Origin of the sequence: Rickettsia endosymbiont of Rhinocyllus conicus (genome assembly GCF_964026465.1) — a bacterium.
Classification (GTDB): Bacteria; Pseudomonadota; Alphaproteobacteria; order Rickettsiales; family Rickettsiaceae; genus Rickettsia.
The window spans coordinates 346,029-807,401 of the sequence record NZ_OZ032155.1 but is presented as its reverse complement, the minus strand read 5'-3'; the positions used below and the strand labels follow the sequence as shown (position 1 = coordinate 807,401).

Genomic DNA, 461,373 nt, shown 5'->3' with positions numbered 1-461,373 from the left:
CCCAAAAATTCCAGTACTTGGCAACCCTAAACATGAAGTAAAAATCTTATCTATCATCACAAAATCAAGCTTTTCAGCTATTGCTTTTCTAGCTACTAACTCAAGTAAAAAGCACCCTACTCTATTGGCAATAAAACCAGGCGTGTCGTTACATTTTACTATAGTCTTACCGAGCGTTTTCGTTAAAAAGCCTAAAACTCTGTCTATTATTTCAGGTTTTACTATTGGATCGATGATTAGCTCAAGAAGCTCCATATATCTTGGCGGGTTGAAGAAATGCGTAATGACAAACCGAGATTTAATATCATCTGGTAAGTTTTCTTTTAGCCTCTTAAGCGGCAGAGTAGAAGTGTTAGAGGCTATAATTGCATCTTTTTTAAGATAAGGAATAATTTTGTTATATAATTGGTGTTTGATTTCTAATTTCTCAACAATAACTTCAATTACTAAATCACATTCCTTAATCAGATCTAAATTATGCTCTAAATTACCGATAGTAATTAATTCCGCTTTATCAGGAAAAGTTAAAGGAGGCGGTTTTTGTTTATGCAAATTTTCTATAGCATTCTTTACTATTTTATTTGGGTCATCTGAATTTTTATCAGCAATATCAAGCAATACAACTTGATGAGATGAATTAGCAATCAAAGCAGCGATCCCTGACCCCATCACCCCCGAACCTATAACACAAACCTTTTTTATTTCATTTTGCATAAACTACTCCTATTGGTTTTATTAAATGTGTCATCCCGTGGCTTGTCCACGGGATCCAGTAATTTTGTCACCCCGCGACTTGATCGCGGGGTCTCGTGTCACAGATTGCGTCCTAAGATACCGCGATCAAGTCGCGGTATGACATTATTGTGTCTAAGTCATTGCCACACTCACCACTTTAACCTCTTTTGCTTCTGCTGCTCGCAATATTTTACTACATTCATTTATAGTAACACCCGTAGTAATTACGTCATCCACTAATAAAATTTTTTTTTCTATAATATTATGTTTTGTGTTAAATTTGATACTACCACTTATGTTGTTTTTACGTTGCCTTTTTGATAAAAAAGTTTGGGCTTTTGTCCATTTTGACTTAATCAATATATCGGCTTTTACTGTAAGGTTCATAATTTTTGCTATTTCTTCTGCAAGAATATGAGGCGGGTTATACATCCGCAGTAACCTTTTAAACCTATTCATCGGCACAGCTATGATTAAATCAACATCTTTTATATCTTCTAAATATCTATTACATAAAAGCTTTGCGAAAGTTTTAGCAAATATCGTTTTATCTTGATATTTAAATTGATGAACTACTTTTTTGCTATATTCATTAAATTTAAATAGACTGCGAGCGAGATTATAATTAGGCTTTTTGCTATAACAACGTCCACAAACTGCATTATCTAAGATTTTTACGCTAAATCTCTGACCACATATATTGCAATAAGGTTTTGCTATAAATTCTAATTTCTGCCAACAATCTCCACAAAACTCACCACTACTACTTAATATTTCTAAGCAGCTTAGGCATCTTTGCGGTAAAATATAATTTATTAAATAATTATAAGCCTTTACTAACAATTAACGCCCCACAAAAGATTCATGATGTTTAGAAGCATTTTGTGTTTGTTGTGGCGGTGTTACACTATTACTATAGCCGCTAATTTTACCATGTGTAAGGTTCTCTTGCATATTATGAACTTGTTGTTGTGCTTGCTCTTGTGCTTTACTTATTTCGGGCTTTTGTACTTTATTAGTGGCATTTGGAATTACTGAAACTTGAGTTTGTTTATTTTCTTTGCTAAACGCTTCTTTTACTTCCCCAAATTGTGCTTCAACAAAATAACTAGCTCCAGCTTTTACTGCCGATTTAACTTTTTGAAAACCAGTTTTCTCAGGAGGTTCTTTAAACTCATCTCTTGCTCCTACTTCTTTTTGCTTTGTAGCAAATGCCGCTTCAAGCTGTATCTGGTTTAGCTTATCTATATTAGGTGTATCTAAAAATTCTTTTAATGTTTGATTATTTATTCTCTCTTGCCTTTCTAATTCTTTTAACTCTTTATTCATTTTCATAATTTCCGGCAGATAGTTTTAAAGTATTTATTTTATTTTTTTTATCATTTCCCCTTTCCATATGTACTATATTCGAATCCACTTCACCCGTAATATTAACAAAAGCTGCTGTTGCTGCAAATGCAATACCACCTATACTTCCGGTAGCTATTCCATCAGCAAATAAAGATGCCGCTTCTAAAGTAGTATCACGCACTGATTTTACAAATTGTTTAGCCCACCCGCCTTCAAAAGTTTTATCAGGCGAAGGCTCAGGCGGATTTTTATAAATATCTGGTATTTTAGTATCTAAAAACTTTTGTAAATTCGGAGCATCTTTAGCTATATTTTCTTTAGCTTCCAACACCTTATTAAGTTGCTGTGCTTTAGCTCCTTTAATACTTTCTAAAGCCGTTTTCTCTCTATCTAATTTTTTGTCCTCTCGCACTTCAAGTGTTTCTTTCGTAACGTTATATGCCACAGCAGTTAGAGAAAGTGCCGCAATACCGACACCTATAGGTGTTGGATTTAATGCTACTGAACTAATAGCACCGCCTACTTTAAGAATTCTTTTAGTACCTTTGCTTGATATTACCTTATACGTTTTATCTAAACCATCTGCTATTGTATTACCACCAGGCACACTAGTTCTAATTTTATTAAGAGCTTTATCATATAAGCCAGGGCTATGCTGTCCTTCTTCCTTAATTTTTCCACCTTTTCGAGCTTTATCGAGTGGATCAGCTGCTTTTGAAACAGCTGTTGCTACTTTAGACCCGCCTTTAGCTACTCCTTCTACTATATGCTCAACACCGCCGACAATATCATGTGCAGCAATTTTACCTACTCCTTTAACCACCCCCGGCAGTTACATGATATCCTGCCTCAGCAGTAGCTGCAGCTCCAGCTCGTGCCATTCTTGTGCCTTTAAGTTTAGGATCATCCTTTAATATTTTTCTTGTTTTTTTCTCTTCTTGGGGATTTGAGGGTGCTGGTTGTTCCTGCTCTTGTACAGGTTCAGGATTTTGTACATTAACCCCTTCAGGCGTATTTATAGAAGGTTTAAGTTTATTACTTTCTTCTGCACTTTTTACTCCCTCTTCAAGCGTATTAATCGACGATTTTAAACTCTCCTTACTCATAAATTTACATCCTTAACATTAAGAATTGAAACAATAAAAAATATACATATAATAAATGAAAAGTTGGGTATACGAAGATCAACTTGGAAAAGAGCAAGGAGTCTAAAGCCCTCGGAGCGGAGCGTATACTTAATACGTGAGCACCACAGATCTTATAAGACGACGTAGCCAATTTTTCAAGTTCATCGAGTATATTTTACCTTTTACCGATTGCGTAGCTAGTAATCAGATTTTTAATAGGCTTAAAGTTATTTATCACTTTAAACCCTATTTGTCTTAAATGCCTTAAACTTTTTGAATGATTTGAGAAAATATTATTAAGCTCATCAGTTAGCTTATACATGATAAAATTATCTGCTTGTCTTGATTTTTGGTATTCTGATAGCGGTAAATTATTACTTACTATAATAATTAAGGATTCAATATCCTTTATACCTTGATTAAGTCCTTGACCGGCTAATGGATGCACAATATGAGCACTATCGGCAATAAGTATTATTTTATTATGAAAATACCTATTTGCTATACGAGCTTTGAGAGAAAAACCTCTTACTTCACTATCAATAGTGATTTTCCCAAGTGAATTACCAGCATTTCTTTGCGTTAAGAATCTAACCTCTTCAATAGGCAGCTGCATAATTAAAGCAGCTTGGTCAGAAGAAGTTGACCATATTACAGAAGAACTATGTTGATCTTTCATCGGCAATAATGCAAAAGGTCCTAAGGGCAGAAAATGCTCCATAGCACAATTCTCATGTGGTTTTTCATGCTTAATATTAAATACTAAAGCTGTTTGATATGGCTTTTCTATTTCATTCGCAAAATAATGTGATCTAATCTTTGAATTTGCTCCATCACATACAATTAATAAATTACATTTAACGTAGGTTTCGTTATTAAACTTAATAATAGAGTATTCGTTATGACTCATAACTTTTTGATATTCTTTATTATCAACTAATGTTATCAGTGGATTACCAATTACTTTTGATAATAATATTTTCTTAAAATCGTTATTCTGAACTACATACCCTAAAGAACTATCATTTTTTAGTTCCAATATCTCAGGAGCTTTATTATCAACTACATAAACATCTTTCATGTGGCTTACAAACTCTTCCAGCTCTTGCCACATATCAATGGAAGATAAAAAATCCTTAGAAGCCGGCGTCAAAGCTGTTGTTCTAATATCGTTAAAAAAACTAGGACTTTTAACAGCCTTACTTTCAAATATAGTAGTTTCTATACCTTTTTTGGCAAAAGCAAGAGCGGTTAGCATACCACTCAAACCACATCCCAAAATAACTTTATCAATCTGCTTTGTTTTTATCTGATTCATATACAAAATATTTTAAATAACCATTTGTTGCTATAAAGCTCAATAAAAAATAAATAATTGCTATATCTAAATATGAGCTATTGCCTAGATAAAAACCCAAGCAGCAAATAAATAAACTCACCACACTAGTTAAACTGTTTAGGATTAATAGCTTAGTGAAAATATCCGTTTTTCTGATAAATAGATAGGTTATTAAAGAAATAAATAAAGAAATGATAATTAGAAAGATATTAATCATAATTAATTTGCTATGTATTTAAAGGGCTTGTTGAAAAACGTCATTGCGAGAAGCATAGCTTTGATGCAATCTCAGGATGTTTAATAAGATTGCCTCCGCCCTCGGCTTTGCCACTCCTCGCAATGACTAATCAAAACCTGTATTATAATAATCCACTATAATATTACAAACTGCAAATAAATTTGATTAAAATTACTTAAATAATTTTAATATATGTAACTGTTTAACTTAATATTAAGCTGTTTTAGATAAAGAAGTTAGAAAAAACTTAAAGTCTTATAGGATGTTGGCGAGAGTGACGGGACTCGAACCCGCGACCTTCTGCGTGACAGGCAGACGCTCTAACCAACTGAGCTACACCCCCCTTTAAGGGATAACAAATTATATATAACAATTCTTTCGATCGTGCAAGGATAAAATAGTTTATTTTCATTTTTTTGGAGCATATATACAGCATATGAAATATTTAAATAACTTACAAAATACTAAAAACCCTTAAAATAAGGCAAGAATGACGGGACTCGAACCCGCGACTTTCTGCATGACAGGCAGAAAATCTAAACTAATTGAGCTATTAACCCACCAATTAAATACCTGACTTAAGAGGCATATTTAACATCATCGGCTTGGAACAATTTTTGTATATGTTTAGGATTGTTCTGTAAGCAACGTAAATAAGATTTAAGATTGTATTTTAACTCATCTTTTGTAAGAGGTATATGTTTTCTATTTACATTTCTTTTTAAGTCATTATTTAAGTATTCATCTGGATTATGTTGTGGAGTATAAGGAGGCAAAAAAAACAAAGAAATTTTATCTTTATGCTTATTTGTCCAGCTGTATACTTTTTTACTATGATGTACTTTTAAATTGTCTAATATTAAAAAGATCTTCCTTCTTGCAGATTTCACTAATCTTCTTAGAAATTCTATAAATATATCTGTTTTTAGTGTATCTTCATATAACATGAACCTTAGTTTACCATTGTTCGTAACAGTTGATATCATATTTATAGTAAATCGTTTTGATTTATGAATAACTACGGGTGTTTTGCCTTTTAAAGAATAGCTCTGTAACACCTGACATTCTGATTTTATACCCACTTCATCACACCAGTGTATTTCAGCTTGTTCCATTTGTGCTTGTTTTACTATTGCGGGATATTCTTCATCTAGCCATACTTGAACTTGTTTTGGCTGTTGCTCATAAGCTAATTTCTTTGGTTTTTGTGCAGTATATCCCCATCTTCTTAAATATTCTCCAATCGTACTTAATGGCAAAAAGAAACCACAGCATTTTTTAATCAGGGCATTAATAGCTTTTCTTGACCATAGTGCAGATTTGATATTGTGATCTTCTGGTCTAGAGTGATTTATATAATCTTGTATTTTTTTACCCAGCATTTCATTTATTATTCTTTTCTCTCCTGTCTTTCTTCCTCTAGACTTGCCAGTTATTGCATATTTATCACCTCTTCTTCTTTTGTTAACCCAGTTACTAATAGTCTGACGTGTTACTCCTATAAGATTTGATACATCTGATTGTTTTTCTCCTTTATCAATTGCTCTTAATGCAACTTTTCTTAAAGCTGCTTGTGCACTCGTTGATAATGTCCTAAAATCTTCTTTTTTTAGCATTATTTCATTCTAACATTATATTTTAGTATTTGCAACTATTATGTCAGGTATTTAATTGGTGGGTTAATATATGAGTCAGTATTATAATAAAATCTAAAACAATCATCAGTAATCTCTTTTTCCATCCTTAGTTGAACTCTTAAAAATTATTATACTTTTTTAAGATTTTCTTAATAAGGGCAGCATATAAGCCGGTTCGCTTATATTAAGGAATCTTATTTTTATTAATCAATAATTAAGAGTATAATATGACAAAACCATCCGTTATTAAATTAGCTACCCCTTTTGAACGCTTAAAATTTCATAATCCTTTACCTGATATTGCACTTAGGCTTGCTATTATTATGCAAGCAATAATTGATTCAACTAATACTTCCCCAAAAAAAGAAGCTAAAAAAGCAGAAGATGCAGCTAAAAAATGGATTTTTATAGATAATGAAGATTTTATTACCATATGTTTTGAAGCAGGGATAGAACCCTCTTTAGTAAGAAAAATCACTAAAGGCTTAATTAGACTACAACAAAATAAATCAGTTACCTATGAAGGAGATTTATTTTGTAATAAAAGCTTGAAATTACGCTAAATATAAATTAATTGTATAGATGTTACTAGTTAACATCTATACACACTAATAACTAATATTTACGTTATAGTTATAGTTCTAATTTTAAGCTATAAGGTTATTTATGATTATTTCAGTTTCAGGACAACATATTTCTATTGGTAATAATTTACAAGAATATTCAAAAGAAAGAGTTAACCAAGTTCTAACAAAATATTTTTCTGATATAATAAGTGCAGATATACATTATTCAAAAGAAGGAATAAATTTTAAATGCGATATTATAGCAAAATATGGTTCAGGTAAGCATAATATCGTTAAGAGTAACGAGAGCTGCAATGACATATATGTAGCATTTGACAAAGCTATGGCAAAACTCGAAAAGCAGCTTAGAAAATATAAATCAAAACTAAAAAATCATCACACAGGTAAAGTAAAAATATCTGAAATCGATTCTGAAGGTACTAAATATATTATTAGTCCTCAAGATCAAGAAAATACTAATGATACAAATGATGCTAATTATCCAATAATTATTGCTGAAAAACCTGTAGAAATATTAAAGCTATCAGTAAAAGAAGCAGTAATGAAAATGGATTTAGAAAATTTACCAGCAGTAGTATTCAAGAACGTTAATAATAATCGTATAAATATAGTGTATTATCGTAAAGATGGTAATATTTCTTGGGTAGATTATAATTAATGATTATTATCCCCTATAAAGGAATTAAACCTAACATTGATAAAACAGCCTATATTGCTCCAAGTAGTTCTATAATAGGGGATGTTAAAATTGGAAGTAAATCAAGCATTTGGTTTAATACTGTTTTAAGAGGAGATGTTGAATCAATAAAGATAGGGGATAATACTAACGTACAAGACGGCAGCGTAATTCATACTTCAAGGTTTAATGGTCCTGTAGAAATAGGCAATAACATAACTATTGGTCATTTATCGCTTATTCATGCTTGTATTATCTGCAATAATGCCTTTATTGGTATGAGTAGCACAATAATGGACTATGCAGTAATAGAAGAATATGCTTTTGTTGCTGCAGGAAGCCTTGTACCTCCTAAAAAAATAATTAAATCTAAAGAATTATGGATGGGTCGCCCTGCAAAATTCGTTAGATATTTAACAGATCAAGAGCTAGAAGAGATGCAAGATAATGTAAGAAATTACGTAGAACTTACTAATATTTATAGCTCTAGTTAACCACCCTGCATTGCAAATGCAGGGCTTAAGATTATGGCATCAATGCCTTAGCTATAGCTAGTTTTCAACTTGAAAGTTTCCAAACTTATCATCTCTCGATTCATGTTTATCAATATAATCCTTGATCATTTGGTCAGTCACATTGCCTGTGGTTCTGACAAAATATCCAACAGCCCATAAGTGTTTACCCCAATACTGTTTCCGTAATTCTGGAAATTCCTGCTGAATCTTCCTTGAACTCTTTCCTTTTAGATACTGTACCACCTTACTAATACTTTGATAAGGTGGCACAGATACATAGATATGTACGTGATTTGAAGCTATCTTCCCTCTTAATATCTCTACTCCATTATCCTTACATATCTCTTGGGTTAGGTCCTTGACTCTCCTACCAATATCACCAACCAATATATTATATCGATATTTAGTCACCCATACTATATGATAAGTGCAATCGTAAACTGTGTGGCTTATCTTCTTGTAATACTGCATCTCTACATTCTATATGTTAAAACGACGCACTGCAAGTGCGGGGTTTTTCTCCCAAATTTGGGACAATAAATAAGTATATAAAAAGTTATAGCTTCTAATTTAGGTTTCGTGAAGATTGATAATTATATACATCTTTGGTAAAAAATTTTATCTAAAAAACTCTGGCTTAAATAGCTTAAAACTTTCCTGAGCTGACGTTGGTAATGGTGTTAAATTATATTGCGGATCAAAAGCATTTCCGTAAATCTTTTCTGTTTTTTTAATTGAATTTGGAAATTTTAAAGATAATAATATAGACTTTAAAATAGTAAAAATTGCTATATAAGGATCAGTTTCAGGAGAAGATAAGCGATGTTCTAAACGTTTAGGAACAACATTTGGAGTTCGAATAGCTACACTTCTGTTATTTCCTCCATAAGATACATGAGTTGGTGCCATAAAATCTTTGTCAAGGCGTAAATAATCAATACTACCAGGCATAAAAGCAAGTAGAGTATCTAGCATATAATGGCATAAACCTTGTGCTGCTAAAATTATATAATCGCCAGATTCTATATCAAAACTTATATGGAAATGCATACTATTTCCATAATCATTTAAAAAAGGTTTAGGAGAAAAATCCGTATGACCATTTAAATATTCAGCTATTTTTGTTAAAGTATTTTTAACTTTAAGTATCATTTTTGCATAATTTACTAAATCATGGGATGGAGGAAGATCTATTTCGAATTGATTATTACCCTTTTCTTTTTTTATTTTAGAAATTTTAAACTTCGTTAAATATTTTCTTGCAAGTATTTCAAATTTAGATATATCAATATTAGGGCTTAAGTAAAACTCTATCTCTACCCCAATAATAGGTATTAAATTATAATCTTTATGAAATTGGAAAATGATTTTTTCTAGCTGTTTCTTTTTTTGTAGGTTATTAGATAAGGTATTAATAAAATTATTATAGGATATTTGCATGGAAGCACTAATAAACGGACTAGTATATTATAAAATTTTTGACGGAACATTCAAGGATTCTAGTCATAGATATGTAAAAAAAATAATTCTATAGATGAAATAGAAATAATAAGAAACAAAAAAGCCATAACTGATTATTTTAAAGCAGAAGATATTCTAATTTTAAATCAAGTTCACGGTATAGATATTATTGATGCAGATAATAATTCTATTATCATACCTGAAGCTGATGGCAGTATTACTACTAGAAAAAATTTAGTTCTAGCAGTGCAAACTGCAGATTGTGTACCAGTGTTACTTGCAAGCGGTGATGGTAAAATAATTGGAGCAGCACATGCAGGATGGAAAGGTGCTATAAACGGTATTATCCATAACATAGTTAATAAGATGATAGAAAAAGGTGCAAAAAATTTGGCTGCACTAATAGGTCCTGCTATAGCTCAAGGATCATATGAAGTTGATGTAGAATATTATAAAGCTTTTTTAGATAAAGATATTAATAACAAACAATTCTTCATAAATTCAAAAAAAGAAAATCATTATATGTTTGATTTACCAGGATTTGTAGAATTACAGCTTAAGCAAACAGGAGTTAAAAATATTAAAAGGATTACAGAGGATACTTATGCAAACCCAGCAAAATACCCTAGCAAAAGACGCTCTTATCACTTGCAAGAACCTTATAATCAAAATATATTATCAACAATTATAATTAAAAATTAGTATTATGAACCAAGAAAAATCTTACTATCAAATAGTTTACGCTCCAAACGATATCTTTAAGAAGCAAGCAGAACATATAGAAGTCGTTGATGATAATATTCGCATTATTGTAGATAAAATGCTTAATACTATGCAGATAGAAAGGGCGGTAGGGCTTGGTGCTAATATGGTCGGTATATTAAAGCGTATAGCGGTAGTTGATTTACATGAGAATAACAAATCATCACCTATTATTTTTATCAATCCGGAAATAACTTATTTCTCAAGTGACAAACAAACATTTATGGAAAGATCTTTATCATTTCCAGGAATAGAAGCACCTATTACCAGATCAAAAGCAATAAAAATAAATTACTTTGATTATCAAGGGAATAAACAAGAGCTAGAAGCACAAGATTTTTTAGCAACAGTAATTCAGCATGAAGTAGATTATTTAAATGGCAAAGTTTTTTTAGATCACTTATCTAAACTAAAACGCGACACTTTGTTTAAAAAAATGCTGAAATATATAAAAATGCACCCTCCTCATGTTCATGGAAGTAGCTGTAAGCATTAAGATTATTTAAACATTGACAATATACTATAGCTTTATTACAATATGGTTAATAAATCTTAATAGTTTAATATGTTAGTTAATAGTCAACCAGTAGTAAGGATACACGAAAATATTATAGCGTTAGATATTTATTCTAATTAGGGTTTTAGATTTAGAATTTTAATAGAAGAATATGTATGAAAAAGAAGCTGAAGAATATATTTAAAATTAACAAAAAGGAAAAAGTTAAAGATAATATTCCTACTGAAACAATAATAAATCTTCCGGAAGATAAAACGACTAAAGGTAAAAATAAGAAAGACAAAACTTATGATTATGAAAAGTTAAAACAAAAGCTCTTTAAAATATCAGAGAAAGCTTTACAAAAAAATAATGACCTAGATAAAATATTCAAAGCTTTAGCAGAAGATAAAAAACTAAAAGCTGGGTATAAAGGTGTTAAATTTATATTTAAAAATCCGAAATTAGCTATTTCAACGTTGAAAACAATACCTAGTTTAGTAAATGATATAAAAAAAATAGAAGAAATATTTTTAAATAAAGATGAGAAAAGTAAGTTAGAGAATCAAAGCTTTTTACTAAAATTAATAGAAGATCCTGATAGTGTAGCATTTTTAGAAAAGAATAAAGAAGTAATTAAAACAACAATTTCTAAAATTTTGCCCAATGCCTTGAAGTTTGCTCTTAAAAATGACAAAAAAGTTACTCGAGCATTAACTCCTCTTATTCATCAAATATTAGATAAATGCTTTGATGATCCTAAAAATTTTATGACTATTGCTAATTTAGCTGTAAAATTCACTTTAAAGACCAACTCAAAAGATCATATTCAACAATTATTTAATAAAATAAATGTTACTCCAATATTAAAAGATTTAGGAGTATTTTTAAGTCAAGATGATAAGATAGGCAATCTTTTAGCCGAAATTATAACAACAAATATAAAATCGAATAATACGATAAAGCAAACTTTTTTAAAAAACGTTAGTAATTTAGATATATTACAAGATGCTACCCCTATTATTTCAAAACTTATAGGTAAAATCTTAGAAAATGAAACTGATACAAATAAATTACATGAAGCATTAAAACCTATTATATTTAGTGATTTTAAAGAAAAATTAATTGCAGCATCTGATATAGAACAAATAAAACAATTAGATAAAGAAGAAACAAATAAATATTTAAATGTAGCTAAAATTTTATCTAGCCCTTTAATAAAATCAGAAATATTTCCTACAATTCAAGAATTAATTACTGTACTTCACAAGCATAAATCTACAACTCAAACTATTATCTCTAATTCTATAGCTATATTTAGTAAAGACAATGAAGAATCAGCAAGAAAATTATCAGAAACAAACAAGACTTTAGATCACAATCAATCACTTTCATCTGAGAGATGAAAGTTTGTCTATAGCGACTAGAAGTCGAGAATCAAGCTAAAGCTTATTCCAGTCTTATATTAGTAGTCATTGCTGGTTCATGAGCATCAGTATGTCTATTAATATATTCATTAATCATGTCATCAGTCACATTGCCACTAGTCGAACTAAAGTATCCTCTTGCCCATAAATGTCTACCCCAATACTTTTTTCTTAATATTGGAAATTCTTCTTGTATCTTTTTTGACGATCTTCCTTTAGCTTTTTGCACAAATTCACTTACTTTAATATGAGGTGGTATATTGGCAAATATATGTATATGATCGCTTGATATTACTCCATTTTCTATTTTAATATTGAGCTCTTCTGCAACTAATGTAATAATTTCTCTCACTCGCTTTTTGATATCATAGGTTAACACCTTGTATCGATATTTTGTAATCCACACTATATGATAGCGATGATAGTAAACTGTGTGTGATTTGTTGCTGTATTGAGTCATGGTGCTTATGATGCTAACGCATCATGGCGCACATGGCAAGCTAAAGCTTCTCCATCTGGAAGATGGAGGTTTTAACCACCAAAGGGACTATAAAGTTTTTGAAGTACTAAAATTAGTTATTAATACCGTAATAGATCTAATAAAGTATAAAATAGCATTTAATTCTGCAAAAAAAATAGGACAGAATATAAAAAATGAACAATCTAATATAAAACAGTCACAACCAGCATTATTACGATCAAATACGCCTAAAAGCTTAGCACGATAATAATATTTATCTAACTATTGTTTGACTTTTTTTATTAGAAAAATTAGGCGTAGCTATAGGTGATTCAATTTTGATATTGTGAGGTTTAGACTTTAAAGCAAGCCGTTTTGAGTCTTCAAACACTGTTTGATCAAATCTGTGCGGGTTAATTTTTCTAAGCTCTACTAAAGCAGCTTTATTATTATGTATTTCATTGAGATTTACATTTCGAAGTTTAGAGTTGTCTGATATTTTTTTTGTATTTTCATCTATAAAATGCTTTAAACCTGTAACAAATTCATTATTTTTTAAACCTTTTGAAAGAGTAGTAATTTTATTATCTATATGCTTGTTATTTGCCTTAATATGAGTATCTAAGACATTCTCTAATTTTTCTCTCAAATAATCTTTTCCTGTAAAAACTGCTTGTATTTTTTCTAAAAAAGAAGTGCCTTTATTACTAACTGCCTGTAACTCATTGATTATTGTGTTATTATATTTAGTTATATAATCTGTATCTAATTTAGATAATAATGTTTCTGTGACCTGCTTATTTTTTGCAACATCTAAGTTATTAATCCCTTTTTGTACTGATTCAAACGACTTAATAGCATGATTAGTTTCATAAGTAAATTTAAGGATATTTTCATCAGTCAACTTTTTCTTATCTAAAACGCATACATTTTTAACGTCTTTACCAAAAAAATCGCTAGCATTTTTAGCAATTTGCCGCACTAATGGGTCTAATAATTTTTCATTTTTTAGCAAAGCCGAAACTGTATCTTGCGATATTTCTACATATTTATTTATTTTACCTATAAGAGCGTCTTTTTCATCTTTAAATATTGGTTGGTTTTCTTTAGCAAAATTAGCGTACATAAATATACGGTTTTTTACACGCTCATTTACAAGATTATCTACATTTTTTTGGCTTGATAATTCTGCTTCTAACTGCTTAGGAAGCTTTTCCATTTCTTCCTTAATTTCTTTAAAAGCTTGAGGATTGTACCCTTCTTTTTCCCATTTTGCTATTTGTTTGTTGTTATTTTTTATAGTTGCAATAATACTTTTAACATCATTTTTTTTACTAGGATCAGAAGATATATTTTTAGGGTCATCAGGATCAGAATATATTAGATTTTGAATTGTTTTTTTACATCAGGATCATTTACATTAATTTCTTTTTTTTTAAAAATCCCTCGTTAATTAACCCTTGTACTAAATAGTTTTTTGTTTCTTTTAAGTCTTTTCTTAATAATTGTATTAAATCATTTTCTTTATCTTTACTCCTAACCTCATGCTGTGCTTCTTGTAACTTTATAGCCATATGTTACCTATTATTAAAACATTTGATATATTAGATATCAAAATTCCATAATTTGCAACTTTTTTATCTTTTGATAGAAATATTTAAAAAATTAACGATGTAAAATAACTAAGATAGGTTCTATGAAGATTTCTAATACATATCCCATTTTAAGGTATTTTTAGAAATCTTCACAGCTTGGAAAGAAGGCTAATTAAAGACCAGGTCCTCTTGTTCTTACTTTCTGATTCTCTTGATGAATAGCAGGTTTGTCTTTTGAAGATGTTTGAGATTGGTTGGCAAATAATAATTTATCAAATATTTCAGGATTTGCTTTCAACTAAATTAAGATTAGGATTATTAACTTCTTTCGGCTCAACAGTTTTATTCATTAATTTTGTTAAGCCGGCAGCAATTTGTTCGTTTGTTAAAGCATTTGAAAAGATTTTATTATCAATTTCTTTTTTTACATATTCATCACTTAACGCTGCATATTTATTTACTGATTGTTCTAATCTTTCCTCTAAATAATCTTTACCTGTAAAAATTGATTTAAACTTTTCCCAGAGAGAAGTACCTTTGTCATTAATTTCTTTTAGCTCCGAGACTATTCTAGGACTATTGTCAGTTAGATAAGCAGAATCTAAATTCTTTAAAATTGTTCCTGTTTTTTCAATAAGTTTTTCATTGGTACTCTCTCATATAAAGGAGCAAAAAGCCTAACCATAGGCTCTAACATTTTACTTTCTTGAGTATTTTTATCTAATCTTTCTGTCAGTTTCTTCTGCTGCTTTAGAAATTTCTTTTCTATCCATTTCCGATTCTGTATATGTTTTTTTATTTTTTTTCCCACTATGAATAAATTCCTTACATTGTTACAATTTTTGTTGTGATAAAGAATTAGGTAATTTTTCTATAACTGCTTCTAGTAGTTTTTCAGTATATATCTCTGCGGGAATCTTATTATTACTCACTTCAACTAATGATTCATTAATTGCATTTGTTAAAGTATTTATATCTTGATCATTAAATTCATTTAGTACAGGTTTCATTGATTCTAAATCTAAACTTACCCTAAATCCTTTTAAATTACCTTCAATTTTTGCAGCATAAAGTTTAATTTTATCTCTATTTTGCTTTGTAGTTATTGCAGCATTTTGTTTTGCATTTTCATTTATACTATCAACAAGATTTTGAATTCTCTCTTCTTTAAGATAGGACCTTATAAGGTCATAACCTAAATCTAACGCTCCACCAAAATTTTGTACATATTGAAGCGGTTGATCAAAAAAAGAAAGATCTTTAGGTACTAATTTTAAATTTTTTGCTTCTTCAATCTCATTAATTTTTTCATCAGCTATATCTTTCTTTGGTAATTGCTGAGCTTGATCATCAATATTTAAATCCTTTTCTTGAATATCAATTATATCTTCCATTTCCTGAACTCTATCATCAGCTTTTAAATTCTCTATCATATTATTCCTTTTTTAATTTATTTTAAATAATAATAAACATAATAGAAAAAATGCCAAATTAATTTTAAATTCTAGAAAAAAAAATAGTTAAAATTTGTAAAAAGAATCATATTTTTTTATAGAAGATGTGCGGATAATAATTTCCTCTGGGATTTCAGCTAAGAACCTTGATGGGTATGATCTGACTATTTCGTAGAATATTTTACGGCTTTCAGCATGGGTAATATAAAGCTCTTTTTTAGCTCTAGTAATACCAACATAAGCAATGCGGCGTTCTTCTTCCAAACCTTTTTCACCCTCTTCATCTAAAGATCTTTGAGATGGAAACACCCCCTCTTCCCAACCTGGCAAAAATACTACATCAAATTCAAGACCCTTAGCACCGTGTAGTGTCATTATTGTTACAGAACCACCATAATTGGTTTCTAAAACTTCATTTTCCATAACTAAGCTAGAATGCTCAATAAAATCATGAATATCGTTAAACTCAGCAATAGCTCTTAGCATTTCGTTGATATTCTCGATCCTGCCTAAAGCTTCTTCAGTTTTCTCTTCCTGAAGCATTTCTAAATATCCGGAATCATCGAGTATTGCTTTAGTTACATTTATTGGAGCATCAAAGCTAAATCTTTCATGCCAATTGCTAATTTTGGTAACTAAATCTTTTAAAGTTTCATAGGATTTTGTTTTTATCTCACCATTTTCTAGCATTTCTTTAATAGCAGCGAAATTAGAGATATTTTTTTCTATAGCATACGTTTTAATTTTATTTAAAGTAGCTGCTCCTATTGCTCTTTTCGGTACGTTAATAATACGCTCTAATGCTAAATTATCATTCTGGTTTAAGGCAATACGGATATAAGCAAGCACGTCTCTTATTTCCATACGTTCATAGAACCGCAAACCGCCGATAATTTTATAAGGCATAGCACTATTTATAAAGGCTTCTTCAAAGCTTCTAGTTTGAAACCCTGCTCGCACTAATATAGCAATATTTCCTGCACTATACCTTCCCTCTCGCACTAACCTAGCTATTTCGGAGGCAATATATCTTGCTTCTTCTTTATCATTCCAGCAAGATATAATTTTGATCTTTTCGCCGCTTTCCTTATCAGTCCATAAGGTTTTGCCATGACGATTTTTATTGTTATTAATAACATTTGAAGCAGCCGCAAGAATTGGCAGAGTTGATCTATAATTCTGCTCCAATTTAATAATTGTGGCGTTTAAAAAATCCTTTTCAAAACGTAATATATTACCAACTTCTGCACCACGCCAACCATAAATAGACTGATCATCATCACCAACACAACAGATATTTTTACTTAAGCTCGCAAGCATTCTTGCCCACAAATATTGCACGACATTAGTATCTTGATACTCATCAATTAAAATATAACGATATTTTTCTTGATAATATTTTAATATCTCAGGGTTTTTAATGAAAAGCTCATTATTATAAAGCAGTAAATCCCCAAAATCCACTACGTTAGAGATCAGTAAATTTTGCTGATATTCTTCATAAACAAGTTTTGCTACACGTTGCAGCGGTAAATTAGTATCAGAGCTTGAAAGCTTATTTGGCAATAAACCTTGATCTTTCCAACGTGAGATTACGATATGTATTAATTTAGGAGCATATTTTTTAGTATCAATATTTTTGAGCTTTACTATATCCTTAATCAATCTTAGTTGATCATCTTGATTAATAATAGTGAATCTGCTATTTAAACCAAGATTTAAATGCTCTATTTGATCACGCAATATCCTTGCTGCCATTGAGTGGAAAGTACCAATGTTAAGACCGTAAGAGCTAACCAAATTATGGACTCTTTCCTGCATCTCTTTTGCTGCTTTATTCGTAAAAGTAACAGCTAAAATATTTTGAGGGGATGCTAAATTTTGATGAATAATATTTGCAATTCTTGAGGTTAGTACTTTCGTCTTACCAGTTCCTGCCCCTGCAAGCAAAAGAAGCGGTCCTTCGGTATGAAGAACTGCTTTTTGTTGCTGCTCATTTAATGAATGTAAGAAGTCTTGATTTGGCATATAATATACTTATTTAGTCCAGTTTGTTGGAGGGCTTGAAAAGCCTGCTCGATGTCATGCCGTGGCTTGACCACGGCATCCAGAAAATAAATAAAAATACTAATATTATTAGTATTTTAAACTAGATCCCGCGATCAAGTCGCGGGATGACAATGGTGGAACTGATCCATGCAACAAAGCCGGACAAGCCACGGGATGACAGTGAATAACATAATACCCAATAATACCCTTTTATCAATAAAAATTTATCTAATTCTTTTAAGGTTTTTTAGAATATAAGAAAGGGTAATGATAGGATTACAAATTATTATTTTTAATAATTTGAGATAAGAATTTAAATTTTTATCCTCAATAAACCAGCTATATAAATCATCTATAGGCTTAATCTTATTGGGAATAATATATTTATCCTTAAATAATTCCTTTAAAGCTTTTTTAGCTTTTTGGGCTTCTGCTTTACGTTCAGTTGTTAGGCTCTGATTATGCACCATATAAAAATATAACGACTCTGGTATATGAGCAAATTTCGTAACAAGCCCAAACCGAAGCCAATATTCATAATCATCAACTAAATGCATGTTTTCGTTATATCCACCTACTCTCTTTGCTATATCTGCTCTGTATAAAAAGCATGCTCCAACACAATCACGAATAGGCAAAAATTCCGGAGATTCTTGATAGAGCCTTGCCCCTATTTTGCCCTGCTCATCAATTAAAGTATAATCGGTATAAACAAGCCCTATATCCGGTGAATTATCTAAAACATTATTCATTCTTGCTAAAGCATCTTCGTGCAGAAAATTATCATCGGAAGTCCAAGTAAAATACTGCCCTTTAGCCTCTTTAAAAGCAATATTAAGACTAGCTGGCAATTTTTTATTAGGCTCATTTCTTATTACTTTAATACGCTGATCCTGCTTTGCATATTCCTTTGCTATTTCAAAGCTTTTATCTTTAGAGCAATCATCGATTATAATAAGCTCAAAATCTTTAAATGTTTGATTAAGACAGCTCTCAATAGCTTTCGGCAATAACTTCTCTCTGTTATAAACTGGCAAAACTATTGATATTTTTGGAGAATTATTATTCATATATTTTGATTTTTATTATTATGTCATTGCGAGCGAATGAAATGAGCGTGGCAATCTTATGAAGCAGGACTCCTGAAATTGCTTCGCCGATGCGTTGCCTCTCCTCGCAATGACGTTTTTAATCTTAACCATACCAAGGAGCAAGAGACAAGCCTATCTTAATCCCCCTCACAGTAATATCTTCTTCCTTACTAGCAAGATATTTCTCTTCTTTAACTAAAGCTATAGCTTTATTTTGATAGCTGGAACATATTATCCCAATTTTGTCCTTAGTCATAATTATTTCCTCATTTTTAACTAAAAATGATAAATCTTCCTCAGCTATAATTTTGTATATTTTTCTTCTTATAACACCTTGATATTTAGCTCTTGATATAACTTCTTGACCTACATAACAACCTTTATCATAGCTAATAGCGTTTAATTCTTCAGCACCATAAATAACTGGAATTGACTCACCTGAAGCCAAATCATCTACTCCGTCTACTATGGCAAAATTATATTTATCATTTAAATATAATTTTTTACTTAGATTCCCGCTTTTGTTGGAATGACTTATAGCTCTGTTTATTATAGAACGAAATCCTAATAAATTATATCGAGGATCACGAGCTGTGACTAACGAATCCATATTTAATTCTTGATGAAAATAAGCAATTTTATACTCATCTTTACAATCTACTATTTCTATTTTAGAGCGGAACTTATAAAAATTTAAGTGATCTATTAAGGCAGTTTTACTTTTCTCATCAATATCAATATAAATTTCTTCAAGGTTATGTATATATACAAAGAAATCAAATAAATATCTACCTTGATTATTAAGTAAATAAGTATAACAATAATTACTCTTATTGATATCATTAGTTATAAGGTTTTGCAGGAACTTTAACGAATCCGAACCCGCTATTTTAATAACCTCTCTATTGTTTAATATTTCGTACATAATTATAATATTATTGACTTTCTATGCTCCACACTACTATACTTTAAATTTATGTAAATTAAACTTAAATAATTATGAGATGTTCATCTTACTGCGTTTCTTCTGAATATAAGATGAGTGATCTAGTTACTAATTTAAAAAAGATAGGGCTTGAACCTCAGCATTTTGATGATGTTTTATATATTCGGAAAGAAATAAATAAAGATTCTGATTATATAGATATATTTTTCTTTCCATTTGGTTGTGTAACTATTTGGGGTGGTGACGAAATTCAGGAAAAAGTAATTTTAAATGATACTGATTTAGTAACGATAAATAGACTTGCTGAACCTGTATCCGATTATATTTATTTTGAATATAATGAAGAACACGAAAAAACTTTTATTGACGAAGAAAAAAACAAAATAATTTTAGCTGATAAATCGGTTTTTGTTAAGCTATCTATTTCTCATGCACTTGCTCAATCTGTTAAGCTTAGCGTTCTTGAGCAATCTGTAAGTAATTTGATATCTCAAACCACTCCTATACAACAGGAATTAGCTAGAACCGGTAGTGTCTCTCTATCTAAAAAAGAGATATTACAACAAATAGGAATATTATTTAGTGAACGCTATTCAATCAGCTTACATAGTGATATATTCGATACTCCTGAATTTTTTTGGCGTCGTCCTAGCTATGAACCCCTATATCTTATGACGGCAGAATTTCAAGACATAGAAATAAGGCAAAATATAATGAATCATCGCCTCAATATGATTCATGAGTTGCTCGATATCCTTTCAAATGACCTTAATTATAAACATTCTACTAAACTTGAGTGGATTATTATTATATTAATTGGTCTTGAAGTAGTATTATCTTTATCTCATACCAATCTTTTTCTAAAAATTATTGGAGCTTTGTAAATAGCTTCATTTATGCAAATTATTAATAGTCAAAAAGTATTAGAAGAGTTTTGTAGGGAATTATCCACCAAAAAATGGTTGAGTATAGATACAGAATTTGAACGTCGTTATACCTATTATGCTAAACTTAGTATAATCCAAGTAAAAGCAGAGGGTTGCAGCATAATAATTGATGCAATAAATAACCTAGATTTAAATGTCTTTAACAAGCTACTTATAGATAATAATATTATTAAAATATTTCATGCACCTCGTGAAGATTTTGAAATTTTCTATAATTTGTTTAAAACTCTACCTTCTAATATTTTTGATGTACAAATTGCGGCAAATATTTGCGGTTTTGGTAGTCAACTAAGCTATGATGATCTTTGTTATAAACTTTTCAAAATCAATATTGATAAAACACATCAAAAATCTAACTGGTTAAAACGCCCTATTACTGAAGATATGCTGAATTACGCATTTTTAGATGTTGAATATTTGGACAAAATATATAAACAGCTAAATAAGATAATTTTGGATAATAATTTAACAAATCAATATCAATCCATGCTTCAGTTTTTATTTAATATTAAAAACTATGAGGTAAAACCCGAAGATGCTTGGAAAAAAGTAAAATTTAGAATTGAGATTAAAGATTTTAATACTAAAATACAAATGCTTGCAGCCTATCGTGAAGAAAAAGCCCAAACTATAAATATTCCACGAAAACATTTCATTTCAGATGAAGACTTAATGAAGTTGTGTAAATATCTACCTTTAACTGAACAAGATTTTAAAAATCTAAACCTAAAAAGTAGACATTTACTAAAACCAAGATACAAAGAAGAGCTAATACAACTATGCAATAGCTATATGCATAAAATAGAATAGCACGAAAAGTTATTATTCTATGTCATTCTCGCTTAAGGCTTGCTTGCGTAGATCGAGAGTCGTCATTGCGAGGAGCAAAGCGACGTGGCAATCTCAGGAAATAATGATGAGATTGCTTTGTCAAAACTTACAGTTTTTCCTCGCAATGAGGAGAAACTGATCCACGTGGGCAATGCCTACTCGCAATGACGGGCTATTAAAATTTTCTTTTACTGTTGAGGATACGGGTTATTACTTGCCACTTGAGCAGTAACAGTTTTTACACTATTATCATCAAAGAAAAAAGTTATATCAACTGTGTCACCAACTTTTAGATCTTTCCTTATATCATAAAGCATTATATGCATACCTCCAGGTACAAAGCCAACGTTAAGATTACCAGAAATTAAAAATGGATAATCTACTTTCACCATTTGACTAACACCATTACTGTCGGTAACTGTTTGGTGCATCTCTATTCTACCTATTTGATCTGAAGATATATTAACTATATTATAGCTAGCCGGTCTAGTATTTACTAATGTAAAATACATAGCAGAATTGCTTAGTACATTATTAACATTTGTTGTAGGTCTTACCCAAGGTTGTGCAAATTGTACAGCTCCTGCTGCATTTAACGTAGATAAAGTAACAGATGAATCTGTAGGGTTAGTATTTTGGGCTGGCTGAGTATTAGGGCTAGCATAGCTTGTTATACTAGCAAAAGCTATAAAACCAGCCAATAAAGTTTTTATCATAATTAACACCTTTTAATAGTTTTATAAAATACTAGCATAAATTTTATATAAATCTAGTTTTTTAGAATATAATGCCTGCGTGTTTCTTTAGGAAATCTCTCAATCGCATAACGCAATGTAGTTCTAGGCATTTGCGATATATGTTGATTTAGAAAATCTATCAGCTGCTTTTCGTCCTTTTTTCCTGCTTCACGTAGCATCCACCCTACCGCTTTATGAATTAAATCGTGCTTATCGTTCAGTAATAATTGTGCTATTTTAAAAGTTAAATTGAGTTCATTTTTGTGAATAAAATACCAAGTTGCAACCATTGCTATTCTTCTTTCCCAAAGATTTTCAGATTTTGCTAATTTAAAAAGATATTCCTTATCTTTATCCCATAAATAAGCTCCGATAATATAATGAGCTGAAGCATCAACCAAGTTCCAATTATTAACATATTTTATATTATCTATATAGAATTCATAAAAAAATTTCTTATCATTATCAGAAGCTTTTTGATATTGATTGATAAGGATAACTAATGCTAAAAGTCTTTCTTCATTAAATCTTGATTTAATAAGCCCACCTAAATCATCCTTACTTAAATTATAATAAGTTTTAGCTATTTTATGTAAAGTCGGTACAGTCACGCCTATAAATCTATCATGCTCACCATACTGCCCTTCTTTAGTCTTAAAAAAGATTGTTAAACGTTCTACCGGAATAGTCGCCGAATTAAGTAAAATATTTCTAATTTCTTGTAAATTTTCTTTCATGTTCAATAAGCCATTTTTTGCGATGTAATCCTGAACCATATCCGCCAAGCTCGCCATTATTATTAATAATGCGGTGGCATGGAATAATTATAGCAAATCTATTTGCTCCGTTAGCATTTGCAACAGCTCTATAAGCAGTTTCTTTACCCACTGCCTTAGCTTGTGTAAAGTAGCTCCTTGTTTCGCCATATGGCACATTCATTAGCTTTTCCCATACTAATTTCTGAAACTCGCTTCCTACAAGGCGTAAAGATGTATTAAATTTTTGTAAATTGCCGTCAAAATATGACTTAAGTTCTTTTTCAACTGATGAAATAGGTTTGGTATTGCCATCAATAACAGACAATTTAGTCTTAACTTTAAGCATTTTAATTTTACGCTCTAAGCCTTTACTTTCAGCAAAATCAAGCAAATAAAGTTTCTCTTCATCACTAATAGCAAGCATCGAACCAAGAGGCGTATCAAGAAAAGTGGATTTTAAACTCATTTTTTTACCTAAAATTTTTTTAGTATTATATATTGATTTCTTTATTTAACAATTTTATTTTTTTTAAACTAATAATTCTAAGCGATTAAAATAGATAGAACAGAATTTAGCAAGATGAGTATTTAAGTTGAATGACGTCATTGCGAGAAAAAACCGGTTTTGTCGCATGGATAACAAGTTGTCATTGCGAGGAGATACGAAGTATCGACGTGGCAATCTCAGAATTTAATATTAGATTGTAGCAAAGCTTCGCTCCTCGCAAGGCATTGTTGCGTAGATCGGAAAACGCCTCGGTGTCATGCCGTGGCTTGACCACGGCATCCAGAAAATAATAAAAAATACTAATTTCATTAGTATTTTTTAGCTGGATCCCGTGAATAAATCACGAGATGACAGGGGAAAATGATCCACGCAACAATTTCTCCTTGCAATGACGGGAAAACAGTCAACCATCTACAATATCTGCAAGTCTAGTGAATAGAGCCTCAATCATGTCCCAGCCTTTTTTCTGAATATTAAGCAGTAAAAGATCATTAACATTTAACTGTTTTAGTTAACCACCCTGCATTGCAAATGCAGGGCTTAAGATTATGGCATCAATGCCTTAGCTATAGCTAGTTTTCAACTTGAAAGTTTCCAAACTTATCATCTCTCGATTCATGTTTATCAATATAATCCTTGATCATTTGGTCAGTCACATTGCCTGTGGTTCTGACAAAATATCCAACAGCCCATAAGTGTTTACCCCAATACTGTTTCCGTAATTCTGGAAATTCCTGCTGAATCTTCCTTGAACTCTTTCCTTTTAGATACTGTACCACCTTACTAATACTTTGATAAGGTGGCACAGATACATAGATATGTACGTGATTTGAAGCTATCTTCCCTCTTAATATCTCTACTCCATTATCCTTACATATCTCTTGGGTTAGGTCCTTGACTCTCCTACCAATATCACCAACCAATATATTATATCGATATTTAGTCACCCATACTATATGATAAGTGCAATCGTAAACTGTGTGGCTTATCTTCTTGTAATACTGCATCTCTACATTCTATATGTTAAAACGACGCACTGCAAGTGCGGGGTTTTTCTCCCAAATTTGGGACAATAAATCTACTCCCATTTGTTCATGCTCGGGGTCAAGGTGCAGGTGGGTTTTAAAGTGCTTTTCTGCTTTTTTACAACTTAAAAATATTGAGCCTAATTTCTCATAAAATATAGTAGCACACGATTCTATTATCATATGCACAAGCACCGCTCGCTCACTATCACCAAGTGTCATCATTTTTAAAGTAAACCAAGTGCCTCAAAGATAGGATCTTCCACTTCTGTATTATTTTTTCTATCTTTTGAGAGTTCTATATTGTGACCGAATTCATCAAGTAAATGTTCCCAAGCAAGTTTTGTAAATTTTTTATGTTCTGAAAATACTACCCTTGCAAGTACCATTTTTTGAAATTCATTTGACCAGATTTGGAAGTAATCAAGAAATTTATTTTTTTGTGTGTCACTTTCTAATTTAATTTTAAATAACTTATTTTGTTTAAATCTTTCTTTATATTTTTCATTATCTAAAATTAAACGATCTATTACATTCATCGTTGTTAATATTAATTAGTTGCTCAAATATACTAATATCAATAGAAAATAAATGCCACCAAAATTGTTAATTTTTATTTACCAATTTTTAAAACCATATGTGTAGCTATAGACAAATATAAACTGCAAAATAATAATTTGCACACAATATATATATATAACATTTCTGCTGATCCATTTTAAATTTATAAATATTCTTTTTGAATAATTACTTATGATCATTAATATATATGTAGCTGTTAATAATATAATATCTAAAACTAAATCAAAATTTGAGAAATTAAGATCACTAAAAGAAATAGTAAGCACGAACAGAGCTGAATGTACTAAAGTAATAAGAATTGTTACAAAACAACAAAGTTTTAGGCTTTTGGGTTCATGTTTTGCAATAAATCCAAGTATCATAATTGCAATTACAATCGTACCATAATCAATGATAGCCCAACTTATATACCATAATATTATCATTATAATAACATGGCAGTAGCCGCTATAGAAGAAACGAGTTAGCGACTTACGAAAACAATAAATATAGCACTGCCCTAAATAAATAGAGATTAAAATATTTGTGGTGATAAACTGCTTGAATAATATTGTAGTGTAAATTTGTAGTAAAATACCCCATATTATTATTCGCAATTTTGGCTTATCATGAAAATTATAGCCAGCAAAAAAGCAAAAAACTGGCATAGCAATACGACCAATTATTCGCAAAATAATAAGGTCAGGATATAGATACAAACCTATATGATCAATGATCATGGCTATGATTACTAGAGTTTTTAGCAAATCTTGATAATTTGATTTATTTTTACTACTTTCTAACATGCTTAACTACTTTTAATAAATAAGCTACACTAAAAAAGACTATAATGCCAATTGTAATAGTACCTCCTAATGCAAAAACTTTAATCAGCAAATATTCCGAATAAAAATATTCTAAGAAATAATGTTTTATTGAGCCAATCATAATAGACATAATTGTGCAGCATAATAAAACTTTAATACAAAAAGATTTTATATCCTGTTCTATATGTAGCATATTCTGCTTTTTAGTATAGCTATATAATAAACCTAAATTATACCAAGCTGCAATAGAAGTACCAACTGCAATACCGATATGCTTTAAAGAATCCATCAATAATAAATTCATGCTGGTATTAATTATTATTGAAAATAGAGTTATTTTCAGAGGTGTTTTAGTGTCACTATTAGCATAAAAAATGGGGGTTAGAATTTTTGCCAAAATAAAAGCAGGCAGCCCTAAAGCAAACGCAGAAATAGCCTCAGCCGTATTTGTAGTATCAAGAGAAGTAAAAACGCCTCTTTCGTAAATCACGTTAATAATAGGATGCGATAAAATTATAATTCCAAAAGTCGCAGGCAGTGATAAAAATAACCCCATTCTAATTGCATTATTCTGCACTTTCGTGGCAGCTACTATATCATTTGATTTATATATTTTTGATAATTCAGGCAATAAAATAGTTGAAAAGCTAGTACCTATTATTGATAGAGGAAATTGATAAATTCGGTCCGCATAAGATAGTATGGAGATAGCTCCCTCAATAAAGCTAGCAATAGATTGAGAGATAAAAAGGTTTAATTGCTGTACGCCTGAGCTAATGGTCACCGGTCCCATATTAATTAAAAGCTTTTTTACATCTGGATCATTTGGCTTAAAAATAAATGGAAAGCTTAAATCCGCTCTTTTAACGCAAACAAACATAAAAGAGACTTGTAATATTCCGGCAATTATTAAAGATAAGCTGATTGAAATGGTAGACTCTGTATAATTATCTAACATTAATGTACAGACTATTACGCATACGCTTAAGATAACAGGTGAAAAAGCAAAAGCAGCAAAGCGTTTTACCGAGTTTAAAATCCCCCCTAATAAAGCTGTAAGTGATACAAATATTAAGTAAGGTATAGTAATTCGGCATAAGAATACTGTAAGCTCAAATTTCTCTTTTTTACCGTGAAAACCAGGAGCTATAAACAGCATTAATTGCGGCATAAATATTTGCATCAATACTATTATAACTATTAATGAGAGTAGTAAAAGCGTAAAGACCTCACCAGAAAATCTACCTGCTGCTTTCTTAGAAATCAGCATTTTTTCATTATAAATAGGGATAAAGACGTTTGATAATGCTCCCTCGGCAAAAATTCTTCTAAATAGATTTGGTAATTTAAAGGCAACATTAATGCTATCACCCATTTGAGTAGAGCCAAATAATGATGCAATAAATTGCTCACGCACAAGCCCAAATATGCGAGAAATTAACGTGAAGAATGCTACTACAATCCCTGATCTGAATAATGTCACTAGTTTATAATTTTATTGTTTTCATAAGCACGTCATTGCGAAAAGATGTTGCCTGGGTGAATCAATTTTTCCTCTGTCATCCAGTTGCTTGACCACGGAATCCAGTATAAAGCGAGAAACGTGATCGGTGTCATACCGTGGCTTGGGAACTAGATCCAGAAAATAATTAAAAATACTAATTTTATTAGTATTTTTAACTGGATCCCGTGAATAAATCACGGGATGACAGGGGAAAATGATCCACGCGGGCAATGCTGCCGCGGGATGACACCCATGCACCTTGGCAGGAATGACATAAAACTAATTCTTAGCTCTCTCTACTCCCTCATTAATCAGGCTATCAGCTTTGGATTTACTTTCCCAGCCGGTAACTTTAACCCATTTGCCTTTTTCTAAATCTTTATAATGCTCGAAGAAATGAACTATACGTTTCTTAAGCATCTCACATACATCATCTAATTCCTTGATATGATCAAAGGTAATATCAAGCTTAGAGGTTGGAACTGCAATAATTTTCTCATCAAAACCCGATTCATCTTCCATCATCAATACCCCAACAGCTCGACACTTAATTACTGAGCCAGGCACTACTGGATGATGCGATACAACAAGTACATCTACTGGATCACCATCATTAGAAAGAGTATGCGGAATAAAACCGTAATTACATGGGTAACTCATTGTGGTTTGCATGAAACGATCAACAAAAACCGCTCCTGATTCTTTATCGAATTCATACTTAATCGGACCGCTATTCATCGGTATTTCAATGATTACATTTATTTCGTCGTTATTTGCTTTTGCTTTAATTTTATCTATGAACATGTTTTATTTTTTTGGTTATAATTGTTTTATGTTATTGAATAGCTCATTTATCATTCCCGCAAAAGCGGGAATTCAGTCAATTATATTGTCATCCCGTGACTTGATCACGGGATCTTGTGCCATAGAATGTGTCCTGAGATACCGCGGTCAAGCCGCGGTATGACAGATTTTTTCTAGATTCCCGCTTCTGCGGGAATGACAGTATTCGGAGGTCGGTAATTCTCATCATGCTTTGCTAGCAGCTCCCTTGCTATAAACTTGCCATTCGATAATCTACCGATAGCGATAATACCCTGATTCTCACGAAATAAGGCAGGCAGCACTCCTTGATATAATATTTCTAAGTCTTTAATATTGTCTGTGATAACAAAACTTATTTTATCAGCTGCAATTTTATTTATTGAATCTACTTTAACTAGCCCGCCGACTCTTAGCTCTTTCCCCTGCTCTACTTCATTAATTTTTGATGGTGGCACGAAAAATACTATACTTTTTTCTAAATTATAAAGTATTATACTAACTCCGATTACTGCTGAACAAAAGCAAATAATGATAGTTATTAACCTATTTTTTGCTCCTTTTTGCATCAGTATTTTTCTTCTCTTTCTTATAACTTATAAAGCTACTAACTAACAATACTCCCAGACTTAAAAAGGTAAATATATATGCTACTAACAAATAATTATTCATCAGTTACTTTTTAAAAATTCCATAATTTCGCTAGGAGCAGAATCTAAATAAAAATGCTTTAGATATTTTCCATTTTTATCCATTAGATAAGTAAAAGAAGAATGATCTAACATGTAATCTTGGTCATTATCATTTTCACTAGCAGCCTTAGCATAATAAACCTTAAACTTATCTGCTACTTCTCTTATTTGCTTCTCATTACCTGTAAGTCCAATAAATTTAGGATGAAAATGTTTTAAATATTCCTTTAATACTGCTGGAGTATCGCGGCTTGGATCAATAGTAATAAAAACCGGTACTATATCTATCTTATTTTCGCTTAAAATTTCCACCGCTTTTGTTATTTTATTTAAAGAAGTTGGGCATATATCAGGGCAGCTAGTAAATCCGAAATATATAAGGCTTAATTTACCTTTTAATTCATCACTACTAAATATTTCACCATTTTGATCTATTAATTCAAAGTCACCACCGATTTCTGCGTTATCTTCATAAATATTTACCTGACCAGCAAGAGGCTTATCTGGAGTCTTTAAAGATAATAATAAATATAATGCTCCAACGCCTATTAATAGACTAACTCCAATAATAATTTTTATAACATTTGATTGCATTTTTTATATCCCCAAATCTTATACAAGACCTAGTTTTTTAGGTTTAAAATATTTTACCCAAATATCTATTAGTAATTTAGTAATAATAATTGCTGAAAACATCGATGATATAATCCCGATTGTTAATGCTACAGCAAATCCTTTTATTGCTCCAACTCCAAATATATAAAGTAGAAAAGCAACAATCAGAGTAGTAAGGTTAGAATCCAAAATAGTAGCAAAGGCTGACTCAAAACCGGTTTTAATAGCATAAAGGTTGGAAGTTCCTTTATTTAGCTCTTCCTTTATTCGCTCGTAAATCAATACATTAGCGTCAACAGCCATACCCATAGTAAGTATTATCCCAGCAATCCCTGGCAGAGTTAAGGTAGCTTGGAAAAGCGACAATAATGCTAAAACATATAGCATAGCAAGACTTAAAGCTATATTTGCAAATAAACCAAGCAAGCCATAAGACCAGACCATAAATATACAAACTGCTGCAAAACCAATTATCCCTGCCTTTTTTCCCGATTCTATAGAATCAGCTCCAAGATTCGGTCCTATACTTCTTTCTTCAATAATCTTAAGCGGTGCAGGCAGTGAGCCGGCACGTAATAATAACGCAAGTTCATTTGCCGATTCAACAGTAAAATCACCTGAGATTATACCGCTACCACCCATAATTGGTTGATTTATTGTTGGAGCACTAAGTAGCTTATTATCTAAAACTATAGCAAGATGCTTTCCAACATTATTTTTAGTAACTTCACCAAATAATTTACTACCCAAACTATTAAAAGAAAATGATACAACTGCTTGTGAATTCTGATCAAAAGAGGCTGCGGCAGTTGTTAATGAATCACCACCTAAAATAGCTTTTTTCTTTACAACTAAATAACCCATTCTATCCCCTTGAACAAGCATTGAACCCATAGGCACATGACCTTTTACTGCTTCTTCAACATTGGCATTTTCATCAACCAAGTGAAAAGTTAGCTTAGCAGTTTTACCTAAGATATTTTTTAAATAGGTTGGATCTTCTTCACCAGGAACTTGTAATAATATATGTCTATCACCTTGTTTTTGTAGTATAGGCTCTTTAGTGCCGGTACTATCAACTCGCATTCTGACAATCTCAATAGATTGATCGACTACTTTATTAAGTAGCTCACTTAATCTAGATTCGCTATAGGAAAGCTTTATTCTATTATCATTTGCTTCAACATTAATCTCAGGATCAATTTTGCTAATTATTTTCTTTAATGGCTTTAATTCTTCCTGTGATCTCAGCTCTAACTGAATATTATTCTGCTTAACCAATAGATTTTTATAACCAATTTTATCTTCACGGAAGCTTTTACGTAAAGTATCGGCTAAATTTTCCATAGTGTCATTGAGATAAGTATCGAAATCAACATCAAGCAATAAATGGGCCCCACCCCTAAGGTCAAGCCCTAAATTTACTGAATCATGAGGCAGATATTTGGACTTTACCTGTGTAAAATTCGGTAAAGCACAAATAACTGCAAAAATCGTACATATAATTGAAAGGAAAATTTTCCACTTAGGAAGATTTTGCACCGCTTACCTTCTTATCTTTTTTATTATTTTTACTGTCTTCCTTTTTAACTGCTACATCTTTAGAACGGCTAGTTATATCAACAATAGCACTTTTTAAAACTTTAATACGTACATCTTTTGCTATCTCAACTTCAATATTAGGTTCACTTTCGCTAACTTTAGTAACGATCCCGTAAATACCGCTATTTGTTAGAACTTCTTCACCCTTTTTAACTTCGCTTACTAACTTCTCTCTTTCTTTACGACGTTTTTCTTGCGGACGTAATAGTAAGAAATAAAAAACAGCAAAAATTAAAACCATCGGTATTAAGCTTGTTAACCCCGATTGTAAAGAATTCGTAGTCTCTACAGGTACAACTTTAGTTTCTTGTATCTCTATTGTATCATTATTATTTGCGTTACTGTCTTGCCCATTTGTCGACATAAATTATTTCCTTTAAGTTTAAAAAATCAGTTAACCACCCTGCATTGCAAATGCAGGGCTTAAGATTATGGCATCAATGCCTTAGCTATAGCTAGTTTTCAACTTGAAAGTTTCCAAACTTATCATCTCTCGATTCATGTTTATCAATATAATCCTTGATCATTTGGTCAGTCACATTGCCTGTGGTTCTGACAAAATATCCAACAGCCCATAAGTGTTTACCCCAATACTGTTTCCGTAATTCTGGAAATTCCTGCTGAATCTTCCTTGAACTCTTTCCTTTTAGATACTGTACCACCTTACTAATACTTTGATAAGGTGGCACAGATACATAGATATGTACGTGATTTGAAGCTATCTTCCCTCTTAATATCTCTACTCCATTATCCTTACATATCTCTTGGGTTAGGTCCTTGACTCTCCTACCAATATCACCAACCAATATATTATATCGATATTTAGTCACCCATACTATATGATAAGTGCAATCGTAAACTGTGTGGCTTATCTTCTTGTAATACTGCATCTCTACATTCTATATGTTAAAACGACGCACTGCAAGTGCGGGGTTTTTCTCCCAAATTTGGGACAATAAAATAAAAATAGCTGCCTAATCGCTTTAATGCAAGGGTAAAATAAAAATATAGAAGAAAAAGAGAGATTATTAATTGCTTTATCAATTATAGAGAACGAGGAATAAGTGATTTTATTAGAAAATCTTAAATTTATGGCATCGTTTTTGAATTATGGGAGTTTTTTAAAACTTCTTTATAAACTTCAAGATTTTTTCGGAGCATTAAATCAAGAGAGAAGTCATTAATTACAGTATGTCTTGCGGCAGTTTGAATTTTCTTAGCTTCTTCAGTATTTAGAATAGATAAGCAATGATCAATTTTTTGAGCTAAATCTTCAGCATCATTCGGCTTTACGTGAAAACCTGTTACATTATCATTTATTGTTTCAGTAGCTCCACCAATATTAGTGGCAATAACAAGCTTTTCCATCGCCTGCCCTTCAATGATAGTACGCCCAAAGGCTTCAGGCTCAATCGAAGCAGAAACAATAATGTCAGAAATACCATATAGATTTATGATATCAGAATCATTACCAAAAATTTGAATTTTATTTTGAAGTTTTAAATTTGCGATAAGTTCTTTTACTCTATTAGTAAAACTAGGATGTCTTGATAAATCACCGACCATTAAACAATAAAAGTTTCTGTGCTTTAATTTGCTTAATGCCTCTACTAAAACAAGATGCCCTTTCCAGTTAGTCATTCTTGAGGGCATTGATATTATTGGTACATTATCTGGAGCATCATATTTATCACGACATTTTTTAAGCCTTTCTGGTGTTAAATTTGCTGGATCGAAATAATCACAATTTACACCACGCTCAATTACCACTATTTTACTTTCATCAACATTATAATTTTTAAGTAAATGCTGCTTCACAAAATTGGATACGGCAATAACTTTCTCTCCCTTTAACATTATACTATTATAATATTTCTTTAAATCATTAGGAGCGTTATAAATACCATGAAAGGTTGTTAAAAACTTAGTATTCGTCCATTTTGCTGCTAGATATGAACTCCATGCCGGAGCTCTTGACCTTGTATGAACTATATCAACCTTATATTTTTTAATTATTTCAGCTATTAACCTAGCATTACTTAGAATTACAAAAGGGTTTTTACTACTACTATTCATTTGAATATGTAGTATATCCTCATTATCTAACTCTTTAACTAAAGCACCGCCAGCTGAAATTATAATCGGAGTATGACCAAGAACTTTAAGATATTTTGCAACTTCTATAGTCCCTCTCTCAACTCCTCCTGAAACTAAAGCAGGAACTACTTGCAAAATAGTATATTTATTGTATCGTTTACTTGAATTTAATGAAAGCATTATAATTTCATCTGTTTAAATAATTATTTAAAATGCACAAGCTTTATACTAGAACACAAGACAAATTTGTTGTCTATAATAATTATAGAATTGTTAATACAAATATTCCACCTGTAATTTTTTTACACGGCTTAATGTCAGGTATGCATTCATCTAAAGCTCTATATTTAATAGATTATTGTAAAAAAAACAATTATAATTTTACTATTTTTGATAATTTTGGTCACGGTTATGCTACAGGACAATTTACAGATCAAACTATTAGTAGTTGGTTAGAAGGAGTAGCTCTAGTTTTAGATGAATTAATTGATGATCAAGCCATAATAGTCGGCTCAAGCATGGGAGGATGGCTTGCACTTCTTGCAGCTTTAAAGTTTCCAAATAAAGTTAAAGGACTTATCTGTTTAGCCCCTGCGGCTGATTTTACGGAAGATATTTGGCACAATCTATCGCCAACAGATCAATCTAGAATACAAAAAGAAAGTGTGCTAGAAATATCAGGTAGAAGTTGTGAACATAGATATCCTATTAGCTATAAATTAATAGAAGATGCAAGAAAGCATTTACTATTGACAAAGAACAAAATTGATATAAATATTCCGGTACATTTAATCCATGGCATGTTAGATGAAGATGTACCTTATGATATTTCTCTTAAGCTGTTAGAAAAAATAACAAGTAAACAGATAATACTGAAATTAGTTAAAGATGCAAAACATAACCTATCTAGAGAAGAGGACTTAAAGGTTATGACAAATTCTTTAGAGGAATTGATCCATGTCATTGCGAGCGACTATAAGGAGCGTGACAATCTTGTAAAGCAGGACTCCTGAGATTGCGAACGTACAAAACTTATAGTTTTTACTCGCAATGACGGAAAAGCTAATACATACAATAATGCTAATTACAAAAAATTAAATAAAGAAAATAATAAATATGTTTAGTAAAATAAATAAAATTCACGATTTTAAAGAAGTTATAAAAGCAATAGAAAAAGCAGATGGAACTTATCTAGTGCTTTTTGATGTTGATGAAGTAATAGTGATGGATTCAGATGAATCTAGATTAATGCATGATTACCGCAAAATATTAGTAAATGACATTGAAAAAAGGCTCTCTCGTAAAGAATGCGAATTATTAATGAGCGTAGTTCTAAAGGACCGCAAAGCTAGGTTTGTGAATGACGATATTTTAACCATATTTGCTTTACTTAAAGAAAAAAATATTCCAGCAATGGGTCTTACAAAGCTTCCTACCGGTAAATTTGGCGTAATTGAAGATATGATAGAGTGGAGAGTACGAGAACTAACTTCATTAAAATTGAATCTTCAAGAATTATCACCTTTAAATGACGAAGTAGTAATAAAAGATTTTAATGCCGGTTATGGTGATCCTATTTTAAAAGATGGGATAATTTACACCGCAGAATATGATAAGGGAGCTGTGCTTGAATATGTGTTGCAAAAAACAAATTATTCTCCGAAATCAATAATATTTATAGATGATATAGAAGAAAATTTATTATCATTACAAAAGACATGTAGTAAACTAAAAATTAATTACCAAGGATTTGAGTTTATGGGTTCTGCAATAGTTCCTGAACCTGATCTTAACGAACAACTAGAAAAAATTAGATTTGAGATTCTAGAAAAAGAATATAAATGGTTAACGGATCACGAACTTAAAAAATTAAATAAATAATATTAATTATGCCTACAAAACTTATCATCCTTTTTGTCCTATTTTTTTCGCTTTCTACTATTGCAAGTAAAAAAATAGAAGAAAAAATTACAGGAGTAAAAGTTACTAAAGCAGAAACAGCTGAGCTTTATGAAGTCTTCAATATTGTAGGACGATGCCAAAATAATAATAGCCGTGATTATTATGCTAATGCTGCTGGTACTGTTGAAAAAATTTCAGCTATGCAAGGACAAATAGTTAAAAAAGGTGATATATTACTAGTTATAGATAGAGATGTAGCGGAAACTACTAAATCAAAAGCCGAGGCTTTATTAAATACAAAGCAGGAAGAGTATAATAGAAAAGATGCTTTATTTGCAAAGAAATATGTAAGTAGCCAAGAACATAAAAAATCGAAAAGCGAGCTTGAAGAGGCTAAATTTAATTATACAATGGCTCTTAAAACCTACAATGACATGATAATTACCGCTCCTTTTAATGGTAAAATAGGTGTGATAAAACCTATGGTTGGTGATGAAGTAAAAATAGGTGATTATCTTTTTAGTATTACAGGAGCTGATAAATCACAAAGTAGTTTTATTGAATTACCAGAATCTTTAAGCGGCAAGGTCTTTGCCGGCACAAAAGCAATAGTTAATGGCAAAATCCATAGTGAGGTTTTTGCTATCTCACACTATTTATCAAATAATGGTACTATAACCGCTAAAATTGCCTTACCAAATAATACAAATATTTTACATAATAGCTATGTAGATGTTAAGTTGATAATCAACCCGCATGAAAATTTAGCTGTACCAGAAAAATCTATACAACGTAATAATCAAGGTAATTTTGTCTATAAAATAGATGGTGATATAGCAAAACAACTATATGTAAAAACTGGTTTACGAACCAATGGCTTAATCGAGATTATTTCCGATAACATCAAAGACAGCGATATAATCGTTACAGAGGGCATGCCTCAAATAAGCGATGGTGCAAAAGTAAAAATACTTAATGAGTAAATTACTTAGATCTGCTTCTTTTAAGCCATATACTTATTCTAGATATAGTTGCATGCATTCCATTATATTTTATAGAATAAATGGCTAACCTAATTAAACTTGGTATATTAGAAAAACCTAATAGTATTTTTTTTATACCACTAGAGTCGCTCTTTGTAACATCATCTTCTTTTAATGATTTTAATTTGGTTATAGCTTTTGATAATAAACCAACAGTTAGGGAGCTATATTTATTTAAATAAGGATGACTAATAATATAAGATGCTGTGTTTATTAAACTTTCTGCATGTTTTCTAGGATTTGACAAAGTATTAGTACTAGTTATTCTTACTTGTGATAATTCTTTATTAATACCACCTATCAGATCCTTACTTGCAATAGAAATCCATACACAAAAATCTTCACCATTTCTAATATTTTCAGGAAATAAATTTTGTCTAAATACAGAAGTTTTAGCCATAACTGTCGGCACTGCTATTGGACAGTAATTAATAATCTGGGGAAAACATTGTCCAGAAAAAGTACCTGAATCCTCAGAAGAAAGATATTTTAGTTGCTCATCTACTTTTTGATAAGAAGTATGAGAAAATGATTTATCATTTTCTGCCATATACCTTAATTGAGTTTCTATTTTATCCGGCATAAATAAATCATCCGAATCAAGAAAAGCAATATATTCTCCGGTAGCTTTTTCAATTCCAAAATTACGAGCTGAACTAACGCCTTTATTTTCTCTACGAAAATATTGTATTCTTTCATCTTTTTTACAGGTTTCAATCAATTTTGATACATCATCAGTTGATCCATCATCTATTACTAGCACTTCAAAATTTCTATGAGTTTGAATAAGCACACTTTCTATAGCCTCTATAGTCCAATTTATTCTATTATATAGAGGAATAATCACGGTAACTTTTGTATTATTTAAATATTTATTTACCATCTCTAAAGCTAATTGTTCTGATTTTTTATAGGGAGTACTGTATTTTAAAAAATTTATAGTATCGAATAGAAACGCTGCTATTGAGCCACCACCCATGGTCAGCATTTCTTGCTCTGTTAATTCTTTTAAAAAACCCGTCCATAACACTTCACATTCTTCTAATTGGTTAGGAACGATACGACTACTTTGATTTGGATGTTGACGACATTTTACAAGAATTTGAGAATCGAAATGAATTGTTGCTATTCGAAAAATCTTAAAAAATAAATCATAATCCTGAGTATGTTTTAGTGACTCATCAAATAACCCAATTTTTTGAAAATATATAGTCGGTATTAATAAAGTACAACCATATGCTAATCCACGTAAAAGAGCAAATAATGATATATTTAATTTTTCTTTTGGATATTTCTCATCAGGTTTTATAAAACGTAAAGAACGGGATTTTTCATCAATTAGCTCATAACCACCATAAATTATGGTATCTTTGTTATCTAATTTATTTAATATATTAATTTGATGTTCAATTTTACTAGGATAATATAGATCATCATGACTAAGCCAAGAAAAATACTCACCTTTCATATTTTTTATGCCGACATTTAAAGCCGAAGCACATCCACCATTTTCTTTAGAAAAATAACGTATTTGATCACCATATGATAATGCTATTTCTTCCGTTTTCCCATTATCTTTTGAGCCATCATTAACGACTATAATTTCAATATTTTTATATGTTTGAGCTAAAGCACTATCTATTGCTTCACGCATATAATTTGCCCCATTATATACCGGAATAATAATGGAAACTAACGGGAAATATGTATTTTTCATCCAACTAATTTTTGAGAATGAGGAATTTTTCTAATTACTATACTAATTAGCAAACTAGCTATAAAAGTAATAACTGCTAAAACTATACTACCAAATATTGGATAGTTTGTTGGATTAAAGCTCGAGAAACTTATCATTTTACTTTCTAATTTAACTAATATCCATACATGCACAAAGAAAATAACAAAACAATTCTCAGAAATACATTTTAGTAATATATTATACTTTACTGGTATATTAATATTTTGCAATGCTAAAAACATCCCTATAGCTGCTATAACAACGTTCGGAGATAAATACCAATAAGCTTTCTCATCAGGATTAACAGAATTTACATTTAAAATCCAAGTTATAATAAACGTAACACTACTTACTAGCAAATATAAAATTAACCAATAATAGCGAGAAAACTTTAACCCAATATTTTTCCTTATTAAATACGCCCCTAAAACTGCATAACCAGAATAACTAAAAAAATTATTAATTGCCATCCACTTTATTATCGAAAATAAATAATAGTAATTAACAGAATTAATTGCAAACCATAATACTAGAAAATAACAAGCAAATTTTTTACTTTTAAGCATTTCGTTAACAATTAAAGCAAGAATTGGAAATAGTAAATAAACTCCAAGCATATAATAAACAAAGCCTAAATGATACATTGCAGGCTTACGAAAGATACTATTTAACGCAGAAAAAATATTAAATGTCTCGCTAGTATTATAAGAAATCCAATATTTATATAAGGTGCTCCAAAATATTAATGGAATTAATAATCTTTTGATTTTATACCATAATTTTTCTATAGATATATTACCTTTAAGTGCTAAAAAACCTGAAGTTAATATAAATAAAGGAACAGCTACTCTACAAAAAGAATCAATAAAATTAGATAAAATAAAACTTTTAAAAAAAGGGATAGATGAATATTTATAGAATGATGGAGCTATAGAATGAAGTAATACCACCATAACAATAGCTAGAGTTTTTACTAAATCTACCCAAACAATACGGTTATTATCTATTTTCATCGTCATTTACTACCTTTCATATTTAAAAATTTAAAAAAATTTTCTTTCATACGCTCTAATGTAAAATCTTGTAAGAAGCAATTATATCCATTTTTAGTAAAAATATTATAAGAACTAGTATCAGTTACAGCTTTTTCTAAAATATTTAATATTTTTGCCGTATCTAATGAATTACATAAATACCCTGCATTATTGTTTGCTATATATTTACTTGGGGAGGAATAGTCAGGAGCATGACAAAAAACTGGTCTACCGGCTGCAAAATATGTAACTAATTTTCCTGGAAAACTAGTAGATGATTCTTTATAAAATTCTTCTGAAAACCAATATGGAAGATATAAAAGATCTGAATCTGATAATAAAGTGATAGCTTCCTCTTGCGGACGCCATCCTAAATATTCAAAATTTTCCGATTTTTGTGTAGAAACTTCAGAACGTCCAATAATACGGACTAAAATACGCTTTTCCCCTATTATCCAATTAGCCTCATTTAACGCATTAATAAAACTCATCCATGCATCTTGAGCATATAACTGCCCTGCTATTGCAATTATAAAAACATCTCTATCTTCATGTGAAGCAGTAGCAGGAGGTTTAACTAATTCTTTAGGTAAACTAGCAATTATCGGTATAGTTGGTATATTATATTTAGCTTCATACTCCTTAGACATCCCCCAAGAGGCGGTAGCACAACAAGTACTATATTTGAGTACTTCATCAAATTCTTCTAAGAGTCTTTTGCTGGTATATTTATCAATATAATGACTGCGTAACCACCATTCAAAATGATCCCATACCTGCGTATATAAAGGAACTGAGAGTTTTTTAGCTAAAGGACGTGCTAGCCTAACTATAGTTTGACCTTGCAATATAATCCATATAGTATCAACTTTATGTTTTTTGGCAAAATTAATAATCTTAGGAAGTAAAAAATATTTTACTTTTAAGGCACTAAGTAGCTCAATACCATAAGAAATTAAAGTTTTTATTTTCTTTCCTTTAAATCTTGTAACTGATTCGCTAGGTTTGAATAATTTTAAATGAGGAATCTTATCTAATTCTTCTGGTATTTTAAATTCTAAAGACGAATGTGAAACTGTACATATAACAATTTGATCTAAAGGTAGAAATTTTACTAAAGGTTTTAATACCAACCCTGCAGTATAATTATCACAAGGAGGTATATCAGTTAAAAGTAAAATCTTCATTTATTCAGAGCTTCCTTATAAATATCTACTAAATTTTTTATATGCATATCTTGATTATAGTGTAACTCAGCTGCCTTTCTTCCTTTACTACCTCGTTCTAAACGCTCTTCTCGACTGTCAACTAAATGTTTTATTGCATTTGATAAAGCGTTACTATCACGCATTGGAACAGAAATACCAATGTCAGGGGCAAAAGTTACCTCAGGTAATGATGTTTCATCAAAAACTATTATTGGCTTACCGCATGCCATTGCTTCTATTGCCATAACGCCGAATGCTTCTGCAACGGAGGGCATCAAGAAAATATCAGAAGCAGCTACAACATCTCGGAGTAAAACATCATCATTAGTCCAGCCATGTTCTATTATTTCAAATCTTCCTCTAAATCGTTCTAACAAATTATGTCTACCAACTGTTAATAGACATATAGATTTTGTAGTTTCCAACTTTTCTAACGCATCCATAATATAGCGGTAACCCTTAAAAGGAGTATCTTCCGAGCGGAAACAAATCACTATCTTATCATCGCTAATATTAAAACGCTCTCTTGCTTTTTTAGTATGATCAGGAGAGAAAAATTTTAAATCCAAACCGAAAGGTAAATGATGAACCTTAACTTCTTTATCAAATAAAGGTGAAGTATCAACCATATTCTTCATCCATTTTGATGCTACAATTAAATTAAAATTGGATTTTTCATAGATTTTTCGTTTGTTATCAAATAAAGATCTACTATTATCTACTCTCATTGGAAATGGGGTTTTAAGGTCAGGGCAAACACCACAATTTTTTTCCCATCCAGTGCAACCCATTGGATAAACGCAACGTCCTGTCATTGCCCAAGGATCGTGCAAAGTCCAAACTGTTGGTTTTAACCTAGTTATTTCAGGTAGGTGATTTATGCTAAAAAACCGAGAATGAATAATATGAAGATGTATAAGATCAGCTTCTTGAAACTCAGGCATCTTTATCATTTGTAAAGCATTACGATATAAAATTGATTGCAACGATAAAATATTTTCTGCTACATACAAAAAGTTATTTATTATATGATCTTTTTTGCTAAAAGATAACACTTCAGGGTTATTGGTATCTCTTTTCCAAATCAGATGTTTGGAATCTATGCCATATTCTTTTAAAAGAGGTGTAATAGCTAAACCATGAAAACGACTTCCTGGTGATTCATAACCATTTACTTGTAATATCTTCATTTTAAACTTGCTGTAAAGTTAATAATATTTTCTAGTAAGATTTCTATCTTTATCAGTAAAATCATGCTTTTTCCATAAAGCTCTATGTGGCTCTTTTATAATATCATTAGCTTCATCACGTGGAGCTTTAGTATAATAGATTTACGATATTCACCTTCAGGAAAATTTAATGGATCAGGAAGACCATGATAACTTTTATCATGAGTATCAAAGGCAACTAAACGATTAAAAAGCGGCTCTACTCTTTTTACACATTTATCACCATTTTCATCATATATACCAAATTCTCCACCCCACCCTTTTTGCCAGTTAGGATTTAAATATAAAATAACATTCATACGACGATTAAGACCTGTTGCATCATGATAATTTCCATCAACATGCACATCTAACAAACCACCAGGCATTGTTATATTAAGCCCACCACCAGTAAAATAAGGATCTGGAATAAGTTTCGGAATTTCAAAAAGCTCTGCAAGTGCATAAAGCATATCCGATGAATTAAATAAACGTATTGTATCAACAATGCCATCTGGTATATCAAATTCAGATTTCCAAGTTGATCTTTGTTTAATTTCTATATCTTTATCATTCGCTATATCCCATTGCTTTTCTTTAGGATTCGGAAAATCGTCTAAACAGCTTTTAGCGAGTTCTAAGGATAAGAAATTATCAATTACTAAATGTTTAAAAGGCGATAAAAAATACTCTTTTTCTTTTGCTGCATTTATTATTTTTTTATGCTTTCTTCTGCAAAATTTTTCATTTGTTGCTGTGAAAATCTTTTAGTATTCATTACTACACCTATTATTTTACTTGAATGTTATGTTATTCTTGCATGGATCACTTGCACTATTGTCACCCCGTGACTTGTTCACGGGGTCCAGTTAAAAATACTAATGATATTAGTATTTTTATTTATTTTCTGGATACCTAAGGTACAAGCAACTAGATGACACCACTCTCACAATACAATTTACTTATGCCATACTGTGCGGTTAATATAATCTACATAACTTAAAACTATACGTAATATCTTCTTAGATACAAGCCCTGCTTCATTATAATCAGGCACTATAGCTGGCGAACGTTTATTGTTATCATGTTCTTCAGTAATAGTCTTTACCGCTTGTAATACCCGCTCAGCCTTAAAACCGGACATAATTAACGTGCCGACATCCATTCCTTCAGGACGTTCGTGAGCCTCTCTAATATTTAAAGCCGGCAGATTAAGTATTGATGCCTCTTCAGTGATAGTACCACTATCGGATAAAATACAAAAAGCATTCATTTGTAATTTTACATAATCAGTAAAACTAAAAGCCGGTAAAAATCTTATTTTATCTCCAAGCTCTTTAAACCCTTCTAAATCTTCAAGTCTTTTTTTAGTTCTCGGATGCGTAGAAAAAATTATCGGGAAATTATACTCTTTAATAAGCATTTGTAGACTATGTAGTAATTCTTTTAAATTATTTTTGACATCTACATTTTCTTCACGATGCGAACTAATTAAGAAATATTGTTTTGGTGTGAGTGATAATTTATCTAGAATATCTGACTTTAATATTTTAGGCATGAAGCAGTCAAGTACTTCTGGCATATGTGAACCTGATTTAAAGGTAAGCTCAGCCGGTAGCCCTTCAGCAATTAAATAACGTCTTGCATGCTCGGTTAATGTAATATTAACATCGCTAATGTGATCAATGATTTTGCGGTTTATTTCTTCTGGTACTCTTTGGTCAAAGCAGCGATTTCCTGCTTCCATATGAAAAATTGGAATCTTACGACGTTTAGCAGCAATTGCAGAAAGACAAGAATTAGTATCACCGTAAAATAGCACAGCATCAGGTTTTTCTTTTTCAAGAACTTCATCTACTTTTTCAATAACAAGTCCTATAGATTTTGCTGTATTATCTGCTGCAACCTCTAAAAAATAATCTGGTTTTCTGATTCCCATATCATCAAAAAAAACCTGATTTAATTCGTATGCATAATTTTGACCGGTATGAACTAGAATATGTTTGGTATGTTTATCAAACTCAGAGATCACACAACACAGCTTAATAAGCTCAGGACGAGTACCGACAATAGTCATTACCTTAAGCATTTTTTAGCTCCTCTTGAATATAATCAAGATTTAGTAACAACTCTTTGACTTCTTCTAGATTTAAACGTTTTGTATTATGTGAGGTATAATCCTCTAAAAGTGCTACTTTCTTTTCACCCTCAACAAAGTACTTTGCATAATTAAGATCACGTCCATCCATAGGAATGCTGTAGTAATTACCTAAATCCTCGGCTTTCGCCATTTCTTCCGATGATACTAAAGATTCATAATGTTTTTCACCATGACGTGTGCCGATAAAACGTATTTTATTTTTACTGTTAAATATTGCTTGTAACCCTTTTGCGAGTATTTCAATAGTACTAGCCGGAGATTTTTGTACAAAAATATCACCTTGGCGACCATGCTCAAACGCATATAAAACTAAATCTACAGAATCAACTAACGACATTAAAAAACGCGTCATTGAAGGCTCTGTAATAGTTAAATCCTTATTTTGCTTAATTTGATTAATAAATAAAGGAATTACCGACCCTCTTGATGCCATAACATTACCATATCTAGTAACACAAAACACTGTTTTATCTTTCACATTCATACGTGCTTTTGCTACTGTTAGCTTTTCCATTAACGCTTTAGATAAACCCATTGCATTAATTGGATATACGGCTTTATCAGTGCTAAGTACTATAACTTTTGCAACTTTATTGTTAGTAGCGGCTCTTAAAACATTTTCAGCACCTAAAATATTCGTATTTATTGCTTCCATCGGATAAAATTCACAAGTTGGAACTTGCTTTAAAGCAGCAGCATGAAATACGTAATCTACACCTCTCATTGCGTCATCAATGCTATTGTAATTACGCACATCCCCGATATAGAATTTGAGTTTTGGGTTATTTAAAGCAATACGCATATCTTCTTGCTTTTTTTCATCCCTACTAAAAATTCTAATTTCTTTAATATCGTTAATAATATCGCTTTTTAGAAAACGAGAAAGCACCGCATTACCAAATGAACCGGTACCTCCGGTAATCAACAAAGTTTTATCCACAAACATTATCTATAAATACCTATTTTATTAATTTATTTTGGTGTCATTAGACGTCATTACGAGGAGATGCGTAGATACCGAATCGTCATTGCGAGCAGTCAAAGGCTGCGTGGCAATCTCATGAAGTAGTGCAAAATTCCTGAGATTGCTTCGTCGCTTCACTCCTCGCAATGACGGCTTACTTAAATTCACACATACGCTTCACAAGTTCCCTCCACTCAGGAGGATTATAACCTGTTATCTCATTAAAACGCATAGCGTCTAGCGAGCGATCTATTACTAACTCATCTGATGGAATAACATCGATTTTTTTATTATATATTTCTGCTATTAGCTTTAATAATTCTAACTTATTAATTGGCTTTGATGCGACATGATAAAGACCATGCAGTTCTTTATTAGGTAGCACAAAATCCTTTATTATTCTTGCAAGCTCTACAGTGGGAAAACCTGAATATATAGCTTTTTTAAACCCTTTTACTGACCTTTCTGAACTTAAAAACCAGTTAGTCAAGCTTCTATTTCCTGAAAGTTCGTGACCTATAATTGAAGTACGAAGCGTAATAGCATGTGAATAATCCACCTCACCAAGAAACTTAGAATGACCATATAAATCATAACAATCCGGAAAATCACTTTCTTTGTAATTACCTTTTTTTCCTGAAAATACACAATCAGTGCTAATATGAATAAAACGTGCATTAATAAGTTCACATAACCTTGCAAGCCTATGCGGCAGTAAACTATTAATGGGTAGTGCTTTTAAAGGATCATTTGCATCAGCAAGCTGTTTTACCAGCCCTATACAATTTATTACTACATTAGGCTTTACTTTATTTAATACTTCAACTAACGAATCGTTATTCTCAACATCTACATTTGGAATTATTTTATCTGCTAACTCTTTAGAAAAATAAGAACGAGCTGAGTTGCTCCGACTTGTCGCATAAACATCAAGATTTTTGTCAGTACTCAAAAACCTAAACATGCTATTACCAAGCATGCCGGTTGCACCTAAAATCAATATTTTCATAATTAAATTTACTTTAATTTCCGCATCGTTTCTAACATAAATAGTATATCGTTGCAATAGGTTTTGTGAATTGTCATCCCGTGGCTTGTCCATGGTATCCATTAATAAACTTTAAATGTCATCCCGCGACTTGATCGCGGGATCTTAGGACACAGTCCGTGACAAAAGACCCCGTGGTCAAGCCACGGGGTGACATTAATGAGTGATGGGATGACAATTAGTCAACCTTCTAACTATCTCTTCCCTTTTTATCAAAGGTAGCACCTTCGATATTTCCGGTCCTGATTCCTTACCAGTTAAAGCAAGACGCAATGGTAAAAACAACTCTTTTCCTTTTCGATTTGTTATTGCTGCGAGTTTTTTACTCCATATCCCCCACGTCTCGATGGTAATTTCTTCTTCAGGTAATAACTCTGCTGCTTGTTTTAGATATTCTTTATCTAAATTCAAATCTTTTATGTTTGGAGTTTTATGACAAATCTCCCACCAATCTTTTGCATCAAATAATTTTTTTAAGTTAGGTCTTACTGATAGCCAAAAATTTTCATCAATATATTCAGCATCTATTTCTTTAAGACGATCTTTTACCTCGTTAAATTCTAGACTTATTAATAATTTATGATTTAATCTTTCTAGATCTTCCGGCTGGTAAATAGTTGGGCTTTTAGAAAAACTACTTATCTCAAAATGTTTTACTAACTCATCCATCTTTTTATGAGGGATAATTTGCGCTGATGATCCAAGTAAACTAAAGAAGCTAGCAATTGCCATCGCTTCTAATCCCACTTCTTCTCTTAGGGTTGCAATCTCAAACCCCCCTACTCTTTTTGAAATTTTTTCATCCTTATTAATAATTAAGCTTAGATGTCCAAAAGTTGGTGGAGACTTATCTAAAGCTTCAAACATCTGAATTTGAATCGCAGTATTACTAACATGATCTTCACCTCTAATAATATGAGTGATTTCATAATCAACATCGTCAATAACTGAGCATAACATATAAGTCATGCTTCCATCTGCCCTTATTACTATCGGGTCACTCAAAGCTTTGCCCTCATACTTAACTTCGCCTTTGATCATATCATGCCAAGTAATCGGCTCATGATTTACTAAAAATCTATAATGCGGCTTTCGTCCTTGTTCTATATATTTTTGTATCTGATCTTCTGTTAGATTTAGGGCTGCTCGATCATAAATAGGAGGCAACCCTTTAGAAAGCTGAAATTTACGCTTTAGTTCAAGCTCTTCCGGCGTTTCATAACAGGCATATAATCTTTTTTTATCCAATAATAGTTTTTTGATCTCATCATATCTACTTAAACGACTTAATTGATTAAATGTTTGATCCCAATTAAGGTTTAAAAACTTCAAGTCTGCTCTAATAGCGTCTTTATATTCTTGTTTGCTACGCTCTAGATCCGTATCGTCAAATCTTAAAATAAACTGTCCATCATGCTTCTTCGCATATAGCCAATTAAGTAGTGCTGCTCTTATATTACCGACATGTAACATACCTGTCGGTGATGGAGCAAATCGTGTTATAACTTTTGTCATTTTTACTTATTTTTTCGTCTTTTTAACTTTTATCTTTTTATCGACAAGATTAGTTACCTCATCCATATTTAGAGGATTTGGTTGTTTAGCAGCAATTGCACTTAGTTTTTCTTCAATTAACTTCATTGCATCATCTAAACTTAAATTTAAGAAATCATATTTTTTAGGTATCGAAATAAATTTACCTATATATTTTATATATGGACCAAACTTACCATACCCGACTAAAACTTCTTCACCACTCTCTTTATGATTACCGATTTTAAGCGGTAAACTCAAAAGCTTTAATGCCATATCAAGAGTGATATCATTTTGATTTAAACCAGCAGGCAAAGGTGAACGTTTTGGCTTTATTTTGCTATCAACTTGCTCACCATATTGGACATAAGGTCCATAAGGTCCTTTTTTCAAATATATTTCTACTCCCTCTTTATCCTTGCCTAAAACTTTGTTTTCATTAACAATATCTTTAGCCTCCCCATCAGCTTCATTATTATCATTACCACTAACAATAGATTTTCTAAAATTACATTCAGGGTAATTACTGCACGCTAAAAATGCCCCAAATTTACCAAGCTTTAAGCTTAGCTCACCAGTTTTGCATGAGGGACAAACTTTAGAGTCTTTATTTTCTCCAAATATATGATAATCAAGAGCTTGCTGTACATAGCTAATAATTTCTGTAATGTTTTGCTTACTTACAGATTCTATATTGTGGTTAAAGCCATTCCAAAAATTACCTAAAGCAGATTTCCATTCAAGTCTGCCAGCAGCTATTTCATCTAGCTCATTTTCAAGCCCTGCTGTAAAATCATATTCAACATATTTTTTGAAGAAACCAACTAAAAACACTGTTACCAAACGCCCTAGCTCTTCAGGCATAAAACGCTTTTTCTCTAACGTCACATATTTACGATCTTGTAAAACTGATAAAATAGTAGCATAAGTTGATGGACGACCAATTCCAAGCTCTTCAAGCTTTTTCACTAAGCTAGCTTCTGAATATCGTGGCGGTGGTTCGGTGAAATGCTGATTTGGAACAATCTCTTTAGTTTTCAAATGCTCTTGTTCTTTTAAAGGCGGCAGCATCTTATTTTCTTCTTCAGCCTCATCGTCTATACTTTCGCGATAGACTTTATAAAACCCATCAAAAGCTATAGTTGATCCGTTCGCTCTTGCCAAATATTCCTTATTTTCTGAAGCTAAAGTTGCATTTACTAAATCCATTATGACATTTTCCATTTGGCAGGCTATAGTCCTTTTCCAAATTAATTCATAAAGCTTATAATAATCTTTCTCTAGCTTTTCCTTTAAATCATTAGGGATATAGTTAATATTTGTCGGTCTTATAGCTTCATGAGCTTCTTGAGCGTTTTTTACTTTCGATTTATAAATACGAGGACTGCTTGGTAAATATTTATCGCCATAATCCTTATTTATTAATTTACGTATTTCATCTACCGCATCGTTTGATAAGGTAACGCCATCAGTTCTCATATAAGTAATAAGCCCGATAGTTTCCTTACCGATATCTACACCCTCATACAATTTTTGAGCTATTTGCATGGTCTTTTTAGCACTAAAACCTAATTTTCGTGCAGCTTCTTGTTGCAGGGATGAAGTAATGAAAGGCGGTTGTGGTTGACGTTTTTGCTGTTTCTTTTCTATCTTATCGACATGAAAATTTTGAGATTTAAGCTTTTCGGTTAAATCTTTTGCTTCTTTATTATTAGTAATCGAAAACTTTTCTAGCTTTTGGTCGTTTATATGGGTTAATTTAGCGGTAAATAGCTCATTATTACTATTTAGCATTTTAAGGCTAATATCCCAATATTCTTCCGACTTAAACCGCTCTATCTCATCTTCACGTTCACATATTAAACGAAGTGCTACAGACTGTACACGCCCCGCTGATTTACACCCAGGAAGCTTACGCCATAAGAGAGGTGAAAGTGTAAAGCCAACTAAATAGTCTAAAGCTCTTCGTGCTTGCTGAGCATTTACTAAATTATTGTCAAGTTTTCTTGGATTTTCTATAGCATGAGTAATTGCTTTTTTGGTAATTTCGTTAAACGCTACTCGCTTAAAAAAATCATCGGATTTGACTTTATTTTTTTCTTTAATTACTTCTGCAATATGCCATGAGATGGATTCACCCTCACGATCTGGATCGGTTGCAAGATATACTGACTCAGCTTTTTTTGCATCTTTAATTATTGCATCCACATATTTACCTGCTTTCTCTGAAATATCATATTTCATTGAAAAATTTTCATCAGGTATTACAGAACCTTTTTTAGATGGAAGATCTCTAATATGACCAAATGAGGCAATAACTTTAAATTCATCACCTAAATATTTATTTATTGTTTTTGCCTTTGCTGGCGATTCTACTATTACTAATTTCATCAATTATTATTATTTATTATATACTTATCTAATTTGTATAATTTTATTATAAAAACAACTATTTTTACTTATCAGCAGTATAAATTAATGATATTTTATTGCTGGGGTGTCGCATTGCTTTACCAGCAAGCTCTAATTCTAATATTATTGTATATATAATAGGCAGCGGTAATTCCGTCATTTTTTGCAAATAATCAAAATCTATAGGTACCGCAGATAATAATTCTATAACAGCAGCACGCTCTTTTTCTGATGGTTCTTTTATCTGCATTGTATTTAGTGGTTTAAAATTAGCATCTAACTCAGCAAAATCTTTAAATAAGCTTTCATCTTTCTTGATAAATTCTTCATATTGCGGCAAATTAGCTACAATATCATTAACCGATTCTACTAAATATGCACCTTGTCTAATAAGTTTATTTGTACCTTGACATCTTGGATCTAAAGGAAAACCTGGCACGGCAAAAATTTCTCTGTTTTGTTCAAGAGCAAATCTTGCAGTAATTAAAGAGCCAGATTTTAGGCTCGCTTCTATTACTACTGTAGCAAGAGCAAGACTAGATATTATTCTATTACGTTGCGGGAAATGCTTACCAAGTGGCGTAGATCCTACAGGTAATTCAGCTATTATTAATCCCTCTTCTGCTAAATTTTCAAATAATTTTTTGTTTTCTGGTGGATATATATGATCAATACCACCAGCAATAACTCCAATAGTTTTAGAAGTTGCTGCTTGATGCACACTGCTATCTATTCCTCTTGCTAAGCCTGAAACAGTTACATACCCCTCTTCTGTTAACTCGGCAGCAATTTTATGAGCAAAGCTTCTCCCATTTGCTGAGGCGTTTCTAGCTCCAACTATCGCAATACATTTATGATGATTTAGTAAATCTATATTACCTTTATAGCTTAATACCGGCGGGGGATCATAAATTTCAAATAATAATCGTGAATATTCTAGAGATTTATATGTGATAAGTTTAGCATTATTTTTTTTAAGCAGTTCTAATTCTTTCTCAGCATCACTTTTACTAAAAATCTTAATCGGCTTTGATTTTCCACCCCTTAGTGAAAAATCCCCAATATTTTCTATGCTAGTTGCTGCATCACCAAATAACTTTATTAAGCTATAGAAAGTTTTAGGTCCTACATTTTCACTCCTAATAAGCCGTAAAATATTAATTGTTTCAAGATCATAAGATATTTTAGAAGTAGGAGCAGAAAATAGTTCTTTTAGCATTAGGTAAAGTACTTGATGAACGTCATTGCGAGCGACTAAAAGGAGCGTGGCAATCTCAGGATGTTTTATGAGATTGCAACAAAGCTTCGCTCCTCGCAATGACGGGGATAATTAATATAGTATACTATAATTTCTCTGCATGTGAGCTTAAGTAATGTGCGATACCCTCATGCGATGGAGTAATAGCTTCCTCACCTTTATGCCAACCTGCTGGGCAAACTTCACCATGTTTTTGATTATGAGCTAATGCATCTATTACTTTCAAGGTATAATTAATATCACGACCGATTGGCAAATCATTAACTAACATATGACGTACTACAAAATCTTCATCTATTAGAAAAGTACCACGTAGTGAAATACCACCATCATTAAGCACGTTATACATTGAAGAAATTTCTTTTTTAAGATCAGAAACCATTGGGAATTGAACTTGTCCAAGCCCACCTTTGCTATGAGGAGTATTTTTCCAAGCTAAATGGCTAAAATGTGAATCAACACTAACTGACACTACTTTAGTATTTCTTTCAGTAAACTCACCAAGTTTATTATGAAATGCTATAATTTCCGATGGACATACAAAAGTAAAATCTAACGGGTAAAAGAACAATATAATTTTATGTCCTTTAGCATAACGGCTAAGAGTAAATTCACCTTCTACATTATTATTAGGCATAATTGCTGTAGCTGTAAAATCTGGAGCAGGTTTGCCAACAAATACTTTCATATCTTCACAAACATTCTCATTTTTTAGCATATTCTTACCTTTTTAGTTAACAACCTGATTATGATATATAAAACTAATTATTATTACAACAATAAATCTTCACAAATTTTATTTACTTTCTTTCTTTTCTGAAGAAGTTTTTAATTGGTTAAATATACCTAGAGTTTGAGTAATAAAACTACTTGGCTCTGAAAGATTTGCAGGTAAAATTACTGTATTAGTGTCTTTAGCTAAATTACCGAATGCATTAATATACTGCTCGGCTATTTTAAGAGATACCGCCTCACTACCACCAGTTTTCTGCATTGCTGATGCTATAGTCTCAATACTTTTAGCTGTAGCTGTTGCAACTAAACCAATCGCCTCCGATTCACCTTTTGCTCTATTAACTTGATCAGTATAGGAAGCTTCTGAATTTAAAACGATCTGTGCTTTTTCCCCTTCCGCATGGTTAATCTTTGCTTGTCTGTTACCCTCAGACTCTAGAATTTGTGCACGTTTTTGACGTTCCGCTGCTACTTGCAACTCCATAGCTTTCAGAATAGATTGCGGTGGCTGGATATCCTTGATCTCATAACGCATACATTGTATGCCCCAATTTATCGCTGCTTGGTTAATGGCTGCAACAATAGCAACGTTTAAAGTTTCACGTTCTTCAAAAGTTCTATCTAACGGTAATTTACCAATTTCCGAACGCATAGTAGTTTGTGCAAGCTGAGTTATAGCGTAGTAAGGATTATTAACACCGTAAGAAGCTGCCATCGGATCAATGATTTTTACATATAAAACACCATCAATAGATAATGTTACGTTATCGTTTGAAATAGCAGTTTGTGCAGTAACATCTATCGCTTCTTCTTTCAACGTATGTTTATATGCTACTCTTTGAATTACTGGAATTAATAGATTCAATCCAGGTTGCAGCACCTTATCAAACTTCCCTAATTTCTCTACTACCCAAGCTTGTTGCTGAGGCACAACTTTAACCATTTGGATTATAACCAAAATAGCTATGATACTAAAAATTAATAATGCATATTCCATATTAACACCTTTTTTATTTTCTTTTTTATCTTATATTGAAATTTTAAAAATTACTAGAGATATTATTGTGGGTTGGGGGTTAGGTGTCATTGCGAGGAGGCGAAGCCGACGTGGCAATCTCAGGAGTCTAAATTTCATGAGATTGCCACGCTCACTTTGTTCGCTCGCAATGACACAGTCTAATACGATCTGTCCAAAATAAACCTAATAATAGAAAATAAATATTCTTTATAAATATTTTGAACGGGGATTTTGTTAAGCAAGCTAATAGCTTCATTTTCCAAGCTATTCAGATGATTTATAATATCCTTACTAATTTTATGCTTTACCATCAAATCACATATTTGCACAAATTCTTCCTTAGTACGATTATCTGACTTTATCATATTTTTAAGATGGGCTTTGTCATCTTTCTCTAATTTGTCATATAAGAAAATTAGCGGTAGTGTAACTTTCCCCTCTAAAAAATCATCACCGATATTTTTTCCTACCTGCTTATCATTACCGAGATAATCAAGCAGATCATCTATAACCTGAAATATAGTGCCAAGTAATCTTCCAAACTCTTCCATATCTTTAGAAATATCATCACTCTGATTTGCTATGATAGCTCCAACAGAGCAAGAAGCACCAAATAATTCGGCTGTTTTGGATTTAACAATTTGCTGATATTCTTCTATATTTATAAGACGACGCTCGTTTAGCTTAACTAGCTGCACTACCTCACCTTCTGAAATTATCGCTGAAGCTTTTGCTAAAACATTCATGGCTTTAATAGAACCGGAAGCTACCATTAACTTAAATGATTGGCTAAAAAGAAAATCACCGACTAAAATACTTGTTTTACTTCCCCAAATAACGTTAGCAGTTGGCTTAAATCTTCGGAGTGTACTGTCATCTACTACATCGTCATGAAGTAATGTTGCTGTATGAATAAATTCCACGGCACTAGCAAGCTTTATATGGCTATCACCATTATAATCAAACATTTTAGCAGTTATGATAGTTAATAGAGGACGAATTCGTTTGCCACCTGCTTCCAGTAAATATTTACCGACTTTCTCTATTAACTCTTCATCACTTTTTAAACAGCTAATAATCAAGTTATTTAACTGTGTTACTTCATCTTTTAAATCTTGCTGTATTTTTACTATAATATCCATTATTTTGTAATCTCTTGCCACATAGTTTCATTAATATCTTGAAACCCTGGTAGCATACATTTTTCTAGTATTTTTTTATGTTCTTTAAAATCCGGTATTAGCTCCATGATTTTTTCTTTTAAATTATCACCTGCTTTAACTTCCTTTACTGCTGCTTGGTATAAAGACAAATAATATAAAGGTAGAATTTTATTTATATCATCTATAGTACCTATTTTAGTTTTATTTAAATCTGATAAATCAAAATTATATTCAAAACTAACATCAATTAAGTTAGAAGAATTTGGATGATCGGAAATAGTTTTAAAAAAAGATATAAAAGCATTTTTATAGATTTCTTTACTTTCTTCCGAAAGATTTTTGTATATATAAGAGCTTAGCACTTCCATTATTTTAGGATAATTATTAGCTATGATATCACCCTTACTATAAGAATCTTTAAATATATTTACTAATGTTTCGTTTGTTATATTAAATCCTGTTCTATTTGAATACAAACTTAGAGCATTTATTTTAGCTCTAGTTAACTTATTTAACTCAGTAAATAAACTAGCATTTAATTTAAAATCATATTCTCGGTTTTCCAAGATACTAAAATCAAACTGCTGACTATTATCTAAAATATAGCTTAGTTTAGAGTTTAAATTTTTATATGACTCATTATCTGAAATTGTCAGCAGATAGTTTTGCCTGTCATAATATTTTCTTATAAAACTTAAGAAATTTGTTATAGAGTCTTGCTTTAGCTTAAATTTTGAATCTATCAAAAGATTAACATTATTATTACCTAAACCATCCAACTTACCTTTATATAGTAAATTAATGTTATTTTCAAAACTATTACTATTTATTTGTGCATTAGTAATTTTAATTGTTAAATCTTTGGCAAAGTCCTTAAAATTTGGGTTACCCGCAGTAACTAAAAAATTAGCTGAAAATTTAAAGTTATTATGCCAAGCTAATCTATATAATAACAACCCTGCCGGAATTATTCTATCTTCAAGATCACTTTGTATTATTTCAGTGTCATAATTAATTTCTAATTTTTGTGGTATATTATCAAGAAAATCCTGTTTACTTGTATAATACTTACTCTTATCAAATATTAAAGTAAATAGAGTATGACCCTCTTCATATAGCTTTTTATTATCTACTAAATCAAAAATTTCTGCTTTATTTAAAGTAAATTTAACATCTTCTATAAAATTTACTATTTCAAAAAAATCCTTCTTCTCTTTTATAATTTTAAATAATCTAAAACTTAAAGGCATTTTTGCGGATAATATACAATTATCATTATAAAATTTTACTCCAAAGCCTCTCTCAATTGGTTTAAATCTGCCAACTGCCTCTCCTGAAAAATCTATAAATATTTGCTGCTTTAATAAATCATAACCAATATTTATAGGTGAGTTAAATTCGATTTTTCTATTAACACTTTCTTCTTGCCAATTAATAATTGAAATACCAAATTTAAAAGGAAAACCATAAGGCTTAGCTTTAGAAAATTTAACAAAATATTGCTGAGAATCATCGATATTAAGATAGGTATCAGAATATTTTTGATTTATAGAATTTGATAAGGAAAATAGGATTGCAAACCACAATATGCTATAAGTTAATACAGCAAGAATAGATACAAAAAATATTATTTTTAAAGTTTTTTTCATATGATTATTATTGTGTGTCTCGTCATTGCGAGGAGAGGCGAAGCCTCGACGTGGCAATCTCATTAAGCAGCAGTATAAGTCTCCTAAGATTGCTTCGTCACTACGCTCCTCGCAATGATGTGATGCATCACTTACACAACTCAGTATATTCCTTATTCAATTTTACAACATCCCAAATCCATAAGCTAATCATAACTATAAAAATTATTAATAGATATATTATTATAGAGTCAAAAGTAGCAGTAGGAATAATTATAAATATTAAGGACTGAATAAATGCACCGAGTGATTTACCAAATTTTGTACCTATTACTTCTACAGCAGCTTTACCCTTAGTTCTAAGTTCAAGCGATAACGGGATATATGCCATTTCTTTTGTTGAATCAAAGAGTGAGTATTTAGAGGATTTACTCAGGATATTTTGAATTGCTCCAACAATTATTGCGGCATATAAAAGGTTAAAATTACCAAAACATGAACCTATTTCTTCGATAAAAATTATGAAAATAAAAAACATTAAACCGGTTATAGATAGCATAATAGGTGTCAATAATGCAGAGACAAACCAACCTAGTCTTCTAAGGATGTTGCTGCCTATTATCATGAAAGTAACGCATGATATGCCCATCAAGATATTAAACCTACCCATAAAATGAACATAATCTATAGTATTTGGATATAGTTCTTTTACTTTTGCTTTCCAAGGTCCTTCTACGATATTAATTAATAACCCATAACAGATTATTAATAAGGCAATACGACCTATATATTTTGAGTTAATTACTAGCTTAATACTTTCCAAAACTGAAAGTTTGGTTTTTGTTTTAGCCTTAACTTTCTTTGAATCTAAAACATTTATAGAATCAGTCAAAATAAATTTATTTATTACTCTAAATAGCAGCATAGAGATAACACCCGCTGCAACAATTATTGACATAATAGGTTGTAGCATCTCTGTTGTTTGAGAGGTTAAATTAACTGATGCATCGAAAGAATTTGGTAATAATTCCGGATCTATTATTTTATTACCTGAGAAAAACACGAGTACACTACCTGCAAGTATTAGTCCCATATTACCAACCATCCCAAGGACTGGATAAAATCTCTTTGCTTTATTAGTATCAAAAATATGGTTAGCAAACTGCCAAAACATTAAGTTTATAACTACAGCACTCCATAACTCTGCAAAGATATACATAAGCCCATAGCTCCATTTACTGGCTATTTTAATAAACCATTTGAAGTTAGGGTAAGATGTTATCAAGCTACTTATTATTTCATCATTAGGATGATAAGCTTCCTGATTCGGATAAATAATATAAGCAAAAAATAAGAAAAATAATAGAAAGCTACCAACTATAATGTAAAAAACATATTCGAAATTGAATTTATTACTGAGCTTAACGTAAAGTATTGTAAAGATCACGCATGAGGGTAATACTAGCCATAATTTTAAAAAGCTAATAATCTCTGCTCCCATAGAGGGTACTACTAAGCTATCCTTTATAGAACGCAATGCTCCGAAATTGAAAAGAATACATAGCATCATTAATGCCATAGGTATGAAAAGCTTTAATTCCTTTCTTTCTATTGGCCAAATTATTTCCTTAACTTTCTCAAAAAAGGTTTTGGGCGGCAACATTTATATTGTAACCTTGCATAAAAATTAAATTAAATTCTATGAATCTTTTTAAATATTCATAGAATTTAAACTTTTAAATCTCTTACTCATTAAAGTCAATTAAAATCTTTACTGCCCCAAGGAGTAAACTCTCTATATCGCCAATAATATTTTTCAATTTCTTGATACTTTTCTAAAATATCTTTTGTCCATTTTATTTCCTCATTATTCCATGGTTTCTTTTTACCAGCATAATGCATAATGAAATATGAAAAATAAGTATCTCTATCTATAAAATAGGTATAAAAATTCCATCTCATAGATAATGGATATATGTAATTATGAAAAGCAATATTTAATAAATCTTGATCAGGATAAGCAAAACTACATTTTGAATTATGCATTGCATCTAAAACCATATTCTTTGCTTGCTTTTCACGCATATTTTGTAGATTTAAAAATACTATACCGCTATTTTTATAAAAATTATTTATTTTCCTATTACATTCTTCTTCTACTTTTAAAGTACAATAAGTAAGAGCCGTATCCATACTACCAGCAACTATATAGTTTGACATATCTAGCTTTTTGAAAGAATTTAAATCACGCAACACAATAATGTCTGCATCCAGATATAATATAGACTCTAAATTTGGAAAGACTTGATCAAAATATAACCTATACATTACTAAAGGAGGCCACATCTCCGAAAATTCTATTTTTTTATTAGCTAAATTTAAGTCTAATACATTTTCAGGAAAAGGAACAAAATCTATAGAATAGTCCCTTATATGTTTCATGGAAGCTAATTTTTCCATTGATTCTTCTGTAAGCGAATCGTTTGGATTCATCACAATATGAAACTTATAAAAACTATCTAGATCACTATTTATTAAACTTGAAGCAATAACTGTTGCAGCGTGCCGAACAAACTTATCATTAATAATTAATGCTATATCTAGTGTATTATCTTGTTTAATACCGGTTAACTTAATTACATTTTGTATTTCCTCTATGGCAAGCTTATAATCAAGCTTTATATCCTGCTCATTAAGTGATGGTCTACCAAGTAGGTGAATCATGCTAAGCCTATACAAACATCTTGCTGTAAGCTCAGCTATATTAAGAGAAATTAGACTTTTTAGAGCAGGAATTTCATCTTTTGTATAACCGCTAAAATATTTTATTAAGTCAGAATCATTTTTTATATTCAAATGTTCTTTTACTTCTTTTTCATAACCTGAAATTATTAATTTTGCTAAATTAATCGCAGCATTTTTAGTATATAAAGTATCAAGACCATAACTACCATTCTTAATTGCTTTATATTGCTCTACTAAAGTAGCATCCTCACCCGAATATAGCTGTAGCAAACAATCATAACCTTTTGCGACTTCTAAACGTACCTTTCCATCTTCTATTTTAAAAGTACAAATTTTTTCTAATTTTACCTTATCTTTAACGCTTAGCGGCTTATCTTTTAACTGCTCAAGTGCTGAGTCAAAGTTGAATAGATCTTCACGCACAATACTATAAAGCTTTTGATAGCTATAGGTAGAGATATCCCTAATACAATAATTTTCTGAATGCATTTTATGATTACTCGTGAAAAATCCTATAACAACTATAAACATTATTAAAATTAGAAGAAGCAATAGAGGAATTTTAATGGTAGCAAAAATATTTTTTTTAGACCTTTTTTTAAACATTTAAATTTATAACTAATTAGTTTAAAAGAATTTATCAATTAATAAGAAAACTCGCAATAAATATTAGATTATTTAGCTATTTTCATTTATTATTTATAATTCTAAGCGTTATTTATAACAATTAAAACAATATGTCACGCAGTTTATCTATTATTTGGTTATTTGGACTTATTAGCGGCTTTAATATAATGATTACCGGTAATACATTAAATTATTGGCTTGCTAAAGAGAATATAGCTTTGCAAACGATAGGTTTACTATCACTTATAACTTTGCCCTATTCTATCAATTTTTTATTTGCCCCAATTTTCGATAGTTTAAAGATTAAATATTTAGACAAAATTTTTGGTCATAGATTATCTTGGATTTGCTTAACTTCCATAGCCCTAGTATTTTTTGTATATATTTTAAGCTTTTTAAATCCTTTTGATAATTTATTATTATTTGCCTCTATCTCATTGATTATTTCATTTTTTAGCTCTATGCAAGATACTATATTAAGTGCTTTTAGGACAGAAATAGTTAATAAGGAATCTCTTGGTTTTGCCTCAGGAATATATATATTTGGTTACCGATTCGGTATGCTCCTCGCAAACTCAGGAGCTATATATTTATCTATATATTTAACGTTCAACGAAATATATAAAATTTTTGCAATTTTAATATTTATTTATCTTATTTTACTTATAGTTGGTGTAAAATATTGCAGATTTAATCAAAATAAATATATAGAGCAAACCACGAATAATAATAATGAAAGTACTTTTGCTTTTATAAGGAATATTCTGAAACCGATAGGCTCTATCTCTTTTATTATCCTCATATTAGTCTTCCTAATATTATATAGACTACCCGACAATTTTATTAATGTCATGATCAACCCGTTTTTACTTCATTTAAATTATGATGCTTTTGAAATAGCAAGTGTCGGGAAGTTTTGGGGAGTTATGGGTGCTATCGTTGGTGGATTACTCGGCGGTTTTATTATGAAGAAAAAGAATATATTAGATAGCATACTACTATTTGGTATTATTCATGCTTTAGCTCATATATTATTTATTATTCTTAAAATATACGGAAAAAATCCCACACTATTATTTATTACAATAGGAGCAGAAAGTATTACGGGCGGCATGACGATGACAGCTTACATTGCTTTTATCTCATCATTATGTCAAGGCAAGTTTCGTGCTACACAATATTCATTCTTTTCATCAATGATGGGTATTTCTAGATCAATTTTTCCAATAATTTCAGGTTATATAGTAGTAAATTTTGGCTGGCAAAATTTCTTTTTATTTACTACTATTATAACTATTCCATCTTTACTAGTATTATTAAAAATAAAAAATAAATTACAACAATGAATGATATTTTAACTATTTTCTCACATGTAATAATTTTACTTTCATCTTCGATTATACAAAGTATTTTTATATTAAATCAAAGTGCAAAATATTGTAGCTTTAAAAAAGCTTTACCTAGTATGATCGCTGGTTGTATAACTTATAGCATTATCATATACATAATTATCTTTAATACTGAGTTCTTGTTTATTTATATGCTATGGTTTATAGCAATACCTATTTTTGTAGTTGGATTTATTTTTTTCATGTATATGGGCTATAATACGTGGCATCAATCATACTTTAATTCAACAAACATCCCTGAATCGGTTTCTATTCAAAAACTATTTTTAGAACCTATATATATTAGTATTATCAATATTCAATCCTTTTATTTTAGATATGCTAAATACAGTTCTTTATAAATATCGAGATTATAATACTAAAGTAATATACATACTTATACCTATCTATCTATGGTTTTTGTTATTATCAATAATTGGTTATAATATTAGAAAACTAAGTAAAGGGGCTATAATTTTAAAAATACTTAATAAGGTAGGAGCTATAACAATTTGGAGAATAGCACTTCTATATTTACCACAAACAGTAATTACTATAAAATCTTGGATAAATTGGTTAATTTAAAATGAGCGAAATATTAAATGCATTTTTTCATGCAATATTATTAGCACTTGGCTTAATTGTACCTTTAGGAGTGCAGAATATTTTTATATTCAATCAAGGAGCTACACATCAAAAATTTCAAAAAGTTTTACCTAGTATAATATCAGCTTCTATATGCGATACTATTCTTATCTGCTCTGCCGTTTTTGGTTTGTCTTTAATAATTTTTGAAATCCCTACCCTAAAACTTGCTATATTTGTCTTGGGATTTATTTTTTTATTATATATGGGATATAATACTTGGAATCAGCCACCTCTTGATCTTACTAATAACTCGAACGCACTTTCAGCTAAAAAACAGATTCTATTTGCTATATCAGTATCAATATTAAATCCACATGCAATTATGGATACAATAGTAGTAATAGGTACAAGTGCCTTAAAATATCAGGGACTTATAAAAACTATATTTACTTTAACTTGCGTGCTTGTATCTTGGTTATGGTTTTTCTCTTTAGGTTTTGCTGGTTATAATATTAGAAAGCTGAATAAAAGTAGCACAATTTTAGCTATAGTTAATAAAATAGCAGCTATTATAATTTGGGCAGTAGCTCTTTATATAGGAATACAAATATTATATGAAGTCGGTTTTATTAACTAGAAGCTTAGAAGCTAATTTAGAAACTACCCAGGAAATAGGTAAATATTTTCATTATATTAATTGCCCTATAATTAAGTATAAAACTTTAGATTTTGATGCTAATATTTTAAAAAACTACTCAAATATAATAATAACTAGCAAATATGCCGCCACAATTATTGTTGAATATGAATTAAATCATAACATTTGGGTGGTGGGTGATAAATCAAGAGAGATATTAATAAATAAAGGCTTTAAAATAGCCTATGCCGGTAAAAACGTCGATGATTTGATGCAGCATTTTCCGGATGATTTGTATGAACAAGCTATATATCTATCTTCAAATGAAATCACTAAAGATTTGCCTGATAAAATAAAACGTTATATTATTTATAATGTAGAATATTTAAATGAGCTTCCGTTATCTGTTGTAAAAGAACTTAAAAATTCTGTTGATTTTATTTTAGTTTATTCTCAAAATAGTGCTAAGACTCTGTTAAAATTATTGAATGAAAATAATTTATTAGAATATTTACAAAATAGTTTAGTTATAGCTATAAGTTCAAAAGTTGCAAATATAGTTAGACCTTTTTTTAAAAATGTGGTTTATTATGATGACCAAAATCCTAATGATTTAATCAAATTATTATTTGAAAATGCAAAAATTCAATAGTTTATTTAAAAGCCGGAACATCTTTCTCATAGCGATAGTAATATTTACTTTATCTTCCTTTACGCTTTATAACAATAGGAGCGATATTTTAAAATTATTTAAAAGCGAAAATAAAAACTTAAGTCAAACTCTTGATACCCCAGAGGAGATTGAAACAAATATTACAGAAGTAAAAGAAGAAGCACCTTTGCTATCTACTAAAACATTTTTTAATTATATAGATTCCTTAAAATTTCCCGAAGCTCCTACTGCTGCATTAGAACAAAAACCTAAGCCTCAGCAAAAAATATATTCACCTGATTATATTAATTATCTGCTAAATGCAAATCTACTAACATATAATTTTTTGCAAGATCAGGAATATAGTAAAGAATTAACAGTATTAAAATCTCTGCTGCTACCTCAGGAAATAAAAAATATTTTAGCAAACTTAGAAGAATATAATAATAATTACCTTATTTCTAAATCTGAAAGAGTAGAAGTAATTTTCCCATTAAATCATAAATGGCTTGAAAAATTTGTTAAAATCGAGAAAAAGCCTTCTAATATAACTATAAAAGAACAAGATAAATCCTTGACCCTAGAAAAATTAAAATATCTAATTAATTTTCTTTATTCAGAAAAATTTATGCAGGAGTTTATAAATAAAGATGTTTAGATTATTATTAATATGTGCTGCTCTTTTTCTTCTTTATTTTGGCTTTACCTTAATGCAAAGCTTTGATTCAAAGGTTTTCATTAGTTTATATAATTATAATATTGAAACTACTTTTTTCTTTAGTCTAATTAGCTTAATTCTATTAATAGTACTTGGTTTTATCATAATAAGATTTTTGATATTAATTATAGATTTACCAATTAAGATACATAATGTTTTTAGTAATCGTAAAATCAATAATGATAGATATTCATTAGTTCTAGCTTTTGCAAAATATATTACTGGTAATAAAGCTAAAGCAGGCTCTATTGCCCGCAAGAATTCATCTTGTGAAAATTTAAAAGAATTTCATAACTTAATTTTAGCCGAAACAGAAGAGGATGTAGATAAGAAAATCGCTTATTTGCAAAATATTTCTAAATCAAAAGAATTTGCTTTTTATAGCAATAAAAATTTAGCCAGACTTTATTACGATAAAGGACTTTATCAAGAAGCTGAGAATTATGCTATTAAAGCTTATAATTTAAATGAATATGATGCAGATAATTTAGTTACTTTAGCTTATTGTTACGGGCAACTTGCTTTATGGTCTAAATTTACTTTTATCACAAATAAAATTGCCAAACTTCATAAAGCCATACCTATTTCAGACAATTTAAAAATTGCTGATTACTATTTGCTGGCAAATTATGCAGAATATTTAGAGTCAGCTATAAACACCAATTTTGTAAATATCCCTTTGCTAGAACTTTATTTGAATTCAAATAATAATCTGAATGATAAGAAAAAGATTAAAATATTGAAAGATGCTTTTCAAATTATGCCGTCTCTAGAAATAGTAAAGCTCTTTAAAAAATTCACTACCCTATCAGACGAACAAGTTTATGAAGAATTAACAAAAGACTTAGATACCAAAAAAGATGAGATATTAATTTTGGCACTAAAATCTTATTTAGAGTTGTAGAAATATCATTGCGGGAAAGATGCAGTCTTTGTTGCATGACTCCTATGTCATTCCCGAAAAAGCTTTGTTGCGTAGATCGAAAAATGCCTCGGTGTCATCTAGTTGCTTGACCCATAGTACCGGACAATCATTAAAAAAATGTTATATTTTATTCAGATGTAGGTGACATTGTATGTCATTCCCGCGAAAGTGCAGTAGTGTCCGGAGAAATTTGGAGTATTATTAAAACCATCATTGCGAGCGGTCGTAGACCGCGTGGCAATCCAGAAAAATAGTAAAAAATAACTAATTTTAGCATTTTTTTACTTCCTTGCTTCGCCCTTATTACTTTGTAATTCTTCTCGCAATGACGAAAAAACCTAATAATATATAATGGTACCCAAAAACTGGACTACTAAAATGCTAGAATGAGATATAATTTTCAGATACAAAAGAGAAATTATATGTCCAAAAAAGCAAAACAATATAGTGCAGCAGAAAAAACAAAGATAGTTTTAGAAACAATAAAAGCTGAAATGACAATAGCTCAAATTAGTAGCAAATATGGAGTTCATCCGACACAAATACAAGCATGGAAGAAAAGAGGTATAGAAAATTTAATTAGTAGTTTTCAAATTAAGCCACAATCTAAGGATCCAGATCATCAGGATTTAATAAAACAATTGTATGAACAAATAGGCCAGTTAACTGTTGAACGTGACTGGTTGAAAAAAAAATCTACATTGTTTGGACTTGGCAATTAGAAAAAATATGGTAGATAAAGAGTGTAGTAATCTAAGTATCGCTAGGCAATGTACTCTACTGTTTATTAACAAATCTAGCTATTATTACAAGCCACAAGGCTTAACCCAAAAAGACTTAAAAATAATGCAAGTAATTGATGAAATATACACACAGCATCCTTACTTTGGAGCAAGAAGAATGTCTGAGCACCTTGTACCATTTGGAATCACAATCGGTCGCAAGGCAGTAAGTCGTTATTATAGAATAATGGCTATTGAAGCTATCTATCCTAAAATGAACTTAAGTAAGTGCAATCAAGCTCATAAAATATATCCATATCTTTTAAAAGGAGTTGAAATTATTAAAGTAAATCAGGTATGGAGTACAGATATCACTTATATTAGAATGGCACAAGGATTTGTATATTTGGTAGCAATTATTGATTGGTTTAGTCGTTATATTGTGAGCTGGAAGGTGTCTATTAGTTTAGAAAGTGACTTTTGTATTGATGCACTTGAAGAAGCAATAATAAAATATGGTCAGCCTGAAATCTTTAATACAGATCAAGGTTCTCAATTTACATCAAAAGATTTTACAGATAAACTAATTAAACGTGAAATCAAAATCAGTATGGATGGTAAAGGCAGAGCCCTAGATAATGTATTTATAGAAAGATTTTGGCGTTCATTAAAACAAGAAAAAATATATTTGATGGTTTTAAATACTGTCAAGGAGGCAAAAAATGCTATAACTGATTACATAAATTTTTATAATAGAAAAAGAATGCACCAGTCATTAGAATATCTCACTCCAGAACAGGTGTATTCTACAAAAATTATTGAGTAAAATTATAATACAATTTATATCTCATAAATCTTAATTTTTAGTCTAGACAAATTGGGCCACCTCAATAACAACGTTTATTTTTTCTCCGGACACTACTGTGCTTTTGCGGGAATGACATATAATAAAAACTGTCCGGTACTATCGGCTTGACTACGGCATCCAGAAAAACAATAAAAAATACTAATAATTTTAGTATTTTAAGCTGGATCCCGCGATCAAGTCGCGGGATGACAGGGAAAAAATGATCCATACGGGACAAGCCTCACACAAGAATGACATAGTTGGTGACAATTACAATAATTCAACCTTTTTCAACTCTTCCAAATTATGCGATCCTGTACACATCATAGTAATTTTGAGCTGTTCTATTATTAGCTGTATCTCTTCAGATACTAGATTTTCTGAAACATCAGCTGCTTTTAAAAATGGACCAGCAAGACTAAAAATATCCGCTCCCATGCGAATAGCTTTAGCCCCGTCAATACCTGACTTTAAGCCGCCACTTGCAATAACCGAAATATCCTTTGAAGCTTCTCGCACCATTTTAAGGGAATCTAGCGTTGGAATTCCCCAATTGATAAAACTATTAGCTATACGATTTTGTAATGAATTTGTAGCACGGTAAGCTTCTACCTGACTCCACGATGTTCCACCACTTCCTGCAACATCAAGAATCTTAACTCCTATATCTATAAATTGCTTGGCTGTTTTTTTAGATAAGCCAAACCCTACTTCCTTGATAATTACAGGAACAGAAAGATAATTTACGACTTCTTTTATTTTCGGTAAAAGATTTTCCCAATTTTTATCACCTTCCGGCTGAGTTAATTCCTGTAACACGTTCAGATGTAAAATTAAGGCATCAGCTTTAACGCTATCTACTAAATATTGGCATTGCTTTGGTGTTACACCATAATTGAGTTGCACCGCACCAATATTAGCAAGTAATACTATATCAGGAGCATTATTTCGCACTGTAAATGTATATAAAGTACTTGGTTCTGTAAGTAATGTACGCATAGAGCCAAGCCCCATAGCGATACCTGCTTTTTGAGCAGCAGCAGCTAATCTACAATTAATATCTCTTGCCCTAGGTGTTCCGCCTGTCATGCTAGAAATTAGAATAGGTGCTTGTAAGATTTTATTTAAGAAAGTAGTAGTTGTATCTATACTACTATAATTGATTTCCGGTAAGGCATTATGCACAAATTGAACTGACTCAAATCCGCTACTTAAGCCAGATTCAACATTCTTTGTAAGATTAATTTCGATATGGTCTTGTTTTCTTTTTATGTCTAGCATAATATGTTATTCCCGCGAAGGCGGGAATCCAGTAATTAAAAGTTTTAAAATAGCAAGATTTTAAAATTAAAAGCTTTTCCTGAGCCATGCAATGCAACAACGCTGGACAAGCCACGAGATGACCGTGGTGGAACTGATCCACGCAAGCCTTAAGCAGGGATGCCACCGATTCGTACAAATTAGCCCTTTCTTATTCTATTTCTGTACTTTTTCTTTGTAGAAAATATAATAATACCAACCCTATAGGTATCATGAAAGGAGACAAAAGAAAACAAAGTACCATACCTATAACTTTAAAAAACAGCCATATTATATCGCCCAGCATTTTAGTGTTATAATCATTTACGATGATCTTATTAACTACTATTATCACCTTATCATTTTCAATAATCTTGTCACCTGTTATTACATTATTACCCCTTATAAAATCTATTATTGTCTCATATGCAAATCGTGAATATGGATAGAGAAATGGATAAATAATAGCCGGTATGATTATTTCAAAAGATGATTTACCGATAACCAGTACAAAAAAATAGGATATAGCAGCACCAAAAATAAACTGTCTAAAATAGTAATATGGATTTATACTACAAAATAAAGTTATAATAAATTTAATTAATTTTTGCACAGTAAATTTTTAGTAGAATTTTTATCCCTAAAAACTAAAATAAAAACAACTATTTTTTTAAAATTAATAATGACTATGCCTAATTATATAGCTGACTTCCTATCCATATCAGCGAATACTTCTTCCCATGAGCCGGTAGTTGCTGCTTTTGAATATTCGGTTGCTCTATTTTCAAAGAAGTTTGTATGCTCAACCCCGTTTAGCATTTCATCAAGCCATGGCAGAGGGTTATTTTTTACCATATAAATATCTTTTAGCCCTAGCTGAAATAAACGTCTGTCAGCGATATATCTAATATATAATCTTACCTCATCAGCCGTTAGCCCTTCAATTCCCCCTACTTCAAAAGCAAGAGCAATAAACGCATCTTCAAAATGTACAATAGTTGTACAAGCTTTATAGATACGACTACGTAAATTTTCTGTCCAGACTTCAGGATTTTCTCTAACGAAAGTTTTAAAGAGTGTAATAATAGAATTAGTATGCAGCGTTTCATCACGCACTGACCAAGCAATAATCTGCCCCATACCTTTCATTTTATTAAAACGTGGAAAATTAAGCATAATAGCAAAAGATGCAAATAGCTGTAATCCTTCTGTAAAAGCTCCAAATACTGCAAGCGTAGTTGCTATATCCTCGTTAGTAGCAACCCCAAATTGTTGCATATAATCATATTTATCTTTCATTTCCTTATATTTAAGAAACGCAGAATATTCTACTTCAGGCATTCCTACAGTATCAAGCAAATGTGAGTATGCTGCAATATGCACTGTTTCCATATTAGAAAAAGCAGACAGCATCATTAACACTTCAGTCGGCTTAAATACTCTTAAATAATGCTTCATATAGCAATTATTTACTTCAATATCAGCTTGTGTAAAAAAGCGAAATATTTGCGTTAATAAATGCTTCTCACCTGGGGTTAAATTATATTTCCAATCTTTAACATCATCAGCAAGCGGTACTTCTTCCGGCAACCAATGAATTTTTTGTTGAGTGTGCCAAGCTTCATATGCCCACGGATATGAAAATGGCTTATAAATCGGACTTGCATCAAGTAATGACATATGCTTTCTTTTTAATTTATTTTTTTATATTAACAGTAACTATACGAAGTTCTCCTAGTATATTATTGAATAGTATAGAACAGTTTCTACTTTATGTCATTCCCGCTTAAGGCTTGCCCCGCGTGGATCATTTTTCCCTGTCATCCCGTGATTTATTCACGGGATCCAGCTAAAAAATACTAATAACATTAGTATTTTTTATTATTTTCTGGATGCCGTGGTCAAGCCACGGCATGACACCGAGGGCGTTTTTCGATCTACGCGGGAATGACATATAAGGTCACCTATACCTAAATAAAATGAGGTATTTTTTAAAACTGTCCGGTACTATTATATTACTGGCAAGCTAGGCATTCTTCGTATTTATTAGCTTCAGCTAGCTCGTCATTTTGTTTTTCTAAATCTTTAAAATCTGCCTTTAAAACATCGTGCGAAACTTTATCTGCCCGCTGAATTGATGTTGATCTACAATAATATAAACTTTTCACTCCTTTTTTCCAAGCTTTAAAATGAATATCATTTAGATATTTTTTGCTAACATTACCGGGTAGAAAGACATTTAAAGATTGTGCTTGAGTAATATAAGGAGTACGATCTGCTGCTAGCTCTATCAACCAATTTTGATCAATTTCATAAGCTGTTTTAAAGACTTGCTTTTCTTCTTCAGTTAAGAATGTTAGATGCTGCACTGATCCTTCGTGAGTACTAATTGAAGACCAAACTTGATCATTATTAAATCCTTTTTCCTCTAATAACCTTTCTAAATGCTTATTACGTACATTAAAAGAACCAGTTAGGGTTTTCTGTACGAAACTATTAGCAGCAAATGGCTCTATCCCTGGTGATGCATTTCCTGCTATTACTGAAATTGAAGCAGTAGGAGCTATTGCTGTTTTGTTACTAAAACGCTCATTGCTTTCTGCATCCAATGCATCAGGACAAGCCCCTTTCTCTTTACCAATTTTAACAGATGCTTCTTCTACTTCCTTAGATACATATTCAAATATTTTTTTATTCCAAACCTTTGCCATAACCGATTCTATCGGTACTTTTTTCATTTGTAAGAATGAGTGGAATCCCATAACGCCAAGTCCAACGCTTCGCTCACGAAAAGCTGAGTATTTAGCTCTTGCCATAGTATCAGGTGCTTTATTGATGAAATCTTCTAAAACATTATCAAGAAATAACATAATGGTTGGTATAAATTCTTTATCGTCTTTCCATTCTTCATAATATTCTAAATTTAAAGAAGAAAGACAACAAACGGCAGTTCTTGATTTGCCTAAATGATCGATACCGGTTGGCAATGTAATTTCACTACAAAGGTTAGACATCTTAACATGCAAGCCTAACTTTTTATGATGCTTAGGTATTGACTTATTAACACTATCAATAAATAACAGATAAGGCTCACCAGTTTCTATTCTGGTAGTGAGCAGCTTAACCCATAAATCTCTTGCTCTAACTTTAGTTACAACTTTTTTGGTAGCAGGACTAATAAGCTCGAAGTCTGTATTATTTTCAACAGCTTGCATAAATTTATCAGTTATGGCAATACCGTGATGAATATTAAGAGATTTTCGGTTAACGTCCCCGCCTGTCGGGCGTCTTATGTCAATAAATTCTTCGATTTCAGGATGATCAATAGGTAGATATACAGCTGATGAGCCTCGTCTAATCGATCCTTGAGAAATAGCAAGGGTCATAGAATCCATTACCTTAATAAAAGGTATAATGCCTGATGAATGTCCCTTATTGTGAATTGCTTCGTTAATAGATCTAACATTACCCCAATAACTTCCTATTCCGCCACCGCGTGAGGCAAGCCAAACATTTTCCGTCCATAAATTTACTATATCATCTAAACTATCATCGGTCTCGTTTAAGAAACAAGAGATAGGTAATCCCCTATCAGTGCCACCATTACTTAAAATCGGTGTTGCAGGCATAAACCACATTTTGCTCATATACTCATATAGCTTCTGAGCATGCTCTTTATTTTCAGCATAGTAACTAGAAACACGAGCAAATAAATCTTGAAAATCTTCGCCTTTCATAAGGTATCGATCTCGCAAAATTGCCTTACCAAAAGGTGTAAGTAAATCGTTATAATTATTATTGATATTTATTTGAAATTTAGTTTTTTTTGCTGTGCTCATTATAAGTACTAATGGGGTTGGTAGAAGCTAATTAAGTATAAAACTTTTTCTTAAGTAGACACTAGAATAAGAGTTTATTCAACATAAATATTTATAATTATTTTAGATTTACCCCTTGACAGTTGATAGTTCAAAGCAAACTCAAGCGAGTATTAAATTTTCTTAAATTTTATAAATTATGTAGGATAGTTGCATTATTGTAATGATAGTATTTTGAAAAATAAGTTTTAACTTGTCCAATCCAACTCTGCATAGTTTAGTTCAGAAGACTCTCCAATTTTATCAGTATGGTTTATATTATTTTTATCTAGATTTTTAGAAGCATTCTCATAATACTCTAACGTGTCTTCATCGTTATAACGAGGTTGTAATTGTTCCTTTTTAGTGAATTTTAAAGGATCAAACATTTCTATATATTTTAATACGTAGTCTAAAGATTCTTTTTTTTGTTTATCTAAAGTAACATTATTTTCGTCTAAGTAATTATATAGTTTTTGTAAAAAAGTATAATATTTATCGCCTTTACATAATCCGTAACGAGCAAGGAACAGCATATTAATATCTTTAACCTTTTCTGTTATCAGTATTTTTTCAAAAAGCTCTAAATCATAAGTATGAAGAGCTACGCATATAATATTATTATGCGTTATTTTACTTTTTATTATTTTAAGTTTTTCTAAGAAAGTATATTTAGACCACTTCACAATTTGTATATATCTTAATTTTAATTAGCCATAAACTAACGTTAAATTAAAATTTGTAAAGTAATAACTTTAGTCTTTAAGGAAATTTTTAGGCATTCTGTAATAAATTGTATTATAAAATTTATCACTTTCTGGGAATTTTCGTGTGCGGATAGAAAAGTTACCGAAATTTCTGATTTCGATACGGTTTTGTTCTTTAAGAGAATTACTTAAATAATTAAGGATTAAATTCACAGAATCACTAACATCTTCTTTAGAAAGATAATCCAGCTGCTTATGTATTTTATTTATCAAATCAATTTTAGTAGCCATGATTAGAAATCGCCTTAATTCCATTAAAACTATTTTTGAAAAAACTAGGTACTAAACTGTCGAAATCTTCAAGCATCATTTCCACTAATTTAGGTTTTGGTTTTAATTGATAGTCCTTAACCGTTAATTTAGCATCGATTTTTTTCTCATCTTGCAACCATTTTAAAGCTGTATCCTCATTACCTATATTATCTACAAGCTTTAGTTTTACAGCCTGACGTCCTGAATATATTCTGCCATCAGCAAGTTTTTTGACTTCATCTATAGGAATTTTACGTCTTTCAGCAACAAGTTCAATAAAAAAATTGTAAGTGTCTTCGATATTTTCCATAATCGCTACCCTTACATTTTCAGTAAGTTTTTCAGTAGGGTTTGGAGCAGCCTTAAGCTCACCTGATTTAAAATTAAGAAAAGTAATGCCAAGTTTTTGTGCAAGGTCAGTTACCTCAGCAGTCTGCAATATTACCCCAATTGAACCAGTTATAGTTCCATTATGGCTAATGATGTAATCACCAGCAAGAGAGATTAAATAACCACCACTTGCTGCCATCGTTCCCATAACTATAACTACCGGCTTTTTTTCTGATATTTTAAGTAGAATATTATAAATTTTTTCTGATCCTACTACTGTACCGCCTGGAGAATTTACATTAACTATTAAGGCTTTAATATGAGAATCATCAACAATTTTCTTAAGCTTTTTATCACGCTTCTCATCTTCAAGTATTATGTCGTCAATTAATACCGAAGCTATATAATCATCATTATTATTGGCTAAAACTTCCGTTGGAACAAAATCTTTACAAATTAAGAAGAATGAAACACCAATTAAAATAATTGCTATTAACTTCCAAACTAATAAACGAGATTTTATTTGTTTTCTTTCAATTAAATAATCAGGTGTTATATTCATTTTGCAATATATTTTTTAGTTTTTCGTCATTGTGAGGAGAGGCAAAACTTGCTGTGTCACCCCGTGATTTATTCACGGGGTCCAGTTAAAAATATCAATATTATTGATATTTTTAGTTATTTTTCTGGATCACGTGGTCAAGCCACGGGATGACACTTAGGACGTTTTTTGATCCATGCGGGCAATGCCACCACGGGATGACCCCACAACTTACTTACGTTCTGCTGGGCTTTTCATCATCTCAAAAAACTCACTATTAGTTTTAGTATGTTCTAGCTTTTTAAGCAAGAATTCTATTGCTTCACTGCTACCCATTGGGTCGATGATGCGGCGAAGAACCCACATTTTATTTAGCACTATTTTATCAACTAATAAATCTTCTTTTCTAGTTCCTGATCTAGTTATATCAATCGCCGGATAAATACGTTTATCGGCAATCTTACGATCTAATACTATTTCAGAGTTACCTGTACCTTTGAACTCTTCAAAAATCACCTCATCCATACGTGAGCCTGTTTCAATTAGAGCTGTACCAATTATAGTAAGTGAACCACCATTCTCAATATTTCTTGCAGCACCAAAAAATCTTTTCGGACGCTGAAGTGCGTTAGCATCAACACCGCCAGTTAATACCTTACCTGATGATGGCACTACAGTATTATAAGCACGAGCAAGACGAGTTATAGCATCAACTAAAATTACTACGTCTTTTTTATGTTCTACTAAACGCTTTGCTTTTTCAATGACCATTTCCGCAAGCTGTACGTGTCTACTGGCCGGTTCATCAAAAGTAGAACTAACAACCTCCCCTCGCACGGAACGTTGCATATCTGTTACCTCTTCAGGTCTCTCATCTATTAACAACACAATTAAAAATACTTCCGGGTTATTGGTAGTAATAGCATGAGCGATATTTTGTAGTAACACGGTTTTACCAGTACGGGGTGGTGCAACTATTAAAGCACGCTGTCCTTTACCCATAGGAGCGACTAGCTCGATAACACGTGTACTAAAATCTTTGCTGTTATCTTCAAGCTCTAAGCCTAATTTTTCATCAGGATATAAAGGAGTGAGATTATCAAAATTGACGCGGTGATAAGCCTTAGAGGGATCTTCAAAATTCACTTTATTTACCTTAAGTAGAGCAAAATAACGCTCACCCTCTTTCGGAGCTCTGATTCGTCCTTCCACAGTATCACCAGTACGAAGCCCAAAGCGACGAATTTGGCTTGGAGAAATATAAATATCATCAGGTCCTGCTAAATAATTTACTTCCGGAGAACGCAAAAAGCCAAACCCGTCAGGCAAAACTTCAAGTACACCCTCACCTACTATTGAACCCCCCTGCTCTACAGATTTCTTTAAAATTGCAAAAACTAATTCTTGTTTACGCAAAGAACTAACATTTTCAATTTTTAGCTCTTCTGCTTGAGCTTGCAATTCTTCAGGCAATTTACGTTTTAATTCTTTTAAATTAATTATATTGCCGTTTTCTGCATAATGATTATTAAATTCAGGGTTATTTAGTTGTTCTGGGGATTCTTTATTAGTTATACTCATTATTTTTATTATAATAGATTATAGTTGACATGAATGAAAAATTTAATTCCTTAAATGTAGAGGAAATATTACGTTTGTTTTAAATTGGAATCAAACTAGATTTTTAGATTTATTCTTGTGGCTTGAAGAATTAATTTTATTTGTTAGCTTTATAAAGCTTTAATATATGTAAAAGGATATTAACAATCTAAAAGCATATTGTCAAGTATATACTGCTAATAAATGAAAAGTTGGTAGACGAAGTTTAATTTGAAAATTGACTATAATATTAATAAAAGTGGATCAGCTTTTCCGTCATGGCGAGAAAATTATATTTGCATCTCCTCGCAATGACGACTTTGACCCACAAGGCTTAATTAGGAATCCTTATTATCTCTAATTTCTTTGACTATGCTTAATAATTGAGGAAAATCTACTGATCCTGGAATTAATCTAGCATTAATTACATATGCAGGCACACCCTGAATTTTAAGATTTCTAGCTATTTGCATATTTTGAGCGATTAGATCTCTTACCTCAGAGCTGTCAGCTATTTCTTCAACTTCCGTAATATTTAAGTCATTTTTAGCTAATAATTCTTCGACAGTTTCTTTAGAAACATTTCTTATCTTCATTAATTCACTATGAACAGCTTTAAATTTACTAGGGTTAATTTTATAAACCGCTAAAGCTATTTTTGCTAAATAATCAGAAGCATCACCAAGGATAGGTAATGGTCTTAACAAAATTTTCACTTCTGGATCATTTTGTAATAACTCATTTAAAGAAACATCACCTTTTTTACAGTAGGAACAAGAATAATCATAAAAAGCAACTATAGTTATATCACCGTCTTTATTACCTATGATAGGAAAATTTTGGCTATTCTCGATATCTAATTTGTTATCCTTAATATAGCTATTAACTTTGGTTTCACTTTCTTGTACTTTACGCTTTTGTAGATTTTCTATTGATTGTATTATTATTTCAGGAGTATTAAGCAAATATTCTTCAATAATCTTCTTAACTCTTTCTTCTTCACATTGCTTTGGCTCTTCATTTTGTTTAACTTCTATGGAAACAGGTTTTGTAGAAGAAGTTTTTATAGTTTTAAAAATAAATAAAACTCCTATAATTACTACAAATATAACTAATATCTTTCCAATAATATGCTGCATAAATAACCTTTAAAATTAATTTTATTTTGTTTCGGGCTTGTGTATGTCATTGCGAGGAAATGCAACTCCTACTGTGTCATCCCGTGACCCCGCCACGGGATCCAGAAAAACAATAAAAAATATTACATATTTTTTTCTGGACCCCGTGAATAAATCACGGGGTGACAACCATACCTTAACCTTTACTTCTGTCTGATCAATCTACTCTGATCTCTCTTCCAATCTTTTTCTTTAATCGATTCTCTTTTATCGTGTAATTTTTTACCTTTAGCAATGCCAAGCTCAATTTTTATTTTGTTCTTTTTGTTAAAATACATAGACAAGGCAACTAGAGTATAACCTTTTATTTTAGTTTTACCGATAATTTTATTTATTTCTTTCTTATGCAATAATAATTTACGTGGTCTTCTAGTAGAATGATTGAACCTATTTGCTTTTTCATATTCTGCAATATGACAATTATACAAAAATACCTCATTTCCCGTATCAGCTGCATGACTCTCTTCTATAGATGCTTTACCTTGACGCAATGATTGAACTTCACTACCCTTTAATACAATACCTGCTTCTAGTCTTTCCTCAATAAAGTAATTAAAGAGAGCTTTTTTATTTTGTGCAATAATTTTCTTATATTCCGTCATACTTTTATAGATAAGGATGTTATAATTTCCTCAATTTGTGTTTTGGTCGTATTTGTTGCTTCAGTTAAAGGCAAACGAATTTTGTTTGTGCAGAATCCTAAATAATGCATAGCATACTTAACTGGGATTGGGTTTGATTCTACAAATAATGCTTTATATAAAGGTAATAATTTTTGATGAATCTCTAAAGCTCCTTTAACATCATTGTTATACCATTTCTCTTGAAGCTCTTTGCATAATTTAGGTGCAACGTTAGAAGCTACGGATACGCACCCTACTCCGCCTTGAGCATTAAAAGCAAGACTTAAATCATCATTACCGCATAATAGATTAAATTCTTTTTTAACTATAGCTTTAATTCTAAGCGGTCTTTCTAAATCTATCCCCGCATCTTTTAAAGCTAAAATACGAGGTAATTTAGCGAGTTTAAATATCACTTCATCGGTAAAGTCAACCCCAGTTCTACCCGGAACTGAATATAGCATAATCGGTAAATTACTAGCTTCATGTATTGCTTCAAAATGTTTATAGATCCCGCTTTGAGTAGGCTTCAAATATGACGGCGGGCTAATCATAAAGCCGTCAACTCCAATTTTTGTAGATTCAGCCGCAAGCTCTATTGCATAAGCGGTATCATTTGAAGAACATCCGCTAATTATAGGAATACGCTTATTTATAATATCCTTAGCTGTCTGCAATAATAATTTATACTCTTCAAAACTTAAACTACTCCCCTCACCTGTTGAACCTGCTATTACTACGGCATTCACTTCAGCATTTATTTGATATTCTAAAATCTTTTCTAAGGCATCTAAATCTAGTTTATTATTTTTAAACGGCGTTATTATTGCCGTAATCAAACCTTTAAATATATTATTCATTATGTTAGTATTTTTTTATTGTTTTTCTGGATCTAGTTCCCAAGCCACGGGATGACACCGAGGACTATCTCATAAGATTGCCACACAAGCGATGCTCCTTGCAATGACGTTTTTTATCCCCTCACAATTTTACCATACTCTTCTTTTAAAATATTCGCAATTTTATGATCATTAAAAGTAACTTTCTTATTACCAAGATCTATAGAATTAATATTTTGCACCTCAATTGCCGTACCTGTAGCAAAACAGCTGGTAAAATCTTCTATCTGTTCTAATCTTAGACGCTCTTCTTTTACTTCTAGCCCTAAATTTTTTGCAATTTCAATAATAGTTTGTCTTGTTATACCATCTAAAAATCTATCAGCAACTGGAGTATATAGCACATTATCTTTAACAAAGAAAATATTTGTTGTAGTACATTCCGCAATATACCCCTCATAATCAAGTAATAATGCATCATCATAGCCAAGGTCTTTAGCCTCTTTCTTGCTTGTTATTGCCATGTTATAATGAGCAGCGGATTTAGATTGCACTGGCATCATATTAGGTGCAGCTTTACGCCATCTGCTTACATGCAAATTAACTCCAGCGGTAAATGCTCGTGGCATAGAGGGAACAGCCGCAATCAAAACGTTAGTCGACAATTTAGGGTTAATAATATTTAAAGACTCACTCCCACACCAAACAAGTGGTCTTATATATGCATCCTGAATCTTGTTTTTCTCTATTAATAATTCATGAGCTTTTATAATTTCTTCTACACTATAAAGTACTTTCAATCCTAAAACTTCTGCTGATTTAACCAATCTTTCAGTATGTTCTTTAAGTTTAAAAACTTTCCCATTATAAGCCCGCTCACCCTCAAATACTGATCCTGAGTAATGCAAACTATGAGTTAAAACATGCACTGTAGCAAGTTCATAAGGAACTAACTCACCATTAATCCAAATATACCAAAGATTATTTTCTAAATTTTTTGTCATTGTTATTAATTGTTATTTGTACTAGAGTAAAAATGCATTGCGAGCGACTGCAAGGAGCGTGGCAATCTCATAAAGCAAACTCCTAAGATTGCTTCGTCGCTATGCTCCTCGCAATGACGGAAAAATTTTTAAAAATTACATCATATTTATATGCAAGAATATAAGGCACATATCCTAATTGTTGATGATGATACCAGAATATTAGCACTTTTAAAGCAATTTTTAAATAAAAATGAGTTTTTAGTATCAACGGCTGTATCAGCTATAGAGGCAAAGGATTTGTTAAAAACTTCTAATTACGATTTGATTATTTTAGACGTCATGTTACCAAGCATTACAGGGCTTGATTTTGCTACTACCATTAGGGACGCTGGCAATAATATACCAATAGTAATGTTAACTGCTTTATCGGAAGCTGATGACCGTGTTAAAGGTCTTGAAGCCGGTGCATCAGATTATGTTATTAAACCCTTTGAACCACGAGAATTATTATTGCGTATAAATAACTTGATCAATAATTATAACAATCCCAAAAAAGAAAAAAATATAACCAAATTTGGCAATAATTTTTATAATTATAATACTAAAGAATTTACTAAAAATGATCAGATAATTCCGCTTAGCTCTACTGAGCAAAAATTACTTGAAATATTTATAGAACGTCTTGGCACTTCTATTAGCCGCCTTGAGCTTTCAAAAATTATGGGAGGTCTTAGTGAACGTTCTATTGACGTACAAATTACCAGAATAAGAAATAAGCTAGAAGATAATCCTAAAGAACCGAAATATTTAAAAACCGTGCGTAATGAGGGATATGCACTTTATATCTAAATTATTACCTAGGACTTTATTCCTAAGATTTATGCTTATCATAATTATGCCGATTCTGATAGGACAGCTAGTTGCTATATTTTTGTTTTATGATCGTCATTGGTATAATGTTTCATATTATACTAGCACCATTATTATCAATGAAATAGAATCTTTAATTAAAGAGCATAAAGATAATCCAAAAGAAATAACACAATTATCAGAAAATTATCTCAATTTATCTTATCAATTTGAGCCTAATAAGAAACTATTAGCAAAACAGCCTAAGTTAAACGAACCCTTAACTATATTTAAAAATATTTTAAATACAAAAATTCATGAAAAAAATATAATTAACTTAACTAAGGAAAATAGAATTCAAGTATTATTAGAGCTAAATAACGAGGTATTAAATATTTCTTTTCCAGCCAAACTTTTACTTAACCCAACAGTATATATTTTTGTTCTATGGATTATATTTTTAACTATTATATTACTTTCCATCTCTATTATTTTCTCTAAGAATCAAATTAAATCAATAGTTGCTCTTGCAGATAGCATGGATGAATTCGGTCGAGGTATCTTAAAAAGTAAGAATTTTAAGCCTACAGGTGCTTTAGAAATAAGAAAAGCAGGGCTTGCTTTTTTAAAAATGAAATCTCGTATAGAAAAGCAAATTACCAAAAGAACTACCATGCTTGCTATGATTTCTCATGATTTAAGAACTCCTCTAACACGCATGAAATTACAACTTGAATTAATGGACGAAAATGAAGAAACTGACGGTCTAAAGCAAGATATATTAACTATGCAGCAAATGATAAACTCCTATCTAGATTTTGCAAGAGGCGAAAGTGCAGAACAATTTAAAGAAATTTTTATTTTATCCTGGATTAAATCTTTTTTAAATAAATGGTCACATATAGATATAAAGTTTATAAACCCTACTAAATTAGATGGAGTGAAACTTCGAATTAAACCACATTCTTTTGAAAGAGCCTTGTCTAATTTAATTAGTAACGCTATAAAATATGGTACTAAAGTTAGAATTTCGTTAAATGCTAACTCATCTAACTTATCAATAATCATTGAAGATAATGGCAGCGGCATAGATAATGCAGAAAAACCTTTAGTATTAAAGCCATTTTATAGATCGGATAAAGCAAGGCAGTTAGATAATTCAAGTAATGTAGGTCTCGGACTTGCTATTACTCGTGAGATAGTAAAGGATCATAACGGATTTCTTTATCTAGAAGATAGTAAGGATTTAGGTGGGTTGTCGGTTAGAGTAGAAATTCCTGTATATACTAAGATAGAACTCTAAAAATTGGTATAGTCGTTATTGCGAGGAGGGATTGCCTGCGTGGATCGAAAGTCGTCTGAGCTACGCGAATGAAATGAGCGTGGCAATCCAGAAAAAATAATAAAAAATACTATAAATTAGCATTTTTTAGCTGGATTGCTTCGTCAATTACTTCGTAATTTCCTTAGCTCAGACGGAAAAACCGATCTACGCAATAATGCCTTGTGAAAGCAGAGCTTTGATGCAATCTCAGGACATTCTGATAAGATTGCCACGCTACTTTCAGTGGCTCACAATGACGTTAAAAAGAACCAAAAATATATATTTAATAATGACTAACATAAAACATTTAGCAATAATAATGGATGGTAATGCACGCTGGGCAGCTACGCATGACTTACCTAAATCTGAAGGACATAGAGCCGGAGCTGATAAAGTACATGAATTATTACCGGAATTTATTAACCTTAAAATACCATATGTTACGCTATATACTTTCTCTTCCGAAAACTGGCAACGCTCAACTACAGAAATATCTTTTTTAATGAAGTTATTAAACATTTATTTAAAAAAAGAGCTAGATAATTTACATAGAAATGGCATTAAAATAAAAGTAATAGGTAGGCTTAATTTATTAAGCGACTCATTGCAAAAACAAATAAATAATGCTATAGAATTAACGAAAGATAATAATAAATTAACTCTTTGTATAGCTTTTAGCTATGGTAGTCGTCAAGAAATAACAGACGCTTGCACTAAGATTATCGCAAGCGGTAAAACAGAAATTCTTGAGAGCGATATACAAAATGCGTTATATGATCCGGAAATGCCTGATGTAGATTTATTAATAAGACCTGGCGGTGTTTTTCGGATTAGTAATTTCTTACTTTGGCAAGCAGCTTATGCTGAACTATATTTTTCTCAAAAATATTGGCCTGATTTTAATAAAGAAGACATAATAAACGCTATAGATGATTATTCAAAAAGGAAAAGAACATTTGGCAAAAGATAAACAAAAATCAAATTTATATTTAAGAATACTGTCTGGTATAATATTAGTACCATCATTTGTGGTAGCCATATTATGGCTTAAACCTTTATTCTATGTTTTAATGATATTAGTAGCTATAGGAATGCTTAGCGAATGGTATGATATGACCCACTCCTCTATTATGTATCTAATAATAGGGTTAATTATTATCCCAATTCCCATAAGCTTGTTAATATCCTTAAGTAGCAATCCCATAAATAACTGGCTTATTATGCTTTATTTTTGCATAATTTGGTCGGTAGATACATTTGCGATGATTGGGGGCAAAACCTTGGGCGGTGCAAAACTTGCTCCAAAAATCAGCCCTAAAAAAACTTGGAGCGGCTTAATTACAGGAATATTATCGGCAGGTTTAGTTGCAACCTTAATTAGTTTTATACCAAGTTTTTACATTGAAAATTACTATTTCTCAAATAGGATTTATCTGTTTATAATTAGTTGTATGCTAGCTTTAATAGCTCAGCTAAGTGATTTATTTATTTCATATTTTAAACGAAAGTTTAATATTAAGGATAGCGGCGATATTATACCTGGTCATGGGGGAGTGTTAGATAGATTTGACAGTATAATTTTAACTGCCCCAATATTATTTTTTATAAATGGATTATATTTATGAGTATTTTTAATTCAATACTTTCAAATAATCATACAAAAAAAATAATTTTAAATATTTTTCTAGCATTGCTGCTAGGATATTTTGTTTTTCACTGCATTTACGGCAATAAAGGAGTTATTGCATATTTAAAAGTAAATAGACAACTTGAAAAAGCCTATGATGAATTGAAATTATTGCGAGCTGAACGAGTAGAGCTTGAACATAATGTTAAATTACTTAGAACCGAATCGTTAGATAAGGATATGCTAGATGAACAAGCACGCAAAGTTTTAGGTATAGCAGCTCCAAGCGAACAAGTTTTTAACACCAATAGCAAACCATAGGCTCATCACAGAAATTAAAATTTAACTGAAGAATATATTATGACTATTACGCTTTACCAAAACGATTTACCAGATGATTTTGAACTTGAAGGTGATTTAGCAATAGATACCGAAACGATGGGATTAAATTTATATAGAGATAAACTTTGTCTATTGCAGTTTAGTAACGGAAATGGTGATGCTCACCTTGTGCATTTTCTAGATCAAAACTATAATGCTCCTAACCTAAAAAATTTACTAAGTGATAAAGAACGTTGCAAGATATTTCATTTCGCAAGGTTTGATTTAGCAGCGATAAAAAAATATTTGGGAGTTGATTTAGAGAATATCTTTTGTACTAAAATATCTTCAAAGCTAGTTAGAACTTATACTGAAAGCCATGGGCTTAAGGATATATGTAGAGAATTGTTAGGAGTAAATATTTCCAAACAACAACAATCTTCTTATTGGGGTGCTGATAATCTATCTTCTGACCAACAAGAATATGCTGCTAAAGATGTGCTTTATTTGCATAAGTTAAGAGAGCATTTAATAGCAATGTTAGTTAAAGAAAATAGATTTGAACTTGCTCAAGACATCTTTAAATTTCTACCAACCAGAGCCAATTTAGATTTAGTCGGCTGGGATGAAGTTGATATCTTTACGCATTGAATTTTTTGATGCTATAAAACGTTATTGCGAGGAGAAACTGGTCTTGTTGCATGGCTCCGATGTCATCCCCGCTTAAGGCTTGCTTGCGGGGATCATTTCCCCCTGTCACCCCCGTGGCTTGGGAACTATAGGTCCAGCTAAAAAATATTAATATCTATTAATTAGTTAATAATTGTTAATGAGTTTTTTATTCTTATGTTGTGATAAATAAGATATATTAATAATTCATTTTAATTCAGAAATCTTATAATGCTTAAAATACCTATCGATAATATTATCATATTCTTATATCTGATATCAATTTTAGCCGTAGGTGTTTATTACCGAGCTAAAAACAGTAGCTTTAAAAATTATGCCAATGTAGAGAGTAAGGTTCAGAATAGCAAACTGCTATTAATAGCTACTATATTTGCAAGTTCTGTAGGAGGAGCTACTACTTTTGGTATTACAGAAAAAACTTTTTTAGGACATGCATATTATGCTTACGCTTTAATACTTACTATCCCGATAGATATCATAATCGCTATTTATGTAGTGCCACTAATTGCAAAACATCATGGGGCAGAAAGCATAGGCGATATAATGAGTATATATTATGGCAATCTAGGTCGCTTTATTGGCGGGGTTAGCTCTGTAATTGTATCGGTTGGATTTTTAGCAGCTCAAATAAGCGTCAGCGGTTATATTTTTCAATATATCTTAGAAATAAATTATATTGAGGGAGTAATTTTAAGCTATAGTATAGTACTTATATACACTACAATAGGTGGGCTGCAATCTATTGTTTTTACTAATTTACTGCAATTTTTTGCTATGATAATTGCGATACCTGTTGTCACTTTTATAGGACTAAACAAAATTGGTTCTATAAATCCTATAGGCGATTTGATTGTTGAAACTAATCCATCTAACTTATTTTCTTATATAATCGCTGCTGCTTTAAGCTTTAGCGTAATGAATCTATACCCTACCTTTATTCAAAGAGCTTTGATTAATAAAAACCCTACTCAAACGACTAAAGCAATATATACAAAATCGGTTATATATTTATTCTTTTTAATTTGTGTTACTTTAAACGGATTAATTGCTTATAAACTTTATCCAGAGCAACCATCAAGCTTAGTATTACCTTATCTGATCAATCAAATAATCCCGCCTTTAATTCAAGGCTTAGTCATAAGCGGGCTGCTTGCTGCTGTTATGTCTACTGCCGACTCTGACTTAAACGTTACTTCCATAGCTATTGTTAAAGACATAATTAACCCAATTCTAAAGGTAAAAAATGAGCAAAAACTATTATTAATTGCCCGAATTATTAACGTAGCAACAGGAAGCCTTGCTATAATTGCTGCCTTAAAATTCAGTAACGTAATAGATTTAGTAGTATTTTTTACTGGCTTTTGGGGACCTGTAATATTAGTACCGCTAGTAACAACGCTTTTTAGCATTAGAGTACCAACACAAATAATGGTTTTATCATCAATAAGCGGAGCAGCAACTTTTCTATTTTGGGAACATTATTCCTTATCTCTACAATATTTTAACCTCAGGGGAGTATTTATAGGAACGATGGTAAGCTGTTTTATATTTATGTTAGGTATAGTGTCATTGCTAAAGTAAAGGGGACCACTAAATTGCACGAAAAAGGGACCAGAGAATTTGGTGTAACCTAATAAGGTTATAATGTGCAATATTCACTAGATAATTAATTAAAATAAATATCTAGTGATACAATGATAAGAATAAATATGTACACAACAATTATCACCCTTTATAAGCAAGGCAACAGTCAAAGAAATATTGCCAAACTAACAAGGATAGACCGTAAAACAGTAAGAAAAATAATAAATCGTTACGTAGAGTCTGGTACAGAATATCCTGCACCCTATGAACGATCTTCAGCACTGGATTCTTGGCACGAACAAATAATTGAGTTATTAGAAAAGAATCTAAGTTACATAAGAATTTTTGAAGAGTTAAAAATTCAAGGTTATACAAAAAGTTATGGTTCGCTAACCCGTTATATCAAAAAATATAAGATTCAGAATAACAGTTGCATTCGTTTTCATACTTTAGCAGGAGAGGAAGCACAAGTAGATTTTGGTGACATAGGCTTACAGTATAATGCCCAAGGGCGTAGAGTTAAAGCATATGTGTTTAATATGCGTTTAAGCTATAGTCGCCTTGATTATTATGAAGTAGTGTTTGATCAAAGTTGTAAAACATGGATACAATGTCATATCAATGCATTTAATTATTTTGCTGGTAGTCCAAAAGTAATAAAACTTGATAATCTTAAAGCTGGGGTGGTAGATAGCAATTTCTATGAGCCTGTATATCAGAAGGAATACAAACGTTTAGCTGATCATTATGGGATTTTACTTTCTCCTTGTCGTATATATCAACCTCAAGAAAAAGGCAAAGTAGAATCAGGCATAAAGTATGTCAAAAATAATTTTTTTGCTGGACGTAAATTTCATAGATATGAAGAATTAATACACGATCTTGCAAACTGGTTAAATAAAGCAAATAACCGAATACATGGTACTACTAAAAAAATTCCTCAGGAACTATTTGAGCAAGAAGAAAGTAATAATTTAATGCCCTTACCATTAGAAACGTTTGATTTGTCATCGTGGCATAATCGAAAAGTAGCAAAAGATTGTCATATCACCATAGATAATAATTATTATTCCGTACCAGCAAAATATATATACAGTGAAGTATTGGTACAATTATCACCAAACCTTGTTCAAATATTTTCTATACAAAATGATTTAATAGCAAGGCACGTTAGAGTAGATGGCAAAGGAATATTTACCACTAATCCGTCTCATTATGCCAAATATAAACGTCTATGCCCAGGTTTTATAGAATATAGCGAACATTATCAACAACAAATGCAGCAGATAGGCAATAATTGCAGTTTATTATTAGAGTTATTACAACAAACACGAGTAAATGATTGGCAACGTTGTGCCAGAGGTATTATTTCTTTACGTAAGGTTTACAATGATGAGTTAATAGATAAAGCCTGTCATAGAGCATTACATTACGGTATAAGTTCTTACTCTAAAATTAAGAATATCTTAAATAGTAATGCAGTAAACTTACCATTGCCAGAGTTTGGAGGTCAGAATGCAGAACTTGCTTAATGACCTACGTAGTTTTAGATTATCAGGTATAGTCAATAGCTTAAATGAAAGGATTATTTATGCTCAAAATAATAAACTAGGATTTAAAGAATTTCTCTCACTATTATGTGAAGATGAAAAATCTCACCGTAAGGATAATAATTACCGTCGTCGTAAAAATGCTGCTAAATTACCGGTAACTAAAAATTTAGAAGACTTTGATTTTCAGTTCCAACCAAGTATTGATACCAAAGTAATAAGTGATTTATCTACTTGTGATTATATTAATACTAAGGGCAATGTCATATTCATAGGTAATTCTGGAACTGGCAAAACTCATCTTGCTATTGGATTAGCATTAAAAGCTTTAACACGAGAATACTCTGTATATTTTACTACGGTATCGGATATGCTTTATAATTTACATATTGCAAGAGCAGATAATAGCTATCACAAAAAAGTTAAATTACTCTTATCATTTGACTTATTAATTCTTGATGAGTTAGGTTTTAAGCAATTACCAAAACATTCAGTAGATGATTTTTTTAATATTATTGCTAAACGATATGAAAATAAATCTACCATTATCACCACAAACAAGGATTTTGAAAGATGGAATGAAATATTTGCTGATGAGTTATTAACTCATGCAATTATTGATCGAGTAGTACATCATGCACATATACTAAACATCACAGGTAAAAGTTATCGTATTAATAACTATAAATCTGGAGGTAATATGACATAAAAAATTTTAAATAAAGTGGTCCCTTTTTTACGTAATTTAGTGCTCCCTTTTTATTTGACAATGACATTTAGAAAATTCTGAATTAAAAAATATATTTGAACCAAAATTTTTTCCTACTTCTTTAGACATATTACAAGAAGCATTAAAATATTATTCTGAAAATATAAAATTACCTCTTACTCAATCAAAAGATTGTACATTAAAAATAACACAAGATAATAAATATATTATATCCAAAATATATGTAAAATTAAAAGAAGCTTTAGTTTGTGGTCAAGAAAATGCCGCTTGGTACTTAGCTCAATTTTATTATAATGGCTGGTTGGTTGAAAAAAATATTATTTATGGAGACTTTATACTTGCGATAGAAAAGCATTTTGAATCTAAAAAATGCTCTAATAGCGATTATAAAGGAGAAGATATTTTAACAGATTACTTACAAAAATTAGTTACAGTTTGTGCTAATTCTATTTCCAATAACAAGTATGTATACCGAGCAGGTATTAATGATACAACGAAGCACAATGCAGAATGTGACATTAATATACATTTAAACAATACTGATTTAAAAGACATATTTAATAGTTCAGAATCAACTATTATTCCCACAATTTCAGCTCCTTTACCTAGTACCACACACCAACCATCTAATACAGTAAGGCGAACTACTCAAAGCGATATAAAAGATTTCAAAAATAAAAAAACTACTAATATAAAAAAACAAAAAGTACAATAGATTATAATATTAAAGTTGAAAAAGATGAAGAAACAAATTCAGTATTAACAAGCAACAAACCTACTAATATACCAAAAACACAAAGCAAAGTAAATTATAACTCTGCTACTACTAAAAAGGTTGAAGAAAAAACTTTAGTATTAAGAGGCAATAATTATTATCATGAACAACTTGTTAATACACAAGAACCACGAAACACAATAAATATCGAAAATGATGATGATGGAACTCCAGTATTAGGAAAACAAGGATGTACTTGTTTAATAATGTAATAAATAGGATATATTTTGAAAATCGTAGAAATAAATAATAAAGAAATTTTTTATTTAATGCCTAAAAATCAGTTACTTGAAAAAGGTCTGCGACAAGTTGAGATATTATCTATTTTTGAGACAATTTGGGATTCTTATGCTGAAAAAACGATAAATTTATTATTTGAGTCGGCAGTTGAAAATCTAACCTGTGCTATGCTGCTTGGCGAAGAAAAAGCTATTTTGCCGCTTGCACAACTTTATTCTAAAGGTACTATTTATGGTATTTTGCCGGATTTAGTCTTTAGTGATTACATTATCTTGCTGGGTCGAAAACTTGAATATGAAATATGTAATGATATCCCTTTGCAACTTATCACTAATACTAAATATTTTGATAAACAGTTAGAAGATCTAGCTATTATTATTACTTCTAATACCTTATTTTACTATTCTAATTTTAGATGTATAGGGGAAGATATTAAAAAAAAATCGTTAGGGATTGTAATAAGCAGTTCAAAGAAGAATGGCATTTTTGTAAATTTGAATATCCTGATTTAACGTTATCATCTTTTGAGATATTGGAGGAAGAGCAGGATTCAGTAACTGTAACAAACTTTGGATGATAATAAATGTTTAATGTCTTGATTGGGTTCTCTTGCTGTCGCATGGCTTGGTTTTTCTGTCATTGCGAGAAAGTTATGTAATAACCAACGAAGCAATCTTAGGAGTTTTACTTCATGAGATTGCCACGCCACTTTCAGTGGCTCGCAATGACATCCATTTAATACAAAAACAACTTCTTCTGGCTCTTCGATTCTTCGTTTACATTATTGCTACTTTGCGGATAACCATGATCTAATGTTTTTAAATAATCCCCTATTGCTTTAGAGAATTCTTCCATTTTATAACGGAAGAAATGGTCAGCACCGCTAATAATTTTACATCCAAACTTAATATGAGCTTGTTGTTTAGATAACTTACTTGCTAAATCTTTTACTGCTTCAGCTGAAACTATACTATCACTATCACCTTGTAGTACAAATCCTGGAATAGGGCAAGGCGAAAGGAATGAAAAATCATATTTATTTACCGGAGGCGAAATAGCAATAAAGTTATTTATTTCAGGGCGTCTCATCACAAGTTGCATAGCTATCCATGCACCGAATGAAAACCCTAATACTAAATTAGACTGAGCGTTTGGATTATTCTGCTGTAACCAATCAAGTGCTGTTCCGGCATCTATAACCTCACCCACCCCATTATTAAAGTTACCCTCTGAATGCCCTACTCCTCTGAAGTTAATACGTAGAACTGTATAGCCATGCTCAGATAAAACTTTATAGGCGTTATACACTACTGTATTATTCATATCACCGCCATGCAAAGGATGGGGATGAAGAACCAATGCAACAGGAGCATTATATGCTTCTGCTTTTACATATATTCCTTCGATTCGCCCCTCAGGACCGTTAAAATAAATTCGCGACATAATTATTTGTAATATTTAATTTGTTTTTGTTAATAAACTTTGCGTCATTGCGAGCGGAAACTTTATCACTCTGTCATCCCGTGGCTTGACCACGGGATAACAACATTCTTTTATTCACATAGGCAATGCTTCCTCGCAATAACAACTCATCAAGAGAATACTGCCCTTTCGACTGCCTCAGCATTATGCTGCACTAAATCTTTCGCTATTTCCTTAGTAATCATCTTTTTCAGACCATTTTTAAGCTCATGACGAACACAACCAAGCATTTGCGGTTCAGCAACTATAATTAGTTCTTTATATTTAGCCTGATCTTGACCTACTGCTTTTTCTAAATGTTTTATAACGCTTTTTGCTGCTTCTTTGTGTTCTATATCTTTTAAAGAAGTATGAGGCTCAAACAATGAAGCAGGCGTAGATTTATTTTGGTATAAACTCTGTCTTTTTTCTCTATGGTGGTGATGCTCTTCCAAATCTAAAGGTAACTTTAAAGGCTTATTATTAGTAATTTTAACTCCTTGAGTATCGTAAAGCATCATTTGCTTACTATCGATCACTGCAATTAATTTTAATGCTGTTGTATTATTCATAATACCTCCATAAGAATAGTTGGTAATTGTATGATAATACTAATTATTTCTTAATCCAAGACTAATTTAATACAAATAACAAATTACATTAGTAATTTGCTATTCGAGTAAGTATTAATTTAATAATTTTTGCTTTTCACTATTAATTATCTCTTCAATCTTATCATTAAGAATCCGCACCTCGGTCTGTTCTACCTCTTCCCTTTCTATTACTCCAATAATTTTTACCTTTATAGTTCCAGGCTGTTTAAACCAAAAGCCTCTAGGCCAAAATAAGCCGGCATTATGTGCCATCATTACTATCGGCACTTTAGTAATAGAAGCAAGCTTTACAGCACTTGGCTTAAATTTTACTGTTCGATCAGGCGGAACTTTTGTTGATTCAGGAAATATTATTAACCATAAACCTTCCTTGATTTTTTCCTCACCCTCTCTTAAAATTTGGGCAACTGAACTATTAGTGCCACGATTTACTGCAATCGGCTTAACCATACGAAGTCCCCAACCAAGTAGCGGTATATTAAATAGCTCACGTTTTAATACCCACGAATGTTTAGGGATAATAAGCTGCATAAACATCTGATCCCAAAAGGATTGATGGTTAGATACAACTATTGAAATGGTTTTAGGTAATTTCTCAAGCCCCTCTACCTCATATTTCAAACCACAACAAATTTTTGCAAGCCACACAAAAGCATAAGAAAAGATAACAGCGATCCTATATCTTATTTGATAGTTGACATTGAAAAACGTTACGGGTATGTAACATATAAGAAAAAAGATAAAAGTAAATAACGATAATAATCCGTAAAATGATAAAATTCTTAAACGCCAAAGCATATAGTAAAAATTAAATATTAATTTGGTATATATACATATATTTGTTAATGAATACAATAATAAAGGTATAAAATGAAAAAAACTGTTCTTTCAGGTGTGCAAGCTACTGGTTCTTTGCATCTTGGTAACTATTTAGGCTCGATTCGAAACTGGGTTAAAATGCAGGAAGAATATAATTGTTTTTTCTTTTTGGCTGATCTGCATTCTATTACTGTTGATATAGCACCTAGTGAACTTAAAAGATCGGTTATAGAGACACTTGCGATTTATTTAGCAGCAGGCCTTGACCCTAATAAAGTCACAATTTTTGCTCAGAGTATGGTAAAAGAACATGCTGAACTTGCTTGGTTGCTGAATTGCGTAACACCGCTCGGCTGGTTAAAACGCATGACGCAGTTTAAGGATAAGGCTGGAAAGGACCAAGAAAAAGCATGCCTTGGGCTTTTTTCCTATCCGGTACTTATGGCTGCTGATATACTGATATATAAGGCCGATATAGTGCCTGTTGGTGAGGACCAAAAGCAGCATTTGGAACTAACTAGAGATATCGCCGGCGTAATTAATAGGAAGTTTAATAAGGAAATTTTAAAAGTACCTGATGTTTTAATTGGTGGCTCAGGAACAAGAATTATGAGTCTTAGAGATGGCAGTAAAAAAATGAGCAAATCCGATTCTTCAGATTTTTCTCGTATTAATTTAAAAGATGATAATGATCTTATTCATCAAAAAATTAAAAAAGCCAAAACAGATCATTTAAGTTTTGTTAGTTATGATAAAGAAGCAAGACCAGAGATTAGTAATTTATTAGACATCTATACAAGCTTATCAGAAGAAAAACTTGAGAATATAATTCAGAATTATGAGAATCAAGGCTTTGCAAAATTTAAAGAAGATTTAGCAGAAATTATTATTACAAATCTGCAACCGATGCGTGATAAATATTTAGAGTTAATTAATGATCAGGAATATTTACTCAAAATACTTCACCAAGGTGCAGAGAAAGCAAGAATTAGAGCGTCTGAAACTGTAAATGAGTTAAAAGAACAATTTGGCTTCGTGATATGAAGTAGATTTTGAGAGATACCAAATCGTCATTGCGAGGAAATTACGGAGTAATTGACGAAGCAATCTCAGGAATTTTATACTGTTTTATGAGATTGCCGCGTCGATGCTAGCATCTCCTCGCAATGACGAAAAAACCGCTCCACACAACAATGCTGATTTAATAAGACCTTGCCATCAATTTTTTTAAATTAAACGAGCATAGTAAAGATTTTTTACGATTTTTCTTGAATTATGCTATATTTTTTGCTATGAATCTTCTTGGATAGGTGGCCGAGCGGTTTAAGGCACTAGTCTTGAAAACTGGCGTACGGGCAACCGTACCGTGGGTTCGAATCCCACCCTATCCGCCAACCTAAAAAACCCTTTATTCCTCATAGTTTAGCTGTTGAAAAAGCAAAAATATCATCAAATATTTTTTCAAAAGATTCCCTGCTTATAAAATAATATTTATATTTTTTGGTAAATATTTAGAATATCTTTCTAAAGAATTTTTTATTGCTTCAAAGGATATTGTAAAAAAATAATCTTTGTCTGTTTCATCTACTTTAATAGCTCCAAATCTTTCATGAAATCTCCAAACAGATTCATTTTCTTTTCTTACATCAAAGTGAGCCTTAGTAAAACCTAGGCTAAGTGCATAACTATATATGATTAAAGCTGACTCAATAGAGTAGCCACTTGATGTATTAGCCTTTAAAATCCATGATCCCCAACAAAATGAATCTTCTTGAGCATCATAAAGTCGTACTGTTCCAACTTGCTCTAAATTTTGATCTTGGATTAAAAAATATAATTGGGAATTATCTTGCTTATATTTTTTAATCCATTCAATTTGTTGTAATAAATCGTTAGAGGTTGAAGAGAGATATTTAGATTTAGTAGTATCAGTTCTTAGGTTTAAAATAAACGAACTATCTTCTACCTCTACATCACGTAATATTAGGTGATTGCCAATAATTTGTTTGGGTTTTATAAAGCTTATTTGGGGCATAGGGATTTGAAAAAATAATTATTTTAATTTCAAATAAAAATATTTTGATATTTACAATTATGCAAGAAAATAATATAATAAACGCTTTATTAGGAACTAATTAGTTGATATATATTTTGAACATGTAATTTTGTTGCTAAGCTAATTAGTTATAGGTATTACTCCTCTTGCCTAATCTCAAATTCATTTTGACTGTATACTCATTATTAATTTAAAGAATTAGTTCTACAAAACTTCAAGGAATTCATATTTTAGTTCCTTGCTTTACTTTTAACTCTCTAAGTTATTTGATATATACAAATTATTACTTTAAATCTTGTAATTTATGATTATCTTAAAAAAGATTCTAGCCAATTTAGACACAACAAAATATAAGCTAGCTAATATTTTAAATGGGTTAGGCATAAAAAGTGCTTCCTTAACTGTTAAAATTGAACCTAGAATATTATCTGCTGTTAATAAAATTTTATATTTGTTACGCTACGCTATATTTTGTGCTTCAAAATGTTTAATTTCAATTGCAATTTGGTTAAACCCTAAAAAACAAATATTTAGAGAAAATTTAGCTTCTTTGAGAACCATCCTTAAAATTAAAAAAATTAAATATGCAGGTCTAAGTATTCAAAAATCTCATGATTTAAATACAAACACTCAAGAAACTCAGGATGTAATTTTTAAAAGCCCTTTAAAAGACATTTTTAATTATTATTCTGTCTCTGAAGGATGTAAATTATTATCTCACAAAATAAAATTTTTTGATACTAACAAAACATTAAAATTAACTAAACCTAAAGTAATAAATAATGATTTTCATGTATCAGAAAAATATAATTGCACAATAAAATTACCAGATACTTATCTTGCAGAAATAAATAATGCAATTGTAATCGGGGGTACAGATCTAATATTAAGTAATAATACAGCTTTATATGATGGTCTTGATAATAATGATCAGTATATTATTTATGGCGAAGAAAGCAACTTCTATCTTAAAAAATATGTTTACCATATTAAATCTATAGGTATTGTAAATAAGATTAATGAAAAAAACTTGTCATTTGAAATAATAAAAAATCCCCAAGTTATTGATAGCGGTATTCATCTTGTTAAAGATCATTCCAAAAACTACTATCATTGGATTGTAGAATGTTTACCAAGGCTTAGTTTAATTCAAGGATTAGACAAAAAAATACCATTATTAATTGACGAAGATCATTATCCTCAATCATTAGAACTCCTAAAAATGTTCAATTTGGATAATAGAGATTTAATAAAGCTTGAAAAAAAAAACGGATATTTAGTAAAAAAGTTATATTATCCCTCCCCATTATCCTTAATTAAAGATAATGTTAATGCACCTGATTATTCAAATGCAGTAGTGGTTGCTCCCAAAGCAATACAGTTTGTAAAAAAGGTAATATCTAAACAATTTAATAACCCTAAAAAGGCATTTCGTAAACTTTATATATCAAGAAAAAGAGCTACATATAGAAAATTACTCAATAGTGAAGAAATTGAAAATTTCTTGATTACTCAAGGATTTGAAATTGTTTACCCAGATTTTTTATCAGCCCAGGCACAAATTGAATTATTCTCAATGGCACAAGTTATTATCGGTCCTACGGGTGCGGGTATGGTTAATTTAATTTTCGCTCCTAAAGATTGTAAAATATTAATTTTAAGTAGTAACGTACAAGAAGCGAATTTCCGAGTATTTCATTCTTTAGCTATGAGCCTAGAAATGGATTTAAAATTTTTGATAGGAGCTCATACCAATACTCAAATCATATCACCTATGCATTCAGATTATAGTATTGATATAGATTTATTAAGCAAATATGTAAATTCTCTACAAAACTAAGGCTTGTAGTTAGTACATATTTAATGTATAAGATACTAATAATTTTATCCACAACAACTTATTAAATAGTTTATGAAAGGTATAATTTTAGCAGGCGGTTCTGCTACTAGGCTTTACCCTGCTACAAAATCTTTATCAAAGCAGCTCTTAACGGTTTATGATAAACCGATGATTTATTATCCTATTTCAGTATTAATGCTTTCTGGAATCAAGGAAATCCTAATTATTACTAACAGTGTATTTCTTTCTTTATATCAAGATCTATTAAATGATGGTAGTCATTTAGGCATTAATATTCAGTATGCTATACAAGATACTCCTACAGGTCTTGCGGATGCTTTTATAATAGGTGAAGATTTTATAGGAGATTCTAATGTTTGCTTAATTCTTGGGGATAACATTTTTTATGGTCAAGGACTAGTATCAATATTACAAAATGCTAGATCTTTACAAGAAGGAGCGAAAATTTTTGGTTATTATGTTAAAGATCCAGAAAGATATGGGATTGCTGAGATTTCTTTTCCTAGCTGTAAAGTATCAAGTATTGAAGAAAAACCTCAAAACCCTAAATCAAATTATGCTATAACCGGTTTATACTTTTTTGATAATTCAGTAATTAAAAAAGCAAAAGCAGTTAAACCTTCAAAGCGTGGGGAATTAGAAATTACATCAGTTCTTCAAGCTTATTTAGAGGAAAATAACTTAAATATAGAAGTATTTGGACGTGGCGTAGCTTGGTTAGATACAGGTACATATGATAGTTTACTCGAGGCATCGAATTTTATTGCTACTATCGAAAAAAGACAAGGATTAAAAATTGCCTGTTTAGAAGAGGTAGCATATAATTGTAAATATATAGATGCAGAAATGTTGCTAAAACTAGCTGAACTTAGCCCTAATTCCGATTATTGTAAATATTTAAAAAATATTTATTCTCACCCTAGCTTTTCTATTTTAAATACACAAAAATAAAATCTTTAAAAATGCAGAGAAAATAAAAATGGATAAAGTTATTTTAATTACAGGAGGTGCCGGATTTATTGGTAGCCATTTAGTAGAATATTTTTTAAATAAATATAATAATTACTATATTATTAACTTAGACGCCTTAACTTATGCTGCTGATATCAAACGCCTTGATCATATTAGCAATAAACAAAATTATAAATTTATTCATGGCAATATTTGCCAAATCGACTTAATAGAAAATTTATTTAAAGAATATAATATATCCGATGTAATTCATTTAGCAGCAGAATCGCATGTAGATAATTCATTAGCTAATCCAAGAATTTTTATAGAAACTAATATACAAGGTACTTTCAACTTACTAGAATCTGCAAGAAATCACTGGTCATCACAAGATAATATAAACTCCAGATTTTTACATATTTCTACTGATGAAGTATATGGTAGCTTAGGTGATACAGGTTATTTCTCTGAAAATTCTCCTTATGCTCCAAATTCCCCTTATAGTGCTTCTAAAGCTTCTAGTGACTTTTTAGTTAGAAGTTACTTTCACTCATATAATTTACCGACAATAATTAGCAATTGTTCAAACAATTATGGACCAAGGCAACATAATGAAAAATTAATTCCTACTATTATTAGAAAAGCCTTAAATAGTGAGCCAATCCCAATTTATGGTAATGGAAAAAATATTAGAGATTGGTTGTATGTAGAGGATCATTGCTCTGCTTTAGACCTTATTTTCCATAAAGGCGTGGTAGGTGAAAACTACAATATAGGTACACGTAACGAACAAACTAATTTAGAACTTGCTAATAAAATTTGTAATATTTTGGATGAATTAAGACCTAACCCTAATTCTACACCTTATGCAAAACAAATAACATACGTAACAGATAGAGCGAGTCACGATTTCAGGTATGCTATCAATAATACAAAACTATGCTCAGAATTAAATTGGTCTTCTAAATTTTCTTTTATGGATTCATTAAGATTAACTGTAGAATGGTATATTAATTATTATGAATCACAGTTATAAATTAATTGAAATTCCACGTTTTGATGACGATAGAGGGAGCTTATCCTTTGTTGAGCTAGGACAAATTTTAGATTTTCCTATACATCGTGTTTACTGGCTTTATAATTTAAAAAAAGATCGCGGCGGGCATGCACATAAAAATTTAAAACAATTTATTTTTTGTACTCATGGCTCGGTAGATTTCGTTTTAGATGATGGAGAGTATAAAACAACCATTACTCTTGATGCACCGAATAAAGGTTTATACATTCTAAAACCTTTATGGCGGGAAATAACAAATATAAAAAATAATCCTCAAGTAATTATCTGTGCTTCAGAAAACTACCAAGAAAGCGATTATATTAGATCATACGAAGAATTTAAATTATGGAAATCAAATTTTTAGACTTAAAAAGTGCTTACACTGAAATTAAACAAGAAGCAGATAAATTATGGCAAGATGTAAATAACGATGCTTCATATCTTTTGGGAAATCGTTTAGAAAAATTCGAACAAGAATTTGCAAGTTACTTAGGAGTAAAGCATGTAATTGGCGTAGCAAACGGTCTTGATGCATTAGTTTTAAGCCTTAAGGCACTAGGCATAGGTGCTGGCGATGAGGTAATAGTGCCTGCCCATACTTTTATAGCTTCATGGCTTGCTGTTTCCGAAATTGGAGCAGTACCTGTTCCAGTTGAAGTTTACAAAGATACTTATTTATTAGACCCTTCAAAAATTGAGCATGCTATAACAAGTAAAACACGTGCAATTATGCCGGTTCATTTATATGGGCGTGTATGTGATATGCAGCTAATTTTAGCTATAGCAAAAAAATATAATCTGAAAATTATAGAAGATGCTGCTCAAGCACATGGAGCTATAGATTTAGTTAGCGGAAAAAAAGCTGGATCATTCGGAGATTGCAATGGTTTTAGTTTTTATCCAGGTAAAAATCTAGGTTGTTTTGGTGATGGTGGATGTATATCAACAAATGATGATAAAATTGCTGATACACTAAAACTACTACGTAATTACGGAAGTAAAGTACGCTATAGTCATGAAATAATTGGCAAAAACAGTAGATTAGATGATTTGCAAGCAGGAATACTTTCTATTAAATTAAGATATCTTAATGAATGGAATAAAAAAAGACAAAGAATTGCTAAAATTTATTTACAAGAATTAAATATTAATGATATAGTTTTACCTCAATATGATGACGGTAATGTATGGCATATATTTCCTATAATGACTAAAAAACGAGATCAATTAAAAGATTATCTTGTTAGTCAGGGGGTACAAGTTATAATTCACTACCCTACCCCAATATACTTACAACCTGCTTATCAAAATATGAATTTAAAAGTTGGTTCTTTTGAATTAACTGAAAAAATTAGCTCAGAAATTCTTAGTTTACCAATAGGACCTCATTTGACTGAAGAAGAGGCTATATTATGTACAAAAAAAATTAAAGAGTTTTTTAATAGGATTGGTTAAAGTTTATTAATTAAATATAAATGGATATAAAATGAAGAAGTTAGCAATAATATTATTACTGACCATAGGATTTGGTATGGAGTCTTTCGGAGCAAAAAACGCTACTGTTAATAAACCCATATTAAAAGTAAAATTACTTAATAGCTTACCCAGGATCAGGAATTATATCCCCTATTTATGATATATTAAATGAAAAATATGAAGTAATAGTCGTTAATGCTGAAAAAAGTAGTGAAAAATATGACCTAATAATTGATGGTGTATATGGCAATGCTCCGATGAAGCCTAATGAAAAAGCTATAAAAATGTATTATACGGCAGAAGCAATTTTACCAGATTTAAAAGATTATGATTTAACTCTCGGATTTGATTATATAGATGATCCAAGGTATTTTAGATTACCATATTATTATTTAAGTGGACTTTGGGCTGATAAATTAGTAGCAAACAGCAACACGAGACTAACTAATGGAACTTGTAATCCTAATAAAAAGAACTTTGCTTGTTTTCTCGTTAGTAATGGATATACAAATGATACACGTACTAATAACCCTTTAGATGGAGTTAAGGCAAGGGATCATTTATTTCATAAATTATCTTCTTCTTATAATAAAAAAGTTCTTAGTGGTGGAAGACATTTAAATAATATTGGTAGAAATCTAGAAATTAGCGAAACTATGGAGTGGTTATCTAATTGTAAATTTGTTATTGCTTATGAAAATCAAACACATAATGGGTATATGACTGAAAAGCTATTTCAAGCATATTTCGCCGGTGCTATACCAATATATTATGGTGATAAAACTGCGGTATTACAAGATATAAATAAGGATGCTATAATTTATGCAGGCGATTTTAATACGGAAGATGATTTAGTTGATTATATTAAAAAAGTAGATAATGATGATTCATTATATTGTGACATTTGGAATAAAAACCTGTTGATAGATCCAAGTAAGGATTGGTCGGTAGTAAAAGATAAATTACGTACTAAAATATTACAATTGTTAGATGAAAAACTTAAAAAGTAAATGTATGAAAAACAAAAAAAATTTATATGTGCTATATTTTTTATAGCATTAGTCATTTTTCTAGCTTTTTATACAAAAAAATATTATAAGCACTATAATTTTAATAATATTGTACAAGAAAAATATAAATACCAATATGATTTTGCGGTACTAAATAAATCTTTTACTAGAGATTTAAATAGAAGCTTACATCTATATGAATCATTTGAAAAATATTTTGTCGATGCTGAAAATACACAATTTTATGTTGTAGTCGGTAAGGATGAACTTGACTTATTCAAAAACGCTTTTGTTGATCTTAAAAATAAAGGTACTATACAACGAATGCCTAATTTTATGACAGAAAATGAAGTGTTAGAAAAATGTGGCGAGCCTGATGTGACAATTCAAGGCAATTGGACACAACAAGTTTGTAAATTATGTTTTGGTACTTTAGGGATAGCAAAAAATTATATAACTATAGATTCTCAGATACTTACTTTACTAAAAAATTTAATAAATCTGTTTTATTTCATGGTGATACAATTAAAACTTGGGCTTTAAAAAAACTTCGGAAAAAATAGAATCAGATAAGAAGTATAAAATGTATTTTCCTACCATGAGCTGTAAGCGTAATCAAGGTATAGCAATAGATACTAAATTAACTTGGCACGATTCATTAACTTTTATGAAACAGTTCTTTGGGGGCAATAAAATTGATGAGAATTATATTTTTGTTACTACACATCAGTTTTTTAGTTCCGATGCTATTAATAGAATGAAAAATTTTATTAAAAATAAAGGATATAATTTTGCAACCCTTATTTTTTAATACCTTTTGAATTTCAATGGTACGGTGAATATGTACTTCAGCACGAACCTTTCTTCATAGGAGAGGGAGTATTTTCTTTAATAGATAATGAAAGTGATTGTATCCCAGAAGAAGGATATGACAGACATTATGGCGTTACTTATCAAGCAATTATATATCTAGACCCAAGCCGCTGTGAACCTGGCCAAACTCAATGTGATAGAAAGGAAATTATCTATAAACGACCTGACCATTGCCCTGCTTTAAAATAGCAAATTATTGGCTTGTGAACATTCACGTTTTTTTAAATTTATGATGCTTAAAATTATAACACCGTAAACGCTCACACATTAAACCTTACAAATATAGTAACTTATTATTTTTTAGATTTATCTATATAAGCTTTGTTACTAATTAAACCCATACCATAAGTTTTACAGTATTCAAGCATTTCAATTGAATCAGGATGCTCCGCTCCAAAATCTATGATTTGTGGTTTAGCAAAAAATTTATAGTTAAGCGTGTCTTTTCTTTTAACGCCAGTTTAGGATAAGAGTGTAAGGAATAAAGATAATAAAGCAGGGTATTTACAAGAGAGGAGTGTTGAGTTACATAGATTTTGAATCAAAAAAATATGCACTCAACAATGAAAAGATGTATCATAACTCTATTTTGTATAATAGATAATTATTGTAAAGTTTACGAAGAATGGGAAGAAAGCAAATTAATACCCAGCGTTAGGAAGCGTAGGAGATCAGGGAGTTTAAGGCTTTCAGAACTATATAACTATAGTATTATATTTTTATATATCTCCATGCAAAGATTTTAAGAATTATTATTTATATCATCTATCATGTAAATATAGAGGATATTTTAGTCTTCCTAGTTACAGTCGGATAATCCAGTTGTGGCCAAGATTAGTATTACCTTTAACTATAATGTTACAATTATTTACAGGAGATGAGACTGGTATATATTTTGTTGATTCAACCAAATTATCGATATGTCATGCAAAACGTACAAATAATAATAAAGTGTTTAGTGGCATTGCTAAAATAGGTATGAGTAGTTACGGATGGTTTATGGGATTTAAATTACATATTGTAATTAATAATAAAGGTCAGATTATGGCAATTAAAATAACAAAGGGTAATGCTAGTGATTTATCTGCTGTAGACTCAATTACCAAAGGATTATGGGGTAAATTATTTGGAGACAAGGCTTATATTTCTAAGGAAATGTCCGCTAAATTATTTAGTCGTGGGCTACGGTTATTTACTGGGATTCGCAAGGATATGAAAAATCATTTATTAGATATAGAAGATAAAATACTCTTAAAAAGCAGATCAATAATTGAATCAGTATTTAATGTACTAAAAAACAGCATGAACCTTGAACATTCAAGACATCGCTCCCCTATTAATTTCTTAGTTCATATACTTTCTTGCGTAAATGCTTTTAATTTCAATAAATCTAAAAAATTTCTAACACTACTTGCTTATCCTCAGACCTCCTTATCCTAAACTGGCGTTTTTACACGCAACCTTTGCTCCTTTAAGATTTACTTCGCTTACTTGTGCTACATTCTTATAATTTCTTCTATAAACATTAAAATATATACCTCGTGCATCCATATAGCTATCTAAAGCTTCCTCAAGCTTACCGCTCGCAAATAATATATCCCCTCTTATTGTGCATGTAATGGCTATTGCAGGGTTGAATACATCAGGCATTCTTCTACTCATAAAATTTTTATCATTATTCTTAAAGATCTCTAATGCCTTATTTGCATATTCTAAAGCTTTATCTTTTTCACCTAAACCAAATAATGCTATTGCTTTTTGAGAATATATTTTGCCAAATATTTCATTAGTTTCTTTTTGAACATTTTTTTGCATACTATATATTTGCTCTACTTGATTAAGAGCTTCTTGATATTTACCAAGGCTATTTAATGTTTCAGCTTTTATCATATATCTACCAGTAAGCAATAAAGCATTAGGTGACAATCCATTAGATATACTATTTTCTATAGAATTATTAATCTGCTTTAATACTGTCATTGTCAAATAAAAAGGGAGCACTAAATTACGTGAAAAAGGGACCACTTTATTTAAAATTTTTTATGTCATATTACCTCCAGATTTATAGTTATTAATACGATAACTTTTACCTGTGATGTTTAGTATATGTGCATGATGTACTACTCGATCAATAATTGCATGAGTTAATAACTCATCAGCAAATATTTCATTCCATCTTTCAAAATCCTTGTTTGTGGTGATAATGGTAGATTTATTTTCATATCGTTTAGCAATAATATTAAAAAAATCATCTACTGAATGTTTTGGTAATTGCTTAAAACCTAACTCATCAAGAATTAATAAGTCAAATGATAAGAGTAATTTAACTTTTTTGTGATAGCTATTATCTGCTCTTGCAATATGTAAATTATAAAGCATATCCGATACCGTAGTAAAATATACAGAGTATTCTCGTGTTAAAGCTTTTAATGCTAATCCAATAGCAAGATGAGTTTTGCCAGTTCCAGAATTACCTATGAATATGACATTGCCCTTAGTATTAATATAATCACAAGTAGATAAATCACTTATTACTTTGGTATCAATACTTGGTTGGAACTGAAAATCAAAGTCTTCTAAATTTTTAGTTACCGGTAATTTAGCAGCATTTTTACGACGACGGTAATTATTATCCTTACGGTGAGATTTTTCATCTTCACATAATAGTGAGAGAAATTCTTTAAATCCTAGTTTATTATTTTGAGCATAAATAATCCTTTCATTTAAGCTATTGACTATACCTGATAATCTAAAACTACGTAGGTCATTAAGCAAGTTCTGCATTCTGACCTCCAAACTCTGGCAATGGTAAGTTTACTGCATTACTATTTAAGATATTCTTAATTTTAGAGTAAGAACTTATACCGTAATGTAATGCTCTATGACAGGCTTTATCTATTAACTCATCATTGTAAACCTTACGTAAAGAAATAATACCTCTGGCACAACGTTGCCAATCATTTACTCGTGTTTGTTGTAATAACTCTAATAATAAACTGCAATTATTGCCTATCTGCTGCATTTGTTGTTGATAATGTTCGCTATATTCTATAAAACCTGGGCATAGACGTTTATATTTGGCATAATGAGACGGATTAGTGGTAAATATTCCTTTGCCATCTACTCTAACGTGCCTTGCTATTAAATCATTTTGTATAGTGTCATTGCTAAAGTAAAGGGGACCACTAAATTGCACGAAAAAGGGACCAGAGAATTTGGTGTAACCTAATAAGGTTATAATGTGCAATATTCACTAGATAATTAATTAAAATAAATATCTAGTGATACAATGATAAGAATAAATATGTACACAACAATTATCACCCTTTATAAGCAAGGCAACAGTCAAAGAAATATTGCCAAACTAACAAGGATAGACCGTAAAACAGTAAGAAAAATAATAAATCGTTACGTAGAGTCTGGTACAGAATATCCTGCACCCTATGAACGATCTTCAGCACTGGATTCTTGGCACGAACAAATAATTGAGTTATTAGAAAAGAATCTAAGTTACATAAGAATTTTTGAAGAGTTAAAAATTCAAGGTTATACAAAAAGTTATGGTTCGCTAACCCGTTATATCAAAAAATATAAGATTCAGAATAACAGTTGCATTCGTTTTCATACTTTAGCAGGAGAGGAAGCACAAGTAGATTTTGGTGACATAGGCTTACAGTATAATGCCCAAGGGCGTAGAGTTAAAGCATATGTGTTTAATATGCGTTTAAGCTATAGTCGCCTTGATTATTATGAAGTAGTGTTTGATCAAAGTTGTAAAACATGGATACAATGTCATATCAATGCATTTAATTATTTTGCTGGTAGTCCAAAAGTAATAAAACTTGATAATCTTAAAGCTGGGGTGGTAGATAGCAATTTCTATGAGCCTGTATATCAGAAGGAATACAAACGTTTAGCTGATCATTATGGGATTTTACTTTCTCCTTGTCGTATATATCAACCTCAAGAAAAAGGCAAAGTAGAATCAGGCATAAAGTATGTCAAAAATAATTTTTTTGCTGGACGTAAATTTCATAGATATGAAGAATTAATACACGATCTTGCAAACTGGTTAAATAAAGCAAATAACCGAATACATGGTACTACTAAAAAAATTCCTCAGGAACTATTTGAGCAAGAAGAAAGTAATAATTTAATGCCCTTACCATTAGAAACGTTTGATTTATCATCGTGGCATAATCGAAAAGTAGCAAAAGATTGTCATATCACCATAGATAATAATTATTATTCCGTACCAGCAAAATATATATACAGTGAAGTATTGGTACAATTATCACCAAACCTTGTTCAAATATTTTCTATACAAAATGATTTAATAGCAAGGCACGTTAGAGTAGATGGCAAAGGAATATTTACCACTAATCCGTCTCATTATGCCAAATATAAACGTCTATGCCCAGGTTTTATAGAATATAGCGAACATTATCAACAACAAATGCAGCAGATAGGCAATAATTGCAGTTTATTATTAGAGTTATTACAACAAACACGAGTAAATGATTGGCAACGTTGTGCCAGAGGTATTATTTCTTTACGTAAGGTTTACAATGATGAGTTAATAGATAAAGCCTGTCATAGAGCATTACATTACGGTATAAGTTCTTACTCTAAAATTAAGAATATCTTAAATAGTAATGCAGTAAACTTACCATTGCCAGAGTTTGGAGGTCAGAATGCAGAACTTGCTTAATGACCTACGTAGTTTTAGATTATCAGGTATAGTCAATAGCTTAAATGAAAGGATTATTTATGCTCAAAATAATAAACTAGGATTTAAAGAATTTCTCTCACTATTATGTGAAGATGAAAAATCTCACCGTAAGGATAATAATTACCGTCGTCGTAAAAATGCTGCTAAATTACCGGTAACTAAAAATTTAGAAGACTTTGATTTTCAGTTCCAACCAAGTATTGATACCAAAGTAATAAGTGATTTATCTACTTGTGATTATATTAATACTAAGGGCAATGTCATATTCATAGGTAATTCTGGAACTGGCAAAACTCATCTTGCTATTGGATTAGCATTAAAAGCTTTAACACGAGAATACTCTGTATATTTTACTACGGTATCGGATATGCTTTATAATTTACATATTGCAAGAGCAGATAATAGCTATCACAAAAAAGTTAAATTACTCTTATCATTTGACTTATTAATTCTTGATGAGTTAGGTTTTAAGCAATTACCAAAACATTCAGTAGATGATTTTTTTAATATTATTGCTAAACGATATGAAAATAAATCTACCATTATCACCACAAACAAGGATTTTGAAAGATGGAATGAAATATTTGCTGATGAGTTATTAACTCATGCAATTATTGATCGAGTAGTACATCATGCACATATACTAAACATCACAGGTAAAAGTTATCGTATTAATAACTATAAATCTGGAGGTAATATGACATAAAAAATTTTAAATAAAGTGGTCCCTTTTTTACGTAATTTAGTGGTCCCTTTTTATTTGACAATGACAGTATAGAAAATATTTGAACAAGGTTTGGTGATAATTGTACCAATACTTCACTGTATATATATTTTGCTGGTACGGAATAATAATTATTATCTATGGTGATATGACAATCTTTTGCTACTTTTCGATTATGCCACGATGATAAATCAAACGTTTCTAATGGTAAGGGCATTAAATTATTACTTTCTTCTTGCTCAAATAGTTCCTGAGGAATTTTTTTAGTAGTACCATGTATTCGGTTATTTGCTTTATTTAACCAGTTTGCAAGATCGTGTATTAATTCTTCATATCTATGAAATTTACGTCCAGCAAAAAAATTATTTTTGACATACTTTATGCCTGATTCTACTTTGCCTTTTTCTTGAGGTTGATATATACGACAAGGAGAAAGTAAAATCCCATAATGATCAGCTAAACGTTTGTATTCCTTCTGATATACAGGCTCATAGAAATTGCTATCTACCACCCCAGCTTTAAGATTATCAAGTTTTATTACTTTTGGACTACCAGCAAAATAATTAAATGCATTGATATGACATTGTATCCATGTTTTACAACTTTGATCAAACACTACTTCATAATAATCAAGGCGACTATAGCTTAAACGCATATTAAACACATATGCTTTAACTCTACGCCCTTGGGCATTATACTGTAAGCCTATGTCACCAAAATCTACTTGTGCTTCCTCTCCTGCTAAAGTATGAAAACGAATGCAACTGTTATTCTGAATCTTATATTTTTTGATATAACGGGTTAGCGAACCATAACTTTTTGTATAACCTTGAATTTTTAACTCTTCAAAAATTCTTATGTAACTTAGATTCTTTTCTAATAACTCAATTATTTGTTCGTGCCAAGAATCCAGTGCTGAAGATCGTTCATAGGGTGCAGGATATTCTGTACCAGACTCTACGTAACGATTTATTATTTTTCTTACTGTTTTACGGTCTATCCTTGTTAGTTTGGCAATATTTCTTTGACTGTTGCCTTGCTTATAAAGGGTGATAATTGTTGTGTACATATTTATTCTTATCATTGTATCACTAGATATTTATTTTAATTAATTATCTAGTGAATATTGCACATTATAACCTTATTAGGTTACACCAAATTCTCTGGTCCCTTTTTCGTGCAATTTAGTGGTCCCCTTTACTTTAGCAATGACATTTATTCACGGGATCCAGTTAAAAATACTAATAAAATTAGTATTTTTTATTATTTTCTGGATCTAGTTCCCAAGCAACTAGATGACCCCGAGGACGTTTTTCGATCCACGCAGGCAAAGCATCCCGTGGCTTAGGAACTAGATGATAAGGAAAAGGTAGACGAAGTTTAATTTAGAAAAGAGGAATCGGTCTTGAAGTTGATAACCGCAGCGTATATACTAGTACGTGAGGATTATCAGCAAAAGAAAATGATCAGCGTATTTTAAAAGTTCTAGACAAGATGAATTTTAAGGTGAGCCTGCACAACGTACATCTTAGTACGTGAGCAAAGGCGAATCCTGCAAAATTCGCTTGTATAGGGCTTTATAAAATAGCTGAAGCCAATTTTTCAAATTAAACGACTACACTATACTTTGACGGGCATGACTACAAATATATCCTTAGGGCTTTCAGGGAATTTAATGAGTACAGGAGCTGAAACGCTTGAGAAATATAGCTCTACTAAATCTGATTTTATAGCTTTTAGAACGTCTTCTAAATATTGCGGATTGAAGCCTATATCTAAATTAGTTTCACCACTATACTCATAAAGATTTTCTGTCTCTTTTGAAGAATTAATAACTTCTTTTGCATTTCCTCGTGCTTCCCCTATTGCACTGATCTCTAAAGCTTCGGTAGATAGTGATAGTTTCACAGCTCTGAACTTTTCAACTGTTATTATTGCTATTCGCTCGATAGTATCGGCAAATATTTTGCGGTTAATTACTAGTTTTGAGCTGCTATTTTCTGGAATAAAGCTACTGTAATCAGGGAAAGTACCATCAATTAGTTTTGATAGCATAATAACATTTTCATTGCATATGAACTTAATTTTGTTACTACTTAAAAGTATTTCTATATCTGCATTTGCATTTTTAGAATCTTTTACTATCTTTAAAATCTCTTCAGCACTCTTCTGCGGTAATATAACACCAAAATCCTCTATTTTTTCAGCTAACGCTACAGATGAAACAGAAAGTCTATGCCCATCGGTACTTGCAGCATAAAACTCGCTATATTTTACATGCAAATAAATGCCGTTTAGATTATATCGAGTCTCATCTAAAGAAACCGAAAATTTCGTTGATTCGATTATTTTAGCAAAATCAGCACAAGAAATTTTAAAGCTAGCTTCCGGATTAATATTATCCATCACAGGAAAAGACTCTACCGGCAGAGTAAATAGATTAAAACGACAATTTTTTCCTGTTATTTCAAGCCCTGTAGTACCTAAATCAGTTAAGGTAAGCTCTGAATCAGGAAGCTTTCTAACTATATCATTTAAAGTTTTAGTGGAGACAGTAAGCTCACCCTCACTTACTACCTGCACTCCTATTTTTTGGCTTAAATATAAGTCCATATTGGTAGAGCTAAGCTCTAACAGCCCGTTCTTTGCCGATAGTTTAATATTTGCAAGCTCGGATATTACATTACGTTTTTCAACAACAGAACTTGCAAAACCGAGTGCTTGAACTAATGTTTTTGTCTCAACTATTACCTTTAACATATTATTATACTCCGAATAAATAAAAGAATTGGTAGACGAAGATCAACTTCAAAAAGAGCAAGAAGTATATAAGGAGCGGAGCGTATATATAATACGTGAGCACCGCAGATCTTATAATACGACGTAGCCAATTTTTGAAGTTCTATCTACGTATACACTCTTAATGTTCCTTGAAATTTCTGCTCAATATTGGCAATTAAATCTTTGCTGAATGAATTTAAATCATCTTCATTTAAAGTGCGATCATCAGCTTGAAGCCCTACTCTAATTGCAATAGATTTTTTACCTTTAGGTAATTTATCACCGCTATAAATATCAAATAATATAACTGATTTGACAAGCTTTTTATTAAAATTATTTATGTATGACATTATTTCACCAACTGGTTGATTTTCGTCAACAACAAATGCATAATCTCTAAAATTAGCTTGATAATCGGATATTATAAATTCATCCCTCTTGCCGAATTTAGCTTTAGATATAGGTAAATTCGTTATATTTAATTCAAACGCAAATACTTCCTCTTTAATATCATAATGCTTTAATATTTTAGGATGTATCTGCCCAAAGTGACCTAATAAATTTTTCCCCAAGGCTAAATTTACCGATCTAGTCGGATGATAATATAAAGGTGTAGCCTGATTTGATACAATACACTTCTCTATAGATAAACCGGCATAATCAAAAACAGTTTCTAGATCACTTTTAAGGTCAAAAATATCATAGCTACGCCCCATCGAATGAGGGTTTTTATTATTATATGAACCGGTTAAAATTGCTGTTAAATAAGTCGCTTCGTTATTCAAATCTAAGAAATTTGGACCGACTTCAAAAAAAGCCATATCTTTTATAGAACGTGCAAGATTTTTTCGAACTATATCAAGTAAATTCGGCACGATAGTAGGACGCATATAATCATCCTCAACGCTTATAGGATTTAGCAAAAATAGCTCATCTTTTAGCTCAGTAAATAATTTAGCGTCCTTGCTATTCATAAACGAGTTGGTAACTACCTCATCATAACCTTTGCTTGCAAGTATCCTTTTAAAACTAGATATCCTTTTATGATCTCTTAAGCGGCTATTATCCTGCTCTAATTCCGGTAGTTTTATGCTCTCTATCTTATCATAACCATAAACACGGGTTATTTCTTCTACTAAATCTTCTAAAATATTTATATCATGACGCCAAGACGGAGGAGTTACTTTTATCACTTCATTTTTGACATCAGTTACAAATCCAAGTTTATTTAAAATTACCTCTATCTCATTGATATTTAATTTAATTCCGGTGATTTTTTCTAGATAATCTACTGGAAAATCCAACGTTTTCTTTGCTGGTTCTTTTTCCCCAGATATTACTATTTCTGATACTTCACCACCATCACATATTGATAAAATAAGATCAGTTGCTATATTTAAAGCTTTTTCGGTAAAGTTTCTATCAATATTACGCTCAAAGCGATATCTGGAATCAGTATCAATTTGTAGTCGCCTACCGCTCGCTGCAACCATCTTAGCATTAAAACAAGCAGCTTCTAGTAAGATATTAGTTGTATTACTATCACAGCTACTACTAAGTCCGCCAATGATACCAGCTAAAGCTTGCACGCCATTTTCATCTTTTACAACTAGATCATTTTCATTAAGTAGATATTTTTTATCGTTCAGGGCGTGGAATGCGTCATTGCGAGGCTGCAAAGCAGCCGCGGCAATCTCGTTTTGTTGTCCTGAGATTGCATCAAAGCTATGCTCCTCGCAATGACGACTTACACTAACATCCCCCCTTAACTTATCCGCATCATAAGCATGCATTGGCTGACCGAAGCTATAGGACATATAATTTGTCACATCAACTATGCTTGATATAGGCTTTACACCAATATTTTTAAGCAATTTCTGAAGCCAGTCAGGACTTGGTTTATTTTTTAAATTTCGTATTTCTCTGAACGTAAATAACGGGCAAGCTTCTTTATCTTTTATATTAAGCTTTATTTTAGAGCTAAATGTACTTTTCACTTTGGGAATTTCTAACTCTTTAAGTGTTCCTATTCCCTTAGCTGCCAAATCTCTTGCGATGCCGTAAACCCCCAAAGCATCCCCACGATTAGGAGTGACATTAATAACAAATACCGGATCATCTAAGCCGTAACATTTAGTAAAAGACTTACCGATTACGGCATCTTTAGGTAACTCCATAATGCCCTCGGATTCAGAAGCAAGCAATAATTCCTCTTCAGAACAAAGCATACCGCAACTTTTTTCCCCTCTAATGTTAGATTCCTTAATCTTGAATTTGCCATTGGGAATTTCAACACCGATATTAGCTAGCACTACTTTAATACCGGCTCTAGCGTTGCTAGCACCGCAAACTATTTGCAAATTGCCGTTCTTGGTTTCAACTTCACAAATCTTTAATTTATCGGCTGATGGATGAGGTTTAGTGCTTACTATATATGCTACTTCAAACTTTTGTAGATCTGCCGCTTTGTCAATTATTTCTTCTACTTCAAGCCCAATAGCAGTTAGGCTTTGGGCAATTTCAGTAACCGAAGCTGATGTATCTAAAAACTGTTTTAACCATGATAAGGTAAATTTCATTTCGTAAGCCCTCCTGCTAAATTTGGTATATCAAAGCTTGAGAAGCTATAATGTTTCAGCCAACGCACATCACCTTCAAAAAATTGTCTTAAATCTTTAATATTATATTTCAACATCGCAAAACGCTCTACCCCAAGACCAAAAGCAAAGCCTTGATACTGGATACTATCAATGCCGACATTTTTAAGTACGTTTGGGTGAACCATTCCGCATCCTAAAACTTCAAGCCATTTATCGGTTTTACTCATCCGGATATCAACTTCGGCTGAAGGTTCAGTAAATGGGAAAAAGCTTGGTCTAAAACGTAGTTCAATATTCGAGTTTTCAAAAAAGCATCTTATAAATTCCGTGATGACATATTTTAAATGTCCCATATTAATATCTTTATCAATAACAAGCCCCTCTATTTGGTGAAACATCGGCGTATGAGTCATGTCAGAATCCGATCTATAAGTCCTACCTGGTGCTATAAATCTAAAAGGCGGTTTGCCGTTTTTCATAGCCCTAATCTGCACTGTGGAGGTATGAGTACGAAGTAACATAGGTTTATCATTTTCCTGACCTTTTAAATAAAAAGTATCATGCATTTGCCTTGCAGGATGGTCATCCTCAAAATTAAGAGCAGTAAAATTATGAAAATCATTATCAATATTCGGACCGCTTTCTATCGAAAAACCAAACTTAGCAAATACTTGGATTAATTCCTCCATACACTGAGTTATTGGATGAATTGAACCTTGCTTATATCTTCTTGCTGGTAAGCTTAAATCAATTTTATCGCTAGAGAGCTTAAGGTTTAATTCCTCTTCTTCCAGAATTTCTTCTTTGGCTTTTATTATATTCTGTATTTCTTCTTTTAACTTATTGATTTTTAAGCCAAATTCTTTACGATCCTGCTCACTTAAAGAACCTAATTTTTTAAGCTCATTAGTAACTATGCCGTTTTTACCTAAAAACTCTACTTTATATTCTTGTAAAATTTTTAGACTTTGAACTAACAAAATCTTCTCTTTAGCCAGCCTTAATATTGTTTCTATATTATCCATGATTTTCTTACTTGCTTTTTAATTTTTTGCACGAGTATACATTTCATACACCCATCTTCCACACCCACCAGCTTTGCTTTAAATATCTGCCCTATTTCTAGTGGTTCGTCTAGCTTTACCGGTATAAAATTCTCAGTGTGGGCGATGTTATTATTCTCTACCAACAATTCTACTTTCTGCCCTATATGCTTCTTGAAAAACTCAGCTAATTGTATCTGCCCTTCTTGTCTTAGAATTTCAGCTCTTTCTTTTCTAATAGCTTTCGGTACTTGGGGCATACGAGCCGCCGCTGTTCCCTCACGCTCAGAATATGGGAAAACATGTAAATATTGCAGCTCAGCTTCCGCAATTAACTTCCTAGTATTTTCAAACATTTCAGGCGTTTCTGTCGGGAAACCTGCTATAATATCAGCTCCAAAAGATACTTCAGGTCTAATTGCTCGCAGCCTGTTACAAAACTCGATTATTTCAGCTCTATTATGCCGTCTTTTCATCCGCTTTAATATCATATCGTCACCTGCTTGTAAACTAATATGAAAATGGGGCATTATCCTTTCATTATAGGCTAAAAGCTCAAAAAGCTCGTCATTTATTTCGGCTACATCTATCGAAGATAGCCGCAGCCTTTTTAACTCAGGCACTAGATTCAAAACACGCTTAATCATCTGGGCAAAAGTTGGGCTTCCTGGTAAATCACTACCATAAGCTGTAGCATCAACACCAGTAAAAACAACTTCCTTAAAGCCATTTAATACTAAATGTTTCACCTGCTCAGCTATAGCTCCGATCGCTGTTGACCTGCTTCTACCTCTACCATAGGGAATTATACAAAAAGTACAATTATGATCGCAACCATTTTGCACTTGAATAAAAGCCCGAGATTTGCCATCAAAACTACTAATTAGATGGTTTGCGGTCTCTTTTACTGACATTATATCGTTAACGACTATTTTTTCATCATTAATTTGGTAGTGACTTGGCAGCAGCTTTTCTTCGTTACCTATAACCTTGTCAACTTCCGGCATATCGCCATACATTTTAGGGTTAGTTTGAGCACTACAACCAGTGACGATAATTTTAAAATCAGGATTATTTTTTTTAGCTGCACGAATAGCTCCTCGTGCTTGTTTCTCAGCAGATTTAGTTACTGCACAAGTATTAAATACTGCAACATTATCAAGCCCTGAAGCTGCAAGATTTTTTCTTATTATCTCACTTTCATAAATATTAAGGCGGCAACCAAATGTTACTATTTCTTGCTTTAGATTACTCACAAAATATACCCCTTGAGCTACCATCGTAGCCGGTCCTTGCATTATTATATTACTATTTTCTTCTTTCATAATAAGGCTACCATGTTTAAATACCACCTCACATGGTGAGTGAATAAAACCGAGCTTTAAACCAGCAGCAAAGCTACCGCAAGCTCCACTACCACAAGCAAGCGTTAGCCCTGCTCCACGCTCCCAAACCGACAAGTAAATTTTATTATCTTTAACCTCAGCAAAATTAACGTTAACGCCGTCTATAAACAAATCTTTATCCTGTAATTTCTCACCGACAATTTTTTGATCTTGCAGCTCTAGCTTACTAAAAATAACCAAATGCGGATTACCGACATCAACACAAATAGTTTCCTTTAAATCAATCATATAACGCTCAGCAAACTCCCAAATCTTATCACGACTTGGCATCCAAGATTCATTAAAACTAACCCCGCCTACATTAACACTAATATTATTTTCATCGATAATATTACACAGTAATTTCTTATTACCCACTACTACAGTAATATCTTTTTTACCTGTATCAAGATAGATCAATTTTGCTAAACATCTTGTAGCATTACCGCATAATTTAGCACTAGAACCATCAATATTATAGATAATCATTTCATAAGAATCATTTTGCTCTTCGTAGATAATAAATTGATCGCATCCAATACCTAAATGACGTTCTGCCATACTCTTTGCCAGTTGTGATAAATCGTATGTACCAGTTAAATCTTTCTTGTTAATAATAACGAAATCATTACCAAGACCATGCATTTTTACAAAGTTAATCTTACTACTCATAATGTAATTCTAATATTTAAGATTGTATTATAGCAAATTTCTTGGAATTTGCTATAATGAAGTTATTATATATAAAAATAGATTTCAAATGCTACTTTCACGTTTCTTAGATCCTAAAAATAATTATGCCTTTTTAAAAATTTTCGGCACTGAAAAGAATAAGGACATACTTATCCATTTCTTAAATGACATTTTAGGTTATACAGGGGAAGAAAAAATTAAAGAAGTTACTTTTTTAAAAACCAATCAAGACCCTGATATTGCAGTTTATAGACAATCTATTGTTGACGTATTGTGCAAAGATGAAAACGGCACGCAATTTATTGTAGAGATGCAGATAAGTAAACATCCAGGTTTTGAAAAAAGAGCCCAACTTTATGCTGCAAAAGCCTATTCAAGGCAAATAATCAAAGAGGATGAACATCACAAAAAAATGGCAGTATATGCCAAGCTAAAAGGCGTCATATTCCTAGCCATTGCCGATTTTATCCTATTCCCAAATAAAGAGGACTGGAGATCAAACCATAGGCTACTTGATACTAAAACTTATGAGAATGATTTACAAGACTTTTACTTTATTTTTATAGAGCTAGAAAAGTTTAATAAAGAACTAGACCAATTAGAGAATCTTCAAGAAAAATGGGTATATTTCTTTAAACATGCACATCAAAGTACATTAGAAGAAATGGAGCATTTAATAGGTCATGATCTTATCATGAAAAAAGCTTTTTACGCTTTAGATCAAGCTAGTTGGTCGGAAGAAGATCTCAACACCTATGAGAAAATGCTAAAAACTGAAATGGATAACTTAGCTGTAGAAGAGCAGAAAATTATGGATGCTGAAGCTAGAGGGGGATATGGTAAAGCTATAAATATTGCTAAAGAAATGCTAGCTAATAATGAGCCTTTAGAAAGAATTATAAAATATACTAAACTTAGCAAAGAAGAAATTGAGAAATTAAAGTAAAAATGAAGATACTTAATATTATGCTAAGTCGTGACCTTGGCGGTATACAACAAGCTTTTTTAGACTATAACACAGCTCTTAAAATGCAGAATATTGAGGTAATAAATATTACCTCCTATAAAGCAAAAATAAATTCGTTTATATCTAAAAGCTTTAAGCTCCCTAATTTATTACCTTTTGATTTAATTTCAGTTCTTATTCTTAAATATATAATCTATAAAACTAAGCCTGATATTATTATAGCTCATGGCAATAGAGCAATAAATTTTAGTAAACTTGCTAAAACATCTAATATTAGATTAATTGGAATTGCTCATAACTATAGCCTAAAGGGACTACTTAAATGCGATTTTGTTATTGCCCTAACGCATCATATGAAAGAGCATTTATTAAAAAATAAATTTTCTGAATCTAAAATATTTATCCTGCCAAATATGATAAATATCACCAAAAAATTTACTCCTAATAAATCATATAAAAAACCGGTGGTAATTGGCGTATTAGCAAGGTTCGTAGCTAAAAAAGGTGTTGATGTTTTTATCAATAGTATCAAAATTTTACAGGATAAAAATTATGAAATTCAAGCAGTTATAGGTGGTAATGGAGAGGAACAAGATAACATAACTGCTTTAGTAAATAAACTTAATTTACAAAATAAAATATTATTTATAGGATGGGTTAATGATAAAGATAAATTTTTTGAACAAATTAATATTTTTTGCCTCCCATCGCTACATGAACCGTTTGGCATCATAGTACTTGAGGCAATGGAAAATAGTCTGCCTATAGTTAGTACAGGTACCGAAGGTCCTAGCGAAATCTTAAAACATATGCAAGACGGGCTAATTTGCAAAGCCGGATCAGCAGAAGATTTAGCCGAAAAAATTGCGTATCTAATAGACCACCCACAAAAAGCAAAAGAACTTTCCCAAAAAGCTTATCTAAAACTAACTCAAACCTATAATATTAAAGTTATTTCAGAGAAGTTAGTAACATTATTACATGCTTTAAAAATAGTTAGTTGAAAAAAGATTGCAGTATATTGACATAATAGTTTAAAGAATCATAATTAAAATTAAAGTAATATTAATTTATTTTAATGTATATACTCGTTAAACTTCAAAAATTGGCTACGTCATTTTACAAGAATATTATAATTCTATCACTTCTACTACTATGCAGCTGTAAAGCAACACATGATAACCCCCCTAACCTACCATTACCTAATAGTTGGAATAATTATTCATTAACACCTCAAAATAACCAGATTTCTAAATGGTGGTTACAATTTAACGATTTGGTACTTAATAACTTAATTGAGGAATCTTTAGCTAATAACTCTGATATTGAACTTGCAATGAGTAATATAGCGATAGCAACAGCTCAATATAACCTTGTTAATTCTTATAGATTTCCACAGATTAATTTACAAGGTAGCGTAAACCGCACAAAAACCAGTAAACAATTAAAACAACCAAATCAGCCAAAAATTTCTAATAATTTTGGGCTTGGTAGCGTACTTAATTACGAAATAGATTTATGGGGGCTAGCTGCTAATGCTAGTGAGTCAGCCCGTAGAACTTTACTAGCAAGCGAATATAGCAAGGAAGCAGTACGGCTAACCGTTATAAGTAATGTTGCTATCAGCTATTTTAATATTCTGGCATTAGATAAACAAATATATCTAACCAAGCGACTAATAGAAACTCAAACCGAAATCTATAAGCTTACTCAAAAGCTATACGATCTTGGTGTAGGCGATTTAATATCAGTTAGTGAAGCTGCTTCCGAGCTTGCTCTTACCAACTCTTCGCTTCCGCCCTTAGTGCAAGAGAGACAAGGGCAAGAAACAGCTTTAAAGATTTTACTAGGTTGTTCCCCTGAAAATATAGTAAACGGCTTAGTTTATCGTGATAAACCTATAGACTATTTCCCTACCCCGCCCGTATTACCATCAATATTGCCGTCAGAACTTTTAGAGCAAAGACCGGATATTAAGGCAGCAGAGCAGAATTTATTTGCGGCTGATAGCAATTTAAGAGCAGTAAAAGCCTCTTATTTCCCACAAATTTCTTTAACAGGTTTATTAGGTTTTGGCAGTAATAAGTTAAATACTCTATTTGGTAGCTCAGCTGAGACTTGGCAAATAGGTGGTACTATAGCTGGTCCTATCTTTGATTTCGGTAAAACTAAAGCTAATGTAGAGATTGCGGAAAGTACTAAACAACAATACATAGCTATGTATAAAGCAACTGTGCGTACAGCCTTTGGAGAGGTTATAGATGCTTTATCAGCTCAGCAAACAGCGAGTGATAATTTTCGTATCTGGCGACAAAATGAAATAGCTTTAACATCCGTGTTTAAATTGGCAAATCAGCGTTATAAACATGGTAATATAGATTATTTAACAGTACTTACCGCTAAACAGAATATGTTACAGAACGAAATAGATGGAGTTTCTATCAAGCTTTCACAGTTAAGTAGTATGGTTAATGTATTCCATGCGTTGGGTGGAGAGTGGTAGACGAATTTTTATTTGAAAAATTGGCGGCGTTACTTTTCGCTTATAATCCTCACGTATTATATATACGCTGCGGTTATAAGCTTCAAAGTGCCTTGCTCTTTTCCAAATAAAAATTCGTCTACAAGTACATAAAGTAGATATTGAGGCAAATAAAACAATGCTTAAAATAATAATGCGGAATTTGGTATTAACGATATTAGTAGTACTACTTGTAATATTATTAATTTGGTTAGTGATACATCGGAACAAAAAAAATAACTTAAGCAATATCGCAGCACCGGTTGAAGTAACAAAAGTTATTAGAAAAGATGCACCATATATTATAGAGCTTGCGGGTAATGCCGAAACTTATCAAACTGCAGATATTAAGTCACAAGTTACTGGACAAATAATTAAGTGTAAATTTTGATGATGGGCAGGAAGTAAAAGCAGATGATTTATTATATGAAATTGATCCTCGTCCATTTCAAAATCAATTACAACAAGCAGAAGCAAGTTTATTAAGTGATACATATAACCTTGAAAATGCTATTAAAGAAGAAGCACGATATAGAAATTTATATAAAGAAAATGCTGTTTCTGAAGAGCAATATTTACAGATGCTTACTAATATGAACGTGCTTAAAGCTGCTGTTGAACGTGATAAGGCTGTTATTGCTGATGCAAATTTACAAATTGAATATTCAAAAATAGTAGCACCTTTTGACGGCAAACTTAGCGAAAGTAATGTAGATATAGGAAATCTAGCACAAGCAGGCTTAACTACTTTAGTAACTATTAACACTATCTCGCCTATTTATGTTAGTTTTCCTGTACCGGAAGAACATTTAAATAAAATCAATAAATCTCAAAAAAATTCTGATGGAGAGATTGTATTCATTGACAATACAATTGACTCTAATAGCGGTACTATCAAACTTAAAGCAACCCTACCCAATAAAGATGAAATATTATGCCCTGGTCAATTTTATAATGGTACCCAAAAACTAGACAAGAAAATAGAGAAAAGTAGGTATAATATCTCCTAGGAAAAGGAGCAAAAAATGAAAAAACAAGTTAAAAAATATAGTGCAGAAGAAAAAGCAAAAATAGCAATTGAAGCAATATCTGGAGAAATGACTATAGCTCAAATTACCAGCAAATATGGTGTTCACGCTAATCAGATTTATAAATGGAAGAAAGAAGCTTTAGATTTTATGGTTTCTGGATTTAAATCGAAATCTAAACAACAAGATACCGGCCAAGAAGATTTAATTAAATCATTATTTGAGCAAATAGGCCAGTTAACAGTTGAAAGAGACTGGCTTAAAAAAAAATCTAGTATCTTTGGATTTAGAGGTTAGGAAAAAAATGATAAGTTATGCTTCAAATTTAACCATAGCAAGACAATGCAAACTTTTAGATTTAAACCGCTCAAGTTACTACTACCGAGCTAGGAATACCTTAGATGATAAGGAGTATAGAGTACTGAACAGAATTGATGAGATTTTTACAGAGCATCCCTATTATGGTACTAGAAGAATGTCTCATGTCCTAAAATCCGAAGGGTTAAATGTTAGTCGTAAGATGATAAGAAAATATTATAAAATACTTGGTATTGAAGCAGTATACCCAAAGATTAATTTAAGCCGTAGGAATCAGGCTCATAAAGTATACCCATATCTATTAAATAATATAGAGGTGGTTTGCTCCAATCAAGTTTACTGTGCAGATATTACTTACATAAGATTAAAGCAAGGTTTTGTATATTTGGTTGCTATAATGGATTGGTATAGTCGTTATATTTTGAGTTGGCGGGTGTCGATTAGTTTAGAAAATGATTTTTGTATTGAAGCTCTAAATGAAGCAATATCTATACATGGCAAGCCTGACATTTTTAATACGGATCAAGGAGTACAATTTACATCAAAAGATTTTACTCAAATACTTGAGCAACAAGGCATAGCTATTAGTATGGACGGCAAAGATAGAGCCTTAGATAATGTATTTATTGAACGTTTTTGGCGATCTTTGAAACAAGAGAAGATTTATCGTTTTGATCTTGAAACGGTACGTGAAGCAAAGATAGCTATCAGAGATTATATAGAATTTTATAATCAGCAAAGACCTCATCAATCGCTTGAATATAAGACACCTGAAATGATACATTTTGCAGAAAAACTAGAAAATTATCAAGAGGCTATATGACATAGAAAATGCAAACTTTACTTTGAAAAACCAATACATTAATACAGGAGAATTACACCTCTAAAATTTAAAAAATTTGTCTAGACAAAGGGTACCACCTCAGTCTATACGGAAAAAGATGCTTTGGTAGTTCCATCTAAAGCGATACAAACCAATGATCAAGGACCGTATGTATTTATTGTTGATAAAAATAATAAAGCAGTAATTAAAAATGTAGAAATAGCTTTTTCTAATGATGATTTTGTTGTTATTAAAAGTGGTGTAGAAGAGATTTATCATTAATAGTTAAAACTTCAAATGGTCAAGAAGTCACAGGGAGAGATAGTAGTCACCAATGGACAGTTAAGATTAAATAACAATACGGAAGTCGTAATTAAAGAAAGCGATTAGGTGTTCCATTATCGTCATTGCGAGGAGAAACTGCAAGTTTCGACGAAGCAATCTCAGGATGCTTCATGAGATTGCCACGTCGCTTCGCTCCTCGCAATGACGCTCTAGTATAATTTTATAAAAAAGAGGAATAATTGGGTATTTCAGAAATATTTATAAAACGTCCGGTGCTTGCTACTTTATTCATGGCAACTATTTTGCTATTTGGAATATTTGGCTATAGATTACTGCCAGTAAGCGTACTACCTGATATTGATTTCCCGACAATTCAAGTATCGGTAAGCTTGCCCGGTGCTGACCCAACTACCATGGCTTCATCCGTAGCCTTGCCGCTTGAAAAGCAGTTCTCGACAATATCCAATATTGATTCAATGAGTTCGGTTAATAGTGCCGGTAGTACTCAAATTACTTTGCAGTTTGATTTAAGTAGGGATATAGATGCCGCAGCACAGGACGTACAAGCTGCTATATCATCTGCTGCTAAACAATTACCGAATGACTTACCAACTCCCCCATCATATCGCAAAGTAAATCCGGCTGATGCCCCAATATTCTACATATCTCTAACGTCAGATACTCTACCCTTATATACTGTCGATTATTACGCTGAAACTATTATGGCTGAACGTTTATCGATGTTACCGGGCGTTGCACAAGTACAAGTATATGGCTCACAGCAATATGCGGTACGTGTGCAGGTTGATCCTGTTAAAATGGCAGCAAATAATATAGGGCTTGATCAGGTATCTAATATAATCAGTAGCAGTAACGTTAATTTACCAACTGGAGCTTTATACGGCAAGGATATTTACTCAAGCATTCAAGCTCCCGGGCAGCTACAAAATGCTAAAGAATATAATGATTTAATACTAACTTATCGTAATGGCAGCCCGCTTTTTCTTAAAAATATTGGGAAAGCTATCGATAGCGTTGCTAATAACAAAATAGCAGCATGGTATAGAGATAAGCCGGGGATAATTCTTGCTATTCAAAAACAACCCGATACTAATACTATTGAGATAGTAGATGGCATAAAAGAAGTATTGCCTTTACTTCGTAGACAAATCCCTGAAGGAGTTAATATAAATATCATGTTTGATAGATCAATTTCTATCAGAGAATCGGTAAATGATGCTAATTTTACGATGATCTTAGCTTTAATATTAGTGGTACTTGCAATATTTCTTTTCTTACATAATTTTAGATCGGTGATTATCCCAACTATCGCCCTACCCTTATCTATAGTTGGCACTTTTGCTTTTATGTATCTCTTCGGATTTAGTATAGATAATATGTCTTTGATGGCTCTAACACTTGCGATGGGGTTTGTGGTAGACGATGCAATAGTAGTGCTTGAGAATATCACAAGGCATATAGAGGCAGGTGAAAATAAGATTCAAGCTTGTATTAATGGAACTAAGGAAATTGGATTTACTATTGTTTCAATGACTTTGTCATTAACTGCGGTATTCATTCCAATATTATTTATGAGCGGTATTTTAGGGAAATTACTGCACGAACTCGCTGTTGTAATTACCACTGCTATCCTGCTTTCAGGGGTTATTTCAATCACTGTTACCCCAATGTTATGTAATGTGTTTTTGAAAGATGAGGAAAAAAAACGTCATTGCGAGGAGCAAAGCGACAAAGCAATCTCAGGACAAAAAAACAAGATTGCCACGCAGCCTATGGCTGCTCGCAATGACAAAATTCCCCTTACTGAAAAAGCTTTTGAATATATCAAACAAAAATATAGTAATAGCCTTGAGATAGTAGCCGAGTATTCTAAAACTACTATGTTTGTATTTTTGCTAGTGATTATTGCAACAGCCTATCTTTTTGGATTAGTGCGTAAAGGCTTTATGCCTGATTCCAATACTGGACAAATCTTAATATTTACTGAAGCTGCTCAAACTATTTCCTTTGATGCAATGGTGAAAGAACAACAACAAGTAAGTGACGTATTACTTAAAAACCCTAATATAGAGTCGTTTTTTTCGGCAGTTGGTGTATCAGGCAGAAATTCATCAGTTAATCAAGGTACAATTTTTATCAGCCTAAAACCACGTAACCAACGAGTAGGTGCAGACGAGGTAATTGACCAGTTACGCTCAAAACTAAATCATTTAGTTGGCTTAAAGGTATATATCCAAAATGTGCCAACTATTACTATTGGCGGGCAGGCAACAAAAAGTCAGTATCAATATACTCTGCAAGGACTCGATCAGGATGAGTTATTTGGTTTTTCCCCAAAATTACAGGCAAAACTTGCAGCTACGCCTGGATTTTTAGACGTAACTTCGGATTTACAAATGTCACAGCCGCAAACTTTAGTACAGATTGATAGGTATAAAGCAGCAAAGCTAGGTATATCGGTTGAGCAAATACAAAATGTTTTATATGCTGCTTATGGGGCTGAGCAGATTTCAACTTTATATACCCCTACTGCCCAATATGATATTATTTTAGAGTTAGATCCTAAATATCAAACTGATTCATCAATGTTATCCTTAGTTAATATTAATTCTGTAAATAACACTTTAGTCCCTCTAACTACTCTTGCTAAAATTGTTAATAGTGTTGGTCCTTTAAGTATTTCACATTTTGGTCAATTACCTTCAGTGACAGTATCGTTTAATCTGCAAGATGGTTATTCTATCAGTGATGCCGTTCCGAAAGTTAATGAGGCGATAAGAGAGCTGCAAATGCCAGCAACGATTACGGGAAGTTTTCAAGGAACAGCACAAGCGTTTCAGTCCTCTTTCTCTGACCTTGGACTATTACTAGGTCTTGCTGTTATAGTTATCTATATCATTCTCGGCATGCTTTATGAAAGTTTCGTGCATCATCCGGTAACGATTCTTTCAGGGCTGCCAACTGCCGTGTTTGGTGTATTACTTACCTTGCTAATATTTAATTGATATGTACGGCTTTGTCGGGCTTATTATGTTAATCGGTATCGTTAAGAAAAATGCTATTATGATTATCGACTTTGCCTTAGAGCTTGAACGTACTAGCAATAAAAGTTCCAAAGATGCGATTTTAGAGGCTTGCACTATAAGATTTAGACCTATAATGATGACAACCTTAGCGGCATTAATGGGTGCTATGCCGATAGCTCTTGGGATTGGTAGCACATGAGCAGAAAGAAGATCACTAGGACTTGCAGTAGTTGGCGGGCTTCTTACTTCACAATTACTAACTCTCTACATCACTCCTATTATCTTCCTATATCTAGAAGCAGCTAAAAGAAAACTCCAATCCATGTCATCCCGTGATTTATTCACGGGTTCCAGTTAAAAATACTAATAAAATTAGTATTTTTTATTATTTTCTAGATCTAATTCCCAAGCTACAGTATGACTACCTTAGGATGCTTTTCGATCCACACAACAATGCTTACGCAGGAATGACATTATGTAAAAATGTATTTCTTTTAAAAAACCTTTTTTCTTGAACATATTTATAATATATTAGATACGTATATTCAAACGTATGAGGACATAATGAAAAAAAATCCAAAAATCTCATTAATAGGAAGCGGTAATATAGGTGGAACGCTTGCTCATTTAATCAGTCTTAAAAACTTAGGTGATATAGTATTATTTGATGTGGCTGAAGGGATTCCACAAGGCAAAGCTCTAGATATAATGCAAGCAAATACTCTAGCAGGCTCTGATATCAAGATCAAAGGTACAAATGATTATGCAGATATAAAAGATTCTGATGCTATAATTATCACTGCTGGTTTGCCTAGAAAACCTGGCATGAGTAGAGACGATTTAATTAGCGTCAATACCGGTATTATGAAAAGCGTTGCAGAAAATGTTAAAAAATACGCTCCTAATGCTTTTGTAATAGTAATTACCAACCCGCTAGATGTTATGGTTTACGTGATGCTGAAAGAAAGCGGCTTGCCACATAATAAAGTCATTGGTATGGCTGGCGTACTTGATTCCTCAAGATTTAACCTTTTTCTTGCTGAGGAGTTTAAAGTGTCAACTAATAGCGTTAGCAGTATAGTTCTTGGCGGTCATGGTGATGCTATGGTACCGCTTGCTAGATATTCTACTGTGAAAGGCGTGCCTATACCTGACTTAGTAAAGATGGGGTTATCAACCAACGAGCGTATCGAAAAAATAATTGATCGCACTAGAAATGGCGGTGGCGAAATCGTGGCACTACTTAAAACAGGATCAGCTTATTATGCCCCTGCTGCTTCTGCTGTAGAAATGCTTGAATCTTATTTACAAGATAAACGACAAATTCTAACCTGTGCTGCTTACTTGCAAGGTGAATATGGCGTAAAAGATTTATATGCCGGTGTGCCAATTATTATAGGCAAAAATGGCGTAGAAAAAGTAATCGAGCTGCAACTAACTACCGATGAGCAAGCTTTATTTGATAAGTCAGTAGACGGAGTTAAAAAGTTGATTGAAGCGTTGAAGTAATCTAATTCTTAATTTAAACAATTAGTTAAATATTTTTAATATTTGTTATGGAAAAAATATAAAAAAATTAAATTTTAGCTGCTTTTCGCCTATATTTCTGAATATTTCATTACTTTTAAGAAAAATGTTTTTTTATTGAATAATATAAATACAACATATATAATAAATATTAAAATTAGTATAATATTAATTATTGATAGTTTTATATAAATGATATTACTTTCTTATATGAATTAAATATTTAACTAATAGGTGAAGAGGCTAAAATGTCTACAGAAAATTTAAATAAAGTATTAAAGGATATACAAAACGAAATTTTGAACTCCGGCACTACACAAGATAAATTGACGACAATAGAAACATTACAAAAATCTATTCATCAGAAAGAATTAAAAAATGAGAAATTAACACAAGAAGAAATAGATAATATTTATAAAACTTTAAATATATTTGAAGAAGTCAAAGAACATAATAGAAAAGAAAATATACGCAACCCTCGTATATTAAATAAAAATTATTATAAATTAACCGATCCACGTGATGAGGAAAGAACATATCCCTCAAACCATAAAAATTTGAGTTCAGATATAGTATTTGATAACGAGTTAGAATGGGACGATAGTGGAATGCCTGCTGCTTTTCAAAAATCTTACGGTTCAGGAAATGTTTTAGACCGATTAAAAACGGCTGTAGATGATTACATATTTGAATTAAAGCAGACAGGTGCGGTACAAGATAAGGTAAAATTATTTGAAGAAAAGGCTAATGCTATACAATCTTCTAAAGATAAGCGTAATATACCTACAGCTTCTACTAGCGTAAAAGATAGAATACAAAATTTTGAAGGAAATAATCCTAGCAAAATAAAAAAATATTGGACGGAAGGACGCAGAGAGTTTGTAGAAAAACATGCTCAGCATACACAATCTAAAGACCCTCAAACCGAACGTAATCAGCGTAAAAATGCAGTATCGGCACCATCCAATGAACATGATAATTATGCTGCAAGCAGGCAAGAAACTCATAAGCAATTAATAAATAAATTTGAAAATTTAGCTAAAACTAAAGAGATTGATTCTAAAGAACAAAGTAAGCGTATCTCATCTAACAATTCTCAAAAACTTCAACAAGGTAACACCAAAAATTTAAAAGAGAAATTTGAAAAACTAGCTAACGAAGCAAAACTAATTGGAACGCAAGCACAACAGAAATCTAAACTAACAAATAAATCTAATGAAAAACCTAAGGTAAAACCTGCAAACCATACTAGAGGTATTTAAAAGAATGAAAAACCTGTAGATGGTATAATTTAATATAGAAATAAAATCATGAGAAAAATAATCATTTTATATTTAATATTTTTTAATTATTTAACTTATGCATCTGATTCTAAAATTGATTGTGATAATGCATATACACAATTTGATATGAATTATTGTGCTAACGAAGATTTTAAAAAAGCTGATAAAGAATTAAATCAACTTTATCAAGAAATATTAAAATACACTTCAGAAGAAGAAACTAATTTATTAAAAAAATCCCAAAATTTATGGATTAAATTGCGTGATGCCGATTGTGAATTCGGAAGCTTTCAGGTCCGCGAGGGTACTGTATTTCCAATGATATTAAGTATGTGTTTAGCAGGTAAAACCAAAGTCCGCATTGAAGAACTTAAAAATATACTAGAATGCTCGGAAGGTGATCTTAGTTGTCGGGTACTGCGAAATAGATAAAGTTATGCCGTGACTTAATCACGGCATTTAGTACACCTAATTATTTACTACCCCAGAAATAACTACATACATAATCACAAACAGATCCTATAATGTTATAAGCTGTTGTGAAAATATCATTGCTATGTGTGCTAGGATAAAAATCTTCAACAATAACTTCTTGATCTGAGAATATATCATTAAAGTTATCTATTGATTTTAATAATGTAAACATTGCTTTAGTACCACCAGACATATCTGATACTGTATTACCTATGAAAGCTAATATATCTTCGTTACTATCATTTAAATTTATTACTACTCTTTAGTATCACTCATAAAAAACTATTTATTTTATTAAAAATTTAATTATTTAATAAGCGTCATATAGATTTTTGACATTAAAGTCAAAGCTAGAATATTAATAAATTAGCATTTAGTTAATTATTTAGCAAAAACATTGTTGACATCATTAGTTAATATGCTTATAATGCAGATTATTTAATTTGAGACAAAATATGAGCGATAATTTAAAATCTTCAAACTTAATTAAGGATTCAGAATCTCTTACAGGTAGTTTTCATATAGTAGATTTGTCTGCGGATGCTCTTGCACATAAAGGTGTAAGTTTAGCTCGTACACTTGGAACAGAGGAGTATAAAGATACAGAAAAAACCTCACAAATTCAGGTTGGGAGGTATTAGCTACTTCTGTTGATGATAAAAATACTAACCAATATGGATACAAAGCAGTAGCTTTTATTAATCGTAATACCAAAGAAAAATTCATATTTCTAGTTCCGGTACTATAATTACAGAAAAATACGATTTAATCGACGATGCACTTATTACTTTTGGTCGTCTTCCTAATAAAATGTTACCAGTTAAGGCATTTGTTACTAAAATTTTAGAGCAAGCTGGTGGACAAGAAGATGTAATAGACTACAAATTTAGTACTAGTGGTCACTCTCTTGGAGCAATAGTTTCAGATTTAACTGGAATAGAAATTCACTCTAGAGGATTAAAATTTGAAAAATCTGTTACTTTTGATAATCCTGGTTCAAAAAAAGTAGTAGAAAACGCCATAAAAAATAAAGATTTTTCAGGGGAAGTAGTAACTTCGATAGAAGAGCTAGCAAAACATTGCGAAGTTTATAATGTCAAGCATAATTTTATTAACACTGCTAATCCTCAGTTAGCAACTAAAATAAATATTGTAGCCCTTCCTAAACTTGCTACTACAATAGAGCAGTCAGCTAAATCAGCTGGCATATGGGGATGGACAGATTATCTTACAACTAAAGTTGGTGAAGTAGCTAATACATGTGCAGATTACTTAGGAATCAACAAAGTAGTACATGCTATTAGTAATCATAGGTTAGTAAATTTTGCTGATGCAACTAGCAATCAAAATACTTTTGAAGTAATAGATTGGAAAAAGGTAAATGGTCAAGTAATGCTAAAACCAGATCCTAAACTAGATAAAATTAAAAGCACAGGTAATGATTATGTAGTTATTAAGCATGAAAAAGTTATCTTAGATCCGCTTACTGAGTCTTTTACATTACTAACTGAACAAGGATATAGCTATAAGGATTTAGCCAACTATCATATTCAGCAAGAAGAAGCTAACTTAATAGGTCAGGTTATTGCAGTTTGCTAATTAAACTTTTGACTTTTGTCTCACGTCATTGCGAGAAGGTTATGCAATAACCGACGAAGCAATCTCAGGAGTTATAGACTTACTTCATGAGATTGCAGCAAAGCTTTGCTCGCAGTAGATCGAAAAACACCATCGGTGTCATCCCGTGGCGGCATTGTTGCGTGAATCAGTTTTCCAGTTGTCATCCCGCGACTTGATCGCGGGATCCAGTTAAAAATACTAATAAAATTAGTATTTTTTATTATTTTTTAGATGCCGTGGTCAAGCCACGGCATGACATCGATTTTATAAAATTTAGCCTGCCCCTAATATGTAAAGAGCGTTCAGGTAATTCGGTTTTCATTTAAATATTTGTATTTTTATTGTTTTTCTGGCTCTAGTTCATAAATCACGGGATGACAGGGGAAAATGATCCACGCAGGCATGACATAAAGATATGCTTTTTCTAAGCCTTACCAGGAACAACATTCTCCAGCCAATATTTGCTGCATGCAAGAAAATTAGGATTAGCAAAGTTTTCTTTACCATAGGTAATTTCTTTGCCATCTAGATCTAGAATATTACCACCACCAGCTTTAATTAAAGCATGACCTGCTGCTATATCCCATTCCATAGTTTGACCGAATTTAGGACAAATATCCACACTACCCTCAGCAATTAAACATAATTTAATTGAGCTACCTATTGCGTCTATTTTATTAAAGGAATATTTACTTAAGAATTCTTTAGTTGCTTTATTTGAATGATAAAAACCTATGACAGCGTTTAGTTCTTTTTGTTTATGAATGATAGGAATTTCTTTGGAATGTTGTTCGATTTTTAACTGATTTTTTTCATCAGTATAATATAATTTATCTGTCTCAGGTTGATATATCAAGCCAATAGTCGGTACACCATTTTTAATTAGACCTATATTTATAGTATAGGTGCTTTTGCCGTTTACATAACTTCGTGTTCCATCAATTGGATCAATTAACCAAAAAGTGTTACTGTTAAGTATTGGCAGTGGCTGTTCTTCACACACTATATTTATTTCTGGAGTTAAGTCTTGCAGATTTTGATAGATTATTTTACTGATTTCTTTATCTGCATTGGTAACTACCGAGCCATCTGACTTAGTATCAATTAATATTCCTGATTTTTTTATATCTAAAGCAATTTTACCGGTATCGATAATCAAATCTTTTAAAGTATTTATTAAATTATTATTCATACTATTTATTTAACATTTTTGCAGCTACATCATCCTCCAACCACTGTCCTGTATTTAGAAGAGTTGATTGCTGCAATTTGGCGACTTCTAGATCAGGTGATCCTTGTAATTGTTGCCATCCCAAATATTCAATTCCATAATATTCTATATCAACATTTCTTAAATAAGAATCCATATCTTTTAAATCTTGTTTATTATTTGCAAATACTATGATTTTGCTAGGCTCTTTTGGTATAATTTTTAAAAATTCAATAAGTGATTTTACTTTATTAGTATTTCCGGTAAATATTATTCCTAAATAAAAAATAGGTGCGTTTGCATCAGTTGGATCAAATCTAAATACATCTTTATCATTAACTTTACTAGTAAAATTAATACCTAATCCATAAAGTAAGGTATACAACCATCCTTCATAATTTTCAATCAAATTACATGGGGTAGTTATTTCTTGAAGCCCTAAAACTGTTGCACCTTGCTTTTTCATTTGATTAATAAAATCCACCCAACCTTTTTCTACAAGCATCATTTGGCGTTGTTGCATTAATTGTGCTATAGAATTATTTACTGATGAATCATTTACTGCAAGACTATATAAGTTTTTGGTAAAATTTACATAAGGATTATCGTTATAGCGAAAAAATTTTGATTTGGGCGTTATAATAGTATTATCTATATTTATTAAAACAAGGCTATCTTGGTCTATTTTGGGTAACAAATCTTTCATTGTTACAGAATTTACAGAATAAGTAGGAATTATTTGACCATAGCTTGAAGTTGGTACAATTAAATAAAGTAATAAATGGAGTAAAATTTTATTTACTTTGATCATAAGGGTTTTTACTTTTTGCATTATTAGTTTTTAAAGGTGGGTTATTTCTTTTTATATTATTCAATTGATTAGTCAAGTCATTAATAATTACATTATAATTTGTATTATTATCCTTAGTATCTTGATTATTATAATAATATCCAATAAATAAAATAGAAGAACTATAATTAGCCAGCTGTGCTTCCATTGAACTTAATAGCTCTGTACTACCGCTAACCATTATAAGTACCTTAGGCATAAAATTCATTTGAACAAAAAAATTAATCATTAGTTCAGCACCCGATATATTATTGCTGGTCAATATGCCTTTATAAAATACCGGATAAGTATTGGAAAAACTTTTTAAATTATTAAAAATAATATAATTATTTTTAGGGAAGCTATTTGAAAAATCGATGTTAAAATTCTTTTTTAAATAATCAGCAATCCATATTTCAAATTTAGGTATATTATTAAAATTACCTGTAAAACCTCCATTTACGGCTATTATAGGAATATTTTTATTGCTGATATCACTTACAAAATTCGGAAAATTAGAATCTAGTAATTCCTTTTTATATTTATCACTTGTTAAAATTAACTGATCGATATAAATATTTTTAGGGTTTTTATTCATCTTTTGCAAAGTAGGTGCTAGTTTAGCATAAACATCTTTATCGATTTGCTCACCTAAAGATAATAATGGCTTAAATAATACCTTATCCAAGTCTACTACCACTAGTAAATCTTGCGGCAAATAATTTTTATTATAATTTTCTTCAAAATCTTGTTTTATTTTATCTAAATTATTTACTTCTATATTTTCTGCTTTAACTATAGATGTGACAAGTAGTAATAAGATAAATATATATTTTTTAAACATTAATATACTCCAATATAATACATTGTCGCCCCGTGGCGGCTTTGCCTGTGTGGATACCAAATCGTCATTGCGAGCGACTGCAAGGAGCGTGGCAATCCAGAAAAAATAGTAAAAAATGCTATAAATTAGCATTTTTTACTGGATTGCTTCGTCAATTACTTCGTAATTTCCTCGCAATGACGGTAAAACTGATCCACGCAGGCAATGCCGCCACGGGATGACACTAAACCAAAAAGCATATCTTAGTGTTAGCACATTATAATGCTAATATCAATCCATATTAAACTATAATATGGTAAATATGTTTGGAAGTTTTTTTAGCTCATTCGGTGGTGCTATCGGAAATGCATTTGGAGATGGTATATTTTCAAGCATAGGAAGATTTGCTGGTAAAATGCTTGGTGAGTATTTAGATCAACTAAATCATGAACCAGAAGAATATGATTATATTAAAAACTTCAAAGAAAGTTTTAAGTATGTTACAGCAAATTATGGTGAACCTATCCCTTTGGTTTTTGGCACTACAAAAGTTAGCGGAAAAATAATTTGGGCGGATAAAGTTAAAGAAATAGCAAATAGCACCCGTCATAAAGAATATTTTCCTTATTTTCATAACGTAAAATCTACTATGACTTCTACGGAATATAGCTATTTCTTTTCTTTTGCCGTTGGTATTTGTGAGGGTGAGATCATTGAAATTAAAAGGGTATGGGCAAATGATGAAATTATAAAATTAAATAAATATAAGTTTAGATTATATAAAGGATCAGAAGAACAATTACCAGATCCTTTAATTGAAAAATGCTTAGGTAAAAATAAAACTCCTGCTTTTAGATCTCTTAGCTATGCAGTATTTGAAGAACTACCTTTAGAAGATTTTGACAATATTATTCCGAATTTCTCATTTGAAGTAACTAGAAAGCCTAATATTCATCTACCAAATAATTATACAAAAGTCAAAAATTTAATTAGTAGTATAAGCATGATTCCAGGGTCTGGGGAATTTGTCTATGATACAGAGATTCAGTATAAAACCCAAGAAAGCTTTTTTGGTGGTGTTGTGAATCATGAGGCTATTAATACACATAATCATTATAACATTGCTGATAGCGTATATAGCCTTAATCAACTACAAACCACCTGCCCTAATATAAAATGGGTAGCACCAGTAGTTTCTTGGTTTGGCGATAATCTTGATATAAACTATTGTAGTATAAAACCTGCTATAGAATTTAACGACCCCTTAACCTCATACTCATCTACTTGGCAAGTTGGTCGGTATAATAGAGAAAATGCTAAAATTATATCTAAGGATGAATATGAAAGCCCTAACTATGGTGGTAGTGTTAATGACGCTAGCTTAGTGCGTTACCTCAAAGAGCTAAAAAAACGTAATTTAAAAATTATGTTTTATCCGATGTTTTTTATGGATTTACCCGGTAAACCTTGGCGTGGGCATGTTAGCGGTTCTGCGGAGGCAGTAAGTAATTTTTTTCATAAAATTGATGGTTATAACAATTTTATTCTTCATTATGCACGTTTAGTTAAAGATTATGCAGATGCCTTTATAATCGGCTCGGAACTAATTGGCATCACTTCTATAAGAGACTCAGCAAATAACTTTCCAGCAGTTAATGAACTATGCAACCTTGCTCGTTTAGTAAAAGAAATAGTAGGCAATAAGGTACAGGTTACTTACGCAGCCGATTGGTCGGAATATCATCATACTAGTGGTGGATGGTATAATCTAGACCCGCTATTTGCCTCTTCTTACATTGACTTCGTCGGGATAGATGCTTATTTCCCTTTAACTAGTTCTTTAAGCTCTAGAATTACAAAAGAAGATATTATCAAAGGTTGCCATAGCGGTGAGGGGTATGATTATTACTTAGATGGCAGCGGTAATAAACAAGCTTTATCGGCTGCTTATGCTTGGAAGAATGTAGCATATTGGTGGGAAAATCATCACTATAATCCTTGTATCTTGATATTGTCTTTAGTGAATAACTGGAGGATACTTGGGGGTACCCAAGTAGAAGGTTGGTATACTGTTGTAGCCCTTAGGACTATGATCCTGCCCATCAGATAAGTAACCAGCCTTCACATACTCACAAAAGATCGGACGGTATCTTAGGCCTTGAAGATTATCAGTGAGCCTGTATGTACAAGGTTGATCTGTGAGTATTCTACTAATTATTAACACAAAAGGTCACTTATGAATAGCGTAATTTTAGGCGTAGATATTTCTAAAAGAACATTTGATGTAGCACTGCTTATTAATAGTAAAGTAAAAACTAAAAAATTTGATAATAATTCAAAAGGATTTTCTAGTTTAAAGGAATGGTTAAAAGGCAAAGAAGCCCTTACTGCTCATGTTTGTATGGAGGCCACTGGTTGCTATGGAACAAAATTAGCTCAATATCTTTATGATAATAATTTCAAAGTTAGTGTAGTAAATCCAGCAAGGATAAAAGGCTTTTCCATGAGTCAACTCTCTCGTGTTAAAACTGATAAGGCTGACTGTCAGTTAATCGCTCAATTTTGCCAGGCAATGCAACCTGATCTTTGGCAACAAAAACCAATACATATACAAAAATTGCAGCAATGGGTAAATCGTTTAGATACTCTAATTACCAACAAACTACAAGAGAGCAACAGGCTTGGAGACATAGATCCAGAAATAGCTGCAGACATACAATTTCACATTGATTTTATAAACGAACGTATCAAAGAGGTAGAAAAACTGATTGCTGACCATATTACGCAACATGAGGACTTAAATGATAAAAGACAGCTACTTGCTTCAATTCCTGGAATAGGAGAAAAAACAATAGCTGTAGTACTTGCTTTTCTAAGTGTAGAAAATTTTGATTCTGCAAAACAAGTAGCTGCTTTTGTTGGTCTTAATCCAAAGCCAAAACAATCTGGCTCTTCTGTACGTGGAGTTGGTAGAATATCAAAAACAGGAGATGCAGATTTACGTAAAGCTTTTTATATGCCAGCTGTAGTTTCTATCAGATTTAATCCGATTATTAAAGATTTCAGCCAACGTTTGGCTGATACAGGAAAACCCAAAATGGTGATAGTGATAGCTGTGATGCGTAAGCTGCTACACATTATTTACGGAGTACTTAAAACTAAAACTCTTTTTAATGCAAATATTTAATTAACGCGAGTTTCGTATTCAAAAAGTCGCTGTATAGCTGATAAACAGTGGGTTACGGGGATATTGATAATACTGTTTTTGTTATAAAGTGAGTACAAAATACAAATTGCTAATTAAAATATGGTATTTAATAGTATTAGAAAAAAGTTTATAGGTTATTGAAAAAACTTTAAGAGCAATAACCTATGATAATGGATTTTACAGAAATATTTTGTTACGTCGATGATTTTTTTCAAGAATTAGAAAAGCATACAAATTCAATTACTAACCATAACAACAAATCTGGTCCTAAAAGTCGACTTAACAGAAGTGAGGTAATAACAATTATAATAGGCTACTGGCAGTCATCTTATGATTGTTTTAAGAATTATTATCTGAAGCAAATATGGATTCATCATCAAAGAGATTTTCAATTAGTAAGCTATAGTCAATTTATGAAAATAATAGGTCCACATTTACCACTATTAGTACTAATATTCAATTCTATTTTGGATCAGTGTGACGGCTTTTCTTTTGTAGATTCAAGTAGTATAGAGGTATGTAAGAGATATCGTATTTCAATGAATAAAGTGTTCGCCGGCATAGCAGCACGCAGTAAGACAACAAAAGGTTGGTTCTATGAACTTAAACTACATCTAATAATTAATAGGGTCGGTGGTATAGTTAAAGCATCTTTTAGCCCTAGCAATAAGGATGATAGAAAACAGCTGGAACTGATGATCAAAAATCTTTTTGGTAAAGTATTCGGAGATCGTGGTTATATTTCACAACAATTATTTCAACAACTTTTAGAGCAAGGAATTTTTATGGTCACTAGGGTAAAGAAAAATATGAAAAATAAACTTATGTCTATGTTGGATAAAATATTATTGGAGGGTGTCAGAAAGTTTGTGTAAGTTGTAAAAACAGTTAAGAATAAAATTAATTAAAACAACTTACATGAGGCTAATATGAAAAATAAGAGCAAAGTATCAAATCCGACTATAGAAAAAGTAGTATCAGAAATACTATCACAAAGTGATCCAACTGAGATATTTGGGAAGGAAGGGATATTTCAGGAATTTAAAAAGCAGATAGTAAATAAGATTCTAGAGAAAGAAATGGAAGCTCATATAGGTTATGAGAAGCATTCTAAGAATACCAAGGATTCAGATAATAGACGTAATGGCAATTATGAAAAGACTTTAATAGATCCAGAAGGTCGTAAATTGACAGTAGAAGTGCCAAGGGATCGGGAAGGAGAATTTGAACCTCAACTAATTCCAAAAGGAGTACGAAAATTTGAAGGATTTGATGATAAAGTAATATCGTTATATGCTAGGGGAATGACTATTCGAGAAATACAATGGCACTTAGAAGAACTATATGCCACCAAGGTATCATCTGAGTTAATATCAAAGATAACTGATGGCATTTTAGAGGAAGTTACTGTTTGGCAGAATAGAGCACTTGATAGTATATATCCTATAGTGTACTTAGATTGTATTCATGTTAAATCCAGGGATAATCATGTAATAATAAATAAAGCAGTATATCTGGCTATAGGAGTTAATATGGAAGGCAAGAAAGAGCTATTAGGTATTTGGATAGGCAAGAATGAAGGTTCTAAGTTTTGGATGCAGGTAGTAACAGAACTGAAGAATCGTGGTGTAGAACAAATATATGTTGCATGTGTTGATGGTCTTAAGGGTTTTCCGGAGGCGATAAATAGCATTTTTCCAAAAACCATAGTGCAGTTGTGTATTGTTCATATGGTAAGAAATTCTGTAAAATACGTATCATACAAAGATTTAAAATCGGTAACAGCTGATTTAAAGGCAGTTTATTCTGCAATAAATGAAGCCGAGGGATTAAGAGAATTACAAAACTTTGCCAAAAAATGGGATGACAAATATCCAGTTATTTTTGATATATGGCAACGAAATTGGTCTGGCATAGCTCCATTTTTTAGCTTTCCAGAAGACATTAGAAAGGCGATTTACACTACTAATGCTATTGAATCCACTAACCGTCAAATTCGTAAAATTATTAAAAATAAGGGAGTATTTCCAGATGATAAATCGATTCAGAAAATAATCTTTTTGGCATTGACAAATGCCTCTAAAAAATGGACAATGCCTATTAAGAATTGGGCGATGGCTTTAAATCAATTTGCAATTCTTTGTGATACTAATTTACAAAATTGGGCAAATGGAGAAATTGTACTTACACAAAGAATCTGACAGAACCTATTATTGCTTAAAAGAGCATTAATAGAATCTGTGTTTAGTAAAATTAAACTATTGGGGAAGTTTGAACATTCAAGGCATAGATCAGTTACAAATGCCTTTGTGCATATGCTTGCAGCACTGATAAATTATCAAATGTCTGATAATAAACCTTCTATTACATCTCTCTTGATATGCTAAATCCTATGCTATATTAATTCGAAACTCGCGTTAATTAGAAAATTAGATAAGATTTATATGAAAAATTTGAAAAAAGTTATTGACACCCAAGACGGTATCTGGTAGCTGGTAAATATTTTACTCTTCCTAAATTAATCATTGGAATATTATCAAGATTAGTATTCATTACAAATGAATAAGCAGAATAGAATAAAAATGGATCAATTAAATCTAAATAAGCATAAGAACGCATTTTGCTTTTGGTAATATAATTATTACCATATATACTATTCATCAGTTTTGTATAAGCATTAATATCGTTGCCCTTTTTATCAGTTTCATTAAAATTAGTGTCAAAAATATAAGTTGCTTGATCTAACCTTGCTATAAAATAACCTATACCATAAGTAGGGTTAATTTTATTACTGCTCATATATCTATCTTTAATATTTTCAGATAATAGATAACTTGCTTGCATTCCTCCAACATCTATAGCTGCTTTTTTATGAACCTGTAAAGAATCAAAATCTTTTGCTTATATTGAGTGAATCCATCGAAAGGATTAACTTTATACTTTGTTACTTTTAAGTCAAACTCTCTCATTCTAGCACCATGCCCACCTATTTCATGATTAGCAACCATAAGTTACTACATAACTATATCCTTTTTTGGATGAGGTATTATCTATGCTTGATGCATTTGCTGCTACTGACAAAATGCATGTAGCAAAGGCTAAACTTAATTTACTTATTTTCATAATTATTAATATTTGTTAATTTATCAGAAAGGCATTATATATAATATTTATAAAATTAACAAGTAAATTTTTTAATAAGTTAAAGTTGTTAATATTCTTGACTTATTGTGAAAATCCCCATAATTTCTTAATAGTAAGTATTAAATAATAAAAAATTTATGAACAAAATCTATCCTTCAGCTGAAGCAGCCCTTGAAGGATTACTTTATGACGGCATGACTATCATGTCAGGCGGATTCGGTCTATGCGGTATCCCTGAAAATCTAATCAATGCCCTACTTAAGAGCAACGTCCAAAATTTAACGATTATCAGCAATAATTGCGGTGTTGATAATTTCGGTCTTGGTTTACTTCTTCAAACTAAACAAATCAAAAAAATGATCTCTTCTTATGTAGGGGAAAATAAAATTTTTGAGCAGCAATATCTTGATAAAGTATTAGAGCTTGAATTAAACCCACAAGGAACTCTTGCCGAGCGAATTAGAGCTGCTTGTGCTGGGATTCCCGCTTTCTATACTAAAACCGGTATAGGTACGATCGTAGAAGAGAATAAAGAAACTAAAGAATTTAACGGCGAAAAATATATAATGGAGACAGCATTACAGGCTGATCTTGCTATTATTAAAGGCTATAAAGCTGATAAAAGCGGTAATGTTATTTATAATAAAACCGCTAGAAATTTCAACGCTGTAATGGCAGGTGCGGCAAAAGTCACTGTTTGTGAAGTAGAAGAAATAGTTGAAGTTGGTGAACTTAATCCTGATGATATTCACACTCCTAATATTTTTGTGCAGAGGCTAATAGTCGGTGAAAAATACGAAAAACGCATTGAGCAACTAACAACAAGAGCAAAATAAATGGCTTGGAGCAAAGAACAAATTTATCAAATAACAGCAGAGCTTGAACTTACGGACGGCTTATATGTTAATCTTGGCATAGGTATGCCAACTAACGTGGCAAACTATATCCCTAAAGGCATAACTATAACGCTTCATAGCGAAAACGGTATGCTTGGGATGGGACCTTTTCCTTATGTAGGTGATGAAGATCCTGACTTAATTAATGCCGGCAAGCAGACTATAACGGCTTTGCCAGAAAGTAGTTATTTTGACAGTAGTTTTTCTTTCGGGATGATTAGAGGTGGGCATATTGATCTGACTATTTTAGGAGCTATGCAAGTTTCAGAAAAAGGCGACCTTGCTAATTGGACTATTCCAGGTAAGATGGTTAAAGGTATGGGCGGAGCTATGGATTTGGTCGCCAACACCAAACGAGTAGTTGTTATAATGGAACATAATGCCAAAGATGGCGGTGCTAAATTATTAAAAGAATGTAACTTTCCTTTAACAGGTGCTAAAGTAGTTAATAGAGTAATTACCGACCTTGGAATTTTTGATATTGATAAAGATAAGATGATACTCTCTAAAAAAGCCGAAGACGTTACTGTTGAAGAAATAAAATCCAAAACAGAAGCTGAATTTATAGTGAATTTGTAAGGAGTTCTCGTCATTGCGAGCGACTGCAAGGAGCGTGGCAATCTCATTTTATTATCCTGAGATTGCATCAAAGCTACGCTCCTCGCAGGGCATTGTTGTGTGGATCAAGAGTCGTCATTGCGAGCGAATGAAATGAGCGTGGCAATCCAGAAAAAATAATAAAAAATGCTATAAATTAGCATTTTTTAACTAGATTGCTTCGTCAATTACTTCGTAATTTCCTCGCAATGACGGAAAAACTGATCTACGCAACAAAGCCTCCTCGCAATGACGATTTAGTTGTAACACTTAAAGGAGAATAGAATGGTTAAAGTAGCTATCGTATATTATAGCGGATATGGTCATACTGTTAAAGTAGCCGAAGAAATAAATAAAAGCGTAAAAGAAGCAGGAGCAGAAACCTCCTTAATTCAAATAAGCAAAGACAAACCTGATAATGTAGATTGGAGTTTGTTAGATAATGCAGATGCTATTATTTTTGGAGCTCCAACTTATATGGGTAGTTTAGCTGGTCCTTTTAAAACATTTATGGACTCTACTTCAATAAAATGGAATGATAAAAAATGGAAAGACAAAATAGCAGCAGGCTTTACTAATTCTGCTTCTTATTCAGGCGATAAGCTTTGTAGTATTCAACAGTTATTTCATTTTGCAATGCAGCATTGTATGATTTGGGTTGGACAAGCTGAATCTGCCCCACAATTTGCCGATCATGAGATGCCTGACCATGGTAAAACTAACCGATTAGGTAGCTGGTCCGGTCTTATGACACAATCAAATCATAAATCCGCCCCTAATATTGCCCCTACAAAAGGTGATTTACTAACTGCTAATTTATTTGGAAAAAGAATAGTCGAAGTGACCAAGAGATTGAAAGGTAGTTAAAAATCTTTGTTGTGATCGAAAAGCACCTAGGGCGTTGTCATCCCGTGGCGGCTTTGTTGCGTGGATCGATTTTTCCTCTGTCATCCCGTGCGCTTGTAGCGGGATCCAGCTTAAAGTACTAAAATTATTAGTATCAAAAGTTGTTTTTCTGGATACCGTGGACAAGCTACGGTATGACACCTTAGGTGCTTTTCGATCCACGCAACAATGCCTCCCGTGGTCCCGCCACGGGATCCAGTTAAAAATATGCAATATTCTTAACTATTTTTACTGGATTACTTCATCGAAACTTTTAGTTTCTTCTCGCAATGACGATAAGGAAATAATACGTTTCTCATAATCGCTGAGCTTAAAGAGCAATTATAAGATTACTATATTGTTATTATACGTTATACTCAAGTGCAAGCATACCATTACCAACTAATTCTAGTGCATTATTTTCTATTACAGATGCTATATTAGATACTTCGCTGTGGCTTGGTAAATTTTCGTAAACAAGATTACATATTCCTGCTACTCCGTTTGCTATACCTGCAGTATTTTCGTATACGAAATGTGCTGCTTCTAAACCTGTAAATGCTGCATTCTTTACAGTTTCGTATGCATTTTCTGGTGAAGTTAAAATTGCTGCTGTAACAAAAGTTGCCATAACAGCTGTTGGGTGATGGTAAATTGCCCCAGCAACACCTGCTACTAATCCACTTAAAACTTTAGGCATAGCAAAACCAAAAGCATGACCGGTCATTACTTCACCAGCAAATTCTTTATAAGCACAAAGCCCAAGTACACCTTGAAACATTGCTTTACCACCATAAGTAGCTGCTAAACCAGCGTACATACCACAATTTACTGCAGCTTGACCAGCATTTGCAAAATGTTCTGAAGCACTAGAGAAGTAGTTGTATGTTGTTTCAGAGATTTTAACACCGGTATATTTAGATGTTATATTTGGCATAATTTTTCCTCTTTTAAAGATAAATATGTTTGTTAATTAGGTCTAACTTTTAGTTAATAAGTTAATTATTAGTTAATTTATTTCGGCTAAAAATTATAAACTCGCTTCAACGAGTTATTCTTCTTCTTGAATACATTATACACAAAATATCGTACTATGTCAAGCAGGAATATTAATTTTTTAATAAATAGTTAATATTACTTATATTTATAGGGATTATTAGACAAAACTTGAATAGTTATTGCGAAGAAATTATAAAATAATTAACGAAGCAACCTCAGGCATTTTATATTGTTTTATAAGATTGCCAACTTTCTTACAGAAGTTTGTAGTCATTTAAGTTATCTAGATCTTTCATCTTGTTTACTTTTATTAGATATAGATTTATTAGGAGTAGTAGGTACTGAAATAGAGCTTGATGTGTTTATCATACTTCCTCTATTCATAGCTTTTTGCATTTCTTTTGTTTTAACAAAACTCCTTGTTGGATTGCTTAAAACTTGTTTAATATCAGCACTTTGAGAACTTTTTTCTCTATTCATGGATTTTTGCATTTCTTTTGTTTTGGCAAAATTACTTGTTGGGCTGTTTAAAACTTGCTTAATATTAGCACTTTGAGAACTTGGACTTTGAACACTAGGAGTTTGAGAGCTAATAATGCTAGAAAGTCTCTTATTCAATATTTCATCTATTTTATTGTTTAGATATACTTCTTGATCTTTTCCGGTAACCATGGTGTAAATTTTTTCAGCAAATCCAAGTTTGATTTTACTTGTTTCATTTATCGTATTTACCAATGTATCTTTATGCTGGGTTAAATTTTTGGTATCTAATTTAGATAAAGCTTTTTCAAATTGCTCAAGCTGAGTATCGGTAAGATCAGGATTTTGTGCCTTAACGTTATCCATTAATTTTTCTGTCGCTATTAACTTATCATTGGCTTTTTCAAGTTTATCATTTAATGAGTTTTTAAAATTTGCTATATTTTCTGGAGTTAGTTTGGAATTATCTAAAGTGGTTATTTCATAATCATAACCATCTTGAGTAAAATTAAATTTAGGATTACCAAAAGCTTTTTCTACTTCAGGTCTAATTATTTGATATGTTAATTTTGATCTAAGTTGTTCATTACCTTTCATGATTTTTTCATAAAGCTCTTCAGGTATTTTTACTTCATTAGATATTTGATTAGTAAGTATTTTATTGGCTTCTTTATCTAATGGTATATATTGATCATTTTTCAATTCTTTAAAATCCAAAGATTCATTTATAATTTCATATTCAACACGATTTTTTACTGCTGCCTTCACTTTTTCATTAGTTGAAAACTTTTCTCTAAATTCTTTATCATAATTATTTATTCTTTCTTTTATTGCAGGAAATTCTTCAAAATCTTTTCCATCAGAAACCGCTGGAAGAACGCCTTTTTCTACTAAATACTCCCTCAAATCTGTTAAAGTTGCTTTAAGGCTTATTACCGCATTTACCCCTCCAGTTTTACTTTGCTGATTCTTTTCCGTTTCTATTGTTGCGTTTAATTCCTTTTGAAACTCTTCATCCTTTACGTCGATTGGTTTTTTGTTAGCTTTAACTTTATTTGCAAATTGAGCTGCTGCAAAATTTTCTAAATTTTTTATATCTTTTTCAACATATTCTAATCTTTCTAAGATAATTTTTTCTTTTTGTTCCTTAGTAAGTGTATTTCCTTTTCCATCACTATCTTTTGACATATCAAAATTCCTTATTAAGTTTATTTAATTAAATCATTATTTAAAAATGCTAACAAGTTAATTAAAATTAATTTAGGTTAAAGTATATTATAAATATAAAATTATTACCTAAATGACACTCTTGAATATTGACAATTTACTTAATATATACCAAACTGCGTGGTTTAATGGCTTTTGAAATTAATAATATGACTTTTATAGAAGAATTTATAAATAAAGGATATTTCCACCAATGTACCGATTTAGAGCGGTTAACCAGTATAACAAAAGAAAGTAAGATCGCAGCTTATATCGGCTTTGACTGCACTGCAACATCGCTACATATTGGTAGTTTAATGCAGATAATGATATTGCGACTACTTCAAAAGCATGGGCATAAGCCAATAGTGATTATTGGCGGTGGTACGAGTAAAATCGGTGATCCTACTTGGAAAGATGAGGCACGTAAAATTTTAAGCAAGGAAGATATAGCTAAAAATGCGGAAGGCATCAAAAAATCTCTGTCTAAATTCATCAAGTTCGGTGACGGTGAAAGTGATGCTATTATGCTCGATAATGCGGAGTGGTTAGACTCACTTCATTATCTAGATTTCCTAAGAGATTTTGGCAGCCATTTCTCGGTAAACCGTATGCTTACTATGGATTCGGTAAAGCTTAGACTAGAGCGGGAGCAGCATTTGAGCTTTTTAGAATTTAACTATATGTTGCTGCAAGCCTATGATTTTTACTATTTAAGCAAACATTATAATTGTAGTCTGCAACTTGGTGGTAGTGATCAATGGGGTAATATCGTAATGGGGGCGGATTTAACTCGCAAAATAAGTAGCAAAGAAGTGTTTGGTATGACAACGCCGTTACTTACAACTGCTTCAGGTGCTAAAATGGGTAAGACGGCTGCAGGTGCTGTATGGCTTAATGAAGATCTGCTAAGCCCTTATGATTATTACCAATATTGGCGTAACTGTGAAGATGCTGACGTGGTTAGATTTGCTAAATTATATAGTGAGCTAACAAGTGAAGAGCTTACAGCATTTGAAAATTTAGCAAGTACGGATATTAATGCCGCTAAAAAGCAGCTTGCTTATGAATTGACTAAACTTTGTCATGGAGAGCAAGAAGCCAATACCGCTTTAGAGACTTCAGTAAAAATATTTGAACAAGGACAAATTGACGAAAATTTAACCACCATAGTTCTAGAGCCGAAAATGTTACAAGCAGGCATTACTGCGTTTGAACTATTTCATGAAGCTGGGCTTGCTACCTCTAAATCTGAAGCACGTAAGCTTATAAGAGGAAAAGGAGCTAAAGTAAATGATCAGCTTATAGAAGACGAGAATATGATAATTAATACTACTTTCTTAGTTGATAATAAGGTTATTAAACTCTCTGCCGGTAAAAAAAGACATATATTAGTTAAGGTTTAGAAAAAGGTCATTCTCGCATAGATTGAGAGTCATCATTACGAGGAAATTACGAAGTAATTGATGAAGCAATCTCAGGATGTTTAATGAGATTGCCACGCTCCTTACAGTCGCGTAGCTCATGACGATTTGGTATCCACGCAATAAAGCCTATGCAGAAATGATATATGGCTCTAGTTAGCAAGCAACTAGATGGCACTTTACATAACTATACTTTCATGTCCCATTAAATGCATCACATCTTCAGCAGTAACTTCAGATAACCCAGAATATACCATACCCTCAGGCATAGCTAATTTTTTATTTCCAGAAGAAAAGGATATTTTACAAATATCATAACAGCTTATTATTCTATCATTAACAACCATATCTTCTAATGATTCAACTTTAGTATATGATATATACTTATCCGTCATATCCTGTGTTTTTATATTTGGTTTTTAAAACTTCTAACAAATGTGAATAACTAAACTTATCCTTAAAATTAAATATAATCATATCCCCTTTCTCATTATTTAATAAAAAGTTAATTATTTAATATAGTATCAATTTTTTAATTAATAATCAAATATAATTTTGAAAAATATTTCAAAACTTAACAATAATTATATCAATACTTAATAATAATATAAGTTGCAAAAATACACTACTATTCTACTAAAATTAAATTCAACTATTAATTTATTTTGATGATGCATCAAATAATCTTATTATCAATTTTATTTAAAAAACAATTAATAATTATGAAAGATAAACAAAATGAAGCCTGGGAAGTTACAGGAGTTGATACACTTAGCAAGGCAAAAGATTTAAGTAATGAAAAAACAGATACAGAAATTCCTACTATTATTAAAAATTCAGAAAATTCCGCTAGAACAACTGCTGAACATATAATACTAACAGGTACAAATGATTTAACAAGTGTAGCTAGCTTACCGGCAACACGTATAGCTAAATATGCTTCTCTTGCTATTATAAACACTAACCTGCAAATAGAAAAAGAAGCGGATTTAAAACCTACTTTTGAAAAATTACATTCCTACATATTAGAATATATTAACCCACCAATTAAATACCTGACTTAAGAGGCATATTTAACATCATCGGCTTGGAACAATTTTTGTATATGTTTAGGATTGTTCTGTAAGCAACGTAAATAAGATTTAAGATTGTATTTTAACTCATCTTTTGTAAGAGGTATATGTTTTCTATTTACATTTCTTTTTAAGTCATTATTTAAGTATTCATCTGGATTATGTTGTGGAGTATAAGGAGGCAAAAAAAACAAAGAAATTTTATCTTTATGCTTATTTGTCCAGCTGTATACTTTTTTACTATGATGTACTTTTAAATTGTCTAATATTAAAAAGATCTTCCTTCTTGCAGATTTCACTAATCTTCTTAGAAATTCTATAAATATATCTGTTTTTAGTGTATCTTCATATAACATGAACCTTAGTTTACCATTGTTCGTAACAGTTGATATCATATTTATAGTAAATCGTTTTGATTTATGAATAACTACGGGTGTTTTGCCTTTTAAAGAATAGCTCTGTAACACCTGACATTCTGATTTTATACCCACTTCATCACACCAGTGTATTTCAGCTTGTTCCATTTGTGCTTGTTTTACTATTGCGGGATATTCTTCATCTAGCCATACTTGAACTTGTTTTGGCTGTTGCTCATAAGCTAATTTCTTTGGTTTTTGTGCAGTATATCCCCATCTTCTTAAATATTCTCCAATCGTACTTAATGGCAAAAAGAAACCACAGCATTTTTTAATCAGGGCATTAATAGCTTTTCTTGACCATAGTGCAGATTTGATATTGTGATCTTCTGGTCTAGAGTGATTTATATAATCTTGTATTTTTTTACCCAGCATTTCATTTATTATTCTTTTCTCTCCTGTCTTTCTTCCTCTAGACTTGCCAGTTATTGCATATTTATCACCTCTTCTTCTTTTGTTAACCCAGTTACTAATAGTCTGACGTGTTACTCCTATAAGATTTGATACATCTGATTGTTTTTCTCCTTTATCAATTGCTCTTAATGCAACTTTTCTTAAAGCTGCTTGTGCACTCGTTGATAATGTCCTAAAATCTTCTTTTTTTAGCATTATTTCATTCTAACATTATATTTTAGTATTTGCAACTATTATGTCAGGTATTTAATTGGTGGGTTAATAGTAACAGCAAGGAATTTGAAGAAAAGGTAAATAAGTGTCATTGTCAAATAAAAAGGGACCACTAAATTACGTGAAAAAGGGACCACTTTATTTAAAATTTTTTATGTCATATTACCTCCAGATTTATAGTTATTAATACGATAACTTTTACCTGTGATGTTTAGTATATGTGCATGATGTACTACTCGATCAATAATTGCATGAGTTAATAACTCATCAGCAAATATTTCATTCCATCTTTCAAAATCCTTGTTTGTGGTGATAATGGTAGATTTATTTTCATATCGTTTAGCAATAATATTAAAAAAATCATCTACTGAATGTTTTGGTAATTGCTTAAAACCTAACTCATCAAGAATTAATAAGTCAAATGATAAGAGTAATTTAACTTTTTTGTGATAGCTATTATCTGCTCTTGCAATATGTAAATTATAAAGCATATCCGATACCGTAGTAAAATATACAGAGTATTCTCGTGTTAAAGCTTTTAATGCTAATCCAATAGCAAGATGAGTTTTGCCAGTTCCAGAATTACCTATGAATATGACATTGCCCTTAGTATTAATATAATCACAAGTAGATAAATCACTTATTACTTTGGTATCAATACTTGGTTGGAACTGAAAATCAAAGTCTTCTAAATTTTTAGTTACCGGTAATTTAGCAGCATTTTTACGACGACGGTAATTATTATCCTTACGGTGAGATTTTTCATCTTCACATAATAGTGAGAGAAATTCTTTAAATCCTAGTTTATTATTTTGAGCATAAATAATCCTTTCATTTAAGCTATTGACTATACCTGATAATCTAAAACTACGTAGGTCATTAAGCAAGTTCTGCATTCTGACCTCCAAACTCTGGCAATGGTAAGTTTACTGCATTACTATTTAAGATATTCTTAATTTTAGAGTAAGAACTTATACCGTAATGTAATGCTCTATGACAGGCTTTATCTATTAACTCATCATTGTAAACCTTACGTAAAGAAATAATACCTCTGGCACAACGTTGCCAATCATTTACTCGTGTTTGTTGTAATAACTCTAATAATAAACTGCAATTATTGCCTATCTGCTGCATTTGTTGTTGATAATGTTCGCTATATTCTATAAAACCTGGGCATAGACGTTTATATTTGGCATAATGAGACGGATTAGTGGTAAATATTCCTTTGCCATCTACTCTAACGTGCCTTGCTATTAAATCATTTTGTATAGAAAATATTTGAACAAGGTTTGGTGATAATTGTACCAATACTTCACTGTATATATATTTTGCTGGTACGGAATAATAATTATTATCTATGGTGATATGACAATCTTTTGCTACTTTTCGATTATGCCACGATGATAAATCAAACGTTTCTAATGGTAAGGGCATTAAATTATTACTTTCTTCTTGCTCAAATAGTTCCTGAGGAATTTTTTTAGTAGTACCATGTATTCGGTTATTTGCTTTATTTAACCAGTTTGCAAGATCGTGTATTAATTCTTCATATCTATGAAATTTACGTCCAGCAAAAAAATTATTTTTGACATACTTTATGCCTGATTCTACTTTGCCTTTTTCTTGAGGTTGATATATACGACAAGGAGAAAGTAAAATCCCATAATGATCAGCTAAACGTTTGTATTCCTTCTGATATACAGGCTCATAGAAATTGCTATCTACCACCCCAGCTTTAAGATTATCAAGTTTTATTACTTTTGGACTACCAGCAAAATAATTAAATGCATTGATATGACATTGTATCCATGTTTTACAACTTTGATCAAACACTACTTCATAATAATCAAGGCGACTATAGCTTAAACGCATATTAAACACATATGCTTTAACTCTACGCCCTTGGGCATTATACTGTAAGCCTATGTCACCAAAATCTACTTGTGCTTCCTCTCCTGCTAAAGTATGAAAACGAATGCAACTGTTATTCTGAATCTTATATTTTTTGATATAACGGGTTAGCGAACCATAACTTTTTGTATAACCTTGAATTTTTAACTCTTCAAAAATTCTTATGTAACTTAGATTCTTTTCTAATAACTCAATTATTTGTTCGTGCCAAGAATCCAGTGCTGAAGATCGTTCATAGGGTGCAGGATATTCTGTACCAGACTCTACGTAACGATTTATTATTTTTCTTACTGTTTTACGGTCTATCCTTGTTAGTTTGGCAATATTTCTTTGACTGTTGCCTTGCTTATAAAGGGTGATAATTGTTGTGTACATATTTATTCTTATCATTGTATCACTAGATATTTATTTTAATTAATTATCTAGTGAATATTGCACATTATAACCTTATTAGGTTACACCAAATTCTCTGGTCCCTTTTTCGTGCAATTTAGTGGTCCCCTTTACTTTAGCAATGACAATAAGGTAACTATAGACTCAAAATCTCAAGCCGAAGCTTTAGCTTCTAAAGTTATTAATAATACCGATACAACAACATTAAATAAAGAAGAACTAGACGCAAAAAATTTATATGAAACTATAAACACAAATTATTCCAAATTACCTAAAGAATCACACTCAAAATCACCAGAACAATATTTGGAAAAAATATTATTTGATAAAACTAGAATGAAAGCTTTAGAAGATACAATAATATCTGATCTAGAACCAAAATTAGTAAAAGAAGCAGAAAGTCAAGGATTTAAAAAATTAACTGAACATTCAAAAGATAGAACTACTTATTGTTTTTATGGGGCACCAGCATCCGGAAAAGGGACATCTGTAGCAATGCGTAGATCAGAAGCAATCAAGGGGAAGGAAAAAATTGGGCTGATATAGTAAAAATTAACACTGATAGTCATAGAGATTTTATAGATGATAGCTCACCTACTAGTAAAATTGAGAATAGATCAGCTCTTAATCATGCAGAAGCAGGATTTATTTCTAATATGTCATATCGTTTATATGAGAAAAAAGTTAACGACAATAAAGCTCCTGATATGCTAGTTGATACTATAATGCCTAATCAATATATACTTGATATGGCAGTTAAAAATGGAGGAAAAACTTTAATTGATGTTATCTCAATTCCGACAGAAAAATGTGTAGAAAGAGCATATGAACGAGGAAAAGAAGAACAACGATTTGTACCAACTGATTATATTATAAACGCCAGTTTAGGATAAGAGTGTAAGGAATAAAGATAATAAAGCAGGGTATTTACAAGAGAGGAGTGTTGAGTTACATAGATTTTGAATCAAAAAAATATGCACTCAACAATGAAAAGATGTATCATAACTCTATTTTGTATAATAGATAATTATTGTAAAGTTTACGAAGAATGGGAAGAAAGCAAATTAATACCCAGCGTTAGGAAGCGTAGGAGATCAGGGAGTTTAAGGCTTTCAGAACTATATAACTATAGTATTATATTTTTATATATCTCCATGCAAAGATTTTAAGAATTATTATTTATATCATCTATCATGTAAATATAGAGGATATTTTAGTCTTCCTAGTTACAGTCGGATAATCCAGTTGTGGCCAAGATTAGTATTACCTTTAACTATAATGTTACAATTATTTACAGGAGATGAGACTGGTATATATTTTGTTGATTCAACCAAATTATCGATATGTCATGCAAAACGTACAAATAATAATAAAGTGTTTAGTGGCATTGCTAAAATAGGTATGAGTAGTTACGGATGGTTTATGGGATTTAAATTACATATTGTAATTAATAATAAAGGTCAGATTATGGCAATTAAAATAACAAAGGGTAATGCTAGTGATTTATCTGCTGTAGACTCAATTACCAAAGGATTATGGGGTAAATTATTTGGAGACAAGGCTTATATTTCTAAGGAAATGTCCGCTAAATTATTTAGTCGTGGGCTACGGTTATTTACTGGGATTCGCAAGGATATGAAAAATCATTTATTAGATATAGAAGATAAAATACTCTTAAAAAGCAGATCAATAATTGAATCAGTATTTAATGTACTAAAAAACAGCATGAACCTTGAACATTCAAGACATCGCTCCCCTATTAATTTCTTAGTTCATATACTTTCTTGCGTAAATGCTTTTAATTTCAATAAATCTAAAAAATTTCTAACACTACTTGCTTATCCTCAGACCTCCTTATCCTAAACTGGCGTTATCAATGCAAATATTAATGTCCCAAAGAATTTTCATGATATTATGTCTAAGAATATTGGAAAAGATATTGAATATAAAATAGTAGACAATGATGTGGAAAGAGGTAAAAAACCGATATTAATAGAACAAGGTAATCTTAAAGAAAAAACAGTAGAGATACACGATAAAACTAGGTTAGATGAATTTTTACGTAAACAAAACTTAAATCCTAAAGCACAAAACCCACAGGAATTATATAGCGAAGATTATCATAAAAAACTCCGACTTATAAATTTAATGATAGTAATTTAGGTATAAAAGTAAGCTATACAAAAGTTACAGATGAAGCTCAAATGATTGGATCACAGTTAGGGAATCAATTACAATCTAATAACTCTAATCCATTGCCAAATACTAATAAAAATGTTATAATAAAGAAAAATAATCAAATAGGTAGGTAATAATATGTCCAAGAAACCAAACAATAAAGATAACGACTTTTTATCACCTGAAGAACTTGCTTTTGCTGAAGAATATGATAAGCATCATGATAATACTGTTGTACATACTAATGATGATGCACAAGCTTGGGCAAAAAAATTGTTAGGTGAGTCTAATAACACTACTACTAATAACCCTACAGACAAAGCTTAATAGCTTAATTTTTATGCAAGGCATTAAAGATCATTTTCGCAAGTGATTTACTAATGCCTTTTACTTTAGAAAGCTCATCTAGCGTCGCATCTGATACTGCTTTATATGAACCAAAATAATGCAGTAATGCCTTTTTACGTGTATCCCCTATTCCCTCTATTTCATCAAGGCTTGAGACTTTTATAGCACGTGACCTACTAAGTCTATGATTCTTTATTGCAAAATTATGAGCTTCATCCCGTAGGATTTGTAAATATTTCATGAGCGGTAAATTCTTGTTCAAGGTAAATACTTCTCTACCTACCATATGAAACTGCTCAAGACCAGCATTTCTATCAGGACCTTTTGACATACAAACAAACGGAATATCCATTTGAAGCTTGTTCATCACTTCTTTAACAATTCCTAAATGTCCTTTCCCCCCATCAATAATCATCAAGCTTGGCAACCTATGCGGCTCTTGTTTTAATCGTGTAAGCCTTCTGGTAAGGACTTGTTTTAGCATTTCATAGTCATCACCTACAGCGTCATACCGTGGCTTGTCCACGGTATCCAAAAAACAACTAACACCATCATTGTTTGTTGATTTACTGGATCCCGTGATCGAGTCACGGGATGACAACGAAAAAACCCGATATTCTTTTTTATCAAAACCGGATTTACCAGCAACTATCATAACCCCGACGGCAAACTTACCTTGAATATGGCTATTATCGTAAACCTCAATTCTCTCAGGAATTTCAGGAAGATTAAATAACTCTTTAACCTCAAACATAAGTTCTTGATTTTTAGTAAATTTCTTTAAATATTGCTCAAGTGAAAATAAAGCATTTTCCTCAGCATTTTGAACTAATTTAAGCTTACCGCCGCTAGCAGGAATTGTAATGCTAAGCTTAGCAAAATCATTAATACTCCTAATCGCTTCTATGATATTATCTTTATCATCAATTTCATGATTGATAATAATTTCCGGAGGCACTTGTTGCTTTTGATAAAATTGCAGTAAAAAATGCCTTAACACTTCTTCTTTAGTACTATTTTCAGTAGAAGTAGGGAAATACGGAATATTACCGCAAGCTTGCCCTATTCTATATAAAAATACCTCTACGCAATAATGCCCATTCTTTTCTACAATAGCAATTATATCTGCATCTTTAACAATATCCGTAATACCAGCTTTAAGCTGTACATAACTCAATGCCTTAATACGATCTCTGATGTCTGCCGCTTCTTCAAAACGCATCTGCTCGCTTAACTCTTCCATTTTCTTCGATAGATTTTCTTGGAGTTCTTTACTGCGTCCTTGCAAGAAATCTTTAACCTGCCCTACTAGCTCTGCATAATCCTTTTTATTAATCTTACCAACACATGGAGCATAACAACGCTTGATTTCATATTGTAGGCAAGGACGAGTACGTGAATTGAAGTAATTATCTGTGCAGGAACGTAGTTTAAAGATTTTTTGTAGTTCTGATAAAGTAGTGTTAACTTCGGTTGCTGAAGCAAACGGACCAAAAAACTTCCCATCATTTAAGGCTCTGCCTCGGTATTTTAGCAATTGCGGGAAATCATGATCTAAACGTAATTTGATGAAAGGGAAAGATTTATCGTCTTTAAGAAGAATATTGAATTTCGGTTGAAATTTTTTGATTAGCTGAGCTTCTAAAAGCAGTGCTTCGACTTCAGAATTAGTAATGCTATACTCTAACGAGCAAGTATTTGCAACCATCCGAAGCGTTTTAGTATCTAAATCTGTTTTAATGTAATTAGTAAGACGCTTTTTTAGGTTTTTAGCTTTACCGACATAAATGACTTGTTTATTAGCGTCAAACATCCGATAGACCCCTGAACGCTCAGGGATATCTATAAGCTTGGACTTAATTAACTCATTTCCGGTAAGTTCCATAGTCATATATTATATGTCATTCCCGTGTAGGCTTGCCCGCGTGGATCAAAAAACACTCTTGGTGTCATCTAATTGCTTGATCACAGTATCCAAAAAATAATAAAAAATACTAATATTATTAGTATTTTTTTACTAGATTGCTTCGTCGAAACTTACAGTTTCTTCTCGCAATGACGGGAACTAAGTTATAACTGTTTTTTCTCTTGAATCAGCTCAAATACCTCGACTGTATCGCCCTCTCTGATATCTTCGTAATTCTCAAATGCGATACCACACTCATAGCCTTCTCTGACTTCTTTAACTTCTTCTTTAAAGCGTTTTAAAGTTTTCAGCTTACCCTCATGAATTACTATATTATCACGTAATAAGCGTACTCCTGCTCCTTTCTTAATAATACCTCTAGTGACATAAGAACCAGCGATTTTACCAATCTTGGTAATGTTAAATATCTGCCTAATTTCTACTGATCCAATATATTGTTCTCTGATAATCGAATCAAGCATTCCGCTCATAATTGCTTTCACGTCATCTAATAGATCGTATATTATGCTGTAATATCTAATTTCAACTTTTTCTTTCTCTGCAGCAGTTTTTGCGTTTGCACCTGCTCTAACATTAAAACCAACAATGATAGCTGAAGAAGCATGAGCAAGTGATACATCCGATTCTGTTATAGGACCTACACCACTGTGAAGAATGCGGAGCTTAACTTCATCATTTGGTAATTTTAATAAACTACCAGCAATAGCTTCAACTGACCCGTGAACATCACCTTTAATAATTAAAGGTAATTCTTTAATTTTACTACTACCAGAAGCTTTTAAGAATAAATCTTCTAGACTTGAACGTGGTGCTATAGATATTTTCTTTTCTTTAGCAACTCGCTCCCTATATTCTGCTATGTCTTTTGCTTGCTTTTCAGTTTGTACTACGTTAAACATATCACCGGCATGAGGAACATGACTCAAGCCCTGAATTTCTATTGGAACGGATGGGGTAGCTTCTAAAACTTCTATTCCTTTATCGTTGGTCATTTTTTTGACTTTACCATACGCAGTTCCAGCTATTATAATATCGCCACTTTTTAAAGTACCACGCTGAACTAGCATGGTTGTTAACGCACCTCTTCCTTTTTCGATTTTTGATTCGATCACGACACCGCTAGCTGATCCGAATGGACTTGCTTTTAAATTTTGCATTTCTGCAATTAATAAAATAGCTTCTTCAAGCTTGTCTAAATTAATTTTTTTAAGTGCCGAGATCGGAATAACCATAACATCACCACCAGCTTCCTCGCCGATAATTTCATACATATAGAGTTCGTTTTTTACACGCTCAATATCAATATCAGGCTTATCTATCTTATTAATGGCAACTATTATAGGAACATTTGCTGCTTTTGCATGGTTAATCGCTTCAACAGTTTGCGGCTTAATTCCGTCATCTGCTGCAACTACTATGATAACTATATCAGTGACACCTGCCCCTCTTGAACGCATTTCTGAGAAAGCTTCATGACCAGGAGTATCAATAAATGTAATAGCTCTACCATCAGCAAGCGTTACTCTATAAGCACCGATATGCTGGGTAATTCCCCCTGTCTCACCGGATGCTACATCTGTAGATTTCAGAGCATCAAGTAGAGAAGTTTTTCCGTGGTCAACATGCCCCATAACTGTAACAACTGGTGCACGTGATCTTAAATCTTCTTCTTTATCATTGGTAATTAAGATATTTTCAACATCCGATTCTTGGACTCTTTTGACAGCATGACCTAGATGTGTGGCTACTAATTCTGCAGTATCTGCATCAATTGTTTGACTAGCATTAGCAAGGATGCCAAGCTTCATTAACTCTTTAATAACATCAGATACACGCTCAGACATTGCATTTGCAAAATCACCAACACCAATAACTTCAGGTAGCGTTATTTCTCTATATACTTTTTCAGGGGCTTGTACTAATGATTTACGCTTTTCTTTTTCTCTTGCTCTTTTTATAGAAGCAAGACTTCTAGTTCTAGTTCTATTGTCGTTTTCATCGTCACCAACCATATTAAAGAGGTCAGTCTTTTTAAACTTTCTTGATTCTTCAACTTTAGGTTTTGGTGCAATCACCTTATTTTCGGTTACTTTATCTACATCTTTTTCCGATTCTATACCATAACGAGTTCTAGTTCCTACTAACGGAGATTTTACAAAAATATCCTCTTTCTTTTTAGGAGTTTGAAGTGCAGACTCCTCAGTATCTTTTACTTCTTCTATTTTTGTCTCTTCTTTAACTTTGTTAGTATCGCTGCTTTCTTCTTGCTCAACTTCTATAGGATCTTCTTGTGAAGCAATAGATTGATTAATACTTGCAAGTTTACTTAAAGTACTTATTTGTGAATTATCATTTAATTTTGATTGTTCTGCAGCTTTTTTTAGAATAGATAAGCGTCTGTTAAATTCTTCACTACCACTACTTGAACCAGTTTCTAAACTACCTTTCTCTTTATTTAATGAAAGGGTAGTAGTAGAACCACTAGAGCTTTTTCTAACCTCTACTAATGTTTTCGACTTAGCATTAACAAAATTTTGAGTACTCGCAAGAGAGTCAAAAGACTTGTTAAGTGACAATTTCGTATTGCTAAGTGTCAACTTTTTGGGTTTGTTTTCCTGGTTATCCGTCATATTTAAACCTTTGTGTTTAGTAATAGAACCCTTTGCTAGAGTAATATGGTGCCTTAACTGGAGACCGTCATTGCGAGGAGCGTAGCGACAAAGCAATCTCAGGACATTCTCACGAGATTGCCACGCCACTTTCAGTGGCTCGCAATGACAAATATGACACCAAAATTTTTTTATTCTTCTTTTAGCTCGCTATGTTGTTTAGCCGTCTTAATTAATAATTTAATATTTTCATCTGTTATATTAGAATTTGGAGCTAAATTTTTAAATTCATTTACGCTCATTTCACCTAAATCTTCTATGGTCTTAATACCATATTCAGCAAATTTTAGTATTAATTCAGGTTGTATTTCTAATATGTCTATTAATTCTTGTTCGACTCCAAGCTCTTCAAGTTCTTTAACAATCTTTTCATTTTTGAGATTAACATAATTAATAGCTCTATTTCTAATCTCTACAGCAAGCTCCTCTTCAAAACCTTCAATATTCATTAAAGCATTAACATCACTATTTGCAATTTGTTCTACTGTATTAAATCCACTAACTGATAAAAGCTGCCCGATTACTTCTTCAACGTCTAAAGCTTCCATAAATAATTCTGTAGAAGTTACGAACTCTTCATTTCTTCGTTTTGACTCTTGCTCTTCAGTCATTATATCGATATTCCATCCTGTAAGTTTAGCAGCAAGTCTTACATTTTGTCCTCTTCTACCTATTGCAAGGCTTTGATTCTCTTGTGAAACTACTATCTCTAATTTTCTTTTATCTTCATCAATAAGAATTTTTAAAATTTCAGCAGGTGCAAGAGCATTGATTATAAACTGTGCAACATCCCTATTCCATAATATTATATCAATTTTTTCTCCATTTAGCTCATTTGTTATAGCTTTTACCCTATTGCCTCTAATACCAACACATGAACCTATCGGGTCTACACTACTATCTGAAGCAAATACAGCTATTTTGGCTTTTGAACCGGCATCACGTGCTACTGCTTTTATTTCGATCATTCCCTCATAAATTTCTGTAACTTCTAACTCAAATAGTTTAGCAAGCATCCTATCATCTGCTCTAGATAAAAAGATTTGTGGACCTTTTGTTTCGTGTCTTACATCTTGTACATATGCTTTAACACGATCACCAACTTTAAAATTTTCACCTTTAATCTGTTGTTCTCTCTTTATTATTGCCTCAGCACGGTTAAGGTCAACTATTATATCACCATATTCTATTCTTTTGACAACACCATTTATAACTTCACCTTTTCTATCTTTGAAATCATGATATTGTTTTTCACGCTCTGCTTCTATAACACGTTGTGTTATGACTTGTTTTGCGGCTTGAGCTGCTACTCTCGCATGATCAATAGAAGGCAAATATTCATATATTTCACCATCAATTTTAACTTCAGGATCTTTTTGTAAAGCTTCGGTAAGTGAAATTTGTGTTAAATAATCTTCTACATTTTCTACTACTTTAAGCACTCTTAAAAGATTTATTTCACCTGTCTTTCTATTTATTTGTGCTTTGATATTATATTCATTGCCATATTTTTTTCGCCCTGCTACTTGCACTGCTTGTTCTACAGTTGATATCAAAACTTCTTTTGATATTCCTTTCTCACGAGCTACAGAATCTATAATTTGTAAAATTTCTATGTTACCTATATTAGACATATATTACATTACCTTGTATTACTTTTATTCTCAGAACCTAATAATTTTTTAAACATTTCTTCTGTTAAAACTAGGTTAGCACTTTTAATTAAATCGTAATTAATTATTACTTCTTGGTTTTCCCATTTTAAATATACTTTATCGTCTTTAGCCTCAATTATCGTACCTTGATAACGGCTTCTACCATTTAACAACTCTTTAAGCTTAATTTTAACTTCTCGTCCTACAAATCTTTTATAATTTTCAAATTTTACTAATGGACGTTCAACACCACTTGATGAAACCTCTAAATAATATGCCTCTTCTATCAAATCTTCAACATCTAAAATAGCCGAAATAGTATTGCTTGCTTTAGTGCAATCTTCTACCGTTACTTTTTGATCATCAAGCCTATCTATTAATATCTCGACTACTTTAGAGCTTAGACCTTTAACACGTACAAGCACTACTTCAAACCCCATATCTTTTAAGGTTTCTTGTATCAAATCTGTTATTTGTTGTTCAATAGTTTGCATTCTTTGGCTTTTATAACAAAAAAGGCGGGATAACCCACCTTTTTTTAATTCCAATATTGTATCCCTTAAAAAGGCAGAATACACTAGTTCATATATATAAGCAATATTTATTTAACAATAAAAAGAACTATATGTTTAATGAAACGGACAGACACCTATTAATGCTGAATCAAGAATTTCTGGTATCGAACCGAATCCCTCTACATGAATATTAACGTCTTCAACACCCCATCCCTTTAATGTCTGCTGTATAGCAGTACTAAAAGAGCTAGAAGTACAAACTTCATAATGGCTATCATAATTTTCTAAAATATCGCTTAAAGATTCTTTAGTCATTCTACCACTATAATATAGACTTATATAAATGTTTTTTTGTATATTCAAGATAAAAAATAAAATTTTTATGCAGTTAACAAGTTTTACAGATTATGGATTACGTAGTCTTATATATCTTGCATCTAAACAGGAGAAAATTTGTAGTATAAAAGAAATAGCAGAATACTATAATATTTCGCTTAATCATTTAGTAAAGGTAATACACAAATTAGCACAATTAGGATATATAACTAGTAGTAAAGGAAAAGGAGGTGGAATTAGATTAGCATCTAACCCCTCTTCTATAAAACTTGGAGATATAATAGAGAAGTTAGAGCCTAATATGGATATAGTAGAGTGTTTTAATAAGGATACTAATCAATGTAGAATCACTAATTCGTGCCAATTTAAACATTTTATTAAGGAGGCAAGCAATGCATTTATAAAAACACTTAATAATTATACATTAGAGGATGCAATTAATAATAAATTGATTTAAAGTGTCTTTTTTCTCTGCCCTACTATTAAAAATTCTTTATTTCCTTTAGCTCCAAGTATCGGGCTTTCTACAATACTGAATATCTCAAAATTATGTTCTTCTTCAAGCCAAGCTTTAATTTTATTGCACACTTTTTGATGGAGTAACGGATTTTTAATAATTCCCCCCTCCTCTACCTCCTGCTTTTCGACTTCAAATTGCGGCTTAATTAGAGCTATAAGCAAACAATTTTTCTTAGCTAAAGCAAATGAAGCAGGCAGAATAGTGGTTAAGCTAATAAAGCTTGCATCACAAACTATCAAATCAGGCTGAGTAGTTATTTGTTTTTCGGTTAAATATCGTGCATTAGTTTTCTCAAGTACTATAATTTGTGGATTGTCACGCAATCTATGATGCAGCTCGCCATAACCAACATCTACAGCAAAAACTAACTTTGCACCTTGCTCCAATAAAACTTCCGTAAAACCGCCAGTACTGCTTCCAAGATCAATGCAAACCATACCGCTAGGGTTAATCTTGAAATGATCTAAAGCCTTAATTAACTTTAATGCTCCTCTTGAAACATAATTATGCTTCGGCAATTTTACCTTAATATCCTTATCATTTACATTAACTTGAGTTCCGGCTTTGGTTAATTGCTCATGTTTATTATGCACTTTACCCTGCATAATTAGACTTTGTGCTATTTGGATACTTGGGGCAAAACCTTTTTGCAGTAAAAATTCATCAAGTCTTATTTTAGTCATTGTAAATTGAGTAATACTTGATTTTGTAGTTTAAACAATTCTGAAACACCAGCTTTTGCAAGTTTTAACATTTCTAAAAATTGCTCTTCAGAAAAAGGTTCTTTCTCTGCCGTTCCTTGAATTTCAATTAAGTTTCCATTACCTGCAAACACAAAATTACTATCTACTTCAGCGTCACTATCTTCTAAATAATCCAAATCTAATATAGGTTGACCTTTATATATACCGCAAGAAACGGCAGCAACTTGGTTAATTAATGGATTTACTTTCAGAATTCTTTTCTTCATTAATGATCTAATAGCTAAATGCAAAGCTACATAACTCCCTGTTATAGCGGCAGTTCTAGTACCTCCATCGGCATTAATCACATCACAATCTATGGTAATTTGTCGCTCACCAAGTTTTTGTAAGTCAATTATCGAACGCATCGCCCTCCCAATTAAACGCTGTATTTCTTGCGTTCTACCTGACTGCTTACCTTGCACCGCTTCCCTTTTATTACGCTGAGCTGTAGAACCCGGGAGCATGCTATATTCTGCGGTAATCCATCCTCTGTTCTGGTTACGTAAAAATGGCGGTACTGTCGTATCATAACTTGCACTACACATAACATGAGTGTTGCCTATTTTAATAAGACATGAGCCTTCTGCGTTAATAAGAGGAGATAATTCTAATGAAATAGGACGTAATTGATTGCTTTTTCTGCCTGACTGCCTCATAATATAATATTTATACCTCTAATAGATGAAGAATAGATAGACAAAGTTTTATTTGGAAAAGATTTTAAATAAAACAAGTATACCCCATTGAAAATTTTAGATTTTTTATTATATCTTATACTATAAGTAAATCAATAATAGTTATACGATGACGGACAATAATATAGAAAACAAAGAAGAAGCAATAAATAATATTGCTGAAGAGGTAGAAAATACTGAAACTAATTCAGAAATAGCAGACTTAAAAGCCCAAATAGAAGAGCTAAAAGATAAGCTAATTAGAGCAAGTGCTGAAATAGATAATACAAGAAAGCGTTTAGAAAAAGCACGTGATGATGCAAGAGATTATGCGATTACTACATTTGCTAAAGAACTTTTAAACGTTAGCGATAATCTATCTAGAGCATTAGAGCATAAACCACTAGATGCTTCAGTAGAAGTAACGAATATTATTGCTGGTGTTCAGATGACTAAAGATGAACTAGATAAAGTATTTCATAAGCATCATATAGAAGAAATAAAGCCAGAAATAGGATCATCATTTGATTATAATTTGCATAATGCAATTTCTCAAATAGAGCATCCTGATCATGAACCTAATAGTGTTATTAATATAATGCAAGTTGGTTATAAAATTAAAGATAGGTTATTAAGACCTGCGACTGTTCAAGTAACAAAAAAGTAGATATACTAGATGAACTTGAAAAATTGGATACGTCGTCTTATAAGATCTGCGGTGCTCACGTATTAAGTAACTGCTGCCGCTCCTTGCCTTATAGACCGATTACTCTTTTCCAAGTTGATCTTCGTATACACAACTCTTCATTTATTAGGAGTATATATATGAATAAAACCGCTATATTTTGGCTTCTTTTTATAGGAATTTTTATAAGCGGTTTTATGCTAATTTCAGAAGCAATAAGACCATTTTTTATTGCTTTTATAATTTCTTATTTACTACAACCTGCTATAGAATTTGTTGCGTCAAAATTTAAACTATCAAATAAAATTTCATCTATTGTAGTTTACTTGATATTTTTAAGTATATTTTTTACTGCACTTACTCTTTTAGTACCGGTAATTTATGGGCAGGTTTCTACTTTTGTTAATAATATCCCTAAATATAAGGATTATTTTCAAGCAGAAATATTACCGCCTATAATGACAAAAATTTATGCTGTAGAACCTAATATCGCTGATAAGATACGGGATTCTTTAAGTAATTTCATAAATAGTATATTCACTATACTTGGCAGCCTTGCTAATAATTTTTGGCACTATACTCTCATTACAATTAATATATTTGTCTTGTTTTTACTTATACCTATAATATTATTTTATTTCTTACGTGATTGGATGAGAATTATCGAAAATATGAAATCATTATTACCGCTAAAAAGCAGGCATAAAATCCTTGGAATATTATCCTCTATCAATAGCCTGCTTGCTGCTTATATAAGAGGTCAGCTAAATATCTGTTTAATGTTATCGATTTATTATAGCATCTCATTTAGTGTAATAGGCATTGATCTTGCTCTTTTACTTGGAATCTTAACAGGTTTTTTAGTTATTATTCCTTTTATCGGCACTTTTATCTCTTTTCTTCTAACTCTAACTGTCGGATATTTAACCTTTGGTGCAACCACAAAACTGTTTTATATAATAGTGGTCTATTTAATCGGAAATATTTGTGAGTCATATATTCTAACACCTAAAATTATTGGTGATAAAATAGGTTTACATCCTCTTTGGATTATATTCTCAATTTTTGCCTGCGGTAGCTTATTCGGCTTTATTGGAATATTTTTCGCTATACCAATAGCCGGCGTCACGAAGATTTTACTTTTTAATATAATTAAATTCTATAAATCTAGTAGATTTTACCGCTTGGAGGGGTAAGTATTTTAATTGTCATTTTTATTAGATAAATTAAGTAATTTTTGATCAAAAGTAAGTAACGGTATATTTAAAAACTTTGCTTTAGCTAACATATACAATCAACTATATGAATGTTATGCCTACTGTAATATTCTAAAGCAGCTAAATAATATTCCTTTTCACAATGAATGCCTTTATAGGCAAGTAAGCCTGATAAATTAGTAAATATCTCACTACGTGAAACTTTATAAACAGAAGATAAAACAAATACTATTTCAGTAAATGTGGTTTGCTCTAATATTAAAATAATTTGTCCTGTTTTGACTTTTTCAAATATTTCTTTTGCTTTATCAAACATATTTTGATCATTAGCAACTAAATATCTTACAATAAAATTTGTATCACATATATATTTCATATTATTTTCTTACGTTTTCTCTCCAAGCTTTATCTCTCATCTCTTCAAAAGAAGCTTCTGTATTTTTTTTATATTTTGCAAAAACACCTCCTACATCTAAAACAGGAGATAAGATAACCTGATGATTATCATTAACTTCTACAGCAATAACAGTGCTACTTAGAATATCTCTGGCTTTTTTTGGTAAAACGATTTGTCCTTTAGAGGTAATGGTTAAAGTATTGATATACATGTTAATAACTTATAATTATTTGATATGACTTACTATATAATATTATTATACCAAACTTAATAAATAAGAAAAACTAAAAAAGTAATATTAATCAAATATTTTTACACTGACGATTATTACTTATATATTTGTTGCTATTTTTTTGTTGCTATTTTTTCCAAGTACTCATATCAAATTTAATAAAACCCCTTATAGAAAAAAGGCTCAAATAAACTAATGGTGTGCAGCAGATGGTAAAAAATAATTTCCAGCTATAGCTATTAAATATTAATTTCCATATTTGCTCGACAGGAAAGATATTAAACATTGCCATAAAACTAATCACGATAGTAGTATCGATAAATATTAACCCACCAATTAAATACCTGACATAATAGTTGCAAATACTAAAATATAATGTTAGAATGAAATAATGCTAAAAAAAGAAGATTTTAGGACATTATCAACGAGTGCACAAGCAGCTTTAAGAAAAGTTGCATTAAGAGCAATTGATAAAGGAGAAAAACAATCAGATGTATCAAATCTTATAGGAGTAACACGTCAGACTATTAGTAACTGGGTTAACAAAAGAAGAAGAGGTGATAAATATGCAATAACTGGCAAGTCTAGAGGAAGAAAGACAGGAGAGAAAAGAATAATAAATGAAATGCTGGGTAAAAAAATACAAGATTATATAAATCACTCTAGACCAGAAGATCACAATATCAAATCTGCACTATGGTCAAGAAAAGCTATTAATGCCCTGATTAAAAAATGCTGTGGTTTCTTTTTGCCATTAAGTACGATTGGAGAATATTTAAGAAGATGGGGATATACTGCACAAAAACCAAAGAAATTAGCTTATGAGCAACAGCCAAAACAAGTTCAAGTATGGCTAGATGAAGAATATCCCGCAATAGTAAAACAAGCACAAATGGAACAAGCTGAAATACACTGGTGTGATGAAGTGGGTATAAAATCAGAATGTCAGGTGTTACAGAGCTATTCTTTAAAAGGCAAAACACCCGTAGTTATTCATAAATCAAAACGATTTACTATAAATATGATATCAACTGTTACGAACAATGGTAAACTAAGGTTCATGTTATATGAAGATACACTAAAAACAGATATATTTATAGAATTTCTAAGAAGATTAGTGAAATCTGCAAGAAGGAAGATCTTTTTAATATTAGACAATTTAAAAGTACATCATAGTAAAAAAGTATACAGCTGGACAAATAAGCATAAAGATAAAATTTCTTTGTTTTTTTTGCCTCCTTATACTCCACAACATAATCCAGATGAATACTTAAATAATGACTTAAAAAGAAATGTAAATAGAAAACATATACCTCTTACAAAAGATGAGTTAAAATACAATCTTAAATCTTATTTACGTTGCTTACAGAACAATCCTAAACATATACAAAAATTGTTCCAAGCCGATGATGTTAAATATGCCTCTTAAGTCAGGTATTTAATTGGTGGGTTAATAATGAGATACAAGTACTAACATTACTTCTTAACCACAAATATTTTCCTTTAGTTAATTTGCGTATCCATAAATATAAATTAACATCAATTGCTTGAGCAATATAACATGCGATAATAGATGCAAGGAATGCTACACTATAATAACTAAATACTTTATTAAATGTTTCATTATTGATTTTTGACCAATTAGTAGCCGGCAAATAACTTACAAACATTATAATTATAGTAACTAGGACATTCATACATATTGCTAATCTAATACAAAAATTAGCTTTTTCTTTTCCATATAGCTCAGTAATTATATCAGTAATTAAAAATGTTAAAGGGTATAATATTGCTCCTGCTGATAACTCAAACTTATAAAACGGTATTTGTAACATAACAAATTTTTGATATATTTTTGATATATTAAGTTACCAAGTATTATAAGAGTAGAGAATATTATACAAAGCCCTATATAAATTTTTTCGCTATTTGTCATAGTTAGCTATTTATCTCTCTGCTATTATCTATTATTATAAATCGGTGTCATCCCGTGGCTTGACCACGGGAGGCATTGTTGCGTGGATCAGTTTTTCCGTCATTGCGAGGAAATTACGAAGTAATTGACGAAGCAATCCAGTTAAAAAATGCTAATTTATAGCATTTTTTATTATTTTTTCTGGATTGCCACGCTCATTTCATTCGCTCGCAATGACGACTCTCGATCTACGCAACAAAGCCTTAAGCGGGGATGACATTACAATAAACTAAACTGTTGTATTAAAAATAATTATCAGTTATAATAAATAATTTACAAAATAATGACAAACACTAAATATTACCCAGAAGTTAGCTCAAATGCTGATTTTGCTACCATAGAAAAAGAAATATTAAAATTTTGGCAAGATAATAATATATTCCAAAAATCTATTGATATTAGAGAGGGCGATGCTGAGTTTATCTTTTACGATGGTCCGCCTTTTGCTAATGGGTTACCGCATTATGGGCACTTACTAACTGGCTTTATTAAAGACGTATATGCTAGATATCAAACGGTTAGAGGTAAGAAAGTAGAGCGTCGTTTCGGTTGGGATTGTCACGGACTACCTGCTGAAATGCAATCTGAAAAGGAACTCGGTATTTCAGGGCGTCTTGCTATTACTAATTTCGGGATAGAAAAGTTTAACTCTCATTGTAGAGATTCGGTAATGAAATATGCCGGTGAGTGGGAGCAATATGTAACACGTCAAGCAAGATGGGTGGATTTTAAGAATTCTTATAAAACAATGGATAAGAATTTTATGGAATCTGTGCTTTGGGCATTCAAAGAGTTATATAATAAAGGATTATTGTACGAATCTATGAGGGTTATGCCATATTCTTGGGCATGCGAAACTCCGCTTTCTAACTTTGAAACAAGACTTGATAATTCATATAGAGAGCGAGCAGATAAAGCTGTAACAGTTAGTTTTGTACTGAACGACAAAATACCTCATGGTGATTATAAGGAGTATCGTGTTTTAGCTTGGACGACTACCCCTTGGACATTGCCGTCAAATCTAGCCTTAGCAGTTGGCAGTGATATTAATTATGCGTTAGTTCCTAAAGGCGATGTCTGTTATATCATAGCTGCCTCATCTGTTTCTAAATACGCTAAAGAATTAGAGCTAAAAGGCGATGAGCAATTCACGATAATTAAAGGCTCAGAGCTTCAAGGATTAAGCTATAAGCCGCTATTTGACTATTTCAAAAATCATCCGAATAGCTTTAGGATATTTGCCGGCGATTTTGTTGTTGAGGGAGACGGCACAGGAGTAGTACATATGGCTCCTGGGTTTGGTGAAGATGACCAAATACTTTGTGAATCGAAAGGCATAAAGCTCGTTTGCCCCGTGGATAATAGTGGTAAGTTCACCAAAGAAATACCTGATTTAGAGGGCTTACAAGTATTTGATGCAAACGATAAAATAATAATCAAGCTGAAAGAGCAAGGGAATTGGCTAAAAACCGAGCAATATATTCACAATTATCCGCATTGCTGGCGAACCGATACGCCTCTTATATACAAGGCTGTTCCGTCATGGTACGTAAAAGTTACCGAATTTAAAGACAGAATGGTAGAGCTAAATCAGCAAATTAATTGGATACCGACGCATGTTAAAGATAATTTATTCGGTAAATGGCTTGAGAATGCTAGAGATTGGTCAATAAGCCGTAATAGATTCTGGGGAACACCTTTGCCGGTATGGAAGTCTGACGATCCAAAATATCCACGCATAGATGTTTACGGCTCTATAGAAGAGCTAGAAACAGATTTTGGTGTTAAAATTACTGATTTACATCGTCCATTTATTGATGAGTTAACGCAGACCAATCCCGACGATCCAACCGGTAAATCAACAATGCGTAGAATAGAAGACGTATTTGACTGTTGGTTTGAAAGCGGCTCGATGCCTTACGGGCAAGCACACTACCATTTTGAAAATAAGCAGTGGTTTGAGGATCATTTTCCGGCAGATTTCATAGTTGAATATTCCGCACAAACACGTGGCTGGTTCTATACTTTAATGGTGTTATCTACTGCCCTATTCGATCGTCCACCATTTTTAAATTGTATATGCCACGGGGTGATTTTAGATGCTACGGGTCAAAAGCTTTCAAAGCGTCTAAATAACTATGCCGATCCGCTGGAGCTATTCGATAAATATGGCTCAGATGCCTTAAGGGTAACAATGCTTTCTTCCAATGTTGTTAAAGGGCAAGAGCTACTGATTGATAAAGACGGCAAAATGGTATTTGATACGCTTCGTTTGTTTATCAAGCCTATCTGGAATGCTTACCATTTCTTCACGATGTATGCTAATGCCGATCATATTAAAGGCAAGCAGGAGTTTAACTCGGACAATGTGCTTGATATATATATATTATCCAAGCTCAAAATAGCAGTAGAAAAGATTAAAGAAAGTTTAGACAATTTTGATACTCAAATAGCTTATCATGCTGTTTCAGAATTTTTTGAAGTGCTAAATAACTGGTATATTAGACGAAGCAGAGCTAGGTTTTGGAAAAGCGAAAAAGATCTAGACAAGCAAAATGCTTATAACACGCTATATACGTGCTTGGAGACTATGTCCATTGCGATGTCATCACTCGTGCCGCTTATCTCGGAAGCGATATATTTGGGGCTAACGAATAGGGTCATACCGCGACTTGATCGCGGTATCTCAGGAGAAAAAGCTATGGCTCAAGATCCCGTGGTCAAGCCACGGGATGACAAGTCAATAGTGGCTCGCAATGACATAAAAAGTGTCCATCTTTGCAACTATCCTGATCTTTCAAAATTTGAAATAAACAGCGAGCTAGTGGATACTATGGATACTGTACTAGATATTTGCAGTCATAGCCTATTCATCAGAAGTAGCGAAAACGCACGTGTAAGACAACCACTTAGCAGTATAACTATTATTAGCAAAAATAACGATAAACTAAAAGATTTTGAAGATTTAATTAAAGATGAAATTAATGTTAAATCAGTAATTTATCGTGATGATTTAGAAAATTATGCAGTTAAAAAATTATCGATTAATTTCCCGCTACTCGGTAAGCGTCTGCCAGCTAAAATGAAAGATATTATAGCTGCCTCTAAAAAGAACGAGTGGGAAGTAACCTCTGGCGGCTTGAGGATCTGTAATGAGACCTTAAATAGCGATGAATATAAACTAATCTTAGAACCTCATTCGCATATTAAAGGGGCTAGCAGCTTTGCCCATAATAGCAGTCTGCTAATACTTGATTTAGAGCTGACCTCTGAGTTAATAGACGAAGGAATAGCTAGAGATATTGTGCGGTCTATACAACAAGCTCGAAAAAATGCCGATTTTGCTATAACAGATAGGATTTTGATTGATATAAATTTGCCTAGAATAACTGATATTTACGGTGAGTTTATTAAAGAGCAAACCTTAAGTGAATTTGCTAAAGATTTTATTCCTGATCATATTAGTGAAATCGAGCTAGAAAACCACAAACTACAACTAAAGATTAAGAAAGTAAACTAATAGTTAATTCTTTAATATTTAGTTAAAACTAAAAAACAAATTTTAAAAGCCGATATTCAAAAACTTATAAAAACCAATCAAATCAACTATGTTGATCCTAAACATGGAACAGCATTAAATAGAGCGATTAAGCTAAAAGATGAAAAAATAATAACAGAGTTATTAGCAAAAAAAAGTTGATATAAATGAAGCTATTTATTTTGCAATAGGTCATGAATATACCCTAGAAGAAATTAAAACATTAATTTCCTTATCTTCATCAGAACTTCCTGATGAGTATCTTTATAAAGCAGTTCATAAAGGTCGTTTAGATTTAGTTCAATATTTTATTGAAGAAAAAAATTTTGATGTTAATACTACAATTAATAATCCTTTACATGGAGGGGCTATATTAAGTATTGCCACCATGCAAGAACATATTGACGTAATAAATTATCTCCTAAAAAATGGTGCTATCGCATCTCAAGGTGTTATATCCGCAATACTAAAAGGTAATGTAGAAATTTTAGAAAAGCTATTCAAATATGGTGCAACAGCTCACGATGGTTATTCAGAAGATCTTGTTGCTTTATTAGTAAATGCTGCGATTCCAGCCAATGATCCTACTTATTCCGACAGTTCATTTTCTGAAACAAAAAAAGACTTATCTAATTATGTAGAAACACTTAAATTTTTATTAGAGCATGGCGGTAATCCTAATGCTGAAATTCTAGAAAGAGGTAAAGTAGTTTTTATAGCATTATTTGCACATATAGCTGAGCCAAAAAATGATACATATAAAGCTATATGCAAACTATTAATTCAATATGAAGCTGATACTTCAAAATTTAAAAGTTATACAGAAGCTATAAATAAACTGAAAGAAGAGATAATAGAAGATATGAAAGTAATTAATAAAAGTGATTTTAAAGATGAGGGGTATATTTCGGATTCTGCTGAAACTAATCAACCATCTAAAAAAGGTTCTAAATTAGTGGATACTTCTTCTAAATCTGTATTCTTTTCTCTTGAAGAAATTATTGAGAAAAATCCTACTACTTTAGGTGGGGACGTTGAAGATATAGTTTAATGTTATTTTTATGGGATATTGACTATAAATATTGTACTAGAAAATACCAAGATGGAACGGTAGTAATAGAAGATGAAAACCGTAATATAATTAAAACTTATAAGGAATGATAAAAATTTAGCAAGTGTCATAGAAGTTAGAGATATTAATCCTTTTAAATAAACATCATCACATGTAGGGATATAATGCTATAGCGGCTGGGGTGAGTGGATTTGCGTCTGGAGTGGTGATAAGAGCTGCAAATAATGGTGGGAATATTTTAAAGGGAGTAAAGGAATCTACTAGCAAAAAGGCTTTAAGATCGCTAGGCAAGGATATGCTAGCAGCTGGTGTTATAACGGGAGTAATGAACGGCACAGGTTTTGGGGATGTAGCAGAGAAAGCAAAAGATGTAGGCGTAACTGGTCGTAATCAGGCAATCTTTGAGAGAATGATGCTGCGAACCGGTGTTAATACAGCGATTAAGGGCGGCAGTCTTCGTGATAATTTCATGGGTGAGGTGCTGCGTGGGGCTTTAGCAGTCGGTCAAGGCTATATCGGGGACATAGGACAGCGATATGGTCTAAGTGAAGAAAGAGCAGCCAAAGTAATGATGCATTCGGCACTTGGTGGGACGTACGCCTTAGCGAGGAAGGGTAATGTTGCTATAGGTATGCTCGCTGGTGGTATGGGTGAGGCTTTAAGCGGTCTTACCTCTTCCCCAGCTCATAAGTTTTCTGGCACTGGCGAAAGCGGCACTGGCTTATCTAATTGGAACGACACTATAGTCGCAGCTACCGCGATGCTCGCCGGTGCATCCGCCTCCGACATGCAAATGGCAACTAGCATCTCCTCTTCGGTGGTGGAGTATAATGCTGCTCTGCATTTATTCCAGCAACAAGCATTAATGACGCAAGCTTTATTGTCTACCTCCACAGCTGTAATTGGTGACAGAGAAAAAGTTGATGCCGAGCCATTATTGCCGGATATTTCTTTGCCTAGTATTTCCGATGTTCCAATAGTTCTTTCGAATATGTTCAATAGTTTAGCAGAGAAACTAAACTCATTAGGAATTATTGATAACGAAACCGCTTCTTCTGCCAAAATCGGAACTATTATATCTCTACTTGCTACTAATAATTTACAAATTGGAGCAGATAGTGCTATTTTAGAGAAAAGTAAGCATGGTAATAAGGGAAATAATAATAGTAAAGCCAATCCTCAATCTCAAGAAAAGGCTGTTGCTGCTTCTGGCTCAATGAAACCTGACTTCGAACCGGACAAAGATAAGAATCAGAAAGAAAAACAATTAGCTAAGGATGGAAAAAAATATGAAATTAAAGATAATAATGTTACTGGTCGTAAAGTTCTTGAAAGCCTTGATAAAACTGCAAGAGAATTTGTATCAGAACATAGAAAAGGAAATATTAGAGAAGAATTTCCAGGAGAATATTGGGATAAAACATTAAGAGAAATTTTAAATGATGCAAATAATAGAGTAGACGCAGCAAGAACTGCTAAAAAATTATTAATAAAAAAAGATTTTTTAAAATGATAGAAAAAAACCAATTAGTAATAAGATTCATAGATATAATTAATAAGGAGTTTGGTGATGATACTTTTTCTGTAGTAGATGATTGGGACGATTTTAATTCTATTGGGTTTAAAAGAAATAATAAATTAATTTACATTTGTATTTATGATAAGGATGATTACTTTTATGAATGTGAGGTATTATCTAATGTTTCTGATAAACCAGCTCAAGCTGTAGGTCGTGCTAGTGTAAACACAAAAAAGGAACTAGTAGAAATAATGAGTAAATTTTTTGAAATAGAGAGAAAAAATTCTAACAAAAAACTTTAAAATCAAAACCATCTTATTTTTATTTTCTACTAATAGTTTACAAACTGGATCAGATAATGCTATTTTAGAGAATAGTAAATATTTGATTTAGGAAAGTGATGCACCGAATAGTTAATTTAATAAAATTAATACTTAATAAAACGCCAGTTTAGGATAAGAGTGTAAGGAATAAAGATAATAAAGCAGGGTATTTACAAGAGAGGAGTGTTGAGTTACATAGATTTTGAATCAAAAAAATATGCACTCAACAATGAAAAGATGTATCATAACTCTATTTTGTATAATAGATAATTATTGTAAAGTTTACGAAGAATGGGAAGAAAGCAAATTAATACCCAGCGTTAGGAAGCGTAGGAGATCAGGGAGTTTAAGGCTTTCAGAACTATATAACTATAGTATTATATTTTTATATATCTCCATGCAAAGATTTTAAGAATTATTATTTATATCATCTATCATGTAAATATAGAGGATATTTTAGTCTTCCTAGTTACAGTCGGATAATCCAGTTGTGGCCAAGATTAGTATTACCTTTAACTATAATGTTACAATTATTTACAGGAGATGAGACTGGTATATATTTTGTTGATTCAACCAAATTATCGATATGTCATGCAAAACGTACAAATAATAATAAAGTGTTTAGTGGCATTGCTAAAATAGGTATGAGTAGTTACGGATGGTTTATGGGATTTAAATTACATATTGTAATTAATAATAAAGGTCAGATTATGGCAATTAAAATAACAAAGGGTAATGCTAGTGATTTATCTGCTGTAGACTCAATTACCAAAGGATTATGGGGTAAATTATTTGGAGACAAGGCTTATATTTCTAAGGAAATGTCCGCTAAATTATTTAGTCGTGGGCTACGGTTATTTACTGGGATTCGCAAGGATATGAAAAATCATTTATTAGATATAGAAGATAAAATACTCTTAAAAAGCAGATCAATAATTGAATCAGTATTTAATGTACTAAAAAACAGCATGAACCTTGAACATTCAAGACATCGCTCCCCTATTAATTTCTTAGTTCATATACTTTCTTGCGTAAATGCTTTTAATTTCAATAAATCTAAAAAATTTCTAACACTACTTGCTTATCCTCAGACCTCCTTATCCTAAACTGGCGTTATCAATATACTTTCTGCTATTGAGCGTTCTTTATCAGTTTCACCAAAATTTTCTTTACTATCAAATAATTCAGGATAAACTGCTGCTTCATTACCAGGAATTATCAGACCATCAACGTTCTGAAGCATTTCTTTTGCTTTTCCAGCTTCTAAAATCTTTTCTATAGATTGAGTTTTAGTGTTTAATGGCACAATCTTTCTATAATCTATATTATAACATTCCCGTCTTGTTCCATTATACGTTCTTTGGCTTCCTCTGCTGTATCCCCTCCTACTTCTGCATTATAACTTAAAGCAATAATAGGTTTAGTGTTATTAGAAGAATCTGGCTTTTGCTCGTCTTGAAAACTCCATAATATAGTGTCAGAATTTGTATAATTTACTGTTTCTAAATATCCTTTAACTTCCTCTATATTTGAAAAATAAGTTGCTAGTCGTTTAGCTAATACTGCTTCATCTACATTGTACATTTTAGAAAGTAACTTAGTATATGGCAGTATTTCCTCGTATAAGCTTTGATCTATGTCCTTTGAAAGTAGAGGTTCCTTATTAAATAATATTACTTTTTATTTAGATTAATATTTACAAATTTGTATTTTTGATTTAACTTTTAAGTATCTATTCAATTTATTTTTATTAATAAATACTCACCTAGTTTAAACTCCTAGTTAAGTAAATTTCCTCGCTTAAAAATTCAAGCAATTAAAAAATATTACTTATATGTCGAAAGGAAAAACTACAAAAAGTGATCCTAAAAAAATTGAAGCAATAAAATTTGCTGAGGATTTTTTAGATAAAAAAACTTCTGAAGAAATCATAGCTGATTCAGATTCCATTAAAAATATTACATCAAATAAAATAGATAAAAATACTATAACTCACCTTATAGCTCATTATACTGATAAGCATAAAAGCATAAAGGTAATAAGATTGCTTTAGAAGAAAGTTTGGATAAAGTAGCTGCTTTAGCTGCTGTAACAAAAGGATTACATACTCCTAATGAACTTAAATCTCGTGTAGCAATTTATGAAGAGGGGATCAAGCTATTAGAAGTTCAAAAAAAGATAGATGGCAGTGAGAAATTACAAAATTTTACTGAGGCTTTCAAGAACAAAGTTAACGAAACAACTAGAACGGAAAATAAAGCTGATGATACAAACTGGGAAAATCGTCGTTTTGATTCTTTAAGCAGGTTAATCCTAATCAATAGTCAATGTGCCGCAGTATGTTATGACGGTGAACAAATTTTAGTTGCTTTTAATGAACTAAATTATAGTAAAAAGGCAGATAACCAAGCAGTTAAGGTGACTTTAGATCATACAAAAGAAGTCTTTAACTATTTAAAAACCTATGCTGAATATGCAAATTTACCCGCAGAAAAACAAGATGAATTTGCTGAGGCACATGATTTAGCTGGAAAAAGAGAAAAATTATTTCTTAAAGCTGCACAGCATTATTATGAAAATAATAGTGATCAAACACATATATTCAAATATATTTATAATGGAGATGAAGAAGACCTTAAGAAAATAAAGGATAATATAAAGGATAACCCAGCAATTGCAGCAGCTTTTAAAGCTAAACAAGATTTAATGAAATTAGAAGATGCTTTAACTCCTGATACTCCTGAAAAAAGAAAATTTAATTTAGCAATTACTAAAGCATTTGAAAAAGAACCTCCTTATACATTGATATATGATGGTCCATTAGACAATAAAGGACATGCTGAAATGCGAATTGTTGATTATTTAAGAAAAAGAAGCAGGGATCCTAATAACAAATTAAATAAAAAAATATATATAGGATTATCTAAACTTTGTTGTACGAGTTGTGATGTAGCAATAAATAACTCAAATTTAGAATTTAAGATTAAAGGGAGTGACGGTAAAGAACATAGCGTTAATATTGATCCTACTAGAGGAGGACATGGGTAAGGATTTGAATGGTCTGTAGTAAATACCATAAAAAATGATGACATAAAATTAAAAGCTTTTCTTGGTGACAAAGCATATGACATTTATAAAAAACTAACCCCAGAAGAGGCAAATATAGCACTTTACGGTATAGTAAGACATATAGCTGAGAATAAGTTAAAAGTAAATGGTCAAAAAATAGAGTTAATACAAAAAGAAGATCCGGCAGCACCTTTTCATGAGAAACCAAAATTTGCCATGCAATACGCATACAATTCTGCAAGTGAACCGGAAGATAACCCAAAAAGAAATAACTTAATTAAAAAAAATAAAAATCCTACTTCCTCGCTTATTCCTAAAGCACCAACTACAGCAGCGTATGAAGAACTCGAGAAAAAATTAGCAGAACTAAATGCTCAACTTCAAATTAAAGACCAAGAAATTGAGGATTTACAAGGTAAACTTACAATTTCTGAAAATAAGAGAAAGAATATTGATATAGATGTTAATAACAACGACACAACAAATAAAAAACCTAGAACTAGTGATTTACTAGATCAAGGTTCAGATATTGACGTTGGATCACCATTATTAGATAATCAGAGTAAGACACAAACACAAAATTTAAAAATTTCGCCTGAATTAAGTCCATATAATTCACCTCAACAAGATAATGAGGAAATGGTTATTCCAGGTCCTGATGCTAGTACTCAACAAATACTGGATTTTAATCCAATCAAATATTTACAAAGCTTAAATAAAAATGCTAATAAAATTACTACTTCTAAAAATGATGAAGAAGATTTAGGTTATGAAAGTGAAGTACCCCATACAAAAGGTCCAATTTCACCTAGTGCAGCACAAATTGATGAGTTTTCTCCTTTCTCCTCCCCTAGTACTCAATCAGGATTTAATAATTCTGATACTAATCTTACTCAAGCTGAGAAAAAACACCTTGCTAATTTATTACAAGCCGAACTTGATGGTAATAATAAATATAATTTAACCGAGCGTTTGATTACTGAAAATAGTAACCAAGAACTGTTAAACAAATTTGATAGAGAAGCAGTAATTACAGCTAATATAGATTTTAAAGCAATAGATGCTCAAAAGTCAGCAGAAGCCGGTAAAGTAGAAGTAAGAGGTGAGAAAGATCATTTAACAGATCACAAAGATAATACTCAAACATTAATTGATGAAATTCAAAAAGGTGTAATTGATAAAAACACTGTTATAGCGATTGAGCGTAAGCAGTATGGTGATAATCTGAGCATGAAAGATGTAATAAAATTAGCAAACATATTAGAGCATAACGAAAAGAATCCTGATAATTCTATAACATTACCCAAAGAGTTAGAGAATACACCAATACTTCAAGATGCACTTTTATATAAAGCAGCTAAAGAACATGGTGTTAAGGTTATAAGTTTAGAGGGGAAAAACCTAGAGTATGGTAAGACTTCTGAGCTTCAGAATGAAAACCGAGAACAATATATGACGAATGTCATTAATGAGGTTCGTAGTAAAGGATATAATATAATTGCTAATGTTGGTTCTAGCCATGAAGAAAGTCTAAAAAAAGCCTTAGAAAATCATCAAAAAGACAATATAGGATTTAGCAATATACCTAGAAAACTAAACCAAGAAACTATACCTAATGAAGTATTACAAAAAGCTTTAGCTATTGCAAAAGCAATTCCAGTAAAAATTATTAGTATAAACTCAAGAGACGGCAACAATATTTTACCACAACAATCCTTAACAAAAACCCAATTGAAAAGATCTAGCCAAATTAGATAATTAAAAAAAATATGTTGACCATTTCGACATTAATATCGAAATAGTTATGACCAATCCGATATATGGTTATAAAATTTGAAAAATTAACTACGTTATTCCACAAAAGATTTGTTGCATGGCTCTGAGGTCATTTCCGCATAGGCATTGCCTGTGTGGATCATTCTCCCCTCTGTCATCCCGTGATTTATTGTCATTGTCAAATAAAAAGGGACCACTAAATTACGTAAAAAAGGGACCACTTTATTTAAAATTTTTTATGTCATATTACCTCCAGATTTATAGTTATTAATACGATAACTTTTACCTGTGATGTTTAGTATATGTGCATGATGTACTACTCGATCAATAATTGCATGAGTTAATAACTCATCAGCAAATATTTCATTCCATCTTTCAAAATCCTTGTTTGTGGTGATAATGGTAGATTTATTTTCATATCGTTTAGCAATAATATTAAAAAAATCATCTACTGAATGTTTTGGTAATTGCTTAAAACCTAACTCATCAAGAATTAATAAGTCAAATGATAAGAGTAATTTAACTTTTTTGTGATAGCTATTATCTGCTCTTGCAATATGTAAATTATAAAGCATATCCGATACCGTAGTAAAATATACAGAGTATTCTCGTGTTAAAGCTTTTAATGCTAATCCAATAGCAAGATGAGTTTTGCCAGTTCCAGAATTACCTATGAATATGACATTGCCCTTAGTATTAATATAATCACAAGTAGATAAATCACTTATTACTTTGGTATCAATACTTGGTTGGAACTGAAAATCAAAGTCTTCTAAATTTTTAGTTACCGGTAATTTAGCAGCATTTTTACGACGACGGTAATTATTATACTTACGGTGAGATTTTTCATCTTCACATAATAGTGAGAGAAATTCTTTAAATCCTAGTTTATTATTTTGAGCATAAATAATCCTTTCATTTAAGCTATTGACTATACCTGATAATCTAAAACTACGTAGGTCATTAAGCAAGTTCTGCATTCTGACCTCCAAACTCTGGCAATGGTAAGTTTACTGCATTACTATTTAAGATATTCTTAATTTTAGAGTAAGAACTTATACCGTAATGTAATGCTCTATGACAGGCTTTATCTATTAACTCATCATTGTAAACCTTACGTAAAGAAATAATACCTCTGGCACAACGTTGCCAATCATTTACTCGTGTTTGTTGTAATAACTCTAATAATAAACTGCAATTATTGCCTATCTGCTGCATTTGTTGTTGATAATGTTCGCTATATTCTATAAAACCTGGGCATAGACGTTTATATTTGGCATAATGAGACGGATTAGTGGTAAATATTCCTTTGCCATCTACTCTAACGTGCCTTGCTATTAAATCATTTTGTATAGAAAATATTTGAACAAGGTTTGGTGATAATTGTACCAATACTTCACTGTATATATATTTTGCTGGTACGGAATAATAATTATTATCTATGGTGATATGACAATCTTTTGCTACTTTTCGATTATGCCACGATGACAAATCAAACGTTTCTAATGGTAAGGGCATTAAATTATTACTTTCTTCTTGCTCAAATAGTTCCTGAGGAATTTTTTTAGTAGTACCATGTATTCGGTTATTTGCTTTATTTAACCAGTTTGCAAGATCGTGTATTAATTCTTCATATCTATGAAATTTACGTCCAGCAAAAAAATTATTTTTGACATACTTTATGCCTGATTCTACTTTGCCTTTTTCTTGAGGTTGATATATACGACAAGGAGAAAGTAAAATCCCATAATGATCAGCTAAACGTTTGTATTCCTTCTGATATACAGGCTCATAGAAATTGCTATCTACCACCCCAGCTTTAAGATTATCAAGTTTTATTACTTTTGGACTACCAGCAAAATAATTAAATGCATTGATATGACATTGTATCCATGTTTTACAACTTTGATCAAACACTACTTCATAATAATCAAGGCGACTATAGCTTAAACGCATATTAAACACATATGCTTTAACTCTACGCCCTTGGGCATTATACTGTAAGCCTATGTCACCAAAATCTACTTGTGCTTCCTCTCCTGCTAAAGTATGAAAACGAATGCAACTGTTATTCTGAATCTTATATTTTTTGATATAACGGGTTAGCGAACCATAACTTTTTGTATAACCTTGAATTTTTAACTCTTCAAAAATTCTTATGTAACTTAGATTCTTTTCTAATAACTCAATTATTTGTTCGTGCCAAGAATCCAGTGCTGAAGATCGTTCATAGGGTGCAGGATATTCTGTACCAGACTCTACGTAACGATTTATTATTTTTCTTACTGTTTTACGGTCTATCCTTGTTAGTTTGGCAATATTTCTTTGACTGTTGCCTTGCTTATAAAGGGTGATAATTGTTGTGTACATATTTATTCTTATCATTGTATCACTAGATATTTATTTTAATTAATTATCTAGTGAATATTGCACATTATAACCTTATTAGGTTACACCAAATTCTCTGGTCCCTTTTTCGTGCAATTTAGTGGTCCCCTTTACTTTAGCAATGACAATACTTCATTATATTTTCCTTCTATAAAAAATAATTTTGTTTCAGCAATATATAGCATTGATTTATCAGCATTATCAATTACTTTGTTATCCAATTGCTGTTTTAAAATTTGTATATTTTCTTGAGCTTCCTGCACATTTCCTATTGTAAGATATACTTGTGCTAACCCATAAGTTACATTCGCTTTATACGCTTCATATCCCTTAATATCTTTATATATTTCTTTAGACTTAGTAAAATATTCTACAGCTTTTTTATAATTATAAGATTTTAAGTAATACCATCCTGTTATATTTAAATAACCGGCATATACTCGCTTTTCTTCATTATTCATTAACCATAATCTATATTTCCCTTTCTCGTCATTATCTTCAAACCAATTAACTAATTTACTAGAACCAATTAAATTATAAGAATTATCGTATTGAACTAATTGCTGTAATTTTATTGCAGTCAATTTATGTAAATTTATATTATAGCTTTCTGCGTTTTTTAATATTATTTCAATATTTTCTGGTACTGTTTTAGCATTTCTATACATAAATGCTTTTGTTACACTTTTCGGCACAGACTCAACAAACTTAGTAACCACATCTTCTAAATATTTACTATTATTTGCACTATTTTTTTCTAATACTGTCAACAGCGGTCGAAAAATGATACAGATTTTTAATATGCAACGGCTGAAAATTGATACAGTATCATAAAAAAATTATCTGATATTTAAGTCATAAGATTTTCCTCCTGTTTATTAATAATTCCTATTGGCACAAGACCAGCTTTCTTTTTATCCTTAAGCCTGAAACTATCACCTTTAATATTAAGTATAGTGGAGTGGTGAAGCAGACGATCTAAAATAGCAGCTGTAAGAGCACTATCCTGAGCAAGACTATTATGCCATTGTCCAAATGGAAGATTACTTGTAAGAATTATGCTACCCTTTTCGTAACGCTTTGCTATAACTTGAAATAACAGATTAGCTTGTTCTGGTTTTAACGGCAGATATCCAAATTCATCTATTATAAGTAATTTATATGATAGTATGACTCTTTTGAATATGGAGTCCAGGTTTCCCTGATTTAGCCCAGTATTAAGTACAAGCATCAAATCTGCAGCTGTTGTAAATTTAGTCTTGATTCCACATTGTGTAGCTGCATAACCAAGAGCAATAGCTATATGGGTTTTCCCTACTCCAGAAGGACCAAGCAGAATAATATTTTCCTGTCTTTCTACAAAAGACAGAGACCTTAGACCTTCCAGAATCTTGCGTTTTATTCCTGTAGCAAAATCATAATCAAAATTATCCAGCGTTTTAATAGCAGGAAAACCTGCCATTCTGGTGAGTATTGATTTACTTCTATTCTGTCGTGCCAACAGCTCTGTTTTTAATATTGACTCAAGGAAATCCATATAACTTGAGTCTTCTTTACTAGAGGATTGTGCAATATCAAAATAATTTTCAGCTATCTGAATAAGGTTTAAAGAGCGGCACAGCTCTTCTATACGTTGGTGCTGCAGGTTCATAATGCCTCCAGTATACTTTGGTATATGCATAGGGAATGTTGTAAGGAAACTGTAGAAAATTGTTCCCTTTTATCTTCCATAATCTCTAGTGCTGCAGGATGACTACCACTATAATCCAATGGTAGTGGCTGAAGATTGCTCCTTTCAAACTTTAATCTTTCTGCAGGTATTTCGCCTGTTGTTCCATGCACACGCCGATTCGCAGTATCACGCAACCATTTTAGTACCTCTGAATTTGCAGTATCCACATCCAACACTAACTCTGCAGTTTTTAATTTTGTTGCTAATGGATTATAAAAGCTTTCTCTTATATATCTGTTAAATCGCTCAACCTTGCCCTTAGTTTTTGCTCTATAAGGCCTACACACTTTTAATCGGAAACTGTAATGTTTGGCAAAATCCAGCATACCTTTATTAAAGCGGTGTATGCCAGGACCATATGTATCCCTATCCAGTATTACTGTCTTCATGTTGTCATACAGTACTTCTTCTGGCACTCCGCCAAAATATTCAAATGCCCGCTTATGGCATTCTATTAATGTTACAAGCTTCTCATTAGTAACAAATTCTACATAGCTTGCTCGACTAAATCCTAATGTAGCCACAAAAGCTGATAGAGGACTTTTCCCCTTACGAAATTCAATCCAGTCAACTTGCATCTGTTTGCCAGAAGCAGTCTCAAATCTTATCATATCCTCCTGTTTAGCTGCAGGCTTTATACTCCTTAAATAATCCCTAAGTTGGGTCATCCCGCCTGTGTAACCCAACTCCTTTATCTCTTGAAACAGTACAGTACCAGGTAGTGATACAGGATGGGCAGATTTTATTCTGTTACTCAAGTAGTCTTTATATGGGGCAAGCTTTGTTACCAACTTTGGCCTATCTTTATATTTAGGGTTACCATCATATTTTAAATATTTACGTACTGTATTTACTGATGCACCTACTTCTCTTGCTATACTTCTTAAGCTTTTACCATGTTTATTCAATATTTTTATTTCCATTATTTGCTCCAGTAATTATCATTATTCATTACCTCCTTATTCAGAAGATATTACTTTAATACTGTATCAATTTTTATCCGTTGCTCTGTATCATTTTACTTCCGTTGCTAACATAATACTTTTTGAACAATAACATCATGCATCTCAAAAACTGGATTATCTTCTCTAGCATCTATATTTGTTATTAAAGCAAATTTTGATAGCTCGAAAATATCATCATTGAGATTATCTTTATTATCGGTAATAATTCTAAGTAAGTCCTTAGAAAAACTTTGGTTATTGAGTAATGCTATTTATATTTAGAAGTTGTCTTGTAGATGGTTTTAATTGTTCTGTTACGAGCGATAGATTAAAACTTATTTTATCATTAGATTTTTGTATTTTATTTTTATATTCTTCTTTATCTAATCCCGGTACATTATTTAATATTTGAGCACCTTGTACTTATTAATACTGGATAACCTTTAAATTCTTGCACTAGAAATTCTACTAAATTATTATCTTTGTCCAATAAAATAATATTTGCAAGCTTAATAGTTTCGGGCTTTTCAAATGGTACAGCTTTTACTATTAACCCACCAATTAAATACCTGACTTAAGAGGCATATTTAACATCATCGGCTTGGAACAATTTTTGTATATGTTTAGGATTGTTCTGTAAGCAACGTAAATAAGATTTAAGATTGTATTTTAACTCATCTTTTGTAAGAGGTATATGTTTTCTATTTACATTTCTTTTTAAGTCATTATTTAAGTATTCATCTGGATTATGTTGTGGAGTATAAGGAGGCAAAAAAAACAAAGAAATTTTATCTTTATGCTTATTTGTCCAGCTGTATACTTTTTTACTATGATGTACTTTTAAATTGTCTAATATTAAAAAGATCTTCCTTCTTGCAGATTTCACTAATCTTCTTAGAAATTCTATAAATATATCTGTTTTTAGTGTATCTTCATATAACATGAACCTTAGTTTACCATTGTTCGTAACAGTTGATATCATATTTATAGTAAATCGTTTTGATTTATGAATAACTACGGGTGTTTTGCCTTTTAAAGAATAGCTCTGTAACACCTGACATTCTGATTTTATACCCACTTCATCACACCAGTGTATTTCAGCTTGTTCCATTTGTGCTTGTTTTACTATTGCGGGATATTCTTCATCTAGCCATACTTGAACTTGTTTTGGCTGTTGCTCATAAGCTAATTTCTTTGGTTTTTGTGCAGTATATCCCCATCTTCTTAAATATTCTCCAATCGTACTTAATGGCAAAAAGAAACCACAGCATTTTTTAATCAGGGCATTAATAGCTTTTCTTGACCATAGTGCAGATTTGATATTGTGATCTTCTGGTCTAGAGTGATTTATATAATCTTGTATTTTTTTACCCAGCATTTCATTTATTATTCTTTTCTCTCCTGTCTTTCTTCCTCTAGACTTGCCAGTTATTGCATATTTATCACCTCTTCTTCTTTTGTTAACCCAGTTACTAATAGTCTGACGTGTTACTCCTATAAGATTTGATACATCTGATTGTTTTTCTCCTTTATCAATTGCTCTTAATGCAACTTTTCTTAAAGCTGCTTGTGCACTCGTTGATAATGTCCTAAAATCTTCTTTTTTTAGCATTATTTCATTCTAACATTATATTTTAGTATTTGCAACTATTATGTCAGGTATTTAATTGGTGGGTTAATATATAAGGCATTCTATCACTATCTTGTGAACAAAATATGATATTGCCATTATGTTCCCAATTAATAAAATCTTGTATTTTTTTATTCTCACCTACTTTTAAATTATCAAATATTAACAACCATTTATCATTCTGCCCCAGATATTCCATCAACTCTTTTTTTACATTAGCTGCTTCTTCTGCGATTAAAATTTTCCCTTCAGCTTTGTTAATAGCTTTTGCTAACTTTAAAAGTTCATCATTAATATTTAAATTGGAATCAATAAACCAAATTAAATTATAATTACCTTTATTTGCATAAGTATACATTCTAGCTAGCTGAGTTTTGCCCATTCCGCTAATGCCTACGATACTCGTTTGTCTATATTTTCCTAGATTAGTTTTTATCTGATTTAGTTGCTCAAGATGATTTATAAAATAGCTGACCGGTGCAATTATATTATTTACTTTGGCTTGAGCGAATAAATTTGAAGGAATGATGGATATTATGAATAATAGTAATAAATTTTTCATTTCTTTTCCTTGATTTTGGTTGTCAATGTAACTTATATTTAATGTCAAATAATTTTAATCAACTAATCAAGAAAGAGCTTAATTTCTTTACTAATTATATATGACTGTTAACGAAGTAATTTTAAATATTTAGTCTGATTCTTCTTTATCCCAACCAGCTAAATAAATGATATTATCTTCATTTGCTATTTTATTTTTTTTAATTGCTTTTTCATTTATTTCTATAAGATTTGTCTTATCATAACTTACTTTACAATTAAATCCGTTTGACTTTAGTATCTTAAATATTTGTTCTATGCTAAGGATAAATGGATTAGCATGTGATTTCGTAAATTCACTTGATACTGCGAATAAATCCTTTTCCTTTTCTAGCAGTACTCCACTATAACTAAAACTAAATGATACCTTACCTGCAACATTACTTATGAATAAATTTATGTGATGTTTATTATTATAAAATTGCTTTTTAATAATAAAGAAAAGATAATTTATCATACTATATATCACTTGATAAAATGCTGCAGTAGAAGAAAAGTATATTTGTTTTTCAAGACAAGTTATACTAAAAGAAATGTTTTCATCTTCTTTATCAAATCTATTAGTAAAAACTTTAATTAACTTTCTTACATCTATTTCCTCTTTATTAGAGGAGTTATATAAAGCGATAGAACAATATAAATCTTTTTCTAAATATGATCTTTTTAATTTTTTATCTTGTTTATCTAGCGAATCTTTTTCATTTAATAATGTTGTTTTTGCTGCTTCTTGATTAAATAAATAATTAATTTCAACATCTGTAGTTTTTTTAAACTCTGTATCCCATAATTTTGTCATCCATAGCTTTTCACACTCTTTAACAGCGGTCTCATATTTATTCTTATATTCTTTCTCAATTTTTTTTGATAAAGCTTGATATATATAATATACAGCGATAAAGGTAAGCGATAAAAAAGTGATCATAAACCATAAAGGTTTTTTAATATCTTTTATTATCTTATTCCAATAATCATTATTAATACTGGTTCTTATTATCAATTTATTATCTTGATTTAAATAATATATTTTATCCATTTCATAATTTTCAAAAATAGCATTTGAATAAATTAAATTATTATTTTGTTCTATCTTCACATTATTAAAATTAGGTATAGACCTCTCTAATAGTGATTGCAGCTTATATAAACTATAATTTACACAATTTTCATTTTTACAAATTCTAATATAATTATTATTTGATGAGATATTAGTAGACTGTAAATTAGTATTTAATCTAAAAGCTAATGTTTGAAACTTATTTAAACCAGTTTCTAATATTAAATTATAATTGTTATTTAAAAATAATAATTTTGCATCTTTTATTTTTTGGTCATAATAATTAAAAAGTACTAATATAATAACTATATAACCAACTCCAGCGGAAATAATTGTAGACAAATTAATTCTTTCCGTTTTATATATGGATTTTAAAATATTGAAATACATAAACCAAAAATGATACTCATAATCACTACGAAATCTATTAAAACCTTAATTTAGGTTTTAAATTTTAAATTAAATTTAGGAAATAGATTTTTGTAACGAAGAGATTTATACTTTTTCTACTAAAAGTCAATAAAAATTTTTTATATTATATAAAATAAAAAAATATAGAAGGAGTATGTTATTGAATATTATAGTATTTTATAGAAGTAACGTAAGCAAAAAATACAATTTAAATTGCTAAGGTTGTATCCTAAAATTGGTAGTACTAAATAAGTATAGACATCGTCATTGCGAAGAGGCATTGTTACGTGGATACCAAATCGTCATGAGCTACGCGACTGCAAGGAGCGTGGCAATCCAGAAAAATAATAAAAAATGCTATAAGTTAGCATTTTTTACTGGATTGCTTCGTCAATTACTTCGTAATTTCCTCGCAATGACGGAAAAACTGATCCACGCGGGCAATGCCTTGCGAGGAGCATAGCGACGAAGCAATCTCCGGACACTTTCATGAGATTGCCACGCTCCTTTTAGTCGATCGCAATGACGGCAATAACGTTTTATTCACTCCCCTCTACTACCACTTCCTCTTCAAACTCGCCGTCTTCTTCATTATCATCAGAGCTTTCAGCAATTAGAGAAGCAGATACAACTTTTTCCCCGTCATCTAACCTAAATAAAGTGACACCACTAGTATTACGTCCTGTAATACGTACTGTTTCGAGTTTACAACGGATTAATTTACCGCTATTGGTGATAAGCATTAGCTCATCATCCATTTTAACAGGCATAACACCAACTACTAAACCGGTTTTGTCGTTAATATCCATATTGATTATACCGCTACCACCGCGGTCAGTAATCCTATAACCATAAGCCGAGCTTCTTTTACCAAAGCCGTTTTCGGTTACTGTTAAAATAAACTCTTCGGAATTTGCCATTTCTAAAATAGATTCAGCAGTCAAATCCACGCCTAATTCTTCAGAATTAAACTCTTCCCCTTTAGCGATCTCAAGTCTCTTCTCCCATGATACGGATAAATAAGCGTCTCGCTCCTCACGTGTAGCTTTGATACCTCTCAAGACAGTCATAGAAATCACTGAATCGTCTTCGGCAAGTCTCATACCACGCACTCCGTCGGAAGTACGGCTCTTAATCACACGCAACGACTCAACAGGGAATCTTAGAGCTTTACCCGATTTGGTTGCTAGTAAAATATGCTCATCCTCTTTACAAGGTTTTACATCTATTAACTTGTCATCTTCATCAAGCCTAATTGCAATCTTACCGTTTGACTGAATCTTTTTGAAATCTAATAAATCACTTCTTCTAATATTACCTTTAGCGGTCGCAAACATAATATTTAGATTATCCCACTCATCTTGATTTTCAGGCAGCGGCATAATATTGGTAATATGCTCATCACCTTTAAGCGGCAAGATATTAACCATAGGTCTACCTTTCCCTTGCGGATTACTTAAAGGAAGCTTATATAGCTTTAAGCTATAAACCTGCCCGATATTCGAGAAGAATAACATTGGCGTATGAGTACTACCAACAAAAACTTGCGTGGTAATATCCTCATCACGCATTGAAAGCCCTGACCTACCCTTACCACCTCGTTTTTGAGCTCTATAACTACTTAGAGGCACACGCTTTATATAACCGCCCAGCGTTACAGTTACTACCATTTCTTCACGCTGGATTAAATCTTCTATATCTTGGTCAAACTCACCAAATTCAATCGAGGTAAGACGAGGAGTTGCAAACTCTTCTTTAACCTTAATTAACTCTTCTTTTAAAATTTCAAGTAACCTCTCACGTGAACCTAAAATATTTAAATATTCAGTAATCTCAGTGGCAAGGTTCTTTAAATCTTCCTCTAACTTATTCTTTTCCATGGCGGTTAAGCGTTGCAATCTCATCTCTAAAATTGCCTTTGCTTGGGCTTCGGTAAAGCTACATTTACCCTCTTCATTCAACATTGCCTTATCATCAACTAACTTCACAAGCGGCAGAATATTTAACGCATCCCAACTGCGTGCCATTAATTCTTGCTTAGCAGCATTCGGATCGCTTGCAGCTTTTATAATACGGATTATTTCGTCGATATTGCTAACAGCGATAGTTAGCCCCAGTAAAATATGAGCTTTATCTCTTGCTTTATTAAGTAAATATATAGTGCGGTTAGTGATAACTACTTCCCTAAAGCTAACGAAAGCCGCTATTACTTCTTTTAAATTCATTACCTTAGGCAAGCCATCTTTTAGAGCAAGCATTATAACGCCAAAGCTAGTTTGAAGCTGCGTACAGGAATATATTTGGTTTAAAACTACTTCAGCTACAATATCTTTCTTCAGCTCAATATAAATTCTTATACCGTTTTTATTCGACTCATCACGTAAATCGCTTATACCCTCAATACGTTTTTCCTTAACCATTTCGGCAATCTTTTCAACAAGCCTTGCTTTATTTACCATGTAAGGTATTTCGGTAATAATAATTGCTTGACGTCCGTTACCTAAATTCTCAATCTCAGCTCGCCCTCTTATAGCGATGCTCCCCCTACCTGTTAAATAGGCTGATTTAATACCATTAACACCTAGAATGATCCCGCTTGTAGGGAAATCAGGACCTTTAACAACTTCTAAAAGGTCTAAAATTTCTATATCATTATTATCTACATATAAACAACAAGCATCGATAACTTCACCAAGATTATGAGGCGGAATATTAGTTGCCATACCAACCGCAATACCACCACTTCCGTTTACTAGTAAGTTCGGGAACATAGAAGGCAGCACTGAAGGCTCTTCTTCAGAACCATCATAGTTTGGGTTAAAGCTAACAGTTTCTTTATCAATATCCTCAATCAGTTTATGGGCTACTTTTGCCATACGTGATTCGGTATACCTCATTGCCGCCGCAGCGTCACCATCCAATGAGCCGAAATTACCCTGCCCATCAACAAGCGGTAGACGCAGCGAAAAATCTTGAGCCATACGCACTAACGAATCGTAAATAGCACTATCCCCGTGCGGATGGTATTTACCCATCACGTCACCGACTATTCTAGCGGATTTTCTGTAAGCTCTGTTTGCATGGTTGCCAGCTTCATGCATTGAGTAGATGATACGGCGATGTACCGGCTTTAAGCCATCTCGAACATCCGGTATTGCCCTACTTACTATGACGCTCATAGCATAGTCAAGATAAGATACTTTCATCTCATCTTCGATATTTACCGGTACTAAATTAGAAGAATTATTATTAGTCACGATTATATAGCCTTGAATTTAATGATTATATTAATTATAGAGGTATAATTTATTTCTTTCAAGGATACTCCGTAATTTTCTTACACTAACGGAAAAATCGATCCATACATGGAAACGCCAGTTTAGGATAAGAGTGTAAGGAATAAAGATAATAAAGCAGGGTATTTACAAGAGAGGAGTGTTGAGTTACATAGATTTTGAATCAAAAAAATATGCACTCAACAATGAAAAGATGTATCATAACTCTATTTTGTATAATAGATAATTATTGTAAAGTTTACGAAGAATGGGAAGAAAGCAAATTAATACCCAGCGTTAGGAAGCGTAGGAGATCAGGGAGTTTAAGGCTTTCAGAACTATATAACTATAGTATTATATTTTTATATATCTCCATGCAAAGATTTTAAGAATTATTATTTATATCATCTATCATGTAAATATAGAGGATATTTTAGTCTTCCTAGTTACAGTCGGATAATCCAGTTGTGGCCAAGATTAGTATTACCTTTAACTATAATGTTACAATTATTTACAGGAGATGAGACTGGTATATATTTTGTTGATTCAACCAAATTATCGATATGTCATGCAAAACGTACAAATAATAATAAAGTGTTTAGTGGCATTGCTAAAATAGGTATGAGTAGTTACGGATGGTTTATGGGATTTAAATTACATATTGTAATTAATAATAAAGGTCAGATTATGGCAATTAAAATAACAAAGGGTAATGCTAGTGATTTATCTGCTGTAGACTCAATTACCAAAGGATTATGGGGTAAATTATTTGGAGACAAGGCTTATATTTCTAAGGAAATGTCCGCTAAATTATTTAGTCGTGGGCTACGGTTATTTACTGGGATTCGCAAGGATATGAAAAATCATTTATTAGATATAGAAGATAAAATACTCTTAAAAAGCAGATCAATAATTGAATCAGTATTTAATGTACTAAAAAACAGCATGAACCTTGAACATTCAAGACATCGCTCCCCTATTAATTTCTTAGTTCATATACTTTCTTGCGTAAATGCTTTTAATTTCAATAAATCTAAAAAATTTCTAACACTACTTGCTTATCCTCAGACCTCCTTATCCTAAACTGGCGTATGGAAGTCTGTTTTCTAAAAGATGATATGGTAAAAGTTTCTCCTTTAGAGAAACTAAAGGAGAAACCATAACTACACTAATTTTATAATAAATTATCGATGGTTTTTATGGGAACTATGAGAACCATGACTACTGCCATGCCCCCCTCCTTTATGACCCATGGTAGAAGCAGCCTTACTTCGCTCTTCCGGAGAAGAATCCTTGCTACGCATTACTGCTGCTGCATGCGATAAATTATTATTGTGTTTTTCTTCATTTTTACTGTGATGATTGTTTTTATGAATGGTCATAATAACCTCCTTATGTTAAAAATATGTTGAACACTATTAGTAAGTTAACGTAAGCTGATAAACAACCTACAGCCACAAGATACTCCTCTAAAAAAATATGTCAAGCGTTTTAATTTATTATTTTTTACAAAAATTATAGACTTTAATTTTTATGATAAATTCTTAACTTAAAGTAACTTTAATTAAATATGATATTTATGCTGATGATAGATATTATTTGTGATAGTCATTCTGTCATCCCGTGGCTTGACCACGAGATCCAAAAAATAATAAAAAATACTAATTTTATTAGTATTTTTAACTGGATCCCGCTACAAGCTCGCGGGATGAGAACTGGAAAACTGATCTACGCAATAAAGCCGCAATGGAATGACAGTTGTTCTAGTGAATCCCACTACAAGTGAGCTAGATGACAGAAATAACGCTGTGATAACTAATATTCTAAGGCTTCTTCGTCAATGCATGTTCTAGTACCTGATCAATATTTGAAACAGGGATAATTTCTAGACTACTTTTTATATTCGGTGGTATGTCTTTCAAATCTTTGACATTTTCTTCCGGAATTAGTACTGTCTTAATCCCTCCCCTACTTGCTACTAGCAGCTTTTCCTTAAGACCGCCAATCGGTAGAACATTGCCTCGTAAAGTAACCTCACCGGTCATAGCAACAGTGCGGCGTACCGGTATTTTAGTCATCAACGAAACAATGGTGGTAAACAAAGCACAACCAGCAGACGGACCATCTTTTGGAATAGCACCAGCAGGAACGTGGATATGAACATCAAAATCTTTATAATCTTCATATTTTAAGCCGAAATCAGCCGCTCTACTTCTAAAACAGCTATATGCAGCCATTGCTGATTCTTTCATTACATCACCGAGTTTTCCGGTAGTTTTGATTTCACCTTTTCCCGGGAATGATAACGCTTCAATAGTTAAAAGCTCCCCACCTACCTCCGTATAAGCAAGCCCAGTAGTACTACCTATTTGATCATTTTTTTCAGCAAGACCAAAATTATATTTTTTAGCACCTAAAAACTCTTCTAGATTATTGCTATCTACAGAAATATGCTTAACTTTTTTATCAGCTAGAATTTGCTTTAATGCTTTTCTGGTTAATGCTCCTATTTCACGCTCTAATGACCTTACACCTGACTCTTTAGTATAATATCTAATTAAATCTAAAATAGCGTCATCGGAGATAGTAATCTCATCCTTTTTAATTTTATGCATCTTAAACTGCTTAGGAACTAAATAATTCTTAGCAATTTGAATTTTTTCTTCTTCTACATAACCGGAAATATCGATAATTTCCATTCTATCGATTAAAGCTCTAGGTAAATTATAAGAGTTAGCAGTCGCAATAAATATTACATTTGATAAATCATATTCCACTTCTAGATAATGATCGACAAAATGGCTATTTTGTTCAGGATCTAACACCTCAAGCAATGCTGATGCAGGATCACCTCTAAAGTCCGAACCCATTTTATCTATTTCATCAAGTAACATAACAGGGTTACTTGTCTTAACTTTCTTAAGCTGAGTAAGGATTTTACCAGGCATTGAGCCAAGATAAGTTTTTCTATGCCCTCTAATTTCAGCCTCATCTCGAACACCGCCTAAGGCAAATTTGGTATATTTTCTACCCATCCCCTCGGCAATAGATTTTATTAAAGATGTTTTACCAACGCCAGGAGGACCGATTAAGCATAATATAGGACCTCTAATTTTACTGGAACGCTGTAATACTGCTAAATATTCTATTATTCGCTCTTTAACTTTCTCTAGACCAAAATGATCACGATTTAGGATTTTTTCAGCTTGGTTAATATCAATTTTACTATTATCATATTTACCCCAAGGCAGGCTAAGTAACGTCTCAAGATAATTACGTGTTACTCCGGATTCTGCTGACATCTGGTTCATAGTGCGGAGTTTTTTAAGTTCTGCTTCAGCTTTTTCTCTAGCTTCTTTTGACAGTTTTGCAGCTTTAATTTTTTTATCAAATTCAGCAAGATCTGATTTATCTTCATCAAGCTCTTCCTGAATTGCTTTCATCTGCTCGTGCAAATAATAATCACGCTGGGTTTTCTCTATTTGCTTTTTCACCCTTTGTTGCAAAGCTTGTTCGGTTTCTGAATTAACTATATTGGATGTAAGGATGTTAATAATTGTACTGATACGCTTAAAAGGACTTATTTCCTCAAGTAAGCGTTGTTTTTCTTCAAGCGAAGTAATCAGATGTGAAGCTAAAATATTTATGATATTTATAAAATTAGTAGTCTCACTTATTTCTTTATTTATAGTTTCAATAATTTCTGCATTGATTTTTTTATCACTACCTGCATATTTAGCAAATAATTGCACAGCATTATCAACTAATGACCGCATATTATTAGCATCGAATATTTCTTCATCAGGGATAATTTCGTAATTTGCTTCGAATGCTTCATCACCTTTAATATTACTTATCTTTACTCTTGCTATCGCCTCCACTAAAATTTTTGCGGTAGTGTTAGGTAATTTTACTATTTGAATAACCTTAGCAAGTATACCAACATCGTAAAGCTCGTTTTTATTTGGGTTTTCTTGATCGAATTTTTTCTGCAATGTTACTAAAATGTACTTACTATTATCTTCTTCAAAAATTGTAGTATTAGAGAGAGCATGCAGGGATTTTTGCCTACCTACAAATACAGAAGCAATTACACCAGGAAATACTACTATATCTCGCAGTGCCATTAATGGCAGTGATTTTTTATTCATCAATTAAAACCTTTGAAATTTGACGGGTATTAATTATATAATATAGTATTAAGACTATTTCAAGCTACCATTATTATTTATGAATTTATTACTTCAAAATCCTAAAAATGTAGCAACTGCACATAACAGGATTAAACAATATCTGCATTTAACTCCTATGGTTCATTCCGAAAGCTTAAACGAGATGCTGGGACATGAGGTTTTTTTTAAGGTTGAATCACTGCAAAAAACTGGTGCATTTAAAGTAAGAGGCGTATTAAATCATTTATTAGAATTAAAAGAGCAAGAAAAACTACCTAAAAAAATAGTTGGTTATAGCACAGGTAATCATGGAATCGGACTTGCTTATGCCGGTAAGATACTTGGTATTAAAGCAAGAATTTATTTGCCGTTAAATACTTCTCGTGTAAAACAGCAAGCAGTAATTCATTATGGCGGGGAAGTTATATATACCGATACTCGGCAAGAAGCGGAAGAAAAAGCAAAACTAGACGAAATGCAAGGCTTTTACTATATGCACCCATCCGATAGCGATTCTACGATAGCGGGAGCTGGTACGTTATGTTATGAGGCTTTGCAACAGCTTGGATTTAGCCCTGATGCTATTTTTGCCTCTTGCGGTGGTGGCGGACTGATCTCAGGCTCCTACCTTGCAAAAGAATTAATATCACCAACTAGTTTATTGATAGGTTCAGAACCACTATCGGCTAATGATGCTTATTTATCAGTTAAGAATAATGATATATTTAGGTTTAAGGATTCACCTAGTACCATTGCAGACGGTCTTAAAACTCTTAGTGTTTCGGCTCGTACTTTTGAGTATTTAAAAAAACTTGATCATTTTTATTTAGCTGAAGAATATGAAATATATTATTGGACGGCTTGGCTTACCCATTTGCTGAAAGTAATATGCGAGCCATCAAGTAGTATAAATATGGCTTCAGTGGTAAACTGGTTAAAAACACAAACAACTCCTAAAAAGCTGCTTGTGCTAATATCCGGCGGTAATATCGACCCTATCCTTTATAATGAGTTGTGGAAAGAAGAATATTTAACCGTTCCGCCTAACATATCTGCTTAAAAATTTATTCATACAGTTTTTCCGGAAAACTAAAACAAGTAAGAAAGCACAAATTTTAGAAATTTCATATAGAAATGCGAAAATCCATCCTAACATCATAGCCTCACTTTTATCTACAGAATCATCTATCTCTAGCAGATATTTTTTGAATTCATCTGGATCTTTGAATTGCCTAAGATCAATTTGAAACATTGGATCAAATTGATCAGGATTTTTTTTAGCATTTTCTAATTGCTTATTCTGTTCTAACAAAACAAATTCTTCATATCGCTTATATGCGTCATTTTCTACACTTCCTCCGCCAATAGACATAACAAAAAATGTTAAAAATGTGACCAAATGACACAAAACTATTAGATATTTATTTTTAATAAAATGTCTTATTGTTAATATGATTAAAAATGTATAGATTGATATTAAAAATAACTCATAATTCGATTGTAAGAAATTGAACATAACTATGCTTTTTTGATTTCATAACTTTAAAATATAATTTTCATCTTTTACAAGCAATAAATTTTAATTAATTATTATTCTATCATGAATTCCAATTATACTAGTTTACAAAGCAATAATTTAACCTTAGCTTGGCTTAAGCTTGGTATAATATCTTTAGGGTTTGCTGGTTTATATTCGGTTGTTCTGGTAGTACTTCGCACGCCGCAACTTGCTAGCTTTTTTCCCAATCCTCATATTTTCAAATCTGCATTAATTATTCACGTTGATTTATCGGTATTAATTTGGCTACTATCTATTACAGCAAGTGTTTGGGGTAGTGAAACGTCATTGCGAGGAGCGAAGCGACGTGGCAATCTTGTCAAACATCCTGAGATTGCCACGCTCCTTTTAGTCGCTCGCAATGACACGTTCCGCCTCTATCCAAAACTCGCTTTTTTTGCTACCATCCTTATAGCCATTTCCCCTATAGCTGGACATAATCCGGTCATGAATAATTATATACCGATGCTTGAGAATATAATATTCGTCTTAGGTCTTAGCTTATTCGGTATTACTTTGCTATTATACGCTATAAATATTCTATATTTATTTGATTGGGCAAACTGGAGTAATTTAGTTAACTTCACTATTCTATCGACTATAATAATGTATATCTTGAGTTGGGTTTGTTTTTGGTGTTCTTATAGTGATTTACAAAATGTTATCCAAATTATTCCTATCGAAATAGAATTTTATTATGAGTTGCTTTTTTGGAGCGGCGGTCATTTATTGCAATTTATTTATACTCAAATAGCAATGTTTATTTGGATTATGTTATTTGAAAAGCTAATAGGCAAAGAATCAAAATTCCAAAAATTCTATCTATTCTTGCTATATTTAAATTTTGTTTTCAGTACTCTTATTATTTGGGGGCATATCTCTTACGATATTATCGATGGTAACTTTAAAGAATTTTATACCAACCATATGAAATATTTAGGCGGAATAGCACCTGTTTTGTGTGTAGGTGGTATAGTAGTTGAATCGTTATGTCACTGTAGCGTCATTGCGAGCGACTATAAGGAGCGTGGCAATCTCAGGGTGTTTGCTGAGATTGCTTCGTCAATTGCTTTGCAATTTCCTCGCAATGACAATATCATCAAATCCACCCTACTCTGCTCCATTACCCTATTCCTACTTGGTGGTTTGATAGCCATGAATATATCAGGCATAAATGTAGTGATCCCTGCACATTATCATGGCTCTATTGTGGGAATAAGTATTGCGTGCATGGGGTATTGTTATTTGGGTGTTAAGCGTCATTGCGAGGAGCGTAGCGACGAAGCAATCTTGTCAAGTATCCTGAGATTGCTTCGTCGATTTTTTAAATCTCCTCGCAATGACAATATTATGAACTTTACACTCTACCTACTCACTTTTGGGCAAATCCTGCATATACTCGGGCTTGCTTTTGCCGGTGGTTATGGCGTTATGCGTAAAGATCCTAATACTGTAATGCCGTTATCTGCTAAGCTACTAATGGGTATGATGGGCGGCGGCGGGCTTATTGCTATAGTAGGTGGCTTGATGTTTGTGTTTATTTGTGGTAAAACAATTTTTTTGAAAAATAAACAAAATTATGACGATTAAAAAACCGACAAAAGAAGAAGCAAAAGAAGCAGTAAGAACATTACTAAGATTTATCGGTGAGGATCCCAATCGTGAAGGATTATTTAAAACTCCCGATAGAGTAATCAAAAGTTATGAAGAAATATTTTCAGGATATGACAAAAATATTGAGGAAATATTAGAAACAAAATTTAGTGATACCGGTAATTTTCAAGATTTTATCTCATTAGAGGGCATAAAATTTACCTCTTTTTGTGAACATCATATGTTACCTTTTAGCGGTACAGTACATATAGCTTATATTCCAGATAATTGTATTGTTGGCATAAGTAAGCTTGCTAGAATAGTAAATGCTTTTGCTAAGAGATTACAAATTCAAGAAAAAATGACAGTACAAATAGCTGAAAGCGTACAGGAAAATTTAAAGCCACTTGGCGTTGCAGTTAAAATATCAGCTTTACATAGCTGTATGTCAATGCGTGGTGTAATGCAAGATAACAGCATCATGAACACTATGCATTATACGGGAATATTCGCCGAACAGCAAAAATATCGTCATGAATTCTTAAACCTTACTTCGAAAAAATAATATGTTACTATCCAAATATTTCTTACCTGTTTTAAAAGAAGACCCAAGTGAAGCCCAAATAACTTCTCATAAGCTAATGCTTAGAAGTGGAATGATTAGGCAGCAAGCCGCAGGTATTTATAGCTGGTTACCACTCGGCTTAAAAGTACTTAAAAATATTGAGAATATTGTACGCTCAAATATGGATAAAGCAGGATGTCTAGAAGTCTTAATGCCTTGCATTCAATCGGCTCATTTATGGGTAGAATCCGGACGCTTTGACAATTACGGCAAAGAGATGCTAAAGTTTCAAGATCGTCATGATAATACTTTGTTATTTGGTCCAACTAACGAAGATATGGTTACGGATATTTTTCGTAATAATATTAAATCATATAAAGATTTGCCAAAAAATCTTTACCATATTCAATGGAAGTTTCGTGATGAAATTAGACCACGCTTTGGTGTTATGAGAGGTCGAGAATTTCTCATGAAAGATGCTTATTCTTTTGATATTGATGAAGAAAGTGCAGTTAAGACTTACAATCAGATGTATAAGGCTTATATTAATACTTTCAGAGATTTAGGCGTATTCGCTATTCCGGTTATTGCCGATAATGGTCCGATAGGCGGAAAATTAAGCCATGAGTTTCATATTATTGCCGAAACCGGTGAAAGTACTATTTATTATGATAAAAGATTTAAGACGCTGAAAGATAATATAGATATTGATATTGAAGAAATAAAAAGCTGGTATGCAGCTGCTGAAGAGAAACACGATGCAAGTAAATTATCTTCTGATAAAGAAATAACTAGTAGCAAAGGTATAGAAGTTGGGCATATTTTCTATATTGGCACAAAATACTCCGTTAACATGAATGCCCTTATTAATGATGAGCATGGCAAATTAACACCGATAGAAATGAGTTCATACGGCATAGGTATTTCAAGGCTAGTTGCAGCTATCATAGAAGCAAATAGTGATGCAAAAGGTATTATATGGCCTACCGCTGTTGCACCTTTTAAAATTTCATTAATCAACTTAAATATTCATGATAGCAAATGCTTAGAGCTTGCAGAAAGAGTTTATAATGAGCTACTTACTCAAAATATTGAGGTGTTATACGATGACACTGACGTAAGAGCCGGAAGTAAATTTGCAACGCACGATCTTATCGGCTCACCTTACCAAATAATAATTGGTCCTAAAAAAGCTGCAAATAATATTGTCGAACTTAAAAACCGCAAAAGTGGTGAAATAGAAGATATTGATTTAAATAAAAGAACTTTAAACTCATACTTAACTTTTTTTAACTACTAAATAAAATTCTTTATTGACTTTTATATAAAACAGTATAGCCTTTTTTACAATTTATTTTGTAGGAAAATTATGCTGGGTTACGCAAAAGAACAAACAACTTTGACCAGAGAGCAAAAAGAAGCTGCTGGTATTTTATCTACTGCCACCTTTTTAGAATATTTTGACTTAATGCTATATGTTCATTTAGCAGTATTATTAAATGAACTATTTTTCCCTAAATATGAGCCTAGTGTTACTTCTCTTCTATCTGCTTTTACTTTTTGCTCTACCTTTATATTTAGACCATTAGGAGCATATATCTTCGGAAGAATTGGTGATAAATTAGGTAGAAAGTCTACTGTTATTATGACAACTACCTTAATGGCTTTATCATGTGTAGTGATGGCTAATGCTCCTACTTACGAGCAAATAGGTTATTTCGCTGCTGTACTAATCACAGTTTGCCATGCAGTCCAAGGTATGGCATCCGTAGGCGAGATAGTAGGTGCAGAGCTGTATTTAACTGAAATTACAAAGCCACCTGTTCAATATCCTTTAGTTTCTTTTATTGCTGTAGCGTCAGTAATTGGAACTACAGCAGCACTTGCTGTAGCTTCTTTAGTTACCACACATGGATTGAATTGGCGTATTGCTTTTTGGATAGGTGCAGCTATCGCAGTCATAGGTGGTTATGCTAGAACCAAGCTTAGAGAAACACCTGACTTTGTAGATGCAAGTGCTAGACTTTTACGAAGATATGAAAAGATCAATTTAGACACAAAAGAACTAAAACATGATGAAATTTTTAATCAAAAACCTAGTAGAAAGACAATAATATATTTCTTTATAATGAGCTGTGCCTGGCCTATATGTTTCTATTATATATTACTTGCGGTGAAGTATTAAAGAACTCATTTGGATATAGTGCTTCTCAGGTGATCCATCATAATTTTATTATCTCAATGTTTCATTTGGCTACTTTATCTTTTATATGTTTCTTAAGTTATAAAATATATCCTTTAAAAATTCTTAGAGTAAAATTAGTATTATTATTTATATTTATTTTATCTTCCCCATATCTTTTAGGAAATGTGACTACACCTATACAACTTCTTTTAATTCAAATATGCATAATATCATGCTCTTTTGATACTGTTCCGGCGGTTTCTATATTCTTTAGACATTTTCCAGTTTTTAAACGCTTTACCTATAGCAGCATGATATATGCTATTTCTAGAGCTTTAATGTATGTAATTACTTCATTCGGGATTATATATCTAACTAAATATTTTGGTCAGTATGGGTTATTTATTGTTATGGTACCATTACTTGTGACTTGTATGTTTGGTCTTAATCATTTTCAGAAATTGGAAAAGAAAGCTGGTTATTTGTAAATTACAATTTATAATTATTTAGAAATTTATCACATATATTACTGAACTTTTCTTCAATTTCATAACATTCTAAATGTATAGCAGAAAGTAAAAATTTCTTTAGCGTTTCTTTAATTATCTTATAGGCTTTTTCAGGGGACTTAGATTCTAAGGTTTGTATGTTATGAATACGATCAAATAGTTTTATAAGTACAGTGTCATATCTTTTTTGTTTGATGAGTAAATTAAGGCTTTCTTCGGCACTTATTTTTCCAGTAGGTTTAACTCTGGTTAGACCTTCTACATGCCTTGCAACTTCTGTACCAAAAATCTTGGTAATCATTTCTTCAGTAAGTTCCGTATCTTCAATAGTATCATGAAGCAATGCTGCTTGTAACATAATAGCATTGTAAAGCTTTGGAGCATCATACGCTACAAACTCTGCAAGCATTATAGTTACTTCAATAGGATGGGAATAGTACGGGTCACCTGATTGATGCATTTGCAAACCATGATATTTACGAGCGTAATAAATACCTTTTTTGACTTCATCAAGATCTATAGGGTTTTTTACTTTGGCGTTTAAATCCTCAATTTTATCAAGAAGTTTTTTAGCATATTCACAAATTTTAAATTTTTCTTTCCAGCAGTTTAAATCTTCCATAAAAATTATTTATACAGTAATATTAATTGTTCCAAAAATAAATTCACATTTTCTAGGTTAGCAAATAGTCCTCTAGGGCAAGCCCTAGAGGACTCGAACCTAAAGTTTGTTAATAGAATTAAGGACTGTTTCTAAGATCATACTAGCTGCTACTGCGTCATCATTATTATTACGCTCTTTTCGTTTAATACCGAATGATTTTAGAAAATTGTTTGCGGCTTTTGTAGTGAGTCGTTCGTCTTGTAGATATATAGGCAAATTTATAGATTTTGTCAATTCTTCGGCAAATTTTATTACTATAGCTGATTGCTCTGTCTGCATTCCGCTCATATCAATCGGCAAGCCTATTACAATACCGCAAGCTTTATATTGTTCAATTTTCTCAAGTAAAGAAGCTATGATCGCTTTTTTACTTGCTTCAGTGATAATATTTAGCGGCATGGCTATATTACGTTCTTGATTAGATATAGCAACACCTATTTTTTTGCTGCCGTAATCAATAGAGATAAGAGGTGCATTCGGTAATAAAAGCCGATAAAATTCTTGAAGATTATTTATGATCATGATAGGTTGTGTGTACAAAATTTACATAATTATTGTATTATATGCTAAAAAATATTCAGAAACATTTAGATATCAAATTAATTAAATTATCGGCAATTTTAGCCTTTATTTACTGCTTATTATTCAATAGTGCAATATTAATTTATAAATTTGATTATTATAAAGCAACAATCTTTAGAGGAATATTAGAACTATCAAAAGATTTCTGCTATGTTTATATATTTTCTTTTATAGCATTTTTTGGTCTTAGCGTACATAGATTAGCATTAAAAATTGGTTCATGCTTTTTATTTATCACTTCTGCAATAGCTAGCTATTATATTTATTTCTTTAAAATAACTCCTACTAAGCAAGTAATTGGTAGTTTTTTCTCAACAGATTTAAATGAAGTTTATGAACTTACAAGTATTAAATTAATAATATGGATGATTTTTAGCTTATTTACTTGTCTTTACACACTCAAATCTTTTGCCACTTCTGATACTAAATCTTTTGTCACAAAATTATTATCCGCAGCGTGTTTACTTATCTTTTTATATAATATCATTACTCCATCTTTTAAAATATTAAAAAATTACTTTCCTGTTCAGTATTTACATAATACTTATCTTAATTTTGCTGGAAGCCTAGTAGGTAAAAATTATGCTCAAATAGATATCAGTAAGCAGTATAATTTCGTAGATAATTCTGATAATGATATTATTGGTGTTTTAGTCATAGGAGAGTCAGCAAGATTTGATCATTTCGGTATTAATGGTTATATGCGTGATACAACACCTCGATTGAAAAATATCGAAAATCTTACTTCCTTTAAAGCTAAATCTGCATCAAACTTAACTTATATTTCTATACCCTCATTACTTTCACGTTATCCTGCAAGTAAAATTGAAGATAATAAACTTGAAAATAGTTTTTTATCAGTTTTGACTAGTATAGGATTTAATACTACTTGGATTGGTACGCAAACTTTAATGAGAAATTTTGCAAATTTTGACTTAGGTACTATCTATAATGATGTTAATTTTACTATAGTACCAGGGGGCTCTGCTTTATTTTCTTTAAATGATCATGACGGGAAAATGCTTCCCTTTGTACAAGAAATAATTTCAAATTCAAGTAAACAATTTATAGTAGTTCATACATCCGGCAGTCACTGGAATTACACCGCAAGATATCCTAGAGAATTTGAGCAATTCACTCCTATTTGCAGTGATAAAATTAAGTCTGACGCCAGTAATTGCGAGCAGCTAGCACTTGTTAATAGTTATGATAATTCTATTTTATACACTGATTTTTTTTGTCTAATTTGATTGATTTACTAAAAGACAAAAATGCATTTCTATTATATGTCTCTGATCATGGCGAATCATTAGGGGAAAATGGCTATTATGGTCATGGCGGACCGCTAATTGCAGAACAAACAACCGTACCCTTTCTAGTCTGGATGTCAGATGAATTCAAGCAAAAGCATCCTGAATCAGTAGCATCAATTAAAAATTATGCCAATAATGAAATTAGCCATGATTATGTTTTTCATTCAATTCTTGACTGTCTAAATATAGATTCTGATGTCATTGACAAGGGTTTAAGTTTATGTAAATCTAGCTATTAACCCACCAATTAAATACCTGACATAATAGTTGCAAATACTAAAATATAATGTTAGAATGAAATAATGCTAAAAAAAGAAGATTTTAGGACATTATCAACGAGTGCACAAGCAGCTTTAAGAAAAGTTGCATTAAGAGCAATTGATAAAGGAGAAAAACAATCAGATGTATCAAATCTTATAGGAGTAACACGTCAGACTATTAGTAACTGGGTTAACAAAAGAAGAAGAGGTGATAAATATGCAATAACTGGCAAGTCTAGAGGAAGAAAGACAGGAGAGAAAAGAATAATAAATGAAATGCTGGGTAAAAAAATACAAGATTATATAAATCACTCTAGACCAGAAGATCACAATATCAAATCTGCACTATGGTCAAGAAAAGCTATTAATGCCCTGATTAAAAAATGCTGTGGTTTCTTTTTGCCATTAAGTACGATTGGAGAATATTTAAGAAGATGGGGATATACTGCACAAAAACCAAAGAAATTAGCTTATGAGCAACAGCCAAAACAAGTTCAAGTATGGCTAGATGAAGAATATCCCGCAATAGTAAAACAAGCACAAATGGAACAAGCTGAAATACACTGGTGTGATGAAGTGGGTATAAAATCAGAATGTCAGGTGTTACAGAGCTATTCTTTAAAAGGCAAAACACCCGTAGTTATTCATAAATCAAAACGATTTACTATAAATATGATATCAACTGTTACGAACAATGGTAAACTAAGGTTCATGTTATATGAAGATACACTAAAAACAGATATATTTATAGAATTTCTAAGAAGATTAGTGAAATCTGCAAGAAGGAAGATCTTTTTAATATTAGACAATTTAAAAGTACATCATAGTAAAAAAGTATACAGCTGGACAAATAAGCATAAAGATAAAATTTCTTTGTTTTTTTTGCCTCCTTATACTCCACAACATAATCCAGATGAATACTTAAATAATGACTTAAAAAGAAATGTAAATAGAAAACATATACCTCTTACAAAAGATGAGTTAAAATACAATCTTAAATCTTATTTACGTTGCTTACAGAACAATCCTAAACATATACAAAAATTGTTCCAAGCCGATGATGTTAAATATGCCTCTTAAGTCAGGTATTTAATTGGTGGGTTAATAATTTGTAAATTTGGGCTTTTTATTATTCGCTGTTGCTTTTTTTAATATGCTAATTAAAGACTCTCTCACAGAATATATCCTTTTTTAAATTAAGTTTAAGTTTTAATACCACAAAATATGGTATTAATTTTTGGAAATGCAATATATGAATATTATTAAGATTTGTCAATAAAACAGATGGTTAAAAAAAATTTAGGAGTTTTTAAGACATAAAGTAAAATGCCATAACTCTCTTTATAAGACAAAAAAAGTTATGACATTAAACTTTTAAAAGATTGATTTAAGTTAAATAAGAAAAATCACCTAAAGAATTAACTTCTTCACTAGTATGTGTATTTTCATATTCTATTATAAAATCTTTTAATATCTGCTCAGATGCTTCAGCTGATTGTCCTCCAAATAACTCCCCCAAATACTCAAAAGGATTTTTAGGAACATTTAACATAATTTTAATTAAGGGATATCTTAAATCATCAGATAAGCCTATATCAATAGCACGAATATCTGTTGCTAATTTGTTATATTTATTACAAACTTCTGAATCTTTAAAAAAACCTTTTTCTAAAATTGAAAGATTCCCATAATATTTAAGCAATTCTTTGGTAAGCTCTTTTGCTTCTGTTAAAAGATAGTTTTTATAGCTTCTGCATCTAATCCCATCTCTGTTAAATTCTTTAACTCTTCATTATAATTTTTTAATAATTCGTTGATACTATTAATCTTCCCTTTAACATCAAGCGGAGGATTTTGAGCGTTATTTCCTAATCCTGATTGTTGTGGCTCTGCTTCAATCTGAACTTCAAGGGTGTTAAATTGTACTCCTAATACTACAAATTCACTATCTTCAACAAGTGCTTTATATTCTGCATATGCTTTCATTACAGTTGGATATTTTTTATGGCTATCAGGAATAGCAAATAAACCTTGTTCTTTTTTGTCTGTTTCTTCTAATAATATATTAAATACTTTAGACTTGAGTGGATCATTTCGAGTTGCTTGTAAATTTTGCGACATAAGATCTAATATCTTTTTACCACCTGCTATGTCTTGCTTACCATCCCAGCCTCTACCTAAACTTAAGTAAGTTACTCCTTTCCCTTGAGCTTTTTCTAATATCACTGACAAGGTTTCCCATACATGGCTAGCATTTCTACCTACTGCTTCCAATTCAAGAGCAACTTCTGTGAATTTAATAGGTAATGTATAAGGTATTGTACTATTTACAGAATTAAATATAGATAAGCTTGTTCCCTCAACTGTCGGATTAAAGTTTTTTACTGCTTTAGCAAATAATGGGCTATTTTTAACTATCTCAGGTAACTTTTGAAGAGCTTCAAAACCCCCAAAGTCATTAAGACTCCATTCTTTATTATCTCTAACAATTTTAACTAAATTTTCTTTAAGGTTATGAATTGAATATTGCTGCATATTTAAATACTCCATATGTTTATAAAGACGTGGCGGCAAAAACCATAAAATACGGTTTTATTAATTTTTGTAAAGATATCATATTCTAATTTATTAATATATGTCAAGAAAAACCATGAAACATGGTAATTTATTTCGTATTTTTACCACATTTTTTAAAAAAATAACTCACTTTAAACTACATTATTAACAAAAATTCATAATCAACTATAAAATTTAATTATTATTAATAAATAGTAATTTATTTATAAAGGCATTTATGGCAGAAAATGAAACTGAGCAACTATCTTCTAAATTCTTTAATATCCTTAAAGATACTGATCTAACTAAAAATGCAAATATTCAAGCTTCAAGCGACAATTTAGCTAATTCTATTATAAATATTAATAAGGAATTAAATTCAGAAACAGCTACAGCTTATTTAAATGAAATAGAAAAGATCAACAAAGAAATTCCTGACTTTAAAGAAAAAAAGCTAGCTCAAATGCTAACGGTTATAAAAGATACTTTACCATCTATTCAAAACCCTGATGTAAAAGAAATTTTAGATATACCATTAATTGAATATTTGGCAGAAAAACAATCTAAAGAATATAATCAAGAAAAAGAAAATTTTGAAAAACGAGGAAAAGTTGTCCCAAAAGCTGTTTCTGATCTTATACGTGATAGGAGGGTTGCAAATGTTCAAGAATTTAAAAAAGAGGCTGATAAAAGTGAGGGAGTATCAGGAGGCTATATAGCAGATGAACAGGCAACACATAACGGTTTTATAAGAAAGGAGCAGATGTAGAAACAACTCAACAATGGATGGATCGAAATGACGCAGTACGTGAATTAATCGGCGGTAATATGTATGAGCAATTATTATATAATCGTGCTCCTAAAGAAGAGTTAGTAACTGGCTATGCAAATTCTAAATTGCCTGATTTTGTTTCTAAAATTTTATACGTACGTTCTAAATTTTTAGAGAATAGCGAACATTTAGGAGATGTATTAGAACAAACTAAGACACCCAAACTATCAGGCTTTGAAAAAGCTATTGCCGCCTCTCATATATTAGGTGAATCGGATTATCATACTCAAAATTTAATGGTTCAAAATAATAATACTGTAGTAAAGATTGATCATGGAAGATCTTTTATGAATTTTAATAAAGATTTTACTTCAATGCTTAAAGATGCAAATGAAAAGTTTGAACGCTTTGGATATAATAAAAACATAGAAAAAGGACAATTAACATTTAATGTTAAGGAATATAGTAAATCACTAAATCAAATGCTTAATCAACTAGACAATAATCAAATCGATAATATAATTGACCAAAAAGTAGATGAGTTAGTAAAAAATGGATTTGATGCTAAAGGAATATGTCCAGGTAAATTAGATATAAAGGGATTAGATACAAGTGTTATTTTTAATAACGAACAAAAGCTACGAAAATATTATAAAGATAATATTAAAGAAAATCTTTCCAATATGAAAGAAATAGCAAAAAAAGTTGATATAGTGGCAAAATATAGTACCCTTCACCAGATTTTGAAAATGGTAAATGGTTAAAAGATATGGCTAATTCGCCTATGCAAGATCCGGTAGCGTATACCGCACATAATGATATTCAAATTGAAGGTAAAAACGCTTTACAATGGGCACATGAAAATAATTATAAAATTGAAATACCAACATCAGAAGTAAAAACTGAAAAAGTAACAGAAAGCCAATGGAGTAAAAATGCAAACGGAAAATGGGAAGAAACTCCAGTAGTAAGTAGAAAAAAAACAGAAAGAATACCGATCCATAGACCCTCTAAAATATATCTTATCTAGAAATCAAGTTGCAATATCAAAATCAGAAAAAGAGTTTCTAAATCAAGCTATAAATTTAGGTATAAAAAACAATTTTGATGAATCTTATAAAGAAAATACACGCTTTAAAGATGATATTAACCCACCAATTAAATACCTGACTTAAGAGGCATATTTAACATCATCGGCTTGGAACAATTTTTGTATATGTTTAGGATTGTTCTGTAAGCAACGTAAATAAGATTTAAGATTGTATTTTAACTCATCTTTTGTAAGAGGTATATGTTTTCTATTTACATTTCTTTTTAAGTCATTATTTAAGTATTCATCTGGATTATGTTGTGGAGTATAAGGAGGCAAAAAAAACAAAGAAATTTTATCTTTATGCTTATTTGTCCAGCTGTATACTTTTTTACTATGATGTACTTTTAAATTGTCTAATATTAAAAAGATCTTCCTTCTTGCAGATTTCACTAATCTTCTTAGAAATTCTATAAATATATCTGTTTTTAGTGTATCTTCATATAACATGAACCTTAGTTTACCATTGTTCGTAACAGTTGATATCATATTTATAGTAAATCGTTTTGATTTATGAATAACTACGGGTGTTTTGCCTTTTAAAGAATAGCTCTGTAACACCTGACATTCTGATTTTATACCCACTTCATCACACCAGTGTATTTCAGCTTGTTCCATTTGTGCTTGTTTTACTATTGCGGGATATTCTTCATCTAGCCATACTTGAACTTGTTTTGGCTGTTGCTCATAAGCTAATTTCTTTGGTTTTTGTGCAGTATATCCCCATCTTCTTAAATATTCTCCAATCGTACTTAATGGCAAAAAGAAACCACAGCATTTTTTAATCAGGGCATTAATAGCTTTTCTTGACCATAGTGCAGATTTGATATTGTGATCTTCTGGTCTAGAGTGATTTATATAATCTTGTATTTTTTTACCCAGCATTTCATTTATTATTCTTTTCTCTCCTGTCTTTCTTCCTCTAGACTTGCCAGTTATTGCATATTTATCACCTCTTCTTCTTTTGTTAACCCAGTTACTAATAGTCTGACGTGTTACTCCTATAAGATTTGATACATCTGATTGTTTTTCTCCTTTATCAATTGCTCTTAATGCAACTTTTCTTAAAGCTGCTTGTGCACTCGTTGATAATGTCCTAAAATCTTCTTTTTTTAGCATTATTTCATTCTAACATTATATTTTAGTATTTGCAACTATTATGTCAGGTATTTAATTGGTGGGTTAATAGTATAGTTAAAAACCTTAATAAAGAAGATAAAGCTATTACTAGTGAAATTGAAAAATTAGCTCAGAAATTTGTAAAAAATAATTCAAAAAATACTATAACAACAGAAGCAATGGAAAAATTATATGATGATACGCTTCAGATAATGAAAGATAAAAAACTGCTGACAGATCAAGATATAGCAACTATTAAAAATGATAAAAGCTTTAAAGAGAGAATTAAAAATACTACAGAATTTATAAATAATGAAAATAAATTTGATATATCAAAAACTGATAAAATCTATTATAAATTAGCAAGATTTTGTAAAAAAAATCGGGTTTAAAGGGATAGCAAATGACCTTAAAGCAAAAATCGATCCTGAAACATTAAACAAGATCAATAAATTTGAAAATGTACAAAATATTACCTCAGATATAAGAGAAGTATTAATGAATAATAGAAGCGGAAAAGAAGGAATTCAAACCGCAAGACTTAATAAAATGAATATAAAATTAGATATCCAACCAAAATTAAATACCAAACCAAAAAATCGTAAACAAGAAAGTACTCAAAGATAAGCTATCATATAAATTGGTAATTGACTGATTGGACAAAAAAGTCTATTATCACCTCAAGTTAAATATAGTTAGGACATATATGAAAGTCGTTAGTTCATTAAAATCATTGAAAAAGCGTGATAAAGATTGTCAAATCGTTAAAAGAAGAGGCAAAATTTTTGTAATAAATAAAAAGAATAAAAGATTTAAAGCAAAACAAGGTTAAATATTTTTAAAGTATAGATAAAATGGCGGGACACTCAAAGTTTAAAAATATTCAGCATCGTAAAGGTGCTCAAGATAAGAAAAGAGCAAAAGTTTTTACAAAATTAATCCGTGAGATAGTTACCGCCATCAAAGCCGGCTCTACAAACCCCGATAATAATCCACGTCTTAGAACTGCTTTAGCCACTGCTCGCAGCCAAAATCTTCCTAAAGAAAGAATTGATAAAGCTATTAATAGTGCTAATGATTCCGCTAATAATGAAAATTATACAGAAATTAGATATGAGGGTTATGCACCCGGCGGTATTGCTATAATAGTTGAAGCTTTAACTGACAATAAAAATCGTACTGCTGCTGAGTTACGCTCCAGCTTTACTAAATATGGCGGCAATTTGGGCGAAACTGGTAGCGTTAATTTTTTATTCAAACATTGTGGAGTCATTCAATATCCTCTAGAAATTAGCTCAGCTGAAAATATTTTAGAAACTGCAATAGAAGCAGGAGCAGATGATATAGTTTCAGATGAAGTACTACATACTATATACACCGATATTGAAAATTTTTCTAAGGTCTTAGAATTTCTAACAGATAAATATGGCACTGCTGAAGAAGCTTATATAGGATGGGTTCCTTTAAATACAATAATTATTGATGATAAAGAAAAAGCTGAAAAACTTTTAAAGCTTGTTGATCTTTTAGAAGAAAGCGACGATGTGCAGAGAGTTTTCGGTAATTACGAATTATCAGATGAATTTTACGAGATTTTACAAGGCAGTGATGAATAATATGCAAATAATTATTTTAGCAGCCGGCAAAGGCAGCAGAATGGAGTCTAATTTACCAAAAGTAATGCATGAGGTTGGCGGCGTTCCAATGCTTGAAACAGTATTAAAGAACTCGCTTAAAATAACTGATGATGTAGTTATAGTTTATTCAGAAGATTTAAAAAAATATTTGACACCTTATGAAAATATGTGTCGTTTTGCCTTACAAAAAGAGCCTAAAGGTACAGCTCATGCTACTCATGCAGCAATAGATTTGATTGATGAGAATAAAACTATTTTAGTATTATATGGTGATCACCCACTTATTACTCCAGAATTAATGAATGAATTAGTAGAATACCTAAATTTTAGTAATGCTTCATTAGTAACATTATGTTTTGAAAGAGACGATCCTGCTTTTTATGGTAGAATCTCCATAGATCAAAATGGTGAATTTTTGGAAATAATTGAATATAAAAATGCTACTGAAGAACAAAAGAAAATAAAGCTTTGTAATTCTGGAATTATGGCATTTAATCCTGGAATTTTAAACAAATATTTACCTTTATTTGCTACTAATTTTAGAGATAATAAAGAAGTTTATTTAACAGAAATAGTAAAATTGTGCAAAGCTAAAGAAGAAAAAGTTTCTTATTTATTATCTAATAATCATGATTTGATTGTCGGTGTTAATACTAAAAATGAACTTTTGGAAGCTAACAATATTTTTTCAAATAATAAATAATAAATTAAATTCGTATTTTAGATGGAAACCGCTTTCCATTTAAAATACTCATTATTCATGGATAGATGGCCGAGCGGTTTAAGGCGCACGCCTGGAAAGCGTGTTCACGGCAACGTGTCGGGGGTTCGAATCCCCCTCTATCCGCCAACTAAAATTAAAACTAACTTGATAAGATTGAATATATAATTAGCATTTTTTCTTTTCTAAAGTCTTTATTTTCTTTTCTCTCTACCGTTATATATTCCTAAAAAAATTGGTAAACAAATATACAGAACTCTTCATTATTTTGAATCTCTATTCAATTATATTATTGATCCAAATAAAAAATTTTAACCTCCGGTAAAAATTCCTATTGACTTTTATATAAAAAGGTATGAGTTCTTTACAATTTAATTTTTTGTAAAGGATTTATGCTAGGTTACGCAAAAGAGCAAAAAAACTTACGTAAAGAACAAAAAGAAGCTATAGGATTATTGTCAGTAGGAACATTTCTAGAATATTTTGACCTTATGCTGTATGTTCATATGGCAGTGCTTCTTAATGAGTTATTTTTTCCAAAACAAAATCAATCTGCAACTTACTTATTATCGGCTTTTGCCTTTTGTTCCACCTTTGCTTTTAGATCTATAGGTGCTTTAGTATTTGGATGGATTGGGGATAAGATAGGGCGTAAAACTACAGTGGTAATGACTTCGTTCTTAATGGCTTTATCCTGTTTTTTAATGTTTATCTTGCCTACTTATGCCGAAATTGGTTTTACTGCTGCTGTAATAGTTACGATTTGTCGTGCACTTCAAGGCATGTCTTCCCTGGGCGAAATAATAGGAGCAGAATTATATTTAACTGAATTAACTAAACCACCCATACAATATCCAGTGGTTGCTTCTTGTGATATATTTGGAAATTTAGGAGCTGCTGCTGCTTTAGGAGTCGCAACCCTTGTAACTATGCAAGGTTTTAATTGGCGATATGCATTTTTATTTGGTACTATCATCGCAGTAATCGGGGCTATTGCTAGAACAAGGCTTAGAGAAACAGTAGAATTCGTTGATGCAACCAAGAGATTAGTAAATAAAATTGAAAACTTTGGACTTAATAAATCAGATATAGAAACTAATATAAATTTAAATGATAAATTAAATATAAAAACTTTATTAGCTTATTTTACAATAGAATCAACTGGACCTATTTGTTTTTATTTTAAATATATCTTATGTGGAGATATACTTAAAACTCACTTTGCTTATACCTCTAGCCAAGTTATTACTCATAATTTTATCGTTTCAATAATCACTCTTATTAATAGTGGTATAGTTACTTATTTAAGTTATAAATTTCATCCTTTAAAAATTTTAAGAATAAGATGGGTAATATTTGCATGTATGGTTTTATTTTATCCATATTTATTGATTAAAATGGATAATGTTTTCCAATTACTTATACTACAAGTACTTATAGGAATGTTTGCTATTAGGGTATTTCCTGCTGCTCCAATTTTTTATAAAAACTTTCCTGTATTTAAAAGATTCAGATGTGTAAGTCTAACTTTTGCTATAGTACGTGCCATAATGTTTGTTTTAACTTCTTTTGGCTTAGTTTATCTAGTTAAAATTTTTAACTACTGGGGGATACTTATATTGTTAATACCATTTACTATTTTTTATAAAATAGGATTAAATTATTTTGAAAAACTAGAATTCAAGAAAGATACTAATTTAGTAATAAATTAGTATACACATATTCTTGCCTTTCCATATGATCAACAGGAAATATAGCATTGTAGCATAATTTATATAAATAATTTTCTATCAAGAAAGGAATAAGTAAAAAACTTCTCAAAGTTTCCTCTATAATTTTTTGTGCCTTTTCAGGTGATTTAGCACCTAAGGTTTGTACGTTATGGATGCGGTCAAATAGCTTAATTAATACTGTGTCATATCTTTTTTGTTTAACTAATATATTCAGACTTTCTTCAGCGGTAATTTTTCCGTATGGTTTAACTCTGGTCAAACCCTCTACGTGCTTTGCCACTTCTTCCCCGAAGATTTTGGCAATCATTTCTTCAGTTAATGCCGTATCTTCGATAGTATCATGAAGTAGTGCCGCTTGTATCATTACAGATGTGTAAAGCTTAGGTACTTCTGCGGCTGTAAACTCTGCCACCATAATTGCCACTTCAATTGGATGAGAATAATATGGATCGCCTGACTTACGCATTTGCAAGCCGTGATATTCACGGGCATAATATATCCCTTTTTTTATTTCTTCTAAATTTATTGGATTTACTACTTTAGTATTTAAATAGCGAAGTTTATCTAGAAGTTTTTTAGCATAAATGCATTCTTCAAACCTTTCTTTCCAAGAGCTTAAATCTTCCATAAAAGTTTATTTTTAGTTAGTTAAAACAATTTTTGTAACAGCTTATATTCAAAGTTAAAAGTAAAAAGTTATAATAATAAATATTTTTTAAACTTTATGTTGCAAAATTCAGTCATAACTTACTTACAGAAAAGAATTTAAAAAATACACTTCACTTAAAACTAATATAACAAAACTTGACAAAAGCCTTACTTAAGTCTAATTTATACTCATGGGAAATTCATATTACGTATCCAAAAAAATAATAAAAAATGCTATGCATTTTACTGGATTGCTTCGTCAAAACTTTCAGTGTATCCTCGCAATGACAGGAAAAAGCAATCTATGTGAGCAACGCATTACGTACCATTCTCCTCATTAATCAAGACCATTAGCTATTTAAATATCTTTTATATATTGTATGAGTACAATAAAACCTCATCAAGTGATAACATTAGACATAAAACAAACTACTTTATTAGAAGAATTAAGCCAAATAGCAATAGAGCTTAATAAACCTAAGAGCTTACTTAAATTCTTTAACAAAAATAACCTTAAAAGCGGAATTTATTTATTTGGTCCGGTTGGCACAGGTAAAACTATGTTGATGAATTCTTTTTTTGAAAAGCTTAACGTGCCAAAAATAATTATTCATTATCAAAATTTTATGCAGGATATTCACAAAACAATGCATAAATTACAACTGGAAAATCAAAAAGATATCGTCCCCAAAATTGCTAAAGATTATGCTAAAAAAACTAGAGTACTTGGGATAGATGAATTTGAAATTAAAGATATAACCGATGCAATGATAATCGGTAGATTATTTGATGAGCTAATAAAACAAAATGTTTTTATTTTCATAACTTCTAACACCCAGCCTAATAATTTATATAAGGATGGGTTGCAAAGAAATTCATTTTTGCCGTTTATCGATAAAATAAATAACGAATTTTACGTTAAATATCTTGATAATCACCATGACTACAGATTTGATAAAGCTTTAAATGTTAAAGGCGATAGGGTTATTTATCCTCTAACACCTAAAAATCAAGATAAGTTCCAAAAAATTATTGCAGATATTAGTGATAATAATTTCACTTCACAAACTATTGAAGTTTTAGGCAGAGAAATATCCTTTCAAAAAGTTCATAAAAGAACATTAATCACTGATTTTAATGAATTATTTACAAGAAATCTTAGCTATATTGATTATGTCAATATTTGCCAGAAATTTAATATTATTATTGTGCAGAATGTGCAAGTTATTCCACCTGATAATACTAATTTAGCAGTCAGATTTATCAACTTTATTGATAATGCCTATTTTTATAAAATTCTACTTTTTATGAGTTTAGAAGATAACCCTAATAAAATATATCAGGGGTCAGCAAGAGCTGAAGAATTCAAACGCACTATCTCAAGGTTAAATGAAATGAATAGCGAGTCTTACTTATTAAACAACGATTTTAGAAACTGATTTAAAGTGTAATAATTTTTTCCTGTCGACTTGCTAATTTTAAGGCTTTATCAAGAGTTGCTAGAGGTAAATCATAACGTAATGCTAACTCCAAATAACTAGCATCATAAATAGTTAAGCAATGTCGCTCTGCTAAATCCATTGTTTCAGACCAAATATGTTCTAAACTTGTTCGATCAACTTTAATACCTATCTCTTTTAATAAATAAATTGCACTTTGACGTTGAGATACATCAATACGCCCTCTTCTTTCTGCGTATAGTAAGGAATTACTTAGAGTCCCCAAATAATCGGTACAATAGCACCTTCAGTTGTCGCTTTATCCAATAATTTATATTGCTTTGTCTTATTAGGCATGAACCACGAAAGAGTTACGGAAGCATCCAAAACAAACGAAGCCATACTACTTTTCTACCTATCTTTCTATAGAAATTCCATTCTTCAAACTCTGAAGGCTGTAAATTAATCTCTTGAGCAAGTTTTTTAATTCTATTAGCAGCTATAATTGCAGCTTCTACGTCATGTGTAGCATTTACCGGAACAATCTTTGCAGTAATTTTTCCTCTTTTAGTAATTAAAACTTCTTCACCTTTAATTACTCGATTTAATAGCTTAGAAAAATGAGTTTTGGCATCAAAAGCCGTAATTGAACTGGTCATATAATTAACTAGTTTATTATAATAGCTTTTTAAGAAAATGTCAAAACTTAAATAAAAACAAGTTTTAAAGTATACTATCTCAAGGTTAAATGAAATGAATAGCGAGTCTTACTTATTAAACAACGATTTTAGAATTGAATTTCAATTTTTCATTTATCTAACTCATTAAAAAATTTCATAAATTTATTGATATCTATTTTTATATCATCTTCTAAATGTTCTTCAGTTGTTTGATCTACGTAATAAGGATAATAATCGCATGACATATAATTTGCCATTCTCTTATAAAAACTTCTTGGAGGATTTGTACCGTGATCAATTTCCACAACTTTACATTTAGGAGTTGCAAAAATAAGATTGGCAAACCCTGAGCCGTGTATCCCGATTATTATTTTTGCCTTATTAAAAATTTGAGCTTGCTCATGAGGAGAAAGTAGCTCTAAATATATTACTTTAAAACCAATTTTCTCTATTTCTTCTATTAATTTTTCTTCGTTGATTATTTTTCTACTAGAAGCATATTTACGTGAGATATATATTTTATCATAAGTTTTTATATCATCCTTATTATTTTTAAGAAAGATATTCCTTAAATCTTTTTTTAACCAAAAAGGTAAAGCTGTACCTTTTACAGGAATAAACGGTACAGATGGTACAATTAAGTTAGAAGCTTGAATTATACAATCACTATTTACTACTAAAAGCTTATCTTCACTTATATTTAAATAATTTAATACTACTTCTAGTGATTTAATTTGCCACTGATATTTTAAATTATTAACATAAATACGATCATACTCAAAGTTTGATTCTTTTAATATAATTAATCTAGGCAAAACTTGCAGTAGCCAGTGATACCAATTTTCAGAGCCAGGAGATGAAATTACTGCCAGCTTTCCTTTAAAGTATAATGGGTTTTCTTCGTTAATATCTCGTTTCTTATTCACTAAACGATGTTGATCACCTGTGCTTGTTTGAGTATCTTGCAGAATATAACCTTCTTCAGTTAAAACTCCACCTTCATTAATTACTACGCCGTTTGGTAACTCTAAAATAAATTGACTGGTATTTTTTTCTTCAAGTAATTTTTTGATTTTTATATTAGGAGATTCTAATGATTCTACCGCAATAAATTGATGATTATTATTTATTGCATAAATATTACTAGTATAGAAAAAGTAAAAAACTATAAATATAAAATATTTTGTAAAATTTAACATTTTTATTATTGTACTTTATTAATGATAGGGGTTTTAACTCCTCTTAAAAATTCTTCAGTATTTAAGACTTTTTTACCCTCTTGTTGAAGTTTTTTTATCATTAATATTCCTTTTCCACAAGCTATTTCTAAATTTTTGTTAATAATTGTCCCCGGGGTAAAATTATGTTTTTCATCTGAATATTCTGCTTCAAGAATTTTGATCGTTTTATCATTATATTTAAAATATACTCCTGGCCATGGATTCATACCTCGAACTTTGCAATTAATAGCATAGGCAGAATCTTGCCAATTAACTCTACCCTCTTCTTTAGTTAATTTACGAGCGTAAGTAACACCCTCATTAGATTGGGGTTTCGGCACTATCTTATCGATATTTGCAAGCGTTTTAATTAACAGTTCTGCACCCAAATTAGCACATTTATCATGAAGCTCTTGTAAAGTTATCCTATCTTCTAACTCAAAATCCTCTTTCATCAATATATCACCTGTATCAAGCCCTGCATCCATCTGCATAATACATACACTGCTTGTTTTATCGCCCTCTATAATAGTACGCTGTAAAGGAGCTGCTCCTCTATGACGAGGTAAATCAGACGGATGAATATTAAGGCAACCATATTTCTTAGCATCTAAAATGTTTTGCGGAATGATAAAACCGTATGCAATAACGACTATTATATCAGCATCGATACTATTAATTAAGTTTGCAGCTTCTTCATTTCGTAAAGTAGAAAGAGTATAGACAGGGATTTGAGCCTCATCAGCTAATTGATGTATAGGGGATTTAGTTTCATTAAGCCCCCTACCCTTAGCTTTAGGTGGTTGCGTAAAAGCTGCAACAACTTTATGATTTGAATTTATTAATTTGGTAAGAGCAGGAACAGCGAACTCAGGCGTCCCCATGAATATTATCTTCACACTATGTCTTTTTTGAGTTTTTTAAGCTTACGAAGAGCTACATCACGTTTCATACTACTTAAATAATCGATCATTAGCTTTCCTTCCAAATGATCATACTCATGTTGAATTACTCTTGCAAGCCAATCATTAGCTTCAAGCTCTTGCGGTTTGTTATGATAATCTAAATATCTGATTTTTATAGACTCCGATCTTGCTATCTCATAACGTTGTTCAGGTATTGAGATACATCCTTCATTAGCTATAACAAGCTCTCCTGATTTTTCTATTATTTCAGGATTTACAATAAATAATGGATAGAAATCTTTTGGTCTTTTAATCGGATCATGATCTTTTATATCAATTACCATGATGCGTTTTAATACCCCAACCTGCACAGCAGCAAGCCCTCCCCCATCTTCATGGTACATAGTCTCGACCATATCATCCATAAATTTTTGGATTTGGTTATTAACCTCTGGAACGGCTTGAGATTTTTGTTTTAACCTTTCATCAGGTGCTGTAACGATAGGCAGTATTGACATATTTTTCCATCTAATATTTAATTAATTATATCACAAAACCCTTAAAATGTAAAGAATACAAACTAACATAAGCTTTGTAATATATTTAAGTATACCCACTCTTTATTTAAATACAGTATACTCAAATGATTTGGAGAATTGGAATGTAAAACAAGGGGCGAGCACGCACAGCCTATACTTAATAGGTAAGCATACGAGTTCCCCGAAGTTTTGCAGAGCCAATTCTTCAAAACAGAAGAATATATAGTTGCATAATAAACTCACTTGCTTACAATATTTTATTGAGTTAATAATATTTATTAAAAAATAATGGCAAATATCAGATAACATGTTAAATAAATAAGCTTACATGACAATTAAAGAGGAATACACTAATGCATTGGGATGATATCGAGGAAATTGCCGAACATCTTGAAGATAATTACAGCGATGACTATAGACCGAATATGGCACAAACCTTACTAAAAGAAATGATTACTTCTCTAGAGGATTTCGAAGATCAAGAAGTAGAAGTTTCAAAAGAAAGATTAGAAGAAATTTTAGCAGAATGGAAAAAAATAAGGGGAGAGATGCAAGAAAACGAGTAATAATTATAGAACTTTTCAGGTAGTTTATGGATTAACTTTATAAAAATATATTATAAATAACAGTAATACCGCAACTGCCTGAAAAAAAACTCTCATAGTCATAAGCTTTGAGCTAAATTTTTTATCAAATTTACCACCAATAGCCATCGATACTACCCCTATAATCAAAACTAAGCCGGTTAAACAAAGTGCTATTAACAACCATATCATAATTTATATCTTATTTACTTACAGGAATTTATACCTTACCATTTTTAAAGCAAGCAGTCTATCTATATCAAGCTGGAAATTACGAATTTTATGTTGTTTCTCTAAAAGGAAACTCTATCCATACTCCATCATCAAAATCATCATCATATTCTTTAACTAATCTTGCATCTAAAGGAATTTCACCTATTAATTTCTGTATTTGATTTATTTGCTCAGAAATAGTTTGTAGATTCATATCTATTTTTCTTCCATAATCTAATATTCTTGTTTCTATGTTATTCATAAAATATTCTCCTGATTTTATTTGGTACCTTGGGTTAAGAACTTAAATTAACCCAAGGCATAAATTATTAAGGATATTGTTCAAATAAAAGCTATAAGATATGTGAGTAAAATCTGAATTGTTTTGAAACTAGATATCTTCTATACCTAAGGTATATCTAGGTATATTCTTGCTTTTTTTAAAGCATTTTAGTATGCTTGTAACAATATTATGATTTATATTAAACCAATAAATATACTTATTTTGGTAGGTAGAATATTTACTGGTTTTTTTATAGTTATTAAATTTATACAGCTGAGATTATATTATTTTGTAGAAATGTAAAGAAATTTGTTTATATTTTATATTTAAAACAAGCGATGAATTTACTTTATTTTTATGTCAAATTTAAAAACCAAAATTAATGAGTTAATGGCTCAAAGAAAAATGAGTGCTAAAGATATTGAAAATTTAACAGGACTAAGTAGAAATACTGTTAATAGTATAATATTTGGTAGCTCTAAAAACCCTGGCATTTATACTATTAAGCAATTAGCAAATGCTTTGAATGTTAAGGTAGAATCCTTAATTTCTGATAATAAAGAAACTCAAATTGATATTTTAAATCCAGAACAAATAAAATTATTTGGCGAAGTTGTAAGCCTTACTACAAATATTATTTCCGACAAAAATATTGATTTTTCTATGCATAAAATTACTTCTATTATACAAGAAGTATATCAATGTGCTTTAAAAGGTAAGTCAGAAGAAGTACAAAAACATTTAGCAGAATATTTAATGGATATGCATATAGACTCTACAAACAAAATTTAAACTATTTTTCGTCAAGCGTTTGTTGCGTGGATTAGGAGTTGTCATTACGAGCGAGCATTGTTACGTAGATCGGTTTTTCGTCATTGCGAGGAAATTACGAAGTAATTGACGAAGCAATCTAGTAAAAGGCATAGCATTTTTATTATTTTTTCTGGTTGCCACCCTCCTTGCAATTGTGTAGCTTATGACGAGAAAACCGACCCATGCAAGCAAAACCCTTATACATTAATAACTAGCGTCAGTTCAAATTGTAAAACATTTTTTCTAATTCTTCTAAGCGTTGTTCTATTCTTTCAATATCTTTATCTGTTACGGGGGTTTCTAATAAATGTGCAACTTCATCTTTTAGAATATTTACTTCTCTTTCAATGAAATCTAAATTAATATTGTGAATGGTTTTTTTATTTTGATTTGACATTTGATGGCTCCCGATTAATTAAAACCACCAATGAATGAAACTTTGGTGGCCGGGGAGGTAAGAAAACCGTTACAACAGTTTACAATAGCCTTTAGGTTTAAGGTATGCACCTTAAACCCTGGACATAGCTATTGACACCCCGACCGTAATAAAGCCGAGGATAGTATCATTTAATGGTAGATACCCACCATGTAACAAGAGATTCTTACATCCCAAAATAGCTTAATAGCTATTTCAGTTACAATTTATACTTAACTCCCTAAAAAAGTCAATTGGCAATTAAGTTTTATTATTTTACTAAAAGCCATTAATGCTTAAAATTTTACAAACCATTAGTTGTTTTTTATTATTACTATTTTTAATATTAGTTGTAAAATTTATTTAGAATATTTATAATTCAAAAAAATTAATATGAAATGCAATGAATAATAACGATGAACTTAATAAATTAGTGATTTTTAAAGATAAAAATATTAGAAGAATTTTATATAATAACGAATGGTGGTTTTCTGTAATTGATGTAGTAGGAGCATTAACTGATAGTGCAAACCCACGAGATTATTGGTCTAAGATAAAAACTCGAGTTAGCAGTGAAGATAGGGTTGAACTGTCGACAATTTGTCTACAGTTAAAATTAAAAGCACCTGATGGTAAGATGAGACTAACAGACTGTGTAAATACCGAATCATTGCTGCGTATTATACAATCCAGAAAAAATAATAAAAAATGCTATAAGTTAGCATTTTTTAACTGGATTGCTTCGTCAATTACTTCGTAATTTTCTCGCAATGACAGAAAAACTGTTCCACGCAACAATGCCATCGCGGGATGACAGGGGAAAATGATCCATACAACAATATAATGGTACCCAAAAACTGGACTACTAAAATGCTAGAATGAGATATAATTTTCAGATACAAAAGAGAAATTATATGTCCAAAAAAGCAAAACAATATAGTGCAGCAGAAAAAACAAAGATAGTTTTAGAAACAATAAAAGCTGAAATGACAATAGCTCAAATTAGTAGCAAATATGGAGTTCATCCGACACAAATACAAGCATGGAAGAAAAGAGGTATAGAAAATTTAATTAGTAGTTTTCAAATTAAGCCACAATCTAAGGATCCAGATCATCAGGATTTAATAAAACAATTGTATGAACAAATAGGCCAGTTAACTGTTGAACGTGACTGGTTGAAAAAAAAATCTACATTGTTTGGACTTGGCAATTAGAAAAAATATGGTAGATAAAGAGTGTAGTAATCTAAGTATCGCTAGGCAATGTACTCTACTGTTTATTAACAAATCTAGCTATTATTACAAGCCACAAGGCTTAACCCAAAAAGACTTAAAAATAATGCAAGTGATTGATGAAATATACACACAGCATCCTTACTTTGGAGCAAGAAGAATGTCTGAGCACCTTGTACCATTGGGCATCACAATTGGTCGCAAGGCAGTAAGTCGTTATTATAGAATAATGGCTATTGAAGCTATCTATCCTAAAATGAACTTAAGTAAGCGCAATCAAGCTCATAAAATATATCCATATCTTTTAAAAGGAGTTGAAATTATTAAAGTAAATCAGGTATGGAGTACAGATATCACTTATATTAGAATGGCACAAGGATTTGTATATTTGGTAGCAATTATTGATTGGTTTAGTCGTTATATTGTGAGCTGGAAGGTGTCTATTAGTTTAGAAAGTGACTTTTGTATTGATGCACTTGAAGAAGCAATAATAAAATATGGTCAGCCTGAAATCTTTAATACAGATCAAGGTTCTCAATTTACATCAAAAGATTTTACAGATAAACTAATTAAACGTGAAATCAAAATCAGTATGGATGGTAAAGGCAGAGCCCTAGATAATGTATTTATAGAAAGATTTTGGCGTTCATTAAAACAAGAAAAAATATATTTGATGGTTTTAAATACTGTCAAGGAGGCAAAAAATGCTATAACTGATTACATAAATTTTTATAATAGAAAAAGAATGCACCAGTCATTAGAATATCTCACTCCAGAACAGGTGTATTCTACAAAAATTATTGAGTAAAATTATAATACAATTTATATCTCATAAATCTTAATTTTTAGTCTAGACAAATTGGGCCACCTCATTCCGTCATCACCTCGATATTGTCAGGTACTGTTTTAGCGTTCCTATATAAAAACGCTTTTATTACACTTTTTGGTGTACCATTAATAAATTTAGTAACCGCCTCTTCTAGATACTTACTATTATTTGCACCATTTTTTTCTAATATTTTCTGTGCAATAACATCATGCATTTCAAAAACAGGATTATCTTCTCTAGCATCTATATTTGTTATTAAAGCAAATTTTGATAACTCGAAAATATCATCATTAAGATTATCTTTATTATCGGTAATAATCCCAAGAAAATCTTTGGAAAAACTTTGATTATTGAGTAATGCTATTTTACTTAGAAGTTGTTTTGCACTAGAACTTAATTGCTTAATCACCAGCGATATATTATAATCTATTTTATAGTTAGATTTTTGTATTTGATGTTTATATTTTTCTTTATCTAATCCTGGAACATTGTTTAATATTTGTGCTCCTTGTACTATCAATACTGGATAACCTTTAAACTCTTGTACCAAAAATTCTACTAAATTATTATCTTTATCCAATAAAATATTATTGGCAAGCTTGATAGTTTCGGGCTTTTCAAATGGTACAGCTTTTACTATATAAGGCATCATATCGCTATCTTGCGAGCAAAATATAATATTGCCGTTATGCTCCCAGTTAATAAAATCTTGTACTTTTTTATTCTCACCTACTTTTAAATTATCAAATACTAATAACCATTTATCACTCTGCCCTAAATATTCCATTAACTCTTTTTTTACATTAGCTGCCTCTTCTGCAATTACAGTTTTCTCTTCAGCTTTGTTAATAGCTTTTGCTAGCTTTAAAAGTTCATCGTTAATATTTAAATTGCTATCAATAAACCAAATTAAATTATAATTATCTTTATTTCCATAAGCATACATTCTAGCTAACTGAGTTTTACCCATCCCGCTAACACCTACAATACTTGTTTGCCTGTATTTTTCTAAATTAGTCTTTATTTGATTTAGTGGCTGAACGTGATTTATAAAATAGCTGACTGGTGCAACTATATTATTTACTTTGGCTTGAGCGAATAAATTTAAAGGGATAATAGATATTATGAATAATAATAAAAATTTTTTCATTGCTTTTCCTTTATTTTAGTTGTCAATATAACTTATATTTGGTGTCAAATAATTTTAATTAACTAATCAAGAAAGAGCTTAATTTCTCTACTAATTATATGACTTTATAATTTTTTACTTTTCACTTTGAGTATAAGCTGGTACAAGAATTGTTTTAACCAACTAAAAATAAACTTTTATGGAAGATTTAAGCTCTTGGAAAGAAAAGTTTGAAGAATGCATTTATGCTAAAAAGCTTCTCAATAAACTTGACTATTTAAACACTAAAGTAGCAAACCCTGTAAATCTTGAAGAAATCAAAAAAGCAATATATTACGCTCGTAAATATCACGGCTCTCAAATGCGTAAGTCAGGCGATCCATATTATTCCCATCCAATTGAAGTAGCGATTATGGTGGCAGAGTTTACGGCAATGGAAGTACCTAAACTTTATACATCTGTAATGATGCAAGCAGCACTACTACATGATACTATCGAAGATACGGCATTAACCGAAGAAATGATTACTGAAATCTTCGGAGAAGAAGTTGCAAAACACGTTGAAGGCTTAACCCGCATTAAACCTTATGGAAAAATTACTGCTGAAGAAAGTCTAAATTTGCTAGCTAAACAAAAAAGATATGACACAGCATTAATAAAACTTTTCGATCGTATTCATAACGTGCAAACACTAGGAGTAAAATCACCTGAAAAGGCACAAAAGATAATAGAAGAAACTATAACGGATTTTTTAGTTGTTGCTGCTCATTTAGAAGTACTGAGCATTGAAAATAAACTATATAATGTATGTTATAACTTTATTCAAAATAATAATATCATTTCTAAGCTTGATAATAATTATTCTTGTCTAAATTTTCGAAGTGACGTAATCCAAAATAATAGCCTATTGTCACCGGTATCATAATCATTAATATTCCCCAATAACCAAAATATTCTGTTAAATAAGCAAGACCAAATGAAGTTATTAAGAGCATTAATGCACGAGACATAGCATATGTAAAGCTAGTATGCGTAAAACGTTTAAATACTGGAAAATGTTTATAAAAAATTGCTTTAGCAGGAGTAGCTGTAGGAGCAAATATAAGAAAATATAATTGAATTAACATTATATAAGAAGGCGTCAGATTTTGCATTATAAAAGGAAAAAAGCATTTTAAATTTGTTCTTTCTTTTACAATATCATTATTTTCAATTTTTTTAGGATCTATTCCGGTTTTTTCTATAGCTAATTGTAACCGTCTTTTTGCATCAACAAAATCAGGCGTTTCTTTAAGTGTTGTTCGTGCCATAGTGCCGGTAATAGCTACAAATGCTCCAAATAAGAAAGCATAACGCCAATTAAGATCTGTTGAAGTTACAAGCTTTGCAACACCAAGAGCTGCCATTGTTCCTAACGCAGTAGAAACTGTAAACGATGTTACTGCTGGATATTGCAAAGGAGGCTTTATTGTTTCTGTCAAATAAAGTTCAGCACCCGTAACTTCCGTATTAGATGAAATACCTTGAATTGCACGAAAAAGCGTAACTAAAACAGTAGCAGTAAAACCTATCTCATCATAAGATGGTAGAATAGCCATACCTATACAAGTACAGGACATTAATATAGTAGTAATAATAATTGTCGGTTTACGTCCTATATTGTCCACTATCCAACCAAAAAGAATGGAGCCAAAAGGACTAAAAACAAAAGTTGAACAATAAGCAAAAGCTGATAATATTTTTACAGAATAAGTATTATCTGGAGAAAAGAATATTTTATTTAGTAGTACTGACATATGCACATATAACATCAAGTCAAAATATTCAAGAAAACTACCTATTGATAATAAACTTATAGCTTGTTTTTGATCTCTACCAAACTTTCTTTGCTCTTTTGCATAACCTAGCATAAATCCTTTATAAAAAATTAAATGTACCTATAGATAGTAAGCCTATGGCTTCTTTTTGATTGCGAGTTAAACTAACTTGCTCTTTTTTGTGACCCAGCATAAGTTCCTTACAAAAAATTGGATTGTAAAGAACTTATACCTTTTTATAGCAAAATGCGAGCTTAATGCACTTTGGGAGCTATGACAAAATATATTATAAAACTACCCTATAATAAAAAAGATTGCAAGCTATTTTTTCAAAAAAAATATCAAATATGTATTTTTAGGTCTTTTTGCAGTGGTTAAAACACGCTTTCGGTGTTATCGAGGAAACTAAAAAATACTAATAAAATTAGCATTTTTTATTATTTTTCCTAGATTGCCACGCTCATTTCATTCGCTCGCAATGACGGGGTAAATGATGCACGTGGGTAATGGTTATGCAAAAATAACACAGCTACAAAATAATATTTTATTTTAGCCTAATAATTCTACTTTATAAGTATATTCGTCAACGTTATTAAATTCTACTTTAGGTGCGATTTGCATTAGGTGACCAAGTTGCCCGCTATCTACTGGTAAAGTACACATAATTTTCTTAAAGATACAAAATGCAGGATAACCAGGCTTATCCTTAAAATAAATTGGAGCGTTTGGTAAGGTTAATTTCTCTAATCTACCATCATTATTATAATCAAGCCTTAGATGGGCTGTCCCCTTTCTATCTGCTGCAAATTCATCACTTAATTTTACACCATTTAAGTAAGAGAAAACAAATTTTAGATTAGGTGCTTTAATATTTTCTAAAGTGTCAGGAATTTTAATGGCTCTATATTGTTTAACTTCAAATATATTTTGACCATTTACCCTAATTGTTAAATTAGTATTTATTGTTGCTTCTTGTAATTTTACTACAACTCCATATGTTGGATCTTTAAGTAAAATATCTTTATACGAAACATTTAAGGATGTAACTTTAGGAGCAACAACCGGAACTAAAGCAGCCTTGGGAGCGGCGGAAGCCTCAGAACCTTTAAACATACCCTTAAAAAAAGATTTCAACCCTGTAGCTTCTTGTTTACTCTCTGCTCTTTTAGGAACGGGTGGCGGGGTATGATCATACTGATTTACTGCCGAAGATGGAGTGGGGGTGTAATTTGTTTCTGACTCTTCATCTACACTTAAAATATTAAAATGTGCATTATAAGCATCTAAGCTTATACCATTGTTTTTAAGATCATTTTTTAAAAATATTGAACTAGCTGATAATTCTGGAGTAGTTATTTCTGTATTTAAATCTCTTTTATAAGTATTTATATGATTAGCCCAAATATTTGCTTCTTGCTCAACATTGTAATTATTATTTGATAATTGTGTTAGAGTTTGCTTACAAAGTTGATTTCCAAGCTTACTACCAATAGTCAGAAATAATTTTTCATTATAACGACTTATAGGACCACCAATACCTCGTTGATTAAAAACAGCAAGACCAATACATGCTTCAATTTTTCCAAAAAGAAGCGATTGCGTTAACTCGATTCGAGCAGCAATATAACCTTTTGTTACTAATGCAGTTACGCCTTGGTTTTGTTCTATATTTCTTATATTATTAAAAAACTCTAATGCACTATTATGTAAATTATTAGCAGTACATATAATAGTTTCGTTTTTATCAAGATAGCAATGGTTATCTGATTTAGACATGGTAGGCTACTCCGTTATTTTATCTCGAATGACCTTTATCATTCTTTTTGTTTTGTTGGTTAGTTCGAGCTAATTTATTAACCTGAGTTTCTTTATTAGTAACTACTGAAGATTTCTGTTTTTCAAGAGACGATTTTATTCTATTAGTAAATTTATTTATCTTATCCGGAGAAACTGGTCTTTCTTCTGATAATTTTAATGCTTCTTCGCCTTGAGATAATTTTTTAGTAGTAGATGCTTCAACACTTGTTGATTTTTGTGAGGGAAGCAATATTTCGTCTTTTCCTGGAAAAATTATATCTGGAGATGGCTTGCCTGGAAATTTTATTTCTGGTTTTTTCTTATTCTCTTTACTTAAAAACTCATTACGTGATTCGTTATCTTTAAGTTCATTTGTTTCAACTGATTTTGTTTGATTTAAAAGTAGTTCTGAAAAATCATTAATTGCTGAGTATTTTTGAAGATCTTTCTTAGCTTCTTTTTGAGTTTCTATTCTAAGATCTTGTATTTCTTTCCTTTCTTTTTCATCTTTTTCAACTTGCTTATCAGCATCAGCTTGTATTTTTGTTGCTTCTGCTATTTTTGGACTGAGGGCAGATAATTTTGCTCCTGTTTGCTCTATTCTAGTATTAATACTATTTAGTTTATACTGACCTTGCTCCAGTTCTTTGGAATTAGCAGCCAGTTTGCTATTAACAATACGTTGCTCTTCAGCGGCTTTAACATTCTGAGCTTGTTGCTGCTTTAATTTATCTTCCTTAGCTTTTAATTGTTGCAAATGCTCAGTTGCTTTCTTTTGATATTCTTTAATAGCATTTCTTTTATTCTGATCATCTTTTAGCTGTGCTTCTGTCTTATTTAATGCTTTTAATCTTTCAGGATCAATTTCTTTACCTGCTTTCATATCGTTTAAAAGAGCTTGCCACTCTTCTTTTTCTTGCCTCTTACTCTCAATAAACTCATCTGCTTCTTTCATGAACTGATCATGACCAGCTTTTAGCCTTTCATGCCTATCATATAATTCTTTCTCACGTGCGGCTTCATAATCATACTGATTCCCCTGCCCCTCCATATTCAAGCCTTTTTCAGAGGCTTCTGAATATATGATCTGTTCGGCGTTTTCTTCTTTTTTAGAAATGGAGGATTGGAGGTTTTTGATTTGGTCTAATAATTCTCGATTATTAGTGCTGGACGCAAGACCCGCAGCGGCACTAGCTAAACGTGCAAGTTCGGCAGGATTGTTAGTGGCTGTAACTTAGGCTCTAATTGCATTGAGTTCATTTTTTACTTGAGCATCGTCTTGTTTATTTTGAGCCTGGTTATCATTTGACTTACTCAAATTGTCATTTTTTACCTGAATATCATCTTTTTTATCTGGTACATCTTTCTTATTATCCCCATCATCTGCCATTGTCTTGCCTTAAAATAATGCTATGTCTAAAATATTTAACTGATATTAGCAATTAAAACTTAACAAGTTAACAATTAAAAAGCTTTTTCAACTATTTTATTAGAGTAATTTTAAATCTCATTGTAAAAATACAACGTTTTTACTCTTTTCCTGAAAGATCAACCCACTCATTATCTATTTCTTGGTAAAAATCTTGTAATTCTACTTGACAAAATGGATTAGGATTCTTATCAATACCAAATATTTTATCTTCAAAAAACTTCTCTTTCAGATGATTAGCTAATTTAGGGAAAAAATTATCATCACTCCACTCTTCTCGTAATTTTTTAGGAAGCTGCTTATAATATTTCTCGATTTCCGTAACATCACCCAGCTCACCTATAGAAAGAGCATTTAATAATTCTTTTTTATACGCCTCTTTAGCTTTCCCTATAGCCAAAACAGAACCAGCCACTAATAATACTACCATTCCAGGTCCAAGAACCGAAAATAATCCTATAGTTCCAGCATTCATTCCAAATGTGCAAACCTCTATTAACGCATCTTTGGTTATAATATAGTTCTTATAAGCTTTTTTAAGTTCTTCAATAACAGGGCTATAATCGGTATTTTGATTTTGCATAAATATGAACCTCTAAAAGAATGTTTATTAGACTCGGCTTCAGTTTTCCCGTCATTGCGAGAGGGCATTGCCCGCGTGGATTGTTTCCCCCTGTCACCCCGTGATTTATGAACTAGAGCCAGTTAAAAATACTAATAAAATTAGTATTTTTATTATTTTTTCTGGATTGCCACGCTCATTTCATTCGCTCGCAATGACGCTTACTTTACTCCACCACCTCCCCTATTTGCTCTATTGGCTCTAAGCCGTACAGCGATATCATGCGTTCAAGCACTCTTCCGGCGGTAGGTGCAGCAGTCCAACCAGCTGTTGCAAAACCAAACGTTTCTTTAGTAGGTTTTGGCTCATCAATCATAATATAGATGACATATTCAGGCTTTGAGGCTGGCAGTAATCCCAAAAATGAAGTAGTACGGCTATTTTTAAGATATTTCTTTTTACCAGCATTGCTTGATAATTTCTCAGCAGTACCGGTTTTTCCGCCAATCAAATATCCTTTTACCTCTGCCCTTTTACCTGTTCCATCTTTTACCACAGTTCTAAATAGCTGCCTCATTTTCTTTGAAGTATTTTCGCTAAATACTCTTGTCCCCTCAACTTTTTCATCATCTCTTTTTAACAAAGTAAGATCGTATAAAATACCGCCATTTACAACAGGTAGCATTGCCCTAACAAAATGTAAAGGACTAATTGAAATACCATAACCATAAGACATAGTAGCACTAGTTAATTCATTCCATCTTTTTTCTGAAGGAAAAAGAGGAGTACCTCGCTCCGGCAATTCTATTTGCACTTGATCTAGCAAACCTAATTTCTTTAAATATTTCCTGAAATTATTTTTACCTACTTCAAGCATAATCTGACTTACGCCGATGTTTGAAGAATGCAGAAAAATATCCGGTACACTATGCCACCCTTGTCTTGGGGTATAATCCTTAATCTGAAAACCACCGACTTTCATATAGCTTATATCATAAGCATCATTCATATTTATTGCACCAGTATCAAAACCAACCGCCATAGTCAAAGATTTAAATACCGAACCTATTTCGTAAATTCCAAGGCTTGCCATATTAAAAAGCTGCTGAGGCTTTGCAGCACTTGGATAATGCGGATCAAAATCCGGTTTACTAACTAAAGCTAGAATCTCACCATTATTAGGATTCGCAATAATACCCACCGCTCCTATAGCACTGAATTGCTTTAAAGTCTTGTCGATTTCTTCGCTCAAGATACTTTGCAACCTAATATCAATTGATAATTTAAGCGGCTCTTTCTGCTTTCCTGGTTTATTCAAATCAAGATCGGAATTAGTTAAATATTTATCATAAGCAAGTTCGAGTCCACTAAGCCCCGCCATATCTCTACCAACATAGCCCACAATATGAGATGATAAGTTAGAAAATGTGTAAATACGCTTTTGTTCTTCTTCAAAATCAAAACCAAGCAACCCAAGACTCATTATTCTTTCTTGCTGACTAGGCAATAAATCTCTTTTAACCCATATAAAACTTTTATTGGATTTAAGATCAGCAAGTAGTTTAGCCTTGTTGATATCGGGCAGAATCTCAGCTATTTTTTTTACGGAATTTTCGGGATCAATTACTATTTGCGGATTGGCAAATAATGACGCAGATGGTAAGTTTACAGCAAGCAAATTATCGTTACGATCAACTATTTCTTTTCTAAACTGGCTACTCTTTTTTAGAGCGTGGAGGTTTTTATCATAAACATTAGTAGCAACTATTATAAGCCTGTAAGATAAAGTACAGAAAAGAACAGAAAAAGCACCAATAACTATCAATAATCGGATTTTTGTATTTTTACTACAAACATTCCAAAATATTAAACTCTTAATATCAGGTTTCCACTTTTCTAAAATCTGTTTCATATTAATTTGTTTTGTTTCAAGCACCTTGTCATCCCGTGGTTTATCCACGGGATCCAGAAAAGTAATTGACGAAGCAATCTTATGAAAAAGTCCTGAGATTGCCACGCTCACTTCGTTCACTCGCAATGACGCTTAAGGCTTCTCCCAACTTGAAACTGTCTGTATATATTTATTATTTGTAATTCTCTTATGTCTCCGATTATTATTGCTTTTAAAAATATTAATATCTTGATCAAATCTAATATTTGAGGCAGTAATCGGTGATAATGGATCTCTTACCATTTGACAAGGTTTCACCGTTTGTAATTCTAAATAAGCAGTCGCAAGATTTTTTAACCTTGCTGGCGAGATGAGATAAGCTTTTTCTGCTTTTAAAATATGAATGTTATTATTTTCACTATTTATTTGTTTTAAAACACTACTTAATTGGTAATCAATAGTTGAAACTCGTTCCTTAATGGTAAACAAGCTGCAAACTGCTATAATTATTACTAGCAACACTAAATAATGAAATTTCTTTATACTCATAATTATATTTTCTTCGCTGCTCTTAATTTTGCTGATCTTGCCCTTACATTTAGAGATATCTCTTTATCTGATGGTATTTCCGCTTTATTAGTAATAATCTTAAGCCATTTATCCGGGTTCAATATAACATCTTCTTTAGCGTATTTTGACCTTGCTACTGGCTTTTCTGAATTTTCTTTGAAAAAATTCTTAACTATTCTGTCTTCTAACGAATGAAACGAAACAACAACTAAACGACCATCTTTTTTTAGTATATTTTTTACATTCGCTAAGAACTGCTCAAGCTCTCCAAGTTCGTTATTTATATAAATCCTGATGGCTTGAAAAGTCTTAGTTGCAGGGTCAATTTTACCTTTTCTAAAACCTATGCAGCTACGCACTATATCAGCTAACTTTCCAGTACTGTCAATCCTTGCGGCTTTTCTTACTTCTACAATTTTCTTAGCAATCCTTCGGGAAAAAGTCTCATCACCATATTTATAAATTACATCCGCAAGCTCTTTTTCTTCTGCGGTATTTATAAACTCTTCGGCACTAAGCCCCTGCCCACTCATACGCATATCTAAAGGTCCGTCATGTAAAAACGAAAATCCACGATCTGGTATATCAAGTTGCATAGAAGAAACACCTAAATCAAGCACTATGCCGTCAAATTTTTTTGATTCGAGCTTTGCAAAACAATTACCAAAATTTGTTTCTACAAAATCAAATCTATCTTTATAATTATGTTTTATCTCTTCTGCTTTCTTAATGACATTTGGATCACGATCCAAAGCTGTGACATAACAATCACAGTTTTCTAATAACGCTTTACTATATCCCCCTGCCCCAAACGTACAATCTAAGTAGGATTCACCGGCTTTTGGTGCTAAAAACTTCAGCATCTCGTTTAACATTACGGGTATATGAGGCTGTTGCATCAATTCGTATTCCTTAAAGTTAAACGTTTCTCGTGGGCAAGCTTTTGAGCAGAAGCTAAATAATCCTTGAAATTTTGCGGTTGCCAAATTTCAAAAATTACTCCTTTACCTACAAAACATACTTGATCCTCAATCCCCGCATGCTGCATTAAAGATGCGGGCAATATCACTCTGCCCTCCCCATCAAATGAAAGCTGTACAGCTTCACCAAATATTATAGTCTCAAAAGCATCACGCTCTTCAGAATACGGATCAAGCGACTCAATCATCTGTCTTAGTTTCTCAATATGGGATATACCGCAAGCTTCTATACAATTATTTCTAATCGATGGATAAGCAATTATCCCATTAAATGCTTCTTTCCCTAATACCGCTCGGTAATTTGCCGGTACTGATACCCTACCCTTTTTATCAATATTATTATTGATAAATTTCGATAAAAATATATTCATTGGTATTATTTGGGTTATCTTGGGATTTAATGGTAAATTATAGGATATTATAGGAATTAAACGTAGTCAAGGGATTTTTAGTGTATAGAATTTAAATTAATTGACTTGAAATATAAAATGAAATAGATTAAATTAGTTTAAAAAATTAAGGGTTTTTAAATTGAAAGTTGATGATATTATTAATGAAAAAACAAGTTCTTTGGAACTATCTAAAACAGATAAAGAGAATGAAAAACGCAAACCTGGATATTGTGAAAGAAAGGTTGTTATAAAAGAAGATTTTATGGATTTTTTGAATAAATGCTGTTGGTAAATAAATTCTGTGATAAAGGTAAAAATTGTCTCTTACCTTTATCACTTATTTTTAATACTAAACTCAAGGGATATTAAAATTATTAACCTGTTTTTCTAATTTTTCAAAATGGCGTAATCCTAGATAATAGAATATTGTTACAGGTACCATAATCATTAATATTCCTATATATCCAAAATTTCTGTTAAATAAGCAAGTCCAAATGACGTAATGATATACATAAGTGCACGTGATATAGCAAATATAAAGCTAGTATGCGTGAAGCGTTTAAATACCGGAAAATGTTTATAAAAAATTGCCGTAGCTGGAAAATAACCAGGAGCAAATATAATTGAATTAGCATTAAATAATTAGGAGCTAAATTCTGCATTATTATAGGTGAAAAACAAAGAAATATTACAAAAATATAAAATGTTGTTCTTAATATTTTTAAAGGGTATATTTTATAGCTAAGATAAGTTAATAATATGCCACCGATAACATCTCCAATTGAAATAAAAAAATTATGTTTAATAACCTCAGCAGGGCTATATCCAAAAACTTCTGTTAAAATATTTCCACAGTAAAAATAAGCAAAATAAAGCCATACGGGTCCAGTACATTGAATTACAAAATAAGAAATAAAAGTTTTTAAATTCGTTTTTTGTTTTAAAATATCATTATTATCGATTTGTTTTGGGTCTAAACCGGTTTTTTCTAGACTAGATTTTATTCTTCGCTTTGCATCAATAAAGTCAGGAGTTTCTTTAAGCGTTGTACGTGCCATAGTACCGGTAATAGCTACCAACGCACCAAATAACGCCAATTTAAATTTCCGGAAGTTACGATAGTAGCTACTCCAAGTGCTGCTAAAGTTCCAAGTGTAGAAAAAATTGTGACTGACGCTACAGCAGGATATTGCATAGGAGGTTTTACCATTTCCGTAATATAAAGTTCAGCACCAACTACCTCAGTAGAGGAGGAAATACCTTGAATAGCTCTAAAAAGTGTAACCATTATTGTAGCAGCAAAACCTATTTCATCATAAGAAGGAAGAATAGCCATACCAATACAGGTGCAAGCCATCATTATAGTCGTAATTATAATTACCGGTTTACGCCCTATATTATCCCCTATCCAGCCAAATAGTAATGCCCCAAAAGGTCTAAATACAAATGTTGAACAATACGCAAAAGCAGAAAGTACTTTTATTGAATGAGGATTATCAGGAGAGAAAAATATTTTATTAAGTAATACAGCCCCATATGAACATATAACATCAAATCAAAATATTCTAAAAAATTTCCTATGGATAATAAACTTATAGCCTGTTTTTGTTTTCTACTTAAACTTGTCTGCTCTTTTTGATATCCTAACATAATTTTCCTTTATAAAAAAATAAACTGCAAATAAAGAGTTATATTTTTTTATATGTAAGTCAACAAAAAAGTAAAGAATTAGTAAGAAATATTTACAAAATTTAAAGCTTCTTTAACTAATGGAATAGTTATTTTTCTCTTAGAAGTTAACGCAAAGTTATTGATATACTCTAATATTTCTAAAATTTTGTTATATTCTCTAGGCAAATTTACTAATAAAAAATCTATTACTATTTGTGATATTGTTACAGAAGATGTAGCAAAATGTTTAAATATTAAAATTTTAATTAATTCATCATCAGGAGGATAAAGCAGAACATTTAATACAGAATTAATACGTGATGATAGATCAGGTAAGGTAAAATTTTTACCTTTATTATTAGATGTAAGCAAAAGATATTTTTGCTTTTCATTAATAAGATTAAATAGATGCAGCAACGCTGTTTCCTGCCAATTTTCTATATCCTCAATAATGAAAGCATTATGATTTGCTAAAATCTTATCATCAAAAAAAATATCTTTAATTACATAAGCATTACTTAAATTTTGCCATATTTTGGTTAGATAGGTTTTGCCTGAAGAGGCAGGACCCTTTATTAGTAAAGTAAACTTATAAGGATTAACGCCAAAGCTATTCTGCCAATTTTGTAAAGCATTATAAGCTAGAGCATTAGACTCAGAAACAATAAATTCCTCAGGGTGATATTTTGAAGAATTATTAAAAGGAAATATATATTGCATTTATAAAATTTTTTAACGTCATTGCGAGGAAAGACTTAAGTCTTAACGAAGCGATCTCGTCAAACTTCCTGAGATTGCTTCGTCGCTACGCTCCTCGCAATGACGATATACCACAACATTTCTAAATATACTTACTATTCTCTTCCTTAATAAGCTCTATCAACTGCTCAATCGATAATACTTCCTGCTCGGTAGTTCCAAGTCTTCGAATAGTTACTTGTTTATTCTCTTTTTCTTGTTTTCCAATTACCGCAATCATTGGTACTTTCTGGTTAGAAAATTCACGAATTTTATAGTTAATTTTATCGGGTGATATATTAATATCGACTCGCACGCCACTCTCAATTAAAGCTTTTTGTACTTCTAAAGCATAATCGTTTAAATCACTTGTAATGGTAGCTATTGCAACCTGTACAGGAGCAAGCCATAAAGGAAAACGTCCTGCATATTCTTCGATTAATATCCCAATAAAACGCTCAAGCGAGCCAAGTATTGCTCTATGTAACATCACAGGTCTTTTTTTCTCACCACTTGCTGCAACATAGCTAGCATCTAAACGCTCAGGCAAAACAAAATCCATTTGCAGAGTTCCACATTGCCATTGACGCCCTATTGCATCGGTTAACACAAATTCAAGCTTAGGACCATAAAAAGCACCCTCGCCCGGGTTTAGTGTATAGCTATAACCGGCTTTCTCTACTGCCTCTTTTAAAGCATTCTCAGCCTTATCCCAAGTCTTATCGCTACCAGCTCTAACCTCCGGTCGATCAGAGAATTTTACTTTTATATCAGTAAAACCGAAATCCTTATAAACCTCTGTCAGTAACTTACAAAAGCTAACTGTTTCCTCAGTAATTTGTTCCTCGCTGCAAAATATATGTGCATCATCCTGCACTAAACTTCGCACTCTCATTAACCCGTGTAAAGCACCTGACGCCTCATTACGATGGCATAAGCCAAACTCTGACATACGAAGCGGCAAATCTCGATAGCTCTTAATACCCTGCTTAAAAATCTGTACGTGACAAGGACAGTTCATCGGCTTTAAAGCAAGCGTCTTGTCGTCTGTTTCTAAAGCAAACATATCATCACGGAACTTTTCCCAATGCCCCGAAAGCTCCCAAAGACTCTTATCAACTAAAACAGGGGTCTTAACCTCAATATAACCATTTTTGCGAATCTTTCTTCTAATATATTGCTCAATAGTATTATATACACTCCAACCCTTATCATGCCAAAATACCATTCCTTGAGCTTCTTCCTGAAAATGGAATAAATCAAGCTCTTTTCCTAATTTTCTATGGTCACGCTTTTCAGCTTCTTCAAGCATGAATAAATAACTATCTAGCTGCTCTTTAGTAGCCCAAGCTGTACCATATATACGCTGTAATACCTCATTTCGGCTATCACCACGCCAATAAGCTCCCGCAACTTTCATCAGTTTGAAATGTTTAACAAAGCCGGTAGATGGAGCGTGTGGACCTCGGCATAAATCAATAAAGTTACCTTGCCTGTATAAACTAATAGGCTCATTTGACGGGATGGAGGCAATAATTTCAGCTTTGTAATGCTCACCTATCGATTTAAAAAATTCTACAGCCTTTTCTCTGTCCCATAATTCTCTTGTTACTTTCTCATTCTTTTTAACAAGCTCATGCATCTTAGCTTCTATAACCGCTAAATCATCAGTAGTAAAAGGTTTATCCCTAGCGAAATCATAGTAATAACCATTTTCGATAGCAGGACCGATTGTTACTTGCGTTTCAGGAAATAATTCTTTTACCGCTTCCGCTGTTAAATGTGCAGCATCATGCCTTATAACTTCAAGACATTCAGGATCTTTAACAGTCAAAATACGCAATTTACAATCACTATCAATTTGAGTACTTAAATCTTTAAGCTCACCATTAATCTCAGCAATCATTGCTGCTTTAGCAAGCGATGTTGAAATAGACTCAGCTATCTCAAATGCGGTAATATTCTTTTCAAACTGTTTTACACTCCCATCAGGGAAAGAAATATTTATCATTTTTTATTCTATTAACCCACCAATTAAATACCTGACTTAAGAGGCATATTTAACATCATCGGCTTGGAACAATTTTTGTATATGTTTAGGATTGTTCTGTAAGCAACGTAAATAAGATTTAAGATTGTATTTTAACTCATCTTTTGTAAGAGGTATATGTTTTCTATTTACATTTCTTTTTAAGTCATTATTTAAGTATTCATCTGGATTATGTTGTGGAGTATAAGGAGGCAAAAAAAACAAAGAAATTTTATCTTTATGCTTATTTGTCCAGCTGTATACTTTTTTACTATGATGTACTTTTAAATTGTCTAATATTAAAAAGATCTTCCTTCTTGCAGATTTCACTAATCTTCTTAGAAATTCTATAAATATATCTGTTTTTAGTGTATCTTCATATAACATGAACCTTAGTTTACCATTGTTCGTAACAGTTGATATCATATTTATAGTAAATCGTTTTGATTTATGAATAACTACGGGTGTTTTGCCTTTTAAAGAATAGCTCTGTAACACCTGACATTCTGATTTTATACCCACTTCATCACACCAGTGTATTTCAGCTTGTTCCATTTGTGCTTGTTTTACTATTGCGGGATATTCTTCATCTAGCCATACTTGAACTTGTTTTGGCTGTTGCTCATAAGCTAATTTCTTTGGTTTTTGTGCAGTATATCCCCATCTTCTTAAATATTCTCCAATCGTACTTAATGGCAAAAAGAAACCACAGCATTTTTTAATCAGGGCATTAATAGCTTTTCTTGACCATAGTGCAGATTTGATATTGTGATCTTCTGGTCTAGAGTGATTTATATAATCTTGTATTTTTTTACCCAGCATTTCATTTATTATTCTTTTCTCTCCTGTCTTTCTTCCTCTAGACTTGCCAGTTATTGCATATTTATCACCTCTTCTTCTTTTGTTAACCCAGTTACTAATAGTCTGACGTGTTACTCCTATAAGATTTGATACATCTGATTGTTTTTCTCCTTTATCAATTGCTCTTAATGCAACTTTTCTTAAAGCTGCTTGTGCACTCGTTGATAATGTCCTAAAATCTTCTTTTTTTAGCATTATTTCATTCTAACATTATATTTTAGTATTTGCAACTATTATGTCAGGTATTTAATTGGTGGGTTAATAACTTATTTTTCTTTTAAACGATCAGCTATTAATTTATATGATTCATAAGCTTTAGCTGGGTCTTTTTCTAGCAATTCAAATCCTAGTCTTTCATTACTATTAATATGCCATAATTTACAAGTATCAGGGCTAATTTCATCAGTTAACATTACCAAAGATTCCTCACCGGTAAATACCCGTCCAAATTCAAGGCTGCATTCAACAAGCCTAATACCGATGCCGATGAACAAACCGCTTAGGAAGTCATATATACGCAAAGCTTGCTTTTTAACTGTATTAATTTCATCTTTAGTTAACCAACCAAAATTTAATATTTGATGTTCATTAACTATCGGATATTTAAACTCACGACTTTTTACTTTAAAGTCAATTATTGGCTTATCAAATACAAAGCCTTCATCCATGCCAAATTCTTTTACAAACCTACCGCACGCAACAGAAGATACGACTACTTGCAGAGGAAACATCTCAACATATTGAATTAACTGCTCTCTCATATTCAGCTTTTCAATAAAATGATTTTCAATGCCAATCATTTCAAGCTTATTCATTACAAAAGAAGAGATATTATTATTAAGCACTCCTTTGCCTGATACATCAATAATTTCACCATTTTCTAAAGTAGCTCTATCAGAAAAAGCCATTACAAGCAAAAACTCTTCTTCAGAAGTATATAGGGTTTTACTTGAACCTTCATATAGTTTTTTTTTCATATATTATTTTTTAAAATTTATTTAGCGTCATTGCGAGGAAAAACTACAAGTTTTGTACGTGTGCAATATAGTTAAAAAATGCTATAAATTAGCATTTTTTATTATTTTTCTGGCTCTAGTTCCGGAAACCACGTTATGACATTTAAAGGCTTCTGAATCCCCGCATATGCTAAGAATGACATTGTGGATATTTTTCGACCATGCAACAAAGCCCCTTTGTACAATAATATATAAAAGAAGTCTAAGGCTTTTTTAGCAACTCAATTGTTTTCGAAAAGTCCAAAATATACTCTTCTTGCTTTTCTAAATCTTTGATTTTGAGTTTGTTATTTACTTGTTCTTCGTCACCGATAAAGACAATGAATTTGGCATTATCATTTAAAGCTCTTTGCATTCTTTTTGCCATTTTACCACTTACTTCTATCAACGCAGATATGTTATGTAAGCGTAATTGATCGGCTATTTTTAAAGAATGCGGAATATTATTCTCACCTATTGGCAATACAAATATTGGAGTTACCGAATCTATATTATATTCCCGCATCAAGGCTATTCGTTCAATTCCTGCTGCAAAACCTATCGCTGGTACTTCATCGTTATTGCCCATAATGCGACTAAGCCCATCATAACGCCCGCCGGCAAGAATAGTGGATTGGCTTCCTAGCTTTGTAGTCGTAAATTCAAAAGCAGTATGGCAGTAATAATCAAGTCCTCTAACTAGGCGTGCATTTATGGTGTATTTTATGCCTAAAATATCAAGATATTTTAATAGCTCTTCGAAATATTCTTTTGACTCATCAGTATAATACTCTGATAAAATAGGGGCATTTGCTATTATTTTTTGATCGATTTCGCTTTTAGAATCAAGAATCCGCATCGGGTTTTTAGTTAGCCTTATTTTACTATCTTCTGATAATTCATCCTTAAAGTCATTTAGATATTCTACTAATTTTTGCTGATAAGTAGCACGTGACTGACTGCAACCAAGAGAGTTTAGCTCTAAAGTAGTATCGGCTAAAACCTCTAAACTTTCAAGTATATCTACTGCTAATTTTAAGGTTTCAGCGTCAGAGATTGCTCCTTTAGCCCCTAAATATTCATAATTTAGCTGGTGGAATTGTCTTTGACGCCCTGCTTGCGGTCTATCATAACGAAAAACAGGACCAGTAGAAAATAATTTGAGAGGTAGTTTATGCTGCAAGCCGTTAGAAATAAAAGCTCTTACAATCCCTGCTGTAAATTCAGGACGTAGTGCTACTGATTCATCGCTTTTATCTAAAAAGCTGTAGATTTCTTTACTAATTACGTCAGAGCTTTCACCCATTGAGCGATTAAAGACTTTGGTATATTCGAGTACTGGCGTACTCATTTGCTTATAGCCATATAATTCCCCAACCTCTTTTGCTTTATTGATTATATAATCATGAACTTTATAATCATCCGGCAAAAGATCTTTCATTCCTCGAAGTGGTTGGAGTTTATCAGTCATTGTACTAGTTTTGTTTTTTTGGTTTTGATGTCATTGCGAGGAAAAATTAAAAATTTTGACGAAGCAATCTCAGGAATTTTCGTATTATTTCATGAGATTGCCACGTCGGTTATTAAAATAACCTCCTCGCAATGACGGACATTAGCTATATTTCTTTTTTCATAAAAAATGATCTCACAATATATAAAACAAATATCGTAACAAACCAAATTAATAAAGCACGTCCTGCAGTATGTAAATTAAATTCACCATCAAATACTTGAATAAATAACAAATATACACATGCACATATAATAAAAGGAGCAATAATATATACCAAAGGACATTTAAAAGGTCTTTGAGCATTCGGTAGTCTTGTTCTAAACAACAACACTATTGTTGCAACAGTTATGTAGTCAATAATTGCTCCCATCGAAGTTAATTGGGTCAATAATTCCGTTGAACAAAATCCTCCAAGAATAGCAGCTAAAGATGCAAATATTATAATTGTAATGTATGGGCTATCGTACTTAGGATGTAATTTTGCAAAGCTTTTTGGTAGTAACCCATCACGTGCGATAGCGTAAAAAATACGTGAAATACCATAAATATTCATCATTAACACCGTCATCATACCGCAAACTGCACCGGTTGCAACGATAGCTGAGCCGATTTTACTGTTGTTGATAGTTAAAGCATAAGCAAGCGGTTGATCGTTATTTAACTGATCAAAAGGTGCAATACCCGTAACAAGACCTGCCATTGCTACATATACTATAGTAGTTAAAACGAGCGAGCCGATAATACCGATCATTATATCACGCTTTGGGTTTTTACACTCTTCGGCAGCAGTTGCAATTGTTCCAAATCCTGTAAAGGCTAAGAATAAAATAGATGCACCAACTAAGACATTACTAAAACCAAACGGCATAAAATTGCTCCAATTAGTTGCATCAAAATGTGGAGCAGCAGCAATTATAAAGACGAATATCGCCGCCATTTTAACAAATACTAAAATAGCATTTAATTTTTTACTGTCTTTAGTACCTAAAAATAGAATGAACCCAATAAATACCGAAATTAAAAATGCAGGTAAATTTACTATACCGCCATTTGTCGGCACTGTAGTTAAAGCTTTCGGCAACTCAATTCCACCAGCTGCGAGTATCCCTTGTACGTAACCAGACCAACCGGCAGCAACTATTCCTGAAGCAACTCCTAACTCTAATATTATAACGCTACCAATCATCCAAGCAAATACTTCACCGAATGCAACATAGGAATAAGTATAAATACTACCGGATGTCGGAAGCATTGCCGCAAGCTCAGTGTAAACAAAAGCTACAAAAATACAGGTAATACCTGCAATTGCGTATGATAACATTACAGCAGGACCTGCATATTTAGAGGCTATTATGCCGGTAACAACGAACACGCCGGTACCAATCATAGCACCAAGTCCAAGTAGTATTAGGTCAAATGCTCCAAGAGTCTTACTAAGACCGCTCGAGCTACCTATTTCCTTTACTGATTCAAAACTTTTCTTTCTTAAAAAACTCATTAGTTCCTCCTGTTTTTAGTGAGCTTATTTTTTTATGAATTATGTGTTTAATGTCACTCCGCAACTTGATTGCGGAGTCTTGTGTCGCAGACTGCGTCCTAAGATCCCGTGGTCTCAAGCCACGGGATGACACATCCCTAGTAATCCAGCCGCCGCCAAGTACTCTTGTGCCGTCATAAATAACGCATGCTTGTCCAGGGGCAACAGCCTTTTCTTCAGACAAAAACTTTACTTTCATTCTGTCACCCTCAAGCTTACTTATTTCAGCTAAACGAGGGGGTCTTGTTGAGCGGACTTTAACGCTTACTTCCAGCTTCTCGCCATCTTTTAGGCTACCGGCTAGCCAATTCACGTCCTTAATTACGAATTCCTGCACGTTTAACGCAGATTCTGGACCTACATATACTATATTACTATTAGGATCAATCTTTATCACATATAAAGGCTCGTGGTAAGATATCCCAAGACCACGTCGTTGTCCTATAGTATAGTTAATTATGCCGCTATGAGTTCCTAACTCAAAACCATTTATATGCAGAATCTTACCGCTTTCGCTTGCGTTAGGACGTATCTTATTTATTACGTTCTTATAATTCCCATCAGGTACAAAGCAAATATCTTGGCTGTCAGGCTTATCTGCCACCTCAAGCCCAAATTTACTAGCAAGTTTTCTTGTTTCGTCTTTAGTAAGACTTCCAAGCGGGAAATCCAAATATTCAAGCTGTTCTTTAGTAGTTGCAAATAAAAAATAACTTTGATCTTTTAAAGGGTCAAGCCCCATATGAAGTTCTGGACCATTATCACCATTTATTTTTCGTACGTAATGACCTGTAACAAGTTTATCAGCTCCAAGTTCTTTAGCAGTTTTGATTAAGTCCCTGAATTTTACTGATTTATTGCATTGTACGCATGGCAGAGGCGTCTCACCTCGCAAATAGCTATCAACAAAATTATCTATTACCGATTCTTTAAATTTACTTTCATAATCAAGCACATAATGAGGCATGCCAAGCTTGTTTGCTACCATTTTAGCATCATAAATATCCTGACCTGCACAACAAGCATTTTTTTTGCCCACAGCCATACCATGATCGTATAATTGCAGGGTAATACCTATTACATTATAGCCTTGTTCGCACAATATCCCAGCAACCACTGAACTATCAACGCCGCCAGACATCGCAACGACTAAAGTAGACTGTCTATCGTTTGAGTTAATCATAAGAACTTCTAAACAAACAGCAAATTATACTAGATTTACGATAAATTACAACCAATTATTTATGAAAAATTTAAATTTTAATGTTACTTTTTTTCTGCTATTATTATACATACTGAATAAATACTAATGTGCAGATGTTTAAAAAACACCTTAAAAGAATTAAAAGAAGTTATTTTGGTTTCTTAAAAGGAACAGTTAGAATAAATGATGATATAGTAAATTGTTCTTTCGAATCTGATTGGGAAATAAGCAATGATTAGCATAAAAACTAGAAAACCATTACACTAAACTTTAATTCAAATTAAAAGCTAATAATATGTCGTTGCAATATAAAAAATCCCTTAAAACTTTATGTAAAACGTTTGCTGCATTAATATTTATTTATTTGGTGCTGGTTATTTTAGAATATGCTCGCCAAGGTTTTATAAATGATTTATCGATGCAGAAAGTGGATTTATCAGTTCAAAACTCAATAAAAGAACCTATTTATTTAGTTTCTTATGCTGATGGTGCAGAACATATTTATCGTAACCAGAATGCGACAAGTCATTATGCGATTAATAAAGGTATAGACTTTATACTTAATTATAAGAAAAAACATATTGATCAAACATTTATTGAAAAACATCAAGAAATTTTTAATGAAAAAGCAGGAGCGGGTCTATGGTTATGGAAACCCTATATTATACTTGAAACAATGAAAAATGCTCCCGAGGAAGCTATTATAGTATATTTAGATTCAGCTTTTATTATCAAACAACATATTAGCAATCTGACTAATCTGTTAGGCAATAATGATGTATTACTGGTACATGATCGTGATCGTAAAAACGGCAGTTTTGTAAAAGGCGAAAGCTTTGCCTTGATGAATTGCCTTAATGAAGAATGTAGAAATGATGATCATATTTGGAGTGCGGTTATTGTAGTACGTAATACTAAGCTTGCTCACTCCTTTATTGAAAAATGGCTAAAAAGTTGTGAGGATATTAGAGTCCTTTCAGGTAAAGATTATAATATTCATCCTAATTATGACGAATATAAATGGCATCACTCAGACCAGTCAGTGCTTAGCCTTGTATATCACCAAAATCCACAATCAGTTAAAGTAATAGAATATGAAGAGACTACGCCGCTTTTAAGTTGGTTTCATCGTAAAAATTCGAATAGTTCGCCGTTAAAAGCTTGGTATAGCATATATGGTATAGATCCAATAATTAACTTTAATACTAATGGTAAAGCATTGCCGTCTACAGCTCTTATAAATACTTCGCCAATAGTTAAATTACGTAAATGGATTATTGAGTATACTCGTTAAACTTTGATGTCATTTCTGCATAAGCATTGCTCGCGTGGATTATTTTCCCCTGTCATCCCGTGATTTATTCACGGGATCCAGCTAAAAAATACTAATAAAATTAGTATTTTTTATTATTTTTCTGGATTCCCGCCTCCGCGGGAATGACATCAGAATCATACTTTCTCATAAGCTTTAATTCTTTATTTAGATCAATATTTTTATACTTATCTAATATATTTCGGGCTTTTTCTATATTTGAATGAAAAGTTGATACTATTAATTCTGAATCATTATATTTTATTGTTACCTCATCACCTGTTTTGAGTTTTAACTTTTTCCTAACTTTTATAGGAATTGCAAGTCTACCATTATTATCAATATAACTTTTCTGTACTATCATAAAAATAATTGTTTTCTTAGATTTTACTGTTTTTAATAGAATTAATCAATTAATTAAAATCTTATGTTTTGATAATTCCTTATTTTTTAACATCTCGTACTTTGAAAAAGCTATAAGACAAGGTAAGTACTTTTACATCTCTCATTTCAGGATCGTTTTCGAAATCCTTATCTATATAAAACGTGACTGGCATTAAAACTTTCTCACCGGCTTTTAATAATTGTTCTTCGAAACAAAAACAATGAATCTTTACAAAATATTTTCCTGCTTTATTAGGAGTAACGTTATAAATTGAAGTTCCTATAATATCGTTACTACTTAAATTTTCTGTTTCATAAAAAACTAAAGTATTTTGTCCCGGAACAATCTGCACTCTCTGCTGTCTTGGAATAAAACGCCAAGGTAGATTTTTATCGACATTAGCATCAAACTCAATAATTATAGGTCTAGTTCCTTTGACTTTAGAGTAGATACTTACTGTTTCTCTATTAGTAGTACCGCCATATCCCGTAACTTTACAAAATAAGTTATAAAGCGGTACGGCAGCAAAGCTAAGTAGTACCATGCTAATTATTAGTCCTAATAAGGAAAACGCTAAATTTTTATTAGATTTTTTAGACATTATTTGATTTTATTTAAAAATACTCTAGAAATAGTTTATTTTAGAACATATATATGATATTATAAAGAAAATTAATTGGTAAGGTTAGTAATGACTAGTAATATTAATGCATTAGCAATCTCTAGTGAATCAGGCTTTTATAGCTACTTACAGAAAATTAACAAAATTCCTTCACTAACGCAAGAAGAAGAGTTTTTGCTGGCTAAATCTTACTTAGAGCAGAATGATCTGCAAGCGGCACATAAGCTAGTAACTAGCCATCTTAAGTTAGTTGCAAAAATTGCAACTGGTTATAGAACTTATGGTCTTCCTGTTACCGAATTAGTATCGGAAGGTAATATAGGTTTAATGCAAGCAGTAAAAAAATTCAATCCTGAGCTTGGTTTTCGTTTATCAACTTATGCTATGTGGTGGATTAAAGCAGCTATTCAAGAATATATATTAAAATCTTGGTCATTAGTAAAGATGGGTACGACTGCTGCACAGAAAAAATTATTTTTCAGCCTTAGTAAAATTAAAAATAAAATCACTAATTTATATTCAAGAGCTATTACAAGCGATGATTTTGTCCAAATCGCTGATGAATTAGGCGTTTCAGTTAGTGAAGTTTCTGATATGAATATCAGGCTTTCCGGTTCTGATTTATCATTAAATAATACTATAAATAATGATGATGCAAGTTCAGGTGAATTGATAGAATTACTACCTGAAACACGCCCAAGCCCTGAAGCTATAGCCATTAGTAAAGAAGATATGACTCATAAGAGAGCTTTATTATCTAGTGCTATGAAAGTTTTAAACGCCAGAGAATTACGTATTTTAACAGAGCGTAAATTGCAAGATACTCCTAAAACTCTCGATGTTTTAAGTAGTGAATATAATATTTCTAAAGAACGTATTAGACAAATAGAAAACACCGCTTTTGAGAAGATAAAGAAATTTATTTTGAGTAGTGATGCTATTAAAGCTAATTAGGTTTTTAATAGGAAAACATAAGTATACTCGATGAACTTGAAAAATTGGCTACGTCGTCTTATAAGATCTGTGGTGCTCACGTACTATTTGTATGCTCCGCTCCTCGACTTATATACTCCTTGCTCTTTTCCAAGTTGATCTTCGTATACTCAACTCTTCATTTATTAGGGGTATACATAAACCTATTTATATTAAAGGTAAGAAAAGCAAGGTAGTATTAATTTCAGAAGAAGATTATCGTAATATGGAAGAAACTTTATATTTACTATCTATTCCAAATATGCATAAGTCTATAACCGAAGGACGAAAAGAACCAATAGAAAAGTGTAGCAATAAACTAGATTGGTAATTTTTTATAAATGTATATAATTCGCTAGGTTCTGTGAACATTTCTAATTGATTTTCAATTTTGAGCTATTTTTTAGCGAAAATTAATAAGATTTTTGCCGGAATAGTTATTCATATTTCAAAAAAATCTTATAATTTGCAGCAAAAAAGAGCCGAAATTAAATCTTTTTAGAAATGTTCACAGAGCCTATACTAAACAAGCACAAAAAGATGCTAAAAAAATAGCACGAGCTGGTTTAAATATGTTCGTCATTGCGAGGAAATTACGTTAGTAATTGACGAAGCAATCCAGTTAAAAAATGCTAATTTTTAGCATTTTTTTTTTATTTTTCTGTTTCTATATTCCTTTTTGCTCACAATGACATTATTATGAAACAACCAGTAGTATACATTATTACTAACAAAAGAAATGGTACTCTGTATGTTGGAGTAACTTCTAATCTTACTAAACGTATATATGAGCATAAAAATGAACTTTTAAAAGGATTCTCTAAAAAGTATGATTGTAAAATGCTGGTGTTTTATGAGTTACATGACACTATGATATCAGCAATCACAAGGGAAAAGCAAATAAAAGGCGGTTCAAGAAAAAGAAAGTTGGAACTTATTGAAGAAATAAATCAAGAATGGAGAGATTTATATGAAGAGATTATTTAACTGGATTGTGTACGTACCATTACTGACGTAATTTCCTCGCAATGACGGTGTAAGTATTATGAACAAAATCTCAGCTTTTATCATTACTAAAAATGAAGCTGCAAGGATAGAACGGGCTATAAATAGCGTAAAAAACATTGCTGATGAGGTGATAGTTGTAGATAGCGAAAGTACTGATGAGACTGTAGCAATCGCTGAAAGCTTAGGAGCTAAGGTAGTAGTAAAGCCATGGCTTGGTTATGTAGGGCAGAAATCTTTTGCTGAAGATCTATGTAAAAACGATTGGATTCTTAATATTGATGCTGATGAAGAACTTTCTAAAGAGTTGCAAGACGAAATAGAATATATCTTTGCCTCTCAAAATCAAGATCGTTATTTGGCTTATCAGATAAAGCTTTTAATAATGCATCGTAATGATACACACCCTAGAATTTTTGCCCCTTATAATAAATGCACTAGATTGTATAATAAAAAATTTGCTAGTTTTGCAAATACTATAAATAGCACCACTCATGATTCGGTAGTGTTTAATAAGGATGTTGATTTTGCAAATAAAATCTATACATTAAATGAAGCTGCTTATCACTATTCAGGTACTTCGATCGAGCAGCTAGTAGCTAAAGCAAATTTTTATTCCGGTGAGCAAGCAAAAGATTTAATTAAGCAGGGTAAAAAACCATCGAATATTCGAATAGCAACCGAAATGATATGGTGGTTTTTCAAAGCATTTTTTATTAGAAGATATTTTGTGTTCGGCTTTGATGGTTTTGTAGATTCAATGATTTTTGCTTTTGCAAGATTTTTGCGGCTTGCGAAGTTGAGAGAGTCATCACTGCAATGTAATCCCGCAACTCGATCGCAGGATCTCAAGACACAGTTTGTTATACAAGATCCCGTGGACAAGCCACGGGATGACAATATTGTATGACGATTTAGAAAATAAAAAAGTAATTATGAAAGAAAATTTTAACGTTAGTAAATTAAAGAATGGTTTAACGATTTTAACATATAATATGCCTTATGTTAATTCGGTAGCAATAAATTTGATAGCCAAAGTTGGTAGCCGTTATGAAAATCCGGAAGAAGAAGGAATATCACATTTCCTTGAACATATGGCTTTTAAAGGTACTAAAACCAGAACAGCAAAGCAAATAGCTGAAGAGTTTGATTCTATAGGCGGACATTTTAATGCTTATACCGGTCATGAAAAGACAGTATATTATTCAAGAATGTTATCTGAAAATTGTAATAAAACACTAGCAATAATTGCTGATATAGTACAAAATTCTGCTTTTGCTGAAAAAGAGATAGCAAAGGAGTATCAGGTAATTTTGCAAGAAATAGCACATGCTCAAGATAATCCTGATGATTTAGTATATGAAAAGTTTTATAATAGTGTGTTTAAAGATCAGCCGCTTGGTAAACCGATACTTGGAACAAGCAAAACCCTTGAGACTTTTAATAAGGATCATTTCTTAAACTTTACAGGTAAACATTATAATGCTGAGAACTTTTATTTATCGATTGCAGGTAATGTTGACCATGAAGAAATAGTAAAAGAAGCAGAACGTTTATTTTCTTCTTTAACACAAGGAAAGAAAAGTAATTTTTCACCTGCAAAATATATAGGCGGTCATAGCTTTATAAATAAAGATTTAGAACAAACTACTTTAATATTAGGATTTGAAGGAACATCTTACATTAATTTAGAAAGGCTTTACCAAACTCAGCTACTTGCTATAATATTTGGCGGTGGGATGTCTTCAAGATTATTCCAACATATTCGTGAAAAATTAGGACTTGCATATGCTGTAGGGAGTTATAATAGTCCCTATTTTGATAGCGGAGTATTTACTATTTATGCAAGTACAGCTCACGATAAATTAGAGCTATTAGCCGCAGAGCTGAAGAATGAAATAAAGAGAATGACAGAGCAAGTAAAACAAGAAGAGATCGAAAGAGCTAGAACACAAATCCGCAGTAATTTACAAATGGCTCAGGAAAAAGTAGCTTATAAATCAGAAGAGATAGGCAAAAATTATGCTGTTTTCGGTAAATATATCTCTCCTGAAGAGATTATGGAAATTATCATGAATATAAAAGCCGAGGATATTATACAAACAGCAGCTAGAATATTTAGTACTAACGCTACATCTGCTGTTATTGGTCCTAATAGCTTAAGCGGGTTTTAGTGATTTTGTTACGTAAATACTAAATACGCCATTGCGAGTGGGCATTGCCTGCGTGGACCATTTTCCCCTGTCATCCCGTGATTTATGAACTAGAGCCAGTTAAAAATACTAATAAAATTAGTATTTTTTATTATTTTCTGGATCTAGTTCCCAAGCAACTAGATGACACCGATCACGTTTTTCGATCTACACAACAATGCCTTGCGAGTGAGCGTGGCAATCTCAGGAGTATCATACTGTTTCATAAGATTGCCATGCTCATTTTATTCGCCGAACTCATGACGATTTTGTACACTTAATATCAAGCGAAAATTCATTACCCATAAATCTAGGTTATTAAGCCTTTCACTTGTGAATTCCATAATTTTTGATAAAGCTTACTATTTTTTAACAGCTCTGAGTGGCTACCGTCTTCAGTGATACTACCTTTATCAAAAACTAAAATTCTATCCATATTAAGCAAAGTCGATAATCTATGAGCAATAACTATCACAGTTTTATTTTGCATTAAATATTCCATTGATTCTTGAATTAAGCTTTCTGTTTCGCTATCTAGACTACTTGTTGCTTCATCAAGAATTAGGATAGGTGCGTTTTTTAAGATAGCCCTTGCTATAATAACTCTCTGACGCTGACCACCTGAGAGGTTATTGCCACGCTCGCCGCACATAGTATCGTACCCTTCTGGTAACTTACTAATCACCTCATGTATATGAGCGGCTTTTGCTGCTTCAACTACCTCCTCAAATGATGCTTCTTTACGACCATATCTAATATTTTCTAAAATAGTACGATGGAAAAGTATCGGTTCTTGTGGGATAAGGCTAATAGCTTTTCTTAAAGAATCTTGCGTTACATTTTTGATATTTTGACCATCAATTAAAATCATACCATCTTCGATGTCGTGTAATCTGGTAATTAAGCTAATGAAAGTTGTTTTACCTGATCCAGAAAACCCAATTAATCCTACTTTCTGCTTACTTGGAATTAATACTGATTTATTACGGAATAAGTTATTATTATGATGATAATTAAAGGTAACGTTTCTAAATTCAACGATGCCGTCTTTTATATCTAAAGGAGAGGCGTTTTCTATATTGGTTATAATATGTGGTCCCATTAACGATAGACCTTGGTTAAAAGCTCCTACTTGTTCAAACATATCACCGATTTCTTGGGTTAAATCCCAAATATTATCTGACACATTTATGCATAATGTTAACACCAGCACACAATCACCTATGGTTATAGCGAGTTCACTACGAAGTGTTGAGAGGTAGTAAATCATGACAAAAATCATTATCGAGCAGGAAGTGCCAAGAGCATAACGCAGCTTGAACATAAAAAACTGCATAGTTTGCTCATCAGCTACGGCATTCTCTACTCTTGTTTCCAAATGTTGACGCTCAAATTTATGTGAGGTGAACATTCTAACCGCATTAATATTGCTGATTGCATCAACAATACTACCAGCGACAAGCGATTGGCTTCGTGCATAATTTAGCGAATATCTATTAATGTTACCTGAAAATAAAACGCTAAGCCCTAAGAAAACTGTAATCCATATAATAAATATGGTGGCAAAAATATAATGTACCGAATATAGAGCAACTAATGCAAAAGCAATAATTGCAAGCTTACGGAGAATTTTCTCACCAAATATCAAAATTATCATTTCAAATGATCTAGCAGTCTCAGTAATTCTATTGCTAATATGCCCTGCTAAATTGTCTTGAAAGAATTTATGGCTGTGATACTGGGTATAATTATAAAGCTCATTTAATATCTTTCCTTTAATAACCGGCATGGTTTTTAAATATAAATAATCGTATGAGCGGTAAGCGATATTAATTCCCTCCCACCAAAGGGCATAAAATACTGCCCAATAAATCATTGAAGATAAAAGATTATATGCATTAGCGTCACTAAATGACTCAATTAAATCGATAATCTTTTGCAATAATATACTATCAACTGCCGGAATCATACCAAATATGATACAACTAGCAGTTAATAAGAGAATTTTAACTTTATCGAATTTTAAAAAATAAATACCTAAACTAAGCGTCGATTTGGATAAAGTAGGATATTTTATCACTATAATGTTACCTCATATTTTAAGAAAGCAGTGTATTTAACTTAATTTTTTGTAAAAATATACCTAAAACTATTAAATATATTGAAAACTCTTGCTTCTTGTATTAAATAGTGTTACAAAAATCAGAAAATAAACTCAAAATCATTAGAAATGCAAGAAAAAGAATTATCTAATAATTTTTTAGAAGAACAAGAAGACATGAAAGATGATAATTCTCCATTCTTCGATGTAAAATATATTTGCCAAGCAAGCCTGTTAATTACTGATTCTATCCGTAAAGGATATGATGTTACGCAATTGCCAAACGGTGATGTTAATGTTATAGAAGTAAGAATAGTAAATGTTCATTATAATTGGAACTCCGAAAAAGGAAAATTTGTTAAAACTAATCAGATAGAATTTGATAATAGCAAAGGCGGATAATTAAATCAAATACAGAAATTTATTAGTTATGGTTTTGTAATATATGGAATTTGATCAAGTATTATTATCAAGAATTCAGTTTGCTTTTACCATAAGCTTTCATATCATATTTCCAGCATTTACTATAGGTCTTGCAAGCTTTCTGGCAGTCATTGAGGGGTTATGGTTAAAAACAGGAAAAACTGTTTATCAGGAAATATATAAATTCTGGGTAAAGATTTTTGCAGTTACTTTCGGTATGGGCGTAGTTTCTGGCGTCGTAATGTCCTATCAATTTGGCACTAATTGGTCGAATTTTTCTGATAAGGTAGGCAACGTACTTGGTCCATTACTCGGCTTTGAAGTTTTTACCGCTTTCTTTTTAGAATCCTCCTTTCTCGGCATCATGTTATTTGGCTTTAATAAAGTCAGCAAAAAAGTACATTTTATTTCTACTTTAATAGTTGCCATTGGCACTGTTATCTCGGCTTTTTGGATACTTTCAGCCATTAGCTGGATGCATACCCCTACCAGCTTTGAAATTAGGGATGATGGGCTTTTTTATCCTTTAAATTGGCTTGAGATTATCTTCAATCCTTCTTTCCCATATCGTTTTCTTCACATGCTTACGGCAGCTTATCTAACCACTTCGTTTGTTATTGGCGGCGTAGGGAGCTTTTATTTGCTAAATAATCGCTATAAAGAACATGCTAAAATTATGCTTTTTATGGCAGTATTAATGGCACTATTTGTTGCTCCTGTACAAGTATTTATTGGTGATCAGCATGGCTTAAATACTCTTAAATATCAGCCTGTTAAAGTTTCGGCTATGGAAGGAATTTGGGACACAGAAAAAGGGGCAGCTTTAAATATTATTGGTTTTCCGGATAAAGAAGAGGAAAAAACAAAATATGCTGTGCAAATACCATATGCTAGTAGCTTAATCTTAACTCATAGCTTAGATGGTGAAATAAAAGGACTAAAAGAATGGTCAAGAGACGAACGTCCACCGGTTGCTACAGTATTTTATAGCTTTCGTATTATGGTCGGGATTGGTTTTTTAATGGTATTTACTGGCATCGCCGGATTATATCTTTATTTAAAGAAAAGATTATATAATGCTAAATGGTTTCAATATTGGTATATTTTAATGTCACCATCAGGCTTTATTGCAGTTTTAGCCGGCTGGTTTGTCACTGAAGTAGGCAGACAACCTTATATTGTCTATAATATTTTAAGAACTGCCGATATGGCATCACCGGTGCTAGGCAAATATGTATTTATTTCTTTGATGGCTTTTATAGTAGTATATACGATTGTTTTCGGGGCAGGAATGTATTACATATTACGCCTAATCAAACAAGGAATAAAAGCCATAGATAATTCAGAAACATACGGAAAACTTGGCTTAAATAATCCTTTCTAAATTTCTGCTTTCAGCTTTTTTCACTTCTGCTTTTTTTAAGGTATTAGCTTCGATCATAAGCCATTTTAAGCGGTCTTCATAAGTGTTTCGCTCTTCCCCTCGTTAAAATTCATAACCTCAAGTACAGTCAAGGCTTTCTTTAAAACTTTATTATCCAATTCTTTTGGCAGCTTATCTTTGTTTAATAAATCATGGCGAGTTAAAAAAGCTAGCCATATATCAAGAGAATCTTTAACCTTTTTTACTATATCTGTTAGCTCTTCTTTAGCATTAGTAAATTTATTTAGTTCTATTGTATGTAACTCTATATCTTCAAAATATACTAAGCCGGTTACTCTATCTCTTAACTCAAAGGCACTATGATAGTTTGCAGTATTCGGAATACTAGTAAAATTTAGTATATGAATACCTATTGTTTTATTTAATTTCGAATAGTCATCACCGGCTTTTAATTGTTCTGCATATAATTTAGACCAATAATATAAGGCTCTTTTATCATAATCAGCTTCATCGGTCACTTGTATTTCGATATTAAACATTTTACCAGTTTCACTTTTAGCTTTGACGTCAAGAATAGATAATTTATCTGCTGCAAAATTTTTCGGATTATATGGATTAAGAAGCGTTACTTCTACAATTTGATCTTTTTCACTAACTATTGAATTAATAAGTGATATCAATAAATCCTTATTCTCCTCTACTCCGAAGATTTTTTTAAACGCTAAATCTACTCTTGGATTAACTTTGTACATATCTCTTTTACTATTCTATTTAATATTTTTATTATATCATTTTCTGAACTAAATATCCATAATAGTTAGCTCCTAATAGTGAGTTGCAAATAAGCAACGATATTTCAGCTTATCATAAGTATATTCCGAATAAATCCAATATTTAAGGATTATACTTCTAGGCTTTATGAAGATTTCTAATATGAATTGTTTAAGATGAGAAAATAGTTAGTTTTATTAATGTATACCTTTAATATTTCAAGATTTGGCAAGCCAAATTGCGGTATATGTGCTTCTTTTTCAAAAAGCTTTAGATAATAATGAACATCTAAGGTGAAAAGCAGATTTCACCTTAGATAAAGTTATTTATGGTTTAATTGACTTATAATTCCAAATAAAAATATAAGAAAGTTATATACTATTTAAAGCATATTTTATAAAATTTCAGACAAGATAAATTTCAAGATAAGTCTACACAGCGTAAATTCACTTGTATCAAACTTTATAAAATATGCCGTACCATACCGGTTAATGGTTCTGTGTACAAAGTTTAAATTACTCAAATTAACCACCAAAGAGCATAACGTTGGTGGCCGGGGAGTTAGAAGAACCGTCACAGAACAGTTATAACAGCCTTTAGGTTTAAAACCTTGTACATAGCTACTATCTCCCCAACCATGACAAAGTTGAGGAGCATTTTTAAATGGATGATGCTAACCATCTGTGATCAAGGGCTTCTATACCCAAGGATAGCATTACTGCTATCCTTGCAAAGGATTTTAGCTAACTTTTCTAAAATGTCAACTATATTTTCTATTAATAATAGAAAATATAAATTATTTTTTAATTAGCTACTTATTTGCAAATAGAAAATATATTTTTTGTAAATGAAGAGTTAATAGACGAGGTTTAATTACTCGTCTCTTACTACTAGGACTGATATACTAGAGTGACGAACGATTTTAGAGGCATTAGGACCAAGCATATAATCTCTTAGCTGCGGTCTAACTGCTGAAATTATTATTAAATCAGCTTTGATATCATTGGAACGCTTAATTATTTCATCATAAACAGCACCGCTACCTATGTAATAATCAGCTTCAATTTCATCTGGTACATATTGTTTTATAAGCTCTTTTACTTGAGTTTGATATTTTGCTTTTTTTTCTGCAATCCAATTTTTAGGTAAATAATCTTCGACCATTTTCATACCAAAATCAGAAATCACATATATAAAATGTAGCTTTGCTTGAGAAGCTGTTGCAAACATTAAAGCTTTAGAAAGAAGAGCTTTCACAGACTTTTTATCTGCTAAGTCTATAGGTATAAGTATATTTTTAAACATAGTATTTCTATATAATACTCTAATAAATAGTTATTCTCTATTTCTTACCGAGTCATGTTTTGGTAAAACAAAGTTTTGAGTATCGGCAAAATAGTTAATGTTAATATTGTTCAATAAATAATTAGAAAGTTTAAAACTTGCAACATTTCTATGAAAAGCACCAATAAATTTATCTAACATATTAGAATCTACATCATTTCTAGTTACTAAAATTGCTGATACTTTTACAGTTGTTTGATCATCTGTAATACCTGGATATAAGCCTTTATGAAGCTCCGCTTTGCGAAAAGCTCTATTTTGTTGTATTAACTCTGCTATTTTATCGTTTTCAATTGAAACAAAATCAATTTCACATCTATTAGCAATTAAATTCACTAAAGGGTTTGGATGCCCAACCATCATGATTATAGCATCTATTTCTTTTTGGCAGAATTTATCGATAGAATCTTCGTAATTAATATCAGTATTTATTGGTTCTTTAGCAAATTTATATAGAGAACACATTGCATCATAAGTAATATTGCTGCTGGAATATTCTGGACCACTAGTTATTCTCTTTCCATCAATATCAGCAAAAAACTTTATCTTATCCTCATCTTTTACAATAACTGTAAAAAATTCATCATGCAAATTCAGTAGCTGACGTAGATTTTGCATTTTTCCTTTATCGCTATAATAACCTATTCCATCATATGCTTCTACTGCAATATTTGCTTGCACTAAAGCTAAATCGATTTTACCTTGTTGCAATAATTTTAAATTTTCAATACTACCATTTGTTGCAACAACTTCGCATACTATATTTTCGTTATTTTTTTCATCTCCTATAATTGTTTTGCATAAATCAAGACCTATAGAATAATAACCTTGCAAAATAGAGCCAGTACCAATCTTAAAAACTTTTTGCTTTTGATCAGCATAAATATCACTACATGTAAGAATTATACTAAAAACAAAGCTATATAATACTAATTTAAGGTTATTCATATAATTAATTCGCATGATTTTCAGGCTGCTGTTCTTCTTTACTATCACCAAGTTTTAACTCAAGTAAATTAATAGAGCCGATATTTATTCCTTTTTCAGAAAATTCAACATCAAACTTAGCTTTTTCTATATTAGAATAATCAGGATTTAAGTTATCTGATTCTTTAACTACAGCTTCATCGGAAGCTTTATTAACTGCTTTAGCTATAACTGTTTTAATAAACTTTTTAGAAAACATAATGTTATTAGGTAATAACTTATCAATAATAGAGTGATAGTTTTCAAGCTCAAATGATAACTTACCTTGTGGTAATTTGTTAGCAAAAAATTGTAAAGCACCATTTAGATTGATTTTAGAGTTATGATCACAACTAAAAACAAATTTTTCTATATTAAAATTTTGTAAAATAGCAGAATTTTCACCATCTGGGGTAAATTTTAATAAAGCAGCAATATCTAAAGTAGCATTTTTAAAATTAGCTATGTTCTTCTCAGAATCATAATTCATATTTAAAATCAATGAAATATCTTCGCTATCTGCTAGATTTTTCTTAGAAATAAAGAAAGCTAAATCATTAATTTTAAAAATCTCTTCATCATCTTTGAATATTAATAATGACTTATTATTAAGCTGAATCGATTTTATTACTTCTTTTAGATCATCATCTTTCGATATTTTATATAAAGGTTTATTAAATTTCCCTATTCCTTTTATATCCTCTTTACTACGCATATCATAGGTGAATGTTTTATCGCCGTAATTATCTACTTCTTTAATAAATGGTCCAAAATTTAAAGTAGCTTTTTTAGTACTAAACTTAATATTTAAAACAATATTTTCACTTGAAAGCTCTTTAGAATTTACATGATCTATTAATTTTACTTTTGGATCTGTTATAGTAATTTTCCAGTGAAACGGATATCCTGAAAATTTAACTGTATTATATGATATTTTAAGATTATCCGATTCAGAATTTTTAATTAAATTTATTACATTGTTTTTCAAAGTATAAGCAGCAGCAAACCATACTATAGTAAAGGCTAAGAAAACAAAAATAAGTATTTTACGTATCACTTTTTTAATCCATCATTTTATGTTACGAGTAGCAGAAGGGAGATGTACTTTTATACCGTCTAATTTTTCAGTTAAAATAATCTGACACCCTAATCTAGAAGTATCCGTAAGACCAAAGGCTAAGTCAAGCATATCTTCTTCTTCTTCCTTAGGTTTTTCTAATTTGTTGTAAAATTCTTCCTCTAAAATAACATGACAAGTAGCACAGGCAAGAGAACCTTCACAAGCCCCCTCAAGATCTATGCTATTACTATGAGCAACTTCTAAAATAGAAAGCCCTAGTGGTGCCTCTATTATTTTCTCTTCCCCATTATTTATAACAAATGTAACTTTTATTGTTTTTGACATTATCCTCTTTCTTCCTTAGATTTTTCATATAACTTATCTTATAAAGAGGAATTTGCAGGAAACACGGAACGCAGCATACATAAACGTACGTAAGGATGCGAGTAACGGATTGACGTACAAATTTTACCTTTAGAAGTAAGTTATTTAATTTGATTGATATTTTTACCTTTCAATAAATCACTAATTACTACATTAATCTTCGTATTTAAAGATTTTTTTGTTTTAGATTTAAAATCTTTAACAGCATTATTAATTAAAGCACGATCTCGTGCATCTATTGCATGCTTTATGTTATTTAATAAACTACTGATTATATGCTTTTCGTTTTCTGATAGCAAATCTACTAATTCTTTAATAGCATGTTCTATATTAAAAATCAAAGATTCAGCTTCAATAACTGTTTCTTGTAATAATCTTGCAGCATGATCTAGTTTAGCATTTTTATAAGCATTTTCTAAAACCTTATCAACTTCACTTGTATCAATCCCGTAATCTGGCTTCACTTCTATGATATGTGAGGTATTACTTATTTTTTCGTAAGCAGAAACAGATAATATACCATCAGCATCAATAGAAAAAGTAACTTCCGCTCTAATACTTCCTGCTTTCATGGGAGGAAGTCCCTTTAGCTCAAACCTAGCCAAAGTACGGCAGTCTGCTACCATTTCACGTTCACCTTGTAGTATATGAAATTGTATGCCGGTTTGATTATCAGCATAAGTTGTGAATTCTTTTACCACAGAAATAGGGATCGGAGTATTTCGCATGATAATTTTTTCAACAATGCCACCATATAGCTCCATACCTAAAGATAATGGTACTACATCAATCAATAATGAGTCTATATTTGGTGTTGTTAAATTCTCTGCTTGCAGTGCAGCCCCGTATACAATAGCTTTATCAGGATTAATATCTGAAAGAATATTTACTTTAAAAGCTTTATATAATTCATCCTTGATTAACGGAATACGAGTTACACCACCTACTAAAATAATGCCATCTATGTTCGGATTTCCTGCTATTTCCAAACATTCTTTGGCTATATTGATTGTACGACCTATTATAGGGGTAATTAACTGTTCAAATGTTTGTTTATCAAGCGATATATTATTGAACTCAAAATTATCTTGGTTCGATAATGCTTCTTTTGCCTTTTTAGCAAACTGTAGAGTATCAGTGTTATCAGGTAAGTTAAATTTATTACAAAAATAATCAGCAATGATTTTATCTATATCATCGCCGCCAAGCATATTATCACCACTTGTTGCTATAACCTGAAAAACACCTGCTGTAATATTTAGAATTGATACATCAAAAGTACCACCACCTAAATCATATACAAGATAACAACCTGTTTGGTTTTTATTTAATCCGTAAGCATAGGCAGCCGCAGTAGGCTCTGCAATTAGCCTTAGAACCTCTAAGCCTGCAAGCCTTGCTGCAAGCATCACCTGCCCTCTTGCCGCATCATTAAAATGAGCTGGAACAGTAACAACAGCTTGGGTTACTTCGGTTGTAAGCTCTTTTTCTGCCTGTTGTTTTAGATATATAAAAACTTCTGCTGCAATTTCAGCAATCCGCATTTGCTTATTGGCAAAATTTAATTTAAGTTCCTGATTATTTACATTTATATAATCTTTAATTAAAGAAAAAAGAGCAGGAGTATTTAGAATTTCATTTAATGTTTTGCCGAATAACCTTTTAATTGAACGTAAACCTTTATTACTACCTACTATAATATTGTTATTCGTAAATTCTATAGTAGTTGGGATTAATTCTTTATTATCTTCAGTTTGTATAATTTTAACTTTTTTACCAGCTGAAATAGCTATTAGCGAGTTAGTAGTGCCAAAATCTATACCCACAGCTATTTTAGCTTCTTGTTTAGATTCTGCTTGCCCTGGTTCTCTAATTTCTATTATTTGCATAATTTCATTTTTTCCTGAAGCTTACTCAGCAATGTATGAATATATTTAAGTTTACTAGTTTTGATAGTCGCATCTGATAAATCTTGCTTTTTGAAAGACTCAGCTAAAAAATTTACTTCTGCTTTCTCCATTAATTCATATTTACTTTTTATTTCTTCTAAACTTTTATATGAGCTAGTATTTTCTATAAGCTCCATTTCATCCCAGAATATACTTAACTCAAGAGCAGAAAGCTTACTGCGTACTTTCTCATCATTTAAGTTTACACCATATAAAAGCAGCATATATTCAGCACGCTTTAAACTATCTTTAAGGGTAGAATAAGCTTTATTTAGGTTTGATGCTATAATAAGATTTTGCTCTTTTTCTTGCAAATTTTTGGCTTTATCAGGATGATATTTTATCTGCATAGAAAAATATTGCTTTTCTAATATCTTCAAATCAATATTATAAATTTGCTCTAACCCTAGCAATTCAAAATAATTTTGCACTTTATTTGTAACTCATAAACTGCTTTATCATATATTAAAAATATAAAAAATACAATTATGGAAATAGATATATTACATTTTGAAAAAAAATACCCAAATTTCATTCTAGCTGGCATAGATGAAGCTGGCAGAGGACCGCTAGCCGGACCAGTAGTAGCTGCCGCTGTAATAGTGGATCAAAACAATATTATAGCTGGCATTAAGGATTCTAAAAAACTTTCTAAAAAGAAGAGAGAGTTATTATATGAACAGATAACTGCTAATTACAATTGGGCAACCGGTATTATCTCACACACTGAGATTGATAAGATTAATATATTAGAAGCAACGAAAAAAGCTTGTCTTCTTGCTGCGGAAAACCTTAGTACTAAGCCGGAAATAGTTTTAGTTGATGGTAACATGCAATTCAGCGATAAAAGATTGATCAGCATCATAGACGGTGATAATTTATCAATATCGATTGCTGCTGCTTCTATTATAGCAAAAGTTACTAGAGACCGATTAATGCTAGAATTAAGTAATGAATTCCCGCAATATTTATGGCACAAAAATTCAGGTTATGGCACAAAAGAGCATGCTCAGGCTATAAAAGAATATGGCTTATCCCCTTATCATCGCCTAAGTTTTACTAAAGCTTTATGTAAATAGAAGTTTATTTTGTATTATTGATGTTAAACCTTAAGTTTAAATAAATATAGACATCATATATAAATTAGGATAAAATACGCCGCAAAAAATTACTAGATTTTGTGGTCAAAAAATTAAAGCATGATTCCTTAGTAAAAATAATAATGACCGATAAAATAGCGGCACAAGAATTTTTAGAATATTATTTACCTAAGGATTTTAAAAAACTGATAGATTTATCAAAAATAACTGTAGAACAAGAAAGCTATATTGAAGAGTCTCTAAGTAAAAAATACAGTGATATAGTTTATGGAATTGAAACGAAAGAATATGGCAAGGGATTTGTGTATATATTAATTGAAGCACAATCAACTGTGGATTATTGGACTGCTCTAAGATTATGGAAATATACTTTGCTCTTATGTGAACGGCATAAAGAAAAAAGGAATAAATTGCCGTTAGTATATAACTTAGTTATTTATAATGGTAAGCAAGTTTATAACGCTCCTCGGAATTTATGGGATTTGTTTACTATTAACCCACCAATTAAATACCTGACATAATAGTTGCAAATACTAAAATATAATGTTAGAATGAAATAATGCTAAAAAAAGAAGATTTTAGGACATTATCAACGAGTGCACAAGCAGCTTTAAGAAAAGTTGCATTAAGAGCAATTGATAAAGGAGAAAAACAATCAGATGTATCAAATCTTATAGGAGTAACACGTCAGACTATTAGTAACTGGGTTAACAAAAGAAGAAGAGGTGATAAATATGCAATAACTGGCAAGTCTAGAGGAAGAAAGACAGGAGAGAAAAGAATAATAAATGAAATGCTGGGTAAAAAAATACAAGATTATATAAATCACTCTAGACCAGAAGATCACAATATCAAATCTGCACTATGGTCAAGAAAAGCTATTAATGCCCTGATTAAAAAATGCTGTGGTTTCTTTTTGCCATTAAGTACGATTGGAGAATATTTAAGAAGATGGGGATATACTGCACAAAAACCAAAGAAATTAGCTTATGAGCAACAGCCAAAACAAGTTCAAGTATGGCTAGATGAAGAATATCCCGCAATAGTAAAACAAGCACAAATGGAACAAGCTGAAATACACTGGTGTGATGAAGTGGGTATAAAATCAGAATGTCAGGTGTTACAGAGCTATTCTTTAAAAGGCAAAACACCCGTAGTTATTCATAAATCAAAACGATTTACTATAAATATGATATCAACTGTTACGAACAATGGTAAACTAAGGTTCATGTTATATGAAGATACACTAAAAACAGATATATTTATAGAATTTCTAAGAAGATTAGTGAAATCTGCAAGAAGGAAGATCTTTTTAATATTAGACAATTTAAAAGTACATCATAGTAAAAAAGTATACAGCTGGACAAATAAGCATAAAGATAAAATTTCTTTGTTTTTTTTGCCTCCTTATACTCCACAACATAATCCAGATGAATACTTAAATAATGACTTAAAAAGAAATGTAAATAGAAAACATATACCTCTTACAAAAGATGAGTTAAAATACAATCTTAAATCTTATTTACGTTGCTTACAGAACAATCCTAAACATATACAAAAATTGTTCCAAGCCGATGATGTTAAATATGCCTCTTAAGTCAGGTATTTAATTGGTGGGTTAATAATAGCGTAATGGCAAAAAAACTAATGATGGAAGATTATCAGCTAGTAGACTTACAAGCCATGTCAGATAATGAAATCGTTAAGAAAAAGCACATCGGAATGTTAGAATATATACTTAAACATATATATGAACGTGATATGATTCAATTATGGGAGCAATTTTTAGCAAATTTTAATCACGTTATAATGCTTGATAAAGAAAAAGGTTATATTTACCTAAAATCGTTTTTATGGTATACTGATGCAAAGATCTCAAAAAAGCAACAACCGAGATTAGTGCAAGTATTTGATAAATATTTATCACCACAACACAAGGATAACATTATGAAAACTATAGCAGATGTGTATATAGATGAGGGAAAACGAAAAGGAAAGCAAGAAGGAAAGCGGGAAGGTGAGTATAATAAAGCGGTGATGATAGCAAAAAAGATGTTCTCTCAAGGTTTCAAAATTCCCGTTATTGCTGAGCTGACTGGTCTAAAAGAAACCCTTATCCGCTCAATTATAGAAAGTAATTAATTGTGCAGTAGTTTGCTGTATAATTTATATCCTATTCAAAAAAAGCAACGCATTATTGTCATAATTAAATATAATCTTTATAATGTTAGTTATTCAAACTAGCAAAAACATTTATGAAAGAATTTCCGAAAAATTATAATTTTATCGAAAGCGAAAAAAAATGGCAAAAAATTTGGCAAGAAAAACAAGTTTATGCATACAATGAGAATATCGCTAAAGATGAAACATTTGTTGTAGATACGCCTCCGCCGACTGTTTCAGGACAGCTCCATATCGGGCATGTTTATAGCTATACACAGACCGATTTTATAGTACGGTTTCAGCGTATGATGGGAAAAAATATTTTCTATCCTATGGGCTTTGACGATAACGGACTGCCGACTGAGCGACTTGTTGAAAAGCAAAGACAAGTCAAGGCGTATAATATGGGCAGAGAAGAATTCATAAATATTTGTAATGAGGTAGTAGCAAGCGAAGAAGAAAAATTTAGAAGCTTGTTTAATCAAGTCGCTTTATCGGTAGATTGGAATTTAGAATATCAAACAATCAGTCCGCTATCTCGTAAAATCTCGCAAATGTCTTTTCTTGATTTAGTAAAAAAAGGCGAAGTTTATCGTAATAATCAGCCAATTTTATGGGATCCGGTAGATGGTACAGCCCTTGCTCAAGCTGATATTGAGGATAAGGAAAAAACCTCATTCATGAACTATATCACTTTTAAAACTGAAGCAAATGATGAATTTACCATCGCAACTACACGACCTGAACTATTACCTGCTTGCGTTGCCGTATTCTATCACCCAGACGATAAGCGTTATCAGCATTTAGCAGGAAAGTTTGCCGTTACTCCACTGTTTAATGTTAAAGTCCCGCTTTTAGCTGACCCGTTAGTGCAGCAAGATAAAGGCACAGGGCTTGTTATGTGCTGCACATTTGGTGATCAAACGGATATTATTTGGTGGAAAACGCATAATCTGCCTTTGAATACTATTATTACCAAAAAAGGTACGATAGATTTCCCTCATGAGATCGGAATAGACGGCTTAAAAATAAAAGAAGCAAGAAGCAAGATAATAGATATTTTAAAAGAGCAAGAATTGCTTGTTAAGCAAGAAGAGATTACCCAAACTGTTAAATGTGCTGAGCGTTCAGGTGCACCTCTTGAAGTACTAACTGTGCCACAATGGTTTGTTAAAACTATATCGCATAAAGATGAGCTATTAAAAAGAGCAAACGAACTAAATTGGCATCCTAAAAATATGAAGATTCGTTTAGACAACTGGATTAATGCCATATCTTGGGACTGGTGTATAAGCAGGCAGCGTTATTTTGGCGTGCCATTTCCTGTTTGGTATTCTAAAAGAATCGGCAAAGAGGGTAAAATTTTATATGCCGATATCTCGCAGTTACCTGTTGATCCTTTAAAGGATTTGCCTATTGGCTATAGCAAAGATGAAGTAGAACCCGACTTAGACGTTATGGATACTTGGGCAACTAGCTCTGTTTCGCCGCAACTTTCAACATGGGGTATTTCTGATGAGTTTGCCGTGAATAAGGATAGGCATAATAACTTATTCCCAATGGATTTAAGACCTCAAGCACATGAGATTATTAGAACTTGGGCATTCTATACTATCTTAAAAGCTCATCTACATCAAAATACTCTACCATGGAAAAATATTATGGTAAGTGGTTGGTGTTTGGCTGAAGATCGTAGTAAAATGTCTAAATCCAAAGGAAATGTATTAGTACCGGAAAAATTGCTAGAGCAATATGGTTCTGATGTTATACGCTATTGGTCGGCTAATTCAAAATTAGGAGCTGACACTGCCTATTCAGAAGACGTAATGAAAAATGGTAAAAGGCTTGTTAATAAGCTGTGGAATGCTGCTAAATTTGTCTCGCAACATTTTGATAAATTATCTGATGAAGACAAAAAAGCAAATCTTATATATGTGAAAGAAAAAATTACTCATGAATTCGATCAGTGGATAATTAATAAATTAGTAGAGCTAGTAAACAATGCAACAAACGAGTTGCAAAATTATGAATATGCTAACGCTATGCATTTAACGGAAAAATTTTTCTGGTCAGTATTTTGTGATAATTATTTAGAAATCAGTAAAACACGTGCTTATGATGAAGAAAATAAAAACCCTAGCGGACAATATAGTAGCATATTAACGCTTTATCACGTCATGCAAACCCTACTTAAACTATTTGCACCATTTATGCCACATATTACCGAGGAGTTGTATCAAATATTATATAGTGAAAATTCTATTCACATTAAAGGTAATTGGATTAATTATGGTAATTTAAACTATAAAATAGATGCAAAACAGCCGGAAGGATTGCTTGAGATTTTAGATCATGTTAGAAAATTTAAAGCTGAAAAGAATCTATCCATAAAAGCAGAAGTACAATTGCTTGAAGTTAGCGGCATTGAATTATCCGAAGAATTGACATCAGATTTAAAAAATGTTACATCAGCAAAAGAAATAAAATTCAAACCAACAAATAATGAAATTAAAGTCAGTATTCTCACCTAAAAATATTTTAGGTTCTATTCTCTTGCTTTTTGCCAGTATATTTTTTTATACTCACGTGCTTGAACATGATTGGCGTTATAAAGTGCCAACCGATGAAGAAGTAAAAAAATATAGAATTAGTGAGAATACGACTCTCTCACTCTATCAAATAATGAAAGATACTCATGAGTTGTTAACTAAGCACAATATTAATTATTGGATAGACGGAGGCACCTTGCTTGGGGCAGTTCGTCATCAAGGGATAATACCTTATGATGATGATCTTGATATTGGCATAATGCAAGAAGATGAGATAAGGCTACAACAAATATTTCCAGAGTTTCAAAAACTAGGTTATTCTATTTCTCATGATCTAGCTTATAAAATATGTCAAAAAGGCTGCATTGATATTTTTACTTTTCAAAAAGACCAAAATAAATTTATTCATTCTAACTTAAAAACACGCACTCAATATCCTAATGATTTCTTTTATGATCATGAATTATTACCTTTAAAAAAATATAAATTTGGTGATATAGAAGTTTATGGTCCCTATAACCCAAAGGAAAATTTAAATAGACAATATCCTGAATGGGATAAATATGCGGTAATACATCATACCCACAATTTTCATTTGTTTTTTCTATCAAATATCGAGAGAAAAACTAAATTCATCTTAACGCTGGAATTATTAAAACCGGCTAAAGCACTTAAGCCCTTAAAAAATAGAGTAAACTAACGTTACTAGATGATACTACAAACTAGAATTATTAGAAATAGTAGAGCAATATCATGCAGATATAGGATTATTATTAGATTATTTTGATCAAAAAGGAAACGTTGATTATAACACAGGTCTAACTTTATGTGTTAAATCATCTCTCAAGAAATACTACCTCTTACCGGCAAAGGCTTTAATTTTGCTTAAAAATTTTACAAAAGAATAATTGCATTAAAAATTGCTATAGCTCATAATAGTTAATTTAAATTAACTATTATGAAAAATTATGAGCAGCAAGCTTGAAATAATATTAAACTATTATAATAATATATCAGCTTTTTCAACATGCTTATGGAAAAGTACTACTGCACTTGCAAGGTTTGATTTTGGTAAATTATTTAAAATATGGGGATATGATAAAAATTTTGATAATTTACCCACAACAACAAAAAATTTTGTTTACACAGAACATTTACAAGCACTATTAAGCAGCATAGCAAAAACTAAAAAATATCAAGGTGAAAATATTACCGATAAAAATTGGCAAAATATTTTTAACGAACTAAATAACTATGATCATTTTTTACATATAAAATTACAAAAATTAATAGGAATAGAAAATAAAAATCTTATTGACGCAATTCTAAAATATATAGGAGATATAAAATCACTAGAATTTATTGAGTTACGTAATAAAGTTCAGTTGTTTTTAGAGAATAATTTTGAGCATTACGCAAAATTATTTGAATCAGCAGAAAAAATTTCTAATACGTCATATCCGCTCACTATTCTAATACGTCATATCCGCTCACTAAAGAATATTTCCTATATCGATATGTTGCTAAGGCAATATTATATAAGCCAAACGTGAATTATGCAGAGGAATTTAACAAAGAAAAAGAGATACATTTAAATTTTGTAAGGTATATTAGTTCATTAAAGCAAAGTTACTTTAAGCTAGAAAAAGCTAAAGATCAATTTAACGAGGAACACAAAATTAACTCTTGGCTAATAGAAAAATCCAATTCTATTAGCAGCCATTCTGGCAAAATAGCATTGACTTATAGTACTCTTATAACAGGAGTAATATTACTTCGTTCATATGTATTTGATGAAGAAGAACCACTATATGAGCTGTGTGCTTTACCAACTACTATTCTTGCTATATTACAACTTTTATTATCTTTTCCGAGTACCGTATTATCAAGTAAACAAACCAAAATCATTAATTATAATCTGTTTAAGGAATTAGAAAGTAAAACAAACGATAAAAGTCATTTTGAAGATATTAAATTTTTATTTGATAATACTCCTACCTTTTCTGATAATTTGATAAATAATGTAGTTATTTGTTTTAGATATGCAGCAAATCTACTATTACAGCCTATTGATTTATTAAATAATGATACTGTAAATTATTTTATAACATGTACCGCTCTACGTTGGTTATCCGCAGCTGGAGTCGTCGAAGAACAAAGTAAAGTTACGGGCTTTATGCACAATAAGCTACTTGGATTTTTGCACAATAAAATTGTTCCTGCTTTAATTGAAAATAAGTTGTTTTCGTCTGAAGAAATTAAACCTTATTTTTATGTATTGTTTAAACATCTAAAAAAAAATGATCTTAATGAGCAGAAATTACAAGCAATATACAAAAGACTTACAGATCAGGATATAGATTTTAATAATCCTGAATTAAATAATATTCATACTTATAGTAATTGGCAGGATGTGGCTAAATATCTTGCTATGGCTACATTATTAATTGATTATATTTGTTTTTATTTCCGAGACCCAGAAACCATATTCTACGAAGATCCTATGTTTTATGCTTCAGTTTCTATTAAATTCGCAAGGCTTGCTTCATTATTAATATCATCTTACTATGGTAATAAAATTACTCAAGATGTTACTGGAGAGGAGTTAAGCAATAACATATTTTTCCAAAATTTTTATTATAATGATGCAGCAAGATTAAATATGGCTATAATCCCTCTAATAATGTTTGAATCGATAAAAGATTTAAAATTTTTAAGTCTTGCAACATTAATAGATGTGCTTACTACTGCTACATCAGATCTAAATGTTGGCAAAGCTATTAGTAATGCCGATCAAATTATTGCAGAACAAACTGCTATTACTATCAATGAAATTAGTAAAACTTTATCTAGCCATGATGCCATATCTTCGAATGATGATATTCAAGTAGACCTATTAGGAGAGTAAATTTTATCACTATCCAATAAAAACTTAAATAACTAATTCTAAAATTAATGTTGCTAAAAGATTTTTAATGTTAGACTCAACATATTAATTATTATTAAATTCAAGGATAAATTATGATTAACTATGATTTAAATACTAATTATACATACTATGTGCTGGAGGGGTTAAGAGCACAAATAGCCCCTATGCATTTAGGCATAAAGATTTTGAAAGAAGCATATGAACGTGAATCATTAGAGGATAATGGTTTTGCTAGAATCATGCATTCTTACTTAACACTTTGCGAGCGTATGACTAGAAAATATGAAAAGCCGGAATTTAATATTCTTGAAACTACTATTGATAACAAAACCTATAAGATCAATGAAAAAGTTATATTGAAAAAGCCTTTTTGTGAGTTACGTCATTTTGAAAAAGTAGGCTTTAAAAGCGTCTTACCTAAATTGTTAATAGTAGCTCCTATGGCAGGTCACCATGCTACCCTACTTCGTTCAACTGTACAGGAATTATTACCATATACGGATGTCTATATTACCGATTGGACGGAAGCAAACTATGTACCGCTTGAAGCAGGTTCTTTTGATATGGATGATTACATTGATTACGTAATGGAGTTTATTAATTTTCTAGGACCAAATGTTCATACTATGGCTGTTTGTCAACCGACTGTACCTCTACTTGCTGCTATTAGTTTGATGTCGAAAGATAATAGCCCAAACGTTCCAAGCTCAATGATTTTAATGGGCGGTCCTATTGATGCTAGAAAAAACCCAACAGCAGTAAATGAATTTGCTCTAAGCAAAAGTTTAGAATGGTTTTGCAAAATGGTTACAATGCAAGTACCACCTAATTATCCTGGTCATGGTAGAAAAGTATATCCAGGATTTTTACAACTTGCAGGTTTTGTAAGCTTAAATCTATTCCGTCATATAGATTCGCATTTGGAATTATGGCAAAATTTATTAAATTGCGATTATCAAAAAGCTGATCATACTATTAAATTCTATGATGAATATTTAGCTGCTATGGGATATGCTGGCAGAATTTTACCTACAAACTATCGATGAAGTATTCCAACAATTTTCACTAGCAAGAGGCAAATTAGTTTCAGAGCAACGTCCTATTGATCTAAAAAATATTACTAAATGTGCATTACTTGGTATAGAGGGAGAACTTGACGATATTGCAGCAGTTGGTCAAACCAAAGCAGCTTTAAAGCTTTGTGCCAATATTCCCGAATCAATGAAGAAATATCATTTACAAAAAGGTGCAGGACATTATGGCGTATTTAGCGGCAGTAAGTTTAAACAGTTTATAGTACCTGTTATTAAAAGCTTCATATACGATTTTGACCAAGCTAATTTTAAACAACCTAAAGCTAAAATGGTTTGATAAAACTCTAATAATAGTATGTCATACTGCGATTCGATTGCGGTATCTTAAGGATACGGTTAGGAAAGATTCATTTTACTATATTTCTAGTTTGGTCTTCCCATATCAATAATAGTTGAATCTTTAAAATCAGTATTTATTAAAAAAGGTACGGTAATATAAGCTTGTATTCTATTATTAGCTACTTCTTGTGCAATTGGCTCGCTAAAGCTTTTACTATATTTAAGAAGCTTCGTAGCAGCTTTTAAATTTACTAAATAACCTGTAGAAGTATAAAAATATCTTTGGGTATTAATTTTTTTAAGATAAGGATTATTATAAATTTTATAAAATTTTTGCCTCGGTAGATGCATCAAAAACAAATAGACTAGATCCCAATCACTAGGTAAAGATTTGATTATGGTTGAGAATTTCTTATAAAAATTTTCTTCTAATATAGCATCGTCTTCTAAAATTAAGGCATATGGAATATTTTCTTCAACCATTTTAAGCCAAATTTCTCTATGGCTACAATAACACCCAAATTCACCCGCGGTTAAGGTGCGATTTAATATCTTACTATTTGCATAATAATTTATATTCTCTGATGGACAAACAATAGTATAATTATTATCTAATGATAAAAGGGAAGAATTATTCTTTACATCTAAACCGGTAAACTTTTCTCCTTTTTGGTTTGTTATAGATAATTCATAACCGTTTACTGCTCTAAATCTTTCATAAGGTAAATTAATATGAATAAATTGTTTATTTATATTATTATATCTATTGGTAATATGATCTAGATTAATTACAAAAATTTTAATATCTTTTTCACTAATCGGATTATTTTTTAACTGATAAGTAATATAAAAAAATATTTTTTTATGCGATAAATTTTATTTTTCATTTAATAAAGGTAAAAGTTTTTCTTTTAATTTCTCTTTTATTATAGGGTAATTATTTAAAGAATTGGGTACAATTGAGTTATTATATATTTCACAATATTTTTCGTCATTTTGATCAACAGAAATAATATAGTTATATAGATCTTCTTCTGAAGCAAAATCTTTAGCAAATATTACTGCCTTAGGATTTACGTCTTTAACATAACTTTTATCTGCATAATAAATAGGGACCGCTCCAGCTAGATAAGCTTGGAAAGGTTTTTCAGTAACATAGCCTTCATACGTCTTATTTTCATAAGCAATTACAAATTTGCATTCAGATAACCACTCTCTAGTGTTTTCTTTAGGTACTACTCTAGCTTCGTTATTTAAGTATTTACCTCCGCTTCTTATTCTTTTATATGATGATAGCTTGTGAAAAAATTTATCTCTTGCAACGCAACCATCAAATTTTTCAGTATCATCTATATGTGCACTAACAAGAAAACAAGCAAAATGCGGCTTATTCGGGTTGCATTTAGGTCTTTTATAATTTGTGCTTATCTCATTAGTAAAATACATATAATATAGAGGTATTCTTATATAATGCGGATGATCTATATAATCAAAACCTATAGCTATATCATAATTATCAGGGTTAGGTCTAATAGATTCACCAGTAAAAAATATTTTTATACTATTCTTGTTACTAATTTTTTTCTGACCGAAAACACTCTCAATTATAAGGTCATAATTTTTATGATCTATAACAATTTTTCTTCCACTTTCTTCTATTACTTCTTTTATCATTGGCAGTTCATCTATTGTAAATCCTGACCACATATTGATGAAACTAACCCTTAGAATATTTTCATTTTTTTTGGACTTTAAATTTTCTATACCATATATGCAGACAAATACTAATAACGCCAGTTTAGGATAAGGAGGTCTGAGGATAAGCAAGTAGTGTTAGAAATTTTTTAGATTTATTGAAATTAAAAGCATTTACGCAAGAAAGTATATGAACTAAGAAATTAATAGGGGAGCGATGTCTTGAATGTTCAAGGTTCATGCTGTTTTTTAGTACATTAAATACTGATTCAATTATTGATCTGCTTTTTAAGAGTATTTTATCTTCTATATCTAATAAATGATTTTTCATATCCTTGCGAATCCCAGTAAATAACCGTAGCCCACGACTAAATAATTTAGCGGACATTTCCTTAGAAATATAAGCCTTGTCTCCAAATAATTTACCCCATAATCCTTTGGTAATTGAGTCTACAGCAGATAAATCACTAGCATTACCCTTTGTTATTTTAATTGCCATAATCTGACCTTTATTATTAATTACAATATGTAATTTAAATCCCATAAACCATCCGTAACTACTCATACCTATTTTAGCAATGCCACTAAACACTTTATTATTATTTGTACGTTTTGCATGACATATCGATAATTTGGTTGAATCAACAAAATATATACCAGTCTCATCTCCTGTAAATAATTGTAACATTATAGTTAAAGGTAATACTAATCTTGGCCACAACTGGATTATCCGACTGTAACTAGGAAGACTAAAATATCCTCTATATTTACATGATAGATGATATAAATAATAATTCTTAAAATCTTTGCATGGAGATATATAAAAATATAATACTATAGTTATATAGTTCTGAAAGCCTGAGGTGGTACCCTTTGTCTAGACAAATTTTTTAAATTTTAGAGGTGTAATTCTCCTGTATTAATGTATTGGTTTTTCAAAGTAAAGTTTGCATTTTCTATGTCATATAGCCTCTTGATAATTTTCTAGTTTTTCTGCAAAATGTATCATTTCAGGTGTCTTATATTCAAGCGATTGATGAGGTCTTTGCTGATTATAAAATTCTATATAATCTCTGATAGCTATCTTTGCTTCACGTACCGTTTCAAGATCAAAACGATAAATCTTCTCTTGTTTCAAAGATCGCCAAAAACGTTCAATAAATACATTATCTAAGGCTCTATCTTTGCCGTCCATACTAATAGCTATGCCTTGTTGCTCAAGTATTTGAGTAAAATCTTTTGATGTAAATTGTACTCCTTGATCCGTATTAAAAATGTCAGGCTTGCCATGTATAGATATTGCTTCATTTAGAGCTTCAATACAAAAATCATTTTCTAAACTAATCGACACCCGCCAACTCAAAATATAACGACTATACCAATCCATTATAGCAACCAAATATACAAAACCTTGCTTTAATCTTATGTAAGTAATATCTGCACAGTAAACTTGATTGGAGCAAACCACCTCTATATTATTTAATAGATATGGGTATACTTTATGAGCCTGATTCCTACGGCTTAAATTAATCTTTGGGTATACTGCTTCAATACCAAGTATTTTATAATATTTTCTTATCATCTTACGACTAACATTTAACCCTTCGGATTTTAGGACATGAGACATTCTTCTAGTACCATAATAGGGATGCTCTGTAAAAATCTCATCAATTCTGTTCAGTACTCTATACTCCTTATCATCTAAGGTATTCCTAGCTCGGTAGTAGTAACTTGAGCGGTTTAAATCTAAAAGTTTGCATTGTCTTGCTATGGTTAAATTTGAAGCATAACTTATCATTTTTTTCCTAACCTCTAAATCCAAAGATACTAGATTTTTTTTTAAGCCAGTCTCTTTCAACTGTTAACTGGCCTATTTGCTCAAATAATGATTTAATTAAATCTTCTTGGCCGGTATCTTGTTGTTTAGATTTCGATTTAAATCCAGAAACCATAAAATCTAAAGCTTCTTTCTTCCATTTATAAATCTGATTAGCGTGAACACCATATTTGCTGGTAATTTGAGCTATAGTCATTTCTCCAGATATTGCTTCAATTGCTATTTTTGCTTTTTCTTCTGCACTATATTTTTTAACTTGTTTTTTCATTTTTTGCTCCTTTTCCTAGGAGATATTATACCTACTTTTCTCTATTTTCTTGTCTAGTTTTTGGGTACCATTATAGCCTTAAACTCCCTGATCTCCTACGCTTCCTAACGCTGGGTATTAATTTGCTTTCTTCCCATTCTTCGTAAACTTTACAATAATTATCTATTATACAAAATAGAGTTATGATACATCTTTTCATTGTTGAGTGCATATTTTTTTGATTCAAAATCTATGTAACTCAACACTCCTCTCTTGTAAATACCCTGCTTTATTATCTTTATTCCTTACACTCTTATCCTAAACTGGCGTTTATAATATTGATATGCAAATTATAAAAATTTTTCTTAACATTTGAATTATCAATTTATTCTTCTATTTGTTGTGGTTGAGAATTTTCTGCTTCTACTTCAATAATTTCGGATTTGGAAGAAACAATTTGGTAACGTTCAAGACTTGCAGGTAGCGTTTTATTTCCTGAATCAATACCAAGTTTTTGTATATTCTTAACTCTTGACATAAAATTACGATTAAAAGAAGCCGCAAACTTATCATAATTAGTAACCATATTATGTAGATTATTGCCAATTTTTTGAGAATAATCTGCTATAGTACCAATAGAGCTTAATAACTTTCTTACTTCTTCAATAATTACTTTATAATTTTCTGAGCGTCTATGGTCAGTAATTTGAAATTTTGCGAATGAAAGCATATTCATAAGCCCACTAGGTCCTACTGGGAAAATACTACAGCCCCATGCTTTTTGTAGAAAATTAGGATCAGCTGCAATAACTTTTTCAACGGCTTGTTCAGTGGGTAAAAACATCAAAGTAATAACATTGTTATAATTCTGCTCTTTTTTATTTAATTCAGCTAAAATATTTTCAGCATAATCTTTATTAGCTAACGATTTTAAATGATAATTCATAGTTTTGCTAAGATTCCCACTATTATCCTGCTCATCAACTAAAAATTTGGAAGCTTTTGAATCAATCACCATCAAATTACCGGAAGGCAGAAAAATAAGTGCATCAGGTCTTAATTTAGTACTATCTGCAGTAGTTAAACCATATTGCATGATGAAATCTGAATTAGAACGTAATCCTGATGATTTTAAGATATTTTCGAGAGTAATCTCAGCAAGAGCCCCTGCCCCAATAGGCGAAAGTAACGACTGTTTTATTAAGTCCACTGTGCTTTTAGACTGCTCAATATCTTTATTAAGTGTCCCTACCATAGTAATTAAACGCTCAAACTCACTATTAAACTTTCCAGAAGCAGTAGCAATATTTTTCTCAGCTAGTTCTCTTGCTGCTGTGTTTTCCATTTTATGGATTTCGATAAGTTGTTTAGATAAATCCTTGCCTAAATCAAATAATGCAGCTTTAGCTGAAGAAAAAGATTCACTACGTATTTTTTCATAATCCTTAATAGATTGCTCTTGATACTCTACTCTGCACTTTAGTTGCTCGATTTTCTGTAAGTAAGCTATTTTTTCTTGATTAAGTAGCTGATTATTATTAGTAATTTCCAAATTTTGATCTGTTAAGAATTGTAGCTCTGTTTTTAAAGTTCTAACTTTTATATAAAACCATATATTTAAGCTCACTAAAACGAGTAAAACTATTGCAGCACTTGGTAGTAAATAATTCATAAAATATGATAAGCAGTTTTGATTTTAATTATACTTGATCTTTTTAAATTTGCACTATTTATTCTTTTTAAGAAATAGTTAAAAATTTAATTAAATGCTTGCAAAAATTAAGTATTAATATATAGTAAGTTTCTTAAAATAAATATATTACAAATATGATAAAAATTAAATGGGGAGAAAAGTTAACTCTAGAAATATTGAGGAACAACATTTAATCAATAATCCTAATTTTCTTGAGGCTATTGCCCGCTATATAACATATAGTCAAGACAAAATAACAAGTGATATTTATAGTCGTTATTGTAATTTAGCTATTAAAATTGATAGTTAACCACCCTGCATTGCAAATGCAGGGCTTAAGATTATGGCATCAATGCCTTAGCTATAGCTAGTTTTCAACTTGAAAGTTTCCAAACTTATCATCTCTCGATTCATGTTTATCAATATAATCCTTGATCATTTGGTCAGTCACATTGCCTGTGGTTCTGACAAAATATCCAACAGCCCATAAGTGTTTACCCCAATACTGTTTCCGTAATTCTGGAAATTCCTGCTGAATCTTCCTTGAACTCTTTCCTTTTAGATACTGTACCACCTTACTAATACTTTGATAAGGTGGCACAGATACATAGATATGTACGTGATTTGAAGCTATCTTCCCTCTTAATATCTCTACTCCATTATCCTTACATATCTCTTGGGTTAGGTCCTTGACTCTCCTACCAATATCACCAACCAATATATTATATCGATATTTAGTCACCCATACTATATGATAAGTGCAATCGTAAACTGTGTGGCTTATCTTCTTGTAATACTGCATCTCTACATTCTATATGTTAAAACGACGCACTGCAAGTGCGGGGTTTTTCTCCCAAATTTGGGACAATAAAAAAGCTCTAGATTTATTAGCCCCGCACTTAGCTTCTTACGGAAAACCTGATTTGATTATTGAAAGTAATAGTGTTAATGCTGCAAAGTTATTAGGTTATAAAAATTTCATAAATACGTTTGCAGTAAGCTATCCAATATTTTTAAATATGATAACCAAAAATGGTAATGAAGATTTTATAAAAGAAGTTTTTAGGCATTTAAAAATACATCCAGAAGATTTTCTTTTAGATATAGAAAGAAATCGTTTAAGTAATGCTAGTATAAATGCTATAGCTAAATACAATGAGAATATTAGGCAAGATAAAGAAATAAAATCTTTATTACATAAAAAAGGTTTTAAATATCTTGAATTAGAAAATTTAACTGAAATGGTTTATGGAGATGTAATAGCTGAACATATCAAAAAATATAATAGTATTAAAGGATTAGCTAACTTTTTAAATGAATTAGGTATAGAAAGAGTTATAAATTTTGGATTAAAAGAGTTAGTTGATATAGCCTTTGGGAAACTAAAAGATGATCACCACAACAACCTATTGAATGAATTAATTCAAAGTCGAGGTGTAGAATCAGTTAAAATTTTTAGGTTTAGAGAGTTAGCTGATAAAGATTTTGAAAAGCTAAAAGAAGTTTACATCGATAATTTATTGACTAAATTAATTGAAAGGCAAGATATAAAATCATTTATAACTTTATTAGAACATTCAAAAAAAATATCTGCTAAAAACATTATTTCAATTGCTGAAAATTGGTCTAAAGATAATATAAAAATAATATTCGAACATCCGGTTGTTCAAGATTTAAATAAAAATTATTTATTGCAGTATTTAAAATCAACATATTTGAATAAAGAAAGTAACTACATAAAAGCGGCTACAAAATATACAAAAGATTTAAATAAATTTGAAGAATTAAAACATTTATTGAAAAAGTTTGGAATTAAAGAAGTTGCAAGTTTTAATTCTTTAGAACTAATTAAGTTAGGATTTAAGGATTTATCATTTGACTTAATAGAACCATATATTAAAGGTTTTGACCAAGTTAAAAAAAAATACTATTTCTGGAATATTAGAAGAATATTTTACAAATCCCAATACAAATACTCTTAAAGATCAAGAAAATTTTAAACTTGAAGAATTATTCTATATAGTTTCTGAAAATGAAAATATACATACTTTAGAGCAATTATTTAATCCTCACGTCAACCTTAAACCTAAAAATTCAGGTTTTGGTAAAAATAAATATAAACATTTGATTCCTAAGAACCTCAAAGATTTTAGTAAAGAGCAAATTAATTATTTTGTACAAAAAGCTATAAATAAAAATGATATTAAAATTATCAAATTATTGTTTGAATATTGTACGAATAATGAAATATTTATTGAAGATAATCAAATGAAAAATTTTATACAGAAAGCTGTTTCTAATAAATTTTTTGAAATTACTAGAACTCTCATTAAGAGCAGGGATATCATTAAGAGCAAAGAGATAGAGATTGATAATAAAGAGTTTATTAAAGAATTTGCAAAAAATATTACTGCCCCAGAAAATCTTGAACTTTTTGAAGTAGCGTTAAAATATGAAGGATAGCCAATAAATTTTGAAACTACTATAAATTCTCAAGGTATTATAGAAAATTGTAATATTTTAGGAGATATTTAAATCTTTTAAAATAAAAAGAATAAGAGGATTAATTTTCCGTCATTACAAGGAGCAGCAAAGCCACGACGTGGTAATCTCATAAAGCAAACTCCTGAGATTGCATCAAAACTATGCTCCTCGCAATGACTTACACCCACCTTAAGCCGGTATATCTTCAACAGCTGCTTGCTTTTTACTTGTTTTTGCTGCTGGGGTAATAATAGAAGTAATTATTGGCTCTATTAGCCCCTTAACTACATCTTCTGTAATAGTAACACGCTGTTTCTTCAGCTCAGCAACTTTATACATACTATCAAGTAAAAGATGCTCAATTATCGAACGAAGACCTCTTGCTCCAGTTTTTTTAGCTAAAGCTTTTTCAGCAATAGCTTCCAATGCAGAATCCTCAACTATTAACTCAGCTTCATCAAGCTCAAATTGTTTTTTAAACTGCTTCACTATAGCATTTTTTGGCTTAGTTAAAATTGTAACTAAAGCTTCTTTATCTAAATCATCTAAGGTTGTAACGATTGGTAATCTTCCGATAAATTCAGGAATTAATCCAAATTTTGTTAGATCCTCAATCTTTAAAGATTTAAGAATTTCTCTGTTAATTTTTTCTTTGTCAATATTTACATTTGCTGCAAAACCTATAGAACTATTATTTGTTCTAGAAGTTATGATACTATCAATTCCCATAAAAGCACCACCGCAAATAAACAAAATATTTGAGGTATCGAGCTGCACAAAATCTTGCTGTGGATGTTTTCGACCACCTTGCGGAGGAACAGAAGCAACAGTTCCTTCCATAATTTTAAGTAGTGCTTGTTGTACGCCCTCCCCTGATACATCTCTAGTAATTGAAGGATTCTCGGACTTTCTAGCAATCTTATCAACCTCATCAATATATATTATACCTTTTTGTGCTTTAGCCACATTAAACTCGGCAGCCTGAAGTAATCTAAGTAAAATATTTTCAACATCCTCACCAACATAACCAGCTTCCGTTAAAGAGGTAGCATCAGCCATAGTAAAAGGTACGTCTAAAATTTTAGCAAGTGTTTGAGCAAGCAACGTTTTACCTGAACCGGTAGGACCAATTAACAAAATATTAGATTTATTAAGCTCAACATCATTATTGCCTGATTGGACATATTCAAGCCTCTTATAATGATTATATACCGCTACTGCTAGAACTTTTTTAGCTTGCTCTTGACCAACTACATAATCATTTAAAACTGAACATATTTTTTGCGGAGTTGGAATAGTGGAAGTAATCTGCTTTAACGCTATTTTACTTTCTTCTTCCATTATATCCATGCATAAATTTATACATTCATCGCAAATAAATACTGCAGGACCTGCTATTAACTTTTTCACTTCATGCTGCTTTTTGCTACAGAATGAACAAATTAATTCTTTTTTATTAGCTTCTACTACCATCAATTTTTCTTTTTTTATGTTTATATACTTATTGTCTATCGTGGTGACGTACTCGCATGGTTTAGCTCTATCATCCCGTGGAGGCTTTGTTGTCTAGATCAATTCTTCCTCTGTCATCCCGCGAGCTTGTAGCGGGTTCCAGCTTAAAATACTAAAATTATTAGTATTAAAAGTTGCTTTTCTGGATACCGTGGTCAAGCAACTAGATGACACCGAGGGCGTTTTTTGATCCACACAACAATGCCTTGCGAGGAACATAGCTTTGATACAATCTTAAGGACATTTTCATAAGATTGCCACGCCACTTTCAGTGGCTCGCAATGACGTTTTTGTTACAAAACCCTACCATACATATAGTAATCTTTATGCTCATTTGCAACTATTTCGTATTTTTTAAGTATTCCCTCACGTGCAAACCCGCATCTTTCAAGTAAATTAATTGAGCGTAAATTATCTGTAATTACTGTTGCTTGAACTCTGACAATTCCAATATGATCAGCAATTTTTAAAATATTTTTTATAGATTTTAACATTATGCCCTGCCCCCAAAAGCTATAATCCAAATCATAACTGATTTCTGCCTTATGATGCTCTAAATTTATTATGTTAAAACCGGCAGTACCAATAAGTTTATTATCACTTTTAAGTGCAATACCCCAATAAAAACTTCTGTGATTCTTATATAAACTAGACCAATAACGAATTTCTTCCTTAGCTTCCTCTAAAGTTTTTGGTCTGTTACTTTCTGTTATATAAATAGCCATTTCAGGCTTATTCATATAATTAAAATAATCTTCAGCATCCACGTCCGTTAACTCTCTTAATATTATATCATCTAAATCGAGCGTAGGAAAGGGGGAGTATAAATATTTTCTATCAATCATAAATATTTTGCAGGGTCTTGTACGTTATTCTTTTTAAAAGCATCAAGCCTTATCGTGCAAGCAAGGCAAGTGCCGCAAGATAGATCATCTTCGCTAGGATCATAACATGATATGGTATTTTTATAATCTACTCCAAGCCTAAGCCCTGTTTTAATTATTTGATCTTTAGTCATATTAATCAAAGGAGTATGAATAGTAACTCCGCCTATGTTGGTTGCTAGATTTGCCATTGCTTCAAAAGATTTGATATATTCAGGGCGGCAATCAGGATAATTTGCTGAATCGCTAGTATGTACGCCTATGAAAATATCCTTAGCACCTATTATTTCGGCAAACCCTAATGCGTAACTTAAAAAGATTGTATTACGAGCAGGTACATAGGTAACAGGTACATCTTCAGGTAGCTCTTTCCCGTCCTGATAATGAGGAACGTTTATATTATCATCGGTAAGAGCAGAACCGCCAAAAGCTCTTAAGTCTATATTGACAATTTTATGTTGCTTGACGTTATACTCTTTTACTAGCTCCGTAACTTTCCGTAGTTCAGCATTGTTACGCTGCCCATAGTTAAAACTTATAGCATGAATCTCATAACCTTGCTCTCTCATTATTGCAAGAACAGTAGCAGAATCCGCCCCACCACTAACTAAAATAACCGCTTTTTTCATTTCTATATTCATTTCTTTATTAAGAGTAATTATAATACAATTATATAAAATATATACAGAAATTTTTATGACTACAAAAATATTTATAGTCCCTTTGGTGGTTAAACCCTCCATCTTCCAGATGGAAAAGCTTTAGCTTGCCATGTGCGCCATGATGCGTTAGCATCATAAGCACCATGACTCAATACAGCAACAAATCACACACAGTTTACTATCATCGCTATCATATAGTGTGGATTACAAAATATCGATACAAGGTGTTAACCTATGATATCAAAAAGCGAGTGAGAGAAATTATTGCAGTAGTTGCAGAAGAGCTCAATATTAAAATAGAAAATGGAGTAATATCAAGCGATCATATACATATATTTGCCAATATACCACCTCATATTAAAGTAAGTGAATTTGTGCAAAAAGCTAAAGGAAGATCGTCAAAAAAGATACAAGAAGAATTTCCAATATTAAGAAAAAAGTATTGGGGTAGACATTTATGGGCAAGAGGATACTTTAGTTCGACTAGTGGCAATGTGACTGATGACATGATTAATGAATATATTAATAGACATACTGATGCTCATGAACCAGCAATGACTACTAATATAAGACTGGAATAAGCTTTAGCTTGATTCTCGACTTCTAGTCGCTATAGACAAACTTTCATCTCTCAGATGAAAGTGATTGATTAAAGAAAAAACTATTAATAGTAAAGATTTGAGTGCTTTAAGCAAAGATATAGACAACACTAAAAAAGGTACAAAATTAATACAACAATTATCAGGTAAAAGTACCTCAAATATGTCTACCGATGAAATAATGAAATTAACACGAGGTAAGGTATAAATATTCTTGACTAAATAGTGATAATAATTTAAAGTCACGCTGTTACTTTGATAACTTATGGCGGGTGTAGCTCAGTTGGTTAGAGCATCAGGTTGTGGTTCTGAGGGTCGCGGGTTCGATTCCCGTCACTCGCCCCATTTTTTATTACATGTCATTCCCGCTTAAGGCTTGCCCCGCGTGGATCGAGAGTCGTCATTGCGAGCGAATGAAATGAGCGTGACAATCCAGAAAAATAATAAAAAATGCTATAAGTTAGCATTTTTTAACTAGATTGCTTCGTCAATTACTTCGTAATTTCCTCGCAATGACGGAAAAACTAATCCACGCGGGGCAAGCCTTAAGCAGGAATGACATAATTCTTTTCATATGAACACCAAACTTTTATATAGACTGGCTAAAAACTTAAGATTCTATAAAAAAGATTTGATCATTGTTATAATCTCTCTTCTTAGCGTATCGCTTGCGTTATTACTAATCGGAAATGTTTTCAGAAATTTAGTTGATCAGGGTTTGGTTTTAGATCGCACTGCGGCAGTTGATAAATCCATATTATATATCTGCCTGCTTATTATTATCTTAAGCATTGCTAGTTTTTTCCGTTCGTATTTTATTAATAATGTTGCTGAGAAAGTCTCGAGTCAAATAAGAAAGGAAGCCTATAGCAAACTAATTAATTATGAAATTACTGAATTTGAAGAGCTAAAAATTGGCGATATAATCTCCCGTCTTACGAGTGATATAGATCAAATATCTAAGCTTATTGTTAATTTCCTATCTTTTTTTATTCGCAATTCAGTGATGTTAGTCGGTAGCATTATTTTGATGTTTTTTGAAAGCTTTAAACTAGCATCGATAGTAATTATCACTATTCCTTTGCTACTGATTCCTATAATCAAATTTGGTAAACATGTTAAAGCTTTATCCAAAAAAACCTTAGAATCTCAATCACTTTTAGCATCTGATATTAACGAAAGTTTTAGTAATATCAAAACCATCCATGCTTTTGGCGGTCAGGCAGCTAAAATTACTGAGTTTAATAATCTGCTGCAAGATTATTTGACCTATTCGGCAACTCGTTTAAAAATTCGTGCTTTGTTTTTCGCATTCTCAATGGCTTTTATATTTCTTGGGGTTACACTCGTTATTTGGATTGGGGCTTTGGATATAGTAAAAGGTAATTTATCCTCCGGTCAAATTATATCATTCATTTATTATGCAATTATTGCCGGCTTTAGTAGTGGTGGTATTTTTGAGCTATTAAGCGAGATGCACTTGCCGCTTGCTGCTTTAGAGCGAATAGTTACCATCATTGATAAATCACCTATAATTAATCATACTAATTATTCGAATTTAAAGCCCGTTAATTCTATATCGTTAGAGTTTAAAAACGTAAATTTTTCATACCCATCAAGACCTAATTTAAAAATCCTCAACAATATATCTTTTAAAATAGATTCTACTCAGTTTATTGGTATCGTTGGCAGATCAGGCTCAGGTAAAAGTACTTTGATGCAGTTACTATTAGGCTTTTATGTCCAAGAAAGCGGTATAATTTTGGTAAATAGCCAAGATATTGCTCTTTTAAATCCTAATGAAATCCGTAAATTAATCGCTTATGTTCCGCAAGAAGCTAGTATTTTTTCTGGTACTATTAAATCAAATATTATGTTTGGTAATGATTCTAGCGAAGAGGAAATAACCGAAATAATAAAAATTACCGGTATAGCTGATTTTGCTGATAAAATTCCTGATGGGATTAATGCCAAAATTGGCGAAAAAGGCGTTAGGCTATCAGGCGGGCAGAAGCAAAGAATAGCCTTAGCAAGGGCTTTACTACGCAAACCGCAAATCCTACTTCTTGATGAAGCAATGAGTGCTTTAGATACCGAAAGCGAGCAGAAACTATTAAACTCTATTAGGGATATAATGCAAGGAAAAATCATTATCTCAATCGCCCACCGCATCAGCAGTATAGAATCAGCAGACAATATTTTGGTAATAGATAAAGGAGTAGTAGAAGCCGAAGGAACGCACGCTCATCTACTAAAAACCTCTGACCTCTACCGCACTATTTATAAGGAAGTGGATTTATGACTAACTACCCACGTGTTGGTATCGGGATTATCCTATTTAATAGTAAAAATGAGATTTTGCTTGGTAAGCGTATTAACTCGCATGGTGAATCTACCTATGGCAATCCTGGTGGGCATTTAGAGTTTGGTGAAACTTTTGAAGAGTGTATCATTAGAGAAGTTTTAGAAGAGACAAATTTGATCATTAAAGATCCTAAATTTTTAGCTGTTACTAATGATGTTTTTGAAAAAGAGCAAAAACATTACATATCGATTTTCCTTAAAGCTCATTGTTTAAACGAGCATGAATTACAGAATTTAGAACCCCATAAAGTAGAAAGCTGGCAATGGTTTGCATTAGATAAACTACCTGACAATCTTTTTTTACCTTTACAAAAGCTAATCAATAAGAAAGGTTATTTGTATAAAGAAATTATAGATTAATTATTAGTTATCTAGACCTAAATACCCAGATGCGTATTTATGCAATACACTTGAAACAAGAGTTTGATAAGGCATTCCTTCTTGAGCTGCAATCCGTTTTATATGATTTAAATCATGTGAGGTTAATCTAATATTGATTCTTTCGGACTTCTTAAAGAAATTAGCTGCCGCAGTTTTAGCTATATTTATTTCTTTTTCTACTTCAACAGTAATAGGTTTTCTAACAACACTATCTTGCTCAAAATAATCTAATATTTCTTGTTCTTCTTCTGTTAATTTATATTTTTTCATAATTTCTAAACCTTAGTTATTTAAGTATTTTTTACTTGCTTTTCTACTTGGTATAATTGTTTTTAAAAAAATTTTATCTTTTTGAATAATATGGGGTACTAAATAACAATAATTATCTATATCAACTATGTACATTTTTTGCTTTGGATATTTACTTTGATTAGGATGATCTATTAAATCTAATACATAGCCTTTTTCTATTAAAGCAATTACCTGTTCAAACGTTATTCCTCTTTCTTTAAATAAAAAAAGTTTTTTTCTTGATTAAATTCAAAATAGTGTTGTTTCTGCATATTTTAATATTATGGTTTTGCATGCCTTTTGTCAATACATATTTAACTGACGTCGACTATGTTTTAAACTAAAAAGAAAATGATCGCTCTTACTGCTCTTATGCGTAAATTAATCATTATCTCTAATGCTAAATTAAAATCTCTTTTTTTAAATTTAAAACATAGTTGACGATTGACAATCTTTTTTTACCTCTAAAAAAGTTAATTGATAGTAATAGTTATGTAATAATTAAAAATATGTTATAGTATAGCTTAATAATTGGATAGGTTATTTCAATGTTAAGTAGAATAAAATTATATATTAAGAAGCACTATAACAGCAAAAAGAAGCTTTCTTTAATTACTCAGGAAGCATTGTTTAAAGCGATACGAGAGAAAAATATTGTAGAAGTTGAGTATTTGCTTGAGCATGGTATTAGCCCTAATACAAATTATCAAGATGATATTGAAGGAGGCGGTGTAATTTTACATTGGGTTATAAAGGAGCAAAATGAAAATGATACGATAATTAAATTATTACTAAAAAGAGGAGCTGATCCTAACAACTTAGATAATTTTGGAGATGCTCCCTTACATTTAGCCGCTCAAAAGGGCTATACTAATAACGCCAGTTTAGGATAAGAGTGTAAGGAATAAAGATAATAAAGCAGGGTATTTACAAGAGAGGAGTGTTGAGTTACATAGATTTTGAATCAAAAAAATATGCACTCAACAATGAAAAGATGTATCATAACTCTATTTTGTATAATAGATAATTATTGTAAAGTTTACGAAGAATGGGAAGAAAGCAAATTAATACCCAGCGTTAGGAAGCGTAGGAGATCAGGGAGTTTAAGGCTTTCAGAACTATATAACTATAGTATTATATTTTTATATATCTCCATGCAAAGATTTTAAGAATTATTATTTATATCATCTATCATGTAAATATAGAGGATATTTTAGTCTTCCTAGTTACAGTCGGATAATCCAGTTGTGGCCAAGATTAGTATTACCTTTAACTATAATGTTACAATTATTTACAGGAGATGAGACTGGTATATATTTTGTTGATTCAACCAAATTATCGATATGTCATGCAAAACGTACAAATAATAATAAAGTGTTTAGTGGCATTGCTAAAATAGGTATGAGTAGTTACGGATGGTTTATGGGATTTAAATTACATATTGTAATTAATAATAAAGGTCAGATTATGGCAATTAAAATAACAAAGGGTAATGCTAGTGATTTATCTGCTGTAGACTCAATTACCAAAGGATTATGGGGTAAATTATTTGGAGACAAGGCTTATATTTCTAAGGAAATGTCCGCTAAATTATTTAGTCGTGGGCTACGGTTATTTACTGGGATTCGCAAGGATATGAAAAATCATTTATTAGATATAGAAGATAAAATACTCTTAAAAAGCAGATCAATAATTGAATCAGTATTTAATGTACTAAAAAACAGCATGAACCTTGAACATTCAAGACATCGCTCCCCTATTAATTTCTTAGTTCATATACTTTCTTGCGTAAATGCTTTTAATTTCAATAAATCTAAAAAATTTCTAACACTACTTGCTTATCCTCAGACCTCCTTATCCTAAACTGGCGTTATTATTTGCCATTCTAGCAAGCTTAGTATTCGGCTTTATACTAATTGAATGCGAGACTATATCTTTAGGATGAGGCTGGGTATGGTTTATGATAATAGGCTGTTTTGTCTCTTCGATATAATCCGGAATATGCTTAATAAGAGTGCCACCTAAAACAACATTTATTAGTTGCATTCCTCGGCATATTCCTAAAACAGGTATATTTTTTTTCTAACGATTTCTTTAAAATCAATATTTCAAAATTATCACGCTCTTCATTAGAAATTACTACATCTTCAGCATATTCAGGTTCATAAAATTTAGGGTGTATATCTTCATCACCGCCAGGTAATATAACACCATCAATAAAATCCATGAGATGATCTATTGTTTCAGCTTGGTATGGCAGTAACATAGGGACGCCGCCGGCTTCGATTATTGCATCGGTATAATTCTTACGTAATGCATACCAAGGAAAGGCGGCATAAGTATATTTTTCACAATTTTGAGCTAAATCAGGAGTAATTCCTATTATTGGTTTTCTATTCATGTTTTTCATATAGAAATAATAAAATTAAGTTTCTGATCATGTAATTCAGCAGGAAAGTTATCTATAACTTGTTCTTTTAAACAAACACCAACAGTTAATATATCTTTATTATTATTTATGTATCGATCAAAATGTCCTTTACCATAACCAAGTCTGTAGCCATCTTTACTAAATGCCAGACCTGGGACAATTATCAATTCTGGTTCATAGAAATCATTATTTATCGGTTCTAAAGTTTTAAAACTCCCTAAAACTAATTCATCATTATAATTATAAGCACAATATTTTATTTCATTATTTATAATTTTAGGCAGAAAAAATTTTATTTCATGATGAATATTTAATAGTTCAAGCAGGTTTATTTCATATTTTAGTGGATAATATATTCCAACATGCTTTACTTTTAACTGTTTTAATAAATTACTGACTTGATTTAGTAAAGAAGTTTTTGTTAAATCAGAATTTATTTTATCTATATTTTTCGTTAAAAGCTCCTTGAAATGCAAACGTGATTCTTGTTTATTCATTATGACTTTACTACTTGTGTATCAAATACTAAATCATGAAGCATTTTTTCGTCTTCCCTAAATATCATCATAATAACGCTTATTATAAAAAGTATACCAGTTAAATTAATCACATAAAAAGCGACAAATCTAATAAATGCTTCACTACCTTTAAGAGTCAGTTCCATCTTGATGAACTACTTTTAAATCTAGTAATTTTTTCCCAATAGAGGCTTGTATTTTTGAAGATTCTAGGTAAGAAAAGTAAAATCCTGAAATAATAAAAAATAAAGCAATTTCTATCATCGTGTCTTTTACAAATGCTATAGTCAATGATAGCAATATTCCAATTATAATTTTATCAATCAAGAAAGCAAATAATCTTCTGAGAATCATAAATTATTCCTCAATATGCGGTGGTGTTTCAAATGTATGAAATGGTGGAGGAGAGGTAAGTGTCCACTCTAGTGTATCAGCTCCATCACCCCAAGGGTTATTTGGGCAGTTTTTGCCGTATTTTAATGTATAGAAAACGATAAACACAAAATAAAGAGCAGCCGCCATAGAAATTCCTGCTCCTATCGATGAAACCATATTCCAGCCGGCAAAAGCTTCAGGGTAGTCTGGTATTCTTCTTGGCATACCTGCAAGTCCTAAGAAATGTTGCGGGAAGAAAGTTAAATTAACACCGACGAAAGTAATCCAGAAATGGATTTTGCCTAAGATCTCGGGATATTGCTTGCCTGATATTTTACCGAACCAGTAATAAAAGCCGGCAAATGCAGTGAATAAAGCACCGAGTGACATCGTATAATGGAAATGTGCCACAACATAATATGTATCGTGCAGAACTCTATCAAGTGCCGAGTTTGATAAGATTATGCCAGTTACGCCGCCGATCGTGAATAATATAATAAATCCTATAGAGAATAGCATAGGTGTTGGGAAAGTAAGTGAGCCACCCCACATAGTTGCGATCCAGCTAAATATTTTGATACCTGTTGGAATTGCGATAATCATTGTTCCGGCAGTAAAATATATAAGGGCGTTGTAAGAAAGCCCAACTGTAAACATATGGTGAGCCCATACAATAAACCCGACAAAGCCGATTATTACCATAGCTCCGACCATGCCTTGATAGCCAAATATTGGTTTACGTGAGAAAGTAGAGATAACTTGGCTTACAATACCAAAACCTGGAAGTATTACGATATATACTTCAGGGTGACCAAAAAACCAAAATAAGTGCTGAAATAATACTGGATCACCACCACCATCAGTTTTAAAGAAAGTAGTACCGAAATTACGATCGGTAAGTAGCATGGTAATAGCTCCACCAAGCACTGGCATAGCTAAAATTATCAAGAATGCAGTAACTAAAATAGACCAGACAAATAACGGCATTTTGAATAGTCCCATCCCGGGTGCTCTCATATTAAAGATAGTAACGATTAAGTTGATTGAGCCAAGTATTGATGAAAGCCCTGTTAAATGCAGACTGAAAATAGCCATATCAACCGCTGCTCCTGGATGTCCGCTTATACTACTTAAAGGAGGGTAGAGCGTCCAGCCTGTTCCTGGTCCGCCGTCAACAAACGCTGATCCCATAAGTAAAATGAAAGCCGGAACTAGCAGCCAGAAACTGATATTGTTGAGGCGTGGGAATGCCATATCGGGAGCACCTATTAGTAAAGGTACAAAGTAATTACCGAAACCACCGAACAAAGCCGGCATGATCATAAAGAACACCATAATCACCGCATGTGCAGTAATCAGTACATTATATAGCTGGAAATCATGATTTAAGAAAGTTCCGCCTGGCATTGCAAGTTCTAGCCTAAACAGCAGCGAAAACAACCCGCCGACAATTCCGGCAAATATGGCAAATATGATATACATAATGCCGATATCCTTGTGATTAGTAGAAAACAGCCACCTCTTCCAGCCGTGCGGAGTGTGGTGATCATCGTGGTTTAGATCGTTAGTAGTTATATCCATAATTGTTATTCTGTTTGTGTTAATATATTTTTTTAGTTACCATGATTCATTACCTAAGGCATCTTCACTTTTTTAAATGTAATTATTTGTAATTCTGGTTTTATTGCATGGCTTTGATGTCATTCCCGCGTAGATCGGTTTTTCCGTCTGAGCTAAGGAAATTACGAAGTAATTGACGAAGCAATCCAACTAAAAAATGCTAATTTATAGTATTTTTTATTATTTTTTCTGGATTGCCACGCTCATTTCATTCGCGTAGCTCAGACGACTTTCGATCCACACAACAATGCCACGCGGGAATGACATATAAAGTGTTTTTCGATCCATACAACAAAACCGGACAAGCCACGGTATGACATCAGGATAAAAACATAATTAATTAGCTGCCAATTTTGAATTCTCACCGTTTGCGGCAACTTTATTCTTACTCGCAACCCAATTATCGAAATCTTCTTTGCTTACTACCTCTATAGCAATCGGCATGAAGCCGTGATTGATTCCGCAAAGCTCGGAACACTGCCCGTAATATACACCTTTTTTGGCGACTCTTGTCCATGTTTCATTTACTCTTCCGGGTACGGCATCTATTTTAAAACCAAGAGACGGAACAGCAAAGCTATGTATTACGTCACCGGCTGTAATTAAAAATCTAACTGTAGCATTCTCGGGTATTACTATTCTATTATCAACATCTAATAATCTTTTTTGGTCAGGTTTTAGATTTTCATCTGAGATCATAACACTATCAAATTCTATATCATTATGATCAGGATATATATAATGCCAATACCATTGGTAGCCTACTACTTTAATAGTTAAATCCGCTTCCGGTATTTTTTCGGCATGACGCAATATTCTAAAAGATGGCACGGCAATAATAACTAAAATTATTATAGGTATTACAGTCCAAATTATTTCTATTAAAATGTTATGCGAAAATTTTGCCGGTACTGGATTATTTCTTGCGTTAAATTTAATACATACAAAAACTAATAATCCTGCAACAAACAAAACTATGGCAGTAGAGATATAAAGTAAGAAATCGTGGAATTTATGTAACTCCTCCATGATCGGGCTTGCAGGTGGCTGAAATCCAATTTGCCAAGGCAAAGGCTCAGAAGCAAAGCAAAAGCTACTAAATAAAACTAAGCCAATTAAAGTAATAACATTCTTCATAAAGTACATAATACAAGTTATTTTTATATTAATATAAATGGATATGTATTTTAATTAAAGCAAAAATCGATAAATAAAATAAATTTTATATGCTATTAATGATGTTTGAGGTGGAAAATGTACCTATATCAGGGTGTTGTATTAAATCTATAACTTCTATTACTTGAGCGTTTATTAATTTAGCTTGAGTTTGTTTATTCGTTAATTGAGGATCATATTTTGTTACAGCAATTACAGAGGGGCAAATATTTTGCACTAATAATGCGTAATCGTTAAAACCTTTTAACTCGGGTAACATAAGTACTTTATCAACAAATGTAAGGGAGCTTAAAATTTTTGCTCATTGTAGTTGATTATGAATAGGTTTACGCTTTTTATATTTAATTATTGTTTCATCAGTTTCTAAAGCAACGATTAAATATTTACCTTGCTTTTTAGCTTCATGCAAAAACTCCAGGTGACCATAATGTAACACATCAAAGCAACCTCCTACCAAAACTATTTTGCTATTTGGTAAACATTTTTTATTTGAAGAAATATTCTCATAATATTCTATTTTTGATGGTTTAACATCTTGATTATTAAATGAACAAGAAGTGAAGTTTGTAAGAATTAATAAAAATAGGAATAATCTAAACATAATTTTAATTATTAAAAATTAAAGAAAATTAACTTTAATAACACAAAAAATATAAAATAAAAACAAAAAGTATTTTGAATAAAACGATTTAAAACTAAATTATTTTATAATTTTTTATTGTAATTTGTATTTATATAGTTCATATTAATAATAACGAAACCAAGATAACTTCTAAGTAATCAATGAAAAACGACACGCTATCTTACGATTTTGATGATGTATTATCAGTTCCTTATCTTAGTGCACGATTCAAAAAAGTTCTTACCTCTGTTTCCCTATTACTATTTATAGCATTAGTGATGTTTGTCTCTTTTGCTGTTAATAACTATGTAAATGATACGTTATCTATAACATTAGTACATCCTGAAGCTGAAGAAATTCAAGAAGCAATTTCATTTAAAGAAGTAACAGTTAAAAAAGGCGATACTATAAATTCTATTCTGAGCGGTCAAAATATCCCAAGAAATGATATAGAAAAAATATTAAGCTTAATAAAAGAAAATAAATTATTGCCATCGCTTAAAATAGGGCAGCAAATTACTTTTGAATATGAAACAAAAATTACCGAAAATGATAATGAGGATTTAACTTCTGAAACAGTATTTCTTAATAAGATTATTTTAGCTATAGATAAACTTAAGACTATTGAAATAATAAGAGAGAATGATAATTTTAAAATTGCAGAAATTATCATGCCTTTAACAAAAACAGTGGCTAAGTCATCTGTAAATATCGAGTCAAACTTTATGTCTGCTCTTAAGAAGCTTGGTTTGTCAAACAATAATATAATAGAGCTGATTAATGCTTATGCTTATCAAATTGATTTTCAGCGTCAAATAAAAAGTGGTGATACTGCGACTGTTATAACAGAAAAATACGTGATGGAAGATGGTAAATTTTCCCATCACGGTAAGATTTTATATGTCTCGTTAAATCTTTCAGGAAAAGAATATAATATTTATCGCTATTCACATGATAATAATGTAAATAATCATGCATTTTTTTCTGAAGATGGTAAAAGTTTAAAAAGAAGTTTGCTTAGAACTCCTTTAAAAGTTATAAAAGTTTCTTCACAATATGGTATTAGGAAGCACCCTATACTTGGTTATACCAAAATGCATAAAGGGGTTGATTTTGCAGCACCGACTGGAACACCTATATATTCGGCGGGTAATGGTGTTATTACTGAAATAGGTTGGAAATCAGGTTATGGGAAATTTATCCAGATAAAACATAGCGGTACGTTATCTACTGCCTATGCTCACGCATCAAATTTTGCTAAAGGTTTAAAAGTAGGAAGCCTAGTAAAACAAGGCGATATTATAGCATATGTTGGAAGCACCGGTAGAGCTACAGGACCGCATTTACATTATGAAGTTAAAATTGATGGTAAACATGTTAATCCTATGTCCGTTAAAATAACACCAGGTGTAGAATTAAGCGGAAAAAAATTAGAAAAATTCAAGCAGTTTAAGAAAGAAGTTAAAACCTTGAATGTTAAGCTTGATAAAGATTTGCAGGCTAATAAAGTAGCTGAAGTTTCGGTGTAATGTGTTAGGCGTGTGTCATTTCATGGTAGTCGTCATTGCGAGGAGCATAGCGACGAAGCAATCTCAGGAGTTATATTCTATTTCATGAGATTGCCACGTCGATGCTATGCATCTCCTCGCAATGACGCCCCTCCTTTATTCCCTTATAAAAATCCCTAAATAATTATGATTCTATCATTTAAAAAACTATATCTAACATTTGCTCGTAGTAGCCGTATTATAATAACATTAGTGATTATTGATCAATTGACTAAATGGTGGTTTATCAATAATCTAAGATGGAAGCCTGGCTTAACCTTAAAGGTCACATCTTTTTTAAATATGGTTTATACTTGGAATTATGGTATTAGCTTCGGTTTAATGCGTGATTATTATCAATATAGTAACATCGTGTTTTTAATAACAAATACGATTATTGTTTGTTATTTATATTATTTAATGATGAGTTCCAAAACCATAGGAGGCTTTGCTGGTTATAGCTTTGTAATTGGTGGTGCTATCGGTAATTTAATTGATAGATCATTTCGAGGAGCAGTTTTTGATTTTATATATTTCCATTATCAAGATTATAGCTTTCCAGTATTTAATCTAGCTGACTGTTTTATTACACTTGGAGTAATTATCTTAGTAGAAGATTATTATAGTGCTAAAAAAAATATTGAAGAAAAAGCTAAAGAGAATTATGATAAAGCCCAAATTGAGGCTATGGCTGAAAAGATTCGTAATGCTCCACAAGGCGATAACGATAAAATATAATCTAAATAATCTATAAGGTATTAAAGTGAGAAAAGTTTTTTTATTATTTACTGTTTTATTAATTACTTCTGCATGTAATAAAAAATTAAAAGAAACTGTAGGAATATCAACAGCTGGTCCTAATGAGTATCAAGTTCAGCGTAGTAAGGCTTTAGAAGTACCGCCTCATTATTATTTACCTGTTCCAACTAACAATCAAGCAGTTTATAATAATGTTAATGATCAGGTCAACCTTAATGAGGGTGAGCAAGCATTAATGCAGGACATTAAATAGGTATACTCAATCGTCATTGCGAGGAGATGCATAAGCATCGACGCGGCAATCTCATAAAGTAGTACATATGATTCCTAAGATTGCCACGCAGTCTACGACTGCTCGCAATGACATTTTCTATACAATCCCTTAAAATTAACTCATGACTATCCATAAAAGACAAAATATAGGTGTTTTTGGGCTTGGTAAAACTGGTATTTCGGTTTACGAAGAGTTGCAAGACAAATGTAATATAATTGCCTATGATGATCTAGAAGCAAATAGGGATAAGTTTGAGGAATTATTCGGTAAAAATTATATTATTCCCATATCTGATATAAAATGGCAAAATTTAGATAAAATTGTATTAAGTCCTGGAATTCCTCTAACACACGAGATAGTCAAAATCGCAAAAAATTTTAATATCCCGATCACTTCCGACATAGATTTATTTTTCGAAAAATCTAAAGGTTTAAACCTCCTAGCTGTGACCGGTACAAACGGCAAAAGTACTACCACTGCTTTAATTAGTCATATCTTAAGTGATAATGGTTTAGATTATCCATTAGCTGGTAATATCGGTGTTCCGGTTTTGCAAGCTAAAGCAAGTAAGGATGGGTATGTGCTTGAGTTATCTTCCTTTCAGCTAGATTTAGTAAAAACTTTTGCTGCTAAAATAGCAGTGCTTCTTAATATTACTCCCGATCATTTAGATAGGCATGAAAATATGGAAGGTTATATTACAGCAAAATCTAAAATTTTTGATCGAATGGATAAAGATAGTTACGGGATAATTAATATTGATAATGATTATTGCCATGAAATTTTTACAAATCTACAACAAAAACATCATATTAAATTAATCCCTTTTTCAGTTACCAAAATTCTTGAAAAAGGTATATCAATAGTTAATGATATAATTACCGATAATTTCTTTGAGCATATTAGTTTTAAACTAATGTCTAATAAGAGTCTGCAAGGAATTCATAACAGCGAGAATATTGCAGCAAGCTATGCAGTTGCTAGAATAATAGGTCTTGAGCCTGTAAAAATTATCGAATCTATAAGTAGTTTTCAAGGACTGCCGCATAGGATGCAATATCTAGGTAGTATAGATGTTATAAATTTCTATAATGATAGTAAAGCAACGAATGCTATAGCTGCCGTGCAATCAATTAAAGCTCTTGATAATATTTATTGGCTTGCAGGTGGTATTGCTAAAGAGGGGGGTATTGAGGAAATAAAACCTTATTTTAGTAAAATCAAAAAAGCTTATTTTTATGGGCAAGCTAAAGAAATGTTTGCAAATACTGCCAAAGATGTAATAGATTTTGTTATATGTGATGATCTTAAACAGGCTTTTGAACTTGCTTATAAAGATGCTTGCAAGGATAACCAGAAAGAAAAGAATATTTTACTTGCACCTTGTTGCAGTTCATACGATCAGTTTAAGAACTTTGAGGAGCGTGGTGAGTTGTTTATTAGATTGTATAATACTCTTATTTGTGCCTATGACAAAAATGCCTTATTAAAAAAATTAATTAGTTAAGTATTAATTTGTTAATATAATTTAATATTAAAATTATGTAATATATTAATAAGCAAGTTAATAATTTTATTAGCTTGTGATCTTAAAAGAACTATTTAAAAATTAAAAAAGAGGTTTTTTATGTTAGGATTTATTACAGCATTTTTTACGATTGAGAGTAGTAATACAAAAAATGATAAATCAATAAAAGGGAAAATAAAAAACGATGAAGCAATAGTAGACACATTCTTAAACATGAGTCTAGAAAGTATAGAAAAGGCTTTCCCAAAGCCTTTCTCTTCTAGTACGCATGTAGAAAAAAAAGTAAATGTTGATGAAAATGATAACGGTATTTTTTCAACATTTTATAATACAGCAGTAAAATATGTATTGGATTTAGTAGCTCCAGTAGTACAATCGGTAGTACAATATGCTCGTGATTATATTGAAGGTGATTATAACAAATATACTCAAGATTGTAGTGTGCAAGGATGTTATAAACAAAATCATGACTCTGAAAACTATCTTGGTGAAAACTATTATGCTGAATTGACAGGAACTACAATAATTCTTATGCACAATAACTAAATTGTTCTACAAAAGCATTGTTTTATGCGGATACCTAATCGTCATTGCGAGGAGAGGTCTCGATTTGGTAATCTTATGAAAATGTCTTATAAGATTGCTGAATCGCTATGTTCTTGGCAATGACGTTTTATTATTTAACTGGATTACTCCGTAATTTTCTAGTAATGATGTTAAAACTGATCAATACAACAGCATAAATAGAAATTACATAACTACAATATGAATAACGAAATATCGAATAATTTTATAAAATTATGGTGGCGTAGTACCGATCGCCAAATAGTTATTTCTTTAGTTATTTTATTTGCTTTTAGCTTAATGCTTGTGACTACTTCAGGTTCAGCAGTAGCAAGTAGAATAGGGCTGGAAGAAAATTATTTTGCATCTAGGCAAGTATTTTATCTAACAGCTGCCTCAGCTTTTATATTGTTATTTTCATGCTTTAATAAGAAATGGTTAAAGCGTTTTGCCATATTGGGTTTTATAGCTAGTATAGTTTTATTAATTGCTGTTAAATTCTTTGGTTACGAAGTGAAAGGAGCAACTAGGTGGATTAATATTGCCGGCTTATCTATTCAGCCTTCAGAGTTTATTAAGCCATTTTTTGCAGTTGTTACGGGCTGGATATTATCGTTAAAATTTAATGATGATTTCCCAAGCTTTACAGTTTGCTCGATACTTTATTTTATTGTTGCTATTCTCTTAATCATTCAACCGGATTTTGGAATGCTTGTGATGATTACGGCAGTTTTTGGTATTCAGCTTTTTATTGCTGGTATGCCAATATTTTGGATTGTTCTAGCTGGTTTTTTAGGAATGATAGGAGTAACTGTTGCGTATTTTTGGTTGCCACACGTTACGCAAAGGATTAACTCATTTCTAGATCCTGATAGTAGTGAGAATTATCAAGTTAGCAAGTCACTGGAAGCTTTTGAACATGGTGGTTTATATGGTAAAGGACCGGGGGAGGGGGCAGTAAAACAGGTTCTACCTGATTCGCACACTGATTTTATTTTTGCCGTTGCTGGGGAAGAATTTGGAGCTATTATTTGCCTTATAGTTATAGGTGTATTTGCGTTTATAGTACTTAGAAGTCTTGCTAAGCTATTAAATGAGCAAGATAAATTCGTCCAATTTGCTGCTAGCGGTATTGTTGCACAATTAGGGCTTCAGGCAATAATTAATATGGGTGTAACTTTGCATTTACTGCCTACTAAGGGCATGACGCTGCCTTTTATTAGCTATGGCGGCTCTTCAACGCTTGCAATTGCTATAGCTACTGGTATGCTTCTTGGCTTTACTAAATACCGAACGCCGCTTGATTCGTACAAGATAAATAAAATAGAAATATGAAAAAGATAGTTTTAGTGGCAGGTGGAACAGGCGGTCATTTTTTTCCAGCAGTTGCTCTTGGGGAGGAGTTAATAAAAAGAAAATATGAAGTTCATTTTATTACGGATTTAAGGTGTGAGAAGTATATAAATCATGATACGGGATTAATTTTTCATGTTATAGATTTAAAACGACCAAAAAATATTTTATTATTCTTGCCGTTATTATCGCTTGCTATTTTTAAAGCTATTAAATTGTTATTTAGCCTTTCTCCCTCTGCTGTAGTAGGATTTGGTGGTTATCCGGTTGTTGCTTCAATGTTTGCAGCAATTTTTCTAAGAGTGCCGATTGTAATTCATGAGCAGAATTCTTATCTTGGAAAGGTTAATAAATTTTTTGCAAATTTTGCTAAGAAAATAGCAATTTCTTATAAAAATACTAAAAACTTGCCTGTAGTTGTAAAGAATAGAACAGTAGTTACTGGGGGGATAGTTAGAAAGAATATTAGAGGCTTGGATTCGGTGGTCAAGCGACGGAATGACAAAGACCGTACCTTTAAAATTTTTATCTTTGGCGGCAGTCAAGGAGCTAAATTATTTTCAGAGTTAATACCTGAAAGCATCAAAGCTTTAATGCAAAAGCAGCCAAATCTTAAACTGCATATAACTCAGCAAGCAGCACTTGAGGATCAAGTAAAAATAAAAAATATATACTCAAATTTAAATATTACTTACGAATTAGCTGAATTTTTTGATAATATGGCAAATCAGTATAAAAATGCTGATTTAGTAATTTCAAGAGCTGGAGCATCTACTATAGAAGAGCTAACTTATATAGGGTTGCCAGCAATTTTTATTCCGCTGCCAAGTGCTGCCGATAATCATCAATATCATAATGCAAAATTATTAGAAGATGAGAAATGTGGTTGGTGCATGAAGCAAGATGATATATCAAGCGAAAAATTAGCCGAAAAAATGTTTGAGTTAATAAGTAATCTGAAGATATTAGAAAATACCTCGAAAAATCTATTAAAAAGAAGAAAAGAGGGTCATAAGTTGCTAAGTAACCTAATAGAAGAGCTAATTTAAACAATATAAGCTCTTTATTCTTGCAAGTTTGATTATTATGTGGCATTAATCATAATAGACTTTTTCATATGGCTTGTTTTTAAAGATAATTTGTCAAGTTATATAAATAAATCTAATTGAAGTTTTGGAATAATATATGTTGAAAAAAATTATAATATTATTTTTAGGTGTTTTTGTGCTGTCAGGTTGTACTGATAGCTTTAGAGGTTACTTCCAAAAATCCGCAAATAATAGGTTAGTTGATAGTAAAGGTTTTAAAGGTGGTAAAAGAAAACCTTTATATAATAATAAATATATTAGTTTAGCTAAAAAGAATATAGTTGAAGATAATCTTGACGATCCAGAGGATGACGATGACGATTATGATAACCCTTTAAGAGGAGAGCAAATTGATCCCGTCAAAAGAAATCGTGAGATATACCTTAAAATGATTAGACGAGATATGGAAAAATATAAAGCTGAATCAGGTGAATCTTCAGACGATGATGATATGATTTTAAGTAAAGCTAATAAGAAAGTTAGAAAGGACAATACCGATAAAGAAAGAAAAATGCAAGAAGAGCTAGACCAGATAAAGGCAATGCTAAGAGAAACTAAGCGTGATATATCAAAATATACTTGCCCAAATGCAACAGCAAATCAAAATTATGTGCCTCCAGTTTCAAACTACGAACCTGTAGCACCAGTTAAAAATAATAAACCTTATAATAATAACTCTAAGGTAAAGCAAAAATTTATCCGTGAGGATGATGATTATAGTAGCAATGCTTGCTCTATTTAACTTTTCATCTCTGTCACCTCGTGGTGGCATTGCCTGCGTGGTTTCAATATCATTCCTGCGAAAGCAGGAATCCAGTATAAAGCGAGAAAAATCGAGCTTTTAATTTTAAAATTTGCTATATTTAGGCTTTTTAAGTACTGGATCCCGTGGACAAGCCACGGGATGACACTGTTGAAAAAGAAGTAAATAAGCTAAAAGACGAAATCACACATTTATTAGAAAATCCCACAACAGAAGAAGATATTGAAAAAATAGAACAGCGTTTAGAGGAATTAGAGAGAATATTTTACGAAACTTGTTGATGGTTGTCGCATTGCGGTGTGGATCAATTTTCTCGTCATTGCGAGAAGAAACTGAAAGTTTCGACGAAGCAATCTCAGGAGTTCTTAGTACTGTTTCATGAGATTGCCACGCTCATTTCATTCGCTCGCAATGACGGAAAAGATCACTATTTCACAAATACCAAATCATTATTTAATGAATCCTTAGAGCTATATTTATAATCTAGATATGAAAATTCTTTAAGTAATTCAGGGGAGTCGATTAGATTATTTGCAATAAATTTCACCATATTTCCACGAGCTTTTTTAGCATTTATCCCAATAGTTGCTAACTTACCATTTCTATTTTCTTTAAAATGAATATTAATTATAGGATATTTTAACTTATCCTGATTTATTACAGATGAATATTCTTGCGATGCAAGATTAAGCAAATATTTATGTTTATGATGCTCAAGCCTCTGATTAATATAATTTGTAATCTCATCTTGCCAAAATTTGCTCAAATCATTTATCTCATTTAACTTTGTTGCCATTTCAAGCCTATAAGGTTTGATAACATCGAGCGGCTTTAAAGCTCCATATAACCCTGATATGATAAGCAAATGCGATTGTAAAAAACTTACTGCATCTTCGCTTAAATTTTCTGATTGTATATTATTAAAAACATCACCCGCATAAGCAAAAATAGCTGCTTTGCTGTCTTGCTTCTCAAAATTCTGAAATCTTTCTTTATTTAAATGTGCCAATTTCTCGCTTATACCCATAGTTTTAGATAGCTGAGCTTCAGAATAATTTTTAACTATAGCAAGTAGTTGATTTGTTATTTTGGGAAAAGTAGGGGAGGTTAGCTCCCCTTTAAAAGCTATCGGCTCAAAATTAAGAGTTTTAGCAGATGAAATAATAGTAAGCATTTAACGAACAGGAGGGTTTGGCACTGTTGAAACAGTACTAGCAATATTTCTATTAGTATCATTAACTGTTCTCATGATAGCATAGCTTGGATCACCATCAGCTTGCATTACTTCTTTTGACTTGGTGTTTTTTTGATTAGAACAGCTAGTTAAAGTCAAAGCAGCAAATAAAATTACTAAATATTTCATAATAAAATCCTTTTTATAAATTTCTCATTTAAGATAATGGCTTATGATAACTATGTCAAGCCACAACCAAGGACCAGCTATTGACAAAATATTAAAATGCTGCTAGTAATTACAATACAAAATAATATGTTAAATTATTTATGATATCTTTGAAAGTTATTAGTTTAATACAAAATTGGCGTTGGCGTAGATAATATTTTTACGTTATGGGTGTATTATGCCCACTGCTCAATTATTAAATTATAACTTATACAGGATATTAAAATGTCATTCCTTAATATTTTCTTAAGAGTCTTCTCTCTTTTATTTTCATTATTTTTCACTTTATCAGTTTATGCGACTCAAAAAAACATCGCTGTTATTGTCCCGCTTGAACATGCAGCAATGACTCAAATCGTAGCAGGAATTGAAGAATCGTTGAAAGCTATAGATGCAAAAATTACAGTAAAAAATGCCCATGCTGATTCTAATATTTTACTTGCTATCATAAAGCAGCTTAAAGATCAAGATATTGACGTAATAATTCCAATCGGTACATCTGCTTGTCAAACTGTAATTTCACATATCCCTAATAAACCGATTGTTTGTGCGGCAGCTAAGATTGATAATAAAAATCTTCCCTTGGTTACTGGTGTTAATGATGAAATAAAAATTACCAGTATCATTAGCAAGTTACCATTTTTACGGAACATTACCTTAATTTATAGCAGCAGCGAAAAAGTTATTTCAGAAGTAGAAGCAACAAAAAGCTATGCGAAGAAAAATAATATTTCGTTAAACTTTAAAATGGTACAAAACTTAAATGACTTATCGGTAGCTGTAAAGAATGCTCCCGAAAATACACAATGCTTTGTGATTTTAAAAGATCATTTAATAGTTAGCGGTATAAATATTTTAAAACAAGAAGCATTTAAACGAAATATTCCTATTATTGCCTCGGATGAAGGGTCGGTAATTAGCGGAGCAACCATCGCGGTAGGGGTGCAAGAAAAAGATATAGGCTTAAAAGCAGGTGAACAAGCAAAGCAGATTCTGCAAGGAACAGCACCTAAGAATATCCCTTTTCAAAATATGGATGAGCTAACTTTATTTGTTAATCTTAAATCCTTTATCAAACAAAAAATTCTTACCAAGGAAAATTTAGCTGCTCTTCCTTTTAACAGAAAAGAGTTGGAAGAGTAATATAATGAATCTTTTAGTTACTGCTCTTGAGCAATCTTTGATAATGTTGCCGCTTATTTTAGGAATGTATATCAGCTACAGGATTTTGAAAATTACCGATTTAACTGTAGATGGAACATATGTATTAGGTGCGGCAGTGTTTACTAAATTTCTTTCATTTGGACTATTTTCGGCATTAATACTTGTCGTAATAGCAGGGAGTGTTATTGACGCCAGTTTAGGATAAGGAGGTCTGAGGATAAGCAAGTAGTGTTAGAAATTTTTTAGATTTATTGAAATTAAAAGCATTTACGCAAGAAAGTATATGAACTAAGAAATTAATAGGGGAGCGATGTCTTGAATGTTCAAGGTTCATGCTGTTTTTTAGTACATTAAATACTGATTCAATTATTGATCTGCTTTTTAAGAGTATTTTATCTTCTATATCTAATAAATGATTTTTCATATCCTTGCGAATCCCAGTAAATAACCGTAGCCCACGACTAAATAATTTAGCGGACATTTCCTTAGAAATATAAGCCTTGTCTCCAAATAATTTACCCCATAATCCTTTGGTAATTGAGTCTACAGCAGATAAATCACTAGCATTACCCTTTGTTATTTTAATTGCCATAATCTGACCTTTATTATTAATTACAATATGTAATTTAAATCCCATAAACCATCCGTAACTACTCATACCTATTTTAGCAATGCCACTAAACACTTTATTATTATTTGTACGTTTTGCATGACATATCGATAATTTGGTTGAATCAACAAAATATATACCAGTCTCATCTCCTGTAAATAATTGTAACATTATAGTTAAAGGTAATACTAATCTTGGCCACAACTGGATTATCCGACTGTAACTAGGAAGACTAAAATATCCTCTATATTTACATGATAGATGATATATTAACCCACCAATTAAATACCTGACTTAAGAGGCATATTTAACATCATCGGCTTGGAACAATTTTTGTATATGTTTAGGATTGTTCTGTAAGCAACGTAAATAAGATTTAAGATTGTATTTTAACTCATCTTTTGTAAGAGGTATATGTTTTCTATTTACATTTCTTTTTAAGTCATTATTTAAGTATTCATCTGGATTATGTTGTGGAGTATAAGGAGGCAAAAAAAACAAAGAAATTTTATCTTTATGCTTATTTGTCCAGCTGTATACTTTTTTACTATGATGTACTTTTAAATTGTCTAATATTAAAAAGATCTTCCTTCTTGCAGATTTCACTAATCTTCTTAGAAATTCTATAAATATATCTGTTTTTAGTGTATCTTCATATAACATGAACCTTAGTTTACCATTGTTCGTAACAGTTGATATCATATTTATAGTAAATCGTTTTGATTTATGAATAACTACGGGTGTTTTGCCTTTTAAAGAATAGCTCTGTAACACCTGACATTCTGATTTTATACCCACTTCATCACACCAGTGTATTTCAGCTTGTTCCATTTGTGCTTGTTTTACTATTGCGGGATATTCTTCATCTAGCCATACTTGAACTTGTTTTGGCTGTTGCTCATAAGCTAATTTCTTTGGTTTTTGTGCAGTATATCCCCATCTTCTTAAATATTCTCCAATCGTACTTAATGGCAAAAAGAAACCACAGCATTTTTTAATCAGGGCATTAATAGCTTTTCTTGACCATAGTGCAGATTTGATATTGTGATCTTCTGGTCTAGAGTGATTTATATAATCTTGTATTTTTTTACCCAGCATTTCATTTATTATTCTTTTCTCTCCTGTCTTTCTTCCTCTAGACTTGCCAGTTATTGCATATTTATCACCTCTTCTTCTTTTGTTAACCCAGTTACTAATAGTCTGACGTGTTACTCCTATAAGATTTGATACATCTGATTGTTTTTCTCCTTTATCAATTGCTCTTAATGCAACTTTTCTTAAAGCTGCTTGTGCACTCGTTGATAATGTCCTAAAATCTTCTTTTTTTAGCATTATTTCATTCTAACATTATATTTTAGTATTTGCAACTATTATGTCAGGTATTTAATTGGTGGGTTAATAAATAATAATTCTTAAAATCTTTGCATGGAGATATATAAAAATATAATACTATAGTTATATAGTTCTGAAAGCCTTAAACTCCCTGATCTCCTACGCTTCCTAACGCTGGGTATTAATTTGCTTTCTTCCCATTCTTCGTAAACTTTACAATAATTATCTATTATACAAAATAGAGTTATGATACATCTTTTCATTGTTGAGTGCATATTTTTTTGATTCAAAATCTATGTAACTCAACACTCCTCTCTTGTAAATACCCTGCTTTATTATCTTTATTCCTTACACTCTTATCCTAAACTGGCGTTTAATAAGCTGGACACAATGGTTAACTCAACTCACCATCAAGCCATTAAACAAATTGGTAATAATCTTATTATATCAGCAAAAGCAGAAGACGGGATTATAGAAGCAATAGAATCAACAAGTCATAAATTTCTTATCGGCGTACAGTGGCATCCTGAATATGTCAATGATAATGGCATAGACCTAGTTTTATTCAAAGAGCTAATAAAAGCTAGTAGTAATATATTGTAAATTGTCTTTTTCTATTATAAAAGTATCTCATATATATACTGAGATGTAGAAGTATTTATGAGTACTTTTGTCTTCATAACAATAACTCTAAGTTATTTAAAATCAATCACTTTCATCTGAGAGATGAAAGTTTGTCTATAGCGACTAGAAGTCGAGAATCAAGCTAAAGCTTATTCCAGTCTTATATTAGTAGTCATTGCTGGTTCATGAGCATCAGTATGTCTATTAATATATTCATTAATCATGTCATCAGTCACATTGCCACTAGTCGAACTAAAGTATCCTCTTGCCCATAAATGTCTACCCCAATACTTTTTTCTTAATATTGGAAATTCTTCTTGTATCTTTTTTGACGATCTTCCTTTAGCTTTTTGCACAAATTCACTTACTTTAATATGAGGTGGTATATTGGCAAATATATGTATATGTTCGCTTGATATTACTCCATTTTCTATTTTAATATTGAGCTCTTCTGCAACTAATGCAATAATTTCTCTCACTCGCTTTTTGATATCATAGGTTAACACCTTGTATCGATATTTTGTAATCCACACTATATGATAGCGATGATAGTAAACTGTGTGTGATTTGTTGCTGTATTGAGTCATGGTGCTTATGATGCTAACGCATCATGGCGCACATGGCAAGCTAAAGCTTTTCCATCTGGAAGATGGAGGTTTTAACCACCAAAGGGACTATAAAAAGTATAATAAACAATAGGAATAAGGTGCTGGGAATTAAGCTCAGCCATTAATATAACGACTTCCGCTATACTTCTTATTTTAAAAATAATTATAATAGCAGATTCCCAGCATAAAGCGTATACTTGGAGTTAGTTTATATTAATAGTAGAGTTCAAATACTATTAGATAAGTAAACTATAGATAAAATTATTAATTAGTCAACCCTCAATTTAAATTTATTTGACATTTTTATAGTTTATTTTTTATTTCATTTATAGTTAAGCGTTGTTTTTTTAATTTTTGAATTTTCTTGCCTTGCTCAAATGCTTCCATAGAATAAAGTTGATAATTTGAAGCAGTAATATCAGCAACTTCAAGCAACCCTACCTTAGTCCAAAAATGAATTGTAGAAACGTTTTCTCCTATAGCACTCGCTAATTCTCCGATCTTCATTAATTTTTCAGATTTTCTAATATCTGTTGGCTCTTTCCCTGTTACCGCTTTTAAATAAATATCAAGTGAACGATTAACTGCGTTATAAATAATTTTCTGATATTTTTCTTTTGAACCACCGAGTTGAGCAGTTTCTAAAGAGGTAATATATGGCAATCGTTCTTGAGGTCTTATAATTGCGGGAGGATATTCTTCCATAATTAAGATTAAATTCATTACCTCCTACAGTTAAACCCTTTTCAATAATTATAGCAGTCTCTTTGCGAGATAAAGTATTCCCCTCAATAGCATTACTTGTATAGGTTAACTCTACCCTAAACCATTCTTCTAAATTTTTAGCTAATTCAGAACTTAATGGACGTAAGGCATCTAATCTCTTCTTTTTTTTATCTAAAAAATCATATTTCATAAGTAAAGTATAAAGTATTACTTAATGCTTTATACTATTTTTATTTCACTATCAATATTTTTTATTTTTTCTCTGTCATCCCGTGATTTATTCAATAGTACCGGATAGTTATTATTCTATATCATCTCCGCTTAAGGCTTGCTTGTGTAGATAGAAAAAAGTAAAAACAACTTTCAATACTAATAATTTTAGTATTAAAAGCTGGATCCCGTGAATAAATCACGGGATGACAGGAGGGAGAATGATTCACACAGGCAAAGCCTGCTTAGATAGAAGTGTTTAATTTCCTACTCGTTTAGTCCGTGGCAATATTTATATTTCTTACCTGAGCCACAAGGACATAGCTCATTTCTAGATACTTTGCCCCAGCTTGTAGGATTTTTAGGGTCTCTATCCTCTGGGTTAATGCGTGATATGACAGGTCTAAGATCAGTTTCTAAGTTACTACCTGCATTATACTTACTAAATACCGGATCTTCACGGCTTTCATGCATATTATTTTGCAGCTTTTTATTTTCAAGCGATATATCTTCTTTCTGAATATGCTTTAAGTCAATATGGAAGTGGTAGACTGTTTGAATAAAGAGTTCTTTTAAATTATTAAGCATATGCTCAAATAAGTTAAATGCCTCTCTTTTATATTCGCTCAAAGGATCTTTTTGGGCATAAGCTCTAAGAGATATACCTTGTCTTAAGTGATCTAAGCTATGCAAGTGATCTTTCCAAACTTGATCAAGAGTAGTTAATAAAATATATTTTACAGCATTATGCATTAAGTCAGGACTATAAGCTTCCTCCTTAGACTTATATATACTATCCGCTGTTTGAATAACAATTTTTGTAACTTCTTCTTCTGTTACATCATTTTTGCTTATTAGATTTTGATCAAGCTTTATAGCAAAGGTGCGGTGTAGTTCTACGCTTAAATTCTCTATATCCCAATCTTCTCTATAAGAGCCTGCTGGCATAAAAGTTAGCACTATTTTTTTAGCTAATTCCTCAGTAGTACTACTTAAGAAGTCATAACTATCTTTAGATTTAATAATTTCAGTTCTTTGTTCGTATATTATTTTACGTTGATCATTCATTACATCATCAAAGCGTAATAAATTTTTACGTATTTCATAGTTATGCCCCTCAACTTTTTGCTGAGCTTTCTCAAGTGATCGGCTAATCATTGGGTGATGTATCGCCTCACCATCTTTTAAGCCAAGCGTCCGAAGCACTCCTGAAATACGTTCTGAGGCAAAAATACGCATTAAATCATCATCAAGTGATAGGAAAAATTTAGTATTACCTGGGTCACCTTGTCTGCCCGATCTACCACGCAGCTGATTATCTATCCTACGACTTTCGTGCCGTTCTGTACCTATTACAAATAACCCACCTGCTGCAATTACTTGCTTTTTCTCTTCAGCTATTTGAGCTTTTATCTCATTTACTTTTTCTTTATAAGCAGCATTAGTTAAAGATTTTCTATCTATCTGCTCTATCAGCATTTCAGGATTACCGCCAAGCATAATATCAGTGCCTCGTCCTGCCATATTAGTTGCAATTGTTACTGCTTTAAATCTACCTGCTTGGGCGATAATAAATGCTTCCTGCTCGTGGAATTTAGCATTTAATACTTTATGAGGTATTTTGTTTTTATTTAGAACATTGGAAATTTCTTCCGACTTTTCAATACTTACAGTACCGACAAGCACCGGCTGACCACGATCATAACAATCTTTAATTAGCTTTAAAATAGCATCATATTTTTCTTTTTTGCTTCCATAAATTTCGTCATCAAGATCACGTCTTGTAACTTTATTATGAGTCGGTACTGCTACTACATCAAGATTATATATGTCTTTTAGCTCTGGTGCTTCGGTCATAGCTGTACCAGTCATGCCTGATAATTTAGGGTAATTACGGAAATAATTTTGGAAAGTAATAGATGCAAGCGTTTGGTTTTCATTTTGGATTTTTACGTTTTCTTTTGCTTCTAACGCTTGATGTAGCCCTTCAGAATATCTACGCCCTTCCATTACACGTCCTGTAAACTCATCTATGATCATTACTTTACCATCACGTACTAAATAATCTACATCGATTGTAAACATGTTGTGAGCTCTAAGGGCTTGATTAACGTAATGCACTAAGCTTAAATTTTCAAAGTCATATAAACCAGACTCAGGCTTTATAATATTTGCTTGACTTAAAAGCGATTCTACATGACTAATACCGCTTTCCGTTAAATTGATAGTTTTTAATTTTTCATCTTTTTCAAAATCACTTACATTAAGCATGCGTACAAGCTTATCGACTTTACCATATAATTCTGAATTATCATTAACTGGACCAGAAATAACCAATGGAGTTCTTGCTTCATCTATTAAAATCGAATCTACTTCATCGATAATAGCAAAGTTAAAAGGACGAAGTACTCGCTCCTGCAAGCTATATTTCATATTATCTCTTAGGTAATCAAAGCCAAGCTCGTTATTTGTGGCATATGTAATATCAGAATTATAAGCTTCTCGCTTAGCTTCATCTGGCATACCAGCAACAATACACCCAACTGATAAACCTAAAAAATTATAAATCTTGCCCATGGAAGCGGAATCACGGCTAACAAGATAATCATTAACTGTTACGACATGTACACCTTTCTCAGCTAAAGCGTTTAAATATGCTGGAAGTGTTGCAACTAAGGTCTTACCCTCCCCTGTACGCATTTCGGTAATCATTCCTCTATGTAATACCAAACCACCTATAAGCTGCACATCAAAATGACGCATTCCATATACTCTTCTAGAAGCCTCTCTAACTACCGCAAATGCTTCATATGCTATATCATCTAAAGTAGCACCATTTTTAAGTTTTTTCTTAAATTCTATAGTTTTATTTTTTAATTCTTCATCTGATAATTTTTGAATTGCGGGTTCAAGTGAATTAATTTTTGCAATGTCAGAAAATAGTTTTTTTATCGTACGATCATTTGCCGTACCAAAAATTTTTTTCAATATAGAAAACATCAAAATCCTTAAATATATTTTTGTACATATAAATATAGGCTATTTTATAAAATTATCAATTAGTTATATATTTATTTCAAGCATCCCTGTTGCAGAATAATCCGTAAATAATTATTAATAAATAAATATTATAAAATAGCTGTTGACGGGTATTTATTATTTTTATAGGATTTAAACTTATATTTAACAAATTATGAGTCATAAATAATGAAAAAACTATCAATTGTACTTTTATCCGTTAGTATGCTTTCTAGTATAGCTTTTGCAGATAACTCAGACAGAGTAGTTGCTACTTACACAGGTGGTGAAGTAAGGGAATCACAGATAATGAAAGAATTCAAACCACAACTTAATCTTCCTTCAGGTGAAACTATCAAAAATTTTGACGATTTTCCACCACAGGATCAAGATAAATTGATACGAATTTATGTTAATAATATTTTATTAAAGAAAGAAGTTGAGAAGTCAAACATCACCTCTTCTAAAGAATTCCAAGAAAAGCTTGAAAATGCAAAAAATCAATTAGCTCAAAAAGAATTATTAGAAAATTATGTAAAATCTAATCTTACTGATAAGATGTTTGATGAGGAATATAATAAATATGTAACTAGCTTAAAAGGTAAAGAACAAATAAAAGTTGCTCATATTTTAGTTAAATCTGAAAAAGAAGCTAATGATTTAAAAAATAAATTAAACAAAGGTGCAGATTTTGCTAAACTTGCAGGAGAATCTTCTCTTGATAAAGCTTCAGCTACAAATGGTGGTGTAATCGGTTACATTTTATTAAATCAACCAGGGCAGTTAGTACCTGAGTTTGAAAACAAAGCCTTTGCTTTAAAAGTAAACGAAGTTTCAACACCAGTGAAAACTGACTATGGTTGGCATATCATTAAGGTTCTTGAGAAAAAACCTGTACCTATCCCAACTAAAGAAGAAGCTAAAATGACTATCGATAATGTATTAGCAGCAGAAATACTAAAAAAATATATTAGCGATTTAGAAGCTAAAGCTGATTTAAAAATTATGTTACCTCCAGCTGCAAATAACGAAGCCAAAAAGTAATTATATGTCATCCCGTGGCTTGTCCACGGGATCCAGAAAATAATAAAAAATTTTTAATTTCCTCGCAATGATGCAGTCTAATTTCAAAATAATATATCTTTTAAGTTAAGCAACTATTGACAATCCGGCAAAAAAAAATTATATTCTACAAAATCTAATTTAAGTTAAAAAATTATTAAGCTATGTCTAAAGCAAAAACTGCTTCTAAAAACAACCCAACCGCTAGGGAATCAGCTAAAGTACATTTTTATAAAGGCGAAGAGATTATACCATCAAAATATATTCCTCAACAAGGTTCTTCTTTTTTAGCTGCCGAAATTAAATCTTCTGGAGATTTGGTATTAGGAAATAATGGGCAAGTGCTACCTTGGAACTTAGTCAAAAATTTAGCTTAGTTTGATTTAATTACTTACAAATATAACAATTCCACTTCAGTAACTTATATAATAAGTCACATATTGGGGGCATAGCTCAGGGGTAGAGCATCTGCTTTGCACGCAGAGGGTCAAGGGTTCGATTCCCTTTGCCTCCACCATTCATCATTTTTTATTATTTCAACAAACACATCGAACGGCGAACACAAGCTATAATCAAGCTTTTCATGTTTTAGCGTTAGGTTAGCAAATACTAAATCTATCAATATTACAATGTGCCGCTGACGACATTGCCCGCGTGGATCATTTTCTCCTGTCATCCCGTGATTTATTCACGGGATCCAGTTAAAAATATTAAAATTATTAGTATTAAAAGTTGTTTTTTTGAATCCCGTGAATAAATCACGGGAGGCATTGCCCGCATGGATCGAATAGCACCCTCGATGTCATCCCGTGGCTTGACCTATAATACCGGACAGTTATTATTATTATAAGTATGTTAAATGGATCCAAGTCGTCATTGCGAGGAGCGTAGCGACGTGGCAATCTCATGAGGAAAAACTCCTGAGATTGCTTCGTCAAAACTTATAGTTTTTCCTCGCAATAACGGGGTCTTTTTAATAACTGTCCGGTACTATTGATTTATGAACTAGAGTCAGTTAAAAATACTAATAAATTAGTATTTTTTATTATTTTCTGGATCTAGTTCCCAAACCACGGTAGGCGTTGTTGCGTGGATCAGTTTTCCTCGCAATGACGAGAAAAACTGATCCACGCAACAACGCCTAACCGAGGCGAATACTCAAACGCCGCCGATGAGCTGCTAAGGTGGGTAAAAGCTAAAGGCGGTGTGAAGCTGCAAGGCTTGGTGAAACGTCGACAAATGGAGCGGTCATTGTTTTTGAGCGAAGCAACTACAGAAACGGTTATTATTAGCTCTGCCTAAAATACTTTCTATATTTACATCTTAATAAAAATTCTTAAATATTCTGTTATAATTGTAAGTGGTAATTGTTACTAGTTATTAAAACTTTCTATTATTTCCCTTTATTCCTTACTAATAGCTATATTTTCCTAGTTACTCTAAGTTATTAATTTGTATCTTTAGTTAAATTTCTATTGCATTCTTAAATCTTCTTATCTAGATTCTTCCCATAGCTCATTTTTAACAAAATATTAAAAATTATAGAATTTGATAAGGATATAAGTATGTTTAAAGGACAGTTTCAAACTCCACAAGAAGTATCAGCAGCAAAAACCTCACATGAAAAGTTAATAGAATTTCTAGAAAAAAGAGGATTAAAGCAAAAAGCAGATAACTTAAGAAATCATGGTACTATGCTTAATCTTCATAAGAACCAAATAGACGATTCTGGAGCAAAAGAATTAGCTGCTGCCCTTAAAGCTAATAACCATTTAACTATGCTGTTCCTTGGAGGAAACAAAATAGGCAACACTGGAGCAAAGTTCATCGCTGAAGCACTTAAAGATAATGACTCTCTAACTCATCTTGACCTTTCAGGAAACAATATAAGTAAGACAATATTAGAAACAATTAATGAATATTTACAAAGAAATAAAACTATAGCAGAGAAAAAAGCACAGAACTTAAATACAGAAAAGGAGGTAGAAAAGAAATATGAGGAACAGCAAAAACAAATACTTTCAAAAAATAACGAACTTGCTGAAACAGTAAATAAATTTTTTCATGATCCTACCTCTGTCAGTCTTTGTTATCAAATAATAATAGATGATTTTGCTAAATTGGTTGCAGATAAATTAAAAGTTATCAAGACAATTACCGCTATCGATTTTATGGGCAGCACTATAAGTGACCAAAGTATAAAAATTATTACTGAAGCTCTAAAAGTGTCATTGTCAAATAAAAAGGGAGCACTAAATTACGTGAAAAAGGGACCACTTTATTTAAAATTTTTTATGTCATATTACCTCCAGATTTATAGTTATTAATACGATAACTTTTACCTGTGATGTTTAGTATATGTGCATGATGTACTACTCGATCAATAATTGCATGAGTTAATAACTCATCAGCAAATATTTCATTCCATCTTTCAAAATCCTTGTTTGTGGTGATAATGGTAGATTTATTTTCATATCGTTTAGCAATAATATTAAAAAAATCATCTACTGAATGTTTTGGTAATTGCTTAAAACCTAACTCATCAAGAATTAATAAGTCAAATGATAAGAGTAATTTAACTTTTTTGTGATAGCTATTATCTGCTCTTGCAATATGTAAATTATAAAGCATATCCGATACCGTAGTAAAATATACAGAGTATTCTCGTGTTAAAGCTTTTAATGCTAATCCAATAGCAAGATGAGTTTTGCCAGTTCCAGAATTACCTATGAATATGACATTGCCCTTAGTATTAATATAATCACAAGTAGATAAATCACTTATTACTTTGGTATCAATACTTGGTTGGAACTGAAAATCAAAGTCTTCTAAATTTTTAGTTACCGGTAATTTAGCAGCATTTTTACGACGACGGTAATTATTATCCTTACGGTGAGATTTTTCATCTTCACATAATAGTGAGAGAAATTCTTTAAATCCTAGTTTATTATTTTGAGCATAAATAATCCTTTCATTTAAGCTATTGACTATACCTGATAATCTAAAACTACGTAGGTCATTAAGCAAGTTCTGCATTCTGACCTCCAAACTCTGGCAATGGTAAGTTTACTGCATTACTATTTAAGATATTCTTAATTTTAGAGTAAGAACTTATACCGTAATGTAATGCTCTATGACAGGCTTTATCTATTAACTCATCATTGTAAACCTTACGTAAAGAAATAATACCTCTGGCACAACGTTGCCAATCATTTACTCGTGTTTGTTGTAATAACTCTAATAATAAACTGCAATTATTGCCTATCTGCTGCATTTGTTGTTGATAATGTTCGCTATATTCTATAAAACCTGGGCATAGACGTTTATATTTGGCATAATGAGACGGATTAGTGGTAAATATTCCTTTGCCATCTACTCTAACGTGCCTTGCTATTAAATCATTTTGTATAGAAAATATTTGAACAAGGTTTGGTGATAATTGTACCAATACTTCACTGTATATATATTTTGCTGGTACGGAATAATAATTATTATCTATGGTGATATGACAATCTTTTGCTACTTTTCGATTATGCCACGATGATAAATCAAACGTTTCTAATGGTAAGGGCATTAAATTATTACTTTCTTCTTGCTCAAATAGTTCCTGAGGAATTTTTTTAGTAGTACCATGTATTCGGTTATTTGCTTTATTTAACCAGTTTGCAAGATCGTGTATTAATTCTTCATATCTATGAAATTTACGTCCAGCAAAAAAATTATTTTTGACATACTTTATGCCTGATTCTACTTTGCCTTTTTCTTGAGGTTGATATATACGACAAGGAGAAAGTAAAATCCCATAATGATCAGCTAAACGTTTGTATTCCTTCTGATATACAGGCTCATAGAAATTGCTATCTACCACCCCAGCTTTAAGATTATCAAGTTTTATTACTTTTGGACTACCAGCAAAATAATTAAATGCATTGATATGACATTGTATCCATGTTTTACAACTTTGATCAAACACTACTTCATAATAATCAAGGCGACTATAGCTTAAACGCATATTAAACACATATGCTTTAACTCTACGCCCTTGGGCATTATACTGTAAGCCTATGTCACCAAAATCTACTTGTGCTTCCTCTCCTGCTAAAGTATGAAAACGAATGCAACTGTTATTCTGAATCTTATATTTTTTGATATAACGGGTTAGCGAACCATAACTTTTTGTATAACCTTGAATTTTTAACTCTTCAAAAATTCTTATGTAACTTAGATTCTTTTCTAATAACTCAATTATTTGTTCGTGCCAAGAATCCAGTGCTGAAGATCGTTCATAGGGTGCAGGATATTCTGTACCAGACTCTACGTAACGATTTATTATTTTTCTTACTGTTTTACGGTCTATCCTTGTTAGTTTGGCAATATTTCTTTGACTGTTGCCTTGCTTATAAAGGGTGATAATTGTTGTGTACATATTTATTCTTATCATTGTATCACTAGATATTTATTTTAATTAATTATCTAGTGAATATTGCACATTATAACCTTATTAGGTTACACCAAATTCTCTGGTCCCTTTTTCGTGCAATTTAGTGGTCCCCTTTACTTTAGCAATGACACTCCACAACATAATCCAGATGAATACTTAAATAATGACTTAAAAAGAAATGTAAATAGAAAACATATACCTCTTACAAAAGATGAGTTAAAATACAATCTTAAATCTTATTTACGTTGCTTACAGAACAATCCTAAGCATATACAAAAATTGTTCCAAGCCGATGATGTTAAATATGCCTCTTAAGTCAGGTATTTAATTGGTGGGTTAATAGTTATTTTTTCTTTTTAGTTTTTGGTTTGTTTTTTTAGATTTTTTAAAATATGGATCAGGATCAAACCAACTAAGTCAGTTATACTTTGTTTTTTGTAAAATGTATTAAATTTATTTAGATAACTCTCAAAATCTTTATTCTCTTCAGCTAGTCTATTAGCTATGTTCCAATCAACCTCGGACTTTTCTTTAGCCGGAATTAATATATTACTATTTTTAGGATCTTTTTTGTCTAATAAAATGAAGCCTATATCATGCCTTGCACATAGCATTTCTAATTCATGTCGAGTATCATTTTGTTTACTTTCAATTAAATCAGCAGCAACCAAATACCCAAAGTGAGCCCAAGAGGAATTTGACAAAGCTTGAAAAAAAGACTCTCGTAAATTACTGCGTGTAATTTCTGTTTTTACTTCGAAAGACCAAAGTTTTGCTTGTTTTCCTACAGAATGTTTAGCACATTCTTTAATTATTAATCACTAGAATTTACGTAATTTATAAATTTAGAAAATAATGTTTTGAAGTTATTAGTAGTAGCATTTGCTACTTCTTTGGAGGGGATATTTTTGAGTTCGGCGACTTTCTCAGCAACATATCTAACGAAAGCCGGTTCGTTTTGTTTGCCACGCATAGGGGTAGGGGCTAGATAAGGTGCATCGGTTTCAATCAGTAACCTATCAAGTGGCACATATTTAACTATTTCCTGCAAATCAGTTGCATTTTTAAAAGTTATAATACCTGACATTGAAATATATAAACCGATATCTAGCATTTTTTCCGCTAGCTTTTTTGAAGAAGTAAAGCAATGTATCAACCCAGGAAATTTATTATTACGCATTTCCGAGGTTAAAATATCTATAGTATCATGGTCTGCTTCTCTTGTGTGAACAATAAGCGGTAACTTTGTCGTAGCCGCAGCTTCTATATGATGTAATAAGAAATTTTTTTGTAGTTTTTTATCATAAGGCTCGTGATAATAATCAAGCCCAGTTTCACCTATTCCAATGATTTTGGGGTGATTAGTAAGTTCTATAATTGTTGTAGCGTCATTGCGAGGAAAGGCGAAGCCTTGACGTGGCAATCTCATTAAAATTTCCTGAGATTGCCAAAGCACTTGCAGTGCTTCGCAATGTCGTTCTTTATTTACCTCGCACGGATGTACACCGACAGATGCAAAAATATTTTTATATTTTTCCGCTATTTCTAAAATAACCGGAAAGTCATCAAGTTTAGTGCAAATAGTTTGCATATATTGCACGTTATTTTCTATAGCTTGTTTGATTATGTTGTCTATTTCTACATCTTTTAGTAAGTTAAGATGGCAATGTGAATCTATTAGCATATGTGTTTCTAATAAGTGAAAGGGGGTAGAGACCGTCATTGCGAGGAAAAACTATAAGTTTTGACGAAGCAATCCAGTAAAAAATGTTAACTTATAGCATTTTTTATTATTTTTTCTAGATTGCCACGCTCCTTGCAGTCGTGTAGCTCAGACGATTTGGTATCCACGCAACAATGCCTTTGCGAGGAGAGGCAAAGCCGAGGGCGGAGGCAATCCAGTGAAGCATCCTGAGATTGCTTCGTCGAAACTTTCAGTTTCTTCTCGCAATGACGTGAAATATTACTCAAACCTTGGAAATACTATAACCGGTTCTAGAATATCGCTAGCTGGTGTTAAAGCAAACTCAAGCGATAAATGCTTAAATAAACGCTCTTCTGCGTTTACCCCTAGCTGATCAAGCATTTTACCAGCAGAACTTGGCATAAAAGCCTGAAGCATTATGGCGATATAACGCAAAGTTTCTAGCAGAGCATATAACACCTCTAGCATTTTCTCAGGGTCTGTTTTTTTCAAATTCCAAGGAGCTTCGCTATCAATATAAATATTTGCTTCTTCGGCTAAATTAATAATATTATCAAGAATCTTGTTAATTTCGGTTTTTTCCATTAGCAGAATATTCTGTTTAGCAGAGTTAATTGCTGTTTTTAAAAGCGGTAACTCATATATTTTATTAATTGCATCTTGCGTGATTGCCGGCACTTTACCATCATTATTTTTATAAACAAAAGAAGTAGTACGTTGCAATAAATTACCGATCTTATTGGATAATTCGCTATTAATACGGGTAATTAGATTGCTGCGGGCAAAGTTACCATCCGCTCCAAATGTTATCTCACGCATTAAAAAATATCTAACCTGATCAACACCAAACTCTTCTATCAGCTTAATCGGATCAATGGTATTCCCAAGTGATTTAGAAATTTTCTGTCCCTCATTAGTCCACCAACCATGTGCCATAATTGTCTTAGGCAGTGGAACTTCAGCAGCCATTAAGAAAGCAGGCCAATAAACGGCATGGAAACTTAGAATATCTTTGCCGACTACCTGTAAATTTGCTGGCCAAAACTTGCCGTAATTGCTATTTTGATCAGGATAACCAAGGGCTGAGATATAATTAGCAAGTGCATCAAGCCATACATAAATCACGTGCTTATTATCGTTTGGGACTTTGATACCCCAGTTAAAAGTGGTGCGTGATACGGACAAATCTTTTAGACCTGACTTAACAAAGCTGATGACCTCGTTACGTCTTGATATAGGTCTAATAAAATCAGGGTTTAGCTTATAAAACTCAAGCAATTTATCTTGCCATTTTGAAAGATTAAAGAAATAGCTAGGTTCTTTAACCCATTCCACAGTTGCACCGGTTGGGGCTAATTTGTCCGCTGTTAGCTCAGATTCATCATAAAAAGCTTCATCACGAACGGCATACCAGCCCTCATAAAAACCCTCATAAATAAAGCCGTTATCTAGTAATTTCTGCCAAAACATAGCTACTGCTTTTTTATGCCTTTCTTCCGTTGTTCTGATAAAATCATCATTTGAAATATGCATGGCAGTCATAAGATGACGAAAACTTTGAGAAGTCTGATCAGTAAATTTTTGCGGATCAATATTTTTATTAATAGCAGCTTTTTCTACTTTCTGCCCATGTTCATCAGTGCCTGTTAAAAACATGACTTCACGACCGCTAAGACGCATAAAGCGGGCAATCACGTCACATGCAACGCTGGTATAAGCATGCCCAATATGCGGGACATCATTAACATAATATATGGGAGTGGTAATATAATAGGTATTATTCATATTAAATTTAAGTGTTTTTTTATTAACTTGTGTACTTGCGTAGGATCAAGATCGGAAGCCTTAATTGTTACTATTCTCTCAGGAAATTTTTTACTTAATCCTTTAAAGCAATCATAAATTTTATTGTAAAAATCTAACCCTCTTACGTCAAATTTATTGCTCATATTTCGTGAATTTACCCGCTCAATGGCAATAGAAGATTCTACATCAATAAAAAAGGTAATGTCCGGCATAAGAGGCGGCATTAAGTCTTTGTGCAGATTATATACGAGTTCTATACCGTTTTCTAGCTCTAATCCTTGATAGCAGGCTGTTGAGTCAATAAACCGGTCGCATATTACTATTTTCCCTGCCTGTAAAGCCGGTATAATTTTTTTTACCATATGGTCATAACGTGCTGCCATAGCTTGCAGTAGTTCAGACATCGGCAGTAGATCGGTATGCACTAGGATCTCACGCATCTTTTCTGCTACGCTAGTGCCGCCAACTTCACGGGTTAAAATTACGGGAATATTTTGGGATTTTAGATATTCGTATAACATTTGACATTGGGTAGATTTGCCAATTCCTTCCCCTCCCTCAAAAGTGATAAATGTTCCTTGTTTCAATTTGCTCATTAATTGCAATTATTTTTAACTATAACTTTCTAATAATATCTTTTAAAAAAATATTTACAAGGATTTTATATCGCTAATAAATGAAAAGTGGATAGAGTAGTTTATACGTCGAGTATATGCTTTTTTCAAGGTAGAAAAATTACACCCCTAAAGTTTTTTTGCCTTTAGTTTGCTCTTGCTCTACAGATTGAGTATGGGATTTGGCACGAGGGATCGCCAGATCAACTATATGTTCATAGCGTGCTCCGTTTTCAAGTAAAACACGACCACATTTATTCACTAAAGTTATATCATCTTTAGTAAATTTATTGAGAATAGTTTCTGTAATGTCATAAAGAAATTTCCAAGATAATTCTATTCGTTCTTGTAAGGTGAGTTTTTTATTATCCTGATTTTTGTTATTAAGAGCAAAAGTTTCCTCAGAATTATTTTCTCCAGAAGTCGTAATATTTTTTTTACGTGATGCTGTTTTATATATTAAATATATTACTAATACTAATAAACATCCTATAGCAATTAAAATATGAGTATTAAGCACTTTTTGACCTGCCTTGTGTTTGATTTAAGTTTTGTGATTTGGAAAGCACTGTAATTATTGCCTTACCTACTTTAACTAACTCTGCTACCTCAGGAGCTAATTTAGCTATTGTTAAAATCGGCTTAGGTATTAGGTTAGTTGTTATTATCCCGCTTATAACGCTTTCTAATTTTTGTCCCCCTGGTATTACTCCTGCTATTTTTTTCACATCACTTGCAATTTTGGTAGCTGCTTCTGCTGCTTTAAATAAAGAAGTTATTTTATCAACAAAAGGAGTTTCAGGGTTTGCTGCTTTTAATAATTCTGTTTTTGTACTATTTAATCTATCACTAATAGTATTTTTGATGGAATGCAATTTTTCATCTTTTATCTCTTCAGGAAGTGCTTTTTCTACATCACTTTTTATTTTTGATATTTTTTCTTCTACCTCTTTAGTAGTTTGCGGTATAGCTTTGTTAGCTTCTATCACGTAATCTAACGATGATTCATTATTAGGATTTTTTGCTATTTTAATTACTTTCTCAATAGATTCTTTTGATATTTCTGAAACTTTTGAAATTTCAATAATTTTCTTAACAGGATCTTTGGATATTTCTGAAATTTCGGCAACTTGTTCAGCTTTTTTATAAACATCCTTAAGGTTTTTATTATCCTTTATTTCTTGTTGCATATTTTTAATATCGTTATGCCATTTTTTTATTTTTGGCAATAGTTTTTCATGGTCGATGAGATTATTGACTTTTTCAAGTATACCGCTTGCTTTTATGAACGTTGAAAGAATAGGTAGTTGAGTTGCAATTACAGTAATTAATATATTTTCTAATGATGTTATAATTTTCTTAGAAGCACCAGGATAAACTTCATCTAATTCTTTTTGAAATTTTAGAACTTGTTCTAAAACACTTAAACATTTTTCTACGATAATTCCGTCAAATAGAAATATATCTTTTGTCTTTAACTGATCTTGATAAGTTTTATCTAAAGCTTTTGATAATTCACTAAGAGATGTTTTTACTGTTTTGTTAAAAAGTTTTTCTATCTTCTCTAAATCTAAATTTTCAGTTTGTGCTAATTCTTTTAAGGAGCTTTTTAAAATAATAAGAATATTAGCTTCTAAATCTTTTATATTAGTTTTTAAAGAACCAGAAAAACTATTTAGTCTTTTTAAAAGGTTTAATAACTCTGTTTCTTGTTCTTTACTTAAACCAACAAACTGAGAAAAATCTATTAGAGTTTTAGGCATATATGTTATTTATTATCAATTGTTAATTAATTGTAACGCTTTGTGTAGAAAAATGAAATATAAAATAGTTATCATTGCCCTTAGAATTAATTTTTGTTATATTACGTGCTAACATTGTTACATAGTATTATATTATCTAACTTAAAAATAGCTATATTCTTGAAAGATTAAACTAATCTTACTACCATATTACCAACTCATTTAAAAAATTTATGCGTAAGTTAACTATATTTATTTTCTCATTATTACTAACTTCTCCCGTTATTGCAATAGATTTGCAAGAAGCTTTAACAGAAGGGTATAAAAATAACAATGATCTGAAGATTGCAAGAGTTAAATTTGTTAATTCTATTGAGCAATTTCCTCAAGCTTTTTCAGGATTTATGCCTAATGCAGCGTTGAGTGTTAACAGAAATAATAGTAAAACCAAATATGCTAGGAGATATGCTCAACAACTTAACAGCCCCCCGGAAGTAGATAATAATCAAGCGACAGTGGTAATTGAACAATCTTTATTTAATGGTGGTTCAGATGTTGCTGCTCTTAGATCTGCACAGGCAGCTTTTAGATCGTCACGTGGTCAATATTATTCTAGTGAGCAAAAAGTATTATTAGATTTAATCACCGCTTATCTTGATTATTTTGAAAGTAAAGAGAAATATGATATTTCAGAAAGTAGAGTTCGTACTAATATCCAACAAGTAAACACTGTAGAAGAAAAATTAAGGCTTGGTGAAGCAACTGAGATAGATATAGCAACTGCAAGAGCAGGGCTTGCAGCAGCAGAAACGAATAAGCTAACCGCTTATGCTGATTTCCAAGCAAAAAAAGCAAACTTTATTAGGGTATTCGGTATAGAACCTACTGATATAGCTATGCCTATTTTACCTCAAGGATTGCCAAATTCATTAGATGAGCTAACAAAAAGAGCTGTTAATTTAAATCCTGATATTGATTCAGCAAGACATAGCGTAACTTCAGCAAAAGCACAAGAGTTAGTAGAAAAGGGAAAATTATTGCCGCAAGTAAGTGTAAAATTGCAATCTGGTAGAACTAATTATAATCCGCAAAATTTAAACACTGAGCAAATAAATACTAGAAATGTTACTACTACGTTATCTGTTAATGTTCCTATTTATCCAAATGGAGGAGCTCAATATTCAAAAATTAGATCAGCTAAAAATCAAACAAGAAATAGTGCGATACAGCTTGATGGTGCAATAAGACAAGTGCAGGCGTATGTTATAAGTATATGGGAGGGTTTTGAAGCAGCAAAATCTCGTATTATTGCAGCAGATCAAGGAGTAGCGGCAGCTCAGATATCTTATGATGGTACAGTACAAGAGGAAATAGTAGGTTCTAAAACAATGTTAGATGTTTTAAGTGCTGAAGAAAAGCTCTATGATGCAAAAATAACACGTGTTGATGCTTATAAAGCCTCTATACTTACTGCATATCAAATGAAATCATTAACTGGTGAGTTAACTGCTCAAAGTTTAAAGCTTAAGGTAAAATACTTCAGTCCTGAAGAGGAATTTAAGACTATTAAAAAGAAAATGTTTATAGGTTTCTAGTGAGTAAGGAAAGCCAAGATATGTCGATAGAAGACATTCTAAAATCTGTTAAAGGAGTAATTAACGAGCGTAAAAATTTAAACAATGAGGACGAAGATATACTTGAGTTAACAGAAATAATAGACCAAGATGAAGAGGAGCTAATATCAACTAAATCTGCTGAAAAAGTAAATGATATTTTAAAAGATTTCACCTCAACTATTAAAGATAAAAATTTAGATAATAATGTTTCATCTAAAAATGCTCTTGAAGAATTAGTAATCGAAATGCTAAAGCCGGAACTTAAAACATGGCTTGATAAAAACCTACCTTCGCTTGTAAAAGAATTAGTAGAGAGTGAAATAAAAAAATTAGTACAAAATAATAGGAAGTAGAGAATGTTAGGTTAAGCGTCATTGCGAGGAGAAACGTAGTTTCGACGTGGCAATCTTGTTAAACATCCTGTAATTGCACACGTACAAAAATTACAGTTTTTCCTCGCAATGACGGAAAAATTGAGCCACGCAGGTAAAGCTGCTACAAGATGATAAACTCAAATAACTATTTAATAGGGAAATATATGTTAAATAAATTATGCAGGATATTATTTTTTATAAGTCTATCCCTAGTTGCGTTGCAAAGCTATGCTGCTGCACCGCCGCCATTACCTATGCCATCACAAAATTCTGATATAAAAAGCAAAGATGAGCAGCCTACTTCTGACTCTAGATCATCTATGTCCATTTTTGATAAGATTAAACAATTTTTCCATAAATCACCAAAAAAAGCTCCATTGCCTAACCCGCAAGCACAACAAGATAAGCCAAGTGATAAATTAGTTTCACAAGAATCTAACAAAAACGAAGTACAATTGCCTAATGCAAGCAATGAAACTCATCAAACTGATACAAACTTAGTTTCACATAATGATACAAATAGCGAGAAAGAGGCATCTGAGCCTTTTATAGATATGGGTAGTGCAACACTGCCTAGTGCAAGCAATCAGACTCATCAAGCTAATGCAAATTTAGCTTCACATAATGATACAAATAGCGAGAAAGAGGCATCTGAGCCTTTTATAGATATGGGTAGTGCAACACTGCCTAGTGCAAGCAATCAGACTCATCAAGCTAATGCAAATTTAGCTTCACATAATGATACAAATAATGATAAAGAAGCATCTGAGCCTTTTATAGATATGGGTAGTGCAACACTGCCTAGTGCAAGTAATCAGACTCATCAAACTAATATGAATTTAGCTTCACATAGTGATACGAATAGTGAAAAAGAAGCATCTGAGCCTTTTATAGATATGGGTAATGCAACATTGCCTAGTGCAAGCAATCAGACTCATCAAGCTAATGCAAATTTAGCTTCACATAATGATACAAATAATGATAAAGAAGCATCTGAGCCTTTTATAGATATGGGTAGTGCAACACTGCCTAGTGCAAGTAATCAGACTCATCAAACTAATATGAATTTAGCTTCACATAGTGATACGAATAGTGAAAAAGAAGCATCTGAGCCTTTTATAGATATGGGTAATGCAACATTGCCTAGTGCAAGCAATCAGACTCATCAAACTAATACGAATTTAGCTTCTCATGATGATACAAAAGATGTGGCATCTTCTAATAACAAAGAAGCAAATAGTACGCCTTTGCCTAATACTGCAAATAATGAAGAAACACAGCCCGAGCTTAAAGTAGCTGGATCTCTTATATCTAATCCACCTCTTCGTCCAGGCAGCTATGTAGTACCACCTGCACCACGTACCCAAGTATATCAACCTATTGCTCTGCCACCTACGCATCAATATATAAAGCTTACTCCTCCACCAGAGGCGAATGAACAGCAAGATAATGTAACTGCACCGCCCCCTCCTCAAGTGGTAGCACCAACAGTAATGCCAGCTACTCCTGTTCCTGTAGTTAATCAGCCTACAGCAAGTGACGTAGTAACACCGCCAGTAACAACTCCTGCACCTGTACCGGCAACACCATCTACGCCTAATACGCCTGTACCTACAGTTAATCAACCGACAGCACCAACTGCACCTAGTAATACGCCTATACCAGCGGTACAGCCTGTAGTTCCGCCTGCAACAATGCCAACTACAACCGATTCTTCAGCCAAAACTGATAATTCGAAAGAAACATTTACTGCCGATGTAAATTCGCCGAAAAAACAAGATTGGAATACTCCATTAAAGCCTGTTGAAGTGTTATCTGCAAATCAGAATCAAGGTTCTAATAATACTAATGCTGCTAACAATTCAGCTCCAGCTAATCAAAAACAGGTACAACCACAAAATACAAGCACTCCAGTAAGTTCTTCAAATGTAGTTGTTAAGAAGCAAGATAATATCGTTAATACAGAACTAACGGAATCAGCAACGAAATTTGCTAAAGACGAAAGCCAAATGTTATTATTACCTGATGATGATATTATACTTGGTAAGTTAACCGAGCAGGCTACTTTAGATCAGATGGATATATATTCATATATTAAGCTATTCCAGAAAAAAGCAGAATGGATAGCAAATGCTGATAGAAGAAAAGCTGTAGAAAGTCTCGTTAAATATGACAACGATCTAAATAAGAAAAAAGATATTACCGCTACCTTATCTTATTGTAGTGCAATAGATAACTCTTTTAGAGCAATCGATAGAAATAACCTTTCTAAATTACGTGTTTTACTTGATGTTTACCCTATATTACAAGAAAAAAATAATAAAGGTGATACATTACTTACCGCTGCTGTTTATAAAGATAATTATTATCTAGCAAAATATTTAGTAATACGCGGCATAAAAATTTCTACTTTAAACTCTGAATGTCAATATCCTCTAGATATCGCCATAGCACGTGGAAACACTAATATAGCGTGTATGCTGACCAAAGCTAAGGGTTACTAATACTCGTCTTACATTATTATTAATTATATATTTTCTTCAAACCATAATTGCTTTTCTATACTAAATAGTTTAATTTAAAGAAGTATAAAAAATTCTTTTTTAATCGTAATTCTAACTTATGAGCGATCTATTTAGCTTCAACAAAGAAAAAAAACCTAAGATAGTTAACAATACATATAGTGCAAAAGATATTGAAGTATTAGAGGGGCTTGAACCTGTTCGTAAAAGACCTGGTATGTATATTGGTGGCACAGACTTAAATGCTATGCATCATTTAGTCTCTGAGGTGCTTGATAACTCTATGGATGAGGCTGTAGCCGGTTTTGCAAGTATTATCACGATAAAAATGCATCAGGATCACAGTATAACCATATCGGATAATGGTCGTGGAATCCCTATCGATAATCATCCTAAATTCCCTAATAAATCAGCATTAGAAGTTATTTTAACTACGCTTCATTCTGGCGGTAAATTTTCAAGCAATGTTTATCAAACTGCTGGTGGGTTGCATGGTGTTGGGGTATCAGTAGTTAATGCCTTAGCAGAACATCTAGAAATTAAAGTATATAAGCAGGGTAAATTATATAAGCAAAGCTATGCAAAAGGTGAAAAATTAACCGAATTAATATGTGAAGAAACACCTAAAAGGTTAAAAGGTACATCGATAAACTTCATCCCTGATCCAGAAATTTTTGGCGAAAAACTACATTTTAATCCTAAAAAAGTTTATGAGCTTGCAAGATCGAAAGCTTATTTATATCGAGGTGTTACTATAGAATGGGAGTGTGAAATTGAAGCATCTAGCGATGTACCTAAGAAAGCATTAATAAACTTCCCAAATGGTTTAAAAGATTATTTAAGCTCAAAAATAACACCAGATGATTTAATTACGCCAGAAATCTTTTCTGGGAATGTTGAATCAGAGCAAGACGGCATAAAGCTTGAATGGGCAATTTGTTGGCAAAATAATGATAGCTCGGCATTTATTCAATCTTACTGTAATACAGTCCCAACACCCTTAGGCGGAACTCACGAACAAGGTCTTAAATCTGCTTTACTACGCGGACTTAAAGCATATGGTGAAATGGTTGGGAATAAAAAAACCGCTAATCTAACTATTGAAGATATTTTAGAAACTGCAAGTGTTGTACTATCTATTTTTATAGCCGAGCCTACTTTTCAAGGGCAAACTAAAGAAAAATTAGTATCTCAAGGTGTAAGCAAACCTGCTGAAAATATTATAAAAGACCATTTTGACCATTTTCTTAGTAGCAACAAAATTATAGCTAATAATTTGCTTGAGCATTTTATAGCCATTGCTGAGTTTAGATTAAATAAGAAAAATGAAAAAACTATTTCTCGTAAAAATGCTACGCAAAAATTACGTCTGCCCGGTAAGCTTGCTGACTGCACAAGAACTTCACCAGAAGGTACAGAATTATTTATTGTAGAAGGTGATTCGGCAGGTGGTTCAGCTAAACAAGCACGTAATAGAGAAACGCAAGCGGTATTGCCGTTATGGGGAAAAGTCTTAAATGTTGCAAGCTCTACGCTTGAAAAGATAGTTAATAACCAAGCTATACAAGATTTAGAAATAGCTCTTGCTTGTGGTAGTATGAAGAATTATAAAAAAGAAAACTTGCGTTATGAGAAAATAATTATTATGACTGATGCCGATGTTGATGGTGCTCACATAGCTTCATTATTAATGACTTTCTTCTTTTTAAGAATGCCAAAATTAGTAGAAGATGGACATTTATATTTAGCAAAACCACCACTTTATCGCTTAACGCAGTCTAATAAAACTTATTATGCAAATGATGAAGAGGAAAAAGCCAAACTAACAGATAAATTATCCAAGAGTAGTAAAGCTAAGATTGAAGTTGGTAGATTTAAAGGACTCGGTGAAATGATGCCTATGCAGTTAAAAGAAACTACCATGCATCCAGAAAAAAGATCATTATTAAAGGTTACTTTAGAAGATTTTCAAAATGTTGATAAAATAGTAGATGATTTGATGGGCAAAAAGCCGGAAAAAAGATTCCAATTTATTTATGAACAGGCTTTAGTTAAAATGGATAAGATTATTAACGAGTTGGATATTTAAGATAAGCGTCATTGCGAGGAGCGAAGCGACGAAGCAATCTCATGAAGTAGTACAAGACTCCTAAGATTGCTTCGTCGAAACTTACAGTTTCTCCTCGCAATGACAGGATGACAATGAAAATGGAGTATTATGTATTTACGTTTAATTATAGCATTATTTTTTACTATAAATTTTGTTTCTGTATTTGCCGCTACTAAAGAAGAAACGAAAGAGCCTCAAAATAAAATAACAAACGAAGAAGCTTATAAGCAGTTTCAGGAAATATTTGAACGTGTTGAAAAAGAATACGTAGAAATACCAGATAAACAAAAAATGATAGATGAAGCGATTAACGGCATGTTAAATTCGCTTGATCCGCATTCAGGTTATTACACAGGTGAGGATTTTGAAGATATTTTTACATTTACTAAAGGTGAGTTTGGCGGAATTGGAGTTACCATAATGTATGATAGCGGGGCTATAAAAATAATATCTCCTATTGATGATTTGCCTGCATTCAAAGCTGGTCTAAAAGGAGGGGATTACATAGTTGGGGTGAATAACGAGTTAGTATCTACAATTGGTCCTAACAAAGCCGTGAAAGAAATGCGAGGTACGCCGGGGACTAAAGTTAAATTACTGGTTATAAAAGCCGATGAGGTAAAACCACAAGATATAGAGCTTACTCGTGAAATAGTGAAAATGAACCCAATAAAAGCACATTTGGAAAAAAATAATATTGCTTATATACGTATTATTACTTTTAACGAATCAACAATCTCCGAATTGAAAGCAGCAGTAAAAAAGCTTAAATCTGAAAGTAAAGACGATATTAAAGGTATTATTCTCGATATACGTAATAATGCAGGAGGTATACTAGAACAGGCAATTGCTGTTAGTGATTACTTTATTGATTCCGGTATAATATTGACGACAAAAGGTAGAGCTAACTTGATCGATACTGAAACCAAAGCAAATGAGTTTTCACTGAAAGCTCCAAAAGTTCCTATGATAGTCCTGATAAACGGCAATTCTGCTTCAGCTGCGGAAATAGTAGCAGGAGCGTTGCAAGATCATAAAAGAGCGATAATACTTGGGACTAAATCTTTTGGTAAAGGTTCAGTTCAGGCTTTGACTCAAATTAATCAAAGAGCAGCTGTAAAACTTACTATCGCTAAATATTACACACCAAGCGGTCGTTCTATTCAAGCAGATGGTATAGAGCCTGATATTATAATTGAACCAGCAAAAGTAGAATATCCAGAGGTTAAAAAAATAGATAAACGTTTTTCTGAAAGTTCTTTAAAAAATTATTTGAAGAATGATGCCGAAAAAGATAATTCATCCAAAAATAAAGATAGTAAAAAAGAAACAAAAGATAAAAATAACAAACAAGAAGATAACGAATTATCTGAATTATACAAAAAAGATTACCAATTTGCTCGTGCTTATGATGTAATTACAGGGTTAATTATTAATAAGAATCTGGAAACAAAAGGGGAAGTTAAATAAGAGTGAACCAGCCCCACCTATGTCACCCCGTGACTTGGGAACTAGGTCCAGTTAAAAATATCAATGATATTGATATTTTTAATTGTTTTTCTGGATCCCGTGGTCAAGCCACGGGATGACAGGGGGGAGAATGATCCACGCGGGCAATGCCTTGCGAGAAGCGAAGCGAAGTGGCAATCTTATGAAATAGTACAGGATTTTTGAGATTGCTGCGTCGATTCTACGAATCTCTTCGCAATGACGTGAGACATTACACTACTACTAAATGAAGAGTTGAGTAGACGAAGTTTAATTTGGAAAAGAGCAAGGCGTTTTAAAGCTTTTAACCGCAGCGTATACTTAATACGTGAGGATTAAAAGCAAAAAACAACGACGCCAATTTTTCAAATTAAACGAGTATACAGAAAAATAAGGTGATAATGAAGCATAATAAATATATAGTCAGATTATCATTTGTTGTATTATTTCTTAATATTGTCATAAATATGATGTTTTATCGTTATTTTATGATAAAAGAGATGATAGTAAAACAGGTAGCTTTACAAAACACTAAAATTGCTTGTCTTTATACCCGCAATATTTGGAATGCTCATGAAAATGTAATTAATAAATTACATAAATTTGGCTATTTAAAATTATTACAAGATCAAGAATTCATTGATTTTGTCATTATTACTGCTGATTGGTTTACTAATCTTGATATTAACATTTCTCTGTATGATCTTAACGGTAATAAATTTATTACCAGTAATATGCTAAATATGTATAGTGTGGATAATTATCCAGATGATAGTTTAGTTGAAATATTCACCGCAAAAATTGATAAATATTTTTTTAGATCTCTTACTGCAAAAGCACCTTTGTTAAGTGCTCTTGAAGGTGTTACAAGTCATATATTACTTCCTAGGGTTATAATTCAGAATGAAAATGATTTAACAGAAAAAAAAGCTTCTTTTATTACTAGCTATATACCTATTATAGGTAGTGATTTAAACAATTTTCCAGTAGATGCAATACTTGAGATTAATACTAATATTACTAATCAGTGGCAAAATATAATATCTCTTGAGCAAAAAGTTTTCATAACTTTTATTATTATTTTTATAATATTTTGTACTATAATTGTTAGTAATACCAATTATGCTAGGCATATTATCGAAGAGCAGCTAGTAACAAATAGAAATTTAAAAGCTGAAATAATAAAGGTAGAAAAGACTAGCTCCTCAAATACAAAATTCTTTGCCAATATTAGTCATGAGTTACGAACCCCTCTTAACGCTATAATAGGCTTTTCTGAAATTTTAATGTCAGAAAAAGATCCAGAAAAAAGTAGAAATTATATTAAAGATATTAATGATGCCGGTAAGCATCTACTTAGTATGATTAACGATATTTTGGATCTTTCTAAGGCTTCTGCGGATAAGCTAAAAGTAGATAGTATTGATCTTGATTTAAATAAACTGGTTAGCTCATCACTTATACTTGTTAAGCCTCGTGCTGATCAAGCTGGAGTAGAATTAGTTAACAAGTCACCGAAAGAGCATATTGTTATAAAGGCAGATCCAAAAAGACTTAAGCAAGTATTTTTAAATCTTCTATCAAATGCTGTAAAATTTACAAATGCCGGTGGAAGTGTTACTATTACAATGGAAAAAGATGAGCTAGCTAAATTAGTATATATAAAAGTTATAGATACCGGTATTGGTATTGAAGAAAAAGATATACCAAAAACTTTGTCAACATTTGGACAGATTGATAGTGAACTTAGCCGCAAATATGAAGGTACAGGGCTTGGACTGCCGCTTACTAAAAAGTTAGTTGAGCTTATGAATGGTAAATTTGATCTGCAAAGTAAAATAAATGAAGGAACTACTATTATACTGACTTTTGCTTATGACGGCAGCATCGAAATATAAAATATACTCGATGAACTTCAAAAATTGGCTACGTCGTTCTATAAGTACTGCGGTGCTCACGTATTAAGTAACTGCTGCCGCTCCTCGTCTTATGAACTCCTTGCTCTTTTTGAAGTTGATCTTCGTATAGGTCAAATTTTAGGATCCGCCTGTGCTCACGTAGTTATCTACTGCTTGTGCAGGCTTAACACTTACTTGACTTTCAAATCTTAAAATATCTGCGGTATATGATAGATTATTGTAAGATTTTTAAAAACATGTGGAATGTTAGAAAATTTTCAGTATTATAAGAAACATTATTGTAAAAATAAAAAATAATATGAAGCTAGTTATTTTAATATTTACTCTTTTATTTTCATTATTAACGTTTGCAGAAAGTGGCACTAGTGGCACTATAAAGGGACAACCTTTAAAATATGCAGCAAGTAATGATTTTGAAAGTAGATTGGATGAACAAGAACAAGAAATTAGAAGATTAATTGGTAAAATTGAAGTTCTACAACATAAAATTGATATATTAAGCAAAAATTCTAATATTCCACAATTAAGTGAAAATGTTGAAGCCTCAGAAACAGAACATCAAAATACTCCTGATGTCTTTGACGTGAGCCTACTTAAAGATATGCCTAATAGCGTAGAGGAGGTAAAAACTGCTCCTGAACCTAACAAGGATGTTGCACCTGATAAACAAGCTTATGATTTAGCTCTTGCTTCTTACAAAGATAATAAGACTGATGATGCTAAAAATAAATTCAAAAACTTTATCCAAAAATACCCTAAGAGTTCAATGATTAGTAATGCTTATTTTTGGTATGGAGAATGCTTTTTTAAACAAAAAGATTATAATACAGCTGCTGTTAATTATCTAAAAGGTTATAAAGAATCGCCAAAAGGAGCAAAATCCTCTGATGGTCTATTAAAGCTAGCACTTTCACTTGGTGAATTAAAGAAGACTACAGAAGCTTGCAATATGCTTGATAAGCTGAATAAGGAATTTCCAAGTAATAGAACAGCTGCATCTAAAAAAATGGCGGAAGATGCTAAGCTTAAATTTGGCTGTACCACTAAATCAAAATAAAAAATATGACAGATATTCTAGACGAAGTATTAAATGATCAAAATGAAGAAAAAAGGCTGATTTTTTTTAAAAGACTTTTACCTATAGTAATAATTATTGCCTTAATAGCTATTACTATAATGGTCATTAACAATAACAATAAAAATAAGCAAATTGAAAATAACCAAAAAAATGGTGACATTTTTGTTAAAGCAGTTAATTTAGAAGTTGTGCAAGGTAATAGGGAACTTGCTATTAGTACCTTAGAAAATTTAGTTGGCATTAGTGATACTAAGATAAAAGAGATTGCTTTACTAGAGCAAGTTGCTATAAAACTTTCAGGGCAACAAAATTCAGAAGCCAAAGATTTACTTGGTAAGATTATTGAAAATAAGGAATATTCAGAAATCGTTACTTCATATGCTCGTATTGCATGGTGTAGTCTCGTTATCGATGATGAAAATCTAGATATTGCTGATAAAGAAAAATTAGTAAAATATTTAAATTATTTTGATGATGAAAATAAGCCTTTTTGGGCTACAGCAAATATTATGAAAGCTATTTGGGATATTAAGAGCAATATGCTTGCAGAAGCAGAAAAGAATTTAAGAATTTTAGTAGCATCAAATAACACTTCAGATTTACTAAAAGATCAGGCAAAAGCTTTGCTTGCAGGCTTAGATAGAGCTAAATAATAGAATTAAAGGAGAAATATGATCAAGAAAATAGTAAGTTTATTATTACCGCTCATTATTTTAAGTGCATGTAACGCACTTGGTCCAAAAAGAGTAAAAAATATAGTTGAATTAACTCCTAAATTATCTCTGCAATCTAACGAACCAATATATTTAGGAAATAGTGCAAATATATATGCATTTAATCCAAATATGTTAAAAAACAAGCGATATGATTTTGTTAAAAATAAAACCATTACAGAGCCTGTTTTTGTTGGTGATATGATTTATGCGTTAGACATTAGGTCAAATGTTTCAGCATTCTCTATAGAAAAGAATAAAGTTATTTGGTCTTATAATTTAAGCCGAAATAAAAAAGATAATTATATTGGTGGTGGCATCCTACATTTTAACGATAAGTTATATGTAACATATGGTTCAAGATTATTAGTAGTACTTGATGCAAAAACAGGTTATGAAATAATTAGAAAACAGCTTCCTGATATCATCCGAACAAAACCGGTTATGCTAAATGATAGCACGGTTTTAGTCCAAACAATCAGCAATCAAACAACAGCTTTAAATGCTGAAACTTTAAAAAACGTTTGGGAGCATGAGAGTTTAGCTGAAGTTCTATCAGCAAGCTATTTCATGACACCGATAGTACATAAAGATAGTGTAATAATAACTTATAATTCCGGACAAATACTTGCATTAAATACAAAAAATGGTGAAGTAAAATGGAATTTTGAATTTGCAAGTTTCGATCATGTAGCTATACCAAATTTTGAAGAAGCTAGCATTTTATGTACTCCTATTTATGATAATAATAATTTATATATAGCAACAGGACTCGGTAAACTTATTAAATTAAATCTCGATACAGGAGCAGCTATTTGGCAAGTAAATGCTGAGGATATTCAATCAACATCCTTAATCGGTAATAGTTTATTTGTCACAAATAATGCAAGGCAGATAGCTGCTTTTAATCCTGAAACAGGCTTAGTAAAATTTGTAGCTGATTTAAATGATGGAAAAGATTCCAAAAAACTCAAAGCTTCTACTTTCTTAGCACCTTTTATAGCAGAGAATAACGGCAGTCGCAGCCTAGATATTATTTCTATGAGTGGTGTTTTATATAGCTTTGATTTAGATAATAATGATCATTTAGGTACAGTGCCAAATATTACTAAAATCATTAATAATATCCATTATTATGGTTTAACTGCTAATAAAAACTTATATTTTTCTACCGATAGAAAAATAATATTCGGAAACAAATAGTACTAAATATAACTTGACAAACTACTGGTATTAATGCTATTAAATATGGCTTTAGATCTTTATTCAAAAATTTTAATTAAAAAGATATTGTTGTGAAAACTTATTCTGCAAAACCATCGGAAATTGAAAAAAAATGGTGGGTTATAGACGCAAAAAATGTTGTACTTGGAAGACTTGCAAGTAGAGTTGCTAATATGCTTCGTGGTAAACATAAACCTAGCTTTACTCCTCATATGGATTGTGGTGATAATATAATCATAATCAATGCAGAGCATGTAACATTAACCGGTAAAAAAGCAAATCCTAAAGATGGGAAGATATATTATAGACATACGGGATTCCCAGGCGGTATTAAGGATACTACTGCAGGTAAAATTTTAAGTGGTAAACACCCTGAGCGAGTCATTAAAATGGCAGTTAAAAGAATGATTACAAGAAATGCTTTAGGTGCTAAGCAAATGAGTAATCTATATATTTATGCAAATAATGAACATCCTCACGCAGGACAGCAGCCTGTAGTTTATGATTTTGCAAGCCAAAATCCAAAAAATAAGAAGTAATCAACTATGACAACGTTAAAGATTAAAACAGACAAAGTAGAAAAGCCGCTAAATAAGGAAGCTTTAATTGCTGACAAACAAACAGTTAAAACTCCTAAAGAGAAAATGGATAATTCAGGTAGATTCTATGCTACTGGTAAAAGAAAAAACGCTATAGCACGAGTTTGGCTTAAACCAGGAAAAGGGCAAGTAATTGTTAATAAAAAAAGCTTAGATCAATATTTTGCTTCTGAAACGCAAGTCAAAACTATATTGCAACCTTTTACTTTAACGAAAACTAATAATCAGTATGATATAGTTTGTACAGTTAGAGGGGGTGGTATTTCAGGGCAGAAAGGTGCTATCTTGCATGGTATATCTAAAGCATTAGCACAATCAGCTCCAGACTTTCATGCTGTTTTACGTAAAGGTGGCTTCTTAACACGTGATTCTAGAGTAGTAGAGCGTAAGAAATACGGGCAACATAAAGCACGTAAGAAAACACAATTCTCTAAACGTTAATTTATTGTTTTATTTCGTTTTCGTGTAGGTGAAGCATTATTGCGTGGGTCGAAAAACGCCCTCTGCGTCATCCCGTGGCGGCATTGTTGCGTAAATCAAGAGTCGTCATTGCGAGCGACTGCAAGGAGCGTGGCAATCCAGAAAAAATAATAAAAAATGCTATAAGTTAGCATTTTTTACTGGATTGCTTCGTCAATTACTTCGTAATTTCCTCGCAATGACGAAAAAACTGATCCACGTGGGGCAAGCCTTAGGCGAGAATGACATTGAAGCCATGCAATAACTAGGTACAAGCTAACTAGGTGTCACCGAACACGCTTTTAGATTGGACGCAATTAAGACTAACTGAAGAACAATAAAATATCGCATTTACAGCAAAATCCACAATAAAAACACATCTTTGGCGGGGTAGCTCAGTTGGTTAGAGCGACGGAATCATAATCCGTGTGTCGGGGGTTCAAATCCCTCCCTCGCTACCATTTCTTCTTTTTTTAATATTCTGTCTACAGTAAAATAGCACTAGATAATTTAAAAAAATCAGTGCCATTGTGAAAAAAAATAATATTATTAGATAGCTTTTATATCATTCCCGCTTAAGGCTTGTCCCACGTAGAGCGGAAAATATTCTTGGTGTCATTCTTAGCTAAAAGTTTGGCTTTATTGAATGGCTCGATTTTTTTTGCTGTCACCCCTTGGCTGGATTATAATACCGGACAGTTATTATTATATGTCATTCCCGCGTGGTATTGTTGCGTGGATCATTTTCCCCTGTCATCCCGTGATTTATGAACTAGAGCCAGCTTAGTATTTTTTATTATTTTCTGGATCTAGTTCCCAAGCAACTAGATGACACCGATCACGTTTTTTGATCTACGCAACAATGCTTTCCCGCCGTTGCTAAGAATGACATATAAGGTCACCTACGCCTGATTAAAATATAACATTTTTTTAAAACTGTCCGGTATTATAGGCTCTGACCATGAGAGCCAGAAAGAACAAGATCAATCAAGCTTTTAAAATAACTAATTACTCATTGTGAATCAGGAATATCTCCTAACTGTAATACTTCAGGATTGAAAAATTTAAACATTGCAAGATGACAAGAATCATAATCCCCTGTTTTGTTATCATTATACTTTTTAATCGTGTTAATACTTTTAGAATCCTCTGCAATATTATACAAATTCCTAATCACTAAATCGTTACTTGGGGATGGATTAATGAATTTATAATTACTTCTATTATGAGTAAATTGTATTTTTGTTGCTGATTCTAGTGTTAACTCACTTATATCTAGGTCATTCTCAGTTTGTTCAAAGTTTTTACCATTTGCAATATTAATAGAATTCACTTTACTATATGCACATAAATTATCAAATATTGTATTGGCATTAACAAAAATATTTTCTAAATATGAGCACTGATTTAATATTAAAGGGTTATTGTTAGTCAAACTATTTTCTTCAATAATAAGGTCGATCGATTTTCCTCATGATTATATATAATAATTTCTGAGTCCAAATTAATCTGAGTAACAGTGCAATAGTTTCCGAATTTAACAGAATCCCCAAAACCATTAATATTAACCATACCACCCTGAATTTCAACAATAATTCCATTATCATAAGAAATCATAGTATAATTTAAATTGTGATTATTGTTATAGGTAATTTTAAAACCATCAGCAGGTATAATAGCTTCTTTAGTTTTGATCTTAAGCTCTCCTGCAAAGTTATTAAAAATAATTCCTTCATTATTAGTTTCAATCTCAACATTCTTACAGCAATCATTATAAAAAATTTTAGTATAACTCAAATCTCTACCCTTACTGTTATCATTAACAACTGTAACATTATTTTCTGGTATAACAGCAGATTTAAATGTAAATGTACATATATGTTCAGAATCACTAATGCTTATAGGACCTAAATCATTATTAGAATTAGTTATTGTTAACCTACTCATATTTTAACCTATTGTTAATTGTTGGTAGCAAAAACATTACACATAATAAAATTAATTATCAATTAAAAATTTAAGTTACCTACTAAAAAATTAATTGATTTTTTAATAATTTACGTATATTGATAGATTAACTTTTAATTAATCTTTATAAAATAAATGCCTAATAAAATTATACCTACCCCTTTTGAAGCTATTCAAAATAATGACATGAAAGCATTAAAAGCTTGGCTTGAGTCAGGAGGAAACCCTAATGCTGAAGACGAAAATGGTAATAGTCTTGTTGAATTGCTTGCCACTCGGCATAATTTAGAAGGGATAAAAATACTTTCACCTTATAACCCCGATATGAGCGTAAAACGCAATAGTGTTGGTGAGTTTAGTAAGAATATTGTAAGTTTAGTAAGTACAGGAAGTGAAGAGCTAAGAAATTTTATTGATCTCGAAGTAGCATTTTATGAGGAAGATTTTAGTTTAACTGAAATTGCATTTGGTGAATTATTTTTGCATTCAAAACCAGTATATAGACAAAATAAAAATTTTCATAGCCAATATAATCAGATAATAGACTTTATAAAGTATAAATTAACAACTTTAAATATTAATTCTATAAAAAACAATCTGAATGCTTTAGAAGAGCATATGAAAAAATTATATTATCTTCACGAATTTGTAAACGATAAGCAATATTTTACAAATAAACTTGTTACAATGTTTCTAGAAAAAAAAATTAATGAATATACAAATACACAATATGTAACTGATGAAAGTTTTGTAGATTTTGAAAATAACTATTACGAGGATGAGAAAATTAAATTATTAGGGTATAACATTCATTGAATTAAAAAAATATTTTTTAACTTATTTTCTTCCTAAATAATTACTTTTATTAGTATTAATATTATTAGATTTAATATAACTTTGCCATTTGTGAGTTGGCGTATAAACATATCTATTAACCCACCAATTAAATACCTGACTTAAGAGGCATATTTAACATCATCGGCTTGGAACAATTTTTGTATATGTTTAGGATTGTTCTGTAAGCAACGTAAATAAGATTTAAGATTGTATTTTAACTCATCTTTTGTAAGAGGTATATGTTTTCTATTTACATTTCTTTTTAAGTCATTATTTAAGTATTCATCTGGATTATGTTGTGGAGTATAAGGAGGCAAAAAAAACAAAGAAATTTTATCTTTATGCTTATTTGTCCAGCTGTATACTTTTTTACTATGATGTACTTTTAAATTGTCTAATATTAAAAAGATCTTCCTTCTTGCAGATTTCACTAATCTTCTTAGAAATTCTATAAATATATCTGTTTTTAGTGTATCTTCATATAACATGAACCTTAGTTTACCATTGTTCGTAACAGTTGATATCATATTTATAGTAAATCGTTTTGATTTATGAATAACTACGGGTGTTTTGCCTTTTAAAGAATAGCTCTGTAACACCTGACATTCTGATTTTATACCCACTTCATCACACCAGTGTATTTCAGCTTGTTCCATTTGTGCTTGTTTTACTATTGCGGGATATTCTTCATCTAGCCATACTTGAACTTGTTTTGGCTGTTGCTCATAAGCTAATTTCTTTGGTTTTTGTGCAGTATATCCCCATCTTCTTAAATATTCTCCAATCGTACTTAATGGCAAAAAGAAACCACAGCATTTTTTAATCAGGGCATTAATAGCTTTTCTTGACCATAGTGCAGATTTGATATTGTGATCTTCTGGTCTAGAGTGATTTATATAATCTTGTATTTTTTTACCCAGCATTTCATTTATTATTCTTTTCTCTCCTGTCTTTCTTCCTCTAGACTTGCCAGTTATTGCATATTTATCACCTCTTCTTCTTTTGTTAACCCAGTTACTAATAGTCTGACGTGTTACTCCTATAAGATTTGATACATCTGATTGTTTTTCTCCTTTATCAATTGCTCTTAATGCAACTTTTCTTAAAGCTGCTTGTGCACTCGTTGATAATGTCCTAAAATCTTCTTTTTTTAGCATTATTTCATTCTAACATTATATTTTAGTATTTGCAACTATTATGTCAGGTATTTAATTGGTGGGTTAATATTTACTACTCGATTACCAATCTCTCTTAAATTTTGTTGAGAGGTTTGGTATCCTATATTATTATTATTTTCTTGATTATTTAGTTTTAATTCTTCAGTAATAAAATTTATTATTCCTTTCTTATTAACTATTAAATTATTAATAGGTATTTTTTGTAATTCTTCTGATAAAATATTTTTTATTTCTCTACGTATTTCATTATTAATCGGGCTTACCTTATCGATCGCTTCTATTGCTGAATTTATTATCTCTTTTGATAATTTATTTTCAATTCCACGATTCGATTTAAAAAAATCATATTTAGGAGGGTTGATATTTGAATTAATATCTGCTGATAATACCCAAGCTTTTTTATTTAAGCTTTCTAATTTAGGTAAACGCGGCGGCTTTGGGGGAGGCGGATTATATGAGGAATTATTTTTATCAAGTTTATTTAATATTCTTTGAGCATTAATTTCTGTTTCTAAAAACACTTTTACTTTTGTATGAGCATAATGCTCTGCAATAGATAAAATAGTATTCCTACTATCTTCTATTTCTAAATTAGCTCCATTTCTACAAGCATTTTTACTAGTTCCAAATTACCGTTTTTGCAAGCTAAACGCAAGGGTGTATCATTCTTTACATTATATTCATTTATATTAGCTCCATGCTTTAATAATAGTATAGCTGTTTCTAAATCTCCTTTTTTGCACGTAGCCATCAATGGAGTAGTTCCATCAATATTAGCTAAATTAGGGTTAGCTTTATGATTTATTAAAAGCTGAAATATTTTTACATTACCTTCATTATATGCACTATACAAAAGAGTAGTGCCTGTTTTTCTATTTATAACGTCAGGATTAGCTCCTTTTTCCAGCAAAAGTTCCATTATTCTTACTGAACGGTTTTTATAAGCAACAAGCAAAGGCATAACTCCGTTACGATCTACTATATTAGGATCAGCATTTTTTTTCAATAAATGCGACACTATTCCTTCAGAATTTTTAGAACAGGCTATTATTAAAGGTACAAAATCTTTTTGTACTTTTAAATTAGGATCAGCTCCATTTTCTAATAGAAATTTAGCTATTCCCTCCGAATTTTTAGAACAAGCTATTATTAAAGGTGTAAACGATCTACTATCTATCTCATTAATTTTGGCTCCTTTTTCTAGTAAAATTTCTACCATTTTTAATGATTGATTAGTACATGCCGCCATTAGAGGGGTATAATTATTTTTAGGTGCAATATTAGGATTAGCTCCTTTTTCTAATAACAAATTTGCTATACCTACAAGATTTTTAACACAGGCAATATATAAAAGTGATTCTCCATCAGCCTCAACAAAATGAGGATCTGCCCCTTTTTCTAGTAAAGTTTGTGCTATTTCAGAATTCTTATTATGAATTGCAATAAATAAAGGAGTAATACCTATACTGTGATTTATCAATTCAGGTTTTAAATTATCCAGAATATTATTTAGAGCTTTTGTTGTTTCATTTTTAAGTTTTATATCTAAGTTAAAAAGTGAATCAATTAAACCTATTAACGCCAGTTTAGGATAAGGAGGTCTGAGGATAAGCAAGTAGTGTTAGAAATTTTTTAGATTTATTGAAATTAAAAGCATTTACGCAAGAAAGTATATGAACTAAGAAATTAATAGGGGAGCGATGTCTTGAATGTTCAAGGTTCATGCTGTTTTTTAGTACATTAAATACTGATTCAATTATTGATCTGCTTTTTAAGAGTATTTTATCTTCTATATCTAATAAATGATTTTTCATATCCTTGCGAATCCCAGTAAATAACCGTAGCCCACGACTAAATAATTTAGCGGACATTTCCTTAGAAATATAAGCCTTGTCTCCAAATAATTTACCCCATAATCCTTTGGTAATTGAGTCTACAGCAGATAAATCACTAGCATTACCCTTTGTTATTTTAATTGCCATAATCTGACCTTTATTATTAATTACAATATGTAATTTAAATCCCATAAACCATCCGTAACTACTCATACCTATTTTAGCAATGCCACTAAACACTTTATTATTATTTGTACGTTTTGCATGACATATCGATAATTTGGTTGAATCAACAAAATATATACCAGTCTCATCTCCTGTAAATAATTGTAACATTATAGTTAAAGGTAATACTAATCTTGGCCACAACTGGATTATCCGACTGTAACTAGGAAGACTAAAATATCCTCTATATTTACATGATAGATGATATAAATAATAATTCTTAAAATCTTTGCATGGAGATATATAAAAATATAATACTATAGTTATATAGTTCTGAAAGCCTTAAACTCCCTGATCTCCTACGCTTCCTAACGCTGGGTATTAATTTGCTTTCTTCCCATTCTTCGTAAACTTTACAATAATTATCTATTATACAAAATAGAGTTATGATACATCTTTTCATTGTTGAGTGCATATTTTTTTGATTCAAAATCTATGTAACTCAACACTCCTCTCTTGTAAATACCCTGCTTTATTATCTTTATTCCTTACACTCTTATCCTAAACTGGCGTTGATAATGTCGTTGATAAATCAGAAGAAAAAAATGAGTATAAGAAATATCTAACACAAGCAGAAATTAATGCTATAAAAGATGGAAGAGGAATGGTATTAGCTTATCAAGAGAAAGCATTAATGATTAAAAATGATATGGATCTTTTAACTCATCAATTCCAAAATGGTAACCTTACTCAACAGCAATATGATGATAAGATGGCTAACCCGGATATTGCATGGGATATAGGAGACAAAATCCTCGTAAGGCAGTATAATACTGGTATTTCATTAGTATAATACAAAGGATTTTGTCATGACAAATTGTATAGCATTAAGTTACCAGTTTTCCAAAGTAAAAAATCGGACAATAGAGATAAATTTCACTGGAGGTGATATTAGTAGCGATGGAGGTGTGTTGTTATTAAGAGAAGCAGATAAAAGGCTTGGTATAACAGAGGAGCTTGCTAAAATATTTCCTGATAGACGAGATGGTAGTAAAATTACCCATAACATCGCAACAATGCTGAGGCAACGAATTTATGGTATTGCATTAGGTTATGAGGATTTAAATGACCACAATTATCTACGAAAATGTCCTGCTATGCAAACAGCCATAGGAACAATTGCTGATATGGCAAGTAGTTCTACCTTATGTCGTATAGAAAACAATGCTGATAGATATTTTGCAATTAAAGTGCATGAACTGATGATTATAATGGACTGAAAAACCTGAACAAAAAAATAGTTAGATTTGCTTGGAAAGAAGTTAGAATAGAAAAAATAACTTAAGAGGTAAAAATGACTAAGAAACAGGTTCGGAATTTCAGTGCCGAAGAGAAGACAAGGATAGTGTTAGAATTATTAAAAGAGGATGTAACATTATCACAGCTATCGTCTAAATATGAGGTTAGTAGTAATAGTATTTCTCATTGGAAGAAGCAATTTTTATCAAATGCAGCGATAGCATTTGAACCAGCTAAGGTAGTGAGTGAATATCAAGAGGAAATTAATAAACTCAAGGAGCAGAATGACGAGCTGGCAAAAGCATTAGGGAAAGCTACGGTAGAGAGGGATTGGGCAGTGGGAAAGCTAAGAAGCTTGGATTTATCAAATAGAAAGAGTCTTGTCGCATCCAAGCTAGAACAGTTACCTAAGACAAGACAATGTGAATTACTAGGAATTAGCCGTTCTTCGGCGTATTATAAAGAACAGTCGCTTAGTAACTATAATTTAAATATATTAAATAGAGTAGACGAGATATATACGGATAATCCAGAATTTGGTTATCGTTATATATATCAGCAATTATTAGCAGACGGTTTTAAGATAGGTTGGGATCGTGTGCTAAAATATATGAGATTAATGGGTATTGAAGCGATATACCTTCATCGGAAGAAAGTAACTACTATAAAAGATAGTGAGCATAGAATCTATAGTTATTTGCTTGATAAATATTGGACTAAATCAGGAAAAACTAAAAATGTGTGTGTTCCTTATACTAATGAAGTTTGGAGTGGTGATATAACATATATTCGCACTAAAGGCGGTTTTATGTATCTAGAGCAGCCATTATAGATTGGCATAGTAAAGCCATATTAAGCTATAAACTGTCAAATAGTATGGACTCAGCATTAGTAACTGATGTATTGCAAGAAGCATTAAATAAATATCCAGCTCCAAAAATATTTAATAGTGATCAAGGTAGCCAATATACTAGCCATGATCATACACAAATGCTTAAAGATCATGATGTCAAAATATCAATGAACGGTAAGGGTAGAAGTATTGATAATATTGTTATTGAGCGTTTCTTTAGGACTTTAAAATATAATTGTATATTTATTAATGACTATCAAAATATAGTGGAGCTTAAAGAAGGGATTGATAATTATATCAGTAAATATAATTACAGAAGGTTCCATTCAAGTATTGGGTATAAAAAACCTATGAATGTTTATCTGGATTACATACAAAATTATGAACAAATGGCAGCCTAATTTTTAACAACATTACCAACTAAACTGATGATTTTTTTGTCTTGATTTTTCAGTCCATTATAGATTGATAAATTTATTAAGTCTCATAAAATAGGACCAAAGGAGTTAATACTTGATTTTGATGCTACAGATGATGAAATTCATGGGAAACAGGAAGGTAAGTTTTATCATGGTTATTACGGTCATAATTGCTTTTTACCTTTGTATGTTTTTTGTGGAAAGCATCTGTTAGTTAGTTATCTTAGGACGTCAAAGCAGGATCAAGCAAAGCATTCTTGGGCAATATTATCTTTATTAGTAAAACGTTTTCGCCAAGCTTGGCCAGAGGTAAAGATTATATTTCGTGGTGATAGTGGGTTCTGTCGTCATCAGATGTTTGATTGGTGTGATACTCATAATATAAAATATATTGTAGGAATACCCCAAAATAACAGACTAAATGAGTTACTGAAACCTACAATGGAGAAGTCAAAAGCAGAATTTGTGATAACCAAAGAAAAGCAACGTCTTTTTAGTGAGTTTCCATATAAGGCTGGTAGTTGGAGTTATGAACGTAGAGTAATTGGTAAGGCAGAAATGACAACGCTTGGAGAAAATCCAAGGTATATAGTAACTAATTTATCAGATAAACCTGAAGATTTATACGAGAAAGTTTACTGTGGTCGTGGTGATATGGAAAACCGTATAAAAGAGCAACAACTAGAATTATTTGCAGATCGTACTTCTTGTCATAGATGGTGGGCTAATCAGCTCAGAATGATTTTATCGGGTCTTGCATATACTTTAGTAGAATACATCAGAGGTAATTTATTACAAGGTAGTGCATTAGCAAAAGCACAAGTAGGTACAATACGTTTAAAATTATTAAAAATTGGTGTAGTAATTATCCGTAATACTAGGCGTATTAAGTTTTTGTTATCTTCATCATATCCTTACCGACAAATATGGAATCATGTGATGAAGAAATTAGCATTAGAATAACCTAGATTAGCACTGTTCCCGGTGCTTAGAAAAAATGGGGTAAGGGGTAATTATGTCTAAAATTTGAAAATAACGGCTTCAAAGCACTTTTTGGCAAAATTTTTACAAAAATATTATTGCTAATATTATAAATTACTCAATTTCTTACTTTGAATCTCACTTCATGCAATATCCGGGCTAACTTAGTTGTTGATAATTATGGCGAGGAATCTGAGTATATACGCTCTCCATTTAAACCACAACCTGGTGTTACACAAGTTAAATATAATATATATGAAGAAGAATTAATAAAGGATGCAAAAAGAAGAGCTGTTATTGCATATATAGATAATATGGAGAGAGCCAATCTTATAAATGATACTAGACTTACAATTGAAAGAGCAGACGGAACAATAGAAAATATCACAACGGATAAATTTGGAACAGGAATTGAAGCAAATCCGATAATTCCTGATTTATCTCCAAATCCAGTACCTGTAGCACGAGTAATAACTCACCAAGGAAATGTAGAAGCAAAGGAGGTAATAGTTTTACCGGAAAATGAAGCCGTGCAAATACTACAAGCACAAATGGCAGAATTATTAAGAGAGAATGGGGATCTAAGGACGGTAATATTAAAATTAAGAGGACTACAGGAGCAGGGTCAAAATCAAGTTCATCTGCAAGCACAAAATCAAACTCAAGGTGAAAACCGAAGACAAGATCAAGAACAAACTGGAAGCAGTGAATCTTTTAAAGAAGCAGAAGAATTAGATAAAGAGGAAAAAGCTAAAGAAGAATTTGTTATCTTCGAGACAAAACGTGCAGAAGAAGCAAGAATTGAAGCTTTAGAAGTAGCGACAATGCAGGTAGCAGTAAAAGAAGATGAGAAAGTAGTCGCAACGATTTTTAATTCAACTCAAGACATTTATACTGTAAGCAAAGGTACTGTATCTAGCAGAATAAATAGTTTTACTGGAGTTGCTGCCGGTGATGAAGATGAAAGAGTGCTTGATAAAGGTTTTTGGATATCAGGAACTTATGGAATCAGTAAGCAAGGTACTCAAAAAGGTTTTATAGGGTATAGAGGGCATACTTCCGGTGGTACTATCGGTTTTGATATTGGATCTGATAATGATAAAGATTTAGTCGGTATCGCTTATACTAGACTAGATTCAAAGTTTAAATCTAACGGCGGTAAATTAAATACTAATGTCGATAGTCATATCATAGCTTTATATGGTCAAAAAGAGTTGCCAAAAAACTTTATGATCCAAGGTATGTTTGCTTATAACCATAATATTGTAAAGAATAAAATCAACCGCTTAGGCACTATTGCAAACGGTAAATATAAGAATAATAATTATAATTTTGAAAGTTTATTAAGTTATAATTATCTTATCGGCAATAAAGTGAGCTTCACTCCAAATATCGGGATAAGATATGGTTATATTAAAGATGGTACTTATCAAGAAAGCGGAGCTGGTATTCAGCATTTAAGTATTGCCTCTAAAAAGCAAAATATATGGTCTAGTATTGTAGGCGGTAATGTATCGTTAGCTCCACAGAAAATAGGAGCAGTAAGCATTACACCAACAATTATGGCTTCTGTAGAGAATTATTTTAACAACAAAAATAACAAACTTGAGGCTAAAATAAAATGGAGAGATAGAGAAGTTACTGAAATTGTTGCATTACCAAAACAACCTAAAATTGGCTACAATATCGGTGCTAATATTTTAGCTGAAAAAGGTAATATAAGTGTATTAGTCGAGTATAATTGTCACTTACAAAAGAAGTATAAAAGCCACCAAGGTTTTGTTAAATTAAAAGTTAAGTTGTAGGTTTAACTCTCTCACAAGCTTTGTGTATAGTTTGAAAAAAGTGTTTTGTGTTATCCCCGCAGAGGCTTGTCCGCATGCATTGAAAAACATCCTAAGGTAGTCATGCCGTGGAGGCAAAGTTAGCATTTTTTTACTTCCTTGCTTCGTCAATTACTTCGTAATTTCCTCGCAATGACGACTCTCAATCCACACAACAATGCACCCCGTGGCTTGGGAACTAGGTCCAGCTAAAAAATACTAATATTATTAGTATAAAAAGTTGTTTTTCTGGATACCGTGGTCAAGCCACGGTATGACACCGAACACGTGTTTCGATCTACGCAACAATGCCACCACGGAATCTAAAAAACAACTAAAAATATCAACAATATTGACATTTTTAACTGGACCTCGTGAATAAATCACGGGGTGACAGGAGTGGGGGTGAGCCATGTAATAATGTCAGTTTTCTCTCACAATGAATTTTCAACAACACGCTATTGCTTGTGGGATATAATTATTTCCTAAAAGAGCATTATCATAACCATAATATTGGTGCGGCTCTATGTAATATGGAATAGGGGCATTTTCAATTTTCATGCTTTTTTCTATAGCCCACTGTTCTTGACAAAATTCATCAAAAAGTGCATTTTGAATTTCTATATCATTTTCTATAGCTACCTGCTCCTGATAAAATTCAGCCATTCCTTGCTGTACTCGATTTATTCCATCATATACCGCTTTCAGCATCATTAGATTTACTAGCGGGTTTATAGTATTATTTGGAATAGCAATAGCCGGTTCTGCTGGAATTTCTATGATATCATCAGAGCCAGTAGTAACCTCAACTTCTTCAGATTCTAGGATAATAGGCGGTTGACTACATGGTAAAGATACCGGGTTGTTATCTTTTATTTTGACTGCTTCGGTATTAACCAACTCAACTTTTTCTTCAAATTCTTTAAAATCTACTTCAGGAAAAAGTTTTTTTACATCTTCCGTTTCCATTGTTTCACCATTCTTACCTGCCATATATATTGCAGAAACAATTTTCTTATAAATGATTTCGACTAATTCTTGTTTCTCTACCATTTCCTCAGAATGCTTTACTCCCCCATTATCCCAGAAATTTATAAGTTTTGAAGCGAATGGTACATATTTTTTAACTTTTATTATAAAATTTTGTAACAATGAAAATTTAGGCTGCTCTATTAATTCAGGCTTTTCTTCATATTTTTTTAATATATATTCAACAATTTTCGGGATATTGTCATCAGTTTCTTTACATGAACCTTCTTTTATTTTCTTTTCAATGCTTTTATTTATTTTTTTTAAAAGAGTATTACCAATGTTTAAATGAGGTGGCCCAATTTGTCTAGACTAAAAATTAAGATTTATGAGATATAAATTGTATTATAATTTTACTCAATAATTTTTGTAGAATACACCTGTTCTGGAGTGAGATATTCTAATGACTGGTGCATTCTTTTTCTATTATAAAAATTTATGTAATCAGTTATAGCATTTTTTGCCTCCTTGACAGTATTTAAAACCATCAAATATATTTTTTCTTGTTTTAATGAACGCCAAAATCTTTCTATAAATACATTATCTAGGGCTCTGCCTTTACCATCCATACTGATTTTGATTTCACGTTTAATTAGTTTATCTGTAAAATCTTTTGATGTAAATTGAGAACCTTGATCTGTATTAAAGATTTCAGGCTGACCATATTTTATTATTGCTTCTTCAAGTGCATCAATACAAAAGTCACTTTCTAAACTAATAGACACCTTCCAGCTCACAATATAACGACTAAACCAATCAATAATTGCTACCAAATATACAAATCCTTGTGCCATTCTAATATAAGTGATATCTGTACTCCATACCTGATTTACTTTAATAATTTCAACTCCTTTTAAAAGATATGGATATATTTTATGAGCTTGATTGCGCTTACTTAAGTTCATTTTAGGATAGATAGCTTCAATAGCCATTATTCTATAATAACGACTTACTGCCTTGCGACCAATTGTGATGCCCAATGGTACAAGGTGCTCAGACATTCTTCTTGCTCCAAAGTAAGGATGCTGTGTGTATATTTCATCAATCACTTGCATTATTTTTAAGTCTTTTTGGGTTAAGCCTTGTGGCTTGTAATAATAGCTAGATTTGTTAATAAACAGTAGAGTACATTGCCTAGCGATACTTAGATTACTACACTCTTTATCTACCATATTTTTTCTAATTGCCAAGTCCAAACAATGTAGATTTTTTTTTCAACCAGTCACGTTCAACAGTTAACTGGCCTATTTGTTCATACAATTGTTTTATTAAATCCTGATGATCTGGATCCTTAGATTGTGGCTTAATTTGAAAACTACTAATTAAATTTTCTATACCTCTTTTCTTCCATGCTTGTATTTGTGTCGGATGAACTCCATATTTGCTACTAATTTGAGCTATTGTCATTTCAGCTTTTATTGTTTCTAAAACTATCTTTGTTTTTTCTGCTGCACTATATTGTTTTGCTTTTTTGGACATATAATTTCTCTTTTGTATCTGAAAATTATATCTCATTCTAGCATTTTAGTAGTCCAGTTTTTGGGTACCATTATAAAATATGTAAGTGAAACAGTACCTAATGTAACAAATTTTATAGCTTGAATAGCTATTGTAAATGGTAAAGAAATGAATTTTAATGTGTATTTAAGAATATTATATCTTGTTGGATGAGGTGTAAGATCATAAACATTATGAAATTCTTTTATTTCTTTATATCTATTTTCAATGTGTAAAAAGGTTTTAGCTTCTAGACTCAGCATTAAATTACTTAATTTTAATTATTACTAGGCAAAAAATATAAAAAACGTTAAATTATGTCAATTAGTTTTTAATTTGGTTTCTCTATAGGCAATTAATACTTGCAAAGTTTCATAAGATAAATAGAATTATCTAGGAAAATGTTAATAAGGAAAAATAAATATGCTACATGTAAAATTTACTGAGGAAGAATCATTAAATACTCAAGCATTAATAGTGTTTATTGATGACAAATTAAAACTTGATAGTGAACTAATAAACCTTGACCAACAACATCATGGTTTGATCTCCAAGACTATTGCCAATAAATTACAATTTACTGGTAAATATGGGCAGATCAAAATTATTCCTTCTGTTGTTAAGTCAGGGGAAGTAAAATATTTAGTATTAGCAGGGCTTGGAAGTGAAGAAAAACTAACTGAGGTTAAGATTGAAGAATTAGCGGGTAAAATCCTACAAAATGCTACTAATGCTAAAATCGCTACTATTGGCTTAAAAATTAAGAATAGAATAAGCAGCTTTACATCATCGCTTGTTGCATCTTTAATTGCTAGTGGTGCGTTACTTGCTTCCTACAGATTCGATAAATATAGAACTACTTTAAAAGAAGCAGATAAGTTTGTTGTAGAATCATTTGAAATCTCTACAGATAATAACGTAGAAGCAGCAAAGTTGTTTGAAGTTAAAAAATTAATTGCTGAAGGGGTCTTTTTCACAAGAGATATTAGTAATGAACCATCAAATATTAAAACTCCACAAATATATGCTGAAAGAATAGCAGAAACACTAGAAGAATTAAATGTCGATGTTTCTATTCTTGGTGAAAGAGAAATGAAAAATCTTGGCATGGGTGCTCTTCTTGGAGTTGGTCAAGGTTCACAAAATGAATCAAAGCTAGTGGTAATGGAATATCAAGGTGCAAGCAAAGAGGCTCCTTATATTGCTCTAGTCGGAAAAGGAGTTATTTTTGATACAGGAGGTATATCTCTAAAACCATCAAATAATATGCATTTAATGAGATATGACATGTGTGGTTCTGCCGCAGTAGTTGGTACTATGATTGCGGTTGCTAGTCAAGAATTGCCGGTAAATATCGTAGGTGTTGTAGGGCTCGTTGAAAATATGCCATCAGGTAATGCACAGCGTCCTGGGGATGTTGTAACTACTATGTCAGGTCAAACTGCTGAAGTTTTAAATACCGATGCAGAGGGGCGTTTAGTTCTTGCTGATGCTGTTTGGTATGCACAAGAAAAATTCAAACCTAAATGCGTGATTGACGTTGCGACGTTAACCGGTGCTATAGTCGTTTCTTTAGGTCCTACATATGCTGGTTGTTTTTCTAATAATGATGAGCTTGCTGATAAGCTAATAAAAGCTGGTGAAGAAGTAAATGAAAAATTATGGAGAATGCCGCTTCATGAAGATTATGATGCAATGATTAACTCCGACATAGCTGATATGGCAAATATCGGTAATGTGCCAGGAGCTGCTGGAAGTTCTACCGCTGCTCATTTTATCAAACGTTTTATTCAAGAAGGGGTAGAATGGGCACATTTAGATATAGCAGGCGTTGCAAATAGCAATAAACCCTCATCGCTTGGCCCGAAGGGTGCTGTAGGTTATGGTGTAAGGCTACTTGAGAAATTTATAAAGGAAAATTATGAGCAGTAAGCCTTATATATTTGTTATAGGTAATGAAAAAGGTGGGGCAGGTAAAACAACCTGCTCTATCCATTTAATAGTGGCACTACTTTATCAAAAATATTCAGTTGTAAGTATTGATACTGATTCTCGCCAAAGCTCTTTAACTAATTACCTAAAAAATCGAGATTTGTATAATGAGCAAAACCCTGACAAACCGGTATTAGTACCAAAGCATTTCCATGTCAAAGAAAGTTCTGAAGAAGAGCAAGCAAATAGTTTTGAGCAGATATTAAAGGATAATATGGATGCTGATTATATAGTAATCGATACGCCTGGTAGCCATACTGCTTTATCAAGGCTTGCTCATTCTTATGCTGACACCATTATTACGCCGATAAATGATAGCTTTTTAGATTTAGACGTAATAGCAAAAGTTGACAATAAAGATGAAATTATCAGCCCCTCAATCTATAGCCAAATGATATGGGAACAGAAAATGCAGCGTGCTAGTCGTGATAGAGGGAGTATAGATTGGATAATTTTGCGTAATCGTTTAAGTAACCTTGATGCTCTAAATAAAAGACGTGTTAGTAACGTATTGAACAAGCTTGCTAAAAGAATCAATTTTAAACTCGCTGATGGTTTTAGTGAACGTGTAATATATAGAGAGTTATTTCTGCAAGGTTTAACTCTACTTGATTTAAAAGTCGCAAATTATGACCGAGCATTTAACAGCTCACATATAGTTGCTCGTCAGGAACTAAAAAATTTCTTAAAATTCCTAAATATTACTTTTGTATCCTAGGCTCTGTGAAGATTTCTAAAAAGATTTAATTTTGACTCTTTTTTGCTGCAAATTACAAGATTTTTTTGAAATATGAATAACTATTCCGTCAAAAATCTTATTAATTTTCGCTAAAAAATAGTTCAAAACTCAAAATCAATTAGAACCTTTCACAGAACCTAGATAATTTTATTGCAGGATTTAGCTATTTTGATTATAGTGAGTTGATTTAAAAAACAAAGATAAAATGCATAAATATAGAACTCATAATTGTAATGAATTAAAAATTTCCGATGTTGGGACTGAAGTAAAACTGTCTGGTTGGGTACATAGAAGAAGAGATCATGGCAATCTAGTTTTTGTAGATTTACGTGATCATTATGGCATAACACAAATCGTGTTTACCGACCAAAATCCGCAGCTTATGGACGATGCTAGCCGTTTACGTTATGAGTCAGTTGTAACAGTAGTTGGGAAAGTAGTAGCAAGATCAGAAGAGACTATTAATAACACACTTCCTACCGGTCATATAGAAGTTTTAGCTGGTGAGTTTATTGTTGAATCAGCTGCTGATACTCTGCCGTTTGTGATTAATACGGAAAAAGACGCACCTGAAGACTCAAGGCTTAAACATCGCTTTTTAGATTTAAGACGTGAGAAGTTGCATAATAATATAATGCTACGTTCACAAATTATTTCTTATATTCGTCATTTAATGACTGCAAGAGGCTTTACCGAATTTCAAACACCAATTCTTACCGCTAGCTCACCTGAGGGAGCAAGGGATTTCTTAGTCCCAAGTAGATTACATCCAGGCAAGTTTTATGCATTACCGCAAGCACCACAACAATTTAAGCAGCTATTGATGGTATCGGGATTTGATCGCTATTTCCAAATCGCTCCATGTTTTCGTGATGAAGACGCAAGAGCAGATAGGTCACCAGGCGAGTTTTATCAGCTAGATATCGAAATGTCGTTTGTTACGCAAGAAGATATATTCACCACAATCGAGCCTGTAATGTATGAGCTATTTACTAAATTTACAGATAAGAAAGTATCAGAAGCACCATTTATCCGCATTCCATATAATGAGTCTATGTTAAAATACGGCTCTGATAAGCCTGATTTACGTAACCCTATTATTATTGCCGATGTAACGGAAATTTTTAGAGATTCAGACTTTGCTATTTTTAGGGAAAATATCAAGAAAGGTAGTATTGTCCGAGCAATTCCTGCACCAAGTGCTGCAAGTCAGCCTCGTAGTTTCTTCGATAAAATGATAGAATTCGCAATATCGGAGGGAGCTGGAGGACTTGGCTATATTCAGTTTAGCGAAAGCGGGGAAGCAAAAGGACCAGTTGCAAAATTCTTAAGCACTCAGCAGTTAGAAGATTTGAAGGCTACTGCTAATATTAGCAATGGAGATGCGGTATTTTTTGCTAGCGATAAGAAAGATAAAGCTGCTAAACTTGCCGGTAAGGTAAGAATTAAACTTGCTGATGAGCTAGATTTACTTGAAAAAGATTGCTTTAAATTCTGCTGGATTACCGATTTTCCATTTTATGAGCTAAACGAAGAAACCGGTAAAATTGATTTTAGCCATAATCCGTTTTCTATGCCTCAGGGTGGGTTAGAAGCTCTTGAGAACGCAAAAACAACCGAAGAGTTGCTAGAGCTTACCGCATATCAGTATGATATTGTTTGTAATGGCATAGAGCTTTCTAGCGGTGCTGTTAGAAATCATAAGCCTGAGATAATGTATAAGGCATTTGCTATAGCTGGTTATAGTGAAGAAGAAGTGGATAAACGATTTGGCGGTATGATTAGAGCGTTTAAATTTGGAGCTCCTCCACACGGCGGCATAGCTCCAGGTATAGACCGAATCGTTATGTTACTTGCGGAAGCTACTAATATAAGGGAGATAATCGCTTTTCCATTAAATCAGCAAGCCGAAGATTTATTAATGAACGCTCCGAATTACGTAGAAGATAAGGCGTTAAAAGAACTAAGTGTCATGCTATCCCCATCTGCTAGAAAGAATGCGGAGAAAGAGTAGGGATTTATAGTTATTACCGCATCAATAGCACTATAGTACCGGGCAGTTATTATCCTATGTCATTCCCGCGTAGGCACAGTAGTGTCCGGAGAAAATTGGAGTATTATTAAAACTGTCATTGCGAGCGGTCGTAGACCGCGTGGCAATCCAGAAAAATAGTAAAAAATAACTAATTTTAGCATTTTTTAGCTGGATTGCTTCGTCAATTACTTCGTAATTTCCTTAGCTCAGACGGAAAAACCGATCCACGTAACAATACCATCTTACTGTTGAAAATTCATAGATTATTCGAGGTTACTTAACATTATTTTAGCGGCTTTTATGCCTGCTTCTTTTGAGGTTTTTGGGCTAGATATTTCTGTATGGAAAACTATTTTACTACCATCGAGATTACCAAGCATAAAATCGGTTTGTATATCACCATTATCTAAATATTTCGAATAAGCACCTATAGGCGTGCGGCAATTTGCATCTAAATATTCTAAAAGTGCTCTTTCCGGCTTTACCAATTCAAAAGTCGGTAGGTGGTTAATTTGTTTGCATATCTCAATCATAGCATGATCATCTTTTCGTATTTCAATCGCAATAACACCTTGCCCTATACATGGCAACATCTGCGAATGCTCTATCAAATGACAATATTCCGGATTAAATGCATTAAGCCTTTTTAAGCCGGCATATGCAAGTATGGTTGCGTCGACTTCCTTATTAATTAGCTTATTGATTCTTGAGTCAACATTACCCCTAAACACTATTATTTCTAAATCCGGTCTTATTCTTTGTACACATAATTTTCGGCGTACCGAAGAAGTCCCTATTACGGCATTTTTTGGCAGTTCTTCGATGGATTTATGTGTTAGACAAACAAACACATCTCTTGAATCTTCCCGCTCTAAAACAGCTGCAATACTCAAATCTTCAGGTATTATTCCTGGAACATCTTTCAAAGAATGAACAGCCAAATCAACCTTTTTATCAAGCAAAGCCTGCTCTATTTCTTTCAAGAATAAAGCCTTACCGCCTATATCATATAAAGGTTTATTTTGGATCAAATCACCGCTAGTAGTAATTTCTACTATCTCACAATTAATATTAGGAAAATGCTTTTTGATTTGCTCAATAACTAGGTTAGTTTGTGTTAAAGCGAGTTTACTTTTTCTAGTCCCTATTCTAATGGTTTGTATCATATATTAATCTTCTAAGGCAAAAGGACTAGAGAAACTTAAGTAATTACCGCTTATAACTACTTCATGATTCATAATAACCGGTTGGTTTACTGCTCCATGCCCTATTCCTTCAGCTCTATAAGTCTCAATATTTGGAATATAATTTAAACAGAAGCTTTTTATAGCTAATTCTGTATTTTCATCCCCGCTAGTAAAATCACCAAAAATTATCGCCTCTATTCCATCAAATATACCAGCATTTTTTAGTTGTACTAGATTACGATGAATTGCATAACCTTTTTCGTTGATGTCTTCGAGTAGCAATATATTGTTTGTTTTTAGATTAATAGAAGTGCCAATTAGCTTGCTAAAAACCGTTAAATTACCGCCTAGTATTTTTCCCTCTATAGGATTGTCATTAATTTTATTTATTGGCGAAAGAGCAATTTTACTATCTTCACCTTTTAAAACATTTAGGATAGAATTAATATCTTGATTTACAGGCGGCAAAAAAGAAGTTAGCACTGAGCCGTGAATAGTTGGAATATCATAATGACCATTTAAAAGTAGATGCAGTGCTGTAATATCGCTATAACCTATCAGGATTTTATCACCTTTCTTCTCTATGTTAAAACAATCTTCTACAATCTCACTACAACCATATCCACCACGAAAAGCCCAGATTATTCTAACTTGCTCGTTTTCCATCGCCTCTTTAAACATTCTCAGCCTTTCAGCCTTCGGAGCAGCAAAAAATGGTAGCTCATCCCCCATAAATATTTTATCATCTACTAAGGTCTTAAATCCTTGTGAATTCAGCATTTCAATTGATTTAGCTAACCTATCTTGTGCATCAGGACAGCTTGATGCCGGTGCTATAATTGAGACAAAATCTTGTTGTTTATTAAAAATAATTTTTTTCATGTTTTTTATGCCGTTCCTAGCTCTGATGTATATCCTATAATTTTTAAACCTCTATCTCCATATAAACATTCCTCTTCATTAAAAAAATGATTTTCTTCTTCAAACTACTTTGCAACTGTTTCAGCATCACTATAGGCTTCATCAGTAATAACATTAATAATTAAATTAACTTCATTATCCTTTAATAATTTAGCTCCTTTATTAGTTTCTAGTATTTTATTTACTTGCTTTTTATGAACATCATTCATAGCAGTATTTTTCTTAATATATAACCTACCTGCTACTAAGTCTAAAGCTTGCGTGATTTGGCTTGAAGATTCCCCGCCAATAACTACTATGCTTTTTTCATTTTCTATGGCTGCACCTAAATATCCTTTGAATACACTTGGCTTTCCAAATACAAAATTCTCAAATTTTACTTTTTCCTCTGCTTCATTACCTAATATACTTTCTACTCCTTTTAAAAAAGCTTTACTAACTAAATCAATATCACTATTTTTTTCATGTACTGGAAGTTTTACTTTATCAGGAAAAGCCTTAGGATCATATTGACCGGTTCTAGGTCCATTTGTCACTAAAAGCATCATATTTTTTAATTTTACAATTTGAGCTAATTGCTCACCCAATTTATAAGCTTCTTCTTGGGTATAAAATTTTATTTTTCCATTTGAATCAGGAGCATCACCTGATAGACAGGTAAATATATAGCCGTTAGAAGAATCAGGAATTAACTTTTTATCAGCTAAATCTTTATACTCCTTTATACAATCCTCTTTTGTAAGAGTATGAGGTATGCCTGTAGTTTCTATTAACTTAACCTTTGCTTCTTGAATTTGTTTAATTTACTCTTGATTTAAAGCATAGGATGGTAACACTATATTATCTAGAATCTTTAAATTTTCTGTTACTTCATTTATTAATTGATGACCACTCCAAATAAATTTACTAGTGCCTTTGTTAGAGTTTAAAATAGTAAATGCTTTAATACCATCAAGCCCTGCACCTATAATAATTACCTGATTTGGATATTTTTCTATCTGATTAGGATCTAGCTTATCGATTTCCAAATTAACTATATCAATCTGTAAGTTTTCCTTTTGATATTGTTGTTTTAAAGCCTCAGTAATTGCTAAAACATTATCGTTATCACCTTTATATTGCGTGCTAAGTAATGCTATAAGTAAAATTGTTTTCATATACTTATTATTTTGTTATTGTTTCATTGTCATCCCGTGGCTTGGGAACTAGAGCCAGTTAAAAATACGTTAGTATTTTTTATTGTTTTTTTGGATACCGCTACAAGCTCGCGGTATGACATTAAAGGGGCATAGTAAAAACAAAAGTCGTCTTCCCTTGCTCATCATTTTCTGCCCAGATTTTTCCGCCATGCAGCTCTATTACCTTTTTACACAAAGCAAGCCCCATTCCTCTACCACCTGCAGGTGAGCGGGTTTTCGAGCTTACGACGAACACACCGAATATAGTTTGTAGTTCCTCTTTTGGAACGCCTATTCCATCATCTTTAATAGTAAATAAAATATTATTTTCTTGCTTTTGTAAATCAATTTTTATTATGCCGTCATTACAATAGCTAATAGCGTTAATTATCAAATTATCGAATGTATGGCTAATATAATGAGGATCGCATTTAAGCACTATATTTTCTTCAATTTCAGCTATAAATTCTAACTTCTTATTGTTCAAATATAATTTCTTACATATTTTTATTCGCTCATGCAATAGCTCGCTTAAATTTATGCTTTCTTTTTTTAACTCATAACCAAGACTAGATAGTTTTGAGAAATCTAAAATATTGCCTATCAAACTATTTAACCTACTAGAGCTTTTAGCTATTATCTCTACTGCATTACGACGTTGATCATCACTAAATCTATCGTAATTAGCCCATAAAGTTTCACCAAGGCTAATAATACCGGTTAGCGGCGTATTTATTTCATGGTTTATATTACGTAAAAATTCATGTTTTAAATCAAGTAATTTTTCAAGTTCCTGCTCTCTAAAACTAACCCTATCCCCTAAATGAGTATTTTTTAGGTTAATTAATCTTTCCTGCTCTTGCCTTGGTCTTAAGAAAACGATTAACAACCCACTGAATAAAGTAAGGAAATATATCACTTTGAACTGGAAGCTATCTATATTAATTAACAGCTTCTCATCCATAAAATATTTATAAAACTCTATGCTAGCAAATACGCCAATAATAGTCATAAGTAAAGTAGTATGCCATCTAAACAATGTCGCAATTATTAGTAGGTTAATTATTGAACTCATCAATTGTAATTGATAGAAGTTGCTTGATAAAACAAGCAAACTACTAAAAAATATCAATATCCCAAAATTAGCAATAAACCAGAACAACGATATAATATATTTCTTCTGAAATCTCAAAGGCCATAACGGATAAGTGATAAGTATTGCAGAAGTTACAAGCGTACAGTGATAAATGATATTATATATATTTAGATGGTTCATTATCCTACTGTTAGGCGTAAGATATAAGGATGAAAAGATAGAGATTAAAATAAATATCCCAACATAGCTATAAGTGATTTCTTGGCGTGGTAATGTATTATTCCAATATATCAAAGGATTAAAATTCTTGATTAAGCGGAATAAACCCCAGAATCTTCTTCTTCGCTCTTGCTTTATCAGCCTTACGCTCAGCGGCTCTTTTAACGAACCAAAACCGCCTGGCTGTTTTAAAATATAATGACTACCAAGGAAAAAGAGTAAATTTATGATCGCAGCCGGCAAGATCGGATAAATTCCTATAATCTGCCTTAAAGAAAATAATTGCCATGCTATGATGGTTAATAATGCTGCTACTGTACCGATAAAAAAGGTTTTAGCAGTTGATTTAAAGCCGTATATTAAGAGAATTAACGGTAAGGTAATTATAGGCAAATAGATGCTGGTGAGTAATAAGAATATATTAATTAGGTCAAGTGAGATAACGAACCCTATCAAGCCTATGATAATCGCAGTTACATAGCTATATTGCAGCGAGGTTTTTTTACAGATATCATTAATAAAGCTTACTGTTGCAACGTTAATATAAGAGTTAGTGCTTGAGATTATCATTGCCATAATAACGCCAACTATTAAGCCTTTAAATCCTATATAGCTTTTAGTAATCTGAGAAAATAATTGACTACTATCGACAGCATTTTGGGAAAGCAATAATATCGCAATCCAAATGAATAAGACAGATAAACAAAGGCAAATAATTGCTGAAATAAAAAAGGTTCTTGATATCTGGTGTATATCCTTTGCCATCAATATTCTTTGAAAAATTGAAGGACCAAGTGAGGGAATGGCAAAATATATAAAGATATTTAGGGATATCCAAAATTTAGGGTTCGTATAATTAAATACCATACCTAAATCGGTAAGACGATGCTGCACATTTGAGTCGATAGAAATAGTAGGATCACTAAAAACATTCCACACTATAATCCCTATTACTGGAATAACGGCACTATAGGTAAAAAACTGTACGGCTTCGGTAAAAGTAACCGATTTAACGCCGCCGAAAGCCGAATAGCTTATTATGAAAGTCGCTAAAAACAAATCTACGTAAAAATTTGAAATACCAAAAAATAACTCTAGCACTAGACTGGCTATATGAAACTGAATAGCAATCCTGCCTATAGCCATTAATATGCTAACAATAGCGGTAAGATTTCGAACTTTATTGCCGTAAGCCTCCCCCATTATTTCCGCCACTGACATACTGCCTAAAAAATGTTCGAAACGAGGAGCAAGAAAATAGGCAATTAATAGCCAACTAACAACACTACCGAGTATGCTAGGAAGCAAGTAAAACAACCCGTCAATATATATTCGTGAATTATCGATTAGGAAAGTGCTAGTGCCGATCCAAGTAGCAATTAGAGTTGCAACTATCGTACCGGTCGAGAAATTTCTTTTCCCAATCGCATATTCCCGAATATTTTTTATATTTTTAATATCCGCAAATCCAACGATTAAATTAATCGCTAAAAAACTAGTAAAAATAAGAATGTCTATATTTGGCATAGAATTAAGTTAATTTTCTATGCGATAATAATCACAAAAAGTAAAACAAACAATAACTTTGTGAGGGTAAAGGGTAAAGTAAGTATGGAAGTAGTTTTATTACCTATGAAGACGGTGTCATCACCGCATAAGCGTTGCCCACGTGGGTTGAAAAACACGTACGCTGTCATGCCGTGGCTTGGGAACTAGATCCAGAAGAATAATAAAAAATACTAATATTATTAGTATTTTTTAGCTGGACCTAGTTAGCAAGCCACGGGGTGACAGGTAGGAAAGAATCCACGTAACAAAACTTTAATCGTACGGGTTAAGATTAGCAACGCCTAGACTATCCACCATTTCTTTTTCAAATTGTTGTATAGCAATTAAACATGTAGCAAAATCTAGCGTTTGATCTGTATACAACGTAGGTTCAATATTTTTAGCATTTACTGATTCTTGAAACATTTTATTGCAAATAGCTTGTTTTGTACCTTTAAGATCATTACCAAATAAAGGAGGCCTATGCTTTAATAATTCTTCAAAGAAAGGTGCTATTGGCTTTTCACTATTTACTTTAGTATTATTACTTACTAAACTTATTAGTATCTTTTCATTTTCTTGTTTCTTAGATGGATTTAAATAAGCTGTAAAAGTTTTATCTTTTAAAAGATCAAATTTATAACTAGCTAACCATTCTAATGCACTTCTGTATGCTTCCTTACCATTCCAATCTTTTACATAAAAATCAAACTTTTTATTTTGATCATAATTTTGTAAAATAGAAGTCAATTTATTATTACCCAATTCTAATAACCAGTGTAAAAATGGAGAAACATAAGTATTTGAAGTACTTAAATCTTTTTCTAATATGTCTTTAATATTTATTTTTTCTTCATGCTTAAATATTTGTTCAATTATTTCATAACATTTTGTTATAGCATTTTTAATAACAGAATTATCTATTTTTTGGGCTTTAGAATTACTAATTAAAATACCTATTTTGCTAATTACATTATCTACAAATTTACTAAATATTTCTGAAGATAAATTACTAGCATCTTCTATGATATTTTTAAAAGCTGCTAAATAATTTTCATTTTGCAATATGATGTTATATGTATTTAAATTATTAATTTGTATTCCTAAAGGAATTAAAACTTTAGCTAATTCTGTTTTTTGCTCTATATTTAAATGCCCCACTTCCATTGTTACGTCAAAAGCATTACGGGTAAGTTCTTGTTCATCCTCTATCAATTTAGGGTGCTTATCTAACAAATCCTTAAGCTTTTCTGAGACTCCTCCCCAAGCAAGCCATATTGCTGTGCTGTTATTGTTATCATCTCTTCCATTCCAAATTGCATTATCATATTCGTGCATTTTATTATATGCAGTTTTGATACAACTTTTTAATATATTTAATCTGTCTTTTAATTGCTGTTGAGAAGTGGAAGTTAAAGATAATACCGAACTCATAAAACATAAAGCTTCTAAAGTATTAACGTTCTTCGCTGCATAATTGAATTGTTTATTGTTAAAATTTAATGTAACAACGATATCTCCTCGCTCGTTTACGTTCTCTCTTGTTAATTCTTTAACTGCTTCAGTAAAATTAAACTCTTGTATAAGTTGAAAAGTTATGGTCATAAAAACTCCGAGATTTATATTAATTTAATACACGGAGATATAACAAGCTGTCAATATATTCTTAAAAAATCAATCAATTCAAAAATCTTCCATATTTTCATTACATAACAATCCTAGCGTCCTAACAATATTTAAGCTTTCTTCTATCTCTATTTGGAATTCTTTAGTATCCTCTTTGGCTTTATATAGATTTAAAACTTTATCCAAAGACTCTTCAAGTTCATCAGATAATTTTTTATTTATTTCAAAAAATATTTTTATTAATTTTATTAGAATTGGTAAGTAACCAATTGACAATTTTGTCTTTTCCTCTAAATTTCTTCCTAAATAATCAGATACTAACATCAAGAAAGTTTGTATATCTTTTTGATTTTCCGGTAACGTAAAGTCTTTATTTTTTATTAAATAAAATTTTTCATAAATTGCTTTTAATTCTTTGTCAAATTCATTTATAAGTGCCGGCATAATTTTTACTCCTCGTTATTATCTAAATTAGTTACACCTAAAGGCAGAGAAGAAGGATCATATAAACATGATAATTGAACTGTTAAAATTGTAATGGGATCAGGTATAGAAATAGACTCTTTAAAATTCTGTCTCACACAATTAAATAAGATTTGATAACATTCATCAATACAAGATTTGTTATTATCTGAAAATACTGACTCAAAAAAACTTTTACATTTTATAGTCAATTCTTCATTATTAATATTTTCTTGTATGGCTAAATTAATGATATCTTCTATTTCCTTTTTTAGCTCTGGCTTAAGAGAGCTAAATGTAGGCATATATTTTCATTCTATGTTTGTTGTAAATTTATATATTTGGTGTTTAAATATTCAAATATCCCTTCAAATGACCCTTCAACTCCAAAACCTGAAGCCTTACGTCCTGCAAAAGGAGCTTTAGCATTAGCTGGCAGCGGATCATTAATCGATATCATACCGAAATCAAGCTTTGTTGCCATATCAATCTTAGCAACACTTAAATTTCGTGAATATACATATCCTTGCAGACCATATTCGGTATTATTGGCACGCTCTATTACCTCGTCTAAACTCTTAAATTTATAGCAAGCAATTACTGGTCCAAATATTTCCGTTTTAAAAATATCCATATTATCTAAACAATCAATAATAATAGTTGGCTCAATGAAATTATTATTAGCCTTACCACCGCAAATTAACTTAGCCCCTCTATTTTGAGCATCGGCAAGCAATTTTTGGATTTTCTCTATAGCAGCAGAATTAATTAGTGGACCTACATCCGATGCGTTATCAAATCCGTCACCTGCTTTAAGTTTGTTAAATTTAGGAGTTAGAATTTCTATAAATTTTTCATATATAGATTCTTCTACAAATATTCTATTAGGGGAAGTACAAGACTGTCCGCTATTTCGAGTCTTAGAAATAACCAAATCATCTGCAACTTTTTCTAGATCATTATCAGCTGTTATAATGAAAGGAGCATTACCGCCAAGCTCTAAAGATAAACGCTTTACAGTATTTGCCGAAGCTTGGTATAGAATTTTGCCAACATTTGTAGAACCAGTAAACGATAATTTACGCAGTCTAAAATCTTCACAAAAAGCCTTACCGATAATGTTAGAATCACCAGTAATAACGTTAAACACTCCTGCCGGCAATCCGGCGTCGTAAGCTAACTTTGCTAGTACTAATGCTGAAAGCGGTGTAAGGCTTGACGGCTTTAATATAACGCTACAACCAGCTGCTATTGCAGGAACTACCTTGCGGGTAATCATGGCATTTGGAAAGTTCCAAGGTGTTATAGCAGCAGCTGGACCTACCGGCTCATAATGCGTAACGATTTTATGGTTTTTATTATTGCCAGGCTTTACAACAGAATGAATATTATGAATTGCATATGTATACCAATCAATAAAAGATGCCCCATATAGGATCTCTTTTTTTGATTCAGCAAGTATTTTCCCTTGCTCTAAGGTTAATATATGACTTAGCTCATCAATATTTTCGATTACTAAAGCATGCCATTTGCGGAGAATTGCTATCCTTTCTTCAAAAGAACTTTGCGACCATGCTGAAAAGGTTTGCACTGTGTTATCTATTGCAGAATTAATTTCTGATAATTCCAAATTCGGCACAGTCGCAATCTCTTTTAAAGTCGAAGGATTAACAACCGAGATTTGCTTTGAAGCCGTTATAAACTGCCCGTTTACATAATTCTTGCCGGTAATACTTGCTAGTAAATTCATATATCTCTCACTAATATTAATATTTAACTTTAAGGCTATATAATAATACTAGCAAGGGAAATGTTAATAATTAAGCAACGTATTCGGATGTATAGGCATAACTCCTCTTAATTTAATGAAATAGAATTTATAATTTTATCCAAAAAATAATGCAAGGATAATTATTGAGGAATATTAACTGTTTTTTATTAAAACTTGTATTTTACTAAATGCTTATTTTACTAGGCTTTCAAGTAATTTTGTAATAAAATATTAAATTATATTAACTTTTTTCTTGATTATTCTGTAATTCCTAATATATTGCAACGCTGATTATTAAAATTAATAAATAAGATAGAATTATGATAATAGCAATAAGTAGATTAACAAAAATATTTAACTCGTTTGGAAGAAACAAATCCTTTAAACCTGCTTCCTTTAAGGCTAATGATGAATTTATATTCGGTGAAGAGAATATAATTGAATTTAATAAAGCTGAACAATCTAAAAAACAAAATATGACTTCTGATAAAATAAAGTTTTTTATTATAGTTAAATTGAAAAGTATACTTCCTGCTATTTATTTAGAAAAAGCTTTAGATACAACCTCAGATGAAAGATTATTAAAAACTACTATTTCAAATCACGATTTACCCCAAGTGATGCAAAATATCTCTATTGAAAAAAATATCCAGATACCTAATTTATATCACAATACAAGTTATATTGAAGATTCTATGCCTCTTATTGAAACGTTAGGTATTGATTGATGTGTATTGTTCTAAAGCAATATTGGTTTAGTTAAATTACTTCTGTAATTTGCTATTTATGACGCTTATTTTAGCATCAGGTGGGCGGATATAAAGCGGCTCTATAGCACTATTTAACTCCGCCTTATTTGCAAGTAAGCTTGCTACATATCTACAAATAATAAAAGCTTTAACTCTAGCAAAGCGTGGCAGAATTATTATATTCGGCAGATTTTTAACTTGAGTATATATAAATTCAAGACCGCTACCACAACAAATTATATTCCCTTTTTCGTTTTTAAGTAGTCCTATAGCAGAGTCAAAATCTATTAATAACGGCTCATTTGTTTTACCTGATTTATCAAAAATCTGTAAATAAAGCTGACTACGATAGGCGTTTAAGAATACATATATCTTATCATAATCTTTAACCTGCCCTATAGCTCTAAAATAAGCATGCTCAAAATTACTAACCGCTACACCTTTAATATTCTCTTTAGCAAATAATATACCTTTAGCACAAGCAAGCCCTATCCTAATTCCTGTAAAACTACCTGGACCGTTTGTTACAGCTAAATAATCCAGCTCATCATACGAACACTGAGCAGCTTTCATTATCTGCTCTATCATCGGCATTAGATTTTCTGCCTGCATAGACGGGCGTACTTCTTCCGCATACGCTAAGATATTGTCTTTATCTGAAAGTGCTACCGATGCCGTATTATTTGCCGTATCAAATGCTAGAATTTTCATGAGTTATAATGACTAAATTTATATACCGCAGATACTTCAAAAGTTGGTAAGTCAAATAAGTGGTGAGTCTGCGGAACGTAGATAAACTACGTGAGCAAAAACGAATCCCGAAATTTGACTTATACGAAGATCAACTTCAAAAAGAGTAATCGGTTCATAAGACGAGGAGCGGCAGCAGTTACTTAATACGTGAGCATCGCAGTACTTATAGAACATTGTCACCAATTTCTGAAGTTCTATCTGAGTATTTACCAAATCTTGAAGTATCAAAGGTATACTCCTGTAGAACCGAAGCCGCCACTACCTCTTGCAGTCTCTTCAAGAGTTTCGCTTTCTTTCCATGATATACGCTCATATTTTGATATTATCATTTGAGCAATTCTCATACCTTTTTCTATAACAAAGTCATCTTTGCCTAAATTAATAAGAATAACTTTTATCTCACCACGATAATCAGCATCAATAGTACCGGGGGAATTAGCAACTGTAATGCCATTTTTAGCGGCAAGACCCGAACGTGGTCTTATCTGTGCTTCGAATAATTCCGGTAGTGCAATAGCTATACCAGTTGGAATTAGCTGTATCTCACCTGCTTTTATAGTTATAGGTTGCTCGTTTGCTGCCGTTAAATCCATACCAGCACTATGATCCGTAGCATATTCAGGTAATTTGCCAAAAAAATTATCTAATTTCTTAATTTTAACTTGTGTTATAGTCATGTTACTTTATATCAAATTTATCGTTAATAATCTTATTTTCAACTGCATTAATTAAGGAGTCAGCAAAATTATCAGTTAGTATTTTACTTGCCATACCAAGCTTTCTTTTAATCCATGGCTGTTTAGCACAAAGATATTGAAATTTAATATTATCACCAAATTTAGCTTTCATAGTACTATACATATCGCCAAGGTCATCAATTAAACCATAATCAAGAGCTGTTCGTCCTGCCCAGAATTCGCCATTAAATAAAATATCGTCTTGTTGAGTTAATTTACCGACTCTTCTTGTTTTTACATAATCAACAAAATGCTCATAAACTTGCTTTTGTAGATCTTTAATAATTTTTACATCCTCTTTGTTAATAGGTTTGAAAGGATCTAAAACTGCTTTATTTTTCCCCTCTGTATAAACTCTTCTTTCTATTCCAAGCTTATTAATTGCTTCATGAAAGCCAAAGCCGCTTGAGACTACACCAATACTACCTATAATCGAGCTATGCAAAGCATATATTTGATCACCAGCACAAGCTAGCCAATAACCACCTGAGGCGGCCATATCTTCTATAAAGCTATAAATTTTGATTTTATGCTCTTTAGCAAGCGTGCGGATACGTTTTGCAATAAGTTCCGATTGTACAGGCGATCCACCTGGGGAGTTGATAATAAGGCACAAAGCTTTTAGCTTTTTTATTTTAAAAGCTTTTTCTATTAGCTCATTTAGTGACTCTAAAGTAAGCCCTGACTGCACAGTACTAACTTTACCTATAACACCGTTTAAACGTAAAACGGCAACTACTTCTTTAGAATCACCAAAGATCGAAGCAAATAATTGCTCTAATTTACTTATCTGAGGCTTAGCTATTATTGGTTCAAACTCTGCATTCGCAATAGTTGATTTATTTACTTCGTTCATTATCTTGCTCATTGTTATCTTTTGGTGCTTCTTCAGCAGGTGCTTCTAAAGGATTTATTAGATCTTTTACTGTTCCTTTTTTTATAGGCTGCAAAGGCTTTGCTGGTTTATTCAAAGATTGCCCATTATAGCTATTTTTAGGTTCTGGATAATTTCCTGGTATAGCAGATAAAATAGTTTCTCTAATTTTTTCATCATACCAATTAGTGTTACCAATAAAACTAGTTACTATTTTACCATTTGGATCTATTAATATGCTTGTAGGTAAACTAATTACTCCTAAAGCCTTAAATAGCTGATTTCTATAATCTTGATAAATTGGTAAATATCTTATCTGGTAACTTTTATAATACTCTATAATAACTTTTACGTCTTGATAATCTTCTGAAACTGGAATCACTGAAAAAGGCAACTTTCTAAAATCTTTCTGTAATGTATCAAGATCGGGCATCTCTTTTACACAATTAGCACTCCAAGTAGCCCAAAATACTAATAATATAGTTTTTCCCTCGAACTGATCAAGAGAATATTGATTTTTTTCTTCATCAAAAAAAATTATATCATCAGGAACATTTGAGCCATTCTTAGGATTTGCATAAATTTTAGGAATAAAAACTATTATTAATAATAAAAATACTGTAATGGTCAAAAAATATTTATTATAATTACTTAAACCCATAAAATAATTTATTATTGTAATGAAAAAATTTGATTTCGTTGTACTTTTACTTTTATGCACTATGTTATGTAGCTGCGGCATAAAAAAACCTTTAGAACCACCGACTGATGACAATGACGTCATTGCGAGGAAATTACAAAGTAATTGTACGCACGCAATCTCAGGAATTTAGTATTGTTTCATGAGATTGCCAAGCTCCTTGCAGTTGCGTAGCTCATGACAGATATCAATATCTCTTCAATGTCGTACCTTGTAATACTAAGTCAAAACAAAATGATTTCAGATGTTGTTGAGGCTCAATCAAAGCGGGATTAATCTCACCACATTCATTGCTGCATATATTTTTATTAGATAAATCTAAACGTGTGTCTAATGTTTTAAGATCTGGATGTTCTACTCTTATATTAACACTTTTTAAATTACCAGCAGATTTATAAGGTAACATACTGACAAAGTAATATTCCCCTTTATTATTAGTAGTAGCAGTGCCGCTACCAGTAAAGCTAGAATCTTTTTTACCGGTAAATCTTCTTTTATCAACACGTGTTTTTAAAGGTTCATAAGGATATTTACCACCGCTACCTGCTTGCCATAAATAAACTTTAGCATCTGCAACTGGTACACAATTCTGATCTAGTACTATTCCTTTTATTATGATTTTTTCACCATAAAATCTAGATATCTGCCCTGTCTTACGTAATAAATTATTGGTAGACTCAAAAACTTTTGGTTCATAATCATTAAATATATTTCTTGTAATTTTACAACGATTAAGCTTATTAGGATAGCCTTTGGAAGCAGCAAATATATTTAATGTCCAGAAACATAAAAAACAAAATATAAATTTTTTCACTTTTCACCACTTTATTTTTTGTTATTTTTTGTCATTGCAAGGAGAGGCAACGCATCGACGCGGCAATCTTAGGAATTTTATATTTCTTTCATGAGATTGCATCAAAGCTACGCTCCTCGCAATGACGACTCCCGATCTATACTATAATCAAGTTAAAACAATTATTCATATTAATCAAATTATTTTTATTCTCATTTGATTATTAAATAATTGATTGTTATAGTAAATTTAATTGTAATACTAATATTATTAATATGCAAAAACTTCTATCTTTAATAATTGTAGCTTTAGTACTTTATAATATAGCAAAGTTAAAAATCTCTTCTGATGATAATAATGCTACGATTATAGAACAAGCAAGTGTAAATAACTCAGCTAATAACGAAAATCAAGTTAGTATTAATAACGAGCCTCCTGTCTCTCTAAATGGCAATTTATTTGAACGAACAATTTCCAAAATAGTAATTAATGCTCTTAAAACTGAGGAAGGTAAAGCATTCTTCGAAAATATTTTACAGCCATTAAATAAACCTATAGATACTAAAGATTATACCATTCCTGTACATAAAGACTTAATAACCTCTCTATTTAAAATTAATACAATTGGTACTGGGAACGTTGGTCCTGCCTCTTGTGGTCATGTAGTTACAGTATTTTATCAAATATCGGATATGAGTAATAATTTAATCTCAGAAGATACTAAAACTTTTACTATAGGTTCGGGTGCTGTAATGCTTGGTCTTGATAACGTAATAGTAGGAATGAATGTAGGGCAAGCAAGAGAAGCTATTATTCCTGCTAAATATGCTGCTAGTGTTGGTGCTAATAATGATAATGCCGATAGTGCATATAGAGTTAATGTAATGCTCAAATCTATATTGCCACAAAATTTTATTAACAGTAATGAAGTTAAAATTTATGATAATGAAATAGCTTATCGTATTCCTTTATTATGTGGTGAAAAGATAGCTTTTAATGCTAAAATTACTCGCCTTGCAAATGGCGAAGTGTTATATGACTCAAAAGCTAAAGGGCAAAAAGTCGATATGAAAATTGGTGATATTACCTATCCTCTAATTTTTTCTTATGCTTTGCAAGGTAAAGTACCAGTTGGTACTCGAACTGTTATTGCTAAAGGACAGACTTTTAAGGCATTAGGGTCTAATATAAATAAGATAATTTCACAAGAATCACTACCTTTAAATGAATATCTAATGCTTGAAATTAATGATTTTAAATAATAAATATGAAACAACGTAAAATATCTGATATTAAGAAACAAAAAAATTATATTTTATTATCTGTGCTTGTCATTATGATAATTATTGTATATCTTGTAGCTTTAATAAAATTTGCAGGGTGAATTTTATAATTATTAAAGATATGAGATTTAATTGATATGTGAGAATATTAAAAATTTTATAAACAAAAATTTGTTTTAAACTTTATAGTCCCTTTGGTGGTTAAAACCTCCATCTTCCAGATGGAAAAGCTTTAGCTTGCCATGTGCGCCATGATGCGTTAGCATCATAAGCACCATGACTCAATACAGCAACAAATCACACACAGTTTACTATCATCGCTATCATATAGTGTGGATTACAAAATATCGATACAAGGTGTTAACCTATGATATCAAAAAGCGAGTGAGAGAAATTATTGCAGTAGTTGCAGAAGAGCTCAATATTAAAATAGAAAATGGAGTAATATCAAGCGATCATATACATATATTTGCCAATATACCACCTCATATTAAAGTAAGTGAATTTGTGCAAAAAGCTAAAGGAAGATCGTCAAAAAAGATACAAGAAGAATTTCCAATATTAAGAAAAAAGTATTGGGGTAGACATTTATGGGCAAGAGGATACTTTAGTTCGACTAGTGGCAATGTGACTGATGACATGATTAATGAATATATTAATAGACATACTGATGCTCATGAACCAGCAATGACTACTAATATAAGACTGGAATAAGCTTTAGCTTGATTCTCGACTTCTAGTCGCTATAGACAAACTTTCATCTCTCAGATGAAAGTGATTGATTTAAGCTGGGAGTTTAATATGCAAACGAATCAAAAAAATAAAAATATTATTATATTGGCAAGTTTAATATTTTTATTAATAGCAGGGATAAGTCTTTTTATTTTAGCAAATAAAAGTTCTAACAATAATAATGATGAGATATTAGAAATAAAAATAGTTATAAAGGATCATAAATTTGTTCCAGACATAGTAGAAGTGCCAAAATCTACTAAAATAAGGCTAGTTATTCATAATGAAGATGATACTGTAGAAGAATTTGAAAGTCATGATTTACATCGGGAAAAAATCGTGATGCCACATGATTCTATAAAAATTATACTTGCTCCTTTAAAGCCGGGAAAATATGATTTTTTTGGAGATTTTCACCAAGATACAGCACAAGGGTTTTTAATTGTTAAGGATTAAGTAAAAATATGTTTAAAATTGCTTTAATAGTATTTCGTGAATGTTTGGAAATATCTTTGTTAGTTGGTATAATACTAGCCGTAACAAAGCATATAGAAAAATCACGTATTTATATTATTGCTGGTGGAGTGCTTGGGGTAGTATCCGCTTCAATTTTTGCCTTTTTTACTCGTAAGTTATCTTTATCTTTCGGCGGCATGGGGGATGAATTATTTGACTCCGGAATTATGATATTGATCACTATTTTACTTAGCTGGACAATAATATGGATGCAAGGCTATGGAACGAAAGTTAAACAACATATAAACAATATTTCAACAAAAATTCATGAAGGTAATTCCAGCTATTTAATGTTGGTTTTTTTAGTCGCTAGCACTATATTGCGAGAAGGTGCAGAAATTATTATTTTGGTATATAGTATTTCTTCAGTTGAAACTATAACAAGTAGTAACTATATACAGGGCTTAATCATAGGTGCTACAAGCGGCTTTCTACTTGGTCTAATAATATATTTTGGTTTAATTAAAATAGCTAATCAAAAATATATTTTTAAAATTTCTACTATATTATTAATGTTGATCGCAGGTGGTTTTGCAGCGAGTGCGGCAGGAATTTTAACCTCATCTGGTTTAGTTATGTTCTTATCTGATCAAGTTTGGGATAGCTCTTGGTTAGTAGCAGATAGAAGTATGATCGGCAAAATTTTACATATTGTTACTGGTTATATTGCAAGACCTAATGGTTTACAAGTGCTTGCTTACTTTACCACTATATTATTAATAAATATTTTCATACAAGTGCGACTAAGATACTCTAAAAATATCTTAGCACCATTACCAAAAGAAAATACACAACAAATAAGTTAAGAAATATCAAAATATGTTTAAACTTTTATCAGAAATTGGTCCAGTAGTAGCATTCTTCGCAGGATTTTTTTATGGTGGCGGCATACAGAGTGCTACCCTCTATATGCTTATTACTTCTGTTATTTGTATTACCCTTTGTTATATTATAAATAAAAAAGTGTCAAAGCTTTCCATTATTTCTACAGCTATATTACTTGTTTCAGGTATTATAACTTTAATTAGTGGTGATTCGATGTATATAAAAATCAAACCGACTATATTATATGTTATTTTTGGAATAATTTTCCTTACAAGCGGTATTAAGAAAAATCCTTTTATTAAATATGCTTTAGAAAGTATAATCCGCCTCAAAGAAGAAAGTTGGATTACTTTAAGCTACAGAACAGCAACTTTTTTCTTTTTCATGGCTATAGTTAACGAAATAGTTTGGCGTAATTTCCCAGATGAAACATGGGTTAAGTTTAAAGTATTCGGCGTAGTGCCGATTACTTTTGTGTTCATTTTACTTCAATTGCCTCTACTATTGAAAAATAAGTTACCCGATAGTAAAATATAGTTATATATACCGCAAATACTTCAAAAGTTGGTAAGTCAAATAAGCGGTGAGTCTGCGGAACGTAGATAAACTACGTGAGCAAAGACGAATCCCGAAATTTGGCTCGCCAAATCTTGAAGTATTAAAGGTATACTTGTCTACCAACTTTTCATTTATTAATAATACTATGTTAAGAATTTTAGTTTTCATAACTCTAGTCTTTAATCTTTCAGGTTGTTTACCGGCTATTTTTACCGCAGCAACTACTACTGGTATTGTTGCTTCAAAAGATCAGCCAATATCTGGAACATTAAATGATTCAAGAATTTCAGCCGGTATTAAAGCTGGTCTAGTAAAAAATAATTTTAAAGAATTAGGGGCTAAAATCAAAGTTGAGGTGTCTGAAGGTAGAGTGCTGTTAACAGGAAATATTCAGAAAGAGGAAGATGCGTTGAAAGCAGTAGAAATTGCTTGGAATCAAAAAGGCGTAACTGAAGTAATTAATGAGTTAAAAGTAAGTAAAAATAGTAATCACTTTGACTTAGCACAATATACTAGAGATAGTATGATAACAGCACAGATTAAAGCTAAGAATCTCGTCAGAAAGGACATTAAATTTGCTAATTATACTGTTTTAACAGTAGATAATGTGGTTTATTTATTTGGAGTTGCAAGGTCAGAAGAAGAGCTAGAAAACTTTGCTGATCTTGCCTCAAAAATAAAAGGTGTTGAAAAAGTTGTGTGTTATGCTAAAATAGCAGATAATTTTAATAGTAACACTGAGGGTGATGAATCATAAATTTGTTTTACTAATTTTATTAATCTTTTATTGTTTTTTTTTAAGTGGTTGTAATAATTCAAAAAAGCTACCATGTTCTCGTAAGCATTCACATAAGGAACTATCAAAAGACGATCCCCATAATTTAGTTTATAAAGGGCATTATAAGGTTGGTAACCAATATAAAATAAAGGGCAAAACTTATAAACCTCATGCTCCAAAAAGCTTTACTGAAACAGGTTATGCTTCTTGGTATGGTGGAGGTGGAGACAAATTCCATGGTAAAAAAACTGCTAATGGGGATATTTTTAATAAAAATTTATTAACTGCTGCTCACAAAACTCTTCCTCTTCCATGTTTAGTTAAAGTAACTAACAAAGCTAATAATAAATCAGTGATTTTAATGGTTAATGATCGTGGACCTTATAAACCAAATCGTATAATAGACGTATCTGCAAAAGCAGCAGAGGTTTTAGCTTTTAAAAAGCAAGGTTTAGCTAAAGTAAAAATAGAATATTTACATGCTGAAACAGAAAAATTTTTAAAGAATATTAATATAAAAAAACCACAAACTAAGACTCTTGCTAAAAGCCCTAAAAAACCTTCTTCTACTAAGTTAGCAAACAATAAATGTAGTATCAATTGTCATATAAAACTGGTTAATTTAAAATATAAGCTAGCCGTAAATTAGATTATTTGTTGCGTGGCAGCAAAATCATAAACCAAAATAAATTCAGCATAAAAAAATAGTAAAGTGCAAAGGTTAGCCAAATTAATTAGTAATGCAGGAGTTTGTTCTAGGCGAGATGCCGAAAAGCTAATTCTTGATGGACAAGTGAAAGTAGACGGGGTAATAGTTACGTCACCTGCTACAAATGTTGATATCGATAATCAAATTGAGGTATCAGGTTCATTAATTACTTCTTCTCAAAAATCAAGGCTATGGATTTACTACAAGCCTGTTGGTTTAATTACTACTCATAAAGATCCACTATCTCGTAAAACTGTATTTGAACAATTAACTGGGTTACCGCGTGTAATTTCGATAGGTAGGTTAGATTTAAATAGTGAGGGTTTATTACTACTAACCAATAATGGTGATTTAGCTCGGCAGTTTGAACTACCTTCAAGTAAGTTAAAACGAGTATATCATGTTAGAGCTTATGGAAATCCTGATCTTCTACTAAAAAGTAATTATAAAAATTTAGAAATTGACGGAATATTTTATAATCCACAATCAATAAAGTTGCTTAGGAAAAATTCCACTAACTCATGGCTTGAAGTTATTTTGTTTGAGGGCAAAAATCGGGAAATTAGAAGAATATTCGAGCATTTTGGATTAAAAGTTAATAAGTTAATTAGAACTGAGTATGGTGATTTTAAACTTGATAATCTTAAGCCGAATGAATACCGAGAAGTAACTAAAAAATTATATAAGTGTTAAAAATAATATCAGGTAAATTTCAAAATCAGAAAATACCTATTGCTAAAAATATTAAATATCGTCCCTCTACTGGTAAACTTAAGGAAGCAATATTTAGCATATTAACTTCCGGTGAGTTTATAGGTAATAAATTATTCAATGAAAATATTAAAGTACTAGATTTATTTGCTGGTAGCGGTAGCCTAGCTTTCGAAAGTTTATCAAGAGGAGCAGGCTTTGCTACTTTAATTGATATTGATCTATATTCATTAAAAATAGCAGAAGAATTTGCTAAGACCTTAAATATTCAGGATAAAGTTAATTTCGTTAATATTAATGCCTTAAATCTGCCGAAAGCAAATACGGTTTTTGATCTTATCTTCGTTGACCCCCCTTATCATAACAAAATAGTGCCGAAAGTAATGAAGCTGCTTATAAAGAATAACTGGCTCAATACAAACGCTATAATAGTGGTTGAAATGTCTAAAACAGATGATTACGTTTTAGACGAAAATATCGAAATTATACGTGAGAAACTATATGGCAATACTAAATTATTGGTTTTGAAGTATAATTGTCATATAGTTGATTGACTAATTTTGCTTCATCTCTATATGTCATTCCTGCGGAAGCAGGAATCCAGGAAAAAGTCTGTCATACTGCGGCTTGACCGCGGTATCTCAGGCACATTCTATAGCACAAGATCCCGCGATCAAGTCGCGGGATGACAGAGAAAAATGATCCACGCAACAAAGCCTCCGCGGAAATGACATATAGAGTATTTTTTGATTAACGAGCGACATCCCTTAATCTATCCTATCTCAAATAGTTAATAAATTATTGACGAGTTAAGAATTTTTAATTAAGTTAGTAACATGAAAGAAAAAGATAATTTATCAATTTCCCAAGAACTTTATGGGATGATTTTAATAAACTTAAAATCAATAATACAAAATATATTTCCGCTAGAATCAAATAAGCAAGAAGATATTATTAAATATATTGTAGAGCAAATAACAAGCATTGGTTTAATCCAAAAAAATAGCGATTATTCGGGATTAGATGATGAAATTGAGGAAATTAATCAGGCAATTATAGACTACTGTAAATATAAAAAAATTACTAAAGAAGAACAAAAAAATATATATACGCAAACTGCAGAATTAATAAAAAATGGGATTCTAAAAAATATAAAACAAAATACTAAATTAGAACCAAGTACTGAATTAGAAAAAGAATATTTAAATAGATTAGATCAAGCTACTTCACCTGATGAAAAGAAAGTCATAATTAGTCAATACAAACTAGAAATTGAAGCTTTTAATAAGCAAATAGCTCAGAATTTACAAAAGAAGCAAGATGATTTAAGAGATAATAAAGAAATAACTAATGTTGAAGAACATAAATTAGTAAAAGAAGGAATAGTAACAAAAGAAGAAATAGAGCCTTATTTAAGCAATTATGAATTGCTTAATTTATTAGCCGAAAACAGCAGTTTAACGAATGAAGAAAATACTCCTCTGGTAAAAAGATTATTTGAAATAGCTAGAAATTTTTATTCTAATCCATCACAAGGGTTAAAAGAGTTGATGGAGTTACCATACCAAAAGGCAAGTAGTTTATTAGGAGATAATATTTTAGAATTGCTTGACAACAAACAAATTAGCTTTGTAGATATAAATTATATAGAAAGCAAAGAATTACATAGAATAAATTAGATAGAAATAAAAGCTCATTTTAAGCTTTTAGAATGTATTATTGCAGGTGGCTGCCCTTTAAGTTTACAAAAACTTATTGAAGACGATAAAATAGATAATTTTAATAGAAATGAATTAGAGCTAGTAGCTGCATTTTTTGAAAAAGATACTGATGCTTTAAATAAATCTCAAGAAACAAAATTATCTAATGAGGTAAGTAAACTATTATTAAATTTAAATGAAGAACTTGCCTATGATTTAGATGATCTAATACCTTTTATAAATGTACAAAATGTAGCAGAAGAACTTGTTGTAGCGGCTGCATGCTATGAAAATATAAATATATTAAAAAAATTAAAAGAAGCCAAAATTAACCCTTCTTCTAAAGCTTTAATTAAGTCTTTAGAATTCAATTTTGATAATATAGAAATATTTGAATATTTATTAGGTTTTGAGGGGTTAAATGTTAATGAACGAGGTGAAGACGACGAGACTCTTTTAGAAGCATCTATTAAAGAGAGAGAGCTTGAAATAGCTAAACTCCTACTTACACATCCAAATATTGAAGTTAATGGAAAAGATCAACATGGTAATACTCCTCTACATCAGGCTATTACTAATAGCTTAATCAAAATAGTTGAAATACTAGTTTCTCATAAAGATATTAAAATTAATAAAAAGGATCAGAATGGTAATACTCCTTTAGTGTGTGCGGTTAGTAGCAATAAATATCAAGTAGTTGAAGCATTACTTTCTCATCCAGATATTGATTTAAGTACAAAAAATCAGAATGGAAGTACTCTTTTAGAGTTAGCTGTTATTTGTGCTGGAGCTGAAATAGTCGAAATGCTACTTCCTTATCCGAATATTAATGTTAATGAAAAAGACCAAGAAAATAGAACATTTTTACATCGAGCTATCAATAATGACAAACTTGAAATAGTTGAAAAGTTACTCTCCCATAACGATGTTAAACTTAATGCAAAAGATCAATGGGGAAATACTCCTTTAATGTTGGCTATTAAAGGTAATAAAGTTGAGATAGTTAAGAAATTAATTTTTCATCCGAATATGAATATCAATGAGGAAAAAGAATGTTTATATCAAGCTGTCAATAGTAATAATCCTGAAATAGTTAAAATAGTACTTTCTCATCTAGATGTTAATAAAGAAAATCAAAATAATTATTCGCTTTTAAATTTTGCTATTATTAAACTGGAAATATTTGAACTTTTAATTTCTCATAACTGCATTGATATTAATCAAAAAGATCAATATGGTAACAATATTTTAAATATTAACCCACCAATTAAATACCTGACATAATAGTTGCAAATACTAAAATATAATGTTAGAATGAAATAATGCTAAAAAAAGAAGATTTTAGGACATTATCAACGAGTGCACAAGCAGCTTTAAGAAAAGTTGCATTAAGAGCAATTGATAAAGGAGAAAAACAATCAGATGTGAGGTGGCCCAATTTGTCTAGACTAAAAATTAAGATTTATGAGATATAAATTGTATTATAATTTTACTCAATAATTTTTGTAGAATACACCTGTTCTGGAGTGAGATATTCTAATGACTGGTGCATTCTTTTTCTATTATAAAAATTTATGTAATCAGTTATAGCATTTTTTGCCTCCTTGACAGTATTTAAAACCATCAAATATATTTTTTCTTGTTTTAATGAACGCCAAAATCTTTCTATAAATACATTATCTAGGGCTCTGCCTTTACCATCCATACTGATTTTGATTTCACGTTTAATTAGTTTATCTGTAAAATCTTTTGATGTAAATTGAGAACCTTGATCTGTATTAAAGATTTCAGGCTGACCATATTTTATTATTGCTTCTTCAAGTGCATCAATACAAAAGTCACTTTCTAAACTAATAGACACCTTCCAGCTCACAATATAACGACTAAACCAATCAATAATTGCTACCAAATATACAAATCCTTGTGCCATTCTAATATAAGTGATATCTGTACTCCATACCTGATTTACTTTAATAATTTCAACTCCTTTTAAAAGATATGGATATATTTTATGAGCTTGATTGCGCTTACTTAAGTTCATTTTAGGATAGATAGCTTCAATAGCCATTATTCTATAATAACGACTTACTGCCTTGCGACCAATTGTGATGCCCAATGGTACAAGGTGCTCAGACATTCTTCTTGCTCCAAAGTAAGGATGCTGTGTGTATATTTCATCAATCACTTGCATTATTTTTAAGTCTTTTTGGGTTAAGCCTTGTGGCTTGTAATAATAGCTAGATTTGTTAATAAACAGTAGAGTACATTGCCTAGCGATACTTAGATTACTACACTCTTTATCTACCATATTTTTTCTAATTGCCAAGTCCAAACAATGTAGATTTTTTTTTCAACCAGTCACGTTCAACAGTTAACTGGCCTATTTGTTCATACAATTGTTTTATTAAATCCTGATGATCTGGATCCTTAGATTGTGGCTTAATTTGAAAACCACTAATTAAATTTTCTATACCTCTTTTCTTCCATGCTTGTATTTGTGTCGGATGAACTCCATATTTGCTACTAATTTGAGCTATTGTCATTTCAGCTTTTATTGTTTCTAAAACTATCTTTGTTTTTTCTGCTGCACTATATTGTTTTGCTTTTTTGGACATATAATTTCTCTTTTGTATCTGAAAATTATATCTCATTCTAGCATTTTAGTAGTCCAGTTTTTGGGTACCATTATAGTCACAAGTACTTGCTGAAGCTTATAAAATTGCCACTAACCATGGGCAAAATATTATAGGACTCGCTCCTACTCATAAAGCAGCATCGGAGCTTAAAAGTAAAGGTTACCGGCAATGTCATACAGTAAAAGGATTTTTATTTAAATTGTATAATGGTAAAGCTGATCTAGCAAGAAACAGCCTGCTAGTAGTAGATGAAGCAGGGATGGTAGGTAATAGTGATTATTTAGAATTATTAAAAGTAGCAAGGAGTAATAATTGTAATCTAATACTGGCTGGAGATGAGAGACAACTAACTTCCGTTGAGCGAGGAGGAATGTTTACAGTATTAGCTAGTAAATTTGGCTCATATGAATTAAGTAACATTAGAAGGCAGAGTAAAGTGTGGGCAAAAGAAATGGCTTCATGCTTTGCAAAATCAGATATTGCTGGTGGTCTGCGGTTACTAGAACAGCATAAATGTTTAAAGATTGATCATACGCTAGAAGAATCAATGGCAAGATTAATTAATGATTGGAGTAACAGCAAATTTGCTCTAAATGAGCGTTTAATAATTACCATGCGTAATGCTGAAGTAGATAGTATTAATCAAGGGATCAGGGAGTTACTAAAAGCTAAAGGCTTGCTTACTGGTCAAGAATATAGATGCTATCTACCAGCTCAGCAGTATGAAGATTATATGGCAGGAGATCGTATTTTGTTTAAAACAACTAATAAAGATTTACAAATAGAAAATGGTGAATTTGCAACGATAACTCTCGTCAGTAACGATAAGTTTATTGCTAAAACAGATAGCGGAAAAGAAATAGAATTTAATCCTCAAGATGTAAGCTTTAAACATGGTTATGCTTCTACAGTGTATAAAGCACAAGGAGCCTCAATTAAAGATGTCTATGTATTACATAATCTAGCAGGAAATAGCAGAAATTCTTATGTAGCCATGACAAGGCACATAGAAGAAGTAAAATTTTATTATAATAGGAAGGCTACCAGGAATATGGCCAGTTTAATATCGCAACTTAGCAAAATAGATAATAGGCTATCTAGCATTAATTTTAAAACTTTAGAAGAATTAGTAGCGATTCAAGATCAAGAAAATAAGAGTCCTAATATTATAGATAAAGTAGGTGATTGGTTTAAAGGGGTAGTAGAAGATATTAAGGATAGATTACACAGTAATGATAACTATTACCACTTAAGAGTGAGATCAAGATCATCTGCTAAAGTAGCAGAAATCCTAAGAAGCACTAGCACAAATTTTGCCACAAGCCATAAAGCCCAAGAAGAGCGGAAAAGCTCTTCTTATAACCTTACGAATTGTAATAAACAAGATACAACAATCAGTGTTAAGTTACAAGAGGATATTATGGCAAAGAATAAAATAGATTATAATTCTATTAATAAACAAAAAGCACTGGAATTAAAACAAAAATTATCATTTAAAGCTGAAGAAATAGGACGAAGCTTACTTGGTAGTCCAAATAAGCATTTATCAAATAGCCAGTTACTCCGCTGGGAGAAAGATGGTAAAATAGCGATGAAGATAGGTGGCAGTAAAGCCGGTATCTGGTATGATTTTAGTAAAGGAGAGGGAGGAGATTTATTTACCTTAGTACAAAGAGAAAAAAATTGTGATTTTGTAGAAGCTAAGAAATATTTACAAGATATGGTTGGTATGTCAACCAACGGAGGTAAATATCTAGAAGTAAATTTAGCAGCAGACAAAAATCAACAAATTAAAACTCAAACAGAGCAAGAGGCTGAAATAGCAAAAATTAAGAGAGCTATAGGATTATATGAAAAATCAGATGCTATAAAATATTCTATGCCCAATAATGTAGCAAAAAGATATTTATCAGAACATCGTGGGATTAAAGAAGTATTAACAAGATACCAACTAAGTAACGATCTTAGAACCAATATGATGTGGGACAGTAATAGCAAACAATATTATCCTGCATTAATTGCTTTTGCTAGAAATAAAGATGGTAATATTACCGGTGGACAATCAATTTATTTAAACAAAGAAACAAATAATAAAGCTGATATTGAGGTTAATAAACGTTCATTTGGTAGAATCAGAGGTTCTTTTGTTGAGATTAATAAAACTAACGAACAGCAGAACGTACAAAGCAGGAACGTACAAAGCAGTAAAGATGGCAATAATTCAGCAAGTAATGTAACGATTATAGCAGAGGGGCTCGAGACAACTTTAAGCATTGCAGAAGCTGGTATTAAGGGCAAAATGCTTTGTAGTTTAGGTGTAAGTAACATCCGAAACTATGAGCCTATCAAAGGTGAGAGAATAATAATTGCTGCTGATAATGATGGCAAAGATGCAGTATCAGTTAATACTGTCATTAAGGCTCAGGACGAATTAATTAGGCAAGGAGCTGTGGTAGCAATAATACGACCACCGGAAAAAGGTGATTTTAACGATATGTTAAAATCCCAAGGGGCAGAATCTATAAAAAAGCTTATAGAGCCTGAAATAATAAAATTAACAGCAGCTAGCAAGGCAACAGAACTTAAATCATCCTTAAAAGCAAGTGATGATAGAAAATCACAATTTCAGTCTATAGAATTATTATTTTCAAAATTTGCAAATAACGATAATAATAAACTAAATAATTTGCAGCAACAGCAAATAAAAGCTCTAGCAAAGTTTGGCACAGCAGAAAATATCAATACTGCTATGCAAATCTACAGAGAAAAAGGTATAGATTCTTGTACTGCTTATAGTAACAAGATTTGCATAGCAGCAATAGAGCAGAAGATACAGAAAGATTTACAAATTATGCAGAATAAATTTGATCCTAATTATAATCTTGGTGATAAAAAATTTTGTGATATAGTAGTACATGATTTTCAAGGCAAAAGCCATCTCGTTCCTGAAGATTACTTAAATGCTATAGGAAGGGATAAACAAGTAATGCAGTATATAAGTCCAAGCTCAGAAATAGCTAAAGAAATAAAAAGTGCGGTAAAGCAAGTATCTGAGATCAAGCTAAATCAAGGAATAAGAGTTTAGAGTGTAGTGTAATAATATTTTATCAAGTTAAAAAATATAAATATATGAGTGAACAGGGAAACCTGCTGGGTGATCCAGATAAAGGCACAAAGAAAGCTAAGCATGATAAGATATTTCGTAAGGCACTAGAGAATCCTCTAGTTGCCCATGAGTTCTTTAATGCACATTTGCCCGCAAATATTAAAAGTTTAATAGATTTTCCTAGTTTAGCAATGGAAAATACCACTTTTGTAGAAAGCTCTTTAAAAGATTCTATCTCTGATGTTTTATTCTCATGCAAATTTGATAAACAAGACGGATACTTATTTTTGCTTGTCGAGCATCAATCAAAAGCAGATCATTTTATGGCTTTTAGGCTTTTTAAATATATGATTAATATTTGTGAGCGATATTTAATACAAAATCCTAAAGCTAAGACTTTACCATTAATATACCCGATGATATTTTACAATGGTCAGGAGAAATACAATGTTGCAAGGAATTTGTGGGATTTATTTGCCAATAACAAATTAGCAAGAGAATTATGGATTAATGATTATCAGTTAGTGAATGTCCATGAAATTCCTGATGAAGAGTTTAAACAAAGGATATGGTCAGGGATATTAGAATTTTTTCTCAAGCATATACATGAGAGAGAGTTATTAAAAAGATGGCAAGAAATATCGGATATATTACCGGAATTAACCAAAATAACGATAGGTTATGATTATCTAGAAATGATATTATATTATACTTTGACAAAGATAGAGCAAGCTGATAAAATAAAGCTAAAGAATTTATTATCAACAAAGTTGAATCCGGAAATAGGAACAAGGCTTATGAGAAGTTTAGCAGAGCATTGGCAACAAGAAGGAAAAGAGTTAGGTATTCTTGAAGGCTTACAAGTTGGTGAAGCTAAAGGTATCCAAATTGGAAAAGCTGAAGGAAAAGCTGAAGGAAAAGCTGAGGAAAGAGTTGAAATAGCAAAAAAACTATTATCCCAAGGTTGTAATATTGCTTTAATTTCTAGTGTAACCGGTCTTGATGAAGCTTTTATTAGTTCTTTAGAGTAAACATATTTCTTGTAAAATTTACTCTGCTGTTTGAAAAATCATTTATAAAAATTCTGAAATAACAAAAAAGTTTTTTATACACAGCTTACCTCTAAAACTCGTAATACTAAATTAGCGATTTAAAGGGGCATTATAATAGGATTTTTCTTTATAAGGTATTCCCCTCCATCAAACAATTGAAATCTTTTGAAAATACCATTAAAATGGTTTTATATTTTTAGATTTAAATCAAGTTTGTAAATTCATTTTAAGTTTAGTAATAGGGAAATTACCCACAAGTTTTACATAGCAGGTAAGATCTTCTAGATTCATAATTTCAGATGGCATTACTAATAATTTCCTTTTCTCTAAGCTGTGCATATTTACTCCATCACGCATGGAGTTAGCACCATAAGAGAGATTCTCTTGAGTTTCAATAATTTCTTGCTCACCAAGCATTAAAGCTGATTTATGTGCTGTCTGCTGATCACTTACTCGAAAAATAAATTTACTGCCAAATAAATCAAGCATTGAAGCTGCTCCTGCAGAACCATATATCTCCTCTAATTGATGAATATTCTGCATGCCTGCAACAACGCAGCCACCATATTTCCTGCTTTCAGCTAAAGCTATAGGGAGTGAAGATATCTTTTGTAAAGCTGGCAGCTCATCAATCACAAACCACATATTACTATGAGTATTATTGATGTTCCTATTCATTAATGCTTTTATCGCTATGCTAATCCATGCAGCAATAAGTGGTCGAAGCATTACTCTTTGATTAGGAGTTGCTGTGATAAATAACCAACCTTTGTCCGCAGTAAACCACTTTCTAATACTAAACTCACCTTTAGGCTTTAAATGTTGCAACACTTCAATATTTTTACTAACAGTTGCTTGAATACCTGAAGAAGTCTCAGGTGCACTACTGCTAATTATACCGGCTACTGCACTATTTTTAAAGATACTGACAAATTCTTTATTATTTGCATAAAGAATAGTATTTATTAGCTTTTTGATATCTTTGCTATCATGATATAATCTTAATCCTTCAGCTAATACTAACTCAGCACTTTTAGCAAAAAAATCATCTAATTTTGGATTATAATTACTAAAACTACTTGCCATATCATTATAATCCCAAATTTCATGACAATCATTCCATGGTAGCCATGCTGAACTATTCTCTTGCAAAGGATTAAGTATCTTATCACATTTTGGATCAAAAAATCTATCAGTAAAGCTACCTGTTAAATCAACAATAATTGCTCTACCACACTCTTTTCTAATCTGAGGTAATAGCTCATTTATCATATTGGTTTTACCGCTACCTGTAGTACCGGTAATAAGAATATGTCTTCTCTCACTATCTTTAACCAATGGTAATCCAGAAAAGCAAATATTAGCAGCTTGTTTGTTTTTATAAAGCATTTTTGCTAAAGTACCTGCTTCGACAAAATGAGGTGGTACCCTTTGTCTAGACAAATTTTTTAATGTCATTGTCAAATAAAAAGGGACCACTAAATTACGTAAAAAAGGGACCACTTTATTTAAAATTTTTTATGTCATATTACCTCCAGATTTATAGTTATTAATACGATAACTTTTACCTGTGATGTTTAGTATATGTGCATGATGTACTACTCGATCAATAATTGCATGAGTTAATAACTCATCAGCAAATATTTCATTCCATCTTTCAAAATCCTTGTTTGTGGTGATAATGGTAGATTTATTTTCATATCGTTTAGCAATAATATTAAAAAAATCATCTACTGAATGTTTTGGTAATTGCTTAAAACCTAACTCATCAAGAATTAATAAGTCAAATGATAAGAGTAATTTAACTTTTTTGTGATAGCTATTATCTGCTCTTGCAATATGTAAATTATAAAGCATATCCGATACCGTAGTAAAATATACAGAGTATTCTCGTGTTAAAGCTTTTAATGCTAATCCAATAGCAAGATGAGTTTTGCCAGTTCCAGAATTACCTATGAATATGACATTGCCCTTAGTATTAATATAATCACAAGTAGATAAATCACTTATTACTTTGGTATCAATACTTGGTTGGAACTGAAAATCAAAGTCTTCTAAATTTTTAGTTACCGGTAATTTAGCAGCATTTTTACGACGACGGTAATTATTATCCTTACGGTGAGATTTTTCATCTTCACATAATAGTGAGAGAAATTCTTTAAATCCTAGTTTATTATTTTGAGCATAAATAATCCTTTCATTTAAGCTATTGACTATACCTGATAATCTAAAACTACGTAGGTCATTAAGCAAGTTCTGCATTCTGACCTCCAAACTCTGGCAATGGTAAGTTTACTGCATTACTATTTAAGATATTCTTAATTTTAGAGTAAGAACTTATACCGTAATGTAATGCTCTATGACAGGCTTTATCTATTAACTCATCATTGTAAACCTTACGTAAAGAAATAATACCTCTGGCACAACGTTGCCAATCATTTACTCGTGTTTGTTGTAATAACTCTAATAATAAACTGCAATTATTGCCTATCTGCTGCATTTGTTGTTGATAATGTTCGCTATATTCTATAAAACCTGGGCATAGACGTTTATATTTGGCATAATGAGACGGATTAGTGGTAAATATTCCTTTGCCATCTACTCTAACGTGCCTTGCTATTAAATCATTTTGTATAGAAAATATTTGAACAAGGTTTGGTGATAATTGTACCAATACTTCACTGTATATATATTTTGCTGGTACGGAATAATAATTATTATCTATGGTGATATGACAATCTTTTGCTACTTTTCGATTATGCCACGATGATAAATCAAACGTTTCTAATGGTAAGGGCATTAAATTATTACTTTCTTCTTGCTCAAATAGTTCCTGAGGAATTTTTTTAGTAGTACCATGTATTCGGTTATTTGCTTTATTTAACCAGTTTGCAAGATCGTGTATTAATTCTTCATATCTATGAAATTTACGTCCAGCAAAAAAATTATTTTTGACATACTTTATGCCTGATTCTACTTTGCCTTTTTCTTGAGGTTGATATATACGACAAGGAGAAAGTAAAATCCCATAATGATCAGCTAAACGTTTGTATTCCTTCTGATATACAGGCTCATAGAAATTGCTATCTACCACCCCAGCTTTAAGATTATCAAGTTTTATTACTTTTGGACTACCAGCAAAATAATTAAATGCATTGATATGACATTGTATCCATGTTTTACAACTTTGATCAAACACTACTTCATAATAATCAAGGCGACTATAGCTTAAACGCATATTAAACACATATGCTTTAACTCTACGCCCTTGGGCATTATACTGTAAGCCTATGTCACCAAAATCTACTTGTGCTTCCTCTCCTGCTAAAGTATGAAAACGAATGCAACTGTTATTCTGAATCTTATATTTTTTGATATAACGGGTTAGCGAACCATAACTTTTTGTATAACCTTGAATTTTTAACTCTTCAAAAATTCTTATGTAACTTAGATTCTTTTCTAATAACTCAATTATTTGTTCGTGCCAAGAATCCAGTGCTGAAGATCGTTCATAGGGTGCAGGATATTCTGTACCAGACTCTACGTAACGATTTATTATTTTTCTTACTGTTTTACGGTCTATCCTTGTTAGTTTGGCAATATTTCTTTGACTGTTGCCTTGCTTATAAAGGGTGATAATTGTTGTGTACATATTTATTCTTATCATTGTATCACTAGATATTTATTTTAATTAATTATCTAGTGAATATTGCACATTATAACCTTATTAGGTTACACCAAATTCTCTGGTCCCTTTTTCGTGCAATTTAGTGGTCCCCTTTACTTTAGCAATGACATTAAATTTTAGAGGTGTAATTCTCCTGTATTAATGTATTGGTTTTTCAAAGTAAAGTTTGCATTTTCTATGTCATATAGCCTCTTGATAATTTTCTAGTTTTTCTGCAAAATGTATCATTTCAGGTGTCTTATATTCAAGCGATTGATGAGGTCTTTGCTGATTATAAAATTCTATATAATCTCTGATAGCTATCTTTGCTTCACGTACCGTTTCAAGATCAAAACGATAAATCTTCTCTTGTTTCAAAGATCGCCAAAAACGTTCAATAAATACATTATCTAAGGCTCTATCTTTGCCGTCCATACTAATAGCTATGCCTTGTTGCTCAAGTATTTGAGTAAAATCTTTTGATGTAAATTGTACTCCTTGATCCGTATTAAAAATGTCAGGCTTGCCATGTATAGATATTGCTTCATTTAGAGCTTCAATACAAAAATCATTTTCTAAACTAATCGACACCCGCCAACTCAAAATATAACGACTATACCAATCCATTATAGCAACCAAATATACAAAACCTTGCTTTAATCTTATGTAAGTAATATCTGCACAGTAAACTTGATTGGAGCAAACCACCTCTATATTATTTAATAGATATGGGTATACTTTATGAGCCTGATTCCTACGGCTTAAATTAATCTTTGGGTATACTGCTTCAATACCAAGTATTTTATAATATTTTCTTATCATCTTACGACTAACATTTAACCCTTCGGATTTTAGGACATGAGACATTCTTCTAGTACCATAATAGGGATGCTCTGTAAAAATCTCATCAATTCTGTTCAGTACTCTATACTCCTTATCATCTAAGGTATTCCTAGCTCGGTAGTAGTAACTTGAGCGGTTTAAATCTAAAAGTTTGCATTGTCTTGCTATGGTTAAATTTGAAGCATAACTTATCATTTTTTTCCTAACCTCTAAATCCAAAGATACTAGATTTTTTTTAAGCCAGTCTCTTTCAACTGTTAACTGGCCTATTTGCTCAAATAATGATTTAATTAAATCTTCTTGGCCGGTATCTTGTTGTTTAGATTTCGATTTAAATCCAGAAACCATAAAATCTAAAGCTTCTTTCTTCCATTTATAAATCTGATTAGCGTGAACACCATATTTGCTGGTAATTTGAGCTATAGTCATTTCTCCAGATATTGCTTCAATTGCTATTTTTGCTTTTTCTTCTGCACTATATTTTTTAACTTGTTTTTTCATTTTTTGCTCCTTTTCCTAGGAGATATTATACCTACTTTTCTCTATTTTCTTGTCTAGTTTTTGGGTACCATTATAAGTATAACCGCCCGGCAGCATCGACATTGGAAATACTACGAAAATGAGACAAATTACTAAGGCAAAAAATACTGATTGTAAGATAGGCATTATATTTGCTGCCATTTCTCCTGCAACCAAGTAAGAAAATGATTGCTGAAATAATCCGCGGGTAGCATTCATACTAACTAACTGAGGATATATTCTAGAAAGTGAGAATTTTTCTCGCAAGTCATCATAAGCTTCACGATTAGCATTAAGCAACATTGCTTGCCTCATCCACTGATGAATATCTGTTTGTTCTTTTTTTAGATATTTTAGAGTGTCAGAGGTCATAGTTTTTAATCTGCTAGATAATATCTCTTGCCTATCAGAGGTAATCCCTATGATATTTGCAAATTGAGTCAACAAGCCATCATTTAATTCTTTATTAACAGCTGCCTTAATTAGAGGAGTTACCTGCCTGCAGGTTTTAAAAGAAATAGCAGAATTACTTGGATCTTTATAATAAATACCAAAATTATTGGGCATATTTTGCTCGATAAAAGCAATGATGTCACTTGCTCTTTGTGCTTCGGCTTTTTTGCCTAAAATATTGCCGATGATATAAGGTTTCATAAAACATTGTCTTAAGAATTCTTTTGCGTTGGTTAAAGTTACTGGATCTTCTATTTGAATATCTTTGATTTTACCAATAGCTTTTGCCCCAAACATAATCCCATTCTTCCTGCTTGATAACCCTTCATCAGGTGGTAGTAAATGCTTTTCTAGCGTTTCTGATAAGGAATAACTTATTTTTGATGATATAGAGGCAAATAAAGCAACTCCTATTGGAATATTATCAATTTTAACAGGAGCCTGCATTGATATTTCATCCTTAAGCCATACATTTGCTTTTGGAGCAAATAAAAAGATAAAAATAAATAAGGATGGAAAAAACCACTCCATGGCAAAAATACCAATATTACCTCTAAAAATAGCACGAGTTGCTGCCCAAATTCCACCAATTGTCAAAGCAAATTTACCTACTGGTGTAAAATACTCACTGTGGGATGCAAATACTCTTCCTATACCATTAAAAATTTGCCATAATATATCTCCTCCACCAAATGTATGTATTACGTAATCTGCCATATGCTTTTTATATTTTTATCTTCTTTGCTTATTTTTGTACCTGCTTATCTTCTTACTCATCTAATTTTAATTTATAATTAATTTTTTAAGCCCTCTCTTTAGCTATTAAATGTTGTTCTATTAATCTTGCTCTTCTATCAATCTGATCACTACTTGTTAGCATATTACTCCATTTCTCTTGAGCAAAAAGTTGCACTCGATCTAAAGCTTTTAAGTAAGCAGTTAAATGATGATCTGCTACTTGCTTTGATCTGAGCATGGTAACTGCTTTACGTACTTCTGAGATTACCTCCTTTAAATGCTGCAACAAGCTGTAACTAGCCACTAATTCTGAGGAGCTATCTAAAATAGTTACTCCTGATATTGCTTCTAAAGTAATATAGTCATAAATTGGAAATGCTTCCCCTATTGAAGATAGGAAAGATATGTCTGCATTACTAAACTCATTGTTGCTTGCCAGTTTACTCTTTAATTCATCTAGCTTGGTTTTAGCCTTGCCTTGATATGATTGATCTGGAGCAATAGTAATATTGTGTCTTATTACTGGATTTAAACAATGAATATTATCACAAGTATAAATTGAGGCAGATTCACCGCCTTTTAAATGAGCAATCCAGCTCTTTTCATCTTGAGCAAGTGATGCAAAGAAATAGACATTATTATCTCGAACTATTATAGTTCCCGTCATTGACATAATGGCATTTCTCATATTTTCAGGAATCCCTGCTTTTTCTGCTGCTTTGGTAAAGATATTATAATTATCTAGCATTAGCTCTGGATCTTTATTTTGGATATTCGCTAAAGCTTGTTTCTGCTCTAAATCACTACGACATTTTTTACCGGCAGCAAAATAATCAAAGCCAGAGCTGGATTGTAAATCCTTGCAAACTGATTCTCTCATGGCTGAATCTTTAGGCAAAATGGAAGCGAAAATAGCTTTAGTCATTTCACAATCGCCCTTAGCAAATTGATTCATTTCCATAGCAAGATTTCTTAAATCTTTCAGGGCATTTTCTATTTGCGGAGCAAAGGTCTTAAGGCCCAATGAAAATGCATAAGCTTTTGCTTGCGTACCAATATTTTTCATTAGCTGTACTAGCTCATCTCCTGAAATAATCGAAAAACTGCCAAGGTAAGAATCAATACCACTACAGCTCATGGTCAGTGTTGGCGGAGTTATAGAGATCGGATTAAAAGCTGTTTTATTTGTCCGCATTGATAGTCCTCCTGCCGCATAATAGCCGGCAGCTTGAGATTGATATGCACCAGGTTTCGTTACATTAACACTCATCCCTTCAAATACATCCTTTAAGTCCCAGGCGTAAGAGTTATAAGAGTCTATCAATAATGCAGAAATTATAACAAGATAAGTAATAATACTACTGTAACCCTTACTCATGCCTTACCTCTGCAGAACCTAAGTTATAATAGTGCTGATCTATTGTTAAAATATTGTCAATGATCTTATCTTCACTAACAATGCTTCTTACAATTGGATATATTTGCCTGCCATCACTTGCTATTAAATACAACACTGGTACAATATTTTCAGGATTTAATTTTTTTAGTAATCCTGTGTCTTTAACCGTTGTAACATCCTGAAACTTCTCTTCATTTCCACCAACAAAAATTAACTGAAAACCATATTTATTAGCAAATTGTTTAACAATAGGAGCAAAAGCTTTGCAATAAGTGTCATTGTCAAATAAAAAGGGACCACTAAATTACGTAAAAAAGGGACCACTTTATTTAAAATTTTTTATGTCATATTACCTCCAGATTTATAGTTATTAATACGATAACTTTTACCTGTGATGTTTAGTATATGTGCATGATGTACTACTCGATCAATAATTGCATGAGTTAATAACTCATCAGCAAATATTTCATTCCATCTTTCAAAATCCTTGTTTGTGGTGATAATGGTAGATTTATTTTCATATCGTTTAGCAATAATATTAAAAAAATCATCTACTGAATGTTTTGGTAATTGCTTAAAACCTAACTCATCAAGAATTAATAAGTCAAATGATAAGAGTAATTTAACTTTTTTGTGATAGCTATTATCTGCTCTTGCAATATGTAAATTATAAAGCATATCCGATACCGTAGTAAAATATACAGAGTATTCTCGTGTTAAAGCTTTTAATGCTAATCCAATAGCAAGATGAGTTTTGCCAGTTCCAGAATTACCTATGAATATGACATTGCCCTTAGTATTAATATAATCACAAGTAGATAAATCACTTATTACTTTGGTATCAATACTTGGTTGGAACTGAAAATCAAAGTCTTCTAAATTTTTAGTTACCGGTAATTTAGCAGCATTTTTACGACGACGGTAATTATTATCCTTACGGTGAGATTTTTCATCTTCACATAATAGTGAGAGAAATTCTTTAAATCCTAGTTTATTATTTTGAGCATAAATAATCCTTTCATTTAAGCTATTGACTATACCTGATAATCTAAAACTACGTAGGTCATTAAGCAAGTTCTGCATTCTGACCTCCAAACTCTGGCAATGGTAAGTTTACTGCATTACTATTTAAGATATTCTTAATTTTAGAGTAAGAACTTATACCGTAATGTAATGCTCTATGACAGGCTTTATCTATTAACTCATCATTGTAAACCTTACGTAAAGAAATAATACCTCTGGCACAACGTTGCCAATCATTTACTCGTGTTTGTTGTAATAACTCTAATAATAAACTGCAATTATTGCCTATCTGCTGCATTTGTTGTTGATAATGTTCGCTATATTCTATAAAACCTGGGCATAGACGTTTATATTTGGCATAATGAGACGGATTAGTGGTAAATATTCCTTTGCCATCTACTCTAACGTGCCTTGCTATTAAATCATTTTGTATAGAAAATATTTGAACAAGGTTTGGTGATAATTGTACCAATACTTCACTGTATATATATTTTGCTGGTACGGAATAATAATTATTATCTATGGTGATATGACAATCTTTTGCTACTTTTCGATTATGCCACGATGATAAATCAAACGTTTCTAATGGTAAGGGCATTAAATTATTACTTTCTTCTTGCTCAAATAGTTCCTGAGGAATTTTTTTAGTAGTACCATGTATTCGGTTATTTGCTTTATTTAACCAGTTTGCAAGATCGTGTATTAATTCTTCATATCTATGAAATTTACGTCCAGCAAAAAAATTATTTTTGACATACTTTATGCCTGATTCTACTTTGCCTTTTTCTTGAGGTTGATATATACGACAAGGAGAAAGTAAAATCCCATAATGATCAGCTAAACGTTTGTATTCCTTCTGATATACAGGCTCATAGAAATTGCTATCTACCACCCCAGCTTTAAGATTATCAAGTTTTATTACTTTTGGACTACCAGCAAAATAATTAAATGCATTGATATGACATTGTATCCATGTTTTACAACTTTGATCAAACACTACTTCATAATAATCAAGGCGACTATAGCTTAAACGCATATTAAACACATATGCTTTAACTCTACGCCCTTGGGCATTATACTGTAAGCCTATGTCACCAAAATCTACTTGTGCTTCCTCTCCTGCTAAAGTATGAAAACGAATGCAACTGTTATTCTGAATCTTATATTTTTTGATATAACGGGTTAGCGAACCATAACTTTTTGTATAACCTTGAATTTTTAACTCTTCAAAAATTCTTATGTAACTTAGATTCTTTTCTAATAACTCAATTATTTGTTCGTGCCAAGAATCCAGTGCTGAAGATCGTTCATAGGGTGCAGGATATTCTGTACCAGACTCTACGTAACGATTTATTATTTTTCTTACTGTTTTACGGTCTATCCTTGTTAGTTTGGCAATATTTCTTTGACTGTTGCCTTGCTTATAAAGGGTGATAATTGTTGTGTACATATTTATTCTTATCATTGTATCACTAGATATTTATTTTAATTAATTATCTAGTGAATATTGCACATTATAACCTTATTAGGTTACACCAAATTCTCTGGTCCCTTTTTCGTGCAATTTAGTGGTCCCCTTTACTTTAGCAATGACAATAAGCACAGTTAGTAGCTATCTGTAAAATTAATCCCCAATTCTTTGCTAATTTTTTCAGTTTATAATCATTTTCTTGTCCTTGTTTTTCCTCATACAATCTTTTATGTAAAGAATTGGTCGGTTCATTAATATTACTCAGCTGATGATCTAATATCGTTGCTAGTTGCCACATAGTAGCAAATTTATGTGCTTTCTCCATAATCTGCTTTTGCAGTCTTTGAGCTATGATGATATTTTCAAGAGTGGGATCATCTAAGGCTTTACGCTTAGCCCTATTAAATTCTTTCTTTAAAGCTTCTATCCTTTGATCATAAGGCTCAAGTTCTGGCTCTTGCTTTTTTTTATCTTGAGAAAATTTTAATATTTCTAGCGTGTAAGCATGATCCTCGTTATACCATAAAAACCCTTGAGGTTGTTGCCAAAACTGATTATTTACATTAAACCTGATCATTTCATTTTTATAGTCCCTTTGGTGGTTAAAACCTCCATCTTCCAGATGGAAAAGCTTTAGCTTGCCATGTGCGCCATGATGCGTTAGCATCATAAGCACCATGACTCAATACAGCAACAAATCACACACAGTTTACTATCATCGCTATCATATAGTGTGGATTACAAAATATCGATACAAGGTGTTAACCTATGATATCAAAAAGCGAGTGAGAGAAATTATTGCATTAGTTGCAGAAGAGCTCAATATTAAAATAGAAAATGGAGTAATATCAAGCGAACATATACATATATTTGCCAATATACCACCTCATATTAAAGTAAGTGAATTTGTGCAAAAAGCTAAAGGAAGATCGTCAAAAAAGATACAAGAAGAATTTCCAATATTAAGAAAAAAGTATTGGGGTAGACATTTATGGGCAAGAGGATACTTTAGTTCGACTAGTGGCAATGTGACTGATGACATGATTAATGAATATATTAATAGACATACTGATGCTCATGAACCAGCAATGACTACTAATATAAGACTGGAATAAGCTTTAGCTTGATTCTCGACTTCTAGTCGCTATAGACAAACTTTCATCTCTCAGATGAAAGTGATTGATTACTACTATCTAACTCCATAGTACCAGCAAATGCATGATTTGACCAATCATTGATTAATAACCATAAATTAATTACTAGTAATGTAATGGCTAGTAATAATTTATTTGCTATGTTTACCAGCCACTTCATCATTTTAATAGGATAAATTTGAATCAGTATGATTATTATTAAATCTTTGTTGTTGCATTATAGGCATCTGGTTTTTTAGTTGCTGCGGAAAATTCTTATACATTTTACTTTTAGCATGATCAAGTAAATCACTAAATAACTCCTCTAAATCCACTTTAGAAAAATCTATTCTTTGCAGCTCTTCTACTGTAAACCCCCTGCAATTAGCATGTTGTGCCGTGCCAAAACCAATAGCTAATTGTTTTTTGCCTTGTTCCTGAAATACTCGTGCAAGTTTTGAATTAAAACAACAATAAGTAGATTTTTTGGTAATACATTTCTTAAATATAGGATCTTTCTTAGCACAATATGTACCAACATAGTAGCACTGACCTTTTGCCCTTTTTAAGGCTAAGGCTTGTTCTTCTGCATTACATCTGCTAAGCCCTAGATCCTTACCCCAACCTTTGAATCCGGAACAACAATTAAGAAAATTACCGATATTTGTTTTACGACAATTATCGCTTGTACCTTTAAAAACCATCATCGGATTTGTCTGCATATCTTTTTTCATTTCATTTAACATTGCAAGATACCCAACATTTCCCATATCAGTATTTGGTGCAATAGTTGCAGTATGACAATCCCCTCCTAAACAAAACATTCGAGCTCCAGCAATAGAAGAACTCAGCTCTTTTTCCTTAATGTAACAGCTATAATCTCGCCTCCATTGCAAACAGATACTAGAGGCTTGCTTAATGCAGTTACTACTTTTTAATTCACAACCTTGCTTCTTTAAATGATGACACCCATCTTTTGGCTCGCTACTACATTGATATTTAATTTGCTCACTCCAGCATGGACGATTAACCCGATATTGATCATAAAATATCTTCTCTCCTCTTTCTAAACATACCGTACCTAGCTCATGACATTCATTATGCTCTATTAATGATTCTAATTCTTCTGGATAAAGAAGCCAATATTCTCCTTTTTCCTTAAATTCTTTTTCCTTTTCTCTAAATCTATATTTAAAATTATATTTATCCCACTTTACCTCATGTCTTCTACATTCAGTTAAATTTCCGCTGCCCCTTGGATTAATACCAATTTCTTCACTAATTTGTTCTAAATTTACTCCTAGCTTTTGGGCAATAATACTTCTTACTTCACTTTGAGTGCCAATGTCACTACGCATATGCATACCATTGCGTTTCTTTTTCCAATGAACCGGATATAGTAAGTGGTAATGTAACCTACATATCTCCTCTCCAGATATATCAATAGTTCTATCTTGCCATGCTCCCCATTTATCTATTAATTCTGTTTCTAAATATAGCTTCCTAATTATATCAACCGTAAAATCTACCCCTTCAATACAACTCTTAGCAATTTTTGTTTTGGTAATTATTTCGCTATTAGAAAAACTATCTCCTTCTGTATGTTTTAAAGGATCTGCCTCAATCTTAGCTAAATTAATAATCAAGGGGTTTTTAGAATTAATGTCATATTCTTGAGAAGCATCTATTTTTTTAAGCTCACCTTGTTGTAGTAATTGACCTGCTGAACTATTATTTAACATTTGACCGCCTTGCTTTGTTAAATCTTGATCACTCATATTACTTAAATTTGAAATATCTGCATCTTTATCAAATATTACTTTATTGCCCATTTGATCAGGATTGCCAAGCCTGATACTATTTTCATATTGTTTAGCCCTATTATAACTATCGTGAATGTTAGTAATCACATTAAAACTAAACAATACAATAATCATTGATAAAAACGTGAACCTCATGAATTTTCTTTGTTCATAATTTCTAAAGCATCATGTAATGACATGTGACCAGTTAGTCTTTTTACTCCCTTGTCTTCACTATTCACTATTATTGCTGGTACAGCAGTAATTTGATATTTCTCAAATAGATTTGGATCAATATCAAAACTAATACCAATTTCATCGGCTTTTGCTTTAGTCTCGACAAAAGAATTATTTTTTAGACCTCGCATTACAAGTTTTGCTCCTGCTCGTTCTGCTTCAACATAATAACTCTTTAATGCTGCATCAGGCATTGAAAATGAGATAAAAATGTAGATTTGATTATATGTTTTAGTCTCTAATGTCTTATGATGTATGCTCTTCTGTAATAATCCTTCTTGTTGTGCTAAAGCATTTATATTACTTAAAATTAGCAAACTCATTAAAACTACTAAGTTGAAACACATATTTTTCTGTATCCCGTTATCTTGCATCATCATAACATCAAAAGAGACAGCATGATTTTTTTCTCCAAATCAAATAACCAAAATCTTCACCTTTAACAGGAAATTCTCTTCCCTGCTGCCAGGTAGTTTCAGTCTCACCAATCTTTTTACAAGAATGAATTGCAGGGATTGGGTAAGTCATCTGCAGTCTATATTGGCTCTTCTTGATTATTGGCATTGGGTATTTACCGCACAATCCTTCTCTTCCCATATAGCCCCAAAGTAATAATTCTCTATGTAACTTAGCCATAAATTTAGCGACTATTAATGCAGAAGTTCCAACTCCACCATTATGAGCAGAAGTTGTACCGGTAAAGGGATAAAGAGATCCTTGACATCCCCCACACCAAAACATCGCATCATTAGAAAGACTACCAGAACTACAGCTCACACAATCAGCTATGCAGGCACTTTGAGCTGCAATGTTGCCAAATAACAAACTTTCAGGATTTAATATAGCAGCCTTGTTATCATCTCCCCATAATGGATCAAATTCAGTTAAATATGCGATATCTACTTGCGACATCTCTAAACAAGCAAAATCAAGTAAGATCTCAAGCCAGTAAATAACTGGATATATATACCAATGTACATGATAAAAACTGCTGCCCTCTATATCATCCTTAACACCTTTTTGCATACTGGTACCAAGATTAATGCCTCCAAGACTTACCATACACATCGGAGATTTAGTTACATCCACCAGTCTTACCGGCTCCCAAAATCCAATTGGAATTCCGGGAACCGGCATCGGAATCGAAGACTTAGGACAAAAACAAACAATTTTCCTTGGGTTATTAGTATCAGCCATAGAACTTGAGACAATTTTTACTCCTCCGATAGTAATTGGAAATAAACATTTCCAGCAAACATCAGTGATTGGATTTACAAACCTGCCTACGCAGCCAATTGATCCATAACTATAATTACCAAGCAAAATAATTATAATAAACATTATTAATTTCATTATTACTTGTGTATTTCAGAAGTTATTAAATCTGTATTTGCTTGACAACCTACCTTTGCTTGCTCTGCTATCATATTATTTTTCTCACCTGCGATTAGATATACTACTTCTCCACTAGATTTTACTATTGCTTGCACCCGACCTTGTAATACCTGATCTATTATCTTTTCTAAATTTTTCTTTGCTTCTGGTAATTGCCACTTCTTCATAGATTACCTCCGGATTTTATCAGTTTTTATTCACACCTTAATTTTTACTCAAATACTATAATATTTCAATTAATCTTGATTTCGCTAATTTTAAGTAATTTGCCTTCCTGACAGGCAATAGCCGGTACTGCTTTTATTTTAAAACGAGTAGTAAGCACGCCACCTTGATCAAAAAACACCGGCTTATTTAACTTTTTTGCCAACTTAATAGGATTTCCTTTAGTAAGTACTAATTTTCCTATTCGTAATTTAACCCACTTAATCTGCTTCTCGTCATCTCCATCAATAAATATTAATGGTTCTCCCCAACTTATTTTCTCTAAAGGATTTACACTTGTATTAGCTTTTACTATTATGCCTCCAGTTTGATCTTTTATATCTGTCTTTTGTATAAAGCTTGGATTATAGTACCAGCTACGGTTTTTATTTGCTTTTGCTAGAGCTAAGACCGGAGTTGGTCTAGAGATTTTTTGCTGTACTTTATTTTTAAATTCTTCCTGCATTTTCTCTAAAACGCCATTTTGTTTTGCTATTTTGAGCCTCGCCATAATGACCTCTAATAAAGACTCTTCAATAATTGGAAATACATGACCTTGTACTTCATAATCTCTAATTGCTATTTTAGAATTATTGTCTATGCTTATGTCTAAATTATTATTGTGTGCATTTACATAACTTACCTTTAATACAATCACAAATAAAACAAAGGAGCTTATAATAATAATTTTTAGAGCTAAATATCTTCTCATATTTTCCCATAAAACTTTAAACTAAGCCTTGCTCTTCCAGTATATTATTGATGGCATCTGTAACGCTCATTCCCGCAATCATTCTATCCTCTAAAGCCCTATAATCCCTAGCATTAGTAGAGGTCAGCATTAGAGTAAATGGATCTAACATTAATCTTGCCACAACTCCATGAACACTTGGTCCATAAATTGCTGCTTCACTATAATGCGGTGGATTTGAATGAATTGATTGCAGTAAATTTAACTTCCAATCTTCATCAACAAAACCTGCAAGTTTGGGGTTTGCTCTCATTGCTTTAAAGCTCTCAGGATTTTGCTTGAGAATAACTTTATGTGATGAGTTCTCAAAAGCTTTTTCAGCAGCATATCCTGCTTCCCTGAAGTAATCAGTTAATTGCTGAGTAGCAAGAGTAATTGAGCCGTTATATTTTCTTGCTATTCTTCCTGCTTCTTCAATAAATTCTCCAGATCTCTTGCCGGATAGTAATTTCCATGCTTCATCAATCATGATTAGAAAGGGACACTTCCTATCACCTTTAACCATTGCTTGGTTAATATGAACAATCATGATTTGCACGATCACTGCAAGTAGTGCCGGGCTACTACGAAGATGATCAGTTTCAATTACTACTATATCTGAGTTTAGTGATAATTGTGCCTTGTTACTGAAAAATTTGCCATATTGACCATCTCTGGTAAATGGAAATAACATATTACCAAGTTCTTGTGCGTAAGACTCCTCTCTTTTAAGCAACCAATCTGCTATGTCAGTTATCTCAGCTCTTGCTCCTTTTGCTTGCCAAACAGCTATTAAGGCTTTTTGCAGCATTGGTTGCTGCAAATCATTAGTTCCATACTGAGGAGCTGCCATGGTTGCTAGAATTGATGGAAAACTTGCTAGAAAATCTGCTTGTGCTTCAATTGAGTCTTCGCTGCCGCCTGCTGGAATTTCTGAGAATGGATTAATTGATAGCGGATTTTTTACATCAAATTCAATATAATTACCACCTAATAACAAACAAGTTCTTTTAAATGATCTACCATAATCAAGAACAAATACTTTGCCGCCAGTGCCTAAGACTGATAGCATTAGTTCTTGCATAAATACTGATTTACCAGATCCTGGTACTCCTGCTATACAAAGATTAAAATTTTCATTGGGAGCTGCAGATGCACTATATAAATTTGAGCCAATTAATGCTGAACCAAAGGGCGACCAATACATAATCTGTCCTCTTCTACCAGTAAGCAGCATGCCAGGAGAGCTTAAATCCCCTTTCCATTCACCAATGATAGGCAGTAACACCTTACTTTCTGAGGCAATAGTCCTTATGCCTCTACCAAGATTTGATAATGCTACACCGACTCCCCGAATCTTTTTGTTAAATATGTTATTGAATCTATTAAATTTACCTACTAAAGAATTTGGTGCTGCTTCAACTAACTGCATCGGCAAACTAGCAAGCACTACTGCTAAATGATCATATTTACAAGGGACAAAATACCATCCACTTCGACGAAGCTGTGAACAAAACTGTGATGCTGACCCTTTGGCTTTATTCTTCTGATCCCACATAATGACATTTAAATGGATATTTACTACTCTATCGCCGTTTTGCAAGCACGCTACTGCTCCTGCTAAATCTTGTGCTTCTAGTTGCAGATTAGGAAAGAATTTACCCATCCCAGCATTAATGTTTCTCTCTAAAGCTTCTCTTTTGGTAATAGCAGATGTTTTAGCCACTAACTGATTTGGTATAATCTGCAAACCAAAATGAATTAAAAAATTTGATCTAATATATTCATCACGTCTTAGCTCATTACCTAAAAATAAATCCATGGCTGATAAACGCCACTCAGAAGGTCTTTTTCCTGCCTCTAAGCTTATAAATATTTGATTATCATTAAGACTTACATAATCTTCCTTCTCATATAAAGAAAAATTACCGGGTAAAATCTGCTCAGATAATATTTCGCAAAGGTTAAGTTCAGGATGTTCTTCTTCCCTCCAGCCAAAGATTATCCTGATAAATTTTAATAGCAATGTTGCCTCAACATTATAAGTAGTAAGACCAATTGATTTAAATGTATCTTGCAGTACTTCTCTTCTGCAAGTCATCTCATTAATATCAATCGTCAGCGTCGGAATAGTTACTGAAATTAATAAAACTACATCTTTGATGTTTCCCTCTTCCTTTGCTTTTTGCTCTAAAAATTTTGTTCTTCTACTGCTAAGCTCAGCAAAGATGCTGCCTTTTCTATGTAATTGCCAGTTATCTAGATATTCTCTTATATGATCAGAGCCAATCATCAATATTTGAAAACTACTTCCTACCGGTAAATTCTCATCACTTTTTAAAAATTCCGCTATCTCTCCTTGAGCTTGCAAGCTTGTCCCAACTAATGGCCAGCCAAGCAGGACAAATCCTACTGAAGCTCTATTAAAAAACAAGCTACTCTCCTCATCATATGATTCATAAACAAAATGTTTAGCTAGTCTTTCCCGAGCAAAATCTTTATCAATTCCTGATGTCATTAATTATACCCTCCAAAGCATCTAGTAGAGCATCTCGATTTAAAATTAGGCTTATCATTATTATTATCTCACCTTACGCACAAGCCACTAAATTTGTATAAATTTTGCAGTTCCGTCATTGCCGCCTGATTTGCTCTAAGAATTAATTTATATTTTAATGCAAAGTGGTTTAAGCAAGTTTTTAATTGCAGCATTTCAAGCTTGCAGAAGGCAATGATTGAGGCAAATATATGATTTGATTGAGATATAACCTTCTTTGTAGGTGACTTTGCCAAACTAGTATTTTGTTTGATTGAGTTATGATATATTTCGATTTGCCACCGTTTTTGGTAGATCTCATATAGATACTCAGCATCATGGTCAAGATCATTTGATACTAAATAGAGAACACCAGTTGAATTATCTTCGTTTATGAAGACTTTTTTAATTAGTGTTACTGGGAATTCTAATCCCTTAAGCCACACCTTAATAAACTGACCATCTTGTAGATTTAATGATGAGACTTGTTGAAACTGACCTCTCATTTTATCATTCTTTGATAAAGCAACAGTACGATTTGACTTAATACCAATAATAAAATACTTTTGCAAATTATGGATATATTCCAGATTATCCTTTGCTCCAAACCAGTTGTCAGCTAATACATAATCAAATAATACTTTGTTAGCATGACTTTGTTTGATCAAATTACGAAAATGCTCATTCTTCGTAAGGCTTGCTTTCTTCTTTACTTTTTTACTCTCAATATCACAAAACACTATGTCCTTATGTACTATCTCGTAGCCTACAGGAAGTGATATATCACCATAACGGAAAAGACATGACAGTATATTTACTCCTTTTACATGACTGCCTTTAGCATGTGAGTAATGCCAACACATAATTTCATTTTCATCAGTATACGGCTTCTCTTCAATCGAATCATCCAATATTAAAACCCCACCCGTTTGTTTTTCATTCGCTCTAACTTCAGATTTGATATAAAACCACAAATCCTGTGATCCCAATGTTGTCCCGTTGAGAAACCTAGTAAATTTATCATGGCTCATTGAACCACCTAATAAATCAGCCAATCCAGTAGCCGTCGCATAGTTATTTTGACAAATTAAATAGTCTGTATAAATATCTAGTGTTGCGTGCATTTTAATCAATTTTTATTTTTAGTATTATATCTCTTAATCTTATATTTTTATACTGCTTTTCTCTTTACTGCGTAAGGTGAGTTATTATTTGGATTAAACATATCAAGATCTGCCATTCTATTTACTTCATATAAAGAATGACATTTTAGTCCTTGGGGCAGCGGGCAATCAAAATCATTCCTATATGGCATCAATTTACAACCAGAAGCGATAAAGCTTAACATTAATAACAACAGCAGATTAATTACTTTATTATTCATTAAAAATTACCCGGATATTGTTGTTCTGACTGCAAATCAATATCTGTCATCTCATAATCATCATTATTCTTAATAAAACGTTCTTGCAATTTAGTTTTTTTACTAGCAAAACTAGTCACTTTATTTCCAGAATAATTTTGATAATTACTATAATTTGCTGCCTTTTGCGAATAATCAGTAGTAGTTGGCGGCAATAATCTATCTACTTTATCAGCCTCTTTATTATCTCTTAAATCAAAACCTTTTCTAAATACTACATCTATTACTCTACCTGAAGCTACAACAATTACCGGACTCATACTTTCTGCCCGTTTAATTGCAAAATCAGCAAGTTTTTCTAAAGCATTACCGGTGCCAGCATAAACACCAGCTTTAAGAGAATCCTGAGCTTTTAAGGCATTTTGTTGCCCGGTAATCGGTGACACCGGAAATATGCTATTTGTTGCCTGGTTCTGGAAAAATTGTGCTATCCCGCCAAGTACGCCGTTAAGCACCGCCATCCTTGCTACATCTGATGATCTATCAACAACTATCCCTTTAATGCCGGGTCTACCATCTTCTCCTATTAACCAACCTTCTACTGGTTTTTCAATTATCTCTCCATTACTATTTAGTAAAGATACTGTCTCTAACCGGCATTTAGCCCGCTCTGATGAAATATCCCCAGTGCAAGAACCAATTAAAATTGCTTCTTTGATTTGCTCCGTTTTATACCCTTTAGAAAAAATAGCTGTATCAACAAGCCTTATCATTATTGGCTCAGGAGATGCTGAGTTATTAGTGCCGGTTCCAACTACTACTCCAGTAAGCAGCACCCCTCTTGCAAAGCTGCCGGTAGTAATATAATCTTTAACGTCTTTTTTGGACTTCAAGTCAGCTCTTTTTACATAGCCAAGTAATCTTTTTACTGGAGCAGTAGGAGCAGCAACAATGCTTTGCTCAAAGTTATTATCTAGTAAATCTTCTATTTTTTGATTATTATTAAAATCATTGCCATCATATAATATAGTTTCTTCATGAGGCTTCTCTAATGATTCTAACTTTTGACTAAAATCATCAATTTTAGTTTTAGTTTCTAAATATTTATTCTCTATTAGCTTCTCTAAATGATTCTGCATGTTTTTAACTTCATTTAATATTTCTGCAGTCCATTTAGCCCTTGGATCTATGGCCTTTTCTATTCCTGATATTTCCCTTGATTGTCTATCTTCTTGTAGAGCCCTAGAAGTTTTGACCTCACTTTCTGACAATCCATAAAACACCAAAAGCATTATTACGCCTATGCAAGCTAGAGTTACTAATGGTCTGTTTTTAATTATCTCTATGAGTCCTGATAATCTTTTACTAAATGTAGATGGTAATTTATGATCCTCTACTGTACTTTGTAATTCTTCCTGCTTATTGAACTCTTGATCCATTGCTTTTAATCAATATCCTAATTATCTAACTGATTTTCATACCACTAGAGACCCACTCTAAATAAAATCCTAAAATAATACCAATAGCTACAATTGCTCCAGCAAGCCTTAAATTACCCCTGACTACTGCCCAGATTGAGGACAAAATCGTTGCCCCTGATATCCCGATAGTTTTAAGTTTACCGGTAGAGAGCCCACCAATGCGATCTAACTGTCCTTCTAATGTTTCTCCTAAAGCTACTTCAGATAGTATTACATTTACACAAAAAATTAATAATACTGGCAATAAAGGATATATTATTCTTAAACACTGTTTATTATTTTCTTTTTCTATTACATTTTTGTTTTTTACATTCATGATGCTTCTCTTCATTATTATTAGTTAACTTTGTTACTTCTTTTTCTAAATCAAACTTAATGAGTCTAATTGGTGTTGGTTTGCTTTTAGTAAAATTCAGCATTAAATCTTGTACTGTACCATTTTCCCCAATTATGGTTAAGTAAAGCTTAGTTTGGGTCTGCTGCGGTAAAATCAATCACTTTCATCTGAGAGATGAAAGTTTGTCTATAGCGACTAGAAGTCGAGAATCAAGCTAAAGCTTATTCCAGTCTTATATTAGTAGTCATTGCTGGTTCATGAGCATCAGTATGTCTATTAATATATTCATTAATCATGTCATCAGTCACATTGCCACTAGTCGAACTAAAGTATCCTCTTGCCCATAAATGTCTACCCCAATACTTTTTTCTTAATATTGGAAATTCTTCTTGTATCTTTTTTGACGATCTTCCTTTAGCTTTTTGCACAAATTCACTTACTTTAATATGAGGTGGTATATTGGCAAATATATGTATATGATCGCTTGATATTACTCCATTTTCTATTTTAATATTGAGCTCTTCTGCAACTAATGCAATAATTTCTCTCACTCGCTTTTTGATATCATAGGTTAACACCTTGTATCGATATTTTGTAATCCACACTATATGATAGCGATGATAGTAAACTGTGTGTGATTTGTTGCTGTATTGAGTCATGGTGCTTATGATGCTAACGCATCATGGCGCACATGGCAAGCTAAAGCTTTTCCATCTGGAAGATGGAGGTTTTAACCACCAAAGGGACTATAAATAAACAGCCTGAATCATGTACAGCTACTTCCGCAGCTTCCTGCGGATGAATAAAGATATCATTAATTTTTTCTCCTTCGATATTAATCCTAGTTGGAGTGTCTTTTGCTATTTGCAGCTCTAACAAAGAATCAGCATGTAACATATAGCTTATCCCATAAGCATTACTACTAAAGCTTGCAAGCATTATGCCAACAAAAACTACTAAGATCTGCAACTCTAACTTCAAACTTTTCATTGCTTATTTACCTCTTCCTCTTTAATACCTGTAAGTAATAGTTAACCACCCTGCATTGCAAATGCAGGGCTTAAGATTATGGCATCAATGCCTTAGCTATAGCTAGTTTTCAACTTGAAAGTTTCCAAACTTATCATCTCTCGATTCATGTTTATCAATATAATCCTTGATCATTTGGTCAGTCACATTGCCTGTGGTTCTGACAAAATATCCAACAGCCCATAAGTGTTTACCCCAATACTGTTTCCGTAATTCTGGAAATTCCTGCTGAATCTTCCTTGAACTCTTTCCTTTTAGATACTGTACCACCTTACTAATACTTTGATAAGGTGGCACAGATACATAGATATGTACGTGATTTGAAGCTATCTTCCCTCTTAATATCTCTACTCCATTATCCTTACATATCTCTTGGGTTAGGTCCTTGACTCTCCTACCAATATCACCAACCAATATATTATATCGATATTTAGTCACCCATACTATATGATAAGTGCAATCGTAAACTGTGTGGCTTATCTTCTTGTAATACTGCATCTCTACATTCTATATGTTAAAACGACGCACTGCAAGTGCGGGGTTTTTCTCCCAAATTTGGGACAATAAATGATTTGCTCCTCGCTTGTAGGTTAACAAATAAGTTTTATCAGCTGCTATATGCTGATTTTCGGAAAACCAATAACGCAATGTTCCGTTAATTAATACTCCATCCTCAATGATTTTTACTTTTTTAGGAAAAAATACCGATGAAATATTAGAGCCTTTAACAAAATCTAAATGTTCCTTAAAAAATTTATCCAATTGCTCTGTATTACTAGATACCACCTTCATATCTGCTATTTGCCTCTCTACTTCTTCTGGTGAAGTAGTAAATAATTCTTTCATTACAAAAACTGCCCATTCTTTAAGATAGGTCTCATGATAGCTTTTGGATGATACTATCATCCTTCTATCCGGCTCTATTGCCGGAATTAATAACCATTTTTCTTCCGTGCTAACTGTTTTAATCATTCCAAGTAGACTCGTAACTGCAAGCAGCAATGTGATAAGCAATAATCTCTTATTATATTTAACTAGCTGCTGAATAGAGCTTTGCTTAAATAAATGATCCATTACTTACCTATTTTTTTACCAAGCAAATTAGGATAAGAAGTAGGAGCATATAGCCATTTCTTAGCGACTAAATAACTCTTAAGTACAAAATACTCCGATAGTTTCTTAAACTTTTTAAATGCATAACAAAGTACAATACCAGCTATAATGCTAATGACCCCAAGCTTAGCATGTCCGCTATTCAGTAACACTATCCCAGGTACTATACCAAGTAAGATAACAAACCACTCATCTAAGCTTAAACCCATATATTTTAGGGAAGTAGAGAGTGACCAATATAATCTTTGATTAGCACAATTATTATTCATATTAATTAAGTGATATTTCCATTAATAGATAAGTTTTGCTAGTCATGACATTAACATCCTAATTTTTACATTGCCAGTGGAGTTTTAAGCCATAACAAAAAAAACAGTAATTCATCTAAAACTGTGGATATCTGGAGATAGAGTCTATAGTTCTATCCATGAATTTGTTGATAACTAGCAGTAATTTTGCTAATATTAATGAGATAAATTATTGGTGCAATGTATATGTTTAGAAGTGATATGGAATTAAAACTAGAATGTTTAAAGCTTGCTATCCAGTCCTGCTATAGTTGTGATGCTGTAGATCTAGCAAGGCATTATTATCAATTTCTTATGGAAAATAATGAAAATATACCAATTCAATTTTCTATCAATAAGGTGAGTTTAAATTAGTATTCACAGAATATGAACATCTTTGTTACTGATATTTCTCCTATTGTGTCTGCCCAAGCATTAGATGATAAGCGTGTTGTTAAAATGATACTTGAATCTGCACAATTATTAAGTTCGGCAATTTTCATCAACAGTCAATCCATTTATAATGACATATATAAACCAACTCATTTAAAACATCCTTGTACTATTTGGACTTCTGTGAATATTGCTAATTGGAATTGGCTCTTTAAACACTTAGAAGCTTTATGTTTAGAGTATAAATTTCGTTTTAATAAGTTACATAAAACAGAAATATTGTTATCCACCTTACCAAAATATAATTATTATCTTCCTAATGGTACAATAACTACATTTATTAATTATACTAGATCAAAAATCTTAAACTTAGATTTTACTAGTGTATCTAATGTATGTATAGCTTATCAAAAATACCTTAGTGCTAAATGGTATCATGATAAGATAAAACCTCGATGGTCTAAAAGAAATATGCCATATTGGTTTACATATCATGAATCGGTAAATCTCACTACATTAATTTGAAGATAGAATACCATAATACTCTATGTGTTATTTATGCACCTGTCCTGATTTGCTTAGGTTCTTCTAGAATATTTGATATTTTAGTACACGGTAAATTTTGTCCTACTTGTTAGTATTTATCTTTTGAATAATACTAGCAATATTACTATTATCGAAAAAGTTAATTTATAATAATAGAGAGCTTTCTTATTACTAATTTATGCACATAATAATCTAAACTTACACTATATTTTATAACAAATGACTTAAGTTTAAAATACTGTATTATTAAAAATCTACCTTATAATCAAGGTCTTTTATTATATTTGCTATAACATAGTGTAAGTTTAGCTTTTTAATAACAACATTATTTTTCTTAAATTTGAATAAATTATGTGCATAATTAAGTTTTTAATTTATATTTTGAAATAAAATACTATGTTTAACCATTTAGATCAAATAGCAGATGTATTAAATAATACTAATCAATATAAAGTGATTAAACGATACAATAAACCGAATTATTATAGCATACCTGATGACAGGCCAAAAAAAATAGGAGTGTTTTTAGATACAGAAACTACTGGATTATCTTATGTTACTGATAAAATCTTAGAACTTGGAATGGTGAAATTTGAATACACGAACGATGGACGTATTTACAATATACTTGAGGAATTTAATCAATATCAAGATCCAAAAGAGCCTATAGCACCACATATTACCGAACTAACCGGTATTACCAATGAAATGGTTCGTGACCAAAATATAAATAAAGAAGAAGTTATTAATTTTCTTCAGAATGTAAGTATTATTATTGCACATAATGCAGGATTTGATAGACCATTTTTTGATAAATTATTTCCAGATCTGACACCCCAAATTTGGGGCTGTTCTAGAGTAGACATAGATTGGAAATATGAAAAAATAGAAAGCCAAAAATTGGAATATCTTGCATATAAATATAATTTCTTTTATGAAGGACACCGAGCAGTTATAGATTGCCTTGCAGGGTTACATTTACTATCACAGTATCTACCAGTTTCTAAAGAATTAGTATTGAAACAATTACTCATGAATTGTCATAAAACAAGATTTAAAGTTTGGGCTAAAAATGCACCCTATGAGACTAAGGATTTATTAAAGTCTAGAGGATATCGTTGGTCTACCCATCCACAGGAAAATTATAAAGCATGGATGGTTGAAATTATTGAGAATAATATGGAATCAGAACTAAATTTTTTACAATCTTGTATTTATCAAAAAAATTACGCTATCCCTATACAAACTATTTTGCCATATAATAGATTTACTTAATGATATTCAAACATTAGACCTATTTTGAAACTGGAATTTAAGATCAAAATATAATATCAGGAGTTTCGCACTTAGCAAAATAGATGACAAAGATTTGCCCTTTGCTTGGTACACTGGTGGATGAACTTCTTACTGTTTAACCGTAGAGATCATTTCATTAATGGCTTTTTGCATATATTCTCGAGCAGTATCAGTAGCAAGTCTAGCATAAACTGCCGTTGATCTTGGATCTTTATGATTTAGAAGTTGTCCTATCACATATTGATTTGCTCCGGTCATTGCCATCCAGCTTGGTATTGTTCTTCTTAAATCATGGATCCTTAAATTTTCTATTGCTGCCTTCTTACAAATCCTCTTCCATGCTTTCTTTGGTTCTTGCAAATGACCACTACTGCTGGTCTCACTTGGAAATACCCAAATACTATCAGATTGCTCTTTTCGTGCTTTTAATATTTCTACTGCCTGATCTAGTAAGGGTAAACGGTGAGGATCACCATTTTTAGTTTCTGGAAGATATAATTGTTTATCAGCAAAACTCACCTGTTCCCAACGCATAGTAAGTAAATTATCCTTACGAACTGATGTATACAAAGCTATTAAGAAAAAGTCTTGCATTACCTGGTTTTGTTCGTCTGCTATTGCTGTAAAAAATCGTGGTATTTCTTCTCTAGTTAAATACCTGTCTCTTGATTGTTCCTTGTGCTTCTTTATGCCAATAACGGGATTCACCTTAATTAATCCCCATTCTATTGCTTTACTAAATACAGGACTTAAAACCTCAAGAAATCTATTAGCTCCATATTTACCAGTTTTAGTTAAATTATTAAACAACTCTTGAATATCTGTTTTGTGAATAGTAGATATTTTCCTAGGGTATAAATGTTTGGCATATCTATCTACAGAAGCAGCATAATCCATCCATCTTTTATTATTAATTTTACTATATTCATTAAGGTATTTGTCATAAAGCTCTTTAAATGTCAATTCCTTAGCTAATCTAATCTTTTCTGCGACGGGATTATATCCTTTGGCAATCTCACCTTTTAATTCAGATGCTTTGGCTCTAGCATCAATAATTGATAGATCAGGGAACACACCTATTTTAATTCTATGATATTTCTTATCAAGTACTGTGCCCAAATAAAATATTTTACTACCACCATATGATACAATTAGCAATAATCCTTTTTCTTTGGTATCTTTATATACATCTCGTTTTGCCTGTGGAGCTTTAATTTCATGTAATGCTTCTTTAGTAAACAATAGTGATTTAACTGACATAAATCCTCCCACAGCTTAATTCATATATAATTAAACTGTAATATGCTTTACTCAGAAAAACAAATCTTATGTTAAATAGAATTATACTTTAAAAAATGATGATTTATCCTAACTACATACAATTCAATAACCAATAGTTGCTATAATTTTTTATCAAATTCAAAAGGTCTAAATATAATTATAAGATAAAAATTAGCCATTAGTTTGAACTAATTATATGCTCATCATATCCACATGTTATTTTTAGATTTGTACTATTTTTTTAATATTGACAAATAATTGCAACTCTACTACAGTTAAGCCTATAATTTTGGTAATTAAGGAAAACCCATTAAATACTAGGATTATGAGCTACAAATTAGTATATGAGAAAAAAGCAGAAAAGTGTGGTAAAAGAGGCTTTTAGGTTGACATCGTAAAGGTCGGGGGTTCAAATCCCCCATCGCCCACCACCTTACCTCCTAGCTTTTCATAATCTGCTAATTTGACCTCCCTACTCTGTATGCTGCTTATATGCTCCTCGCATTTTTAAAAATGGTGTCTTAATTGCTCTATTACCTCGATTAAACCTGATGTTTAAGTTGAGGTCTTATGCACACTATATGCTGCTCACATTTCACTCCTGATTGTGTAATCCATAATGAGAGTGATAAAAATCCCACTATTTTCTACAATTTTGTTGGTAATTTTATTCCACCTGAATGGAATAATCTGACCTCTAATAATGGTAAAATCTTAAGCAAAACTGCAAGACAGCTACTATCTCTAATAGTCTTTCGCTTGCAAATCTATCATAATAATAGCATTGATGAACTTCAGGAAACTTATCACTTCTTTCAAGAGTCCCTAGGTGTGTGTCAAGAACGAGTACGACAATGCTTACTTGAATTACAAAAAAGTAGTTTTATTAAAGTTTATAATGCAACAATCGTGAAATATGGTATTAAATGCCGTAATACTCCTTGTATTAAGTTAGCTAGAAATTTCCAGCCTGCTTCTAACAAAATACCATCTGAAAATGAAAAAAATTTTGTACCTACTCCAAAAAACTTTGGGGTCAAACCCAAAGAAATTTTGCCTCAACCCCAAAAAAGTTTGGATAAGACAATATATATAGATAATAATAAAAATATATCTAATAAATCTAGATCTACCGAATCTACAATTTTTCAAAATGAAAAAAATGAATCTAATTACAATAACCAAACTCAGTTACAAGAACAACAACTTGAAACAAATTTACAATTCAAAACAGCAAGCTCAAGCAACACTCAACAACAAACTGATAATACCAGTTCATCTAGTGCTAATATCACAACAGGTGCTACACCGATTAATACTGCACTGCAAGCAGTTATTGATAACATTTCTAAAAAATATAATCCTACAGAATCAAGTAGCAATAATGCTGCAATTAGTGCTATTAATCATAAAAGCTGGTTCAAAAGAAAGAAATTAGCAGATTTTTATCCATTAAGCCAAGAAGATGCTGATTTACTGCAAGTAAAATCAAATCGTGAATTTAATCTGGAATTTATTAATAAATTACTCTTAAAGCTTGCAGGAGAATATTCCAATCACCATTTTGGCCATAAGAAAGTGTTACTAAACTATATGGCTAAAGCTTTAGCTCATGAGTTACGTGAAACTACTAAAGCTAATAATGCTACATTTCAGTTTAAATCTAGTGACTTAAACAACACTAAAGAACAATATCTAGATAAGATAGAAAGTAGCCTTGATACTAGCTTGCAAGCTCAGCTAAAACGTAAAATTGTTGGTAGTTTTGATCCTGATTCAGCTTATAAATTACTAAGCTCCTGCTTATTTATTGGGGTAGTAGGTAATAGCTATCAAATAAAACTGCTTAAAAACATTACGCTTTCAGAACATAGCAAAGATAAAATACTACAGCAAGTACAAATGATCTATGGCAGTAGTATTGAGAAGTTGAAAATCATACAATTTGCTGAGCTTGAAGCGAAGCAGAATAATACTGAAGATGAAAAACAAAATTATCTATTGCAGCTAAGCAAACAATTAAATCCTGATTCAATATGGTATAAAGTAAGGAAATTTCTTATTGAACGTTATAACCAATATATTGATTTTGGGGTATTAAGTAAATTAGTAGTGGTAGAGGAAGATATAGTCAACAAAAAGGTAATCCTTAAATCAACAACGGCTTTTAATGATTACTATGTTAGAAATCGTCATATGCAAGATCTAGAAGAAGCTTTTAAGACTCAAGATTATTACTTTGAATTAATCAAGTTTGAATATAACTAAGCTATTGTGGTAATTGATAATTTGTAATAACTACTTCGTCAGATATTTTATTGTGTTCAGGCATAGAATATTTAACCTTAATAGTACTAATATTAAAATTCTTGTATAAGTTTCTAATAAAAGGAGTGTCACTATTAGAAATCATTATGTTAACATTTTTATCATTGAGTTCTGTAGCAAAATCTCGAAGTCTCGTTTGCTCATTTTCATCAAAGGGTAATCTGGTATAAAACTTCTCACCTGACTTATGATAAGGAGGATCAAAATAAACAAAATCACCTTTTTGTGGTTCAATGAAAGAAAAATCCATAGCACAAATAGATGTGCCAGATAAAAGCTGACTACACTGTTTTAACGCCAGTTTAGGATAAGAGTGTAAGGAATAAAGATAATAAAGCAGGGTATTTACAAGAGAGGAGTGTTGAGTTACATAGATTTTGAATCAAAAAAATATGCACTCAACAATGAAAAGATGTATCATAACTCTATTTTGTATAATAGATAATTATTGTAAAGTTTACGAAGAATGGGAAGAAAGCAAATTAATACCCAGCGTTAGGAAGCGTAGGAGATCAGGGAGTTTAAGGCTTTCAGAACTATATAACTATAGTATTATATTTTTATATATCTCCATGCAAAGATTTTAAGAATTATTATTTATATCATCTATCATGTAAATATAGAGGATATTTTAGTCTTCCTAGTTACAGTCGGATAATCCAGTTGTGGCCAAGATTAGTATTACCTTTAACTATAATGTTACAATTATTTACAGGAGATGAGACTGGTATATATTTTGTTGATTCAACCAAATTATCGATATGTCATGCAAAACGTACAAATAATAATAAAGTGTTTAGTGGCATTGCTAAAATAGGTATGAGTAGTTACGGATGGTTTATGGGATTTAAATTACATATTGTAATTAATAATAAAGGTCAGATTATGGCAATTAAAATAACAAAGGGTAATGCTAGTGATTTATCTGCTGTAGACTCAATTACCAAAGGATTATGGGGTAAATTATTTGGAGACAAGGCTTATATTTCTAAGGAAATGTCCGCTAAATTATTTAGTCGTGGGCTACGGTTATTTACTGGGATTCGCAAGGATATGAAAAATCATTTATTAGATATAGAAGATAAAATACTCTTAAAAAGCAGATCAATAATTGAATCAGTATTTAATGTACTAAAAAACAGCATGAACCTTGAACATTCAAGACATCGCTCCCCTATTAATTTCTTAGTTCATATACTTTCTTGCGTAAATGCTTTTAATTTCAATAAATCTAAAAAATTTCTAACACTACTTGCTTATCCTCAGACCTCCTTATCCTAAACTGGCGTTGATAATGTAACTATACTTGCTATAGCTCATAGACTATCCACCATCAAACATATGGATAGAATTATAGTTATGGATAAAGGTGATATCGTTGAAAGTGGTAATTTTACGGAACTGCTTTCGATAGAAAAAGGTAAATTTAAGGAGCTATGGGAACATCAAGTTAACGGCTTTGTTTAATTTACTATATGCCTTAATATTTTTAACCTTTTAAACAACAGATGATTACTTTTCTATTATATTTTTGTACAATCTAAGTGATTTAAAACAATATTATAATTTTTAAGTTGTGAATATAAAGCAATATTTAAATTATTTTTAATATATTCAAAATCAGAGTTTTTCTTAATGTCAATATTGAATCTAATATAGAAAGTTAAGCCGTTATTATCTACTTTTGTTAAAAATACATTCGCTTCTTCATTAGGAATTATAAAATCTAATTTGCCTATTGATGTTTTAAGTTTATCCATCAAACTTTCAGGATTTAATTTAGTTTCGCTACTCGGGAATGTTATTTCTACCTGATATTTTACTATATTATTGTCTAGGGTCCAATTTGTTACATTATTTAAAATAATTTCACTACCTAGGAATAAGGATAGAATGATTGGTAGTAGTTTGTAAAATAATACATCTAATACCTATTGTTTTTACTTTTCCGATTACACCTTTTATTTCAATTATATCCCCTTCTTTAATCGGTTGCTCGATCATTATAATAATTCCACTAATAAAATTAGTAATTAATGTTTGCGTACCGAATCCTAAACCGAATGCTAATGCTCCGCCTAAAATGGCTAAGCTTCCCCATAGGGATATTAGCTAGAGACATAGCAATAATTATATATAAAATACGTATAGAATATGTAATTAGTTTACTTATAATACTTGTGCTAGTGTTGTTACCATTAAATCTATGACTTACAAAGTTATTAACAGATTTAGATAAGCGTTCTGAATATTTAATACCAAATAGTAAAAGTAGTATGAAAATACAGATATTACTTACTGTGATCTGGTTATTAGCAATAGGAAACAATTCATATTTCCATAAAGCAAGAAATTTTTGAGAAATTAATTCAATTCCCTCTTCAATATGATACATATTAATTCCTTTATAATAATTTGTTTTTTAAAAAATATAACAAGAAAAGTTAATATATAAATAATATAGTAAATTTAAAATGTATCAAAAATATAAATTCAATTTAGAAAATCAATTGATTGATAAGTTGCTTTTGAGTAACACATAATTTAATAAAGCTTGAAAGAAAAGTTACATTTTAGCTTTTACAAAGATTACAATATTGGTTTTAAAAAGTAATATTATGGAATTTAAAATATGGACTTAATTCCTAAAAAGTGATACTATTTAGGAATGTACTCCTAAATAGTAAGGAAAAATGTATAATAGATGTTTAAAATTAAGCTTGGATAAAAAACAGACAGCTTTTTTATGGGGGGCAAGAAAAACAGGTAAATCTACTTATCTAAAAGAATTATATCCAAACTCTATATATTACGATTTATTAAAAACAGATTTACAGCTGAAATATTTAAAAAAGTCTTCAGACTTCCGAGAAGAAATTTTAGGGCTTGAAAAAGATAAACTCGCTTTACCTATTATAATAGATGAAATCCAAAAAGTACCTGTATTGCTTGATGAAATACATTGGCTTATAGAGAATACGGATTGTTATTTTATTTTATGTGGTTCAAGTACAAGAAAATTAAGAATTGCCGGTACAAATTTATTGGGAGGCAGAGCGATAAAATATAATTTTTATCCATTAGTATATCCAGAGATAAAAAAAGATTTTAATTTACTCAAGATATTCAATAATGGCTTAATTCCATCACATTTTATCAGTAATAACCCTCGTAAATTGTTAAAAGCATATGTAGAAGATTATTTAACAAATGAAATCAGAGTCGAAGGGTTAGTACGAAACATAGCAGCTTTCGGTAGATTTATGGATAGTATTGCTTTTTCTCATGGTGAGTTATTAAACTATTCTAATATAGCACGTGATTGTAGCATAGATGCAAAAACAGTTAAGGAATATTATCAAATACTTGTTGATACTTTAGTAGGATATTTACTTTATCCATATAGCAAAAAAGTTAGCAGAGAAATTATATCATCTGTGCCAAAATTTTATTTTTTTGATGTTGGGGTTGCAAATAATATTACCCAGCATCAATTTGATAATACAAAAGGGCAAGAAGCAGGAAAAGCCTTAGAACATTATATATTTACCGAGTTAAAAGCTTATATAGGTTTAAATGATCTTGATTATCGTATAAATTATTGGCGTACTAAAACAGGTCTAGAGGTTGATTTTATAATTAGCACAGTTCGTGGTAATAAGATTTTACCGATAGAAGTAAAAATCTCAGAAAATGTACATAATAGTGAGCTTCGAGGTATTAAATCTTTTATGGAAGAGCATAAAGTACATAAAGGCTATATAGTATGCTTAGAAGAAAGGCTAAGGAAAATAACTTGGGACACGCAAGAAATAGATATAATACCTCTGCAACAATTTTTAGAAAAATTATGGAATAATGAAATTATTTTTTAAAGTTGTAGATCCGTCACCCTATTGTGGTATTGTTGCATGACTCATTTGTCTCCCAGATTCTGCGGGAATGGTATAGAAATCATGCCGCAATACTACTTTTAGCTAAGAATGAATTAAAATATAAGCTGTCCAGTTATCATTTTTTTATAGCAGTTATAAATTAATTTTGAAGTTTATACTTCCTAAATGCGATATAAATTTATTTGCTTTAGTTCCATTATAATTTATTCCTATCTCAATTGATTTTGTTTTAAGGCTTAATTTTGCCCCATAACTAAAACTTAAAGGTAGTTTCCTAATATATATAGGTAATATTCTATTATCTATAATATTTGTTTGAGCACTTGGTATTTTTGACTTAATATTTTTACGGGCAAAAGCATATATTTCAGGAGTAATAATTACTGATTTTAGTGTATTTGGATTTGCTAATTTTACCCCTAAGATACTTTCAATCGTCCGCTCTTTAACACTTGCTATTGATAAATTATCTTCTAAATATGATGCTTCTCTAATTTTGTTATATTTAAGTCCTAACATAGGCTTAATATGCGTAGTACTAAATAACTTATAGTTAGAGCCAAGCATTACTTGTATAGTACTAGTATAGGCTTTGTGAGTATTTTTTCTTTGATTAAAGTTAATTATATCACTAATTCCATATATTCCAATTATACTTGTAAAGATGTTTTGGTTTGAAGGTATATATAGTCCATACAATGAGTAGTAATTACTTCTAACTGTAGTTTTATATTTTGGAAAATTAAATTTTGTTTCTACTCTAGTAAAATTTGCTCCAAGTTGCAAAGAATCGTTTAAGTGTGCATCATGCCCTATTATTGTGCCTCTACTTGTACTATGATATCTACTTATTTCTTTTGTTTCTTTTTGAGTTGCTTTGCCTATAAATGGATTAATATAAAATCCATAAATTTGCTCTTCATCTCCTGCGGCTAATGCTCCAAAATTTCTTGTTAATGAATTTAATCTATTATCAATATTAGATATTAAAATATCGGTATTATTAACCACTCTACGTGGTGCAAATTCTGTGGTTGTAGAATTTTTCGTTGATGTTAAGCTATTGTTAGCATGATGTACTAAATTATTTTCAAAATTTTCTTCAGTATTACTATTTATTTTGCTTTCATCATTTAGATTATAATTATCAGCTACTCCATTTTTAGCTAAATTATCTATATTTTCGTTTAAACTGTTATCTGCATCAAAATTATGCTCGATCAATTCAATTATTTCGTTATAATTTGACTCTAATTCTTCATCATTTAAGGCTATAACGGAATTATTATCTGGTATATCTTGCAAATTATCTGCTTCATTGCGGGTATTGGAGCTTTCCTCTAATATTTTGCTAATATTTTGAGAGGAAGGATAATATGACAGAGAGTGTAAAACTAAATCATCAATTATACTATCATCTATAAGATCAGTATCGTCCCATAAAAAATCATTATCATCAAATACAAAATCATTGAGGTTATTACTTTCTATAGTTGGGTTTTCTGTATGTGGAGATGCTTTAATTTGAATTGATATTAATATGACTAATAAAAAAATATATTTCATTACTTGTTACCTATTTTTAATACTTCAAATAAAAATTAAATTACCATATTTTATGGTAATAATCAATTAGAAATTAAAGTAGTTAATTAAAATCTTTCTTGAACGATTTTTTATTTAGAAAAAATGAAGAAGTGAATAATTATAATGGTACCCAAAAACTGGACTACTATAAATGCTAGAATGAGATATAATTTTCAGATACAAAAGAGAAATTATATGTCCAAAAAAGCAAAACAATATAGTGCAGCAGAAAAAACAAAGATAGTTTTAGAAACAATAAAAGCTGAAATGACAATAGCTCAAATTAGTAGCAAATATGGAGTTCATCCGACACAAATACAAGCATGGAAGAAAAGAGGTATAGAAAATTTAATTAGTGGTTTTCAAATTAAGCCACAATCTAAGGATCCAGATCATCAGGATTTAATAAAACAATTGTATGAACAAATAGGCCAGTTAACTGTTGAACGTGACTGGTTGAAAAAAAAATCTACATTGTTTGGACTTGGCAATTAGAAAAAATATGGTAGATAAAGAGTGTAGTAATCTAAGTATCGCTAGGCAATGTACTCTACTGTTTATTAACAAATCTAGCTATTATTACAAGCCACAAGGCTTAACCCAAAAAGACTTAAAAATAATGCAAGTGATTGATGAAATATACACACAGCATCCTTACTTTGGAGCAAGAAGAATGTCTGAGCACCTTGTACCATTGGGCATCACAATTGGTCGCAAGGCAGTAAGTCGTTATTATAGAATAATGGCTATTGAAGCTATCTATCCTAAAATGAACTTAAGTAAGCGCAATCAAGCTCATAAAATATATCCATATCTTTTAAAAGGAGTTGAAATTATTAAAGTAAATCAGGTATGGAGTACAGATATCACTTATATTAGAATGGCACAAGGATTTGTATATTTGGTAGCAATTATTGATTGGTTTAGTCGTTATATTGTGAGCTGGAAGGTGTCTATTAGTTTAGAAAGTGACTTTTGTATTGATGCACTTGAAGAAGCAATAATAAAATATGGTCAGCCTGAAATCTTTAATACAGATCAAGGTTCTCAATTTACATCAAAAGATTTTACAGATAAACTAATTAAACGTGAAATCAAAATCAGTATGGATGGTAAAGGCAGAGCCCTAGATAATGTATTTATAGAAAGATTTTGGCGTTCATTAAAACAAGAAAAAATATATTTGATGGTTTTAAATACTGTCAAGGAGGCAAAAAATGCTATAACTGATTACATAAATTTTTATAATAGAAAAAGAATGCACCAGTCATTAGAATATCTCACTCCAGAACAGGTGTATTCTACAAAAATTATTGAGTAAAATTATAATACAATTTATATCTCATAAATCTTAATTTTTAGTCTAGACAAATTGGGCCACCTCACTTTTAGTACTTGATGAAATCACTAACAACCTTGATTTAGAGACAAAGGAGCATATAATACAAATTTTAAAATCATATCTAAGTGCGATGTTAATTATTTCACATGATATGGATTTTTTGAAAGTAATCGAAATAAAGGATTTTTTTAGAATATAAAACATGATTATTATTAATGATTTAGCCATGAATTATGGTGCAAAAATATTATTTACAGATGTAAACTTACACATCAAAGATAATAAAAGATATGGTTTAGTAGGTGCCAACGGAGCTGGTAAAACAACCTTTTTTAAAGTTTTAATGAGAGAGGAAGAACCGGCATTCGGCGAGGTTAATGTACCTAAAAATTCTAAAGTAGGATGTTTAAAGCAAGATCAATTTCTCTTTGAAAATACCAAAATTATAGATACGGTAATAGCAGGCAATAAAGAATTATGGCAAGCCTTCCAAGAAAAAGAAGAAATATTGAATAAGCAAGAATGTAGTGATGAAGATGGCTATAAGCTTGGTGAACTTGAGCAAATAATATTTGATAATGATGGATATAGTGCTGAAGTTTTTGCAAGTAGTTTGCTTACAGGGCTTGGGATAAATGAAAAATATCATTATGAGCCTCTTTCTATATTATCAGTGGGTTATAAATTGCGGGTTTTACTTGCTCAAAGTCTGTTTAATAATCCTGATATTTTATTATTAGATGAGCCGACAAACCATTTGGATATTGTTTCAATTTATTGGCTTGAGAATTATTTAAAAAATTCTTTTAAAGGAATATTAATTTTTATTTCTCATGATTTGGCTTTTTTAAATAATGTTGCAACGGATATTTTAGATATAGATTATGGAGAAATAAAATCATATACGGGTAATTATGATAATTTTGTTCAAGAAAAAGCAATAATAGCTGAACAGAAATTAAGTGAGCGAAATTTTTTAGAAAAAAAAATAGAAAATATGCAAGCTTGGGTGGATAAATTTAGAGCAGGTACAAGAGCAAGGCAAAGTAGCTCGCGAGAAAAGCAGTTAGAAAAAATACAAGTGCCGGATTTGCAAAAAACTTCACGAATTAGTCCGTTATTTAGATTTTTGCAGCTAAGACCTTCAGGGAAGTTAGTATTAAAAATTGATCAGATAACTAAGAGTTTTGAGGATAAACAAATATTAAATAAAGTAGGTTTTAGCGTATCACGAGGCGAGAAAATTATCATTATCGGTGCAAATGGTATCGGCAAATCTACTTTATTAAAAATTTTGATGAATAAAATAGAAGCTGATCAGGGTAGTTATGAATGGGGATATGAAGCACAAATATCTTATTTTGCTCAAGATCATCATGAATTACTTAATAAAAATATTAGCATTCTTGACTGGCTTAAAAATTACGCTGAAAAAGAAACAGAGAACACCATAAGAAATATATTAGGGCAGGTATTATTTCGTAGTGATGAAGTAAATAAAAATATTCTAAATTTAAGTGGTGGAGAGGGAGCAAGATTATTACTTGCTAAAATGATACTAGAAAAAAGCAATATTTTAGTTCTTGACGAGCCAACAAACCATCTTGATTTAGAATCACGAGAAGCACTTAAAAAAGCCTTGGTTGATTTTGAGGGTACAGTAATATTAGTTACTCACGATCGTGACTTTGCAAGCCTAGCAACTAGAATTATCGCTCTTTCTCATAAAAGAAATATTATCGATTTTAAAGGTAAATATAAAGAATATGTTGAAAAATACGGCAATGATTATCTAAAAATCTGATAGTTAACCACCCTGCATTGCAAATGCAGGGCTTAAGATTATGGCATCAATGCCTTAGCTATAGCTAGTTTTCAACTTGAAAGTTTCCAAACTTATCATCTCTCGATTCATGTTTATCAATATAATCCTTGATCATTTGGTCAGTCACATTGCCTGTGGTTCTGACAAAATATCCAACAGCCCATAAGTGTTTACCCCAATACTGTTTCCGTAATTCTGGAAATTCCTGCTGAATCTTCCTTGAACTCTTTCCTTTTAGATACTGTACCACCTTACTAATACTTTGATAAGGTGGCACAGATACATAGATATGTACGTGATTTGAAGCTATCTTCCCTCTTAATATCTCTACTCCATTATCCTTACATATCTCTTGGGTTAGGTCCTTGACTCTCCTACCAATATCACCAACCAATATATTATATCGATATTTAGTCACCCATACTATATGATAAGTGCAATCGTAAACTGTGTGGCTTATCTTCTTGTAATACTGCATCTCTACATTCTATATGTTAAAACGACGCACTGCAAGTGCGGGGTTTTTCTCCCAAATTTGGGACAATAAAAAATATATATTTAATTCATTAGCACATTCTTATATAGTCATAAGCCAGTATATAAATAATTTTACTTGGTATGAATTTTCAAGAGTTTAAGCATAAATATGGTTATGATGCTGCTACTAAAATGATGCAGCAATATTTAGATATTAAATTTGCTCACCTAGATTGCTTATTGCTTTTTAGAATGGGTGATTTTTATGAAATGTTTTATGAAGATGCCGTGCTTGCTAGCGGCGTACTCGGTATTGCTCTAACTAAGAGGGGTAAGAATGGTGATGAAGAAGTCCCGATGTGCGGCGTACCTTACCATGCTCTTGAGAATTACCTAACTAAATTAATCGAAGAAAATTATAAGGTCGCTATTTGCGATCAGCTTGAAACCCCTGAAGAGGCAAAAAATAGAGGAGGTTATAAGGCAGTAGTTAATAGAAATGTTACCCGGATTATAACACCTGGCACAGTGATTGAGGAAAACCTAATTACCACTGCTGAGCCGAATTATCTAGCAAGTCTTGTTGTGCCGAAAAACAAAGATACGGCAGCACTTTGCTATGCTGACCTTTCTACTTCCACGATTTTTGTAGTTAATGTTCCTGAGCTTGAAATTCTTAATGAACTTGCTCGCCTAAAACCTCATGAAATTCTGCTTAGCGAGCATTTAAGGTCTTCTGATCTTGCGAGTAATATTTCCAAGCAACTAAATTTCCGCATTACTTATCAAGTCGATAGTTTTTTTGCCGCTAATAAGTGTGAAAAGATTATTCTAGATTTTTATAAGATGCAAGATATTAAAGGGATAGGGGAAATATCTAGCAGTCAAATTTGTGCGATAGGTAGTATCTTGGAATATCTTACCCTAACGCAAAAAGAAAATATCCCCAATTTACCAAAGCCAAAGATTATCGATTTTCATAGCTACATGACAATTGATTTTTCAACAAGACGTAATCTTGAGATTGTTACAAATTCATGCAGAGGGAATAAAGGAAGCTTGCTTAGCACCCTTAACCACACTGTTACTAAACAAGGTGGGCGGTTGTTATATAACTTCCTATCAAGTCCGTTAACTGATACTCATAAAATAAATCAGCGTTTAAATATAACGGAGTTTTTCCATTCTAATCTAGATATAACCGCAAAAGTCCGTGAGCTACTAAAGAAAACCAGCGATATAGAGCGTTGTTTAACCCGTATTACTATGAATAGAGGTTCGGGGCGTGATTTGCTTAGTATTAAATATACGTTAGAGACGGCTAACTCTATCAAAGAAATATTTTTCGATAATTATGGCTTTGAGCTACCAAGTTTTATTGAAAAAATTGTTAAGCCATTAATAAGAAATGATGAGCTATATAATTTAATAGAAGAAAGCATATGCGAAGATGCCCCGAATAATTTAAATGATGGTGGTGTTATAAAACATTCATATCACCCAAAAGTATTACAGTTACATGATCTAATTAATAACGGCAAATTACATATTGAAAAACTAAAAGATCAGTATAAAAGAGAAACGGGAATAGATAGTTTAAAAATATCTCACAATAATGTGATAGGGCTGTTTATCGATATCACCGCTAAAAATGCTAATAAGATTAATGACCCTAAATTTATTCATCGTCAAACGACTGTTAATAGCGTGCGTTATACTACAATTGAATTGCAAAAACTTGAAAGTGATCTAGTTAATGCTAAAACCTTGGTAGTGAGTTTGGAAAAAGAGTTATACGAAGATATATGCAAGCGGGTAACGAAGCAATCCGATTATTTGCGGATTCTTGCCAGTTCTCTAAGTGGTATTGATGTATTTTGTAATTTTGCTTATATTGCAAGTGAAAATGATTATGTCAGACCTGAATTTACCGATGATTTAAGCTTTGACATCGTTAAAGGGCGGCATCCAGTAGTCGAAGAAGCTTTGAATAAAGAGAGAAAAAGCTTTGTGCATAATGATTGTCATTTATCGGAAGCGGAGCGTATTTGGCTAATCACTGGTCCTAATATGGCAGGTAAAAGTACTTTCCTAAGGCAAAATGCCATTATCGCAATCATTGCTCAAATAGGTTCATTCGTGCCTGCTAAAAGTGCTAGAATAGGGATGGTGGATAAAATATTTAGCAGAATCGGGGCAGCTGACGACCTGATTAAAGGACAATCGACTTTTATGGCAGAAATGCTAGAGACGTCAGCGATCCTTGCACAATCTACCAAAAACTCCCTAATTATATTAGATGAGGTCGGCAGAGGTACTTCAACTTATGATGGTGTATCTATTGCTTGGTCGGTGCTTGAATATATCCATGATAAATTAAAATGTCGCTGCTTATTTGCAACGCATTATCATGAGCTAACTATTATGGATAATTTTCTGCCAGCTATGCAAAATTATACTATTGCTATTGAGGAATCAGGCAAAGATATTTTATTTTTACATAATATTATAGCAGGTGCAGCTGATAGATCGTATGGCATCCATGTTGCAGCCTTAGCGGGGCTGCCTGCAAGTGTTATTAATAGAGCCGAGCAGATTCTGCTTAAATTCGAGAAAAATGCAGCAGGTAAAGGAAAGAATATTTTATCGACAGAGTCAAATAATTTGAGTTTATTTGCTCTTGAGCCTCCTAAACAGATGCAGAATTCTAAACTTGAAGAAAAATTTAAAACCATAGATCCCGATAAACTCTCGCCTAAAGAAGCTCTTGAGTTGATTTATGAACTGAAAAAATCGTTTTAAAATAAATGCAATATATTAATAATTTTCTAATTTAACTGTTGCAATTTATTCCATTATTTCTTATATTCAAAGTCGCTTAAATAAAAAGCACAAGGGTGTTTTAATATTAATAATGAATTTTATCCCCTTAAATTCAAATATTAAAATGCCCACAGCTAATTATTCTATATTTAAGCGGGTGTAGCTCAGGGGTAGAGCGCTACCTTGCCAAGGTCGAAGTCGAGGGTTCGAATCCCTTCACCCGCTCCAATAATTTTCTTCCAAATTTCTGCTTTTAGTTAAAATGATATTTTTGTTAAATCAATAGGATTGGTGACAACATAACGCCATAGCTTATCTATGCCTTTAGTTATGCCGATGCGTGTAGTGGTAGAATAGGGGAGTTTTAAATTGATGTCGCTAACAAAAAATTCGTTGTTATTGATTAGGTCAATTTTATTATGAGAGATGTTAATCCCTAAATATTTACATAGCTTGCCTGGTCCATCTACCTTTGATACTTCAAGATTTGGTACGTCAAATTTCGGGATGTGCCTTTGCTCACGTAGTTTTCTATGCCTAGCTGCCTCACCACTTATTTGACTTCCAACTTTTGAAGTATCTGCGGTATATAAATCCTTAGTAGAAATAATATATGCTCCTCTAATTAAAGTAGCAGCAGGAAAGCCATCAGTTTCGGTTACGAAGTTTAGACAATAATACATGCCGTAAATCAGATAAACATAGCTAAAACCAGCCGGACCAAACATTATATCAGTTCTTTTTGTACGACCTCTTGCAGCATGACAAGCTGGATCGTCTTGTCCAATATAGCTTTCAGTTTCAGTAATAATAGCTGTTTTGCCTTGAAAATATAAAACCTTACCCAGCAGCTCCTGACTTACTATATTAGTATCTCTTGCAAAAAACTCACGTCCCAAAGGGATTAATTTATTATTCATTTTTATTTAGTAGGTGGAACAGGATCATATCCGCCATCACAAAAAGGTTGGCATTTGATTATTCTTTTAACAGCAAGCCATAATCCTTTTATATTGCCGTGCGAGGTTATAGCATCTTTAGCATACTCTGAACAAGTAGGGTAAAAGCGGCAATTATTACCTAGCAACGGGGAGATAAAGTATTGGTAGAATTTGAGTAACAATAATAATATACTAGTCATTTTGCAGTTTATTTATTAGCTCTTCCATCTTTTCCGGCGTTAAATCTTCATAATAATCGTCGTTAATTTGCACTACCGGAGCGTTAACGCATGCTCCTAAACATTCAATTTCAATTAAGCTAAATTTCTGATCTTTTGTAACTTCTTTATCTTTTATGCCAAGTTTTTCCTTGCAAGTTTTCATTATATCATCGCTACCACGTAGCCAACAAGGGGTAGTAGTGCACACTTGGATATGATTCTTACCGACAGGCTTAAGGTTAAACATAGTGTAAAAAGTTGCCACCTCATAAGCTCGCATATACGGCATTTCTAGCATATTAGCCACATATTCAATAGCAGGAACAGGCAGCCAGCCACCATTTTGACGTTGAGCTAAATCAAGAAGTGGTAATATGGCACTTCTTTTGCCCTCCGGTGGATATTTTTTTATGATATCCTCTGCTAGACTTAAATTTTTCTTATCAAAACTAAAATTTGTAATTTTTGTATTCATATACTCCTAATATCATGAATAATTTAGTAGACGAAGTTTTATTTGGAAAAGAGCAAGAAGCCTCGGAATTTTTGACCGCAGCGTACACGCGAGTAAAGTGAGGATCAAAAATGAGAAGCGACGTAGCCAATTTTTCAAATAAAACGAGTCTACCTATCGATCTCACCAAATACTATATCAAGCGTTGCTATAATAGTAATAACATCTGCCATTAAATGACCTTTGGACATAAAATCAAGACCTTGTAAGTGAGCAAATCCTGGGGCTTTGATTCGGCATCTGTAAGGTCTATTGCCACCAGTAGAGTATAAATACACACCAAACTCACCTTTTGGGGCTTCTACTGCCTTATAAGTCTCACCAGCTGGAACATCATACCCCTCGGTATAAAGCTTAAAGTGATGGATCATTGCTTCCATAGATTCTTTCATTTTAGCCCTTGTTGGTGGTGCTAATTTTGGATCATCGGTTTTAACCGGACCTTGCGGCATTTTCTCTATACACTGTTTGATTATCTTAATAGATTCGTACATCTCAAGCATACGCACTAAATATCGGTCATAACAATCGCCGTTTTTACCGATCGGTACTTCAAAATCCATTTCACCATACACGTCGTAAGGGTTTGATTTTCGCAAATCCCAAGCTATGCCCGAACCTCTGAGCATCGGACCTGAAAACCCCCAGTCCATTGCCTCTTTTTGGGAAACAACGCCAATATCCACTAAACGCTGCTTCCATAACCTATTTTCATTTAATAGATTTTCAATATCTTGCAGCTTAGGAGGGAACTGATCAATAAATTTGTCTATATCCTCGAGTAAACCATCAGGTAAATCCTCAGCAACGCCGCCCGGTCTGAAATAGTTTGAGTGCATACGAGAGCCGGAAACACGCTCGTAAAATTCCATGATTTTCTCACGCTCTTCAAATAGCCATAATAAAGGGGTGGTTGCTCCGACATCTAAAGCTTGGCTGCCTATATTCAAGGTGTGGTTCAGGATTCTCGTTAGTTCTGAAAATAGTACCCTGATAAACTGAGCTCTTCGTGGTATTTCGCACTCTAATAGCGACTCAGCAGCTAAAGCAAAAGCGTGTTCTTGACACATTGGTGAAACATAATCAAGGCGATCAAAGTAAGGGATAGCCTGCAAGTATGTTTTATGCTCAATCAGCTTTTCGGTACCTCTATGCAATAATCCAATGTGAGGATCAGCATTATTTACTACTTCCCCATCCATTTCAAGAATTAGCCTTAAAACGCCGTGCGTTGCCGGATGCTGCGGACCAAGATTTAACGTTATACTTTTGGTGTTATTAGTCATATTATTTGTCATTGCGAGGAGCCACAGGCGACGTGGCAATCCAGTTAAATAATTTCATCATATAAATTTTTCCAATTTACGTTCATGCTTTGTTAGTAATAATATCAGTCGGTTGTTTCATAATTTTTCCTAGATTGCCGCGTCGGGACTATGTCCCTCCTCGCAATGACATTATTTTATATTTCTTCTATATTAATAGAACCTAAGGGTAATACTTCAAAATTATCGGTTATTATACAATCAAATTGAAAAGGCTTAAAATAAGCAAAAGTATTATATAATTCTTGATTTTGTTTATTTGCTAAAACAAGTTGGTATGAAAAAGAAAACTTATTATAATTTATTTGCCATCCATAATTAGACTTAGAATCTTCAATGTAACGTATAAATGATTTATTTACAGGATCAATTACCATATGTTTTGAAAAGTCATTAATAGTACATAGATGTATATAGGGTACTTCTTTTTCAACAAATGCTTTAAAAAATTCTGTATCTATTTTTAATGAAAAATTTTTATCTAAAGTTAATTTATTTCGTTGACCTTTTACGATATACGGAATCATTGCTTTACTAGTAATCACTCTAATCATTTAGCTTTCTCATCTCCTGGTAATACATAAGTAGGGCTGTGCCAAGGTGAGCTAAAATCAAACTCCCGATATTCTATATCTAAATTGACCGGTTCGTATGCTACTTTTTTCGTCTGTTCATCATATTTAACTTGCGTATAGCCGGTTAACGGAAAGTCTTTACGTAAAGGATGCCCCTCAAATTCATAATCGGTGAGTATTCGCCGTTTATCATCATTGCCGTCAAAATTTATGCCGAACATATCATAAACTTCACGCTCATACCAACAAGCGGCATTAAATATATTGATTATAGATGGTACGCTTTCTTTTTCAGACACATAAGTTTTAATGATAAGACGTTTATTTAGTTTTAAGCTTAGTAAGTTATAAACTACCTCGAACCTCTTATTTATTAAGTCTATTTTCCCTGGCTTCTCGCTTTTGCGGGAATAACATCGGTCAGGGAAATCGCTACCAAATAAGTCGGTTAGTACAGTAAAACGTAGCTCTTCTGATTCTTTTAAAGCTTTTAAGAAAGGTAATAAAAAACTTGGCTCAACTTTATACGCTAGGTAATCCTTAACTGTGATGGAAGTTATCAATATACTTGATTTAGCGGCAAGCTTCTCAATGATTTTTTCTAGCGTCATATTTAAAACCTGTAGTGCGTTTGATTTTCTTTTGTAATTGCATAAGCCCGTAAATTAAAGCTTCCGCTGTAGGAGGGCAGCCAGGGACATATACGTCAACCGGTACGATGCGGTCGCAACCTCGTACTACTGAATAAGAGAAGTGATAATATCCCCCGCCATTAGCACAGCTACCCATTGAAAGCACCCATTTAGGTTCAGCCATCTGGTCGTATACTTTACGTAATGCCGGTGCCATTTTGTTGGTAAGCGTTCCTGCAACTATCATAAGATCGGACTGTCTTGGGCTTGGTCTAAACAGCATGCCAAAGCGATCCATATCATACCTACTTGCTGCTGCTTGCATCATCTCAACAGCACAACAAGCAAGCCCAAAGGTCATAGGCCATAAGGAATTGCTTCTCGCCCAGCCAATAACATCATCGACTTTAGTTAATAAGAACCCTCGATTTGAAAGCTCATTATTTAGCAATTCGTCTTCCTGATAAAAATTATTATGCATTTTTATTCTTACATAAAGTTAAATATAGTTGCGTAAATCGAGAGCGTCATTGCGAGAAGAAACTGCAAGTTTCGACGAAGCAATCTCATGAAGTAATATAATATTCCTGAGATTGTCACGTCGCTACGCTCCTCGCAATGACGAAAATTAAGCCGCAGGATGACATCCCGTATTTCTCACTCCCAATCTAAAGCTCCTTTCTTCCATTCATACACAAAGCCTACAGTAAGTACGAATAAGAAGAACATCATTGAGAAAAAGCCTATTTTGCCTATTGTTCCAAGGCTAATAGCCCAAGGAACTAAAAATGTGATTTCAAGGTCAAAGATAATAAATAAAATAGCGACTAAATAAAATCGTATGTCAAATTTTGATCTGGCATCGTCGAAAGGTTCAAACCCACATTCATAAGGCTCTAATTTATCTTTATTATATTTTTTAGTGGCTAATAAATTCGGTAGAATCATTATTAAGCTAGATACTAATGTTGCAATACCAAAAAATATAGCAATAGGTAAATATTCTTGTAAAAGTTCTGAGTTTTGCAGCATATATTTTATTGTTATGTTTTGGTGTCATTGCGAGGAGAGGCGAAGCATCGACGCGGCAATCTCAGGATGCTTGACAAGATTGCTTCGTCGCTTTGCTCCTCGCAATGACACTGTATTCTATATTTACCCCAAATAACATTATTTATCAATGACAATATCGGGTTTGACTAATAACTTCATTAAAATTAGTACCCAAATGCTGCTTGCCACCCACCATATTTGCCAAACATTATATGAAATCATGCCGATAATGTAATAATTTATGAAACATGCATAAGAGCTTGCTCTAAAATTATCATTTCCTATATTACCAATTTGTTTAAGGTATTTGTAAATCAAGATTAAGAATAAAGCTAATCCCACTAGCCCTAGCTCAAGAGTAATTTGTAGTATATTGTTATGCGGGTGAAGCGGCAAAGGATGCCATTTTTCACCTTTATAATCGATCATTTCACTATCTTTAACTTCTATATATTTAGAAGAGTTAAAGCCATTAATCATAAGAGGTTTTTCAGCAATTTTATTTGCAACGAAATGCCAGATAAATAAACGATGTGCCGCTGATGGATGGGTAGATAAATATTTATCTGATAACTCCTTAGGATTAATTTGTATGGCTATAACTGGAAATAGTAACGAGCCGGTTATTAGACCGAATATTATTAGTTTAGAAAATATCGGCTTTATAAGTCTTGCTAAAATAAATACTATTCCGCCTAAACTAAATCCTAGAAAACTTGCTAAACTATCAGAGATACTTAATAAATAAAGTACTAAGATATATAATATTAGAGCGTGATAATATTTTTTATCATAAATTAAAATAGCTATTACTACCCACGCAGTAATTGAAAGTAAAGCACAACCTCGATCTAGCATATAAAGGTTAAAATTTGCCTTAAATATTTTAGTTAAGAAGCCATGGGAAAAATATTCAATAAAGAATAGTAAAATTGCCGTAAGAGTACCAAATATTAAAGCTTTTTTAAGCTGTGGGCGATTTTGAAATGGCTTGAAATTACTGACAACAAAGCCAAGAAATAAGATTGTAAAGACTTGAACAAAATTAATTAGGTTGTTGGTAGGTTTAATTGCAAATAAACAAGATATCAAGCACCAACCAGCGAATAGTAGTTCTGTTTTTATCGTCATTGCGAGGAAATTACAAAGTAATTGACGAAGCAATCTCAGGATGTTTAATGAGATTGTAACAATGCTTTGCTCCTCGCAATGACGATTAGGTATCCATGCGGCAATATTTTGTAGTAATGATATGAGTAAAAACACCGTTACAGTAGCTGCGACTGATAAGCCGGCAACCATGCCAAGGCTTGGGATTAAGAATATAAAAAAGTAGTTTATCATTTTAACTTAAAAACACTCTTTAGCAAAGATTTCATAAATAGGGTGTTCGAATGTGGAAAGTGAAATGCTGCCGGAGGTCATCCACCCTTGAAAAAGTAATTTAGGGTCTTCGTCAATTATATATTCCGTTATAGTCATCAATATATAATTATCTTCGTTATACGGATCAAGGTTTTTAACACATTTATGTATTTTAATTTTTATATTACCGAAATATTGTTCTTCCCCAACTTTAAACGTAAGTTTTTCAGATTTAGCAGTAGTCTTATTTAAGGCAATAATCTCACAATTATCACAATTTTTGAATTCTGTACTATCACTAATGGCTTGATTGGAATTTAAAACCGGTGGATCATTATTAATAAGGTTAAATATATCATTCTCAATATCTTCAGTAGTCGTAACAGAATCTAACTCTTCTGCAAATATAATAGGCGAGTAGGTAAATATAATAAATGCTAAAATGATCTTTAAATGCTTCATAAGTAAATTAACTATAGTTTTTTAAATTATATACTATGAGAGATTAATGGCAACTAGGTTTTGTGGTAATTTGTAACAATGTGTCATCCCGTGGCTTGACCACGGGATCCAGAAAATAATAAAATTTATCTCGCTTTATGCTGGATCTCGCAGTCAAGCCGCGGGATGACAGGAGTGAAGCCCTTGTATCTTGATATTGTCTTTAGTGAATAACTGGAGGATACTTGGGGGTACCCAAGTAGAAGGTTGGTATACTGTTGTAGCCCTTAGGACTATGATCCTGCCCATCAGATAAGTAACCAGCCTTCACATACTCACAAAAGATCGGACGGTATCTTAGGCCTTGAAGATTATCAGTGAGCCTGTATGTACAAGGTTGATCTGTGAGTATTCTACTAATTATTAACACAAAAGGTCACTTATGAATAGCGTAATTTTAGGCGTAGATATTTCTAAAAGAACATTTGATGTAGCACTGCTTATTAATAGTAAAGTAAAAACTAAAAAATTTGATAATAATTCAAAAGGATTTTCTAGTTTAAAGGAATGGTTAAAAGGCAAAGAAGCCCTTACTGCTCATGTTTGTATGGAGGCCACTGGTTGCTATGGAACAAAATTAGCTCAATATCTTTATGATAATAATTTCAAAGTTAGTGTAGTAAATCCAGCAAGGATAAAAGGCTTTTCCATGAGTCAACTCTCTCGTGTTAAAACTGATAAGGCTGACTGTCAGTTAATCGCTCAATTTTGCCAGGCAATGCAACCTGATCTTTGGCAACAAAAACCAATACATATACAAAAATTGCAGCAATGGGTAAATCGTTTAGATACTCTAATTACCAACAAACTACAAGAGAGCAACAGGCTTGGAGACATAGATCCAGAAATAGCTGCAGACATACAATTTCACATTGATTTTATAAACGAACGTATCAAAGAGGTAGAAAAACTGATTGCTGACCATATTACGCAACATGAGGACTTAAATGATAAAAGACAGCTACTTGCTTCAATTCCTGGAATAGGAGAAAAAACAATAGCTGTAGTACTTGCTTTTCTAAGTGTAGAAAATTTTGATTCTGCAAAACAAGTAGCTGCTTTTGTTGGTCTTAATCCAAAGCCAAAACAATCTGGCTCTTCTGTACGTGGAGTTGGTAGAATATCAAAAACAGGAGATGCAGATTTACGTAAAGCTTTTTATATGCCAGCTGTAGTTTCTATCAGATTTAATCCGATTATTAAAGATTTCAGCCAACGTTTGGCTGATACAGGAAAACCCAAAATGGTGATAGTGATAGCTGTGATGCGTAAGCTGCTACACATTATTTACGGAGTACTTAAAACTAAAACTCTTTTTAATGCAAATATTTAATTAACGCGAGTTTCGTATTCAAAAAGTCGCTGTATAGCTGATAAACAGTGGGTTACGGGGATATTGATAATACTGTTTTTGTTATAAAGTGAGTACAAAATACAAATTGCTAATTAAAATATGGTATTTAATAGTATTAGAAAAAAGTTTATAGGTTATTGAAAAAACTTTAAGAGCAATAACCTATGATAATGGATTTTACAGAAATATTTTGTTACGTCGATGATTTTTTTCAAGAATTAGAAAAGCATACAAATTCAATTACTAACCATAACAACAAATCTGGTCCTAAAAGTCGACTTAACAGAAGTGAGGTAATAACAATTATAATAGGCTACTGGCAGTCATCTTATGATTGTTTTAAGAATTATTATCTGAAGCAAATATGGATTCATCATCAAAGAGATTTTCAATTAGTAAGCTATAGTCAATTTATGAAAATAATAGGTCCACATTTACCACTATTAGTACTAATATTCAATTCTATTTTGGATCAGTGTGACGGCTTTTCTTTTGTAGATTCAAGTAGTATAGAGGTATGTAAGAGATATCGTATTTCAATGAATAAAGTGTTCGCCGGCATAGCAGCACGCAGTAAGACAACAAAAGGTTGGTTCTATGAACTTAAACTACATCTAATAATTAATAGGGTCGGTGGTATAGTTAAAGCATCTTTTAGCCCTAGCAATAAGGATGATAGAAAACAGCTGGAACTGATGATCAAAAATCTTTTTGGTAAAGTATTCGGAGATCGTGGTTATATTTCACAACAATTATTTCAACAACTTTTAGAGCAAGGAATTTTTATGGTCACTAGGGTAAAGAAAAATATGAAAAATAAACTTATGTCTATGTTGGATAAAATATTATTGGAGGGTGTCAGAAAGTTTGTGTAAGTTGTAAAAACAGTTAAGAATAAAATTAATTAAAACAACTTACATGAGGCTAATATGAAAAATAAGAGCAAAGTATCAAATCCGACTATAGAAAAAGTAGTATCAGAAATACTATCACAAAGTGATCCAACTGAGATATTTGGGAAGGAAGGGATATTTCAGGAATTTAAAAAGCAGATAGTAAATAAGATTCTAGAGAAAGAAATGGAAGCTCATATAGGTTATGAGAAGCATTCTAAGAATACCAAGGATTCAGATAATAGACGTAATGGCAATTATGAAAAGACTTTAATAGATCCAGAAGGTCGTAAATTGACAGTAGAAGTGCCAAGGGATCGGGAAGGAGAATTTGAACCTCAACTAATTCCAAAAGGAGTACGAAAATTTGAAGGATTTGATGATAAAGTAATATCGTTATATGCTAGGGGAATGACTATTCGAGAAATACAATGGCACTTAGAAGAACTATATGCCACCAAGGTATCATCTGAGTTAATATCAAAGATAACTGATGGCATTTTAGAGGAAGTTACTGTTTGGCAGAATAGAGCACTTGATAGTATATATCCTATAGTGTACTTAGATTGTATTCATGTTAAATCCAGGGATAATCATGTAATAATAAATAAAGCAGTATATCTGGCTATAGGAGTTAATATGGAAGGCAAGAAAGAGCTATTAGGTATTTGGATAGGCAAGAATGAAGGTTCTAAGTTTTGGATGCAGGTAGTAACAGAACTGAAGAATCGTGGTGTAGAACAAATATATGTTGCATGTGTTGATGGTCTTAAGGGTTTTCCGGAGGCGATAAATAGCATTTTTCCAAAAACCATAGTGCAGTTGTGTATTGTTCATATGGTAAGAAATTCTGTAAAATACGTATCATACAAAGATTTAAAATCGGTAACAGCTGATTTAAAGGCAGTTTATTCTGCAATAAATGAAGCCGAGGGATTAAGAGAATTACAAAACTTTGCCAAAAAATGGGATGACAAATATCCAGTTATTTTTGATATATGGCAACGAAATTGGTCTGGCATAGCTCCATTTTTTAGCTTTCCAGAAGACATTAGAAAGGCGATTTACACTACTAATGCTATTGAATCCACTAACCGTCAAATTCGTAAAATTATTAAAAATAAGGGAGTATTTCCAGATGATAAATCGATTCAGAAAATAATCTTTTTGGCATTGACAAATGCCTCTAAAAAATGGACAATGCCTATTAAGAATTGGGCGATGGCTTTAAATCAATTTGCAATTCTTTGTGATACTAATTTACAAAATTGGGCAAATGGAGAAATTGTACTTACACAAAGAATCTGACAGAACCTATTATTGCTTAAAAGAGCATTAATAGAATCTGTGTTTAGTAAAATTAAACTATTGGGGAAGTTTGAACATTCAAGGCATAGATCAGTTACAAATGCCTTTGTGCATATGCTTGCAGCACTGATAAATTATCAAATGTCTGATAATAAACCTTCTATTACATCTCTCTTGATATGCTAAATCCTATGCTATATTAATTCGAAACTCGCGTTAATTAGAAAATTAGATAAGATTTATATGAAAAATTTGAAAAAAGTTATTGACACCCAAGACGGTATCTGATGGTAGTTTTAGTATTAGAAAGTGGTTTACTGCGGACAAAGGTTGGTTATTTATAACTAGTACTCCTAATCAACGAGTAATGCTACGACCACTTATTGCTGCATGGATTAGCATAGCTATAAAAGCATTAATGAATAGGAACATCAATAATACTCATAGTAATATGTGGTTTGTGATTGATGAGCTGCCAGCACTGCAAAAGATATCTTCACTCCCTATAGCTTTAGCTGAAAGCAGGAAATATGGTGGCTGCGTTGTTGCAGGTATGCAAAATATTCATCAATTAGAGGAAATATATGGTCATGCAGGAGCAGCTTCAATGCTTGATCTATTTGGCAGTAAATTTATTTTTCGAGTAAGTGACTGGCAAACAGCACATAAATCAGCTTTAATGCTTGGTGAGCAAGAAATTATTGAAACTCAAGAAAGTCTCTCATACGGAGCTAACTCTATGCGGGATGGAGTTAATATGAATCATTTAGAGAAAAGAAAATTATTAGTAATGCCTTCTGAAATTATGAATCTAGAAGATCTTACCTGTTATGTAAAATTTGCGGGTAATTTCCCTATTACTAAATTACAAATGAATTTACAAACTTGATTTAAATCTAAAAATATCAAACCATTTTAATGGCATTTTTAAAAGATTTCAATTGTTTGATGGAGGGGAATACCTTATAAAGAAAAATCCTATTATAATGCCCCTGTAAATCGCTAATTTAGTATTACGAGTTTTAGCCAGAATTTTTTATAAATGATTTTTCAAACAGCAGAGTAAATTTTACAAGCAAAACTTACGCTATGTTTGACAGCACACCCCTAAACTATGGGATATTATCAGTAACTACACTATAAAAACATCCTTTGTAGTCAAGGATTTGCAGTGTATTTGCAATAACATAGCGTAAGTCTTGCAAGAAATATGTTTACTCTAAAGAACGAATAAAAGCTTCATCAAGACCGGTTACACTAGAGATTAAAGCAATATTGCAACCTTGAGATAACATTTTTTTCGCTATTTCTGTTTTTACTCTGATATTTTCTTCAGCTTTTCCCTCAGCTTTTCCCTCAGCTTTTCCAATTTGGATACCTTTAGCTTCACCAACTTGTAAGCCTTCAAGAATACCTATTTCTTTTCCTTCTTGTTGCCAATGCTCTGCTAAACTTCTCATAAGCCTTGTCCCTATTTCTGGATTCAACTTTGTTGATAATAAATCCTTTAGCTTTATTTTATCAGCTTGCTCTATCTTCGTCAATGTATAATATAATATCATTTCTAGATAATCATAGCCTATCGTTATTTTTGTTAATTCCGGTAATATATCTGATATTTCTTGCCATCTTTTTAACAACTCTCTCTCATGTATATGCTTGAGAAAAAATTCTAATATCCCTGACCATATCCTTTGCTTAAACTCTTCATCAGGAATTTCATGGACATTCACCAATTGGTAATCATTAATCCATAATTCTTTTGCTAATTTGTTATTAGCAAATAAATCCCATAAATTCCTTGCAACATTGTATTTCTCCTGACCATTGAAAAATATCATCGGGTATATTAATGGTAAAGTCTTAGCTTTAGGATTTTGTATTAAATATCGCTCACAAATATTAATCATATATTTAAATAGCCTAAAGGCCATGAAATGATCTGCTTTTGATTGATGTTCGACAAGCAAAAATAAATATCCATCTTGTTTATCAAATTTGCATGAGAATAAAACATCAGAGATAGAATCTTTTAAAGAGCTTTCTACAAATGTGGTGTTTTCCATTGCTAAACTAGGAAAATCTATTAAACTTTTAATATTTGGGGGCAAATGTGCATTAAAGAACTCATGGGCAACTAGAGGATTCTCCAGTGCCTTACGAAATATCTTATCATGCTTAGTTTTCTTCTTACCCTGATCTGGATCACCCAGCAAGTTTCCTTGTTCACTCATATATTTATATTTTTTAACTTGATAAATATTATTATACTATACTCTAAACTCTTATTCCTTGACTAAGCTTTACCTCAGATACTTGCTTTATCACACTTCTTATTTCTTTAGCTATTTCGGAAGCTTGACTTATATATTGCATTACTTGTTTATCTCTTCCTATGGCATTTAAGTAATCTTCAGGCACTAAATGACTTTTGCCTTGAAAATCATATATCACTATATCAGAAAATTTTTTATCACCAAGATTATAATTAGGATCAAATTTATTCTGCATAATTTGTAAATCTTTCTGTATCTTCTGCTCTATTGCTGCTATGCAAATCTTGTTACTGTAGAGCATACAAGAATCTATACCTTTTTCTCTGTAGATTTGTAAAGCAGTATCGATATTTTCTGCTGTGCCAAACTTTGCTAAAGCTTGTATTTGCTGTTGCTGCAAATTATTTAGTCCGTTATTATCGTTATTTACCATTTTTGAAAATAGTAATTCTATAGACTGAAATTGTGATTTGCTATCATCACTTGCTTTTAAGGATGACTGTTGAGTTATTTTACTAGCTACTGTTAATTTTGCTATTTCAGGCTCTATAAGCTTGTTTATAGATTCTGCTCCTTGGGATTTTAACATATCGTTAAAATCGCCTTTTTCTGGTGGTCGTATTATTGATACCACAGCTCCTTTGCTAATTAATTCTTCCTGAGCTTTCATTACAGTGTGAACTGATACTGCTTCTTTACCATCATTATCAGCAGCAATTATTATTCTCTCACCTTTGATAGGCTCATAGTTCCTGATGTTACTTACACCTAAACTACAAAGCATTTTGCCCTTAATACCAGCTTCTGCAATGCTTAAAGTTGTCTCGAGCCCTTCTGCTATAATCGTTACATTACTTGCTGAATTGTTGCCATCTTTACTGCTTTGTACGTTCTGCTGTTCATTATTTTTACTAATCTCAACAAAAGAACCTCTGATTCTGCCAAAAGAACGTTTATTAACCTCAATATCAGCTTTATTATTTGTGTCTTTGTTTAAATAAATTGATTGTCCACCGGTAATATTACCATCTTTATTTCTAGCAAAAGCAATTAATGCAGGATAATATTGTTTGCTATTACTGTCCCACATCATATTGGTTCTAAGATCATTATTTAGTTGATATCCTGTTAATATTTTTTTAATTCCACGATGTTCTAATAAATATTTTTTTGCTATATTATTTGGCGTCATATAGATTATAGAATCTGATTTTTCATATAAGCTTATAGCTCTCTTTATCTTAGATATTTCAGCATATTTCGCTTGTTGATCTTGATTCTTAACTTTTTGGTCAAATTGCTCTTTTATCTTATCTTCTAATAACTTGCTATTGTTTGATATACCAACCATATCTTGTAAATATTTCTTAGCTTCTATAAAATCACAATTTTTTTCTCTTTGTACTAAGGTAAATAAATCTCCTCCCTCTCCTTTACTAAAATCATACCATCTGCCAGCTTTACTGCCACCTATCCTCATCACTATTTTGCCATCTTTCTCCCAGCGTAACACTTGACTATTTGATAAATGCTTGTTTGGACTGCCTAGCAAATTTCTACCTATTTCTTCCGCTTTAAATGATAATCGTTGCTTTAATTCTACTGCTTTTTGTTTATTAATAGAATTATAATCTATTTTATTCTTTGCCATAATATCCTCTTGTAATTTAACACTTATTGTTGTATCTTGTTTATTACAATTCGTAAGGTTATAAGAAGAGCTTTTTCGCTCTTCTTGGGCTTTATGGCTTGTGGCAAAATTTGTGCTAGTGCTGCTTAGGATTTCTGCTACTTTAGCAGATGATCTTGATCTCACTCTTAAGTGGTAATAATTATCATTACTGTGTAATCTATCATTAATATCTTCTACTACCCCTTTAAACCAATTACCTACTTTATCTATAATATTAGGACTCTTATTTTTTTGATCTTGAATCGCTACCAATCCTTCTAAAGTTTTAAAATTAATGCTAGATAGCCTATTATCTATTTTACTAAGTTGCGATATTAAACTGGCCATATTCCTGGTAGCCTTCCTATTATAATAAAATTTTACTTCTTCTATGTGCCTTGTCATGGCTACATAAGAATTTCTGCTATTTCCTGCTAGATTATGTAATACATAGACATCTTTAATTGAGGCTCCTTGTGCTTTATACACTGTAGAAGCATAGCCATGTTTAAAGCTTATATCTTGAGGATTAAATTCTATTTCTTTCCCGCTATCTGTTTTAGCAACAAACTTATCGTTACTGACGAGAGTTATCGTTGCAAATTCACCATTTTCTATTTGTAGATCTTTATTAGTACTTTTAAACAAAATACGATCTCCTACCATATAATCTTCATACTGCTGAGATGGTAGATAGCGTCTATACTCTTTACCAGTAAGCAAGCCTTTAGCTTTTAGTAACTCCCTGATCCCTTGATTAATACTATCTACTTCAACATTACGCATGGTAATTATTAAACGCTCATTTAGAGCAAATTTGCTATTACTCCAATCATTAATTAATCTTGCCATTGATTCTTCTAATGTATGATCAATATTTAAACCGTCATGCTGTGCAAGTAAACGCAGACCACCAGCAATATCTGATTTTGCAAAGCATGAAGCCATTTCTCTTGCCCATGTCTTGCTTTGTCTTCTAATGTTACTTAATTCATATGAGCCAAATTTACTAGCTAATACTGTAAACATTCCTCCTCGCTCAACTGAAGTAAGTTGTCTCTCATCTCCAGCCAGTATCAAATTACAATTATTACTCCTTGCTACTTTTAGTAATTCTAAATAATCACTATTACCTACCATCCCTGCTTCATCTACTACTAGTAGGCTATTTCTTGCTAGATCAGCTTTGCCATTATACAATTTAAACAAAAACCCTTTTACTGTAGTATGACATTGCTGGTAACCTTTACTTTTAAGCTCCGATGCTGCTTTATGAGTAGGAGCAGTTGAGGTGGCCCAATTTGTCTAGACTAAAAATTAAGATTTATGAGATATAAATTGTATTATAATTTTACTCAATAATTTTTGTAGAATACACCTGTTCTGGAGTGAGATATTCTAATGACTGGTGCATTCTTTTTCTATTATAAAAATTTATGTAATCAGTTATAGCATTTTTTGCCTCCTTGACAGTATTTAAAACCATCAAATATATTTTTTCTTGTTTTAATGAACGCCAAAATCTTTCTATAAATACATTATCTAGGGCTCTGCCTTTACCATCCATACTGATTTTGATTTCACGTTTAATTAGTTTATCTGTAAAATCTTTTGATGTAAATTGAGAACCTTGATCTGTATTAAAGATTTCAGGCTGACCATATTTTATTATTGCTTCTTCAAGTGCATCAATACAAAAGTCACTTTCTAAACTAATAGACACCTTCCAGCTCACAATATAACGACTAAACCAATCAATAATTGCTACCAAATATACAAATCCTTGTGCCATTCTAATATAAGTGATATCTGTACTCCATACCTGATTTACTTTAATAATTTCAACTCCTTTTAAAAGATATGGATATATTTTATGAGCTTGATTGCGCTTACTTAAGTTCATTTTAGGATAGATAGCTTCAATAGCCATTATTCTATAATAACGACTTACTGCCTTGCGACCAATTGTGATGCCCAATGGTACAAGGTGCTCAGACATTCTTCTTGCTCCAAAGTAAGGATGCTGTGTGTATATTTCATCAATCACTTGCATTATTTTTAAGTCTTTTTGGGTTAAGCCTTGTGGCTTGTAATAATAGCTAGATTTGTTAATAAACAGTAGAGTACATTGCCTAGCGATACTTAGATTACTACACTCTTTATCTACCATATTTTTTCTAATTGCCAAGTCCAAACAATGTAGATTTTTTTTTCAACCAGTCACGTTCAACAGTTAACTGGCCTATTTGTTCATACAATTGTTTTATTAAATCCTGATGATCTGGATCCTTAGATTGTGGCTTAATTTGAAAACTACTAATTAAATTTTCTATACCTCTTTTCTTCCATGCTTGTATTTGTGTCGGATGAACTCCATATTTGCTACTAATTTGAGCTATTGTCATTTCAGCTTTTATTGTTTCTAAAACTATCTTTGTTTTTTCTGCTGCACTATATTGTTTTGCTTTTTTGGACATATAATTTCTCTTTTGTATCTGAAAATTATATCTCATTCTAGCATTTTAGTAGTCCAGTTTTTGGGTACCATTATATCTCTTCAATGATTTCATGAGTAATGGCTATTCTATCCTCTAAATCCAATTCCTTATCATCAGGTAGTGCTATAACTACATCTTTTAATAATTGACTATTTTTTCTTTTCTCACTCCTTTCCACTTCATTCATCAAGATACTTGGATTTTTGAATTTCTGATCTACGTGGCTAGGTAATAATACTGCATGGTAAACATTATCGCCTTTTTTGCTAAAATTATAAGTAATGTTAGTTCTCTCATCTTTAATAATCAGCCTGGCATTATAAGCAGCTTTCAGACAAGCATTTTTACCTTCACTTCTGCCAACTATTTCTATTCTTGCAAACTGTATTGCCATGATTCTTTTTCTTATGATTATTACAATCCTGCATTACATTAGCATGAATGTTTTTCATCATCCATTGAATCAGCAATAAATTAGCAAATAATAAAAAATAAACCGTAAGGTTTATATATTGCGTTAACCTCGCTCTAAAGAGCTTTGTTAAACCTTTGTTGCTTACGTTCCTTAACTAAATATTTGTCTTTATTGATCTTAGTTTTGCTGGTTCGGTTAGGTATGGGGATTATCTTGATCTTGAATGGCTTTTTATTCCATCACTAATCTTAGACTATGCAATCTTAGAGTTGTATCCAACATTAGTCTGTTTTAGAAAAAAATTTGTAGAATTTCTGTAGCACTTATAATTATGAAGTTGACTTCCACAATTTATTGATGATTCATGATGATTATAACAATAAAAAATGAAAACTATCTATATGGATAATGTCATAAAACGTAGATTGAAATTAGAACAAAAAAAAACTCAAATTATTACTGAAGAAGCAAGACTTAAAATTCAAGAAAGAAAAGCTCGTACTCGTCGTTTAATTGAAATCGGCGGCTTAGTTGTTAAAGCTAAACTTGATGATTTACCCACTAACAGTTTACTAGTGTCATTGCTAAAGTAAAGGGGACCACTAAATTGCACGAAAAAGGGACCAGAGAATTTGGTGTAACCTAATAAGGTTATAATGTGCAATATTCACTAGATAATTAATTAAAATAAATATCTAGTGATACAATGATAAGAATAAATATGTACACAACAATTATCACCCTTTATAAGCAAGGCAACAGTCAAAGAAATATTGCCAAACTAACAAGGATAGACCGTAAAACAGTAAGAAAAATAATAAATCGTTACGTAGAGTCTGGTACAGAATATCCTGCACCCTATGAACGATCTTCAGCACTGGATTCTTGGCACGAACAAATAATTGAGTTATTAGAAAAGAATCTAAGTTACATAAGAATTTTTGAAGAGTTAAAAATTCAAGGTTATACAAAAAGTTATGGTTCGCTAACCCGTTATATCAAAAAATATAAGATTCAGAATAACAGTTGCATTCGTTTTCATACTTTAGCAGGAGAGGAAGCACAAGTAGATTTTGGTGACATAGGCTTACAGTATAATGCCCAAGGGCGTAGAGTTAAAGCATATGTGTTTAATATGCGTTTAAGCTATAGTCGCCTTGATTATTATGAAGTAGTGTTTGATCAAAGTTGTAAAACATGGATACAATGTCATATCAATGCATTTAATTATTTTGCTGGTAGTCCAAAAGTAATAAAACTTGATAATCTTAAAGCTGGGGTGGTAGATAGCAATTTCTATGAGCCTGTATATCAGAAGGAATACAAACGTTTAGCTGATCATTATGGGATTTTACTTTCTCCTTGTCGTATATATCAACCTCAAGAAAAAGGCAAAGTAGAATCAGGCATAAAGTATGTCAAAAATAATTTTTTTGCTGGACGTAAATTTCATAGATATGAAGAATTAATACACGATCTTGCAAACTGGTTAAATAAAGCAAATAACCGAATACATGGTACTACTAAAAAAATTCCTCAGGAACTATTTGAGCAAGAAGAAAGTAATAATTTAATGCCCTTACCATTAGAAACGTTTGATTTATCATCGTGGCATAATCGAAAAGTAGCAAAAGATTGTCATATCACCATAGATAATAATTATTATTCCGTACCAGCAAAATATATATACAGTGAAGTATTGGTACAATTATCACCAAACCTTGTTCAAATATTTTCTATACAAAATGATTTAATAGCAAGGCACGTTAGAGTAGATGGCAAAGGAATATTTACCACTAATCCGTCTCATTATGCCAAATATAAACGTCTATGCCCAGGTTTTATAGAATATAGCGAACATTATCAACAACAAATGCAGCAGATAGGCAATAATTGCAGTTTATTATTAGAGTTATTACAACAAACACGAGTAAATGATTGGCAACGTTGTGCCAGAGGTATTATTTCTTTACGTAAGGTTTACAATGATGAGTTAATAGATAAAGCCTGTCATAGAGCATTACATTACGGTATAAGTTCTTACTCTAAAATTAAGAATATCTTAAATAGTAATGCAGTAAACTTACCATTGCCAGAGTTTGGAGGTCAGAATGCAGAACTTGCTTAATGACCTACGTAGTTTTAGATTATCAGGTATAGTCAATAGCTTAAATGAAAGGATTATTTATGCTCAAAATAATAAACTAGGATTTAAAGAATTTCTCTCACTATTATGTGAAGATGAAAAATCTCACCGTAAGGATAATAATTACCGTCGTCGTAAAAATGCTGCTAAATTACCGGTAACTAAAAATTTAGAAGACTTTGATTTTCAGTTCCAACCAAGTATTGATACCAAAGTAATAAGTGATTTATCTACTTGTGATTATATTAATACTAAGGGCAATGTCATATTCATAGGTAATTCTGGAACTGGCAAAACTCATCTTGCTATTGGATTAGCATTAAAAGCTTTAACACGAGAATACTCTGTATATTTTACTACGGTATCGGATATGCTTTATAATTTACATATTGCAAGAGCAGATAATAGCTATCACAAAAAAGTTAAATTACTCTTATCATTTGACTTATTAATTCTTGATGAGTTAGGTTTTAAGCAATTACCAAAACATTCAGTAGATGATTTTTTTAATATTATTGCTAAACGATATGAAAATAAATCTACCATTATCACCACAAACAAGGATTTTGAAAGATGGAATGAAATATTTGCTGATGAGTTATTAACTCATGCAATTATTGATCGAGTAGTACATCATGCACATATACTAAACATCACAGGTAAAAGTTATCGTATTAATAACTATAAATCTGGAGGTAATATGACATAAAAAATTTTAAATAAAGTGGTCCCTTTTTTACGTAATTTAGTGCTCCCTTTTTATTTGACAATGACAACTAGGAGCTTTTGTTTCTTTAAAAGAAAAATTAATACAAAATCCTAATATCCAAGATCACTGGACTAAAATCGGCAAAAATATTTTTGATCAAAAATTAAACAATTAACGTTCATTATCTTAATGGGACTGTTGAAAAAGTTTTAAGTAATTTAAATACATTATAGTAAAATAAATTAAAAGTTATACTATATATGCTTATTTATCAAAACTACAGTGGTTTATACAAACAAAATGACTACAAAAATACTTTTTCAACAGTTCGCTGATATTAATACACATAACACTTTCAGGAGTTTCGCATTTAGCAAAATTGCGTATCAGCTAAAAGCCATCCGATGGATAGTCCACTTTTCGCTTTTCGCATGTTCCGTTACGGCAATCCAAATGATGACAAAGATTCTCAAGTATCTGCTCATATGCAAGGAGTTGTGACATAGTCCAATTAAATCGACTCAAAATATTATAGGCATTATTGATGTTAATATTAATATAAGCTGTATTAAACCTATCATTAGAGAGTAACTTTCTTAATCTTGTTTCCTGTGTCTTTTTATATTCATCGTGGTTTGCTGTACCAAATTCTGCTATATTATGCATCTCTCTGCTACGTATTTGTATTTCTATATTACGTTTATAGATATTAATTATGACATGTAAGGAACGGTAGCCATTATCCTTAGGATTAGTAATATAGTCTTTAAACTTCTTTACATCAACAGAATAAATATTGTAAATAATATCTAATACTTTATAACAGTCTTCTTTTTTATTAACTATAATCCTAAAAGCAATTAGGTCCTTCAATTCTTTCACAGTGGTAGCTTTTTTTAATATCTTCTTTAAAACAGAACAAGGAGATTTTAATCTGTAATGTATTTCAGCAGCTATATTAGCTTTATATAGTTTAGTGCTAATAGCAGCTATGATATTATGTAAATCATTAGTATTTATACCTTGCATAATTAACATTTATAATAAATTATAATACGTTTGTTATAAAATAATCAGCTTTTGATCCCTGTAATTAACTATTAACTCCACATTAGTACACTAAACTCCATAAAGAGATATAACTCTTGGAACTTTACTTTTAAATTTATGGAGGGAAAAAGCTGATTATTTTACAGTAACTTAAGTACAATATTTAACTCCCTGACCTTACTAATTTGGTAGAATGTATTAAAACTTAAATTAGCATTATTACAACTCTTAAAAAAACAGTAAGTATTATACATAAGTAAAAAACACGTAGATATTAATGTAAAAATTTATCTATTAAAGACCTCTGAAAATAACTGAATTAAGTAGTCAATAATAAGAAAGAGATATTAATGAAGAGATTATAATCATTAAGAATTATTAGAATGGATATATTTACAGTTGTTGGAAGAGACAGATTAAGTAAAGATAATGTACTTAAGTTAGAACAAATAATTAACTGGAATCAAGTAAGTAATTATTTAAAGAACAGTAAACTGAGATCTGACTTAGAACCTGTCTTGAAAGACTAATTATCTAATTACATAGTACTTCAACATGTTACTTTTTTAGTACTATTTTATGTCTAAAAAATTTACATGTTTTAGCAAAATTACTGTTTTTTATATAGATTTTAAACTGTTTGTTATGAATTAGTGTATTATTGTTGTTATCAATCCACTTTCAAGACAGCCTCTTAGGCAGGATTGGTTATAGCGAGTGATTGTTATTTAAATGTATCCTATTAGGACAATTATATAATTTAACGTGAATAGCGAATTAAAATAAGTCAAGAATTAAGGAAAGAGTCGATAGACGGTTTGTTAGGTAGTAACTGGTAATTGATAAGAGAAGCGATCATGTGAGAGAAGGCATTTTTGACTGATCCATATATGACGATGTCTTTTAACCTTATAGAATAATAATAGTTTAAATAAATTAGATTTTATGGAAGATAAAGACTATGTGTCCGCAAGAAATATATGAAAAACATTTACGTGTAATTAACAATATTAGATTTACATCAAGAGAAATAGATGTAATAGCATGCATTATGCATGGGAAGAACATAAAAGGAGTAGCTAATTTTTTATCAAATGAGGATAAACAGGTTGAGACAAGAACTATTGAAAGTCATATTTCTAACATCAAACGGAAAATAGGAACAAATGTTCGAGAGGGCATTATAAACTTTGAGGTGGTACCCTTTGTCTAGACAAATTTTTTAAATTTTAGAGGTGTAATTCTCCTGTATTAATGTATTGGTTTTTCAAAGTAAAGTTTGCATTTTCTATGTCATATAGCCTCTTGATAATTTTCTAGTTTTTCTGCAAAATGTATCATTTCAGGTGTCTTATATTCAAGCGATTGATGAGGTCTTTGCTGATTATAAAATTCTATATAATCTCTGATAGCTATCTTTGCTTCACGTACCGTTTCAAGATCAAAACGATAAATCTTCTCTTGTTTCAAAGATCGCCAAAAACGTTCAATAAATACATTATCTAAGGCTCTATCTTTGCCGTCCATACTAATAGCTATGCCTTGTTGCTCAAGTATTTGAGTAAAATCTTTTGATGTAAATTGTACTCCTTGATCCGTATTAAAAATGTCAGGCTTGCCATGTATAGATATTGCTTCATTTAGAGCTTCAATACAAAAATCATTTTCTAAACTAATCGACACCCGCCAACTCAAAATATAACGACTATACCAATCCATTATAGCAACCAAATATACAAAACCTTGCTTTAATCTTATGTAAGTAATATCTGCACAGTAAACTTGATTGGAGCAAACCACCTCTATATTATTTAATAGATATGGGTATACTTTATGAGCCTGATTCCTACGGCTTAAATTAATCTTTGGGTATACTGCTTCAATACCAAGTATTTTATAATATTTTCTTATCATCTTACGACTAACATTTAACCCTTCGGATTTTAGGACATGAGACATTCTTCTAGTACCATAATAGGGATGCTCTGTAAAAATCTCATCAATTCTGTTCAGTACTCTATACTCCTTATCATCTAAGGTATTCCTAGCTCGGTAGTAGTAACTTGAGCGGTTTAAATCTAAAAGTTTGCATTGTCTTGCTATGGTTAAATTTGAAGCATAACTTATCATTTTTTTCCTAACCTCTAAATCCAAAGATACTAGATTTTTTTTTAAGCCAGTCTCTTTCAACTGTTAACTGGCCTATTTGCTCAAATAATGATTTAATTAAATCTTCTTGGCCGGTATCTTGTTGTTTAGATTTCGATTTAAATCCAGAAACCATAAAATCTAAAGCTTCTTTCTTCCATTTATAAATCTGATTAGCGTGAACACCATATTTGCTGGTAATTTGAGCTATAGTCATTTCTCCAGATATTGCTTCAATTGCTATTTTTGCTTTTTCTTCTGCACTATATTTTTTAACTTGTTTTTTCATTTTTTGCTCCTTTTCCTAGGAGATATTATACCTACTTTTCTCTATTTTCTTGTCTAGTTTTTGGGTACCATTATACTTTATGGAAAAGTCCGATAAATATAAACTAATACAAAGTTACTATTTAAGTTTATTAATTCAACAAGAATTTAAAAAAAACTTAAAGGAAATTTTAATATTAACAAAGCCTTATAATATATCTTTTTTTATTGTTTTGCAGATGCTAGGAAACAATGATTTAAACTGGATGATTTATAAGATACGTAGGGATTTACAACTTGTAGGCATAACAGTTTTTATAAAACTGCGAGAATATTCTGATAATGTTCCTATAGTTCTCATGCATAAGGGGACACATGGCGAAGATAAAAAGCAATGTACTATCTATGTTTTATCTGTAAATAAAACTAATATACCTAAACGACAATCTATTGTTATGTCTAATGATCAGGATATATCTAAAGTATTTTTCCTTACAACACAGGAAAAACAAGGTTTAGAATTTTTACCTAAGCGAACTAATTTTGAATATATTAATCTTTCTCTATCCAAACAATATCATTTTATTTTTTTAGAAATTATCACAAAAGTTTTTTCTAATACAAATGTAGAGAATATTATTGTTAAGTTCAGGGAAAGATATAATAATATTATGTCAAATCAGACTAGTTTAGTTACCCCTCACTCCTATTTGACAGACAAAAATATTCAAGCTAAAGTTAGGAATATTTATTTACCAATAGTTGGTGTATTGGTTTTGATTATTTGTGGTACTTATCTTTTAATATTTGACCCAGCTGTTAGAACAACGGTTAAAAGTCAAAAAGCAGAAATGCCTTACCTTAAACCACAAGAATCAATAATATTTCCTAAGAATGTGACTACTTGGAATATACCTAGACAAGATAACGTTTTTGTTGGTAGAGAAAAATTATTGAATAATTTACACAATAAATTACGTCAGAATCATACACCAGAAGGAATAAGTAATGTGGCAATTAGTGCATGTGCTGGACTTGGAGGAATTGGAAAAACACAATTAACTTTGCAATATGTCACGCACACAAAACATCCGTATACATTTAAAGCTTGGTTTCCTGCAGAGAACATTGATGATTTGTATAATAAATATATTGAATTCGCTAAGCTATTAGGATATACAGAAAACATCTATACAAAAGAAAACATTATCGCTTATGTTAAACAATGGCTAGTTGATAATCCAGGATGGCTTTTAATTTATGATAACGTAAATAACTATCGTGAAATTGCACCATTTTTACCAGAAACTGGGGGACATGTAATTTTAACAACTCGTCAACGTCATTGGCCAACAAAATTTTCAATATTGCCCATTGACGTCATGACAGAAGAAGAATCTATTAAAACAATAAAGACTTTAATACAGCGAAATGTGGCATTAGAAGAAGAAAATGCTATAAGGGAATTAGTAGAAATTTTAGGATATTTACCCTTAGCACTAGTACAAGCTAGTGCTTATATTAAGCAAAAACATATTGCTATTCCAGAATATTTAGACCTTTACAAGAAGTATGAATCAGAATTATTATCAGATAATTCTTTTTTAGAAGAGACAAATAATTATAGCTACCCAGTGGCAGTAATCTGGAACATTACCTTAGATGAAATTGTTAGAGATACTAGAATTAACAATGAACCACCAATAGCTATTGAACTTTTAATAGTATGTGCTTACTTAGCACCAGACAAAATCTCTCGAAAACTATTGCTTACATGGCTGCAAACTGCTCATCCTGATTTATCATCGCCAGAATTAACATTAAATAAACATATTGCTCTATTATGGCAATATTCCATGATCAATTATGATAACGATAATAATATTTCCCTCCATCGTCTAGTACAAACAGTTTTACGTCATCAGTTTGATAAGATACTAAATAAAAACAATAATATGTATCCTACCTTAAATTTAAGGTGGTTTGAATCCCTATTACAATTTTTTATAGATAATGAGCAAGAATTTAAACTAACTAATTCTTTTCAACAAATTATTGAAACTAGTCAGCACTTTAAAACTCAATTTCAGGATAAATATAATGAAAATCTTATAGCTAACACGGGAAGGTTTGTACCATTGCTGCTGTTATTGCATCACGAAAATCTTTAAAGTTTTTAATAATTTTTCTCAGGTAATTTTTAAAATTAGCCCAACAGTGTTCGATAGAATTTAAATCTGGAGAATAGACCGGTAGATAAATAAGAGTACAACCCGCTTTTTCTATTAATTCCTTTACCAACAGTGACTTATGAATACTCGCATTATCCATTATTACAAATTGTCCAGGTTTGAGTGATGGGCATAATAGCTCACCTACCCACTGATTAAATAATTGCTTATCAATATAACCGGAATGCTCTAATGGAGCAATTAATTCTTTGGTGCCCTCATTATAACCAGCAACTATATTTACTCTCTCAGTAGCAAAACCTCCTTGCTCTGCGTAAGATCTGGCTCCTCTCTCTGACCATCCGTACAACATGGTTATATTATTACTTACCCCCATTTCATCACAATACACAAGTTTGTCAGATGCTATTTTATCAATATATTCTACAAATTGTTTTCTGGCTTCTTCATTCCTGCCTTTGTATTTTGGCTCTTTTTTTTATATGTAATCTTCATTCTATGAAGCGTGTCATAAAATGTGCTCATTGGTAGCTCGGGTGCTACTACATCTCTTATATCTATAGCTCGGCTATCAGGATTCTTTGCTAAAAATTCAATTATATGCTCCTTATTAGTAAACCTAGCATCACGTCCACTTTGCATATGTTGTCTTGAGCTGTAGTCTCCATTTTCTTTATAACGTCTAATCCAATTTGATATCGTATGACGCTCTATACCCAATAAGTCTGATATTGCTTTTATTCTATATTTAGAAGTATTGTGCAGACTGATTACCCTATCTCTTAAATCCTGACTGTATGCTTTCATCTCTACCATAATTAAAAGCTTTATCTTATATGATTCTAAGGAATAATGCTAGTCGCGTTAGCTATATACCTGGTATAGATGTTAATCGCTTATATTGTTCTAACTCACCGGCTAGTATTTTTAATCTTTTTTCTAGTTCTATTATTTTATTATTACTATTTATAAATTCCTCTTTTAACTCACTAAATGTTTCGTAGCTAAGATCACTTAAAGCTCCACTATCTAAGATTTCTGTTAATTTGCTGATAACTTTATTTATCCCTTGTGGAATAATTAAGCCAAATTCATATAATAGTCCTCTAATCTCATTTGCTAATGCAGTACGATTCCTTACTAACCTTGCTCTTATTCTATGAATTGATAAAATATCCTGCTGCTCTACACTTTTGATTGGTACAAATCTCATATTTGGTCTTGCTACTGCTTCGCATATTGCTTCTGCATCAGCTTGGTCATTCTTATTAGTTTTTACATATGGTTTTACAAATTGTGGTGCTATCAATTTTACCTCATGCCCTAATTTTGTTATCTCTCTTGCCCAATAATTAGCTCCGCCGCAAGCTTCCATTCCTATTAAACATTGTGGTAAGTTAGCTATAAAATTCAATACTTGATCTCTTGTCAATTTTTTCTTTAATATTGTCTTCCCGTCTTTATCTACTCCATGAATTTGAAAATTTCTTTTTGCAATATCTATTCCTATTGTGGTAACTTCCATTTGTGGTCCTCCTTATTGTTGTTTAGGATTAATTTCCTATTCTAGAACAATAATACATTTTTATTGATTCTTTATATAGGGAGGTCCATACCATTAGTTTTGGTCCATTGATCTTGAATATTTGGATGTTGCATTAATTCGTTTTTTAGAGAAACCAATGCCCCTAGTAAACTATTAGGTGGTAAACAGTCGAGCTTGGCTTTAACAACTAACCCACCCATTTCTATCAAACGACGGGTACGAGCTTTTCTTTCTTGAATTTTAAGTCTTGCTTCTTCAGTAATAATTTTAGCTTTTTTTTGCTGCAATTTTAATCTACGTTTTATGACGTTATCCATATAAATAGTTTTCATTTTTGATTGTTATAATAATCATGAATCATCAATAAATTATGGAAGTCAACTTTATAATTATTAAGTGCTCAGAAATTCTGCAAATTTTTTCTTGAATAGATCAATGTTGAATACAATTTTTAAGCTTGCAAAGTCTTGGCATAGTGCTGAAATAGAAAACCATTCAAAATCAAAATATCCCCATACCTAACCGAACCAGCAAACTAAGATCAATAAAAACAAATAAAGATGATCGTTATTTATCAGCTATGTAAAAAAGGAATAAATAAGGAGGTTGGTACTTGTTGCATAAACAAAGAAGAGCGGGTAGGTAGGCACTTAGCGTGCTTTCCTCCCAAAGGTAGGGTCGAGCAATGGCGCGGTAAGTCAGTAGCTCCCGTTTCCATCACCCGCCTCGTCAAACGTAACGTACAGATTTCCCGTATTACGCTTTCCTGATAACTTCTTATCATTGCCTATGACCTATCCGCTGTTATTGCTTTCAAAGGTCTGTAATATCGAATTTGGTAATCGTTATATAACCCCATCTTCTCATACAAATCTCTCCTACTCCACCTTTCCCAGCCGAAGCCTTTCAATCCTCGTGATTTCATTAAATGGCGTCTTACTTTCTTCTCTACCCAGTCTCTTACATATCCAAAACAACGGCTAGAGTTACCAATCCTAAAGTAGTTTATCCAACCTCGTAATATCGGGTTGATAAGGTATGTTATTCTATCAACTGGTTGCGATATAAACTTGCGGAATATCTCTTTTAGTTTTGCTAGCAGGGCAGTTCGCGCTCTCATTCTAGGCGTCTTCTGGATTCCAATTTTACCTTGCTTAGTTTTCGCTCGTCTAAAATCAAATCCCAGAAAGCTAAATGTTTCACCATTCTTTAGATCAACTGTCTTTGTCTTCTCTTCGTTTAGTTCAACCTTTATTTTCAACAATTCTTGTCTTAGCCTTATATTGATCGCTCTCTCTAACCACTGCCATTTTCTATAGCCATCAATTAGTATGATCAGATCATCAGCCCATCTAACGTACTCTATATGGTCATAGCCATCTCTTAGCTTACTCACTTCCTTTGCTCTTTCTAGCATTTTATCTACTTCATTTAAGTAAATATTGCTTAAATGCGGTGATAGTGGCCCGCCTTGAGATATGCCTCTTTTTCCACCTGCTTTGACTATCAATTTTAGTAGCTTCATAACATCTTTGTCATTTACACGCTCTGCTATCTTGTTAAATAGCTCAAGGTGAGCAATCGTGTCAAAGTAAGAGCGTAAATCTACATCTATTACTCTTGTCTTCTCCTTAATTGCTGCTACTGTAACTTTTTCTATAGCCGCAGCTGCAGTCCGTTTAGGGCGATATCCATATGATCCAGGTTGGAAGTCAGCTTCAAATATTGGTTCTAAAATGAGCTTTAGTGCTCCTTCTACCACTCTATCTTTGATAGTTGGTATGGATAACTTCCTCACTTTATTCCCATTATCTTTAGGAATTACCTTGACCCTTTTCCTTTCAGGATAATAGGTTCTGGCTTGTAATTCTGTTTGTATGTTTTCTAGAAATTGTTCAACCCCCGCTAACTCTATCATTTCAAAGGTAACACCATCTATTCCAGGTGCCCCCTTATTATGCTTAGCTAGCTTGTAGGCTTCTCTTAGTGTTTCTATCTTACATACATGAACATATAATCCCCAAAATCGCCATTGCTTTTCAGCTTTAGCTTTGATGTATATTTTCCTTCTCAGGTCTTGTAATTCTATAGACGTTTTTATCATTCGTCTTTCACCTCCCTTGTTGTTGGAATAATGTTATCAGTAGGGTGTCTTCGCTCCACAGGCATTACTCTGCTTCATTGCTAATACACACCCATCCGCCATCCTCTCATCTTCAATTCATTTCCTAGTTTTGCTAGTTATAGAATTTACCTTGCTCCAAGAGCTTTCTTCCTGGGATGAGTAGGACTTCTCCAGTCACTTAATATGTCCTTATTATCATGCTGCCACTCCCACCCCGCCGAAGTGTCCAATTGTATCAGTTAGTTTTCAATTGAACATATTGCCTTCACTCTACGGTCGCTAGTTCGGCCTTCGGGGCTTCGCACTTTCGGGGCCACCTATGTGTTCGCTCTCGCTGCGGCCTGATAATTCGCTCTTACCCTATAGGTAAGTTTGTCGATAGGTTCCAACATCTTGATTTCTCGCCATGCTGCTATCCTAGCTATAGATCTCTAACTTTTAATCTAGTAGGGTTACCTCCTACTGAACATACCAGTTTCTCTGGACACACAACCGTACAAGCATATTGCTATGCATACGGCTCAAGCAATTTACTAACAGCTGCAATTAGTTGGCCTCGCTTGCTATGTACTTGCCTATGACAGTTTGTATGCAATAAGCACAAATTGTTAATATGGTCAGTGCCGCCACATCTTGTAGGTCTTTTATGATGGACTTGCACATTTTCTCCATTATCTATTGAATCTAAACAAACAGAGCATTTACCTTCTTGTCTACGCCAAAGAATCTGTCTGGTTTTAAAGAAGTACTTTGGTTTACTAGCTTGACGTTTTTGCCAGTATTCCTTAAGTTCTGGATTATCAGGAGATGCTTTGCCTTTAACTAGAATATGCCTTTTGATTGCTGTCCATTGTAATTTCCATAGATATAGATCTTTACTTTTATCCATAAAGACCCAATGATCATTTCGAGCTTTGATTCTGCCCCAATACTTCTCTTTAAGCCACCACCAGTATTTATTAGGATGTCTTCTATAAGCAAATCTTGCTTGTCGCATCCACATCCAACGATCTAGTTGGATAAAAGTTCTTTTGGCTATAACTTTGTTAAAATAACTGCACCATCCCATTATTCTAGGATTAAGGTTTTCAATTATCCTATCAATTTCCCATGAGAAGCTTCTTTTCCATTCAATCATTATTCGCTTTTTAAATGATTTAATAGTATCTTTGGATGGTTTAACTAGTAGTGTTATACCTCTTCTTCTACTCTTGGTATTATATTGCCGGATATTAAATCCCAGAAAATCAAACCCTTCTTTAATATGAAGTATCTTAGTCTTTTCTTCTGATAATGCTAATCCTCTAATATTTAACCAATCGTTAATTATCTTCTTTGCTTTAATACAAGAGCTTTCAGATTTTGCACAAACTATAAGGTGAGTGGACCGAAGGAACCTCCCCTCCAGTCTCTCGCAGAACGGTGCGTAAACCTCTCAGCTTACACCGCTCCCATTATCCAAACCTTGATCCAAGGCCTAACCTCCAATGAACAAATAGTCTAGGTTCACGCTTTCGTACACACCCTAACCAATTCCTTGCTCGTTTCTTGTAACCTTGGAATCTTTTGTATTTCCTCATTACCCAACGTGTTAGAAAACGCTCCATGTTACGTAAAAATGGATACATAGCCGATTTATAATATCGTCCATAATAATTTACCCATCCTTGTACATGTGCATTAAACATCCTCGCTAGGTCAGTAATAGTTTTATCACTTCGCAGATGTATTCTCCAACTCCTTATCTCCTTTCTGATACGGTTTGCAGCTTGCTTGCTAATTGCAGGTGTAAAGTTAACAAAAGTTTTATCATATTTATTCATTGACAATCGTGGTCTAAATGTATAGCCAAGAAAATCAAAGCTTTCATGCTCATAAGAGCCTCCCCGATCATCATCTTTACAATACACTATTTTCGTCTTTTCTGGATGTAGTTCAAGACCACACTCTTTTAGTCTAATCTTAATCTCCTCCAGTACTTTCTTAGCCTGCTTTTGTGAACTACAATGTGCTAAAATATCATCTGCAAAACGTTCAAACCTTACTTCTGGATAGTTCCTTCTCATCCAATCATCAAATGCATGATGCATGAAAATGTTTGCCAACAAAGGACTCGCTACTCCTCCCTGAGGAGTACCAGACTTCCTTTCTATCAGTTCTCCACTCTCCAATTGTAAAGGGGCTTGAAGCCACCGCTCCACATAAAGATGGATCCACTTTTCTTCGCTATGGAATCTTATGGCTTTCATCATTAATTGATGATCCAAACTATCGAAGAAATTCTTGATGTCCAGATCAATACACCAATCTTGCCTCCAACATCGCTGCCTTGCTACTCCAACTGCATCCAATGCCGATTTCCTAGGACGATACCCATAAGAATCTTCATGAAATATAATGGACTGAAAAACCTGAACAAAAAAATAGTTAGATTTGCTTGGAAAGAAGTTAGAATAGAAAAAATAACTTAAGAGGTAAAAATGACTAAGAAACAGGTTCGGAATTTCAGTGCCGAAGAGAAGACAAGGATAGTGTTAGAATTATTAAAAGAGGATGTAACATTATCACAGCTATCGTCTAAATATGAGGTTAGTAGTAATAGTATTTCTCATTGGAAGAAGCAATTTTTATCAAATGCAGCGATAGCATTTGAACCAGCTAAGGTAGTGAGTGAATATCAAGAGGAAATTAATAAACTCAAGGAGCAGAATGACGAGCTGGCAAAAGCATTAGGGAAAGCTACGGTAGAGAGGGATTGGGCAGTGGGAAAGCTAAGAAGCTTGGATTTATCAAATAGAAAGAGTCTTGTCGCATCCAAGCTAGAACAGTTACCTAAGACAAGACAATGTGAATTACTAGGAATTAGCCGTTCTTCGGCGTATTATAAAGAACAGTCGCTTAGTAACTATAATTTAAATATATTAAATAGAGTAGACGAGATATATACGGATAATCCAGAATTTGGTTATCGTTATATATATCAGCAATTATTAGCAGATGGTTTTAAGATAGGTCGGGATCGTGTGCTAAAATATATGAGATTAATGGGTATTGAAGCGATATACCCTCATCGGAAGAAAGTAACTACTATAAAAGATAGTGAGCATAGAATCTATAGTTATTTGCTTGATAAATATTGGACTAAATCAGGAAAAACTAAAAATGTGTGTGTTCCTTATACTAATGAAGTTTGGAGTGGTGATATAACATATATTCGCACTAAAGGCGGTTTTATGTATCTAGCAGCCATTATAGATTGGCATAGTAAAACCATATTAAGCTATAAACTGTCAAATAGTATGGACTCAGCATTAGTAACTGATGTATTGCAAGAAGCATTAAATAAATATCCAGCTCCAAAAATATTTAATAGTGATCAAGGTAGCCAATATACTAGCCATGATCATACGCAAATGCTTAAAGATCATGATGTCAAAATATCAATGAACGGTAAGGGTAGAAGTATTGATAATATTGTTATTGAGCGTTTCTTTAGGACTTTAAAATATAATTGTATATTTATTAATGACTATCAAAATATAGTGGAGCTTAAAGAAGGGATTGATAATTATATCAGTAAATATAATTACAGAAGGTTCCATTCAAGTATTGGGTATAAAAAACCTATGAATGTTTATCTGGATTACATACAAAATTATGAACAAATGGCAGCCTAATTTTTAACAACATTACCAACTAAACTGATGATTTTTTTGTCTTGATTTTTCAGTCCATTATAAAATTTTGGCTCCACTAATTGCTCAAGCTGGTCTTTAACCACTGCTTGTGCAATTCTATCTGCCACAGTTGGAATACCTAACAAGCGTTTGCTACCATCTGATTTTGCTATTTCTACCGCCTTTACAGGTGGAGGAAAATACGTACCAGATGACATCCGGTTCCATAACTTATAAAGGTTATCCTTTAGGTTTAATGCAAAATCTTCAATTGATTCTTCATCAACCCCATAGGTACCTTTGTTCGCTTTAACTCTTTCCCAAGCTGCCATTATACTTTTCTTGGAAATACAAAATGGTTTTGTTTTATTCAATTTAGCTCCTCCCAATTATTATTAGTTGACTAATCAATAAAACGGATAACTCAGCCCCTTTGCTCCACTGCCTTTCAACAGCTTCATCACTACTACGAGCCAATCCGCCCCTATGTACTGCTTTGGTACTCAGATACTCATGGGTCTTCCACTTGCATCGCTCCCTTTGCATCAATACACAGGTTCCCACGTTCCACATAAGAGCCTAAACCAAGTTCATGCCACCTCTATGCCGGAGACCACTTGACCAGTAAACAGGTTCCCGTCAAATTTATCCTGAGTTAACGACTACCCCTCAGTTTTGATCTCATCTATACGCTTTTGACACTTCAGCAATGGTTTAATCGCTTCATCTCCTTGATTCTTACCTGATACCTTGCAAGGTACCTTTTCTCTAACGCTCACCACCTTGGCTCTTAACCAACGCAGCTTAGAGTGGTTTGAAGCCTCTTCCTGTAAAGCGGCTTCGGAAGGCCTACTTCCATCTCTTATATAGTTACGCACAAATTCAATTTACACTTATGGCTTCATGTAACTTCCTTTGCACTCGTGGCACACTATCATCACAATATCTGATTAGTTCAACATAGCCTTTAGCTTTTGGTTTAACAACTTTCCTAAAACATAATGTAAATAGATATTTGCAAGAATTGGGTTTGCCACTGAGCCTTGCGATGTACCTTGATCGCTGGTACTAACAACACCATCCTTGATTACTCCTGCTTTTAAAAGCCTTCTTATTAGCCATATAAAATTCTTGTCTAATATTCTCTCTTCTAAACACCTTTGCAACCAGTAATGATTTATGTTATCGTAAAATTTTCTAATATCAACTTCTACAACATAGTTAATTGGCTTTTTCATTACTACTGTATCTAACGCTTTTATTGCTGAATGACAGCTTAAGTTAGGCCTGAATCCATAAGAGCACTCTAGAAAATCTTGTTCATATATTGCTTCTAATAACTTCTTAACTACTAGCTGCACTAATTTATCTTCAACTGTCGGAATGCCAAGCCCTCGCTTTTCTTTACTATTAGCTTTAGGTATTTCTACCCGTCGTACAGCATTGGCTCTATAGCTTTTATCCTTCAGTCTATGTAGCAGATTGTCTATATTCTCTTCAAGATTCTTGCCATATTCTTCAACTGTTACTTCATCTATGCCACAAGCTCTATTTTTCTTTAGCTCCTTGTAACATTCAATAAGATTTTCCTTATTTACATGATGCACTAATGCCGTAAATTTTAGTCTCTTATCTTCCTTAGCTTTCGCAGATATAAGTTTAAGTTTACTTTCCATTCTACTCTCTAACCTCCGTGTATTAGTGAATTAAGCGTACTTAAACTAACGCTATATTGCTGACCACTTCCCCATGTACATGGCTTTCCCATGCTCAAAGTACTATTAGTCAGTCCGACTTCCATTGTATCTTCCTTTAATCCTTGCTCTTGACAGCTTGTTTCAAAGTACTCACTTACGTAAGAATACAATGGATCTCCTAGGTTTAGATAAATTCCATCTTGTATCGTGTCGTGGCCTGAGACTCCGGTAGAGCAATAGTTGCTTGCCTTATCGCAACTACACATTCTGCTTTCCATGTGATACAACATGTCAACCTCTACAATATTGTACATTTCGGAGCTTATATCCTTCACTTGCGTTACAACCCAATACATCCCGCCTTTCAGCTTCACATAATTCGTTACCTCCTTACATGTGAGATTTGGTTCTACGCTGCTGGCTAAACTTTACGTAGATTGGATTCTCACCAACTGTAATTTATCCACTTCGCCTAGCACCCAAATCAAATTACTTCTATTGAAGAAAAAAAAGCTTTAATTAATGAGTATAAAACCTCTCTTCAAGATCTTAACAAACAAAACTTTCAAAACTTACAAAAACAGCAAAGTAATTTAAGAGGAAGAAAAGAGGTAACTAATGTTGAAGAACATAAATTAGTAAAAGAAGGAATAGTGACAAAAGAAGAAATAGAACCTTATTTAAGTAATTATGACTTACTATGCACCTTAGCAGAGCATAGTCATATGACTGATGATGGAGTTTCTTTGGTAAAAAAGCTATTTGAAGCAGCTCGTAATTTTTATCCTGATAAGCCTTTACAAGGATTGAAAGATTTAATGGATATACCAGACGAAAAATCAGTGGATTTATTAAAAGATAATATTTTAAAACTGCTTAGTGACAAACAAATTAGCTTTATTGATATAAACTATTAACCCACCAATTAAATACCTGACTTAAGAGGCATATTTAACATCATCGGCTTGGAACAATTTTTGTATATGTTTAGGATTGTTCTGTAAGCAACGTAAATAAGATTTAAGATTGTATTTTAACTCATCTTTTGTAAGAGGTATATGTTTTCTATTTACATTTCTTTTTAAGTCATTATTTAAGTATTCATCTGGATTATGTTGTGGAGTATAAGGAGGCAAAAAAAACAAAGAAATTTTATCTTTATGCTTATTTGTCCAGCTGTATACTTTTTTACTATGATGTACTTTTAAATTGTCTAATATTAAAAAGATCTTCCTTCTTGCAGATTTCACTAATCTTCTTAGAAATTCTATAAATATATCTGTTTTTAGTGTATCTTCATATAACATGAACCTTAGTTTACCATTGTTCGTAACAGTTGATATCATATTTATAGTGAGGTGGCCCAATTTGTCTAGACTAAAAATTAAGATTTATGAGATATAAATTGTATTATAATTTTACTCAATAATTTTTGTAGAATACACCTGTTCTGGAGTGAGATATTCTAATGACTGGTGCATTCTTTTTCTATTATAAAAATTTATGTAATCAGTTATAGCATTTTTTGCCTCCTTGACAGTATTTAAAACCATCAAATATATTTTTTCTTGTTTTAATGAACGCCAAAATCTTTCTATAAATACATTATCTAGGGCTCTGCCTTTACCATCCATACTGATTTTGATTTCACGTTTAATTAGTTTATCTGTAAAATCTTTTGATGTAAATTGAGAACCTTGATCTGTATTAAAGATTTCAGGCTGACCATATTTTATTATTGCTTCTTCAAGTGCATCAATACAAAAGTCACTTTCTAAACTAATAGACACCTTCCAGCTCACAATATAACGACTAAACCAATCAATAATTGCTACCAAATATACAAATCCTTGTGCCATTCTAATATAAGTGATATCTGTACTCCATACCTGATTTACTTTAATAATTTCAACTCCTTTTAAAAGATATGGATATATTTTATGAGCTTGATTGCGCTTACTTAAGTTCATTTTAGGATAGATAGCTTCAATAGCCATTATTCTATAATAACGACTTACTGCCTTGCGACCAATTGTGATGCCCAATGGTACAAGGTGCTCAGACATTCTTCTTGCTCCAAAGTAAGGATGCTGTGTGTATATTTCATCAATCACTTGCATTATTTTTAAGTCTTTTTGGGTTAAGCCTTGTGGCTTGTAATAATAGCTAGATTTGTTAATAAACAGTAGAGTACATTGCCTAGCGATACTTAGATTACTACACTCTTTATCTACCATATTTTTTCTAATTGCCAAGTCCAAACAATGTAGATTTTTTTTTCAACCAGTCACGTTCAACAGTTAACTGGCCTATTTGTTCATACAATTGTTTTATTAAATCCTGATGATCTGGATCCTTAGATTGTGGCTTAATTTGAAAACCACTAATTAAATTTTCTATACCTCTTTTCTTCCATGCTTGTATTTGTGTCGGATGAACTCCATATTTGCTACTAATTTGAGCTATTGTCATTTCAGCTTTTATTGTTTCTAAAACTATCTTTGTTTTTTCTGCTGCACTATATTGTTTTGCTTTTTTGGACATATAATTTCTCTTTTGTATCTGAAAATTATATCTCATTCTAGCATTTTAGTAGTCCAGTTTTTGGGTACCATTATAACATCTGATTGTTTTTCTCCTTTATCAATTGCTCTTAATGCAACTTTTCTTAAAGCTGCTTGTGCACTCGTTGATAATGTCCTAAAATCTTCTTTTTTTAGCATTATTTCATTCTAACATTATATTTTAGTATTTGCAACTATTATGTCAGGTATTTAATTGGTGGGTTAATATATAGAAAGCAGAGAATTATATAAAATAAATGAGATAGATATAAAATCTAATTTTAAACTTATAGAATGCGTTATTGCAGGTATCTGTCCTTTAACTTTAAGAAAACTTATTGAGCTTGGCAAAATAGATAATTTTGATAAAAAAGAGTTAGAACTAATAGCTGCATTCTTTGAAAAAGATACCAAAAATTTAAGTAACTATCAAGGAATTAAAATATCTAATGAATTAACTAAGATATTATTGGGATTGCATGAAAGTCAAGATAGTACAATATATGAACTCATAGAATTTATATTAGATGATCTTATACAATTTATAAACGTTACAGAGTTAGGAAAAGAGATTTTTCCTATAGCTACATTTTTTGATAAAAATGATATCATACGAACATTAATGGAAGAAAAAATAGATTTCTATTCTAGATCTGTAGATAATAAAGTAATAGTTAATTTTGATGAAGACATATTCAGATATCTAATAAATCTTGAAGAGTTTGATATTAACGCAGAAGATGAAAATGGTAATACACTTTTACATGTAGCTATTGATCAGGGAAAAACTGAGGTAGTTAAATTCCTAACTTTATAATGGTACCCAAAAACTGGACTACTAAAATGCTAGAATGAGATATAATTTTCAGATACAAAAGAGAAATTATATGTCCAAAAAAGCAAAACAATATAGTGCAGCAGAAAAAACAAAGATAGTTTTAGAAACAATAAAAGCTGAAATGACAATAGCTCAAATTAGTAGCAAATATGGAGTTCATCCGACACAAATACAAGCATGGAAGAAAAGAGGTATAGAAAATTTAATTAGTGGTTTTCAAATTAAGCCACAATCTAAGGATCCAGATCATCAGGATTTAATAAAACAATTGTATGAACAAATAGGCCAGTTAACTGTTGAACGTGACTGGTTGAAAAAAAAATCTACATTGTTTGGACTTGGCAATTAGAAAAAATATGGTAGATAAAGAGTGTAGTAATCTAAGTATCGCTAGGCAATGTACTCTACTGTTTATTAACAAATCTAGCTATTATTACAAGCCACAAGGCTTAACCCAAAAAGACTTAAAAATAATGCAAGTGATTGATGAAATATACACACAGCATCCTTACTTTGGAGCAAGAAGAATGTCTGAGCACCTTGTACCATTGGGCATCACAATTGGTCGCAAGGCAGTAAGTCGTTATTATAGAATAATGGCTATTGAAGCTATCTATCCTAAAATGAACTTAAGTAAGCGCAATCAAGCTCATAAAATATATCCATATCTTTTAAAAGGAGTTGAAATTATTAAAGTAAATCAGGTATGGAGTACAGATATCACTTATATTAGAATGGCACAAGGATTTGTATATTTGGTAGCAATTATTGATTGGTTTAGTCGTTATATTGTGAGCTGGAAGGTGTCTATTAGTTTAGAAAGTGACTTTTGTATTGATGCACTTGAAGAAGCAATAATAAAATATGGTCAGCCTGAAATCTTTAATACAGATCAAGGTTCTCAATTTACATCAAAAGATTTTACAGATAAACTAATTAAACGTGAAATCAAAATCAGTATGGATGGTAAAGGCAGAGCCCTAGATAATGTATTTATAGAAAGATTTTGGCGTTCATTAAAACAAGAAAAAATATATTTGATGGTTTTAAATACTGTCAAGGAGGCAAAAAATGCTATAACTGATTACATAAATTTTTATAATAGAAAAAGAATGCACCAGTCATTAGAATATCTCACTCCAGAACAGGTGTATTCTACAAAAATTATTGAGTAAAATTATAATACAATTTATATCT

459 protein-coding genes, 8 tRNA genes and 37 pseudogenes (1 of these 504 cut by a window edge) are annotated in these 461,373 nt (G+C 31.7%); 226 read left to right on the top strand and 278 right to left on the bottom strand.

Features of this window, described 5'->3' with window-relative positions; translation table 11 throughout:
- The 10 genes and pseudogenes from AAGD54_RS04300 to AAGD54_RS04255 form a co-directional block, all read right to left on the bottom strand.
- Positions 1 to 714 (bottom strand): annotated as a pseudogene (locus tag AAGD54_RS04300) (3-hydroxyacyl-CoA dehydrogenase/enoyl-CoA hydratase family protein); its annotated part reaches 1,293 nt to the left of the window's first position; the annotation flags it as partial.
- Between the two features lie 153 nt (positions 715 to 867).
- Positions 868 to 1,578: a ComF family protein gene (locus tag AAGD54_RS04295; protein WP_341795102.1), complete on the bottom strand. Its 711-nt coding sequence runs from the start codon at positions 1,576 to 1,578 to the stop codon at positions 868 to 870.
- Complete coding sequence (locus AAGD54_RS04290; RefSeq protein WP_341795101.1) at positions 1,579 to 2,064, bottom strand: hypothetical protein; 486 nt, start codon at positions 2,062 to 2,064, stop codon at positions 1,579 to 1,581.
- Positions 2,057 to 2,908 (bottom strand): hypothetical protein, encoded by an 852-nt coding sequence (locus AAGD54_RS04285; RefSeq protein WP_341795100.1) that lies wholly within the window; start codon positions 2,906 to 2,908, stop codon positions 2,057 to 2,059. The genes AAGD54_RS04290 and AAGD54_RS04285 overlap by 8 nt, the downstream gene beginning before the upstream one ends.
- Entirely contained in the window at positions 2,901 to 3,191 is a 291-nt protein-coding gene (locus AAGD54_RS04280; protein WP_341795099.1) for a hypothetical protein, read from the bottom strand. The genes AAGD54_RS04285 and AAGD54_RS04280 overlap by 8 nt, the downstream gene beginning before the upstream one ends.
- A 196-nt stretch (positions 3,192 to 3,387) precedes the next feature.
- Positions 3,388 to 4,530 (bottom strand): 2-octaprenyl-6-methoxyphenyl hydroxylase, encoded by a 1,143-nt coding sequence (gene ubiH, locus AAGD54_RS04275; protein ID WP_341788048.1) that lies wholly within the window; start codon positions 4,528 to 4,530, stop codon positions 3,388 to 3,390.
- A complete protein-coding gene (locus AAGD54_RS04270; RefSeq protein ID WP_341788049.1) occupies positions 4,502 to 4,768 on the bottom strand; it encodes a monovalent cation/H+ antiporter complex subunit F in 267 nt (88 codons plus the stop codon). The genes ubiH and AAGD54_RS04270 overlap by 29 nt, the downstream gene beginning before the upstream one ends.
- Before the next feature lie 287 nt (positions 4,769 to 5,055).
- A tRNA-Asp gene (locus AAGD54_RS04265) sits at positions 5,056 to 5,132 on the bottom strand.
- A gap of 149 nt (positions 5,133 to 5,281) precedes the next feature.
- A tRNA-Asp gene (locus AAGD54_RS04260) sits at positions 5,282 to 5,341 on the bottom strand.
- A 26-nt stretch (positions 5,342 to 5,367) separates the two neighbouring features.
- Positions 5,368 to 6,405, bottom strand: a complete 1,038-nt coding sequence (locus AAGD54_RS04255) for an IS630 family transposase (protein ID WP_341794233.1) — start codon at positions 6,403 to 6,405, stop codon at positions 5,368 to 5,370.
- Positions 6,406 to 6,653: 248 nt separating this feature from the next.
- Here AAGD54_RS04255 and AAGD54_RS04250 point away from each other — a divergent pair, with 248 nt between their 5' ends.
- The 3 genes from AAGD54_RS04250 to AAGD54_RS04240 all read left to right on the top strand — a co-directional run bounded on the left by AAGD54_RS04250 (position 6,654) and on the right by AAGD54_RS04240 (position 8,183).
- Positions 6,654 to 6,989 (top strand): hypothetical protein, encoded by a 336-nt coding sequence (locus tag AAGD54_RS04250; protein WP_341788050.1) that lies wholly within the window; start codon positions 6,654 to 6,656, stop codon positions 6,987 to 6,989.
- Positions 6,990 to 7,092: 103 nt separating this feature from the next.
- Entirely contained in the window at positions 7,093 to 7,671 is a 579-nt protein-coding gene (gene hpf, locus AAGD54_RS04245; protein WP_341788051.1) for a ribosome hibernation-promoting factor, HPF/YfiA family, read from the top strand.
- A complete protein-coding gene (locus AAGD54_RS04240) occupies positions 7,671 to 8,183 on the top strand; it encodes a gamma carbonic anhydrase family protein (protein ID WP_341795098.1) in 513 nt (170 codons plus the stop codon). Before hpf ends, AAGD54_RS04240 begins: the two co-directional genes overlap by 1 nt.
- Before the next feature lie 57 nt (positions 8,184 to 8,240).
- Here AAGD54_RS04240 and tnpA (AAGD54_RS04235) read toward each other — a convergent pair whose 3' ends face one another.
- Both tnpA (AAGD54_RS04235) and AAGD54_RS04230 read right to left on the bottom strand, forming a co-directional pair.
- Positions 8,241 to 8,675 carry an IS200/IS605 family transposase gene (gene tnpA / locus AAGD54_RS04235; RefSeq protein ID WP_341794258.1) on the bottom strand — a complete coding sequence of 145 codons (435 nt, stop codon included), beginning with the start codon at positions 8,673 to 8,675 and terminating at the stop codon, positions 8,241 to 8,243.
- Between the two features lie 147 nt (positions 8,676 to 8,822).
- On the bottom strand, positions 8,823 to 9,644 hold the full coding sequence (locus tag AAGD54_RS04230; protein WP_341795097.1) for a glutamine synthetase: 822 nt from the start codon (positions 9,642 to 9,644) through the stop codon (positions 8,823 to 8,825).
- Between AAGD54_RS04230 and pgeF the strand changes: the two are divergent.
- The 3 genes and pseudogenes from pgeF (at position 9,643) to AAGD54_RS04215 (ending at position 12,329) form a co-directional block, all read left to right on the top strand.
- Positions 9,643 to 10,367: pseudogene (gene pgeF, locus AAGD54_RS04225) on the top strand (peptidoglycan editing factor PgeF). The gene AAGD54_RS04230 and the pseudogene pgeF overlap by 2 nt on opposite strands.
- Before the next feature lie 4 nt (positions 10,368 to 10,371).
- Positions 10,372 to 10,923: a peptide deformylase gene (gene def, locus AAGD54_RS04220; RefSeq protein WP_341795096.1), complete on the top strand. Its 552-nt coding sequence runs from the start codon at positions 10,372 to 10,374 to the stop codon at positions 10,921 to 10,923.
- Positions 10,924 to 11,099: 176 nt separating this feature from the next.
- On the top strand, positions 11,100 to 12,329 hold the full coding sequence (locus AAGD54_RS04215) for a DUF507 family protein (RefSeq protein WP_341795095.1): 1,230 nt from the start codon (positions 11,100 to 11,102) through the stop codon (positions 12,327 to 12,329).
- Positions 12,330 to 12,372: 43 nt separating this feature from the next.
- On the opposite strand, the gene tnpA (AAGD54_RS04210) is transcribed toward AAGD54_RS04215, so the two are convergent.
- On the bottom strand, positions 12,373 to 12,810 hold the full coding sequence (gene tnpA / locus AAGD54_RS04210) for an IS200/IS605 family transposase (RefSeq protein WP_341795094.1): 438 nt from the start codon (positions 12,808 to 12,810) through the stop codon (positions 12,373 to 12,375).
- 7 nt (positions 12,811 to 12,817) lie between these two features.
- Between tnpA (AAGD54_RS04210) and AAGD54_RS04205 the strand changes: the two genes are divergently transcribed.
- Complete coding sequence (locus tag AAGD54_RS04205) at positions 12,818 to 13,078, top strand: hypothetical protein (protein ID WP_341795093.1); 261 nt, start codon at positions 12,818 to 12,820, stop codon at positions 13,076 to 13,078.
- A gap of 6 nt (positions 13,079 to 13,084) precedes the next feature.
- On the opposite strand, the gene AAGD54_RS04200 is transcribed toward AAGD54_RS04205, so the two are convergent.
- Positions 13,085 to 14,029 carry a hypothetical protein gene (locus AAGD54_RS04200; RefSeq protein WP_341795092.1) on the bottom strand — a complete coding sequence of 315 codons (945 nt, stop codon included), beginning with the start codon at positions 14,027 to 14,029 and terminating at the stop codon, positions 13,085 to 13,087.
- 196 nt (positions 14,030 to 14,225) lie between these two features.
- Positions 14,226 to 14,384, bottom strand: coding sequence for a hypothetical protein (locus AAGD54_RS04195; RefSeq protein ID WP_341795091.1), 159 nt, complete (start codon positions 14,382 to 14,384; stop codon positions 14,226 to 14,228).
- Positions 14,385 to 14,645: 261 nt separating this feature from the next.
- Between AAGD54_RS04195 and AAGD54_RS04190 the strand changes: the two genes are divergently transcribed.
- Positions 14,646 to 14,894, top strand: coding sequence for a hypothetical protein (locus tag AAGD54_RS04190; RefSeq protein WP_341795090.1), 249 nt, complete (start codon positions 14,646 to 14,648; stop codon positions 14,892 to 14,894).
- Positions 14,895 to 15,015: 121 nt separating this feature from the next.
- On the opposite strand, the gene AAGD54_RS04185 is transcribed toward AAGD54_RS04190, so the two are convergent.
- The 5 genes from AAGD54_RS04185 to AAGD54_RS04165 all read right to left on the bottom strand — a co-directional run bounded on the left by AAGD54_RS04185 (position 15,016) and on the right by AAGD54_RS04165 (position 19,924).
- Positions 15,016 to 15,216 carry a hypothetical protein gene (locus AAGD54_RS04185; protein ID WP_341795089.1) on the bottom strand — a complete coding sequence of 67 codons (201 nt, stop codon included), beginning with the start codon at positions 15,214 to 15,216 and terminating at the stop codon, positions 15,016 to 15,018.
- Between the two features lie 22 nt (positions 15,217 to 15,238).
- On the bottom strand, positions 15,239 to 15,838 hold the full coding sequence (locus AAGD54_RS04180) for a hypothetical protein (RefSeq protein ID WP_341795088.1): 600 nt from the start codon (positions 15,836 to 15,838) through the stop codon (positions 15,239 to 15,241).
- A gap of 87 nt (positions 15,839 to 15,925) precedes the next feature.
- Positions 15,926 to 17,887, bottom strand: coding sequence for a DNA helicase PcrA (gene pcrA / locus AAGD54_RS04175; protein ID WP_341788060.1), 1,962 nt, complete (start codon positions 17,885 to 17,887; stop codon positions 15,926 to 15,928).
- A gap of 245 nt (positions 17,888 to 18,132) precedes the next feature.
- On the bottom strand, positions 18,133 to 18,978 hold the full coding sequence (locus tag AAGD54_RS04170; RefSeq protein WP_341788061.1) for a glycosyltransferase: 846 nt from the start codon (positions 18,976 to 18,978) through the stop codon (positions 18,133 to 18,135).
- A 124-nt stretch (positions 18,979 to 19,102) separates the two neighbouring features.
- Positions 19,103 to 19,924 carry a folate-binding protein gene (locus AAGD54_RS04165; protein WP_341795087.1) on the bottom strand — a complete coding sequence of 274 codons (822 nt, stop codon included), beginning with the start codon at positions 19,922 to 19,924 and terminating at the stop codon, positions 19,103 to 19,105.
- 113 nt (positions 19,925 to 20,037) lie between these two features.
- On the opposite strand from AAGD54_RS04165, the gene AAGD54_RS04160 reads away from it, so the two are divergent.
- Positions 20,038 to 20,829 (top strand): RMD1 family protein, encoded by a 792-nt coding sequence (locus AAGD54_RS04160; RefSeq protein ID WP_016948158.1) that lies wholly within the window; start codon positions 20,038 to 20,040, stop codon positions 20,827 to 20,829.
- Between the two features lie 12 nt (positions 20,830 to 20,841).
- Positions 20,842 to 21,702 (top strand): ribonuclease D, encoded by an 861-nt coding sequence (locus tag AAGD54_RS04155; protein WP_341788064.1) that lies wholly within the window; start codon positions 20,842 to 20,844, stop codon positions 21,700 to 21,702.
- A gap of 209 nt (positions 21,703 to 21,911) precedes the next feature.
- Here AAGD54_RS04155 and AAGD54_RS04150 read toward each other — a convergent pair whose 3' ends face one another.
- From AAGD54_RS04150 to AAGD54_RS04080, 14 genes and pseudogenes are all read right to left on the bottom strand, one after another.
- Positions 21,912 to 22,439 (bottom strand): copper chaperone PCu(A)C, encoded by a 528-nt coding sequence (locus AAGD54_RS04150; protein ID WP_341795086.1) that lies wholly within the window; start codon positions 22,437 to 22,439, stop codon positions 21,912 to 21,914.
- 53 nt (positions 22,440 to 22,492) lie between these two features.
- On the bottom strand, positions 22,493 to 23,197 hold the full coding sequence (locus tag AAGD54_RS04145; RefSeq protein ID WP_341795085.1) for a DNA alkylation repair protein: 705 nt from the start codon (positions 23,195 to 23,197) through the stop codon (positions 22,493 to 22,495).
- Positions 23,172 to 23,684, bottom strand: coding sequence for a methylated-DNA--[protein]-cysteine S-methyltransferase (locus AAGD54_RS04140; protein ID WP_341795084.1), 513 nt, complete (start codon positions 23,682 to 23,684; stop codon positions 23,172 to 23,174). The genes AAGD54_RS04145 and AAGD54_RS04140 overlap by 26 nt, the downstream gene beginning before the upstream one ends.
- Positions 23,685 to 24,298: 614 nt before the next feature.
- Complete coding sequence (gene tnpA, locus AAGD54_RS04135; protein WP_341794258.1) at positions 24,299 to 24,733, bottom strand: IS200/IS605 family transposase; 435 nt, start codon at positions 24,731 to 24,733, stop codon at positions 24,299 to 24,301.
- Positions 24,734 to 24,787: 54 nt separating this feature from the next.
- Positions 24,788 to 25,290 (bottom strand): annotated as a pseudogene (locus tag AAGD54_RS04130) (hypothetical protein); the annotation flags it as partial.
- 78 nt (positions 25,291 to 25,368) lie between these two features.
- A complete protein-coding gene (locus AAGD54_RS04125; protein ID WP_341795083.1) occupies positions 25,369 to 26,118 on the bottom strand; it encodes a TraX family protein in 750 nt (249 codons plus the stop codon).
- A complete protein-coding gene (gene murJ, locus AAGD54_RS04120) occupies positions 26,105 to 27,622 on the bottom strand; it encodes a murein biosynthesis integral membrane protein MurJ (RefSeq protein ID WP_341795082.1) in 1,518 nt (505 codons plus the stop codon). The genes AAGD54_RS04125 and murJ overlap by 14 nt, the downstream gene beginning before the upstream one ends.
- A 300-nt stretch (positions 27,623 to 27,922) precedes the next feature.
- Positions 27,923 to 28,447, bottom strand: coding sequence for an inorganic diphosphatase (gene ppa, locus AAGD54_RS04110; RefSeq protein ID WP_341788070.1), 525 nt, complete (start codon positions 28,445 to 28,447; stop codon positions 27,923 to 27,925).
- Positions 28,448 to 28,620: 173 nt separating this feature from the next.
- Positions 28,621 to 29,034 carry a cytochrome c maturation protein CcmE gene (gene ccmE, locus AAGD54_RS04105; protein ID WP_341788071.1) on the bottom strand — a complete coding sequence of 138 codons (414 nt, stop codon included), beginning with the start codon at positions 29,032 to 29,034 and terminating at the stop codon, positions 28,621 to 28,623.
- Between the two features lie 102 nt (positions 29,035 to 29,136).
- Positions 29,137 to 29,751 carry an SCO family protein gene (locus tag AAGD54_RS04100; RefSeq protein ID WP_016948170.1) on the bottom strand — a complete coding sequence of 205 codons (615 nt, stop codon included), beginning with the start codon at positions 29,749 to 29,751 and terminating at the stop codon, positions 29,137 to 29,139.
- Between the two features lie 18 nt (positions 29,752 to 29,769).
- Entirely contained in the window at positions 29,770 to 31,314 is a 1,545-nt protein-coding gene (secD, locus tag AAGD54_RS04095) for a protein translocase subunit SecD (RefSeq protein WP_341795081.1), read from the bottom strand.
- Positions 31,298 to 31,738: a preprotein translocase subunit YajC gene (yajC, locus tag AAGD54_RS04090; protein WP_341795080.1), complete on the bottom strand. Its 441-nt coding sequence runs from the start codon at positions 31,736 to 31,738 to the stop codon at positions 31,298 to 31,300. Before yajC ends, secD begins: the two co-directional genes overlap by 17 nt.
- Positions 31,739 to 31,829: 91 nt before the next feature.
- A complete protein-coding gene (gene tnpA / locus AAGD54_RS04085; RefSeq protein WP_341794258.1) occupies positions 31,830 to 32,264 on the bottom strand; it encodes an IS200/IS605 family transposase in 435 nt (144 codons plus the stop codon).
- Positions 32,265 to 32,463: 199 nt separating this feature from the next.
- Complete coding sequence (locus AAGD54_RS04080; protein ID WP_341795079.1) at positions 32,464 to 33,651, bottom strand: glycosyltransferase family 4 protein; 1,188 nt, start codon at positions 33,649 to 33,651, stop codon at positions 32,464 to 32,466.
- 32 nt (positions 33,652 to 33,683) lie between these two features.
- Between AAGD54_RS04080 and AAGD54_RS04075 the strand changes: the two genes are divergently transcribed.
- The 3 genes from AAGD54_RS04075 to AAGD54_RS04065 all read left to right on the top strand — a co-directional run bounded on the left by AAGD54_RS04075 (position 33,684) and on the right by AAGD54_RS04065 (position 36,356).
- Positions 33,684 to 34,484 (top strand): alpha/beta hydrolase, encoded by an 801-nt coding sequence (locus AAGD54_RS04075; RefSeq protein ID WP_341795078.1) that lies wholly within the window; start codon positions 33,684 to 33,686, stop codon positions 34,482 to 34,484.
- Positions 34,485 to 34,587: 103 nt separating this feature from the next.
- Positions 34,588 to 35,352 carry a DUF2608 domain-containing protein gene (locus AAGD54_RS04070; RefSeq protein WP_341795077.1) on the top strand — a complete coding sequence of 255 codons (765 nt, stop codon included), beginning with the start codon at positions 34,588 to 34,590 and terminating at the stop codon, positions 35,350 to 35,352.
- A 5-nt stretch (positions 35,353 to 35,357) separates the two neighbouring features.
- Positions 35,358 to 36,356, top strand: coding sequence for an efflux RND transporter periplasmic adaptor subunit (locus AAGD54_RS04065; RefSeq protein WP_341795178.1), 999 nt, complete (start codon positions 35,358 to 35,360; stop codon positions 36,354 to 36,356).
- A 1-nt stretch (position 36,357) separates the two neighbouring features.
- Here the strand turns inward: AAGD54_RS04065 and AAGD54_RS04060 are convergent, their stop codons facing one another.
- The 17 genes from AAGD54_RS04060 to AAGD54_RS03980 all read right to left on the bottom strand — a co-directional run bounded on the left by AAGD54_RS04060 (position 36,358) and on the right by AAGD54_RS03980 (position 58,875).
- On the bottom strand, positions 36,358 to 38,133 hold the full coding sequence (locus AAGD54_RS04060; protein ID WP_341795076.1) for a glycosyltransferase family 2 protein: 1,776 nt from the start codon (positions 38,131 to 38,133) through the stop codon (positions 36,358 to 36,360).
- A complete protein-coding gene (locus AAGD54_RS04055) occupies positions 38,130 to 39,173 on the bottom strand; it encodes an acyltransferase (protein WP_341795075.1) in 1,044 nt (347 codons plus the stop codon). The genes AAGD54_RS04060 and AAGD54_RS04055 overlap by 4 nt, the downstream gene beginning before the upstream one ends.
- Positions 39,170 to 40,375, bottom strand: coding sequence for a glycosyltransferase (locus tag AAGD54_RS04050; protein WP_341795074.1), 1,206 nt, complete (start codon positions 40,373 to 40,375; stop codon positions 39,170 to 39,172). The genes AAGD54_RS04055 and AAGD54_RS04050 overlap by 4 nt, the downstream gene beginning before the upstream one ends.
- Positions 40,372 to 41,586, bottom strand: coding sequence for a glycosyltransferase family 4 protein (locus AAGD54_RS04045; RefSeq protein ID WP_341795073.1), 1,215 nt, complete (start codon positions 41,584 to 41,586; stop codon positions 40,372 to 40,374). Before AAGD54_RS04045 ends, AAGD54_RS04050 begins: the two co-directional genes overlap by 4 nt.
- Positions 41,587 to 41,681: 95 nt before the next feature.
- On the bottom strand, positions 41,682 to 42,077 hold the full coding sequence (locus AAGD54_RS04040; protein ID WP_341795072.1) for a 2OG-Fe(II) oxygenase: 396 nt from the start codon (positions 42,075 to 42,077) through the stop codon (positions 41,682 to 41,684).
- A 485-nt stretch (positions 42,078 to 42,562) separates the two neighbouring features.
- Positions 42,563 to 43,693 carry a non-hydrolyzing UDP-N-acetylglucosamine 2-epimerase gene (gene wecB / locus AAGD54_RS04035; protein WP_341795071.1) on the bottom strand — a complete coding sequence of 377 codons (1,131 nt, stop codon included), beginning with the start codon at positions 43,691 to 43,693 and terminating at the stop codon, positions 42,563 to 42,565.
- On the bottom strand, positions 43,686 to 44,711 hold the full coding sequence (locus AAGD54_RS04030) for a polysaccharide biosynthesis protein (protein ID WP_341795070.1): 1,026 nt from the start codon (positions 44,709 to 44,711) through the stop codon (positions 43,686 to 43,688). The genes wecB and AAGD54_RS04030 overlap by 8 nt, the downstream gene beginning before the upstream one ends.
- 172 nt (positions 44,712 to 44,883) lie before the next feature.
- Positions 44,884 to 45,738 carry an SDR family oxidoreductase gene (locus AAGD54_RS04025; protein ID WP_341795069.1) on the bottom strand — a complete coding sequence of 285 codons (855 nt, stop codon included), beginning with the start codon at positions 45,736 to 45,738 and terminating at the stop codon, positions 44,884 to 44,886.
- Between the two features lie 195 nt (positions 45,739 to 45,933).
- Positions 45,934 to 47,292: a glutamate--tRNA ligase gene (gltX, locus tag AAGD54_RS04020; RefSeq protein ID WP_341795068.1), complete on the bottom strand. Its 1,359-nt coding sequence runs from the start codon at positions 47,290 to 47,292 to the stop codon at positions 45,934 to 45,936.
- A 6-nt stretch (positions 47,293 to 47,298) separates the two neighbouring features.
- Positions 47,299 to 49,701, bottom strand: a complete 2,403-nt coding sequence (gene topA / locus AAGD54_RS04015) for a type I DNA topoisomerase (protein WP_341795067.1) — start codon at positions 49,699 to 49,701, stop codon at positions 47,299 to 47,301.
- A 64-nt stretch (positions 49,702 to 49,765) separates the two neighbouring features.
- Positions 49,766 to 50,941, bottom strand: a complete 1,176-nt coding sequence (gene dprA / locus AAGD54_RS04010; protein WP_341795066.1) for a DNA-processing protein DprA — start codon at positions 50,939 to 50,941, stop codon at positions 49,766 to 49,768.
- Between the two features lie 124 nt (positions 50,942 to 51,065).
- A complete protein-coding gene (locus AAGD54_RS04005; RefSeq protein WP_341795177.1) occupies positions 51,066 to 51,668 on the bottom strand; it encodes a peroxiredoxin in 603 nt (200 codons plus the stop codon).
- 108 nt (positions 51,669 to 51,776) lie between these two features.
- Positions 51,777 to 52,712 carry a stomatin-like protein gene (locus AAGD54_RS04000; RefSeq protein ID WP_341795065.1) on the bottom strand — a complete coding sequence of 312 codons (936 nt, stop codon included), beginning with the start codon at positions 52,710 to 52,712 and terminating at the stop codon, positions 51,777 to 51,779.
- Between the two features lie 179 nt (positions 52,713 to 52,891).
- Positions 52,892 to 53,875: a polyprenyl synthetase family protein gene (locus AAGD54_RS03995; RefSeq protein WP_341788087.1), complete on the bottom strand. Its 984-nt coding sequence runs from the start codon at positions 53,873 to 53,875 to the stop codon at positions 52,892 to 52,894.
- Positions 53,875 to 55,545: a hypothetical protein gene (locus AAGD54_RS03990; protein WP_341788088.1), complete on the bottom strand. Its 1,671-nt coding sequence runs from the start codon at positions 55,543 to 55,545 to the stop codon at positions 53,875 to 53,877. Before AAGD54_RS03990 ends, AAGD54_RS03995 begins: the two co-directional genes overlap by 1 nt.
- Positions 55,546 to 55,672: 127 nt before the next feature.
- On the bottom strand, positions 55,673 to 57,187 hold the full coding sequence (gene tlc3, locus AAGD54_RS03985) for a nucleotide exchange transporter Tlc3 (protein ID WP_341788089.1): 1,515 nt from the start codon (positions 57,185 to 57,187) through the stop codon (positions 55,673 to 55,675).
- 95 nt (positions 57,188 to 57,282) lie between these two features.
- Positions 57,283 to 58,875 carry a glycosyltransferase family 8 protein gene (locus AAGD54_RS03980; RefSeq protein WP_410526052.1) on the bottom strand — a complete coding sequence of 531 codons (1,593 nt, stop codon included), beginning with the start codon at positions 58,873 to 58,875 and terminating at the stop codon, positions 57,283 to 57,285.
- A 131-nt stretch (positions 58,876 to 59,006) separates the two neighbouring features.
- Between AAGD54_RS03980 and AAGD54_RS03975 the strand changes: the two genes are divergently transcribed.
- The 8 genes from AAGD54_RS03975 (at position 59,007) to AAGD54_RS03940 (ending at position 65,352) form a co-directional block, all read left to right on the top strand.
- Complete coding sequence (locus AAGD54_RS03975) at positions 59,007 to 60,242, top strand: AmpG family muropeptide MFS transporter (RefSeq protein ID WP_341788090.1); 1,236 nt, start codon at positions 59,007 to 59,009, stop codon at positions 60,240 to 60,242.
- Between the two features lie 381 nt (positions 60,243 to 60,623).
- Complete coding sequence (locus AAGD54_RS03970) at positions 60,624 to 60,869, top strand: hypothetical protein (RefSeq protein ID WP_341795063.1); 246 nt, start codon at positions 60,624 to 60,626, stop codon at positions 60,867 to 60,869.
- Position 60,870: 1 nt separating this feature from the next.
- The gene (locus AAGD54_RS03965) at positions 60,871 to 61,509 is read left to right on the top strand and encodes a LysE/ArgO family amino acid transporter (RefSeq protein WP_341788092.1); all 639 of its coding nucleotides are present in this window, start codon (positions 60,871 to 60,873) and stop codon (positions 61,507 to 61,509) included.
- Positions 61,487 to 62,161, top strand: a complete 675-nt coding sequence (locus tag AAGD54_RS03960; RefSeq protein ID WP_341795062.1) for a uroporphyrinogen-III synthase — start codon at positions 61,487 to 61,489, stop codon at positions 62,159 to 62,161. The genes AAGD54_RS03965 and AAGD54_RS03960 overlap by 23 nt, the downstream gene beginning before the upstream one ends.
- Entirely contained in the window at positions 62,145 to 62,819 is a 675-nt protein-coding gene (locus tag AAGD54_RS03955; protein ID WP_341795176.1) for a hypothetical protein, read from the top strand. Before AAGD54_RS03960 ends, AAGD54_RS03955 begins: the two co-directional genes overlap by 17 nt.
- Positions 62,812 to 63,783: a tetratricopeptide repeat protein gene (locus tag AAGD54_RS03950; RefSeq protein ID WP_341795061.1), complete on the top strand. Its 972-nt coding sequence runs from the start codon at positions 62,812 to 62,814 to the stop codon at positions 63,781 to 63,783. Before AAGD54_RS03955 ends, AAGD54_RS03950 begins: the two co-directional genes overlap by 8 nt.
- A 443-nt stretch (positions 63,784 to 64,226) precedes the next feature.
- Positions 64,227 to 64,526, top strand: coding sequence for a transposase (locus AAGD54_RS03945; RefSeq protein WP_341794552.1), 300 nt, complete (start codon positions 64,227 to 64,229; stop codon positions 64,524 to 64,526).
- Positions 64,527 to 64,533: 7 nt separating this feature from the next.
- Positions 64,534 to 65,352 (top strand): IS3 family transposase, encoded by an 819-nt coding sequence (locus AAGD54_RS03940; RefSeq protein ID WP_341794824.1) that lies wholly within the window; start codon positions 64,534 to 64,536, stop codon positions 65,350 to 65,352.
- 291 nt (positions 65,353 to 65,643) lie between these two features.
- On the opposite strand, the gene fni is transcribed toward AAGD54_RS03940, so the two are convergent.
- The 12 genes from fni to AAGD54_RS03880 form a co-directional block, all read right to left on the bottom strand.
- The gene (gene fni / locus AAGD54_RS03935) at positions 65,644 to 66,654 is read right to left on the bottom strand and encodes a type 2 isopentenyl-diphosphate Delta-isomerase (RefSeq protein WP_341795060.1); all 1,011 of its coding nucleotides are present in this window, start codon (positions 66,652 to 66,654) and stop codon (positions 65,644 to 65,646) included.
- Positions 66,655 to 66,844: 190 nt separating this feature from the next.
- The gene (locus AAGD54_RS03930; RefSeq protein ID WP_341795059.1) at positions 66,845 to 67,285 is read right to left on the bottom strand and encodes a hypothetical protein; all 441 of its coding nucleotides are present in this window, start codon (positions 67,283 to 67,285) and stop codon (positions 66,845 to 66,847) included.
- A gap of 83 nt (positions 67,286 to 67,368) precedes the next feature.
- Complete coding sequence (locus AAGD54_RS03925; protein ID WP_341795058.1) at positions 67,369 to 68,352, bottom strand: ribonucleotide-diphosphate reductase subunit beta; 984 nt, start codon at positions 68,350 to 68,352, stop codon at positions 67,369 to 67,371.
- A gap of 335 nt (positions 68,353 to 68,687) precedes the next feature.
- The gene (locus AAGD54_RS03920; RefSeq protein WP_341788099.1) at positions 68,688 to 70,511 is read right to left on the bottom strand and encodes a ribonucleoside-diphosphate reductase subunit alpha; all 1,824 of its coding nucleotides are present in this window, start codon (positions 70,509 to 70,511) and stop codon (positions 68,688 to 68,690) included.
- A gap of 227 nt (positions 70,512 to 70,738) precedes the next feature.
- Complete coding sequence (locus AAGD54_RS03915; RefSeq protein WP_341795057.1) at positions 70,739 to 71,215, bottom strand: hypothetical protein; 477 nt, start codon at positions 71,213 to 71,215, stop codon at positions 70,739 to 70,741.
- Positions 71,216 to 71,284: 69 nt separating this feature from the next.
- Positions 71,285 to 71,527: an HU family DNA-binding protein gene (locus AAGD54_RS03910; protein ID WP_341795056.1), complete on the bottom strand. Its 243-nt coding sequence runs from the start codon at positions 71,525 to 71,527 to the stop codon at positions 71,285 to 71,287.
- Positions 71,517 to 72,440, bottom strand: coding sequence for a signal peptide peptidase SppA (gene sppA / locus AAGD54_RS03905; RefSeq protein ID WP_341795055.1), 924 nt, complete (start codon positions 72,438 to 72,440; stop codon positions 71,517 to 71,519). The genes AAGD54_RS03910 and sppA overlap by 11 nt, the downstream gene beginning before the upstream one ends.
- 210 nt (positions 72,441 to 72,650) lie before the next feature.
- Positions 72,651 to 74,000: a transcription termination factor Rho gene (gene rho, locus AAGD54_RS03900; RefSeq protein ID WP_016948430.1), complete on the bottom strand. Its 1,350-nt coding sequence runs from the start codon at positions 73,998 to 74,000 to the stop codon at positions 72,651 to 72,653.
- Between the two features lie 356 nt (positions 74,001 to 74,356).
- Positions 74,357 to 75,157 (bottom strand): DsbA family protein, encoded by an 801-nt coding sequence (locus AAGD54_RS03895; protein ID WP_341788104.1) that lies wholly within the window; start codon positions 75,155 to 75,157, stop codon positions 74,357 to 74,359.
- A 182-nt stretch (positions 75,158 to 75,339) separates the two neighbouring features.
- Positions 75,340 to 75,798: an SsrA-binding protein SmpB gene (smpB, locus tag AAGD54_RS03890; protein WP_341788105.1), complete on the bottom strand. Its 459-nt coding sequence runs from the start codon at positions 75,796 to 75,798 to the stop codon at positions 75,340 to 75,342.
- Complete coding sequence (gene dapA, locus AAGD54_RS03885; protein WP_341795054.1) at positions 75,795 to 76,679, bottom strand: 4-hydroxy-tetrahydrodipicolinate synthase; 885 nt, start codon at positions 76,677 to 76,679, stop codon at positions 75,795 to 75,797. The genes smpB and dapA overlap by 4 nt, the downstream gene beginning before the upstream one ends.
- A gap of 113 nt (positions 76,680 to 76,792) precedes the next feature.
- Positions 76,793 to 77,668: a branched-chain amino acid transaminase gene (locus AAGD54_RS03880; protein ID WP_341789225.1), complete on the bottom strand. Its 876-nt coding sequence runs from the start codon at positions 77,666 to 77,668 to the stop codon at positions 76,793 to 76,795.
- Between the two features lie 144 nt (positions 77,669 to 77,812).
- Between AAGD54_RS03880 and AAGD54_RS03875 the strand changes: the two genes are divergently transcribed.
- From AAGD54_RS03875 to AAGD54_RS03825, 11 genes are all read left to right on the top strand, one after another.
- On the top strand, positions 77,813 to 78,493 hold the full coding sequence (locus tag AAGD54_RS03875; protein WP_011477410.1) for a response regulator transcription factor: 681 nt from the start codon (positions 77,813 to 77,815) through the stop codon (positions 78,491 to 78,493).
- Positions 78,477 to 79,796 (top strand): sensor histidine kinase, encoded by a 1,320-nt coding sequence (locus AAGD54_RS03870; RefSeq protein ID WP_341795175.1) that lies wholly within the window; start codon positions 78,477 to 78,479, stop codon positions 79,794 to 79,796. The genes AAGD54_RS03875 and AAGD54_RS03870 overlap by 17 nt, the downstream gene beginning before the upstream one ends.
- Positions 79,797 to 80,106: 310 nt before the next feature.
- Positions 80,107 to 80,787: a polyprenyl diphosphate synthase gene (gene uppS / locus AAGD54_RS03865; RefSeq protein WP_341788107.1), complete on the top strand. Its 681-nt coding sequence runs from the start codon at positions 80,107 to 80,109 to the stop codon at positions 80,785 to 80,787.
- Positions 80,747 to 81,442: a phosphatidate cytidylyltransferase gene (locus AAGD54_RS03860; protein WP_341788108.1), complete on the top strand. Its 696-nt coding sequence runs from the start codon at positions 80,747 to 80,749 to the stop codon at positions 81,440 to 81,442. Before uppS ends, AAGD54_RS03860 begins: the two co-directional genes overlap by 41 nt.
- Positions 81,439 to 81,765: a septum formation initiator family protein gene (locus AAGD54_RS03855; RefSeq protein WP_341788109.1), complete on the top strand. Its 327-nt coding sequence runs from the start codon at positions 81,439 to 81,441 to the stop codon at positions 81,763 to 81,765. Before AAGD54_RS03860 ends, AAGD54_RS03855 begins: the two co-directional genes overlap by 4 nt.
- 39 nt (positions 81,766 to 81,804) lie before the next feature.
- Positions 81,805 to 82,416, top strand: a complete 612-nt coding sequence (locus AAGD54_RS03850) for a ribonuclease D (RefSeq protein WP_341788110.1) — start codon at positions 81,805 to 81,807, stop codon at positions 82,414 to 82,416.
- A 249-nt stretch (positions 82,417 to 82,665) separates the two neighbouring features.
- Positions 82,666 to 84,036: a sodium:solute symporter family protein gene (locus tag AAGD54_RS03845; RefSeq protein ID WP_341795053.1), complete on the top strand. Its 1,371-nt coding sequence runs from the start codon at positions 82,666 to 82,668 to the stop codon at positions 84,034 to 84,036.
- 128 nt (positions 84,037 to 84,164) lie between these two features.
- Positions 84,165 to 85,571: an IS21 family transposase gene (gene istA / locus AAGD54_RS03840; protein WP_341794291.1), complete on the top strand. Its 1,407-nt coding sequence runs from the start codon at positions 84,165 to 84,167 to the stop codon at positions 85,569 to 85,571.
- Positions 85,555 to 86,298: an IS21-like element helper ATPase IstB gene (gene istB, locus AAGD54_RS03835; protein ID WP_341794290.1), complete on the top strand. Its 744-nt coding sequence runs from the start codon at positions 85,555 to 85,557 to the stop codon at positions 86,296 to 86,298. The genes istA (AAGD54_RS03840) and istB (AAGD54_RS03835) overlap by 17 nt, the downstream gene beginning before the upstream one ends.
- Positions 86,299 to 86,620: 322 nt before the next feature.
- A complete protein-coding gene (locus AAGD54_RS03830) occupies positions 86,621 to 87,034 on the top strand; it encodes a hypothetical protein (RefSeq protein WP_341795052.1) in 414 nt (137 codons plus the stop codon).
- A gap of 287 nt (positions 87,035 to 87,321) precedes the next feature.
- Positions 87,322 to 87,846, top strand: coding sequence for a hypothetical protein (locus tag AAGD54_RS03825; RefSeq protein WP_341788150.1), 525 nt, complete (start codon positions 87,322 to 87,324; stop codon positions 87,844 to 87,846).
- 223 nt (positions 87,847 to 88,069) lie between these two features.
- Here AAGD54_RS03825 and AAGD54_RS03820 read toward each other — a convergent pair whose 3' ends face one another.
- From AAGD54_RS03820 to AAGD54_RS03810, 3 genes are all read right to left on the bottom strand, one after another.
- On the bottom strand, positions 88,070 to 88,777 hold the full coding sequence (locus tag AAGD54_RS03820; protein WP_341795051.1) for an alpha/beta hydrolase: 708 nt from the start codon (positions 88,775 to 88,777) through the stop codon (positions 88,070 to 88,072).
- Positions 88,778 to 88,926: 149 nt separating this feature from the next.
- Complete coding sequence (locus tag AAGD54_RS03815) at positions 88,927 to 89,367, bottom strand: host attachment protein (protein ID WP_341795050.1); 441 nt, start codon at positions 89,365 to 89,367, stop codon at positions 88,927 to 88,929.
- Between the two features lie 114 nt (positions 89,368 to 89,481).
- Positions 89,482 to 90,207, bottom strand: coding sequence for a lysophospholipid acyltransferase family protein (locus tag AAGD54_RS03810; protein WP_341790959.1), 726 nt, complete (start codon positions 90,205 to 90,207; stop codon positions 89,482 to 89,484).
- Between the two features lie 72 nt (positions 90,208 to 90,279).
- Between AAGD54_RS03810 and trpS the strand changes: the two genes are divergently transcribed.
- Both trpS and AAGD54_RS03800 read left to right on the top strand, forming a co-directional pair.
- On the top strand, positions 90,280 to 91,272 hold the full coding sequence (gene trpS, locus AAGD54_RS03805) for a tryptophan--tRNA ligase (RefSeq protein WP_341795049.1): 993 nt from the start codon (positions 90,280 to 90,282) through the stop codon (positions 91,270 to 91,272).
- A 260-nt stretch (positions 91,273 to 91,532) separates the two neighbouring features.
- A tRNA-Ser gene (locus tag AAGD54_RS03800) sits at positions 91,533 to 91,622 on the top strand.
- A gap of 83 nt (positions 91,623 to 91,705) precedes the next feature.
- On the opposite strand, the gene AAGD54_RS03795 is transcribed toward AAGD54_RS03800, so the two are convergent.
- Complete coding sequence (locus AAGD54_RS03795) at positions 91,706 to 92,263, bottom strand: GNAT family N-acetyltransferase (RefSeq protein WP_341795048.1); 558 nt, start codon at positions 92,261 to 92,263, stop codon at positions 91,706 to 91,708.
- Positions 92,264 to 92,588: 325 nt separating this feature from the next.
- Between AAGD54_RS03795 and AAGD54_RS03790 the strand changes: the two genes are divergently transcribed.
- From AAGD54_RS03790 to AAGD54_RS03750, 9 genes are all read left to right on the top strand, one after another.
- The gene (locus AAGD54_RS03790) at positions 92,589 to 94,124 is read left to right on the top strand and encodes a glycosyltransferase family 61 protein (RefSeq protein WP_341795047.1); all 1,536 of its coding nucleotides are present in this window, start codon (positions 92,589 to 92,591) and stop codon (positions 94,122 to 94,124) included.
- 72 nt (positions 94,125 to 94,196) lie between these two features.
- Positions 94,197 to 95,096 carry a glucose-1-phosphate thymidylyltransferase RfbA gene (rfbA, locus tag AAGD54_RS03785; protein ID WP_341795046.1) on the top strand — a complete coding sequence of 300 codons (900 nt, stop codon included), beginning with the start codon at positions 94,197 to 94,199 and terminating at the stop codon, positions 95,094 to 95,096.
- A 28-nt stretch (positions 95,097 to 95,124) separates the two neighbouring features.
- On the top strand, positions 95,125 to 96,132 hold the full coding sequence (gene rfbB / locus AAGD54_RS03780) for a dTDP-glucose 4,6-dehydratase (RefSeq protein ID WP_341795045.1): 1,008 nt from the start codon (positions 95,125 to 95,127) through the stop codon (positions 96,130 to 96,132).
- Positions 96,116 to 96,517, top strand: coding sequence for a sugar 3,4-ketoisomerase (locus AAGD54_RS03775; protein WP_068041640.1), 402 nt, complete (start codon positions 96,116 to 96,118; stop codon positions 96,515 to 96,517). Before rfbB ends, AAGD54_RS03775 begins: the two co-directional genes overlap by 17 nt.
- On the top strand, positions 96,499 to 97,608 hold the full coding sequence (locus AAGD54_RS03770) for a DegT/DnrJ/EryC1/StrS family aminotransferase (protein ID WP_341795044.1): 1,110 nt from the start codon (positions 96,499 to 96,501) through the stop codon (positions 97,606 to 97,608). Before AAGD54_RS03775 ends, AAGD54_RS03770 begins: the two co-directional genes overlap by 19 nt.
- Positions 97,609 to 97,748: 140 nt before the next feature.
- Positions 97,749 to 98,639 carry a glycosyltransferase family 10 domain-containing protein gene (locus AAGD54_RS03765; protein ID WP_341795174.1) on the top strand — a complete coding sequence of 297 codons (891 nt, stop codon included), beginning with the start codon at positions 97,749 to 97,751 and terminating at the stop codon, positions 98,637 to 98,639.
- A complete protein-coding gene (locus AAGD54_RS03760) occupies positions 98,640 to 99,182 on the top strand; it encodes a DUF6492 family protein (protein ID WP_341795043.1) in 543 nt (180 codons plus the stop codon).
- A 40-nt stretch (positions 99,183 to 99,222) separates the two neighbouring features.
- Positions 99,223 to 99,450, top strand: a complete 228-nt coding sequence (locus AAGD54_RS03755; protein ID WP_341795042.1) for a hypothetical protein — start codon at positions 99,223 to 99,225, stop codon at positions 99,448 to 99,450.
- Between the two features lie 761 nt (positions 99,451 to 100,211).
- Positions 100,212 to 100,952: an IS982 family transposase gene (locus tag AAGD54_RS03750; protein ID WP_341795150.1), complete on the top strand. Its 741-nt coding sequence runs from the start codon at positions 100,212 to 100,214 to the stop codon at positions 100,950 to 100,952.
- On the opposite strand, the gene AAGD54_RS03745 is transcribed toward AAGD54_RS03750, so the two are convergent.
- From AAGD54_RS03745 to AAGD54_RS03735, 3 genes are read right to left on the bottom strand one after another with little or no spacing between them, the layout of a single operon-like run.
- The gene (locus AAGD54_RS03745; RefSeq protein WP_341795041.1) at positions 100,944 to 101,492 is read right to left on the bottom strand and encodes a tetratricopeptide repeat protein; all 549 of its coding nucleotides are present in this window, start codon (positions 101,490 to 101,492) and stop codon (positions 100,944 to 100,946) included. The genes AAGD54_RS03750 and AAGD54_RS03745 overlap by 9 nt on opposite strands.
- A gap of 60 nt (positions 101,493 to 101,552) precedes the next feature.
- A complete protein-coding gene (gene istB, locus AAGD54_RS03740) occupies positions 101,553 to 102,296 on the bottom strand; it encodes an IS21-like element helper ATPase IstB (RefSeq protein WP_341794290.1) in 744 nt (247 codons plus the stop codon).
- On the bottom strand, positions 102,280 to 102,708 hold the full coding sequence (locus tag AAGD54_RS03735; RefSeq protein WP_341795040.1) for a hypothetical protein: 429 nt from the start codon (positions 102,706 to 102,708) through the stop codon (positions 102,280 to 102,282). The genes istB (AAGD54_RS03740) and AAGD54_RS03735 overlap by 17 nt, the downstream gene beginning before the upstream one ends.
- A 108-nt stretch (positions 102,709 to 102,816) precedes the next feature.
- Here AAGD54_RS03735 and istA (AAGD54_RS03730) point away from each other — a divergent pair, with 108 nt between their 5' ends.
- Entirely contained in the window at positions 102,817 to 104,223 is a 1,407-nt protein-coding gene (istA, locus tag AAGD54_RS03730) for an IS21 family transposase (protein WP_341794291.1), read from the top strand.
- Complete coding sequence (gene istB / locus AAGD54_RS03725; protein ID WP_341794290.1) at positions 104,207 to 104,950, top strand: IS21-like element helper ATPase IstB; 744 nt, start codon at positions 104,207 to 104,209, stop codon at positions 104,948 to 104,950. Before istA (AAGD54_RS03730) ends, istB (AAGD54_RS03725) begins: the two co-directional genes overlap by 17 nt.
- Here istB (AAGD54_RS03725) and istA (AAGD54_RS03720) read toward each other — a convergent pair.
- The 6 genes and pseudogenes from istA (AAGD54_RS03720) to dapF all read right to left on the bottom strand — a co-directional run.
- On the bottom strand, positions 104,916 to 106,037 hold the full coding sequence (gene istA, locus AAGD54_RS03720) for an IS21 family transposase (protein ID WP_341795039.1): 1,122 nt from the start codon (positions 106,035 to 106,037) through the stop codon (positions 104,916 to 104,918). The two genes, istB (AAGD54_RS03725) and istA (AAGD54_RS03720), sit on opposite strands and share 35 nt — an antisense overlap.
- Positions 106,038 to 106,588: 551 nt before the next feature.
- Positions 106,589 to 107,728 carry a DNA polymerase III subunit beta gene (gene dnaN / locus AAGD54_RS03715; RefSeq protein WP_341795038.1) on the bottom strand — a complete coding sequence of 380 codons (1,140 nt, stop codon included), beginning with the start codon at positions 107,726 to 107,728 and terminating at the stop codon, positions 106,589 to 106,591.
- Positions 107,729 to 107,874: 146 nt separating this feature from the next.
- The gene (gene pheT / locus AAGD54_RS03710; RefSeq protein ID WP_341795037.1) at positions 107,875 to 110,328 is read right to left on the bottom strand and encodes a phenylalanine--tRNA ligase subunit beta; all 2,454 of its coding nucleotides are present in this window, start codon (positions 110,326 to 110,328) and stop codon (positions 107,875 to 107,877) included.
- Positions 110,325 to 111,374, bottom strand: coding sequence for a phenylalanine--tRNA ligase subunit alpha (gene pheS, locus AAGD54_RS03705; RefSeq protein ID WP_341795036.1), 1,050 nt, complete (start codon positions 111,372 to 111,374; stop codon positions 110,325 to 110,327). Before pheS ends, pheT begins: the two co-directional genes overlap by 4 nt.
- Positions 111,362 to 112,672 (bottom strand): tRNA (N(6)-L-threonylcarbamoyladenosine(37)-C(2))-methylthiotransferase MtaB, encoded by a 1,311-nt coding sequence (gene mtaB, locus AAGD54_RS03700; RefSeq protein ID WP_341795173.1) that lies wholly within the window; start codon positions 112,670 to 112,672, stop codon positions 111,362 to 111,364. The genes pheS and mtaB overlap by 13 nt, the downstream gene beginning before the upstream one ends.
- Positions 112,649 to 113,449: pseudogene (gene dapF, locus AAGD54_RS03695) on the bottom strand (diaminopimelate epimerase); the annotation flags it as partial. The pseudogene dapF and the gene mtaB, both read right to left, overlap by 24 nt.
- Before the next feature lie 88 nt (positions 113,450 to 113,537).
- Between dapF and AAGD54_RS03690 the strand changes: the two are divergent.
- The 12 genes and pseudogenes from AAGD54_RS03690 to AAGD54_RS03635 all read left to right on the top strand — a co-directional run bounded on the left by AAGD54_RS03690 (position 113,538) and on the right by AAGD54_RS03635 (position 125,701).
- Positions 113,538 to 114,416 carry an Rpn family recombination-promoting nuclease/putative transposase gene (locus tag AAGD54_RS03690; protein ID WP_341795035.1) on the top strand — a complete coding sequence of 293 codons (879 nt, stop codon included), beginning with the start codon at positions 113,538 to 113,540 and terminating at the stop codon, positions 114,414 to 114,416.
- 2 nt (positions 114,417 to 114,418) lie between these two features.
- Entirely contained in the window at positions 114,419 to 115,441 is a 1,023-nt protein-coding gene (locus AAGD54_RS03685) for a glycosyltransferase family 4 protein (protein ID WP_341795034.1), read from the top strand.
- A 74-nt stretch (positions 115,442 to 115,515) separates the two neighbouring features.
- On the top strand, positions 115,516 to 116,940 hold the full coding sequence (locus AAGD54_RS03680) for a TolC family protein (protein WP_341795033.1): 1,425 nt from the start codon (positions 115,516 to 115,518) through the stop codon (positions 116,938 to 116,940).
- Between the two features lie 157 nt (positions 116,941 to 117,097).
- Complete coding sequence (locus AAGD54_RS03675) at positions 117,098 to 117,349, top strand: RND transporter (protein ID WP_341795032.1); 252 nt, start codon at positions 117,098 to 117,100, stop codon at positions 117,347 to 117,349.
- A gap of 40 nt (positions 117,350 to 117,389) precedes the next feature.
- A complete protein-coding gene (locus AAGD54_RS03670) occupies positions 117,390 to 117,968 on the top strand; it encodes an efflux RND transporter periplasmic adaptor subunit (protein ID WP_341795172.1) in 579 nt (192 codons plus the stop codon).
- A gap of 15 nt (positions 117,969 to 117,983) precedes the next feature.
- On the top strand, positions 117,984 to 118,283 hold the full coding sequence (locus AAGD54_RS03665) for a transposase (protein WP_045812944.1): 300 nt from the start codon (positions 117,984 to 117,986) through the stop codon (positions 118,281 to 118,283).
- Positions 118,284 to 118,290: 7 nt separating this feature from the next.
- Positions 118,291 to 119,127, top strand: coding sequence for an IS3 family transposase (locus tag AAGD54_RS03660; protein WP_341794232.1), 837 nt, complete (start codon positions 118,291 to 118,293; stop codon positions 119,125 to 119,127).
- Between the two features lie 123 nt (positions 119,128 to 119,250).
- Entirely contained in the window at positions 119,251 to 119,409 is a 159-nt protein-coding gene (locus AAGD54_RS03655) for a hypothetical protein (protein ID WP_341795031.1), read from the top strand.
- Between the two features lie 293 nt (positions 119,410 to 119,702).
- A pseudogene (locus AAGD54_RS03650) lies at positions 119,703 to 122,648 on the top strand (efflux RND transporter permease subunit); the annotation flags it as partial.
- A gap of 375 nt (positions 122,649 to 123,023) precedes the next feature.
- Positions 123,024 to 123,968 carry a malate dehydrogenase gene (gene mdh / locus AAGD54_RS03645; RefSeq protein ID WP_341795030.1) on the top strand — a complete coding sequence of 315 codons (945 nt, stop codon included), beginning with the start codon at positions 123,024 to 123,026 and terminating at the stop codon, positions 123,966 to 123,968.
- Between the two features lie 266 nt (positions 123,969 to 124,234).
- Positions 124,235 to 125,248, top strand: a complete 1,014-nt coding sequence (locus tag AAGD54_RS03640; protein WP_341788026.1) for a hypothetical protein — start codon at positions 124,235 to 124,237, stop codon at positions 125,246 to 125,248.
- Positions 125,249 to 125,296: 48 nt separating this feature from the next.
- Positions 125,297 to 125,701 (top strand): lysozyme inhibitor LprI family protein, encoded by a 405-nt coding sequence (locus AAGD54_RS03635; RefSeq protein ID WP_341795029.1) that lies wholly within the window; start codon positions 125,297 to 125,299, stop codon positions 125,699 to 125,701.
- A gap of 40 nt (positions 125,702 to 125,741) precedes the next feature.
- Here the strand turns inward: AAGD54_RS03635 and AAGD54_RS03630 are convergent, their stop codons facing one another.
- A complete protein-coding gene (locus AAGD54_RS03630) occupies positions 125,742 to 125,936 on the bottom strand; it encodes a hypothetical protein (RefSeq protein WP_341788028.1) in 195 nt (64 codons plus the stop codon).
- Positions 125,937 to 126,198: 262 nt separating this feature from the next.
- Here AAGD54_RS03630 and AAGD54_RS03625 point away from each other — a divergent pair, with 262 nt between their 5' ends.
- Positions 126,199 to 126,384 carry a hypothetical protein gene (locus AAGD54_RS03625; RefSeq protein ID WP_341795028.1) on the top strand — a complete coding sequence of 62 codons (186 nt, stop codon included), beginning with the start codon at positions 126,199 to 126,201 and terminating at the stop codon, positions 126,382 to 126,384.
- Between the two features lie 169 nt (positions 126,385 to 126,553).
- Positions 126,554 to 127,342 carry a hypothetical protein gene (locus tag AAGD54_RS03620; RefSeq protein ID WP_341795027.1) on the top strand — a complete coding sequence of 263 codons (789 nt, stop codon included), beginning with the start codon at positions 126,554 to 126,556 and terminating at the stop codon, positions 127,340 to 127,342.
- Between the two features lie 445 nt (positions 127,343 to 127,787).
- Here AAGD54_RS03620 and AAGD54_RS03615 read toward each other — a convergent pair whose 3' ends face one another.
- The 3 genes from AAGD54_RS03615 to AAGD54_RS03605 are packed head-to-tail and all read right to left on the bottom strand — an operon-like array spanning position 127,788 to position 130,246.
- Complete coding sequence (locus AAGD54_RS03615) at positions 127,788 to 128,555, bottom strand: 3'(2'),5'-bisphosphate nucleotidase CysQ (protein ID WP_341788030.1); 768 nt, start codon at positions 128,553 to 128,555, stop codon at positions 127,788 to 127,790.
- Position 128,556: 1 nt separating this feature from the next.
- Entirely contained in the window at positions 128,557 to 129,405 is an 849-nt protein-coding gene (locus AAGD54_RS03610) for a DUF2608 domain-containing protein (protein WP_341788031.1), read from the bottom strand.
- On the bottom strand, positions 129,368 to 130,246 hold the full coding sequence (locus AAGD54_RS03605) for a DUF2608 domain-containing protein (protein WP_341795026.1): 879 nt from the start codon (positions 130,244 to 130,246) through the stop codon (positions 129,368 to 129,370). The genes AAGD54_RS03610 and AAGD54_RS03605 overlap by 38 nt, the downstream gene beginning before the upstream one ends.
- Positions 130,247 to 130,547: 301 nt before the next feature.
- Between AAGD54_RS03605 and AAGD54_RS03600 the strand changes: the two genes are divergently transcribed.
- The 4 genes from AAGD54_RS03600 (at position 130,548) to AAGD54_RS03585 (ending at position 135,634) form a co-directional block, all read left to right on the top strand.
- A complete protein-coding gene (locus tag AAGD54_RS03600) occupies positions 130,548 to 132,335 on the top strand; it encodes a glycoside hydrolase TIM-barrel-like domain-containing protein (RefSeq protein WP_341795025.1) in 1,788 nt (595 codons plus the stop codon).
- Positions 132,336 to 132,461: 126 nt separating this feature from the next.
- Positions 132,462 to 133,412, top strand: a complete 951-nt coding sequence (locus tag AAGD54_RS03595; RefSeq protein ID WP_012152859.1) for an IS110 family transposase — start codon at positions 132,462 to 132,464, stop codon at positions 133,410 to 133,412.
- Positions 133,413 to 133,603: 191 nt separating this feature from the next.
- The gene (locus AAGD54_RS03590) at positions 133,604 to 134,308 is read left to right on the top strand and encodes an IS982 family transposase (protein ID WP_341794248.1); all 705 of its coding nucleotides are present in this window, start codon (positions 133,604 to 133,606) and stop codon (positions 134,306 to 134,308) included.
- A 54-nt stretch (positions 134,309 to 134,362) separates the two neighbouring features.
- On the top strand, positions 134,363 to 135,634 hold the full coding sequence (locus AAGD54_RS03585) for an IS256 family transposase (protein ID WP_341794247.1): 1,272 nt from the start codon (positions 134,363 to 134,365) through the stop codon (positions 135,632 to 135,634).
- A 262-nt stretch (positions 135,635 to 135,896) separates the two neighbouring features.
- Here the strand turns inward: AAGD54_RS03585 and AAGD54_RS03580 are convergent, their stop codons facing one another.
- Together AAGD54_RS03580 and AAGD54_RS03575 are read right to left on the bottom strand one after the other, a co-directional pair.
- Positions 135,897 to 136,277 carry a hypothetical protein gene (locus AAGD54_RS03580; protein WP_341795024.1) on the bottom strand — a complete coding sequence of 127 codons (381 nt, stop codon included), beginning with the start codon at positions 136,275 to 136,277 and terminating at the stop codon, positions 135,897 to 135,899.
- 11 nt (positions 136,278 to 136,288) lie between these two features.
- Positions 136,289 to 136,441 (bottom strand): hypothetical protein, encoded by a 153-nt coding sequence (locus AAGD54_RS03575; RefSeq protein WP_341795023.1) that lies wholly within the window; start codon positions 136,439 to 136,441, stop codon positions 136,289 to 136,291.
- A 273-nt stretch (positions 136,442 to 136,714) separates the two neighbouring features.
- On the opposite strand from AAGD54_RS03575, the gene AAGD54_RS03570 reads away from it, so the two are divergent.
- From AAGD54_RS03570 to AAGD54_RS03555, 4 genes and pseudogenes are all read left to right on the top strand, one after another.
- Positions 136,715 to 137,413 carry a CoA transferase subunit A gene (locus tag AAGD54_RS03570; RefSeq protein ID WP_012151833.1) on the top strand — a complete coding sequence of 233 codons (699 nt, stop codon included), beginning with the start codon at positions 136,715 to 136,717 and terminating at the stop codon, positions 137,411 to 137,413.
- Positions 137,414 to 138,052 (top strand): 3-oxoacid CoA-transferase subunit B, encoded by a 639-nt coding sequence (locus tag AAGD54_RS03565; RefSeq protein ID WP_341789133.1) that lies wholly within the window; start codon positions 137,414 to 137,416, stop codon positions 138,050 to 138,052.
- 303 nt (positions 138,053 to 138,355) lie between these two features.
- Positions 138,356 to 138,676, top strand: a pseudogene (locus AAGD54_RS03560) (flavodoxin family protein); the annotation flags it as partial.
- A 42-nt stretch (positions 138,677 to 138,718) separates the two neighbouring features.
- On the top strand, positions 138,719 to 138,937 hold the full coding sequence (locus tag AAGD54_RS03555) for a transcriptional regulator (protein WP_341789219.1): 219 nt from the start codon (positions 138,719 to 138,721) through the stop codon (positions 138,935 to 138,937).
- Between the two features lie 382 nt (positions 138,938 to 139,319).
- Here AAGD54_RS03555 and AAGD54_RS03550 read toward each other — a convergent pair whose 3' ends face one another.
- Together AAGD54_RS03550 and AAGD54_RS03545 are read right to left on the bottom strand one after the other, a co-directional pair.
- Positions 139,320 to 139,892, bottom strand: coding sequence for a hypothetical protein (locus AAGD54_RS03550; protein WP_341789132.1), 573 nt, complete (start codon positions 139,890 to 139,892; stop codon positions 139,320 to 139,322).
- 341 nt (positions 139,893 to 140,233) lie between these two features.
- Positions 140,234 to 141,622, bottom strand: coding sequence for a hypothetical protein (locus AAGD54_RS03545; protein WP_341795022.1), 1,389 nt, complete (start codon positions 141,620 to 141,622; stop codon positions 140,234 to 140,236).
- A 188-nt stretch (positions 141,623 to 141,810) separates the two neighbouring features.
- Between AAGD54_RS03545 and tyrS the strand changes: the two genes are divergently transcribed.
- The gene (gene tyrS, locus AAGD54_RS03540; RefSeq protein ID WP_341795171.1) at positions 141,811 to 143,046 is read left to right on the top strand and encodes a tyrosine--tRNA ligase; all 1,236 of its coding nucleotides are present in this window, start codon (positions 141,811 to 141,813) and stop codon (positions 143,044 to 143,046) included.
- Positions 143,047 to 143,243: 197 nt separating this feature from the next.
- On the opposite strand, the gene AAGD54_RS03535 is transcribed toward tyrS, so the two are convergent.
- Positions 143,244 to 143,459 carry a hypothetical protein gene (locus AAGD54_RS03535; RefSeq protein WP_341795021.1) on the bottom strand — a complete coding sequence of 72 codons (216 nt, stop codon included), beginning with the start codon at positions 143,457 to 143,459 and terminating at the stop codon, positions 143,244 to 143,246.
- A gap of 273 nt (positions 143,460 to 143,732) precedes the next feature.
- Here AAGD54_RS03535 and AAGD54_RS03530 point away from each other — a divergent pair, with 273 nt between their 5' ends.
- Positions 143,733 to 144,128 carry a hypothetical protein gene (locus AAGD54_RS03530; protein ID WP_341795020.1) on the top strand — a complete coding sequence of 132 codons (396 nt, stop codon included), beginning with the start codon at positions 143,733 to 143,735 and terminating at the stop codon, positions 144,126 to 144,128.
- On the opposite strand, the gene AAGD54_RS03525 is transcribed toward AAGD54_RS03530, so the two are convergent.
- The 3 genes from AAGD54_RS03525 to istA (AAGD54_RS03515) form a co-directional block, all read right to left on the bottom strand.
- A complete protein-coding gene (locus AAGD54_RS03525; RefSeq protein WP_341794233.1) occupies positions 144,125 to 145,162 on the bottom strand; it encodes an IS630 family transposase in 1,038 nt (345 codons plus the stop codon). The genes AAGD54_RS03530 and AAGD54_RS03525 overlap by 4 nt on opposite strands.
- A 170-nt stretch (positions 145,163 to 145,332) precedes the next feature.
- Positions 145,333 to 146,076, bottom strand: a complete 744-nt coding sequence (istB, locus tag AAGD54_RS03520) for an IS21-like element helper ATPase IstB (RefSeq protein ID WP_341794290.1) — start codon at positions 146,074 to 146,076, stop codon at positions 145,333 to 145,335.
- Positions 146,060 to 147,466, bottom strand: a complete 1,407-nt coding sequence (istA, locus tag AAGD54_RS03515) for an IS21 family transposase (RefSeq protein ID WP_341794291.1) — start codon at positions 147,464 to 147,466, stop codon at positions 146,060 to 146,062. The genes istB (AAGD54_RS03520) and istA (AAGD54_RS03515) overlap by 17 nt, the downstream gene beginning before the upstream one ends.
- Positions 147,467 to 147,574: 108 nt before the next feature.
- On the opposite strand from istA (AAGD54_RS03515), the gene AAGD54_RS03510 reads away from it, so the two are divergent.
- From AAGD54_RS03510 to AAGD54_RS03490, 5 genes are all read left to right on the top strand, one after another.
- Positions 147,575 to 148,030 carry a hypothetical protein gene (locus AAGD54_RS03510; RefSeq protein WP_341795019.1) on the top strand — a complete coding sequence of 152 codons (456 nt, stop codon included), beginning with the start codon at positions 147,575 to 147,577 and terminating at the stop codon, positions 148,028 to 148,030.
- Positions 148,031 to 148,140: 110 nt separating this feature from the next.
- Positions 148,141 to 148,377 (top strand): hypothetical protein, encoded by a 237-nt coding sequence (locus AAGD54_RS03505; RefSeq protein WP_341795018.1) that lies wholly within the window; start codon positions 148,141 to 148,143, stop codon positions 148,375 to 148,377.
- Positions 148,378 to 148,606: 229 nt separating this feature from the next.
- Complete coding sequence (locus AAGD54_RS03500) at positions 148,607 to 149,347, top strand: IS982 family transposase (protein ID WP_341795150.1); 741 nt, start codon at positions 148,607 to 148,609, stop codon at positions 149,345 to 149,347.
- Positions 149,348 to 149,398: 51 nt separating this feature from the next.
- Positions 149,399 to 149,647, top strand: a complete 249-nt coding sequence (locus tag AAGD54_RS03495) for a hypothetical protein (protein WP_341795017.1) — start codon at positions 149,399 to 149,401, stop codon at positions 149,645 to 149,647.
- A gap of 153 nt (positions 149,648 to 149,800) precedes the next feature.
- Positions 149,801 to 149,989 carry a hypothetical protein gene (locus tag AAGD54_RS03490; RefSeq protein ID WP_341795016.1) on the top strand — a complete coding sequence of 63 codons (189 nt, stop codon included), beginning with the start codon at positions 149,801 to 149,803 and terminating at the stop codon, positions 149,987 to 149,989.
- 4 nt (positions 149,990 to 149,993) lie between these two features.
- Here the strand turns inward: AAGD54_RS03490 and uvrC are convergent, their stop codons facing one another.
- The 5 genes from uvrC to AAGD54_RS03465 all read right to left on the bottom strand — a co-directional run bounded on the left by uvrC (position 149,994) and on the right by AAGD54_RS03465 (position 157,091).
- On the bottom strand, positions 149,994 to 151,901 hold the full coding sequence (gene uvrC / locus AAGD54_RS03485; protein ID WP_341795015.1) for an excinuclease ABC subunit UvrC: 1,908 nt from the start codon (positions 151,899 to 151,901) through the stop codon (positions 149,994 to 149,996).
- A gap of 179 nt (positions 151,902 to 152,080) precedes the next feature.
- Entirely contained in the window at positions 152,081 to 154,567 is a 2,487-nt protein-coding gene (gene infB / locus AAGD54_RS03480) for a translation initiation factor IF-2 (RefSeq protein WP_341795014.1), read from the bottom strand.
- Between the two features lie 170 nt (positions 154,568 to 154,737).
- A complete protein-coding gene (gene nusA, locus AAGD54_RS03475; RefSeq protein ID WP_341795013.1) occupies positions 154,738 to 156,240 on the bottom strand; it encodes a transcription termination factor NusA in 1,503 nt (500 codons plus the stop codon).
- A gap of 8 nt (positions 156,241 to 156,248) precedes the next feature.
- The gene (rimP, locus tag AAGD54_RS03470) at positions 156,249 to 156,755 is read right to left on the bottom strand and encodes a ribosome maturation factor RimP (protein WP_341789218.1); all 507 of its coding nucleotides are present in this window, start codon (positions 156,753 to 156,755) and stop codon (positions 156,249 to 156,251) included.
- A 135-nt stretch (positions 156,756 to 156,890) separates the two neighbouring features.
- Positions 156,891 to 157,091: a hypothetical protein gene (locus AAGD54_RS03465; protein ID WP_341795012.1), complete on the bottom strand. Its 201-nt coding sequence runs from the start codon at positions 157,089 to 157,091 to the stop codon at positions 156,891 to 156,893.
- 67 nt (positions 157,092 to 157,158) lie between these two features.
- Between AAGD54_RS03465 and AAGD54_RS03460 the strand changes: the two genes are divergently transcribed.
- Positions 157,159 to 157,569 (top strand): Rrf2 family transcriptional regulator, encoded by a 411-nt coding sequence (locus AAGD54_RS03460; RefSeq protein ID WP_341789121.1) that lies wholly within the window; start codon positions 157,159 to 157,161, stop codon positions 157,567 to 157,569.
- Here AAGD54_RS03460 and AAGD54_RS03455 read toward each other — a convergent pair.
- Both AAGD54_RS03455 and rph read right to left on the bottom strand, forming a co-directional pair.
- Positions 157,566 to 158,315 (bottom strand): TlyA family RNA methyltransferase, encoded by a 750-nt coding sequence (locus AAGD54_RS03455; protein WP_341795011.1) that lies wholly within the window; start codon positions 158,313 to 158,315, stop codon positions 157,566 to 157,568. The genes AAGD54_RS03460 and AAGD54_RS03455 overlap by 4 nt on opposite strands.
- The gene (gene rph, locus AAGD54_RS03450; RefSeq protein WP_341789119.1) at positions 158,312 to 159,034 is read right to left on the bottom strand and encodes a ribonuclease PH; all 723 of its coding nucleotides are present in this window, start codon (positions 159,032 to 159,034) and stop codon (positions 158,312 to 158,314) included. The genes AAGD54_RS03455 and rph overlap by 4 nt, the downstream gene beginning before the upstream one ends.
- Before the next feature lie 148 nt (positions 159,035 to 159,182).
- Here rph and grpE point away from each other — a divergent pair, with 148 nt between their 5' ends.
- Positions 159,183 to 159,719, top strand: a complete 537-nt coding sequence (gene grpE / locus AAGD54_RS03445; RefSeq protein ID WP_341789118.1) for a nucleotide exchange factor GrpE — start codon at positions 159,183 to 159,185, stop codon at positions 159,717 to 159,719.
- 158 nt (positions 159,720 to 159,877) lie between these two features.
- On the top strand, positions 159,878 to 160,933 hold the full coding sequence (locus tag AAGD54_RS03440; protein WP_341795010.1) for an AI-2E family transporter: 1,056 nt from the start codon (positions 159,878 to 159,880) through the stop codon (positions 160,931 to 160,933).
- Positions 160,934 to 161,018: 85 nt separating this feature from the next.
- On the opposite strand, the gene AAGD54_RS03435 is transcribed toward AAGD54_RS03440, so the two are convergent.
- Both AAGD54_RS03435 and AAGD54_RS03430 read right to left on the bottom strand, forming a co-directional pair.
- Positions 161,019 to 161,330: a PIN domain-containing protein gene (locus AAGD54_RS03435; protein ID WP_341795009.1), complete on the bottom strand. Its 312-nt coding sequence runs from the start codon at positions 161,328 to 161,330 to the stop codon at positions 161,019 to 161,021.
- A 1-nt stretch (position 161,331) separates the two neighbouring features.
- Positions 161,332 to 161,562 (bottom strand): AbrB/MazE/SpoVT family DNA-binding domain-containing protein, encoded by a 231-nt coding sequence (locus AAGD54_RS03430; protein WP_341789115.1) that lies wholly within the window; start codon positions 161,560 to 161,562, stop codon positions 161,332 to 161,334.
- A 412-nt stretch (positions 161,563 to 161,974) separates the two neighbouring features.
- Between AAGD54_RS03430 and AAGD54_RS03425 the strand changes: the two genes are divergently transcribed.
- Positions 161,975 to 163,012, top strand: a complete 1,038-nt coding sequence (locus AAGD54_RS03425) for an IS630 family transposase (protein WP_341794233.1) — start codon at positions 161,975 to 161,977, stop codon at positions 163,010 to 163,012.
- A 1-nt stretch (position 163,013) separates the two neighbouring features.
- Here AAGD54_RS03425 and AAGD54_RS03420 read toward each other — a convergent pair whose 3' ends face one another.
- The gene (locus AAGD54_RS03420; protein WP_410526051.1) at positions 163,014 to 163,418 is read right to left on the bottom strand and encodes a queuosine precursor transporter; all 405 of its coding nucleotides are present in this window, start codon (positions 163,416 to 163,418) and stop codon (positions 163,014 to 163,016) included.
- Positions 163,419 to 163,841: 423 nt separating this feature from the next.
- On the opposite strand from AAGD54_RS03420, the gene ileS reads away from it, so the two are divergent.
- From ileS to AAGD54_RS03395, 5 genes are all read left to right on the top strand, one after another.
- Positions 163,842 to 167,078: an isoleucine--tRNA ligase gene (gene ileS / locus AAGD54_RS03415; RefSeq protein ID WP_341795008.1), complete on the top strand. Its 3,237-nt coding sequence runs from the start codon at positions 163,842 to 163,844 to the stop codon at positions 167,076 to 167,078.
- 181 nt (positions 167,079 to 167,259) lie between these two features.
- Positions 167,260 to 168,147, top strand: coding sequence for an ankyrin repeat domain-containing protein (locus AAGD54_RS03410; RefSeq protein WP_341795170.1), 888 nt, complete (start codon positions 167,260 to 167,262; stop codon positions 168,145 to 168,147).
- Positions 168,148 to 168,349: 202 nt separating this feature from the next.
- Positions 168,350 to 169,681, top strand: a complete 1,332-nt coding sequence (locus AAGD54_RS03405) for a DUF637 domain-containing protein (RefSeq protein WP_341795007.1) — start codon at positions 168,350 to 168,352, stop codon at positions 169,679 to 169,681.
- The gene (locus tag AAGD54_RS03400) at positions 169,678 to 169,989 is read left to right on the top strand and encodes a hypothetical protein (protein ID WP_341789110.1); all 312 of its coding nucleotides are present in this window, start codon (positions 169,678 to 169,680) and stop codon (positions 169,987 to 169,989) included. Before AAGD54_RS03405 ends, AAGD54_RS03400 begins: the two co-directional genes overlap by 4 nt.
- Positions 169,990 to 170,375: 386 nt before the next feature.
- Positions 170,376 to 171,116, top strand: coding sequence for an IS982 family transposase (locus tag AAGD54_RS03395; protein WP_341795150.1), 741 nt, complete (start codon positions 170,376 to 170,378; stop codon positions 171,114 to 171,116).
- On the opposite strand, the gene AAGD54_RS03390 is transcribed toward AAGD54_RS03395, so the two are convergent.
- Both AAGD54_RS03390 and AAGD54_RS03385 read right to left on the bottom strand, forming a co-directional pair.
- Complete coding sequence (locus AAGD54_RS03390) at positions 171,113 to 171,316, bottom strand: gamma-glutamyl-gamma-aminobutyrate hydrolase family protein (RefSeq protein ID WP_341795006.1); 204 nt, start codon at positions 171,314 to 171,316, stop codon at positions 171,113 to 171,115. The two genes, AAGD54_RS03395 and AAGD54_RS03390, sit on opposite strands and share 4 nt — an antisense overlap.
- Before the next feature lie 14 nt (positions 171,317 to 171,330).
- Positions 171,331 to 171,594 (bottom strand): hypothetical protein, encoded by a 264-nt coding sequence (locus AAGD54_RS03385; RefSeq protein WP_341795005.1) that lies wholly within the window; start codon positions 171,592 to 171,594, stop codon positions 171,331 to 171,333.
- Between the two features lie 250 nt (positions 171,595 to 171,844).
- On the opposite strand from AAGD54_RS03385, the gene AAGD54_RS03380 reads away from it, so the two are divergent.
- The 3 genes from AAGD54_RS03380 (at position 171,845) to AAGD54_RS03370 (ending at position 174,837) form a co-directional block, all read left to right on the top strand.
- Positions 171,845 to 172,063: a hypothetical protein gene (locus AAGD54_RS03380; RefSeq protein ID WP_341795004.1), complete on the top strand. Its 219-nt coding sequence runs from the start codon at positions 171,845 to 171,847 to the stop codon at positions 172,061 to 172,063.
- An 8-nt stretch (positions 172,064 to 172,071) separates the two neighbouring features.
- Positions 172,072 to 173,058 carry a hypothetical protein gene (locus AAGD54_RS03375; protein WP_341795003.1) on the top strand — a complete coding sequence of 329 codons (987 nt, stop codon included), beginning with the start codon at positions 172,072 to 172,074 and terminating at the stop codon, positions 173,056 to 173,058.
- A gap of 237 nt (positions 173,059 to 173,295) precedes the next feature.
- Positions 173,296 to 174,837 carry a hypothetical protein gene (locus AAGD54_RS03370; protein WP_341795002.1) on the top strand — a complete coding sequence of 514 codons (1,542 nt, stop codon included), beginning with the start codon at positions 173,296 to 173,298 and terminating at the stop codon, positions 174,835 to 174,837.
- Positions 174,838 to 175,091: 254 nt separating this feature from the next.
- On the opposite strand, the gene istB (AAGD54_RS03365) is transcribed toward AAGD54_RS03370, so the two are convergent.
- The 9 genes from istB (AAGD54_RS03365) to gyrA form a co-directional block, all read right to left on the bottom strand.
- On the bottom strand, positions 175,092 to 175,835 hold the full coding sequence (istB, locus tag AAGD54_RS03365; RefSeq protein WP_341794375.1) for an IS21-like element helper ATPase IstB: 744 nt from the start codon (positions 175,833 to 175,835) through the stop codon (positions 175,092 to 175,094).
- Positions 175,819 to 177,225 (bottom strand): IS21 family transposase, encoded by a 1,407-nt coding sequence (istA, locus tag AAGD54_RS03360; RefSeq protein WP_341794291.1) that lies wholly within the window; start codon positions 177,223 to 177,225, stop codon positions 175,819 to 175,821. The genes istB (AAGD54_RS03365) and istA (AAGD54_RS03360) overlap by 17 nt, the downstream gene beginning before the upstream one ends.
- Positions 177,226 to 177,353: 128 nt before the next feature.
- Positions 177,354 to 178,013: a tetratricopeptide repeat protein gene (locus tag AAGD54_RS03355; protein ID WP_341795001.1), complete on the bottom strand. Its 660-nt coding sequence runs from the start codon at positions 178,011 to 178,013 to the stop codon at positions 177,354 to 177,356.
- Between the two features lie 80 nt (positions 178,014 to 178,093).
- Complete coding sequence (gene istB, locus AAGD54_RS03350; protein ID WP_341794801.1) at positions 178,094 to 178,894, bottom strand: IS21-like element helper ATPase IstB; 801 nt, start codon at positions 178,892 to 178,894, stop codon at positions 178,094 to 178,096.
- The gene (gene istA / locus AAGD54_RS03345) at positions 178,891 to 179,898 is read right to left on the bottom strand and encodes an IS21 family transposase (RefSeq protein WP_341792507.1); all 1,008 of its coding nucleotides are present in this window, start codon (positions 179,896 to 179,898) and stop codon (positions 178,891 to 178,893) included. Before istA (AAGD54_RS03345) ends, istB (AAGD54_RS03350) begins: the two co-directional genes overlap by 4 nt.
- Positions 179,899 to 180,493: 595 nt before the next feature.
- Positions 180,494 to 181,531 carry an IS630 family transposase gene (locus AAGD54_RS03340; RefSeq protein ID WP_341794233.1) on the bottom strand — a complete coding sequence of 346 codons (1,038 nt, stop codon included), beginning with the start codon at positions 181,529 to 181,531 and terminating at the stop codon, positions 180,494 to 180,496.
- 43 nt (positions 181,532 to 181,574) lie between these two features.
- Positions 181,575 to 182,111: a hypothetical protein gene (locus tag AAGD54_RS03335; protein WP_341795000.1), complete on the bottom strand. Its 537-nt coding sequence runs from the start codon at positions 182,109 to 182,111 to the stop codon at positions 181,575 to 181,577.
- 129 nt (positions 182,112 to 182,240) lie between these two features.
- Entirely contained in the window at positions 182,241 to 183,545 is a 1,305-nt protein-coding gene (locus AAGD54_RS03330) for a hypothetical protein (protein WP_341794999.1), read from the bottom strand.
- Positions 183,546 to 184,153: 608 nt separating this feature from the next.
- Positions 184,154 to 186,871: a DNA topoisomerase (ATP-hydrolyzing) subunit A gene (gene gyrA, locus AAGD54_RS03325; RefSeq protein ID WP_341794998.1), complete on the bottom strand. Its 2,718-nt coding sequence runs from the start codon at positions 186,869 to 186,871 to the stop codon at positions 184,154 to 184,156.
- 360 nt (positions 186,872 to 187,231) lie between these two features.
- On the opposite strand from gyrA, the gene AAGD54_RS03320 reads away from it, so the two are divergent.
- Positions 187,232 to 187,972, top strand: coding sequence for an IS982 family transposase (locus tag AAGD54_RS03320; protein ID WP_341795150.1), 741 nt, complete (start codon positions 187,232 to 187,234; stop codon positions 187,970 to 187,972).
- A 101-nt stretch (positions 187,973 to 188,073) separates the two neighbouring features.
- Here the strand turns inward: AAGD54_RS03320 and AAGD54_RS03315 are convergent, their stop codons facing one another.
- A complete protein-coding gene (locus AAGD54_RS03315; protein WP_341788166.1) occupies positions 188,074 to 188,271 on the bottom strand; it encodes a hypothetical protein in 198 nt (65 codons plus the stop codon).
- 441 nt (positions 188,272 to 188,712) lie between these two features.
- On the bottom strand, positions 188,713 to 191,040 hold the full coding sequence (gene lon / locus AAGD54_RS03310; protein ID WP_341794997.1) for an endopeptidase La: 2,328 nt from the start codon (positions 191,038 to 191,040) through the stop codon (positions 188,713 to 188,715).
- Positions 191,041 to 191,119: 79 nt separating this feature from the next.
- On the opposite strand from lon, the gene AAGD54_RS03305 reads away from it, so the two are divergent.
- A complete protein-coding gene (locus tag AAGD54_RS03305; protein WP_341788168.1) occupies positions 191,120 to 192,121 on the top strand; it encodes a serine/threonine dehydratase in 1,002 nt (333 codons plus the stop codon).
- Here the strand turns inward: AAGD54_RS03305 and AAGD54_RS03300 are convergent.
- Positions 192,092 to 192,460 carry a hypothetical protein gene (locus AAGD54_RS03300; RefSeq protein ID WP_341794996.1) on the bottom strand — a complete coding sequence of 123 codons (369 nt, stop codon included), beginning with the start codon at positions 192,458 to 192,460 and terminating at the stop codon, positions 192,092 to 192,094. The two genes, AAGD54_RS03305 and AAGD54_RS03300, sit on opposite strands and share 30 nt — an antisense overlap.
- Positions 192,461 to 192,661: 201 nt before the next feature.
- On the opposite strand from AAGD54_RS03300, the pseudogene AAGD54_RS09450 reads away from it, so the two are divergent.
- From AAGD54_RS09450 to AAGD54_RS03280, 5 genes and pseudogenes are all read left to right on the top strand, one after another.
- Positions 192,662 to 193,610 (top strand): annotated as a pseudogene (locus AAGD54_RS09450) (hypothetical protein); the annotation flags it as partial.
- Between the two features lie 314 nt (positions 193,611 to 193,924).
- Positions 193,925 to 194,209 (top strand): annotated as a pseudogene (locus AAGD54_RS09445) (hypothetical protein); the annotation flags it as partial.
- A complete protein-coding gene (folE, locus tag AAGD54_RS03290) occupies positions 194,199 to 194,777 on the top strand; it encodes a GTP cyclohydrolase I FolE (RefSeq protein WP_341788171.1) in 579 nt (192 codons plus the stop codon). The pseudogene AAGD54_RS09445 and the gene folE, both read left to right, overlap by 11 nt.
- Before the next feature lies 1 nt (position 194,778).
- Entirely contained in the window at positions 194,779 to 196,077 is a 1,299-nt protein-coding gene (proS, locus tag AAGD54_RS03285; RefSeq protein WP_341794994.1) for a proline--tRNA ligase, read from the top strand.
- A gap of 69 nt (positions 196,078 to 196,146) precedes the next feature.
- Positions 196,147 to 197,450, top strand: a pseudogene (locus AAGD54_RS03280) (MFS transporter).
- A gap of 1 nt (position 197,451) precedes the next feature.
- On the opposite strand, the gene AAGD54_RS03275 reads toward AAGD54_RS03280, so the two are convergent.
- Both AAGD54_RS03275 and ruvX read right to left on the bottom strand, forming a co-directional pair.
- Complete coding sequence (locus tag AAGD54_RS03275; protein ID WP_341794993.1) at positions 197,452 to 198,093, bottom strand: HD domain-containing protein; 642 nt, start codon at positions 198,091 to 198,093, stop codon at positions 197,452 to 197,454.
- A gap of 99 nt (positions 198,094 to 198,192) precedes the next feature.
- The gene (ruvX, locus tag AAGD54_RS03270; RefSeq protein WP_341795169.1) at positions 198,193 to 198,657 is read right to left on the bottom strand and encodes a Holliday junction resolvase RuvX; all 465 of its coding nucleotides are present in this window, start codon (positions 198,655 to 198,657) and stop codon (positions 198,193 to 198,195) included.
- A 41-nt stretch (positions 198,658 to 198,698) separates the two neighbouring features.
- Between ruvX and AAGD54_RS03265 the strand changes: the two are divergent.
- Positions 198,699 to 200,269, top strand: a pseudogene (locus AAGD54_RS03265) (phosphoethanolamine transferase).
- Between the two features lie 63 nt (positions 200,270 to 200,332).
- A complete protein-coding gene (locus tag AAGD54_RS03260; RefSeq protein WP_341794233.1) occupies positions 200,333 to 201,370 on the top strand; it encodes an IS630 family transposase in 1,038 nt (345 codons plus the stop codon).
- Positions 201,371 to 201,677: 307 nt separating this feature from the next.
- Here AAGD54_RS03260 and AAGD54_RS03255 read toward each other — a convergent pair whose 3' ends face one another.
- Both AAGD54_RS03255 and AAGD54_RS03250 read right to left on the bottom strand, forming a co-directional pair.
- Positions 201,678 to 201,992, bottom strand: a complete 315-nt coding sequence (locus AAGD54_RS03255) for a hypothetical protein (protein WP_341789086.1) — start codon at positions 201,990 to 201,992, stop codon at positions 201,678 to 201,680.
- A 26-nt stretch (positions 201,993 to 202,018) separates the two neighbouring features.
- Positions 202,019 to 202,825, bottom strand: coding sequence for a hypothetical protein (locus AAGD54_RS03250; RefSeq protein WP_341789085.1), 807 nt, complete (start codon positions 202,823 to 202,825; stop codon positions 202,019 to 202,021).
- 259 nt (positions 202,826 to 203,084) lie between these two features.
- Between AAGD54_RS03250 and AAGD54_RS03245 the strand changes: the two genes are divergently transcribed.
- Genes AAGD54_RS03245 through AAGD54_RS03235 form a run of 3 tightly spaced genes read left to right on the top strand, consistent with a single transcriptional unit; the run spans position 203,085 to position 204,648 of the window.
- The gene (locus AAGD54_RS03245) at positions 203,085 to 203,615 is read left to right on the top strand and encodes a hypothetical protein (RefSeq protein WP_341794992.1); all 531 of its coding nucleotides are present in this window, start codon (positions 203,085 to 203,087) and stop codon (positions 203,613 to 203,615) included.
- Positions 203,616 to 203,632: 17 nt separating this feature from the next.
- On the top strand, positions 203,633 to 204,382 hold the full coding sequence (locus AAGD54_RS03240; protein ID WP_341794991.1) for a hypothetical protein: 750 nt from the start codon (positions 203,633 to 203,635) through the stop codon (positions 204,380 to 204,382).
- 5 nt (positions 204,383 to 204,387) lie between these two features.
- Positions 204,388 to 204,648, top strand: a complete 261-nt coding sequence (locus tag AAGD54_RS03235) for a hypothetical protein (RefSeq protein ID WP_341794990.1) — start codon at positions 204,388 to 204,390, stop codon at positions 204,646 to 204,648.
- Positions 204,649 to 204,789: 141 nt separating this feature from the next.
- Here AAGD54_RS03235 and AAGD54_RS03230 read toward each other — a convergent pair whose 3' ends face one another.
- Positions 204,790 to 205,827, bottom strand: a complete 1,038-nt coding sequence (locus tag AAGD54_RS03230; protein WP_341794233.1) for an IS630 family transposase — start codon at positions 205,825 to 205,827, stop codon at positions 204,790 to 204,792.
- Between the two features lie 29 nt (positions 205,828 to 205,856).
- Here AAGD54_RS03230 and AAGD54_RS03225 point away from each other — a divergent pair, with 29 nt between their 5' ends.
- From AAGD54_RS03225 to AAGD54_RS03195, 7 genes are all read left to right on the top strand, one after another.
- Positions 205,857 to 206,219 (top strand): hypothetical protein, encoded by a 363-nt coding sequence (locus tag AAGD54_RS03225; RefSeq protein WP_341794989.1) that lies wholly within the window; start codon positions 205,857 to 205,859, stop codon positions 206,217 to 206,219.
- A 106-nt stretch (positions 206,220 to 206,325) separates the two neighbouring features.
- Complete coding sequence (locus AAGD54_RS03220) at positions 206,326 to 206,454, top strand: hypothetical protein (protein WP_269208689.1); 129 nt, start codon at positions 206,326 to 206,328, stop codon at positions 206,452 to 206,454.
- Between the two features lie 79 nt (positions 206,455 to 206,533).
- Positions 206,534 to 206,659, top strand: a complete 126-nt coding sequence (gene ykgO, locus AAGD54_RS03215) for a type B 50S ribosomal protein L36 (protein ID WP_004998227.1) — start codon at positions 206,534 to 206,536, stop codon at positions 206,657 to 206,659.
- A gap of 22 nt (positions 206,660 to 206,681) precedes the next feature.
- The gene (locus AAGD54_RS03210; protein ID WP_341794988.1) at positions 206,682 to 207,443 is read left to right on the top strand and encodes a YebC/PmpR family DNA-binding transcriptional regulator; all 762 of its coding nucleotides are present in this window, start codon (positions 206,682 to 206,684) and stop codon (positions 207,441 to 207,443) included.
- Positions 207,436 to 208,167 carry a sugar phosphate nucleotidyltransferase gene (locus AAGD54_RS03205; RefSeq protein ID WP_410525915.1) on the top strand — a complete coding sequence of 244 codons (732 nt, stop codon included), beginning with the start codon at positions 207,436 to 207,438 and terminating at the stop codon, positions 208,165 to 208,167. Before AAGD54_RS03210 ends, AAGD54_RS03205 begins: the two co-directional genes overlap by 8 nt.
- Before the next feature lie 59 nt (positions 208,168 to 208,226).
- Positions 208,227 to 208,314: transfer RNA gene (locus AAGD54_RS03200), tRNA-Ser, on the top strand.
- 263 nt (positions 208,315 to 208,577) lie between these two features.
- A complete protein-coding gene (locus tag AAGD54_RS03195) occupies positions 208,578 to 209,897 on the top strand; it encodes an MFS transporter (RefSeq protein WP_341794987.1) in 1,320 nt (439 codons plus the stop codon).
- Here the strand turns inward: AAGD54_RS03195 and AAGD54_RS03190 are convergent.
- Positions 209,878 to 210,546, bottom strand: a complete 669-nt coding sequence (locus tag AAGD54_RS03190; RefSeq protein WP_341794986.1) for an HD domain-containing protein — start codon at positions 210,544 to 210,546, stop codon at positions 209,878 to 209,880. The genes AAGD54_RS03195 and AAGD54_RS03190 overlap by 20 nt on opposite strands.
- 400 nt (positions 210,547 to 210,946) lie before the next feature.
- Here AAGD54_RS03190 and zapE point away from each other — a divergent pair, with 400 nt between their 5' ends.
- Positions 210,947 to 212,005, top strand: coding sequence for a cell division protein ZapE (zapE, locus tag AAGD54_RS03185; protein WP_341794985.1), 1,059 nt, complete (start codon positions 210,947 to 210,949; stop codon positions 212,003 to 212,005).
- A gap of 1 nt (position 212,006) precedes the next feature.
- Here the strand turns inward: zapE and AAGD54_RS03180 are convergent, their stop codons facing one another.
- The 5 genes from AAGD54_RS03180 to def (AAGD54_RS03160) form a co-directional block, all read right to left on the bottom strand.
- A complete protein-coding gene (locus AAGD54_RS03180; protein WP_341789079.1) occupies positions 212,007 to 212,291 on the bottom strand; it encodes a type II toxin-antitoxin system VapC family toxin in 285 nt (94 codons plus the stop codon).
- An 85-nt stretch (positions 212,292 to 212,376) separates the two neighbouring features.
- Positions 212,377 to 212,664 (bottom strand): type II toxin-antitoxin system prevent-host-death family antitoxin, encoded by a 288-nt coding sequence (locus tag AAGD54_RS03175; RefSeq protein ID WP_341794984.1) that lies wholly within the window; start codon positions 212,662 to 212,664, stop codon positions 212,377 to 212,379.
- Between the two features lie 149 nt (positions 212,665 to 212,813).
- Positions 212,814 to 213,884 (bottom strand): glycosyltransferase family 61 protein, encoded by a 1,071-nt coding sequence (locus tag AAGD54_RS03170; protein WP_341794983.1) that lies wholly within the window; start codon positions 213,882 to 213,884, stop codon positions 212,814 to 212,816.
- A gap of 5 nt (positions 213,885 to 213,889) precedes the next feature.
- Positions 213,890 to 214,804, bottom strand: coding sequence for a methionyl-tRNA formyltransferase (gene fmt / locus AAGD54_RS03165; RefSeq protein WP_341789076.1), 915 nt, complete (start codon positions 214,802 to 214,804; stop codon positions 213,890 to 213,892).
- The gene (def, locus tag AAGD54_RS03160; protein WP_341789075.1) at positions 214,801 to 215,328 is read right to left on the bottom strand and encodes a peptide deformylase; all 528 of its coding nucleotides are present in this window, start codon (positions 215,326 to 215,328) and stop codon (positions 214,801 to 214,803) included. Before def (AAGD54_RS03160) ends, fmt begins: the two co-directional genes overlap by 4 nt.
- 374 nt (positions 215,329 to 215,702) lie before the next feature.
- On the opposite strand from def (AAGD54_RS03160), the gene iscX reads away from it, so the two are divergent.
- The gene (gene iscX, locus AAGD54_RS03155; protein ID WP_011477229.1) at positions 215,703 to 215,915 is read left to right on the top strand and encodes a Fe-S cluster assembly protein IscX; all 213 of its coding nucleotides are present in this window, start codon (positions 215,703 to 215,705) and stop codon (positions 215,913 to 215,915) included.
- A gap of 24 nt (positions 215,916 to 215,939) precedes the next feature.
- Here the strand turns inward: iscX and AAGD54_RS03150 are convergent, their stop codons facing one another.
- Both AAGD54_RS03150 and AAGD54_RS03145 read right to left on the bottom strand, forming a co-directional pair.
- Positions 215,940 to 216,125 carry a twin transmembrane helix small protein gene (locus tag AAGD54_RS03150; protein WP_341789074.1) on the bottom strand — a complete coding sequence of 62 codons (186 nt, stop codon included), beginning with the start codon at positions 216,123 to 216,125 and terminating at the stop codon, positions 215,940 to 215,942.
- Positions 216,126 to 216,213: 88 nt separating this feature from the next.
- Complete coding sequence (locus tag AAGD54_RS03145; protein WP_341794982.1) at positions 216,214 to 216,408, bottom strand: hypothetical protein; 195 nt, start codon at positions 216,406 to 216,408, stop codon at positions 216,214 to 216,216.
- Positions 216,409 to 216,786: 378 nt separating this feature from the next.
- Between AAGD54_RS03145 and AAGD54_RS03140 the strand changes: the two genes are divergently transcribed.
- Positions 216,787 to 217,221, top strand: coding sequence for a helix-turn-helix transcriptional regulator (locus AAGD54_RS03140; RefSeq protein ID WP_341789072.1), 435 nt, complete (start codon positions 216,787 to 216,789; stop codon positions 217,219 to 217,221).
- A gap of 238 nt (positions 217,222 to 217,459) precedes the next feature.
- On the opposite strand, the gene AAGD54_RS03135 is transcribed toward AAGD54_RS03140, so the two are convergent.
- Complete coding sequence (locus AAGD54_RS03135; protein WP_341789071.1) at positions 217,460 to 217,639, bottom strand: hypothetical protein; 180 nt, start codon at positions 217,637 to 217,639, stop codon at positions 217,460 to 217,462.
- Between the two features lie 421 nt (positions 217,640 to 218,060).
- Here AAGD54_RS03135 and AAGD54_RS03130 point away from each other — a divergent pair, with 421 nt between their 5' ends.
- From AAGD54_RS03130 to AAGD54_RS03120, 3 genes are all read left to right on the top strand, one after another.
- Entirely contained in the window at positions 218,061 to 218,417 is a 357-nt protein-coding gene (locus AAGD54_RS03130; protein WP_341789070.1) for a Bro-N domain-containing protein, read from the top strand.
- Positions 218,418 to 218,571: 154 nt separating this feature from the next.
- Positions 218,572 to 218,871: a transposase gene (locus AAGD54_RS03125; protein ID WP_341794552.1), complete on the top strand. Its 300-nt coding sequence runs from the start codon at positions 218,572 to 218,574 to the stop codon at positions 218,869 to 218,871.
- A 7-nt stretch (positions 218,872 to 218,878) separates the two neighbouring features.
- A complete protein-coding gene (locus tag AAGD54_RS03120; RefSeq protein WP_341794310.1) occupies positions 218,879 to 219,697 on the top strand; it encodes an IS3 family transposase in 819 nt (272 codons plus the stop codon).
- Between the two features lie 61 nt (positions 219,698 to 219,758).
- Here AAGD54_RS03120 and AAGD54_RS03115 read toward each other — a convergent pair whose 3' ends face one another.
- A complete protein-coding gene (locus AAGD54_RS03115) occupies positions 219,759 to 220,868 on the bottom strand; it encodes a hypothetical protein (RefSeq protein ID WP_341794981.1) in 1,110 nt (369 codons plus the stop codon).
- 178 nt (positions 220,869 to 221,046) lie between these two features.
- On the opposite strand from AAGD54_RS03115, the gene AAGD54_RS03110 reads away from it, so the two are divergent.
- A complete protein-coding gene (locus AAGD54_RS03110; protein WP_341794980.1) occupies positions 221,047 to 221,772 on the top strand; it encodes an HD domain-containing protein in 726 nt (241 codons plus the stop codon).
- On the opposite strand, the gene AAGD54_RS03105 is transcribed toward AAGD54_RS03110, so the two are convergent.
- The 9 genes from AAGD54_RS03105 to mraZ form a co-directional block, all read right to left on the bottom strand.
- On the bottom strand, positions 221,690 to 222,757 hold the full coding sequence (locus AAGD54_RS03105; RefSeq protein ID WP_341794979.1) for an MFS transporter: 1,068 nt from the start codon (positions 222,755 to 222,757) through the stop codon (positions 221,690 to 221,692). The genes AAGD54_RS03110 and AAGD54_RS03105 overlap by 83 nt on opposite strands.
- 456 nt (positions 222,758 to 223,213) lie before the next feature.
- Positions 223,214 to 224,440: a hypothetical protein gene (locus AAGD54_RS03095; RefSeq protein ID WP_341794978.1), complete on the bottom strand. Its 1,227-nt coding sequence runs from the start codon at positions 224,438 to 224,440 to the stop codon at positions 223,214 to 223,216.
- A gap of 19 nt (positions 224,441 to 224,459) precedes the next feature.
- Positions 224,460 to 225,512, bottom strand: coding sequence for a hypothetical protein (locus tag AAGD54_RS03090; RefSeq protein ID WP_341794977.1), 1,053 nt, complete (start codon positions 225,510 to 225,512; stop codon positions 224,460 to 224,462).
- A gap of 183 nt (positions 225,513 to 225,695) precedes the next feature.
- Entirely contained in the window at positions 225,696 to 225,851 is a 156-nt protein-coding gene (locus AAGD54_RS03085; RefSeq protein ID WP_341794976.1) for a hypothetical protein, read from the bottom strand.
- A gap of 139 nt (positions 225,852 to 225,990) precedes the next feature.
- Positions 225,991 to 226,473, bottom strand: a complete 483-nt coding sequence (locus tag AAGD54_RS03080) for a hypothetical protein (protein ID WP_341789064.1) — start codon at positions 226,471 to 226,473, stop codon at positions 225,991 to 225,993.
- 205 nt (positions 226,474 to 226,678) lie between these two features.
- Positions 226,679 to 228,364, bottom strand: coding sequence for a penicillin-binding protein 2 (locus tag AAGD54_RS03075; RefSeq protein ID WP_341795168.1), 1,686 nt, complete (start codon positions 228,362 to 228,364; stop codon positions 226,679 to 226,681).
- A 132-nt stretch (positions 228,365 to 228,496) separates the two neighbouring features.
- Complete coding sequence (locus AAGD54_RS03070; protein ID WP_341794975.1) at positions 228,497 to 228,892, bottom strand: hypothetical protein; 396 nt, start codon at positions 228,890 to 228,892, stop codon at positions 228,497 to 228,499.
- Positions 228,893 to 228,894: 2 nt separating this feature from the next.
- Positions 228,895 to 229,812, bottom strand: coding sequence for a 16S rRNA (cytosine(1402)-N(4))-methyltransferase RsmH (rsmH, locus tag AAGD54_RS03065; RefSeq protein ID WP_341789214.1), 918 nt, complete (start codon positions 229,810 to 229,812; stop codon positions 228,895 to 228,897).
- Positions 229,812 to 230,264, bottom strand: a complete 453-nt coding sequence (gene mraZ, locus AAGD54_RS03060; RefSeq protein WP_011477211.1) for a division/cell wall cluster transcriptional repressor MraZ — start codon at positions 230,262 to 230,264, stop codon at positions 229,812 to 229,814. The genes rsmH and mraZ overlap by 1 nt, the downstream gene beginning before the upstream one ends.
- A 160-nt stretch (positions 230,265 to 230,424) precedes the next feature.
- On the opposite strand from mraZ, the gene AAGD54_RS03055 reads away from it, so the two are divergent.
- Complete coding sequence (locus AAGD54_RS03055) at positions 230,425 to 230,577, top strand: hypothetical protein (RefSeq protein WP_341789062.1); 153 nt, start codon at positions 230,425 to 230,427, stop codon at positions 230,575 to 230,577.
- Between the two features lie 63 nt (positions 230,578 to 230,640).
- Here AAGD54_RS03055 and AAGD54_RS03050 read toward each other — a convergent pair.
- From AAGD54_RS03050 to mnmA, 8 genes and pseudogenes are all read right to left on the bottom strand, one after another.
- Positions 230,641 to 231,935: pseudogene (locus tag AAGD54_RS03050) on the bottom strand (MFS transporter).
- Positions 231,936 to 232,013: 78 nt separating this feature from the next.
- A complete protein-coding gene (locus AAGD54_RS03045) occupies positions 232,014 to 232,676 on the bottom strand; it encodes an HdaA/DnaA family protein (protein ID WP_341789059.1) in 663 nt (220 codons plus the stop codon).
- Between the two features lie 121 nt (positions 232,677 to 232,797).
- The gene (gene thrS / locus AAGD54_RS03040) at positions 232,798 to 234,705 is read right to left on the bottom strand and encodes a threonine--tRNA ligase (protein WP_341794974.1); all 1,908 of its coding nucleotides are present in this window, start codon (positions 234,703 to 234,705) and stop codon (positions 232,798 to 232,800) included.
- Between the two features lie 36 nt (positions 234,706 to 234,741).
- On the bottom strand, positions 234,742 to 235,779 hold the full coding sequence (locus tag AAGD54_RS03035) for an IS630 family transposase (RefSeq protein WP_341794233.1): 1,038 nt from the start codon (positions 235,777 to 235,779) through the stop codon (positions 234,742 to 234,744).
- Positions 235,780 to 235,850: 71 nt separating this feature from the next.
- Positions 235,851 to 236,561 carry a phosphoribosylaminoimidazolesuccinocarboxamide synthase gene (locus AAGD54_RS03030; RefSeq protein WP_341789057.1) on the bottom strand — a complete coding sequence of 237 codons (711 nt, stop codon included), beginning with the start codon at positions 236,559 to 236,561 and terminating at the stop codon, positions 235,851 to 235,853.
- A gap of 241 nt (positions 236,562 to 236,802) precedes the next feature.
- The gene (gene hisS / locus AAGD54_RS03025; RefSeq protein ID WP_341794973.1) at positions 236,803 to 238,050 is read right to left on the bottom strand and encodes a histidine--tRNA ligase; all 1,248 of its coding nucleotides are present in this window, start codon (positions 238,048 to 238,050) and stop codon (positions 236,803 to 236,805) included.
- Positions 238,051 to 238,195: 145 nt separating this feature from the next.
- The gene (locus AAGD54_RS03020; protein WP_341794972.1) at positions 238,196 to 239,590 is read right to left on the bottom strand and encodes an amino acid permease; all 1,395 of its coding nucleotides are present in this window, start codon (positions 239,588 to 239,590) and stop codon (positions 238,196 to 238,198) included.
- A gap of 130 nt (positions 239,591 to 239,720) precedes the next feature.
- Positions 239,721 to 240,812 (bottom strand): annotated as a pseudogene (mnmA, locus tag AAGD54_RS03015) (tRNA 2-thiouridine(34) synthase MnmA); the annotation flags it as partial.
- Between the two features lie 134 nt (positions 240,813 to 240,946).
- On the opposite strand from mnmA, the gene AAGD54_RS03010 reads away from it, so the two are divergent.
- Together AAGD54_RS03010 and AAGD54_RS03005 are read left to right on the top strand one after the other, a co-directional pair.
- Positions 240,947 to 241,072: a hypothetical protein gene (locus AAGD54_RS03010; RefSeq protein ID WP_341789053.1), complete on the top strand. Its 126-nt coding sequence runs from the start codon at positions 240,947 to 240,949 to the stop codon at positions 241,070 to 241,072.
- A gap of 56 nt (positions 241,073 to 241,128) precedes the next feature.
- Positions 241,129 to 242,127: a hypothetical protein gene (locus AAGD54_RS03005; protein ID WP_341794971.1), complete on the top strand. Its 999-nt coding sequence runs from the start codon at positions 241,129 to 241,131 to the stop codon at positions 242,125 to 242,127.
- A gap of 100 nt (positions 242,128 to 242,227) precedes the next feature.
- Here the strand turns inward: AAGD54_RS03005 and AAGD54_RS03000 are convergent, their stop codons facing one another.
- Positions 242,228 to 242,509 (bottom strand): AbrB/MazE/SpoVT family DNA-binding domain-containing protein, encoded by a 282-nt coding sequence (locus AAGD54_RS03000; RefSeq protein ID WP_341794970.1) that lies wholly within the window; start codon positions 242,507 to 242,509, stop codon positions 242,228 to 242,230.
- A gap of 79 nt (positions 242,510 to 242,588) precedes the next feature.
- Entirely contained in the window at positions 242,589 to 243,131 is a 543-nt protein-coding gene (locus AAGD54_RS02995; RefSeq protein ID WP_341789050.1) for a cytochrome c oxidase assembly protein, read from the bottom strand.
- A 90-nt stretch (positions 243,132 to 243,221) separates the two neighbouring features.
- Here AAGD54_RS02995 and rpoH point away from each other — a divergent pair, with 90 nt between their 5' ends.
- The 5 genes from rpoH to AAGD54_RS02970 all read left to right on the top strand — a co-directional run bounded on the left by rpoH (position 243,222) and on the right by AAGD54_RS02970 (position 247,303).
- Positions 243,222 to 244,106: an RNA polymerase sigma factor RpoH gene (gene rpoH, locus AAGD54_RS02990; protein WP_011477198.1), complete on the top strand. Its 885-nt coding sequence runs from the start codon at positions 243,222 to 243,224 to the stop codon at positions 244,104 to 244,106.
- 91 nt (positions 244,107 to 244,197) lie between these two features.
- Positions 244,198 to 244,455 carry a type II toxin-antitoxin system Phd/YefM family antitoxin gene (locus tag AAGD54_RS02985; RefSeq protein ID WP_341794969.1) on the top strand — a complete coding sequence of 86 codons (258 nt, stop codon included), beginning with the start codon at positions 244,198 to 244,200 and terminating at the stop codon, positions 244,453 to 244,455.
- Between the two features lie 368 nt (positions 244,456 to 244,823).
- Positions 244,824 to 245,111 (top strand): GIY-YIG nuclease family protein, encoded by a 288-nt coding sequence (locus AAGD54_RS02980; RefSeq protein ID WP_341789049.1) that lies wholly within the window; start codon positions 244,824 to 244,826, stop codon positions 245,109 to 245,111.
- 58 nt (positions 245,112 to 245,169) lie between these two features.
- A complete protein-coding gene (locus AAGD54_RS02975) occupies positions 245,170 to 246,039 on the top strand; it encodes a glycosyltransferase family 2 protein (RefSeq protein WP_341794968.1) in 870 nt (289 codons plus the stop codon).
- 25 nt (positions 246,040 to 246,064) lie between these two features.
- Complete coding sequence (locus AAGD54_RS02970; RefSeq protein ID WP_341795167.1) at positions 246,065 to 247,303, top strand: pitrilysin family protein; 1,239 nt, start codon at positions 246,065 to 246,067, stop codon at positions 247,301 to 247,303.
- A 328-nt stretch (positions 247,304 to 247,631) separates the two neighbouring features.
- Here AAGD54_RS02970 and AAGD54_RS02965 read toward each other — a convergent pair whose 3' ends face one another.
- On the bottom strand, positions 247,632 to 249,401 hold the full coding sequence (locus tag AAGD54_RS02965) for an ABC transporter ATP-binding protein (protein WP_341794967.1): 1,770 nt from the start codon (positions 249,399 to 249,401) through the stop codon (positions 247,632 to 247,634).
- A 150-nt stretch (positions 249,402 to 249,551) separates the two neighbouring features.
- Here AAGD54_RS02965 and AAGD54_RS02960 point away from each other — a divergent pair, with 150 nt between their 5' ends.
- Both AAGD54_RS02960 and AAGD54_RS02955 read left to right on the top strand, forming a co-directional pair.
- Positions 249,552 to 249,824, top strand: a complete 273-nt coding sequence (locus tag AAGD54_RS02960; protein WP_341794966.1) for a DUF2671 domain-containing protein — start codon at positions 249,552 to 249,554, stop codon at positions 249,822 to 249,824.
- A gap of 43 nt (positions 249,825 to 249,867) precedes the next feature.
- Positions 249,868 to 251,229 carry a cytochrome ubiquinol oxidase subunit I gene (locus AAGD54_RS02955; protein ID WP_341789045.1) on the top strand — a complete coding sequence of 454 codons (1,362 nt, stop codon included), beginning with the start codon at positions 249,868 to 249,870 and terminating at the stop codon, positions 251,227 to 251,229.
- A 65-nt stretch (positions 251,230 to 251,294) separates the two neighbouring features.
- Here AAGD54_RS02955 and AAGD54_RS02950 read toward each other — a convergent pair whose 3' ends face one another.
- The 7 genes from AAGD54_RS02950 to hscB all read right to left on the bottom strand — a co-directional run bounded on the left by AAGD54_RS02950 (position 251,295) and on the right by hscB (position 258,134).
- Complete coding sequence (locus AAGD54_RS02950; protein ID WP_341794965.1) at positions 251,295 to 251,981, bottom strand: Rpn family recombination-promoting nuclease/putative transposase; 687 nt, start codon at positions 251,979 to 251,981, stop codon at positions 251,295 to 251,297.
- 892 nt (positions 251,982 to 252,873) lie between these two features.
- Positions 252,874 to 253,305 carry a universal stress protein gene (locus AAGD54_RS02945; protein ID WP_016948239.1) on the bottom strand — a complete coding sequence of 144 codons (432 nt, stop codon included), beginning with the start codon at positions 253,303 to 253,305 and terminating at the stop codon, positions 252,874 to 252,876.
- A 30-nt stretch (positions 253,306 to 253,335) separates the two neighbouring features.
- Positions 253,336 to 254,292 (bottom strand): TAXI family TRAP transporter solute-binding subunit, encoded by a 957-nt coding sequence (locus AAGD54_RS02940; protein ID WP_341789042.1) that lies wholly within the window; start codon positions 254,290 to 254,292, stop codon positions 253,336 to 253,338.
- A 4-nt stretch (positions 254,293 to 254,296) separates the two neighbouring features.
- Positions 254,297 to 255,367 (bottom strand): hypothetical protein, encoded by a 1,071-nt coding sequence (locus AAGD54_RS02935; RefSeq protein ID WP_012151758.1) that lies wholly within the window; start codon positions 255,365 to 255,367, stop codon positions 254,297 to 254,299.
- A gap of 12 nt (positions 255,368 to 255,379) precedes the next feature.
- Complete coding sequence (locus AAGD54_RS02930; RefSeq protein WP_341794964.1) at positions 255,380 to 255,715, bottom strand: ferredoxin family 2Fe-2S iron-sulfur cluster binding protein; 336 nt, start codon at positions 255,713 to 255,715, stop codon at positions 255,380 to 255,382.
- Positions 255,716 to 255,855: 140 nt separating this feature from the next.
- Positions 255,856 to 257,643, bottom strand: coding sequence for a Fe-S protein assembly chaperone HscA (hscA, locus tag AAGD54_RS02920; protein WP_341794963.1), 1,788 nt, complete (start codon positions 257,641 to 257,643; stop codon positions 255,856 to 255,858).
- Positions 257,634 to 258,134: a Fe-S protein assembly co-chaperone HscB gene (gene hscB, locus AAGD54_RS02915; protein ID WP_341789037.1), complete on the bottom strand. Its 501-nt coding sequence runs from the start codon at positions 258,132 to 258,134 to the stop codon at positions 257,634 to 257,636. Before hscB ends, hscA begins: the two co-directional genes overlap by 10 nt.
- A gap of 57 nt (positions 258,135 to 258,191) precedes the next feature.
- Here hscB and AAGD54_RS02910 point away from each other — a divergent pair, with 57 nt between their 5' ends.
- The 9 genes and pseudogenes from AAGD54_RS02910 (at position 258,192) to AAGD54_RS02870 (ending at position 267,815) form a co-directional block, all read left to right on the top strand.
- Positions 258,192 to 258,782, top strand: a complete 591-nt coding sequence (locus AAGD54_RS02910; RefSeq protein ID WP_341789036.1) for a ribonuclease HII — start codon at positions 258,192 to 258,194, stop codon at positions 258,780 to 258,782.
- Positions 258,783 to 258,883: 101 nt separating this feature from the next.
- A pseudogene (locus tag AAGD54_RS02905) lies at positions 258,884 to 259,294 on the top strand (Rpn family recombination-promoting nuclease/putative transposase); the annotation flags it as partial.
- Between the two features lie 68 nt (positions 259,295 to 259,362).
- Positions 259,363 to 260,400 carry an IS630 family transposase gene (locus tag AAGD54_RS02900; RefSeq protein WP_341794233.1) on the top strand — a complete coding sequence of 346 codons (1,038 nt, stop codon included), beginning with the start codon at positions 259,363 to 259,365 and terminating at the stop codon, positions 260,398 to 260,400.
- Positions 260,401 to 260,435: 35 nt separating this feature from the next.
- Positions 260,436 to 260,945 (top strand): Rpn family recombination-promoting nuclease/putative transposase, encoded by a 510-nt coding sequence (locus AAGD54_RS02895; RefSeq protein ID WP_341794962.1) that lies wholly within the window; start codon positions 260,436 to 260,438, stop codon positions 260,943 to 260,945.
- A 113-nt stretch (positions 260,946 to 261,058) separates the two neighbouring features.
- Positions 261,059 to 263,497, top strand: a complete 2,439-nt coding sequence (locus AAGD54_RS02890; protein WP_341794961.1) for a valine--tRNA ligase — start codon at positions 261,059 to 261,061, stop codon at positions 263,495 to 263,497.
- Positions 263,466 to 264,215: a LicD family protein gene (locus AAGD54_RS02885; RefSeq protein WP_341795165.1), complete on the top strand. Its 750-nt coding sequence runs from the start codon at positions 263,466 to 263,468 to the stop codon at positions 264,213 to 264,215. Before AAGD54_RS02890 ends, AAGD54_RS02885 begins: the two co-directional genes overlap by 32 nt.
- Positions 264,216 to 264,483: 268 nt before the next feature.
- The gene (locus tag AAGD54_RS02880) at positions 264,484 to 265,068 is read left to right on the top strand and encodes a hypothetical protein (protein WP_341794960.1); all 585 of its coding nucleotides are present in this window, start codon (positions 264,484 to 264,486) and stop codon (positions 265,066 to 265,068) included.
- Positions 265,065 to 266,423, top strand: coding sequence for a hypothetical protein (locus AAGD54_RS02875; protein ID WP_341794959.1), 1,359 nt, complete (start codon positions 265,065 to 265,067; stop codon positions 266,421 to 266,423). The genes AAGD54_RS02880 and AAGD54_RS02875 overlap by 4 nt, the downstream gene beginning before the upstream one ends.
- 113 nt (positions 266,424 to 266,536) lie before the next feature.
- Positions 266,537 to 267,815, top strand: a pseudogene (locus AAGD54_RS02870) (polyhydroxyalkanoate depolymerase).
- Positions 267,816 to 267,901: 86 nt separating this feature from the next.
- Here the strand turns inward: AAGD54_RS02870 and AAGD54_RS02865 are convergent.
- The 6 genes from AAGD54_RS02865 to AAGD54_RS02840 all read right to left on the bottom strand — a co-directional run bounded on the left by AAGD54_RS02865 (position 267,902) and on the right by AAGD54_RS02840 (position 273,268).
- Positions 267,902 to 268,570 carry a glycosyltransferase family 25 protein gene (locus AAGD54_RS02865; protein WP_341789209.1) on the bottom strand — a complete coding sequence of 223 codons (669 nt, stop codon included), beginning with the start codon at positions 268,568 to 268,570 and terminating at the stop codon, positions 267,902 to 267,904.
- Between the two features lie 123 nt (positions 268,571 to 268,693).
- Positions 268,694 to 269,491, bottom strand: coding sequence for a glycosyltransferase family 10 domain-containing protein (locus AAGD54_RS02860; RefSeq protein WP_341794958.1), 798 nt, complete (start codon positions 269,489 to 269,491; stop codon positions 268,694 to 268,696).
- Positions 269,492 to 269,615: 124 nt separating this feature from the next.
- The gene (locus AAGD54_RS02855) at positions 269,616 to 270,332 is read right to left on the bottom strand and encodes an IS982 family transposase (RefSeq protein ID WP_341795139.1); all 717 of its coding nucleotides are present in this window, start codon (positions 270,330 to 270,332) and stop codon (positions 269,616 to 269,618) included.
- A gap of 141 nt (positions 270,333 to 270,473) precedes the next feature.
- Positions 270,474 to 271,310 carry an IS3 family transposase gene (locus tag AAGD54_RS02850; protein WP_341794232.1) on the bottom strand — a complete coding sequence of 279 codons (837 nt, stop codon included), beginning with the start codon at positions 271,308 to 271,310 and terminating at the stop codon, positions 270,474 to 270,476.
- Between the two features lie 7 nt (positions 271,311 to 271,317).
- On the bottom strand, positions 271,318 to 271,617 hold the full coding sequence (locus AAGD54_RS02845; RefSeq protein WP_045812944.1) for a transposase: 300 nt from the start codon (positions 271,615 to 271,617) through the stop codon (positions 271,318 to 271,320).
- Positions 271,618 to 271,981: 364 nt separating this feature from the next.
- Complete coding sequence (locus tag AAGD54_RS02840) at positions 271,982 to 273,268, bottom strand: DNA recombination protein RmuC (protein WP_341794957.1); 1,287 nt, start codon at positions 273,266 to 273,268, stop codon at positions 271,982 to 271,984.
- 169 nt (positions 273,269 to 273,437) lie between these two features.
- On the opposite strand from AAGD54_RS02840, the gene AAGD54_RS02835 reads away from it, so the two are divergent.
- Positions 273,438 to 273,599, top strand: a complete 162-nt coding sequence (locus AAGD54_RS02835; RefSeq protein WP_341794956.1) for a hypothetical protein — start codon at positions 273,438 to 273,440, stop codon at positions 273,597 to 273,599.
- Positions 273,600 to 273,656: 57 nt separating this feature from the next.
- Here AAGD54_RS02835 and tnpA (AAGD54_RS02830) read toward each other — a convergent pair whose 3' ends face one another.
- A complete protein-coding gene (tnpA, locus tag AAGD54_RS02830; RefSeq protein ID WP_341794258.1) occupies positions 273,657 to 274,091 on the bottom strand; it encodes an IS200/IS605 family transposase in 435 nt (144 codons plus the stop codon).
- A gap of 13 nt (positions 274,092 to 274,104) precedes the next feature.
- On the opposite strand from tnpA (AAGD54_RS02830), the gene AAGD54_RS02825 reads away from it, so the two are divergent.
- On the top strand, positions 274,105 to 275,271 hold the full coding sequence (locus AAGD54_RS02825; protein ID WP_341794955.1) for a hypothetical protein: 1,167 nt from the start codon (positions 274,105 to 274,107) through the stop codon (positions 275,269 to 275,271).
- Positions 275,195 to 275,752 carry a hypothetical protein gene (locus AAGD54_RS02820; protein ID WP_341794954.1) on the top strand — a complete coding sequence of 186 codons (558 nt, stop codon included), beginning with the start codon at positions 275,195 to 275,197 and terminating at the stop codon, positions 275,750 to 275,752. The genes AAGD54_RS02825 and AAGD54_RS02820 overlap by 77 nt, the downstream gene beginning before the upstream one ends.
- Before the next feature lie 210 nt (positions 275,753 to 275,962).
- On the opposite strand, the gene clpX is transcribed toward AAGD54_RS02820, so the two are convergent.
- The 4 genes from clpX to AAGD54_RS02800 form a co-directional block, all read right to left on the bottom strand.
- On the bottom strand, positions 275,963 to 277,246 hold the full coding sequence (clpX, locus tag AAGD54_RS02815; protein ID WP_341794953.1) for an ATP-dependent Clp protease ATP-binding subunit ClpX: 1,284 nt from the start codon (positions 277,244 to 277,246) through the stop codon (positions 275,963 to 275,965).
- Between the two features lie 332 nt (positions 277,247 to 277,578).
- Positions 277,579 to 278,130, bottom strand: coding sequence for a GNAT family protein (locus AAGD54_RS02810; RefSeq protein WP_341789027.1), 552 nt, complete (start codon positions 278,128 to 278,130; stop codon positions 277,579 to 277,581).
- The gene (gene queC, locus AAGD54_RS02805; RefSeq protein ID WP_341789208.1) at positions 278,127 to 278,798 is read right to left on the bottom strand and encodes a 7-cyano-7-deazaguanine synthase QueC; all 672 of its coding nucleotides are present in this window, start codon (positions 278,796 to 278,798) and stop codon (positions 278,127 to 278,129) included. Before queC ends, AAGD54_RS02810 begins: the two co-directional genes overlap by 4 nt.
- 40 nt (positions 278,799 to 278,838) lie before the next feature.
- Positions 278,839 to 278,967, bottom strand: coding sequence for a hypothetical protein (locus AAGD54_RS02800; RefSeq protein ID WP_341794952.1), 129 nt, complete (start codon positions 278,965 to 278,967; stop codon positions 278,839 to 278,841).
- A gap of 7 nt (positions 278,968 to 278,974) precedes the next feature.
- Here AAGD54_RS02800 and tnpA (AAGD54_RS02795) point away from each other — a divergent pair, with 7 nt between their 5' ends.
- The 5 genes and pseudogenes from tnpA (AAGD54_RS02795) to AAGD54_RS02775 all read left to right on the top strand — a co-directional run.
- A complete protein-coding gene (gene tnpA / locus AAGD54_RS02795) occupies positions 278,975 to 279,412 on the top strand; it encodes an IS200/IS605 family transposase (RefSeq protein WP_341794341.1) in 438 nt (145 codons plus the stop codon).
- Between the two features lie 64 nt (positions 279,413 to 279,476).
- Positions 279,477 to 279,638 carry a hypothetical protein gene (locus tag AAGD54_RS02790; protein ID WP_341794951.1) on the top strand — a complete coding sequence of 54 codons (162 nt, stop codon included), beginning with the start codon at positions 279,477 to 279,479 and terminating at the stop codon, positions 279,636 to 279,638.
- A 60-nt stretch (positions 279,639 to 279,698) separates the two neighbouring features.
- Positions 279,699 to 279,775: transfer RNA gene (locus AAGD54_RS02785), tRNA-His, on the top strand.
- Positions 279,776 to 280,004: 229 nt separating this feature from the next.
- Positions 280,005 to 281,732 carry an ABC transporter ATP-binding protein gene (locus AAGD54_RS02780; protein ID WP_341794950.1) on the top strand — a complete coding sequence of 576 codons (1,728 nt, stop codon included), beginning with the start codon at positions 280,005 to 280,007 and terminating at the stop codon, positions 281,730 to 281,732.
- Positions 281,729 to 282,055, top strand: a pseudogene (locus tag AAGD54_RS02775) (nucleotide triphosphate diphosphatase NUDT15); the annotation flags it as partial. The gene AAGD54_RS02780 and the pseudogene AAGD54_RS02775, both read left to right, overlap by 4 nt.
- A gap of 102 nt (positions 282,056 to 282,157) precedes the next feature.
- Here AAGD54_RS02775 and AAGD54_RS02770 read toward each other — a convergent pair.
- Positions 282,158 to 282,445, bottom strand: a complete 288-nt coding sequence (locus AAGD54_RS02770; protein ID WP_341789024.1) for a CopG family antitoxin — start codon at positions 282,443 to 282,445, stop codon at positions 282,158 to 282,160.
- Positions 282,446 to 282,457: 12 nt separating this feature from the next.
- The gene (locus tag AAGD54_RS02765; RefSeq protein ID WP_341789023.1) at positions 282,458 to 282,580 is read right to left on the bottom strand and encodes a hypothetical protein; all 123 of its coding nucleotides are present in this window, start codon (positions 282,578 to 282,580) and stop codon (positions 282,458 to 282,460) included.
- Positions 282,581 to 283,014: 434 nt separating this feature from the next.
- Here AAGD54_RS02765 and AAGD54_RS02760 point away from each other — a divergent pair, with 434 nt between their 5' ends.
- Both AAGD54_RS02760 and AAGD54_RS02755 read left to right on the top strand, forming a co-directional pair.
- Positions 283,015 to 283,359 carry an ankyrin repeat domain-containing protein gene (locus tag AAGD54_RS02760; RefSeq protein ID WP_341794949.1) on the top strand — a complete coding sequence of 115 codons (345 nt, stop codon included), beginning with the start codon at positions 283,015 to 283,017 and terminating at the stop codon, positions 283,357 to 283,359.
- A 229-nt stretch (positions 283,360 to 283,588) separates the two neighbouring features.
- Positions 283,589 to 284,329, top strand: coding sequence for an IS982 family transposase (locus AAGD54_RS02755; RefSeq protein ID WP_341795150.1), 741 nt, complete (start codon positions 283,589 to 283,591; stop codon positions 284,327 to 284,329).
- A gap of 9 nt (positions 284,330 to 284,338) precedes the next feature.
- On the opposite strand, the pseudogene AAGD54_RS02750 reads toward AAGD54_RS02755, so the two are convergent.
- From AAGD54_RS02750 to AAGD54_RS02725, 6 genes and pseudogenes are all read right to left on the bottom strand, one after another.
- Positions 284,339 to 284,867 (bottom strand): annotated as a pseudogene (locus AAGD54_RS02750) (gamma-glutamyl-gamma-aminobutyrate hydrolase family protein); the annotation flags it as partial.
- A gap of 5 nt (positions 284,868 to 284,872) precedes the next feature.
- On the bottom strand, positions 284,873 to 285,394 hold the full coding sequence (locus AAGD54_RS02745) for a 5-formyltetrahydrofolate cyclo-ligase (RefSeq protein ID WP_341788248.1): 522 nt from the start codon (positions 285,392 to 285,394) through the stop codon (positions 284,873 to 284,875).
- Between the two features lie 150 nt (positions 285,395 to 285,544).
- Positions 285,545 to 285,769: an RDD family protein gene (locus AAGD54_RS02740; protein WP_341794948.1), complete on the bottom strand. Its 225-nt coding sequence runs from the start codon at positions 285,767 to 285,769 to the stop codon at positions 285,545 to 285,547.
- A 3-nt stretch (positions 285,770 to 285,772) separates the two neighbouring features.
- Positions 285,773 to 287,371: a cytochrome c oxidase subunit I gene (gene ctaD / locus AAGD54_RS02735; RefSeq protein ID WP_341794947.1), complete on the bottom strand. Its 1,599-nt coding sequence runs from the start codon at positions 287,369 to 287,371 to the stop codon at positions 285,773 to 285,775.
- A gap of 375 nt (positions 287,372 to 287,746) precedes the next feature.
- Positions 287,747 to 288,556 carry a cytochrome c oxidase subunit II gene (gene coxB / locus AAGD54_RS02730; protein ID WP_341788245.1) on the bottom strand — a complete coding sequence of 270 codons (810 nt, stop codon included), beginning with the start codon at positions 288,554 to 288,556 and terminating at the stop codon, positions 287,747 to 287,749.
- 76 nt (positions 288,557 to 288,632) lie between these two features.
- A pseudogene (locus tag AAGD54_RS02725) lies at positions 288,633 to 289,187 on the bottom strand (adenylyltransferase/cytidyltransferase family protein).
- A 182-nt stretch (positions 289,188 to 289,369) separates the two neighbouring features.
- On the opposite strand from AAGD54_RS02725, the gene AAGD54_RS02720 reads away from it, so the two are divergent.
- From AAGD54_RS02720 to AAGD54_RS02680, 9 genes are all read left to right on the top strand, one after another.
- Positions 289,370 to 290,737, top strand: a complete 1,368-nt coding sequence (locus tag AAGD54_RS02720) for a M23 family metallopeptidase (protein WP_341794946.1) — start codon at positions 289,370 to 289,372, stop codon at positions 290,735 to 290,737.
- 165 nt (positions 290,738 to 290,902) lie between these two features.
- Positions 290,903 to 291,493: a signal peptidase II gene (gene lspA / locus AAGD54_RS02715; protein ID WP_341794945.1), complete on the top strand. Its 591-nt coding sequence runs from the start codon at positions 290,903 to 290,905 to the stop codon at positions 291,491 to 291,493.
- Positions 291,494 to 291,518: 25 nt separating this feature from the next.
- Positions 291,519 to 291,767: a DUF3035 domain-containing protein gene (locus AAGD54_RS02710; RefSeq protein WP_341788241.1), complete on the top strand. Its 249-nt coding sequence runs from the start codon at positions 291,519 to 291,521 to the stop codon at positions 291,765 to 291,767.
- Between the two features lie 142 nt (positions 291,768 to 291,909).
- On the top strand, positions 291,910 to 293,295 hold the full coding sequence (gene murD, locus AAGD54_RS02705; RefSeq protein ID WP_341794944.1) for a UDP-N-acetylmuramoyl-L-alanine--D-glutamate ligase: 1,386 nt from the start codon (positions 291,910 to 291,912) through the stop codon (positions 293,293 to 293,295).
- Between the two features lie 120 nt (positions 293,296 to 293,415).
- Positions 293,416 to 293,862 carry a hypothetical protein gene (locus AAGD54_RS02700; protein ID WP_341788239.1) on the top strand — a complete coding sequence of 149 codons (447 nt, stop codon included), beginning with the start codon at positions 293,416 to 293,418 and terminating at the stop codon, positions 293,860 to 293,862.
- A 219-nt stretch (positions 293,863 to 294,081) separates the two neighbouring features.
- The gene (gene ftsW / locus AAGD54_RS02695; protein ID WP_341794943.1) at positions 294,082 to 295,215 is read left to right on the top strand and encodes a putative lipid II flippase FtsW; all 1,134 of its coding nucleotides are present in this window, start codon (positions 294,082 to 294,084) and stop codon (positions 295,213 to 295,215) included.
- Positions 295,212 to 296,282: an undecaprenyldiphospho-muramoylpentapeptide beta-N-acetylglucosaminyltransferase gene (murG, locus tag AAGD54_RS02690; protein WP_341788237.1), complete on the top strand. Its 1,071-nt coding sequence runs from the start codon at positions 295,212 to 295,214 to the stop codon at positions 296,280 to 296,282. Before ftsW ends, murG begins: the two co-directional genes overlap by 4 nt.
- A gap of 136 nt (positions 296,283 to 296,418) precedes the next feature.
- Positions 296,419 to 297,063: a hypothetical protein gene (locus AAGD54_RS02685; RefSeq protein WP_341788236.1), complete on the top strand. Its 645-nt coding sequence runs from the start codon at positions 296,419 to 296,421 to the stop codon at positions 297,061 to 297,063.
- 146 nt (positions 297,064 to 297,209) lie between these two features.
- Complete coding sequence (locus AAGD54_RS02680; protein WP_341794942.1) at positions 297,210 to 297,365, top strand: hypothetical protein; 156 nt, start codon at positions 297,210 to 297,212, stop codon at positions 297,363 to 297,365.
- 146 nt (positions 297,366 to 297,511) lie between these two features.
- On the opposite strand, the gene AAGD54_RS02675 is transcribed toward AAGD54_RS02680, so the two are convergent.
- Together AAGD54_RS02675 and AAGD54_RS02670 are read right to left on the bottom strand one after the other, a co-directional pair.
- Positions 297,512 to 298,258, bottom strand: coding sequence for a YaaA family protein (locus tag AAGD54_RS02675; protein WP_341794941.1), 747 nt, complete (start codon positions 298,256 to 298,258; stop codon positions 297,512 to 297,514).
- The gene (locus AAGD54_RS02670; RefSeq protein WP_341789235.1) at positions 298,259 to 298,450 is read right to left on the bottom strand and encodes a hypothetical protein; all 192 of its coding nucleotides are present in this window, start codon (positions 298,448 to 298,450) and stop codon (positions 298,259 to 298,261) included.
- 261 nt (positions 298,451 to 298,711) lie between these two features.
- Here AAGD54_RS02670 and AAGD54_RS02665 point away from each other — a divergent pair, with 261 nt between their 5' ends.
- Both AAGD54_RS02665 and AAGD54_RS02660 read left to right on the top strand, forming a co-directional pair.
- Positions 298,712 to 299,629 carry an ABC transporter substrate binding protein gene (locus tag AAGD54_RS02665; RefSeq protein WP_341788233.1) on the top strand — a complete coding sequence of 306 codons (918 nt, stop codon included), beginning with the start codon at positions 298,712 to 298,714 and terminating at the stop codon, positions 299,627 to 299,629.
- A gap of 4 nt (positions 299,630 to 299,633) precedes the next feature.
- Positions 299,634 to 299,837: pseudogene (locus tag AAGD54_RS02660) on the top strand (ABC transporter permease); the annotation flags it as partial.
- Between the two features lie 9 nt (positions 299,838 to 299,846).
- On the opposite strand, the gene AAGD54_RS02655 reads toward AAGD54_RS02660, so the two are convergent.
- Together AAGD54_RS02655 and AAGD54_RS02650 are read right to left on the bottom strand one after the other, a co-directional pair.
- Entirely contained in the window at positions 299,847 to 300,530 is a 684-nt protein-coding gene (locus AAGD54_RS02655; protein ID WP_410526058.1) for an IS982 family transposase, read from the bottom strand.
- A 24-nt stretch (positions 300,531 to 300,554) separates the two neighbouring features.
- Positions 300,555 to 301,592, bottom strand: a complete 1,038-nt coding sequence (locus AAGD54_RS02650) for an IS630 family transposase (RefSeq protein ID WP_341794233.1) — start codon at positions 301,590 to 301,592, stop codon at positions 300,555 to 300,557.
- Between the two features lie 363 nt (positions 301,593 to 301,955).
- Between AAGD54_RS02650 and AAGD54_RS02645 the strand changes: the two are divergent.
- A pseudogene (locus tag AAGD54_RS02645) lies at positions 301,956 to 302,195 on the top strand (gamma-glutamyl-gamma-aminobutyrate hydrolase family protein); the annotation flags it as partial.
- A gap of 170 nt (positions 302,196 to 302,365) precedes the next feature.
- Here the strand turns inward: AAGD54_RS02645 and tnpA (AAGD54_RS02640) are convergent.
- From tnpA (AAGD54_RS02640) to secA, 3 genes are all read right to left on the bottom strand, one after another.
- Positions 302,366 to 302,803 carry an IS200/IS605 family transposase gene (tnpA, locus tag AAGD54_RS02640; protein ID WP_341794397.1) on the bottom strand — a complete coding sequence of 146 codons (438 nt, stop codon included), beginning with the start codon at positions 302,801 to 302,803 and terminating at the stop codon, positions 302,366 to 302,368.
- A 324-nt stretch (positions 302,804 to 303,127) separates the two neighbouring features.
- Entirely contained in the window at positions 303,128 to 303,547 is a 420-nt protein-coding gene (locus tag AAGD54_RS02635) for a MerR family transcriptional regulator (protein WP_341794940.1), read from the bottom strand.
- 480 nt (positions 303,548 to 304,027) lie between these two features.
- Positions 304,028 to 306,760 (bottom strand): preprotein translocase subunit SecA, encoded by a 2,733-nt coding sequence (secA, locus tag AAGD54_RS02630; RefSeq protein WP_341794939.1) that lies wholly within the window; start codon positions 306,758 to 306,760, stop codon positions 304,028 to 304,030.
- 207 nt (positions 306,761 to 306,967) lie between these two features.
- Between secA and AAGD54_RS02625 the strand changes: the two genes are divergently transcribed.
- From AAGD54_RS02625 to AAGD54_RS02610, 5 genes are all read left to right on the top strand, one after another.
- The gene (locus AAGD54_RS02625; protein WP_341788252.1) at positions 306,968 to 307,822 is read left to right on the top strand and encodes a peptidylprolyl isomerase; all 855 of its coding nucleotides are present in this window, start codon (positions 306,968 to 306,970) and stop codon (positions 307,820 to 307,822) included.
- 182 nt (positions 307,823 to 308,004) lie between these two features.
- Positions 308,005 to 308,217, top strand: a complete 213-nt coding sequence (locus tag AAGD54_RS02620; protein WP_011477565.1) for a hypothetical protein — start codon at positions 308,005 to 308,007, stop codon at positions 308,215 to 308,217.
- 65 nt (positions 308,218 to 308,282) lie between these two features.
- Positions 308,283 to 308,357 (top strand) — tRNA-Ala (locus AAGD54_RS02615).
- A gap of 605 nt (positions 308,358 to 308,962) precedes the next feature.
- Positions 308,963 to 309,142 (top strand): glycoside hydrolase family protein, encoded by a 180-nt coding sequence (locus AAGD54_RS09440; protein WP_410526057.1) that lies wholly within the window; start codon positions 308,963 to 308,965, stop codon positions 309,140 to 309,142.
- 263 nt (positions 309,143 to 309,405) lie between these two features.
- Entirely contained in the window at positions 309,406 to 310,167 is a 762-nt protein-coding gene (locus tag AAGD54_RS02610) for a hypothetical protein (RefSeq protein WP_341794938.1), read from the top strand.
- Here AAGD54_RS02610 and istB (AAGD54_RS02605) read toward each other — a convergent pair.
- Together istB (AAGD54_RS02605) and istA (AAGD54_RS02600) are read right to left on the bottom strand one after the other, a co-directional pair.
- Complete coding sequence (gene istB, locus AAGD54_RS02605) at positions 310,133 to 310,876, bottom strand: IS21-like element helper ATPase IstB (RefSeq protein WP_341794290.1); 744 nt, start codon at positions 310,874 to 310,876, stop codon at positions 310,133 to 310,135. The two genes, AAGD54_RS02610 and istB (AAGD54_RS02605), sit on opposite strands and share 35 nt — an antisense overlap.
- Positions 310,860 to 312,266 (bottom strand): IS21 family transposase, encoded by a 1,407-nt coding sequence (gene istA, locus AAGD54_RS02600; RefSeq protein WP_341794291.1) that lies wholly within the window; start codon positions 312,264 to 312,266, stop codon positions 310,860 to 310,862. Before istA (AAGD54_RS02600) ends, istB (AAGD54_RS02605) begins: the two co-directional genes overlap by 17 nt.
- A 108-nt stretch (positions 312,267 to 312,374) precedes the next feature.
- On the opposite strand from istA (AAGD54_RS02600), the gene AAGD54_RS02595 reads away from it, so the two are divergent.
- On the top strand, positions 312,375 to 312,596 hold the full coding sequence (locus AAGD54_RS02595; RefSeq protein WP_341794937.1) for a hypothetical protein: 222 nt from the start codon (positions 312,375 to 312,377) through the stop codon (positions 312,594 to 312,596).
- Between the two features lie 41 nt (positions 312,597 to 312,637).
- Here AAGD54_RS02595 and AAGD54_RS02590 read toward each other — a convergent pair whose 3' ends face one another.
- The 6 genes from AAGD54_RS02590 to AAGD54_RS02560 form a co-directional block, all read right to left on the bottom strand.
- Positions 312,638 to 312,985, bottom strand: coding sequence for a hypothetical protein (locus AAGD54_RS02590; RefSeq protein ID WP_341794936.1), 348 nt, complete (start codon positions 312,983 to 312,985; stop codon positions 312,638 to 312,640).
- 110 nt (positions 312,986 to 313,095) lie between these two features.
- Positions 313,096 to 313,965, bottom strand: coding sequence for a TatD family hydrolase (locus AAGD54_RS02585; protein WP_341788784.1), 870 nt, complete (start codon positions 313,963 to 313,965; stop codon positions 313,096 to 313,098).
- Between the two features lie 279 nt (positions 313,966 to 314,244).
- Positions 314,245 to 315,771 carry a methionine--tRNA ligase gene (gene metG, locus AAGD54_RS02575; RefSeq protein ID WP_341794935.1) on the bottom strand — a complete coding sequence of 509 codons (1,527 nt, stop codon included), beginning with the start codon at positions 315,769 to 315,771 and terminating at the stop codon, positions 314,245 to 314,247.
- The gene (gene tmk, locus AAGD54_RS02570; protein ID WP_341794934.1) at positions 315,768 to 316,388 is read right to left on the bottom strand and encodes a dTMP kinase; all 621 of its coding nucleotides are present in this window, start codon (positions 316,386 to 316,388) and stop codon (positions 315,768 to 315,770) included. Before tmk ends, metG begins: the two co-directional genes overlap by 4 nt.
- A 139-nt stretch (positions 316,389 to 316,527) precedes the next feature.
- Complete coding sequence (locus AAGD54_RS02565) at positions 316,528 to 316,926, bottom strand: DUF2660 domain-containing protein (RefSeq protein WP_341794933.1); 399 nt, start codon at positions 316,924 to 316,926, stop codon at positions 316,528 to 316,530.
- Positions 316,919 to 318,169: a hypothetical protein gene (locus tag AAGD54_RS02560; protein ID WP_341794932.1), complete on the bottom strand. Its 1,251-nt coding sequence runs from the start codon at positions 318,167 to 318,169 to the stop codon at positions 316,919 to 316,921. Before AAGD54_RS02560 ends, AAGD54_RS02565 begins: the two co-directional genes overlap by 8 nt.
- Before the next feature lie 212 nt (positions 318,170 to 318,381).
- Between AAGD54_RS02560 and AAGD54_RS02555 the strand changes: the two genes are divergently transcribed.
- The 13 genes and pseudogenes from AAGD54_RS02555 to AAGD54_RS02490 all read left to right on the top strand — a co-directional run bounded on the left by AAGD54_RS02555 (position 318,382) and on the right by AAGD54_RS02490 (position 332,711).
- Positions 318,382 to 319,743, top strand: a complete 1,362-nt coding sequence (locus tag AAGD54_RS02555; RefSeq protein WP_341794931.1) for a TolC family protein — start codon at positions 318,382 to 318,384, stop codon at positions 319,741 to 319,743.
- A 20-nt stretch (positions 319,744 to 319,763) separates the two neighbouring features.
- A complete protein-coding gene (locus AAGD54_RS02550; RefSeq protein ID WP_341794930.1) occupies positions 319,764 to 320,117 on the top strand; it encodes a PopZ family protein in 354 nt (117 codons plus the stop codon).
- An 854-nt stretch (positions 320,118 to 320,971) separates the two neighbouring features.
- Entirely contained in the window at positions 320,972 to 322,642 is a 1,671-nt protein-coding gene (locus AAGD54_RS02545) for an ankyrin repeat domain-containing protein (protein WP_410526056.1), read from the top strand.
- Positions 322,643 to 322,760: 118 nt separating this feature from the next.
- Entirely contained in the window at positions 322,761 to 324,749 is a 1,989-nt protein-coding gene (parE, locus tag AAGD54_RS02540; protein ID WP_341788791.1) for a DNA topoisomerase IV subunit B, read from the top strand.
- Between the two features lie 129 nt (positions 324,750 to 324,878).
- The gene (locus AAGD54_RS02535) at positions 324,879 to 326,240 is read left to right on the top strand and encodes a S41 family peptidase (protein WP_341788792.1); all 1,362 of its coding nucleotides are present in this window, start codon (positions 324,879 to 324,881) and stop codon (positions 326,238 to 326,240) included.
- 419 nt (positions 326,241 to 326,659) lie between these two features.
- On the top strand, positions 326,660 to 328,156 hold the full coding sequence (locus AAGD54_RS02520) for a HAMP domain-containing sensor histidine kinase (RefSeq protein ID WP_341794928.1): 1,497 nt from the start codon (positions 326,660 to 326,662) through the stop codon (positions 328,154 to 328,156).
- A gap of 319 nt (positions 328,157 to 328,475) precedes the next feature.
- Positions 328,476 to 329,234: a tol-pal system protein YbgF gene (gene ybgF / locus AAGD54_RS02515; RefSeq protein WP_341794927.1), complete on the top strand. Its 759-nt coding sequence runs from the start codon at positions 328,476 to 328,478 to the stop codon at positions 329,232 to 329,234.
- Between the two features lie 5 nt (positions 329,235 to 329,239).
- A complete protein-coding gene (locus AAGD54_RS02510) occupies positions 329,240 to 329,908 on the top strand; it encodes a DUF2659 family protein (protein ID WP_341788795.1) in 669 nt (222 codons plus the stop codon).
- Positions 329,909 to 329,926: 18 nt separating this feature from the next.
- Entirely contained in the window at positions 329,927 to 331,171 is a 1,245-nt protein-coding gene (locus AAGD54_RS02505) for a PQQ-binding-like beta-propeller repeat protein (RefSeq protein WP_341794926.1), read from the top strand.
- Between the two features lie 92 nt (positions 331,172 to 331,263).
- The gene (gene rplM / locus AAGD54_RS02500) at positions 331,264 to 331,731 is read left to right on the top strand and encodes a 50S ribosomal protein L13 (RefSeq protein WP_016948207.1); all 468 of its coding nucleotides are present in this window, start codon (positions 331,264 to 331,266) and stop codon (positions 331,729 to 331,731) included.
- 6 nt (positions 331,732 to 331,737) lie between these two features.
- Positions 331,738 to 332,232 (top strand): 30S ribosomal protein S9, encoded by a 495-nt coding sequence (gene rpsI, locus AAGD54_RS02495; RefSeq protein ID WP_011476917.1) that lies wholly within the window; start codon positions 331,738 to 331,740, stop codon positions 332,230 to 332,232.
- A 94-nt stretch (positions 332,233 to 332,326) separates the two neighbouring features.
- A pseudogene (locus tag AAGD54_RS09435) lies at positions 332,327 to 332,463 on the top strand (lytic transglycosylase domain-containing protein); the annotation flags it as partial.
- Positions 332,464 to 332,634: 171 nt separating this feature from the next.
- Positions 332,635 to 332,711 (top strand) — tRNA-Met (locus AAGD54_RS02490).
- 551 nt (positions 332,712 to 333,262) lie between these two features.
- On the opposite strand, the gene AAGD54_RS02485 is transcribed toward AAGD54_RS02490, so the two are convergent.
- Together AAGD54_RS02485 and AAGD54_RS02480 are read right to left on the bottom strand one after the other, a co-directional pair.
- Positions 333,263 to 333,685, bottom strand: coding sequence for a hypothetical protein (locus tag AAGD54_RS02485; protein ID WP_341788797.1), 423 nt, complete (start codon positions 333,683 to 333,685; stop codon positions 333,263 to 333,265).
- A complete protein-coding gene (locus AAGD54_RS02480) occupies positions 333,682 to 334,197 on the bottom strand; it encodes a hypothetical protein (protein WP_341794925.1) in 516 nt (171 codons plus the stop codon). The genes AAGD54_RS02485 and AAGD54_RS02480 overlap by 4 nt, the downstream gene beginning before the upstream one ends.
- Before the next feature lie 156 nt (positions 334,198 to 334,353).
- Here AAGD54_RS02480 and AAGD54_RS02475 point away from each other — a divergent pair, with 156 nt between their 5' ends.
- A complete protein-coding gene (locus AAGD54_RS02475) occupies positions 334,354 to 335,034 on the top strand; it encodes a hypothetical protein (RefSeq protein ID WP_341788799.1) in 681 nt (226 codons plus the stop codon).
- A 140-nt stretch (positions 335,035 to 335,174) separates the two neighbouring features.
- Here AAGD54_RS02475 and AAGD54_RS02470 read toward each other — a convergent pair whose 3' ends face one another.
- From AAGD54_RS02470 to AAGD54_RS02455, 4 genes are all read right to left on the bottom strand, one after another.
- Positions 335,175 to 336,212 (bottom strand): IS630 family transposase, encoded by a 1,038-nt coding sequence (locus tag AAGD54_RS02470; RefSeq protein WP_341794233.1) that lies wholly within the window; start codon positions 336,210 to 336,212, stop codon positions 335,175 to 335,177.
- Between the two features lie 38 nt (positions 336,213 to 336,250).
- Positions 336,251 to 336,754 (bottom strand): hypothetical protein, encoded by a 504-nt coding sequence (locus tag AAGD54_RS02465; RefSeq protein ID WP_341794924.1) that lies wholly within the window; start codon positions 336,752 to 336,754, stop codon positions 336,251 to 336,253.
- A gap of 65 nt (positions 336,755 to 336,819) precedes the next feature.
- Complete coding sequence (locus tag AAGD54_RS02460) at positions 336,820 to 337,848, bottom strand: ankyrin repeat domain-containing protein (RefSeq protein WP_341794923.1); 1,029 nt, start codon at positions 337,846 to 337,848, stop codon at positions 336,820 to 336,822.
- The gene (locus AAGD54_RS02455) at positions 337,820 to 338,536 is read right to left on the bottom strand and encodes an IS982 family transposase (protein WP_341795139.1); all 717 of its coding nucleotides are present in this window, start codon (positions 338,534 to 338,536) and stop codon (positions 337,820 to 337,822) included. The genes AAGD54_RS02460 and AAGD54_RS02455 overlap by 29 nt, the downstream gene beginning before the upstream one ends.
- Before the next feature lie 361 nt (positions 338,537 to 338,897).
- On the opposite strand from AAGD54_RS02455, the gene AAGD54_RS02450 reads away from it, so the two are divergent.
- From AAGD54_RS02450 to AAGD54_RS02430, 5 genes and pseudogenes are all read left to right on the top strand, one after another.
- Positions 338,898 to 339,086, top strand: coding sequence for a hypothetical protein (locus AAGD54_RS02450; protein ID WP_341794922.1), 189 nt, complete (start codon positions 338,898 to 338,900; stop codon positions 339,084 to 339,086).
- A gap of 16 nt (positions 339,087 to 339,102) precedes the next feature.
- On the top strand, positions 339,103 to 339,513 hold the full coding sequence (locus AAGD54_RS02445; RefSeq protein WP_341794921.1) for a transposase: 411 nt from the start codon (positions 339,103 to 339,105) through the stop codon (positions 339,511 to 339,513).
- A gap of 74 nt (positions 339,514 to 339,587) precedes the next feature.
- Positions 339,588 to 340,786 (top strand): annotated as a pseudogene (locus tag AAGD54_RS02440) (IS3 family transposase).
- A 63-nt stretch (positions 340,787 to 340,849) separates the two neighbouring features.
- A complete protein-coding gene (locus AAGD54_RS02435) occupies positions 340,850 to 341,767 on the top strand; it encodes an IS1380 family transposase (RefSeq protein ID WP_341795162.1) in 918 nt (305 codons plus the stop codon).
- A gap of 149 nt (positions 341,768 to 341,916) precedes the next feature.
- Positions 341,917 to 343,590, top strand: coding sequence for an autotransporter outer membrane beta-barrel domain-containing protein (locus AAGD54_RS02430; RefSeq protein WP_341794920.1), 1,674 nt, complete (start codon positions 341,917 to 341,919; stop codon positions 343,588 to 343,590).
- A 465-nt stretch (positions 343,591 to 344,055) separates the two neighbouring features.
- Here the strand turns inward: AAGD54_RS02430 and AAGD54_RS02425 are convergent, their stop codons facing one another.
- The 4 genes from AAGD54_RS02425 to AAGD54_RS02410 all read right to left on the bottom strand — a co-directional run bounded on the left by AAGD54_RS02425 (position 344,056) and on the right by AAGD54_RS02410 (position 346,397).
- Entirely contained in the window at positions 344,056 to 344,760 is a 705-nt protein-coding gene (locus tag AAGD54_RS02425; RefSeq protein WP_341794919.1) for a hypothetical protein, read from the bottom strand.
- A gap of 230 nt (positions 344,761 to 344,990) precedes the next feature.
- A complete protein-coding gene (locus AAGD54_RS02420; RefSeq protein WP_341794310.1) occupies positions 344,991 to 345,809 on the bottom strand; it encodes an IS3 family transposase in 819 nt (272 codons plus the stop codon).
- 7 nt (positions 345,810 to 345,816) lie between these two features.
- The gene (locus AAGD54_RS02415) at positions 345,817 to 346,116 is read right to left on the bottom strand and encodes a transposase (RefSeq protein ID WP_341794552.1); all 300 of its coding nucleotides are present in this window, start codon (positions 346,114 to 346,116) and stop codon (positions 345,817 to 345,819) included.
- Between the two features lie 32 nt (positions 346,117 to 346,148).
- A complete protein-coding gene (locus AAGD54_RS02410; RefSeq protein ID WP_341794918.1) occupies positions 346,149 to 346,397 on the bottom strand; it encodes a hypothetical protein in 249 nt (82 codons plus the stop codon).
- Positions 346,398 to 346,557: 160 nt separating this feature from the next.
- Between AAGD54_RS02410 and AAGD54_RS02405 the strand changes: the two genes are divergently transcribed.
- The 3 genes from AAGD54_RS02405 to aspS all read left to right on the top strand — a co-directional run bounded on the left by AAGD54_RS02405 (position 346,558) and on the right by aspS (position 350,879).
- Entirely contained in the window at positions 346,558 to 348,066 is a 1,509-nt protein-coding gene (locus AAGD54_RS02405) for a leucyl aminopeptidase (RefSeq protein ID WP_341788882.1), read from the top strand.
- Complete coding sequence (locus AAGD54_RS02400) at positions 348,056 to 348,844, top strand: division plane positioning ATPase MipZ (RefSeq protein ID WP_341788881.1); 789 nt, start codon at positions 348,056 to 348,058, stop codon at positions 348,842 to 348,844. The genes AAGD54_RS02405 and AAGD54_RS02400 overlap by 11 nt, the downstream gene beginning before the upstream one ends.
- 226 nt (positions 348,845 to 349,070) lie before the next feature.
- Positions 349,071 to 350,879 (top strand): aspartate--tRNA ligase, encoded by a 1,809-nt coding sequence (aspS, locus tag AAGD54_RS02395; protein ID WP_341794917.1) that lies wholly within the window; start codon positions 349,071 to 349,073, stop codon positions 350,877 to 350,879.
- Positions 350,880 to 351,163: 284 nt separating this feature from the next.
- Here the strand turns inward: aspS and hemC are convergent, their stop codons facing one another.
- The 9 genes from hemC to AAGD54_RS02350 form a co-directional block, all read right to left on the bottom strand.
- Positions 351,164 to 352,066 carry a hydroxymethylbilane synthase gene (gene hemC, locus AAGD54_RS02390; protein ID WP_341794916.1) on the bottom strand — a complete coding sequence of 301 codons (903 nt, stop codon included), beginning with the start codon at positions 352,064 to 352,066 and terminating at the stop codon, positions 351,164 to 351,166.
- Between the two features lie 3 nt (positions 352,067 to 352,069).
- Positions 352,070 to 352,969 carry an LD-carboxypeptidase gene (locus AAGD54_RS02385; RefSeq protein WP_341794915.1) on the bottom strand — a complete coding sequence of 300 codons (900 nt, stop codon included), beginning with the start codon at positions 352,967 to 352,969 and terminating at the stop codon, positions 352,070 to 352,072.
- Positions 352,970 to 353,073: 104 nt separating this feature from the next.
- Positions 353,074 to 353,544, bottom strand: coding sequence for a hypothetical protein (locus AAGD54_RS02380; protein ID WP_341794914.1), 471 nt, complete (start codon positions 353,542 to 353,544; stop codon positions 353,074 to 353,076).
- 267 nt (positions 353,545 to 353,811) lie between these two features.
- On the bottom strand, positions 353,812 to 354,165 hold the full coding sequence (locus AAGD54_RS02375) for a hypothetical protein (RefSeq protein WP_341794913.1): 354 nt from the start codon (positions 354,163 to 354,165) through the stop codon (positions 353,812 to 353,814).
- A 121-nt stretch (positions 354,166 to 354,286) separates the two neighbouring features.
- Positions 354,287 to 357,028: a sodium:solute symporter family transporter gene (locus tag AAGD54_RS02370; RefSeq protein ID WP_341794912.1), complete on the bottom strand. Its 2,742-nt coding sequence runs from the start codon at positions 357,026 to 357,028 to the stop codon at positions 354,287 to 354,289.
- A 294-nt stretch (positions 357,029 to 357,322) separates the two neighbouring features.
- Entirely contained in the window at positions 357,323 to 358,654 is a 1,332-nt protein-coding gene (locus AAGD54_RS02365; RefSeq protein ID WP_341794911.1) for a hypothetical protein, read from the bottom strand.
- A 78-nt stretch (positions 358,655 to 358,732) separates the two neighbouring features.
- Positions 358,733 to 359,119 (bottom strand): hypothetical protein, encoded by a 387-nt coding sequence (locus tag AAGD54_RS02360; RefSeq protein WP_341794910.1) that lies wholly within the window; start codon positions 359,117 to 359,119, stop codon positions 358,733 to 358,735.
- 5 nt (positions 359,120 to 359,124) lie between these two features.
- Positions 359,125 to 359,442: a hypothetical protein gene (locus AAGD54_RS02355; RefSeq protein ID WP_341788873.1), complete on the bottom strand. Its 318-nt coding sequence runs from the start codon at positions 359,440 to 359,442 to the stop codon at positions 359,125 to 359,127.
- An 11-nt stretch (positions 359,443 to 359,453) separates the two neighbouring features.
- Positions 359,454 to 360,887: an NAD-dependent succinate-semialdehyde dehydrogenase gene (locus tag AAGD54_RS02350; RefSeq protein WP_341794909.1), complete on the bottom strand. Its 1,434-nt coding sequence runs from the start codon at positions 360,885 to 360,887 to the stop codon at positions 359,454 to 359,456.
- A gap of 341 nt (positions 360,888 to 361,228) precedes the next feature.
- On the opposite strand from AAGD54_RS02350, the gene AAGD54_RS02345 reads away from it, so the two are divergent.
- A complete protein-coding gene (locus tag AAGD54_RS02345) occupies positions 361,229 to 361,636 on the top strand; it encodes a hypothetical protein (RefSeq protein WP_341794908.1) in 408 nt (135 codons plus the stop codon).
- Between the two features lie 36 nt (positions 361,637 to 361,672).
- Here the strand turns inward: AAGD54_RS02345 and tsaB are convergent, their stop codons facing one another.
- From tsaB to AAGD54_RS02320, 5 genes are all read right to left on the bottom strand, one after another.
- Positions 361,673 to 362,368 carry a tRNA (adenosine(37)-N6)-threonylcarbamoyltransferase complex dimerization subunit type 1 TsaB gene (gene tsaB / locus AAGD54_RS02340; protein ID WP_341788870.1) on the bottom strand — a complete coding sequence of 232 codons (696 nt, stop codon included), beginning with the start codon at positions 362,366 to 362,368 and terminating at the stop codon, positions 361,673 to 361,675.
- Between the two features lie 266 nt (positions 362,369 to 362,634).
- The gene (dut, locus tag AAGD54_RS02335; RefSeq protein ID WP_341788869.1) at positions 362,635 to 363,087 is read right to left on the bottom strand and encodes a dUTP diphosphatase; all 453 of its coding nucleotides are present in this window, start codon (positions 363,085 to 363,087) and stop codon (positions 362,635 to 362,637) included.
- Position 363,088: 1 nt separating this feature from the next.
- Positions 363,089 to 364,003, bottom strand: coding sequence for a S49 family peptidase (locus tag AAGD54_RS02330; RefSeq protein ID WP_341789266.1), 915 nt, complete (start codon positions 364,001 to 364,003; stop codon positions 363,089 to 363,091).
- On the bottom strand, positions 363,987 to 364,682 hold the full coding sequence (locus tag AAGD54_RS02325; RefSeq protein WP_341795161.1) for a TlpA disulfide reductase family protein: 696 nt from the start codon (positions 364,680 to 364,682) through the stop codon (positions 363,987 to 363,989). The genes AAGD54_RS02330 and AAGD54_RS02325 overlap by 17 nt, the downstream gene beginning before the upstream one ends.
- Before the next feature lie 226 nt (positions 364,683 to 364,908).
- Positions 364,909 to 365,535 (bottom strand): dioxygenase, encoded by a 627-nt coding sequence (locus AAGD54_RS02320; protein WP_341788868.1) that lies wholly within the window; start codon positions 365,533 to 365,535, stop codon positions 364,909 to 364,911.
- A 254-nt stretch (positions 365,536 to 365,789) separates the two neighbouring features.
- Here AAGD54_RS02320 and AAGD54_RS02315 point away from each other — a divergent pair, with 254 nt between their 5' ends.
- The 13 genes and pseudogenes from AAGD54_RS02315 (at position 365,790) to AAGD54_RS02260 (ending at position 374,801) form a co-directional block, all read left to right on the top strand.
- Positions 365,790 to 366,776 carry an FKBP-type peptidyl-prolyl cis-trans isomerase gene (locus AAGD54_RS02315; RefSeq protein ID WP_341794907.1) on the top strand — a complete coding sequence of 329 codons (987 nt, stop codon included), beginning with the start codon at positions 365,790 to 365,792 and terminating at the stop codon, positions 366,774 to 366,776.
- A 297-nt stretch (positions 366,777 to 367,073) separates the two neighbouring features.
- Positions 367,074 to 367,511 carry an IS200/IS605 family transposase gene (tnpA, locus tag AAGD54_RS02310; protein ID WP_341794341.1) on the top strand — a complete coding sequence of 146 codons (438 nt, stop codon included), beginning with the start codon at positions 367,074 to 367,076 and terminating at the stop codon, positions 367,509 to 367,511.
- An 87-nt stretch (positions 367,512 to 367,598) separates the two neighbouring features.
- The gene (locus AAGD54_RS02305) at positions 367,599 to 367,985 is read left to right on the top strand and encodes a cupredoxin domain-containing protein (protein ID WP_341794906.1); all 387 of its coding nucleotides are present in this window, start codon (positions 367,599 to 367,601) and stop codon (positions 367,983 to 367,985) included.
- Positions 367,986 to 367,993: 8 nt separating this feature from the next.
- Positions 367,994 to 368,851 (top strand): FTR1 family protein, encoded by an 858-nt coding sequence (locus AAGD54_RS02300; protein WP_341794905.1) that lies wholly within the window; start codon positions 367,994 to 367,996, stop codon positions 368,849 to 368,851.
- A gap of 13 nt (positions 368,852 to 368,864) precedes the next feature.
- Positions 368,865 to 369,407 (top strand): septation protein A, encoded by a 543-nt coding sequence (locus AAGD54_RS02295; RefSeq protein WP_341794904.1) that lies wholly within the window; start codon positions 368,865 to 368,867, stop codon positions 369,405 to 369,407.
- A gap of 166 nt (positions 369,408 to 369,573) precedes the next feature.
- Positions 369,574 to 370,185: a BON domain-containing protein gene (locus tag AAGD54_RS02290; protein WP_341789264.1), complete on the top strand. Its 612-nt coding sequence runs from the start codon at positions 369,574 to 369,576 to the stop codon at positions 370,183 to 370,185.
- 10 nt (positions 370,186 to 370,195) lie between these two features.
- Positions 370,196 to 370,855 (top strand): annotated as a pseudogene (locus AAGD54_RS02285) (septal ring lytic transglycosylase RlpA family protein); the annotation flags it as partial.
- 63 nt (positions 370,856 to 370,918) lie between these two features.
- Positions 370,919 to 371,608 (top strand): pseudouridine synthase, encoded by a 690-nt coding sequence (locus AAGD54_RS02280; RefSeq protein WP_341788865.1) that lies wholly within the window; start codon positions 370,919 to 370,921, stop codon positions 371,606 to 371,608.
- A complete protein-coding gene (gene rsmD / locus AAGD54_RS02275; RefSeq protein WP_341794903.1) occupies positions 371,602 to 372,180 on the top strand; it encodes a 16S rRNA (guanine(966)-N(2))-methyltransferase RsmD in 579 nt (192 codons plus the stop codon). Before AAGD54_RS02280 ends, rsmD begins: the two co-directional genes overlap by 7 nt.
- A gap of 282 nt (positions 372,181 to 372,462) precedes the next feature.
- Positions 372,463 to 373,305, top strand: coding sequence for a hypothetical protein (locus tag AAGD54_RS02270; RefSeq protein ID WP_341794902.1), 843 nt, complete (start codon positions 372,463 to 372,465; stop codon positions 373,303 to 373,305).
- Positions 373,306 to 373,923, top strand: a pseudogene (locus tag AAGD54_RS09430) (ankyrin repeat domain-containing protein); the annotation flags it as partial. It abuts the gene before it with no gap.
- A 66-nt stretch (positions 373,924 to 373,989) separates the two neighbouring features.
- The gene (locus AAGD54_RS02265) at positions 373,990 to 374,610 is read left to right on the top strand and encodes an ankyrin repeat domain-containing protein (protein ID WP_341794901.1); all 621 of its coding nucleotides are present in this window, start codon (positions 373,990 to 373,992) and stop codon (positions 374,608 to 374,610) included.
- 38 nt (positions 374,611 to 374,648) lie between these two features.
- Positions 374,649 to 374,801, top strand: coding sequence for a hypothetical protein (locus AAGD54_RS02260; RefSeq protein WP_341794616.1), 153 nt, complete (start codon positions 374,649 to 374,651; stop codon positions 374,799 to 374,801).
- A 14-nt stretch (positions 374,802 to 374,815) separates the two neighbouring features.
- On the opposite strand, the gene AAGD54_RS02255 is transcribed toward AAGD54_RS02260, so the two are convergent.
- A complete protein-coding gene (locus AAGD54_RS02255) occupies positions 374,816 to 375,634 on the bottom strand; it encodes an IS3 family transposase (protein ID WP_341794310.1) in 819 nt (272 codons plus the stop codon).
- A gap of 7 nt (positions 375,635 to 375,641) precedes the next feature.
- Positions 375,642 to 375,941, bottom strand: a complete 300-nt coding sequence (locus AAGD54_RS02250; RefSeq protein ID WP_341794311.1) for a transposase — start codon at positions 375,939 to 375,941, stop codon at positions 375,642 to 375,644.
- A 76-nt stretch (positions 375,942 to 376,017) separates the two neighbouring features.
- Between AAGD54_RS02250 and AAGD54_RS02245 the strand changes: the two are divergent.
- Positions 376,018 to 379,047, top strand: a pseudogene (locus AAGD54_RS02245) (AAA family ATPase); the annotation flags it as partial.
- Positions 379,048 to 379,091: 44 nt separating this feature from the next.
- The gene (locus AAGD54_RS02240) at positions 379,092 to 380,099 is read left to right on the top strand and encodes an Rpn family recombination-promoting nuclease/putative transposase (protein WP_341794900.1); all 1,008 of its coding nucleotides are present in this window, start codon (positions 379,092 to 379,094) and stop codon (positions 380,097 to 380,099) included.
- Between the two features lie 228 nt (positions 380,100 to 380,327).
- On the opposite strand, the pseudogene AAGD54_RS02235 reads toward AAGD54_RS02240, so the two are convergent.
- The 10 genes and pseudogenes from AAGD54_RS02235 to traF (AAGD54_RS02190) form a co-directional block, all read right to left on the bottom strand.
- A pseudogene (locus AAGD54_RS02235) lies at positions 380,328 to 381,536 on the bottom strand (type IV secretion system DNA-binding domain-containing protein); the annotation flags it as partial.
- Between the two features lie 102 nt (positions 381,537 to 381,638).
- Positions 381,639 to 382,382 (bottom strand): IS21-like element helper ATPase IstB, encoded by a 744-nt coding sequence (istB, locus tag AAGD54_RS02230; protein ID WP_341794290.1) that lies wholly within the window; start codon positions 382,380 to 382,382, stop codon positions 381,639 to 381,641.
- Positions 382,366 to 383,772 carry an IS21 family transposase gene (istA, locus tag AAGD54_RS02225; RefSeq protein WP_341794291.1) on the bottom strand — a complete coding sequence of 469 codons (1,407 nt, stop codon included), beginning with the start codon at positions 383,770 to 383,772 and terminating at the stop codon, positions 382,366 to 382,368. Before istA (AAGD54_RS02225) ends, istB (AAGD54_RS02230) begins: the two co-directional genes overlap by 17 nt.
- A gap of 216 nt (positions 383,773 to 383,988) precedes the next feature.
- Positions 383,989 to 385,131 (bottom strand): IS3 family transposase, encoded by a 1,143-nt coding sequence (locus tag AAGD54_RS02220; RefSeq protein ID WP_341794899.1) that lies wholly within the window; start codon positions 385,129 to 385,131, stop codon positions 383,989 to 383,991.
- 75 nt (positions 385,132 to 385,206) lie between these two features.
- Positions 385,207 to 386,319 (bottom strand): annotated as a pseudogene (locus tag AAGD54_RS02215) (conjugal transfer protein TraG N-terminal domain-containing protein); the annotation flags it as partial.
- An 85-nt stretch (positions 386,320 to 386,404) separates the two neighbouring features.
- Positions 386,405 to 387,718, bottom strand: a complete 1,314-nt coding sequence (locus AAGD54_RS02210; protein WP_341794444.1) for a conjugal transfer protein TraH — start codon at positions 387,716 to 387,718, stop codon at positions 386,405 to 386,407.
- Positions 387,711 to 388,010: pseudogene (traF, locus tag AAGD54_RS02205) on the bottom strand (conjugal transfer protein TraF); the annotation flags it as partial. The pseudogene traF (AAGD54_RS02205) and the gene AAGD54_RS02210, both read right to left, overlap by 8 nt.
- Positions 388,011 to 388,078: 68 nt before the next feature.
- Positions 388,079 to 388,822 carry an IS21-like element helper ATPase IstB gene (gene istB / locus AAGD54_RS02200; RefSeq protein ID WP_341794290.1) on the bottom strand — a complete coding sequence of 248 codons (744 nt, stop codon included), beginning with the start codon at positions 388,820 to 388,822 and terminating at the stop codon, positions 388,079 to 388,081.
- Positions 388,806 to 390,212: an IS21 family transposase gene (istA, locus tag AAGD54_RS02195; RefSeq protein WP_341794291.1), complete on the bottom strand. Its 1,407-nt coding sequence runs from the start codon at positions 390,210 to 390,212 to the stop codon at positions 388,806 to 388,808. The genes istB (AAGD54_RS02200) and istA (AAGD54_RS02195) overlap by 17 nt, the downstream gene beginning before the upstream one ends.
- 142 nt (positions 390,213 to 390,354) lie before the next feature.
- Positions 390,355 to 390,810, bottom strand: a pseudogene (gene traF, locus AAGD54_RS02190) (conjugal transfer protein TraF); the annotation flags it as partial.
- 100 nt (positions 390,811 to 390,910) lie between these two features.
- On the opposite strand from traF (AAGD54_RS02190), the gene tnpA (AAGD54_RS02185) reads away from it, so the two are divergent.
- On the top strand, positions 390,911 to 391,348 hold the full coding sequence (gene tnpA, locus AAGD54_RS02185) for an IS200/IS605 family transposase (RefSeq protein WP_341794397.1): 438 nt from the start codon (positions 390,911 to 390,913) through the stop codon (positions 391,346 to 391,348).
- Between the two features lie 43 nt (positions 391,349 to 391,391).
- Here tnpA (AAGD54_RS02185) and AAGD54_RS02180 read toward each other — a convergent pair whose 3' ends face one another.
- From AAGD54_RS02180 to AAGD54_RS02100, 17 genes and pseudogenes are all read right to left on the bottom strand, one after another.
- Positions 391,392 to 391,550: a hypothetical protein gene (locus tag AAGD54_RS02180; protein WP_341794898.1), complete on the bottom strand. Its 159-nt coding sequence runs from the start codon at positions 391,548 to 391,550 to the stop codon at positions 391,392 to 391,394.
- A 1-nt stretch (position 391,551) separates the two neighbouring features.
- On the bottom strand, positions 391,552 to 393,303 hold the full coding sequence (locus tag AAGD54_RS02175) for a conjugal transfer protein TraN (RefSeq protein ID WP_341794390.1): 1,752 nt from the start codon (positions 393,301 to 393,303) through the stop codon (positions 391,552 to 391,554).
- A gap of 17 nt (positions 393,304 to 393,320) precedes the next feature.
- Positions 393,321 to 393,752 carry a type-F conjugative transfer system pilin assembly protein TrbC gene (trbC, locus tag AAGD54_RS02170; RefSeq protein WP_341795160.1) on the bottom strand — a complete coding sequence of 144 codons (432 nt, stop codon included), beginning with the start codon at positions 393,750 to 393,752 and terminating at the stop codon, positions 393,321 to 393,323.
- Positions 393,753 to 393,789: 37 nt separating this feature from the next.
- Positions 393,790 to 394,758 (bottom strand): conjugal transfer pilus assembly protein TraU, encoded by a 969-nt coding sequence (gene traU / locus AAGD54_RS02165; protein WP_341794897.1) that lies wholly within the window; start codon positions 394,756 to 394,758, stop codon positions 393,790 to 393,792.
- Positions 394,759 to 394,760: 2 nt separating this feature from the next.
- Positions 394,761 to 394,967, bottom strand: coding sequence for a type II toxin-antitoxin system prevent-host-death family antitoxin (locus AAGD54_RS02160; RefSeq protein ID WP_341794896.1), 207 nt, complete (start codon positions 394,965 to 394,967; stop codon positions 394,761 to 394,763).
- Positions 394,968 to 395,032: 65 nt separating this feature from the next.
- Positions 395,033 to 395,716 carry a type-F conjugative transfer system protein TraW gene (traW, locus tag AAGD54_RS02155; protein ID WP_341794895.1) on the bottom strand — a complete coding sequence of 228 codons (684 nt, stop codon included), beginning with the start codon at positions 395,714 to 395,716 and terminating at the stop codon, positions 395,033 to 395,035.
- Positions 395,717 to 395,732: 16 nt separating this feature from the next.
- Positions 395,733 to 398,252 carry a TraC family protein gene (locus AAGD54_RS02150; RefSeq protein WP_341794894.1) on the bottom strand — a complete coding sequence of 840 codons (2,520 nt, stop codon included), beginning with the start codon at positions 398,250 to 398,252 and terminating at the stop codon, positions 395,733 to 395,735.
- Between the two features lie 68 nt (positions 398,253 to 398,320).
- Positions 398,321 to 399,394, bottom strand: coding sequence for a transposase (locus tag AAGD54_RS02145; protein ID WP_341794893.1), 1,074 nt, complete (start codon positions 399,392 to 399,394; stop codon positions 398,321 to 398,323).
- A gap of 47 nt (positions 399,395 to 399,441) precedes the next feature.
- Positions 399,442 to 399,654 (bottom strand): conjugal transfer protein TraV, encoded by a 213-nt coding sequence (locus AAGD54_RS02140; protein ID WP_341794892.1) that lies wholly within the window; start codon positions 399,652 to 399,654, stop codon positions 399,442 to 399,444.
- Positions 399,654 to 401,072 (bottom strand): TraB/VirB10 family protein, encoded by a 1,419-nt coding sequence (locus AAGD54_RS02135; RefSeq protein WP_341794891.1) that lies wholly within the window; start codon positions 401,070 to 401,072, stop codon positions 399,654 to 399,656. Before AAGD54_RS02135 ends, AAGD54_RS02140 begins: the two co-directional genes overlap by 1 nt.
- 25 nt (positions 401,073 to 401,097) lie before the next feature.
- Positions 401,098 to 401,430: a hypothetical protein gene (locus tag AAGD54_RS02130; protein WP_341794890.1), complete on the bottom strand. Its 333-nt coding sequence runs from the start codon at positions 401,428 to 401,430 to the stop codon at positions 401,098 to 401,100.
- Positions 401,390 to 401,608, bottom strand: coding sequence for a hypothetical protein (locus AAGD54_RS02125; RefSeq protein WP_341794889.1), 219 nt, complete (start codon positions 401,606 to 401,608; stop codon positions 401,390 to 401,392). The genes AAGD54_RS02130 and AAGD54_RS02125 overlap by 41 nt, the downstream gene beginning before the upstream one ends.
- A gap of 64 nt (positions 401,609 to 401,672) precedes the next feature.
- Positions 401,673 to 402,110, bottom strand: coding sequence for an IS200/IS605 family transposase (gene tnpA / locus AAGD54_RS02120; RefSeq protein ID WP_341794888.1), 438 nt, complete (start codon positions 402,108 to 402,110; stop codon positions 401,673 to 401,675).
- Between the two features lie 82 nt (positions 402,111 to 402,192).
- Positions 402,193 to 402,441: pseudogene (locus AAGD54_RS02115) on the bottom strand (hypothetical protein); the annotation flags it as partial.
- 102 nt (positions 402,442 to 402,543) lie between these two features.
- Positions 402,544 to 402,978, bottom strand: a complete 435-nt coding sequence (tnpA, locus tag AAGD54_RS02110; RefSeq protein ID WP_341794258.1) for an IS200/IS605 family transposase — start codon at positions 402,976 to 402,978, stop codon at positions 402,544 to 402,546.
- A 9-nt stretch (positions 402,979 to 402,987) separates the two neighbouring features.
- Positions 402,988 to 403,554: a TraE/TraK family type IV conjugative transfer system protein gene (locus AAGD54_RS02105; protein WP_341794887.1), complete on the bottom strand. Its 567-nt coding sequence runs from the start codon at positions 403,552 to 403,554 to the stop codon at positions 402,988 to 402,990.
- Positions 403,554 to 403,862, bottom strand: coding sequence for a hypothetical protein (locus tag AAGD54_RS02100; protein WP_341794886.1), 309 nt, complete (start codon positions 403,860 to 403,862; stop codon positions 403,554 to 403,556). The genes AAGD54_RS02105 and AAGD54_RS02100 overlap by 1 nt, the downstream gene beginning before the upstream one ends.
- Positions 403,863 to 404,087: 225 nt before the next feature.
- Here AAGD54_RS02100 and AAGD54_RS02095 point away from each other — a divergent pair, with 225 nt between their 5' ends.
- The 3 genes from AAGD54_RS02095 to AAGD54_RS02085 all read left to right on the top strand — a co-directional run bounded on the left by AAGD54_RS02095 (position 404,088) and on the right by AAGD54_RS02085 (position 406,094).
- A complete protein-coding gene (locus AAGD54_RS02095; protein WP_341794885.1) occupies positions 404,088 to 404,255 on the top strand; it encodes a hypothetical protein in 168 nt (55 codons plus the stop codon).
- A 12-nt stretch (positions 404,256 to 404,267) separates the two neighbouring features.
- Positions 404,268 to 404,798 carry a pyrimidine dimer DNA glycosylase/endonuclease V gene (locus tag AAGD54_RS02090; protein WP_341794884.1) on the top strand — a complete coding sequence of 177 codons (531 nt, stop codon included), beginning with the start codon at positions 404,268 to 404,270 and terminating at the stop codon, positions 404,796 to 404,798.
- 417 nt (positions 404,799 to 405,215) lie between these two features.
- Entirely contained in the window at positions 405,216 to 406,094 is an 879-nt protein-coding gene (locus tag AAGD54_RS02085; RefSeq protein WP_341794883.1) for a 3'-5' exonuclease, read from the top strand.
- Between the two features lie 129 nt (positions 406,095 to 406,223).
- Here the strand turns inward: AAGD54_RS02085 and AAGD54_RS02080 are convergent, their stop codons facing one another.
- A complete protein-coding gene (locus AAGD54_RS02080; RefSeq protein WP_341794882.1) occupies positions 406,224 to 407,375 on the bottom strand; it encodes a tyrosine-type recombinase/integrase in 1,152 nt (383 codons plus the stop codon).
- A gap of 591 nt (positions 407,376 to 407,966) precedes the next feature.
- On the opposite strand from AAGD54_RS02080, the gene AAGD54_RS02075 reads away from it, so the two are divergent.
- Complete coding sequence (locus tag AAGD54_RS02075) at positions 407,967 to 409,664, top strand: hypothetical protein (RefSeq protein ID WP_341794881.1); 1,698 nt, start codon at positions 407,967 to 407,969, stop codon at positions 409,662 to 409,664.
- 1 nt (position 409,665) lies between these two features.
- Here AAGD54_RS02075 and AAGD54_RS02070 read toward each other — a convergent pair.
- Positions 409,666 to 410,019: pseudogene (locus tag AAGD54_RS02070) on the bottom strand (DNA adenine methylase); the annotation flags it as partial.
- A 245-nt stretch (positions 410,020 to 410,264) separates the two neighbouring features.
- Here AAGD54_RS02070 and AAGD54_RS02065 point away from each other — a divergent pair.
- Both AAGD54_RS02065 and AAGD54_RS02060 read left to right on the top strand, forming a co-directional pair.
- Entirely contained in the window at positions 410,265 to 411,005 is a 741-nt protein-coding gene (locus AAGD54_RS02065; RefSeq protein WP_341795150.1) for an IS982 family transposase, read from the top strand.
- 60 nt (positions 411,006 to 411,065) lie between these two features.
- Complete coding sequence (locus AAGD54_RS02060) at positions 411,066 to 411,191, top strand: hypothetical protein (RefSeq protein WP_341794880.1); 126 nt, start codon at positions 411,066 to 411,068, stop codon at positions 411,189 to 411,191.
- Positions 411,192 to 411,247: 56 nt separating this feature from the next.
- Here the strand turns inward: AAGD54_RS02060 and AAGD54_RS02055 are convergent, their stop codons facing one another.
- Positions 411,248 to 411,484, bottom strand: a complete 237-nt coding sequence (locus AAGD54_RS02055; protein ID WP_341794879.1) for a hypothetical protein — start codon at positions 411,482 to 411,484, stop codon at positions 411,248 to 411,250.
- A 112-nt stretch (positions 411,485 to 411,596) separates the two neighbouring features.
- Complete coding sequence (locus tag AAGD54_RS02050) at positions 411,597 to 411,728, bottom strand: mechanosensitive ion channel domain-containing protein (RefSeq protein ID WP_341794878.1); 132 nt, start codon at positions 411,726 to 411,728, stop codon at positions 411,597 to 411,599.
- Positions 411,729 to 412,417: 689 nt separating this feature from the next.
- Here AAGD54_RS02050 and AAGD54_RS02045 point away from each other — a divergent pair.
- On the top strand, positions 412,418 to 413,599 hold the full coding sequence (locus AAGD54_RS02045; RefSeq protein ID WP_341794877.1) for an ATP-binding protein: 1,182 nt from the start codon (positions 412,418 to 412,420) through the stop codon (positions 413,597 to 413,599).
- Between the two features lie 153 nt (positions 413,600 to 413,752).
- On the opposite strand, the gene AAGD54_RS02040 is transcribed toward AAGD54_RS02045, so the two are convergent.
- Positions 413,753 to 415,186: an autotransporter outer membrane beta-barrel domain-containing protein gene (locus AAGD54_RS02040; RefSeq protein ID WP_341794876.1), complete on the bottom strand. Its 1,434-nt coding sequence runs from the start codon at positions 415,184 to 415,186 to the stop codon at positions 413,753 to 413,755.
- A 216-nt stretch (positions 415,187 to 415,402) separates the two neighbouring features.
- Between AAGD54_RS02040 and AAGD54_RS02035 the strand changes: the two genes are divergently transcribed.
- The 3 genes from AAGD54_RS02035 to AAGD54_RS02025 all read left to right on the top strand — a co-directional run bounded on the left by AAGD54_RS02035 (position 415,403) and on the right by AAGD54_RS02025 (position 418,353).
- On the top strand, positions 415,403 to 415,702 hold the full coding sequence (locus tag AAGD54_RS02035) for a transposase (protein ID WP_341794311.1): 300 nt from the start codon (positions 415,403 to 415,405) through the stop codon (positions 415,700 to 415,702).
- Between the two features lie 7 nt (positions 415,703 to 415,709).
- Positions 415,710 to 416,528 (top strand): IS3 family transposase, encoded by an 819-nt coding sequence (locus AAGD54_RS02030; RefSeq protein WP_341794310.1) that lies wholly within the window; start codon positions 415,710 to 415,712, stop codon positions 416,526 to 416,528.
- Between the two features lie 223 nt (positions 416,529 to 416,751).
- The gene (locus AAGD54_RS02025; protein ID WP_341794875.1) at positions 416,752 to 418,353 is read left to right on the top strand and encodes an ABC-F family ATP-binding cassette domain-containing protein; all 1,602 of its coding nucleotides are present in this window, start codon (positions 416,752 to 416,754) and stop codon (positions 418,351 to 418,353) included.
- A 64-nt stretch (positions 418,354 to 418,417) separates the two neighbouring features.
- On the opposite strand, the gene tnpA (AAGD54_RS02020) is transcribed toward AAGD54_RS02025, so the two are convergent.
- The gene (gene tnpA, locus AAGD54_RS02020) at positions 418,418 to 418,852 is read right to left on the bottom strand and encodes an IS200/IS605 family transposase (RefSeq protein WP_341794258.1); all 435 of its coding nucleotides are present in this window, start codon (positions 418,850 to 418,852) and stop codon (positions 418,418 to 418,420) included.
- 13 nt (positions 418,853 to 418,865) lie between these two features.
- On the opposite strand from tnpA (AAGD54_RS02020), the gene AAGD54_RS02015 reads away from it, so the two are divergent.
- The 3 genes from AAGD54_RS02015 (at position 418,866) to AAGD54_RS02005 (ending at position 421,902) form a co-directional block, all read left to right on the top strand.
- On the top strand, positions 418,866 to 419,012 hold the full coding sequence (locus AAGD54_RS02015; protein ID WP_341794874.1) for a hypothetical protein: 147 nt from the start codon (positions 418,866 to 418,868) through the stop codon (positions 419,010 to 419,012).
- On the top strand, positions 418,993 to 421,653 hold the full coding sequence (gene mutS / locus AAGD54_RS02010; RefSeq protein ID WP_341794873.1) for a DNA mismatch repair protein MutS: 2,661 nt from the start codon (positions 418,993 to 418,995) through the stop codon (positions 421,651 to 421,653). The genes AAGD54_RS02015 and mutS overlap by 20 nt, the downstream gene beginning before the upstream one ends.
- A gap of 174 nt (positions 421,654 to 421,827) precedes the next feature.
- Positions 421,828 to 421,902, top strand: a tRNA-Gly gene (locus tag AAGD54_RS02005).
- A gap of 29 nt (positions 421,903 to 421,931) precedes the next feature.
- On the opposite strand, the gene AAGD54_RS02000 is transcribed toward AAGD54_RS02005, so the two are convergent.
- From AAGD54_RS02000 to AAGD54_RS01955, 10 genes are all read right to left on the bottom strand, one after another.
- The gene (locus tag AAGD54_RS02000; protein ID WP_341794872.1) at positions 421,932 to 422,594 is read right to left on the bottom strand and encodes a DNA-3-methyladenine glycosylase; all 663 of its coding nucleotides are present in this window, start codon (positions 422,592 to 422,594) and stop codon (positions 421,932 to 421,934) included.
- Between the two features lie 2 nt (positions 422,595 to 422,596).
- On the bottom strand, positions 422,597 to 422,815 hold the full coding sequence (gene yidD / locus AAGD54_RS01995; RefSeq protein ID WP_341788916.1) for a membrane protein insertion efficiency factor YidD: 219 nt from the start codon (positions 422,813 to 422,815) through the stop codon (positions 422,597 to 422,599).
- The gene (gene nuoE / locus AAGD54_RS01990; protein ID WP_341788917.1) at positions 422,808 to 423,311 is read right to left on the bottom strand and encodes an NADH-quinone oxidoreductase subunit NuoE; all 504 of its coding nucleotides are present in this window, start codon (positions 423,309 to 423,311) and stop codon (positions 422,808 to 422,810) included. The genes yidD and nuoE overlap by 8 nt, the downstream gene beginning before the upstream one ends.
- 149 nt (positions 423,312 to 423,460) lie before the next feature.
- The gene (nuoD, locus tag AAGD54_RS01985; RefSeq protein WP_341788918.1) at positions 423,461 to 424,636 is read right to left on the bottom strand and encodes an NADH dehydrogenase (quinone) subunit D; all 1,176 of its coding nucleotides are present in this window, start codon (positions 424,634 to 424,636) and stop codon (positions 423,461 to 423,463) included.
- A gap of 176 nt (positions 424,637 to 424,812) precedes the next feature.
- Positions 424,813 to 425,202: a hypothetical protein gene (locus tag AAGD54_RS01980; RefSeq protein WP_341788919.1), complete on the bottom strand. Its 390-nt coding sequence runs from the start codon at positions 425,200 to 425,202 to the stop codon at positions 424,813 to 424,815.
- Between the two features lie 23 nt (positions 425,203 to 425,225).
- On the bottom strand, positions 425,226 to 425,861 hold the full coding sequence (locus AAGD54_RS01975; protein ID WP_341788920.1) for an NADH-quinone oxidoreductase subunit C: 636 nt from the start codon (positions 425,859 to 425,861) through the stop codon (positions 425,226 to 425,228).
- Positions 425,839 to 426,363: a NuoB/complex I 20 kDa subunit family protein gene (locus tag AAGD54_RS01970; RefSeq protein ID WP_012152061.1), complete on the bottom strand. Its 525-nt coding sequence runs from the start codon at positions 426,361 to 426,363 to the stop codon at positions 425,839 to 425,841. Before AAGD54_RS01970 ends, AAGD54_RS01975 begins: the two co-directional genes overlap by 23 nt.
- A 176-nt stretch (positions 426,364 to 426,539) precedes the next feature.
- Positions 426,540 to 426,914: an NADH-quinone oxidoreductase subunit A gene (locus AAGD54_RS01965; protein ID WP_341788922.1), complete on the bottom strand. Its 375-nt coding sequence runs from the start codon at positions 426,912 to 426,914 to the stop codon at positions 426,540 to 426,542.
- A gap of 138 nt (positions 426,915 to 427,052) precedes the next feature.
- Positions 427,053 to 428,279, bottom strand: a complete 1,227-nt coding sequence (locus AAGD54_RS01960; RefSeq protein WP_341794871.1) for an O-antigen ligase — start codon at positions 428,277 to 428,279, stop codon at positions 427,053 to 427,055.
- A gap of 6 nt (positions 428,280 to 428,285) precedes the next feature.
- Entirely contained in the window at positions 428,286 to 428,762 is a 477-nt protein-coding gene (locus AAGD54_RS01955; protein ID WP_341788924.1) for a DUF2155 domain-containing protein, read from the bottom strand.
- A 421-nt stretch (positions 428,763 to 429,183) separates the two neighbouring features.
- On the opposite strand from AAGD54_RS01955, the gene AAGD54_RS01950 reads away from it, so the two are divergent.
- The 4 genes and pseudogenes from AAGD54_RS01950 to AAGD54_RS01935 all read left to right on the top strand — a co-directional run.
- Positions 429,184 to 430,134, top strand: a complete 951-nt coding sequence (locus AAGD54_RS01950; RefSeq protein ID WP_012152859.1) for an IS110 family transposase — start codon at positions 429,184 to 429,186, stop codon at positions 430,132 to 430,134.
- A 191-nt stretch (positions 430,135 to 430,325) separates the two neighbouring features.
- The gene (locus tag AAGD54_RS01945) at positions 430,326 to 431,030 is read left to right on the top strand and encodes an IS982 family transposase (protein WP_341794248.1); all 705 of its coding nucleotides are present in this window, start codon (positions 430,326 to 430,328) and stop codon (positions 431,028 to 431,030) included.
- 54 nt (positions 431,031 to 431,084) lie between these two features.
- Positions 431,085 to 432,356, top strand: a complete 1,272-nt coding sequence (locus AAGD54_RS01940; RefSeq protein WP_341794247.1) for an IS256 family transposase — start codon at positions 431,085 to 431,087, stop codon at positions 432,354 to 432,356.
- 286 nt (positions 432,357 to 432,642) lie between these two features.
- Positions 432,643 to 433,245: pseudogene (locus AAGD54_RS01935) on the top strand (type IV secretion system DNA-binding domain-containing protein); the annotation flags it as partial.
- A gap of 325 nt (positions 433,246 to 433,570) precedes the next feature.
- Here AAGD54_RS01935 and AAGD54_RS01930 read toward each other — a convergent pair.
- The 5 genes and pseudogenes from AAGD54_RS01930 to AAGD54_RS01910 form a co-directional block, all read right to left on the bottom strand.
- Positions 433,571 to 434,590 carry an Rpn family recombination-promoting nuclease/putative transposase gene (locus tag AAGD54_RS01930; RefSeq protein ID WP_341794870.1) on the bottom strand — a complete coding sequence of 340 codons (1,020 nt, stop codon included), beginning with the start codon at positions 434,588 to 434,590 and terminating at the stop codon, positions 433,571 to 433,573.
- Positions 434,591 to 434,633: 43 nt separating this feature from the next.
- Positions 434,634 to 437,588: pseudogene (locus AAGD54_RS01925) on the bottom strand (AAA family ATPase); the annotation flags it as partial.
- A 67-nt stretch (positions 437,589 to 437,655) separates the two neighbouring features.
- On the bottom strand, positions 437,656 to 438,474 hold the full coding sequence (locus AAGD54_RS01920) for an IS3 family transposase (protein WP_341794310.1): 819 nt from the start codon (positions 438,472 to 438,474) through the stop codon (positions 437,656 to 437,658).
- 7 nt (positions 438,475 to 438,481) lie between these two features.
- Positions 438,482 to 438,781, bottom strand: a complete 300-nt coding sequence (locus AAGD54_RS01915; RefSeq protein ID WP_341794552.1) for a transposase — start codon at positions 438,779 to 438,781, stop codon at positions 438,482 to 438,484.
- A gap of 73 nt (positions 438,782 to 438,854) precedes the next feature.
- Positions 438,855 to 439,196, bottom strand: a pseudogene (locus AAGD54_RS01910) (MobA/MobL family protein); the annotation flags it as partial.
- Between the two features lie 422 nt (positions 439,197 to 439,618).
- On the opposite strand from AAGD54_RS01910, the pseudogene AAGD54_RS01905 reads away from it, so the two are divergent.
- From AAGD54_RS01905 to traD, 4 genes and pseudogenes are all read left to right on the top strand, one after another.
- Positions 439,619 to 439,792: pseudogene (locus AAGD54_RS01905) on the top strand (conjugal transfer protein TraD); the annotation flags it as partial.
- 146 nt (positions 439,793 to 439,938) lie between these two features.
- Complete coding sequence (gene istA / locus AAGD54_RS01900) at positions 439,939 to 441,345, top strand: IS21 family transposase (protein ID WP_341794291.1); 1,407 nt, start codon at positions 439,939 to 439,941, stop codon at positions 441,343 to 441,345.
- Positions 441,329 to 442,072 carry an IS21-like element helper ATPase IstB gene (gene istB, locus AAGD54_RS01895; protein WP_341794290.1) on the top strand — a complete coding sequence of 248 codons (744 nt, stop codon included), beginning with the start codon at positions 441,329 to 441,331 and terminating at the stop codon, positions 442,070 to 442,072. Before istA (AAGD54_RS01900) ends, istB (AAGD54_RS01895) begins: the two co-directional genes overlap by 17 nt.
- 70 nt (positions 442,073 to 442,142) lie before the next feature.
- Positions 442,143 to 442,244: pseudogene (gene traD, locus AAGD54_RS01890) on the top strand (conjugal transfer protein TraD); the annotation flags it as partial.
- Between the two features lie 218 nt (positions 442,245 to 442,462).
- Here traD and AAGD54_RS01885 read toward each other — a convergent pair.
- A complete protein-coding gene (locus tag AAGD54_RS01885) occupies positions 442,463 to 443,101 on the bottom strand; it encodes a bifunctional (p)ppGpp synthetase/guanosine-3',5'-bis(diphosphate) 3'-pyrophosphohydrolase (protein ID WP_341794868.1) in 639 nt (212 codons plus the stop codon).
- Between the two features lie 982 nt (positions 443,102 to 444,083).
- Here AAGD54_RS01885 and AAGD54_RS01880 point away from each other — a divergent pair.
- A complete protein-coding gene (locus AAGD54_RS01880) occupies positions 444,084 to 444,335 on the top strand; it encodes a helix-turn-helix transcriptional regulator (protein ID WP_341794867.1) in 252 nt (83 codons plus the stop codon).
- An 80-nt stretch (positions 444,336 to 444,415) separates the two neighbouring features.
- Here the strand turns inward: AAGD54_RS01880 and AAGD54_RS01875 are convergent, their stop codons facing one another.
- Together AAGD54_RS01875 and AAGD54_RS01870 are read right to left on the bottom strand one after the other, a co-directional pair.
- Positions 444,416 to 445,252 (bottom strand): IS3 family transposase, encoded by an 837-nt coding sequence (locus AAGD54_RS01875; RefSeq protein WP_341794232.1) that lies wholly within the window; start codon positions 445,250 to 445,252, stop codon positions 444,416 to 444,418.
- 7 nt (positions 445,253 to 445,259) lie between these two features.
- Positions 445,260 to 445,559 (bottom strand): transposase, encoded by a 300-nt coding sequence (locus tag AAGD54_RS01870; RefSeq protein ID WP_045812944.1) that lies wholly within the window; start codon positions 445,557 to 445,559, stop codon positions 445,260 to 445,262.
- A 79-nt stretch (positions 445,560 to 445,638) separates the two neighbouring features.
- On the opposite strand from AAGD54_RS01870, the gene AAGD54_RS01865 reads away from it, so the two are divergent.
- Complete coding sequence (locus tag AAGD54_RS01865) at positions 445,639 to 447,708, top strand: NB-ARC domain-containing protein (protein ID WP_341794866.1); 2,070 nt, start codon at positions 445,639 to 445,641, stop codon at positions 447,706 to 447,708.
- Here AAGD54_RS01865 and AAGD54_RS01860 read toward each other — a convergent pair.
- The 7 genes and pseudogenes from AAGD54_RS01860 to AAGD54_RS01830 all read right to left on the bottom strand — a co-directional run bounded on the left by AAGD54_RS01860 (position 447,653) and on the right by AAGD54_RS01830 (position 453,751).
- Positions 447,653 to 448,147, bottom strand: coding sequence for an IS630 family transposase (locus tag AAGD54_RS01860; RefSeq protein WP_341795144.1), 495 nt, complete (start codon positions 448,145 to 448,147; stop codon positions 447,653 to 447,655). The genes AAGD54_RS01865 and AAGD54_RS01860 overlap by 56 nt on opposite strands.
- 5 nt (positions 448,148 to 448,152) lie before the next feature.
- Positions 448,153 to 448,545, bottom strand: a complete 393-nt coding sequence (locus tag AAGD54_RS01855) for an IS630 transposase-related protein (RefSeq protein ID WP_341794381.1) — start codon at positions 448,543 to 448,545, stop codon at positions 448,153 to 448,155.
- Between the two features lie 55 nt (positions 448,546 to 448,600).
- Positions 448,601 to 449,254, bottom strand: a pseudogene (locus AAGD54_RS01850) (IS110 family transposase); the annotation flags it as partial.
- A 71-nt stretch (positions 449,255 to 449,325) separates the two neighbouring features.
- Positions 449,326 to 449,592 (bottom strand): conjugal transfer protein TraD, encoded by a 267-nt coding sequence (locus tag AAGD54_RS01845; RefSeq protein ID WP_341794865.1) that lies wholly within the window; start codon positions 449,590 to 449,592, stop codon positions 449,326 to 449,328.
- A gap of 470 nt (positions 449,593 to 450,062) precedes the next feature.
- Entirely contained in the window at positions 450,063 to 451,379 is a 1,317-nt protein-coding gene (gene ltrA / locus AAGD54_RS01840) for a group II intron reverse transcriptase/maturase (protein ID WP_341794864.1), read from the bottom strand.
- 529 nt (positions 451,380 to 451,908) lie between these two features.
- Positions 451,909 to 452,538, bottom strand: coding sequence for a group II intron maturase-specific domain-containing protein (locus AAGD54_RS01835; protein WP_341794863.1), 630 nt, complete (start codon positions 452,536 to 452,538; stop codon positions 451,909 to 451,911).
- 316 nt (positions 452,539 to 452,854) lie between these two features.
- Complete coding sequence (locus AAGD54_RS01830) at positions 452,855 to 453,751, bottom strand: reverse transcriptase domain-containing protein (protein WP_341794862.1); 897 nt, start codon at positions 453,749 to 453,751, stop codon at positions 452,855 to 452,857.
- Between the two features lie 129 nt (positions 453,752 to 453,880).
- Here AAGD54_RS01830 and AAGD54_RS01825 point away from each other — a divergent pair, with 129 nt between their 5' ends.
- A complete protein-coding gene (locus AAGD54_RS01825) occupies positions 453,881 to 455,077 on the top strand; it encodes an IS3 family transposase (protein WP_341794861.1) in 1,197 nt (398 codons plus the stop codon).
- Here the strand turns inward: AAGD54_RS01825 and AAGD54_RS01820 are convergent.
- Positions 455,074 to 455,451, bottom strand: a complete 378-nt coding sequence (locus AAGD54_RS01820; RefSeq protein ID WP_341794860.1) for a hypothetical protein — start codon at positions 455,449 to 455,451, stop codon at positions 455,074 to 455,076. The two genes, AAGD54_RS01825 and AAGD54_RS01820, sit on opposite strands and share 4 nt — an antisense overlap.
- A gap of 576 nt (positions 455,452 to 456,027) precedes the next feature.
- Positions 456,028 to 456,753, bottom strand: a complete 726-nt coding sequence (locus AAGD54_RS01815) for a reverse transcriptase domain-containing protein (RefSeq protein ID WP_341794859.1) — start codon at positions 456,751 to 456,753, stop codon at positions 456,028 to 456,030.
- 503 nt (positions 456,754 to 457,256) lie between these two features.
- On the opposite strand from AAGD54_RS01815, the pseudogene AAGD54_RS01810 reads away from it, so the two are divergent.
- A pseudogene (locus AAGD54_RS01810) lies at positions 457,257 to 457,685 on the top strand (hypothetical protein); the annotation flags it as partial.
- Between the two features lie 27 nt (positions 457,686 to 457,712).
- Here the strand turns inward: AAGD54_RS01810 and AAGD54_RS01805 are convergent.
- From AAGD54_RS01805 to AAGD54_RS01790, 4 genes are all read right to left on the bottom strand, one after another.
- Positions 457,713 to 458,120 carry a transposase gene (locus tag AAGD54_RS01805; RefSeq protein WP_341794858.1) on the bottom strand — a complete coding sequence of 136 codons (408 nt, stop codon included), beginning with the start codon at positions 458,118 to 458,120 and terminating at the stop codon, positions 457,713 to 457,715.
- Positions 458,121 to 458,192: 72 nt separating this feature from the next.
- Positions 458,193 to 459,011, bottom strand: a complete 819-nt coding sequence (locus AAGD54_RS01800) for an IS3 family transposase (RefSeq protein WP_341794310.1) — start codon at positions 459,009 to 459,011, stop codon at positions 458,193 to 458,195.
- A 7-nt stretch (positions 459,012 to 459,018) separates the two neighbouring features.
- Positions 459,019 to 459,318: a transposase gene (locus AAGD54_RS01795; protein WP_341794311.1), complete on the bottom strand. Its 300-nt coding sequence runs from the start codon at positions 459,316 to 459,318 to the stop codon at positions 459,019 to 459,021.
- Positions 459,319 to 459,350: 32 nt separating this feature from the next.
- Complete coding sequence (locus AAGD54_RS01790; protein ID WP_341794857.1) at positions 459,351 to 459,497, bottom strand: hypothetical protein; 147 nt, start codon at positions 459,495 to 459,497, stop codon at positions 459,351 to 459,353.
- A gap of 310 nt (positions 459,498 to 459,807) precedes the next feature.
- Here AAGD54_RS01790 and AAGD54_RS01785 point away from each other — a divergent pair, with 310 nt between their 5' ends.
- The 3 genes from AAGD54_RS01785 to AAGD54_RS01775 all read left to right on the top strand — a co-directional run bounded on the left by AAGD54_RS01785 (position 459,808) and on the right by AAGD54_RS01775 (position 461,351).
- Complete coding sequence (locus AAGD54_RS01785; RefSeq protein ID WP_341794856.1) at positions 459,808 to 460,155, top strand: ankyrin repeat domain-containing protein; 348 nt, start codon at positions 459,808 to 459,810, stop codon at positions 460,153 to 460,155.
- A gap of 70 nt (positions 460,156 to 460,225) precedes the next feature.
- Positions 460,226 to 460,525: a transposase gene (locus AAGD54_RS01780; protein ID WP_341794311.1), complete on the top strand. Its 300-nt coding sequence runs from the start codon at positions 460,226 to 460,228 to the stop codon at positions 460,523 to 460,525.
- Between the two features lie 7 nt (positions 460,526 to 460,532).
- Positions 460,533 to 461,351, top strand: a complete 819-nt coding sequence (locus AAGD54_RS01775) for an IS3 family transposase (RefSeq protein WP_341794310.1) — start codon at positions 460,533 to 460,535, stop codon at positions 461,349 to 461,351.
- Positions 461,352 to 461,373: the final 22 nt, after the last annotated feature.

Coding starts and splice junctions, on each gene's coding strand:
- AAGD54_RS04290 (WP_341795101.1), bottom strand. CDS start 2,064: ATGAATAAAGAGTTAAAAGAATTAGAAAGGCAAGAGAGAATAAATAAT.
- AAGD54_RS04280 (WP_341795099.1), bottom strand. CDS start 3,191: ATGAGTAAGGAGAGTTTAAAATCGTCGATTAATACGCTTGAAGAGGGA.
- ubiH (WP_341788048.1), bottom strand. CDS start 4,530: ATGAATCAGATAAAAACAAAGCAGATTGATAAAGTTATTTTGGGATGT.
- AAGD54_RS04270 (WP_341788049.1), bottom strand. CDS start 4,768: ATGATTAATATCTTTCTAATTATCATTTCTTTATTTATTTCTTTAATA.
- AAGD54_RS04255 (WP_341794233.1), bottom strand. CDS start 6,405: ATGCTAAAAAAAGAAGATTTTAGGACATTATCAACGAGTGCACAAGCA.
- AAGD54_RS04250 (WP_341788050.1), top strand. CDS start 6,654: ATGACAAAACCATCCGTTATTAAATTAGCTACCCCTTTTGAACGCTTA.
- hpf (WP_341788051.1), top strand. CDS start 7,093: ATGATTATTTCAGTTTCAGGACAACATATTTCTATTGGTAATAATTTA.
- AAGD54_RS04240 (WP_341795098.1), top strand. CDS start 7,671: ATGATTATTATCCCCTATAAAGGAATTAAACCTAACATTGATAAAACA.
- tnpA (WP_341794258.1), bottom strand. CDS start 8,675: ATGCAGTATTACAAGAAGATAAGCCACACAGTTTACGATTGCACTTAT.
- AAGD54_RS04230 (WP_341795097.1), bottom strand. CDS start 9,644: ATGCAAATATCCTATAATAATTTTATTAATACCTTATCTAATAACCTA.
- def (WP_341795096.1), top strand. CDS start 10,372: ATGAACCAAGAAAAATCTTACTATCAAATAGTTTACGCTCCAAACGAT.
- AAGD54_RS04215 (WP_341795095.1), top strand. CDS start 11,100: ATGAAAAAGAAGCTGAAGAATATATTTAAAATTAACAAAAAGGAAAAA.
- tnpA (WP_341795094.1), bottom strand. CDS start 12,810: ATGACTCAATACAGCAACAAATCACACACAGTTTACTATCATCGCTAT.
- AAGD54_RS04205 (WP_341795093.1), top strand. CDS start 12,818: ATGATGCTAACGCATCATGGCGCACATGGCAAGCTAAAGCTTCTCCAT.
- AAGD54_RS04200 (WP_341795092.1), bottom strand. CDS start 14,029: ATGGAAAAGCTTCCTAAGCAGTTAGAAGCAGAATTATCAAGCCAAAAA.
- AAGD54_RS04195 (WP_341795091.1), bottom strand. CDS start 14,384: ATGGCTATAAAGTTACAAGAAGCACAGCATGAGGTTAGGAGTAAAGAT.
- AAGD54_RS04190 (WP_341795090.1), top strand. CDS start 14,646: ATGTTTGAGATTGGTTGGCAAATAATAATTTATCAAATATTTCAGGAT.
- AAGD54_RS04180 (WP_341795088.1), bottom strand. CDS start 15,838: ATGATAGAGAATTTAAAAGCTGATGATAGAGTTCAGGAAATGGAAGAT.
- pcrA (WP_341788060.1), bottom strand. CDS start 17,887: ATGCCAAATCAAGACTTCTTACATTCATTAAATGAGCAGCAACAAAAA.
- AAGD54_RS04170 (WP_341788061.1), bottom strand. CDS start 18,978: ATGAATAATAATTCTCCAAAAATATCAATAGTTTTGCCAGTTTATAAC.
- AAGD54_RS04165 (WP_341795087.1), bottom strand. CDS start 19,924: ATGTACGAAATATTAAACAATAGAGAGGTTATTAAAATAGCGGGTTCG.
- AAGD54_RS04160 (WP_016948158.1), top strand. CDS start 20,038: ATGAGTGATCTAGTTACTAATTTAAAAAAGATAGGGCTTGAACCTCAG.
- AAGD54_RS04155 (WP_341788064.1), top strand. CDS start 20,842: ATGCAAATTATTAATAGTCAAAAAGTATTAGAAGAGTTTTGTAGGGAA.
- AAGD54_RS04150 (WP_341795086.1), bottom strand. CDS start 22,439: ATGATAAAAACTTTATTGGCTGGTTTTATAGCTTTTGCTAGTATAACA.
- AAGD54_RS04145 (WP_341795085.1), bottom strand. CDS start 23,197: ATGAAAGAAAATTTACAAGAAATTAGAAATATTTTACTTAATTCGGCG.
- AAGD54_RS04140 (WP_341795084.1), bottom strand. CDS start 23,684: ATGAGTTTAAAATCCACTTTTCTTGATACGCCTCTTGGTTCGATGCTT.
- tnpA (WP_341794258.1), bottom strand. CDS start 24,733: ATGCAGTATTACAAGAAGATAAGCCACACAGTTTACGATTGCACTTAT.
- AAGD54_RS04125 (WP_341795083.1), bottom strand. CDS start 26,118: ATGTTAGAAAGTAGTAAAAATAAATCAAATTATCAAGATTTGCTAAAA.
- ppa (WP_341788070.1), bottom strand. CDS start 28,447: ATGTTCATAGATAAAATTAAAGCAAAAGCAAATAACGACGAAATAAAT.
- ccmE (WP_341788071.1), bottom strand. CDS start 29,034: ATGCAAAAAGGAGCAAAAAATAGGTTAATAACTATCATTATTTGCTTT.
- AAGD54_RS04100 (WP_016948170.1), bottom strand. CDS start 29,751: ATGCAATCAAATGTTATAAAAATTATTATTGGAGTTAGTCTATTAATA.
- yajC (WP_341795080.1), bottom strand. CDS start 31,738: ATGTCGACAAATGGGCAAGACAGTAACGCAAATAATAATGATACAATA.
- tnpA (WP_341794258.1), bottom strand. CDS start 32,264: ATGCAGTATTACAAGAAGATAAGCCACACAGTTTACGATTGCACTTAT.
- AAGD54_RS04080 (WP_341795079.1), bottom strand. CDS start 33,651: ATGCTTTCATTAAATTCAAGTAAACGATACAATAAATATACTATTTTG.
- AAGD54_RS04075 (WP_341795078.1), top strand. CDS start 33,684: ATGCACAAGCTTTATACTAGAACACAAGACAAATTTGTTGTCTATAAT.
- AAGD54_RS04070 (WP_341795077.1), top strand. CDS start 34,588: ATGTTTAGTAAAATAAATAAAATTCACGATTTTAAAGAAGTTATAAAA.
- AAGD54_RS04060 (WP_341795076.1), bottom strand. CDS start 38,133: ATGAAAAATACATATTTCCCGTTAGTTTCCATTATTATTCCGGTATAT.
- AAGD54_RS04055 (WP_341795075.1), bottom strand. CDS start 39,173: ATGACGATGAAAATAGATAATAACCGTATTGTTTGGGTAGATTTAGTA.
- AAGD54_RS04050 (WP_341795074.1), bottom strand. CDS start 40,375: ATGAAGATTTTACTTTTAACTGATATACCTCCTTGTGATAATTATACT.
- AAGD54_RS04045 (WP_341795073.1), bottom strand. CDS start 41,586: ATGAAGATATTACAAGTAAATGGTTATGAATCACCAGGAAGTCGTTTT.
- AAGD54_RS04040 (WP_341795072.1), bottom strand. CDS start 42,077: ATGCTTTATGCACTTGCAGAGCTTTTTGAAATTCCGAAACTTATTCCA.
- wecB (WP_341795071.1), bottom strand. CDS start 43,693: ATGCTTAAGGTAATGACTATTGTCGGTACTCGTCCTGAGCTTATTAAG.
- AAGD54_RS04030 (WP_341795070.1), bottom strand. CDS start 44,711: ATGTTTGTGGATAAAACTTTGTTGATTACCGGAGGTACCGGTTCATTT.
- AAGD54_RS04025 (WP_341795069.1), bottom strand. CDS start 45,738: ATGAAAATATTGATTTTAGGTGCAACCGGCATGCTTGGTAATAGCATG.
- gltX (WP_341795068.1), bottom strand. CDS start 47,292: ATGACAAAAGTTATAACACGATTTGCTCCATCACCGACAGGTATGTTA.
- topA (WP_341795067.1), bottom strand. CDS start 49,701: ATGAAATTAGTAATAGTAGAATCGCCAGCAAAGGCAAAAACAATAAAT.
- dprA (WP_341795066.1), bottom strand. CDS start 50,941: ATGCTAAAAGAACTATTTTCTGCTCCTACTTCTAAAATATCTTATGAT.
- AAGD54_RS04005 (WP_341795177.1), bottom strand. CDS start 51,668: ATGAAAGTATTTGTTGGCAAACCTGCTCCAGATTTTACAGCTACAGCA.
- AAGD54_RS04000 (WP_341795065.1), bottom strand. CDS start 52,712: ATGGAATATGCATTATTAATTTTTAGTATCATAGCTATTTTGGTTATA.
- AAGD54_RS03995 (WP_341788087.1), bottom strand. CDS start 53,875: ATGGATATTATAGTAAAAATACAGCAAGATTTAAAAGATGAAGTAACA.
- AAGD54_RS03990 (WP_341788088.1), bottom strand. CDS start 55,545: ATGAAAAAAACTTTAAAAATAATATTTTTTGTATCTATTCTTGCTGTA.
- tlc3 (WP_341788089.1), bottom strand. CDS start 57,187: ATGTTGCCGCCCAAAACCTTTTTTGAGAAAGTTAAGGAAATAATTTGG.
- AAGD54_RS03980 (WP_410526052.1), bottom strand. CDS start 58,875: ATGTTTAAAAAAAGGTCTAAAAAAAATATTTTTGCTACCATTAAAATT.
- AAGD54_RS03975 (WP_341788090.1), top strand. CDS start 59,007: ATGTCACGCAGTTTATCTATTATTTGGTTATTTGGACTTATTAGCGGC.
- AAGD54_RS03970 (WP_341795063.1), top strand. CDS start 60,624: ATGCTAAATACAGTTCTTTATAAATATCGAGATTATAATACTAAAGTA.
- AAGD54_RS03965 (WP_341788092.1), top strand. CDS start 60,871: ATGAGCGAAATATTAAATGCATTTTTTCATGCAATATTATTAGCACTT.
- AAGD54_RS03960 (WP_341795062.1), top strand. CDS start 61,487: ATGAAGTCGGTTTTATTAACTAGAAGCTTAGAAGCTAATTTAGAAACT.
- AAGD54_RS03955 (WP_341795176.1), top strand. CDS start 62,145: ATGCAAAAATTCAATAGTTTATTTAAAAGCCGGAACATCTTTCTCATA.
- AAGD54_RS03950 (WP_341795061.1), top strand. CDS start 62,812: ATGTTTAGATTATTATTAATATGTGCTGCTCTTTTTCTTCTTTATTTT.
- AAGD54_RS03945 (WP_341794552.1), top strand. CDS start 64,227: ATGTCCAAAAAAGCAAAACAATATAGTGCAGCAGAAAAAACAAAGATA.
- AAGD54_RS03940 (WP_341794824.1), top strand. CDS start 64,534: ATGGTAGATAAAGAGTGTAGTAATCTAAGTATCGCTAGGCAATGTACT.
- fni (WP_341795060.1), bottom strand. CDS start 66,654: ATGCTAGACATAAAAAGAAAACAAGACCATATCGAAATTAATCTTACA.
- AAGD54_RS03925 (WP_341795058.1), bottom strand. CDS start 68,352: ATGTCATTACTTGATGCAAGTCCGATTTATAAGCCATTTTCATATCCG.
- AAGD54_RS03920 (WP_341788099.1), bottom strand. CDS start 70,511: ATGAGCACAGCAAAAAAAACTAAATTTCAAATAAATATCAATAATAAT.
- AAGD54_RS03910 (WP_341795056.1), bottom strand. CDS start 71,527: ATGGCTACTAAAATTGATTTGATAAATAAAATACATAAGCAGCTGGAT.
- sppA (WP_341795055.1), bottom strand. CDS start 72,440: ATGAATATAACACCTGATTATTTAATTGAAAGAAAACAAATAAAATCT.
- rho (WP_016948430.1), bottom strand. CDS start 74,000: ATGAGTATAACTAATAAAGAATCCCCAGAACAACTAAATAACCCTGAA.
- AAGD54_RS03895 (WP_341788104.1), bottom strand. CDS start 75,157: ATGCAGCATATTATTGGAAAGATATTAGTTATATTTGTAGTAATTATA.
- smpB (WP_341788105.1), bottom strand. CDS start 75,798: ATGACGGAATATAAGAAAATTATTGCACAAAATAAAAAAGCTCTCTTT.
- dapA (WP_341795054.1), bottom strand. CDS start 76,679: ATGAATAATATATTTAAAGGTTTGATTACGGCAATAATAACGCCGTTT.
- AAGD54_RS03875 (WP_011477410.1), top strand. CDS start 77,813: ATGCAAGAATATAAGGCACATATCCTAATTGTTGATGATGATACCAGA.
- AAGD54_RS03870 (WP_341795175.1), top strand. CDS start 78,477: ATGCACTTTATATCTAAATTATTACCTAGGACTTTATTCCTAAGATTT.
- uppS (WP_341788107.1), top strand. CDS start 80,107: ATGACTAACATAAAACATTTAGCAATAATAATGGATGGTAATGCACGC.
- AAGD54_RS03860 (WP_341788108.1), top strand. CDS start 80,747: ATGATTATTCAAAAAGGAAAAGAACATTTGGCAAAAGATAAACAAAAA.
- AAGD54_RS03855 (WP_341788109.1), top strand. CDS start 81,439: ATGAGTATTTTTAATTCAATACTTTCAAATAATCATACAAAAAAAATA.
- AAGD54_RS03850 (WP_341788110.1), top strand. CDS start 81,805: ATGACTATTACGCTTTACCAAAACGATTTACCAGATGATTTTGAACTT.
- AAGD54_RS03845 (WP_341795053.1), top strand. CDS start 82,666: ATGCTTAAAATACCTATCGATAATATTATCATATTCTTATATCTGATA.
- istA (WP_341794291.1), top strand. CDS start 84,165: ATGTACACAACAATTATCACCCTTTATAAGCAAGGCAACAGTCAAAGA.
- istB (WP_341794290.1), top strand. CDS start 85,555: ATGCAGAACTTGCTTAATGACCTACGTAGTTTTAGATTATCAGGTATA.
- AAGD54_RS03820 (WP_341795051.1), bottom strand. CDS start 88,777: ATGTCGCGAATTTATTTTAACGGTCCTGAGGGGCGAATCGAAGGAATA.
- AAGD54_RS03815 (WP_341795050.1), bottom strand. CDS start 89,367: ATGAATAATACAACAGCATTAAAATTAATTGCAGTGATCGATAGTAAG.
- AAGD54_RS03810 (WP_341790959.1), bottom strand. CDS start 90,207: ATGCTTTGGCGTTTAAGAATTTTATCATTTTACGGATTATTATCGTTA.
- trpS (WP_341795049.1), top strand. CDS start 90,280: ATGAAAAAAACTGTTCTTTCAGGTGTGCAAGCTACTGGTTCTTTGCAT.
- AAGD54_RS03795 (WP_341795048.1), bottom strand. CDS start 92,263: ATGCCCCAAATAAGCTTTATAAAACCCAAACAAATTATTGGCAATCAC.
- AAGD54_RS03790 (WP_341795047.1), top strand. CDS start 92,589: ATGATTATCTTAAAAAAGATTCTAGCCAATTTAGACACAACAAAATAT.
- rfbA (WP_341795046.1), top strand. CDS start 94,197: ATGAAAGGTATAATTTTAGCAGGCGGTTCTGCTACTAGGCTTTACCCT.
- rfbB (WP_341795045.1), top strand. CDS start 95,125: ATGGATAAAGTTATTTTAATTACAGGAGGTGCCGGATTTATTGGTAGC.
- AAGD54_RS03775 (WP_068041640.1), top strand. CDS start 96,116: ATGAATCACAGTTATAAATTAATTGAAATTCCACGTTTTGATGACGAT.
- AAGD54_RS03770 (WP_341795044.1), top strand. CDS start 96,499: ATGGAAATCAAATTTTTAGACTTAAAAAGTGCTTACACTGAAATTAAA.
- AAGD54_RS03760 (WP_341795043.1), top strand. CDS start 98,640: ATGTATGAAAAACAAAAAAAATTTATATGTGCTATATTTTTTATAGCA.
- AAGD54_RS03755 (WP_341795042.1), top strand. CDS start 99,223: ATGTATTTTCCTACCATGAGCTGTAAGCGTAATCAAGGTATAGCAATA.
- AAGD54_RS03745 (WP_341795041.1), bottom strand. CDS start 101,492: ATGACAGTATTAAAGCAGATTAATAATTCTATAGAAAATAGTATATCT.
- istB (WP_341794290.1), bottom strand. CDS start 102,296: ATGCAGAACTTGCTTAATGACCTACGTAGTTTTAGATTATCAGGTATA.
- istA (WP_341794291.1), top strand. CDS start 102,817: ATGTACACAACAATTATCACCCTTTATAAGCAAGGCAACAGTCAAAGA.
- istB (WP_341794290.1), top strand. CDS start 104,207: ATGCAGAACTTGCTTAATGACCTACGTAGTTTTAGATTATCAGGTATA.
- istA (WP_341795039.1), bottom strand. CDS start 106,037: ATGTACACAACAATTATCACCCTTTATAAGCAAGGCAACAGTCAAAGA.
- dnaN (WP_341795038.1), bottom strand. CDS start 107,728: ATGTTAAAGGTAATAGTTGAGACAAAAACATTAGTTCAAGCACTCGGT.
- pheT (WP_341795037.1), bottom strand. CDS start 110,328: ATGAAATTTACCTTATCATGGTTAAAACAGTTTTTAGATACATCAGCT.
- pheS (WP_341795036.1), bottom strand. CDS start 111,374: ATGGATAATATAGAAACAATATTAAGGCTGGCTAAAGAGAAGATTTTG.
- mtaB (WP_341795173.1), bottom strand. CDS start 112,672: ATGGTAGCTCAAGGGGTATATTTTGTGAGTAATCTAAAGCAAGAAATA.
- AAGD54_RS03690 (WP_341795035.1), top strand. CDS start 113,538: ATGCTACTTTCACGTTTCTTAGATCCTAAAAATAATTATGCCTTTTTA.
- AAGD54_RS03685 (WP_341795034.1), top strand. CDS start 114,419: ATGAAGATACTTAATATTATGCTAAGTCGTGACCTTGGCGGTATACAA.
- AAGD54_RS03680 (WP_341795033.1), top strand. CDS start 115,516: ATGTATATACTCGTTAAACTTCAAAAATTGGCTACGTCATTTTACAAG.
- AAGD54_RS03675 (WP_341795032.1), top strand. CDS start 117,098: ATGCTTAAAATAATAATGCGGAATTTGGTATTAACGATATTAGTAGTA.
- AAGD54_RS03665 (WP_045812944.1), top strand. CDS start 117,984: ATGAAAAAACAAGTTAAAAAATATAGTGCAGAAGAAAAAGCAAAAATA.
- AAGD54_RS03660 (WP_341794232.1), top strand. CDS start 118,291: ATGATAAGTTATGCTTCAAATTTAACCATAGCAAGACAATGCAAACTT.
- mdh (WP_341795030.1), top strand. CDS start 123,024: ATGAAAAAAAATCCAAAAATCTCATTAATAGGAAGCGGTAATATAGGT.
- AAGD54_RS03640 (WP_341788026.1), top strand. CDS start 124,235: ATGTCTACAGAAAATTTAAATAAAGTATTAAAGGATATACAAAACGAA.
- AAGD54_RS03635 (WP_341795029.1), top strand. CDS start 125,297: ATGAGAAAAATAATCATTTTATATTTAATATTTTTTAATTATTTAACT.
- AAGD54_RS03630 (WP_341788028.1), bottom strand. CDS start 125,936: ATGTCTGGTGGTACTAAAGCAATGTTTACATTATTAAAATCAATAGAT.
- AAGD54_RS03625 (WP_341795028.1), top strand. CDS start 126,199: ATGAGCGATAATTTAAAATCTTCAAACTTAATTAAGGATTCAGAATCT.
- AAGD54_RS03620 (WP_341795027.1), top strand. CDS start 126,554: ATGTTACCAGTTAAGGCATTTGTTACTAAAATTTTAGAGCAAGCTGGT.
- AAGD54_RS03615 (WP_341788030.1), bottom strand. CDS start 128,555: ATGAATAATAATTTAATAAATACTTTAAAAGATTTGATTATCGATACC.
- AAGD54_RS03610 (WP_341788031.1), bottom strand. CDS start 129,405: ATGCAAAAAGTAAAAACCCTTATGATCAAAGTAAATAAAATTTTACTC.
- AAGD54_RS03605 (WP_341795026.1), bottom strand. CDS start 130,246: ATGTTTAAAAAATATATATTTATCTTATTACTACTTGTCACATCTATA.
- AAGD54_RS03600 (WP_341795025.1), top strand. CDS start 130,548: ATGTTTGGAAGTTTTTTTAGCTCATTCGGTGGTGCTATCGGAAATGCA.
- AAGD54_RS03595 (WP_012152859.1), top strand. CDS start 132,462: ATGAATAGCGTAATTTTAGGCGTAGATATTTCTAAAAGAACATTTGAT.
- AAGD54_RS03590 (WP_341794248.1), top strand. CDS start 133,604: ATGGATTTTACAGAAATATTTTGTTACGTCGATGATTTTTTTCAAGAA.
- AAGD54_RS03585 (WP_341794247.1), top strand. CDS start 134,363: ATGAAAAATAAGAGCAAAGTATCAAATCCGACTATAGAAAAAGTAGTA.
- AAGD54_RS03580 (WP_341795024.1), bottom strand. CDS start 136,277: ATGCAAGCAAGTTATCTATTATCTGAAAATATTAAAGATAGATATATG.
- AAGD54_RS03575 (WP_341795023.1), bottom strand. CDS start 136,441: ATGGTTGCTAATCATGAAATAGGTGGGCATGGTGCTAGAATGAGAGAG.
- AAGD54_RS03570 (WP_012151833.1), top strand. CDS start 136,715: ATGAACAAAATCTATCCTTCAGCTGAAGCAGCCCTTGAAGGATTACTT.
- AAGD54_RS03565 (WP_341789133.1), top strand. CDS start 137,414: ATGGCTTGGAGCAAAGAACAAATTTATCAAATAACAGCAGAGCTTGAA.
- AAGD54_RS03555 (WP_341789219.1), top strand. CDS start 138,719: ATGATTTGGGTTGGACAAGCTGAATCTGCCCCACAATTTGCCGATCAT.
- AAGD54_RS03550 (WP_341789132.1), bottom strand. CDS start 139,892: ATGCCAAATATAACATCTAAATATACCGGTGTTAAAATCTCTGAAACA.
- AAGD54_RS03545 (WP_341795022.1), bottom strand. CDS start 141,622: ATGTCAAAAGATAGTGATGGAAAAGGAAATACACTTACTAAGGAACAA.
- tyrS (WP_341795171.1), top strand. CDS start 141,811: ATGACTTTTATAGAAGAATTTATAAATAAAGGATATTTCCACCAATGT.
- AAGD54_RS03535 (WP_341795021.1), bottom strand. CDS start 143,459: ATGACGGATAAGTATATATCATATACTAAAGTTGAATCATTAGAAGAT.
- AAGD54_RS03530 (WP_341795020.1), top strand. CDS start 143,733: ATGATGCATCAAATAATCTTATTATCAATTTTATTTAAAAAACAATTA.
- AAGD54_RS03525 (WP_341794233.1), bottom strand. CDS start 145,162: ATGCTAAAAAAAGAAGATTTTAGGACATTATCAACGAGTGCACAAGCA.
- istB (WP_341794290.1), bottom strand. CDS start 146,076: ATGCAGAACTTGCTTAATGACCTACGTAGTTTTAGATTATCAGGTATA.
- istA (WP_341794291.1), bottom strand. CDS start 147,466: ATGTACACAACAATTATCACCCTTTATAAGCAAGGCAACAGTCAAAGA.
- AAGD54_RS03505 (WP_341795018.1), top strand. CDS start 148,141: ATGTCATATCGTTTATATGAGAAAAAAGTTAACGACAATAAAGCTCCT.
- AAGD54_RS03495 (WP_341795017.1), top strand. CDS start 149,399: ATGTCTAAGAATATTGGAAAAGATATTGAATATAAAATAGTAGACAAT.
- AAGD54_RS03490 (WP_341795016.1), top strand. CDS start 149,801: ATGTCCAAGAAACCAAACAATAAAGATAACGACTTTTTATCACCTGAA.
- uvrC (WP_341795015.1), bottom strand. CDS start 151,901: ATGACTATGGAACTTACCGGAAATGAGTTAATTAAGTCCAAGCTTATA.
- infB (WP_341795014.1), bottom strand. CDS start 154,567: ATGACGGATAACCAGGAAAACAAACCCAAAAAGTTGACACTTAGCAAT.
- nusA (WP_341795013.1), bottom strand. CDS start 156,240: ATGTCTAATATAGGTAACATAGAAATTTTACAAATTATAGATTCTGTA.
- rimP (WP_341789218.1), bottom strand. CDS start 156,755: ATGCAAACTATTGAACAACAAATAACAGATTTGATACAAGAAACCTTA.
- AAGD54_RS03465 (WP_341795012.1), bottom strand. CDS start 157,091: ATGACTAAAGAATCTTTAAGCGATATTTTAGAAAATTATGATAGCCAT.
- AAGD54_RS03460 (WP_341789121.1), top strand. CDS start 157,159: ATGCAGTTAACAAGTTTTACAGATTATGGATTACGTAGTCTTATATAT.
- AAGD54_RS03455 (WP_341795011.1), bottom strand. CDS start 158,315: ATGACTAAAATAAGACTTGATGAATTTTTACTGCAAAAAGGTTTTGCC.
- rph (WP_341789119.1), bottom strand. CDS start 159,034: ATGAGGCAGTCAGGCAGAAAAAGCAATCAATTACGTCCTATTTCATTA.
- grpE (WP_341789118.1), top strand. CDS start 159,183: ATGACGGACAATAATATAGAAAACAAAGAAGAAGCAATAAATAATATT.
- AAGD54_RS03440 (WP_341795010.1), top strand. CDS start 159,878: ATGAATAAAACCGCTATATTTTGGCTTCTTTTTATAGGAATTTTTATA.
- AAGD54_RS03435 (WP_341795009.1), bottom strand. CDS start 161,330: ATGAAATATATATGTGATACAAATTTTATTGTAAGATATTTAGTTGCT.
- AAGD54_RS03430 (WP_341789115.1), bottom strand. CDS start 161,562: ATGTATATCAATACTTTAACCATTACCTCTAAAGGACAAATCGTTTTA.
- AAGD54_RS03425 (WP_341794233.1), top strand. CDS start 161,975: ATGCTAAAAAAAGAAGATTTTAGGACATTATCAACGAGTGCACAAGCA.
- AAGD54_RS03420 (WP_410526051.1), bottom strand. CDS start 163,418: ATGTTACAAATACCGTTTTATAAGTTTGAGTTATCAGCAGGAGCAATA.
- ileS (WP_341795008.1), top strand. CDS start 163,842: ATGACAAACACTAAATATTACCCAGAAGTTAGCTCAAATGCTGATTTT.
- AAGD54_RS03400 (WP_341789110.1), top strand. CDS start 169,678: ATGATAGAAAAAAACCAATTAGTAATAAGATTCATAGATATAATTAAT.
- AAGD54_RS03385 (WP_341795005.1), bottom strand. CDS start 171,594: ATGTACAATGTAGATGAAGCAGTATTAGCTAAACGACTAGCAACTTAT.
- AAGD54_RS03380 (WP_341795004.1), top strand. CDS start 171,845: ATGTCGAAAGGAAAAACTACAAAAAGTGATCCTAAAAAAATTGAAGCA.
- AAGD54_RS03370 (WP_341795002.1), top strand. CDS start 173,296: ATGCAATACGCATACAATTCTGCAAGTGAACCGGAAGATAACCCAAAA.
- istB (WP_341794375.1), bottom strand. CDS start 175,835: ATGCAGAACTTGCTTAATGACCTACGTAGTTTTAGATTATCAGGTATA.
- istA (WP_341794291.1), bottom strand. CDS start 177,225: ATGTACACAACAATTATCACCCTTTATAAGCAAGGCAACAGTCAAAGA.
- istB (WP_341794801.1), bottom strand. CDS start 178,894: ATGAACCTGCAGCACCAACGTATAGAAGAGCTGTGCCGCTCTTTAAAC.
- istA (WP_341792507.1), bottom strand. CDS start 179,898: ATGGAAATAAAAATATTGAATAAACATGGTAAAAGCTTAAGAAGTATA.
- AAGD54_RS03340 (WP_341794233.1), bottom strand. CDS start 181,531: ATGCTAAAAAAAGAAGATTTTAGGACATTATCAACGAGTGCACAAGCA.
- AAGD54_RS03335 (WP_341795000.1), bottom strand. CDS start 182,111: ATGAAAAATTTATTACTATTATTCATAATATCCATCATTCCTTCAAAT.
- AAGD54_RS03315 (WP_341788166.1), bottom strand. CDS start 188,271: ATGACCATTCATAAAAACAATCATCACAGTAAAAATGAAGAAAAACAC.
- lon (WP_341794997.1), bottom strand. CDS start 191,040: ATGAATAAAAAATCACTGCCATTAATGGCACTGCGAGATATAGTAGTA.
- AAGD54_RS03305 (WP_341788168.1), top strand. CDS start 191,120: ATGAATTTATTACTTCAAAATCCTAAAAATGTAGCAACTGCACATAAC.
- folE (WP_341788171.1), top strand. CDS start 194,199: ATGACGATTAAAAAACCGACAAAAGAAGAAGCAAAAGAAGCAGTAAGA.
- proS (WP_341794994.1), top strand. CDS start 194,779: ATGTTACTATCCAAATATTTCTTACCTGTTTTAAAAGAAGACCCAAGT.
- AAGD54_RS03275 (WP_341794993.1), bottom strand. CDS start 198,093: ATGGAAGATTTAAACTGCTGGAAAGAAAAATTTAAAATTTGTGAATAT.
- ruvX (WP_341795169.1), bottom strand. CDS start 198,657: ATGATCATAAATAATCTTCAAGAATTTTATCGGCTTTTATTACCGAAT.
- AAGD54_RS03260 (WP_341794233.1), top strand. CDS start 200,333: ATGCTAAAAAAAGAAGATTTTAGGACATTATCAACGAGTGCACAAGCA.
- AAGD54_RS03250 (WP_341789085.1), bottom strand. CDS start 202,825: ATGCAGCAATATTCAATTCATAACCTTAAAGAAAATTTAGTTAAAATT.
- AAGD54_RS03245 (WP_341794992.1), top strand. CDS start 203,085: ATGGCAGAAAATGAAACTGAGCAACTATCTTCTAAATTCTTTAATATC.
- AAGD54_RS03240 (WP_341794991.1), top strand. CDS start 203,633: ATGGATCGAAATGACGCAGTACGTGAATTAATCGGCGGTAATATGTAT.
- AAGD54_RS03235 (WP_341794990.1), top strand. CDS start 204,388: ATGGCTAATTCGCCTATGCAAGATCCGGTAGCGTATACCGCACATAAT.
- AAGD54_RS03230 (WP_341794233.1), bottom strand. CDS start 205,827: ATGCTAAAAAAAGAAGATTTTAGGACATTATCAACGAGTGCACAAGCA.
- AAGD54_RS03220 (WP_269208689.1), top strand. CDS start 206,326: ATGAATAATAGAAGCGGAAAAGAAGGAATTCAAACCGCAAGACTTAAT.
- ykgO (WP_004998227.1), top strand. CDS start 206,534: ATGAAAGTCGTTAGTTCATTAAAATCATTGAAAAAGCGTGATAAAGAT.
- AAGD54_RS03210 (WP_341794988.1), top strand. CDS start 206,682: ATGGCGGGACACTCAAAGTTTAAAAATATTCAGCATCGTAAAGGTGCT.
- AAGD54_RS03205 (WP_410525915.1), top strand. CDS start 207,436: ATGAATAATATGCAAATAATTATTTTAGCAGCCGGCAAAGGCAGCAGA.
- AAGD54_RS03195 (WP_341794987.1), top strand. CDS start 208,578: ATGCTAGGTTACGCAAAAGAGCAAAAAAACTTACGTAAAGAACAAAAA.
- AAGD54_RS03190 (WP_341794986.1), bottom strand. CDS start 210,546: ATGGAAGATTTAAGCTCTTGGAAAGAAAGGTTTGAAGAATGCATTTAT.
- zapE (WP_341794985.1), top strand. CDS start 210,947: ATGAGTACAATAAAACCTCATCAAGTGATAACATTAGACATAAAACAA.
- AAGD54_RS03175 (WP_341794984.1), bottom strand. CDS start 212,664: ATGACCAGTTCAATTACGGCTTTTGATGCCAAAACTCATTTTTCTAAG.
- AAGD54_RS03170 (WP_341794983.1), bottom strand. CDS start 213,884: ATGTTAAATTTTACAAAATATTTTATATTTATAGTTTTTTACTTTTTC.
- def (WP_341789075.1), bottom strand. CDS start 215,328: ATGTCAATACTGCCTATCGTTACAGCACCTGATGAAAGGTTAAAACAA.
- iscX (WP_011477229.1), top strand. CDS start 215,703: ATGCATTGGGATGATATCGAGGAAATTGCCGAACATCTTGAAGATAAT.
- AAGD54_RS03150 (WP_341789074.1), bottom strand. CDS start 216,125: ATGATATGGTTGTTAATAGCACTTTGTTTAACCGGCTTAGTTTTGATT.
- AAGD54_RS03145 (WP_341794982.1), bottom strand. CDS start 216,408: ATGAATAACATAGAAACAAGAATATTAGATTATGGAAGAAAAATAGAT.
- AAGD54_RS03140 (WP_341789072.1), top strand. CDS start 216,787: ATGTCAAATTTAAAAACCAAAATTAATGAGTTAATGGCTCAAAGAAAA.
- AAGD54_RS03135 (WP_341789071.1), bottom strand. CDS start 217,639: ATGTCAAATCAAAATAAAAAAACCATTCACAATATTAATTTAGATTTC.
- AAGD54_RS03130 (WP_341789070.1), top strand. CDS start 218,061: ATGAATAATAACGATGAACTTAATAAATTAGTGATTTTTAAAGATAAA.
- AAGD54_RS03125 (WP_341794552.1), top strand. CDS start 218,572: ATGTCCAAAAAAGCAAAACAATATAGTGCAGCAGAAAAAACAAAGATA.
- AAGD54_RS03120 (WP_341794310.1), top strand. CDS start 218,879: ATGGTAGATAAAGAGTGTAGTAATCTAAGTATCGCTAGGCAATGTACT.
- AAGD54_RS03115 (WP_341794981.1), bottom strand. CDS start 220,868: ATGAAAAAATTTTTATTATTATTCATAATATCTATTATCCCTTTAAAT.
- AAGD54_RS03110 (WP_341794980.1), top strand. CDS start 221,047: ATGGAAGATTTAAGCTCTTGGAAAGAAAAGTTTGAAGAATGCATTTAT.
- AAGD54_RS03105 (WP_341794979.1), bottom strand. CDS start 222,757: ATGCTAGGTTATGCAAAAGAGCAAAGAAAGTTTGGTAGAGATCAAAAA.
- AAGD54_RS03095 (WP_341794978.1), bottom strand. CDS start 224,440: ATGTCTAAATCAGATAACCATTGCTATCTTGATAAAAACGAAACTATT.
- AAGD54_RS03090 (WP_341794977.1), bottom strand. CDS start 225,512: ATGGAGGGGCAGGGGAATCAGTATGATTATGAAGCCGCACGTGAGAAA.
- AAGD54_RS03085 (WP_341794976.1), bottom strand. CDS start 225,851: ATGGCAGATGATGGGGATAATAAGAAAGATGTACCAGATAAAAAAGAT.
- AAGD54_RS03080 (WP_341789064.1), bottom strand. CDS start 226,473: ATGCAAAATCAAAATACCGATTATAGCCCTGTTATTGAAGAACTTAAA.
- AAGD54_RS03075 (WP_341795168.1), bottom strand. CDS start 228,364: ATGAAACAGATTTTAGAAAAGTGGAAACCTGATATTAAGAGTTTAATA.
- AAGD54_RS03070 (WP_341794975.1), bottom strand. CDS start 228,892: ATGAGTATAAAGAAATTTCATTATTTAGTGTTGCTAGTAATAATTATA.
- rsmH (WP_341789214.1), bottom strand. CDS start 229,812: ATGCAACAGCCTCATATACCCGTAATGTTAAACGAGATGCTGAAGTTT.
- mraZ (WP_011477211.1), bottom strand. CDS start 230,264: ATGAATATATTTTTATCGAAATTTATCAATAATAATATTGATAAAAAG.
- AAGD54_RS03045 (WP_341789059.1), bottom strand. CDS start 232,676: ATGCAATATATATTTCCTTTTAATAATTCTTCAAAATATCACCCTGAG.
- thrS (WP_341794974.1), bottom strand. CDS start 234,705: ATGATAAATATTTCTTTCCCTGATGGGAGTGTAAAACAGTTTGAAAAG.
- AAGD54_RS03035 (WP_341794233.1), bottom strand. CDS start 235,779: ATGCTAAAAAAAGAAGATTTTAGGACATTATCAACGAGTGCACAAGCA.
- AAGD54_RS03030 (WP_341789057.1), bottom strand. CDS start 236,561: ATGAAAAAAAAACTATATGAAGGTTCAAGTAAAACCCTATATACTTCT.
- hisS (WP_341794973.1), bottom strand. CDS start 238,050: ATGACTGATAAACTCCAACCACTTCGAGGAATGAAAGATCTTTTGCCG.
- AAGD54_RS03020 (WP_341794972.1), bottom strand. CDS start 239,590: ATGAGTTTTTTAAGAAAGAAAAGTTTTGAATCAGTAAAGGAAATAGGT.
- AAGD54_RS03010 (WP_341789053.1), top strand. CDS start 240,947: ATGTTTAAAAAACACCTTAAAAGAATTAAAAGAAGTTATTTTGGTTTC.
- AAGD54_RS03005 (WP_341794971.1), top strand. CDS start 241,129: ATGTCGTTGCAATATAAAAAATCCCTTAAAACTTTATGTAAAACGTTT.
- AAGD54_RS03000 (WP_341794970.1), bottom strand. CDS start 242,509: ATGATAGTACAGAAAAGTTATATTGATAATAATGGTAGACTTGCAATT.
- AAGD54_RS02995 (WP_341789050.1), bottom strand. CDS start 243,131: ATGTCTAAAAAATCTAATAAAAATTTAGCGTTTTCCTTATTAGGACTA.
- rpoH (WP_011477198.1), top strand. CDS start 243,222: ATGACTAGTAATATTAATGCATTAGCAATCTCTAGTGAATCAGGCTTT.
- AAGD54_RS02985 (WP_341794969.1), top strand. CDS start 244,198: ATGCTCCGCTCCTCGACTTATATACTCCTTGCTCTTTTCCAAGTTGAT.
- AAGD54_RS02980 (WP_341789049.1), top strand. CDS start 244,824: ATGAAACAACCAGTAGTATACATTATTACTAACAAAAGAAATGGTACT.
- AAGD54_RS02975 (WP_341794968.1), top strand. CDS start 245,170: ATGAACAAAATCTCAGCTTTTATCATTACTAAAAATGAAGCTGCAAGG.
- AAGD54_RS02970 (WP_341795167.1), top strand. CDS start 246,065: ATGAAAGAAAATTTTAACGTTAGTAAATTAAAGAATGGTTTAACGATT.
- AAGD54_RS02960 (WP_341794966.1), top strand. CDS start 249,552: ATGCAAGAAAAAGAATTATCTAATAATTTTTTAGAAGAACAAGAAGAC.
- AAGD54_RS02955 (WP_341789045.1), top strand. CDS start 249,868: ATGGAATTTGATCAAGTATTATTATCAAGAATTCAGTTTGCTTTTACC.
- AAGD54_RS02950 (WP_341794965.1), bottom strand. CDS start 251,981: ATGTACAAAGTTAATCCAAGAGTAGATTTAGCGTTTAAAAAAATCTTC.
- AAGD54_RS02945 (WP_016948239.1), bottom strand. CDS start 253,305: ATGTTTAAAAATATACTTATACCTATAGACTTAGCAGATAAAAAGTCT.
- AAGD54_RS02940 (WP_341789042.1), bottom strand. CDS start 254,292: ATGAATAACCTTAAATTAGTATTATATAGCTTTGTTTTTAGTATAATT.
- AAGD54_RS02930 (WP_341794964.1), bottom strand. CDS start 255,715: ATGTCAAAAACAATAAAAGTTACATTTGTTATAAATAATGGGGAAGAG.
- hscA (WP_341794963.1), bottom strand. CDS start 257,643: ATGCAAATAATAGAAATTAGAGAACCAGGGCAAGCAGAATCTAAACAA.
- AAGD54_RS02910 (WP_341789036.1), top strand. CDS start 258,192: ATGGAAATAGATATATTACATTTTGAAAAAAAATACCCAAATTTCATT.
- AAGD54_RS02900 (WP_341794233.1), top strand. CDS start 259,363: ATGCTAAAAAAAGAAGATTTTAGGACATTATCAACGAGTGCACAAGCA.
- AAGD54_RS02895 (WP_341794962.1), top strand. CDS start 260,436: ATGGCAAAAAAACTAATGATGGAAGATTATCAGCTAGTAGACTTACAA.
- AAGD54_RS02890 (WP_341794961.1), top strand. CDS start 261,059: ATGAAAGAATTTCCGAAAAATTATAATTTTATCGAAAGCGAAAAAAAA.
- AAGD54_RS02880 (WP_341794960.1), top strand. CDS start 264,484: ATGAGCAGCAAGCTTGAAATAATATTAAACTATTATAATAATATATCA.
- AAGD54_RS02860 (WP_341794958.1), bottom strand. CDS start 269,491: ATGATAAAAGAAGTAATAGAAGAAAGTGGAAGAAAAATTGTTATAGAT.
- AAGD54_RS02850 (WP_341794232.1), bottom strand. CDS start 271,310: ATGATAAGTTATGCTTCAAATTTAACCATAGCAAGACAATGCAAACTT.
- AAGD54_RS02845 (WP_045812944.1), bottom strand. CDS start 271,617: ATGAAAAAACAAGTTAAAAAATATAGTGCAGAAGAAAAAGCAAAAATA.
- AAGD54_RS02840 (WP_341794957.1), bottom strand. CDS start 273,268: ATGAATTATTTACTACCAAGTGCTGCAATAGTTTTACTCGTTTTAGTG.
- AAGD54_RS02835 (WP_341794956.1), top strand. CDS start 273,438: ATGGGGAGAAAAGTTAACTCTAGAAATATTGAGGAACAACATTTAATC.
- tnpA (WP_341794258.1), bottom strand. CDS start 274,091: ATGCAGTATTACAAGAAGATAAGCCACACAGTTTACGATTGCACTTAT.
- AAGD54_RS02825 (WP_341794955.1), top strand. CDS start 274,105: ATGTTAAAACGACGCACTGCAAGTGCGGGGTTTTTCTCCCAAATTTGG.
- clpX (WP_341794953.1), bottom strand. CDS start 277,246: ATGGTAGTAGAAGCTAATAAAAAAGAATTAATTTGTTCATTCTGTAGC.
- AAGD54_RS02810 (WP_341789027.1), bottom strand. CDS start 278,130: ATGATTGATAGAAAATATTTATACTCCCCCTTTCCTACGCTCGATTTA.
- queC (WP_341789208.1), bottom strand. CDS start 278,798: ATGAAAAAAGCGGTTATTTTAGTTAGTGGTGGGGCGGATTCTGCTACT.
- AAGD54_RS02800 (WP_341794952.1), bottom strand. CDS start 278,967: ATGATGCTAACGCATCATGGCGCACATGGCAAGCTAAAGCTTTTCCAT.
- tnpA (WP_341794341.1), top strand. CDS start 278,975: ATGACTCAATACAGCAACAAATCACACACAGTTTACTATCATCGCTAT.
- AAGD54_RS02780 (WP_341794950.1), top strand. CDS start 280,005: ATGAACACCAAACTTTTATATAGACTGGCTAAAAACTTAAGATTCTAT.
- AAGD54_RS02770 (WP_341789024.1), bottom strand. CDS start 282,445: ATGAAAAAATATAAATTAACAGAAGAAGAACAAGAAATATTAGATTAT.
- AAGD54_RS02765 (WP_341789023.1), bottom strand. CDS start 282,580: ATGTACATAGTTGATATAGATAATTATTGTTATTTAGTACCCCATATT.
- AAGD54_RS02760 (WP_341794949.1), top strand. CDS start 283,015: ATGTTAAGTAGAATAAAATTATATATTAAGAAGCACTATAACAGCAAA.
- AAGD54_RS02745 (WP_341788248.1), bottom strand. CDS start 285,394: ATGAATAAACAAGAATCACGTTTGCATTTCAAGGAGCTTTTAACGAAA.
- AAGD54_RS02740 (WP_341794948.1), bottom strand. CDS start 285,769: ATGATTCTCAGAAGATTATTTGCTTTCTTGATTGATAAAATTATAATT.
- ctaD (WP_341794947.1), bottom strand. CDS start 287,371: ATGGATATAACTACTAACGATCTAAACCACGATGATCACCACACTCCG.
- coxB (WP_341788245.1), bottom strand. CDS start 288,556: ATGTACTTTATGAAGAATGTTATTACTTTAATTGGCTTAGTTTTATTT.
- AAGD54_RS02720 (WP_341794946.1), top strand. CDS start 289,370: ATGAAAAACGACACGCTATCTTACGATTTTGATGATGTATTATCAGTT.
- lspA (WP_341794945.1), top strand. CDS start 290,903: ATGATTCTATCATTTAAAAAACTATATCTAACATTTGCTCGTAGTAGC.
- murD (WP_341794944.1), top strand. CDS start 291,910: ATGACTATCCATAAAAGACAAAATATAGGTGTTTTTGGGCTTGGTAAA.
- AAGD54_RS02700 (WP_341788239.1), top strand. CDS start 293,416: ATGTTAGGATTTATTACAGCATTTTTTACGATTGAGAGTAGTAATACA.
- ftsW (WP_341794943.1), top strand. CDS start 294,082: ATGAATAACGAAATATCGAATAATTTTATAAAATTATGGTGGCGTAGT.
- murG (WP_341788237.1), top strand. CDS start 295,212: ATGAAAAAGATAGTTTTAGTGGCAGGTGGAACAGGCGGTCATTTTTTT.
- AAGD54_RS02685 (WP_341788236.1), top strand. CDS start 296,419: ATGTTGAAAAAAATTATAATATTATTTTTAGGTGTTTTTGTGCTGTCA.
- AAGD54_RS02675 (WP_341794941.1), bottom strand. CDS start 298,258: ATGCTTACTATTATTTCATCTGCTAAAACTCTTAATTTTGAGCCGATA.
- AAGD54_RS02665 (WP_341788233.1), top strand. CDS start 298,712: ATGTCATTCCTTAATATTTTCTTAAGAGTCTTCTCTCTTTTATTTTCA.
- AAGD54_RS02650 (WP_341794233.1), bottom strand. CDS start 301,592: ATGCTAAAAAAAGAAGATTTTAGGACATTATCAACGAGTGCACAAGCA.
- tnpA (WP_341794397.1), bottom strand. CDS start 302,803: ATGACTCAATACAGCAACAAATCACACACAGTTTACTATCATCGCTAT.
- AAGD54_RS02635 (WP_341794940.1), bottom strand. CDS start 303,547: ATGAATTTAATCTTAATTATGGAAGAATATCCTCCCGCAATTATAAGA.
- secA (WP_341794939.1), bottom strand. CDS start 306,760: ATGTTTTCTATATTGAAAAAAATTTTTGGTACGGCAAATGATCGTACG.
- AAGD54_RS02625 (WP_341788252.1), top strand. CDS start 306,968: ATGAAAAAACTATCAATTGTACTTTTATCCGTTAGTATGCTTTCTAGT.
- AAGD54_RS02620 (WP_011477565.1), top strand. CDS start 308,005: ATGTCTAAAGCAAAAACTGCTTCTAAAAACAACCCAACCGCTAGGGAA.
- AAGD54_RS02610 (WP_341794938.1), top strand. CDS start 309,406: ATGTTTAAAGGACAGTTTCAAACTCCACAAGAAGTATCAGCAGCAAAA.
- istB (WP_341794290.1), bottom strand. CDS start 310,876: ATGCAGAACTTGCTTAATGACCTACGTAGTTTTAGATTATCAGGTATA.
- istA (WP_341794291.1), bottom strand. CDS start 312,266: ATGTACACAACAATTATCACCCTTTATAAGCAAGGCAACAGTCAAAGA.
- AAGD54_RS02585 (WP_341788784.1), bottom strand. CDS start 313,965: ATGCTAATAGATTCACATTGCCATCTTAACTTACTAAAAGATGTAGAA.
- metG (WP_341794935.1), bottom strand. CDS start 315,771: ATGAATAATACCTATTATATTACCACTCCCATATATTATGTTAATGAT.
- tmk (WP_341794934.1), bottom strand. CDS start 316,388: ATGAGCAAATTGAAACAAGGAACATTTATCACTTTTGAGGGAGGGGAA.
- AAGD54_RS02560 (WP_341794932.1), bottom strand. CDS start 318,169: ATGCCTAAAACTCTAATAGATTTTTCTCAGTTTGTTGGTTTAAGTAAA.
- AAGD54_RS02555 (WP_341794931.1), top strand. CDS start 318,382: ATGCGTAAGTTAACTATATTTATTTTCTCATTATTACTAACTTCTCCC.
- AAGD54_RS02550 (WP_341794930.1), top strand. CDS start 319,764: ATGTCGATAGAAGACATTCTAAAATCTGTTAAAGGAGTAATTAACGAG.
- AAGD54_RS02545 (WP_410526056.1), top strand. CDS start 320,972: ATGAATTTAGCTTCACATAGTGATACGAATAGTGAAAAAGAAGCATCT.
- parE (WP_341788791.1), top strand. CDS start 322,761: ATGAGCGATCTATTTAGCTTCAACAAAGAAAAAAAACCTAAGATAGTT.
- AAGD54_RS02535 (WP_341788792.1), top strand. CDS start 324,879: ATGTATTTACGTTTAATTATAGCATTATTTTTTACTATAAATTTTGTT.
- AAGD54_RS02520 (WP_341794928.1), top strand. CDS start 326,660: ATGAAGCATAATAAATATATAGTCAGATTATCATTTGTTGTATTATTT.
- ybgF (WP_341794927.1), top strand. CDS start 328,476: ATGAAGCTAGTTATTTTAATATTTACTCTTTTATTTTCATTATTAACG.
- AAGD54_RS02510 (WP_341788795.1), top strand. CDS start 329,240: ATGACAGATATTCTAGACGAAGTATTAAATGATCAAAATGAAGAAAAA.
- AAGD54_RS02505 (WP_341794926.1), top strand. CDS start 329,927: ATGATCAAGAAAATAGTAAGTTTATTATTACCGCTCATTATTTTAAGT.
- rpsI (WP_011476917.1), top strand. CDS start 331,738: ATGACAACGTTAAAGATTAAAACAGACAAAGTAGAAAAGCCGCTAAAT.
- AAGD54_RS02480 (WP_341794925.1), bottom strand. CDS start 334,197: ATGAGTAGGTTAACAATAACTAATTCTAATAATGATTTAGGTCCTATA.
- AAGD54_RS02475 (WP_341788799.1), top strand. CDS start 334,354: ATGCCTAATAAAATTATACCTACCCCTTTTGAAGCTATTCAAAATAAT.
- AAGD54_RS02470 (WP_341794233.1), bottom strand. CDS start 336,212: ATGCTAAAAAAAGAAGATTTTAGGACATTATCAACGAGTGCACAAGCA.
- AAGD54_RS02450 (WP_341794922.1), top strand. CDS start 338,898: ATGGTATTAGCTTATCAAGAGAAAGCATTAATGATTAAAAATGATATG.
- AAGD54_RS02445 (WP_341794921.1), top strand. CDS start 339,103: ATGACAAATTGTATAGCATTAAGTTACCAGTTTTCCAAAGTAAAAAAT.
- AAGD54_RS02420 (WP_341794310.1), bottom strand. CDS start 345,809: ATGGTAGATAAAGAGTGTAGTAATCTAAGTATCGCTAGGCAATGTACT.
- AAGD54_RS02415 (WP_341794552.1), bottom strand. CDS start 346,116: ATGTCCAAAAAAGCAAAACAATATAGTGCAGCAGAAAAAACAAAGATA.
- AAGD54_RS02410 (WP_341794918.1), bottom strand. CDS start 346,397: ATGCTGAGTCTAGAAGCTAAAACCTTTTTACACATTGAAAATAGATAT.
- AAGD54_RS02405 (WP_341788882.1), top strand. CDS start 346,558: ATGCTACATGTAAAATTTACTGAGGAAGAATCATTAAATACTCAAGCA.
- AAGD54_RS02400 (WP_341788881.1), top strand. CDS start 348,056: ATGAGCAGTAAGCCTTATATATTTGTTATAGGTAATGAAAAAGGTGGG.
- aspS (WP_341794917.1), top strand. CDS start 349,071: ATGCATAAATATAGAACTCATAATTGTAATGAATTAAAAATTTCCGAT.
- hemC (WP_341794916.1), bottom strand. CDS start 352,066: ATGATACAAACCATTAGAATAGGGACTAGAAAAAGTAAACTCGCTTTA.
- AAGD54_RS02385 (WP_341794915.1), bottom strand. CDS start 352,969: ATGAAAAAAATTATTTTTAATAAACAACAAGATTTTGTCTCAATTATA.
- AAGD54_RS02375 (WP_341794913.1), bottom strand. CDS start 354,165: ATGAAAACAATTTTACTTATAGCATTACTTAGCACGCAATATAAAGGT.
- AAGD54_RS02370 (WP_341794912.1), bottom strand. CDS start 357,028: ATGCCAAATATAGACATTCTTATTTTTACTAGTTTTTTAGCGATTAAT.
- AAGD54_RS02365 (WP_341794911.1), bottom strand. CDS start 358,654: ATGACCATAACTTTTCAACTTATACAAGAGTTTAATTTTACTGAAGCA.
- AAGD54_RS02360 (WP_341794910.1), bottom strand. CDS start 359,119: ATGCCGGCACTTATAAATGAATTTGACAAAGAATTAAAAGCAATTTAT.
- AAGD54_RS02355 (WP_341788873.1), bottom strand. CDS start 359,442: ATGCCTACATTTAGCTCTCTTAAGCCAGAGCTAAAAAAGGAAATAGAA.
- AAGD54_RS02350 (WP_341794909.1), bottom strand. CDS start 360,887: ATGAATTTACTAGCAAGTATTACCGGCAAGAATTATGTAAACGGGCAG.
- AAGD54_RS02345 (WP_341794908.1), top strand. CDS start 361,229: ATGATAATAGCAATAAGTAGATTAACAAAAATATTTAACTCGTTTGGA.
- tsaB (WP_341788870.1), bottom strand. CDS start 362,368: ATGAAAATTCTAGCATTTGATACGGCAAATAATACGGCATCGGTAGCA.
- dut (WP_341788869.1), bottom strand. CDS start 363,087: ATGACTATAACACAAGTTAAAATTAAGAAATTAGATAATTTTTTTGGC.
- AAGD54_RS02330 (WP_341789266.1), bottom strand. CDS start 364,003: ATGAACGAAGTAAATAAATCAACTATTGCGAATGCAGAGTTTGAACCA.
- AAGD54_RS02325 (WP_341795161.1), bottom strand. CDS start 364,682: ATGGGTTTAAGTAATTATAATAAATATTTTTTGACCATTACAGTATTT.
- AAGD54_RS02315 (WP_341794907.1), top strand. CDS start 365,790: ATGCAAAAACTTCTATCTTTAATAATTGTAGCTTTAGTACTTTATAAT.
- tnpA (WP_341794341.1), top strand. CDS start 367,074: ATGACTCAATACAGCAACAAATCACACACAGTTTACTATCATCGCTAT.
- AAGD54_RS02305 (WP_341794906.1), top strand. CDS start 367,599: ATGCAAACGAATCAAAAAAATAAAAATATTATTATATTGGCAAGTTTA.
- AAGD54_RS02300 (WP_341794905.1), top strand. CDS start 367,994: ATGTTTAAAATTGCTTTAATAGTATTTCGTGAATGTTTGGAAATATCT.
- AAGD54_RS02295 (WP_341794904.1), top strand. CDS start 368,865: ATGTTTAAACTTTTATCAGAAATTGGTCCAGTAGTAGCATTCTTCGCA.
- AAGD54_RS02290 (WP_341789264.1), top strand. CDS start 369,574: ATGTTAAGAATTTTAGTTTTCATAACTCTAGTCTTTAATCTTTCAGGT.
- AAGD54_RS02270 (WP_341794902.1), top strand. CDS start 372,463: ATGAAAGAAAAAGATAATTTATCAATTTCCCAAGAACTTTATGGGATG.
- AAGD54_RS02260 (WP_341794616.1), top strand. CDS start 374,649: ATGCTAAAAAAAGAAGATTTTAGGACATTATCAACGAGTGCACAAGCA.
- AAGD54_RS02255 (WP_341794310.1), bottom strand. CDS start 375,634: ATGGTAGATAAAGAGTGTAGTAATCTAAGTATCGCTAGGCAATGTACT.
- AAGD54_RS02250 (WP_341794311.1), bottom strand. CDS start 375,941: ATGTCCAAAAAAGCAAAACAATATAGTGCAGCAGAAAAAACAAAGATA.
- AAGD54_RS02240 (WP_341794900.1), top strand. CDS start 379,092: ATGAGTGAACAGGGAAACCTGCTGGGTGATCCAGATAAAGGCACAAAG.
- istB (WP_341794290.1), bottom strand. CDS start 382,382: ATGCAGAACTTGCTTAATGACCTACGTAGTTTTAGATTATCAGGTATA.
- istA (WP_341794291.1), bottom strand. CDS start 383,772: ATGTACACAACAATTATCACCCTTTATAAGCAAGGCAACAGTCAAAGA.
- AAGD54_RS02220 (WP_341794899.1), bottom strand. CDS start 385,131: ATGAAAAAACAAGTTAAAAAATATAGTGCAGAAGAAAAAGCAAAAATA.
- AAGD54_RS02210 (WP_341794444.1), bottom strand. CDS start 387,718: ATGAGTAAGGGTTACAGTAGTATTATTACTTATCTTGTTATAATTTCT.
- istB (WP_341794290.1), bottom strand. CDS start 388,822: ATGCAGAACTTGCTTAATGACCTACGTAGTTTTAGATTATCAGGTATA.
- istA (WP_341794291.1), bottom strand. CDS start 390,212: ATGTACACAACAATTATCACCCTTTATAAGCAAGGCAACAGTCAAAGA.
- tnpA (WP_341794397.1), top strand. CDS start 390,911: ATGACTCAATACAGCAACAAATCACACACAGTTTACTATCATCGCTAT.
- AAGD54_RS02180 (WP_341794898.1), bottom strand. CDS start 391,550: ATGATGAAGTGGCTGGTAAACATAGCAAATAAATTATTACTAGCCATT.
- AAGD54_RS02175 (WP_341794390.1), bottom strand. CDS start 393,303: ATGATTATTGTATTGTTTAGTTTTAATGTGATTACTAACATTCACGAT.
- trbC (WP_341795160.1), bottom strand. CDS start 393,752: ATGTGTTTCAACTTAGTAGTTTTAATGAGTTTGCTAATTTTAAGTAAT.
- traU (WP_341794897.1), bottom strand. CDS start 394,758: ATGAAATTAATAATGTTTATTATAATTATTTTGCTTGGTAATTATAGT.
- AAGD54_RS02160 (WP_341794896.1), bottom strand. CDS start 394,967: ATGAAGAAGTGGCAATTACCAGAAGCAAAGAAAAATTTAGAAAAGATA.
- traW (WP_341794895.1), bottom strand. CDS start 395,716: ATGAGAAGATATTTAGCTCTAAAAATTATTATTATAAGCTCCTTTGTT.
- AAGD54_RS02150 (WP_341794894.1), bottom strand. CDS start 398,252: ATGACATCAGGAATTGATAAAGATTTTGCTCGGGAAAGACTAGCTAAA.
- AAGD54_RS02145 (WP_341794893.1), bottom strand. CDS start 399,394: ATGCACGCAACACTAGATATTTATACAGACTATTTAATTTGTCAAAAT.
- AAGD54_RS02140 (WP_341794892.1), bottom strand. CDS start 399,654: ATGAATAATAAAGTAATTAATCTGCTGTTGTTATTAATGTTAAGCTTT.
- AAGD54_RS02135 (WP_341794891.1), bottom strand. CDS start 401,072: ATGGATCAAGAGTTCAATAAGCAGGAAGAATTACAAAGTACAGTAGAG.
- AAGD54_RS02130 (WP_341794890.1), bottom strand. CDS start 401,430: ATGAATGTAAAAAACAAAAATGTAATAGAAAAAGAAAATAATAAACAG.
- tnpA (WP_341794888.1), bottom strand. CDS start 402,110: ATGACTCAATACAGCAACAAATCACACACAGTTTACTATCATCGCTAT.
- tnpA (WP_341794258.1), bottom strand. CDS start 402,978: ATGCAGTATTACAAGAAGATAAGCCACACAGTTTACGATTGCACTTAT.
- AAGD54_RS02105 (WP_341794887.1), bottom strand. CDS start 403,554: ATGGATCATTTATTTAAGCAAAGCTCTATTCAGCAGCTAGTTAAATAT.
- AAGD54_RS02100 (WP_341794886.1), bottom strand. CDS start 403,862: ATGAATAATAATTGTGCTAATCAAAGATTATATTGGTCACTCTCTACT.
- AAGD54_RS02095 (WP_341794885.1), top strand. CDS start 404,088: ATGTTTAGAAGTGATATGGAATTAAAACTAGAATGTTTAAAGCTTGCT.
- AAGD54_RS02090 (WP_341794884.1), top strand. CDS start 404,268: ATGAACATCTTTGTTACTGATATTTCTCCTATTGTGTCTGCCCAAGCA.
- AAGD54_RS02085 (WP_341794883.1), top strand. CDS start 405,216: ATGTTTAACCATTTAGATCAAATAGCAGATGTATTAAATAATACTAAT.
- AAGD54_RS02080 (WP_341794882.1), bottom strand. CDS start 407,375: ATGTCAGTTAAATCACTATTGTTTACTAAAGAAGCATTACATGAAATT.
- AAGD54_RS02075 (WP_341794881.1), top strand. CDS start 407,967: ATGCACACTATATGCTGCTCACATTTCACTCCTGATTGTGTAATCCAT.
- AAGD54_RS02060 (WP_341794880.1), top strand. CDS start 411,066: ATGGATAGAATTATAGTTATGGATAAAGGTGATATCGTTGAAAGTGGT.
- AAGD54_RS02055 (WP_341794879.1), bottom strand. CDS start 411,484: ATGGATAAACTTAAAACATCAATAGGCAAATTAGATTTTATAATTCCT.
- AAGD54_RS02050 (WP_341794878.1), bottom strand. CDS start 411,728: ATGATCGAGCAACCGATTAAAGAAGGGGATATAATTGAAATAAAAGGT.
- AAGD54_RS02045 (WP_341794877.1), top strand. CDS start 412,418: ATGTATAATAGATGTTTAAAATTAAGCTTGGATAAAAAACAGACAGCT.
- AAGD54_RS02040 (WP_341794876.1), bottom strand. CDS start 415,186: ATGAAATATATTTTTTTATTAGTCATATTAATATCAATTCAAATTAAA.
- AAGD54_RS02035 (WP_341794311.1), top strand. CDS start 415,403: ATGTCCAAAAAAGCAAAACAATATAGTGCAGCAGAAAAAACAAAGATA.
- AAGD54_RS02030 (WP_341794310.1), top strand. CDS start 415,710: ATGGTAGATAAAGAGTGTAGTAATCTAAGTATCGCTAGGCAATGTACT.
- AAGD54_RS02025 (WP_341794875.1), top strand. CDS start 416,752: ATGATTATTATTAATGATTTAGCCATGAATTATGGTGCAAAAATATTA.
- tnpA (WP_341794258.1), bottom strand. CDS start 418,852: ATGCAGTATTACAAGAAGATAAGCCACACAGTTTACGATTGCACTTAT.
- AAGD54_RS02015 (WP_341794874.1), top strand. CDS start 418,866: ATGTTAAAACGACGCACTGCAAGTGCGGGGTTTTTCTCCCAAATTTGG.
- mutS (WP_341794873.1), top strand. CDS start 418,993: ATGAATTTTCAAGAGTTTAAGCATAAATATGGTTATGATGCTGCTACT.
- AAGD54_RS02000 (WP_341794872.1), bottom strand. CDS start 422,594: ATGAATAATAAATTAATCCCTTTGGGACGTGAGTTTTTTGCAAGAGAT.
- yidD (WP_341788916.1), bottom strand. CDS start 422,815: ATGACTAGTATATTATTATTGTTACTCAAATTCTACCAATACTTTATC.
- nuoE (WP_341788917.1), bottom strand. CDS start 423,311: ATGAATACAAAAATTACAAATTTTAGTTTTGATAAGAAAAATTTAAGT.
- nuoD (WP_341788918.1), bottom strand. CDS start 424,636: ATGACTAATAACACCAAAAGTATAACGTTAAATCTTGGTCCGCAGCAT.
- AAGD54_RS01980 (WP_341788919.1), bottom strand. CDS start 425,202: ATGATTCCGTATATCGTAAAAGGTCAACGAAATAAATTAACTTTAGAT.
- AAGD54_RS01975 (WP_341788920.1), bottom strand. CDS start 425,861: ATGACGCTAGAAAAAATCATTGAGAAGCTTGCCGCTAAATCAAGTATA.
- AAGD54_RS01970 (WP_012152061.1), bottom strand. CDS start 426,363: ATGCATAATAATTTTTATCAGGAAGACGAATTGCTAAATAATGAGCTT.
- AAGD54_RS01965 (WP_341788922.1), bottom strand. CDS start 426,914: ATGCTGCAAAACTCAGAACTTTTACAAGAATATTTACCTATTGCTATA.
- AAGD54_RS01960 (WP_341794871.1), bottom strand. CDS start 428,279: ATGATAAACTACTTTTTTATATTCTTAATCCCAAGCCTTGGCATGGTT.
- AAGD54_RS01955 (WP_341788924.1), bottom strand. CDS start 428,762: ATGAAGCATTTAAAGATCATTTTAGCATTTATTATATTTACCTACTCG.
- AAGD54_RS01950 (WP_012152859.1), top strand. CDS start 429,184: ATGAATAGCGTAATTTTAGGCGTAGATATTTCTAAAAGAACATTTGAT.
- AAGD54_RS01945 (WP_341794248.1), top strand. CDS start 430,326: ATGGATTTTACAGAAATATTTTGTTACGTCGATGATTTTTTTCAAGAA.
- AAGD54_RS01940 (WP_341794247.1), top strand. CDS start 431,085: ATGAAAAATAAGAGCAAAGTATCAAATCCGACTATAGAAAAAGTAGTA.
- AAGD54_RS01930 (WP_341794870.1), bottom strand. CDS start 434,590: ATGAGTGAACAAGGAAACTTGCTGGGTGATCCAGATCAGGGTAAGAAG.
- AAGD54_RS01920 (WP_341794310.1), bottom strand. CDS start 438,474: ATGGTAGATAAAGAGTGTAGTAATCTAAGTATCGCTAGGCAATGTACT.
- AAGD54_RS01915 (WP_341794552.1), bottom strand. CDS start 438,781: ATGTCCAAAAAAGCAAAACAATATAGTGCAGCAGAAAAAACAAAGATA.
- istA (WP_341794291.1), top strand. CDS start 439,939: ATGTACACAACAATTATCACCCTTTATAAGCAAGGCAACAGTCAAAGA.
- istB (WP_341794290.1), top strand. CDS start 441,329: ATGCAGAACTTGCTTAATGACCTACGTAGTTTTAGATTATCAGGTATA.
- AAGD54_RS01885 (WP_341794868.1), bottom strand. CDS start 443,101: ATGCAAGGTATAAATACTAATGATTTACATAATATCATAGCTGCTATT.
- AAGD54_RS01880 (WP_341794867.1), top strand. CDS start 444,084: ATGTGTCCGCAAGAAATATATGAAAAACATTTACGTGTAATTAACAAT.
- AAGD54_RS01875 (WP_341794232.1), bottom strand. CDS start 445,252: ATGATAAGTTATGCTTCAAATTTAACCATAGCAAGACAATGCAAACTT.
- AAGD54_RS01870 (WP_045812944.1), bottom strand. CDS start 445,559: ATGAAAAAACAAGTTAAAAAATATAGTGCAGAAGAAAAAGCAAAAATA.
- AAGD54_RS01865 (WP_341794866.1), top strand. CDS start 445,639: ATGGAAAAGTCCGATAAATATAAACTAATACAAAGTTACTATTTAAGT.
- AAGD54_RS01855 (WP_341794381.1), bottom strand. CDS start 448,545: ATGGTAGAGATGAAAGCATACAGTCAGGATTTAAGAGATAGGGTAATC.
- AAGD54_RS01845 (WP_341794865.1), bottom strand. CDS start 449,592: ATGGATAACGTCATAAAACGTAGATTAAAATTGCAGCAAAAAAAAGCT.
- ltrA (WP_341794864.1), bottom strand. CDS start 451,379: ATGATAAAAACGTCTATAGAATTACAAGACCTGAGAAGGAAAATATAC.
- AAGD54_RS01835 (WP_341794863.1), bottom strand. CDS start 452,538: ATGATTGAATGGAAAAGAAGCTTCTCATGGGAAATTGATAGGATAATT.
- AAGD54_RS01825 (WP_341794861.1), top strand. CDS start 453,881: ATGACTAAGAAACAGGTTCGGAATTTCAGTGCCGAAGAGAAGACAAGG.
- AAGD54_RS01815 (WP_341794859.1), bottom strand. CDS start 456,753: ATGGAAAGTAAACTTAAACTTATATCTGCGAAAGCTAAGGAAGATAAG.
- AAGD54_RS01805 (WP_341794858.1), bottom strand. CDS start 458,120: ATGATATCAACTGTTACGAACAATGGTAAACTAAGGTTCATGTTATAT.
- AAGD54_RS01800 (WP_341794310.1), bottom strand. CDS start 459,011: ATGGTAGATAAAGAGTGTAGTAATCTAAGTATCGCTAGGCAATGTACT.
- AAGD54_RS01795 (WP_341794311.1), bottom strand. CDS start 459,318: ATGTCCAAAAAAGCAAAACAATATAGTGCAGCAGAAAAAACAAAGATA.
- AAGD54_RS01790 (WP_341794857.1), bottom strand. CDS start 459,497: ATGCTAAAAAAAGAAGATTTTAGGACATTATCAACGAGTGCACAAGCA.
- AAGD54_RS01780 (WP_341794311.1), top strand. CDS start 460,226: ATGTCCAAAAAAGCAAAACAATATAGTGCAGCAGAAAAAACAAAGATA.
- AAGD54_RS01775 (WP_341794310.1), top strand. CDS start 460,533: ATGGTAGATAAAGAGTGTAGTAATCTAAGTATCGCTAGGCAATGTACT.